The organism is Sporolactobacillus sp. PKPK-6 (assembly GCF_056678885.1).
The window spans coordinates 57,672-519,044 of sequence record NZ_JBWXPA010000001.1 but is presented as its reverse complement, the minus strand read 5'-3'; the positions used below and the strand labels follow the sequence as shown (position 1 = coordinate 519,044).

The window sequence follows — 461,373 nt, the reverse complement described above, 5'->3', positions numbered from 1 at the left end:
GTTTTTGTCAGTCTGGATATCGGCACGTCCAGTATAAAGACCGTGATCGGCGAGATGGCAGGGGAACGTTTAAATGTTATTGGTGTTGGTGAAGCGTCTTCGTACGGGATAAAAAAAGGGGCGATCGTCGACATTGATGCGACGGTCCGCTCGATTGGCAATGCTGTTGAACAGGCTGAACGTATGGTTGGTATCGGCATTAAAAGTGTGATTGTCGGCATTTCCGGAAATCATATCCAGCTCAGAAGCTGTCATGGTGTTGTTGCAGTTTCCGGCGAATCTCATGAGATAGGGAATGAGGATATCGCAAGAGTAATCGATGCTGCCCAAGTGATGTCAATACCTCCGGAGCGAGAGATTATTGATGTTATCCCTGAGCAGTTCATTGTTGACGGCGTTGATGAAATTCATGATCCGAGAGGAATGATCGGTGTTCGTCTCGAAATGGAAGGAACACTGATCACAGGCTCAAAGACTTTGCTTCATAATCTTCTTCGATGTGTCGAACGTGCGGGATTAACTATTTCGGATGTTTGCCTCCAACCGCTCGCATTGGGCTCTGTCGCGTTGTCGAATGACGAGAAAAATTTAGGTGTCGCGCTTATTGATATCGGTGGCGGCTCCACAAGTGTGGCAGTATTTGACCAAGGCACATTGGTTTCGACTTTTGAACTTCCTATCGGCGGAAATCATATTACAAAGGATATATCCATTATCCAAAAAATCCCTATGGATGAAGCAGAAAATGCAAAAATAAAGCATGGCGTAGCTTATTTAGGTGCGGCTTCTGATGAAGATACGTTTACCGTATCGCAAATTGGAAGCGACAAAAAGCAATCACTGAATCAAGAAGATTTGGCTGAAATTATTCAAGCGCGTATGGAAGAACTATTTGAAATTATACGCGAGGAACTGCGGCGCATCGGTATTTACGATCTTCCCGGTGGCTATGTGTTTACCGGCGGAGTCACTGCGATGCCTGGTGTAGCAGATTTAGCAGCACATCATTTAAATTCCAGTGTGCGTATTGCCTCGCCTGATTACATTGGCGTGCGCGAGCCTAAATATACAGCTTGCATCGGTTTGATCCAATTTGCCTACCACAACGTCAAAATACAGGGGAAAGAGATTGCAGCTGCTATTGCCCCTGAGCATGAGCGTTATGAAGCTGTACAGAAACAGCACAAACAGAAAAAATCAAAACAGACCCCAAAAGAGCATGAAGGCGTCACGACCAAGGTAAAAAATTGGTTTAATCTGTTCTTTGATTGATCGGGCAGCGGAATGATTAAATGGGAGGAAATGAACAATGTATGATCACGATACGGAGATGGAACATCTAGCCAAAATAAAAGTCATTGGGGTTGGCGGCGGTGGAAATAACGCAGTTAACCGAATGATTGAAAGCGGGATTCAAGGCGTTGAATTCATTTGCGCGAATACGGATGCCCAAGCACTTAAACTTTCTAAGGCAGACGTTAAGCTTCAGCTTGGAGAAAAGCTGACGCGAGGACTAGGGGCAGGTGCTAATCCTGAAGTTGGCAAAAAAGCGGCTGAGGAAAGCCATGATCAAGTGGAAGAAGTGCTGCAGGGAGCGGATATGGTTTTTGTAACTGCTGGCATGGGTGGCGGTACAGGTACCGGTGCTGCACCTGTCATTGCTGAAGTTGCAAAAGAAGTCGGGGCACTCACTGTTGGTGTTGTTACCCGTCCGTTCACATTTGAAGGCAGAAAGCGTGCAAAGCAGGCCCAGAGCGGTATCGGCAATCTAAAGGAAAAAGTTGATACACTGATTGTGATCCCTAATGATCGGCTTCTGGAAATTGTAGACAAGAACACACCGATGCTTGATGCCTTTAGAGAAGCAGATAATGTACTTCGTCAGGGTGTTCAAGGCATCTCGGATCTTATTTCGGTTCCAGGTCTGATTAACCTTGATTTTGCCGATGTAAAGACAATTATGACTGAAGGCGGTTCGGCATTGATGGCAATCGGCGTTGCTTCAGGCGAGAATCGAGCTGCCGAAGCAGCAAAAAAGGCAATTTCCAGTCCACTGCTTGAAAAATCAATTGATGGGGCCAAAGGTGTGCTGATGAACATAACCGGAGGCACGAATTTAAGCCTTTATGAAGTCAATGAAGCGGCGGATATTGTTGCAACGGCTGCAGACGAAGAAGTGAACATGATTTTTGGTTCAGTTATTCGCGAAGAACTTGATGATGAGATTGTCGTTACAGTAATCGCCACCGGCTTTGAGGAACGCGAAAAGTCCGGAGAAGCTCAACAACAGACTGAAGGAGATCTTTTCCTTCGCAGAAGGCAAAGTACGGAAGGTTTGAACCAAACGAAACTTCGTGAGCACCATCGGGATGAAACGGCAAGCCCGGTTCAGCAACCGGTACATCGCTCACGCAGTATCGTTGACGATGAAGAGACGCTTGACATCCCGACCTTTCTGCGTAATCGCCGCAGAAAAAATGAGTAACACTGGAATTTGATCGTTGTTTCCGGTTTATTTTCTCCCAAATGATAGAAAACAAACTCGCTGTTCAGGATTGATGTCCTGACTGCGAGTTTTTTTGTGTAAGTTATAAGAATGATGTATCCACTTTTATATTCCTCAAAATAATTTTTATATTCGTTTCATAGGCGTTTCTTGTGATAATTTTTTTTTCGGTAAATCGTTCATCTTGTTCAAAAATTAATTGTTCAACGGTGCGACAAAAGCAGCCAAAATAACAGTAAAATTCCACCCACAGTGTGACAGACTTTCCATACTACTGCCCGTATACTAATCCTAAACATGCGAAGAAGGTGGGACGTTGGTCGTCTATCTGGATGCAGTTTGGGCACTTAACTTATTCATTGACGCTTGTTTGCTGAAATTAACCGCACTCATGCTCAAACGGCAGACGAGCAGGCTGCGGCTTTGGTCGGGTGCCATCATTGCCTCGGCCATCGTACTGATACTCTTTACACCTGCTGCCTTCATTGTGGATCAACCGCTTGGGAAACTGTTGTACTCTGCTTTAATCATTCTCGTTGCCTTCGGCTTTCATCGAGTTTCCATTTTTCTTCAGAATCTCGCTGCCTTTTATTTTACGGCTTTTGCGACCGGTGGAGGATTGTTCGCTGTACACTATTTCTTTCAAGACGCTTCATTTTATGCGAGCAACCGCTTTTTAAACACAACGAATTATGGTGATCCGATCAGTTGGATCACTGTATGTATTGGGTTCCCAATTCTATGGCTTTTTTCAAAGAAGCGGATTGATCAGACTGTGGTCAGAAAGTGGAACAGCACAACGCTTGCAGATGTAAGACTACGCTTTTTCGATATCTGTATTGATGCAAAAGCAATGATTGACAGCGGCAATAAATTGGTAGATCCGTTGACTCGCGCTCCAGTGATGTTTGTTGAAAAAAGTGCCTGCGGAGATCGTATTCCAAAAGTTCTTTTTCAAATGGACAGTCGGCAGTTAGTGCCACCGGAATTAAACAGCATACCGGAAGAATGGAGAAATAGGATCGCATGGATTCCATATCGAGCTGTCGACGGATCAAATCAATTGTCGCTAGCTGTACGGCCGGATCAAGTCGTCATTATGTTTGAGGGAAAGAAAATGGAATGCACGAAATCGCTCGTTGCATTTGTTGACCATTCACTAAGCTCATCCGGAGATTTCAACAGTATCTTGCACCCGGACATGCTGCTCCATGGAAAAGTGATTGATACAGCTTCATGACTTTGTACAAAAATAAGGAGGTCACTCAGGATGAAAATCAGTTTTTTAAAACTTTGGCATTGGGTACTAATAAAGCTAGGTGTTAAACCTAATGAAATATACTATATCGGCGGGAGCGACGGGCTGCCTTCTCCATTGTCAAAAGAAGAGGAAGCTGAATTAATGAAAAAACTTCCCTCGGGAGATCCTCAAGTGCGAGCAACCCTTATCGAACGGAATCTCCGACTCGTTGTCTATATTGCACGCAAATTTGACAATACGCGAATTAATATTGAAGATCTCATCAGCATTGGCACAATCGGCCTAATAAAGGCTGTAAATACCTTCAATCCTGAAAAGAAGATTAAGCTCGCCACATATGCTTCGCGTTGTATCGAAAATGAGATACTCATGTATTTGCGCAGAAACAGTCGAACACGTTCCGAGGTGTCGCTTGATGAGCCTTTGAATGTCGACTGGGATGGCAATGAATTGCTTTTATCAGATGTGCTTGGTACAGAAAATGATGTCACAACGAAAAATATGGAACGTAAAGTGGAACGGACTCTGTTAAAAAAGGCGATGTTGATGCTCAACGATCGTGAAAAGGAAATTATGACGCTTCGTTTCGGATTATCTGGAGGAAAAGAGAAAACTCAGAAGGATGTCGCCGACGAATTGGGGATTTCGCAATCATATATTTCGCGGCTTGAGAAACGAATAATCAAACGGTTAAAAAAAGAATTCAGCAAAATGGCTTAGCATCAAGGGTTCTGATTTGTACTTTTTTTACCGTGCATAAAATGGGTTCCTACGGAGATACTTGACCATATAGCAGAGGTTGAATAAGTAGCTGAATATGATATTTGATGTTCGGCAATTTTCGACCAGCTATCGCAAGTTTTCGACAATGGGGGGTCATCTTCTATGGCACGGCACAAAGTGGAAATCTGCGGAGTGGACACATCAAAACTTCCGGTATTGACCAATGTGGAGATGCGAAAGCTTTTCGCTGAGCTTCAATCAGGCAAACATGAGGCTAGAGAAAAGTTGGTAAATGGGAACCTCCGACTTGTCTTAAGTGTCATCCAACGCTTCAATAATCGCGGTGAATCCGTGGACGATTTATTTCAAGTCGGTTGTATCGGATTAATGAAATCCATTGATAATTTTGATCTGGGTCAGAATGTCCGCTTTTCAACATACGCTGTTCCCATGATCATTGGTGAAATTCGTCGCTATCTGAGAGATAACAATCCTATTCGCGTTTCAAGATCACTACGAGATATGGCCTACAAAGCGCTACAGGCAAAAGAGCGTTACATAGCAAAACACTCGACAGAGCCGACAACGGCGGAACTGGCAAAGATGCTTGATCTGCCTGTAGAAGATGTTGTGTTCGCAATGGATGCCATTCAGGATCCAGTATCTTTATTTGAGCCGATCTATAGCGATGGCGGTGATCCAATATTTATTATGGATCAAATCAGTGATGATAAGCATAGAGACAGGGAATGGGTAGATAACATCTCGTTAAAAGAAGCAATGAACAAACTTCATGATCGGGAAAAGCGAATTGTTGCGATGCGCTTTTTTTATGGCAAGACGCAAATGGAGGTTGCTGAAGAAATTGGTATTTCACAGGCGCAAGTATCAAGACTTGAAAAAATGGCAATTAAAGAAATGAACCAAGAAATCGGACCCTAACACTTGCTCAAGCAAGTGTTTTTTTGTTAATTAATAATGAATAAACGACCAAACCCGAAACAACTATTTCCTAGGTAATGAAACTGTCAAAATGACTTCTCAATACCGCTGCTTGCCCATATATTAGGGACAGTAGGGGAGGAATGAGTATGCCTAGAATTTCTGATTTTCAGACAAAAGAAGTTGTTAATGTCGAGAACGGCAAACGATTAGGACATATCGGTGATCTGGATGTGAATTTATCTTCAGGAAAGATTGATAATCTGATCATTCCAGGGGCAGGAAAGATTATGGGCTTTTTTGGGAAAGAGGAAGATATTGTTGTGCCTTGGAGCAACATTGTCAGAATTGGAGCAGATGTGATTCTTGTTCGTTTCTACAATGATCACGATTCGACGATAAAACGCGAGGATTCATGAAGTGAAGAGTTTTTTTGTTGATTATGGTAGAATAAAAAGAAAAGATCTGTCACAGTGACGATGAGAGGAAGAAATGTGGTGAATGAGCCTTTTTCATTTCGAGACGGTCCGTTATTGAATCTGAGAACAGAATCAAGTGAAACCCATGAAATTTATTCAGGGATCACATTGAGGGCAGAGGGGATAAGTCAAGGCGCCTTCTCTTCTATGAATTTAGGTCTTCATGTCGGCGATAATTCTGAAGATGTCATCGTAAATCGAGGACTTGTTGCGAAAAAAATTGGATTTCCACTTGAACAATGGGTTTGCGCCGAGCAGGTACACCGTACGAAAATTGCCAAGGTTACAGGGAAATCTGCAGGAGCAGGGGCATTTTCTATTGATTCAGTTGTTCAAGGTGTGGACGGATTGTTTACGACCGAGCCGAATCTTTTGCTTGCACTTTGCTTTGCTGACTGTGTACCTATCTATTATCGTACGTATCAACCGGATGCAATTGGAATTATGCATGCAGGCTGGAGAGGAACAGTGGCCGGCGGTGCAGCCTGCATGACGGAACGCATGTGCCGTGAACTTGGCTTATCTCCATCCAAGATTCACATTGTCATTGGTCCCTCAATCGGAGTTGAAGATTACGAGGTCGATCAAAACGTGATGAATGGAGTTCAAAAGCTGGATCGCTCTGTGTGGTCAGCTTCTGTAATTGACAAGGGAGAAGGGCACTATCTGCTTAATCTGAAAACACTAAATCGATCAATTCTTGTTGCAAGCGGAGTGCCTGCGGATCAGATTCAAATGAGCAGTTACAATACTTATGCACATCCTAACTTATTTTATTCCTTTCGTCGAGACCAAGGAAAAACAGGGCGAATGATGGGCTATATTGGAATGAAGAAAAAGGAGAACATTTAATCGTGAACGTTGCGGATAATTTTAAACATGTGAAATCGACGATTCATGCCGCTTGTGAGCGTTCCGGACGGAATGCAGAAGACGTTACCGTGATTGCTGTCACTAAATATGTCTCGGCAGAACGAGCTCAGGAGGCAGTGGACAACGGGATCTTCAATCTTGCGGAAAACAGAAAGGAAGGCCTGCTCGAAAAACAGAAATTTATTCATGATGATCGGGTAACTTGGCATTTGATTGGTACCTTGCAGACGCGTAAAGTAAAAGATGTTGTGGGAAAAATCGATTATTTTCACGCTCTGGACCGTCTGAAATTAGCGAATGAATTAAATAAAAGAATAAAAGAAGGAACATTAAATTGTTTTGTCGAAATGAATATCTCTGGTGAGGAGTCTAAGCATGGTATTACTGAAGATCAGCTTGATTCATTTATTGATGCGTTAGCCAACTATGAGCATCTCCGCGTTATTGGTCTTATGACAATGGCGCCGAATACGGAAGATCTTGATGTGATACGTCACGTTTTTCATCGGCTGCGTGTTCTGCGTGACCGGATTCATGATCGCAAGATTGACTACGCTCCTTGCACAGAGCTTTCTATGGGAATGTCGCATGACTATGAGATTGCTGTTGAAGAAGGCGCAACGTTTGTGAGAATCGGAACGTCACTTGTAGGTAATGAATGAAAGGAGAAGGGAATCATGGGTCTTAAAGGCACATTTAAACGATTCTTTGATCTTGAGGAGACAGTGGAACGCTCAGAAAGCCAAATGTCCGCAGCTCATGAATCGGAAGGAAACAAACCGGTTCAAGAACAACAACGCAGAATGGAAAAGAGCGGCAGAATTGTTGCGATCCAAAATGTTCACCAGCAAAGTAAGGTCGTTCTTGTTGAGCCTAAGTGTTTTGAAGAGGTCGAAGAGATTGTCGGCTATCTGAAAAATAAGCAAACGATTATATGCAGCCTCCAAGGGACAAGTAAAGAACATGGTCAAAGAATTCTTGACTTTATGGGAGGAACTGCGTTCGCACTAAATGCTCAAATACGAAAAATCGGAAAAAACACCTTTCTTTTCGCTCCAGAACAAGTGGATATATCAGGTATGATCAGTAATTGGCCAGAAGACTAATTAAAATTTGAGGTGAATGGATTGGTAGTAGCTTATTATCTCTCGCAAGTCATTAATATTTATTCTTGGATATTAATTATATATATTTTAATGTCATGGGTTCCAAGTGTTCAGGACTCATCCATTGGTCGGCTGTTTGCCAATGTTTGCGAACCCTTTTTGTCGCCTTTTCGCAAAATAATTCCACCGATTGGCGGCGTCATCGATCTTTCACCGATTATCGCATTTTTTGTTTTACGACTTGCGACTAGGGGCATTTACTACTTAGCCTACCTTTTTGCATGAGGCGTTCATCATGTCCATATATGAGCATTTTAGACCAGAAGAACGCAGCCTGATTGATCATTTCTTAGATCTGAAAGATCGCGTTGCAGAGCAATATGTGCCTAAACGAACTGATTTTTTAGATCCAAGGCAACAGATTATTTTGAAATCGGTGATTGGAGACCAGGAGGACATTCGTCTTTCTTTTTTCGGCGGCTATGATCATGCGGAGCGCGCTCGGGCTTTAATTCTTCCCCAGTATGCTGAAGAAGAAGACAACCCCTTCCAACTCGCCTATCTGGAAGTTCGCTATCCATCAAAATTCGGCTTAATTACCCATCCTCAATTGCTTGGTTCGGTAATTGGAACGGGCGTTTCGAGGGATAAAATCGGTGACTTGCTTGTCAAAGAAGGGAACGCTCAATTTATTTGTGCAAAAGAGTTGGAGAGCTATTTTATGCTCAATCTTACTTCTGTCGGAAAAATGAGTGTTTCCTGCGAACCGATTAAAAGACAAGCACTTTTACATAGTGTTGATGAATGGCAAAATTTTGATGGAACAGTGTCTTCATGGCGACTTGACACTGTCTTGTCTGAAATTTATCATTTGCCTAGAGCAAAGACTTCGGAACTCATTACTAAAGGACTTGCAAAAGTTAATTGGGAAGTCGTAGAGAAACGCGACTTCGAAATTTGCGAAGGCGATTGTTTGTCACTTCGGGGATTCGGCCGCAGTAAAATATTATCAAGCGGTGGCTTGACAAAAAAGAACAAAATTCGTATACAATATGGTAAACTTAAATAAACGAATTGTTTGTAAAATGACTTGGAGGTGACCAGGATGCCATTGACACCCTTGGATATTCATAATAAATCGTTTTCACGCGGATTTCGCGGATATGATGAAGATGAAGTAAACGATTTTCTTGATCAGATTATCAAGGATTATGAAGCTCTGATTCGTGAAAAAAAGGATCTTGAGCAAAAAATTAAGAATTCGGATGAGAAACTGAGCCACTTCTCCAATATCGAAACGACTTTAAACAAAAGTATCCTTGTAGCTCAGGAAACGGCAGAGGAAGTTAAGCAAAACGCGAATAAAGAGGCTAAGCTGATTGTGATGGAGGCAAAGAAAAACGCAGATCGGATCATTAATGAAGCTCTGGAAAAATCGCGCAAAGTCACTTTGAATATTGAAGAATTGAAAAAAGAAGCGAATGTATATCGGACTCGTTTCCAAATGCTGATTGAGGCACAGCTTGAATTGCTTAAAAGCGACGATTGGAAGAGTATGTCCGCGGGAAATGACGACGATAACGAAGAAAATTCGCAAAAAGACGGAATGATTCAGTCACAAGCTTGACGCAAGGCATTTGATTGCATATACTGTCTTACATAAACATTGTTGAGGTCAAGAATCCTAAGATATCGTGGCAATTATATTATTGGCTATTTCTATGAGAGGGAAAGTACTCATTGCAAGGTCACAAAGCGAGCCGGGAGAAGGTGCGAGCCCAGCGCGGACGGCAATGAAGAAAATCACCCTTGAGTTTGGTTCTGAACGCACGGCACTGCCGCGTTAGTAAGATCCGACGTTGATTCGCGTTAAGATAATCATGAGTGGCAGACTTTGTCTGTTATTAGGGTGGTACCGCGGTCCTTCCGTCCCTTTGGGATGTAAGGGCCTTTTTATATAGGGTGTAAAAAAGAAAAACAGAAAGACGATGGAGGCGTTCTACATGGAATACAAGAAGACACTACTGATGCCGAAAACAAATTTCAAAATGCGCGGCAGTCTTCCGACCAAAGAGCCACAAATGCAGGAACAGTGGGATCACGATCATATTTATGAACAATCTTTAAAGGTGAACGAAGGGAAACCAACATTTATTCTGCACGATGGGCCTCCTTACGCAAACGGCAATATCCACATTGGACATGCTGAAAATAAGGTGTTGAAAGACATTATCACTCGGTTTAAGTCAATGACCGGTTATAAAGCTTATTACGTTCCCGGCTGGGATACGCACGGATTGCCGATCGAACAGCAGCTAGCCAAGAAGGGCATTGACCGCAAAAAGATGTCGGTTGCTGAACTTCGCGAAAAGTGCAAAGAATATGCGCTTGGACAGGTAGAACATCAAAAGAAGCAATTTAAAAGACTGGGTGTTCGCGGAGACTGGGATCATCCATATCTGACCTTGCATAAAGAATATGAAGCAGAACAGATCGAAGTCTTTGGTGAGATGGCAAAGAAGGGCTATATCTATAAAGATAAAAAAACTGTTTATTGGTCTCCTTCCTCTGAATCCGCGCTTGCCGAAGCTGAAATTGAATACAAGGATGTCAAATCTTATTCCATTTATGTTGCTTTTCATGTAACTGATGGAAAAGGTGTTCTGAATCCAGATGAAGAGGTCATTATCTGGACAACAACTCCATGGACGATGCCGGCAAACCTTGCTATTGCTGTCAATCCAAAATTTGAGTACAGTGTCGTTCACGTTGCGGATCATAAATATGTCGTTGCAGCTGACTTAGTTGAATCACTGACAAAGACGTTCGACTGGGAAAATCCTCAAGTGCTGCGCACGGTCAGCGGCAAGGATTTGGAAAATGTCGTTTGCCGCCATCCGTTCTATGATCGTCCTTCATTAATGATTCTCGGCGATCATGTGACCCTGGATGCAGGTACCGGCTGCGTGCATACTGCCCCAGGTTTTGGTGCTGATGACTTTTATGTCGGCAAAAAATATGGATTGGATATTCTTTGTCCTGTTGATGATCGCGGCTGCATGACTGAAGAAGCACCTGGATTTGAAGGTATGTTCTATGAGAAAGCAAATGAGCCTGTCATTGAAAAGTTAAAAGAAGTCGGCGCACTGCTCAAGGTCGGCACGTTCACTCACTCCTACCCACATGATTGGCGAACCAAAAAACCGGTCATCTGGAGAGCGACAAAACAATGGTTTGCATCAATTAAGGCTTTTCGCGACGATATTTTAAAAGCGATTCACGAAGTGCATTGGGTTCCGTCATGGGGCGATGTACGCATGACGAATATGATCAAAGACCGTGAAGACTGGTGTATCTCGCGACAGCGCGCTTGGGGCGTTCCGATCCCTGTATTCTATGGCGAAGACGGCGAACCGATCATCACTGATGAAACCACTCAGCACATTGCCGATCTGTTCCGTGAACATGGATCGAACATTTGGTTTCAATGGGATGCGAAGGAATTGCTGCCGGAAGGATTTACATCGGAACACAGCCCGAACGGCATCTTCAAGAAGGAGACAGACATCATGGATGTTTGGTTCGATTCCGGCTCATCGCACCAAGGTGTCCTGACAACGCGTGAAGGATTGCGTCGTCCTGCAGACATGTATCTTGAAGGATCCGATCAATATCGCGGCTGGTTCAATTCTTCATTGGCTACATCGGTTGCTGTTACCGGTCATGCACCTTACAAGCAAGTGCTCAGCCACGGGTTCACTCTTGATGGCAAAGGACTGAAAATGAGCAAATCCGTAGGAAACGTCATTGATCCAATGAAAGTGATGCAGCAATATGGAGCGGATATTATTCGTCTTTGGGTAGCTTCGGTTGATTATCAAGCCGATGCCAGAGTATCAAATGAGATTCTTGGTCAAGTGGCAGAAGTTTATCGCAAGATCCGCAACACCGTTCGTTTTATGCTTGGCAACCTGAGTGATTTTACCGTCGATAAAGTAGTTCCTACACAAGATATGCCGGAACTTGAGCAATATATGCTTGTAAAACTGAATCACTTTACCGAAACGTGCCTGAAAAATTATGAGGAATATCAATTCTTGAATGTGTACAAAGCTCTTCAGAATTATTGTTCGCTTGATTTGAGTGCATTTTATATGGATATCGCAAAAGACGCGCTCTACGTTCAACCTAAAGATTCGTTAGTTCGCCGTTCAGCACAAACAGTTCTTTATAAGACGGTTGTAGCGCTTACCAAATTACTGTCGCCGATCATTCCGCATACTGCGGAAGAAATCTGGCAACACATTCCTGGTGCGAATGAAGCTTCTCATTATGTACAGCTTACCGAGATGCCGAAGCTGGAGAAAATTGCTGATGCAGAAGCACTCGAACAGAAATGGACATCGCTGGTGGCGGTGCGCGACGATGTGCTCAAATCGCTGGAAAAAGCGCGCGATGCTAAGCTGATCGGAAAATCACTGGAGGCTTCCGTAACGCTTTATGTAAAACCGGAAACAGCGTTCCTAAAAAATGTTACTGACCTTGACAAACTTCTGATCGTCTCACAGGTATCCGTTGTAGAAAATGAAACGATTCCGGAAGCAGCGGATCACTATACGCGGCTTGCTGTTCTTGTGACTGCTGCCGAAGGAGAAAAATGTGAACGCTGCTGGGCAATTTTGCCATCGGTTGGTGAAGACAAAGAACATCCGACTTTATGTAGCCATTGTGCGGAAACCGTTCGCCATGATTATGCCGGCGTAACGCTTGACTGAGTAACACTGCTCGGCTTTTGATGATCGTGTTCATGGTTCATTAAGAAAATCATTCCCAATCCACGTAAATATTACGCGGTCTAAAAATCCTCCTTTATCCCACACTAAGGAATGTGCGCGGATGCAAAGGGGGATTTTTTATAGATGTGGGGTTACAGAAAAATAAGAAAAAGATTGCTCGATCGAAAACAGGAACTGGAACAGAAGTTAAATCATGATATGGAGACTGCTGCCGAACTTGGTTCAGTTTCAGATATTGCTTCCGGAGAGCTGTCTGCTTATGACAACCACCCGGCTGAATCGGCGACGCAGCTTTATGATCGGGAAAAGGACCTGGCATTTCACAAGCTGGAGCAAAAAGAATATGAAGAGATTAATCATGCTTTAGAGAAAATCCACAATGGCACATATGGATACGACGAGAAAACCGGCGAGAAAATACCCCGCGCACGGTTAAACGCTTTACCGACAGCACGTACGGTGGCAAGCCATTCGGATGTTGTTCACAACAGATCAGTGCGTCCTGTTGAAGAATCAGTGATTATGGATTTAGAAAAACAGGGAGCAACTGATTTTGAGAGCGACGGATATAATGAGCAGAACGCCTTTGACATCGTCTCTCAATACAATGATCAGGAAGGCGTCTTTGAAGATGCGCCGTATTGCGATGACGAGGAAGGTATTGGATTTGTCGAAGAACTGGAAGCTTTTGCGGCTACAGATATTAATGGTTTTTCCGGAGACGATGAAATTCAAATTATGAAAAATCATCATTCTGATGATTGGTCGGCAAAGAATGCGGATGAGGATCTGAATCCGACTGAGCGATAATTCAGATTGCAGCAGCAGACCAAAGGGTCTCTGCTGCGTACATATATCTTTTAAACAATCTATGCTAAAATTTAGGGTAAACTAGGAAAAATTTAATTCTGCACGATTGGTGCAGAAAACAACGCGTTTTGGAGGAACTTATTCATGATTTATTACGCACTTGCATTCATTGTTTTACTCATCGACCAGCTTTCAAAATGGCTTGTCGTACATAATATGGCAATTGGTCAAAGCACGCCGATTGTTCCCGGCTTTTTCTACCTGACGTCAATTCGTAATAACGGAGCAGCATGGAGCATTTTGGAAGGACAATTTGTTTTCTTTTTCATTATCACCATTGTTGTCTTGGCTGTCGTTGTGTACTACATGCAGAAATTGGGCAGAAAGCAGCCAATCTTAGGTACATCACTGGGATTGATTATCGGCGGGACGCTTGGAAATTTTATCGATCGGCTGTTTCGCGGTGAAGTCGTCGATTTTATTCACGTCTATATTGTCCGTTATAATTTTCCGGTTTTTAACCTTGCGGATTCCTCGCTTTTTATCGGTGTCGTTCTGCTCATCATTTACTTGTTTCTCGACGGGAAGAAGGAACATTAATGCCTGATATCATGCGGTCAGTTGAAGGAAAGGATGAAGGCAAAAGGATTGACAGTTGGGTGAGCGATGAGATTGCAAACGAATCAAGGAGCAGAATTCAGCAGCTCATCAAGGATGGGCATATAGTGGTCAATGGCAAAGCAGTCAAAACGAGTTATCGGATGAAGACAGATGACCAAGTTTCTGTACACTTGCCGGAACCTGAACCGCTTGATGTTGTGCCTGAAGACATTCCACTTGATATAGTTTATGAGGATTCTTCGGTAATTGTTGTTAACAAACCAAGAGGGATGGTCGTTCATCCGGCACCGGGGCATATGAGCGGCACTTTAGTTAACGCTCTGCTTAGTCACTGTCATGATTTATCAGGTATTAATGGCGTGATGCGTCCCGGAATTGTACACCGCATTGATATGGAGACCTCAGGGCTGTTAATGGTCGCGAAGACGGATGAGGCACACCGGTCGCTCGCTGCACAGTTAAAAGATAAGACAACAAAGCGTATGTATTTAGCAATTGTTCATGGGAGCCTTCCGCATGATGAAGGAACCATTGATGCGCCCATTGGCCGAGCTGATAAAGATCGAAAGAAAATGGCCGTAACAGATAAGAACAGCAAGCATGCAGTGACCCATTTTAAAGTACTTGAGCGATTTGCAAAATACACGTATGTCGCATGCAGACTTGAAACGGGCCGCACACACCAGATTCGTGTCCACATGGCTTACATTGGGCATCCACTTGCCGGCGATCCTAAATATGGGCCACGAAAAACGCTGCCCATTGAAGGACAAGCTCTTCATGCCGCAGAACTTGGTTTCAGCCATCCGGTCACACATGAATTCATGCTTTTTCAAGCACCGCTTCCTGGCGATATGAAGAAACTACTTGAAGATCTTCGAGCAGGCAGATATATGTAAAAAAATATTTTCATTAAACAAAGCAAAATGCTCATTGTGCATTGACAAATCATCTCTCATTTGGCATACTTGCAATAGCTTAAATGAACTGAATGATTTCCTTTTAATTTTAGTCCCGAGAGACTAAGAAGGGTGATGATTGTCAATGACTATTGGCAACACTGCGGTCTCTTGCTCTAAACGGCAAGACTTTTTTTATGCCGTCAGCAAGAAAACATTTAAAAGCAATTTCGCGAATGACCGCACGCAGACGGCGGGTGATGAACTTTTGGAAGAGAAAGAAATATTGGACGAAAAGGCGATCGCACGAGCACTGACTCGACTTGCGCACGAAGTGATTGAACGCAATGAAGGTGTGGATTCGGTAGTTCTTGTCGGAATTAAGACAAGGGGTATTTATTTAGCCAAACGTCTAAGCGAACGCATCAAAAAAATTGAAAAAAAGGAAGTTGCCGTCGGTGAGTTGGACATTACGCTCTATCGCGACGACTTAAAGAAGAAATCAAATGATCCGGAACTGATTGGAAGCATTCTTCCGATGTCGATTGAGTCAAAGACAGTGATCTTGGTCGACGATGTCCTTTACACGGGTCGAACCATACGAGCGGCTATGGATGCTTTGATGGATCTTGGCCGTCCTCAACGCATTCAATTGGCGGTACTGATTGATCGCGGTCATCGTGAATTGCCGATTCGTCCCGATTATATTGGAAAAAATGTTCCTACTTCTAAAGAAGAAGAAATTGCAGTCCAGCTGACCGAAGTGGACAGCAAGGACACAGTAACGATTCGAGCGACAAGTTAATAATTTGAAACAGAACGTTGAACACCTTTTAAAGGCAGTCCAGAGAGACTGATAAAGAGTGATTGAGCGCAATACGGCTTTTTTTGCAAAACCTCTTTGTCAGATTTTTGATGAAGAGGTTTTTTGTATGCCTATAAGGGCTTATTGGATCAGAATTTGTTTGCAAAAAGTTTATGCAGCGCAATTAGGCGCACATTAAAGACTAGAGGGGGATTTTCAGATGGCTAATCTGCTTAGTTTGAATGATCTTTCAACAACGGAGATCAATTCAATTTTGGACCGTGCGCAGCAAATACATGAGATGAATGATGAGGGATGGGCTGCACCGAATCATACTTTGGTTGCCAATCTGTTTTACGAACCAAGCACGCGCACACGCTTCAGTTTTGAAACAGCTGAAAAGAGGCTGGGCTATCAGGTCCTTAATTTCAGCAGCAATACATCAAGCGCACTAAAAGGTGAAACCCTTTATGATACGGTACGCACGATGGAATCGCTTGGAGCAAAAGCAGTCGTTATTCGCCACCAGGAGCTGGGCTACTATAAGGCGCTTGGTAACATTGATCTCTCGATTCTTAATGCAGGAGACGGGGCAGGAGACCATCCCACACAAGCCTTGCTGGATCTTTTAACTCTGCGACAGGAATTTATGATGCTGCGAGGTTTAACCGTTGCGATCATCGGCGACTTGCGCTACAGCAGAGTTGCAAAATCGGATGCAGAAGTATTGAATCGAATGGGATGCCGAGTGCTGCTCTCCGGACCGGCTGAATGGCAGAATGAATTACTTCCGGGCACGTATGTGACAGTCGATGAAGCGATTGAAGAGGCGGATGCCGTAATCATGCTTCGCATTCAGCATGAACGTCATGAACAAGCCATGAAAATGACAAGAGAAGACTACCATGAACGATACGGACTGACTATGGAACGCACTCTGAGAATGAAACAGGGAAGCATTATCATGCACCCCGGTCCAATTAATCGCGGCGTGGAATTGGACGATGAACTGGTTGAGAGTGAACGTTCCCGGTACTTCAAACAAATCAAAAACGGTGTCTTTGCACGGATGGCTGCATTGGAATGGGCAATCAGTACTGAAGCTAAGGTGCTTGTTGAACCAGTTGCTGAAAAAATGTGATGTACTAAATTTTCGCAAACAAATGGGATTGTGCCCATTTGATATAAAGGAGTGGCAATCAATTGAAAAGACAGCTGATATTGGAAAACGGAGCAGCATTTGTCGGTGAGGGATTCGGCAGCAGCTCCGAGATGAAGGGTGAGGTCGTCTTTAATACAGGAATGACCGGTTACCAAGAATTGATTACCGATCCGTCTTATTGTGGACAAATTGTCACAATGACTTATCCGCTAATTGGAAACTATGGAATTAATCGTTCAGATAATGAATCCGGTCGTCCCAGCATTTCAGGGTTGATCGTTAAGGAAGTCGCAAAAACACCTTCTCACTGGCAAAAAGAAAAAACGCTCAGTGAATGGCTGAACGAATACGATGTTCCGGGGATCGAAGGAATTGACACACGCAAGCTCACCAAAATTATTCGTGAATACGGGACATTGCGCGGAAAGATTGTATCTGCTGATGCCGATCCGGCTAAGGTTGCTGCAGAGCTCAAGCAATGGCCGCTTCCTACCGATCAGATCAGCCGAGTATCAACGAAATCCGCTTATGTCACACCGGGTTCAGGACCGCGTGTGGTGCTGGTCGACTTTGGTGCGAAACAAGGTATTCTTCGTGAATGTATTAAAAGAAACTTTGATGTTGTCATCGTTCCTTATCAAACAACGGCAGACGATATTCTGAAACTTCGCCCGGACGGCGTCTTGCTGAGTAACGGACCTGGGGATCCTAAAGAAGTGCCAGATGCGGTAGAGGCAGTTCGGAAAATTCTCGGGAAGGTTCCTGTTTTCGGCATTTGCCTTGGTCATCAGCTATTCGCACTTGCTTCGGGAGCTAATACAGTTAAAATGCGCTTTGGACACCGCGGCGTTAATCACCCAGTGAAAAATCTAAGATCAGGAAAGTTTGTCATTACTTCACAAAATCATGGCTTCACAGTGGAAAAAGAATCACTGAACGGTACAGATCTGGAAATTACTCATGTAGCGATTAATGATGGAACAATAGAAGGTTTGCGTCACACGAAGTATCCGGCGTTCAGTGTTCAGTATCATCCGGAAGCTTCCCCGGGACCGGATGACAGTCAGGATCTTTTTGATGAATTTCTCAGCATGATGGAAACGAACAAGAAAGAGGGTGCAGAGCTTGCCTAAGCGCACAGATATTAAGAAAGTATTAGTCATCGGTTCAGGACCGATTATCATTGGTCAAGCAGCGGAATTTGATTATTCCGGCACGCAGGCTTGCCAATCCTTGCGAGAAGAAGGCTATGAAGTCGTTCTTGTCAACTCCAATCCGGCAACAATCATGACGGATACCGATATTGCAGATCGCGTATATATTGAACCTTTGACCGTTGAATTTGTCAGCAAGATTATTCGTAAAGAGCATCCGGACGGCCTGCTTGCAACATTAGGCGGTCAAACCGGCTTGAATCTTGCGGTGCAGCTGCATCAATCAGGTGTACTGGATGAGTTGAACGTTCAATTTCTTGGAACAAACCTCGATAGTATTGAACAGGCCGAGGACCGTGAGAAATTCCGTAACTTGATGATTGAACTTGGCGAGCCTGTTCCTCCAAGCGAAATTGTTACCAGTTTGGAAGAGGCGCGTACTTTTGTTAAAAAAGTGGGCTTGCCGGTTATTATTCGTCCAGCGTTCACTTTGGGCGGAACAGGCGGAGGAATTGCCTCAACGGACGAAGAACTGGACACGATAGCAGAAAATGGATTGAAGCTAAGTCCAGTAACTCAAGTATTGATTGAAAAGAGTATTGCCGGTTTCAAGGAAATTGAATTCGAAGTGATGCGTGATGCCAATGACGGCGCAATCTCAGTCTGTCACATGGAGAATATTGATCCGGTTGGCATTCACACCGGTGACTCAATCGTTACTGCTCCTTGTCAGACATTAAGTGATCGTGATCTGCAGCACCTTAGAAGTGTATCGTTGAAGATTGTGCGTGCGTTAAAGATTGAAGGCGGCTGCAATGTGCAGCTTGCTCAGGACCCGCATAGTGATCGTTATTTTATCATCGAAGTTAATCCGCGTGTCAGTCGATCATCGGCACTTGCCTCGAAAGCAACAGGGTATCCGATTGCTAAAGTAGCGGCAAAAATTGCTGTCGGTTATCATTTGGATGAAATTAAGAACGCCGTAACGGGTACAACATATGCCAGCTTCGAACCGACGCTGGATTATGTTGTAACGAAAATCCCGCGTTGGCCATTTGATAAATTCGATGATGCCAAACGGACGCTTGGTACGCAGATGAAAGCAACCGGTGAGGTTTTGGCGATGGGCCGTAATTTTGAGGAATCGATTTTAAAAGCAGTTCGCTCACTTGAGAATGGTACCTTGCACTTAGAACTTAAAGAAACTGAAGATATGAGCATGGACGATTTGTTCAATATTATTAAGAAAAAAGATGACCGTCGATTATTCTTGATTGCTGAAACATTGAGACGCGGAGCTGACATTGAAGAAATTTGGGCATGCACGCAGATCGACCGCTTCTTCTTGAACAAAATCGCAAATATCGTAGCGATTGAAGAAGAGCTTGCAGCATCACCAAATAACGAGACTATTCTTCTTAGAGCGAAAAAGCATGGCTTTAGTGACTGGAAAATTGCGCAATGCTGGAAGACAACGGAAAAAGCTGTCTCCGAGTGGCGCAAAGAGATCGGTATTCGGCCTGTTTATAAAATGGTTGATACCTGTGCAGGAGAATTCACCTCGGAAACGCCTTACTACTACAGCAGTTATGAGGATGAGAATGAATCTGTGGTCTCTGAACGTGAGAGCGTCATCGTACTGGGTTCTGGTCCAATCAGAATTGGACAAGGTGTTGAATTCGATTACGCGACCGTGCACGCTGTATGGGCAATTAAGCAACAGGGCTACGAAGCAATCATGATTAACAATAACCCGGAAACCGTGTCGACGGATTTCAGTATCTCGGATAAGCTCTATGTTGAACCATTGACGCTTGAAGATGTCATGCATGTGATCGACTTGGAGAAACCAAAGGGTGTTGTCGTTCAGTTCGGAGGTCAAACAGCAATTAATCTTGCATCAGGGCTTGCAGCAAATGGTGTCAAGATTCTTGGAACAACACTGGATGCGATGGATCAAGCGGAAGATCGTGACCGCTTTGAACAGCTGCTTCTTAAACTCAATGTTGATCATCCCGCAGGCGATACAGCTTTCTCAACGAAGGAAGCTGTAAAGATTGCCAATCGACTTGGCTATCCTGTCCTTGTTCGTCCTTCCTATGTACTCGGCGGACGCGCAATGGAGATTGTTTATAATGAAGCTTCTCTCAAGCACTATATGGATCATGCAGTTCTGATTAATCCGGATCATCCTGTGCTGGTTGACCGTTACCTGATTGGAACGGAAATCGAACTTGATGCCTTGTCTGATGGGGAGAATGTGTACATTCCAGGTATCATGGAACATATTGAACGTGCAGGCGTACATTCAGGAGACTCCATTGCGGTTTATCCGGCGCAGACTTTAAATGCTGAAGTAAAACAAGAGGTTGTCAACACGGCAATCAAAATTGCTCGAGGTCTCAAGGTTGTCGGTATGATGAATATTCAATTTATCATTCACAATAATCATGTATATGTGATTGAAGTAAATCCAAGAGCAAGCCGTACTGTTCCATTTTTGAGCAAAATCACAGGTGTTCCGATGGCAAAAGTTGCGACAAAGCTCATTCTTGGCGAAAAACTAGAAAAACTTGGTTATAAAACCGGTATTCATCCGGAACCTGAGCGCGGCGTCTATGTCAAAGTCCCGGTATTCTCATTCGCCAAACTACGCCGTGTCGATGTGACACTTGGACCGGAAATGAAATCGACCGGAGAAGTCATGGGGCAGGATGTCACGGTAGAGAAGGCACTGTACAAGGGATTACTGGCAAGCGGAATGACGATTCCGGCACATGGATCTGTACTCTTCACCATTGCTGATAAAGACAAGGAAGAGGCGCTTGCACTAGTTAAGCGGTTCTATGATATCGGCTACAATATACTGGCTACTGAAGGCACAGCTGCAATGATTGCAGAACGTAATATTTCAGTCACAACCGTTAACAAGATCGGAGGAGAATCACCGAATCTTCTCGATGTGATCCGCCACGGCGGTGCGCAATTCGTTGTCAACACATTGACAAGAGGTCAGCGTCCCGCTCGAGACGGATTCCGTATTCGCCGTGAATCGGTTGAAAACGGCGTTGTTTGTCTCACATCACTTGACACGACCGAGGCACTCCTTACCGTTCTTGAATCACTCGCTTTCCAAACCGAATGCATGCCGCAGATGGATGATCACTCGACGGTTAAGGAAGGGAGCGGCAACAAAGCAGGTGTTGCTCAATGATGCAGGAAAACATGCGGGTGCTCGCGCATGAAGAAATCGCCGACAGCGTTTACGAGTTAAAGCTGGAAGGTGAGCTGGTTCAGGCAATTACTGAGCCCGGACAGTTTGTCCACATAAGGGTTGCAGGTCGTACGCAGACCATTGCGCCGCTTTTGCGACGACCGATCAGCATTAGTTCGGCAGATTCTTCGACAAATACGATAACGTTGATTTATCGAAGCGGTGGATTAGGAACGGGTCTCTTGTCTGAGACCAAGATTGGCGAAAAGGTTGATGTACTTGGACCGCTTGGTCATGGTTTCCCTGTTGACGCGACGCCATCAGGCGGCAAAGCGTTGATGATCGGCGGCGGTGTAGGTGTGCCTCCACTTTATGGGCTTTCGCAGGCATTAATTGCACGGGGTGTACAAGTCACACATGTTCTTGGATTCCGCTCTGCAAAGGATGTCTTTTACCAAACGGAATTTAATAAAATGGGACAGACGATTGTGATGACTGAAGACGGGACAAGCGGGAAGCAGGGCAGAGTCACCGATGTGCTCGATTCAGTTGACTTTGATGTTGCATACGCATGCGGACCGATTCCGATGTTAAGAGCGCTTGAGCAAGCGATTACTGAAAAACCGCTTTTCGTTTCATTGGAACAGCGTATGGGTTGCGGCATCGGCGCATGCATGGCATGTGTTACGCATACAACTGATCCGAATGATGCAAAAGGCTATCGACGTGTTTGCTGCGATGGACCTGTTTTCAAAGCGAGGGAGGTTGAATTATGCTAGAAGTTCAATTGCCCGGGCTAGATTTAAAGAATCCGGTTATGCCGGCCTCCGGATGCTTCGCTTTCGGCGCGGAATACAGCAACTTATATGATCTAGAGGTACTTGGCGCGGTTACGATTAAAGCGGCGACTTTGGCGCCACGCTTTGGTAATCCGACACCGCGTGTTGCTGAAACTCCGGGAGGTATGCTGAATGCGATTGGTTTGCAGAATCCGGGAGTTAACGAAATCATTCGAAAAGAATTACCTCGATTTGAGGATATTAAGGTTCCGGTCATTGCCAATATTGCGGGCAGCGAGATGGATGATTATGTCTTAACTGCAGAAAAAATGTCAAAGCAATCCGTCGTCAATGCACTGGAGCTCAATATTTCATGTCCGAATGTAAAACATGGCGGAATCGCTTTTGGCACAGTTCCCGAAGTTGCTGCAGAATTGACAGCAAAGGTAAAAGCCGTTTCGGAAAAGCCGGTTTATGTAAAACTTTCGCCGAATGTCACCGATATTGTCGCTATGGCGAAGGCAGTTGAAGAGGCAGGAGCAGACGGGCTGTCGATGATCAATACGCTGCTCGGTATGCGCATCGATTTGAGAACGCAAAAACCGGTTCTGTCTAATCTAACCGGCGGACTAAGCGGTCCGGCGATCAAACCGGTTGCCATACGCATGATTTATGAAGTCAGCAAAAAAGTATCGATTCCAATCATCGGCATGGGCGGTATTCAAAACGCCGATGATGTCATTGAATTCTTCCTGGCAGGAGCGAGTGCAGTTGCAGTAGGGACGGCTAATTTCGTTGATCCTTTTGTCTGCCCGAAAATTATTAAAGAGCTGACCGAGAAACTGAATGCAATGGGAGTTTCGGATATAAATGAACTCGTTGGAAGGAGCTGGAAGAAATGAATGAAGAAAAACAGGTGATCGTTGCCTTGGATGTGGCATCAAATGATGAGATGCTGCAGATGCTCAAGAAAATCCATCGTCCCGGCTGCTATGTAAAGGTAGGCATGGAACTTTATCTTCAAAATGGTGCGGATATCGTTCGTATACTTAAATCAGAAGGCTATTCGGTTTTTCTCGATTTGAAATTGCATGACATCCCGCATACGGTTTATCGGGCAATGAAAGGGCTGGCTCGCCTTGGAGCAGATATGATTAATGTCCATGCAGCAGGTGGCGCGGAAATGATGCGCGCAGCTGCTGAAGGACTTGGCGAAGGTGCACAATCCGAACGTCCGATCTGCCTTGCGGTCACACAGTTGACGAGCACTGATCAGACAATGCTTGAAAATGAGTTGTTAATTAAACGGCCGATTGATGAGGTCATCACTCAGTATGCTTCGCTTGCTTATTCTTCCGGAATGGACGGCGTTGTCTGCTCGGCTTGGGAAGCACAAAAGATAAAAAATCAAACATCGTCCGAGTTCCTTGCGGTGACGCCGGGAATTCGATTGACCGATGATGATGCAGGAGATCAAAAGCGCGTCGCGTCTCCTGCACAAGCACGTCACCTTGGAAGCGACTATATCGTTGTCGGCAGAAGCATTACAGCCGCGGCTGATCCTGAAGAGGCTTATCAGCGGGTACTTGATGACTGGAGGAATCAAACATGGAAAACAACAAACTAATTGCACAAGATCTTTTAAAAATAAACGCCGTCGTCTTGAGTCCGGACGATCCGTTTACATGGGCATCCGGTATCAAATCTCCGGTTTATTGCGATAATCGATTAACACTTGCCTATCCCGATGTTCGCAAGGATGTCATTAACGCATTCGTTGCGCTCATTAAAAAAGATTATCCGGATGCTGAAGTCATCGCCGGAACAGCGACAGCGGGTATCCCCCATGCGGCATTGATTGCTGAGGCGATGGGACTGCCAATGGCTTATATTCGTTCATCAGCTAAATCGCATGGCCGTAAGAAACAAATCGAAGGCATTATTAATCCGGGACAGAAAGTCGTTGTTATTGACGATCTGATTTCAACAGGCGGAAGTGTATTGACTGCAGTTCACGCGGTTGAAGCAGCGGAAGCAGAAGTACTGGGTGTTGCCGCAATTTTTACATATCAATTACCACAAGCAACAATTAATTTTGAAAAAGAAAATGTGCGATTAACTACGCTTACCAATTTTGACACGCTCATTCATTTGGCGGAAGAACAGGGCAAAATCAGTGGCACACAACTTGAACAGCTTAAACTTTGGTACGCAGATCCTACATCAGAAGACTGGCGTGCGCAAAAGAAATAAAATAAGCGGATGAAACATAGAGTTTCGAGAAAGAGCCTTCTTTGAGGAGGTTCTTTTTTTGTTACATGCGGATAATGTGCAGATACGCACGGAAAAATGCGTGATCACGCATCAAGTGTGCGGGTTTTCATCGTGAAAAATAGATTACAATGAAAGAAAAAGAACGGGAGGTACCTAGTGAAACATTTAAAACGGTTCCTCATTATGGTTCTCATGCTTACCTTTTATATCTTCGCCTTAAACAACTATATTGGTCTACATTCGTTTATTGACTTTTTTAACAGCATGCTTGCTGCATCCATTATTTTTACACTCTTTTTTTTGTTAATTAACGGCCTAACAATTTACTTTTATCGATCTTGGAGGCAATGCTGGAAATGGATGATCGTCCTGATTTTATCTGCGCTTCCCTATGTTAACTGGCTTTATGTTTATCCATGGACAGCTGCTAAAACGTATCCTTATTTCGTGAATTATCTAGCAGAGCAGGGGCTTTCAACAGCAGACATCACCAGATACAGAGCATTTCCCGATCTGAAAATGGGCGGGTATAATTATGAGGCTTACTTTAAACAGGACAGCAAATATGCGTATAGTTATACCCTTGATGTACATGGATTTCTGATTTTTACTGCTTTTAAAGATAGTGACTTTAGAAATTATAAAGATGCGAAAATTCGCGAAGTCTACAATGAAAAAGAATTCATGCGATTAAAGAAGGATTCGATTACAGAGGCGAAGGATTACAGAAAATGGACAAAAGATCCGGTTTCAAACAGCGTTCAACAACAAAAACGTCGAGAGTCGCAAAAGCATCGGATTGGCTTATATCAGTCTAAGGACATCAATTGAGTGGTTGGACCAAGGAGTGAACATGGGTAAGATTAAATGGCTGCTTTTAGAACATTACGCTCCACATATACTTGCCTCTCATTTCAATGATCATTCTGGAAAGGAATCTTTTATGAAACACTATTTTGAAACGAAGAATATTAAGATGATCGGTCTTTTTTCTGTTGCAATTTTCTTGTTCTATTTAATTGGCTTTTTGATTGTGGGATTTGATCATTAATATGATCATTGAATATCTGGCCACTTTGTTTAATCTCATTATGTTTACGCTGATTTTTTTGCTCATTACAAGGAAAATAATCATTCGCGGGATCAGTCAAACGCTGTTTTTCTTGGCTTTTCAACTATACGCGTGGATTGCGTTTTGGCTGCTACTGGGCATTGATGCACATCAGCTATGGTTCGGATTATTTGATGCTGACTATGAGCGTAATTTATCGATGATGGTCAATTTGATCCCCTTTCGTACCCTCGTAACTCAGTTTGCCAATTTTCCTTCTGCCTATTATGCGGTACATCAGATTATCGGAAATATTATCGTTCTGACTCCTCTCTGTTTTTTTCTGCTCTATTTTAGACGAATCACGTTTAAACGCGCGTTTCCCATTATGTTCGTTTATTCGCTATCGATTGAGGCACTACAATTCTTATCGGATCTCCTCTTTTTTCAGGCTCGCGCAATGGATATTGATGATGTGATTCTTAACACTTCCGGCGCTGCTCTAGGAATCTCTGGATATTTAGTATATTTAGGGCTGGCCGCACTATCCAGTCATTTCATACGAAAAAAATTGATCAGCCACTATTCATCCAAAAAATTATAGTCTGATTCCTAATTGTGATACCCCTTGGACAACTACCTTCCATTCTTCAATACTTTGACGAAGATAGCCTTGACCCGTATTGGTAATCTCATAATATTTTCTCGTCGGGCCGGAGGGTGATTCTTTCTGCGTGACACATGTGTATCCGGTGGCCTTAAGTCGCCGAAGAATGGTGTAGACGGAGCCCTCATAAACATCAGGGAACACCTGGCGCACTGATTTCATCAATTCATAGCCATAAAGTGGTTCATCCTTCAGCTTAAAAAGAATGCACATTTCTAGAATACCTTTTTTCATCTGAGTATCCATAAGCGCTCTCCTTACTCGTTCGTGACGATTGTGTCCGCCAGCATATCATGGAGCGTCTTGTGTTCTTTCGTGAATAATAGAGTGAACAACGAAGCAAGCGGAACGATCGGAATGGAATTGATCAGAACTTTCCCCAGAAATTCACGATAAAAAATGGTCCATTTAGAAGCTGGTTCTGCGGTTGCAGTGCGTACACGGATGTGCATCAGTTTCTTTCCCAAGGTCTGTCCGTGCAGCAGCCAGCTACAGATCAGTGCGTAAAAAAGATAAAAAGCGACTGAAAGGTAGTTAAATGTAATCATTAGTGCGCTAGGCTTTCCGATCGTTCGATTCTCAGTTACTACGTTGTGTCCATCAGAAACTGTTGTTGATGTTTCTTGATAATAGGCAGCTGTTCCACCGTATATGGATACACCCCATGCAGGACTTGCATAGGAAAAGATAAGCATGAAAAGAACAGGGACAGCTATTTTGCTCAAAAGAGAGAATAATAAGGCAGGGAGAACTGCAATCACTGCATCAATCAAAAAGGCACATAGACGTTTGCCAGGATTGGCGATATTCTTATTAATTGTTCGTCCCTGTTGACTTTGCTCATCTCTGAGCGATTGTGCAAGATAGGATGGAGAACCAAGATCTGCGGAAATCTGATCGTCTGTTCGGCCTTCTTCTCTGCCTGAAATGAAAAAGCTCTCATAATCGGACAGAACTTCGCTCAAGTCATTCTCGGAAATGTTTCCTTTAAGCTGAATCTCTAATTCATGTATAAATTCGGATTGTTTCATTCTGTTCATCTCCTCGGATACTGTTTATTGAACAGTAGAATTATGTCATACTACTATTCAATAAGTAATAGCTGTATCTGCTTATCTATAGAACTTTTTTCTCCGCGTGTACACTTCTTAAGAAATTCTTCATTTTTTCTAATTGTATTTTTTAATAACCTCCATTTACAATAAATAAAGTAAGCTGATGAGCTGGGAGAGTAAACAATGGAAGAGTATAACGTGCTGGTTGTTGACGATGACAAAGAAATTCGTGATGTCATCGGCATTTACTTAAAAAATGAAGGCATTCATGTGCTGAAAGCAGAGGATGGACTTGAGGCGATTGAGCTGCTGCGCTGTCATACGGTACATCTCATTTTGCTTGATATTATGATGCCGCTTATGGACGGAATTCAGACAACGTTCAAAATTCGTGAACAGAAAAACATCCCGATTATCATGATCAGTGCCAAGACCGAGGATATGGATAAAATCCTTGGTTTGCAAGTTGGCGCGGATGATTATGTGACAAAACCATTCAATCCGCTCGAACTTGTGGCACGTGTCAAGTCGCAACTGCGTCGTTATGTCACACTTGGTACCTATGAAGGTAAAAAAGAATTGATAAATTTGAATGGACTTGTTCTGGAACAGGCAGAGAAACGCGTTTCTGTCAATGGTGCACCGGTTCGCCTAACGCCAATTGAGTACCGAATTGTCGATTTATTGATGCGCCACGCCGGTCGTGTTTTCTCTATTCATGAAATCTATGAGCGGGTCTGGGAGGAGCCAAGCTATAACGCAGAGAACACGGTCGCCGTACATATTCGCAAAATCCGAGAAAAAATTGAAATTGATCCGAAAATCCCAAGATATTTGAAGGTGGTGTGGGGCATTGGCTATAAAATTGAAAAATAAAACTGTTGCGAAGCTAGTAACCGGTATTATGATTCTTGGCCTTTCTTTACTGATTTTTGTTTTTTCGGCCTTTCACAACTACATGTTTGGCACTTTTGAAAAAACAGACAGTTTTATGAGCAGCTATTATAACTTTAGGCACAATTTGGCTTTGGTGAAGCTTAATCATCCGTTGCAGTCAGCGGTTAAAGATTTACCGATAAACGATTCGGATATTCACGAGTTCCGCTACCGTTATGGAAGACTTGAAAAACAACTGTCCAATGTTCGCGCACAATATACAGATGTGATTGCAAAAGCGGAAAAAGATAATGATAAAGATGTAGTCCAATATTATAAAAAGGAACAAAATCGCAAACTAAAAGCAATTCAACAAAATTTTAAAAGCGACCAGTACGTGATCAAACAAATACGCAATGAACGTGTAAAAAAAATGGAATCATATTATCAATCGCTTAATGAGGAGAACCAGTACTTCAATCAACTAACTAAGGTATTTCGCTACGATCTTGTCAATAAACGGACAGGTGAACGAATCACGAATGTTCGAACTGCTTCAGATAAAAATGCCGGAACGCAAAATCGCTTTGAGAAGAAGTTCACAGCCTTATCGGCTTATCAATATTCCGGTAACAGTAATAAAATTATTAATCGCGTGTTGAAGCTTTCTACGGATGACTATCAAGGAAGGATATTTGTTGCAGAAAACGCACCGTTGAATCAGTTGCCCGGATACGAGCAATACGAGTCCAGGAAAAAAACAGGTTTTATCATACTCATATTGAGTTTAATTATGATTGCTACGGCACTTTTCATTGGCGTAAAACGATCAATCCGTTCACTTGTCGATATAGAAACGGTTCACCAATTTTATGTGCGAATACCAATTGAATTTAGGCTGATAATCTTTGTCATGGAAATCTTTGTTTTTATTAACATTTTGAAATTGATTACAGCCAACCAGTATTCAGATAGCTATTTTTTTCCAATCATTGGCGGCATCGGTTACTCGATTGGACCTGTCTCGATTGGCATTGGGATTTTTGTGGCTGTCTCAACCTTGCTCTATCAATTTCAGTGGTTGGCGGAGATGCTTCATGATCCATTGAAACGACGCTTGTGCTGGGAAAACAGTATTTTCGTTCAAACTGGTATAATTTTCCGTGAATTTTTGCATGCTCCATTTATTGTGCTCAAGTTATTTGCGGCCGGTACTGCTCTGTTTTTACTCGGTCTCTTTGCTGGTTGCTTATTTTTGCAGAATGTATTCGCTTTTACAATGGTCGTTCTTATCTTTACAGCATTACCACTCATGTGGCTTGTTCTTCATCGGGCTGCTCAGCTTAATCGCCTCGTCAAACAGGTAGAAACCGTTGCTGCAGGCGGCGATCTGATTGATTTTCCAGTACAAGGAAAAGGTGCGTTAGGTATATTAAGCCGCACAATGAATCAGATGCAGCACGGGGTTCGATTATCACGAAACGCACAGTTGAAAAGCGAACGACTGAAAACTGAACTCATTACTAATGTAAGTCACGATTTGCGCACGCCTCTGACTTCAATCATTACCTATAACGATTTGTTAAGAAAATCGGATGTGAGTGATGGGGAACGGCAGGAATACCTAGGCATCATTGATCGAAAAGCGAAGCGTTTGAAGCGGTTGATTGATGATTTATTTGACGCTTCAAAAATGGCAAGCGGCGCAATCGAACTGCACAAAACAAAGGTTAACTTGAATGAATTGCTGACACAGGCACTCGCTGAATATGATGAAGCGATTCAACAATCAAAGCTTAATTTTCGTATAAAGACACCGAATGAAAGGGTTCCGGTTATTGTCGACGGTCAGAAACTATGGCGCGTTTTTGATAATATGATTGGAAACATTCTTAAATACTCAATGGAAGGGACGCGTGTGTACATCACGCTTGAGATGAAAAACGGCGAGGCGGTGGCGACGTTCAAGAATATTACTAAATACGAACTTGGAGACAATGTTGATGAATTATTTGAACGCTTTAAACGCGGGGATGCGTCACGCCATACGGAAGGCTCAGGGCTTGGACTAGCGATTGCTAAGTCGATCATCGATCTTCATGGCGGTATTTTTGAAATTGACTTGGATGGTGATCTATTTAAGGGTGTCATCAGACTTCCAACTAACTGAGACCTTTCTTGACTCGGAAGCGGGCCAAGTGAGACAATAGAGTTCGGTATTTAATTGGAAGTTGAAAAGCGAGCAGCGAATGCCCGCTTTTTTTGGAAGTGAGGAATGCGCCATGTCTTATGACGGTATTGTTACCCATGCTGCTGTTCAAAGTCTGCAAGATTTTACAGGTGGCAGGGTGGCTAAAATATATCAGCCGACACCTACGGATCTTATTTTTCATCTGCGCGCACGCGGGGTACGCGGAAAGTTGCTCATTTCTATCAATGCAGCATTTGCACGCATGCATTTGACAGAGCAATCGGAAGGGAACCCTCAAGAGCCGCCGATGTTCTGTATGCTTCTGCGCAAATATCTTGAGGGAAGCGTCATCGAGCGAATCGAGCAGCTGGGCTTTGAGCGTATTGTACACATTGATCTTCGTTCACGCAATGAATTGGGTGATCTTACAGAAAAAGAATTGATTATTGAACTCATGGGCAGACACAGTAATGTGATTCTGATTGATAAAGAGAGCAAGCGAATTATTGATTCAATGAAGCATTTGACTCCCGCGGTCAATCGTTTCCGTACAGTGTTGCCCGGTGAAACCTATGTTCTGCCGCCGGATCAGGGGAAGCTTAATCCGCTTGAGATGAGTGTACAGGATTTAATCGGCCGGATTGAATGGAATGCCGGACGCATTGATCGCCAGATCGTAGGCATGGTCAGCGGATTTTCACCGCAGATTGGTGCTGAAATTGTTCATCGCGCCGGTCTTCCCCATCAGGAAGCGATTGCACAATCATTCCTTGAGATTCAAACAGAAATACGAAATCATGATTATCATCCGATGATTGTTTTTAATGATAAGGGAAAAGATGACTTTCATGTGTTGCGGCTGACCCATGAATCAGGGAAAACGGAAAACTTCACCACTGTTCACCAGATGCTTGATCGTTTTTACGCGGTTAAAGCACAGACTGACGCAGTCAGACAGAAGGCAGGGGACCTCAGTCATTTTATCAGCCTTGAATTGAAGAAAAACAAGACAAAGCTCAAGAAATTGGAAAAAACACTACGAGACGCTGAAGATGCGGATAAGTATCGTTTATATGGAGAATTGCTAACGGCAAGCATGCATGTCTTTAAACGCGGCGACTTGCACGTGGATGTGATTAATTATTATGATCCGGATCAGAAACGAGTGACGATCAACCTTAATCCGAATCGGACTCCTTCGGAGAACGCACAAGCTTATTTTAAAAAGTATAATAAAGCAAAGACGGCAAAAAAAGTTGTTACAGAACAAGTTCGGCAAACGAATAGCGAGATCGTATATTTTGAAGGGCTGACGCAGCAGGTTGAATCTGCTTCGATGAAGGATATCGAAGAAATTCGCGAGGAACTGGTCGAAGGCGGTTATTTAAGAAAGAAGCGTTCGGTTAAAGATCGGAAGAGAAAGAATAAACCGGTCATTGATCAGTATTTTGCCTCAGATGGTACACTGATTCTCGTTGGGAAGAACAATAAACAGAATGATTACTTGACAACGAAAGAAGCGGCACGTGAAGAGATTTGGCTGCACACAAAGAATATTCCCGGATCACATGTTGTGATTCGATCGCAGAGTCCAAGTGAAGATGTGCTGAAGGAAGCGGCTAACCTTGCAGCTTTTTACAGTAAATCACGCATGGGCAGCGGTGTTCCGGTTGACTATACCAAAGTGAAATATGTCAAAAAACCAAGCGGTGCCAAACCTGGTTTTGTTATCTATACGGATCAAAAAACGCTCTATGTAACACCAGATGAATCGCAGGTCTTGAACATGCGTGAAAAGCCAAAATCTGAGACAAAATAACGGACTTGGCAGTTCATCTCAATTTATTTATCGTCAGTACTTGCGACAACTCGATAAAAATGTTTAAAATGAGATAGTGGAAGTGATCGGATGATTAAAAGTATGACAGGCTTTGGTATGTGTGATCAAACCCAAGACGACACACAGGTACACGTTGAGCTTAAATCAGTCAATCATCGATTCTTCGAGCTTACTTTCAACGGGCCGAGATCACTCGTCTATCTTGAAGATAAACTGAGGGAGATTGTTCATTCTTTTGTGAAGCGAGGCTCGCTCAACTTATATCTCTCAGTTGAAGGTAATCAAGCGAACGAGCCACATTTGAAAACGAATTGGTCGCTCGTTGATCAGTATATGAGTGCTGCTAAAGAAATGCAGCGGCGCAGCGGATTCCAGCTGAACGATCTCAATGCGATTCTACAGCTTCCCGGTATCTTTTCATTAAACGATGGAGACAATTGTGATGCAAAATCAGTGGAACCACTGGTGCTTGAATCCGTTCGCTATGCAGCAGAACATCTTATTGCGATGCGTGAAAAGGAAGGCGAAGCACTGAGAATTGATCTTTTAGATAAAATTCAGGGGATCCAATCCGAGGTTGACCAGCTTGAGGCGTTTATGCCTGAAGTTCGTGCCCAGTATAAGCTGAGGCTTCACGCCGCGATCACCGATTTTCTTGGGCAGAATCGAGGAATTGACGAGGATCGTTTCATGAACGAAATGGCCGTATTCGTCAATAAGACGGCGATTGATGAAGAAGTGACACGTTTGAAAAGCCACTTAGATCAATGCAAAGTCTTATTGGAAGAGCATTCGGACATGCCCGTTGGTCGTCGTTTCGACTTTCTCATTCAAGAAATGAATCGTGAAGTGAATACGATTGGTTCAAAGGGCAGTCATGCTGAAGTAAGCCGCCTAGTTGTGTCCATGAAAACTGAGATTGAAAAATTACGTGAACAAGTGCAAAATATAGAATAGATGAATGATTGATGTGTAGCGGTTGGAGGCAAAGTTGATGAGTTTTAAAGAAAAAGGGTTGCTGGTGGTTCTTTCCGGACCTTCCGGCGTTGGCAAGGGAACCGTGTGCAAAGCGCTGCGCAAGCGCGGCACGCAATTAAAATATTCCATTTCGGCGACCACGAGAAAGCCGAGAGAAGGCGAGATCGACGGCGTCCATTATTTTTTTAAAACACGGGAACAGTTTGAGCAGATGATTAAACAAGAGAAACTTCTGGAATGGGCAGAATATGTGGGCAATTGTTACGGCACACCTGTTGATTATGTTCGAGAATCGCTTGAATGCGGTGAAGATGTCATCTTAGAGATTGAGGTCCAAGGCGCACTTCAAGTGAAGAAGAAGTTTCCAGAAGCACTGTTCATTTTTCTCGCTCCGCCTAACTTGGATGAACTGAAAAATCGAATTGTCGGGCGCGGTACAGAAACCGCAGATCTGATTGAAAGTCGAATGAGTGTGGCAAAATCAGAAATGGAATTAATGCAGAATTACAATTATGTTGTGGAAAACGATCAAGTTGAAAAGGCCTGTGATCGAATCGAAGCCATTGTGCTTGCCGAACATTGCAGGGTAGATCGGCTGATTGAGAAATATATTGAAAATGGAAGGGGATGACGGAATATGATGATCTATCCGTCTATTGACAGTTTGCTTGAAAAAGTGAATTCTACTTATACATTGGTGACACTCTCCGCGAAACGTGCGCGCCAGCTTCAGGATGGTTCCGGACATTTACTCGTTGAGCATCCGCGTTCTGTAAAAGAAGTCGGTCAAGCATTGGAAGAAATCAATGCTGGACTTCTCAATTACAAACGTTAACATGCACCGCCAAACGGCAAGGCAACAACCTTTATCAGGTTGTTGCCTTTTATATAGGTTTTAGCCTGGAATTTAAAATATCGGCAATTTGCTCGGCAACATTTTCTTGAGAATGGGATGCCAACGACCAAAAAGTAATTTTGTAAGACAGTAGTCAGATATTGATAAGGAAGTGTTTTCATGACTCTTCAAGGGAAAAAAATCGTGCTTGGTGTAACTGGAGGAATCGCTGCATACAAGGCAGCGGACTTGACGAGCCGGCTGGTTAAATCAGGAGCAGATGTTCATGTTTTGATGACGGAATCTGCAAAGCACTTTGTCGGATCAGTTACTTTTCAAGCGCTCACAAGGCATACCGTTTATGATCGCGTCATCTTGGATGAAAAGGAGGGACAAATTGCTCATATTGACATAGCGGATGATGCCGATGCATTTATTGTAGCACCGGCTACAGCCAATACCATTGCCAAAATGGCGTCGGGTATCGCCGACGATATGCTTACTGCGGCAGCACTCGCTTCAAAGGCGCCATTATGGATCGCTCCGGCTATGAACGTCAATATGTATGCACATCCCGCTGTTCAGAAAAATTTGCACGTCCTTCAAAGTTACGGTTATCACTTAATTGGTCCGGAGAAAGGAAGATTGGCGTGCGGATGGACAGGTTCAGGAAGAATGACTGAGCCTGAAGATATTGTCCGTGAAATCGACGACTTTTTTACTCGTAAGTCACTTGTTGGGAAAAAAATTCTCGTTACCGCCGGCGCAACAAAAGAATCGCTTGATCCGATCCGCTTTTTCAGCAACCGTTCCAGTGGGAAGATGGGCTATGCGATTGCTGAAGCTGCAAATCAGGCGGGTGCTGAGGTGACGCTTATTGCCGGAACTGACCTGGCTGTTTCTCCTGAAATCAAAAGAATTAAGGTAACCTCTGCACGTGATATGTATCGCGAGGTCATGAAACGTTATCCTGATGCGGATGCAGTAATAAAGGCAGCCGCTGTCGCAGATTATCGCCCAGAGCAGGTGAGCGAGACAAAAATTAAGAAATCAGAAGGTCCGCTGACGGTCACCATGGTCAGAAATCCGGACATACTGAAAGAGTTGGGCGAAAAGAAACAGAATCAATTACTCATTGGCTTTGCGGCTGAAACCGATCATTTGGAAGCAAATGCACTCAAGAAACTTGAAGCGAAACATTTGGATCTGCTCGTCGCCAATCATGCGTCCGACAGCTTTGGAGAAGATACAAACAAAGTAACGTTCTTTTTTGCGAGCGGGAAGCAGCAGGAGTTTGATACGATGCATAAACAGCAAGTTGCATCAACTATTTGTGATGCCCTTGCCGAATTGTTTGAAATGAGTGAAACGAAGTGATTGCTGAGGTTTATATTGATATTCCGGCAAATCCGGTAAATAAACCGTTTGATTACCAAGTTCCGGAGCCGTTCAGCGATATTTTAGCACCAGGAATGCGTGTAACCGTACCTTTTGGGCGAATGCACCGTCTTGGCTTTGTGACGGCACTCAAGGAAAGTTCGGAATTTACTCGATTAAAGTCGATTGATACAGTTGAAGATCATCTGCCTGTCCTAACAACGGAACTCTTAAAATTGGGTCGCTGGCTGGCGGACACGACGGTCTGTGCGACTGTAGCGGCTTATCAAGCAATGCTTCCAGCAGCGATGAAAGCTGATTATAAAAAAGTGATTAAAGTTGAGGACCCAGAGCAGTTAGAAAATGATGATCCGAATTTGGCCGAATTTTTCAGATCGAAGAGACAAGCGCTTTGGTCGGAAGTTGTAAGAAACGATTCGGAATTATTAAATCCGATTAATCGAGCATTGCGAAGGGGCAGCCTTTCCATTCATCAGCTGGTACGCAACCAAGCGACTGCGAAACAAGTGGCTGCTGTTTCAGTTGCTGTTTCTAAAGAACGATTGAGCCTTGAACTTTTACAACTTAATGATCGAGCCAAGCGCCAAAAAGAAGCACTTAACTATTTTATTCGGCAATCCGATTCCGCAGCATTCCATCCGACAATGCGTGCTCTCATTGATGAAGGCTTAAGCAGAGATGCAATTTTGAAACTTGCGGAAAAAAGGTTGCTCCGCATCGATCAGATCGAACAATTACGCAATCCCTATAAACGATCAATTGAACACACCGAACCGCTAAAATTAACTGATGAGCAAGCGAATGCACTTGCACCTATTTTGCACTCAATGGATAAGCCGGAGCATCGCGTGTTTTTATGCCATGGTGTCACGGGGAGCGGAAAAACGGAAATCTATCTTCAATCCATTCAGCACGTGCTTGAGAAAAAGCAGCAAGCCATCGTTCTTGTTCCGGAAATTTCATTGACTCCGCAAATGGTTTTACGATTCAAAGGCCGCTTTGGCGATCATGTGGCTGTGATGCACAGCGGATTGAGTCGAGGAGAAAAATATGACGAATGGCGAAAAATTCGTGAAGAAAAGGTGCAGGTTGTTGTCGGTGCTCGATCGGCAATTTTTGCACCTTTCAATAATCTAGGATTAATTATTATTGATGAGGAGCATGAATCCAGTTATAAGCAGGAAGACATGCCGCGCTACCATGCACGCGACATTGCTATTCACCGAGCGCAAGGCCACCAGTGTCCGGTCGTCCTTGGGAGTGCAACACCTTCGCTCGAATCTTTTGCGCGTGCACGTAAACAGGTTTTCACACTACTTTCTTTGAAAGAGCGCGTCAATCACCGTCCGCTTCCTTCTGTTCATATTGTTGATCTCCGAGAAGAAATGCGGCAGGGAAACCACTCGGTATTCTCTAAGGAACTGCTTGAGAAAGTGAAGGATCGACTTCAAAAGAAGGAGCAAACGGTGCTCTTTTTAAATCGACGCGGGTATTCGACTTTCGTTATGTGCCGATCATGCGGGACCGTTGTCGAGTGTCCTCATTGCGATATATCCTTGACTTACCATCGCGCGCAGCATCTATTAAAGTGCCACTATTGCGGGTTTGAGCAAAAAGTCCCTGACACCTGCCCAACCTGTGGCAGCGATGCGATGCGCTTCTTTGGGACGGGGACACAAAAAGTTGAGGCAGAACTTAACAGGCTGATTCCTGAAGCGCGCGTTATCCGTATGGATGTAGATACAACACGGAAAAAAGGAAGCCATGAAAACTTGTTACGGCAGTTCGGTGAAGAGAAAGCGGATATACTGCTCGGGACGCAAATGATAGCGAAGGGATTGGATTTTCCAAAGGTGACGCTCGTAGGGGTACTGGCAGCAGATTCATTACTGCATCTTGCGGATTTTCGTGCATCGGAAAAAACATTTCAGCTTGTTACTCAGGTGGCCGGACGTGCAGGAAGACATTCATTACCGGGCGAAGTTGTCATTCAGAGCTATAGTCCAGATCATTATGCGGTGTTAGATGCTGCACATCATGATTATGAAGGCTTTTACAATCAAGAAATGGCGCTCCGTCATCGAGGAGGTTATCCTCCGTTTTTCTATTTGGCAATGGTTCGACTCACCCATCCGGAACCTGCAAAGGTAGCGGAAGCGGCCGAACGAATTGCAATGATTTTGAAAAAACAGCTGTCCGGTTCTTCTCAGATATACGGTCCGGTCGTTCCGGCTGTCTCAAAGATAAAGGATAGATATCGTTACCAGTGCATGGTAAAATACAAAAGGGAACCTGCTCTTCTGCCTGTGTTGCATCAGATCATGCAGCATTTTCAAGAGAGCGGAAAGAACGGTTTGCAAGTGTCTATTGACCTTAATCCTGTTGCACTTATGTAGAAGAACGTGTTCGAATACCGGGAAGAATGGCTTCCCGGCTTTCGAATAGGCTCTAAACCAGGATTTAATTTTGCTGAAGAGGATGATTCAATGAAAATAACATTTATGGGAACGCCGGATTTTGCGGTACCCGTACTGCAACATTTACTGGAAGATCCGGCTTACGATGTGGTTTGCGTTGTAACGCAACCGGACCGTCCCAAAGGCCGAAAGCATAAATTAACACCTCCTCCGATCAAGGTACTTGCTGAGAGCTACGCTGTGCCGGTTCTGCAGCCGGAGAAAGTACGCAAAGCGGAGGCGGTTAAAGAAATTCTAGACTTCGATGCGGATTTATTGGTTACCGCTGCGTACGGGCAAATACTGCCTGAGTCCCTGCTCAAGGGCCCACGGCTGGGGTGCGTGAATGTTCATGCCTCATTACTGCCCGCTTATCGCGGAGCAGCTCCGATTCAGCAGTCGATCATTGACGGACAGAAAGAAAGCGGCGTTACGATCATGTATATGGTGAAGCAGTTGGATGCGGGGGATATCTTATCACAAGTGCGAGTGCCTATTGAGGATCAGGATACATTTGGAACTTTGCACGGTAAATTAAGTGCCGCCGGAAGCACCCTGCTTATGGAAACCTTGCCGAAACTTGCGGCAGGCTCGCTGAAACCCCAGAAGCAGGATGAAAACAAAGTCACATTTGCGCCGAGCATCCAACATGAAGACGAGGAAATTGTATGGGAGAAATCCGCTCCGGCGGTACGCAACCTGATTCGCGGACTGAATCCGTTTCCAGGGGCGTTCACCCGACTTGGAGGTTCCGTATTTAAAATTTTCGTTGCTGAGTTAACAGATCTTAGGTCAGCTGAAAAACCAGGCACTGTTATCAGATGTGACTCAGATGGACTTTTTGTTGCAACAGGCGATGGTCAAGCTGTACAAATTGTTGAGTGCCAACCTGCGGGGAAAAAAAGAATGAAGACTGCTGATTTTCTTAGAGGCACACGTGTAGAGACCGGCACTATACTTGGAGTGAAATTATGAGCAAACCGACAGCTCGTGAGACCGCATTAGATTTGCTGCTTGCGATCACAAAAAAGCATGCGTACAGTCAAATAGTTTTGAACGAGACACTTAACGCCGGACACTTATCGGATAAAGATAAAGGATTGGTTACTACTCTCGTTTATGGAGTATTGCAGCAAAAATTGACATTGGATTATTATTTATCATCTTTTGTGGAAAAGAAAAGAAAAATAGATGATTGGGTGGAACAGCTGCTTCTTATTTCAATTTACCAAAAAGCATTTCTCGATCGCATTCCAGACCATGCACTTGTGAATGAAGCTGTTACGATTGCAAAGAAGCGGGGGCATCGGGGGATATCCGGATTTGTCAATGGGGTACTTCGTCGGATTCTGCGTGAAGGTTTGCCTGACCTGTCACAAATTGAACCGGAAAGAAAAAGGAATGCAATTATGTATAGCCATCCAGAATGGCTGATGGATCTTTGGGAAGCACAGTGGGACCGTGAAACAGCAGTTAAAATTGCTGAAGCCGACAATCTTCCGCCCAATGTTTCCATTCGAGTGAATCGTTTTAAGGCTACAAGGCAGGAGCTGGCAGATCAATTAGCGGCAGAAAATATAGAAACGCTTCCTGGAATACTCTCTCCGGATGCTTTGATTGTCAAGAGCGGAAATGCTGTTCAGTCGCAAGCATTTCGAGAGGGCTATTTTACCATTCAGGATGAAAGCTCGATGCTGGTAGCAGATGCAGCAGCACCTAAGGAGGGCATGCTTGTTCTCGATGCATGTGCGGGACCTGGGGGAAAAACAACCCACTTAGCTGAACGAATGGCTAATCGCGGCCGAATTGTTGCGCTTGATTTGCATCCGCACAAGGCACAATTAATAGATCATGCGGCCGAACGGCTTGGTTTAACCAATATTGAGACTCACGCTATGGATGCAAGATCGGCACGAAGCAAACTTGGCGAAGCATGTTTTGATCGTGTTGTGCTCGATGTTCCATGTTCCGGTTTAGGGGTGATCAGGCGGAAACCTGAGATTAAGTGGACCAAATCGGCAGATGAGATCAAGGGACTGATTCCCATTCAGCAAATGATTTTGGAAGAAGCCGCTTTACTCGTAAAACCTGGCGGCTGGTTAATTTACAGCACATGCACGATTCATAAAGATGAAAATGAAAAACAAATGGCCGTTTTTTTGGCGAATCATCCAAACTTTTGTGCGGAAAAGTCCTTTGCAAAACGAATGCCAAAGGCCATGATTGATACACGTGACGGCATGTTGCAGATTATGCCTTATATGTTTCAAACCGATGGCTTTTTCATTTGCTGTCTTGAACGCTTAAAAGATGGACTTTCTTAAAGGAGTGAACTGCGTGAAGGCCGAGTGGTGTACAAGTTCCGGGAACGTACGAGAACAAAATGAGGATAGTTTGGATGTGCTTTATGGCGACGACTGCCTGCTCGGGATCGTTGCTGATGGTATGGGAGGACATGCCGCAGGCGAAATTGCCAGTAAAATGGCTTTGGAGCTGACATCCGCCAAGTGGTCGGAGCATTCAGGTGTTTTTACTAAAGAAGAAGCAGAGACATGGCTGAATCATTTAGTTCGCAGTGTGAACCTGCGCTTATATGAATATGCGGAGACTCATGATGCATGCCGAGGTATGGGAACAACCTTCGCCGTCGCACTTTGTACGAAAGAATTTATCGCCGTTTCATCTGTTGGAGACAGCAGGATATACATATGGAAACAGAATTGCATTGTCAAACAGATTACAGAAGATCATACATTCGTTAATGAATTGCTGAAATCCGGGCAAATAACAAAAGAAGAGGCTGAAGATCACCCAAAAAGAAATATTTTGATGCGTTCTTTAGGAACTGAACCGACAATCGCTCTCGATACGTCAGTTATTGATTGGGCGAACTGTTCTCATCTTTTGATTTGTTCCGATGGATTAACAAACAAGCTGTCTGATGAGACATTGAGTGAAATTATGGAGGGTACAATGAATTTACGAGAGAAAACAGAAATGATGATCAGTGAGGCAAATCATGCCGGCGGAGAGGACAATAGTTCAGTGATCATTATTTCCAAAGATGGTGATGGTGAAAAGCTATGATAGGAAAACGAGTTGGCGGAAGATACCAAATTCTATCCCGTCTTGGTGAAGGCGGAATGGCGATCGTATATAAGGCGAAAGACTTAATTTTGGAACGCTTTGTTGCGGTAAAAACACTACGTCCCGAATTGTCCGGAGATGAGGAATTCGTCCGCCGCTTTCATCGCGAGGCAGAATCGGTCGCCAGTCTTTCTCATCCGAATATTGTTGCAATTTATGATATCGGTGAAGAGGACTGCTATTACATTGTCATGGAATATATCGAAGGAATGACACTTAAAGAATTCATAAAAGATTATTCGCCTATATCTATTGATGAATCAATCTATATCATGAAGCAGATTTTACTTGCCATTACGCATGCACACCAGCATGGCATTGTACATCGAGATATAAAGCCTCAAAATATATTAATCAATGAATCCGAGCGGGTGAAGGTAACTGATTTCGGAATCGCTCTTGCTGTCAGCGGGGCTACCATTACCTATACTCATTCGATCATGGGATCAGCACATTATCTTTCTCCGGAACAGGCACGAGGCGGGAAAGCCACAATCAAATCGGATATTTATGCAATCGGAATTGTAATGTTTGAATTATTGACAGGAAAATTGCCTTTTCCCGGGACTTCTCCTGTCTCTGTTGCATTGAAACATCTCAGCTCGCCTATGCCTTATCCGCGTGATTTTCGATCGGATATTCCTCAATCCATTGAAAATGTGATGATTCGCGCTCTCGCAAAAAATCCGTCTGATCGCTATGACCAAGTAACGGATATGTATAACGATTTAATCACTGCGCTTGATCCGGAACGTGCCAATGAACAAAGACTGATTCTTGACGAACCTGTTCCGGAAGAGGAGAACGAGGATCTGGAAAAAACGATCAAAATGGCACCGATCAAAAACCAGTCTAACAAAAGTCAAGAAGCGACAGCGGAAAAAAATGTTCCTGCACCAACTCAAACAGGCGGAAAAAAGAAAAAATCAAAAGCTAAGAAATGGCTAACGATTTCAGGTATTCTCATCTTGTTAATCGCAGCAGGATTAGTGCTCGGAACGACACTTTTACCTAAGTTGTTCTATGTCTCCAATGTTCGGGTCCCTGATGTATCAGGAATGACGTATCAAAAAGCCCAAAAGACATTGTCTAATCAGAAGCTGAAGACTATCCGAACGGATCGCGTAAGCAATTCCGTCGCAAAAGGAAAAGTTATCAGTCAGAATCCTGAGGCAGGCGCAGAAGTGAAAGAAAATGCGCAGGTATCGCTTGTCGTAAGCAAGGGTTCTAAAACAGTGGCACTGGACAACTATGTCGGTTACAGTCGGGATACGGTTTCTGATGTAATCAAGGATGCCGGCTATAAAGATGTGGTTTGGCATGAAGAACAGTCGGCATCAATACCTGAAGACCAGATTATACGTCAAAATCCGGCTGCAGGAGAAAAAGTTGTCCCATCGAAGACAATTTTGGAACTCACCTACAGCACAGGAAATCCGCAGGCAACTGTTCCCAATCTGAAGGGGAAAACAAAAAATGAGGCAAGTAAACTGCTTAAAAGTCAGGGGTTGACAGCTGATTTTTCTGTTGGTGATTATTCTGACGATATTGAAAAGGGCAGTGTGCTTGATCAAGATCCTGCTGCCGGGAGCCAAGTGGACAAGGATTCATCAGTCATCGTCACATTGTCGAAAGGAAGCGAAGCAAAACCAAAGGAGATTGATCAGCCGATCAAAGTGGTGTATCCGGGAACAAGCGGTGACAGCACATCCTCCGATTCAGGGGAAGGCACACCAATTCACGTACAAATATATTATACCGATGCCAACCACGACAACTCTGTATTTACCGATGAACAAATAACTGAAACGAAAACATATACGATACCATTTACGATCAATCCGAATGAGAAAGGTTCTTACAGGGTATTAATTGATAATGTCGAAAGAAAAACAGGTACGGTTGATTATCCAAATTAACAGAGAACATTTTTCTTAACGAATAAGGAGTCTTGATATGCCTGAAGGTACAATAATTAAAGCATTAAGCGGATTTTATTATGTGAAAAATGGTGATCAGCTGGTTCAATGCCGAGCAAGAGGGGTGTTTCGAAAGCGCGGTGTGAGCCCTCTTGTTGGCGATCATGTTGTTTACGAGGCGGCAAAGCCGACAGATGGTTATATTTTATCGATCAGTAAGCGTAAGAATGTATTGAAACGTCCCCCGATCGCCAACATTGATCAGGCTATTTTGGTGTTTTCCGTCGCGGAACCAGCTTTGGATTGTCAGCTTCTTGACCGTTTTCTTATTTCAATGGAAGCTCATAGAATCGATCCGGTTATTTGCTTCACAAAATGGGATCTCTTGTCTGAAAAAGATATTGAAACATTTCGTTCGCAAATGAGTGTTTATGAAAAGATCGGCTATCCTATTTTGTTTACCTCCAGTCTGAAAAAAGAAGGACTCGCTGAACTCAAGCAGCGCATGGAGAATCGAATCAGTGTTGTCACCGGACAATCCGGTGTCGGTAAATCGACACTTTTAAACTATTTGGGCGATTCCTTAAACATTGAGACTCAAGCGATTTCGCATGCTTTAGGCCGTGGAAAGCACACGACCAGACATGTTGAATTATTGCCGATTTCAATAAATGGCTATGTGGCAGACACTCCGGGATTCAGTTCGTTGGAACTTCCAGATATAGCCCCTTCCGATTTGGAACAATGCTTTCCTGAATTTGACGAATTTAGAGAAGGCTGTCGTTTCAGAGGCTGCATGCATTTGGCCGAACCTGATTGCATGGTAAAGGATGCGGTTTCCAAAGGTAAGATTGATCGCTCGCGGTACGAGCATTATCAAATTTTCTTAGCAGAACTCAATGAGCGTGAACGAACAAAGTATTAACGGTCAAAGTTAATAAGTAAAGAACGGAGGCAGCTGTAATGAAGCTGGCAATTGTTGCAGGAGGTCCGGAATCACTTCTGCCCGATCTGAATGCTCCTGAATATGAGGATTTTGAATGGATCGGCGCTGATCATGGGACAATCGTTTTGTTAAAAAATAGGATTCGACCAATTCGCGCATTTGGTGATTTTGATTCGTTGACTGCAGAAGAACGAACAAAGATTGACAAGGACGGGTTCGAACTTTGTTCCTATCCTCCTGAAAAGGATAAAACAGATTTAGAGCTGGCACTTGACTGGGCGCTTAGTCTGAATCCAGAGCAATGTTATCTGTTCGGGGTGACTGGCGGAAGGATGGATCACGCGCTTGCAAGTATACAATTGCTGATGAAATCGACTGACACTTCTTCTGAACTCGCTATTATTGATAAAAAAAATTGGATCACTTTATTGACTCCAGGCGCATATCCTATAAAGAACAATCCATCATACCGTTATCTTTCATTTCTTGCTTTGACTGAAAAAGTAACCGGGTTGAGTTTGTCATGTGTTAAGTATCCGCTTAATGATGCAGAGCTTCGTCTAGGATCAAGTCTCTGTATCAGCAATGAAACGCATGCTGCCGTTTTTCACGTTTCCTTTTCGCATGGCCTTCTTTTGATGATGCGCTGCAGTGATTAACTTGTCTAACGAAACGGTCATAGTTTTCATAATCGCTTCATATATTCTAGAAGCACGTGATAAAGGATGACGGCGCTTGTGACAAGGAGGAGCAGTATAATGAAATTTTATACGATTAAGCTGCCGAAATTTCTGGCAAGTATTGTGAGAGCCCTCCTCGGTTCCTTTAAGAAGGGGTAAATAAACTCACATCATCAAAAAGGGCATCTACAAAGATGTCTTTTTTGATTGGCAAACAAAAAAGCCAATTCCCTAAAAGGGCTTGGCTTTTTTGTTTCGGTTTCGTGCGAATTAAGTGGTTGATCATGCATTAAGCACGTTCAACTTTACCTGCTTTAAGCGCTTTTGCAGATACATAAACGCGTTTTGGTTTTCCGTCAACAAGGATACGGACTTTTTGCAGATTCGCTTTAAATGTTCTTTTCGATTTATTTTCAGCAAATGAACGGTTCTGACCGAACTTCGTTGTTTTGCCGGTAACAAAGCATCGACGTCCCATATAGATGACCTCCTTGACCATGCAATTCATTAACGCAATAACTCTATACTAACACGTACGAACGTGACACGCAACTAGAGATCGCAGAAAATTGATTGGGTCAAATGGTACATGCACATGCATGACTTTAAAATTAGGGAAAGCTAGTGTAAAATAACGATAAGTCGAATAAGATTACGGATAGAAGAGAAGAAGAATAAGATTGACTGTCCCTATAAAAAAATTAATAGAATTTCACTTGGGAGGTTTTACAAATGACTGTATCTATAACGAACACCTATGGACAAATTGATATTTCAATCGATGTTATTGCAAAAATTGTCGGTGGTGCTGCAATGGATTGCTTTGGTATCGTGGGCATGGCTTCTAAAAATCAATTGAAGGACGGTTTTACCGAGCTGTTGAAGAAAGAGAACTTCAGCCGCGGCGTTGTTGTTCGCTTTGATGAAGATCAGAATTTGCTTATTGATATGTATATCATCGTGAGTTATGGCACCCGTATTTCAGAGGTAGCAGGAAGTGTTCAAACAAAGGTTAAAGAAACTTTAAATGAAATGCTTGGATTGAATGCCGCTTCAATCAATATCTTTGTACAAGGTGTTCGCCTTACGGATGAAGAAGCGTTACCTGAAGATCAATCATTACAAGCATAAGGGGAGTCATGCGACATGAAGTATCGAAGTGTTTTTGATATTATTGGTCCGGTTATGGTTGGACCATCAAGTTCGCATACTGCCGGTGCGGCGAAAATTGGGCGAATGGCCAGAAAACTGCTCGGTGTCATGCCGGAGCATGTGAAAATAACTTTGTACGGTTCCTTTGCTGAAACATACAAAGGCCACGGAACGGATGTGGCAATTGTTGCCGGATTGCTGGATTTTAATGAAAGTAATGCAAATTTGCCTGATTCAATTAAAATTGCGCAGCAAAAGGGAATGGACGTGCAATTTAGTGTGGATAAGGAAACACAGGTGGAGCAGCCGAACACAGCGCGAATTCATTTATCAGCAGGTGATCAAAGCCTTGAATTAGTCGGCGTTTCCATAGGCGGCGGGAAAATTGAGATTACAGAAGTCAACGGCTTTTCTATTTCTCTGTCCGGAAGCAATCCTGCACTCCTTATCCTTCATCATGACAAATATGGGGCTGTTGCTGAGGTTGCTGTGCTGATTGCCAAATACGAGCTGAACATTTCCTATATGGAGGTTTCACGACAGGAAAAGGGACAGCTTGCGCTTATGGTGATTCAAACCGATGAAGAAATCAGCGATGGGCTTGCTGCAGAAATTTCAGGACTTCCTAATATACTCAATGTTGCAGTATTAGCTTAATCAAGTATCTTCCGGAAAAGAGGTGTCTTTATGTTTCAATCAATTGAAGAGTTAGTAAACATCGCGAACAGCCGCAATTTGCCTATCTATGAAGTAATGATTCAAACGGAGATAGAAACGACGGGTAACAAGCGTGATCAGATTATTGAAAAAATGTCTGGCCAGTTGAACGTCATGGAACAGGCTGTCCAAAGAGGAATTCATGAAGACATTAAGTCACGCTCGGGACTATCGGGAGGAGATGCCCGTCTTCTGCAGAGTTATTTGGAAAATGGTGACACATTATCAGGTTCGGTACTGCTTGACGCTGTAAGTAAAGCAATGGCGACGAATGAAGTAAACGCAGCAATGGGGACAATTTGCGCGACACCGACGGCAGGATCTGCCGGCGTGGTTCCCGGCGTACTGTTTGGTTTGAAGCATAAACTGAAACCGAGCAGAGAAGAGATGATTCACTTCCTTTTCACAGCCGGTGCATTTGGCTTTGTTATTGCTAATAATGCTTCCATTTCCGGGGCAGCAGGTGGCTGTCAAGCAGAAGTTGGATCTGCTACCGGTATGGCTGCAGCGGCGGCAGTTGAAATGGCAGGCGGCACTCCTGAACAGTCGGCGCATGCAATGGCGATGGCGCTGGGCAACATGCTTGGCTTGATTTGTGACCCCGTTGCCGGGCTGGTTGAAGCTCCTTGCGTGAAACGTAATGCAATTGGCGCTTCAAGCGCACTTGTTGCTGCTGACATGGCCCTTGCCGGAATTAAGAGTATCATTCCTTGTGACGAGGTTATCGATGCAATGTATCGAGTGGGACGCATGATGCCTCCTGCTTTAAGAGAGACCGCGCTCGGCGGACTTGCTGATACTAAGACTGGACGTGAGCTGAAAAAACGAATATTTGGAACGGATGATCAATTGTCCGTGACTGAAGATAAATGATGAACACTACTTTGCGTTTTCCAATTACGGAACTAAGAGGCGTTGGCCCGAAGCTGGCAGAGGACTTGAAGCAGCTTGGAATAACAACCATTGACGACCTTTTTGCCCATTATCCATATCGTTATGAGAACTATGAGTTAAGAGACTTGGCGAGTGCTCAGGACCAGGAACAGGTTACAATTATGGGGAAAGTGCAAAGTGAGCCGTTGCTTAATTATTATGGGAAGAAAAAGTCACGCTTGACTGTGCGTGTGCTGTCCGGCAGTTATTTAATAACCGTTATATTATTCAATCGGCCTTATTTAAAACGAAGTTTGAAACTTGGCGACATCGTTACGGTAACAGGAAAGTGGGATCGAAATCGTGCAACGTTGACTTCAACTGATTTTCATAAAGGACAGCCGGATCAAGAAGCACAATGGGCACCGGTTTATTCTGTGTGCGCAGGTGTTTCGGTTAGAAAACTTAGGAGCCTGATCAATCAGGCATTTACTCGTTTTCCCAATTATATAGAAGAAGATCTACCCCATGAATTGCTTTCGGCTTACAAACTCGTTGGCAAAAGACAAGCGGTTTATACAATACATATTCCGAAAGATCAGGCTCAACTTCATCAAGCGAGAAGACGGCTTGTTTATGAAGAATTCTTAAATTATCAATTAAAATTGCAAGCTTATAAGCAAATAAGACGTTCATCGTCCAAAGGAATCCGAATTTCTGCGGATCGTGAAAACGTCCGACGGTTTATTAGCTTGCTTCCTTTTTCATTGACACAAGCACAAAATCGAGTAGTCGACGAAATTTTAACAGACATGGATTCTGACTCGCCAATGAACCGACTTCTTCAAGGTGATGTTGGCTCCGGAAAAACGGTGATTGCGGCGATTGCGTTGTACACGGCAGTAAGCGCCGGCTATCAAGGTGCGCTGATGGCTCCTACAGAAATACTTGCGCAGCAGCATGCTGAAAATCTTGATGAATTATTTCGCCCTTTTAATATATCTGTCGGATTGCTGACTGGAAGCGTGCGTGGTACTAAAAGAAAGATATTGCTTGATCAGCTGCTTCATGGTCATATTCAAATTCTGATTGGTACCCACGCTTTGATTCAACCTGAAGTTGAGTTTAAACAACTCGGGCTGGTGGTAACCGATGAACAGCATCGTTTTGGCGTTCGTCAGCGTGGTGCGTTGCGGTTGAAAGGAAAAGAGCCGGATGTATTGTATATGACCGCTACTCCGATTCCGCGCACCTTGGCACTTTCTGTTTTTGGAGATATGGATGTGTCTACAATTGACGAACTTCCTGGCGGCAGAAAGAAAATTAAGACCTATTGGGTACAGGAAAATACGATTGGCCGTATCATAACTTTTATGAGAAAAGAACTTGATCAAGGAAGACAAGCCTATGTCATTTGTCCTTTGATTGAGGAATCTGAACAGCTTGACGTTCAAAATGCTCTTGATGTTCACGCGCAGCTTTCTCAAGCACTTCCCGGTTACAAGGTCGCCTTGATGCATGGCAAATTAACTCCTGAAGAGAAAGATCAGGTTATGGATTCTTTTAAAAGGAGAGAGGCCCAAGTACTTGTATCAACCACAGTTGTTGAGGTAGGTGTCAACGTTCCTAATGCATCGTTGATGATCATTTACGATGCAGATCGATTCGGCTTGTCCCAGCTGCATCAACTGCGTGGTCGTGTAGGAAGAGGCAGCGATCAATCTTATTGTGTTCTTCTTGCAGATGCCAAGTCGGAAACGAGCAGAGAAAAAATGCGAATGATGACAGAGACCACGGATGGTTTTAAATTGTCTGGATACGATCTTAAGCTTCGCGGACCCGGAGACTTTTTTGGTAAAAAGCAAAGCGGTTTGCCCACTTTTAAGCTCGCTGACATGATTCATGATTACCGAACATTAGCTACTGCGCGAGACGATGCGGCACGGCTTGTTCGTGATCCGCAATTCTGGCGTGACGAACGTTACACAGGACTGCGCGAGCCATTAACAGAATCAGGATTGACTAAGCTCCTTCATTTAGATTGAAATGAAACCAAAAAACTTGCGCCAGCGTATGTTATGAGTCGATGATTTAGCACCTTGTTTTGTCTGTGCGCCTCTGCCCTACCCGCGATAGATAAGTTATGATATACTAACTATTATTACCTAGTCTTAAAAAGAAGATGTTTAGTATTCATGATGAACATAAAACGGCGGTGTCCAGTTTATGAGAAAAAGCAAAAAAGACAGACAAGCATCTCTGAAACAAACGATCGACGATAATCCGTTTATTACGGATGACGAACTGGCAAAGAAATTCACGGTTAGTGTTCAGACGATTCGACTTGATCGTTTGGAATTATCTATTCCGGAGTTGCGAGAACGGATCAAACATGTGGCAAAGAGGCAATTTGATGACGTCAAAGCCCTTCACAAAGAAGAAGTGATTGGTGATATTCTTGATCTTCAGTTGGATATCAGTGCAATTTCTATCCTAGAAATAACACCGGATTTTGTTTTTTCAAGGACAGGAATTGCTCGCGGGCATCACTTGTTTGCACAAGCGAATTCGCTCGCTGTAGCCGTAATCAACGATGATCTCGCTCTGACTTCGAAAGCTGAGATCCAATTCATCCGGCCTGTCAAGTCAGGTGAACGAGTGGTCGCAAAAGCAAAGGTTTTGCGCAAGGAGCGTGTACGTACCGTCGTTGAAGTGGATAGTTATTCAGGGCATGATCATGTTTTTAAGGGCGTATTTACCATGTACCGTGCTCATGGAGGAAAAGATAAATCAGAAGTGTAAACGGCGGCAGAAAGCCGTCTGATTTGCTTCAAACAGTGGTAATTCGATATGTTGCGGAGGTTGATGTATTTTGAGTAAGATTGCATTTGTTTTCCCCGGACAAGGTTCTCAAACAGTCGGCATGGGTGCTGACCTGATTGCTACCTATCCTGAAGCCAAAAAAATGTTCGAAACGGCGGACAATCGCTTGTCATTCTCCTTGACCGAACTGGTTATGAACGGTCCAGAGGAAGTACTAAAAAAAACAGAAAACACGCAGCCTGCGCTTTTGACAGTAAGTGCCGTGCTTTGTGCGTTGCTGGAAAAACAAGGGGTTAAGCCGGATTATTTGGCTGGCCACAGTCTTGGTGAATATAGTGCATTATATGCGGCGGGTGTCCTCGGATTTGAGGATGCCGTTTACGCAGTTCGTGAACGAGGCTTGCTCATGGAGGCTGCCGTTCCGGCAGGAAAAGGAACGATGGCGGCTGTCCTTGGATTGGATGCAGATCAATTGAAGGAAATTTGCACTGCCATTTCAGAACAGGGCGAATCCGTGCAAACGGCAAACATTAATTGCCCGGGACAAATTGTTATTTCTGGAACCGTTGAAGGTGTTGAGAAAGCTTCAAAACGTGCAGAGGAAGCGGGAGCACGACGTGTCGTACCCCTTTCTGTGAGCGGACCATTTCATTCTTCATTGATGAAACCCGCGGCTGAAAAAATGCGGGAAGTTCTTGATGCACTGCCCGTTAAAAATGCCGTTGTTCCTATAATTGCCAACAGCACGGCGCAAGAAGAAGCAACCGCTGAAGACATTCGTGATCATCTAATTGAACAGCTGTATTCACCGGTTCGTTGGACTGAATCTGTGGAACGGCTGACGCAGCTTGGTGTAGACACTTTTGTTGAAGTTGGTCCAGGAAAGGTGCTCTCGGGATTAATTCGAAAGATTAATCGCAAGCTAACGGTTTATCAAGTTAATGATGCGAAGAGTCTGCTTGATGTGTCTGAAAAACTGAAGGGGCGTGTATAATAGAATGGGACTGGATGGAAAAACAGCATTGGTTACCGGTGCTTCCAGAGGAATCGGCCGCGCTATTGCCATTAAACTGGCTCGGCTTGGCGCATCCGTGATCGTCAACTATTCAGGCAATAAAACGCGTGCGGAGGATACAGTTGCAGAAATTGAATCTGCGGGCGGCAAAGCGCTTATCTGGCAATGTGATGTTTCAGACGAAACTGCAGTGCAAGCCATGATTAAAAAATCGATTGAGCAGTTTGGCCATATTGACATTGTTGTCAACAATGCAGGAATTACGCGTGACGGACTGCTCATGCGTATGAAAGAAGAGGACTGGGACGCAGTTCTGAATACAAACCTTAAAGGAGTCTTTTTAGTTACCAAAGCTGCGCTTCGTCCAATGATGCGTCAGAAGGCAGGCAGAATCATTAATGTGGCATCGGTAGTCGGTCTTTTGGGCAACTCTGGACAAGCGAATTATGTAGCTGCCAAAGCTGGAGTGATTGGACTAACGAAGGCTACCGCCCGGGAAGTTGCATCTCGGGGGATAACCGTTAACGCTGTTGCTCCGGGATTTATTATTACTGATATGACCGACCAGCTTTCGGAAGAAATTAAGGATAAAATGAAACAAGATATTCCACTTGGACAATTAGGTGCACCAGATGACGTAGCAAATGCTGTTGCATTCCTTGCTTCTGACGATAGCAAGTACATGACCGGACAAACATTAAGTATTGACGGCGGAATGTCAATGCAATAAAATGATTGAGGTACGCTTAAAGAGAGTTTCATTAAGTGAGACGGGTAGTTCATCAGTTTCTCACTGCGAAAGCTTTTCAGGGCGTTGTGCCCACTCCTTTTACGGAGAGCTAAAAAAATGTAAATGCCCTCGAGAGGAGGTGACGACATGGCAGATGAAGATGTTTTGACACGTGTCAAGAAAATCGTTGTCGACCGATTAGGCGTAGATGAAGCAGACGTTAAACTGGAAGCTTCATTTAAAGAAGATTTGGACGCAGATTCTCTTGATATTGTAGAACTTGTCATGGAACTTGAAGACGAATTTAATTTGGAAATCTCCGATGAAGATGCGGAAAAGATTCAAAGCGTTGGTGACGTCGTATCTTACATAGAGAGCCATAAATCCTGACATTCTAACCATGAGTCCCGTTTTTATAAATCCGTTTATAAGGGCGGGGCTTCTTATTATTTTCGGAAGTTATGGAAAAAATGGATTTTGGTTTCTTAGTTAGCGGAGGTGAAACGTGTGCCAAGTTCAAAAAAGATGCAAGATCAGGAAAAAGAAGTAACTGAAAGGCTTCATCATTTTCTTGATGATTTTTCATTCTCATTTCAAAATGAAGACTTATTAAAGCAAGCATTTACCCATTCATCTTATGTGAATGAGCACCGTCGTGCGTCACAAGACGATTATGAGCGACTTGAATTTCTTGGGGATGCTGTTCTTGAGTTATTGATCTCTCAATATCTTTTCAAACATTATCCGGATCTTACTGAGGGAGACATGACAAAGCTGCGTGCGGCCATTGTGTGTGAAGGCGGATTATTTCAATTTGCGTCATCGCTGTCTTTCGAGGATAAGATTTTTCTTGGACGCGGGGAAGAGGTAACCGGCGGACGAAAGCGTCCATCGCTTCTAGCGGATGTCTTTGAAGCGTTTATCGGCGCTCTGTATCTCGATCAGGGATTGACTGAAGTCGAGCGATTCCTAAAAATAGTTGTTTATCCGAGAATTAACGACGGCACTTTTTCCCATGTGATGGATTACAAAAGCCAATTGCAAGAGACAATTCAGAGGAGAAATCTGGGTGAACTGGATTATGAGCTGTTGTCCGAAAAAGGACCGGCACATCATCGCGAGTTTACGTCAAATGTATTGCTGAATGGTGAAATCGTCGGTATGGGCAAAGGACATTCGAAAAAAGATTCGGAGCAAAGTGCGGCATGCAAAGCGCTTAAGAATCTTGCCGAGTAACAAAAGCAGCCGGGCGCTCTCGGCTGTTTTTGTTACTCGTTTTGTGGTTTATTCATGATGTGCAAAATCAGGCTTAACCATGAATTTAATCAAGGTGAATTATAGAAGGGTAAGAAACGGAGGGATCGGGATGTTCCTCAAGCGATTGGATGTCTCAGGCTTTAAATCATTTGCCAACAAAACATCTGTTGAATTTGTTCCGGGAGTTACTGCGGTTGTCGGTCCGAACGGAAGCGGTAAAAGCAATATCACAGAAGCTATTCGCTGGGTACTCGGGGAACAATCGGCCAAATCGCTGCGCGGATCCAAGATGGAAGATATTATTTTCTCGGGAAGTGATGCGAAAAAGGCAGTCAATATGGCTGAAGTGACGCTCACGCTGGACAACAGCGATCACTACATATCAATGGATTTCAGCGAAATCAGCGTCACACGACGTGTGTTTCGTTCCGGGGAAAGCGAATTCCAACTCAATAAACAAAACTGTCGGTTAAAAGATATCGTTGATTTGTTTATGGATTCCGGACTGGGCAAAGAGGCATATTCGGTTATTGGTCAGGGAAAAATCGATGAGATTCTGAATAGTAAAGCAGAAGATAAACGGAAAATTTTTGAGGAAGCATCAGGTGTCCTCAAATATAAATTACGCAAGCAGGCTGCTGAAAAGCAGCTGAATGATTCCGAAGACAGCTTAAATCGTGTTGAAGATATTCTGCATGAGTTGGACGATCGGCTTGAGCCGCTTGAGAAGCAGGCGTCAATTGCCAAAGATTTTTTAGAGAAAAAAAGCGAACTAGAGGAAGTGGACATTGCACTGCTTGCTCATGATATCGATGAAGTTCATAGTCAATGGGAGCTTGCGAAAAATCAGGTAGATGAACTGAACCAATTAAAAATAGAATTATCCGATAAAGTGAATACCAGTGAGCATGATTATCGGCAACATCGTTCAGCACTTGAAGAATTGGACCATTTAATTGAAAAAAGGCAGACTGAATGGGCAGAATCTGCTGAGAAACTGGAAAAATTGTTAGGCAGAAAGCAAGTCATAGAGGAACGACACAAGCATGCACAAAGCAGTGCTGATGAACTGAGAGAACGTATCGCACACTTGGAACATCAATTGAACGAGGAACGGCAAGTACTTGATCAGGCACTTGCCAACAGTAAATCGGAGCGTATCTTTTTGACGCAATTGCAGCAGAATCTAGTGAAAAAACAAAATGAGTATCATAGTTTTGAACAGAATTTAGATGAACTGATTGAAAAGCTTAAAGGCGAATACATCGAGATCTTAAATCAACAAGCCTCCATGCGCAACGAGCAGCATTATCTATCTGATCAGGCAAAAACCTTGGAATTGAAGAAAACGCGCATTCAATCAAACACAGTAGAAATACAGACATCTGCAGAAGAGGCCGGCAAGAGAAAGCAAATACTTACGGCTAAATTGGAAGCGCTGGCTAGTGAAGGCAAACGTCTGAAGGACCGCTATGATAAGCTCCGTACCCGATTGGAAGAGGGAAGAGAACGCTATACTAAAGAAAAAGATGCTGTAAATAAAATCAGCAATTATATTGAACAAGCGCGATCAAGAAAAGAATTGCTGGAATCTCTTAAAGAAGATTATGCCGGCTATTATCAAGGCGTTAAGGTTATTTTAAAAAATCGAAAAAGACTGTCCGGAATTCACGGTGCGGTCGCTGAACTCATTCAGGTGAATAAAGAGTACGGCACGGCAATTGAAACAGCTCTTGGCGCCTCTTCCCAGCATGTGATTGTTTCTGATGAATCTGCCGGCAGGCAGGCGATTCAATTTTTACGGCAAAACAAAGCCGGTCGCGCAACTTTCCTGCCCATTTCTGTTATTCGGCCGAAGGCAATTGCTTCATCAGAACGCAATCGTCTTCAATCAAATTCAGCTTTTATTGGTGCAGGATCTGAATTACTGACATGCGATCCTCATTATAAACCCATAGTTGATTTTTTACTGGGTTCTGTGATCATTGCAAAGAATTTGGAGGGTGCAAATGAACTTGCACGTCAAGTGAACTATCGGTATCGAATCGTTACTTTAGCAGGAGATGTTGTAGCTCCTGGTGGTGCCATGACTGGAGGCAGCACGAAGCAGCAGCAAACAAGTCTGATCAGCCGAAGTACCGAAATTGAAGAATTGAGCCGGCAAATCGACGAGATGCAAGAAAAAAGAAAGCAGCTGCAAATCGATTTCTCCAATTTAAAGAATCAGATTGCAGCAGACGAGTTGGAATCCGATTCAGCACGCAAATCTGTGGAGGAGGCGCTTAATCAGTACCGCAGCATCGAAACACAAAAAAGAGATGCAGAAACTGAAGAAAAAGCAAGTCTTGATAAGTATCATTTATTGACAAGGGAAAATGGTGATTTCAGCACAGAGCAGAAAAAAATTGCAGAACGGTTGCGGATTATCGATGCTGATGTTTCGAAGAATGAAGAACGCGGTAAAGCTCTGACAGATCAAATTGAAAGCTTAACGAAAAATCGAAAAGATATCGATTCTTCAAAACAAGAGATTCAGTCGGAGATAACAGCACTTAAGGTCCAAATCGCAGAACAGAGCCAGATTACTGCGCATCAACAAGAAAAAGCAGATCAATCAAAACGACGGGTCGGTGAACTAAAAGAATCACTCGATACGCTTCGTTCTTCTGCTGACGGGATCGGCTTTGAGATTGAGAACCAGAATGATAATGCGGAGAAGCTGGATCAGCTCATTGAAGAAGCAAAGACGTATAAAGAAACGACTATGACGGAATTGATGGAAATGCGTGATTCCCGGCGAAATAAGCAAAAGGCCTTGGCGGAGGAAGAGACACTCATGTCACAAGACCGTACAGAATTAACCAGGATCAGCAACTTGTATCAAGAGAAAAACGTTCTTCTTGGGCGAATGGATGTTCAGCTCGATCATCTTTTAGACACACTAAGAGAAGACTATGAACTGACCATTGAAGCGGCAAGAGACAAGTACAAACTAAATATGGATGTTGACGAAGCACGAAAAAAAGTCAAATTAATAAAATTGGCTATCGAAGAACTCGGGACCGTTAATGTAGGCGCGATTGAAGAATATGAAAATGTTCTTGAACGCGAACAATTTCTCTCTGCACAGCGGGCAGATTTGTTAAAAGCACGCGAAACACTTAACCATGTTATGTCGGAAATGGATCAAGTGGTCGAGCAGCGATTTACTGAGACATTCAATAAAATAAGAACCCATTTTCAAACGGTTTTTCAAGAACTGTTCGGTGGGGGACGTGCTGATTTGCAGCTCATTGAACCAGATGACATGCTCACGAGTGGTGTAGATATTCTTGCAGAACCGCCCGGAAAGAAGCTTCAGCGGCTCTCTCTTCTATCCGGCGGAGAGCGTGCGCTGACGGCGATCGCACTGCTCTTTGCTATTCTGAAAGTGCGCCCAGTTCCATTTTGCGTCCTTGATGAAGTGGAAGCTGCTCTTGATGACGCAAATGTTGACCGTTACGCGGCCTTCTTGAAAAAATTCAGCCTTGATACGCAATTTATTGTTGTGACTCACAGGCATGGAACTATGGAACGATCTGACGTCCTTTATGGGGTCACCATGCAGGAATCAGGAGTTTCCCGCCTTGTGTCTGTGAGACTGGAAGAGACGGAAGATTTATTGACCGCAGGTAACGTTTAATAAGCAGCAATCTAAAGAATAATTTACAGACAAGGAGGAAACACCATGAATTTTTTTAATAAGCTGAAGAACCGTATCACCGGCAGCACGACTGCGGTTACTGATAAATTCAAAGACGGCTTGTCCAAAACAAGACAGTCATTTGCAGAGGGCATGAACAATTTGGTCAAGCGCTACCGGAAGGTTGACGAAGATTTTTTTGATGAATTGGAAGAACTGCTGATTGAATCTGATGTTGGAATGACCACCGTAATGGATCTGGTTGATCGGTTAAAAGATGAATCGCGTACGAGAAACATTAAGGATACGGCAATGTTAAAAGACGTGATTGTTGAGGTTCTTTCTGAATTTCTTACTAAAAGCAAGGAAGAAACAAAACTTAATATAAATCCTTCCGGACTTACCGTTATTCTTATGGTTGGTGTAAATGGTGCGGGTAAAACGACGACCATAGGAAAACTCGCCGGTAGACTTAAAAATGAAGGAAAGACAGTACTGCTTGCAGCGGCAGACACATTCAGAGCAGGCGCGATTGATCAGCTGCAGGTTTGGGGCGATCGTACGGGTGTTGATGTGATTAAGCATCAAGAAGGATCAGATCCTGCTTCAGTCGTCTTTGATGCCATGCAAGCTGCAAAGTCGCGCAAGGTGGATGTTCTGCTTTGTGACACAGCAGGAAGGCTTCAAAATAAAGTTAATTTAATGAAAGAACTTGAGAAAATCAAACGTGTGATCACTCGCGAATGTCCGGGTGCGCCGCAGGAGGTTTTGCTAGTTCTGGATGCAACGACAGGACAGAATGCGCTTAACCAAGCGAAATTATTTCGGCAAGCGTCAGAGGTTACAGGTATTGTTCTTACAAAACTGGATGGAACGGCGAAAGGCGGTATTGTGCTTGGTATCCGCAATGAACTGAACATTCCTGTTAAATTTGTTGGACTGGGTGAACAATTGAATGATCTTCAGGCTTTTGATGCGGATGCATTTATTTATGGACTGTTTTCTGAACTTTTTCAGGCCGACGATGAAGCGTCCCAATCGGAATAAAATGTGTATAGCACGGACTAACATTCGTTGCTAAGGAAAAAACTTGACACACAAAGAAAAAAAAAGTAATATTTAATCTGTAAAGTAAAATGCCTTTACAGCCAAGGGGATTTGCTATGCTTGAGAAGGTTTTGAGAGTTAACGCCCTATACGATTTTTATCAGCTGCTTCTCACCCCAAAACAGCAAGAGTATCTGAATCTTTACTATCTTAATGATTTTTCTCTTGGTGAAATTGCGGAAAGAAAACAAGTTACAAGACAAGCTGTTTATGATAACCTCAAACGTGCTGAGAACGCTCTTGAAGCGTTTGAAGAAAGGTTAGGGCTTTTTCGTAAATATGAAGTCAGGCTTTCTGTTATTTCGAAAATGAGGGAATTGGCTGGTCATTTGAATAGTAAAGAAAGCCAAAAACTAGATTCTTTTATTGATGAATTAGAGAATTTAGATTAGGAAGTGAGAAGTATGGCATTTGAAAGTCTGTCGGACAGATTACAGGCGACGATGAAAAAGATTCGCGGCAGAGGCAAGGTGACCGAGGCCGATGTCAAACAGATGACGCGAGAGATTCGCTTGGCACTGCTTGAAGCGGATGTTAATTTTAAAGTCGTAAAATCGTTTGTTAAAAGCGTTCAGGAACGTGCAGTTGGTCAGGAAGTTCTAAAAAGCCTTACTCCCGGACAGCAGATTATTAAGGTTGTTCAGGAAGAATTGACTGAGCTGATGGGTGGAGAGCAAACAAAACTTAATCTCGCTCTGAAGCCGCCGACCGTTTTGCTGTTTGTCGGGTTGCAGGGCGCTGGTAAAACAACGTCTGCTGCAAAACTTGCCAATTATATTCGAAAAACCCATAATAAGAATCCACTGATGATTGCTGCGGATATTTATCGTCCTGCTGCAATTAAACAGTTGCAAACTTTGGGCGGACAACTGAATATACCCGTTTTTTCACTTGGTGATCAGGTCAGTCCGGTGGAAATTGTGCGTCAGGGACTGGAGCAGGCGAAGACGGATCATCACGATTTAGTATTGATTGACACCGCAGGTCGGCTTCATATTGATGAAGGACTGATGGACGAACTTGATCAGATCAAAGCAGTCAGTCATCCGGACGAGATCTTTTTGGTTGTTGACGCAATGACCGGACAGGATGCAGTCAATGTCGCAACTGCGTTTAATGATCGACTGGATTTGACCGGTGTTATCATGACCAAGCTCGATGGCGACACAAGAGGCGGCGCTGCATTGTCTGTTCGTTCCGTAACGGGAACACCTATTAAATTCGTCGGCATGGGCGAGAAGATGGATGCCCTTGAGCCATTCCATCCGGATCGCATGGCTTCGAGAATTTTAGGAATGGGTGATGTACTTTCTCTGATTGAGAAAGCACAAGCAACAATTGATGAAGAGAAAGCGCGTGATATGCAGCAAAAGTTGCTTTCCGTCAGCTTTACTCTTGATGATTTTCTGGATCAAATCGGTCAGATTCGAAGTATGGGTCCACTCGAAGATTTACTTGCAATGATGCCTGGAGCGAACAAGTTCAAGGGCATGAAAAATATGCAAATCGACGAGAAGAAAATTGGCCAGACCGAAGCGATCATTCGATCGATGACTTCCCAGGAAAAAACGGATCCGGATGTCATTAATGCAAGTAGAAAGAAGCGCATTGCTCTTGGCAGCGGGACATCGGTCGCCGACGTCAACCGGTTGCTGAAACAGTTCAAGGACATGAAAAAAATGATGAAACAGTTTATGGGCAAGGCAAAAGGCAAAAAGCGAAATCCATTTAATTTACCATTTATGTAAAATCATTAAAAAAGTAGGAGTTGTTTTATTATGTCAGTTAAAATTCGTCTAAAACGTATGGGTGCAAAGAAACGTCCATTTTACAGAGTAGTTGTTGCTGATTCACACGCACCTCGCGATGGCCGTTTCATTGAAGAAATCGGCACATACAATCCGGTTGTCACACCAAAAACATTCACAGTTGACGAAGAAAAAGCGCTTGATTGGCTGCAAAAGGGTGCTCAACCTTCAGATACCGTACGCAACCTGTTCTCCAAGGAAGGCATTATGGAGAAGTTCCATCTTGCTAAACTGCAAAAATAATGACGAGGGGCGGCAGATAAATGGAAGAGTTAATCAAAGCCATTGTATTTCCGCTCGTTGACGATCATACGCATGTTATGATTGAGAAACAAGAAGAATCTGATCATGTGACTTATATACTTGTCGTAGATAAAAAGGATATGGGAAAAGTGATTGGCAGACATGGTCAGGTTGCTGAAGCTGTACGGACGATTGTGTCCGCTGTCGGAAGCGCTGGCGGTGTGCCGACACGATTCTTAATTCGTGAATAATAAAGAAAAAGAGAAGGGGGAGAGATCAGCCCTTCTCTTTTTCACCGTACATAGAGATTTTTTACAGATTGCCAAATGGTAAGGAGGCTGCATAATGACTGAGCAATGGTTTTATGTTGGAAAGATAGTCAATACCCAAGGAATCAAGGGTGAAGTACGTGTTGTCAGCATTACCGATTTTCCGGAAGAACGCTATGCGATTGGCGCAACCTTGTACGTGCGAAACCCAGAGACAGGCACGCACGACCTGTTGAAAGTAAAAACGTATCGCCGTCACAAGCAATTTGACTGCTTGAGTTTTGAGAATTATCCTTCGATTAATGATATAGAAAAATATAAGGGCTGTTCGCTATTTATTCCAAAAGAACAGCTGTCGGAACTGGAACAAGGCGACTTTTATTATCATGAAATCATCGGATTAAAGGTAATCACAGATACTGGACGCGAACTGGGTGAAGTGAAGGAAATCCTGTCTCCCGGTGCGAATGATGTTTGGGTCGTTGATACGGGAGTAAAGGATATCTTAATCCCGTATATTAACGATGTAGTGAAAAATGTCGATGTTGCGCAAAAAAAAGTGATCGTTCACTTGATTCCGGGGTTGGTGGACGATGAAGATTAATATTCTTTCCCTTTTTCCTGAAATGTTTGATGGCGTTCTAAACAGTTCTATTTTGGGGAAGGCAGCCGAGAAAGACGTTGTTTCCTTTAAAATTACGAATTTTAGGGATTTTACGACCAACAAACATAATAAAGTTGATGATTATCCATTTGGAGGCGGAGCCGGAATGGTTCTGATGCCTCAGCCCCTTTTTGATGCGGTTGATGCGGTGCGTCATGAAGAACATACCAAACCGCGTGTTATTTTGACTTCACCGCAAGGAAAGCCCTTTAAGCAGCATGATGCGGAAATGCTCTCCAAAGAAAAAGAACTCATTTTTATTTGTGGGCATTATGAAGGATTTGACGAACGTGTTCCTGAGTTCCTTGTTACGGACGAATATTCCATTGGCGACTTTGTCATGACAGGCGGAGAATTGGCAGCGATGGCAATGATCGACAGCATCGTGCGACTGCTTCCTGGTGTGCTCGGCAATGATACATCGGCAGTGACCGATTCTTTTTCCACAGGATTGCTGGAGCATCCGCATTACACGCGGCCAGCGGATTTTCGTGGCATGAAAGTACCGGAAGTATTGCTTTCGGGAAACCACGAGAAAATCGCTGAATGGCGCCTGAAGGAATCACTCAGGCGTACCTATGAACGTAGGCCTGATTTGTTAAACGGTTATAAATTGACCGAGCAGGAAAAAAGATGGATCAAACAATTTGAGCAAGAAAGTTAACCCTATTAAGCAATTCTTCACTTATTTAAATGCTTGCATGAACACTTTCGATTGTGATATGATAGTCGTTGTGGCAAATGCCAGTGAATACGATGTTCCGCTGCTTTCTTCGGGAAGGTAAGAGCATTTGTACGGAAGGAGGCCATTTTGTTATGTCTAACATTCTTGATGAAATTACTAAAGAACAGTTGCGAACGGATATTCCGGAATTCAGACCTGGTGATACGTTGAAAGTGCACGTGAAGATTACTGAAGGTACACACGAACGTATTCAGGTGTTTGAAGGTGTTGTGATTAAACGTCACGGCAGCGGTATCAGTGCAACCTTTACGGTACGAAAGATTTCTTATGGTGTCGGTGTTGAACGTGCATTCCCGGTTAACTCGCCGAAGATCGACAAGATCGAAGTGGTACGTTACGGTAAAGTTCGTCGCGCGAAACTTTATTATCTGCGTGCTCTGCGTGGTAAGAAAGCACGTATTAAGAGCAGATAATCATAATTGGAAATTGAATGTACACAGCAATGAAGAGGAGGGGCTTGGGATGACCAAGCCTCTCCGATTTTTTATACTATAAGAAAGTTTAAAATTCAGCGGAGTATAGTATAAGCGGTCCGGCAAAACGCCGCGTCCTGCGGCTCACCGGACACTAGGCCATCCATGGCCGTCGCAACTAAGTCTTCGCCTTTTCCGGAGGCTTGGCGAAGCCAAGTTTTCTAATACAAAAAGAAAGAATAAGAGATTAGCGGTCCCTAGTACAAAGAAGACTAAGTTTTTTTGAATACGTTCGAACAAGATAAAGTGAATCAACTCTTAGATTGAAAAAGAAGGGGGCAGGAATTATGACCATCCAATGGTATCCGGGACATATGGCGAAAGCAAAGCGCCAAATGATCGAGAAAATTAAGCAAATTGATGTTGTAATTGAGCTTGTGGACAGCAGAATTCCCGCATCGTCAAGAAACCCGCTTGTTGAAGAAATATCATCCGGCAAGCCGCGACTTCTTGTCATGAATAAAATAGATATGGCAGATCGTCAAGCAACAGCAGAGTGGAAAGACACATTTGAGAACGAGGGTGTAAAAGTCCATCTTGTTAACAGCCAAACTGGACAAGGGGTCTCAACATTACCTGATGCTGTTCATCAATTAACTGCAGATCGACGAAAAAAATTGGAGAGTAAGGGTTTTCGACCTCATGCTGATCGCGCATTAATCTTAGGTATTCCTAATGTCGGCAAATCAACGCTAATTAATCGTTTGGCCGGAAAAAAAATTGCAAAAATCGGTGATCGTCCGGGAGTAACTAAAGCGCAACAATGGATCAAAGTCGGAACAACGATGGAATTGTTGGATACGCCAGGCATACTTTGGCCGAAATTTGATGATCCGCGTGTCGGCCTTTGCCTTGCCGCAACGGGAGCGATTAAAGAAGAATTGCTTGATTTTCAAGAAATCGCGTTGTTTCTATTAAAAACCATGCTGCAGCACTACCGAAATTCGCTGACTAAGCGCTATCAAATAGAGGAACTCCCTGAGTTAAAAGGAACAGAAGAGGATCAACAAATGCTGATCAGTCTTTTTGATGAAATTGGCAAGAAGAGGGGTTGCTTGATGAGCGGCGGATTCATTGATTATGATCGCGTGTCGGAAATCATTATTCGTGATTATCGTAGTCAGAAACTAGGTCCGCTTACTCTTGAATGGCCGCAATGATTTGAATTTAATGCGAAAGTAAAAATAAATTGGACTCTGCCGATATAGATAATAACAGGGGAAATAGATGATGAAACGAACCACAATTGCAGAAATTAAAGAGCGATTATCTGAAACAACTGAGCTGTCTGAGCAAGAAATGCAGCAGCTTAAATCGGATACGCGAATCGGTGTTCGATCCTTGCTTCGTAAATGGGAAGAGCGGAAAGCCCATTTTCAAGAACTTGTCGTTAAATATCATCAAATGAATCGCTTCGAAGATGAACTCAAAAGCGAGGGTGCGCAATGTATCGCAGGCATTGATGAGGCAGGAAGAGGCCCACTGGCAGGACCTGTTGTTGCAGCATGTGTTGTATTGAAGTCGAATGCGATTATTCCCGGAATCAATGATTCCAAGCAATTATCGGCCGGAAAACGCGATTACCTTTACAACCGCATATGCGAGTCAGCGGCTGCATTTGGTGTGGGTATCGTTTCGGCCCATGAAATTGATCAGATCAATATCTATCAAGCTGCTAAAAAAGCAATGGTTCTTGCGGTCGAAAAAATGGAGATGGTTCCAGATCATCTGTTGATTGACGCAATGGAACTACCACTTGATATGCCTCAAACCTCCCTTATTAAAGGAGACGCGCGCAGCAATTCAATTGCCGCTGCGTCTATTCTGGCAAAAGTGACTCGTGATCGGCTGATGTGTGATTTAGATCGGGTGTACCCAGGCTATGATTTTGCCAAACACAAAGGTTATGGAACTCAGGCACATTTGCGGGCAATCGAGCGCTTGGGTACCTGCCCGGAACATCGCATGACATTTGCGCCACTAAAACCCTTAGAAGATGCATGAGAAGGTGATCCTGTGAACTTCCAACCTTATGCGATCAATCAGAGTCAAATGATCGGTACTTATGCACCAGAACAGATTTTGCGGGGCAAGGTCCTGGATTTGCTCCCGGATCGTACTGCTCTTGTTCGCCTTGGTGCAAAGCAAGTCGTTGCTAAAGTTGCTTCTGCTGATCCACCATTGAAAGTTGGTCAAGATTATTTATTTCAGATTAAGCAAGGTACGAGTCCGCTTATTGCAAAACTTATTGAACGACAACAGGCAAATCGTTCATCCAATATGATCGACGATGTCTTTAATACGCTTCAATTAAAAGAAGACTCATTAACAAGACAAATTGTTCAAACTTTTCTTGATCGTGGTGATCCGCTCACGCGTGAGTCAGTCCTTCAAGCAAAAGCATTGTTAAAAATGAGCGGCAATTTTACTGGAGATATGCAAACGATTCGATGGATGATGAACCGACAGATTCCGTTGGATGAATCATTATTTAACATTGCAAAAGGGTTGCAAGATTCCGAATCGATCAGTTCAAAACTTGATGCAATGTCCAAAGAGATTCAGCGTTCAGGTGTTCAAACTGCTTCCGTAGACCAATTGAAAAATGCACTAAGTAGTTTTTCAATACTGAAAGACGGAAATCGTTTTGCTCAACTTTATCATGAGATTGGAGATAACAAAGGAGATAAACTGCTCACATCATTTTTGGCTGATCAGACATCTCTTCATTCTAATGCTGCTCAAAAAGCAGTTAAAGAATTTATGGCAAGTCCGATGGCGCTAAATGATATGACTCATTTAATGAAGGAATTGAAAATAAACCAACCCATTAAGACGTTTATTAGTGCATTCCGTAGTTTTGCGCTCGAACAGATTCCGAATTTGACTGATCAATTAGTCGGGTCGTCGGACAATAAAAATCTTCTGTTTGATGTTTTAAAACAATTAGGATTTGATTATGAATTCCAAATCAGTGAATGGATGACAAACGATTCAAGTGCAGAAAGACAACAACCGGAAACGTTAAAAGGGCACTTGCTTGCCGTTATTCAGGATCAGGATGCTCCTTATGCATTGAGAAAGGCAGCACAAGAAATTGTTCAGAAAATTACAGGTGAACAGTTGCAGATGGTGTCTGCTGACCCATTTGTTGCTCAATTTTCACTGCAGATCCCCATTCCATATAAAAGAGATTTCACCAATGTTTCTGTATACTGGGAAGGAAAGCGAGATAGAAAAGGGGCGATCGATCCGGATTCCTGTACAATTGTCCTTTGGCTTGATTTGACTCATTTAAAGGAGACGTTAGTGACCATCCATGTGCAAAATCGTTCTGTGACCTTAAATGTGCAGAACGGTGAGGCCGATCTGCGTTCTCTGCTTGCTTCCGGAGAGCCTGCATTGAGGGATCAGCTATCGAAAGCGGGCTATCAGTTGCTCTCGCTTACGCAAACGGAGAAGATTGATCCTCATCTAATGAAAAAAGTCACGGACCCGCTTACCCAAACAAATTACAGGATGGATGTGAAAGTGTAATCATGACTTCTGAGCAAAGAAAAAAAGCAGTTGCTTTAACATATGTCAGTGGTTCTGATCAAGCCCCTCGTGTTTCAGCAAAAGGCGAAGGGGAAATTGCACAGCGTATTATTGACCAGGCAAAGCTGCATGATATACCCATTCAAGAAGATCCTGCACTGGTCTCAATGCTGGGTAAACTTGACCTAAACCAAATGATTCCTCAGGAACTCTATCAAACTGTTGCAGAAATTTTTGCATTTATCTATACTATTGATGAGCAGGCAGGTAAAAAAAACTCATAAGAAAGCTCAGCTTTATTGCAATATCTTTTTAGATGGCTCAGTTATAATGAAATTATTTTTTACTGTTTTTGAAACCTAATCATTATTATCATTTATTTGTGAAACACTCATACCTCACTCGTTTTAAACGAACATGATGGCTAGAAATGTAACCTCCCTTCTTTTATCTTTTATTCCATTACCTAAGATGCTTATCCTATCCTAACTACTCAATTAAATATGCTGAAGAAGGTGCGCCGATGGATCCTCTCACACTTAAATTAGTACTGCTCAATCATTGCCGAGGCATTGGAAGAAGAACGGTATGGCAAATGATTCGGATAGATCCGGATCTGAATAGGATACACGCTTATTCTCTGAACGAGCTGCAATCATTGTTTCGGCTCTCCTCAGCTAAGGCAAGGCTTTTTATTGAGGATCGCCATGCGATAAACCCAAGGAACCTAGTAGAGTTATATCAAGATGAACAGATCACGCCGATCCCTTTTTATCATCCGCATTATCCCCGTTTACTAAAAAATGTGTACGATCTTCCTTACTTAATCTACGGAAAGGGCAACCTCTCACTTTTGAATGAAAAGAAATTGTTAAGTGTTGTGGGCACGAGACATCCGAGCAGTGAAGCTGGCAGGATTACGAAACAAATTATTGAGCCTTTGAATCAGCATGGTTGGACGATCGTCAGCGGCATGGCAATGGGTATCGACGGCATGGCCCACCGGCTTGCATTGGGCGGACGAACGATTGCCGTCCTAGGATCCGGATTGCAGTGCCCCTATCCCCATCAACATCATGGACTGTATCAGCAATTGTGCCAAGCACAGTTGGTTATAAGTGAATATCCGCCTTCAGCTCTGCCTGAACGATGGCGTTTTCCAGAACGAAATCGAATCATCAGCGGTATGACTTTGGGAACGCTGGTTGTTGAAGCGAAGGAAAGAAGCGGATCATTGATCACTGCGGATCAGGCGTTAGAACAAGGACGTGAGGTGTTCGCAATCCCCGGCTCAATTTTAAAGGGTACAAGCAGCGGGACAAATCGTCTCATACAACAAGGCGCGAAACTGGTGTGTGATTGGCAGGACATTGTTCAGGAATTAAATTTGGTTCAATAATGAACGTACTTATGACTTGATGTGGATACAAGCACGGCATTCACATCTAGAAAAACGCATTAATGAATGCGAATTTTATACACAGACAAAAAAATAATTCGTTTTTATGAGAGGAAACACCCCAAAAAAGCAAATCATTTTTCGGACATTATATTGATTAAGTTTGACAAAGCTCTAATCAATCATTAAGATTAGTGAAGATTTGAATATTCACAGAAAGGGGGAGAAAACAACATGAATGATTATTTGGTCATTGTGGAATCTCCCGCTAAAGCAAAAACAATAAAACGTTATCTTGGTCCTAAATTTGAAGTTAAAGCATCAATGGGGCATGTTCGTGATCTGCCTAAAAGTCAGATGGGTATTGATGTTGAAGATGAATTTAAACCTCGTTATATTACAATTCGAGGAAAAGGTCCCGTTTTGAAAGAATTAAAGAGCGCGGCCAAAAAGGCAAAAAAAGTATATCTCGCAGCTGACCCCGATCGTGAAGGGGAGGCAATTGCCTGGCATTTGGCCCATAGCCTTGATATCGATGATCACTCGGCTTGTCGAGTCGTATTTAATGAAATTACGAAACCAGCGATAAAAGAAGCGTTCAAGACGCCAAGAAAAATCAATATGGATTTAGTCGATGCACAACAAGCAAGACGTGTTCTTGATCGGCTTGTCGGTTACAACATTAGTCCGCTCTTATGGAAAAAAGTTAAAAAGGGATTAAGTGCCGGCAGGGTTCAGTCAGTTGCACTTCGGATGATTATTGAACGTGAAAAAGAAATAAAAGCGTTCACTCCTGAGGAATATTGGACAATCAGCAGTAAATTTCACGTTGATGATGCAAGCTTTGAAGCTGCATTTTATGGAGTTGGCGGAAAAAAGCAAGCGCTTAAGAATGAGGCAGATGTTAAGGCAGTACTTGAAAAACTCAGCAGTGATCGTTTTGACGTAAAAAATGTACAAAAGAAAGAGCGTCTGAGATATCCTGTCGTTCCGTTTATTACGTCCTCACTGCAACAGGAAGCTGCACGAAAACTGAATTTCAGGGCAAGAAAAACAATGATGATTGCGCAGCAGCTTTATGAAGGAATAGCACTGGGTAAGCACGGAAGTACTGGATTAATTACTTATATGAGAACGGACTCAACACGAATTTCGGATGTTGCCCGAGCAGAAGCTAAGGACTTTATTGTTGAAAATTATGGCGAAAATTATTACAATAACCATCCGCAAAAGGCAAAAAAATCAGAAACAACACAAGATGCCCATGAAGGTGTTCGACCGACATCTGTATTGCGGCAACCTAAAGAAATTAAAGACTATTTGAGCCGTGATCAATATAAACTCTATAAACTTATTTGGGAACGATTTGTCGCGAGCCAAATGGCTCCGGCAGTACTCGACACGGTGCGTGCAGATCTGGAGCAGAATTCAGTTGTATTTCGCGCATCTGGTTCAAAAATTAAGTTTCAAGGTTTTATGAAAGTTTATATTGAAGGAAGCGACGATCAAAAGAAGGCAGATGCGGGGTCGAAAGAAAATTATCTGCCCGATCTTGAGAATGGAATGACCGCAATTCAAGATCAAACGGATCCGAAGCAGCACTTTACGCAGCCGCCGCCACGGTACACTGAAGCAACACTTGTGAAATCGATGGAGGAAATCGGCATCGGGCGTCCTTCAACCTATGCGCCGACAATTGATACAATTCAACGACGCAACTATGTCACCATGGATGCGAAACGTTTCATACCAACCGAACTCGGTGAAGTGGTTCTGAAACTGATTGTTGAATTCTTTCCGGAAATAATTAATATTGACTTTACTGCACAAATGGAAACTGATTTGGATGAAGTTGAAGAAGGAAAGAGAAATTGGATCACTTTAATCGATCATTTCTATCAGGATTTTTCGAAGCGACTGTCTACAGCGGAAAAGGAAATGGAATCTGTATCAATTAAGGATGAACCAGCAGGTATAAAATGTGAAAAATGCGGTCATGAAATGGTGTATAAGATGGGAAGATTCGGCAAATTTCTGGCTTGCTCCAATTTTCCTGAATGCCGCAACACAAAGCCAATCTTAAAAAAGACTGGCGTACCATGTCCAAAATGCGGTAAAGGAGAGGTCGTTGAGCGGCGTAGCAAGAAACGTCGTGTTTTCTATGGCTGTGATCGATATCCTGAGTGTGACTTTGTATCTTGGGATAAGCCTATTCAACGTCAATGTCCGAAGTGCAATTCTTATCTTGTAGAGAAGAAATCAAAGAACGGCAAAACAGTTGAATGTCCGAAATGCGATTATAAAGAAGTGACACAATAAAACGTTATTGAATGAAAGAAATGAGGAAAAGTAATGGCGAGACAGGCGATAAATGTCATTGGGGCAGGACTTGCTGGTAGCGAGGCAGCCTGGCAAATTGCTAAACGCGGGATAGAAGTAAATTTGTATGAGATGCGCCCAAAAAAACAAACGGCTGCGCATCATACAGACCAATTTGCAGAACTGGTGTGCACCAACTCGCTTCGTTCCAACAGCTTGACTAATGCCGTTGGAATTTTGAAGGAAGAGATGCGTCATCTGGATTCATTAGTCATGAAAGCTGCGGATACTGCATCCGTTCCTGCAGGAGGTGCGCTTGCAGTTGATCGACACGATTTTTCAGGAATTATAACAAAGACGCTTAAAGAAATGCCAAATGTTACTGTTGTGGGAGAAGAGGCCGCGACAATTCCTGAGGGACTCACGATTATTGCAACCGGCCCGCTGACATCCGATAAATTGTCAGCAAGCCTTAAACAGTTAACGGGTGAAGAGTATTTTTATTTCTATGATGCAGCTGCTCCAATCATTTCGGAAGAAACGATTGACCGTGAAAAAGTATATTTGAAGTCTCGATATGACAAAGGCGATGCCGCTTACTTGAATTGTCCGATGGAGAAGGATGAATTTGATGCCTTTTTTCATGCATTGACGACGGCAGAGACTGCTCCACTGAAGGAATTTGAAAAAGAAAAATATTTTAGCGGCTGTATGCCGATTGAAATAATGGCGCGCCAAGGTGCAAAGACACTATTGTTCGGGCCATTAAAACCGGTTGGACTTGAAGATCCGCGCACCGGAAAAAGACCGTATGCTGTGGTGCAGCTTCGCCAAGACAATACAGCGGGTTCGCTTTTCAATATTGTAGGCTTCCAAACCCATTTAAAATGGGGAGAGCAGAAAAGAGTATTCCAAATGATTCCTGGATTGGAACATGCGGAGATCATTCGTTATGGAGTGATGCATCGCAATACCTTTTTGAATTCACCATTGCTGCTTGAGCCTACTTATCAAACAAAAGCGAGACATGATCTGTTTTTTGCTGGGCAGATGACCGGTGTTGAGGGGTATGTTGAGTCTGCTGCATCGGGGTTGATCGCCGGAATAAATGCAGCTAAGCTTTATTTAGGAAAGGAACCGGTTATATTCCCAGATGAAACAGTAATCGGTAGTATGGCTCATTATATTACAAGTACAAACGCAAAAAATTTTCAACCGATGAACGCCAATTTTGGTCTTCTACCGCCACTTGCTGAACGAGTTAAAGACAAAAAGCAACGAGCGGAACATTATGCGTCAAGAGCTTTGGAATCAATCCGGAATGTTATTATAAAATTGTAAATATTATTGCTAATTCAAAAGCCTTGTGCTAACATGAATAGGCAGGAATTGTCAGCATTCATGAAACAATGAATGAAAACAATCGTTCTGATGTTTGATTTACAAATAGTTAAGCACATCATTATTGTTTTACCGATAAACATTGAGAAGGCTCAATACGATGCTGGTCAATCGTATTGCGGCTTTATTTTATGAATGTGTATAAAGATTTAATATTCTGACGAAACTGTAAATGACTGACACGACTTTTTAAGTGTCCAAGCAATATTAGATAACATTGGTACGAGAAGGTTACATACAATTTTGGGAAAATTGTTTTATGGTGCCCGTTCGAAGCAATCGACTGCTTTTTTATACTATGTCTTGCCGAAATTGTGAACAATAGAATCTCTGATCATTGTACAAGCCATAATCTCAACCAGTTTATTAATAAACCAGAATCTACGTTACCTAGGAGGAATAATGATGACTCTATTAGAAAAAACAAGAAAAATTAATCAACTGCTTCAAGGAACAAAAACACAGGTCGATTTTAATGAAATGGCACAAACACTACGTGACGTCATTCAAACAAATACATTTGTGGTAAGTCGTCGTGGTAAAATACTCGGACTTTCATTGAAACTTGAATTTGAGAATGAACGCATGCAAAAGATGTTTGAAAGCAGGCAGCTTCCAGACACATATACACAAAATCTTTTTATGGTAGCACAAACATCCCCGAACTTGGATGTCAACAGTGAATTTAGTGTGTTCCCTGATGAAAACAAAGATCTGTTTGAAAGTGGATTGACAACGGTTGTGCCGATTGTGGGTGGAGGAGAAAGACTCGGCACCTTGATCCTTTCTCGACTTAACGAAACGTTCACAGATGAAGATCTGATACTTGCAGAATACGGGGCAACGGTTGTCGGTATGGAAATTTTGAGAGAAAAAACAGATGAAGTAGAAGAAGAAGCTCGTGAAAAAGCTATTGTTCAAATGGCAATTGGCTCGTTGTCTTATAGTGAACTTGAAGCTATTGAACATATTTTTGAAGAATTGGACGGCAAAGAAGGATTGCTGGTTGCCAGCAAAATTGCTGATCGCGTCGGTATCACACGTTCGGTTATTGTCAATGCGCTGAGAAAATTGGAAAGTGCAGGAGTTATTGAATCACGTTCTCTCGGAATGAAAGGTACTTACATTAAAGTACTTAACGATAAATTTCTTTATGAGTTAAATCGCATCAAGGGAGAATAAGTTTTCAAGATTTGAAATGAATTATTAGGTAAAGCAATGGGACTTATGGCCACTGGACTTTGTGACCATAAGTCCTTTTTTGTGACATTTTTTTCACATGTAGTCGTCATGAATACAATATAGTGCTCATGGCCTGTTTTTTGATTGCAAAAGAATAATAATTACGCTTACATTAAGTGTTTATTAATAAACATGAAATATAATAGTGAAATATATAAGACTATATGACTATTATCGATCCTGAAATAAAGGTTGAATAAAGTCGAATCGTATACATTCACGTAGACAATGGTCAAAAAGTTGATAAAATAGACATAGGTACTCTAACTGATCTAGGCTATATTGAAATAAGGAGGATATTGAACGATGTTTTCAGTCACTCCACTAAACGCAATTGAACGGGCATTGAACGGATCAATGGCGGAGCAGAATGCAATTGCACAAAATATCGCTAATGTTGATACGCCTAATTACAAAGCACAAAAAGTTACTTTTAACGATGTATTGCAGACTAAGCTAAAAGCAAATCGCACCGATGAGTCGCAGATCGATTTCTCATCCTCCGAAGACTCAGGATACAGAACGGTGACTGACAATTATGGATCAGTTCAAAATAATGGTAATAATGTTGATCTTGATCATGAGATGTCTGAATTGGCTCAAAATCAATTGCTTTATCAGACGCTTAGCCAAGCTGCCAGCGACCAATTTAAAAAATTTAATATTGTATTAGGAGGCTCTTGAAAATATGGGAATGTTCAGCGGCCTTGATATTTCTGCCTCAGGTCTTACAGCACAGCGGTTTCGTATGGATGTTGTTTCTGCAAATATTGCTAATCAGGATACAACACGTGGACGCTATGTCGATGGAAAGTGGCAGCCTTATACGAGGAAAGTAGTGAACTTAAAAACGATAGGATCCAATACCTTCAACTCTATGCTGCAATCTTCTCTTGGAAGTTCGGCGGGTGGTGTTGAAGTTTCGTCGGTCAGCGAAGATCCTACTGCTTACCCAGTTAAATATGATCCGGAAAATCCTGATGCTGATCAAAACGGCTATGTACAAGAACCCAATGTTGATCCACTTAAAGAAATGGTCGACTTAATGGATGCTAATCGTTCTTATGAAGCCGGAGTTACAGTGATGAATGCGAATAAAAACATGCTTACGCATGCGTTAGATATAGGAAGGTAGGTTTTAGACAGTGAACATTACACCTATCAGTATCAATTCAACAGCGGATACTGCAGCATCGTCCGGGAAGCAGACAGCTGCTCAAGCCCAGCAAGGATTTGCAGGAGCGCTTGAAAATGCGCTCGGCTCAGTGAACGCGTCGCAGCAGTCTGCCAATCAAATGGTTACCGATTTGGCGAATGGAAGTACCGATGTTGATTTACATAATGTAATGATTGCCATGCAGAAGGCTGATGTCATGCTTAAGACAACCGTACAGGTTCGCGATCGAGTGATCGAAGCATACCAAGAAATCATGAGAATGCAGGTTTGATTGATACTGGTATTCAAGCATCCGGCGCGAAGATGAACGGAGGAAGAAGACATGAAAGAACGATTGTCGGCATGGATTCATCGATTAAGAAATTTTTGGATCGAATTGCCGAGAAAAAACAAGATTTGGATCATTGGCGGCACTTCAGCAATCATATTTGCGATTATTGTACTGTTGCTTTTGACTAATATAAAACATTACACACCATTGTACAGCGATCTTTCAGAGAGCGAAGCAGGTCAAATTACGGATACTCTTGATAGTAAGAAGATTCCTTACAAGCTTTCGGACGGTGGAACGACGATCAGTGTTCCGAAGGATCAGGTCGATCAGCTCAAGGTTGATCTCGCTTCAGAAGGTCTTCCTAAAACGGGACAGATCGACTACTCGTTCTTTAGTCAGAATGCGGGCTTTGGAATGACAGATAAGCAATTTGACGTTGTTCAGCGCGCTGCGATGCAAACGGAATTAGCTAATTTAATTTCGAATACAAAAGGTGTTAAATCCGCAAAGGTAATGATTACGCTGCCGCAGAATGATGTTTGGGTAAGTGACCAGAACAATGAGAGCAAGGCATCAGCATCAATAGTATTGAACCTTGCAACAGGGAGTCAGCTAAGTTCGGATCAGGTAAATGGGTTGTACCATCTGGTTTCGAAGAGTGTTCCTAACCTGCCTACTGATAATATCGTCATAATGGATCAATATTTTAACTATTATGATCTAAAAAATAATACATCCAGCGGATCGGTTACATCCACCTACGATCAACAGCAGTCAATCATTCGCGATGTTGAAAGCAATGTACAGCGACGAGTGACACAGATGTTGACGATGATGATGGGCGAAGGCAAAGTGATGGTAAATGTTACTGCCAACGTTGATTTTACCCAGTCGAAGGAAAAACAGGATCTTGTTGAGCCTGTAAACCAACAGACAATGGAAGGCCTTCAGACCAGTACGGAACACATTACGGAGACCTATACCGGTCAAGGCGCTGAAGGGCAAGCAGGAACAGGTACGAATGATGTGCCGACGTATCAAAATGGTGAGAGCGGGAATGGAAGCTATCAGAAAGTCGAAGATCGAGTAAATAATGTATTTAATAAAATACATCGTGACGTGGTCAATAGTCCTTATAAGGTTACGGATCTCGGTATTCAGGTTATGATCGAGCCTCCGACAGCCGGCAACAATAATTCTTTGTCAGCTCAGAGGATTAATGATGTCCGCTCCATCCTTAATTCGATTATAAAAACGTCTGTCTCAGATTCGCAGGGTCAGGAACTATCTAATAATCAAATCACTCAAAAGACATCGGTCACTGTTGGCCGGTTTAATGGAAAAGCTGCAACACAAACACAAAACAGTGGATTAAATTGGTTCTATGTCATCGGAGGAATTGTTCTGGCGTTAGTTGTCGGTCTTATCCTTTGGCTCGTATTGCGCCGGAGAAGAATGACTGAGGATGCAGCTGTTGATCAGACTGTTGTACAGGATATACCTCAACAGGAAGATTATGAAGCTATGTTGAACAAGGAAAATCCGGAAAAGAAGAAGTACAACGAGCTTGAAAAGATGGCAAGACAGAAACCAGATCAATTTGTCAAACTGCTTAGAAGCTGGATGGCTGAGGACAAATAAAGGAGAGTTGGCCGTTATGCCTGAACGAAAAACAAAATTAACCGGAAAACAAAAAGCGGCTATTCTGATGATTGCGCTGGGAACGGATGTCTCTGCCACTATTTTTAAGCAGTTCACGGAACAAGAAATTGAAGATATGACATTAGAAATTTCTAATGCACGAAAAATAGATGCAGACACCAAAGCACAAGTGATCGACGAATTTTTCCAGACCGCTCTTGCACAAGAATACATATCTCAAGGCGGCATCGGTTACGCAAAACAAATTTTAGAGAAGGCACTTGGTTCTGATGAGGCAAACAAGGTCATTCAAAGACTGACCTCGACACTGCAAGTCAAACCCTTTGACTTTATGCGTAAAAGTGATCCGCAGCAAATATTAAATTTTATCCAAAACGAACATCCGCAAACTATTGCGCTTGTTCTTTCTTATTTAGATCCTGACCAGGCAGGCGCAGTTTTATCTGCCTTGTCTGTTGAACAGCAAGCAAATGTTGCTCGGAGAATTGCGCAAATGGATCGTACATCGCCGGAGACGATTACACAAGTTGAGCGGATTCTCGAGAAGAAGATCTCTAACTCGTCAGTAAATGAAGATTATACTCAGACAGGAGGAATTTCCTCGATTGTCAGTGTTTTAAACGGAGTTGATCGGACAACTGAACGCAATATATTGGAAAAATTGGAGACTCATGATCCGGATCTGGCAGAAGAAATTAAAAAGCGTATGTTCGTCTTTGAAGATATTGTTGTGTTAGATGATCGTGCCATTCAGCGTGTCATTCGCGAAAGTGAGAATGAGGATTTGATTCTTGCGATGCGAACAGCCAGCGACGAAGTTAAAGATTTGCTGTTTAAAAATATGTCTGAACGAATGGCTGCCAGCTTCAAAGAAGAAATGGAATATATGGGCCCAGTTAGACTGCATGATGTTGAAGAAGCGCAAACCAAAATTGTCAACACAATTCGTAAGCTTGAAGATGCTGGAGAGATTGTGATCGCTCGTGGCAAGGGGGATGACGTGATTGTCTAATTTGATCAAACAGGCTCGCTCTGAGGGAAAAGCAAAAGTCGTTCATATTTCTGCTGTCATCGATCCTCACTTAGATTCATTAAATGCCGAAATGGATCAAGACGCAATTGAAAAAACACTGAGTGAAAAGATTGATGAGACAAAGCGAGAAGCCAATCGTTTGATTAAAGAGGCAGAATCAAAGGCAGATAAAATTAGACAGCAGATTGCTCAGGATGAAGAATCAGCAAAGCGCAGCCAAGCAGAAGCGTATGAGCAGAAACTGAAAGAAGGCTACGCAGTCGGGTTCAGCAATGGAACAAAAGCGGCAAAAGAACAATTCGCTTCACTTGTAGATCAGGGCAACCAATTTGTTGATCAAGCAAAAAATTTTTTTAATGAATCCATAAAAGAAGCTCAACCTGAAATTTTGAAATTGTCAATTGCTGTTGCTGAAAAAATAATCGGTACTTCAGTGGCTCTTGATGAAGACAAATGGTTTGCTCTAGTTGCTAAAGCGGTTCGAGAAGTCCGAGAGCAAGAAACAATAAAAATAACCGTTTCCCCGAAACATTTTGATCATCTCAATCAAAATAGATGGGAATTCGATAAGATCGTGCAAGATGCAAAAGTGTACGTCTATGCTGACAGCGACTTTTCAGATGATGCATGCACGATTGAAACCTCTTTCGGAAAAATTGATGCCAGTGTTGATAGTCAGCTTCAGGTTATTAAAGAAAAACTTGCTGAATTGATGGAGGAGAAAGGCTGATGAATGTAGACCATCTGATTGACGAGCTCGCAACCATTGACAGCTATCGGCGATATGGGAAAATCAATCGGGTTGTTGGGCTGCTGATTGAATCCAAAGGGCCCTCAGCATCAGTTGGTGATGTTTGTTTAATACATATTCAGTCAGGTCGAAGAAAAATAATGGCAGAGGTTGTTGGATTCAAAGATGAAAACATTTTATTGATGCCGTATACATCGGTCGCTCAGATCGCACCTGGCTGTTTGGTAGAAGCAACGGACAAACCTCTTGAAGTAAAAGTGAATGAAGAACTCCTCGGACAGGTTTGCGACAGCTTGGGACGACCGGTCTCTGGCATGACATTCTCAAAACCGGTTGATAGTGTACCGACGAATCAAGAACCGCCTGACCCAATGACGCGGCCACGTATTACGACACCGATCGAATTGGGTATTCGATCAATCAATGGTTTGCTTACGGTTGGGAAAGGGCAGCGCGTTGGCATTTTCGCCGGGAGCGGTGTTGGGAAAAGCACGTTGATGGGGATGATTGCCAGAAACACATCAGCTGACTTGAATGTTATTGCTTTGATTGGTGAACGGGGAAGAGAGGTGCGAGAATTTCTTGAAAAGGATCTTGGACCGGAGGGTATGAAGCATTCCATTGTCATTGTTGCGACCAGTGATCAACCTGCATTAATGAGAATCAAAGGTGCCTTTGTCGCAACGGCAATTGCCGAATATTTTCGTGCAAAAGGGAAAGACGTTCTGCTCATGATGGATTCCCTGACTCGTGTTGCCATGAGCCAGCGTGAAATCGGTCTTGCAATCGGTGAACCGCCTACGACAAAAGGATATCCGCCATCGGTGTTTGCTTTGCTTCCAAAATTATTAGAACGGGCAGGTACCAATGCAAATGGAACAATTACTGCATTCTATACGGTCTTAGTTGATGGGGACGATCTTGATGAACCTATCTCTGATACAGCACGCGGTATTTTGGACGGGCATATTGTACTCGATCGTGCGCTCGCACAAAAGGGGCAATATCCGGCTGTCAATCTATTAAAAAGTGTCAGCCGTGTCATGAACGAGATCTGTTCACAAGAACATTTGCAGGCAGCACAAAAATTTCGAACGCTGCTTTCTCAGTATACTGAATCAGAAGACCTTATTAATATTGGAGCATATAAGCAGGGCAGTTCTTCAGCGATTGATGAAGCCATTCACTTTCATCAGAAGGTGCTGGACTATTTACGTCAATCAGAGAAGGTTCGTGTGACGCTCAAAGATTCAGTCAACCAATTGTTTCATGATTTCGGGCAGGAGATGAGCACCAATGGCATTTGAGTATCGCTTTGAACGTGTGATGAAGCTGGCAGAGAGTGAAAAGCAAAATCTTGAAGCTCAATATAAACGACTGTTTGACGATTTCGAACGTCTAGCTCGAAAATTAATTGAGTTAATGGACCTTAAGGAAAAAGCACAAACGGATCTTCAGAAGCAAATGAGTCAGGCGATTACAATCGATCAGATGAAGATAGGAATAACGGATGTTAACACGATGGATTCCCTTATTGATGTTACAAATAAACGATACATAAGAGCAAAAGTCAGATTAGAAGACTTTCAAACAAGATTACAGGAGAAAGCAATGGAAGTAAAAAAATATGAAAAGATGAAGGAAAAGCAGCAAATGATTTATCGGCGGTTGATGCAAAAGGCAGAAATGAAACAGATGGATGAAATTGCAAGTCAACGTACGGTAAGTCGGTGAGGAGGTACTGAAGAATGGAAGAAACGAAACATACGAGTTTTGGACTGAAATTAATAAAAGTAGTTTCAGCAATTCTAGTTCCTATCATTTTTTTATTGCTGCTTGCGGCCTTATTCTTAAAATTATCCGGCCTTAATCCAGTCGATGAAGCCAAAAATTTGATTTTTCGTAATAACAACAATGCCGTTCAGCAAACGACATCTGCGGACGCTTCACAAACTGCACAGTTAAAAACGGATAATACTGCTCAGCGATCAACCATTAAGAAATTGCAAAGTGACAAAAATAAATTGACGGATCAAATTGCAGAGCTGAAAAATCAATTAAAACAGGCGCAAAGCGAGGCAAATGCAACAAATAAACAAACAAAAAGTCAGGCGTCCTTAGCGCGTCAGGCAGTGTATGCTCAGACGTACAAGTCCATGGATCCGGCAAAAGCAGCGGCTATTTTTAATAAGCTGTCGGTCAAACAAGCCGCTGAATATATTAATCTCCTTGATGACAAAACGAAGGCTGCGATACTTGAAAATATGGACGTAACAAAAGCCGCTGCACTGACACCGTTATTAAAAGCAAACACAACCAGTACAGATTCTTCATCGTCGGCAGCAGCGACTACAAGTACGACACCATAAAAATTAGAACTCTTTGAAAGGAGGTGAAACTATGAATGCGAATGTGATCGATATCAAAGCTGAAAAATCAGAGGCATTGTCTACCGTAAAAAGAAAGAAAAAAAATTCTAAAAACGCGGAGCATTCCTTTCTTTCAATCATGCATCTTTTTCAGCAAGCCGGGATTGCTGAAATCAGTGGTAAGGCGGCTCAATCTGATTCTTCACGTGCGCAGCTTGAAAAAGATAAATCTCAATCATCTGAAACAGCTTCAGCAGCAAAAAATACGCAAAAAGATAACTTATTATTGAAATCTGTACCTGCTAAGAAAAAAAGTTTGGAGCAGAAAACAGCTGTGCATGGGTTAGCTAAGGAAAATGTGACTAAAAAATTTGGCTCCATTCACAAGAATGATGACCTTCAAGGAGTACATGTAACGAGTTCGACTCATCCGTCGGATCCGACTCATCATTTAAGCATAAAGAGCAATGGATTATTAATACCCGAGTCTGCAGATCTAAAACAACAGCAGGTAAAGACAAACTCTATCGGTGATGCTCAGTTAAGCAAAAGTGATCAGAACCATGCAAATGCTGAACAACAAATTGTGAATCATTCCTTTGTTACAGATAAACAGCAACACAGCATGCAAGGCAACCATCAACAGAATGTTGAAACAGCTACTTTAATTGCAACAAAACAGCATTCACAGCAACAAAACAGTCAGTTAAAAGATCATGTGAAAGATGGAAAGATTTTGAACGGTAGTCAACACGGGTCATTGAACAGTCAAAAAAAAGAATCTTCCAATGAAAATAATCAAATCTCATTGAAAAAAGTCAATGCAAATGATGAACAAGGACAAGCGGATCATTCAAGAAATCAAAGCCGATTAGAACACCATCGCGCTGCTTCAGGACAAATGAGCAAGTTAGAGCTGTGGACTGCTTTCCAGTCAGGAAAAAGTGTGGAAAACGAAAAATCTGTTCATGATCAAGTCGCGGATCATCTCAGTGAATGGCTCGGAAAATCATCGTTCAAGCTCGAAAAAAATGGCATGCAGTCCTATACAGTCACTTTGTATCCTGAACATCTTGGTAAACTGGTTATTTCTGTCAGTCGTGGTGAGCAGGGCCTGACAGCGCAATTAACTGCTGAAACGCAGAAAACGAAAGAACTGCTTGAGAGCGGTCTGGGACAGCTGAAGCATGATTGTGCCGGTCGAGGAATCAATTTGGCACAAATTGATGTAAATCGGCAGCTCTATCAAACTTCCGCTGAGAATGCCTCAAACCAAGGGCAGCAACATGACTCATCCCAGCAACATGATGATTCTCAAGGGGAAAATCAGGAACAGCATAAACAAAGAAATCATACAGACATGGAAGCGGATCAGAATGATCATTTATTTCTTGATTACATGATGGGAGGAGGGATTTGAAATGAGTACTGGTACGACAGTAAACGGGACAACAGCAACAACAAGTACCCAATCGTCAACATCGAGTGTCAATAGTGCTCTTGATAAAAATTCTTTTTTAAAGCTTTTGATTGCGCAGTTAACCAATCAAGATCCGACGTCACCTATGGATACGTCGCAATTTGTGTCACAGATGGCGGAATTCACGACACTTGAACAGACACAGAATATGAGTGATGCGATTGACAAGCTGGTAGCAACGCAATCGAATCAATCATTATCTGAACAAGCATCGATGATTGGCAAACAAATTAGCTGGAACGAAACAACTACGGACAGCGACGGAAATCCGGTGACTGATTCATTAAGTGGAATTGTACAAGCCGTGACCTTAAAAGACGGCTCAGTTTCCTACCTGACAAGCGATGGGGATCAAGTTGATCCGGATTCGATATCGGAAATCAGCAATGTAGGAGAAGGCGTTTAAGGTGACTAAAGTAAATACTTTTACCTACAGTCCGCTTCCGCTTTCAACGTCTGTTCATACACAATCAAAAACGGATACAAAACAAAATCAAACGTTCTCGAAAAGCCTTGAAACCGAATGTGAACGATTGCCCGTAAAATTGTCAAAGCATGCGCGTGAACGGATGGATTTACGTAATATTCATATTTCAACGACTGAATGGCAGCTCATCCATTCTAAAATGCAGGAAGCAAGAAAAATGGGCATCAATGATTCACTTGTTCTGACAAAAGATGCGGCATTAGTTGTCAATACATCAAATCAGACTGTTATTACAGCAATGGGACTTGATGAAGCAAACACTCGAATTTTTTCGAACATTAACGGAACGATTGTCATTAACCAATAAGACAGCTGGACCTTTTTAAGGAGAGCTGAGACTGCCGACTGACTGAAGCAGTCAAAAAAAGGGAGGAATTCATTATGTTATTAAGATCATTAGGAACAGGTGTGACGGGACTTAAGAATTTTCAAACGTATCTTGACGTTGTAGGCAACAATATTGCAAACGTCAGTACGACAGGATTCAAAAAAGGACGCATTAATTTTGAAGATGTGTTCAGTTCGAATCTGCAAGGGGCAACTCAAAATAAAAACGCCATCCAGGTCGGACTTGGTTCAGAGTCCAGCTCAATTGATAATATCCTGACCGGAGGGACCGTAAATTCAACGGGGAATCCATATGACCTTGCTATCAATGGGGAAGGCTATTTTCAAGTAACAGACGGCAATAATACTTACTATACAAGAGCAGGCGATTTTAAACTCAATTCTGAGGGTAATGGACTTGTCAATTCGCAAGGCATGACGCTTTCTATTACTGGCGCTGTTGACTCATTTGCAGACGTGTCTTCTTTTACCGTAAATGACTCCGGGCATATTACCGGTGTTCGAACAGATAACGGTGCCGCTGCAAACTTGGGAAATATAAATCTATATGTATTTTCGAATCCAGCCGGTTTGGAAAAAGCAGGTAATTCATTGTATCAACAAACAACAGGATCTGGTAATGCAACGCTAGTGACTGCTGATAATGGACTTGGATCATCCACAAAAATCCAGCAAAATGCTCTTGAAGGCTCTAATGTTGATTTGACGGATGAAATGACGGCTCTCATTGAAGCGCAGCGTGCGTACCAGGCTAATGCGCGCACCATAACGACTGCCGATCAAATTCTTCAAGAATTAGTGCAATTGAAACGATAAATAAATGAAGGAGATGATGCGCTGGGCTTTTTTGTGCCCGGCACATTTTGTTACGAGAATGATTCAGTTAACTCATTTTAACAACCAATCGTTTATGCTTAATCCTTTTTTAATTGAGCAAGTGGAATCACTTCCGGATACGACCATTACTTTGACCAATGGGAAGAAGCTTATTGTTAGAGAATCTCCGGAAGAAGTCAGCAGGATTATGATTCAGTTTCTTAAGCAAATTTCACTAGTGTCGGGCTTGTCTGCGGAAGAAGGTGTGCTTAAATGTTCAAAAGCCGAGGAATGAACATACTTTTTATCTTTATGGTTCTCGTGATCATCGGAACGGTTGCAGCCTTTTTCATTATGTCGAATATGAGTCATAATGGTGAGACGGAGAAAGATCCGGATATAGATGAAATTGTGAAAAATCTAACCGTTGCAACCGGTGAAATCACGACGAACATAAAAGGCGATCACTTTATTAAACTCGATTTTAACATTCAAGTTTCAAGTAAAGATACGAAAGAAGAACTTGAAAAAAGGTCTTTTCAAGTAAAAAATGCAGTCATTTATACGGTATCCGGAATGACTCCGGATGATTTGCAGGATCAGAAAGGTATAGCAAATCTAGAAGATTTGGTAAAGAAGAGAATTAATGGTTTCCTAAAGAACGGTACCGTGACACATGTATACACAACAGAAAAGATTGTGCAATAATCCTAGGCAAAGGCGGAGGTGGTGAAAAAATGGCCGATATACTTTCACAATCTGAGATAGACGCATTGCTTTCCGCACTCTCAACAGGAGAAATGAATGCAGAAGAATTAAAGGATGAAGAAAAAAAATCAAAAGTTCGCGTTTACGATTTTAAACGTGCGCTTCGCTTTTCGAAGGACCAGATTCGGAGTTTGACACGTATTCATGAAAATTATGCACGGCTGCTCACTTCCTTTTTTTCCGCACAATTGAGAACCTATGTTCAAATATCCGTTGCATCGGTTGATCAATTGCCGTATGAGGAATTTATTCGTTCAATACCGTCAGCGACAGTCTTGAATATTATCGAAGCACCACCGCTAGAAGGACACTTAATTATTGAGGTGAACCCGAACATTGCCTATGCGATGCTTGACCGGCTGCTTGGCGGCAGTGGTGAGAGCATGAACAAGATTGAGAATTTGACTGAGATTGAAACGGATTTAATGAAAGGATTGTTTGAAGGCAGTCTTCCTGCTCTAAAAGAAGCCTGGACTTCTGTCGAACATGATATTAATCCCTTTCTTGTTGAACTTGAGACGAATCCGCAATTTCTTCAGCTCGTATCACCAAACGAAACAGTTATTGTCATTTCGCTGTCAGCAATGATTGGGAAATCAAGCGGTATGATTAATCTCTGTTTGCCTCATGTGGTGTTAGAGCCGATCATTCCAAAATTATCGATGCACTACTGGATGAGCGAGAAGAAAAACGATGCGACAACTGAAGAGTACCATGCACTGAAAAAAAGTGTTGAACATTCGTATGTTAATGTGACTGCTAATCTTGGTCAATCGCAAATAACGGTAAATGAGCTATTGAACTTGAATATCGGGGACGTCATCAAATTGGATCAGCATTTGGAACAGCCGATGATTGTTGAGGTCGGCGGCCTCCCGAAGTTTACCGCCCAAGCAGGTAAACGCGAGAAGCGAATTGCTGTCCAAATAATAAAAAAATTAACAGAGGAGGATGACGTCGATGAGTGACGGACAACTTTCACAAGAAGAAATTGATGCCCTTCTTGGAAAACAAGCGGAATCAAATTCAGGATCATCCGTAGATGGTCAGCCAGAACAACAAAATGGAAAAATAGAAGATGATATGTCCGATTTAGATGAAGATGTACTTGGTGAGATTGGAAACATCTCATTTGGCAGCGCAGCAACGGCATTATCCACTATTTTAAATAAGAAAGTCGAAATTACGACACCAGAAGTACATTTAGTTAATCGAAATAACCTTTCGGAGGAGTTTCCGGTCCCTCATGTTTCTGTTCTTGTTAATTATACGGAAGGTTTTCAAGGTTCATGCATGCTTGTCATTAAAACACATGACGCAAGCGTTATTGCTAATTTAATGATGGGTGGAGATGGAACCAATATCACTGATCAAATCAGTGATATGGAAATGAGTGCGGTGCAGGAAGCAATGAATCAGATGATGGGCTCATCATCGACTGCAATGTCGACTGTTTTTAATCGTCGGATCGATATATCGCCACCAAAGCTGACTCTTATGGATGTGAAAGCAAAGCAGGGGATTGACTATCTTCCAAAAGATGAGACTATGTTTGAAATTTCATTTCAGTTGAAAATCGGCGATCTAGTTGACTCACACATTATGCAGTTGATTCCGATAAACTTTGGTAAACAGCTTGTGAATTTGTTAGTTGCAGAGACCGGTGGGCAGAATACATCGGAGTCATCGGAAACAGCAGTGCAGGAACAAAAAACAAGCGGAACGCAGAACACTTTGCATGGTACGGCACATGATGAAGCGGCCGCAACAATGACCCCGGAAGCTGCGGCTTACCAAAATGTTAATGAGCATGCAGTACCTAAAGAAGATGTTCGGCCTGTACAGTTTTCTGATTTTGAAGAGCAAGCTCCTTCCCAGGATCAAGTAATGCCGAGAAACATGAATTTGCTTATGGACATACCACTTGATGTCAGTGTTGAACTCGGACACACAAAAAAAACGATTAAAGAGGTATTGGAGCTTGGCCCGGGATCAATCATTGAACTGGATAAACTCGCGGGTGAAGCTATTGATATTCTGGTTAATCAAAAATATATCGCAAAAGGCGAAGTTGTTGTTGTTGATGAGAACTTCGGCATTCGTATTACGGAGATTCTTGATCAAAGTGATCGCTTGAAAAATCTATGAATCTCTATTTACAAGAGTTGATTGGTTTTTCTCCTGATAGTTTCGCTTTTATGCACTGTCAGATATACTATATTTCATATGAATGTAACTGGAGGGATTGACGTGGCAGGACGCATACTTGTTGTTGATGATGCTGCTTTTATGAGAATGATGTTGAAAGATATCTTGACAAAGAATGGTTATGAGGTTTGCGGTGAAGGCGCAAACGGTAACGAAGCGGTAGCAAAATATGAGGAATATAAACCTGATTTAGTAACACTTGACATAACGATGCCTGAAATGGACGGAATTAATGCATTGAAGAAAATTAAGAGTGTTGATCCCAATTGCAAAGTGATTATGTGCTCCGCCATGGGACAACAGTCCATGGTCATTGATGCAATTCAGGCCGGGGCAAAGGATTTTATTGTGAAACCATTTCAACCGGATCGTGTTATCGAGGCAATAAAGAAAGCGATTGGATGAGTATCTGTGAAGAAGTCTCATTGGTATAAAATAATTATTACGCTCTTTATTCTATTATTTTTCTGCATCGGTCATAGTTCCATTTCTTATGCGGATTCCGGGAATGGTACCGTTAAGGATTGGATTGAAAACGGACAGAAAGAACAAAAAACATCGACGAAAAGCGGCAGCACACAAAAAACAAAATCAGTGAATGATACCGGTACGAATTTATTCGTTACTTTTATTAAATTGTTTTTCGCTTTATTGATTGTGTTAGCACTGATTTATTTGCTGTATCATTTCGTCGCGAAGCGTTCAGGAAGATTTGCTCAAGTTACAGCTCTGAAAAACATGGGCGGCGTCTCACTAGGCACAAACCGCTCCCTGCAATTGATTCGTGTCGGAGATGAGGTCCTTGTAGTCGGTGTTGGCGAAACCGTTCAACTGCTCAAAGAAATTAATGACCCACAAGTCATTGAAGCACTGACACAGAAAAAGGACGCTCCTGATCCTCTTGAAGAAAATGTGATGAAAGCCTTAAAATGGACGACGGATCACACGCTTCGCCGTCCAGTAGAGAGGTCAGAAAAAAAAGGAGAATCGACTGCCAGCGACGAGGATCTTCATCAGCAGCTGGTTTCGGTAAATGAAGAACGTTCAAAGAAATTAAGCGCTCTGATTCGGGAGGTCGTGAAAAAATGAACAGCATACCCGGTATATCCGCCGATTTTTTCACGAATCAGCCTCAGGATGTTGCAACAACCTTACAGTTGCTGCTTGTCTTGACCGTGCTCTCGCTTGCTCCGGCTATTTTAGTACTGATGACATGTTTTACACGGATCATCATTGTCCTTTCATTCGTCAGGACGTCGCTTTCAACTCAGCAGATGCCGCCGAATCAGGTTTTAGTTGGTCTTGCATTGTTTCTTACATTTTTTGTTATGGCTCCTGTTTATGGACAAATCAATACGGACGCTGTACAGCCCTATATGAAGAAAGAAATCACGCAGCAACAGGCATTGACAAGAGCTCAAATTCCTATAAAGGAATTCATGGCAAAAGAAACGCGAGAAAAGGATTTGCAGCTGTTCCTTGATTATGGGAAGTACAAGCAGCCGAAAAAGGTAAGCGCCATTCCGCTTACTGCATTGGTTCCTGCTTTTACAATCAGTGAATTGAAAACGGCTTTCCAAATGGGGTTCATGATTTTTATTCCTTTTCTGGTCATTGATATGGTAGTGGCAAGTATTTTGATGGCAATGGGCATGATGATGCTCCCGCCGGTCATGATTTCGCTGCCCTTTAAAATTCTGCTCTTTATCATGGTGGACGGCTGGTATCTGATCGTCGAATCATTGCTTAAGAGTTTCTAAGAAAGGTGAGGCACGATGAGTTCTGAAATGATCCTTTCTATTGCCGATCAGAGCGTCATGGCGATTTTAATGATCGGTGGTCCGATTCTCATTCTTTCACTCGTGGTTGGCTTGATTGTCAGCATTTTTCAAGCGGCAACTCAAATTCAAGAGCAGACACTGGCATTTATTCCTAAAATTGTCTCAGTTCTGTTCGGCCTAATCTTGTTCGGGCCATGGATGCTTTCGAAAATGCTCGCATTCGCTCAAAATATTTTTGCAAATCTACCGAACTTCATTCGATAGAAAAGGAATTGAGAAATCTTGTCATTAGTTAATGCGATCCCACTATTTTTATTAATCTTAGCGCGAATGACAAGTTTTATTGTCACGATGCCTATTTTTTCATATCGGACGATTCCTGCGCCGGTGAAAATCGGACTTGCAGCGGTACTTGCACTGCTCGTCGATGTGACCCTGCTTAATGGCCAGTCTGTTCCGCTTGATGGGCGTTTCATTTTGCTTTTGTTGAAAGAAGTGTTAGTCGGATTAACGATGGGATTTGTTGCCGGGATCATTACCTATGCAGTACAGCTCGCCGGTGCATTTATTGATATGCAGATTGGATTTGCGATTGCAAATGTCATCAGCCCGGAGAGCGGTGTACCTACACCTCTGACCGGTCAGTTCCTTTATGTTTTGCAGCTGCTTTTCTTTCTTGGCGTTAATGCACATCATATGCTGATTAACGGTGTTCTTTACAGCTTTCAATTGATTCCGGTGAATGAGCTTGGTGTTGCGTTTGGCAGCGGCTCAACGGCTGAATTCGTTTCCCGTGTTACAGCACAAATGTTTCTGATCTCAGCACAGCTCGCAATACCTATTGTCGGATGCCTTTTTCTTGTGGATGTAGCCGTCGGACTGGTTGCACGGACTGTACCGCAAATTAATGTTTTCGTTGTCGGACTGCCGCTTAAATTGCTGGTTGGATTTGCCGTGATGCTGGTTGTTTTTCCGGCACTGATCGGGCTGTTTCAAATTATTTTTGAATCGATGACATCAATATTTAGTGATTTTATGCGCCTTTTAGGGAGTTAGAAGGATGATGAAACTGCGCTATTCGGTAGACCTGCAGTATTTTGCTGGTGAGAAAACTGAAAAAGCAACGCCGCATAAACGTGAAGAGGGCAGAAAAAAAGGACAAGTTTTTAAAAGCGCTGATTTGTGTACGGCAGTTAGTCTGCTTGCCTTTTTCTTATACTTTCGATTTGCCGGCGGTGGAGTCATTGAGCAGCTCGCAAAAATGATGGGGCAATTCTTTAATGTAAACTTGGGTATGTCCGTAACTGAGCAGAATTTACACAAGATGTTCACTGATCTTTCAATCCAGGTATTGAAACTGCTTTTGCCAATTCTGATCATTGCGTTGGTTGTCGGTGCGGCATCACAAATTTTTCAAGTGGGCTTCCTTTTTCTTCCCGAGTCATTAATGTTTAAAGGTGAACGGATCAGCCTGCTCAAGGGACTCAAAAGAACTTATTCACTTCGTGCGATTGTTGAATTACTTAAGTCAATGCTTAAGATTGTTTTCGTCGGTATAATCGCATTTGCTATTCTGTGGATGAATCGTCAATCAATAGTCCAATCGGTCAGTCAGCCGCTTCTGGAGAGTGTCCGTTCCTTGTCGCAAATCATGTTGAACATGGGAATTGCTGTTTCAATAGCGCTGATTGCATTGTCGCTGCTCGATTATCTCTATCAGAAATATGATTATGAGAAAAACATGCGTATGTCCAAACAAGATATTAAGGACGAATTCAAAACTATTGAAGGAAACCCGCAAATAAAATCAAAGATTAAGGAACGGCAAAGGCAGATGGCACTCAACCGTATGATGCAGGAAGTGCCGAACGCGGATGTTATTATTACAAATCCAACACACTTCGCCGTTGCACTGCAGTATGACGCAGAAGAAATGACTGCGCCGAAAGTGATCGCAAAAGGAGCGGATCTTATCGCTTTGCGGATCAAGGAAATAGCCAAAGAGAATCAAATTGTTATTGTTGAAAAAAAGCCGCTTGCACGGGCACTTTACCATCATCTTGAGATAGGCGACAGCATACCTGAAGAATTCTTCAAAGCGGTTGCTGAGATCCTTGCCTATGTATACCGTTTAAAAGGCAAAGCCTGATCGGAAAGGAGGAAAAACGATGAAAACGAGAGATTATATTGTGATGATCGGTGTCGTGTTAATCGTGATGATGCTGATCATTCCATTACCGTCATCTTTATTGAGTTTCTTAATTATCATAAATATTTCCCTTGCACTTGTTGTTCTTCTTGTCACACTTAATGTAACGGAATCTCTCGATTTCTCGGTGTTTCCTTCACTATTGTTGATTATGACTTTGTTCCGGATCGCCCTTAACGTGTCAACGACTCGCTTAATCCTTACTGAGGGTGATGCCGGCCGTGTTATCGAAGCGTTCGGGCAATTTGTTGTAGAGGGAAACATCATTGTTGGCCTCGTCGTTTTCTTGATTCTTATTATTGTCCAATTCATCGTCATTACAAAAGGTGCCGAACGTGTGGCAGAAGTAGCCGCCCGTTTTACATTGGACGCAATGCCTGGAAAACAGATGAGCATTGATGCTGACATGAACGCGGGACTGATTAACGATCAAGAAGCCAAACGTCGCCGAGAAAAAATTACACGTGAAGCCGATTTCTACGGGGCGATGGACGGAGCCAGTAAATTTGTCAAGGGCGATGCAATTGCCAGTATGATCATTGTGGCCATTAACCTGATTGTCGGCATGATCATTGGTGTCATGCAGCAAGGAATGAGTCTCGCCGATGCGGCGCAAAATTTCAGCTTGTTGTCGGTTGGCGATGGAATCGTCAGCCAGATACCTGCTCTTCTGATTTCGACGGCCACTGGTATTATTGTGACACGTTCGTCTTCTGAGAACAATATGGGAAAAGAAGTGTCAGACCAGCTCATGGCCTACCCGATCATGCTGATTATTGCTGGTTGCGTGATTTTCATTCTTGGTTTGACTCCAATTGGTCTGTTGTCCACGCTTCCAATCGCGTTAATTCTTGTCATCTCAGGTCTGCTTATTCGCAGACGCAGGGTCAATGTCGAGCAGGACGCGACTGCTGAAGAAGACAAGAAAGCTGAAGAAACATTTAAAAGTCAAGAAAATGTGATGAATCTTTTACATATGGATCCTGTCGAATTTGAGTTTGGCTATGCACTTGTGCCCCTTGCCGATAGTTCACAGGGCGGGGATTTGCTTGATCGAATCGTCATGATCAGACGTCAATTAGCGCTGGAGCTTGGGTTCGTGCTGCCAGTTGTTCGAATTCGTGATAATATACAGCTTGAACCAAGCAGCTACCGAATTAAAATTAACGGCAGTGAGGTTGCAAAAGGCGAATTGCTTCCTGATCACTATCTTGCAATGAGTCCGGGAATTGAAGATGAGTCGATCAAGGGTATTGAGACCCTCGAGCCTGCCTTTGGGCTTAAAGCACTTTGGATTGATGAGCAAACGAAGGAACAGGCGGAGCTGTCAGGTTATACTGTAGTTGATCCTCCATCTGTTGTATCTACTCATTTAACTGAAGTTATGAGAAAGCATGCTTATGAACTCGTTGGTCGGCAAGAGACGCAGCAGCTCGTTGATCATTTGAAAGAGCAATACCCAGCTTTAGTTGATGCCGTGATTCCTGATCCTTTATCGGTTGGTGATGTACAGAAGGTCTTAGTTAATTTATTGAAGGAAAATTTGTCAATTCGAAACTTGCCGATTATCTTTGAGACGCTGGCGGATTACGGACAGATGACTAAAGAGACAGGACTGTTGACAGAATATGTACGGCAGTCCTTGTCACGACAAATTACGGAACAGTTCACTAGTCAAGGAGAAACACTAAAGGTACTGACACTCAGTCCTGATCTTGAACGAAAAGTGTCTGATTCTGTACAGAAGACGGAGCATGGAAATTTTCTTGCATTAGATGGATCGACAACGTCACAATTACTGAAGAACTTGTCTGCCTCCATTGAAAAATGGGCGGATTTGGAAAGTGATCCGGTTATACTCTGTTCACCAGCCGTACGTATGTATGTCCATCAATTAACCGAACGATATTTTCCAAATGTTCGAGTCCTATCTTACAACGAACTAGAGACGAATGTTGAAGTTCAAAGTATTGGGGTGCTGAGCGCAGCATGAAAATGAAAAAGATTATTGCACCGACCATGGCACAAGCAATTGAAAAAGTAAAACAAGAATTGGGCAGCGATGCAGTTATTTTCCACACAAAAAAGGTGACCACAGGAAAGTTTTTCAATTTGTTCAAAAAGGAAAACGTTGAAGTGTTGGCTGCCAGTGATTCAGAAATGGATGTGCCGATTAATAAACCAAGAAAAATAACCGATGTAAGAGATAAGGAAGTTATGTCTCATCATCGTTCAGCAGCAGATAGCGGAATGCCATTTAGACGCGTAAGTGAAAAAGTGGACCGACTTTTTACTGCACCTGATTTAATTGAAGAACTGCGCGGCAAACTTTTAGATCGAGGAGTAATTAGCAGTGATCTAGATGCATTAACTCAGGTGTTGATCAAAAAATGGTATCAGAGTGACGAGCGTATGACTCGAGAAGAAATGATCCAAGTAATAAAGGGCCGATTGGTTCAAAATCTTGATCCCACCCGCTTTCAAACATCTGTACTTAGTAATCGCTATATTATGCTCGTCGGGCCAACCGGTGTTGGCAAGACGACAACCTTGGCGAAACTTGCCAGTCGTGCAGTTTTGGACGAGGGGAAAAAAATAGCTTTTATAACTACGGATACGTACAGAATTGCAGCTATTGATCAATTAAAGATGTATGCAAATATTCTCGGCGCACCAATTGAAATTGCATACACAGATCATGATTTTCATGAGTTGATGCAAAAATTAGCCCACTATGATCAGATTTTTATTGACACTGCAGGGCGCAACTTTAAAAATGGCGCCTATATAAACGATTTGATCCGCTTGATTCAAGATGAGTCTCAAATTGGCATGTTTTTAGTCCTCTCGGCGACTATGAAACTTGAGGATATGAATATGGTCATTCAACAGCTTGATCCATTACATCTTTCACAGTTAATTCTCTCTAAAATGGACGAGACTTTATCTTATGGTGCGATAATCAGCATGCTCTTGAAGCATCGGCAGTTAAACGTTTCATACATAACAAACGGACAAGATGTACCTGATGATTTAAGTAATCCGAATCTTCGAGAATTGATTAATCTATTATTGGGTGATTCAAATGATAAATGATCAGGCAGAGAAATTAAGAATGCGCATTTCCCAAGAAAAAGATACAATTCAGACCGCGCCAATCATTGGTATTGCCAGTGGTAAAGGCGGAGTTGGAAAGTCTGTTTTTTGTGTCAATTTTGCTTTAGCACTTGGAGAATTGGGCAAAAAAGTTTTGATTATTGATCTGGATATTGGAATGGGAAATATTGAACAAATAATAGGCAGAAATGAAAATACTAATATTGTGGACGCGATAAAAAGCGAATGGCCATTCCAGCAGGTTCAGGTGGGTGTAACGCCAAATTTTTCATTCATCGCTGGCGGTTCTGGACTTTCCAACTTGTTTCATATGAATCAAAATTATTTAACTTTCTTTGTTGAACAACTTGAATTAGTGAAACGCCAATTTGACTTTATTCTTTTCGATTTTGGAGCGGGTGCGTCTGAGGATATGCTTCATTTTATGCTCGCAGTAAATCGCTTGATTCTCATTACAACGCCTGAACCACCGGCAATGGCAGACAGCTACTCATTAATGAAAATGGTGTACGGCTTGAAGAAAGACTTGGAGATCTCATGTGTTGTCAATCAAATTTTTAATCGCAGAGAGGGCATGGATTCGTGGCAGCGGCTGTCATCAGTCGCTGAGCGGTTCTTAGGTAATTCGCCGACATGGCTTGCTTCTTTGCCAAAAGACCATAATCTTTTGATGTCCGTACGAGAACAAGTTCCGTGCATGCTCAGCAGGCCGCGTGCCCACTACTGTGTTAACATGAGGCTGCTTGCTCGCTCCTTCCTTGTTCAGTGCATTGGGCAGGCGGAGCATAAAAAAACGGGATCATTTACGGATAAAGTCAGAACTTATTTTGGGTTGCTAAGGAGGAACGAGCGATGAATCAGATTAAGGTGCTCGTTGTCGATGATTCTGCATTTATGAGGCAAACGATTAAAGCAATGATTGAAGAAGACCCTATGCTGCAGGTGGTGGCGACGGCAAGGGACGGCAAGGACGCTCTTGAAAAATTGTTTCATTATCATCCTGATGTGATCACCCTTGATATTATCTTGCCAGGAGACAAGGATGGGCTTGGGGTTTTAAATGATATTATGGGGCTGCAGCCTACACCGACAATTATGGTCAGCGGAGCTTCAGATGAAAATGCAAATTATGTTATTGAAGCAATGAGCAGAGGCGCTTTCGACTTTATATTTAAGCCATCTGGGAAGCTTTCTGATATGGAACATATTGAGTATGAACTGCAGGCCAAAATCAGACAGGCGGCAGTATCAAGGATTAGAGTGGGAGAACCTGTACGGATTAGTGAAAAGAAGGACGTATTAGAGATATCTCGAAAACGTTCGTTGAGCAACTCAATAAAAAGCTCTCCCATTGTACTCATTGGTACTTCTACCGGCGGACCGAAGGCATTACAGTCTGTTGTGCCTAGACTGAACAGCAACTTGCCGGCGCCAATACTTATTGTGCAGCATATGCCGCCTCGATTTACAAAATCGCTTGCTGATCGGCTCAATCGAATGTCACCTCTTTCTGTAACTGAGGCTGCAGAAGGAGAACTGCTTGAAAATGGGCATGCATACGTTGCACCCGGCGGTTTGCATTTGCTGATTGAAGAAGACGAACAAAAACGCCTTAAAGTGCGTCTGTCCGATTCACCGCCTGTAAATGGGGTGCGTCCATCTATAGATGTTACACTGCAATCACTTGCAACATTGCATGGTTATTCCTATGTTGTCTCGATACTGACTGGAATGGGTAAAGACGGTGCTAAAGGAATTACCGAACTATGTGCCGCGGGAAATGATGTGCACGCCATCGCTGAGTCCGAAGAGACATGTACAGTGTTTGGCATGCCAAAAGCAATGATTGAGACAGGACAGGTAAATGAAATTCAGCCTTTATACCATATTTCCGAAGCGATCTGCAGTCAATTCGGATTACAGGGAGATGAATAATCATGGATATGAGTCAATATTTAGGCGTGTTTCTTGACGAGGCAAGAGAACATTTGCAAAACTTGAATGATAAACTGATGACACTGGAGCAGAATGCGGACGATCCTGAACTGATTAATAGTATTTTCAGATCTGCACATACATTAAAAGGAAGCTCCGGACAAATGGGCTTTCAAAACATGATGGAACTGACGCACATCATGGAAAATGTATTCGATGCACTTCGTCATCAAAGTATTCGTGTCAATTCAGAGATGATCGATGTTCTTTTTGAAGGAATGGATCATCTTGAAGCAATGGCCGACTCAATTGAGCAGAGCGGCAGTGATGCATGTGATGTAGCCGCTACCGTACAGAAGCTTCAAGCCATCACTTCGGGTGGACAGACCAATTCGAAACAAGCAGAAAAGAAAACGGAAACGAGTAGTTCCAATGCATCCATTCATGGAGAAACTATAAATCTAACGGATTATGAAAAAGAAGTTATTTCTCAAGTCCAGGAACAAAAAATGCAAGTTTTTGAAACAGTTGTCGTGCTAAATAAAGATTGCGTGCTCAAAGCGGCAAGAGCGTTAATGATCTCCAATGCTATAGAAGAGATTGGGACAATCATCGGCACACGTCCTTCAACAGAAGAAATTGAGAAAGAAGCATTTGATCAGCAACTGGGCTTTCTAATTGCAACGGATACTGAAGAACAGCAAGTTCTGGAAAAAATAAATGGAGTTTCAGAAATTGCAAAAGTTACAGTAACCCCTATAACTACTGTAGAAGAAAAGCAGCCAGTTGAACAGAGTCCGCTGGCACAGGAGATTGGTTCGAAGAAACAGGAAAAACAAGCAAAGGTTCCTAATAAATCGGCGAGTGCTCATCAGCCGGTTGCCGTAGCTAAAACGATTCGTGTAAATCTTGATCGAATTGACCAGTTGTTGAATCTATTTGAAGAATTAATTATTGATCGCGGACGGCTTGAAAAAATAGCTTCCGAAATTGATAGTGGAGATCTTAAAGACACGGTTGGTACAATTAAACGCGTGTCAAATCAGCTTCAGGAAACCATTCTCAATTTGCGTATGGAGCCGATTGAACAAGTATTCAACAGGTTTCCAAGAATGGTTCGCAGTCTGTCTAAGGAACTGAATAAGAATGTAAACTTTGTCATAAAAGGCGCTGAAACTGAACTGGACCGCACAGTAATCGAAGAATTAGGCGACCCACTCATGCATATGATTCGAAATTCAATGGATCATGGCATTGAAACACCGGAAATTAGGATAGAAAAAGGAAAAGACCCTCAAGGAACGCTGTCGCTCAGTGCTTTCTATAGCGGAAATCATGTTTTTGTAGAAATTGAGGACGATGGTGCAGGGATTAATCGAGAAAAAGTACTTTCTAAAGCGATTGAGAAAAATGTCGTCACGAAAGAAGCTGCGAAAAAATTGACTGACAAAGATGTATATCATTTACTTTTCGCTTCCGGCTTCAGTACTGCGGACAAAATTTCAGACATTTCAGGTCGAGGTGTTGGTCTCGATGTAGTTGAAAGCAAGATCCACTCATTAAGCGGCACCGTTGAAGTAGATTCTGCACCCGGAATTGGATCAAAATTCACGGTGAAATTACCATTGACTTTATCGATTATAAATGCACTGCTTGTGCAATGCCATGAAGAAATTTATGCAATTCCTATCTCATCGATTGCTGAAACAGCACTAAAACGAAATATTGAGATGCTGACAATCCATGATCAGAACGTTATGGAATACCATGAACAAATTGTACCGATTGTTAATCTTGATGAGTATTTATCAATTCGCTCTGAAGTTAAAGAGGGCAGTCAAGAGGACAACCAGAGAGGTTCATCTGTAGTAATGGTTCATCATGGCGATAAGCATGTTGCCTTGACTGCAGACAAATTACTTGGTTATCAGGATATTGTCGTGAAACCGCTTGGCAAGTATCTGAAAAATGTGTCGGGTTTTTCAGGCGCAACGATACTCGGCGACGGCAAGGTTGCCTTGATTATTGATTGCCAGGCAATCATCGCAAAACAGAAGAAAAAGTACTTGAAAGAACAAGCTTGAGGAGGGTGTCACATGGCAGATCAGGATGAAATCATGAAGGTAATACTGTTTGAAATGAATGCTGAAACGTACGGAGTACCGGTAGAACAAGTATTGTCCATTGAAAAAGTAGATACCATTACACGTCTTCCAAATGCAGCTTCATTCATTGAAGGTGTGATGAATTTGCGCGGATTAATCATACCCATTGTTGACGTTCGCCGGCGCTTTCAAATGGGTGAATCTGAAGTAACAAAAGAAAGCCGAATCATCGTTGTTGACGTAGAGGAAATGAAAGTCGGGTTGCTTGTTGATACTTCTAAAGAGGTCTTAGATATTGAAAAAGGTAAGATTGAAAAGGCACCGGAAATTATCGGCGGACCGTCTGCGACCTATTTAAATGGCGTCGCTCAAATTGGAGAAAACAAATTGCTGCTCCTCCTGAATCTTGATCAAGTGCTTAATCGAGATGACGTTGCAGCTCTGCAGAAAATAGAGGGCTGATTCATGCACAACTTAAATGAATTGCGAACCCCGCATCTTGATTTGCTTAAGGAATCAGGGAACATCGGTGCTGCACATGCTGCTTCATCTTTGTCCGTTCTATTAAATAAACCGATTGACATGAGAATCCCGTCTGTTCACGTGATGCCCATTGCCGATTTAATTGATAACGACGCTGAAAAACATGTCGCTGCCTCTTACATTCAAGTGGATGGCGGATTTAGGGGCTTTTTCTTCATGATGTTTGCTGTTGATCAGGCGAATATGCTGATAGAAGAACTTGTTCCTGGCAGTAATGTACTTGACGATGCCATGGGCAAATCAGCGTTTTGCGAAATCAGCAACATTCTTTGCGGCTCCTACTTGTCAGCGTTGGCATCTTTTCTCAACATTCCTCTTACCCAGTCACCGCCGGTTTATGCAGTGGATATGGCGGGAGCAATTCTGAGTGAGGGCTTAGTTGAATTATCACTATATGATGAATCTGCACTGCTTATTGATGCTGTTCTCTTTGATCGACAGAGAGGAAGCAGACTGAATGGCGAATTCTTATTTCTGCCCTTTCCTGATTCTTTGGATGCGATTTTTGACATCGCAGAAGGGAAGTATTCCAAGTGATCCACGTCGGTCTGTCTGAGATTAAATTTGCCGAATGCCCGGAGACACTGAAAACACTTGGCCTTGGGTCATGTGTTGGCGTCGTGATTTACCATGATCAGAAACAAGTTGCCGGAATGGCCCATGTTATGCTGCCTGATTCATCGCTCGCTCGAACAACGACGTATCCACTTGGAAAATATGCGGACACTGCTGTTCCTGCATTACTAAAAAAGATGACGGAGTATTATGATTGCCCAATTTCTCAGTTGAAAGCAAAAATTGCCGGGGGTGCAGAGATGTTTAAAACGACGAAATTGCTTCCGATGGGGAGTATTGGAAGCAGAAATGTTGAAGCAGTTAGGAATCAACTCTCTGCGCATCATATTCCGGTAGTTGCAGAAGAAACGGGTGCTGATTATGGACGAACTGTTGAGTTTTTGACGGAAACCTGTAACTTGACGATTCATGCTATATTTAAGGGGAAACGTATCATTTAAGTAAACAAAGGAGGGAAGACAATTGGGAAAGTCCGAAACCATGGAATCAAAGTATTGGGACCGCTGGATTCAGTCCCATGATGCAGAGGCCGCAAATTGTCTTCTTGAACTCTATATGCCCCTTGTTAATTACCACGTACAGCGGATCGGGTCCGGATTGCCGCGAAATATCGACCGTGGCGAACTTCAAAGTTTCGGTTTGCTTGGACTTTACGATGCCCTGGAAAAATTTGATCGTCAGAGAGACTTAAAATTTGATACATACGCATCGTTTCGAATTCGTGGAGCAATTTTAGATGGATTGCGCAAAGAAGATTGGATGCCGCGATCAACACGTGAGAAAAGCAAAAGAATTGAAAAGGCAGCGGAGCAAATTGAACAAGCCAAAATGCGATCTGCAAAACTGGAAGAGGTAGCTGATGTTTGCGGCCTGTCTCCAGAAGAAGTGTCGCAGGTCTTATCCGAGAGCTTGCTGTCCAATCTAATTTCACTTGATGACAGCTCCTCAGGAAAAGGAGGCGAAGGTTCGTCGTCTTCTATTGAAGATAATCATGCGGTGCTTCCGGAAAAACGTTTGGTAGATCAGGAGGACCGGGCACAGCTTGCAAAAGAAATTGACAAACTCAGTGAGAAAGAACGGTTAGTTGTTTCTCTCTTTTATTTTGAAGAACTTACGCTAACTGAAATTGGGCAGATTTTAAATCTATCGACTTCACGTATCTCGCAAATTCATAGTAAAGCGCTTTTCAAACTGCGCCAATATCTTAGTGCAAATGAAATGAAAACTACATAAATAATGTGAGGTGAATGCATTGACAGCTTTTTGGGTAACACTTAATTTTGTTTTACTGCTTTTAGCTCTATATCTCATTTTGCATCTCTATCAAAGAATCAGAATTCTGCAGCAAGACCTGTCGTCGCAAAACATTGAAGAAGCCAAAAAAACCTTTGCCGAGCACATTGAGGCAGTTCGCGTGGAAAATGAGCAATTTCTTTCAGAAGTAAGGGCACTGCTAACGAAACATGCTGCTGAACAAGCAAGCGTATCTAAAACTAAGCGTACAAGAAAAACAAATTCAAGAGCGAAAACAGCTGCGTCGAAACAGAAAGAATCTGATACAGAAGGATCAGATCAATCTTTTGCCAAAACGCTAAATAATGCTGAATTGGTGCAATCCATGAGGGAATCAACGAGCAAAAAAACAGACCCATCTGTTAATCTTGAGGAAAGTAACGAAGGATGGATGCCCCCGATCGAGGATATTAAGGACCAAGTAGAAGAATCTCCGTATCTGAAAGCAATGAAATTAAAAAATAAAGGCTATTCAGATACGGAAATTGCTAAAGAAATGAATCGTGGAACCGGCGAGATCGAACTGCTGCTTAAATTGCAAGGAAAAGTTCAATCCTAATCTTGCTATGTTGTTTAGAGTATGGTATAGTTACGTTTGGTGTCAATCACACACGTCTGTTGATTTATGCGCGGGTGCTGAAGCGATTCAGCCGCACACGAAAATGATGCAGACGGAGGAATAAAACCATATTAGGAGGAATTTTTTTCATGTCAGTTATTTCAATGAAACAATTACTTGAATCCGGTGTGCATTTCGGTCATCAGACACGCCGCTGGAACCCGAAAATGAAGCCGTATATTTTTACGGAAAGAAACGGTATCTACATCATTGACTTGCAGAAAACGGTTAAGAAAGTTGAAGAAGCCTATAATTTCGTTAGAGATATTGCTGCTGACGGAGGAAAGATTCTGTTCGTCGGCACAAAGAAACAAGCTCAGGATTCTGTTAAGGCTGAAGCGGAACGTTCAGGTCAATTCTTTGTAAATCAACGCTGGTTAGGCGGAACACTTACTAACTTTGAAACGATTCGCAAGAGAATCAGACGTCTGAAAGATATTGAAAAAATGGAAGCAGACGGCACTTTTGATGTGCTGCCAAAGAAAGAAGTCGTTGGATTAAAGAAAGAATGGGCTCGTCTTGAAAAATTCTTGGGCGGTATCAAGAATATGGAGAGTATTCCGCAGGCACTGTTTGTTATTGATCCGCGCAAAGAGCGCATTGCAATTGCTGAAGCACATAAATTGAATATTCCGATCATCGCAATTGTTGATACAAACTGCGATCCAGATGAAATCGACGTTATCATCCCAGGAAATGATGACGCGATCCGTGCTGTGAAACTGCTGACCGGTAAGATGGCAGACGCAGTTTTGGAAGCAAACCAAGGCGAAGAAACAGAAGAAGCCGCTGCTCAACCAGTGCCGGCTGAAGCTGCTGCTGAGGAACCTGTTAAAGCAGAATAATTAAAGTTAAAGCATTTAGTGGGGTGATAAGGGGCTAGCCCTTTATCACTCTTTTCACGAAAACTTAGGGAAGACAAAAAAGGAGGACTCTCATTGGCTGCAATTAGTGCAAAACAAGTAAAAGAATTACGTGAACTGACAGGCGCAGGGATTATGGATTGCAAACGTGCGCTTGCTGATGCAGAAGGCGACATTAAGAAAGCGATCGATGTGCTTCGCGAAAAAGGCATGGCTAAGGCTGCAAAGAAATCCGGACGTATCGCTGCTGAAGGCTTGGCAGAAATCAAAATAGACGGCAATAAAGCCGTGGCTCTTGAAGTGAACTCTGAAACGGACTTTGTTGCGAAAAACGCAGAGTTTAAGGCACTTATTGATGTGCTTGCTCAGCATCTGCTTGACAATGAACCTGCTACTGTAGAAGAGGCACTTACTCAGAAGACGTCAGCAGGTGAAACGGTAGCCGATACGATTACGGCTGCGATTTCTAAAATTGGTGAAAAAATTTCTTTGCGCCGCTTTTCAATTGTGGAAAAGACTGATGCTGAAGTATTCGGCTCCTATCTGCATATGGGCGGACGCATCGCGGCCTTGACAAAGGTTGCAGGCGCTGATGAAGCCGTTGCAAAAGACATCGCCATGCATGTGGCAGCCATTCGCCCACAATATCTTAAGGAAGATGAAATTCCTGCTGATGTTGTTGCCCATGAAAAAGAAGTGCTGACACAAGAAGCGCTTGGCGAAGGAAAACCGGCAAATATCGTGGAAAAAATGGTTGTCGGCAGAATCAAAAAATTCTTCAAGGAAATTTGCCTTGTTGATCAACCGTTTGTTAAAGACGGTGACGTCACTGTAAAGGAATATCTGAAGAGCAAAAATGCCGACGTCCTTGCCTTTGTACGTTATGAAGTAGGCGAAGGGATCGAGAAAAAAGAAGATAACTTTGTTGATGAAGTAAAAGCACAAATGAAACAATAATTGCGCCTGTAAGGTGACTGTTGAACGACGATATCTATAGCAACCGTCAAATAACCGTTTTGCGGTTTTCAACACCCGATGAAACAGAGCAAGGGATTACAATGGGGCACGGGTTACGTGCCCCTTTTTTTAAAATTATCCAATGAGAGGTGCAATGAAGATGCCGGAAAAGGCGAGATATAAGCGGGTCATTTTAAAACTAAGTGGAGAAGCGCTGGCAGGTGCAAACGGATTTGGTATTGAACCGAGCATAATCCGTTCGATTACAAAGCAAGTCAAAGACGTTGTCGAATTGGGTGTTGAAGTAGCCATCGTTTGCGGCGCCGGAAACATTTGGAGAGGCAAGGCAGGCAGTGAAATGGGCATGGATCGCGCACAGGCGGATTATATGGGCATGCTGGCTACCGTCCTCAATGCGCTCGCTCTCCAAGATTGCCTTGAAGGTATCGGGGTGGAAACACGTGTTCAAACATCTATTGAAATGAGACAAGTAGCAGAACCGTATATTCGCAGAAGAGCGATTCGTCACTTGGAAAAGGGACGTGTCGTTATCTTTGCTGCTGGTACGGGCAATCCTTATTTCTCTACAGACACAACTGCTGCTCTGCGTGCTGCAGAAATTGAAGCTGATGTGATTTTGATGGCGAAAAATAACGTGGACGGCGTTTACTCTGCTGATCCTAAAGTTGATAAAACTGCAAAAAAATATAAAGAAATTTCATACTTGCGTGTTCTTAATGAAGGACTGCAGGTTATGGATTCTACCGCTTCTTCACTAAGTATGGATAACGATATTCCTTTGATTGTCTTTTCACTTTCTGAAGAAGGAAATATTAAGCGTGCCGTTTTGGGAGAAGACATCGGCACAGTCGTAAAGGGGCGATAATTAATGGCTCAATCGGAACTATTTAAAAATGCAGAAGAACGTATGGAAAAAGCTGTTAAGGCATTTCAACGTGAATTGGTTACAGTTCGCGCAGGCAGGGCGAATCCGTCATTACTCAATAAAGTAACTGTTGAATATTACGGAGCTGAGACACCTTTGAATCAAGTGGCGTCAATTACAGTTCCTGAAGCACGTTTGCTGCTTGTGCAGCCATATGATCGTACGGCATTGGCAAATATTGAAAAAGGAATCATGAAATCTGATCTCGGTATTACGCCGACAAATGACGGCAATGTGATCAGAATTGCTATTCCTCCGTTGACTGAAGAAAGGCGCGCGGAACTTGTGAAACTTGTACGCAAAATGGCTGAAGAAGCCAAGATTGCCATTCGCAACGTTCGACGCGATGCAAATGATCAAATTAAAAAAATGGCAAAAAATAATGAACTAACAAAAGATGATGTCAGAGAAGCTGAAGATGATGTTCAAAAGTTGACCAATGACACCATCAAGACGATTGATCAAGTTGCAACAGAAAAAGAAAAAGAAATGATGGACATTTAAGGTAAGAAATAAGCCAAACTGACACCATACACTATTCCAAGGTACATTGTTTGTTTTCAAATAAACTGCGCTCTGGATGTTCAGTATCAGTAATGGGGGAAAATCAATGTTTGAGAAATTTTCCTTACATAGGGAAAAAACGGAGAGTCCGCAGCATGTGAAGGAATCTGGCAGAATGCCGGAGCACGTTGCAATTATTATGGACGGAAACGGGCGTTGGGCAAAAAAAAGAGGACTGCCAAGAATTGCCGGACATCGCGAAGCAATGAAAACGATAAAAAGAGTTACAAGAGAGGCAGATCGGCTTGGCGTAAAGGTTCTCACCCTTTTTGCTTTTTCAACGGAAAATTGGAAACGGCCAAAAGCGGAAGTAGAATTTTTGATGAAACTGCCACAACAATTTTTAAATACCTATTTGACTGAATTAGTAGAACAAAATGTTCAAGTTCAGGCAATGGGTGATTTGTCACGCCTTCCGACATATACGCTGCACGCGATTAAAAGTGCAATTGAGCGTACAAAAGACAACACTGGTTTAATCTTGAACTTTGCACTTAATTATGGCAGCCATGCTGAGATTGTTCATGCCGTGCAGGATATTATTCAAGAAGTGAGCAACCATCATCTCAGTCTTGAAGATGTAACCGAACAGAAGATTGCAGAACATATGATGAGCCCTGCCCTGCCGGATCCTGATCTGTTGATTCGTACTGGAGGAGAGATCAGGCTAAGCAATTTTATGCTTTGGCAGCTTGCCTATACTGAACTCTACTTTTCAGAAGAATTTTGGCCTGATTTTAACGAACGCAGTCTGCAAGAAGCTGTGCATGTTTTTGCAACGAGACAGCGCAGATATGGCGGCTTAAAGGAAGGAAGCGAAAACGATTGAAACAGAGAGTTATTACAGGTATTTTGGCAGGTGCCTTCTATTTAGCTTTACTGTGGATCGGCTCCGTTCCTTTTGCCCTTCTTGCAGCGGCCATAGCAGTAATTAGTTATCTTGAACTTGCTGAAATGAATAAAATGCCTGCCTATTCGCCGGAGGTCCTTATCGGTGCATTAGCGGTTGCAATCATTGTCAGCGGTGAGTGGATATCTCCGCTCATCTTTCATTCGATTTGGCCAAAGCTGGTTGTGCTTTTGGTTCTTCTGCTTGTAAGTTTAAATGTCGTGACTAAAAATCGTTTTTCATTTGCACACTCTGCTTATCTGTTTCTTGCTGTTTTTTACATAAGCATCCCTTTCCAATTACTTGTTCGCATTCGGCTTGACAGCCTCGCTCTTGTATTTTTTGTTCAAATCATTATTTGGACTACGGACAGCGGAGCCTACTTTGTGGGGCGCAAGCTGGGCAAAAATAAACTTGCACCGTATATCAGCCCAAACAAAACGCGAGAAGGCTCAATTGGGGCTATAATCGCGGCTTTAGTTGTCGCAGCACTGTTTCAGCTGATTATCGGGTATCCTTTATTTGGGTCATGGCCGATGCTGTTTATGGTTGCTTTACTCATTTCAGTATTTGGACAGCTTGGGGATTTGGTGGAATCTGCGATTAAACGGTTTTATGGTGTAAAAGATTCGGGTACAATCCTACCAGGACACGGCGGTCTGTTGGATCGATTTGACAGTTTAATCTTTGTACTTCCATTATTATATGTATTGGGATTCATCGGATAAGGGGGTCGCATTTTGAAGAAAATCAGCTTGCTAGGGGCAACGGGATCAGTTGGCATTCAAACTTTAAGGGTTGTTCGTGAACACTCGGATCAATTTTCAGTTGCCGCATTGGCATTCGGTCAGAATATTGATGCAGCACTGCCGATTATTCATGAATTCAAACCTCAATTAGTATCGGTTAAGGATAAGCAAGTTGCAGATAAATTGCGGATTCAACTCGATGATGGGATCAAACTTGTTTATGGTATTGAGGGAATGATTGAAGTGGCAGTTTTCTCGGAGGCAGATTTTTTGGTTAATGCTGTGCTCGGAAGTGTGGGACTTGAACCCACACTTGCTGCGATCGAAGCAGGGAAAACCATTGGTCTTGCGAACAAGGAAACGCTGGTTACGGCAGGGCATATCGTGATGAAACGGGCAAAAGATTCTGGTGTGCGTATCCTCACGCTTGACAGTGAGCATTCGGCAATTTTTCAATCCATGCAGGGTCAAGATCGCTCAGCTGTGTCACGCATAATCATTACCGCGTCTGGCGGCAGTTTCAGAGACAAGAATCGCGATGAACTTGCCGGAGTTACGGTTAAAGATGCTCTTAATCACCCAAACTGGTCAATGGGTGCAAAGATCACAATTGATTCGGCTACCATGATGAATAAAGGTTTAGAAGTAATTGAAGCGCATTGGCTGTTTGATCTGCCCTATGAAAAAATTGATACGGTTATTCACCGGGAGAGTATTGTTCACTCGTTAGTTGAATATGCTGATCATAGTGTCATTGCGCAGCTAGGATGCCCCAGTATGCTCGTTCCGATTCAATATGCACTTACCTATCCTTCTCGGCTGGCACTCAAGCAAACGAGAACACTGAATTTATGTGAAATCGGCAGTTTGCATTTTCAAAAAATGGACATGCAACGTTTTCCATGTGTATCATTAGCTTATCAAGCTGGCAAAGCCGGGGGTTCGATGCCAACTGTATTAAATGCAGCAAATGAAGTTGCGGTTCAAGCATTTCTGTCGGAAAAAATTGCGTTTCTTGATATTGAACGCTATGTTGAACAGGCACTTGGGCACCATCAACTTATTAAAGCACCTGATTTAAGGACTATTGAGGCTGTTGATAAGGAAACCCGAGCTTATGTCATGAATCAAATAAATTAAAAGGCAGAGGTGTCTCGCTCGTGGAAACTTTGATTATCGTTATTATCATTTTCGGACTGCTCGTCTCAATTCATGAATTCGGGCATTTGATCGTCGCTAAACGCTCCGGTATTATGTGCCGAGAATACGCGATCGGTTTCGGCCCGAAATTATTTGCGATCAAAAAGGGCGAAACAGTTTATACATTGAGGCTGCTTCCAATCGGTGGCTATGTGCGTATGGCGGGTGAGGATCCGGAAAAAATAGAAATTAAGCCCGGACAGCATATTGCCTTTTTCTTGAATGAACACAACCGTGTATCACGGATCGTGTGCGATCATCTTGAAAAATATCCGGATGCTCGTTTCATTACTGTTGAACATTGCGATTTGGAAAATGAACTTTGTCTCACCGGCTATGAAGAAGAAGAGGGACCGATCGCCCGTTACGCTATTGAGCGAGATGCGACCTATGTATCCGATAATCAAGACTTTCAAATTGCGCCGCGCGACCGCCAATTCGCTTCGCAACCTCTGCTGGCTCGTTTTTTAACTATTTTTGCTGGCCCTTTTATGAATCTGATTTTAGCGGTTGTTATCTTTGTTATTTATTTCAGCATTCAAGGAGTCCCTTCTGATACGCCGCAGCTTGGCAAAGTGATCCAAGGTTATCCTGCTGAGAAGTCTGGCCTGATGGCAGGTGACCATATTATAAAGATCGACGGAAAACAGACAAACAGCTGGGAAAATATCGTTAGCTATGTAAGTAAACATCCTAAAGAAAAAATAAATATTACGATTAAACGTGATGGGCAGCAGAAGCAAATTGATCTGATTACCGGGCAGCGCAAGGGTGAGAATGGCAAGGCGGAAGGTGTTATAGGTGTCTACCAACCGACGCACCATTCCTTTATCGAATCGGTCGGAGCCGGTTTCACACAAACCTATTATTGGATTAAAATGGAATTTGCCGGTTTGAAGATGCTGGTTACCGGTGGTTTCAATTTGAATAATCTTGCGGGACCTGTTGGCATTTATCACGCAACAGGTGAAGTAGTATCACAGGGCTTGTTTTTTGTGTTAAACTGGACTGCTTTTCTCAGCGTGAATTTAGCTGTCATCAACCTGCTTCCGCTTCCTGCTCTTGATGGCGGTCGACTTTTGTTTCTTATTGTAGAAGCTCTGCGCGGCAAGCCTGTTGAGCCTCAAAAAGAAGCACTGGTTCATTTTATCGGATTTGCATTTCTCATGCTGTTGATGCTGCTTGTGACTTGGAATGATCTGCAGAACCTTTTTACGCGTTAGATAATTGATGGAACAAAGAAATGATTTCAACGATTTGAGGTGGTCATTAATGAAACAAAGCCAGATGTTCATTCCTACGATGAAGGAGACACCGGCTGACGCTGAATCTGCGAGCCATCGGCTTCTGCTTCGTGGAGGCTTTATTCGTCAGAATGCGGCAGGCATTTATTCTTATTTACCGCTCGGTTATAAAATTATTAAAAAAATTGAAACCATTATTCGCGAGGAGATGGACGGTGCAGGTTCTCAAGAATTATTAATGCCGGCCATGCAGCCCGCGGAATTATGGCATGAAACAGGACGATGGGATGTATACGGTCCTGAATTAATGAGACTTAAAGATCGCCACGGTCGCTATTTTGCACTAGGTGCGACAGGCGAAGAGTTGATTACGAGTTTAGTTCGCGATTTCCTCAATTCCTATAAGAAATTGCCTATGAATGTGTATCAAATTCAAACGAAATTTCGGGATGAAAAGAGACCACGTTTCGGCCTGCTCCGCGGTCGCGAATTTATCATGAAAGATGCCTACACGTTTCATGATTCTGCAGAAAGCTTGGATAAGGCTTATTGGGATATGTACCATGCTTATTGCAGGATCTTTGAACGGTGCGGCTTGAAATTTCGCGCAGTACTGGCGGATTCGGGTGCAATCGGTGGAAAGGATACTCATGAATTTCAGGCACTTGCTGAAATTGGTGAAGACACAATTGCCTATTCCGATCGTTCCGATTATGCGGCTAACTTAGAAATGGCTGCAGTTCTTGACACGGATGCATCTGAAAAAAGCGATTCATTGCCCCTAGAAAAAGTTGACGGAAATCAAGAAATTGACGGAGAGATTAAGATAGCTGCACATTGGTTTAAAACTCGAACGGAGACAGTCGTTGTATTCATAAAAGCTGAAGATGAAATCAATGATGTCAAAGTTAAAAATGTGCTTAACACGGATTTGATTGAACCGCTTGAAGAGGTAAATCCGGACGCAATCAATCCTGAAAAAGGTGTTCTTATTTTCGCAGATAATGCGCTAAAACATCTGTCTTCTACTGTATTTTACAATGCAGCTGAGAATATGACTTATTTTCATCTTGATCCTGATCGTGACTTGGCAATTCAGCAGTATGGTGATTTGCGTTTCATTAAAGAAGGTGATCCGTCACCAGACGGACAAGGCAATATCAAATTTGCACGAGGCATTGAAATTGGTCAAGTGTTCAAACTCGGGACAAAATATTCTGAAGCCATGAACGCAACATATTTAGATGCCAATGGTAAGGCGAAACCACTTATTATGGGTTGCTATGGAATTGGTGTTTCCAGGACACTTTCGGCTGTATGTGAACAATATCATGATGATAACGGAATGATTTGGCCGAAATCATTAGCACCGTTTACTATTCATTTGATTACAGTCAATCCGAAAAATGATGAACAGTTTAAGTTATCCGATGACCTGTATCAGCAGCTTATTAATCAGGGCTATGATGTACTTTGGGATGATCGGAAAGAACGTCCCGGTGTTAAATTTGCCGATAGTGAGCTGATTGGCTGCCCGGTTCAGGTGATTGTTGGGAAAAAGGCGTCTGAAAACATCATTGAACTTGCTTCACGCAGGGAAAAAGAACGTGTCGAGACGCCGGTCAGCGAGTTGCCATCAGCAATTAGCGACTTGCTGCAAACACTCGATTAATTTTTGAAATTCTAAGGAGCCGTCTGCGCTCCTTTTTTTATTCAATTAGGAAGTAACGGTTCGTCAATAGCAATCTCTTGAATGTTTTAGTAGAATTATAGAGAAAGGAGTTGGGACGATGTCCGACGCAACATCCAAAACGGAGCGCTTTGCAATGCTCCTTAATCATATTGAAACGCCACAGGAATGGATTGATCGCTACTTTGAACAGGGTGAAATTGAGAAACTCTCGGTATTTCGCACAGAGAAGCGATGGCATTTTGAATTTCAGCTTGATGATATTCTGCCATACCAGGTGTATGAATGGTTGGCAGCCAATCTTCAAAAGCATTTTCAAACCGTTGTTCCCAATGTCACTTTCACCATTCAGTCACGAAAATCTGAGGGTGCTGATCCGAACTTTGCTGATTATTGGAAGCCGATCAGTCAGCAGCTGAGTCAGGAGTTTCCTGCATTAAAGATGTGCTTGTGCAGGCAACAGCCTGAACTTCATGACCGCCAACTTATCTTTGCTGCAAACAGTGAAACGGAAGCGGGACTGCTAAAACGAAAAATACCCAAGGCACTAAATGAAAAAATTCGCGTTTTTGGATTCCCTCCAATTTCGCTGGATATAAAAATAAATTCTGAAGATCGTTCAAAAGCTTTTGATACATTTGTTAAACAACGTGAGGCTGAAGATCAGCAAAAAGTAGTAGAAGCGATGGTTGAACGGCAAAAGAAAAAGGATGCAGAGGATACATCAGGCGGTGTTGATTCAGGGCCGTTTAAAATTGGCTATGATATTCGTGATGAGCCTGTGTCCATAGAAACAATTCAGGATGAGGAGCGCAGAATAACCATTCAAGGCTATGTCTTTGATTCGGAAATTCGAGAATTGCGGAGCGGTCGTACTTTACTCCTTTTTAAAGTAACCGATTATACTGATTCGCTTATGGTCAAGGTTTTTTCGCGAGACAAAGAGGACGCGGCAAAATTTGGCACTATGCAAAAAGGTATGTGGGTTAAAGTGCGCGGCGGTGTGCAAAATGACAGCTTTGTCAGAGACTTGGTCATGATCGCAAATGATATTGAAGAAATTACGCCAAATAAAAAAGAAGACACGGCACCGGAAGGACATAAGCGTGTGGAATTGCATGCACATACTGTGATGAGCCAAATGGATGCCGTAGTTACTGCTTCAGCATTAATCAAACGCGCGAAGCAGTGGGGACATCGCGCTATTGCCATTACGGACCATGGTGTTGCTCAATCTTATCCAGAAGCCTATTCTGCCGGACAAAAGAACGGTATAAAGATAATATACGGAGTTGAAGCAAACCTGATCGATGACGGTGTGCCGATTGCTTATAACATGGCACATCGCCTTCTCTCAGATGATACATACGTTGTATTTGACGTGGAAACGACAGGTTTATCCGCAGTCTACGACACAATTATTGAACTTGCGGCCGTTAAAATAAAAAATGGCGAGGTATTGGAGAAATTTGATCAATTTGCTAACCCGCATCATCCACTACCGCAGAAAATTATTGAGTTGACCAGTATTACAGATCAGATGTTAGCGGATGCCCCTGATGCGGATCAAGTGGTTGAAGAATTCAAAGCGTTTGCCGGAGATGCAATTCTTGTTGCACATAATGCTACTTTTGATATGGGATTCCTGAATACTGCCTACCAAAAATTAGGACATGAAAAGGCGGATAATCCGGTCATTGACACTCTTGAACTTGGGCGCTTTCTTTACCCTGAGTTTAAAAATCATAAACTGGATACGTTATGTAAGGCTTTCAACATCGAACTGACCCATCACCACCGTGCGATTTATGATACAGAGGCAACAGGCTATCTTGCCTGGAAGATGTTGAAGGATGCTGCTGAAAAAGGAATGATCTATCATGATCAGCTTAATGATAATCTAGGTAAGGGAAACATGGATCGCATCCGTCCTTCTCACATCATTCTGCTTGTGAAGAATCAGACGGGACTTAAAAATTTGTACAAATTAATATCAATTGCACACGTTAAATACTTCTTTCGAGTACCAAGAATTCCGCGTTCCGTGTTAAGCAAATACCGTGAAGGATTGCTCATCGGATCAGGTTGTGACAAAGGTGAGTTGTTCGAGACGATGATGCAGAAGTCAGCTGAACTTGCCGAGAAGGTCGCAGAATTCTATGATTATATCGAGATTCAGCCTCCGTCCAACTATCAGCACCTTGTTGAAAAGGGCATTGTTCGCGATGAACTTGCACTTAAAGATGTCATGATTAAATTGGTGAAACTTGGCGAAAAAATGAACAAGCCGGTTGTTGCAACAGGTGATGTACACTATCTTGATGAGCATGATAAGATTTACCGGAAGATCCTGATCACTTCCCAAGCTGCCAATCCGCTTAATCGTCAAACTCAGCCGGATGTACATTTTCGGACAACGGATGAAATGCTCGACTGCATGAGTTTCTTAGGAGAAGAGAAGGCCGAACAGGTTGTTGTGGACAATCCAAACGCGATTGCTGATCAAATTGAAGATGTGTTGCCTGTCAAAGATAAACTTTATACGCCGACCATCGACGGTGCTGAAGATGAAGTTAAAGAAAAAACGTATAGCCGAGCACATGCGCTTTACGGAGAACACCTTCCGGAACTCATGGAAAAGCGGCTGAATAAAGAACTGAAAAGCATTATTGGTCACGGTTTTTCAGTCATTTATCTCATTGCGCACAAGCTTGTGAAAAAATCGCTTTCCGACGGCTATCTGGTTGGATCACGAGGATCCGTCGGATCGTCGCTTGTTGCGACGATGCTGGAGATTACTGAGGTCAATCCGCTGCCGCCGCATTACCTGTGTCCGTCATGTCATCATGTTGAATTTTTCACAGACGGCTCAGTTGCCTGCGGTTTTGATTTGCCGGATAAGGCGTGTCCTGAATGCGGCACGGCAATGACAAAAGAAGGCCATGATATACCTTTTGAAACGTTTCTCGGATTTAAGGGTGACAAAGTGCCCGATATTGATTTGAACTTTTCAGGTGATTATCAACCCGTTGCACATAACTACACAAAGGTACTTTTTGGTGAGGACAAAGTATTCCGTGCCGGTACAATTGGTACCATTGCCGATAAAACGGCTTACGGTTATGTCAAGGGTTATGAAGAAGATACTGGTGCAAGCTTCAGAGGTGCAGAACGTGACAGACTCGCGGCAGGCTGCACAGGAGCAAAACGCACAACCGGTCAGCACCCCGGCGGAATCGTCGTTGTTCCGCGTGATATGGAAATTTTCGATTTTACACCTGTTCAATTTCCAGCGGATGATAAGACAGCAGAATGGAAAACAACGCACTTCGATTTTCATTCGATTCACGATAATATACTGAAACTTGACATTCTCGGACACGACGATCCGACCGTGATTCGTATGCTTCAGGATTTGAGCGGCATTGATCCAAAGACCATACCGACGGATGATAAGGAAGTCATGAAGATTTTTAGTACAACTGAATCGCTTGGTGTTACTGGTGAACAAATTCGCTGTAAGACAGGAACGCTCGGCATTCCGGAATTCGGCACACGATTTGTGCGCCAGATGCTTGAGGACACTAAGCCGACGACTTTCGCCGAACTAGTCCAGATCTCAGGTTTGTCACACGGAACCGATGTATGGCTGGGCAATGCTCAAGTACTAATTGAAGACGGAACTTGCGTCCTTCGTGACGTTATTTCCTGTCGTGATGATATCATGATTGATTTGATGCACCAGGGACTTGAACCGTCGCATGCATTCAAAATCATGGAGTCCGTGCGAAAGGGCAAAGGACTAAATGATGAATGGATAGACGAAATGAAGGAGAATAACGTACCAAGCTGGTATATGGATTCATGTCTTAAGATCAAATACATGTTTCCAAAGGCGCATGCGACCGCTTATGTTTTAATGGCAATCCGGATTTCCTATTTTAAGGTACATTATCCTGTCTTATTCTATGCAACCTATTTCACTGTTCGGGCTGATGATTTTGACGTGGATGTTATGAAGCGCGGATCTGATGCGATTCGACTCAAGATGGATGAAATTGAGAAAAAGGGCAATGACGTGCTTCCTAAAGAGAAGAGCTTGTTAACCGTCCTGGAAGTTGCACTGGAAATGTGTGAACGCGGACTCAGTTTTCAATCAGTTGATCTATACCGTTCAGATGCGACGCGTTTTCTTGTCGAAGGAGATACACTCATTCCACCTTTTAATGCGATTCCGGGCGTCGGTACGAACGCTGCAAAAGCGATCGCCAAAGCACGAGAAGACGGAGAGTTTTTGTCGAAAGAGGACTTGCAAAGAAGAGCGAAAATATCGAAGACAGTTCTTGAATTTCTTGATGGTCAAGGCTGTTTGGAAGGTATGCCGGATGCGAACCAGCTGTCTCTGTTCTGACATTATGGTTTTCTTGCCTTGAGCAGATGGGTATGATATAGTGTTTATGGAAATACTGGAAATAGTTCGTCTGCAAAGAGTGGGAAATTCCCACTCTTTCATTTTCAAAAGGAGGCTGAAAATGGCTAGCGTTGTTGCGAAGATGACAGATGACTTGATTTCCCCGATTTTGCGCGAAATGAATCTGGAACTCGTTGATATCGAGTACGTCAAAGAGGGCAAAAACCGTTTTTTGCGCGTTTTTATTGATACCCCTCAAGGCGGCGTCGATCTGGATACGTGTGCGGCTGTCAGCGAAAAACTGAGTGAAGTTCTCGATGAGAAAGATCCGATAAAAGAAGCTTACTTTCTTGAAGTGTCTTCACCAGGTGCAGAACGCCCGTTGAAGAAGTTCGGAGACTTCGAGAAAGCTGTGGGAAAAGATGTCCATCTGACCACCTATGAACCTATTGATGGTGCCAAAGTATTCGAGGGCAACCTGACTGAAGTGAACAAGGATTATGTTGTACTCGCAATCAAGAACAAAACGAGAGTGAATCATGTAACTCTTCCCTTTGACAAGATTGCGAGCAGCAGACTTGCGATCATTTTTTAGTATAGAACTGCCGAGAAAAAGGGGAGAACAAAATGAGCAGTGATTTATTAGAAGCGCTCACCGCACTGGAAAAAGATAAAGGGATCAGCAAAGAAGTTCTGCTGGATGCTTTAGAAGCTGCACTTATTTCCGCGTATAAACGAAATTTTGATCAGGCGCAGAATGTGCGGGTGGATATTAATGAGGGTTTGGGACAGATCAAGGTATATGCCCGAAAAGAAATCGTTGAGGCAGTTGAGAACAATAACCTGCAAATTTCACTAGAGCAGGCAAAAGGCTTGAATCCTCATTATCAAGTCGGCGATACTGTAGAGATTGAAGTGACCCCGCGCAATTTTGGGCGTATTGCTGCACAAACAGCAAAACAGGTCGTCACTCAGCGCGTGCGAGAAGCTGAGCGCGGCGTGATTTTTTCTGAATTTATTGATCGTGAAGATGATATTATGACGGGAATTGTTCAAAGAATCGATCATCGATTTATTTACGTCGATTTGGGTCGTGTTGAAGCGCTGCTTCCACAGACAGAACAAATGCCGAATGAAACCTATCATCCGCACGACCGCATCAAAGTCTACCTGACGAAGGTAGAAGACGCGAAAAAAGGACCGATGATTACGGTGTCTCGGACTCATCCGGGTCTGCTTAAGCGTTTATTTGAATTGGAAGTTCCGGAAATTTATGATGGAACAGTTGAAATTAAATCAATCTCTCGAGAAGCTGGCGATCGCTCGAAAATTGCAGTACATGCAGCGGATCCTGCAGTGGATGCTGTCGGTGCATGTGTTGGGCAGAAAGGTGCTCGCGTACAAACCATTGTTAATGAACTGAAAGGCGAAAAAATTGATATTGTTCGCTGGTCAGAAGATCCGGTAACGTATGTCGCGAATGCACTGAGTCCTTCAAAAGTGGTAAAAGTGATTGTAGATGAAAAGGAAAAGGCGACAACGGTCGTTGTTCCTGATTATCAGCTTTCGCTTGCCATTGGCAAACGTGGACAGAATGCCCGTTTGGCAGCAAAATTGACCGGATGGAAAATTGACATAAAGAGTGAGTCCGAAGCAGAAGAGATCGGTCTCTTTGATGATGAAACTGTTTCAGAGACCGGCGAAGTTCAGTCTGAAGACTTGATTGATACATCTGCGGATTCTGAGGATTCACCTGAAAACGAGCAAGGCTAAGGAGGCTATTTCAATGCCGAAACAGCGAAAGATTCCGTTGCGAAAGTGCATTGCCTGCCAGGAATCAACCGAAAAAAAAGGCCTTTTCCGTATCGTTCGTTCTCCTGAGGGAGAAGTATCTCTTGATTTGACGGGGAAGAAAAACGGACGTGGCGCATACCTCTCCAAAAAAACAGAATGTGTTCAGAAAGCGAAAAATAAAAACCTGCTCTCCAGGCAATTAGGCGTTCCTGTGCCTGAACATGTTTTTGATGAAATGCTTGACTATTTGGAGACACATACGGCCGATGTCCAATAAAGAATGGATGCAATTTCTGGGACTCGCACAGAGGGCGGGAAAAGTAAGCTCCGGAGAGGAAACCGTTCTGCGTTTGATTCGCCAAAACAAGGCTGAGGCGGTGCTTTTATCGGCCGATGCTTCTGAGCGAACTAAAAAGACAATTGGAAATAAGTGCAGCTACTATCATGTTCCGCTTTTGACCGTACCGGATAGAGAGGTGCTCGGCCAAGCGATCGGTCAGCCTTCGCGCGTGATCATAGCGGTCACGGACAGTGGTTTCGCAGGCCGGCTGATCGAAAGGATCGGACCATCAACACGGGGGTGAATATATGAGTAAAATGCGCGTATATGAATATGCTAAAGAACATCATGTATCGAGCAAGGTTATTATATCGAAATTAGAAGAATTGGGATTTGACGTTAAGAGTCATATGTCTATTATTGCAGAAAATGCAATGAATCAGTTGAATCGAAAAATGAACGGAGGCGCAGTTTCTTCTGCACAGAAAGTGACTGCGAAACCGAATAAAAACAAAGCAGAGGGTCCAGTGAATCAAACAAAAACAAAAGAAAAGAAGCCAAGCCAGACAGAGTCGACATTCAGGAACAAGGATAAAAGTTCAAGACCGGTGAACGGACGGCCTAACGGAGCCGGCAGCAATCAAAAATCTGCTGGCAGCAACCGTAATAATAATGAGCGCAATCGTTTCGGGGGAAACGGCAATAGCAACAACAATAATAACTATGGCGGTGGACGACGAAACGGGAACAGATTTCGGAATAACAGGCGTAAAGGCGGAGCTCAGCAAGCCAATCGTCAACGCCTTGAAATCAAATTGCCGGAAAAAATTACGTTGTCCGGATCTCTAACTGTCGGTCAATTTGCTGAGAAGCTGGGACGGCCATCCACTGATATTATTAAAAAATTGATGGCCCTTGGTGTCATGGCAACGAAAAATCAAGACTTGGACAAGGATACGATCGAACTCCTTGCCAGCGATTACGGTGTTGCGGTTGAAGAAGAGGTTATTATCGATGAAGCAAGTTTTGAAGATGACGGACTTGAAATCGATGAAAAAACCGCAATTATCCGCCCGCCTGTTGTCACAATTATGGGTCACGTCGATCATGGGAAAACAACCCTGCTCGATTCGATCCGTCATACGAAAGTAACCGCAGGCGAAGCAGGCGGTATTACACAGCATATCGGTGCCTATCAAGTCATGCATAACGGCAAAAAAATCACTTTCCTTGACACACCTGGCCATGCCGCATTTACTACGATGCGTGCACGTGGAGCGGAAATTACAGATATCACGGTATTGGTTGTTGCTGCGGATGACGGAGTGATGCCTCAAACAATAGAGGCCATTCATCACGCACGTGCAGCAAAAGTTCCGATTATTGTCGCGGTTAATAAGATTGATAAGCCAAATGCAAATCCTGATCACGTCATGCAGGAACTCTCCGATCAAGGTCTTATTCCTGAAGATTGGGGCGGAGATACCATTTTTGTGAAAATTTCTGCTAAAAAGGGTACGGGGATTGATGATCTGCTTGAAATGATCCTGCTCGTTGCAGAAGTTGAGGAATTTAAAGCGAATCCTGATAAATCAGCAAGAGGGGCAGTCATTGAAGCTGAATTGGATAAGGGAAAAGGACCGGTTGCGACTTTGCTCGTCCAAAATGGTTCGCTTCATATCGGCGATCCCATTGTTGTCGGGAACACATACGGACGTGTACGTGCGATGGTCAATGATATTGGCAGGCGCGTGAAAAAAGCAACGCCGTCAACTCCTGTTGAAATTACAGGATTGAATAATGTACCGCAAGCCGGCGATCAATTTATTGTATTTGATGATGAGAAGAAGGCACGTCAAATCGGAGAAATTCGTGCAGAACGTGCGCTCATCACAGAGCGAAAGGAAACAACAAGCAAAGTAAGCCTCGACGATCTGTTCGAAAAGATCAAGGAAGGCGAAATGAAGGAAATTAATCTTGTTATTAAAGCAGATGTACAAGGATCCGTCGAAGCTCTGTCCGGTTCGTTAAAGAAGATCGATGTCGACGGAGTAAAAGTGAATATTATACATGCCGGTGCCGGCGGAATCAGCGAATCGGATATTATTCTTGCATCAGCTTCTAACGCAATTATCATCGGGTTCAATGTTCGTCCGGATAATCATGCTCAAAAAGTTGCTGAAGAAGAAAAAGTGGACATTCGCTTATACCGTGTTATTTATGATGCTATTGATGAAATGGAAGCCGCTATGAAAGGAATGCTTGATCCTGAATTTAAGGAAAAAGTTGTCGGTCAGCTGGAAGTCCGTACGACTTTCAAAGTATCCAAAATCGGTACCATTGCCGGTTGCTATGTTACCGACGGCTTGATTTCCCGCGATGCAGGCATTCGGCTTGTGCGCAACGGTGTCGTTATTTATGAAGGTCATGTCGACACATTGAAACGATTTAAAGATGACGCTAAAGAAGTTAAAGCCGGTTTTGAATGTGGCGTAACATTGGAAAACTTCAATGACATCAAGGAAGGCGACACAATGGAAGCCTATGTAATGGAAGAGGTCAAGCCTAAGTGATCGTCGGCATTGTACGTTGTGAATGCATGCTCTTCAGTGCGCACTCGTTGAAGGAAAAACGTTCGGTTATTCAGAGCATTTTGAGAAAAGCAGTAAACGGACATAATCTTTCAGCCAGCGAAGTGGATTTTCAGGATACATGGCAACGCACAGAGCTTGCCTTTGCTTGTATCGGAACTTCGAAGACAGCTGTTGAGCGTGAATTGGCACGTGCGCTTTCATTAATTGATTTCAAAACAGAAATAGAGCGAACGAATACAATTTACGAATGGTTCTAAAAAGGAGGCTGACTCCATGGCCAATTTAAGGGTTCATCGCGTCGCCGAACAGATGAAAAAGGAAATGACTGATATTATCGGCAACAGAATTAAAGACCCGCGTGTTGGTTTCGTGACTGTAACCGGAGTTGATGTGACAGGCGATCTTCAAGAAGCGACGGTTTACATCAGTATATTCGGCGATGATGAGAAAAAGAAAGCATCTCTCGAAGGCTTGAACAAAGCGAAAGGTTTTGTTCGGACAGAAATCGGGAAGCGAATCCGCTTGCGTAAAACGCCGGAAATTTCTTTTAAGGTTGACGAGTCTGTGGAATATGGCAGTCACATCGATCAATTGATTAATAAATTGCATCATAAAGATTAACAAATGTTTATAAACGTGCCTTTCAACCACGATGTTTTTAGTGTTTGAAGGGCACGTGATTTGGGAGGAAAAATGATGCCAGAGTACAACGGCTTGTTGCCTCTCTTCAAACCGAGGGGCATGACTTCTCATGACTGTGTCTTTCGGTTAAGGAAAATGCTGGGGTTTCGAAAAATAGGTCATACAGGAACGCTTGATCCTGAGGTCGACGGTGTTTTAGTTCTATGTCTTGGCAGAGCAACAAAAATTGCTCAATATTTATTAGATTTCAGCAAGGCGTATCAAGGCGTGATCCGATTAGGTACTTCGACCACAACGGAGGATGCAAGCGGCGATGTTATTGCACATAGGCCAGTAGAAAGACGCTTTGATAGGACTGAGATCGAACAAGTCATGCACTCTTTTCTTGGTGAGATTGAGCAATCTGCACCGATGTACAGTGCGGTAAAAGTAAATGGCAAAAAGTTGTATGAATATGCGCGTGCGGGTATTGACGTAACACCGCCTGTTCGAAAAGTGACCATTTATCAGTTTGAAGTGGACAGCGAAGAGGCATCGTTTTCAACAGATCTTCCATTTAAAGTAATGAGCAGCAAAGGAACCTATATTCGAACCTTGGCTGTTGCTGTTGGTGAGAAATTGGGTTATCCTGCGCATTTGCATCGGATGACACGTAGTCAAGCCGGACCATTTTCGATCGATGATTGTTTAACGTTTGAGCAAATTGAACAACTGCTTGAGGGAAAAAAGTTTAACGAAGCATTGAGACCGCTAGAGCATGGATTGAGCCTAATGAACCGCTGGGTCGTTGATGAAAAACTGTCCGCAAAGATTGCTCACGGTGCGGTGCTGAAGGCACCTGCCGATTTTGGAGAGGGCCCGCATGCTGTTTTCAATGAGCAGAATGAATGTCTGGCAATCTATCGTTTGCATCCGGAAAAACCGGGCATGATTAAGCCCGATAAAGTGCTTGCAAACGACGCGATGGTATGAATATACCGATCAAAGTATGAGTTTACAAGAATTGAAGGTGCTTATTATGGAGCGCGTTTTTTTAGACGGTCGGCCTTTTATTGAAGAAATGGACAATCAAGAGAAAGTGATCGCGTTAGGGTATTTTGACGGGGTGCATCTTGGTCATCAAAAGGTGATTAAAACGGCTGTCAAGATTGCTGCAGAAAAAGGTCTGGAAGCAGCGGTCATGACGTTCTACCCCCATCCGTCCGTTGTACTGAGTCCGGAATCAAAAAGAGACACTGAATTGACTCCTAACGGAATGAAAGCTGAACTGATAGAAGAGCTAGGCGTGGATATTCTTTATTTTGTTAAATTTGATCGCAGTCTTAGTCAATTGTCGCCGCAGAATTTTGTTGATGAATACTTGATTCGACTACATGCCAAGCATGTAGTCGCAGGATATGATTTCACGTTCGGCCGAAAAGCGATGGGGAACATGAGCAATATCGGTGAATTCTCTAGAAGTATGTTTAGTTATTCAATGGTTCCTAAGGTTGAATTGTTCGGAGCTAAAATCAGCACAACCCATATTCGCTCTTTAATTGAGCAGGGAAATTTGGAGGAAGCTGCGAAATTGTTGGATCATCCATATCGAACAACCGGAATTGTGGTCCATGGCGACCAGCGCGGACGCACTTTAGGTTTTCCAACTGCTAATGTTGACGAAGATGAAGCGTTTCTTTTGCCGCCAAACGGGGTTTATGCGGTCCAATTGATCGTAGACAATGAACCATTGAATGGCGTTTGCAGTGTCGGTCTCCGTCCCACTTTCTACAAAAAAGATGAGGCAGTAAAAACTGTTGAAGTCTATGTGCTCGACTTCAAAGGTAATCTTTATGATGAAAAAGTGGGAATCAATTGGTATAAACGTTTGAGGCCTGAATTAAAGTTTGACAGTGCTGAAGCTTTGATTGAACAAATGGAGACAGATAAGGAAGATACACGTAACTATTTTTTGTCTAAATAACGTCTTTTATTTATTTTGTTTCAGTTTCACTTGAAATACAGGTTGTAAACATGTATTATTAACCAGTACGATTTAATCGTACAGGAACCCTTGCTTGGCTGTTTGCTCCACCGGCGACAGCGATGCATGCGGGGATTCGAGTTCAGGAGGTGAACATAAGTGGCATTATCAAAAGAAGAAAAAACGAACCTGATTCACGAGTTCGCAACTCATGAAAACGATACGGGTTCACCCGAAGTACAGATCGCTGTACTGACGAAGCAAATCAACGCGTTAAACGATCACTTGAAGCAGCATAAGAAAGATCATCATTCACGCCGAGGCCTTCTGAAAATGGTCGGCAAACGCCGTAACCTTCTCACATACCTTCGTGAAAATGATGTCAAGAGATATCGCGAGCTCATCACTAAATTGGGCCTGCGCCGATAAGTAAGTCAAAAAGCGGGAGCATTCCCGCTTTTTTATATAAGAGAAATTGCGCAAACAATACGATTGAAAGAATAATCTGGGTACGCGCGATAAGGATGGGGAAAGAGGTGTTACGATAATGCAAACCGGTAAAAAAGTGTATTCGTTTGATTGGGCAGGTCGGCCTCTGCGCGTTGAAATCGGAGAAGTTGCAAAACAAGCAAATGGTGCAGCTCTTGTTTATTACGGGGATACAGTCATTCTATCCACGGTCACCGCATCAAAAGAACCTAAAGAAGGATCATTTTTTCCGCTGACGGTAAATTATGATGAACGTACATATGCTGTGGGAAAGATACCGGGTGGATTTATAAAAAGAGAGGGACGGCCGAGTGATATGGCAACTCTTTCCGCCCGTATGATTGATCGTCCGCTTCGACCGCTGTTTCCTGAAGGGTTCAGGAATGAGGTGCTGATCGGAAACATGGTGCTTAGTTTAGATCTGGACTGCAGCGCGCAGATGGCTGCGATGCTTGGTTCGTCTTTGGCACTTTCACTTTCAAACGTACCATTTGACGGACCGATTGCCGGTGTAATTATCGGTAGGGTAGACGGCGAATTTATTGTTAACCCAACCGTTGAACAAGCAAAAAAGAGCGATTTGCATTTGACCGTTGCCGGAACGAAAGCTGCCATTAATATGGTGGAGGCCGGGGCAGATCAGATTCCCGAGGAAACGATGCTCGACGCCATTTTGTTTGCACACGAACAAATCAAAAATATAATTGCATTCGAAGAACACATTGTTGCTGAGAACGGCAAAGAAAAGATGGACGTCAAACTCTATAAAGCAGCAGATGATTTGGAAAAGCGCATTCGTTCCATGGTAGGGGATCGACTAAATCAGGCGATGCGTACAGAAGAAAAGCAAGCGCGAGATGCTGCTATTCGAGCAGTGAATACGTCGATTATTTCTATTTTCGAAGCCGAGAATGGGGATGCGGAAGTTCCGGTTGATTTAGAACTTGTTGAAGACGTTTTACATACGGTTCTCAAAGAAGCGGTTCGACGAATGATTGTTGTGGAACACCTGCGACCGGATGGGCGCGCAATTGACGAGATCAGACCGCTTTCAGCACGCGTCGGACTGCTTCCACGTGCTCATGGATCAGGATTATTTACGCGCGGACAGACACAGGCATTGAGTGTGTGCACACTTGCCCCGCTTGGAGAGGCGCAAACTTTGGATGATTTCGAAGCAGGAGAGACGAAACGCTTCATCCATCACTATAATTTTCCGGGATTCAGTACAGGTGAAGCCAGGGCATCACGCTCACCAGGACGAAGAGAGATCGGCCACGGAGCGCTCGGAGAACGGGCTCTTGCTCCGGTCATTCCCGACGAGCAGGACTTTCCTTATATGATCCGGTGCGTCTCTGAAGTGCTTGAATCAAACGGATCATCCTCACAGGCAAGTATTTGCGGAAGTACTTTGGCATTAATGGATGCCGGTGTTCCAATCAAAGCACCAGTCGCAGGGATTGCAATGGGACTCGTAAAGCATGGCGATGACGTGGTTATTCTTACAGATATTCAGGGTATGGAAGACTCTCTTGGCGATATGGACTTTAAATGTGCGGGAACAGAAAAAGGTGTTACCGCTTTGCAGATGGATATTAAAATTTCCGGTGTGACACGTGACATTTTGAGCAAAGCGCTGGAGCAGGCAAGAGAGGGACGCATGAAAATTATGGCGACCATTTTGGAAACTATAGCTGCTCCGCGCGAACACTTGGCAGCTTTTGCTCCCAAACTGATTAAAATGACCATTAATCCTGATAAAATAAGGGATGTTATCGGTCCAAGCGGAAAAATGATTAATAAGATTATTGATCAGACCGGCGTTAAAATTGATATTGAACAAGACGGGTCAATCATGATTTTTTCGATTAGCGAGGAAAATGGGAAAAAGGCAAAAGAAATCATCGAAGATTTGGTGCGTGTCGCACATGTAGGTGACATCTTTGTCGGTAAGGTGAAACGAATTGAAAAATTTGGAGCTTTCGTTTCGCTATTTGGTCATACAGACGGGCTCGTTCATATATCCGAACTCGATACAAATCGTGTGGGAAACGTTGAAGATGTAGTTAAAGTTGGCGATGAACTTCGCGTAAAGGTGATTGATGTCGACCGTCAGGGTCGTGTTAAACTCTCACGCAAAGTATTACTTGAACAAAAAAAAGAAGCTGCAGAACAGGTAAAAAGCACGACACAGCCATAACTTATCATTTTTTGGCATGACAGGATTACCTGTCTTTTTTTTTTGCCGAAAAACAGGCAGATTCTCTCATTGATGTATTTTTCAGATTTTCAATCATATAATTTTATTTATGAACTCATCAGTTTGGAAATAAACACCTAATGTTGGAAAAAGTCGGTAGGAGTAAAATAATTGTAGGCAGAAAAATAGCCTTGATTTCCAGCTAATGGAAATATCCGTTAACTGGAAATCAAGGACACCAAGCGGTAGCGCGGTAGGGCCGAGAAGCGATCGCTATGGAAAAGAGGGTGACCCCTTGGTAGAATCAAAGTTGAGCACAACGATTCGGAAGGAGCACCCTCATGAAACAGAATAGCACAGTGTACATGAATTTAAAACAATTGGAACAACTGGTCTGGCGACAGGTACAGGAAACCTTTGCTCAAGTGATGAAAAAGCTCTTGGAGGATATGGACCAACAGATTGCCGACGAACGAGATAAAAAACAGTATCGATGGGTGAGTAAACGCCCGCTTCAAATCACCAGCCTTTTCGGTGAACTCACGGTCGAACGCACGTACTATCGCGACCGAACCCAGAACGAATATGTCTATCTCCTGGATCGGTATTTGGACTTTGAAAATGCCGGTCATCTCAGCCCGATGGTTGAGGAAGCAGCGATTGAACTGGCGATTCAGGGCCCATCCTATCGCAAGGCAGCCCGGGCTCTGGAGACGTTTCTTGGCTATTCGGCCATCAGTCATGAAGCGATTCGGCGGCATCTGCTTGAGACGACACCGATCCCGAACCCACGGGAAACGATCCATCATCAAGTTCTTTTTATCGAGGTCGACGGTTTGTTTGTCAAGCATCAGGAAAAAGGCGTGCGAGGCAAGGAGGAACGCGTGGCCAAGATCCATCAAGGATGGGAAGAAAACGGGAAGCGGATCCAACTGAAAGAGAAGCGCCATTTCATCCACCGAGGGAAGCAGCCATTTTGGGAAGCGCTCGAGGATTTCTTGACAGAGACCTATGATTACGACCCCATCGTGCACAAGCTAGTCATTAACGGAGACGGAGCCAGCTGGATAACGGCTTGTCGCGACTATTTCCGAGATCGCGCCTTCTTTTGTATCGACCGCTTCCACGTGATTCGGGACATTCGCCGTCTGTTTTTCGGGCATCCTCGGTACAAAAACGTTCGAAAAGCCTTGCGCGCCTGGGATGGCACAGCGGTGGTGACTGAACTCAATAGTGCGGTTGGCACTCTTGAAAGCGAAACACAGGAAGAACGGCTGGAGGCACTCATCCAGCAACTTGAGAACTATCCGGAAGCATTAGGCGATTATCGAAAATGGCTGGAAACATTCGCGATCAACACGGAGGGGATGCGGACAATGGGTAGTGCGGAAGCGACGATGAGCCAATTGGCCAAACGCATGAAGAACGGCCGCAGTTGGGTCGAGAAAGGGAAACAGGCGATGATGAACGGCCTGGTTGCCCAGATGGATCACATGGGTCTCCAAACGCTGTTTGGTCGCATGGACCGTTGGAATGAGGTCAAGCAGGACGAGGCAAAACCTCCGAAACACTACGTGGAGAAAGTCACGCATACCGTGGGTGAATGGGCGCAAGGCAACTTACAGTATCTGCAAGGTAAATCAGGCATTCCGATACATCGGGCACTGAAGGCGCTGAAAGGTTTTTAAAAGACAACAAAGATTCAACAAGGACAACCCCTAAAACAGTGAATACGCTTACTTACCTAGTCATAAAAATTTCTGCCTACAATTGCTTGACTCAACCAAAAGTCGAATCTATTTGTCTGCTTATTTTCATCGTGATATAGTAGTATAAAATAATAGATTAGCGGATTGATAAGGTTACAGGGGGATTAGTTAGTGGTTATTAAAAAGAAATTGTCAAACGGTGTGCGTCTATTGCTGGAGAATATTCCTACTGTGCGCTCGGTAAGTATCGGCATATGGGTTGGAACAGGATCCAGATATGAAAATGAATCGAATAATGGTATCTCGCACTTTATTGAGCATATGTTGTTTAAAGGTACCCAGACGCGAAACTCACGTGAAATTGCCGAAGCGTTCGACAAAATCGGCGGTCAGGTGAATGCGTTCACCTCGAAAGAAAGCACATGTTACTACGCGAAAGTGATGGACAAAGACGCAGGCTACGCGATGCGTGTGCTTGCGGATATGTTCTTCCATTCTCGTTTTGATAAAGACGATATGGAAAAAGAAAAACAAGTGATCGGTGAAGAAATCAAAATGTATGAGGATACGCCGGATGATTTGGTTCACGATCTGCTCAGTGCAACGAGTTTTGCTCATCATCCGCTCGGGTATCCGATTCTCGGTACACAAAAGACGTTATCTGATTTCGGACCGGATGATTTAAGAGCTCATATGCAAATGCATTACACACCTGACAATATTGTGATCTCAGTGGCGGGCAATGTGCCTGTAGAATTTCTCAATGAAATCGAAGATATTTTTTCATTATATGAAATACCAGATGCGGATGAGCGCCAACCGGCACCGTCGTTCAATCCCGGCAAAATTGCACGCAAAAAGGAAACGGAGCAGGCACATATCTGTCTCGGATTCTCGGGATACAGCAGTCGTGATCGTTCGATGGCACCTCTGATGGTTATGAACAACACACTTGGAGGCGGTATGAGCAGCAGACTTTTTCAAGAAGTGCGCGAGGAACGCGGACTTGCTTATTCTGTTTTTTCATTCCATACTGCGTTCAAAGACAGCGGCCTGCTCACCATTTACGGAGGAACTGGCGCAAATCAAATTGAAGATTTGGGGAAAACAATACTTGAATCCATTCATCGTTTGACGGATCATGGTATTTCAGATAAGGAACTTGAGAGCAGTAAGGCACAAATTAAGGGCAACCTGATTTTCGGATTGGAAAGTACAAACGGCAGGATGGGCAGAAATGCTAAGAATGAACTCATTCTCGGTAGAGAGCGATCCATTGACGAAACCATTGCATTAATTGATGCGGTTACGTTAGGTGATGTGCATCGCGTGGCACAAGAAGTATTTGAGAAACCATACTCCTGTTCCGTGGTCAGTCCGACAGGTGACTTGCCCGTGGCACTTTAAGTCCTTTTAATACATTAAGCTTACTCTATATTTATTGCTGATCAACACACGGTCCAGTAATCGAATACGCAAAATGATCTAGACTCTTTCAGGCTCGGAATCAAACGATTCCGAGCCCTTTTTGCGCGCCCAAGAATTTCACACTACCGGGTATTTGTCATACCATAAAGTGTTGGAAGAAAAAACGGCTATGCACGAAAAATGGAAGAAAATAGCCGAGCGGAGGGAATGTCGATGCTGACAAACAGACATATCGTGATCATGGGAGGGGACGCCCGACAGATTGAAGTCATCAATAAATTAACTGCGCTCGATGCTCATCTGTCGCTTGTCGGTTTTGATCAGCTGGATCGAAATTTTAACGGAGCATCCAAGGTTAATATGGATGAAATTAATGCTAAAGAAGTAGACAGCATTATTTTGCCCGTAAGCGGGACTGATCATGAAGGCAACGTAGAAACCACCTTCTCAAATGAAACGGTGAATCTTTCAAAAGAATGGCTTGCTGAAACACCTGAACATTGCACCGTTTATTCGGGTATTTCGACACCTTATCTCAATAAAGTCTCTGAAGATACGCAGCGTGAGGTTGTGAAATTGTTTGCCAGAGATGATGTGGCAATCTACAATTCGATACCAACCGTTGAAGGAACATTAATGATGGTCATTCAGAACACGGATATTACCATTCACCAAGCAAATGTTATTGTACTTGGGCTCGGCCGAACCGGAATGAGTATCGCCCGTACGTTTCATGCACTTGGTGCACACGTAAAAGTTGGATCGCGGAATCCGGAACAGATTGCCCGCGCCGTAGAAATGGGTGTTAAAGCCTTTTATTTAAAGGAATTAGAAAAAGAAGTGGAAGACAATGAAATATGCATTAACACGATACCTGCTCTGGTATTGACAAGTAAAGTACTGTCAAAAATGCCGGCAAGCAGCTTTATCATTGATATTGCGTCACTTCCGGGAGGAACGGATTTTCGCTATGCCAAAAAAAGAGGCATTAAAGCAATGATTACACCGGGGTTGCCGGGGATGGTGGCGCCGAAAACTGCGGGCAGAATTATCGCTAATGTGCTTACGGAATTATTACTTCAAAAGTTCTCAGAGGAGGATGAGTCATGAATCTGAAGGGAAAACACATTGGATTTGGCATCACAGGGTCTCACTGTACGTATAGTCAAGTTGTTCCTCAGATTGAAAAGCTGGTTGAGGCCGGGTGCAAGGTGTCTGTATTTGTTACGTATACTGTGAAAACGACCGATACCCGTTTCGGCAAGGCAAGTGACTGGATCAGCAAAGTGGAGGAAATAAGTGGGCAGAAGGTTGTCGATTCCATTGTTGATGCTGAGCCCTACGGACCGAAAAAACCACTTGACTGTATGGTCATCGCGCCTTTGACAGGGAATTCAATGAGCAAGTTTGCTAATGCGCAGACAGACAGCCCGGTTCTTATGGCAGCAAAAGCGACGCTTCGAAACGAAAGCCCGGTTGTTCTCGGCGTATCTACCAATGACGGATTGGGGTTGAATCTGCAAAACATTGCCAAATTGATTGTTTCGAAAAACATTTATTTTATTCCATTCGGTCAGGATGATCCGATTCATAAACCGAATTCGCTTGTCTCTCATATGAATCTCTTGATTGATACCGTGGAAGATGCAATACTTGGTAGGCAAAAGCAGCCGATTCTCCTCGAAAAATAAAGTGACGTTATCTTTTGATTTGGTTTATTGGATACTCATCTTCCCATGTTGTTTCAATAAAATTTGTGAATTGATCAGCTGGCTGAAGGTCACGAATGCTGGGGCTTTTTAATGCCCCCTCATAAGCTGATCATGAACATGATACGTAAATAAAGCTAAAAATAAAAAAAATAAATGGGTCTCTGCTTCTCTCTTGAATAAATTATGATAAAATTAAACTGTATTTTTCGGTGAAAAAGGACATTTTTTGATTTGTCCTTTTCTTTAAGCCATTATTAATTATATAATAATAGGAAAAAACAGTTAGGAAAATAGAGGAGAGATGGGTTTGCTTAAATCAGAAGGCTTGAATGTGGCAGTTGTCGGTGTCACCGGTGCTGTCGGTACGCGTATGCTCAAAATGCTTGAAAGTTCTCCTTTGCCGGTTAAATCGCTTTATCCGCTGGCTTCAGCACGTTCAGCAGGGAAAAAGGTATCATTTGGCGGCACAGAATGGACAATAAATGAAGCAAAACCCGAATCATTTGAGAACATAGACATAGCATTGTTCAGCGCAGGCGGATCAGTATCCAAACAACTTGCACCGGAAGCTGCAAAACGCGGTGCGATTGTTGTTGACAATACAAGTGCATTTCGTATGGATAAAGACGTGCCGCTTGTTGTACCAGAAGTTAATGAAAAAGCGCTGTTTGAGCATCATGGAATTATCGCCAATCCGAATTGCTCAACGATTCAAATGGTTGCAGCATTGGAACCGATTCGTCAGGCATATGGTTTGAATCGAATTATTGTCTCTACGTATCAAGCGGTTTCCGGCGCGGGAGCTAAAGCGATCGCTGAGCTCGAGGATCAATCCAGAGCAGTTTTGAATGGCGAGCCACCGGTAACGGCGATTATGCCTGTTAAGGGCGATAAGAAACATTATCAGATGGCATTTAATGCTATTCCGCAGATTGATCTGTTTCAACCAAATGATTATACTTTTGAAGAAATGAAAATGATAAACGAGACCAAAAAAATCATGGACGATCAGGAAATCAAAGTGTCGGCGACTTGCGTGCGGGTACCGGTAAGTATCAGCCATGGTGAGTCTGTATACATTGAGATCGACAAAACAGATGTTGAAGCATCGGACCTGAAAGATCTTCTGAAAAATGCTCTGGGTGTTGTTCTTGAAGACGACCCGGAACATCAAGTTTACCCAATGCCGTCCAACGCATCGGGCAAAAAAGAAGTGTTTGTCGGTCGTATTAGGCGCGATCCTGACGTAGCAAACGGTTTTCATATGTGGATTGTCTCTGACAATTTACTTAAGGGTGCTGCATGGAATTCGGTACAAATTGCAGAAAGCCTTCTCAAGCTTGGCTTGGTTAAGGTCTGAACATTGTGTCTGAACAATCGCCGCGAAGCTGATCGATGAATCCTGCTCCATGTTGATCTCCCTTACGCGAAAGGGTGGAATAATTTGAAGATCATTGTGCAAAAGTTTGGCGGAACGTCGGTCCAAACAGAAGAAATGAGAACTCGCGCAGTTGAGCATGTCGCGAGAGCAGTTAAAAAAGGTTATAAGGTTGTTGTTGTCGTCTCTGCAATGGGGCGCTCAGGTGATCCATATGCGACCGATACGCTGCTTGCACTCGTTCGTGATGGTAAAAGTTCCGCACGCGAAAAAGATATTCTAATGTCATGCGGCGAAACAATATCCATGGTCGTTTTTTCAAATTTGTTAAAGCAGGCAGGTATTCGTTCAGAGGCCATGACTGGAGCTCAGGCGGGTTTTCGTACAAACGGCGCTTTCAATGAAGCTAAAATCATTGAAATGAAAGTCACCCCGCTCTTAAATCGTCTGGAGGATTGCGATGCAATTGTTGTTGCTGGATTCCAAGGCCAAACGAGAGATGGTGAGATCACGACATTAGGGCGCGGAGGCAGCGATACCTCGGCTGCTGCACTCGGTGCGGCAGTTGATGCCGAATGGATTGATATTTTTACTGACGTGAATGGGGTCATGACTGCCGATCCGCGTATCGTCAGTGACGCGCGCAGATTGTCAATGCTTACGTACAATGAAGTATGCAATCTGGCTTATCAAGGAGCAAAGGTCATTCATCCACGAGCAGTAGAAATTGCCATGACAGCGAAGATCCCGATTCATATTCGCTCGACCATGTCTGACAGCTTAGGGACAATTGTTACAACGATGGACCGTTCAGGCAGAGGTCAGGATTTAGTAGAGCGTCCGGTCACTGGGATTACTTATGTGCGAGATGTCACCCAAATAAGGGTACGTGCCGGAAAAAATGAATTTGATTTACAGGCAAAAGTGTTCAAGGCAATGGCTGAACAAGGAATTAGCGTAGATTTAATTAATATTAGTCCAAATGGTGTTGTTTATACGGTTAGTCAGCAGTCTGCCGAAAAGGCGATAGCCATTTTGAAGGCGAGAGGATATGCTCCCGAGGTTCAAAAGAATTGTGCCAAGGTGTCTGCAGTCGGTGCGGGTATGGCAGGTGTTCCTGGGGTGGCTTCGAAAATCGTCAATGCTTTAACAGAACAGGGAATCCGGATTTTACAATCTGCTGATTCTCACAACACCATTTGGGTTCTTGTCGAACAAGATAAAATGAAGGATGCAGTAAATGCGCTGCATAAAGCCTTTCATCTTGAGGCAGAACACGATGAATTAATCTTGGAACATCCTAAACAGGAGTGAGAAAAATGGATTTTGGGCGATTGTTAACTGCCATGGTCACGCCTTTTGATGAAAAGGGTAAAGTAAGTTTAGAACGAACCACCGACCTGATTGAACATTTGATCAAAACAGGTTCGGATGGCGTTGTGGTTGCGGGAACTACCGGCGAATCACCCACGTTATCACATGAAGAAAAACTGATGCTTTTTGAACATGTGGTTCGTGTCGTCGACGGAAGAATTAAGGTTATTGTCGGAACAGGCAATAACAATACGAAACTATCAGTTGATTTTTCAAAGGAAGCGGCAAAGCTTGGCGTAGACGCAGTCATGGCTGTGGCTCCGTACTACAATAAGCCGAATCAAGCTGGCTTGTACGCACATTATAAAGCTATAGCAGAACATGTGGATGTTCCGGTTATCATTTACAATATTCCGAGCCGTTCAAAGGTCAATATCTCAGCGGAAACGATTATTCGTTTGTCGCAGATCGACAACATAGTCGCTGTTAAAGAAGCAAGTGGGAACTTGGATCAGATGGCCACCATTATTAATGGAACAAAAGATGATTTTCATCTGTACAGCGGTGACGACGGACTGACGCTGCCGATCTTGTCGATTGGCGGTCACGGAGTGATTTCCGTTTCGTCTCATGTCATTGCTCCGGAAATGAAACAAATGATCAGTGCTTTTCTTGACGGTCGTGTTTCAGAAAGTGCGGAGCAGCACCGAAACATGCTCCCGTTTATGCGCGAGCTGTTTGCAGCGCCGAGCCCTGCGCCAGTGAAAGCGCTTCTTAATAAGCTGGGCATTAATGTTGGAAGCGTTCGCTTGCCTATGGTCGACCTTACTGAGCAAGAACTTGGTTCGTTGGTTAATATCTATCGGGAATTCAAGAAAACTGCAGATATAAGAATTGGCAAATAAATGAAAGATAAAAGATGAATCAGAGCAACCATTTGATTCATCTTTTTATTTGATCTTAATGGAGGAATCGGAGATGAGAGTGTTATTAAGCGGCTTTGCGCCGTTTGGGGGAAGTAAGCTGAATCCTTCATGGGAAGCTGTGAGACGATTGGACGGGGTGCAGGCAACGGATACCGTTGAACTTTTTGCAACGAAACTCCCAGTTTCCTATAGAGAAGCTGCGGATCGCTTATTTGCATCAGTACGCGTTATTTGTCCCGATGTCATTATTGCAGTCGGACAAGCTGGCGGACGTAAGGCAATTACTCCAGAACTGTTTGCGATGAATAAAAGCGACTCGGAAAATCCTGATAATGAAGGCGTCGTCCTCAATGATCAAAGCATCGTGGAAGACGGACCGGAAAAATATAAGTCCGCGTTGCCTGTTCATGAGATCATCCGTGCTATTCAAGAATTGGGCATTCCGGTTGAATTATCTGAAAATGCAGGATCCTTTGTCTGCAACCATGTTTTTTATAGATTGATGCATGAACTCAGAAAAACTGAAAAGCCGAAAATCGGGGGATTCATACATGTTCCTTTTCTACCTGAACAGATCTCAAAAAACGGCGCACCAAGCGTGGCCATTGATCAGTTGACCGAAGCACTTAAACAGGCGGCTATTGTCTCTGCGGCGGCTTTTTCTGAGAAAGTTACTGTATGATAAGATTCTGGGTGTTGCCTGTTGCAATGATGAATTAATACTGTTGAGGGCAGCGGTGCACGCATACTGAGAAAAATAGGGGTGAAGGAATCCGGTTGATCTGAATTACAAGGCTTGGATTGCTCCTCCAAAATCAATGAGAAAAAATTGTACTTTGCGATAGGGATTGGGTATAATAAAACCAATGATTAGTTCGGGTCAATAGCGATGACTGCTCAACTTAATAGGAGGAATGCCCATTGACACATGCAAAGAAAGACAGCGTGAAAATTTATGCAATGGGCGGCGTTGGCGAAATTGGTAATAATATGACAGTCATTGAAGTAAATCATGACATTTATATTATTGATGCGGGATTAATGCATCCCCACGAAGATATGCTCGGAGTTGATACAGTAATTCCCGATGTCTCTTATTTAGCTGATCGCCGCGATCAGATCAAAGGTATATTTCTGACGCACGGCCATCAAGCGAATATTGGAGGCTTGCCTTACCTGATGAGAGATCTGAAGGTTCCTGTCTACGGAACACGTTTGACACTAGCCTTTGTGTGGGAAAGTCTCAGAAGAGTAGGTGTCAGTTTTCCAAAAGATTTATTTAATACCATTAATCCGGATAAGCGTTTAAAAATCGGGCAATGCATCATTGACTGTTTCAGAACCTATCACAGTGTTCCGGATTCTGTCGGTTATGCGATCCAAACAGCACAGGGTTATGTTGTTCATACAGGGGATTACAAATTCGACTTTACTCCGGTCGGAGGAGTCCGTACGGATGTCAGCAAAATTTCAGAAATAGGGGATAAAGGTGTTCTTTGTCTGTTGTCTGACAGCAAGCATGCAGAACTTCCTGGTAAAGCGCCAACCGATGCACTCATTGGCGATCGTTTCAATCATATTCTCTATTCCGCGGAAGGACGAGTGATCGTCTCCATCCATGCGACCAATATTCACCGTATACAGCAATTTTTTAATGCATGTGCGGAACATGATCGCAAGGTAGCCATTGATGGGAAGTATTTGGACCGCATCATCTCGATCGCTTCCAAAGAAGGCTTTCTCGACATTCCGGAAAGTATCATAATCAATTGGGAAAAATCGACAAAACAGCCGGCACAGGAGCTTGCCATATTGACAAGCGGTGCAGATGGAGATCCGTTAACCCCATTAACGAGTCTTGCTAATCATCTTCATAAGAAGCTGAGATTAAAGGAAAAAGATCTGATTATCTATGCGGCATCCTTAACGCCAAGTAATGAGAAAACAGTGACGAATGCGATCGATCAGCTAATGAGCGAAGGTGCTGAAGTTGTGTTTGGCAAGGATGTTCATATCTCGGGTCACGGTTCTGAAGAGGACATTAAATTGATGCTCCAATTAACTCGGCCAAAGTATGTTGTTCCGATTGATGGTGAATTCAAAATGATGAAAGCACATCAAGAGATTGCAGAATCTATGGGAATTCCCGCTAGCCGCACATTTTTGTTGGACAAGGGCGATGTTGTGGAATTCACAAACGGTGAAGCGAGATCGTCGGACTCAGTTCCCGCCGGGCAGCTGCTTGTTGACGGACTTGGTGTCGGCGATGTGGGTAATATTGTGTTAAGAGATCGCCGCTTGCTGTCTCAGGATGGTACGGTCATTGTTGTCGTAACTCTGGGACGCAGGACGAAGAAGATCCTTGCAGGTCCTGAAATCATCACACGCGGATTCGTTTATGTTCGTGAATCGGAAGATCTTTTAGATCAAGCTAATCATATCGTTTCCGATGTGCTGTCGAAATCACTGACACAGCACGTATCTGAGTGGTCATCGCTAAAAAGTGGAATTAGAGATTCGCTAGGTCGATACTTTTTTGACAAAACCAAACGCCGTCCAATGATATTGCCAATTATCATGGAATTTTAAAAACCGGGTCAATGCTCGGTTTTTTTATTTGCTCTCTGTTGAATTGGTCAAGAAGGAGGATCAGTAATCCTTTGCCAAAAACAGGTATTTAGAGTAAATTAAAGACAGAAGAGCTTTAGGACAAGCATGTATGTAACAAGAAATAAATGAGGTGCACGTGAATTATGGCAAAGAAAAAAAGGAAGCGCACACGCGCAAGTATTGGCTGGAAAGAGACCCTGATCTATGAAGTAGGCGGTCTCTGCATGTTTGCGCTTACCTGTATTGGTATCAGTAATTTAGGCGTTGCCGGAGAAGTGATTAAAGAAGCAGCGCGGTTGTTCACCGGAAATTGGTGGGTCCTTCTTCTCCTCTATTTTCTTGTTCTTTCGGTATATTACATTCTGTTTCGAAAACAGCCGGAATTTTTTACACGAAGGCTTTCAGGTATTTATTTACTTACATTTACATTACTCTTGGTCAGTCATGTTCGGTTATTTGAGGCGTTGTCTTCCATAAATGTGTGGCAGAATCGGTCGGTCATTTTGAATACGTTCCTGCTTTTTCGCGGTGAATTGTCAGGATCAATTCCAAGTCAAGGACTTGGGGGCGGAATGATCGGTTCTATTGGGTTCGCTTTTTTTTATTACCTCTTTTCTACGACCGGAACCTATTTTATGACAGGCTTTCTCTTCCTTGTGTCCATTATTCTGATCACCGGTCACTCACTTCGCGATATCATAAAGAAATTGTTTGGCGGCTTGTTCCGATCAATGAAAAAGAGTGCTGCTCATTTTAAGAACGGAATGACTAATTTTTTTGCGAGAGAACGCAAACCGAAACAAAAGAAGGAATCACGACGTGAGGCTGAGCATGAATTGCCAATTATTGAAGAGGCGCATGAGGAGAGATCATCAGAACCTGAAATTCATGATTTTAATGAAACATCCATGGATATGCAGGATCCGGTCACCACGGACAGCAAACAGATGTCGGCAGAAGATTATGAAGATGGACCGGCAGAAGATGTTACTCCTGATTTCTCGCAAATGCCGGTCGAGAATGCAGATTATCAATTACCGCCTTTATCTTTACTGAGAGCGCCAGGGAAAAATGCACAGAATAATGAACGCACTCATATTGCGGAGAATGTACGTACTCTGGAACGGACCTTTGAAAGTTTCGGCGTACGTGCAACTGTTAAGGAAGTTCATCTCGGGCCAGCCGTTACTCGTTATGAAGTGTACCCCGAAGCAGGGGTGAAGGTCAGCCGAATTCTCAGTTTGAGCGACGACCTTGCGCTTGCTCTAGCCGCCAAGGATATTCGTATCGAAGCGCCTATTCCCGGAAAATCAGCCGTTGGCATTGAAGTACCGAATCAGGAAGTCGCTATGGTATGTCTCAGAGAAGTGCTTGAATCCAAGAATGCAAAACGTGCGTCATCAAAACTCACCATTGGGCTTGGACGCGACATCTCCGGGGAACCGATTCTTGCTGATTTAAATCGGATGCCTCACCTGCTTGTTGCCGGGGCGACAGGCAGCGGAAAAAGTGTCTGTATTAACGGAATCATCATTACACTTCTTATGCGGACGAAACCGAGTGAAGTTAAACTGTTTATGATTGATCCGAAAATGGTTGAACTGAACGTATATAATGGAATTCCGCATCTGTTGACGCCTGTTGTGACTGACCCTGCAAAAGCGGCACTTGGACTCAAAAATGTGCTTGGAGAAATGGAAAGACGTTACGAACTTTTCTCACAGAGCGGCACACGTAATTTGGAGAGCTATAATGAAGCGGTTCGAAAATTTAATCACGAGCACGAAGAAAAGCAGCCGCTGATGCCTTATATTGTAGTCATTATTGATGAACTTGCTGACTTAATGATGGTTGCTTCTAAGGATGTTGAAGAGACAGTGACTCGCCTTGCACAAATGGCACGTGCTGCCGGAATTCACCTGATTATTGCGACACAGCGGCCGTCAGTGGATATTATTACAGGAGTCATCAAGGCAAATATTCCATCTCGGATCGCATTCAGTGTTTCATCGATGATGGATTCAAGAACAATTTTGGATTCAGGCGGAGCGGAAAAACTGCTGGGAAAAGGTGATATGCTGTTTCTACCGATCGGTGCTTCAAAACCTGTCCGGATTCAAGGTGCTTTTCTGTCAGACGAAGAAGTTGAAGCGGTCGTCAATCATGTGATTAGTCAACAGAAAGCAAGTTACCGTCAAGATATGATACCGGCAGAACTGCCGGAACAGCATCAAGAGAAGGTCGAAGATGAATTATTTGACGACGCCGTACAGCTTGTCACCTCTAGGCAGACGGCAAGTGTCTCAATGCTGCAGCGCAAGTTCAAAATCGGTTACAATCGGGCTGCGCGTTTGATCGATGCAATGGAGGAAAATCATATTGTCGGTCCTTATGAAGGCAGTAAACCACGTGCTGTGCTTGTGCCGAAGCAAAGCGATGAAGTCAGTGGAAGATAGGCAGTGAATCATGAAAACGGCGATGGAGTGGACAAAATGAAGAAAATTTTGATTACCGGCGCCAGCGGGGCAATCGGTGGCGCAGCTGCGCGAGCGCTGGCAGGTTCCGGCGCTTCACTTTTTTTGCATTATCATGAAGCTGAGGCGGCCGTTCAGAGCCTGGCCGCTGCATTGAGCAAAAATTACCCGGAACAGGATTTCACGTGTATTCAAGCGGATCTCTCTGAAGCAGATGGACCCGATATGCTGCTTAAGCAGCTGAACACACCAATTAACGGAGTTGTCTATGCCAGTGGCAACAGCGATATTAACCTCTTCCAGGATATAAAAGAAGAAACGATTCAGAAAACGATTCAATTGCAACTCACCAGTCCATTTCGCATTCTACAACAGCTTGTTCAGCCGATGATCCATGAGAAAACTGGGAAGATCGTGCTCGTTTCATCCATTTGGGGATTGGAAGGAGCGGCAACTGAAGTCCTTTACTCTATGGTAAAAGGCGGACAAAACACCTTTGTTAAAGCACTCGCAAAAGAAGTTGCCCCAAGCGGCATTACTGTGAATGCGGTCGCACCGGGTGCAGTCGACACGCCGATGATGAGCAAATTCAGTCAAGAAGATATTGAGTTAGTGAAGGAAGAAATTCCTATGGGCCGTTTGGCTGCACCCGAAGAAGTTGGCGCATTAATCCAATTTTTAATGAGTCCTTCAGCGTCATACATTAATGGTCAAGTGATCTCAATAAACGGCGCCTGGTATTGTTGAACGCTCCTTATGAATAAGGTTGTGTACCTTTAGGAATTCTATAAAGGATCACAAATAAGGAGGAGATCAGCATGTCAATTTTGGATAACTGGCAACATTGGAAAGACTTTCTTGGTGATCGAGTGGAACAGGCGGAAAACATGGGTGTCAGTGATGATACGATTGCATCATTTGCAAAGAAGATCGGTGATTATCTGAGCGAACATGTGGATCCGAAGAACGATCAAGATCGGGTGCTTAAAGACTTATGGACAGTAGCAGGTGAGTCAGAACGCGCAATACTTGCTCGACTGATCATGAAAATGGTCACCTCGGATTCGTTAAATGTGCATCAATCTGTCTAATACCGGGATTTTTTTAAGAGGCGTATTTGTACGTCTCTTTTTTCAGTCTATGTGTAAAATGTTTCTCGGGGGGATAAATTTGATGTGAGTGCTTGAGGATGGAGCAGCATGCAGCTCTTTCTGCTCGAATTATGCTTTTGGTATCCCCTTTTTGACTGGACGAAAAGGAGAAGGCTCCTTATTCTAAATGTATACCCACCACGGAATACATCAGGAATAGAGGCCTTCTCAATGGATAGTATAGAGGATTTATTAGGAATTTGGAAGAATCAAACGAGCTTGTTGGCATTTGAGGAAGAGGCTACTGCCTATATGTATCAGTTCATGAGGCATAGCGTTGAACAAGTGTTTTCTTTGCTTGACCAAGCGATTACCCGTGAAAAACAGGCGGAGGGCTGGAAAGTAGATAGTCATAAGGACCAGCGTGTTCTCCAATTCTTATTTGGACCGGTGACTTTCTCTCATACGCGTATGATTAACCCGGAAGGACATGCCTGTTATCCATTGGATCACCTGCTTAAATTGAGAAAACACATGCGTTATTCGCCAAATGTTGAATATGAAACAGCGACCTTAGCGAGCCGTATGACTTGCCGGGAGGTCGTGAAAACCTTAGCCACTTGGACTCAGGTTCAAATGAGTCACACCACGGTCATGCACTGTGTTCGAGCAGTCGGCGAAGCTCAAGAAAAGCAGGATCAAGAGCGCGTGATCCAAGCAGCCAATGGAGAGTTGGATGGAACACGACAACCGAATTTTCTCTTTGCGGAGGCTGATGGAACCTTTGTCCGTGGATTGAAGAAACGGCAACACATTGAAATCAAGCATTTTATTTTGTATGAGGGTTGGGTGAAGAACGGAAAAAGACGGCTTCTGAAAGAGCCCTACGCGGTTATGACAAGCAAGGGACTCGATACCTTCTGGGAACAGGTTGAAGCCGTAGTCGAACAGCGTTATCGCTTATGGCAGACACAAATTGTCGCTAATAGCGACGGAGGCGTAGGTTATGACGAAACGCATTTTAAAGATGCCTTTTGTGGGTCACACAAGCGCATTTGGGTTCAACTGGATGCGTTTCATGTCGCTCAATCCCTAACTCGTTCTCTACATGGTGATAAGTCTTGGATCACGCGTATACAAAAGGCGATTCAAAGAAAAGATCGTGCAGAGGTCATCCTGTTGCTGGATACGTTTGAAAGTAATCAAGACAAGGGTGGGCGCATTGAGCAGGTTGAAAAGGTCAAGCACTATCTCATGGAACACTGGGATCGTTTGTTTGATTGGCGAGAGAGTATGGCGAAAGAAAATCTTCCCGAAAATGCCGGGAGATTGGGTGCGATGGAATCGAATCAAAGGCATTTGACGTTCCGCATGAAAAAGCGTGGCATGCATTGGGGTGAGTCGGAAGAAGGCATGGTTAAAGTTATTCAAGGGATACGTAATGGGACGCTAAGAGCAGCGTATCTTTCTTCGTTCCTCCCATCCAAACGCATCGAACGCCTAACGAAGAAAACAATACGTATTGCATCCTTGTTGAAGGAACCGACGGTTCCTTCTATCGGTGCACATCATGGTCGAATCGGAATAAACGCTTCCTCCTCGAGTGCAGTAGGAAAACTGAACAGAGTGCTTACGCTTGCCTGAAGAAGTGTGGTTTAACACCTAAGGGGTACAAATTAAAGATTAAGAAGTTCTTCTCTAGCAAAGAGTTCCGAGAAAAGCTTGACACATACTTTTTCAGTGACTGTATCGTTAAAATGATGAAGTTATGATAATATTAGTAGTGTACCTAACTATAATTAAACTGTTTATTTTGGCATCTGAACTTTTTCAACCATGTTCTGAAGAAGAGTCCTTGGAACAGTCTCTAATGGTGTTATGATACAGTAGTAAGGGAACTGAGACTCCGAATAGTGAACCGATGGAGGAAACTTTATGTCCGACGGTAAAGAATGGTATATGGAGTACGAAATACATAAGAACAGGCCTGGATTACTTGGAGAAGTTTCTTCGTTGCTTGGTGTTCTCGGAATCAATATCCTGACCATCAACGGGGTGGATCATGAACGTCGCGGACTTCTAGTTAAATCTCAGAACGACGAACAAATCAAACAATTTTTAGCTGCAATCGGAAAGATGGAGACTATTCATCTCACCAAGATACAGCAGCCGACACTTGGTGATCGAATTGCTGTCCGTCATGGCCGATACATAGAGAGAGATACAGGAGATCGTAGAACATTCCGTTTTTCGCGTGATGAGATCGGCTTATTGGTTGATTTTATGGCAGAATTGTTTAAGATGCCGACACACCCCCTGCTTGGCATTCGTGGGTTGCCACGAGTAGGCAAGTCGGAGTCGATTGTCGCGGCAAGTGTATCTGCAAATAAACGCTGGCAATTTATTTCATCAACACTTTTGAAACAGACGATTCGAACAAGACTTTCTGAAGAGGAGCGGTCTCGCGATCATATTTTCGTCATTGACGGAGCTGTTTCGCAAAGATCCGGTTCGGAAAGCCATTGGAGTCTGATTCGCGAATTGATGCGGCTCCCTGTTACTAAAGTAATCGAGCATCCGGATATTTTTATCAAGGAAACAGAGTTTTCGATGGACACTTTTGATTATATCATTGAACTTCGAAGCCATCGCGAAGAGGAAATGACAAACGAAGTGTCATAGGACTCCTTGTTTTTCGTGGCATTATTTTAATTCATAATGGCAGGTGTTAGGATTGAGTGAACTTGGTCAAGCGCTGAAGGAAGCCCGGGAACAGAAAAATCTGTCATTGGACGATCTTCAAGAAGAAACAAAAATTCAAAGGCGTTATCTGAAAGCCATTGAAGATGGCGATTACAGCCAGCTTCCCGGTGACTTCTATACTCGTGCTTTTATTAAAAGCTATGCAGAGGCAGTCGGACTGGATTTTAAAAATCTGACGGAACAGTATTCCAGTGATATGCCAAAGCTTGAACGCCAGCATGTGGAAACACGTATCACACCTCCTGATGGAAGTGAAAACGAACGATCACCGAAAAAACTTCGTACAAATGCAATCCGATCAAAAAACTGGTCATCATTTGTTAACAAAGCAATTGTGGTTGTTTTTATCTTGATCGCGCTGATGATTGTTTATATTCTTGTGACACATATTGCAGGAAACGGATCCAAACAATCAGCAGATCAGAGCAGCAGCAATTCCGTTCAATTCAAAGGCGACAGCACGCCTCCGAATAGTTCGTCATCCAGTAGTTCCTCTGATTCGGCGAGTAATTCGGATTCTTCTTCTGAACAAGTCTTGAAGAAGGAAAAAGAGGAAGGATCAACAACAACATATACGCTTTCTGGGACCTCGACTTTTGATGTTACAGTTTCAGCTAAATCAGATTCCCCCGCTTGGTTTGAAGCGGTAGACAACACAACAAATAAACAAATTGCTCAAGGAACTGCGGCAAGCACCGGAAAGAAATCCTATCATTTTGATGCATCAGATGTGCAGACGCTGCGGCTCAAATTTGGTAATGTGCCTGGAACGGAATTGAAAATTAACGGCCATAATGTTGATTTTTCAAATTCAAGTACAGTACAAACCCTTCTAATTAATTTCAGCAAGTGAACAAATTCATTTTATTGGAGCCAGCCCGCTGAGGCGGCTCACTTTTTTTGGTTACTGAACGGATTGATCCTTTATCAGAGGTATCGTCACCGTTTACCCGATCATTTATTTGTAGGAGGACTTCTCAATGAATATTGCCAATAAATTAACTGTTGCACGCATGTTCATGATTCCGCTTTTTTTAGTTCTGCTTTTGGCACCGATTCAACTCGGCAATCTTGGCGGGGAAGGTTATCAGCTTCCTGTTTCTCAACTGCTTGCTGCTATTATTTTTGTTCTCGCTTCTTTTACTGACTGGCTCGATGGAAAGTTGGCACGCAAGTATCACTTGGTTACAAATTTTGGAAAACTGCTTGACCCTTTGGCGGATAAGTTGCTCGTGATGAGTGCTTTTGTGGCTTTTGTGGGATTGGGAAGAATGGCATCATGGCTTGTGATCCTGATCCTTGCACGTGAATTTGCCGTCACCGGCTTGCGCTTAGTTGCTGTTGAAGAAGGGGAAGTCATTGCAGCAAGCAAGATTGCTAAATGGAAAACATTTTCACAAATGGTGGCGATCATCTTATTCTTGTTTAATAATGCACCTTTTGGCTTGAACGGATTCCCTCTTGATCAGATTATTCTCTGGATCGCGGTTGTTCTTACAGTGCTTTCAGGAACGGACTATTTTTATAAGAACCGCGAGATTATTTTCCGATCCAAATAAGCGGGCAGACTTGCACTACGAGTTCGAGTGCCCGATAATAAATGAGAGAATAATAGGTTTGAAAACGGATGATAGGAGTTCTTGCACATGAATGCGGAAATCATCGCGGTTGGTTCGGAACTTTTACTTGGGCAGATTGCCAATACGAATGCTCAGTTCATTTCCGAGCATTTAGCTGCGTTAGGTATTGATGTCTATTTTCACACCGTTTGCGGCGACAACGAAGCTCGTATGATTGATGTGATTAAGAATGCGGAAGCTCGAGCAGATTTGTTGATCTTCACCGGCGGACTTGGCCCTACAAAAGATGATTTGACAAAAGAGACAGTTGCTCATGTGTTAGGAAAACAGTTGGTAACTGATCAAGAAGCAATGGATAGCATCTTAAATTATTTTAAGGTGACCGGAAGGGAAATGACTGAGAATAATAAGAAGCAAGCGCTGGTGATTGAAGGAAGTCACGTACTGCCCAACCATCATGGAATGGCTCCAGGGATGATTGTAGATATGAAGAAGCATCTTTATTTGCTAATGCCCGGTGTCCCGTCAGAGATGAAGCCAATGTTTCTTGATTTCGCTCAACGCTATCTAGCTCGCCGAAATGAAGAACATATCCAATCACGCGTCCTTCGTTTTTTCGGAATCGGCGAATCTCAACTGGAGACGAAAATCATTGATCTGATCGATGCCCAGTCCAATCCGACCATTGCACCGCTCGCAAAAGAGAGCGAGGTTACCTTGCGATTGACTGCAAAGCATGAACGGTCGGATCAAGCTGAAGCAATGCTTGACGCGGTCGAGGCAAAAATTGATGCACGAGTCGGCCAGTATTTATATGGATATGATGAAACATCCCTTTCTGAGCTTGTGTTCAAGCTGTTGCGCGAAAAGAAAAAGACGATTGCGTTTGCAGAAAGTCTTACAGGTGGTATGGCGGCTGATTGGATGGCAGGCTTTCCGGGTGCATCTTCAGTTTTGAATGGCGGCATTGTTTGTTATACCAATCATGTGAAGCATCATGTACTTCACATTCCTGAAGAAGTGCTTCAAACAGACGGGGCCGTAAGCGCGATGTGCGCTAAACTATTGGCTGAGTCGGTCCGTAAACTGTGTGGCTCTGATTTTGGCGTTTCGTTTACAGGTGTCGCAGGTCCCGATAAAAGCGAAGGAAAGGCAGTCGGAACCGTTTATATTGGTTTTGCTGATAAAAGCGGCTCGAAAAGCTACCCATTTCAATTTAACGGAACCCGCCGAAAAATCAGGATTCAGTCGACAAAAACAGGATATGACATAGTCAGAAGATATTTAAAAGGTCTTCCGGTCCTGCAAAACAACAATAGCGAATAAACATTCGCAGAACACTTGTGCTTATCGATAAAAAAAGGTATGATTAAAAAAAGAATGTTGAAGGAGATGAACCACTATCATGGCTGAAAAAAACGAACGAAAAGCAGCATTAGACAGCGCTCTTCGCCAAATCGAGAAACAGTTTGGCAAAGGTTCAATTATGCGATTGGGAGAACGGCCGGAACAGCGTGTATCCACAGTATCAAGCGGTTCACTGGCTTTAGATATAGCAATGGGTGTCGGCGGTTATCCGCGCGGGCGCATTATCGAAATTTACGGACCTGAATCCTCAGGTAAAACAACGGTTGCTCTTCATGCAATTGCCGAGGCTCAGCAAGGCGGCGGACAGGCGGCATTTATTGATGCTGAACATGCACTTGATCCGGTTTATGCCGAACATTTAGGTGTTAACATTGATGAGCTGCTTCTCTCTCAACCGGATACTGGTGAGCAAGCGCTTGAAATAGCTGAAGCACTTGTACGAAGCGGTGCAGTTGATATTATTGTTATTGATTCGGTGGCAGCCTTGGTCCCGAAAGCCGAAATTGAAGGTGAGATGGGCGATGCACATGTCGGTCTTCAGGCACGTTTGATGTCCCAAGCGCTTCGAAAGCTTTCGGGAGCAATTAGCAAGTCAAAGACAACCGCTATTTTTATCAATCAGATTCGTGAGAAAGTAGGGGTTATGTTTGGTAACCCTGAGACAACGCCAGGCGGCCGCGCACTTAAATTTTATGCTTCGGTACGATTGGAAGTACGCCGCGCAGAAACGCTCAAAATCGGCAATGACATTGTCGGAAATCGAGCGAGAATTAAAGTAGTCAAGAACAAGGTTGCTCCGCCATTTAAACAGGCAGAAGTAGATATTATGTACGGACAAGGGATTTCCCAAGAAGGTGAAATCCTCGATATCGGTGCTGATCTAGATATTGTTGAAAAAAGCGGTTCATGGTATTCCTACAATAATGAACGCTTAGGTCAAGGCCGTGAGAACTCGAAACTCTATTTAAAGGAAAATGAACCAGTAAAAGAGGAAATTAAACAAAAGATTCGTGAACATTATCAGTTGGACGGGGTACCGGAAGAAAGCCCTGAGGCAGAAACCGAACCGCTTCCAAATAACGAATGAGTTTGGTAATAAATCAAGTGTGAAGATGCGGTCTCTTAGTCATTAGTCGACTTTTGAGACCGTTTCTTTTTTAACTTAATATTGGAAAGCATACATGAAGAGTCAAATATGATCCGCCTTTTCGATAAGTGAACATATTGACAATTTTCTGACAGTGAAGCATTCGATAACTATTTGAATTATTCGAATAATAGATGGTGTCAAAATACAATCCAAAGGCCGTGAGGTTGACAACCCAAATAGGCAATTATACAATAAACTTGTAACTGCAAAGTTATTGATTACATGATTATGTAAACTTTTCGCATGAGAATGCTTATAAAGGCGACAGAATGGTGAAAGAAGCTGCCATGTTCCTTTCATGCGACCTACTGCATAAGGGCAATAGAATAGGAACATCTAGTTAAAACACTATTCCTACCTATCGTATCTTTGTTAAGCATCATTCAAAAGGTAAATGCAACTGTTTTACTTATTGACGATATGGAAAAGCAAGGAGGTGAAATGATGATAATCATTATTTTGATCATCTCCATTGTGCTTGTCTCTGTAGTTTGTCTGTTTGTTGGCTATTACATCCGAAAGAAATTTGCTGAGGCGAAAATTTCATCAGCTGAAACCGCGGCACATCAGATTGTTGAAGATGCGCATCGAGACGCAGAAGCATTGAAAAAAGAAGCTCTCTTAGAAGCAAAGGACGAAATTCATACGCTCCGTTCTCAAGCAGAGAATGAGGCGCGTGAACGGCGAAATGAACTTCAAAGACAAGAAAATCGCCTTTTGCAGAAAGAGGATTTACTCGATCGAAAAAGCGAATCTCTCGATAATAAAGAGAGTTCATTGGAAAAAAGGGAGGAAACTCTTAGCAAGAAACGTCGACAAATTGAAGAGATGGAAAGCAAAGTGGAGGAAACGTTGCGAAAGCAGCAGTCGGAGCTTGAACGCATTTCCGGATTAACGAATGACGAGGCGAAGGAATTAATTCTGAACCAAGTCAGACAGGAAACGGCTCATGAGGCTGCTCAAATCGCAAAGGATATCGAGTCAAGAGCGAAGGAAGATGCGGAAAAGAAGGCCAAAAGCATCCTTTCACTAGTAATCCAACGTTGTGCGGCAGATCACGTAACGGAGACTACTGTTTCAGTTGTCAACTTGCCAAATGACGAAATGAAGGGCCGCATCATCGGGCGAGAAGGACGAAATATTCGGACGCTTGAGACACTTACGGGTATTGATCTCATTATTGATGATACGCCGGAAGCCGTTATTCTGTCAGGATTTGATCCGATCCGCCGAGAGGTTGCTCGCCTTGCTCTTGAGAAGCTTGTTCAAGATGGGCGCATTCATCCAGCTCGTATTGAAGAAATGGTTGAAAAATCGCGGCATGAAGTTGATGAAAAGATCCGCGATTATGGTGAACAAACCATTTTTGAAGTCGGTATTCACAGCTTGCACCCGGATCTTATCAAGATTCTGGGTCGACTCCACTTCAGAACAAGTTACGGCCAGAATGTACTGAAACATTCTATGGAAGTCGCATTCTTAGCCGGAATGATGGCTGCTGAGCTTGGAGAAGACGAGAATTTGGCGAGAAGAGCAGGATTGCTGCATGATATCGGCAAAGCGATCGACCACGAGGTTGAAGGAAGCCACGTGGAAATCGGTGTTGAATTGGCAACAAAGTATAAAGAGCACCCGGTTGTCATTAACAGCATTGCTTCTCACCATGGAGATACAGAGGCTACTTCTGTAATCTCTGTTCTGGTCGCCGCAGCAGATGCATTATCTGCCGCAAGGCCAGGTGCACGTCGCGAAACACTCGAAACCTATATTCATCGGCTGGAAAAGCTGGAAGAAATTTCCGAATCCTTTGAAGGAGTCGAAAAATCGTATGCGATACAAGCTGGGCGAGAAATTCGTATTATTGTTCAGCCGGATATCGTTGACGATGCAAAATCTTTCCAGTTGGCACGTGAGATTACTAAGAAAATTGAAAATGAACTGGACTATCCAGGAAATATCAAGGTTACAGTAATTCGTGAAACACGAGCTGTAGAATATGCGAAATAAAAAAGGCGGCAAAGTGGCCGCCTTTTTTATTACCTTGATTGAATCAAGTGATGAGAAAAGAGCGTGAACAATGAAAATCTTATTTGTCGGTGATGTCTACGGACGCACGGGTCGAGAAATGATTGAAGGTTACTTGCAAAAGTTAAAAAGCAAGTATCAGCCCACAGTAACCATCGTTAATGCGGAAAATGCAGCACATGGAAAAGGACTGACCAAAAAAATCTACCGGCAACTGCTTGAAGCAGGAGCAGATATGCTTACCATGGGAAACCACACATGGGATAATCGGGAACTCTTTGAGTTTATTGACGATGCAAGTCAGCTTGTGCGCCCAGCAAACTTTCCTGAAGGTACCCCGGGAACAGGAATTCGCTACATCACACTGCCGCACAATGTGCAGGTGGCCGTAATCAATATTCAGGGACGTGTTTTTTTGCCGCCGTTGGACGACCCTTTCCGGATTGTCAAACAGCTTGTTGATGAAGCGCGCCAAAGAACGTCGATCATATTTGTCGATGTTCATGCAGAAACGACAAGTGAAAAACTTGCGTTAGGATGGTATTTAGATGGTAGTGTTTCTGCGGTAGTCGGGACGCATACGCATGTTCAAACAGCTGATGAACGCATTCTGCCGCAGGGAACTGCATATCTGACGGATGTCGGAATGACCGGACCTTATAACGGAATCATTGGGGTCAAGAGAGCTGCAGTAACAAAAAGATTTCTGACCTCAATGCCTGTTCGTTTTGAGAGTGAAGAAGGTCCCGGCCAGCTTGGTGCTGTGCTTATCCAAATTGATGATAAGACTGGTAAAGCAACGAAAATCAATCGTATTTTAATTAATGATGATCACATGTTTTTCGATTGAACAACAGGTCTATATCGCAGTGACGTCAATTAAAAAAACCTCACGTGAATCCGGTGAGGTACGAAGGGATAAAAGGACACGCCTTGTTGCGTGTTTTTTTATTAGGAGTTAAGACGGCTTACTTTGTCATCACCTTTTATTTCAAATTAACTTAAAATGAACTCATTTTTTCATCTAGGCTCGACGATGAGTTTCATCGCCGTACGCTCCTCACCGTCAATAATAATATCTGTAAAAGCGGGGATGCAAATGAGATCAAGACCGCTAGGCGCGACAAAGCCTCTGGCGATGGCAACCGCTTTTACTGCTTGGTTGAGAGCGCCGGCTCCAATTGCTTGTATTTCCGCTGTTTTTTGTTCTCTCATTGCGTGAGCGAGGGCTCCGGCAACAGAGTTAGGTACAGATCTTGCTGAAACTTTTAATACATCCATTTCCGTGTGTCATCTCCTTATGAGGATTGCCCATAAATTACTATATTCTTCAAGAAGATGACTATGCCTATTTTAAAATGCAGGAAGAGACGAGAGTGAAGTAATCCTGATCCTATTCTGTTCATCTTTCGGGGCCAACTAATAATACAAATAAAGATACGAAACAAAATAGACACAAAATAGCGTATTAATTATCAGATAATATGATATCATAATAATATATAAAAGAAATGTAGATGATATGAGGAGGAGTATTTGTGACGGAGCAAAACGCATGGAAAATGAATGGATTTCTTGGGATTTTGGCAATGCTGATTATGATTGGCGCAGGTGTGGCAGGCATAATTAAAACGATACCGTTTTTAGTGATTGCATCTTGGCTCATTGCTTTCATATTAATGACGGGACTGACAATCGTACCACCGAATAAAACAAAGGTGGTCACATTTTTTGGCAAATATGTCGGCAGTTTACGTGATAATGGAATCTATTTGACAATACCGTTTTCAACAAAAAAAACTGTATCTATGCGCGTGCGCAACTTCAACAGCCAGAAACTTAAAGTCAACGATGTTGAGGGCAATCCGATCGAAATTGCTGCAGTTGTTGTTTTCAAGGTTGTTGATTCTGCTAAAGCACTTTTTGATGTCGACGATTATAGTCAGTTTGTTGAAATTCAGAGTGAGACTGCCGTTCGCCATATCGCCTCTCAATATCCCTATGATAATTTTAATGAAGAGGGATTGTCTTTAAGAAGTAATTCTGTAGAAATCTCGACGATGTTGAAGACTGAATTGCAGGAGCGGCTCGCGCTTGCAGGCGTGGAGGTTATTGAAACACGGTTGACTCATCTCGCCTATTCAACTGAGGTTGCGCAAGCAATGCTGCAGCGTCAGCAGGCGTCGGCAATTGTTTCAGCAAGGCAAAAAATTGTTGAAGGTGCGGTTGGGATGGCTCAAATGGCAATTCAGCGCTTGCAGGACGAACATGTTGTTGAACTTGACGAAGAACGAAAAGTAAATATGATCAACAACTTGATGGTAGCCATCGTTTCAGATAAAGGATCACAGCCGGTGATTAACACAGGAAGTCTCTATTAAGCGGGTTTTTACAATGGCAAAGAAGAAAAGCTTTTTACTCAGAATCGATCCGGAATTATATGATCAAGTGCAGAGATGGGCCGATGATGAATTTCGCAGTGTCAATGGACAAATTGAATTCTTGCTTCGCGATGCATTAAGAAAATCGGGAAGAAAAAGCGGGAAGAAGAATGATACATCGGATTGATAGAGATAAACATTTAAACGCTTTCTTTAAGGTGGTATAATTAAGAGAGAGGAAACTTGGTCAAACCAAGGAGGCGTTTGCTGATGCGTGTTGAACAACTAATGCTGAGAAATGTTGTGACTGTTCGCGAGAATGATTCGGTTAAGACATTAATCAAGATCATGATTGAACACAAAATAGGCGGCGCTCCAGTAGTTGATGATGACAATCGATTAATTGGTTATATCAGCGATGGGGACCTTTTACGAGCTATTTCACCGAAACAACAAACGATCTATGATCTATACTCATTAATTTCTGCAATTACGATTGAGCTGTCAAAAGATAAATTAAAAGATTTGTTAACGAAACAAGTCGGCGAGATCATGAAGAAAAGAAGATTGCAGACAGCAGAAAAGGATAATGAGCTGGATACCATTTTAAAAATGCTCTCACACTACCATATTAAAAGAGTTCCAGTCGTCGATGAGGATCGGCATGTTGTCGGTTTAGTGACGAGAAGTCATATCATTCGCCATATTGGCGAGCAGCTGCTAAATGAATAAAAAGGAACTACAAAACAGAATGGCTTTCTGGGTCATGCTGTTTTTTGCAATCAGAGCAAATGATCATTTCAATAGCTGTTATCTACAACAAATGAATCGTGTTCGTACCTGCTCCATTTAATGTAACAAAGATGACGAAACGAAAAATCAGACGGAGGTCTGAGAATAACGCTCCACCAAAGGATGATTTTAAAGAATGAAACAAAAAAGTGCATGATCGATTTCATGCACTTTTTTGTTCTTTATTCATTTTTCAAACATGTTCCCGTACGGTGTCCGCTTCCGATTGAAAACCATACGACTCCGGATTAACTTCACCTGCAGCAGGTAATTGACGCAAGATTGGCATGAGTGCAACGTAGCCTGCGTAAAACAGGAATCCGCAGCTAGCGGCAATGAAGATAACTTTCGGACCATACGCGGCACTAAGTGCGCCACCGACGAGCGAACCAAGCGGCATAATGCAAGTAGCCAAACTTGCAACAAGTGACATAGCACGAGCAAGCATGTTCCGAGGCACAACGTTTTGGATCAGAGTGAAATTAAGCACATTGTTGCAGCCTGGGAAAATCATACTCGCCGAAAATAAGATGATTGTGAGTATCGAAAACGGAGCAGAGGCAGCAGCAATCCAAAACAGAAAACCGATAAAGTAACCGATCATGAGCATCTTTCCAATGGGTTTCCGTTCAAATTGCCGTGCAGCTAAAGCCCCCAGCAATGTTCCGATCGCCATTCCTGCCATCATCAGACCATACATTCCGGATCCACCTAATTGATCAGAGTATGCCGGCAAAATGGCCACCAGTGCACCTAGAGCAAAGTTTGTCATCAGCGATCCGACCATCATTTTTCCAATTAGGGAGTGAATGACGATGTGAAACCCCTCGTTTAAATCAGAGAAATAGCGTGTGCATTGTGCTTTCATTGATAGACTTGTATGAGATGGGTTTACATGAGTTAATTGAAGCATTGAGAACATAATGACAGCAATAAAAAAAGAAACAATATCTGCGCTGAACAGAAATAGAGCACCGACTGCTGTAACGAGTACACCGCCGATTGCTTGAAATGCCGCTTCTGTACCCTGATAAGCAAGAGTCATCAATCCATTTGCTTGAACACGTTGATCTTTATCCAAAATTTGAGGAATAAGCGCGCTTTCCGCTGGAAAAGAAAATTGATTAAAAAAGGATACAATGGGCATGACGACAAGTACAAGTGATACAGATAGGACATTAAAAAGTGCAGCTGCAGGAATTGAAATGAGGAGAACAGCTTGAGCGATCTGAGTGATAATGATCAGTCGCTTGATTGAATAGCGGTCGAGAATAGGTCCAATGATAAACTGCACGGCTCGAGGCATCATGGTCAAAAACCCGGCTAATCCAGAATAAAAAGAGGATCCGCTCATCTCGTATACAAGCCACATGGCCGCGATAAAATAGATGCTGTCCCCGACATTTGTGATCATACGTGCGGAAATCAAGAGACGAAAATTCTTATTTTGTTTTAATAAGTTCATCCTTCATAAATGCCTCCATATTATTAATGGATCGATCATAGCATAAACTGATCAGAATTTTTTAAAATGTAGACTATGTTATACACTGATAGATTTTGAATTTTGAAACACTATTGAGAACAAGAATTCAGCCTAACGAAGCCCATTCTTTCATATCATGAATGAGTTTGCTATAATTTAGGGATGAGATTTGAAAGGGAGGTTGCCTTGTGGCTGAGAAAACAATCAGCAACGTTGATTTTTCAAAGTATTTCCAGCCGCCATCTCTGAAAGATGCGCGCAGGCGCCGCAGAGACGCGGTTCAAATTATAAATGATTTCAGTATTCCGGAAGACATGGAAACGATCGGTCATGGGAAGAACTACTTGATTGAAACATACGGCTGCCAGATGAATGAGCATGATACAGAAGTCATGGCAGGTATTCTCGAAAAAATGGGTTACCAAGAGACGGAAGAGCCGAAAAATGCGGATGTCATTTTGATCAATACATGTGCGATTCGTGAGAACGCAGAAAATAAAGTATTCGGCCATATCGGCACGCTGAAAACATTAAAACTGGAGAACCCCGGATTAATTTTAGGGGTGTGCGGCTGCATGGCGCAAGAAGAAGTTGTTGTTAATAAGATTCTTGCTAAGCACCCACAGGTTGACCTCATCTTTGGTACACATAATATTCACCGCTTGCCTCAGCTTCTGAAAGAAGCACTGTTCAGCAAGGAAATGGTCGTTGAAGTGTGGTCAAAAGAAGGCGACATCGTAGAGAATCTCCCGCAATCGCGACGCGGACATTTTCAAGCGTGGGTCAACATTATGTACGGCTGCGATAAATTCTGTACCTATTGTATCGTTCCATATACACGAGGAAAAGAGCGGAGCCGTCATCCTCAGGAAATCATTGATGAAGTGCGTGAACTCGCGCGTAAAGGATACAAGGAGATCACACTGCTTGGACAAAATGTAAATGCCTACGGCAAAGATCTTCCTAATATGGAAAACTATGGGCTCGGAAATCTTATGGATGAGATGCGCAAAATCGGTATTCCGCGTGTCCGGTTCACAACAAGCCACCCGAAGGATTTTGATGATCATCTGATCGAAGTCCTCGGCAAGGGAGGAAACCTTTGCGAGCATATTCACTTGCCGGTCCAATCGGGCAGCTCAGAGATACTCAAGATCATGGGACGAGGTTATACTCGGGAACGATATCTCGATCTTTTTCACAAGATCAAAAATACGGTTCCAAATGCTTCATTTACAACGGATATCATCGTTGGTTTTCCAAATGAAACAGAGGAACAGTTTGAAGAGACAATGTCACTTGTGCGCGAATGCCAATTTGACGGTGGATTTACGTTTATTTATTCACCGCGTGCGGGTACCCCAGCTGCGCGTATGAAGGATAATGTACCGATGGAAGCGAAAAAGGAACGCTTGCAACGCTTGAATAAACTAATGGATGAATTGTCTGCAAAGAGCAATGCCAAATATCAGGACAAAATGGTTGAGGTGCTTGTCGAAGGTGAAAGCCGCAAGAATCCAGATGTGCTCTCCGGACATACGCGGACGAATAAGGTTGTGAATTTTCGCGGACCCAAGTCACTTATCGGCCAATTAGTGACCGTTAAAATTACTGATGCCAAGAAATGGTCTCTTGACGGGGAGTGGCAAAAAGAAGCTGAGGTATTGAACAGATGACGGATCATCAGTATTCAAAAGAAGAAATTATTGCCAAGGCGGAAAAAATAGCAGAACAGCTTTCCGAAACGAGTCAAGTCCGCTTTTACAAACAGGCGGAAGCAAAGATAAGCGCGAATAAAAAAGTGCAGCGTCTCGTCGATGAAATTAAGCATTATCAAAAAGAATCAGTAAATCTGCAGCATTTTGGAAAAACGGAAGCCTACCATCAAAATGAAGCAATCATTAACCGATTGCAAGCAGAGCTTGATGCAATTCCTGTGGTACAGGAGTTCAAGCAATCTCAAGCTGATGTTAACGATTTTCTTCAATTGATGACTAAGATTGTGTCACAGAACGTCGCAAATGAAAATGATCGCTGATCGCCTGATTTAAATAGAGGCAAAAAAACTTCTCATACGAGGAGTTTTTTTGTTTGTCTAAGCCTTTAATTTGTTTCACACGTGTCATTCGCCCTGCATAACATGATGATGAAGAAGGTAAAGGAGGTTTGGACTTTTGGCAGAGAATGCGTATAGGGAAATTATCACCAAGGCGATTTGCGGAAAAGGCAAGAAATTCAGCCAGTCAGCGCATACGGTGACACCGACTCATAAACCGACGAACATCCTTGGATGCTGGGTCATCAATCATAAATACAAAACCACCTATCATAAGGATGCAGTTATTGTCGATGGAACGTATGACATCAACACATGGTATTCGTTTAATAATAATTCGAAGACCGAGGTTGTGTGCGAAACCGTAAGCTACCATGATCGTGTGCCGCTAACACTCCGCGACAAACAAGTTATTTCTGATCAGGTCGATGTCACATGCCGAGCACTGCAAGAACCGAATTGTTTGGAGGCAAAGATTTCTCCAAATGGCAACAAGGTAGTAGCTCAAGTCGAACGTGAATTTCTCGTTGAGGTCATCGGAGAAACAAAGGTTAAAGTCCAGGTGGATGATGACGGATTAATCAGAGCAGAAGCCTCTGATGATGACGAAGATTTAGATAAGGAATTAGACGGGCTGGATTCTGAATTTCTGACAGATGATGACAAAGAGGAAGACTGAGAAGAGGCAGGTGTCTCTTCTTTTTTTGCGTGCAACTAAAAAAGCCATGATCCGAAACAGGATCACGGCTTTTGTCTTAATCAGAAATTTATTTTTCAATAACGATACGGTTCCTATAGACAAGCAATAAAGAAAAAGCAAGAAACAGCAGCAGGGCCGATAGGAAAAAGACAGATCGTATACCAAACAGATCAGCGATAGTACCGAAGATCAAGCTGCCGATTCCGAACAGAATGGATTGGACAGCATCCTGAGCTGCAAACACGTTTGCGAGCACATCCGGACGTGCTGCATTTTGTTCAACCGTAAGAAAAATAAGCGATTTGAACTGAAGTGCTGTTCCATAAAGAGCGGTAAGGATGAGTGCGACCCAAGGCACCGAATTCATTGCAAATAACAATGTGATTAAGGAGGCAACGATCAAACCCCAAAGGGAGATTGAGGAAGGTGTTTTTTTGAGCTGCGTACCCCAACGCATGCCATAAAAACTGGTAGGCAGCAGTCCAGCAAAAAAACTGAAATTAATATAGCCCCACCATGAGGCATCCACATGGAGTGCCTGCGCAACGAAGACGTAAATGATGGCAGCAATCCAAACGACATCAGCAAATACGCATAGTGAATCAGTAATAAAGATGGTGCGCAGCGCAGGCACTTGCCAGATTGTGATCCAACCCGTTTTCAGAATTGTCCACTTGCTTTGTTCTTGCCGCTTCTTATCGCTATCTTCAGCGACACTGATCAGTATCATCAGCAATGCGGCGACCAAGTAAAGAACAAGCGATAATGAAATTAAAGAAATGCCGCCGAATCGAGCTGCAATTATTCCGCCCAGTGCCCAGCCTCCCATGGAAATTGATTGATCCAATAGAGACAGGAAACTATTTGTCGAGATCCACTTATCTCTTGAAACAAGCAGTGGTACAAGCGCTCCGCGTGCAGGAGTTGCCCATCCATCAAAAAAACTGACGAGTATGACCGTGGCAAAGATAATCCCTAAGCGCTCGCCGGCAAATGAAAAGAAGGCGGAGCAGAAAAAGACAAACAGCAGAAGGGTTTTGCCGACTTGAGAAATAACAAGGCTTGTCTTTAGTCCCATCCATTCAAGAAAGATAGGTGCAACAAGTGCACTCAAAAATCGGGATACTGTACTGAAAAACGGTACAAACGCCATAAATACAGCAGATCCGGTAAAGTGGTAGAGATAGGACATCAATCCGACGATGTAAAGTACATCACCGAGATTTGCCAATGACTGTCCCATCCAAAGAAAGCGAAATCCACGTTGTTTCATGACACATTCTCTCCTATTCAATTGGTATTGAGTTGGAATTGAACGTGTCAATCACATATTTGGATGTTCTTCCCTTCCGATTGATAATTCTATACTATCATAATTTGCTGTCTTCGGAATCAACACTTTGCTTCATGCTGTTTAATTGCTGCTTCGCCTCATCAATTGCTCGAAAAAATGTTTTGTTCTCCGTGTCAGTGAGCTCAACGCCACCATATCGAACTTTTTCATAAGAAGAAATCAATATACCCGAATGAGTTAGATTCAGACGTCTTAGCCACTCAGTCAGAGATTCAGATGTGCGTCTGCCAAGCTTCTGTTTCCTGGCGTGCTTTTGAAGCTTATAGATGGCACGGCGCACAGGATTTTTTGGCGAAAAAAAAGGGCGCCTGCCCTGACTTGGCTCGTGAACAAGGCTCGTGATTTTCTTTTGCGTCAATTCGGTATTCAATTTATCTTGCGTTGCGCTGTTTCGCTTGATTTTCCTCAACTGCCAAAAAACAATCAAGAGTATTGCGGCAGCAATAATGATGCCGAAGAATAGGCCAAAATTAAATGTGGAATGAAGATTGGATGGTGGCGTATTTACCGACGGCTTCTTTTCTATATTTGATCCTTGCAGCGCATTTTGAATTCGTCTTCCGGTTTGCTTCGAAGAAAAGTGATTCAGCCAACCGAAAATGACCGAGACAGTTCCATACGTGATCGGTCGGATGATAACGTTGAAAAGAAAGTTATAAATCACTGTAACTACCGGTTTCAAGAAGCTAGTGATAAGAGCAAGTAGGATTGCTACTGCAGCGAACGATGCTGCAATGATTGAAAGCCAGCGTTTGTTCAATTCGCTCTTAAAGCTGATCCACATGCCAGCCGCGGCTAATTCGACAAAAAGGAGAAGAAATAAAGCGCCACGTCGGCTAATTGGCGCAAACAGAGTATAGGCAACAACGACGACCGCAAACAGAAGCACCAGCCGCCAGAGTCGTTCCGGGCTCCTGCCTTCGTCATCCTGAAGTGAAAAATAAGTGAGCAGGGCGGACAATAGAGCAGATGCAAAAAGGCTCATATGCAGAACAAGCCACGCAAGCAAGCCGATTATGACGGCAACGAAGAGAAAACCTGCTAAACTGGAATGTCTGCTCCTCTGTAGTACACTAAGCAGCAGACTATGAATAATTGCGAGTGCAATAAAAGGAAACAACATCGCCCATTGGCCTGGCATGATCGGCAGAAGAACAAGAAAACAAAATAACCATTCGCAACTAAAAAAAAGTGTGAAAGAAATGCTCTCTTTTAATCTAACCAATGGCGATCGCTCCCTTCTCAACTGGTTCTAAAATGCAGGTATTCTCGGAAATACAAAGCTGAAATATAAGATGGCCGTTCTTTAACCATTTCGATAGAAACGGAGCAGCCAATTCGGGTTGGTCCAGATCCATGAGGATCAGAACGCTCGGGTGACTCAATTTCTTATCGATAATCTGCATTGCTTGAGGAATTGGTGTTTTGATTTGCCACTTTTGCATAAAAGCGAGCAGTTCCCAAACCTTCCTTAAATGGTTTCCGCCTTGTTCAGGTTCAATACCCAATATTTTTTGCCCGATTGTCTTTGTGTTGCTGTACATGGAAAACTCAATGTCGCGTTTCCTTGCATCGCGCGCCAGCCATGCTGCTGCAGAAATACGTTTTTCAAAGTCACTGGAACGTTCATGGCTTAAATGATTTGATGCATTCAGAAACAAAAATGTCCAACTCTGATGGGCGACACGCTCAAATGTTTTCGTTTGAAGACGTCCAGTGCGAGCGCTGGCTTTCCAGTGAATATGCTTGAACGGGTCTGAAGACGCATAGTTTCTAATACCGGAAGGCGCTGTGTAGTCTTGAAAGAGCGAATGAGCGGACGGAACTTCACCTAAGTGCTGCGGCGGAGCAAGATTCAAATGACTCACAGCTTTTGGTTGAGGGTAGATAATGAGATGACTCTTCAGCATTTCATTAAAATGAATCCCGCAGCTGACTAAATGAAGCGGATCCGAACATGTCAATTCAAAAGTTCGAATACGCGCCGTGCCTCTTTCCATGGCTTTAACCGGACAATGAACAGACAGCTTTTTTTGTGCCGGTACCGTCACTGAAAATTGATAGATTGGATTGGGATTCGAATGATTACCGGTTGAAAAAGAAACGATTGGATCAGAAACGATGCGTCCTCTTAATGAAAACAAGGGAAGCTTGGATGAATTAAGAAAAGTGACGATCAGTTCACCTTCGTCACCAGCAGAAAGACGAAGACTGCGGTCCGTGTTCTCAATAGATAAGGTGCGAATCATATGTACTAAATACCATTTTGACAGAAAAGCGAAAACGATAAAAATCAATCCTGTTATTGAAAGCAGGAATGTATTTCTAAGAAACCCAATCAGAAATACGATGAAACCGAACAGATAAAAGAGAGATTGGTTGCGGGTTTGCCAATCGGCCGCATATCCTTTCATTCTTGCTGTGCTCCTGCCTCAACCGGAACGTCGATATGTTCGAGGACGTCCGCAATGACTTGTTCCTTAGTTGCATGGAGCTCGCCTTCCATCGACAGCACGAGCCGATGGGCGAGTACGGAGGTGGCTATCGATTTCACGTCTTCAGGAACCACGAAATCACGTCCATTAAGAAGTGCCTTTGCCTGTACTCCGCGCATGAATGCCAACGTGCCTCGGGGACTGACGCCGCTCGCAACCCAGTCATGCGCACGGGTGGCGCGAACAACTTCCAACAAGTAATTCTCGACACTTTCACTGATTTTCGTCTTTTTAACCTGTTCCTGCAGCTGAGCAATTTCATCTTTCTCAATGACTGGTTCAATTTGAGCAAGCGGATTCGTTAACCGATGGAGGTGAAGCATTTCTCGTTCTTCGTCAAAAGTCGGATAGCCGGAAGAGATTTGCATGAAGAAGCGATCCATTTGCGCTTCCGGAAGTGCGAAGGTGCCTTGCGATTCAATCGGGTTTTGTGTTGCGATAACGAGAAAAGGCTTATCGATTGCAAATGTCTCGCCCTCAATGGTCACCTGGCGCTCCTCCATAACTTCAAGAAGGCTGGACTGTGCACGTGGCGTTGCACGGTTAATCTCATCGGCAAGCAGAATGTTAGTCATCACCGGACCCATCATCAGCTCGAAACTTTGTGACTTCGGATTAAAAAATTTAATTCCGGTAATATCTGACGGCAGTAAGTCGGGTGTAAATTGCACGCGGCGGAATGTTCCCTTAATTGACTTTGCAATTATTTTTGCCATCATTGTTTTTCCGGTCCCTGGAACATCTTCCAAAAGCAGATGGCCTTCGCAAATCATTGCGATAAATATGAGTTCCACCATGTCATCTTTTCCTGTTAATACAGTTCTAACATTGCTTTTTAAAGATTCTAAACTTTTATTCATTTTGATCGAATCCTTTCAACCATTATTTTGTCTATTATAGCATTGCACCGCATGATTCAATAACCCGAACATAGGTTACCCTGTGTTATAATAATAGAATAATAAATTGTACACAGGCAAGGTGGAGTCGACAGATCATGAGTTTTACACCAATGATTCAGCAATACTTGGCGATAAAAGCCCAGTACCAGGATGCGTTTCTTTTCTTCAGACTTGGCGATTTCTATGAGATGTTCTTTGAGGATGCTAAAAAAGCGTCGAAGGAACTGGAGATAGCGCTGACGTCACGAAACGGTGGAAAAGACGAATACATACCTATGTGTGGTATTCCGTATCATGCAGCAAAACAATATATCAAGGTATTGGTTGATAAAGGATACAAAATTGCGATTTGCGAACAAATGGAAGATCCGAAGCTGGCGAAGGGTATGGTTCACCGTGAAGTGATTCAATTGATTACACCTGGAACCATTATGGAGGATGAATCGCTGCAGCCGAAAAAGAATAACTTTTTGGCAGCGTTGAGTGCTTTTTCTGACGGCTCTTATGGGTTCGCCATGAGTGACTTAACGACTGGAGAAACGCGCGTCACATTGATTTCCAATTGGGACGGCGTGATTCAAGAAATGGATGCAAATGATGTACGTGAACTTGTTCTTGCGCCGGATTTCGATGCGGGCAAGAAAGAGGAACTGGTTGAACGGCTGAATACAACATTCTCCGAAAGCGAAGGGGATGCGATTCCGGATCAGTTGAAAAGCATTACTGAAGGTATTGATCAGGAAAAACTGATGCGGCCGCTGGGCAGACTGCTGAATTATTTAGTGAACACGCAGAAACGATCTCTCGATCACTTGCAGCCTGCAGATGTCTACCATATTAATGAATACATGATGATCGATCAGCATTCCCGGCGCAATTTGGAGCTTACGCAAACGAACCGCGAGAAGAAAACGTACGGATCACTGCTGTGGCTGCTTGACGATGTCAAAACGGCAATGGGCGGTAGGCGGCTGAAACAATGGATCGAGAAACCGCTATTAAATCAGAAGCTGATTGAGAAACGTATGGATGCTGCAGCAGCATTAAAAGAGCATCTTTTGGAACGCGAATCGTTGCGTTCTTTGCTTGGCAACGTTTATGATTTGGAACGCCTCGTCGGTCGCGTCTCATTCGGCAATGTTAATCCGCGTGAAGTTGTGCAACTCAGGCGTTCGCTCGAACAAATTCCTCAAATAAAACAGACTTTGGCTGAACTTGGAGAAGTTTCACTATCTCAGTATGAACAGGAGATGGATCCATGTGCTGAGACTCGTGATTTGATTGATCGAGCGATTGTTGATGATCCGCCTTTCTCAACCTCAGATGGCGGAATGATCAAGGCTGGTTACAACGAAACACTCGATCAATACAGAGATGCATCGAAAAATGGAAAACGCTGGATCGCTGAACTAGAAGCCAAAGAACGAGAAGCGACCGGTATTAAATCATTGAAAATTGGCTATAACCGTGTATTCGGTTATTATATAGAAGTTTCCCGGCCAAATCTGAAGCTGATTCCTGAAGGAAAATATGAGCGCCGCCAGACATTGTCGAACGCCGAACGTTTTATTACACCTGAACTGAAGGAAAAAGAACGTGTTATTTTAGAAGCAGAAGAGAAACGCGTCGGTCTTGAATTCCAACTGTTCGGTGATGTGCGACTGCAAATTAAAGAACAGGCTGCGCGTCTGCAGAAGCTAGCACGCCTTGTGAGCAGTCTGGATGTGTTACAGAGCTTTGCCTCGGTCAGTGATCGAAATGGCTATGTTCGCCCGAATTTTTCAAAGGATCGTGCTTTATCGATTAAAAACAGCAGACATCCGGTCATTGAACGCGTAATGCGGCGCGGGACATTTGTTGCCAACGATTTTAACATGGACAAGACATGCGATTTGTTAATGATTACCGGACCGAATATGGGCGGGAAGAGTACGTACATGCGCCAGGCCGCGCTTACGGCGATTATGGCGCAAATCGGCTGCTTTGTCCCGGCAGATCAGGCAACCCTGCCAATTTTTGATCAAATCTTTACTCGTATCGGTGCCGCCGATGATCTTGTTTCCGGACAAAGTACGTTCATGGTAGAAATGGACGAAGCTAATTATGCATTGAGTCATGCTACCCAAAACAGTCTCATCTTGCTCGACGAAATCGGTCGCGGCACCTCAACGTATGATGGAATTGCGATTGCTCAGGCCATTGTCGAATATATTCATGACCATATTGCAGCCAAAACCTTTTTCTCCACACACTATCATGAGCTTACCTTTCTTGAGAAAAAGCTCGATCGATTGAAGAATATTCATGTCGGTGCCATGGAAGAGAACGGGACCGTTGTTTTCCTTCATAAAGTGCTTGACGGCAAAGCGGACAAAAGCTACGGCATTCATGTTGCGAAACTGGCCGGCCTGCCAGATAATCTGATCGAACGTGCGGATGAAATTCTGCGCGGACTCGAACAGTCTCCTGAACAATCTCCTGCTTCTGAAACGTTTCCGAAGCGTGAAGCAGCGGCGGCAGCTGAAGTTGCCCGAGAAGAGCCGGAACAGCTGGTGCTTTTTGCTGAACCGAAAAAGGAGACCGGGTCTTCGGAACTGGGCAAGCACGAACGAAAAGTGCTGCATGATCTGAGCAAAATTGAAATGTTGGCTATGACACCGATGGATGCCATGAACAAATTGTATCAGCTGCAAAAGGAATTGAAGAAGTAAAGCACGTTTTGCGAAAGGAGAGATTCAGGTGGGTGTTATAAAGAGGCTCAGTGAGACGCTGGCTAATAAAATTGCTGCAGGAGAAGTTGTTGAACGCCCGGCTTCTGTCGTGAAAGAGCTTGTGGAAAATGCGATTGACGCTGAAGCATCCTCCGTTTTGATCGAGGTTGAGGAAGGCGGCCTGAAATCAATTAAGGTCACGGACGACGGTCGCGGTTTCGCACCTGAAGACTGCCAAATTGCTTTCGAGAGGCATGCAACGAGCAAAATTCGTCAGGATTCCGATCTTTTCCACATTGCGACGCTCGGCTTTCGTGGCGAAGCATTGCCAAGTATTGCAGCAGTTTCCCATCTTGAATTGACAACATCAGATGGTGAACATCCCGGTACGCATCTTGTTCTTCAAGGCGGCCATATAATTTCTACCGGTCTTGCTCAAAGCAGGAAGGGCACCGAAATCAATGTTGAACGGATTTTTTACAACACGCCGGCTCGATTAAAATATCTTAAAAGTATACACACCGAACTCGGGAAAATAACTGATGTCGTTAATCGCATGGCGCTTGCTTATCCGAACGTGCGTTTTACCTTGATTCATGAAGAAAAGACCGTTTTTCAAACAAATGGAAGCGGAAATTTGAGCCATGTTCTGGCTGCTATATATGGTGTGCGAACGGCGAAGGCTGGCTTTCATTTTTCGGGAGAATCACTCGATTTTAAAGTGGAAGGCCTTGCGGTACATCCGCAGATATCCAGAGCAGGCAGACAATATGTCTACATTTTTATCAACAATCGGTTTATTAAAAACTATCCGATTTTCAACAGCATCATAGACGGCTACCATACTTTGATGATGATCGGCCGTTATCCGATCTGTGTGCTTCATATTCAGATGGATCCATCGCTTGTTGACGTCAACGTTCATCCGGCAAAGCTGGAAGCACGAATCAGCAAGGAGAAGGAGCTCTGCGCACTAATCAGCGAAACAATTCGATCAGCTTTTCATCGTGAACGGCTCATTCCCTCGGTATCAGGCAAGCCGCATCTGCAGGCTGATAAGCCAAAGAATGAACAGCAGAAGCTTGACTTTTCACCGGCAGCCGTTACAGGACCTGATCTATCAGATCCGCAAGAGACACAACAAAATGAACCATTTGCTGAACCAACGTTCACGGAACAAGTACATGAGACGGAAAACGAAGGATTTTCAACGACAAGATCAGATTTTGATCAAATCGCGGCAGCTTTTCAAGGAGAGGTGCATGATACAGGCGTCGAAGTATCACCTGAGGATGATGAACCAAAAAGGCGCATGCCAAAGCTCTATCCGATCGGTCAGATGCACGGCACCTATATTTTTGCTCAGAACGAGGAAGGTCTCTATATTATTGACCAGCATGCTGCTCAGGAACGAATTAAATATGAATTCTTTCGTGAAAAGGTTGGCGAAACAGCACGTGAAGTACAGGAACTGCTTGTGCCCATGACCTTTGACTTCAGCACGGCTGAATATGAGACGGTCATGGAATATCTGGACTACTTGCGCGATATCGGGTTGAATTTTGAAGTGTTCGGAGCGCGCAGCTTGATCATCCGCTCCTGCCCAACTTGGATCCCGAAGGGCAAGGAAGAGGAAATGATCAATGACATCATCCATCAATTAATTGAAACAGGCAAAGTTTCGATCAAAAAGCTGCGCGAGAAGCTCGCAATGATGATGTCCTGCAAGCGCTCGATCAAAGCCAATCACTATCTGCGCCAGGATGAAATCCAGGCATTGCTCGACACACTCAGTAAAGCCAAGGATCCGTTCACCTGCCCTCATGGTCGTCCTGTGCTCGTACACTTCACGCCCTACGAAATGGAAAAGATGTTCAAACGCGTGCAATAAAGAGAAATATAATGAAGGTGTCTCAATAGTCCATTTTTGACTTTGAGACACCTTTTTAAATATATTTTCTCCCACAGATTTAATAAGTGAGATACAATTAAAGATTGTTGATCAATCCCGTTTCGAGATTCTGCGTGAAGTGCACAAAAACATTGGTGGTGAATTTGGCGGTTCTCCGTTTTCTTTAACCCCTACACTCTCGCATGGGAAAATTTTGAAGCTTAAGTCATAGCTTCTTAGATTACATGTTGATGAAAGTTGGTTAAAAATCATTTTTAGGTACTGTGAAAATTATTTTAGAATTATCGCTATGCAGAGATACATTTAAATAAACATAATCCCCCTTTAACTGAATCCCTTCAGTTTCAACTCCATTACCAACCGGATTGTTTAAGACGCTACCTTCAGCCCCTTCAACAGCAACAGCGTATGGAGTAAAGTCAGTTGTGCCCCAGTTGCCTTTTTGAATAACTGGTTGATTACCAACGCCACCACTTGAAATATAAATGGCTTGTCCGTCAGAAAACTCAATCCCTTGAACAGATTGATGTGCAACTTTATTGTAAAAATCACTTGATGTATATGACTTTACACATTGAGCCACAACAGAAGCGTCACCAACTGAAATATACTTTGAAGCTTGAGCTTCCTGAGTATCCAAAATATTATTTAGTCCAGCAGCATTGTAATAAGCAAATTGAACCGTATTGGACGTATTCATTGACCAGATCATTAAATAGTTACGAGAGCTATCTAAAGCCGCTTCACAACGCTTTAATGTACCAAAAGATGAACCTGATTTATTGGCATGATTGATGCTTGAGAAACGTGGAACATCCGTATAGTCAATCGAAGCGCCAGCTTGATATTGAATCCGGGCAATTTGTGTTCCCCAGTCGGTACCAGTAGCCGATGGATTATCTACCTGTGTTGCCTTTGTCACTACCCAGAAATAATCTTTTCCATTGTGGTCAAACCACTGTAACGTTTCACCGTGCCCAAATCGTCTGAGCGTCATGTAATTACCTTGCGCATTTAGTGATGAACCGCTTAATGGAAAACGTGTAATGATTTGGTTGGCTCCCACACCCGCATTATTAATTTGTTGAGTGGTGTAAACGTATTGAGTCCCTACATAGGCACTTTGGACAACATTCTTGTAGTGTAAACCATTTAATGTAAAAGCCGCGGTACCAGTTGCCGCCTGAGAGGAAATAGTTATTTTTTGTTGAGACCCGCTGATTTTTCTTCTTTATACGCGTCATAGGCCTGCCGAGGGGCTTCAGGGTGATCCTTAAAATAGTGCTCCATGGCTTCATCGGAATCAAAATCGTCTCGGTTCATAACTAATTGGTCGGTCGGAACAGGTTCACCAGCATCAAATCGCTCATCTAATGGGACGGCTTTATCATTTCCACTCATAACAAATTCCTCCCTGTCTAAAAATTTGGTTTGTAATAATATTCGCATTATTAAAACCTCTTTCATTATAACACTATTGTGGGCTGATTTAAGCCATATAAGCTTTTCTTTAAGAAAAAGGAAAACCGCAAAGGCGTTTAGTCGATGCGTTACGTTATGTTATGTTATAATGAGGCAAAATAAGAGGATATCATGCAGTCCCCAAACTGAACTGGGCGTTACGATTAAGTCCAAAACGTATTAGACAAGGGGGATTTAGATATGAATAAATGGACAAAATTATTCATGGTTTCAGTCCTTGCTGTAGCGAGCTTACTGACTATAACATCATGCAATACATCCAATACATCCAATAAACCCAATAAAACCGTTAAAACCAATACGGCAACAATTAAAGTGGGCTACACGCCTTTAAAGACAGCCGGATCCACCCGTAACGTGGTTGCTACAGGTAAATACGCCCTTTATACGAAACCCGGCACGGTAAAAGGGGCTAAACTAGTAGCTTCTAAGAGCAAGATGGCAAAATTTGCTTCTTATACTCATGCAGATGCTGATTATTACTATGGTAGTCTGAGAAACCACGCTTATAAGGGTTCAACTTATTATTTCCGTGCCTACGGTTATAAGGTCACCAACACCGGTTCCGTTTATTATCGTGTCGTGACGATGAATGGTAAATATCGGGGTTACGTCTATGGGGGCAAAAAAGTCGGCTCATTTGCTGGCGGAGTTAAAAAAGCAATGACTACCCAGCCCACAACAATTCCTGCTATCTACAAGGACCACGTCGTCGGGGTTGCCACTCCAGGTGTTATTTGGAATTATCCTCCTTACACGCAATACAAGACTAAGAGATTGGCTCAAAAATCTGATTTTATAGGCTCAACAATTCCAAGTAAGTCTGAATTTAAGGTCACTAAGGCTGTAAAACGGACTCGGGAACAGGATACTTACTACTACCTTAAATCTCAAAAGAGCTCCGTACCTTCAGGTTGGGTAAGCGCCATGCGCATTCTTTCTTATTTTGAGATTCAGTGAAATTGAAAGCAACGAAGGCATTATTCACAATTGATCGCTCTAACGCGTCATTCATATTCGATCAACGATCAATAAAAAAGAGGTTGCTCCGTATACAGTTTCTCATCAAAAAATGGTTCATGAAATCCCGAGGATTTTCATGAGCTATTTTTAGTCAACGGCAATAAAAAATCCCCCACCCTCGCATGAGGCCACTGAAAAAGTCATTAAAAAGAGTACCATTCCTCACACAAAGTGCGGAAATGGTGCTCTTTTCCTTTATAATTATAAGTATCCTTATAAAGTGGGTGTAGCTAATGATGCCGCAACAATCCTCGATGATCTTAAGTTCTTATTCAGAACTTTATGACATGGTTGTCCCTAAGGACAACCTCTTGCGAAAAATTAATGAGCTTATTGACTTCTCTTTCGTTGTCAAAGAACTTAAAGATAAGTATTGCTTGGATAATGGTCGTAAGGCAATTAGTCCCATCCGCATGTTTAAATATTTATTGTTGAAATCTATATTCGATTTATCCGATGTTGATGTCGTTGAACGCTCCAGGTATGACTTGTCGTTTAAATATTTTTTAAGCATGGCACCAGAAGATCCTGTCATTGAGCCAAGCTCACTGACAAAATTTCGGAAACTCCGTTTAAAAGATATTGCCCTTCTAGATCTGTTGATCAATAAGACCGTGACGATTGCGATAGAAAAAGGCATAATCAAAAGTCATACCATTATTGTAGATGCCACCCATACGAAAGCACGCTATAATCAAAAAACTCCGTTAGAGATTCTTTCAGAACGATCGAAAAAGCTTCGAAAAGCCGTCTATAAAGTCAACGAAAAGATGAAAGAAAAATTTCCGACAAAAACCGCTTCAGAAGCCATTGAGGACCAAACCGATTATTGTCAACAGCTGGTTCAGGTGATTGAGAAGGAGCCCGTGCTTTCAGAATACCCAAAAGTCAAACAAACCCTGAATCTTTTAAAAGAGACGGTGAATGACGATCTGGAACAGTTACAATTGGCCACAGATCCAGATGCTAAAGTGGGCCATAAAACAGCAGACACCTCCTTTTTTGGCTATAAGACCCATCTGGCGATGAACGAAGAACGCATCATCACAGCAGCGGTCCTTACCACTGGGGAAAAGAACGATGGCAAGCAATTAGAAACGTTGATTCAGAAAAGCATTCAGACAGGAATGAACGTAAAAACAGTGATTGGCGATACTGCTTATTCTGAAAAGGGAAATATTGAGTACACTCAGAAAAATGAGATAGAATTAGTAGCGAAATTAAATCCCTTGATCACTCAAGGGCATCGGAAGAAAGAAGAAGAGTTCCAATTTAATAAGGACGCTGGTATGTATGTGTGCAAAGCAGGGCATATGGCGATTCGAAAAGCGAGACAGGGGAAAAAAGATGCTGGAAAGAATCAAAAAGATACGTATTATTTTGATATAAATAAATGTCAGCAGTGCCCCTTCCGAGAAGGATGTTACAAGGAAGGGGCAAAAAGTAAGACGTATTCCGTCAGCATTAAATCAGATGAGCATTCGAGACAGGCCGCATTCGAAAAAACGGAGTATTTTAAAGAAAGATCAAAAGAACGCTACAAAATAGAGGCGAAGAATAGTGAATTAAAACACAGACACGGGTATGATGTCGCAAAATCCTCGGGTCTGGTTAGTATGGACATACAAGGAGCCATGGCGATATTCACAGTGAATTTAAAGAGAATACTGAAGCTCATGGGATAAAGAGACGGGGAAAGGCCTCCCTATTCAAAGAAAAAAGCGACTCAGAGATTCACTTTCGAATTTCTGAGTCGCTTTTTCGATAACGCTATTCAGTTCTTCTGAAAAAACGGAGGTTTTTCAGTGGCCTCCCCTCGCATGGGGGTGGGGAAATATTAGGCCATCTTGCAATACTCTCTCTATCAACTTATTTAAGCATCAATCAGATCTTTTTTTGCTTTTTCAAGCCAATCAATATCACGGCAAACCGCATAATAAACAGCACGGTTGTTTAAGTCATTCTGGTGTTCATCTTCGTACTTTCTTAAATCAGAGATTTTCCCATCAATCGCTTCAATTATGGCATCAATTAATATTCAATTGAACAAATCCAGTGATGATCTAAAACGGTGTTATTCTTTCTTGAGGGTAGTGTATTCTTATTCATTTGTTTGATTCTTATTCGTGGGATTGGATTGATTCACTTATCCTTCCATTTTAAAGGCTTATCTTGTTGGATAATCACTATAAATTCGAACATTTCTAGTATTTTAAATCGTCGCATTCATTTAGTGCAATGTTACTGTTTGAGATTATAAAAATCTAAAAATGATCCGGTATTAGATTTGGTCATTCAGCATGATCTGAGAACATTTGAAATTAATCTAACTGCACACGTCTTTTTTAGCTGATGTTCGCTACGAGTTAATTCGCTTATGAATAACTAATGAAGTATGATTGTATGTAAAAAGATGCGTTTCATTTAAATAAAGTAAGTTCAGGAATTGAGGAGATTACCAAGTGAAGAAACTGAAACATCCGAATCTAGTTATATTTATACTTATGTTCATTGGCGCTTCATTCAGCAGCGGGTTCCAACAGATGGCGTACTGGTCACCAAAGGTATTCTGGTATTGGGCAGGTGCAGGAATTGCTTATATGTCTACAGCTGCAGCGCTCATTTTAATAGTGTATTTAAATAAATCAAAAAAAGAAGGCGGCTTGGTTCGGTCCACCAAGCTGATCGGTATCATTATTTGTTCGCTGATTCTCTTGTGGACGACGTTTGTGATGATCGCCGGACAGTCAGGGATGTAAACACTAGAATAGTAGAGAAGAGTTGATGTTAATGGATGAAGGCAAGCAAAAGCCTACCGACAATTTTGACCGTCTGTTTATTGGGAAACCAGGTTGCATGTCCATTATTGTGATTCTAGCGGCACTTTTTATAATCTATGCGATTTTTATTGCAAAGTAATAAAATGGCAATGAATAAAACACTTTATCTTAAGCGTTTCTTAAGGATCTAAAGTTATTATAGACTCATGAAAGCAATATCTCCCCCCTTTTTATTCGAGCACTTAGTTGCTCGTTTTTTTTTGTTCAGAATCTGTTCAGTTTACTGTGCTATCTTTTATTTACCGTACATTGTTATTTTGTGGGCCTGAAAAGGCCCATTTTTTTTGCACTTTTTTCTTATCTCTGTCTTGAGGCGGATGACAGAAGGCGACACACACGTTATGATTTTGATAGATTCATTGATTTTTCAAGGGACAGGGGAGAAAGTTTCGTGACAAAGAAAATAAAAATTGGACTTATAGCTGCTTTACTGGCTTTATCGATTGTCGTACTCAGCGGCTGCCAGGTATTGGATTTTTTCACAACGCAGGTTGAGGGAAGCTTAAGAGGCCTAAATGTGACGATGCAGACTTATGACGCGGACGGACAGCCGATTGATACGATAAAAGGAATTTCGGGATCGATTACCCGGGATAATAAATTCGATCGCACAAATGATAAGGGCGAGACAACCAAAGAATCATCAGTTTTGAATATTACTATTGGCGGAAAGCAAGTCGTTCATGTGGGCAGTACATTGATCATGTATGAAAAAGGTCTACAGGATGTCATGAATAAACTGCCGCAGAAGGTGTTGGTTGAAAACCAAGAACGCAGTGTACCATTTGTTAATCGGATTGTTAATAACTATCATAATTATTTTGACGGACATTCGAAAGTCATTTTGATTCGTTCGCAGCTGGGAAAACCAATCGCTACCTTTGCAGGCAATCATGTTTCTTATTTTGCGACAGAAGTTCCGAATTCAACCGGATTGATCATTGATGGAAAATATCTATTTATTTATCGGTGCGATTTCACCATGTACGACACAGAGCTCCTTAAAAAGGATTAAATAAATGGTCTTGTCTCGATCAATATTGGTTATAATAGATTCTACTTGCATAAAAGAACACACGTTCGTTATAATTACTGTGTAAATGATGTGCTCGTGGGAAGAGGTGAGATCATCGAGCTGATTGATCCAGGTTCGCAAACGCGTGTGCAGACGTCATTTGGTGTGGTTTAAGGTAAACGATTTATGTACTATTCGCGTGGGGTTGTCACGTAATGCCGCTGCATAGATAGGTTTATCTATGCGGTGACAAAGTGATTTGTGTTATACTGTACCCACCTTTTTACTTTTTACATGGGAGTTCATGAGTACAAGATGAAAAATAGGATGCAAACAACGATTGTCATTGTCGGGCCAACTGCAGTCGGAAAAACAAAACTCAGTATTGCGCTCGCAAAGCGGTTTAACAGCGAGATCGTGAATGGGGACGCATTTCAAGTGTATCGCGGCATGGATATTGGTACAGCAAAGGTAACTGAAGAGGAAGCAGATGGTGTAACCCATCACTTAATTAATATTTGTGAACCTAGCGAACCTTATACGGCAGCCGATTATCAGCATGATGCGAGGAAAGTACTTGAAAGTGTGTCTTCTGAAGGAAAAATGCCGATTTTAGTCGGCGGTACCGGTTTTTATATCAAGGCTGCACTTTACGATTACCAATTTGCTTCAATCGGGGCGAATCCGGAATATCGGCGTGAATTAACACGTATGGCGCAAGAAGAAGGCGGAGAAGCGCTGTTCGCATTATTAAAGCATGTTGATCCTGTTGCAGCAGAACGGATTCATCCTAACAATTTGGTGCGTGTCATACGCGCTTTAGAAGTTTTCCATGAAACCGGGAAACGCTTCAGTGATCACGTGCAAGATGAAACTGTTCGCCCGCTCTATCCGTATTTATGTATTGGATTAACCATGGAGCGCTCAATACTGTATGCACGCATTGATATGCGTGTTGACCAAATGATCGATGAAGGTCTCCTTGAGGAGGCACAGCTATTATATAAACGAGGCTTGAGAAATGCGCAGGCGATGCAGGCGATCGGTTACAAGGAGTTCATCCCGTTTTTTGATGGCTTATGTTCGCTTGATCACGCTGTGAACCAGTTGAAGAAAAATTCGCGTCATTATGCGAAAAGACAATTGACATGGTTCAAAAGACAAATGCCGATTCAATGGTTCGATATGACGGATGCACTGCAAGACTTTTCAAGAAAAGCTGAAGAAATTTACAGTTTTATCGAAGAACATCAGGCAAAAAGCGAGCGATCGTGAACTTTTATCACATTTATTGTCTTGTTTCATAAACGATCTTTGCAAATGATGGAAATTTAAAATATAATCTTAATTGTAGATCTTTCTGACTGGACATTGAATTCCTTCTCAGAGAAAAAAGATCAGACAAAAGAGGTTTTCTTGCAGGTAATTTTCACATTAAATCGAAGTAGTTTTATTTAGAGAGAAAAGAGGAGGAATAAAATGAAACAGTCAATCAATATCCAGGATACATTTTTGAATCAGTTGCGAAAAGAAGGAACGTTTGTGACCGTCTTTCTGGTCAGCGGTTTTCAATTGAAGGGCAAGGTTAAGGGGTTCGATAATTTTACAGTGCTTCTGGACAGCGAGGGCAAGCAGCAATTAATCTTTAAACATGCGATTTCGACGTTTACTCCTTCAAAGCCTGTGAATTGGACCAGTCAGGACGAGTCATAATAGATTCTGGAAGGGCAGCGGTTACGCTGTCTTTCTTTTATTTTGGTAAGGCTTTTTGCTCGCTTTGCAAGTGACGGATCTTTGGCTCTTCGCACTTCTGAATAGGGTACCGACGACATAGGATAGAGCAGTCCAATCATTTTTCATAATGTCCCGAAGTAATGGGCATTTGTCACGGAAACGATCAAGCCGGCGTATACATAACAACGCAGGCCAAGAGCGGTGCTTGATCCAATGAATAGCGAGGTGATCGAATCGTGCGAGAAGCCTATACATTTACAAAAAAAAGTCAGATCAATGTGGTCTTTAACCAGAAAACCGAGAAACATGAGGCTGCGCCTTTTCCAGTTGATGAGCGTGTGACCCATGAACCGCTTGAAAAACTGGAGGCAAAGCTTGACCGACTGGTGGGAATGGATCAGATAAAACATATGGTACGCGAACTTTATGCGTGGCTTTATATTTATCGCAAGCGTGAAGAAACTAATTTGAAGGTACAAAAACAGTCCTTCCACATGTTGTTTAAGGGGAATCCAGGAACCGGCAAGACGACAGTTGCACGTCTTCTGAGTGACTTGTTCCGTGAGATGGGAATACTGCCGAAGGGCCATTTGATCGAAGCTGAACGAGCTGATCTTGTTGGCGAATACATTGGACAGACAGCGCAAAAAACAAGAGAACTTGTAAAACGTTCTTTAGGCGGTGTTTTGTTTATTGATGAAGCGTACTCGCTGTCACGTGGTGGAGAAAAGGATTTCGGAAAAGAAGCGATTGATACATTAGTGAAACAGATGGAAGACCATAAAGATGAGTTTATTTTGATTCTTGCTGGCTATTCCGATGAAATGGATGAATTTCTCAGAATGAATCCCGGCCTGCCATCTCGTTTTCCAATGATCATGTCTTTTCCGGATTATTCCGGTGCAGAATTGCTCGAAATTGCGAAGCAAATGATCCGTGATCGTGAGTATACGATGACTGCGGAGGCACAAAAAAAACTATTCCGCCATCTTCATCAGAAAATTGTTGAGAATGAACCGCATTTCAGTAATGGACGTTATGTACGCAATCATGTGGAAAAAATGATACGTCAGCAAGCAGTTCGTTTAGTTAGGGAAAACAGCTTTGATCGTGACGCGCTGATGACGATCCGTGCCTGTGATTTGACACTGGATAATCATTTAATGATCGCGCCAGCAGACGAAGCTTAATGCATCAATTAAAGAGAGGTATCTTATGGAAAGTGTGATACTCGTTGCCTGTCAGCTTCCTTCTCAAAGTGACGATCATTTTGAATCGTCACTTGAAGAGTTGGAGGCTTTGACGAAGACGGCCGGTGGACAAGTAGTTGCCGTCGTAACCCAAAAAAGACAAAAGATTGACTCCGCTACCTACATTGGAAGCGGTAAATTACAAGAACTTGATGCCCTTGAAAAAGAATTAGGCGCCGGGACTGTGATCTTTAATGGTGAACTGTCTCCCTCTCAGCAGGGACGGCTTGGAGCGCTGCTTTATGCAAAAGTGTTGGATCGGACACAGCTCATTTTAGATATTTTCGCGATGCGGGCGCGTTCGCGAGAAGGCAAACTTCAAGTAGAACTTGCCCAGCTCCAGTATCTCCTGCCACGCTTGAGCGGGATGGGAGATTCATTGTCGCGTCTCGGAGGAGGAATTGGGACACGCGGTCCCGGTGAAACCAAGCTTGAATCCGATCGACGCTATATTCGCAGCAGAATGAAGGATATCAGCAATCAGTTGAAAACCGTTGTACAGCATCGCAAACGCTATCGTGACCATCGTCAGTCAAATAATCAATGCCAAGTGGTCATTGTCGGCTACACGAATGCGGGAAAATCCACGCTGTTCAACCAATTAACCGCTGCAGGAACTTATGCTGAAAACCAGCTTTTCGCAACTCTTGATCCCTTGACACGAAAAATGAATCTTCCTGGTGGTTTCATGGCTCTATTGTCCGATACCGTTGGTTTCATTCAAGAACTACCAACACAGCTAGTAGCTGCTTTCCGCTCAACGCTTGAGGAAGTGAGTGGCGCACAATTGATTTTGCATGTACTTGATGCTTCGGATCCGGATTTGATTACACATGAAGAAACCGTTCGCCATTTACTGTCTGAACTCGGTGTAGACGACCTGCCTATACTCACGATTTATAACAAGAAAGATCTGTTACAGACACCATTCATCGTTCCGAAAGGATCTCTTCTCGTTTCGGCAAGGGACATTAAGGACCGTGATCGAATTCTTGCTGAAATACTGGCACAAATTGAAGCGCAAATGGTGGACTATCACACACAGCTCCCAGCCGATGAAGGAAAATTACTTAATGAACTAAAGCGGAACACAATATTGAAAAGACAAGAATATGACGAAGCGTCACAGGCTTACGAAGTTGAAGGATTTGTTTTTCCCGATGCACCAATCGCCTCGAAACTGATTCACGATCCGTCGTCAACGAATAAGGAGTTTTGAAAAATGTTTGAAGCACTTGCCTATGGAGAGAAGTTAAGAAAAATTGCTGCAGCAGTTGAAGCGCAAATTGCAGAACGTTTAAAAGCGGTTGATGCTGTTTCACTAGAAAATCAGTACCGTGTTTTATCCAGTTTTAAAAAAAATAAGATTAGTGATGCCCATTTTAGCGGAACAACAGGGTACGGATATGATGATTTCGGTCGTGAGGGCATTGAAGCAGTTTACGCAAATTGTTTCGGAGCTGAAGCTGGTCTTGTCCGGTCACAAATGATCTCCGGAACACATGCGATTACGACTGCACTCTTTGGTGTGCTTCGTCCGGGTGATGAATTAATGTACATAACCGGTAAGCCGTATGACACCTTGGAAGGTGTCATTGGTATAACAAGCGGCAGTCATGGATCATTAAAAGATTTTGGTATTGGATTTCGCGATGTTGCGCTCAACAATGGCAAAATTGATATTGAGACAGTAAATCGAGAAATTGCGCAGAACACAAAGCTAATTGCGATTCAGCGTTCTTGCGGCTACGATCAGCGCCCGTCGATTCCGATTGCCCAAATTGGGGAAGCAATTGCTGCAATTAAAAAAGCACATCCTCATATTCTTGTTTTTGTCGACAATTGTTACGGCGAATTTACCGAAACATTGGAACCCTGCCACGTCGGCGCCGATCTAATGGCCGGATCGTTAATCAAAAATCCTGGAGGAGGATTAGCGAAGGTAGGAGGCTACATCGTCGGGCGCGAGGATCTCGTTTCAATGTGTTCGGAACGTCTGACAGCTCCAGGACTGGGAAAAGAAGTTGGTCCGTCATTAGGCGAACTAAAGGATCAATATCAGGGCTTTTTTCTTTCACCACATATGGTTGCTCAAGCAGTTAAAGGAGCCATATTCACATCTGCCTTCATGGAGAAGCTTGGCATGGAAACATCGCCTTCTTGGGAAAAGGCGCGTACGGACTTGATTCAAAGCATTACCTTTCATGACCCCGATCAGATGATCGCATTCTGCCAAGCGATCCAAATGGCTTCGCCAATTAATGCTCATGTTCTTCCATATCCGAGCCCAATGCCTGGTTACACGAGTGACGTTATCATGGCAGCCGGAACATTTGTTCAGGGGGCAAGTCTGGAGTTGACAGCAGACGGCCCAATTCGTCCCCCGTTCACTTTGTATGTTCAAGGCGGATTGACATTTGAACACGTTAAAGCTGCTTTGATGATTGCAGTAAATCACTTATTTGAGAAAAACTTACTTGATCCTGAAAAGATCAAATTGTGACAATTTATTTAAATCTGTGTCATAAGCTGTGAGATAAGCTAACATCGTTTGACAACTTAAGGGCTGCCCGTTATAATTATGTTTAAGAAAGGGGCGTGAGGCGAAATGGCTGACAACGTACGCCGTTCAATGCCTTTGTTCTCAATGGGCATTGTTCAGAAATTAACTGGGCTGACGGCTAGGCAGATACGCTACTACGAAGAAAATGACTTGATTAATCCGGAACGTAGTGAGGGGAATCGCCGCGTCTTTTCTTTCAATGATGTTGATCGTTTGCTCGACATCAAGTCTTTGCTTGACGAAGGTGTGAATCTTGCCGGCATAAGGCGTGTGCTTAGTGAAAAGCCGGTGGAAGCAAATCGGCCGGCTGAAGCAAAGAAAGCTATGTCTGATGCTGAGCTCATGAAATTTTTGAAATCCGAACTCGTTCAAGCGGGCAAGTTCGGTAAGGCTTCGTTAATACAAGGGGAGTTGTCCCGATTCTTTCGGTGACTGCTACCTATGTATATAAAATTTTTTGAAAACAGAAACTTATTTTTGGGGAGGATCTTGAATGGCAAAGTTTACGAAAGAAGACATCATTTCTAAGGTAAATGAAGCAAACGTAAAGTTCATTCGTTTGCAGTTCACTGACTTGCTCGGAATTATCAAAAATGTAGAGATTCCTGTAAGTCAACTCGAAAAAGCACTAGATAACGATATTATGTTTGACGGTTCTTCAATCGAAGGATTTGTTAGGATTGAAGAATCGGACATGCTTCTTTATCCAGATTATGACAGTTTCGTTATATTCCCTTGGACTGCTGAAAAGGGTAAAGTTGCTCGCTTCATTTGCGATATTTATAAACCTGATCGTACGCCATTCCCGGGGGATCCTCGTTCGGTTCTGAAGGCTCAATTGGCTGAAATGGAGAAACTAGGTTTCACTAATTTCAACATTGGACCTGAACCGGAATTCTTCCTCTTCAAATTAGATGAATCTGGCAATCCAACTCTTGACCTGAATGATAAAGGCGGCTATTTTGACTTGGCACCAACAGATCTTGGTGAAAATTGTCGTCGCGATATCGTGCTTGAACTTGAAGACATGGGCTTTGAAATTGAAGCATCACACCATGAAGTAGCTCCTGGTCAGCACGAAATTGACTTTAAATATGCAGATGCTGTAAAAACTTGTGATAACATTCAAACATTTAAGCTTGTTGTGAAAACGATCGCTCGCAAACATGGCTTGCATGCAACGTTCATGCCAAAACCGTTGTTTGGTGTAAACGGCTCAGGTATGCACTCGAACATGTCATTGTTCAAGGGCAAAGAAAATGCGTTCTTTGATGCTGACACTGAAGACAAACTCAGTGCAACGGCTAAATCATTTATTGCCGGCGTTTTGGAACATGCACGCGCATTTACTGCCATCACTAACCCAATCGTTAACTCATTCAAACGTTTGGTTCCGGGTTATGAAGCACCAAGCTATATCGCATGGTCATTGAGCAACCGAAGCGCTTTGATCCGTATTCCTGCGGCTCGTGGATTGAGCACACGTATTGAAGTGCGCAGTGTAGACCCTGCTACCAACCCATACCTTGGCATGGCTGTATTGCTTGCTGCCGGACTGGATGGTATCAAGAAAGGTTTGACTCCACCTGCTTCCGTTGACCGCAGCATCTACGTTATGAATGATCAAGAACGTGAAGAACTTGGGATTCATGAACTTCCTGCATCTCTTAAAGAAGCAGTTGATGCATTCAATGCAGATGAAGTTATCACAGCTGCACTTGGCGAACATACAGTTTCTCACTTCAACGACGCTAAGGAAATTGAATGGGATATGTTCCGCACTCAAGTACACCCATGGGAACGCGACCAATACATGGAACAATATTAATCAAAAAGAAATGCTGAAACCCCTTGAGCCGTATGGCTTTGAGGGGTTTTTGTTTTGCCCAAAAATAACGTGTCAATATCACATATTTAAGGGGCGAATGTTTAAAAATATTTTGAGTATACTTTGCAGCTGTTTTTTCCTCGATATCTTTCTACCTTAAAAGCAGATGTCTCAGATCCGTTGCTGGCAAGCAATCGGAGTGAAAGGAGGGATGAGTTTGATTTTAGACAATAGACCAAAGACGGCCCAAGTGTGGGCCAGGTTGCCATAAAAGATATAGAACGTTGCCGGAGGTTGAAATCCTTAATCTATGTGATTCACTATACATCATCAAAAAGAGAACTAAGCGGCATTTGACATGATGATCGATGATCATATTTTGAGTTACTACAAGTGCTGAACAAGCATCTTGGCCCTGTAGGAAATGGCTATCATCATCCGTTGTACGATGAAATGCTGCCGAACTGGAAGATGGAAAAATTTTAGACGATAGGCAATGCTAAGCGGACAGGGACTTGTGGATTACCCCTGTGGGACAGTACAGACAATATTTTATCAGGAATCGCTGTGTTGGTTGTGTTTCTTAACTTTATTCCAGTCAATGATATCAACAATCATTACGAGGAACAAATATGCCAAAATATAATAGGTGATCCAGTCATCATATTTGTCAGGGGCAAAAATTAGCCACAAGGCTCCAAAAAAGATATATGGAGCTTCCAAAAATAAAAAACGTTTTGATTTATAATGGCGTTTTATTCTGTTGAGCAACTTGTTGAACATCGGATTAGCCCCTTGATTCGGATTATGAATTTATTATAATGCAAAGCAATATAAAACGATTGCAAATAATGTGCATTTCTCAGTAGACAGCAAAGGTAAAAGAAGTAGAGAATGATCTTGGATTTAATGAAGTTGGAATAATGTTGACGGAACGGAAGATTTTTAAATCGATTTTGATTTTGTTTCAAAAGGTAAATTTGGTGAGGTCAGAATTTGGAGATAGAACTGATTTACAGTTCGACACTATTGTTTTTTTTGCTCTTTTCTTTTGTGCACGAAATTAACTAGTTCACGAATAACACCAGGAATGGTAATAAGAATAACTGCCCATAGTCTAAGATCTGCAGGACCGAATAAAGCTATCAAAATAAAGGCAGATACAAATGGTATTGCCAATATTAGGTATTGCTTATAACTCATAATGGCTGCATCCCCTTATTAAAAAATCGGGATCTCATTCGATCAACCAATACTTCATTTTACCATATCAGGAGCGGTTCCTGTGCGATTGAAATGAAGATAAATCCTGCCGCAATGAAGCTGAATATTGATATAATGGAAACAAATAACAATGTGATTGTGATCGTAACAGGAAGCTAAAAATGATAAATCTGCTGGAGTTTGGAGAGACAACATACGTGTTAAAACAACGTGGGAAGGGGAAGGGCGTGAAGGATAAGAGTTTTAATATGAGTCAGGGAGTTGAAACGATGAAAAATGATGTGATCCATTGTGGCGGCACACTAACTTGGCGTGAATTTAAAAAGTATAATTTTTATGTAAGAAAAAAGTTATTTACAGTAACAAGCATTTCATTTTTTATCATCTTACTTTTGATAAATTTGATCCTGTTTCAAAAGTTACTGATTTCATTTACAATGGCAGCAGCTTTTACGGTCGTATTCTGTTTATTATTAATGATTATTTTTCCTCTTAGAGTAAGAAATGAATATTCGAGTAATCAATTAATCAAACAAGAAATTCAGTATGAGGTCAATCAAAATGAAATTGTGCAAACTCGTGGAAAATCAAAGACTTTTTTCAAGTGGGAAGATTTTGTTTCTGCATATGAACATAAAGATATGTTTCGGATTCATGTATCAAAGAATCAAGCAGTAGTTCTACCCAAACAATTTTTCAAAAATGTTGATGAAATAAACGATTTTCGGAGATTAATCAGCACTTTGATGCCGGAAAAGAAAGTACATTTAAGCAAGCAATAGTGAAGTGGCATAAAGAGCAGGAGTTTTGATTTGGGTTGAGATTAAGCGGCCTGACACCGAAAGAGTACCGGTGTCAGGCTGTTAAAAATGTAAAAATATCTCATCAGGCATTTTTTTAATAGTCATCAGATCAAATTTAATGTATCGACTCAATCTGTTTAATATCATATCAAATACGTCTACTTGACTCGTATTCATGATATTTTTTCAGATTGAGTTTTTTTCTTATCAAGCAAGAAATGATGAGGATAATCTTCTGTTTAAATGGAGATAACAATATAAGTAAATCCAAATTAAAAAAAGGATGATTAGGTGATTTACATATATAATGACTTTGGCGGGACACATACGACTGCATTAGCAGCAGCGTATCATTTGAAAAAAATATCTGCTGATCACAAATTGACAAGGGCAGAAATTTTAGCTGTGCCTTTTTTTAATAAGCTAAACAGCTCGGATATGGGTAAAATCATTTATCACGGAATTGATGATGAAGGAAATTCGGTTTATACGGTGGGGCGTGGTACGTCTAAACACCTGCTTCCGGCGTTGAATAATTTAAGTTTACTATTGCAGCAGAAATATAAGGGCAATGAAAAGATCATTTTTTCAAACACGTCACCGACCGTGCCATTTGCGATGACGATCGGTGGCTTATGTTCCAGATGGATGAAAATAGATTTTATTGGTGTACCGCTGCTTGTACTTGGAGCAAAGCAATGCTGTCAGGATATCATTCGTCTTGTCGCGTACACCAAAAAGGCAGCAAGAACAAGCGAGAAAAAGGTTACTGTTTTACAAAATAATTCGTTTAAATAGGCATAACCGGTTATGGTCATGTCGAATGAGGAGGATGATTGTTAATCATCTGTAGGATCATAACTTTGTCGCGGTCGCAATTTTGAATGGATTGTTGGGTTTGTGATTCAAATTGTTTTTGGTTTGTCACCAAACCTTATGTTTAAGAATATCAAATAATGACCAGGCTATTTAGGTGGCTCCTTTCCCGCATTCTGCCCTAAAGGATGGATGTTAATGAAACAACCTGTACGTACGCAAATTGAGCGACCGATGTGGAAGCAGAGATTGAGGATCATCAGGCTGTTCGTGAATATTTATCGTAATAACCACAAGCGGCAGCCAGTCCTTCGCTCAACATACATTGCGTTCATTTATTGTCATTTGATTTGGAAGGATATGGGCTATTGGTAAATAATGCTTCATATTTAAATAAAAATGATCCTTAGCAGAATGGTGCCAAGGATCATTTTTTTGTAAGAGATCCATTAGGTGCGGACCTTTAATTTTCATTTAAAATCTTCAACATGTCCAAGAAATGATTTTCATCTATAATGGAAATAGATTGTCCGGAGGCTGCAAGATGTTCTGCTTTAAGCACTTTGCTGCTTTTCGAATGCATCATTGTTCGTCGATCTGGTTTGCCAATAACAAGTAACGTTGTTTTCTTTGTCACGCCGTTGCCGTTGGCCCCGCCGCAATCAGCAACTTTCTGACACGCCTCTTCACGGGACATCGATTGAAGCACGCCTGTAAACACCACGGTTTGATGAAACAAAGGGTGTTGGTTATCAAAAGATGTTTTCTTAGAAGTAATGTCTGAAGGCCTGAATGCAGCCTCTCGACGTGTTCTGACGGATGAAAAGGGTGCATAGGAATGTTTATGTAATCTGCCTAACTTATAATTGATCGCCTTCTGCATCTGATCGAGCGTCTCAATATGAAACTCCTGCATCATTTGCCGAACGATCTCAGCACAAACCAAGGCATCATCGGAAGCTTGGTGATGATGGAAGGAGATTCGGTAATGGGAAGCAACGCGATCTAAACGGTATGAAGGCAGCGTGAGCAACTTTTTTGCAAGGATATAAGAACAGAAGTAATTGACTTCCGGATAAGGCAGCCGATATTTATCCAATGTAAAACGCAGAACACTCATATCAAAGCTGGCATTGTGAGCAACCAGTGGAAGCCCCTCAATAAATGGAAGCAGTTTAGGATAAAGCTCATCCATAGTTGGTGCCTGGACGACATCATCTTCATGAATCCCATGAATCTGCGTATTATAAGGATCAAAGAATTCTTCAGGGTTAATCAAAGAGTAGAAGGAGTCGATAACTTGTCCTTGAATAACTTTTGTTAATCCGACAGAACACGGGGAAGTGCGTCGCGAATTTGCAGTTTCGAAGTCGATCGCCACATAAGATAGTTCCGGCATCCTCAGTCTCTCCATTCTAAATAGCTTTTTCAATCTATTACTATAATAACACGAGATTTGCAAATCATAATCTGCAAGATTTTTTTAAGGCATTTTTAAGTTTTATGTGCTAACTTTGTTTAATCAAAAGCTTATTGGCTTGGAGGACGGATTCATTGGTTAAACACCTGAAGTGCAATATCTGTTTCGTTTTAATGTGTATCAGTATTTTGCTGCTTTTCGGTTGTTCTAAAAGTATTTTCGGACAAACTGAACAAGAAAAACAGGTCATTATAAATGTACAGAATGTAGCGAAGACGATTCAATTGGGAGATGACTTTGATTCTAAGAAAAACGTTGTCGTGACCAATAAGGAGGGAAAGAAGCTCACTTTAAAAAAATTAACCATTTCCGGGCATGTTGATCCTAATACAACAGGAATATATAAGCTTACCTATACATATAAGTCTAACGGGAACAGTACAACTATTTCCACAGCGATTCATGTTATCTATGAAAAAAAAGAGATTATTGCATACAAAACACTAACCATCAAGAAGAAATCCCTATTTCGAGGAGATCACCAGGTGCACCAAGCGGGAAAAAATGGCTCCGTCCTCGTAGGTTATCAAGCAAAACGAACGAACGGCAAACTTGTGCTTGGAAAAGTACAGTCACATAAGGTGATCAAACAAGCGCGTTCAGAGATTGTGTATACGGGAACCAAAATCCCTAACAGTTATCGAATGAATGTTGGCGTCATTAGTCAATTACCGGAGTTGCCAACCGGGTGCGAGATTACGGCCGTGACAATGATGCTGCGCTACAAAGGAGCGAATGTGACTAAGGATAAACTTGCGGAGGAGATGCCACGAGCAACGAACGGTGATCCCAACACAGGATTTATCGGCAGTCCCTACTCAAAGTCCGGGGCAACCATCTATCCGCCTGCGTTAATGAAGCTGGTTAAGCACTATGCTGGCAGTGCAATTAATCTAACTGGGGCCTCAACAGATAAATTGAAGGACTATCTTAGCAGCGATCATCCAGTTGTAATTTGGGGAACATATGATGGGTTTACTTATCATGCGCTAACCTTGACTGGATATTCAAAAAACGGATTTTATTATAATGATCCATGGACAGGGACGAAACGCTGGATGAATAATAAGCAGATGATGGTTCACTGGAATGCTTTAGAGCAGCGAGCACTTTCATATTGAGTTGAGATATTTGGTGAATTGAGACGAATCGTGCGTGATTATGCGTGATCCCGCATAAAGAATGCGGGGTTGCGCATCATAAATACGTTGTTCATGCGGATGAAAACAAGATAAGATAATAGTGGTAAAACAATTCAATGTTTTATCGGTCGGATTTGAGGTGAATCCAGGTTATGCCTCCAGCAAATCTTGCCCCAAATACTTAATTTATTCCAGCGCACTTAGAAAACGAGTTGCGTCTGGCAGTACAATGCTTGCCTCATTAACTTTCCCATCCTTTAAGTTTAAGATTTGCATGCATGCCATGTTCACCTTAAATTCTTTTTTTATTTTTAAGACCTTAGACGTAGATGCAAATCACGCTAAAGTTTGATGTTGATTGTTCCACATTATGTTACATTCATTATGTAAGTATTTAAGCAATAACTCCCAAAACAATCGTTACTTGAACCCCTTAACCAGGGGTTCTTTTTTTGCTTTGTTCAAGCATTTCATTGTTACTCTCCCCATTGGATATGAGCTCATTATTTTGAAATAAAATGGTTATTCTTGCTGTATCGCAAGCCTTTACATGAATGAACACTCGGACATAAATTATAGATAAAGAAGTTATGAGGTGATGAAGTTGTGACAAAATATGAATTTATCTATAGGAGTATTGCAGCAATCTTTGGTGCAGTGTCGGGTTATTTATACGGTGAATGGACACCATTAATTGCAGTATTGGTCGCTTTTGTGATCATTGATTATGTTTCCGGACTTCTCGCAGCCGCCTATGTCAGTGCTTTGTCTAGTAAAATTGGTTTCAAAGGCATTGCCAAAAAAGTGATGATTTTCGCTATTGTGGCTGTCAGTCATCTATGTGATCAAATTATTGGTTCGAAAAATATTATCATGGATGCAACCATCTATTTTTATTTAGCAAACGAACTCTTGTCCATTTTAGAAAACGCGGGCAGGACGGGTCTGCCTGTGCCGAAGCAGATCAAGCAATTAATCGGTATTCTGAAAGATAAAGAAGGGAAGCAGTGAACGATTTAATATGCATAAATTCAATAAAGAAAATGGCAATGACTCCTTTAAATAATAGGGATTCATTGTCTTTTAATTTAGCACCTATTTCATTAAATTTCCGGTCCATAAGGTGCATCAATGAAATAGAGGAACTCCTTTTTATTACACTACTAAAACTTGAAAGTTGAAAAAGTATTCCAACCCCATGACAGCACTGCGGTTTCGATGAAAAAAATAGGTCAGGATGCCGCCTTCGCCAGCACTTTTTGGCAGCTGACAGGCAACTTTCCAAGAAACTTTTCGATAATCTGATCAACGACTCTCTCAGAGAGCACATACTCATCTTCAAATGCTTCTTGAAACAGGTTAAGTAATTGCCGGATGGCTTCGGTAAAACTTAGATCAGCCAACTCATCGACCATCAGGTAGAAGAGTTCACCAAGAGTCCGATCATCGGCTTGTTCACGATGCTGTACGGCAAGAAGTGAGTAACTTATGGCAACTAAAGCCGTATGCGCAAAGATGCCATCATAAGATAATCCTTGATAGCGCGCCAGGCGGAGATACTGTTTACACATCTTGAAGTACACTTCAATTGACCAGCGCTTTCCGTAAAGTTGGATGATTTCATTTTCGGAAAGCTGGGTGTCGGTTGATGCCAAAACGAGGTACTTATTCCGTTTTTGGCGGTTACGGACATAAACCAATTTGAGTGGGAAGGCCTTTTCCCCTTCAACAACTGCTTCAACCCTGACAGAGAGCAGATAGCGTGAACGGCCACGACGTTTCTTCTGAGTCTTGAAGATGTCTTTGACATCCATCAGTTGACCGTTGAATCGATAATAAATTTTTTTCGATCGTTTCACCATGGCAACGGTATGAAGCTTCATCACACGCAGTTGATGAAACATCTTGGGACTTGAGAACCACGAATCAAACAAGACGTACGAAGCATGAACACCCTGACTCATTGCGGATGAAAGCAGTTCACGAACCACATCGGTTGCTTTACGCTGGGCCTGAAGCTTACGCTTTCCAGAATAGGTTCGGCCATCGACCGAGTTCATGCCACAGACCTGGTTCCGTCCAGAAAGCAGGGAAAAGGTCACCGGAAGAAAGGTGTTGCCGTCACTCCAACCCAGTTGGAGAAAACGAAAACCGCGCACATGCCGATGTTTGGCGTGGTCGAACTGAAACGCTGACAGTTCCACTCGCTTCGCATGGGTACGCTCGTACATGGAATCATCGACAATGAACACATTCCGACGTGTCTGATCCGTCAAGGGTTTGAGGAACTGAATGATCTGACGACAGAGCAGAATCAGGAACTTTTGCCAGTTAATCTTGCCCGTGTTAAGCAAGTTACGGAAGGTCTTATCCGAGAAATTTAGTTGATCCTGATGTTTCAGATAATCACGATAGGTAGACTTGTTTGAAAAAATTGTGCTGAGCAAATAGCAGAACAGCACGTGAAAGGGAACCCCCTTTGCCTTTGTGACATTTGAAGCTCGCGCAATTTGAGCCAAGTGAAATCGAGCAAAAAATGATTGTACTGAAGCTAAAATTCCAAGAGATGGATGGTCGTTTCGTGATATAATTTTCATGGCATGAACACTCCTCGATTAATTGGGACTCGACACTTCAATTATACCGAGTTGTCGGTGTTCATGCTTTTATTTTTGCATTAAACCCTTATGTGACTAGGGTTGAGGACTAATTTTGATGTTTCAAGTTTTAGTTACACTATTCTATTTTGATTACACCAGTTAATAACAGAAAAATATTATGTAAACAAACGATTGTCTCTGCTGCCTGTATCATTTTTCTTGTCATGCTTTCATTAAGCCTATCTTGCTAGATTGAAAAAACCAACTATAATTCATAGTAGGCTAATGATCAAGATCAATAAAAATACTCAATCAAGTTGAAGAAGGAGCAAGTTATGAAAAACGGGGGTCAAAATCAAACATATCGCTTAGTTCTCCTAAGTGTATTTACGGCAATTATCCTTTTGCAAAATTTTGTGCCTTTTCTTGGTTATATTCCGATTGGTGCTTTAAGTTTAACCATTATTCATTTAACCGTCATTGTTGTCGCCATTGTTCTGGGGCCGATTGAAGGAGCGATCATTGGCGGGGTATGGGGAATGACTACTTTTATACGTGCATTCACTTTTCCAAGTAGTCCAATTGCACCGATTGTATTCACTAATCCTTTAATTTCAGTGATACCGCGAATTCTTGTCGGCTTTGTTGCCGGATATCTTTTTATTTTATTGAAAAGAACGAAGCTCCCGCGCATTGTTTGTATGTCCATAGCTGCTTTATTTGGATCCATTACCAATACAGTGCTTGTTCTTGGCCTTATCTATATTTTTTATCGAGTACCCTATGCAAATTATCTGCAAATCGATGTGAGCAGACTGCTGCCTGCTCTGCTCGTTGTTGTAGCAACTAATGGAATTGCTGAAGCGCTCGCCGCGTGCTTTATCTCGCCAATGATTGCAAATCCGCTTATGATAATCAGGAAAAAACTGGGCAGCTGAGTCTTTCCCTTTTGACTATAGTTCAATCATTTATCCCGTTATTGAATAGGATAAAGTATTGAGGTTCGTGTGACGGGTGGGAACAATGATGAATAGAGAAGAACTGTCCAAAAACATAGCGTTTACATCCATAGCAATTGGAAAAGTGATGAATTCCATCGGACAGACGCCAATAAAAAATTTGGATCGTGAAACACAAGATCAATTGGTTTTTCTAGGCAGTTTAATCCAGGTTGGCGCCGGCGCTCTTTTTGCGGAATTCATATCCGAGGATCCATTAGCGCAATTAAGCGTTGCTCTGACGATCATTGGTTATGGCTCTTTTGCTATTCAATTCATTAATGATGAAGACGACGACCGAAAATTGCTTGTGCAAGCCATGTCGTCGAATTTGAAAGAAGTACTGGCAAACATGATTCTTTTTACTGATCGGACTGTTTGGAAGAAAATGTACTCATTCGTTGGAATCGCAATGCTTTGTTTAGGTAATTTTATGCAGGCACAGGGAAGAAAGAGGTTATTGGATGAAGAGGATGATTATACACTGTTCGATCCAACGGTAACGGCAGGAACGTGGATTGAAACAGGCGGGGCCATCGCAATTATGCTCGGTAACCTTGCCGAAACAGCTTAATAAGTAATATTAGAAAACTTAGCTTCGCAAAGTCTCTGGTAAAAGTGAAGCAATAGTTGCACTTACACTAATTCCTCTAATTAATATTTTTTCTTATTTGTGTTAGAAAACTAGGCTTCGAAAAGCCACTGGTGAAAGCGAAGTTTGAATTTCTTATTGTACAATAAAAACGCCTCTCTGTAATGTGTGATACAACATGTTGAAGAGGCGTCTTTTTCATTTGGATGACTGTAGATTTTATTTTAATAATAGTAAGGGTACGGATAGAAAAATGGTGGCGCAAAGAAAATAAAAGGAAACAGAAAACGGTTAAATCGTCTGAATCTTGGTCTTGGACCGCCTGGCCCTTGATAAAAACGCTCATTTTCATTCACATTTTCGGGAACGAGCATGACAACGCCTTGTTCGTTCACTTCTTCGATAATACCATCCATTTTTGACCCATCAGCCATTTGTGCAATAACGTGGAAGTTCATTAATTTAGTGCACATATCGTGGATGGCTTGGTTATTGCTTTCCGGTTGCTGCGCAGCTCGTTCCTCCATCATCTGCGGGACAAAGAGCTGCTGCTCGGGTGCATCATAAATATCCGACATATTCATCGCTCCTTTTCGCCTTAGTGTATTCACCCAGGTTTCGACTGGTGACAACACCTATGCAGTACAAGCCTCGATGAAGATGGATAATCTCAGAGTTGTTTCGATTGATTCTGTGCTTGCAGGCGCTTTTGGCGATATTGCGACCATTGAAAGTGAATGTAGCATCCCACGCAAAAACCGAGGATAGCGATAAAAGCTGCAAGACCAACGATTATTGAAAAGATGATGGAGACAATGGTCCAATGCAGAAGAAAGCTAATGAATGCAATGAAAAGACAGGACACTGCGATTGTCTGATTGAATTTTTGCTGTTGTTTATCTTCCGGAATATAGGTACTAAGCAGTTTTCTCAAGAATGGTTTTGCTAATGCCATTACAGGGTTGTAGTGAAAGAAGAGCCCTGAGAGTCCTGAGAGTAAAGGAATCAAAAGCAGCCAGTACTGGTGTGTAATCATCGATACGACAACGCTTAGTACAATGACCCATTGATTCGTTCTCACGAGCGGTCGAGGAATTGATGGAGTAGCAGCATCATTCATATTAATCGTACCTTTCATATAGGAATAAATTTATTATACGTTTTAAGGCTTAATATCTCCATTGATATACATTATTTGAAAGATCATATCTATCCTCAATATCGATATCTATCCTCAATGATATTATGAAGCATTGAGGAGTTATGTACTGTGGTATAATGATGCAATACGTGTTAAGGAATGAAGGTCGAGTTAAATCATGAATAAACGAATACATTGCGCCGAACAATTGCATTTAAATAGAGATATGTTCCGATGTCCTGTCTGCGGTGCTGATATGGATAGTGTTGCTCAAAAAAGTTTGATGTGCAAGCAAGGACATACGTTTGACATCGCCAAGCAAGGCTATGTAAACCTGGTAACGAAACCGGTCCATACGCATTATGAAAAAGTACTTTTTGAGGCACGCAGAAGAGTCATTGTTGATCACCGATTCTTTGACCCACTGATTGCGGCTCTTGCTGAACAAATAAAAAATCTAAAGAATGAGTCTGTTCGTATTCTTGATCTCGGCTGCGGAGAGGGTTCACATCTTGCCAAGATCTGTCAGCTTCTTGCAATCGCCTCGTCAAATAACATACAGGGGTATGGTATTGATCTGGCAAAAGAGGGCATTCAATCAGCTGCTAAGAATTATCCGGATCAAAATTGGTTTGTAGCTGATCTGGCCCATTCACCTTTTAACGAGCACTTATTTGATGTTGTTTTAAACATACTTTCACCATCCAATTACCACACCTTTGATCGAATGCTCAAGCCTGGTGGATCAATAATAAAAGTCATTCCGGGTAGTGATTATCTTAAGGAACTCCGACGTTCATTACTTGGCGCAGAAAAATCACACTATTCTAATGCGGACACATTCAGTTTATTTCAACAGCATTATCCAAACGCATCCGTGCAAAAGATAAGTTATACAGTTCAATTGGATCAGGATGGAATCAGAGACTTGATGAAGATGACGCCGCTCGCGTGGAATGCTTCTGAAGCAATACAGAAACAGTGGTTTGAAAAATCCTCCGCAATAATTACGGTTGAGTTTGAAATTCTTATCGGCAGCAGAGCGTACTAATCAGAATCGTTCAACTTTAATCATTAGTAATCGCGATAAATTGTAAGCGCTGAACTTTTTTGAAGCAAATTGATTGATTTTGGCTGAAAGTGTGGTAGAATATTTTTTGTGGAGGAATGAGTATGTTGGCTGAAGAAAGGCAACAATTGATCCTGAAAATTTTAACAGACACTTCTGTTGTTAAAATGCAGGAACTGGTTCAAATGTTGGCTGCCTCCGAATCAACGATCCGCAGAGACTTACAGGAATTGGAAAACCGTCACTTGCTTCGTCGTATTCATGGTGGTGCGTCTTTATTGCGAAAGCTCAATGAAGAGCCTGACATGGAAACTAAGACGCTTAAGAATGTTCAGCAGAAGAAGTCGATCGCTAAGCTGGCTGCTCAGAAAATAAAGGATAACGATTGTATTTATCTTGACGCAGGGACCACGACACTTGAAATCATTCCTTTTATTAGGGCAGCAAATGTAACCGTTGTCACTAACGGTCCTGCTCATGCTGAATTACTTGTTCGCAAAAGAATATTGTGTTATTTGCTAGGCGGTCTAATGAAACCGAATACAAAGGCAGTCGTTGGCAGCATTGCAATGCAGAATATTAATCTATTTCGTTTTGATACCGCATTTATTGGCGTTAACGGAATTGATTCGTCGATGGGCTATACAACCCCTGATCCGGAAGAAGCAGCATTGAAGCGATGTGCACATCAGCTTGCATCCAGTTCTTATGTCGTTTCAGACAGCAGTAAGTTCTCTGAAATATCTTTTTGCAAGATGTTTGATTTGGATAAGGCAGCCATTATTACGGATCAAATACCGGAAAGATGCCAATCCTTAATGACAGAGAAAACCGTAGTTTATATTGCAGACCGTTCAGCTGACTCTTAATGGAAAAGAGAGTCGAAGATTGATCCTACAATGAAAGTGCTTGCCAAACGACCAATTTTCATGAAATTTATTATATGGAATTGTTCCGTTAAAGACGGTATTTCAGAAAAATCTTGTTGCTCTACAGAAACTGAAAAAGGAGTTGCACAACAATGAAAATTACAGATCTAATGATTGAACGCGCCATGGTTCTGGATATGCAAGCCACGACTAAAGAAGGCGCAATTGATGAACTGATTGCTAGTTTGGAACGAAACGGAAGAATTAACGATCCGAAATTATTTAAAGAAATGATATTAAAAAGGGAAGCACAATCAAGCACTGGGATTGGTGACGGAATTGCCATGCCCCATGCAAAAACAAAGGCAGTTAATGAAGCAACGGTTGTCTTCGGTCGAAGTAAACAAGGCATTGATTATCAAGCACTGGATGGACAGCCTTCCGATTTGTTCTTCATGATCGCCGCACCAGAAGGCGCAGCAGATGTGCATCTTCAGACGCTTGCTGCGTTATCGCGCTTATTAATTGATCATGATTTTGTTGAGCAGGTAAAAAAAGCGAAAACGACCGGTGAAGTCGCACAACTTTTTAATGACAAACAAGCTGAGCATGATGCTGAAGAAGCGAAAGAAGAAGCTGCAAAATCAACGCAAACTCCGTCTCCATCAACTGAAGAGAAATTTGTTGTTGCCGTTACAGCCTGCCCAACGGGAATTGCACATACGTATATGGCAGAAGATGCATTGAAAAAGAAAGCAAAAGAAATGGGCGTAGCAATACGCGTTGAAACGAATGGTTCTGAAGGTGCAAAACATGTGCTGACAAAAGATGAAATCAAGCGCGCTTCCGGTGTTATTGTTGCGGCGGATAAGAAAATTGAAATGGCACGTTTTGATGGAAAAAAGGTACTTCAGACACCGGTCAGTGACGGAATTCGCAAGCCGGAAGAGTTAATTAATAAAGCACTCAAGGGACAGGCACCGGTTTATCACGCTGAAGGCGGAGCCTCTGAAAACGATGCTCCGGAGGCAAATGCATCGATTTGGAGCAGAATTTACAAAGACTTGATGAATGGTATTTCACACATGCTTCCTTTTGTTGTCGGTGGCGGTATTTTGCTTGCTATATCGTTCTTATTTGAAAGACTTGGTAAAGACAATACCATTTTCCAAATGTTGAGTGCGATCGCAGGAGGTGACACCGGTGCGTTTCACTTCCTAATTGCTATTCTGGCTGGTTATATTGCAATGAGCATAGGTGATCGTCCTGCGTTGATGCCAGGTATGGTCGGCGGTTTTCTTGCAGCCTCTTCGAACGCCGGTTTCCTTGGAGGTCTGGCAGCCGGATTTCTTGCAGGTTGGGTAATCATCTTATTGAAGAAAGCATTCAGCGGTCTTCCGCGTACGTTAGACGGTTTGAAACCGATTCTTCTCTATCCTGTATTTGGTCTATTGATTACTGGCGGATTAATGTATTATATTCTTGATCCGATTTTCAAATGGGTGAACACGGGATTGATTGGCGCTCTTGATCACTTAGGCACTGGAAATGCTGTTGTGCTTGGTATAGTACTCGGCGGTATGATGGCTGTTGACATGGGCGGCCCTGTTAACAAAGCCGCATATACATTTGCTATTGGTGTCTTCACGAGCAGCGGTAATACAAATGGACTTATGATGGCAGCCGTTATGGCAGGCGGAATGGTACCGCCGCTCGCAATTGCCTTGGCAACATCTATCTTTAAGCATAAATTTACTGAAGATGAACGAAAAGCAGGTATTACTAACTATATTCTTGGTCTTTCCTTTATTACTGAAGGTGCGATTCCATTTGCAGCATCTGATCCACTGCGTGTGATTGGGTCAAGTGTTATCGGGGCTGCAATTGCCGGAGGTTTGACTCAGTTTTGGAACATTAATATCCCTGCACCGCATGGCGGAATTTTCGTTGTCCTGCTCGGCAATCACGCAATCTTGTTCTTGATTTCAATAATTGTCGGCGCAGTCATTTCAGGATTGATTCTGGGATTATGGAAAAAGCCTGTAACCCAAAAATAAAAGTGTTATAAATAGATGTATTGAAGAACGGTCGATTATGTATCGACCGTTTTTTTGTGTGTCAAGTATATGATTTTGCCCGTATTTAAACGAATAAACCAGTGTCTTGGCCGAGAATCAAAGTAGATGCGCGATACCAGGCAGATTTCTGCTTGTCTGAGGAGACTCTCAGACTGTCCGTGGTCGTGCTCAGTTGATGCGAGCAACCGGAGCGATGATTCAGCACTACAAAGACACAAACCCATGCTAAAAAAGGAACTCTCTCAAGTATCAAAGGAGCTGTCGCTAAATACGCATACGTCCTGTATGCAACCGCGAAAGTCATCACATCCTGTGAAAGTACGTCCTGTATGTAACGCGAAAGCCACCGCGTCCTGCAGAAGTAAGGACCAGGCGCTTTTTGCCCGGTTTTTCTTTTACCTATAAAAAGGTAAAAGTAACCTGACGTAACAAGATTCTTACTGAAATGATGCAGGTGGAAAGTGAATATTATTTTGCTCATATTGTAATAAATGTGAGCAGTTTAACAAATACTGAATGAGAAAAATGGAATTATTACCCGGATGTGAATCGGATTGCTGTTCCTAAAACATAGATTGATACGACTATTTTGCATTGGTTTTGCACTTTTTGCAGGACTTTTTTTCCTTATGAGCGTGCTTGGTCCCATATTTATGAATTCACGTAGTTATTACGGAAAAATTGCTTTTTCATCATTTGACTTATCCTTTATGCTGCTTTTTTACGTTGCGATTATTTTTCTTTTTTTTCTTTCATTTAATCATTTTCTAACATCCTGTTCAGAACGGAATGTAAAAAAAATCATTATTTTGCTGTTTAGTTTTATTGGACTTTTTGAGTGCTTTGTTTTTGTTGCCTTTGCAGACATTCAACCCCCGGAAATTGATGGGGGCCATGTCTTTATGAAAGCTTTTGATTTGCTCCAAAATAACGGTTCTCTCAGTGAAGACAGCATTTATTTTCAAATTTATCCTAATAACATTCCCATTATGCTTTTTCGATACATCATCTACTATCTTTTGCCCATTCATTCAAACAAAGAGTTGTTCATCGTTGATCATGCGGTGTGTTTGGCAATACTCAATATTGGCATTTTCTATTCTTGGAAGGTCGTTTCTCTGCTCCTTGGACGAAGGATGAGTGCGATCTTTCTGCTTCTTGTTTTGTCATGTGCGCCAATTTTCTTTTACACACTTTACTTTTACTCGGATACATTGATGATTATGATGCCTCCGCTACTTCTCTACGTTTGGCTCCGATATGAACAGAGAAGAAGACCAATTGATGCAATCCTTTTTTGCTTTCTTTTAGCAGTCGGTTGCGTTCTTCGTCAAAATCTGATTTTATTTCTTCCAGCAATTATTTTGTATTTGATTCTCAGATCAAAATTGAAAACGGCGTGTATAATCGGAACGAGTGTAATCATTTTATTAATATTGATGCAGCTGGCGACTGGCAACTTGGCCGAAAAAGCTCACATTAAAGCAATGCCGCAATACAAGATGCCGACCACACACTGGGTCATGCTGGGACTGTCAGAACAGGGACGTTATAATATACGCGATTTCAAGAAAACTCTTGGGCAGCCTACGCAGGCGCAAAAAAAAGAAATAAATTTGCGCGAAATTAAGAAAAGATTAACAACAAGATCAGTAAGTGAATTGTCTTATTTGTGGCTATTGAAAGCATTTCGCGTTTACGCGGACGGTTCCATGGGCTACTACTGGTATATGGGCAATACTTCGAATCATTCTCTTATCTATGATTATTTTTTCGGTGGCCAGAAGCAACTTGTCTTGTTCATTGTTCAAATATTTCATTGTTTCCATTTTATGCTGCTTTTTTGTTCAGTTATGCGTTTTTTCAGACTTAAAAAAGTAGACGAAAGTTTATTGATCCAAATCATGCTTTTTGGAAACTATCTCTTTTACATCTTTATTTGGGAAGCCGAGCCAAGATACGCTTTACTTTTTCTGTTTCCGATGCTGATCGGATGTTGCTATGGGCTGAAAGAGCTGACGAGATTTATGCAAAAAGTGCGAAACCATGCATCCCTAAAGCTTCCTTGGATAAATACACAGCGAGGAGCTCATCTTTTCTTTATTGTCTTGATCTGCCTCGCTGCGATTCATTTGAAGCCGATTACTCAGGATTCAGATGTGCAGTATCGCTACTCAGTTAACCAAAGTCAGAGAAAGGGAGGTGTCTATGCACATGTTTCTGAACAAAATGTAGTACGACAAACGTTTTATGCGGATCGTGATTTTGATCATATTGCTTTAGGAAAAGCAGGGTCTATCGGCAAAGCAAATTATCAGTTGACCATTCATCCGTTATTCGGAAAAAAACAAAGAACAAAAAAGATTATTTCAGCGGATGATATGGAGAAGGACAGGTTGTCGGAACTAGTTCTCGATCATACGCTTCCAGGGAAAATGGACTATCAATTGACAATCTCTAAAATTACGGGACAAAAGGATGCCTTTCTGGACTTATCAATCCATGGAAAAGGCTTATTCGAACAGAGAGATTTGTACTTGGAAGGGGTTTTATTTCAAGATGCACATTTGGTCATGAACAAGGATCTTCAATTCCGTGTCTATAAAAAAGTATACAAACCATATCTGAGTGTTGCAATGTATTTCTTCTTATTGAGTTTAGCATTAGCCATGCTTATCTTTTTTGCAGATGTATATCGCAAGCCGGAACCAAATCCGATGCATCTTCATCCTGACCCCGTGTAATGATCCATCTATGGGCATCTTAAAGGTCGGCGTAATCATTTTTCTGATAAAATGGCTTGATCAAAACGAAAAACATGTTAAACAGGCATTAGCTGGAAACGGAACTTCTGACTACTTTTGTATGGAAAAAATAAAGCTGTAGGAGAAGCAGAACAAGACCGACAAATGAAAGCAGGGGAGCGGTTAATGCTAAGTATCTAAGCGGTAGAAATTGAACGGATAACCCTCCAAAAAATGCTCCTGCAGCGTTTCCAATATTCATTGCTGACTGATTCAATGTGCTGGACATTAATGGTGCATCTTGTGACAGCACAAGGCTCCTGTATTGAAGAATAGGTGATTGGGCGAATGCGAGAATTCCAAACAATAAGACGGCAGCTACCATTAAAACCGCGTTTGATTGAACGAAGAACAAAATGACAAACAACAGTTCAAGAGAAATGAGCAATCCAATCAAGGATTCATTGAGACGCCAATCCGCCAGTTTTCCACCAACTAAGTTACCAATTGTGACTCCGATACCGAAAACCACCAAAGTGAAGTCGACAGCATGATCACCGAAGCTTGTCATATGTTGCAGAACAGGTGTGATATACGTAAAAAATGCAAAAACACTGCCGAAGCTAAACAACGAGATTAACAAGGTGACCCACAGTTTTCCGCTTTTCAAAACAGTTAATTCGCTTAGTAACGATGATTTTTTGCTGCTTTCTTTGTTGGGAACAAGAGCAAATAATCCTATGACAGCGATTAAGCCGATAATGCCGATTACAAGGAAACTGCTTCTCCAACCTAAGCGTTGCCCGATCAATGTGCCGAAGGGAACACCTACTATATTAGCAACAGTTAATCCAGAAAACATGAGCGCCATTGCAGAGGCTTGTTTATTTTTGGGAACAAGGCTTGCAGCCATGATGGCACCAAGTCCAAAAAAGGAGCCATGCGCGATTGCGGTGACGACACGACTGAGCATTAATAATTCGTAGTTAATTGAGATAGAGGCAAAGAAGTTCCCAATACTGAAAATGGCCATGAGGAGCATAAGCACATTTTTTCTTGCCATCTTATAGGTTGCGATGACAATAATTGGGCCGCCTATAGCAACACTGACTGCATATCCGGTAATCAGCTGACCGGCAGCTGCGGTGGAGACATGGAGGTCTTGTGCAACATTGGGAAGTAAGCCCATGATTACAAATTCAGTCATTCCGATTGCAAATGCGCCAATCACCAAAGTCCAGAGTGAAAGCGGGTATGTTTTCATCGAAAACCCTCCTTTGGAATGTAACAAGAAAATCGTAGCAGATTGCTTTTTGGATGTGAAATATTTTGCCTGTACTTAGAAAATAAATTTGTTTCATAAAAAAATTGATTTGGATAAGCCGCTTGTATGGGTTAAACTAAGATTGGAGCGACTTAAATAATTGATAAATTAGGTGATTGAATTGCAAATCGGTTTAATTGGTTTAGGAAAGATGGGTTATAATCTTGCCATGAATATGTCTGAGCATGGTTTTGAAGTGAAGGCTTTTGACCTGTCAAAAGAAGCGGTAACGAAAGCGCAGGAATCGAAAGGCATTGATGGATTTACTTCGCTTGATGCGCTTGTTGGCGCACTTGAGAAACCACGTGTGTTTTGGATGATGGTTCCAGCTGGAGTTCCTACCGAGCAGACCCTTTTAAGTCTGCTGCCGCAGCTTGATAAGGGAGATATAATTCTTGATGGAGGAAACTCTCGATATACCGATTCTGTTCGACGTTATGAGCTGTGCAAGGAAAAAGGTGTGTCATTTATGGATGTCGGTACCTCTGGTGGCATGAGCGGTGCGCGTCATGGCGCATGTGTCATGGTCGGCGGAGATAAACAGACTTTTAGTTATTTGGAGCCACTATTCAAATCACTTTCGGTCGAGGACGGATATCTTTATACGGGTAAGGCAGGCAGTGGCCACTTCTTGAAAATGGTGCACAATGGCGTCGAATACGGTATGATGCAATCATTAGCAGAGGGTTTCGAAGTTCTGCAAAAGAGCGACTTTGACTATGATAATCAAGCTGTCGCAAAAGTATGGAACCATGGTTCTGTCATTCGCAGCTGGCTGGTTGAACTTCTCGAGGATGCCTTTTCGAAAGACGGGAATCTAGAAAAATTGAGCGGTGTCATGGCATCTTCAGGTGAGGGAAAATGGACGTTGGAGACTGCACTGGATATGCAAGTGCCAACTCCGGTCATCGCGCTTTCGCTGCTCATGCGTTATCGTTCACTTGAGAGCGATACGTTTTCGGGAAAAGTAGTTGCTGCTTTGCGCAATGAATTCGGCGGACATGCCGTTGTAAAAAAATAAATGTTTGCACAATAAAGGATCTGCCGTTTATAAGTGGCAGATCTTTTTTCACGTTTATCTGAGAAAATCATTAAATACTGATTTAATATAAAAAACGTTTGTTTGGGCTAATTCCCAAACAAACGTTTTTTGCTCTCAAATGATTATAAGAATCTCCGTACAACAGTTTTCATTGGAGGCATTTTTTCTAATTTATGATTTTCAGCAATCGACTTAGCAGTGAAACGAGCATAGCCTTTTGCTTCGTCCATAACAATTTTTCCTGGAAGCGGAGCAGCATCAACATCGACGGCTACATCTAAAATGACCGGAACATTTGAAGCTTTTGCTTGTTCGAGCGCAGGCTTGAGGTCGTCGTACTTCTCAACACGGAAACCTTTTCCGCCGCATGCCTCAGCAAATTTAGCGTAGTCAATATCTCCAAAGTCAACAGCATATTTTAGCTGACCGGCAGATTGTTGTTCATATTTAATGAATGCCAGTTGCTTGTTGTTAAGAACAATAACGATAATTGGCAGTTTGTAGTGAACAGCAGTGGCAAAGTCCTGCATAACCATAGCGAATGCACCGTCTCCGCTGATCGCAATCGCTTGACGATCAGGGAATGCTTGTTTAGCAGCAATTGCGCCGGGAAGACCGCAACCCATTGTTCCCAGCCATGCTGACACAATGAAATCCTGCTTTTCTGAGACTTTGAGATAACGTGTTGACCAAACAGTTGACGTACCGACATCCACAGAATAGATGGTGTCATCCTCTGAAATCGATTCAATCGCTGACATAAGTGCTTCAGGAGCAATCGGTGTTTGTTTCTTCTCTTGATCCTCATCCATCCACTTCCACCATGTGGCCATCTTGCTTTGGCAGGTTTTCAAGAACGGACGATCATCAACAGGAGTAACATGCTCATTTAAATAGGCAAGGGCTTCAGCCGCATCGCCAACAACACCAACATTTACAGAATAACGTTTGCCGATCTTAATTGGATCAATATCAATTTGAACACATTTCGCGCCTTCCGGCAGATAAGCTGCATATGGATAATCCGTTCCGATCATAATCAGCAGATCGGAACTCTTCATCGCTTCATATGCTGGTTTAGTACCAATTTTGCCGATATTTCCAATAAAGTTCGGATGACTATCGGAAAGGGCACCTTTACCCGGCAGTGTCACGGCAACTGGAGCGGAAATGCGTTCAGCAAAGGCCTTTAATTCTTTCTTTGCACTTTTTGCACCAACTCCTGCTAAAATAACGGGATTGTTTGCGCTGTTGATTAATGCTACGGCATCATTCAAATCGTTCTGAACGAGTCCGGGTATCTTCTTTTCAAATACAGTAGAGAGCTGCGGAGCGTTATCCGAAATTTCACCCATTGCAATATCGTCCGGGATTGACAATACAGCCACGCCGCGTTCCTGGTAAGCCGTACGAATAGCTTGGTTGACAACTGCCGGGAAGCTTTCCGCACTGGTAATCTTCTTGTTATATACAGCGACATCTTTGAATAATTCAACCGTATCAACTTCTTGAAAATAATCGGTACCGGTTAAACGTGCAGGGATATGTCCGACCAGAACCAGCATCGGCACATGATCCATTTTTGCGTCATACATGCCATTCAGCAGGTGAATGGCTCCAGGGCCGCCGATAGCAAGTGAAACACCGATTTTTCCGGTGAGCTTAGAATATGCTGCAGCTGCCAATGACGCAACTTCTTCGTGACGCACGGTATAAAATTTGATTTTGCTTTCCTCTTTACGCAACGCTTCAACCATCGAATCGATTGAATCGCCTGGGATTCCATAAATATGATCGATACCCCAGTTTTCTAAAAGCTTTACTACTGCCTCACTAGCTTTTACTTTTCCCATAATGGGTTCCTCCTCAGAATCAAGCTGTTTTCTTGAACCATGATTTACATCATTTTTCAAGAGTTCTATTTATATAAATGTGACAACAAACTGAACCTTATGGGTACATTTTATGACTTTTGGCGAAAAATGCAAATTTATCTGCTCATATCCATTGAAACAATTTTAGTTGAACCCACTTTTTAAAATTTTTTAAAGACCCTATAATAAAAGGAAGCGAGAAGAGGGGTAATTATGAGTTTTGTTTCAATTATTGCTACTGATCAATGGATATCTGCTGTAAGTGATGGTACTTTGGTGGAAGTCATTGAGAAGGGAAAAATAAAGCGGTGTTTAGGAAATAAACCGAGTTTCCTTCGAATTTCAAAAAGGCAATTTATCGCTTGCACAGGAAGTGCGGCCCTTTTAAATAGGGTAAAGAACGATATGCCATTTAATTCGCAACCCTATGTCATTAATCAAGCAATGCTTTCTCGACTTGAGCACGGAGTAAAAAGTATTTCGTCTGAATGGCAGGATGTACTGCTTGTTGTCGCAGACCTCACAGAGAAGAGCGTTTGCCGAATGATTTCCAATCAAAAAGATGCTGATTGGGTCACTGTTGTGCCGCAATACGGTAGATCGGGTACACTTTTTCTTGCTGGAAAAGGGATTGATAATCAAAAAATCAAACTTATTTATGAGGAATGCAGCCGTATGCTTGGAGACAAGCAGAATGATTTAAAAAGTGTAATTATAGCTCAAAATCAATTGAATCGATTGGCAGCGAAGTTTGACCCGTCAATCGGTTCACGTTTGTTTCATCTATCCATCAAGGCTGAGGTAAAATCCGACGGAGGTCTGAACGGAAACCCAACATCAGATTGAATCTTTTTCTAATCATTTATTTTATCATTTGTTCATGGAGTTAATAAATGACTTGGAAATGAGTGGAATCTAATGAAATCTGTGTTGGCTATTTTTAAAAACAAGACTTATTCAATGTTGTTTGCTGCATCTGTTACATCACAGCTTGGGAGTGTCATAGGCATGACAGCTCTCGTTTTCTTCTTCCTTGATCGATTCAGTCATCAGCCTTATCTAGCCTCATTGAATGAGTTGATGTTTTCACTTCCGTCACTTCTTGTTTTTTGGCTTGTCGGTGTTGCCGCGGATCGAATGGATCGGCAAAAAATCGCATCAAATTGTGATTGGCTCAGTGCTCTTTTGTCGATTGTTTTGTTTGCCGTGGTGATGCTCGGCCAATTTAGTTTAATTTTCCCAATTATCTTTTTGCGCGCTGCTGTCGCAAAATTTTTTGCTCCTGCTGAACAAGCAATTCTACAAGGGATCTTAAGAAAAGGGGATTACGCAGTTGCTGCAGGTCTCAATCAAATGGTGAGCAGTGTTTTTATGATTTTCGGAAATGGGCTTGGAGCACTTGTCTATTGGAATCTTGGTCTGCAGGGAGCGATTGTTATTGATGCGCTATCTTTTGTTCTGTCAGCACTATTGATTCGTCACCCTTATATTAAAAGCGACGTTCGTTTGCCTAATGGTGTCCACGATTGGCAGAAAACAAAATTCCGCTCAATTATTTCCGATTTTAATCAGGGTATGCATTATATCATTAAAGATAAACTGCTGACTTCGCTCGTTGCCAGTTTTGCAATTTTCGGTATCATTAATGGCGGATGCAGCGTTATGCTCATTTTTATTTTGAAATATAAGCTTGTTCCCGATTCTTACGAGTTATTTTCCGTGTGGACCGGAGTAATTGCAGGATTAGGTATTTTAATTGGAAGCCTCATTGCCGCCTTGTGTGCAGGAAAATGCCGCTTTCGTTCGATGATCATTGCCGGATTGCTTGTCAACGGTGTGTTTATGATTGGCGCAGGATACGTGCCGACTGTATATATGTTTTTAATTATGATCTTTCTTGCAACCCTGTTGATTCCTTTAGTCAATGTTGCGATCGGCGGATGGATGCCGCATCTGGTGAATCCAAAAATGATGGGGAGAGTGGAAAGCTGGAGTACGCCGATTTTAATGCTTTCTCAATCACTGACACTTGGATTGATCACATTATCTTTTCCGGTTTATTTGTCTGTTGAATCTCTATTTTTGATTGTCGGTGCCGTGACCATATTATCCGCTTTCTACTATTTATTTTTTGTACCGGCAGATACTCTAGAAGAACGCTCAAATGATCAATTTATGGAACAGAAGCACTTAGAAACGGCCGGAACGAAAAATTGACAAAAGAACGATCATAAACATGAAAAGCACAATGGTTACTGCAATGCCGATAATGGGCACATTTGTGATTAATGAACGCGACCCGAACGTTTCGCCAAGAATAATGCTTGCCAAAATGATACTGAGTGAGAGCAGCATAATACTGAACGAAATCCGGTTTGCGGCGCGATCCAGTTTGGCCAGCAGAACTTCCAGTTGCGGCAGTTTCATTTCGACACGTGTTTTGCCTTTATATAAATGCGTTAAGGTTTTTCGTAAAAGGGAAGGCAGACGCATACTGTTTTCAACAACATCGTAACCATTCATCAATAACTTTTTTGAAAGTTCAGTAGGATCAAGTCTTCTTATTAACAGACGATGCCCATAAGGTTCCGCAAGCTCGAGAATGTTCGTGTCGTGATCCAGAGTGGTGATCAAGCCTTCCAGAGTGATTAGGGCCTTGCCAAGGAGCGTGTAATTTTTGGGTATACCGATATGATGCTTTTTGGTAACAGCGAAAACATCAGAAATGACTTTGCCGATGTGAACTTCTTTAAATGGCAGACGATAATATTTCTCGCGCAGAGTTTCCAAATCGTCTTTCAACTGACGCTCATTCAAGTCATCCGGCATGACGGTCATCGTGGAAATAGTGCGGAAAAGCAGTTCGGTATTTCCTTTCATCAGACCGATAATTAAATTGCCGAAGTCGCGCTTCATCGATTCGTTTAAATGTCCAACTTGTCCAAAATCAATATACCCGATTTTATTATCGGGGAAGAAAAAAAGGTTGCCAGGATGCGGATCGCCATGAAAGATGCCACAGATTAAGGCTTGATCAAGAAATGACCGGACAAGCCGTTCACAGATAATTTTGTTGGACACATCTTTTGGCGGACTCTTAATCAATTCTTCATATTTATACCCATGAACATAGTCAAGGGTAAGCACTTTAGCTGTCGAATAATCTCGATAGATTTTGGGAATGATCACATTCACATCATTCTTGAAAAAATCAAACAGTTTTTCAGTTGTTCGCGCCTCCATCGCGTAATCAAGTTCGCTGCGGATTGCCAGTGAAAATTCTTCAACCAAATCGATAATTTGATATGTCCTAGCCCATTCATAGCGTTTCTCAACGAGAGAAGCAAGATCCCATAGAATTTCAATATCGTTCTCCACCACGTATTCAATATCCGGACGCCGTATCTTAACAGCAACTTCTTCGCCGGATTTTAACTTTGCATGATGTGCTTGAGCAATGGAGGCAGCGGCAATACATTGTTCATCAAATTGAGCAAAAACTTCAGCAACTGGTTTACCGAATTCTTGTTGAATGATCTGTTTGACGGATTGGGCATCGATCGGAGTGACACGATCCTGGAGTCCGCGCATTGCCTCTGCAATTTGCTCTGGTAAAATGTCAGTTCTCAGGCTGAGCAGCTGGCCAAGCTTAATAAAGGTTGGTCCTAATTCTTCAAGCATTAAACGGATACGCTGTCCAAGAGACTTCTGATCATTCCCGTTTCCAGAGAAGTCTGATGCAATCTGCTTCGGTAATGAAAGTAAATGAAATAGACCGACATCTTTAACAATATAGCCAAAGCCATATTTTACGAGAACGGAAACAATTTCTTGATATCTTTTAATATGGCGTATATGTTTTCCAATCATAGCATTCACCTAGTGTGCAGGTTAGTCTTCGCTGCTTTCTCTCTTAGATACTTTTTGCCTTAATTCTGTGAGTTCAGCTTCTAAAAGCGTCACTTTTTCTTTAAGACTCCCGTACTCTTCCTGTGATACAAAGCCGAGATCCTTAATTGCATCAACAATGTCTTTGTGAAACTCTGCGCGCCACTTGTCCGTGTTTTCTTTCCCTTTTTCATTGAAAGATTCTAGAAGCGATTTTGCTTCATCTGCTGCTGCACCGCCGCTTTTTGACAGGTCATTCAGAAATTTTTCTGCCTTATCTTTGCTGGTGATGGTCGCGCCGAGCCCTATGAGAAAACTTTTCTTCAGGAAATCGTTCATAGATTTATCCCTCCTTGTGCTTTTCTTCATTTTAACCGACTCAGTGGGTCATGTATACGAATTCGCCATTTCTAATTGTGAATACTTCAATAATCAATTGAAAAAGGGCACGAAGGAACAGATGTTCTTTCGTACCCTAAGGCTTCAGAATCATTCATACACTTGGCAGTTGAGATCACTTAATCGAACGGAAAACACCAATTACTTTACCAAGAATGACACAATTATCAAGCAAGATGGGATCCATTGAAGGATTTTCCGGTTGGAGCCTTATATGATTGTTTTCTTTAAAAAAACGTTTAACCGTAGCTTCGTCCTCATCGGTCATAGCAACGACAATTTCACCGTTCTCTGCAGTCCGCTGCTGACGGACGATGACTTTGTCACCATCAAGAATGCCGGCATTAACCATACTTTCACCGGAGACATTGAGAATAAATGCATCTTCATCCTCGACCATTGAACTTGGAACAGGGAAATATTCTTCAATATTTTCAACAGCACTAATAGGAAGTCCTGCCGTTACTTTACCGATTACAGGAACACTTACTGTCTTTTCTGTATAGATGTCTCCATCATGATCGAGCACTTCAATTGCTCTAGGTTTTGTAGGATCACGCCTAATAAACCCTTTTTTCTCAAGCCTTTCAAGATGACCGTGTACCGTTGAGCTGGATGCTAACCCCACAGCGTCACATATTTCGCGAACCGATGGCGGATATCCTTTAATCGCAACTTCATGCTTAATAAAATCGAGTATAGATTGCTGCCGAGTTGAGAGTTTCATGATACTTCTCCTTTTCCTTATCTTGTCAATAGTATATCATCTGGGAAATTCAGATGCAAACATTTGTTCTAAAATAAGCATTGACACAAATGTACGTTCGTATTAAAATGAAGAAAACAAACGAACAAGCGTTCTTGAGAACAAATATTCCTAGCGGAGGTAAAACAAGATGAATACTCATGCACATAATAAAACAAAGGGAATTTCATTTATTGTATTATTTTGTATTATGACAGTCATTCTTTTCTTTACTTTAACAAATACGGTTGCTGCCGATCAGAATAATTATGTCAAAATTACAGTGAAATCCGGTGACTCGTTGTGGTCAATTGCTACAACATACCATGCTAATAATCCTAAGCTCACGAAACATGCATTTGTTACCTGGGTTAAAGACAATAATGGTCTAGTTCGAAATCATATTGTTCCGAATCAAAAGTTGATTATCCCGATAACAGATAATCAATTAAAGAATCGTTAAAAATCTTAGCCGCAGAATTGGCAAAAAAAGTGTTTTGTGATATACTGTTATATAACAAAGGGAATGATTTGACAATGTACTGCTACAATTGTCTTTTCCTTTTTGCTTTTTAGTTTGTGATTGCAAAGTTCTATTCCATTAATGATTATTTATCATTAATGGCCATTTTTCATCCTCCTTCAGAAGAAAGCATTTCTTAATTCATAAGAACACGCTTTCTTTTTTTTTTGTCTTCCAGCCGAAACTGTGCGGAAAAGGCTATGTTTCATGGGTATAAGGTTGACCTGAATTCGCGTGATAGTGTAAACTGAACTATGGACATTTGACACAAGGAGGAAGCAGACGCATGCTCTGGTTATACATACTCGTGGGCGTGATTTGCCTAGCAGCCGGATTGATCCTCGGCTTTTTAATCGCCCGTAGATATATGATGAATTACCTAAAAAAGAATCCGCCGATTAATGAAAACATGTTGCGTGTCATGATGGCTCAAATGGGTCAGCAACCGTCGCAGAAGAAGATTAATCAGATGATGAAAGCGATCAATCATCAAATGAAATGAGTAATGAACCCCTATGAATTAGCTATTCATGGGGGTTTTTACAATAGAAAAAAGTGAGTACTAATAAATTTCAGGCAGGGGGTTGCTCAATGCTGAAAGTAGGTGTTATTGGGATCGGTTCAATTGCCGCAAAAGCATATTTGCCGATTTATTCTAAACTGGCAGAGGTCGATTTTTATTTCTGTACACGAAATGTGAAAACGTTGGATGAACTTCGCTCAAAATATCGATGGTCTCATTTGTTTTCTTCAATTGACGATCTGATAAAACAAGGCATTCAAGCGGCATTTGTCCATGCGGCTACTTCAGTGCATCAGGAGATTATTGAGCGTTTGATTCTGAATGGAGTTTCAGTTTATACCGACAAACCGCTTGCAGATAATTTTGAAAGCGCTGTAATTTTAACAAAATTAGCTGAAGAAAAACAAGTTCTATTGATGACGGGCTTTAACAGGCGCTTTGCACCATTTGTTGCCGAGGCATCCAGACTGTCAGATAAAACGATGATTGTTTGCCAAAAAAACCGAATAAAGGCTCCGGGTGAATTGCGGACAATAATTTTTGATGACTTTATCCATGTCGTGGATACAGCAAGGTTTCTTCTTAACCATCCGATTGACGACGTGATTGTTCGATTTTCGGGAGCAGATAAAAATCAATGTACAGGTATTTCAGCACTCTTTCAGAGCGGGAATATACTAGCTTCGGTCATTATGAACCGTATAAGTGGTACGAATCAAGAATGGACACAGGTGATGACCAAACGTGGAGAATGTGTGATTCGTGATTTAAGCGAATATGAATGGATCACGGGGAATTCAAGTCAAGTAAACCGTTTTGACGATTGGGATGACACGCTATATAAACGAGGTTTTGAACCAATAATCAAAGCTTTTATTCATGCTGTCCAATCTGGACTGAAAGAGCCAATTGAAAAAAAGGATGCCCTAGAAACCCATCGATTATGTGAATGGATGGTGACAGAAGGGGAACGGGATTTCAAGCAGCGATGAAAATAATTTTTAACGTATAGATGTCTAGACAAGTAATTCTAATGAGTGATAAAATAAAAGAAAAAAGGAAGCGATCGTATGACGACTAAAATTGAAGGATGTTCTATTTACAGTCAAAATGAATGGTTAGAGAAAAGCAGTCTTCTGATCGACAAAGACAAGATTGTCGGTATCGGCACAAATGAAAGCCAGACGGCTGATCGGACTTTGCAGTTCCCTTCGACTTACAAGTGTTTACCTGGCATGATTGATATGCACATTCATGGCGCGAACGGGGCAGATACGATGGATGCGACTCCTGAGGCATTGAGTACGATAGCTGCTGCGCTCGCAAAAGAAGGGACAACTTCATTTTTAGCGACAACGATCACGCAGTCAGTTCCTCTAATAGAAAAAGCCTTAGTCAATGCTGGTGAATTGATCGGTCATCAGAAACGTGGAGAAGCGGAAATCATCGGAATTCATTTGGAAGGTCCGTTTATTAATAAGGAAAAGACCGGAGCACAGCCTGAAGAGTATATTCTTGAACCAGACTGTGATTTATTCGACCATTGGCAGCAACTCTGTGGGGACCGTATTAAGGAAGTAACGATGGCGCCAGAAGTTAAAGGCGGATTAGATTTTATCCGTCATTTAAAAAAACAAAAGGTTGTCGCGTCAATCGGTCATACGAACGGTATTGATGAGGATGTTATTCGGGCGATTGATGCAGGGGCAACACAAGTTACCCACCTGTACAATGGAATGAGAGGTATGCACCATCGCGAGCCGGGAATTCTTGGAGGAGCATTATTGCACCATGATTTATACACTGAGTTGATTTGCGACGGACATCATGTGTGTCAAGGAATGGTGAATCTAGCCTATAAACTAAAGGGCAGTGATCGAATGATTCTGATCACCGATTCCATGCGTGCAAAATGTCTGAATAAAGGCGTTTACGATCTTGGTGGTCAGGATGTGTTTGTTGATAATGGACTTGCCTTGCTTAAAGACGGTACGATCGCAGGCAGTGTATTGAAAATGAAGGATTCGTTGCGAAATATCCTTGCTTTTACTGATGCAACACTGAGCGATGTTGTACAAATGGGTGCGATTAATCCGGCACTGCAATGCGGCGTTTTTGATCATAAGGGATCGATTGAGAACGGAAAAGATGCTGATTTGATTGTTCTAAATGAACAAAACGAACTCGTTTTGACGATCTGCCGGGGAACAATTGCCTATCAAAAGAAAGAGGTGCATTAAGATGAAAATTATTGCTGTTAAGGATAAAAATGAGATGAGCAGGAAGGCTGCTGAATTAATCATAGAAACTGTTCGCAAGAAACCGAATGCTGTGCTTGGGCTTGCGACTGGGGGGACACCTGAAGGGACATACAGAGAACTTGTTGCCGATCATCGTCAAAACGGAACAAGCTATCAACAGATTACGACAGTAAATCTTGATGAGTATGCCGGTATTGATCCAAAGGATCCCAATAGTTATCATGCCTATATGGCAAGTCATTTTTTTAATCATGTTGATCTTCCGGAGAATCAGAGCTATCTTCCAAGTAGCTCAGATCTTTCAGAGGAAGAGTCCAAGCACTATGATGATTTGATTGCCAGTCTTGGAGGTATCGATCTTCAACTGCTTGGAATAGGTCGAAACGGTCATATCGGATTTAATGAACCGGGAACGCCTTTAACGATTGGCACACATGTAGTACAATTAACGGAATCAACGCGTAAAGCCAACGCTCGTTATTTCAGGAGTCTTTCGGATGTTCCTGAACGAGCAGTTACTATGGGCATCGGAACCATTTTAAAGAGCAAAAGAATTCTTTTGATTGCATCCGGGGAGGAAAAAGCTGAGGCAATGAGCAAGCTGATCCACGCGTCTTTGCCTGACAGCAGCTTTCCTGCTTCTGCCCTTACACAGCATCCGGATGTTACCGTGATTGCCGATGAACCTGCATTATCTCTAATATCGATGAGCAAGGATTGATGAAATGATTGACCGTAAATCTCCGGTACCGATGTATTATCAAATTGAACAATACATTGAGCAGTTAATTGAAAACAGGAATTTGAAATCCGGTGATCAAATCCCATCCGAACGAGAATTTACCGATCAGTTTCATGTGTCGAGAATGACTGTGCGACAGGCTGTTATGAATTTGGTACATTCGGGGGTACTTATACGTATTAAAGGAAAAGGTACGTTTGTTTCGGATCAGAACAAAATTGAGAAATCTCTGCTTGGATTAAACGGATTCTCAGAGGATATGATCAGCCGTGGGATGAAACCTGGCAGTATTATGATGAGTTTCACACGTGTGTGTGCTTCTGTCAAAGTAGCGGATCATCTCGCATTAGACGAGCATGATGATGTATTTGAAATCAAGCGAACACGTCTTGCTGATGATGAGCCGATGGCAATCGAAACCTCATATATTCCAGTTAAAATGGTACCTAATCTCACTGAGGAACAAGTCAGTCCGTCACTTTATCAATATATTGAGAGGCAGTGCGGGCTTCCTTTTGATCATGCCATTCAATCGATTGAGGCATCTGTTGTTACAGCCGAGGAAGCGAAGGTTCTGGATATTCCAAAGGGTTCTCCGATTTTATTAATCGAACGTTGCTCCTATTTGAAAAATGGATGTCCAATCGAATTGACAAAGTCATTATTCCGGGCTGATCGCTATAAATTTATGGCGACACTTCCTAGAGAATAAGCATTTAATTATGCTTATTCTCTTTTTTATTTTTTAATACTTCGTTTAAGGAGATAATAGCCAATGAGGATGGCTTTAAAAACTATTCATGATAAGAAAAACTTATTAATTAGATTTAATTAAATAAAATTTACTTAATTAAAAAATTCCCTTATGATTAGAGTAGAGAAAAGTGTAAAAACAGACGGGATGGTGAAACAATGGTGGCAGCTGCAGAAACAAGGGCAGTGAAAAAAAATGATTTTTTCAATGCTCGAAACACGTTTAAAAGCAATGGGAAAACCATAAGTTTTTATCAATTAACCGCTTTGTCGGAATATGGTGACGTCGAGAGATTGCCTTATTCAATAAAGGTGTTATTGGAAGCCGTTCTGCGACAATGCGATGGAAAAGTGATCAAAAGAGAGCATGTAGAAAATTTGGCCAAGTGGGGAACTGCAAATCTTGATAAGAACATTGACGTTCCGTTTAACCCTTCACGAATTATTCTTCAGGACTTTACGGGAGTGCCCGCAGTCGTGGATTTAGCTTCTTTGCGTAAGGCTATGGCCGATTTAGGCGGAGATCCGGAAAAGATTAATCCGGAAAAACCGGTCGATCTTGTTGTCGATCACTCGGTTCAAGTTGATCGATTCGGATCGAACCAAGCGCTTCTTTTTAATATGGAGCGGGAATTTGAGCGAAACGAAGAACGGTATAAATTTTTGAAATGGGCGCAATCCTCATTTGAAAATTTTCGAGCAGTACCTCCTGCTACCGGCATTGTTCATCAAGTGAATCTTGAATATTTGGCTTCTGTAGTTCATGCAGTGGACGAGGGCAATGGAGATCTGCTGGCTTTTCCGGATACATTAGTCGGAACGGATTCGCATACGACCATGATCAATGGGTTAGGCGTTCTCGGATGGGGCGTCGGAGGTATTGAAGCCGAAGCAGGTATGCTTGGGCAGCCTTCCTATTTTCCTGTACCTGACGTGATCGGTGTTCGGATTGTCGGCAGCCTCCCTAATGGAGCAACTGCTACAGATTTAGCACTTCGAGTGACACAGCTCCTGCGCGAGGAAAGTGTTGTCGGAAAATTTGTTGAATTTTTCGGACCAAGTCTTTCACACATGTCGCTTGCTGATCGTGCAACGGTTTCCAACATGTCACCGGAAAACGGAGCAACTGCAACTTTCTTCCCGGTAGACCAGGTCACTTTAGATTACTTGCGCCTGACCGGACGTACGGAAGAACAGGTTCAGCTCGTTGAAGATTATTGCAAAGCAAATGGAATGTTCTATACACCGGAGGCAATGGATCCTCACTTTACAAAGGTCTTAGAGATGGATCTGTCAGAAGTCCAATCGTCATTGGCGGGACCAAAACGTCCGCAGGATCGAATTGCGTTAACAGGAATGAAAAATGAATTTGAATCCTCGCTAACACGTCCTGCAGGGAATCGCGGCTTTGGCTTTGACAAAGAGGAATTGACGAAATCAGCTGAAGTCGCATATGAAGACGGATCAAAAGAAAAGTTAAGTACCGGTGCTGTGGTCATTGCGGCAATTACGAGTTGTACGAATACAAGTAATCCGAGCGTCATGATTGGAGCTGGATTAGTTGCAAAAAAAGCGGTTGAAAAGGGATTGACAGTTCCGGCGTATGTCAAGACAAGCCTGGCTCCAGGCTCTAAAGTAGTAACCGACTACTTGAAGAAGGCAGGACTTATTCCTTACCTCGAAAAATTAGGATTTAATGTGGTTGGTTACGGATGCACCACATGTATTGGAAATTCCGGACCGCTTCCGCAAGCAGTAGAAAAAGCAATAACTGATCAGGATCTTACTGTATCTGCTGTTCTATCCGGTAATCGCAACTTCGAAGGACGTATCCATCCGCTAATTCGTGCCAACTATCTTGCTTCTCCGCCGCTTGTTGTGGCATACGCATTGGCAGGGACGGTTGATTTTGATATGGATCATGAGTCATTTGGAAAAGATCCTCAGGGGAATGATGTCTACTTTAAAGACATCTGGCCGTCAAGCGACGAAATCGAAGCAGTCATGAACCGTTCCGTTGGCCCTGAGAGCTTTAAGAAGGAATATGAGCGTGTTTTTGTTGAAAATGAGCGCTGGAATGCCATTCAGACAAGCGAAGGCGAACTGTATGATTGGGATGAAGCTTCTACTTATATTCAAAATCCGCCTTTCTTTGAAAGTCTTTCTGCAGAATTAAATGAAATTAAACCTCTTGAATCCATGCGAGTTATTGGGAAATTCGGCGATTCGGTGACAACCGATCATATTTCACCGGCCGGTTCAATTGCTCCAAAAAGTCCTGCAGGACAGTATCTGCTTGAGAAAGGCGTTAAGACCTACGATTTCAACTCGTATGGTTCCAGACGCGGCAACCATGAAGTCATGATGCGCGGAACGTTTGCTAATGTTCGGATCCGCAACCAAATTGCACCAGGTACTGAAGGCGGATTTACCACCTATTGGCCGACTCATGAATTGATGCCGATCTATGATGCTGCGATGAATTACAAGAAGAACGGTACGGACTTGATCGTCTTGGCAGGCAAAGATTACGGTATGGGGAGTTCAAGAGACTGGGCAGCAAAAGGAACCAATTTATTAGGAATTAAAGCGGTCATTGCACAAAGCTATGAACGAATTCATCGAAGTAATTTGGTGATGATGGGTGTGCTTCCTTTACAATTCTGTGAAGGACAAAGTGCTGATTCACTTGGATTAACCGGGGAAGAAGCCATTACTGTCTCAATAGACGAAAATGTAAAGCCCGGTGATTCAGTTCAGGCAGAAGCAGCGTCCCCTGATGGCCGGAAAATTCAATTTGAAGTGACTGTTCGTTTCGACAGTGAAGTGGAGATTGATTATTATCGCAATGGCGGTATCCTTCAAACTGTTCTCAGAAGAAAACTTGCTGAATAATTTTTTCAACTAAATGTATTATTTATGTTTAAGTGGGCATGATAATGAACGAAGGAGTTCATTTAGTGCCTTCAAACATTCGGATTGTTTTCTAGGGAGTGGGTTCCGTTGGAAAGGTCTATGATTGATCCTATGGTTGTCACAAAGTTCTTTTTTTAAAGGATTTCCAGAAAAGATTCGATTTGGATGAAAAAACTTCATATGACTTCTTCAACAAAAAAGAGGCTGTCCTTTAAAAAGGACAGCCTCTTTCAAATGATTAATTCATTTGCTTCGGTAGATCAAATAGGAAAGCAATCAGTGCGCACATGCCGCGGTCAAAATTCTGCAGATGAAAGTGCTCATTCGGCGCATGAAAGTTTTCACTGTCCAGCCCAAATCCCATAAGTATGGGAGCAAGACCAAGCTTGTCATGAAATGTATTAACGATTGGAACCGATCCGCCCTGACGAGAAAGAATCGCCTTCGTGTGAAACGCTTCTTCGAGGGCATTATGTGCAGCTTTGAGAGCCGGATGATCCACGGGCATGCTGAATGGTTCCGCATGATCCATCAGCTCAACGTCCAGCTTCACACCGGCAGGAAGTTGTTCTCTAAGATGTTTTTTAAGAAGTGCACCAATGAGTGCAGGATCCTGATCAGGAACGAGTCGGCATGTAATTTTTGCTGTTGCTGTCGAAGGAATAACTGTTTTTAAACCTTCCCCTTGAAATCCGCCAAAGAGGCCGTTTATTTCTAATGTCGGCCGCGACCATATACGTGCGACAGTAGAATAACCTTCTTCACCATATAATGAAGAAACATCAAGTTCCTTTTTCAATGCTTCGTCATTAGACAATTTCGTGCACGTGATCCGCTCCTCATCGGTAAGTGGTATCACTTGGTCGTAAAAGCCGTCCACCGTAACATGTCCTTTTTTATCATGCAAGGTTGCCAGCAACTCAACCATTGCATGGAGGGTATTTTGCACAGCACCGCCGTAGACGCCTGAATGCAGATCGCCCTTTGGACCCTGAAGACGAACCTCAAGCCCGCAGAGTCCTCGAAGTGCATAGCTTACAGCCGGCTGATCCATACTCAGCATGGTCGTATCTGATACAAGCAGTACATCCGCTTTAAGCAGATCAAGATGATCATCAACAAAATCGTCCAGATGTGCACTGCCGATCTCTTCCTCGCCTTCGAAACAAAATTTAATGTTAACCGGCAGTTCACCGGTTGCCTCAAGAATTACCTCTGCCATTTTTGCCAGCATAAATACCTGCCCTTTATCATCACTGGTTCCCCGGCCGTATATAATATTGTCCTTAATAACCGGTTTAAATGGATCGGTGTTCCATTTGTCGATCGGATCCACCGGTTGTACGTCATAATGGCCGTAGCATAGAACAGTCGGCTTGCCTGCGGCTTTAAGATAATCTGCATAGATGACAGGATGTCCCGCCGTTTCCAAAATCTGCACATGCTCCAGTCCTCCGTTTGCTAAATCATCGGCAAGCCATTGTGCAGCCTTTCTTACGTCTGCTTTGTGCGTAGAATCGGAACTGATGCTCGGAATAGAAAGAAATTCAATCATTTGTTTTAAATATCGATCACGATTTTTTTCAAGTATGTTGTTGATTTGATTATCCATGGAAAAGCCTCCTGTATTAAAATAACCTCTCTATTGTAACAGATTGATTTAGCGTAAGACAAAGTGGTGATCTGAGGTTTGAAAAAAGAAGTTGCGGGTAATACTACGTATATAACGAAAAATTCACATAATTTACGCTTATTCAAAAAAAACAGGTAAACTAATTAAAATGGTGGATAAGCAGAAAGGTGGTCTTGTAATGAGAAAACGTGACAGTATTAAAGAATTGATTCAAAAAAACAAGTCAGAAATTCTCAGAGATGAGAAGCTTTTGGAAAAAATCGAAGTTAAAATCGACGATAGGCATGCAGTAAAATAAATCGCGAGAAAATGATAACGGATTCAAGATAGCGGCAACTAAAAAACAGCGTTCATCGCTGTTTTTTGGTTTTTACTTAGTATACATATGTTAAACTGATTACAGTTCTTTGTATGCAGTTCAGAGGTGAATAAAAATGGCACAAAAAGAAATTGAAGTTGTTCCCTATAATGAGGATTGGATTAACGAATATAAAAGAGAAGCTGCACGTATCGCACATATTATGGGAACAAATTTGCAGGCAATTCATCATATTGGAAGTACGGCAATTCCAGGATTAGCTGCCAAACCGACAATTGATATTCTTGCTGAAGTACAAAGCTTGGAGGATACTGATCTCATTCAAGCTGAATTTTCAAAATTAGGTTATGAATCATTTGGCGAGCACGGTATTCACGGACGCCGTTATTTTGTAAAAAAAGACGGATTGGGAAATCACTTGATTCATCTTCATATCTTTGAAGCAGATTCAGAGAATGTCATCAGGCATTTGGCATTTCGCGATTATTTGCGAACACATGATGATGATGCGGCTTTTTACAGCCAATTGAAGATCCAATTGGCAGAGCAATTTCCTGATGATCGTGAGGACTATTCAGCAGGTAAAAATGAAGCTTGCAAGCGAATTGAAGAAATTGCATTACAATGGTGGTATGAGGCATAACGCAAGGTAAGAGGGGTGCGAGTTATTAAAAAGAAAGTTATTTACAGTGCTATTGCACTACTAGCGGTCATTGCGGTATCCATTCTTATATTTCTGCACTTTGGGAAAAGTGCCGCACCAAAAAAAGAACCGAAACTATTGAACTATAAAATTGTTGCACTTGGCGATTCATTGACAGAAGGGGTAGGAGATCTTGAAAATCAAGGCTATGTGGGAGCAACGTATAAAGCACTCAAGGTAAAGAAAAATGTTAAGAATGTATCCATACGGGATTTGGGACATCGGGGCGATACATCCTCAGATCTGTTAAAGAAATTACAGCAGCCTAAATTTATTGAATCGATAAAGGAATCAAATACGGTATTCCTGACGATCGGCGGTAATGATATTGTTGCTGTTTTACACCAACATTTTCTCGATCTGCATCAAAGTGATTTTACAAAGCGCCGAAAGGTTTTTTCATCGAATTTAAACAAAATATTGTCTGAAATACGCGGGTTGAATCCGAAAGCACATATCTATTTTTTTGGTCTGTATAATCCGTTCGAGGATTATTTGGGTAAAGCGAATAAAGATTTTGTCCCGATCCTGAATGAGTGGAATACAAACAGCAAAAGAATCAGTGAAAGCTATGCTCCTATCTCTTTTGTGCCGACCAGTGATCTGTTCCAGGGGAAAACCGACAGTTTGCTCTATGATGATCATTTTCATCCCAATAAAGAAGGCTATGCAAAAATGTCTCATCGTCTGCTTCAGTATATTAAAAACAGTAACGTGAATAAACAACACTGACCGATATGTTTCTGTGGAGAATGCATCGAATCAGGGATTGTCGGTTTTACGGTAGGGGCATATAATCAGACTATAAAGGATTGAGGGGGAACCGTCAGTGGCAATTGTATTATATCAGGATCAGTTTATTGATCGCAGCAAGGCAAAAGTTGACATTGAAGACAGAGGCTATCAGTTTGGAGACGGCATTTACGAAGCGATGATGGTTTACAGCGGTCGTATTTTTTTATTAGATCCTCATATGAAGCGTCTTGAGCGCAGCGCACGCGAACTCAACTTAACATTACCATACAGTGCCGATCATATTGTTGATAATATAAAAAAATTAGTTGAACTGAATCATCTTGATGACGGCGTCGTTTATTTTCAAATCACACGAGGTGCGGCTCCTCGCCAGCATTTTTTCCCAGACAATACACCCACAGTCATTACCGGCTCGGTCTCAAGCAAGATACGTGATGTTTCTAAAAGACCTCAGGGAATTAAAGCGGTTCTCGCTGATGATATTCGCTGGCTGCGCTGTGATATTAAAACACTCAATTTGCTGGGCAACGTGCTTGCAAAGCAGAAAGCGCATGTGTCAGGTGCAGGTGAAGCCATTCTGCATCGCGGCTCAACAGTTACTGAAGGTTCCTCAAGCAATGTGTTTATCATTAAAGATGGAACACTAATAACACATCCCGCCGATCATCTTATTCTGAATGGAATTACACGGCTCTTTGTATTTGATCTCGCAAAAAAGTTGAATATACCGCTTGTTCAGCGAGAGTTCACCGTTGATGAACTGCTTGACGCCGATGAAGTATTCATTACAAGTACAAGCAACGAGGTGAATCCGGTGCTTCAGATTGATGATCACTTGATCAATGGCGGGGAACAGGGCCCAATCGAAAAGAAACTGATTGATGCCTACGATGCAGAGGTAGAGAGGATTCGAGCCGTTCCGCTCGCATAAATCATTTGTATCAGGGGCGTTAATAGAATAAGATGTCAAAATAAAAAGCGCGTTTCGCATTTAGCGAGACGCGCTTTTTATTTGCCCTTCATTCCATATGCATGATTGGCCACCAATGATGTCCATTCTTTTCAAGCAACTCATCCGCAGAAGCCGGTCCCATGGATCCAGCTTCATAATAGTCAACGGGAACTCGGCGTTTTTTCCAAGAATCAACGATTGAATCAATAATTTCCCACGAATAGGCAACTTCGTCCCATCGCGTGAAATTTGTAGAATCGCCTTTAATGCAATCAGCCATGAGCCTCTCATAGGCGTCTTGCATATTTTCCATCGCGAGTTCATTGTTACGAAATTTGAGCGAAATGGGAATCGTATTACCTGTTTCCCCAGTTTCTTTTACATTTAACTTAAGCGAAAGACCTTCATCTGGTGAGATATAAATCACGAGCAAATTTGGACCCACGTGATTGACATTATGGAAGTAAGGGTTCTTTGGCAATTTCTTAAACTGAATAACAATTTGAGTAGACTTTTCAGCCAGACATTTACCTGTACGGATATAAAAGGGTACCCCTTGCCAACGATAATTATCAATTAAAAACTTAGCAGCAACAAAGGTTTCGGTATCCGAATCGCTTCTAATATTGTCTTCATCCAAATAGGCTCTTAATTTTTTTCGATCTGGCGTTATCCCTCTGGAATACTGTCCGCGAACGATTTGTTCGACAACGTTGTTAATATGCATAGGACGTATTGCTTTTAAAACCTTGACCTTTTCGTAACGCACATCATTTGTTTCGAATCGGGCAGGCGGTTCCATTGCGATGAGTGTCAAAAGCTGCATAATATGATTTTGAACCATGTCTAGTAACGCGCCGGTTTGATCGTAATAATTAGCACGATCTCCGACACCAAGAGTTTCACTGAGCGTTATTTGAACGTTTGAGATATAACGGCGATTCCATATTGCCTCAAAAATAGGATTTGCAAACCGCAATACTTCAATATTTTGAACCATCTCTTTGCCGAGATAGTGATCAATTCGGTAGATCTCTTTTTCATTAAATGCATGAAGCAGACTTTCATTTAATTCTTTTGATGAATCAAAGTTATGTCCAAATGGTTTCTCAATAATTAAACGTTTCCATCCCGGAGTCGTTGATAATCCGGATTTTTTCAAATTTTGTGCGGCCTGTGCAAAATAGCACGGAGCAAGGGAAAGGTAGAATATCCGATTTCCATGCAGTTGGTAGCGTTCGTCAAGTTCATCACAAAAACTTTTTAATGCAACAAAATTTTCCGGACGTGTGATATCAAGTCGACGATAATAAAAACGTGATAGAAAATGCTTGCGCGGCCCAGCTTCTGAAGGCAGCGAGTCGTTAATCAAATCCCGAAATGATTCATCAGTGTGTGCACGGCGAGCTAAGCCGATTACTGCAAATTCTTGATCCCTGGTATAAAGTCGATAAAGAGCTGAATAAAGTTTTCTTCTGGCTAAATCGCCTGTTGCTCCAAAAAGAAAAATTAATACTGGCTCTTTTGACGTTTCGATCATTATTGATTTCCCTCGTTCCTCGTTCATTATGCTTAAATGTTATCACACTTTTTAGCTAATGTGTTACACTTTATTCCTAATTCGTATGAAATGAATGTGAACAATGACCATTATTGACGGAATATAAAGGTTTCAATCTGTTTTTAAAAGTTGCGTCCATTGCATTTCATGTCTGTACATGTTAAGGTGAATTTATGTGTTTAGGTAATCATAGGGATGGAAGAGGTTTACTTTTGAAAACAATGATGAAATCTCGTTCAATGTTTAGTAGGCATTTTCCGTCCGCCGCGGGGAATGCCTAATCATTTGTTTGATAAAACTAAACAGGATAAAAGGAGATAGTATAGCTTAATGAAATTTGCAGAACTTAAAATTAGTGAAGAAATCAAAAAGGCGACCGAAAGAATGGGATTTACAGATATGACTCCTATTCAAGAGCAGGCGATTCCGGTTGCTGAAACAGGTGTAGATTTAATTGGTCAAGCACAAACCGGCACAGGAAAAACAACTGCTTTCGGTATTCCAATGATCGAGGCGGCGGATCCTCAGGATACGGATATTCAAGGCGTGGTGATTACACCTACGCGTGAACTTGCGATTCAGAATGCTCAGGAGCTTAGTGCTCTAGGCTTTTATAAAAAGGTTAGAACAGTCGCAATTTACGGTGGACAGGATATTCAAAGACAGATCCGCGATTTAAAAAGGCGTCCGAGCATCATTTCCGCAACACCAGGCCGTTTACTCGACCATATTAAAAGAAGGACAATCCGTTTAGATCAAATTAAGATGATTGTTCTTGATGAAGCAGATGAAATGCTGAACATGGGTTTTATTGAAGATATCCATGAAATTTTGGAAAGCACTCCGCAAAATCGTCAGACGCTTCTGTTCTCAGCAACAATGCCGAGACCAATTCAGCTGCTTGCAGAAAAGTTTATGCACGAACCGCAAAAGGTTCAAGTTAAAGCAAAAACGCTGACAGTATCATTAATTGAACAAAATTATGTAAAGGTTAGAGAAGCAGAAAAGTTTGATGCTCTGACTCGCTTCCTGGACATTCAAACACCTGAACGTGCAATCGTCTTTGGACGCACAAAACGTCGGGTTGATGAATTAATGAGAGCATTGCAAAAACGCGGTTATGAAGCGGAAGGAATCCACGGTGATTTAACACAATCAAAGCGTGACCTTGTGCTTCGCCGTTTTAAACAAAATGAAGTCAAACTTCTGATTGCAACAGATGTCGCTGCTCGCGGTCTGGACATCAGCAATGTGACACATGTCTACAATTTTGATCTTCCACAAGATCCGGAAAGCTATGTACACAGAATCGGACGTACCGGACGTGCCGGCAAAACCGGTATGGCACTTACGTTTATTACACCGAGCGAATTTCCACATCTTCGTTCCATCGAACGCTTGACAAAGCAACCGATGAAGCAAATTAATGCACCGAGCTATGAAGAAGCACTAGCCGGTCAACAAAAATTGGCAATTGATAATTTAAAGGAGACACTCGAATCCGGAAATTATCATGCTTACGCCTCAAAAGCGCAAGGACTGCTTGACGATTTTGATGCGGCTGATCTTGTAGCTGCTGCGTTAAAGCTTATTACCAAAGAACCAGATACGACTCCAGTGCGTCTGACACGTGAGCAACCGTTGATGGTAAAGCGTTCTTCTGGTCGTCAACAACGAGGCGGAAAAGGAAGAAATTCTTACCATTCACGGGAACGTGATCACCGCCAAGGTAATAATAATAGGGGAAGAAGTAAACAAAAATCGCAACGTTATTAATCAATAATGTTGATCATTCTGAAGAAGCCGTATAGGCTTCTTTTTTTTATTGTTTGATTTTGTTTTAACTGTTAAATATAACCAAATTAATCAAAATAATTAGAAAAAAAGAAAGAAAATTAATCTAAATGGTTGTAACTTTCAGAAAAGTAGTGTAGAATAATAAAAAGTGCAAAGGGGGCAATAAAGATGAACAATGATCACTCTTTCCAGGATAATACGAAGGCGCTTGTTGTATACAAAGAACAGCAGGCGAAGGTCTCAGTTGTCGAAATGTATGCCCAGATGATCCTTGATGAAATGGAATTCAATCAAAAAGTGAAGAATTTACGAGAGAAGATTGATGAAAGTTTGGATTCAAGGAACGAAGCACTTTTTATGAAGCTCACTACGGAATATACGGCATTAACCCGCTGATACTCTATATATGCGCGGGTTTAATAGAAGGAAACGAATGGTGGTTGTCAGTCAAGGGTGAACGATTCATCTTTTTTCCCCACGTCATTCATTTGTTTTCACAGGTTATTAAAAAACGGACTCGATTAATGCGAGTCCGTTTTTTATATGCTCCAACCAGTTGATTTGTTAAGCCCTAGTGCTGCTTTTCAATCGTTTGTCCGCCAGTAGGCCATTCAGCAAGGAGCATACCGAGCAGAATAAGCAGCGATCCGGTTAATTCGCTTGGACCAAAACGAGCATTTTGGAACAGAACAGAAGTCCATGCAGCAAATACAGGTTCCATAATATAAATGATCCCGACATGGGTTGCAGGCGTTTCCTTTTGCAGAGCTGTCTGAAGAAGAAAGGCAAATGCCGTTGCAAAGAGTGCCATAAATAGAACGACGATAATCACATCACCCTGGAATAAGATATGTAAATTAAATGCCTCTCCGCCTTCGAAAATATAACCTGTAATAAAAGCGAATAGGGCAACAAAAGCAAGTTGAACGATGGTTAATGATAGGCTGTTGAATTGTTCGGTAACTTTTGCTGTGAAAATAATATGCAGAGCAAATGTGACAGCACTGACCAAGACGATGACATCACCTTTGTTGAGAGAAAACTGACCTCTTGTGGTTAAAAAGAACAGTCCGACAGCGGCGAAAATCACACCAATGACCGCTGCTTTATGCGGTGCGTTTCGTAATAAAATTGCTGAAAAAATGGGGACAAGTACGACACTTAATCCGGTAATGAATGCGGCATTGGATGCGGATGTATAAAGAAGACCAATCGTTTGGCACACATAACCTGCAAACAAAAAACCGCCAAGAAGCGCTCCAGAACCAATTAATTTCCAACTGTAGAGGACATTCGCAGACTTACGTTTCTTAGAAGTGAAAAATTGCCATGAGATAAGGAAAAGGGCAGCGAAAAAAAATCTCCAGGCATTGAAGGTCAACGGTGTTAGTTGGTTAAGAATATTTTGCACAATAATGAATGTTGTGCCCCATACAAATGTAATTCCAAGTAAAGCAGAATCGGCGAAGAGTACACGTTTAAGAGTCATGAATCAGCCTCCTTTTTTTGTTTTGCACGCATTTGTTTTTGGATTGCGAGTCGAGCGAGCGCATCAGCATTTTTATTTTGTTTATCGGGAATCCATTTGCAGAAGAACAGGTCGAAGCGATCAACTAAGGGCAACGCTTCATTAAGATAAGGAATAAACTGCTCGTTTTTAACATGGCGTTTTTCTATGGCTTCGTTGACGAGTTGCGAATCGGTACGAAACGAGACTGTTCTATAACCCATTTCAAGGGCATAATGCATCGCAGCGACACAAGCGGCGAACTCCGCCTCATGATTGCTAGTAAGTACGCCGAATGGCAGCGAACGACGAATTTCCTTTCCGTTTCCTTCATTTATATAGATCCCGCCTCCTGCAAGGCCAGGATTGCTGATCGCAGCACCATCAAATGAGATTTCAATCACATCAGTCACGTCCTCTACTTCGTACAAACTTAATTTTGTCACGTGAAATCGTAACCTGTCGTTTTAGCTTCGCTCACATTATGTTATCATAATAAAGGAAAAAATGGCTGGACAATTTTATTATTGGATGGGTGATAAAAAGAATGTCAGAAACGTCAAAAACGGTGAAATCAGATATTGAGATAGCCCAAAATGCAATGCTTAAACCGATTGGAGACATTGCTGATCAGCTGGGCTTGGATGAGAGTGACTGGGAACCTTACGGACGCTACAAGGCAAAGGTATCCGCGGATACGCTGAATAAAATGAGTGGTTATCCTGAAGGAAAAGTTATTTTAGTAACCTCTATCAATCCGACGCCAGCCGGAGAAGGAAAATCCACAGTTACAGTTGGACTGGGACAAGCATTGAATAAAATCGGTCGAAAGACGGTAATTGCACTACGTGAACCATCGCTTGGTCCGACAATGGGTGTGAAAGGCGGGGCAGCTGGCGGAGGTTATGCACAGGTCGTGCCAATGGAAGATATAAATCTTCATTTTACTGGTGATTTTCATGCAATTACTACGGCTCACAATGCCTTAGCGGCTTTTCTGGATAATCATATTCATCAAGGGAATGCGCTCAATATTGATACGCGCCGAATCGTTTGGAAACGTGTACTTGACTTAAATGATCGTGCACTCAGACATGTGATCGTTGGGCTTGGCGGCGTTACAAATGGTGTACCGCGCGAGGACGGCTTTGACATAACAGTTGCTTCCGAAATCATGGCAATTCTCTGCCTATCAGTGAATCTTGAAGATTTGAAAAAAAGGCTCGGCAGCATGCTGATCGCCTACACTTACGAAAGAAAACCAGTATTTGTCAGAGACTTAAAAGTTGAGGGTGCATTGACATTACTGCTTAAAGATGCTATTCATCCAAACCTCGTCCAAACCTTGGAAAATACACCGGCATTCGTTCATGGCGGTCCATTTGCCAATATCGCTCATGGTTGTAACAGTGTACTCGCTACGAAAATGGGTGCAAAACTTGGCGATTATGTGGTTACAGAAGCTGGATTTGGTGCAGATTTAGGTGCAGAAAAGTTTCTGGACATTACGACACGTGCAGGACATTTCAAGCCGAGCACTGTTGTTATTGTGGCGACTATTCGCGCGCTAAAGATGCATGGCGGATTGACCAAGGACGAATTGAAGCACGAGGATGTCGATGCACTTGCACGCGGAATGGAAAATCTCGCTTGCCATATTGACACGATTAAATCATTTGGTTTGCCCTATGTTGTGGCAATCAATCACTTCATTTTTGATACGGATCGCGAAGTTGCTTATGTTGAAAATTGGTGCCGTACAAATAACCATCCTGTTGCCTTGGCGAATGTTTGGGAATGTGGCGGAGAAGGCGGTAAAGAGCTTGCACAATTGGTTGTCAATACTATTGAAAACCAAGAAAACCATTTTAAACCGCTGTACAATTTAACGGACTCTATTGAGAAAAAAATTCAAACGGTTGTTACGAAGGTGTATGGCGGAAAAGATGTTGAATTTTCCTCGAAAGCAAAGAAACAAATAAAAGCATTCATTAAAAACGGCTGGGATCAATTTCCTGTCTGCATAGCAAAAACACAATATTCACTATCTGATAATCCGAAATTACTTGGAAGGCCAAAAGATTTCACCATCCATGTTCGTGAACTTAAAGTGTCAGTCGGTGCAGGATTTATTGTTGTCATGACAGGAAATGTATTGACCATGCCTGGTTTGCCAAAACAGCCCGCAGCTCTAAATATGGATATTGATCAAAATGGAAAAGTAATCGGTTTATTCTAATTGGATTGACGATCAATAAGAAATTTAAACAAACCAGTGCCAAAATAGGCACTGGTTTGTTTGATTTGGTGAATTCTATTAACAAGATATCATTAAAGTTCAGAAACGCGTTCTGCTGCAGCTGTCCCAGCTGCATGACCGGTGACAAATGCAGAGGTAATATTATAACCGCCAGTATAGCCATGAATATCGAGAATCTCCCCGCAAAAATACAAACCGGGCATTTTTTTTGATTCCATAGTTTTGGGGTTGACTTCTTTAAGCGAGACACCGCCACCCGTAATAAATGCTTTCTCAATGGATAAAGTACCTGAAATATGGATAGGAAATTGTTTTAATGCTTCTGCCATTTTTCGAATATCTTCTTTAGCTAGCTCGTGAAAATTCAAATCCGGTGATAGATGAATCTGTTCAAAAAGAAACATCAAGTAGCGTTCAGGGATGATACCTTTCCAAACATTTTTAAGCGCTTTTTTCGGATTGGATTCAGTTAGGTTCAGCAGCAGGCTGCGTAACATGTCGCTGTTCAGATCAGGTTTGCTGTCAATGGTAACGATAACATCCGGTGTCTTAAACTTTTTTAATGCTTTAACAACAAATTGGCTTAGTCGCAAAATTGCTGGTCCTGACAGACCAAAATGAGTAAAAATCATATCCCAACGGTGAGTTTGTATGGCCTTTCCCTTGGGGTTAACTAAAGTCACGGCAACATCAGTTAAAGATAGACCCTGAAGTGTTTTTTGTTGAATAAACGGTTCGTTCGAGGTAAGCGGTACCTCAGTAGGATAGAGTTCAGTAATCGTATGTCCGGCCGCTTTTGCCCAAGCATAGCCATCTCCAGTACTACCGGTTTGAGGCACTGACTTTCCTCCGACAGCAACAATGACCGAATCCGATGAGTACTTTTTGCCGTCCAATGTTTTAACACCTTCGACATGGTCGGAATAAAGAACGGCTTGAATCGGCGTGTGTATGTTTAGCGTGATCTTCAAATCGTCCATGCGTTTTAAGAGCGCATCGACGACTGATTTCGCGTTATTGGAAATTGGAAACATGCGTCCATGGTCTTCCTCCTTCAGTCCAACGCCAAGCTGTTCAAAAAAACGGATAATATCCTGATTATCAAATGACGAGAAGGCACTGTACAAAAATCGGCCATTGCCGGGAATATGCTTAATCAATTCATCTATGGGCATAGCGTTTGTTACATTGCAGCGGCCGCCGCCAGAAATCGCCAACTTTCTTCCTAACTTGTCTCCTTTATCGAGCAGCATGACACGGGCACCGTGCTCTGCAGCGGTAATTGCCGCCATTAATCCTGATGGCCCGCCGCCAACAACAATCACATCATAATCCATTACTATTTCCTCACCTTTACTTTTTCCTATCGTAACCTTAACAGAATACACATAACATTTCACCTTCAAAATAATACTGCCCGTGTTTTTTGGGACTGTATGCCGCTATGATGGCGATCAACAGGTGAATTTTGTGTGAGTCCGGGAATTATTAGTGGTGTGATAATTGTCACAGTTAATTAAATCTGATAGGATATACAAAGAAAAACTTGGCTTTGAATGGTAAAAAGCCGTTGATTATAAATGAGGTGAACCAATTGACTGAAAGAAGACCATATCGTGTACTGCTCTATTACCACTATGTCACAATTGAAGATCCGAAATTGTTTGCAGAGGAACATTTACATTTTTGCAAAGAGCTTGGGTTGAAAGGGCGTATCCTAGTCGGCAAGGAGGGCCTGAATGGGACAGTGTCCGGAACAGTAGAGCAAACACAAACATATATGGATACGCTTCATCAGGATCCGCGTTTTAAAGATATGCCCTTTAAAATTGATGAGACAGATGGACATGTGTTTAAAAAAATGCACGTGCGGCCACGCAAAGAAATTGTTGCGTTGAAGTTAGATGATGATATAGACCCGCATAAGATGACTGGAAAACACTTAAAGCCAAAAGAATTTTACAAAGAAATGCAAAATGAAGATGTGCTCCTTATTGATGCACGGAATGATTATGAAACGCAAATCGGCCATTTTCATGATGCAATATTGCCGAATATTCGCAACTTCAGGGATCTTCCTAATTGGATTGAAAAAAACTTATCAGATTATAAAGATAAAAAAGTGCTGACCTATTGCACCGGCGGTATCCGTTGTGAAAAATTCAGTGGCTATTTGCTGCGTGCCGGGTTCACAGATGTCAGTCAGCTGGATGGCGGCATTGTCGAATACGGAAAGGACCCTGAAGTTCAAGGGAAGAGCTATGACGGGAAATGCTATGTATTTGACCAGCGTATTTCTGTCCCCGTTAATCGAACCGATGAGGACGTAATCGTCGGTCATTGCGCACATTGCGGCAAGTCCTGTGATCGAATTGTCAATTGTGCCAATCCGGAATGTAACAAACAGTTTATCTGCTGCGAGGAATGCGAGAAGACGCATCATCGTTCGTGCAGCGATGCTTGCGATCACCATCCGAGAAATCGCTATACTGTTCAACATACGCATGAACCGCATCCAGCAACGATAATATAAGATGAATGATTGCATAAAAAACCGGACAAACTGCCCGGTTTTTTTAATAAAATCTTTCTTTAAAGATTATGCAGTTCGCCGATGTGAAATCACTTCCCAAAAATAATACGTATTGACTATGTATTTTACACGTGTGAAATACGTGTTATAATTTATTTGAGGTGATCAATGTGAGTAAAGATCAATATATTTATCCGGCGGTATTTACAAATAACGGAGAACAGTTGACAATAACTTTTCCGGATTTACCCGGCTGCTCGGCAGAAGCAAAGAGTGTCGAAGAAGGATTTGCGAACGGAAAAGAAGCCCTTGCGTTATTTATTTATGCACTTGAGGAAAAAGGGGAGCAACCTCCTGTTCCCTCAGAGGTTGCCGCTATTCACAGCGGCCAAGGTCAACTTGTAACGCTTATTGAAACATGGATGCCGCCATTTCGAAAAAAGATGGAAAACCAAGCAGTGAAAAAGACGCTGACGATACCTAAATGGCTGGACGATGCTGCGAAGGAAGCGGATCTGAATTATTCACGAATTTTGCAAGATGCTTTAAAAGAAGAGCTAAACTTGGATGAGAGTGATCATTCATTTTCCGTTCAAGATAAATTAAATAGGCAATTAAAGAAAGTGAAGAAGAGTTTGAAAGATTTATCAAAAATACGTGTGCATGTCAATATGGCAAATGATGATGAGCAGACCAATGAGGAGCCTGTCACAGAAACGGTTAAGAAGGAAATTGAGCATGTGAAACAAGAATTGAATGAAGCTGCCGATCGTTTGAAGAGTTCTGAAGAATATCAGCGATTAAATGAAAAGATTAATCGAATTCTAGAAAAATTAAATAGGTGAAGTATTTTTACTCAGTTGAAAAGAGCCTGTATAGGTTCTTTTTTTGTCTTAGAAAAGAAATGTTTATTTGGAAATCTTAAATTGCGCTATTTGCTCTCATATTTTACAATGGAATGATCTGATTCTCAGTAAGGAGATTCAAAGGAGGACGTTATGGGCAAGAGGGAAACAAATAAAAATGTGGTACTTGCCGGATTAATGATCGGTACCCTTCTGACAGCCATTGAGGGAACAATAGTCAGCACGGCGATGCCCAAAATAATTGGTGATTTACAAGGAATACGCTTTATGGATTGGGTCTTTTCCATTTTCATGCTCACATCTGCAGTTACTGTGCCGCTATTTGGGAAGTTGTCAGATCTTTTCGGCAGAAAGAAGATTTTTTTCATTGGTACGCTTCTTTTCTTAATTGGCTCTGTCCTGTGCGGATTTGCTTGGAACATGCAAGGATTAATTGTCTTCCGCGGAATTCAAGGCATTGGCGCCGGTGCTGTAATGACACTCAGCACGACCATAATCGGAGATATATATCCTGTAGAAAAACGAGCAAAAATGTTCGGAATGATGGGGATGATCTGGGGTGTGGCAGGAATCTTGGGTCCTCTCGTAGGAGGATTCTTCGTCGACATTTTATCCTGGCATTGGATTTTCTTTATTAATCTGCCTTTCGGCGCATTAACAATTCTTCTTGTGCAATTCGGTCTTCACGAAGATTGGAATCACGAACGCAAGTCGGTTGACTTTGTCGGGGCGGGGGTGTTCGCAATGAGCATGATCCTGCTGCTTATTGCGCTACAGCGTATCGGAGAGAGCGGTTTGAATGATTTCATAAATATTATGTTCATCAGCTTATCAGTTGTGCTGATTGGATTGTTCTTGTTTATTGAAAAGCATGCAGAAGATCCAATGATTCCGCTCACACTTTTAAGAATGCCGGTCGTGTTCTTTACCAATCTAATTGCACTGATTGCAAGCGCAATCCTTATTGGCAACGATATCTATATGCCAATGTGGCTTCAAGGATTACTTGGATACAGTGCAACTGCATCCGGATTTGTATTGACACCTATGTCCCTTGCTTGGATGTCCGGATCCTTTTTATGCGGTCGGCTGATGCCAAAATTCGGACTGCGGAAAAGCGTGAGTGTCGGTGCTCTATTTCTTCTCATCGGCACTGTTTGGCTGACAACGCTTCGTTTTGGAAGCGAGCCGTTTGTACTCTATATAATTACTGCGATACTTGGGTTAGGTTTTGGCATCACTTTAACACTGACAACGATTGCCGCACAGTCTGCCGCAGGAAAAAAGATGCGCGGTGCGGTTACGGCATCGAATCAATTTTTTCGCAGTATTGGGCAAACAATCGGTGCTGCTTTTTTTGGCATGTATTTCAATGCGCAGGCAGCTCGTGCAATTTCTGAAAAAGGCGAATCTGAATATTCGGTTGATCAATTAAATCAACTTGTCCATCCTCAGGGTCACGAACAGCTGCAATTAACTGTGCTGCACGTGCTTCGTGAAATTCTCATGCTTGGCATCCATCATCTGTTTATGGTGTTCATGGTCTTGGCATTGATCGTGCTTTGTATTACATTACTGCTGCCAAGGCAGCTGTACACTCATCAAAAGGAGTAAAACGAAGTTCCGGCAGCAATTCGAATTCCATCCATCTGCGTGCCATCTGCGAGTGCGGACAATGATAAATAGTTAGGTCGTGTCGCATTGCTCATAAGAAATGCAGAGGTAACAGCACCGGGACGCCGATATTGATTTAATTCGGCAATCATTTGACTTGCCGGCAAGATACCAACCCCATGACCGAAATACATTTCATCTGATAGATCAACGACATTTTCACCTTGCCATTGAGGTGTTTGCGGACTGACATCTGGATTTTTAAAATAGCGTACATCACCCGGAATCCCTCCTCCGACACGCGGTATGTTTCTTAGTGGGAAGAAGGGATGATTTTGCCAATCCCATAAATAGAGGTGTTGAAAGACCTCGTTGAATCGCTCGGCTGGAATTGTATCGATTAATGCTTTATAAAAAATAATCATCATTGCTGTTGCACATTCGAATGCATAGGCTTCACCGTTAACAAAAATGTCATTAACAGCTTGTGATGCCGGTACTCCAGGCTTCAATTCAAATCCGCCGTCTCCTGTTAATGTCCAGTAGTAATCATTGCACTCCGAGTAATAGAAAGTCGCAAAGGATGCGCGGCTTGCAAGGAGGGCATGCGCGGCTTCAATGGTCTCATTTCTGAGTTTGATTTCAAAATTCAGTTCATGACGTGACGGATAAGCAAACCACTCATGCGATTCCGCCATGGCTCTGAATATGACTGGTGCGAATCGGCCGTTTGAGGCGAAACTTCCATAATCGTCGGCTGAGAGTTGCTGGTTTGCCGCAATGATCATAGATAATACCCCCCATGTGCAGCAGTGTTGATGGATTGAAGCTGATCTTTCAGCGGCTGAACCACCCAGGATCGCCAAATTTTCGGCTGCTGTTTTCTTAAACGTATGGAGTAGGCTGACAAACTCGTTTGCAGGCGGGGCTGTAATTTAAGAAAGTCGAAATAGTTCTTTTTTTCGTTAGGCAAAAGCGCCTGAATAGGTTCACCACTGCGGGAGGAAACTGATTTTCCAAGATATTTTGCACTATAATGGATCCTATATGGACGTCCTCCGGGAACAGCATCATTTGTTTCACCCGTATAAACTAAATAGTGGGCGTTTTCTTCATACCAGGTTTCAAAGGCGAGCAGTGCCGATTGATTATCAAGGGAATGACGGACTTCCGGAATAAAGGCAAGCATTTTACGCGCATAATTGCTTTCAACGGATTGATCGGATAAGAAGTAGTTTGATAGATAGACAAGACATAGAGGATTTGCCGTCTCCCACATGGCACTGATTAAATAATGGCGCTGGCTTTTATTTTTATAACGATAAATGACCAGATCAACCATTCCCTTTAGCCAATTTTCATGATACGTATGCAAAAGATTAATTGCCGTTTGGTCAATAACTTGTGTGTAGTCGGTCGACACAATGTTTTTCCATCCGGTATTCAGTATCCAGTACATGGATTCGACTACTTCATCATGCTGGTCTGCAAATGAGGCAGGATGGTTGTTTCCTAAATCTGCACCATGGAGCACATTACGTATTTGCGCCAAAGCGATACGAGCACGAGGGGTTAACGCATTACCGCGCGTTTCTACTTGGTCTCTAAGCATAAAAAGAACCGGAAATTCCAATCCGGGATCATTAATCATGGTGAATGCCTGCTCTTGATCGGTTTGGCAGATGTGATTCCATTCATCGATGAGGGCGTCAGGCTGCTGACGCCTCAACTGGTTTAATGGATTGTTCTGCTGCTTTTCAGCGCTCATCGCAATTACCTCCAATGTAGTAAACCTTGTATCAAGCTTATGTGCGTATCAATGAATTATTCGTGCGTCTCAACGGGCATTCCATTCAGATCCGTCTAATGATTCGACAATAGGAACAAGAAAAACATTCACTGTTATTTCTGAAAAGAAATGATTATGTTAAACTGAGAATTAGTAATCGAAAAGCGGGGGATCATCTGTGGAACAATATTTAAATCTTTGCCGTAAAATACTGTCTGAAGGTCATGAAAAAAGTGATCGGACCGGCACCGGAACAATCAGCATCTTTGGCTATCAGATGCGTTTCAATTTGCAGGACGGATTTCCATTAATGACGACAAAGAAACTGCACTATAAATCAATCATTTATGAACTACTGTGGTTTCTAAAGGGAGATACGAATATCAAGTATCTTCAGGAACACGGCGTTCGGATATGGAATGAATGGGCAGATGAACATGGCGATCTCGGCCCGGTTTACGGTCATCAGTGGCGATCTTGGCCAGGAAAAAATGGCGAAACCATTGATCAGATAACAAATGTAATCAATGAAATTAAAAAAAACCCGGATTCCCGTCGATTGATTGTCACGGCATGGAATCCTTTAGACATACCTAATATGGCGCTGCCGCCTTGCCATTGCTTGTTTCAATTCTATGTTAATGACGGACGGTTGAGCTGTCAGCTTTATCAGCGCAGTGCGGATCTGTTCCTTGGTGTGCCGTTTAACATTGCTTCCTATGCATTGTTAACGCATATGATTGCTCATGTTACAGGGCTAGAGGTTGGCGAGTTCGTACATACTTTTGGGGATGCTCATATTTATCTTAATCATCTCGATCAAGTAAAAACACAGCTTGAACGTAAGCCAAGAGATCTTCCTAAGCTAGCAATTAACCGTAAAGTTTCATCTATTTTTGATTTCGACTATGATGATTTCCAGTTTCTCGGCTATGATCCATATCCTGCAATTAAAGGCAAGGTGTCAGTATGATTTCCTTTTTAGTTGCTATGGATCAAAATCAGCTGATCGGAAGAGAGAATCAGTTGCCGTGGCATCTGCCGGACGATCTGCGCTATTTTAAGCAGACGACGATGGGTCACCCGATCATCATGGGAAGGAAGACGTATGATTCCATCGGGAAACCGCTTCCCGGACGGGAGAATATCGTTTTAACGCACAATCCGGAGTTTAATCAGAATCAAGTTAAGTGCTTTTCGTCGGTAGAGAGCTTTTTAAAAAGCGGTACGGCATTTGGGCGTGAATGCTTTATTATTGGCGGTGCGGGTATTTTTAAAGCTTTCTTGCCTTATGCAGATCGCCTTTATATCACTCATATTGACGCAGAATTTGAGGGCGACACATATTTTTCTGGTTTTCAAAAGCAAAATTGGCGGTTATTACGAAGTACGGAAGGGGTTATGGATCGTAACAATCGATTTCCCCACACGTTCTGTATCTATGAACGCGCGTGATTAAGAAGTTCATGTAATTATCAGCTTTCACTTCTTTTTTCAGTATGCATAAACTGTTAAAAAGAGTGACGGAGTTGATAAAAATGATCATTTCATGGCTGCATCTTTTGCTTTCTTATGGATTAATCGGATTGATCATGGGTTCCCTGCTTGGCCTGCTCCCGTTCTGGCGTGCGTGGCAAATCAAACATTTTGCCGCCTTTTTTATTTTTTTGATCGCATGGCTTCCAATTATTGTTCTGGCATTAATTTGTGCCCCGCTGGCAAACCGATATCGTTTCCTGCAAGGCAGTGACTGCTGAAGGGAGGCTCCTAATGGAGGAGCCTCCTGTTTTACTTATTTGTATTCTGAACAGTCATTAAGAAAAAACATAGCTTGGCAATCAGCCCAACAGAGTTCTGAGTTCGTGATGCTATTCTCTATTCAGATTGGATCTTGTTACATATTCATGGCAAAGCAGTTCAAACTATTTGTTAATCATATTCGTTTTCTGATTTTGAAAAGATATTTTTGTAAATGGCCCATTGAAATTCGACCTGCAAATTTAATGAAGAATTGCATAAATAAGATTGTTTTGTGCGTTCAAGTAAATTTATTTTCTTGACAAATATATGAAATTGCTTTAAATACTTATAATAAACATGTAAGATAAATCTAATGCATGTTTTTTGAATGAACGGATCATACCGACAGTGAGCAGAAGATTGGAAATTATGAACTTTTCATGCGAAAATGAAACTGTTAAAAGATGAGTACTCATTGAAAATCTTATTGTTTTGCTGTAATGGGTGAACGAAAATAATTGTCAATTTGAGCACTTGTTTTGACGTAATTTTTTTACGGCATATATGACAATGGCGATAAAGAAAAAAGTTGACAAAAAAAGGAGAATGAACAGGTATGGCTTCTAATGTATCAGAATTGACCACCTACATGGCGTACCTCAATGGTGAATGGAAAAAAAGTTCATCCGGCGAGACGATTGCCATTCAATCCCCTTACCTGAGAGAAACGATCGGTTATGTTCAAGCGGTCACACAGGATGAAGTGGATGAAGCAATAACTGCAGCACATGCTGCACAAAAAGACTGGGCGAAGCTGACGCAGAGTGAACGCGGTGCTTACCTTGACCAATGGGCCGATGAGTTGGTAAAGAATAGTGAAGAAATTGCCAAAGCAGTAATGCAGGAAGTAGGTAAGGGATTTAAGGATGCTCAGAAAGAAGTTGTACGTACAGCAGACTTGATCCGTTACACTGTACAGGAAGCATTGCACATGCATGGTGAAAGCTTGAAGGGCGATGGATTCCCAGGCGGCGATCAAAAGAAAATCGGAATCGTTGAAAGAGCGCCATTAGGTGTAGTGCTGGCCATCGCTCCGTTTAACTATCCCGTTAACCTTGCAGCCTCCAAAATTGCTCCAGCATTAATGACCGGTAATGCTGTTATTTTTAAACCGGCTACTCAAGGCTCAATCAGCGGTATTAAGATGATTGAGGCACTAGATAAAACGGGCCTTCCAAAAGGACTCCTTAGCTTGACGACCGGCCGTGGATCGGTTATTGGCGATTATTTAGTTGAACATAAAGGAATTAACATGATCAGTTTTACAGGCGGTTCAGCAACCGGCCGCCATCTGTCAAAACAAACAGCAATGATTCCGCTTGTACTTGAACTTGGCGGAAAGGACCCGGCACTTGTTTGTGATGACGCAGATATGGATGTAGCTGTCAAAAGCATTATGAATGGTGCTTTTTCGTACTCAGGTCAACGATGCACGGCAATCAAGCGCGTGCTCGTAAACGAAAAAGTTGCCGATGAACTTGTTTCGCGGCTGAAAGCGGAAATTGAAAAGCTGACTGTCGGTTCTCCGGAAAAAGACAGCACGATCGTTCCGCTGATCGATGACAAGTCTGCAGACTTCGTTCAAGGTCTGATCGATGATGCGCTCGCAAAAAAAGCCACTCTCGTAATCGGCAATGAGCGCAAGGAAAATCTGATTTATCCTACACTTTTGGATAACGTCACCGAAGATATGGATATCGCTTGGATCGAACCTTTTGGTCCTGTATTACCGATTATTCGTGTAAAATCTGATGAGGAAGCAATTGAAATTGCAAACAAATCGGAATTTGGTCTACAAGCAAGTATTTTTTCACAGGATATCGACCGTGCTCTTGCAGTGGCTCGGCAAGTTGAAGCTGGAACGGTTCAGATTAATGGACGTACGGAACGTGGCCCGGATCACTTCCCATTCCTTGGAGTAAAGGCATCCGGCATGGGTGTTCAGGGAATCCACCACAGTCTCTTGTCTATGTCTCGTGAACGTGTCACTGTTTTAAACTTGAAGTAATTTATGCAATAGTAAGATGGGAATCGGCATCAGCCGATTCTCTTTTTGTTTGTTTTCAAAGAAAAAGCACACCGCCAATTGGGTGTGCGAAACTGGATAGGGCAGTGATTAATAGAAAAACGGTCCTGGTCCCGGTCCATAGAATCCGCCGCCATATGGGGGACGAGGACCTGGTCCCGGTCCATAAAATGGTCTTGGAGGGCAGTAAGGGCAAGGCCGAACACCGATAATTGAACTGAGCCCGACACCGAGCAATCCGCCGGCAAAGCCTCCCAGAAACGCCTGAGGGCCAAAACCGAAGAACCTTTCATCACCGTTTCGCGTTTCGTCAGGTCGTTCATTTGGCGTCTGCTGATCATTGGTCAGGGGCTTTAAATATACATTGTCCTGGTCAAACGATTCAATAATTCCAACGTGAACTGATCCGTCATTGCACTGTATTTCTACAGGTTGATTGACCAGATTTTCCCAATAGCTTGGATATGACATGTTCGTTCCTCCTATAATCAATTCCTTGCCGGCAAAGTAATTCCGCGCAAAGTATAGTAAAACAATGGCCTATATCTAAACTATGCAGATACCGTGAAAATGGGTAGGCAAATGCCTTAAAATGGGCACATGATCAATTTTTTTGAGTCAGTACTATTGGAAAGTCAAGGAGATGAAGACTTGTACATTCAAATAAGAAAGATTGAAAAAAAGGACAGAACAGAAGTTAAAAATCTTCTCGCAAAATATTGGAATGGGCCCGCGATGGCCATTCACGGTGAATTAATTGATATGCTGACATTGCCGGGCCTATTGGCTTTTGCCAACGACCAAGTCGCAGGTATGCTGACATACAGACAAGATGCGAAAGGAATAGAAATCATCTCTTTGAACAGTTTTATTGAGAATCAAGGTATTGGTTCAGCGCTGATCAATGAGATGGTGCAGTTAACCAAAAACGAATGTTCGCTTAGGGTGACAACAACGAACGATAATATACATGCGTTGTTTTTTTATCAAAAGATGGGATTCACACTGTCATCACTTCATCTGGGTGCGGTGTCTAAAGCAAGAATATTGAAGCCGTCAATTCCTGCTGCAAACGAAGAGGGTATTCCCATTGAACATGAGATTGAACTTGTTTTGCGTCAGTGACGAATTGCTTTTCATCAAAATTAGGTATAAAATGAAAAAGTATTTACAAGGGGAGTGGAAATATCAATGATTTTATCTGATTGTCTGCAACTTAAATTGGCTTGATACGGGTGAGGTCTGTGCTCATCGAATGTTAAAAAGGCCAATTGGTTGTGACAATAGATAAGGGATGTTTCTGTTTCTGACGGTTGAAAGTCGAACTAAAAGGGGCGAAGCGTCAATGCTTCGCTCCTTTTTATGCGGATCGAAAAATATCCTGTCTATCTGCTCGCTTCTTGATCGGCCGCAAATCAGAGGAGTGAACTTATGTTACTTATTGAAGCGAAGGATGTCGCTTTTTCTTATGGAGACAAATTGATTTATCAAGATATGAATTTCAGGCTGATGGAGGGCGAACATATCGCACTGGTCGGTCATAATGGTGCCGGAAAATCTACCTTTCTTAAATTGCTGCTTGGTGAATTATTGCCGGATAATGGAGGCATCAGCAAGAGGAAGGACTTAAAAATCGGTGTTATTGAGCAACATCTAAATTTTGGCAAAGGAAAGAGCATTTATGAAAGCCTGCAAGATGCGTTTAAAGAACTGTTTGACGCAGAACGCACGATGAATGAACTTGCTGTCAAAATGCAGGAACCTAATGCGGATCCTTCCTATATTGACGAATACGGCCAGCTACAGGAGCTTTTACTGGCAAACGATTTTTACACTATCGACGCAAAGATTCATGAGATGGCTGATGGGTTAGGATTATCGGCAATCGGACTTGAAAAAGACGTAACACAATTGAGCGGAGGTCAGTTGACCAAATTGTGTCTTGCAAAGTTACTGCTTGAAAACCCGGATGTACTGCTGCTTGACGAACCGACGAACTATCTCGATGTTGTTCATATTAATTGGCTGACAAATTATCTCAACGCCTATTCACATGCTTTCATTGTGATTTCCCACGACACGCAATTTCTGAATCAAATTGCCCAATATGTCTATCACTTGGAAAACCAGCAATTGATTCGTTATGTTGGCAATTATCAATCCTATCTTAAGCAGCATGAAGCGCGGCAGGAACAGCAAGAGATTGCGTTCCGTCAGCAACAACGAGAAATTAAAAAACTGGAAACCTATATTCAGAAAAACAAGGTGCGTACGGCTACGGCAAAGCAAGCGAAGAGCAGGGAAAAACAGTTAGACAAAATTGAGCGACTTGATCCACCTTCACAGTTGCGAAAGCCGCATTTCCATTTTAAAGTGGATCGTCAGCCGGTACGAATGATTTTCGCAGCGGAGAATCTTGATGTCGGCTATGATCGCCCCTTATTTCCACGCGTTAATGAAAAAATTATGCGCGGCGAGAAGATTGCTATTATCGGACATAATGGCATTGGAAAGACCACGCTTCTCCGAACGCTGCTTGGCGAGTTGAAGCCGATATCAGGATGTGCCGAACAAGGGGAGCGTGTGATGCCCGGCTACTTTTCACAACTCTCGGCGCCGCCTCATTTAACGCCACTGGAATGGATGATGGAACAATTTCCGGAGACTCCTGAAAAAGTTCTGCGTCAGCATCTGGCTCAATGCGGAGTATTTGCCGAACATATGCGGCAACCGATGGATACATTGAGCGGCGGTGAGGAAACAAAGGTCCGAATTGGAAGACTGATGCTGCAGAAAAGCAATGTCCTGATTTTTGATGAACCGACAAACCACCTTGATGTATTCGCAAAGGAAGCATTGAGTAAGGCGCTTGAGGTTTATGACGGCACTGTTTTAGTAGTAAGCCATGAACCTTCGTTCTATGAAAAATGGATCACAAGGGTTTGGGACATTGAACAATGGTCAAAAAAGAAGAAAAAGTAAGCCATGATTGTGCAATGAAATGGATCAATAGACAGATCTGTTCAGAATCTGCTAAGGTAGTCACATGAAATGTTTCGATTAGGATGATCATGATGAGTGATAAAACACCGGTTGATTTAGATAATAAAACATTGGCTACAGTGGCCCAAATTTTTAAAGCAGTGTCTGAACCGACGCGTGTTCGGATTCTCTATTTGCTTTCGCAGCGCGAGTGTTCTGTTTCGGAGATTTCCGATCTTTTAGCTCTGCAGCAATCAACTGTTTCTCATCAGCTTAGTTTTTTAAAACAACTGCATCTGGTTAAATCACGTCGCGAGGGAAAAGTCATTTTTTACTCCGAGGAAGACGAACACGTCATGAATCTGCTTGCACAGACGATTGACCATACGAGGCACCGGTACATCAAGAAATAGGTGAGAACGGGCGGGGGAATGATGATGAATGCCGCCGCTCCAAGCGCTTCTTAGACATACAGTATTAGAGAATAACCAGTGAATGGGAGGGAATGAAAGTGCCCAATCAATCGATTTATTCTCAGTGCTGTGGTCTAGTGAATCAGCCGGTTGAAATCCGTTGCCATGATGGCTCAGTCCATCGAGGCATGCTGACACGTGTTGACGAACGGACTGCATATTTGCAACCTGCTGGAAGTGTTTTATCAAACAGTCCTGGTTTGTTCCTCTGGGGAAGCGGAGGATGGGGATATCCAATCGCACTAGCATCAATCGCAGCTATTTTGGCAATTGGATTTTTTTGGTGAAGAAATGGATAGGGAGTTTCTCCAAGTGGGAAGCTCTTTTTTCGTGGGAAACGAATATTATGCTTTTTTAGTGAAAAATGGTATGCTGTGTTGTAAAGGATCAAGAATGATTTGCTACAAAAGAGGTGATTCTCATTGAATAAACGAGAAGCCATGGTTTTATTAAAAAACAAAGGGTACAAACATACAGATAAACGAGAGGATATATTGGATTTATTTGATCGCAAAGGTGGATATCTTTCAGCAAAGGACATTCAGATTGCGTTAAAAGATGATTATCCGGGGATCAGCTTCGATACAATTTATCGTAATTTATCGCTGTTTCAAGATTTAATGATTCTTGAAGAAACGGAGCTTGACGGTGAAAAAATGTATCAGTTCCATTGTAAGGAGCATCATCATCACCATCTTATTTGTCTTCGTTGCGGTAAAACGAGAACCATTGATGTGTGCCCAATGCAGGACTTGTCACAAATTGATCCCGAATTTCAAGTGACCGGACATAAATTTGAAATTTACGGATATTGTAAAAATTGCCGCGAAAAAATAGAAAAAGATGAAAAATCAACTCATGATTCAATAACGGTAAGCCCAATGACTTGATGGGTTTCCGCTATTTTTTTTATTAAAGATTCCTTCTCGCTGGTGCAGTCAATCGAAACGAGTATGTAGGTATGCGGCTTTTGTTTCAATACTTTTGTATAACAGCAATCAATAATAAAACCGAGTAAAAAACCGAAGACGCTTGAGGCAATTCCCCAGATGATCGGACCAAGCGGCAGTAGAAAACCTACACTTGCGCCAATGACTCCGAAAATAGTTGCGAAAATAAATCCCAAATCTGCCAAACTTGTTGTTTCAGTAGGATCTTTATAACCTGATTTTGGTTTTGATTGAGTTGGCGCTTTCAAAACAAAGCAGGAAATATCGCTTTTTTTAATTTTATTTCTTTGAAGTTCGGTCAATAATAGTTCAACTGAAAGTGATGGATGAAATAGGCAGATGATGTTGCTCATTGATCTTTGCCCCCTTTCTCAGATATTCAGTCGTGATCGATTTGCTCCCCACTCTCGACGTAAATAGGTGCTGAGTTCTTCCTCGAAAAGGCGATTACTTTCACTTGTTTTCGAATATGCGTCGTAAGCACTGCCCCAAATAAGCGAAGGAATAAAAAGAAACCATTCAGCATCAAGTAACTGAATCGACTCGTTGAATTCTGCATGGTCAATAATGAACAGTTGAATGCTCTGAAGTTCATGGCAATTAACATAAATAGCCACCGACCACGCCAAAAGTGAAATTGCGGGAATAAGACGACGTGTATAAAGTTGTCCCAATCCGGGAAGTAAAAGTGACCAAATAGAAGCTGCCCAGGGCAGACGCTTATCTAAAAAACAAGTTTCTATTGAACGTAAATCAAGCACGTCCATTTCTACTGGCTGGTTTTTAACTAATGTACTAAAACTTGAAAGTTAAAAAAGCGCACCCATCCCTTGCCTGCTCTATGATTACTATGAATAATTTAGGTCAGGCCGCCGCTTTTGTCAGCTGTTTCTGGTAGCTGGTAGGTAGCTTCTCTAGAAAATTTTCGATGATGTGATGGACTGCTTGCTCAGAAAGAACATACTCGTCTTTGAAAACTTCTTGAAATAAGTCGATCAACTGCTGAAGCGTTTCGACGAAGGTCACATCCGAAAGCTCATCGACCATCAAATAAAACAACTCACCCAAAGTGCGATCGTCCACCTGTTCACGGTGCTGAACCGCAAGAAGGGAATAACTGATAGCGACCAGGGCGGTGTGCGCAAAAATCCCGTCATAAGACAAACCCTGGTATTTAGCGAGTCGAAGATAGTGCTTGCACATCTTGAAGTACACTTCAATGGACCAGCGTTTTCCATAAAGCTGGATGATTTCATCTTCAGAAAGTTGGATATCGGTTGACGCTAAGACCAGATACTCTTTGCGTTTACGACGGTTGCGGACGTATACGAGTTTCAGGGGTAAGACCTCTCCCTCAACAACCGCTTCTACAACGGTAGAAAGTAGGTAGCGTGAGCGTCCACGACGTTTTTTCTGAGCGTTGAAGATCGCTTTCACGTCCATCATTTGACCATTGAACCGGTAATAAACCTTTTTCGACCGTTTCACCATAGCGACGGTATGAAGGCCAAGTTGACGCAGCTGCTGAAACATTTTAGGACTAGAGAACCAAGAATCAAACAAAACATAGGATGCTCGGACGCCATGCCTCAGGGCAGAAGAAAGCAGTTCTCGAACCACATCAGGCGCTTTACGCTGGGCCTGAAGCTTCCGCTTTCCAGAATGGGTGCGAGCATCAGCTTTTGTACCGCATACCTGATTCTGACCCGAAAGCAAGGAAAAGGTGACCGGCAAAAAAGTGTTGCCGTCACTCCAGCCTAGTTGAAGAAACCGAAAGCCGCGCACATGCCGATGGTTGGCGTGGTCGAATTGAAACGCCGCCAGCTCCACGCGTTTCGCATGGGCGCGTTCATACATGGAATCATCCACAATGAACACAGGCTTCCGTGCCGAATCCGTCAAGGGTTTAATGAACTGAATGATCCGGCAACAGAGCAGAATCAGAAACTTTTGCCAGTTAATCTTGCCGTTGTTGAGCAGGTTGCGAAAGGTCTTATCCGAGAAGTTCAGCTGATTTTGATGCTTCAAATAATCGCGATACGCTGACTTGTTTGAAAAGACCGTGCTAATGAGATAACAGAACAGTACCCGGAAGGGGACCCCCTTTGCCTTTGTGGCGTTTGAGGCTCTCGCAAGTTGACTCAAACGAAATCGTGTAAAAAATTCCTGGACTGAAGAAGAAATTCCAAGAGATGGATGGTCATTTCGTGATATACTTTTCATGGCATGAACACTCCTCGGTTAATTGGGATTCGACACTTCAATTATACCGAGTTATCGGTGTTCTTGCTTTTATTTTTGTGCTAATCCTTTACAGGATAAGCTGTGAAGCCCATTTTTGATGTTTCAAGTTTTAGTAATGTATATAAGAGATTCAATTTTGTAGCCGTACGATAGCTGTCCCAAATACAATAAAAATAAAAAGGAATGTAGATGAGTACCCATTGCGTATTGAGAACATTTGTTGCATGTTCGTAATCACCTACGAAGGAATAAACCATTGCTAAGTTTAATTTTGAATTGAAGTTGATAATGATTTCAAAAAGAAATAAGACATTCCCTTTAATATGCATATCCAAAAGCATATGACCAAAACCTGGAAATGCTGCTGACCACCAAGCGACCACCGCCGGACGATGATGGGACAAACTTGCGGATCCGAAGCAGTCTAAAATTGCTCTCTTTCTTCTTACCATTTTTAAACTCCAATCTAAACATTAGGATTGATGGTGGATGTACACTACATCATTAAGCATTTTTCTTGTTAGTTTTCCTCTAAGCATGTAATTCATACATGACAAATTGGCGACTCAATTATTATGATCAAAGATCACTTTTGTTCTCATTAATAAGTACTTTCCCAATTCATCCCATCGTCGGTTCTTAGCACAATTTTTAAAATATTGACAAAGTAAATGAGTCCTAATATACTTATTTTGTTCCTATAAATTTTCATGATTTTAGTCATCTGCGGTATTCCTGCCGTTAGTCTTTTGTGGTACTTGATTGTGGCTGAGGAAGGACACTAAGGTAATGACTCATTATAACAATTCGAATTATTTATTTTTCAATGAAAAGCCGACACGGATCAATCAGATCGCTTTACAATTCAACTCATTTTTTTGGGGTATTGTGGTGTGTGAAGCAAATGGCAGAAGTGTTGATTATTTTGTGACGATTCAGTTGACTATGCAATGTGTTTGCTCTGTTTTATTGGGAGTACTGATAAATAATCTTCTAATTGTTCTTGATATTCAGCAAAGATATATTGGTTCTTGCCAAAAAGCGTTAATGGCGGCTTTTAGTGATGCGCTCAAGGAAAACAAACGCAAAAAAGAAGCCTATAGGCTTTGTCTATATCGTCCTCGAAAAAATCCAGTTCAAAATGATTTTGAACTGGATTTTGTGGTGTTTGGGCATGAAAGGAGAAACGTCAATGATTATTCCAAGGCGATTATATGAGGGAGATACAATAGGTGTGATCAGCCCTGCTGGTTCCCCGGACATGCAGCGACTTGAGAAGGGATGTGAATGGTTAAAACAGCTTGGTTTCCGGGTTCGTTTGGGCAAAAATATAGATAAGAAATACGGTTATTTGGCTGGATCCGATGAAGAACGGTTGGCTGATTTCCATGAGATGTTTGCTGATGATACGGTACGTGCGATTATTTGTTCAAGAGGCGGTTATGGTACTGCACGATTCGCAGATCGAATTGATTTTGACTTGATCCGAAAGCATCCGAAAGTTTTCTGGGGATATAGCGATATTACTTATTTACATACGGCAATTAGGCAGCAAACCGATTTGATAACCTTTCACGGACCTATGCTTGCTTCGGATCTCAGTGCTCCCGATGTTCCGCTGCTCTCAAAACAGTTGTTTTCCCAGCTATTTCAACCCATGTCATTGCGCTATGATGAACATTTGTCTCCGCTCTCCACGTTACATGGCGGTACTGCTGAAGGAAAGCTAGTCGGTGGCAATTTATCACTTTTAGTCAGCTCAATTGGTACACCATTTGAGATTAACATGAAAAATAAACTGGTCTTAATTGAAGATATCGGAGAAGCACCCTATCGGATTGACAGTATGCTTAATCAATTGAGACTAACAGGAAAATTAGATCAAGCAGCCGGATTTATCATCGGCGATATTCACCAAAATCTACCGGACGATAAAAAGGATACGCTCACATACCAAGAAGTTATCCGGACTTATTTAGGATCTCTGGGAAAGCCTGTGGTCAGCGGCTTTTTCATTGGACATTGTGCTCCGAATTTTTCCGTTCCACTCGGCGTTGACGCCATGCTCGATGCCGATCGGAAACAGCTGTGGATTCAGCCGGGCGTGATGTAACCGATCAAATGATTTTAATTTAGCAAATTGATACACCGGAATTCTATACATGTCTTCTCAACAGGTTAACAATATGAATCAGAGTTAGGCCAAACACTGAACTCTACTATTGTATCTTGATACTAGTCCAAATTAGGCATTGGAAACTAAGCTGACACTGTGATTCGTTTATTAGCAATATTATAAAAGCTTTATTATTTTCCCATATATTTTGAACATCTTCTATAGAAAAAGGGGGTTAGATTGATGAATGATGCAGATACTGAGCTTCGCAAAACGTTCATATCGATTACTGATGAGCTCAAAGATCACATATCAATAGAGTCAATCGGTTCAGATGGGTTTGTATTTGGTTACAACGAAAATATTCCAAAGCTGTCGGCCAGCCTAATCAAACTTCCTATTTTGTTCTATGCATTCAAGAATCCCCGCATTGACCAAACGCAACTGCAACAAACAATTCGGTTTGACAAGGGGAAAATTGTTGGGGGGTCAGGTGTTCTTCAGCTTTTATCCGGACGCGAATGGACGGTAAAAGATCTTTTGGGACTGATGATTAGCGTATCTGATAATACTGCGACTAACTTAATTCTGGATTTTTTTGGAATTGATCAAATCCAGAATTGGATTGCTGAGCAAGGGCTAACGGAAACAAAGATAGAACGCAAAATGATGGATGAGGTTGCTCAACTTAAAGGACGAACAAACCGCATAAGTGCACATGATGCAAATTTAATTATTCGGCGTATTTTTTCTAAGGTTGATCCGTTCCCGGATGAAGTCAAATTTTGGATGCTTCATCAACAATTCAGAGACAAGCTTCCTGGTTTGTTTGATGAAAAAACGCAGCCTGTTGTGGTCTACAATAAAACAGGTGAAATGGAAGAAATTGATCATGACGCGGCATATTTCACTTGCAACGGACACTCTATGGCCGTTACTGTAATGACAAGTGGAATACAGAACAGGCAGGAAGCATTAATTGCTATTCAGGATATAGGGAATGCTATTGCAAACTATTTGATCAAACGATCAGAGAAAAAAGATTGAATGCAGCTTTTGCAGTAGCTTTTAAGCAAAAATGAATCAAATATTGTTTAAAAATTAAAACATTTTATAATATTGACATTTAATTGATTCTCTTATATAATTTCCTTAATCCTTAAAGCTGTTCACAATTTGAGTTCCTGCAGCCAACCAGCTGAAAGTCCCTCAAATTACCTGAATGAATAAGGAAGGAACACATATGGCTTTTTATAAAGATACTGTATTTGTCATTGGTGATGCAAAATCTTCACAAAAGAACCCGATAACGATCCGTTTTAATCAATTTTTTATTGGACTAGTTATCGATCGCACGAATGGAAGAATTGTTGATGTAGAGTGTTCGGCAACGATCAATTTGACGACTCGTTTTGTACATTCTTTATTATCGGGACGGTTAATCAATGATCCTGATATTGTTAATGATATTCGGGCAAGATATTTCGGCTCATCGCAAAAAGCATTAATCGTTGCTTTTTGCGATGCAGTAAAAAAGTATAATCATATAATTCATCAATAGGCCGCTTTGTCTAATAACCTAGACAAAATCCAGCTCTCGTTTTTTAGGGCTGGATTTTTTGTTTTTGAAAGTTATGATTTTTTAATGGTCTGAAATATCAAAATATTAAATCGAAAGGTATTCCTATTTTTTAGAAAGGAAGAGATGCTATGCTTCGTTTTATTGCCAAGAGATTTATTGCTATGATTTTAACTCTATGGGTGATCGCTACATTGACATTTTTGCTCATGCATGCAATACCTGGTTCTCCTTTTAATAATTTAAATGGAAAAGTACTTAGCGATGCTGCGGTTCAAAATTTGGAAGCACATTATCATATTGATAAGCCGCTCCCGATTCAGTATCTGATTTATCTTAAGTCAATAGCAACATTTACATATGGTCCATCAATTAAGCAACCTTCTCAAACAGTAAATGACTTGCTAGGAAGAGGATTCCCGGTATCGTTTGAACTGGGAATGTGGTCACTGGCCGTTGCTGTTATTTCTGGTGTTGTTCTGGGTATTTTTGCTGCTCTAAAACATAATGGCCTTATTGATTATTTGGCAATGACTATCGCTGTTTTGGGGATATCAATTCCTAACTTTGTTCTGGCCACGCTGCTTATTCAAGAGTTTGCGGTTAATCTCCGTTTGCTGCCCGCGGGGACATGGCAAGGTTTTGCTTACATGATTATGCCTGTTGTAGCACTTGCGACCGGTCCGATGGCAATTATCGCACGATTGATTCGCTCCAGTATGCTTGAGGTACTGACACAGGATTACATACGAACTGCTCAGGCGAAGGGACTATCTCCTTTTTTTATTGTCACAAAACATGCATTAAAAAATGCGCTTTTACCGGTTGTTACCGTACTTGGTACGCTTGCTGCGAGTATATTAACCGGTACATTTGTTATTGAAAAGATATTTGCAATACCTGGCATGGGTAAATATTTTGTTGACAGCATTAATTCTCGTGACTATCCGGTTATCATGGGAACGACGATGTTCTATAGCGCTTTGTTAATTTTTATGTTGTTCATTGTTGATATTGCCTATGGATGGCTTGATCCACGAATTAAAATGGGCAAGGAGGGGGAGTGATGGAGGATCTAAAAAAATTGAAAAAACAAAACTTAATTTCACAAATTCCAACGGATTGGTTCCGTCTGCTCAATCGTAAGAAAATAGTGCAGCAGTCATTGTCTCGCCCGAGCATTTCGTATTGGCAGGATGCTTGGATTCAGCTTCGGAAGAATAAACTCGCCATGCTTGGGTTGACTTTCTTAGGGCTTCTGGCTGTATTTGCTGTTTTCGGACCAATCTTTTCACCCTATTCAGTAACGGCACAGCATTTGACGCTGCAGAATTTATCACCGTCTTCCAATCATTGGTTTGGAACGGATGAGCTTGGTCGAGATGTCTTTACACGAACTTGGTACGGCGCGCGGATCTCATTATTTGTCGGTATTGTGGCGGCACTTGTTGATCTATTCATAGGTGTTGCATATGGTGGGTTGTCCGGTTATTTGGGCGGAAAAACGGATTTGGTTATGATGCGGATTATTGAGATCCTCTACGGACTTCCTTATTTGCTTGTAGTCATTTTGCTCATGGTTGTGATGGGTCCGAGTTTATTGACAATTATTGTTGCACTAACGGTTACAGGTTGGACTGGAATGGCGCGTATAGTCAGAGGACAAATGCTTCAATTAAAAAATTTTGAATTCGTAACTGCTTCCAAATCATTTGGAAGCAAGCCTTGGCGCATTGTTCGGAAAAATCTCATTCCTAATACCATGGGCCCGATCATTGTGCAAATGACGTTAACGGTTCCGTCAGCTATATTTTCCGAAGCATTTCTAAGTTTTCTTGGATTGGGCGTACAAGCCCCGTACGCAAGCTGGGGCGTGATGGCAAGTGATGCTTTATCCGCTCTGCTAGCCGGATTCTGGTGGAGATTGTTCTTCCCGGCATTATTTATCTCGATAACAATGTTTGCTTTTAATATCTTAGGTGATGGCTTGCAAGATGCGCTGGATCCGAAATTAAGGAGATGAGCCACGGTGCAAAAACAATCGGACAAGCTGCTTGAGGTAGAAAATTTGCATGTTTCTTTTAGTACCCATGGTGGTGAAGTTCACGCGGTTCGAGGCGTCTCGTTTGATATCCACAATGGAGAGACTTTTGCTGTGGTTGGCGAGTCGGGATGCGGAAAAAGTGTTACCTCTCTGGCTGTAATGGGCTTGATCTCTAAACCGCATGGGAAAATTGTTGGTGGTTCCATTCGATTCAAGGGAAAGGAATTGACGAACGCTTCACCGAGAAATCTGAGAAAAATTCAAGGTGTGAATTTGTCAATGATTTTTCAGGATCCAATGACAGCTCTTAATCCGACGCTGACCATAGGATCGCAGTTAACTGAAGGAATCATTCACCAAAAGAAGGTATCACGAAAAGACGCCTATCAAAAAGCAATTGAGATGCTTCAAATGGTTGGCTTGTCAAATGCGGAGCAGCGAATGAAACAATACCCGTATCAGTTTAGCGGGGGTATGAGACAGAGAATTGTCATTGCCATGGCTCTGATTTGTGAACCGGATCTAATCATTGCAGATGAACCGACGACAGCTCTTGATGTGACGATCCAAGCACAAATTTTAGAATTGTTTGATCATATCCAAAAAAAAACGGGTGTTGCAATGATTATGATCACTCATGATCTTGGAGTTGTAGCCAAGATCGCAGATCGAGTAGCCGTTATGTATGCCGGCAAGATCGTTGAAACAGGCAGCAAACGGGATATCTTTTATCATGCGAAGCATCCGTATACACAAGCTCTTTTGAACGCTATAGTACGGATCGATCTTCCTTCCGATACTTTAAAGCCGATAGAAGGTGCACCGCCGGATTTATTTGCTCCTCCTGAAGGCTGCGCATTCTGTGAAAGATGTCCGTTTGCAATGGAAGTTTGTCAACATGTTCAACCGCCGACAACGGCAGCTGGTGAAAACCACGCAGTCGCTTGTTGGCTTTTAGATAAAAGAGCCGATACTATTCGGCATCAGGTTGAAATACTATAAAAAGGCAGGAGGAATTCGTTTGAAAAAGTTATTTAGCAAAGTGTTTTTGCTTGGTATGGCAGTTCTGCTTGTTTTAGCATTTAGTGGTTGTACTGCTAAGCCTGATTCATCAAGCAAGAAATCGGATGGAAAGCAGGTTTTGAAGCTTAATAATGGATCAGAACCCACTTCTTTTAATCCGCCAATCGGATTTGATTCTTTGTCTTGGAATGCACTGAACAACCTGATGGAAGGATTGACACGTCTGGGAAAAGACAATAAACCTCATGCAGCATCAGCCGAAAAATGGGAGGTTTCACCAGATGGGAAAACCTATACATTCCACATTCGAAAAGATGCAAAATGGGATAACGGAGACGATTTAACTGCCGGTGATTTTGAATATGCATGGAAACAGCTGCTTAACCCCAAAACAGCATCACCAGCAGCATTTTTGGGTTATCTCATTAAAGGCGGCGAGGCATATAATCTGAATAAAGGATCCGCTGATGATGTTCAGGTTAAAGCGGAAGGTGACAAAACGCTGAAGGTGACGTTGAATGCGCCGCAATCCTATTTTCTCAGTATGATCTCCAATCCTGCTTTTTTTCCAGTAAATCAAAAAGTTGCGGAAAAAGATCCGAAATGGTATGCAAATGCCAAGACTTTTGTCGGAAACGGTCCATTCAAACTTGCTTCATGGAAACATGATGCGAACATGGTCTTTAAGAAAAGCAGTACCTATTGGGATAAGAAAACAGTAAAGCTTGACGAAGTTGATTGGGCAATGGTTAACGATACAAATACGGAATACCAAATGTATAAAACTGGAGAGCTTGACGTGGCAAGCGTTCCGCCGGATCTTTCTGATCAACTTTTCAAAGAAGGAAAAGTCAAAGTCGGTCAGCAAGCAGGCACATACTTCTTCAGCATGAATGTGAAGATGAAGCCATTTAATAATGCAAAAATCAGAAGAGCTTTTGCACTTGCAGTGGATAACAAAAAAATTGTTAATTATGTTGTAAAGCAAAAGAACGATCCTGCATACGGATTTGTTTCTCCAGGATTCAAAGATCCTAGTGGCGAAGATTTCCGTACGCATAACGGTAACCTTTATAAATATGATCCATCTGCTGCCAAGAAATTATTGGCTGAAGGAATGAAAGAAGAGGGCATTACGAAATTGCCTCCAATCACACTGACCTATAATACAACAGACATAAATAAATCAATAGCAGAAACTGTTCAGGAAATGTATAAGAAAAATTTAGGTGTTAACGTTAAACTGGCCAATATGGAATGGAATGTATACGGAGTTGAACAGAAAAAAGGCAAATTTCAGTTCTCACGCGGTTCTTTTTTGGCAGATTATGGAGATCCAATTAACTTCCTTGAGAATTTTATTACAGGAATGCCAATGAACAGTATGCAGTGGAGCAATAAAGAATATGATCGATTGATTAAGGAAGCAAAGAATGAAAAAAATGACACAAAGCGTTATGCGCTCATGTATCAAGCCGAAAAGCTTCTGATGAAAGAAATGCCGCTCTTTCCAGTATACTTCTACAATCAATCTGAATTACAAAACAGCAAAGTTAAAGGAATTGTCCGTCATCCGGTAGGCTATATGGAATTGAAGTGGGCAACAAAGTCTAACTAATTGCAATCGTTCAAATCAGCAGGAATACTTAGAGCATGTCCATTCTTATGCCAGTAAAAGCCGTTTTCCTGATCACGGAAAACGGCTTTTCTTTGAAAAGGAATGCATTTCATGTTGCTGCTAAGGAAATTGATAACATCTAAAAATTTAGCTTACTTGTGTGACCCGGTAGCGTTTATACTCAAAAAAAACACCAAATATTTATCATTATCTGATTCGGGAAAGCTACGGGATTCATCTCGTTTTAAATAAAGCGGAGGGAATCATCTATGAAAATTGTTAATGTGCAAACTAAAAAAATCACAATTCCTCTCACAAAACCATTTAAAACAGCACTTCGGACAGTCAGTACAGCTGAAAGTCTTATTGTGTGTTTAACATGTGATGACGGAACGACTGGTTTTGGCGAAGCTCCGCCAACACATGTCATAACTGGTGATAGTCTTGGTAGTATCAATTATGTTATTACGGAAGTTATTCGTCCGCTAATCGTAGGATTAGCAATTGAGAATAGAGAACAGATTCATCAAGTAATTGAAAAGTCGATTTTGCATAATACAAGCGCTAAAGCTGCTGTCGATATTGCTGTATATGATTGTCTCGCAAAGAAAGCTGGCCTTCCACTTTATCAGCTACTTGGAGGGAATGGAAGCGAATTGGAAACCGATTTAACGATCAGTGTCAATGGAGTCCAAGAAATGATGGGAGATGCAATTGCCAGTGTTAAAAATGGATTTACTACATTAAAAATTAAAGTCGGCAATTCAACGATTTCAGAGGATTTGGAACGAGTCAAAGGTGTTCGTCAAGCAGTAGGCAAAAAAGTTAAGCTGCGATTGGATGCGAATCAGGGTTGGTGCGCAAAAGATGCAATTGCCATTATTCGAAAAATGGAAGATATGGATCTTGGTATTGAATTGATAGAACAGCCGGTACAATCGTGGGATTTTGAGGGAATGAAACTTGTAACCGAACATGTAGAGACACAAATTATGGCAGATGAAAGTATATTCAGTCCTAAAGATGCGGCAAGACTGCTTGCTATGCATGGTTGTGACATTATTAATATAAAATTGATGAAGGCGGGCGGTATAACCGGAGCTGAGAAAATTAATACATTAGCCGAAACCTATGGGGTTGAGTGTATGGTTGGTTGCATGATTGAATCTAAAATTTCAGTAACTGCAGCTTGCCATTTTGCAGCTTCCAAGTCCAATGTAACACGATGCGATTTAGATACACCGCTTTTGTTTTCTTCGGAACCCATTGAAGGTGGTGCTTCATACAGACAAAATAAAATAACTTTGCCTGACGCACCGGGATTGGGAATAACAGACATCCATTTTGAAAAGTAAAAGAGGGAAAGAATGTGCAAAAAAGAAGAATATCTGTTCCTGTAGCTACTGTTTGGACATCACCAGATTCGTTTCGCTCTATTGATGCCTTGGCGGTTTCGGAAAACCCAAATATGAAAGCTTGGCTTTCGAACATGACTCGTGAAGAAACGATTGCCTTATGCAACGAAAAGAGGACACAGACTCAGGTGCTCTTTAACGATCCAATTATTATCGATGAAATAAATGGAGAATGGACAAAAGTGATTGTTCCTAATCAACATTCGTCAAGAGACAAACGCGGATACCTTGGCTGGATGCCTGTCAGTCAATCGATCGACTGTGATTTAACCAGTGTGTCCGAGTCAGTTATGATTCAAAGTAAAATAACGATGCTGTACAATGAAATAAATCAGCCGATTTTCGAGTTGAGCTTTGGTACTTTTCTTCCTTTAATTGAAGAAACAAATAAACTTGTCCGAGTCGATACACCAGTAGGGGTGAGTATTCTTCATAAGGAGGATGTGAGTTTTCCGGCAAGGAGACCATTATTTACCGGTAAGGATATCGTTCGTGTTGCGTTAAAATTCTTGGATCTGCCTTATTTATGGGCGGGCATGAGTGCTTATGGATATGACTGCTCCGGCTATACCTATTCCATGCTTCGAGCTGGAGGATACCTCATTCCTCGTGATGCCGATGACCAATCGGTGAGCGGTCGAGCGATTGATCTGAAATCAGTCTTGCCTGGTGATCTGCTTTTTTTTGCATATGAAAAAGGATCTGGTGATGTACATCATGTGGGTATCTATTTTGGAGATGGAAAAATGATTCATTCCCAAACACCTGGCAAGAAGGTAACGATCACCGCTCTCAAAGGTACGATTTATGAGCAAGAATTGTGCGCAATCAGACGTTGTTGGAAGGAAGGATGAATGATGGAGAAAAAGCCGCTCTTAAAAATTAAGCAATTAAAAAAATATTTTGAAATTGATCGGTCACAAATATTAAAAGCTGTTGACGATGTCAGTCTGTCCATAAGCGCAGGTGAAGTACTGGGTATTGTAGGTGAGTCCGGATGCGGTAAATCGACGCTGGGCAGGACAATTATGGGGCTCTATGAAAAAACAGATGGAAAAATTGAATTCAATGGCCATAATGTTGATCTGATGGATGCATCGGAACGTTTCCAATTGCATCGAACTATGCAAATGATTTTTCAGGATCCTTATGCTTCTTTGAATCCGCGTTCAACAGTTCTTGAGTTAATTGCAGAGCCGATGGATATTCATAAAACATACAAGAATCCCAAGGAACGGAAAGAGAAAGTGGAACAGTTGCTGGAAGAAGTGGGATTAAGTCGAACTTATTTAAATCGTTATCCACATGAGTTTAGCGGGGGACAGAGACAGAGAATCGGGATTGCTCGTGCACTTGCTCTAGATCCGCGGTTTATTATTGCTGATGAACCAATATCAGCATTGGACGTCTCGGTACAAGCTCAAGTAGTTTTCCTGTTGAAACGTCTTCAGGAGGAAAAGGGGCTTACTATGATGTTTATTGCTCATGATCTTTCAATGGTTAAGTACATTAGCGACCGCATTGGGGTGATGTATCTTGGTCATCTTGTAGAATTGAGTTCAAGTCATGAACTCTATGAAAAGCCTTTGCATCCATACACACAAGCTCTGCTTTCTGCAATACCCATTCCGGATCCGGATATTGAGGAGAAGCGGGAACGCATCATATTAAGTGGAGAGATTCCAAGTCCGATTAATCCGCCAAGTGGGTGTGTGTTTCGTACACGTTGTCCATTCGTCATGGATATTTGTTCGGAAAAAATCCCTGAATTTACCGAAATTGAAAGTGACCATTTTATTGCTTGTCATTTGCATACTTCAAAAAAAATAAAAACTGCGATACATATAAACAAACGGAATGAGTGAATACCGCGCGATGTTTAAATTTGCCTACATTTGACATTTTTTTGAAGCGGCATTAGAATAAAGTTAATTTGATTTATGCAGTGCAAGATTGTAAGTTAATAAAACAATGATGCTGTTGCTTATGCCTCTCCGGAACTGGGAGGCTTTTTGTTTAACGGTGCATTGTTGGTTCCGGTTTTAGGGATAATGTATATCGTAGGCATTTTTAAGTCTGCCTGATCGGAGGTTTAAGTATTGAATTCAATGAATTTTATCCGCTTGGCTGCTGCTTGTCCGGTAACTCAAGTCGCGAATGTTGATTCGAATGTAAGAAACATTAAAAAATGTGTTGATCAAGCTGTTGGAGAACATGCAAAACTCGTTGTTTTTCCGGAATTGTGCGTAACATCCTACACATGTGCCGATTTGTTCCTGCAGAAACAATTACTTGATCAAGCAGCTTTGGGCGTAAAGGAATTATGTGCCTACAGTGCCGGAAAAGATATACTGATTGCTGTTGGTGCCCCACTCTATGCAGAGACAGTGGTCTATAATTGTGCGTATATTTTATTTGATGGAAACGTGCTGGGCATTGTTCCTAAGAGTTACATACCGAATTATGAAGAGTTCTACGAAAGACGCTGGTTCTCATCAGGAAGAGAAATAATCGGTCATACGGTTGATTTATCTTTTCAAAAATCAATACCATTTGGCATTGATCTTCTCTTCCAAAGCGGGCCGTTTCAAATTGGATTTGAAATTTGCGAGGATTTGTGGAGCGTTGTGCCACCAAGCAGTTATTTGAGCCTTGCTGGCGCGCAGTTGATCGGAAATCTGTCCGCATCAAATGAAGTGGTCAGCAAAGCTGACTACAGAAAAGCGCTTGTTGCCGCGCAAAGTGCAAAATGCATGGCTTCTTACATATACGCCGGTGCAGGTACGGGTGAATCATCCACCGATGTTGTTTTTGGAGGAGAACTATTAATTGCTGAAAACGGAAATATGCTGACTAAGAATAAACGTTTTCAAAGGGAGAACCAAGTCGTTACATCAATTGTTGACATTGATCGGCTGAATCTGCAACGAATCAAAAACATTAGCTTTAGAGAAGCATCATCAACGGTTCCTTGGAAGGCGAGAAAAATTCCTTTCTCCTTTAAAAACACAGAATTTGGAATCTTTGATCGAGCAATTGACAAACATCCGTTTGTTCCTTCTGATGCAAAGCAAAGAGAACAACGTTGTAGCGAAATTTTCAATATTCAGGCTGCAGCACTAGCCAAACGAATGGAACATACTGGATTAAAAAAAGCGGTCATCGGTATTTCCGGTGGACTTGATTCCACCTTGGCATTGCTCGTTATTGCAAAGACTTATGACCTACTTAATTACGATCGGAAAGATATCATCACTGTAACGCTTCCTGGTTTCGGTACGACTGATCGCACGTATCAAAATGCCGTATCTCTGTGCAAGAAACTTGAAACTGATTTTCGAGAAGTTAATATTGTAGCGGCGTGCCTGCAGCACTTTAAAGATATCGGGCATGATCCGGCAATTCATGATGTAACTTATGAAAATGTTCAAGCACGTGAACGTACGCAGATCTTGATGGACATTGCCAATAAAGAAGGCGGGCTTGTTATTGGAACCGGTGATTTGTCTGAGCTCGCGCTTGGTTGGAGTACCTATAATGGCGATCATATGTCGATGTACGCTGTCAATTGTTCTGTTCCGAAAACCCTTGTCCGTTATCTTGTCCGTTATGTTGCCGAAGAAGAGACAAGCAAAGAGATCAGTACTATTCTTCTTGACGTTCTTGATACTCCGGTGACCCCTGAATTGCTGCCGAAAGACGGTGAAGGGAAAATTGCACAGAAAACCGAAGATATTGTAGGTCCTTATGAATTACATGATTTTTTCCTATACTATTTTGTTCGCAGTGCATTTACTCCAGCAAAAATACTCTTTTTGGCAAAATCAGCATTTGCAGGCTCTTATGATGATGCGACCATTCGAAAATGGCTGACTGTTTTTATTCGACGCTTTTTCTCAATGCAGTTCAAACGTTCGGCAATTCCGGATGGGCCAAAAGTCGGGACAGTCAGCTTGTCGCCGAGAGGTGACTGGCGAATGCCTTCTGATGCCAGCCGTGATCTTTGGCTGAATGAACTATAAATCAAACGAAAGTGAGGCGAGCATGTGATCCGCTCATTTTTCGCTTATTATAAACCCTATAAAAAACTATTTTTCCTCGACTTTTTCTGTGCAGTACTGCTTGCCTTGCTCGAACTTGTTTTCCCTGTAGCAGTTAATCAAGTCATCGATCGACTGCTACCTGGAAAGGATTGGTCTATTATTATGCTTGCTTCAGCTGGTCTGCTCCTTTTTTATGTGATTAATACAGTCACTCATTATGTTGTGACCTATTGGGGGCATATGCTGGGAATCAAGATTGAAACGGATATTCGCCAGGAACTGTTCGAACATATTCAAAGGCAATCGTTTCATTTTTTCGATAATAACAAAACAGGACATATGATGTCGCGTCTCACTACCGATCTTTTTGATATCGGCGAGACCGCGCATCACGGACCGGAAGATATATTTATTGCCTTGATGTCTTTGTTCGGAGCATTTTTCTTAATGCTGACGATTAATTGGAAATTGGCGTGCATCACGTTTATTCTTGTCCCGATTCTTGGAACGTTTATCATTGTGTTCAACATGAAAATGACTCGAGCAACTGACCAAATTTATCAGGATATTGCCGTATTTAACGCCAATGTTGAGAATGCGGTTGGCGGAATTCGTGTGGTACAAGCATTTTCGAATGAAAACTACGAACGAAAACAGTTCCGAGAAAATAATAAATTATATCAGAGAGCGAAACTATTTTCCTATAAGATTATGGCTACAAGTGTGACAACCAACTACTTTTTCATGAGGCTGATCACTCTATTTACATTAATCAGTGGCTCCTGGTTTGTCATTCACGGTGAATTAAGCAGCGGACAATTTGTTGCCTTTTTGTTGCTTTCCAATATTTTTGTTCAGCCGATTGAAAAGTTTAATGCGATTATTGAACTGTATCCTAAAGGGATTGCCGGTTTCAAACGATTTATGAACCTAAAAAGTCTTGCACCGGAAATCGTAGATAAAGAGGGTGCACTTGAAGTGGATTCCGTGAAAGGCGGGATTGACTACTGCGATGTCAGCTTTGGGTACGAAGGAAAGAAACAGGTGCTGAATCACATTGATTTGCACATTCATGCCGGAGAAACAGTTGCATTTGTCGGTCCGACAGGTGCTGGCAAGACGACTCTGTGCAGTCTGCTTCCTCGATTTTACGATGTGACCGAAGGCAGGATTATGATTGACGGTATTGATATTCATGACTTTAAACTTTCCTCATTGCGCCATCACATCGGTTTAGTACAACAAGATGTCTTCCTTTTTTCTGGAACGCTACGTGAAAATGTAGCGTACGGGAAACTAGATGCAACCGATGATGATATTTGGCGTGTAATCCGGCTCGCGCAATTAGAAGATACAGTGGCGAATATGCCCAACGGTTTAGACACGGTTATTGGTGAACGAGGTGTCAAATTATCCGGCGGCCAAAAACAACGCCTTTCGATCGCACGTATGTTCCTTAAGGATCCGTCAATTTTAATTCTTGACGAAGCGACTTCCGCGTTGGATACCGAGACAGAGGTCGCAATTCAGCAGTCGCTTGAATTATTGTCCAAAGGACGCACAACGCTGATTATTGCTCACCGTCTGGCAACAATCAAAAATGCAGATCGAATTATTGTCGTTACTAGTGACGGAATTACTGAGCAAGGCACTCATGATCAACTGATCAGTCAAGACGGTGTTTATCGTCGCTTGTACGAATCACAGTTCTCATTGACAATGTAATGGTTTAAGGCAATTAATCGTTGACAGGACTTCCGGCAAAAACTTTGCCGGTTTTTTATTAACTTCTTTTAAAGTGCAGTTGAATGGAGGCTGATTTATGTTAACTTTAGAAAAAGGAGACAAAATAGGCATTTTTTCACCATCATCCCCAATAACGGCAACTTCGCCTTTGCGTTTTGCACGTGCAAAACGGTTCCTTGAATCAAAGGGATTTCAAATTGTTGAAGGATGCTTAACGGGAAAGCAAGATTTTTATCGCTCCGGTACGATTCTTGAGCGAGCAGAAGAATTGAATGCACTAATTCATGATGAAAACATAAAAATGATTATGTCAACTATTGGTGGAACAAATTCAAATTCTTTGCTGCCCTATATCGATTATCAAGCATTTAAAAGAAATCCAAAAATAATGATAGGCTATTCCGATACGACCGCTATTCTTCTTGCCATCTATGCGCAAACGGGCTGTTCTGTTTTATATGGGCCGGCTCTAGTCTCTTCTTTTGGTGAATTTCCGCCTTTTGTGGATCAAACATACAAGTATTTTGAACAAATAGCTGAAAAGACAAATGATTATCCGCTCCAACTCACTTCTCCGGACTATTGGACTGACGAAGCGGTGAATTGGGAGGTAAAGACCAAGGAAAAGGTAAAGTACAGAAATCGTTGGATCGGGATTAATGGTACTAAGGCTTCCGGGCGGCTCATTGGCGGTAACCTAAATACCATGAATGGATTTTGGGGAAGTCCCTATATGCCTGAAGTAGAAAAAGGCGATATCCTGCTCATTGAGGATTCGATGAAAAATGCGTCACAGGTAGAGAAGAATTTTTCATTACTTAAAGTTAATGGCGTCTTTGAACGGATCGGCGGTATTTTGCTTGGCAAACATGAACGATTTGATGATGAAGGTTCAGGACGGAGTCCGATGGATCTGCTTTTGGAAGTCTTAAATGGTAAGAAATTGCCGATCATCGCTGATTTTGACTGCTGTCATACACATCCGATGATGACAATGCCAATCGGCGCGGAGGTTACGATTGATGCGTGTGAAAGACATCCATCGGTGCAGATCAATAAGCGTTTATAAAGGAGACGGCACGAAGTGAATAAGATTTGCAAAAGCTATTGGAATCATTTTTTGCGAGATAAAAAAGAAGAAAATTCAGTTACAGCATGGAAATTCGGAAGTGACTCTGACAAATTGGCTGATCTGGTCGCAAGAGGCATAAAAACGGCAACCTGTTCAGCTTATGTGTTCTATGAATTAGAACATGAAAAATTACCCCAGAAGGGTGAATACAACATTATTCTTAATAGTCATGACGAGCCAGTTTGTATCACAAGAACCAATGAAGTGGCAATTATTCCGATGGATGAAGTGTCTGAGGAGCACGCTCAGGCAGAAGGGGAAGGGGATTGCACTTATCAATACTGGTGGACGGTGCATCAGGAATTTTTCACGCGAGAACTTGCATCACTGGGGCAATCATTTAGAAAAGACATGCCTCTTGTTTGTGAACGATTTACATTGGTCGATGTGCGAACGCAAAAAAGTACCTCTCTGAGTAGAGAGGTAAATGATTTATAATAAGAGCCGCAAAATTACTAAATGAATTAAGGGTTAAGCAATGCCATTACAATTCTGAAAATCAGACTTCAGCTGCTGCTTTAAGCAATTCCTTAGCACACTTGTATTCCAAGCCATGTGCATCGGCAACTGCTTTAAATGTTACGAAGCCGTCTAAAGTGTTCAATCCTTTGAGCAGTGCTTCATCTTCGAGACATGCTTTGGCATAGCCTTTGCTGGCGATTTTCGCAGCGTAAGGAATTGTAACATTAGTCAGTGCAAGAGTCGATGTATTTGGAACAGCACCAGGCATGTTTGCTACCGCATAATGGATGACACCGTGCTTCGTATACGTTGGATCATCATGAGTTGTGCTGTGATCGGATGTTTCAACAACGCCGCCTTGATCGATAGCAACGTCTACGATCACAGAATTTTCCTTCATGTTCGCAACCATTTCTTCAGTAACTAGTTTAGGAGCTTTTGCGCCGGGAATCAGTACGGCACCGACAACAAGGTCAGCCTCTTTAACTGATTCAGCAATGTTGTAAGGATTCGACATGACTGTATTCAGTGAATTGCCGAAAATATCATCAAGGTCACGTAATCTGTCAGCACTTATGTCAAGAATTGTGACATCGGCTCCGAGTCCAACTGCAATTTTCGCAGCATTAGTACCAACAATACCACCGCCGATAATGGTTACTTTGCCACGTGAGACACCTGGTACTCCGCCGAGCAAGATACCTTTTCCGGCTTCGTCGCTGAATTTTTCAAGATATTGAGCCCCGATTTGAACGGCCATTCTTCCGGCAACTTCACTCATTGGCTGGAGGAGAGGCAATACGCGATCTGCACGTTGAACCGTTTCATAAGCGATGGATACAACCTTGTTTGCAACAAGCGCTTTTGTCAATTCAGCACCGACTGCGGGAGCGAGGTGAAGATAGGTAAAGAGAATCAATCCTTCATGGAAGAAATGATATTCTTCTGGTTCCGGTTCCTTTACCTTGATCACCATTTCAGCTGACCATGCTTTTTCAGCAGATGTAATAACCGCGCCAGCTTCTTCATACTGTTGATCGGAGAATCCTGCACCTGCACCCGACAGAGTTTCAACATAAACAACATTGCCTTCTTGAACCAAATGGTACGTACCTGCAGGGGTGATGGCGACACGACGTTCGTTGTTCTTCAATTCTTTCGGAATACCGATAATCATGAATGAATTCCTCCCAGTTATTATGTCTTTTCAAAAGATTGAATAATCAGACACCGTAATCTGAGCACCACAACCATTTTTCAACTAATCATGGCGGTTCATACAGTCTGTGTTATTCCTTACCTAGAATGTTACAAACAATAAGGAGTCTTTTCATCATACGTTTTGTCTAGTCTTTTGGTATAAAACTTGACATTTAGTGTCTGTGTCAGATATTATGACATTAAAATGAACTATAACACAACATATATGGAGGGCTGGGGCAAATGGATGAAATGCCTTTTTGTGTGAATGATGTGCTTGAACGCCCACTTTTTCAAAGAGCGGCATTGATTGCAGGTGCTCATGGCTTGTTTCGAGAAGTCCGTTGGGTACATATACTTGAAATTACGCATGCTGCCCCTTATGTCAGTAAGCATGACTTGATTCTTACAACCGGTCTGTGGTTAAAACGTTCCGCGAAATCAGGATTGGAGTATATGCGTCAGATTATTGATCACGGCACCTCCGGACTTTGTATTGAGTTTGGAACGACGATTGATGAAATACCGGATAAGATCATTGCCCTATGCGATGATCATGATTTTCCACTCATACTGTTTCGTCAACCGATTCGTTTTGAAGAAATCACACAGGACATCCATTCGTTTTTAATCAACCAACACTTTGGTCTGTTGAAAAATTTGGAGCAATTTTCTCAAAAACAGCAACAGTTGATTTTGCAGAGTACGGACATTCCCGCAATTCTGCGCCTTTTACAGAGTTACTCTGATCGGCAAATTGTCTACCTATCGACTATTGAATCCAATAAATTTTACCCAACTGTATCGGAGGAAACCGCCCATACCATTAACACGTTTTGCAATGAGAAAAAGAAAAATTTTGACCGAATTCAGGAGACGGAAATTTGGAAAATGGACGAAACACGTTTTTTACTCATTCAGCCGGTCGTCTGCTTCGGTCAAGTGTTCTCCTGCGTCGGTATGCTCCTTCATCAAGCACATCCAACTGAGTATATGAAGCTGCTGATCGATTATACTGCAAAAGCAGTGGCGACAGTATTGCTGCGTACTCAATTTCTTGAAGAAAAAATATTGAGCAATCAGAATGAACTTATTCAGGATATTCTCAGCAAACGGATCGAAAATGAAGACCAAGCACAGATGAGAATGGGACTTCCATCACCAAACGGTGAAAAATATATCTTTGTCGGCGGCATTATTGAATTTGAACATAATGTGATTGAGGACGGACCTGAGCGCATGGAAGCCCGCAACCAAGATATTCTGGTTCTCACTCGATCCTTATTAAAACGATACCAAATGCATCACCTGCTGATGATGAAAAATAATCAAGTCTATTTCATTTGCGCTAAGGAACGCGTGACCTCGGAGTCACTCGCAGGATTGTATAAAAATATACAAGGTTTGATTAACGGATTGGATAAATATATAAATCAAGCGCTGCCCAGTTTGAAATTCCATGTCGGTATTGGAAAATCGCGAACACGATTATCGGAAGTTTGGATGAGCTTTAAAGAAGCCTATCAGGTAATCGAGATTTCTCAAACAGTTCCTGCAATGGGAAAATGTAATTTTTATGGAAATCTTGGCGTTTATCAGCTGCTTAATGCTGTTCCTGAGCCTATACTGAATGAGTTTATTCACGATCAACTCGGGCAAATCATTGATTATGATCAAAAGCATCATCTTAATTTAGTAGAGACACTGTCCATGTACTTTAAATGTATGGGATCAAAAGGAGAGACAGCGAAGAAACTGTTTATTCACCGGCAGACCTTATACAATCGTCTGGAAAAAATTCGAGACATTCTAGGTGATGACTTCTTTGAACCAGAGCGACGCCACTGTCTGGAAATGGCGCTGCTTGGCTATCCTCTGCAGGCTATTGAAGAACAATAATTGAATTGTACAATATTCAGTGGCGTCCTAATTACAAGGACGTTTTTTTACTGCTATACTGAAAGTATTCACCTTTGGCTGAGACAGAAAGAGGGTTTTTCATGGGCTATCTGACTATTTACTGGAGAAGATACAGAATCAGGTTCTTATTTGCAATTTTATTTCTGTCGCTCGAAGCTCTGGCAGATTTGCTGCAGCCGGCATTGATGGCGCGAATTGTCGATCAAGGCATTGCACAGATGGACATGCCTCAGATTGAACGATACGGACTTCTGATGCTTTTGATTACAGCAATCGGAGCAGTTTGTGCGAGTATGCGCAACATACTTTCGGGTATTGTATCCCAACGATTTGCCCAAGATTTGCGTCAAGATTTGTACATAAAAATCCAAAATCTGCCGCAATCCGGAATTGATCAATTTGGCGGTGCTTCGTTGATTACTCGGCTTACAAACGATGTAACTCGGGTTCAAACCTTTGCCAATGGTCTCATGCGTATTATGGTCAAAGCGCCTCTTGTCGGTATCGGCAGTCTGATCATGGCTGTTCATCTGAATGCAAAACTCTCACTGGTTTTGCTTGGGATTGCACCGATTATTGCACTGCTGATTGTTTTAAATATGAAGATCAGTTATCCGTTTTTTCGAAATGTGCAACTTGCGCTTGACCGGGTCAATCGATCAATGCAGGATTACTTATCGGGTATCCGTGTAATAAAAGTTTTTAATCGTTCTGCTTATGAACAGAAACGGTTTCAAATAAATAATCAAAAACTCGGTCATCTTTCTTCTTCTGCTTCAAAGGTAGGAAGTGTATTCAGTCCCATGATCAATCTGACTGTAAACACGGGGATTCTAGCCATTCTATGGTTTGGAGGAATCGGTGTGGATCATGGAACAATGCAGGTCGGTTCAATCATTGCCTTTACTAATTATATGATGCAGCTCCTGTTCGCAATTATGATGGTGAACAACGCCTTTAATATGCTTGTGCGTGCAAGAGCTTCAGCGGAACGCATCGGCGATGTTATGAATCACAAGTCGGATGAGCGGTTTCCCAAAAATACAAATCAGAAATTGGGCCAGGAAAATAGAGGAGCCCTTCATTTTCAACATGTAACCTTCTCATTTCATAAAAATCAAGGACCTGTATTAAAAGATATTCATTTTCAGGTCAAACCAGGAGAAACACTCGGAATTATTGGCCCGATCGCATCAGGAAAGTCGACGCTTGCTCAATTGATTCTTCGCTTTTATGATCCCGATCAAGGGGAAATTCTTTTTAACGGACATGATATCAAAAAATATACGGAAGAAGAACTGCGGAAGAAAATAGCCATTGTGCCTCAGCAGCCATTGCTTTTCAGCGGTTCAGTCATTGAAAATATTCGCTGGGGGGACGATCAGGCGAGCAATGAATCGGTCTATCAAGCCGCAAAGATTGCGGATGCAGATCGCTTTATTCGCCGATTCCCGCACGGCTATGAATCATTGATTGGCCAGGGAGGCGTTAATTTATCCGGCGGACAGAAACAGCGCATTTCTATTGCACGTGCACTCGTCCGTAAACCAGATCTTCTTATATTGGATGATGCAACAAGTGCTGTCGATGCGCATACGGATAAAACAATTCGCAGTCAATTAAGACAGTCATTAAGAAACCTGACCTGTATTATTATCTCGCAAAAAGTGTCTTCAATAAAAGACGCTGATCAAATCGTGGTTCTTAATGCAGGCCGCATTGAGGCCGTTGGAAAACACGATGATTTATTATCACGTTCATCATTTTATCGAGAGGTTTACACGACTCAGCTGAGCGAAGGAGGAGTCCAGCATGGATGACAAAAAATCCGGTGCGAGTCGAGCGAATACTGCAATTCCGGGAAGAGGCGGCAGAAAAAGAGGCCCGGCTCGGTTTGCTCCAGTTGAAAAACCAAAGCAAATGCGAGAGACGCTGCATCGTTTAGGCATTTATTTTGCTCAGGAGAGGCGTGCATTGTGTATCGTGTTTGGTTTAGTCCTTCTCGATTCAATTGTCACCTTGCTGATTCCCTACTTTATCGGAGTGGCTATTAATCAAATCGGTGTTCACACAGGTTCTGTTCATTTTTCAATGCTGATTAAGCTATTGCTTGTTTTGGCTGTCTTTTATTTGTCTGATGGCATATTGACTTTCATTCAGGGATGGCTCATGGCCTCGGCAGGGCAACGTATGGTTGTCGCACTTCGACAAAGTCTTTTTGGAAAATTGCAGAAGCTTCCTATCTCATTTTTTGATCGGCATAATCATGGCGAAATCATGAGCAGGCTGACCAATGACATTGAAAATATTGATGTAACGATTTCTCAGTCTACGGTGCAATTAATGAATGATGTGATCATGATTGTCGGTTCACTTGTAATGATGATCTGGATCAGCCCGTCATTAACCCTTGCTAGTCTGATTATGGTCCCACTTGTTATTATCCTGACAAAAACAATTGCTGTTCGCACTTCTAAGTTGTTTGTGGAGCAGCAGAAGGAATTGGGAACTTTGAACGGGCATATTGAGGAATCTATATCCGGACTATCAGTCATTAAAGCATTCAGCCATGAACGGAAGGAGATCGACCGTTTTACACAAATGAATCAACGACTGACCGATGTCGGCATGCACGCACAAATTTGGTCCGGGTATTTAATGCCGCTTATGAACGTTATCAATAATCTTGGCTTTGCCGCGGTCGCGTCGGTTGGCGGCTTTTTAGCTGTTAAAAATATGATCACCATTGGCATGATTGCGAGCTTTCTTACGTATTCGCGGCAATTTTCAAGGCCGTTAAATGATGTCGCCAGCATTTTCAACACATTGTTATCTGCAATTGCCGGTGCAGAACGTGTTTTCGATATCATGGATCAAAAAGAGGAAGTTCCGGACCATATCAATGCTCGACCAATAAGCAGCAAAAACTGCAAGGGTGACATTGATTTTCATAATGTCTCATTTGGTTACAATCCGAGCAGAATGATTGTGAAGCAGGTTTCATTTCATGCGCATGCCGGTGAAACCATTGCGCTGGTTGGGCCAACAGGTGCAGGCAAGACGACACTTGTAAACCTGCTGACGCGCTTTTATGAGCCGAATGGCGGCAGTATTCGTGTCGACGGCGTTCCGATCACCGATTATCGACGCGCGGATTACAGAAGCTTATTTGGCATGGTGCTTCAGGATACCTATCTTTTTCACGGCAGTTTTACAGACAATTTGCGTTACGGACGACTTGACGCAACGGATGAAGAAATCAAAAACGCCGCCATTGCGGCACATGCGGATTCATTCATTATGGCGACAGAACATGGGTATGATACGATTCTTCAAGGCAATGGAGAAAATCTGAGTGAAGGACAGAAGCAGCTGCTTACGATTGCTCGTGCTTTGCTCTCTGATCCGGCGATTTTGATTATGGATGAAGCAACGAGCCATGTCGACACACAAACCGAACATGAAATTCAAGAAGGCATGTTGCGGCTGATGCACGGAAGGACAAGCGTAATCATTGCGCATCGACTTTCTACCATTCGTCATGCGGATATAATTCTTGTTGTTGAGGATGGGATGATTGCCGAACAGGGGAGTCATGAAGAATTATTGAAGAAGAAAGGAATCTATTTTTCGATGTACAGCGACCAGTTTTCTGTCTAATTGCAATCAATCTTGCGGTAGTGGTTTGGTTATATTGCGTCAAAACGTGTAAAACTGGGTTGTTGTTCATTACGGTTAAATTGGTGAGATGAACTGTCCGCACCGTTAAAATTAATGGTGAGAGCGAATAGGCAAGCAACGATGGATCTCTTTTACCATCGTTGCTTTTTTATGTTTGTATCAAAGTCTAAATGAGTGATTACGTTAAAAATAAGAGTAAAGAAACAGTAAACAATAAAGATATAGCATGCGGAAAGTAAAGAAAAACCGATTGAGAATGAGGTGAAATGACCGGATAGATAGGCGACGAATCGTTTCGGGTAAAAGACATCCCAGGAATTGAGACGCAGAAAACGCCCGATGTACATCGCAAATCCGCTTAAGATGAAAATGGACAACATTATAAAATTGGAAATCGGGTATACGTATTTTCTTAGAAATCGATGATCGATGATCCATAGTGAAAGCATACCTGCACATGTGCCGGTAAAAATACCGGCACCGATCTGAATAAGACTTAGCCAGGATAAGAAATCAGTTGAATAAATGATCGCTTGTTGTGCCGAAGCATAGAATGAAATGCGTTGCAGATGAATGAAGTCTGTAATCAGATAGGGTGCATTGGGAAAGAAAATGAGCCACAACAAACCTAGCAGCCATGTTCGGAGCCAGTCATGCACATCATCGGCAAGACACATGCAGATTGCGAAGAACAACGGAAGAAGTGACAAGAACAGGTTCCAGAGCATCATGACATGTATTGTCCGTTTGGTGAGCGCATATAAAAGCAAGCTGATAAGAATATAGAAAACAACACAATAGATGATTGGGTTTGGCGTATGGCGTCTTTTACGGAACATATGATCGAAATCCTTTCAATGAAGGTTGCCGGTTCTTAGGATTATATTAAGCTCGGACAAGTTTTACTCATGTTCCGCTTGTTAAGTGCCATTACTTTGAAATTGACATGAATAATTGAGAAGGGTTATCTTTAAAAAAGACATAAATTGTTCACATTGGTAACGAGATCAGACATCAGGTGATAAAGTGACGCGAACAAATCAGATGAATATATATCATGCAATTTGCTCTGCAATTGATATGGCTAAAACACTAGGCGGGAAACATGTGGTCAGTGAAATAAAAGAAATTGAATCAATAGATCCCATCCGATTTTATCATGCCGCTGAAAAACAATTTTGCGGGAAACGCTTTTTTTGGGAGAACCAGACGGACGGAACGATCTTAATCGGAGCAGGTATTGCTGCTTCAATCACCACAGAACGTCGCGAGAATTACGAGATGATACGAAAAAATTGCGATGATTTGTTAAAAAGGGCGCATGTCATGGGTTCCTGCGGAGCAGAGGCAACTGGCCCTCTTTTGGTGGGCGGATTTGCTTTCGAAGCTGAAAAGCAGCCTTCGGAGGACTGGAAACCTTTTGGCTCAGGCTACTTCTTTCTGCCTGCATTTTTACTAACGATTCAAAAGGGCTGCTGCTACCTGACACGGTCGGTTGTCTGCACGTCCCATGATGATGCTGATCAATTAACTCAGCAACTTGTGCATGAAGAAAAAGAGTTATTCAGTCTTCTAAATGCTGATTTCTCTGATCTTAACGTGTTGAACTCGCTGGTTAAACAAATCGATCAGGATATAAAAGCTTGGAATCATCTTGTGGGAGAAGCGATTCGAACCATGGGAGGGACTGAATTAAAAAAGGTCGTACTTGCGCGCTCCCGAAGGCTGAAATACCAGCACAAGCTTTCGAGTGAATTATTGATTCATGCTTTGCGCACGCAACAAGACCAAACCTGTGTGTTTTGTCTTGAGAAAGGCTCTTCGGCTTTTGTTGGAGCGACTCCGGAACGATTGATCAAGAAACAGGGCAGAACCATTTATTCTGCATGCCTTGCTGGATCTGCAGCACGTGGAAGTACAGATGAAGAAGATGCAAGCCTTGGGAAATGGTTGCTGAATGATCGTAAAAACCGTCTTGAACATCAATATGTCGTCTCTACGGTCCGGCACTCTCTCAATGAACTATGTGAACAGCTGACGATTCCGGAGCAGCCTAGACTTATGAAGAACAAGAATATTCAGCACCTGTATACACCGGTTAAGGGGTACTGCAATGAATCGGCTTCACTTTTTGACTTCGTTGAGTGCTTGCATCCGACACCTGCGCTTGGCGGATTTCCACGAGCACAGGCCCTATCTTGGATCAGCAAGCATGAGCCAATTGATCGCGGTTATTATGCCGCACCAATCGGCTGGTGCGACGCGCGCAATAACGGAGAATTTCATGTCGGAATACGTTCAGCACTGATTCATGAAGATGAAGCGGTTTTATTCGCCGGATGCGGTGTGCTGAAGGACTCAATACCAGACCAGGAATATAAAGAAACAGCCATTAAGTTTCGTCCAATGCTCAATGCGCTTTCAAGGAGGCACTTATGAATCATCAAGAGTTAGTGACGCACTATCTTTCTTCATTTGTTCATACATTATCACGGCAGCATGTAAATACAGCTGTAATCAGCCCGGGTTCTCGATCAACACCTCTTGCTATTCTCTTTGAGGAGCATCCGGCGATTCGAACCTACCTGGACATTGATGAACGTTCAGCAGGTTTTTTGGCACTCGGATTAGCAAAAGCATCGAAACATCCTGTCGTATTAATCTGCACATCCGGAACTGCAGCCGCAAATTACTACCCGGCAATCATTGAGGCTTATTTTTCACATGTGCCGCTGCTTGTTATTACTTCGGACAGGCCATATGAGCTACAGCATGTTGCTGCACCGCAAACAGTGGATCAGCAGGGAATGTATGGTAGTCATGTGAAACAGTATTTTCAACTTGAACTTTCTGAGCTTGATCTGGGCTTGCTTTCCTATAACCAGGCTCTGACGAGTCGGGCCGTCGCTATTGCGAACGGTCTCCCAAAAGGACCAGTACACCTAAATGTCCCTCTCAGAGAGCCACTCGTCCCATGCAGTCTGAGTGAAACGTCAAAACTGAACATAAATGCTCGTTCTGCAATACCAGTGAAAAGAGGAGTGCTTGCGCTTGACACGTTGCAGCTTGCGGATCTATCGGAACGTATTAATCATTCAAAACAAGGCGTAATTATCTGCGGAGATATGGGATCTGATCTGTCACTACCCGTGATCACGGAATTCGCTGAACGATCAGGTTTTCCAATTCTTGCGGATCCGCTTTCTCAGCTGCGCCGAGGATCCCATTCTATGGATGCCGTTATTGAGACCTATGACACCTTTCTTCGCAATGAACAGATTGCATCCGTATTCAAACCGGATCTGATTATTCGTTTTGGTGCTCCGCCGGTCTCTAAGGCACTCAAACTGTGGATGGAACGTCAAGTTTGTACTTATTTTGTTATTGACAGTGGAATGGAGTGGAGAGATCCGTCGGGCAAGGCTACAGAGATGATTTATTGTAATGAACAGCGTTTTTGTGAGGATTTGAGTCCGCTAATCCAAAAAAAGGGCGAATGCAAATGGCTTGGCTTTTGGCAGACAATTAATAATAAAACGAAATCAGTACTCCTGAGTATACATGACGAACAGACATTGAGTGAGGAGAAAATTTTCTTGAAACTGGTTGAGTGGCTTCCGGAGCAAGCAAATCTGTTTGTCGGAAACAGCATGCCGATTAGAGAATTAGACAGCTTTCTGTTCAATCGGCCGCAGTCCGCCCACATATTTGCCAATCGCGGCGCGAACGGGATCGATGGTGTGGTGTCGACTGCAGTCGGTGTTGCTTTGGCCAATCATCGTGCAATTCTCGTGATTGGTGATCTCAGCTTTTTCCATGATATGAACGGTTTGCTGGCTGCCAAACAATATCATGCGAACTTGACGATCATTCTGATCAATAATGATGGCGGAGGTATTTTCTCGTTTCTTCCTCAGGCATCTGATAAAACACACTTTGAAACCCTCTTCGGTACCCCGCATGGGTTGGATTTTTCACACGCTGCACAGTTATACGGTGCGCATTATACGAAAATCAGCAATTGGGAAATGCTTGATCAGCTGCTGACTGCATCTGAAGACGCAGAAGGGTTGAACATTATTGAGATCCCGACAAAACGAGCTGAGAATGTTGAGAAGCATCACTCACTGCAAAAGTGTCTAGATGAACAATTAAGGCGAGAAACAGCTTATGAAAGCTGAACTTCGTGGTGTAGTGTATCATTATGAACTAAAGGGAAGCGGGGTACCGCTGCTTCTGCTGCATGGCTTTACCGGAAGCGTGGAGACGTGGCGTTTCCTAGAAGATGTGATGCTTAAGGATTATCAACTGATTCTTGTCGATATTATCGGTCACGGACAAACTGGTTGTCCTAAGGATGCGCAGCGATATTCAATTACTGAGACTGCCAAAGACATGAATGCATTGCTTGAACTGCTGGAATTTGAACGTGTACATGTTCTCGGTTATTCTATGGGCGGGCGACTTGCACTCAGTTTCGCATGTCTTTTCCCTGAACGTATCTCAAGTTTAATTTTGGAAAGCTCTTCACCGGGACTGAAAACGGAGGTAGAACGGCGTGGGCGGCGTTTGCATGATAAGGAATTGGCAGATTCCATCCGTAAGCATGGCATTCCCGCATTCGTCAGTCGTTGGGAACAGCTTGCTCTGTTTGATTCGCAAAGAAAGCTTTCACAACGAAAACGTGCTGCACTCCGTGCTCAGAGACTATCGAATCAACCAATCGGACTTTCGAACAGCCTCATTGGTATGGGCACGGGAGCGCAGCCCTCGTGGTGGGGACATTTGTCTTCATTGCGTTTTCCCATTTTATTGATTACCGGATCCATTGACAATAAATTTTGTATGATCGCATCTGAGATGCATGATCGCATGCCGAATGCTGAATGGCAGGTCGTTCCAAACGCCGGTCATGCCGTTCATCTAGAACAGCCGTTCCTTTTTAGTCAATATGTACATATCTTTGTGCAGAATCATACATCGGACTTTAAGAGAGGGGGAAGAAAATGAACCTTCATTCCATTACCGTACGTGTGATTTCATCCACTTTGAATGCGCCGTTTATGACACATCTTCAGCGAGTGACGCGCAGAGAGGCATTGATCATTGAAGTGATGGATACGGATGGGCGTGTCGGTTATGGTGAAGCGGATCCTTTTTCGAGTCCCTGGTATTCGGAAGAGACCATTCAAACATGCAGGCTTATGCTTAAAGAGTTTTTGATTCCTATTCTACTTGCTAATCGTTCGCTTCAACCTGAAAAATTGGACCAAATTTGGGCAGGGGTCCGCGGCAATCGTATGGCTAAATCTGGACTCAGCCAAGCAATTTGGGATCTGTACGCAAAACAACAAGGTGTGTATCTAGGAAAACTGTTTGGTTCAACAAAATCGACTGTCGAAGCTGGCGCGGTCATCGCTGCAAATGATCCGGAGCGTGCAGTTGATCAAATCGAAACCCTTGAAAAAACGGGTCATTACAAACGCTACAAAATAAAGATTTCACGTAAAAATGATTTTGAATTATTGACGAAAATACGACATCATTTTCCCGACCTCCCTTTAATGGCAGATGCAAATTCTGATTATAGTCTTGCGGATGCAGATCATCTGTGTCATTTGGATCAATTTCACTTAATGATGCTTGAACAGCCGCTTGCTTATAATGATTTAACGGATCATGCAATTCTTCAAAAGATAATTAAAACACCCATATGCCTGGATGAAAGCATCGGTTCTTATCAGGATGCTGCCAATGCAATTCAACTTCAAAGCGGACAAGTAGTCACCATTAAAATGGGACGTGTCGGCGGCTGGTCTCAGGCCGTGCGCATTCTCAACCTGTGTGTGACTCATTCGATTCCTGTTTGGTGCGGGGGAATGATTGAATTCGGTATTGCTAAGGCGCATAATATAGCGCTCGCTTCATTGGACGGTTTTTCACTGCCAGGAGATTTATTTGCTTCCCATCATTACTGGAAGCAGGATATTGTCACCCCAGCGATTGCCATTGATCAAGGTATGGTCATGGTTCCCAATGAACCGGGGATTGGCTTTGCCGTTGATCGTCCGGCACTTGATGCTTTGACTGATCATCACGAAGTTTATTGCAAAAAAGTAAAATAATGAAAGTAATGTTAAAATGGCTCAAATGTCTTTGACAAACTAAATAGATAAATAGGATACTAGTATAAGGTTGTATTAAGTGATTAGGAAGCTGGGGGAGGAACACAATGGAACTGCGAAACGTGCTCTTTGATTTTGACGGAACGCTTGCAAACACCTTGCCGCTGACGGTTTACGCGATGCAAAAGGTGTTTAAGAACTATGACGGACAGTCATACGACGCTCATGAAATTGTAGCTATGTTTGGTCCGCCGGAAGAGGGAATGATTAAGAAAAACCTCAAGAACCAATCGGCTGCTGCAGAAGCGATTGAGCTTTACTTTAATTTGTATGAGAAAGAACATGAAAACTATGTTAAAAAGAATGCCGAAATTTTTGATATGCTGCATCTTCTGAAAGACAAGGGAATAAGGATCGGATTGATCACAGGCAAGGCACGTCGTTCCTATATAATTTCTGAAGAAAAGCTTGGATTTAAAGGCATATTTGACAGTGTCATTACAGGTGATGACGTCATGAATCCGAAACCGGACCCTGAAGGAATCAAACAGACGCTGATTAAATTTGAAGCCGATCCCGCTAAATCCATCTATATTGGCGATGCGAACGGAGATACTTTAGCTGGAAAGGCAGCTGGCATTCATACTGCAGCTGTACAATGGCTTGAAATGTCGCAATCGGACACTTACCCGGCAAATCCAGAATTTTATTGGACAAAAGTAAGCCAATTTGTCAACCTTCTGAAAAGCAGTAATTAATCTATGATCGTGGAATCTGCATCAAAATTCGCAAAATTAACCTTACAAAACTGATCAATTGCATCCATATGCAGAGCGGGTCGATCGTTGATAAGAAGTGTCGGCACACCGAATTCTTCTGCGTATTCCGGAAGAAAATTGATCGGAGCGACTCCTAGTGAGGTTCCAAGTACCAGCAGACGATCTGCATGATTGACTGCCTGCTCCACGGCACGAAGGTCACGCACGGCTTCGCCGAACAGTACAATGTCCGGCTTCAATACAGTTCCGCATGTTTTGCCATCCTTAGAAAGGGCAGAACAATGCGGAATTTTTTGATTCAGCAGCGATTGAGTTGGATAAAGTGTCCCGCATTTCGGGCAAATGCAACGATTGAATGCTCCATGGACTTCAATAATCTTCGAGCTTGCTGCTTTCGCATGCAAACCGTCAATATTTTGCGTAATAATTGTGACTTCACATGTCTGCTCAAGATTTTTCAGCCAAAGATGGACGGAATTCGGCTTGGCGTTGAGTAATAACGGAGCATCAAACAATGACCAGTAGAAGGCCCAAAATTCATCGGGATGCGCCTGGAAGTATTGCAAAGTTAAGCACCGTTCTACATCTTTATTTTGATACAGGCCGTTTTTGCCGCGAAACGGAGGGATACCCGAAGGTACACTGATTCCTGCTCCGGTTAAAACGGCAATTTTATGATCGTTTTGAATCCATTCATTGAGTGTTGACATAGATAACCCTCCATGATTTTTAAATGAATAGCGAACATTCATTCGTTATGCTATAATGATGAACAAATGAAACTGAATGTTGCCATATGATGACTGATGAATTTGAGGTGGCATAAATGATTGGACGTAAAACAATCGACGACCTTCTAAGCCAGCTGAAGAGCGATCCAAATGTCGTACACTGGCATACTATTCCCAAGAAAGAGGCTCATTACGCACCTTTTCCGCAAACGCTGGACGAGCGAATAAAAACGGCACTTATTAACCGCGGTGTTGGTTCACTCTACACGCATCAAGCAGATGCTTATCATGCGGTTATGGATGGAAAAGATGTGGTTTTAGTGACTCCGACTGCATCTGGGAAAACACTTTGCTACAATCTTCCGGTACTTGAAACCATGATTGAGCATCCTGAAAAACGAGCACTCTATTTTTTTCCGACGAAAGCACTTGCCCAAGATCAAAAAAACGAGATGGCTGAACTCATTAATACAATTGGTGTCCCTATTAAGAGCCATACATATGACGGAGATACTGCAGGATCCATACGTCAAAAAATTCGTCAGGCAGGTCAGATTGTAATGACTAATCCCGATATGCTCCATGCTTCCATTTTACCTCATCACACGAAGTGGGTCTCACTGTTTGAGAATCTTCAATTCGTTGTTATCGATGAATTGCATACTTATCGAGGCGTATTCGGCAGTCATGTAGCGAACGTCATTCGGCGGTTAAAGAGAATTTGCCGTTACTATGGCAGCAGTCCGCAATTTATTTGTACTTCGGCGACAATCGCCAACCCGCGAGAACACGCCGAAGCATTAACGGGGCGAAAAATGTTCTTAATTGATCGTAACGGCGCACCGAGTGTACGAAAACATTTTCTGATTTACAATCCGCCGGTAACAAATAAGCAGCTGAATGTACGTGAAGACGAAAGTTATGCTGTTACGAGATTGGCCACTAATTTTTTGAAAAATAAAATTCAAACCATTGTCTTTGCAAGAAGCAAGCTGAAAGTTGAGCTTCTGGTGAGTCAGCTGCAAAAAATAAACAGCGGACGTCAGGATCGTGCTGCAATTTTTGCCTATCGAGGCGGCTATCTTCCTCTCGAACGGCGCAGGATCGAAAAGGGACTTCGCAGCGGTGAGATTATCGGCGTGGTCAGCACGAATGCTCTTGAATTAGGCGTGGACATCGGGCAACTTCAGGTATGTATTTTGACCGGATACCCTGGGAATATGGCAAGTGTTTGGCAGCAGGCGGGCAGAGCAGGAAGAAGACAAGAGGATGCAGTCATTATCATGGTGGCATCATCCAATCCGCTCGATCAATATATGGCCGGTCATGCAGATTATTTTTTCGCTCGGCAGCCTGAGGATGTGCGCATTAATCCTGATAATATCATGATTCTGATGGAGCATATTAAATGCTCCGCATATGAGCTTCCCTTTCAAAGAGGAGAGCTTTTTGGCGGCGAAAATGTGGACGAGCTATGCGAGTATCTTACTGATGAGGATGTGCTCCACTTTCAACGAGGAAAATGGTATTGGATGAGCGACGGTTTTCCGGCAAACAATGTCAATCTGAGATCAGCCGCGCAGGATTCATTTGCCATAGTGGACATTACCGATCGTGGACATGCAAAAGTGATTGGGGAAATGGATCGCTTCGGAGCGATGACAATGTTGTATGAGGATGCCATTTATATTCATCAGGGCATTCAATATCACGTTGATGACCTGGATCTGGAGGAGCGGAAGGCATACGTACGCAAAGTCAATGTCAACTATTACACCGATTCAGATCTGGCTGTTCAACTTGACGTTCTTGAGGAAGACAAACATGCCGATTTCGATGGCGGTAAAATCGAGAAAGGTTATGGCGACGTGTCTGTACGAGCATTACCGACGGTTTTTAAGAAAATTCGCTTCGAAACCTATGAAAACATCGGATGGGGAAAGATTCATCTTCCGGAATTGGAAATGCATACGAATGCGGCTTGGATCAGCTTCGAACCGGCATTATTTGATGTATTTGGAAAAGATGTCTTTCAAGGGGCACTTGTCGGACTGAGCCACTTGTTGCGCCATGCTGCGCCGCTTTTTGTTATGTGTGACCAGTCGGATCTTTCTGTGGTACCGAAAATAAAAGCACCGCATAATGAGAAGCCTTCAGTATTTTTGTATGATAAGTATCCCGGCGGAATCGGATTAAGCGAGAAATTGTATCAGGAGCTGCCTCTTTTGCTTGATAAAGCGAGTGAAATGATTAATAATTGCAGCTGTGAATCCGGCTGCCCATCTTGTATCGGCTTTGTTAATGAGGGCAAGGCAGCGAAGACGGCATTGCGCCGTTTATTAAAGGAACGATGATTGTGTCATTAACGAAAAAACTGCAATTATACAGAAAACAGCTGCATGATCAAAATGCTGCTTCTAGACAGCAAGCAGCTCAACATCTAAACTCAGCCGAACACGAGTCAGAGACAGATCAAGAAATACAAAAAGCTGCAAAACAACTCGGTGCTGAACTATGCCGTTTTGAAGATCAATACGTCCTTGTTCATTCAGAGCTGCTGCCGATCAATTTGAAAATAGGGCCATATTTAATACGTGACCTTTTTCCATTGGTGAATGCCTGGCAGTCAGCTTGTGAAAAGCACCCTCTGTCAGCAAAGGGGTTGCACGCAGAGGATCTGCTTTTTTTTGACACGGAAACAACTGGTCTTGGCTCGGGCACTGGTCAAATGATCTTTTTAATCGGCATGGCACGATTGACACGTAACGGACTGGAATTGAGTCAATACCTCCTGCCTGGTCCTGGTCATGAAGCAGCGTTCTATGATGCATTCCTGACTGACTGCCGTTCATTGAAAAATTTAGTCACATTTAACGGGAAGGCGTTTGACTGGCCACGAGTAAAGACCCGTCATCAATTTGTTCGTGATCAGGTTCCGAAGCTCCCTTCATTCGGACATTTCGATCTGCTTCATGCTTCAAGGAGACTATGGAAAAAAAGACTGGAATCCGTACGTCTTCAAACAGTAGAAAATGAAATTCTTTCTATGGGCAGAAAAGCAGATGTTCCAGGGAAAATGGCGCCGTTTCTTTATTTTCAGTTCCTGAAACATCCGGATGCGGATTTAGTGAAAGGGATTATGGAACATAATCGAGAGGATGTTCTTACTTTGATCAGCTTGTATATTCATCTCTCGAATAAAATCTTGAACAGAGTCGAAGCGGATCCCGAGGAACAATATGAGATTGCTCGTTGGGATGAACAGATTGGCGATCGGGAACATGCTCAGAAGCTATGGAAAGAACTCATTCCAAAAAAATCACCCTATCAAAGTAAGGCCAAATGGCGGCTTGCGGAATTATATAAGCGAGAAGGGGAGTACTTGACTTCGTTAGATTTATTTAAATCTGCTCTCTGTGATTCAGGTGATGATCAAGTGCCATTATGCATTGAAACTGCGAAATTACTTGAGCATCAGTTTAAAGACTATACCCATGCGCTTTATTATACAAAGCAAGCACTTGAATATTTTTATCAAAGGCATCCAAACGATTTAGATTCAGTAAGAAAAAAAGAAGTTGAATATTTGAAACGTTTAAATCGTCTTGACCAGCGGATTGGAAATAATTCATGAAGGAAATGAGTATTACCCGGGCAAGCGCAAATAGTGCCTTAAATCGTCACAAATCACCTGCATTTTCAATGAGTTTGAAACTTTTCGACAAATTAGGTGTTGATGTGAATGATGCATACTTTAAATGAATTGACTGGAGGCGGGATGATGCGTGAAAACGGATCGGCCATTTTAGTTACCGGATACAAAGCTCATGAACTTGGCATTTTTTCGAGGGATCATCCAGGTATTCAAGTCATTCGTTACGCGTTAAAGAAAAAGATGCGTGAATACGTTGAGGACGGAGCACAATGGTTTGTCATAAGCGGCCAGACGGGGGTTGAATTATGGGCTGGGCAGGCATGTCTTGAATTACGCGATTCCGATCAATTGAATGTAAATCTTGCGGTTTTGATGCCTTTTCTTAATCAAGAAGAGCACTATAAGGAGTGGCAGCAGGAAATTTATGCCCAGATTCTTGAGGGGGCAGATTACACGGGATATATAAGCAAACGCCCCTATGAAAGTCCGGTTCAGCTGAGGCAGAAAAATGAATTTCTGGTTGCAAAAACGGATGCAATGTTGATTATTTATGATGAGGAATCGCCCGGCTCTCCAAATTATTCCCTGAGTGTCGCGAAAAGAAAAGCACGAAGCACGGCTTACCCGATTCAAGCCATAAATCGTTTTGACTTAGATTTTGCTGCTGAAGATCTATTGCAGCAAAATCCTGATTACTGGACAAATAATGATGCTTAACAAGTAAAATACAGGTTATTAAAATGTATCTTTTGATTAGCTTATTAACCAAACAATGCGCATAATAAAAAAATAAAGAAAACCGTAATGAATAAGCGATTGACACAATAGACTAAATTTGAAAAAATAAGACGAGATACTTAGCTTGGAGTGAATGGAAATGGCAGACCAGAAGACGATCAGATTAACAAAAAATGAAATTCTCCATAAAGAATTTAAAACGGGCTTTCATGGCTATCAGCAGGACGAGGTTGATCAATTTTTAGATATCGTGATCAGTGATTACGATATTTTCAACGCAGAGATCCTGCGCCTGCGCGAAGAAAACAAACGGCTTAAAGGTCAACTGACAGATGAAGAAGGACAGCGGACTGCTACACCGGTTGAAAATCAAGGGTTGACAAACTATGACATTTTAAAACGGCTGTCTAATCTTGAAAAGCATGTTTTCGGCAGCAGGCTCGGTGAATAATAACGAAAAAGGGTTGCTTCTTTAATTAAATTGGATTATAATGTGTAGCTGTGACATTGTTCGTGTTCGGGTGATCGCTGTATCCCTTGCGGATATAGAGGAAAGTCCATGCTCGCACGGTCTGTGATGACCGTAGTGTTCGTGCCTGGCGAAGTCATAAGCCAGGGTAGTTCGGAGCAATCTGAGCTAACGGCGGGAGAGAAACCTGTGTTCCTTCGGGAATATGGTTTGCCATCCCATAAAGTGCCATAGTGACGATGTCTTTTGGAAACAAAAGAAGTGGAACGCGGTAAACCCCTCGAGCGGGAAACTCAAACTTGGTAGAGGAACCCTTTGGAAGGAATCAAACGGAAAAAGGGACAGATGATTCTGTAGATAGATGATTGCCGCTTTCGTACGAGGAGCGTGCAGCTCCGTTTGAGTGCGAAGGTACAGAACATGGCTTACAGAACATGAATAATGCATTTTAATGAAGAAAAAGCCCGTTAAGGGCTTTTTTTGTTGCAATCTTGTGATTGCAGTTCATTTTGATAAATTTCAATTGTACTTTCGGCTATAAAATGCAGGAATTCCTAAGAGAGGAAACATCGACATGAGTGAGAAATGGACGTTGATTGCGACGACAGCGATGGGATTAGAAGCAATTGCCGCAAGAGAACTAAGAAATTTAGGCTATGAGGATTTAAAAGTAGAAAACGGCAGAATCTTGTTTTCCGGAGGACCTCTAGACATTTGTCGGTGTAACCTTTGGCTCCGTACCGCAGATCGTATCAGACTTCAAATTGGTGCATTTAAAGCGGATACCTTTGACAGTCTCTTTGAACAAACAAAAGCGCTCCCATGGGCAGATTTTCTTCCGGAAAACGCAATGTTTCCGGTAATCGGGAAATCCCATAAATCAATTCTGCACAGTGTGCCTGACTGCCAAGCAATTGTTAAGAAAGCAATTGTTGAATCAATGAAGCAGCACTATAATCAAGAATGGTTTGATGAAGATGGACCGATGTTTAAAATCCAGGTCGCACTTGAAAAAGATTGGGCGACGCTTGCCATTGATACTTCGGGAGATGGGTTGCATAAGCGAGGCTACAGACAGCTGCACAACTTGGCACCGCTCAAGGAAACCTTGGCTAGTGCACTGATTTTGCTCAGTCGCTGGAAGCCGGATCAGCCGTTTGTCGATCCTTTCTGTGGTTCAGGTACTTTGCCGATCGAAGCGGCTATGATCGGTCAGAATATTGCTCCAGGATTTAATCGGGATTTTGTTTCTGAATCATGGCCGATTATTTCGAAAAACTATTGGGAACAGGCACGAGAGGAAGCAGAAAATAAGGCAAACTATGACCAGCCCTTAATGATTATGGGCAGCGACATTGATCACAAAATGATTGAACTGTCCGAGCATAATGCACTCGAAGCCGGCTTTGGGGGACTCATTACCTTTAAGCAAATGCAGGTCGCTGATTTTACAACGAAGGATGAGAACGGATGCATGATAGGAAATCCGCCATATGGAGAACGAATGGGCGACCAGGAGCAGATTCAAACGATTTGCAGTGACCTTGGAGAACTGTTCAAAACTTATAAATCATGGTCCTTTTACTTCATCTCATCTTTTGAAAAATTCGAAAATTATTTTGGACGTTCGGCAAGCAAAAAAAGAAAACTGTATAATGGACGGATTCGGACCGACTTTTATCAATATTTTGGCAAAAAGTATTCGGATTAACGAAAAAACAGGCAAATCGGACCGCTTCACGAGCTCATCAAGCGAATGATTCTTCTTAGAGAAAGAAGGACATTACATTGAATACAGAGAAAAGAATGAAATAAGAACTTCCTGCATTTACTATCGTAAAAGGGGCGTTATCAATGGCGATTACTGAAATTGTGGATTCTTATAATAAATATGTGAAAAAAATTATGGACTTTAACGAGGCCATTGCACTTGCAGAATGGGATATGCGGACTGGTGCGCCGATAAAAGGAATTAAGCAGCGTTCAGAGGTCGTTGGAACGCTCTCTGATGAAGTTTTTAAACGGTCGACTTCTGACGAAATGAAAGGATACATAGATGCATTAACCGATCCAGCGGTTCATGATCAATTAGACTTGGTTACGAGAAGAATGGTTGAAGAATCGCAAAAAACATATGAACGCTTCATCAATATTCCATCTGAAGAAAATAAAGCCTATGTGATTCTCCAATCCGAAGCACAGAGCGTATGGAAAGAAGCAAAGAAAAACAGTGATTTCGAGATGCTCCAACCTTATTTGGAAAAAATGGTTGCGTTTAAGCGGAAGTTTATTGAGTACTGGGGCGTTAAAACAAATAAATATGATGCATTGCTCGATCTGTATGAACCTGGATTGACTGTTGAAACCATTGATCATGTGTTTGGCAAACTTCGCAAGGGGCTAATTCCATTAGTTGAAGCAGTTACAGCATCCAAAGACCAACCCCAAAACGCTTTTCTAACCGCTTCATTTCCTGTTGAAAAGCAAAAGGCGCTCTGTCTCCATTTACTTAAGGAAATCGGATATGATTTTGACGCCGGACGTCTTGATGAAACAGAACATCCCTTTGAAATCACCCTCAATCCCGGCGATGTGCGTGTGACAACGAATTACCAGGAGAATGATTTTATATCAACGGTTCTAGGAACGATTCACGAAGGCGGTCATGCTTTGTACGAACAGCATATATCTCGTGAATTAGTCGGAACGCCGCTATGTGAAGGGACCTCCATGGGGATTCATGAGTCACAATCGCTTTTCTTTGAAAATTTTATCGGTAGAAGCAAAGCGTTCTGGTCTTGTCATTATGAAGAGTTGAAAAAGTATGCAAACGGCCAGTTTGACGATGTATCTCTCGATGATTTCTATCGAGCCATCAACGTTTCCCGCCCATCCTTTATTCGTACCTTGGCTGATGAATTAACCTATCCGCTTCATATTATGGTACGCTATGATATTGAAAAAGGATTGTTTAATGGTGATTTGAGTGTGAAGGACCTTCCAAGTGTATGGAACGAAAAAATGAACGAATATCTTGGTATCACTCCCACAAATGACCGTGAGGGAGTGCTTCAAGATATTCACTGGCCAGGCGGCGATTTTGGCTACTTTCCATCTTATGCGCTAGGCTATGTTTATGCTGCTCAATTTAAGAACACGATGATTAAAGATGTACCTGATTTCGATGCGCGCGTCAGCTCCGGTAATCTAGAAGTGGTCACAGAGTGGCTCAGCAAACATATTCATCAGTTTGGCCGCTTAAAAAAGCCTCTTGAAATTCTTAATGATACGACTGGAGAAGGACCCAATCCAGATTATTTATTGAATGAACTGTCGAAAAAATACAGTGACATCTATCGTCTTTAATCCATATGATTCAAAGTAACAACCTGAACGTCAGAGATAGATCAGATTGCATCCTGTTCCTTGTTGAATAGGATGATGGAGAAAGGGGTTCTTTATTTGGCAAGACAAGTATCAGCTTATGATGATGACACGATACAAATACTCGAAGGCTTGGAAGCTGTACGAAAACGCCCGGGCATGTATATTGGTTCTACAGATTCAAGAGGGCTGCATCACCTTGTTTATGAAATTGTTGATAATGCAGTAGACGAAGCGCTCGCCGGCTATGGAAATGAAATTCTTGTTCGCATTCATAAAGACGGAAGCGTGAGTGTTCGTGACTTTGGACGCGGGATGCCAACCGGAATGCATCGAACGGGGAAACCGACAGTCGAAGTCATCTTTACCATTTTGCATGCGGGAGGCAAATTCGGACAAAGCGGCGGTTATAAAACGAGCGGTGGATTGCATGGCGTCGGCTCTTCTGTCGTCAATGCGCTCTCAGAATGGCTGGAAGTAACCATTTGGCGTGACGGAAAGATTTTCAAGCAGCGCTTTGAACACGGCGGTCATCCGGCGACAACACTTGAGGAGATCGGCACAACGCGTGAGACCGGATCATTGATCCATTTTAAACCGGATGCGACGATTTTCAGTACAACTGCTTACCAGTTTGACATCTTAAGTGAACGGCTCCGCGAATCAGCATTTCTTCAAAAAGGAATGAAAATTGTACTTACTGATGAACGAAGCGACCGTGAAGACGTTTATCACTATGAAGAGGGAATTAAAGAATTTGTCGCTTATTTGAATGAAGACAAGGACGTCCTTCATCCTGTTGTTGCCTTTGAGGGTACAGCCAATGAGATGGAGGTTGAAGTTGCGTTTCAATATAATGACGGCTATTCGGAAAATTTAATCTCTTTCGTAAATCATGTGCGTACCAAGGATGGCGGCACGCATGAATCCGGATTTCGTACTGCGCTGACGCGTGTATTCAACGACTACGCGCGAAAGAGCGGTATTTTGAAGGAAAAAGAGAAAAATTTGGACGGTACGGATATTCGTGAAGGGTTCATGGGAATTGTCTCAATTCGTGTTCCAGAGCATTTGCTGCAATTTGAAGGACAGACCAAGGAAAAGCTGGGAACAAGTGAAGCGCGATCAGCCGTAGATACAGTTGTATCGGAACAGCTTGCTTATTTTCTTGAAGAGAATCCCCAGACGAGTGAAAAATTAATACGAAAAGCGACACGTGCACGGCAAGCACGTATCGCGGCACGAAAAGCCAGAGAAGATGCCAGAAACGGGAAAAAGTCGAAACGTAAGGAAACGATGCTGAGCGGTAAGCTGACTCCGGCATCTTCTAAAAATGCAGAACGCAACGAGCTGTACCTTGTCGAAGGTGATTCGGCAGGTGGTTCAGCAAAGCAAGGGCGTGATCGTAAATTTCAAGCTGTTTTGCCGCTTCGAGGCAAGGTCATTAATACCCAAAAAGCCCGGCTCGAAGAAATTATGAAAAACGAAGAAATCAACACGATTATTTATGCAATTGGCGCAGGGGTAGGTTCGGATTTTTCTATTAAAGACAGTAATTACGATAAAATTATTATCATGACAGATGCCGATAACGATGGTGCACACATTCAAGTGCTTCTGCTTACCTTCTTTTATCGATACATGCGGCCACTAATTGAGGCGGGTAAAGTGTATATAGCGCTGCCCCCTCTTTATAAAGTCAGCAAAGGGATCGGGAAAAAAGAAACACTTGAGTATGCCTGGGATGATAATGGACTTAAAGAAGCGATTAAAACAATTGGTAAAGGCTATACCATTCAACGTTACAAAGGCTTGGGTGAAATGAATGCCGATCAGCTTTGGGAAACAACGATGAATCCTGAATCGAGAACCTTAATTAAGGTTCATATCGAAGATAAAGCCTATGCCGAGCGTAGAGTGAGTACACTTATGGGTGATAAAGTGGAACCGCGGCGCAAATGGATTGAATCTCATGTGGCATTTGGTCTAGAAGAAGAAGCAAGTGAAGGATTGACCGCTGTGAAAGGTGCTGACTAAGTGTGGTAAATAGAGAAAAATTAGTGAATCGGACGCTCGAAGAAGTGATGGGCGACCGATTTGGCATATATAGCAAATATATTATTCAGGAGCGTGCACTCCCCGATGTTCGGGATGGATTGAAGCCGGTGCAGCGCCGAATCCTCTATGCGATGCTTCGTGACGGGAATACGAACGACAAACCGTTCCGCAAGTCGGCAAAAACGGTCGGCAACGTAATCGGCAACTACCATCCGCATGGTGATTCCTCGGTCTATGAAGCAATGGTACGAATGAGTCAGGATTGGAAAGTGCGGATGCCGCTTATTGAAATGCACGGGAACAACGGTAGTCTTGACGGTGATCCGCCGGCAGCGATGCGTTACACTGAAGCTCGATTGTCGAAGATATCTGCTGAACTGCTTCGTGATATTGACGCGAAGACTGTCGACTACGTGCTTAATTTTGATGACACAACGGTGGAACCAACTGTTTTTCCATCGAAATTCCCAAATTTGCTGGTTAACGGTTCAACGGGAATTTCAGCGGGCTATGCAACAGAAATTCCACCACATTGCTTGTCTGAAATCATCGACGCAACGATTATGCTGATGGAAAATCCAAAAGCCACAGTCGATGATTTAATGACCTATGTTAAGGGTCCGGATTTTCCATCGGGTGGAATTGTTCAAGGATTGGACGGAATTAAGAAAGCATACAAAACCGGAAAAGGCAGAATTGTGTTGCGCGCCCGTACGGAAATTGACATCTTACGTACAGGAAGAAAGCAGATTATCATTACTGAGCTGCCCTATGAGGTTAATAAGGCGATGCTCGTGAAAAAGATGGACGAACTTCGCCTTGATCACAAGGTTGAAGGCGTTTCAGAAGTACGTGACGAGACAGACCGCAGCGGCATGCGTGTCATTATTGAGTTAAAGAAGGATGCAGATCCAAACGGCATTTTAAATTTCTATTTTAAAAATACCGATCTGCAGATTTCTTATAACTTTAATATGGTAGCGATTGATCATAAAGCTCCAAGACAGCTAGGGATTAAGGAAATCCTCGAAGCCTATATTGAACACCAAAAAGAAGTAGTTACTCGTCGATCACAATATGAACTTCAAAAAAGTATTGACCGCCAACACATCGTTCGTGGATTAATCAAGGCAATCTCAATACTTGACGAAGTTATTCGTGTGATCCGAAGTTCTAAAGATAAAAAGAGCGCAAAGCAGAATCTTTGTGATTCATTTGGTTTTACTGAAATCCAAGCAGAAGCAATTGTGAACTTACAATTGTATCGTTTAACGAATACGGATATTGTTACACTTCAAGAAGAAGAACATCAGCTGGATATAACGATTGCCCGATTACAGGGGATCCTTAATTCGAGTAAAAAACTGATAGGGGTTATTAAAAAGGAATTAATGGACGTTCGAAAAAAATATGCGGACGCAAGAAGAACGACTATTGAAGCGGAAATTGAAGAAATCAAGATTGATCTTGAAGTCATGGTTGCTTCCGAAGAGGTTATGGTCTCCCTTACAAAACATGGCTACGTAAAGCGTTCAAGTCTTCGTTCGTATACTGCAAGCGGCGATGATGCAGTGGCGATGAAGGAAACGGATCATCCACTATTCCAACAACAGATGAACACAACCGATACTTTGCTTGTGTTTACGGACAAAGGCCGATATGTTTATTTGCCTGTCCATGAAATCCAGGATCGTCGCTGGAAAGAACTTGGCCAGCATATTGCCAGCATTGTTCCGATTGATCCGGATGAAGTTATTATCTCTGCTGTTCCTGTGAATGATTTTGAACACACAGAATTGTATATGACTTTCTTTACCAAACTTGGCATGGTCAAACGAACAAAATTGCTTGAGTATAAAGCACAGCGACGTTCAAAGCCTTTGACCGCTTTAAAATTGAAAAAGGATGACTCATGTATTGTGGCAATGGCAACCGATGGTTCTTCAGATTTGATCCTTGCGACTTATATGGGCTACGGATTACGTTTCGCTGAACAAGAGGCTGGAGAAGTCGGTCAGCGCGCAGCAGGTGTAAAAGCGGTTCAGTTAAAAAATGGTGATACAGTGGCAGGTGCCGTTGCATTTACAAAACAATCAGATACCCGCTTACTAATTGTTACTGATCGTGGTGCAGTCAAGAAAATGAAAATAGAAGGACAAATCGAACAAACCGGTCGACCGAGACGCGGCGTACAGCTGTTGCGTGAATTAAAGACACGACCGCATCATATTGTCGGATTGACACTTGTCGACAATAATGATCGAATCAATATAAGCTCAGATAAGGGCAAAGTGTTTACGCTGCAATCAGAGGATATTCGAGTATCTGATCGGTACAGCAATGGTTCATTCTTTTTAGATCAGGATGAGGACGGAACGGTCAGCGAAATTTGGTCCGATACCATTCAACTCAAAAAGGACGAAGGCTGAATGGCTATCTTCGGATAAAGAAAAGCTTGGCGAGGCCAAGTCCTTGACGCCGGCGGAGCCTTAGCTTTTCTTATACTAGATACCGCTAATCTTTAATTTTTATACATTCCTTTTGTATAAAATAGTGATAATAAACCATGGTCGCTGTGAGTACAATCAGATAGATCGGTAACGAGAAGAACAATTGATATCCGTTTTTATAATGGTACACGCCGACATGCCATGCCAATGCTTCAGCTATCATCGAAATCAGTGCCCAAATCGTAATATAGAAAAAATAGGTTGTTCGATTTTTTCTAATCACGACATAAAAGTAAATAAAAAAATAGGCGAACGGACCAAACATAACAAACGAGAGCATGTCCCAAAAATCAGTGAAGGGTGTATCATTTACATTATAGTAATTGAACGGGTTGATACACACTGTATTATCAAAAAAGGTGCTGATAAAAGCACCGATTAAAAGCATGGTGATTGTCTGCTGACGGTTGAACCGCTTGGGAAGAAGAAGCATAGCCGTATAAGCAGTTACTCCGGTGATCAAAATGAAAAGTTCATTTGAATTGAAAACTGTACCTTTAGGTATCATGTGAATCTCCTTTTTGATTTATTGGTCGCTTGACTGTTGTTTTTGGCTCAGGAGCTGAAATCCTTTTAGAAGGACCAGCATGAGTGTGTAAAAACAAATAAAGTAGATAAACAGTGTAACCGTGTTGATTGAAGAGACAATAGTATGTTTTTCTTCAAGTTTGCAAAAAAGTATAAATACACAAAAGCTCGCTGAAAACGTGATTAGTTTTTTCCATAAACCTTTGTCTTGTACTAAATTGATGGAGATTAGTGTGAGCACTGGGAAAATAATGTTCCGATTAAAAAGAAATGCCAGCGTACCTTCAATACTGTAGTTAAATCCTGGATCACCAAAATACATGCGCTTCGCAGGCAATAAGAGTGAAAGCATAATGGTGATTGAGCAAGTGAGAAATAGAAATAGATTTTCTTCACGCGAAAGCCGCTTAGGCAAAAGAATGAAGAGATTCACGATGATCCAAATGAGACATAGAGTGACGGCTAGAACCATTTTTTTCCCTCCTTTTTGGCGGTAAGAGATCAAGGTGCTGATTTCAAATTAGGCCGATAGTACCATCCATTATTTTGAGCGTTTATTCGGAAATTCATTCTGATCCTTGCATATCTTTATATTTATCATTCGATTGTTTACACTAAGCGTTCTAATAGCATTGATCAGAAAAATCACTTAGAATAAAATATGATGAAAAACGAATCATTTTTTATGGTATTTGGAGGGATTGTATTGACTGAAGAAGAACAAGAACTTTTTGATATAACGATAATAGGCGGCGGTCCAACGGGACTTTTCACCGCTTTTTATGCCGGCATGCGGCAAATGAAAGTGAAAATTATTGAGAGTCTTCCGCAACTAGGCGGACAGCTCAGCACCCTTTATCCTGAAAAGGAAATCTTCGATGTTGCTGGATTTCCAAAGATCAAAGCAAAGGATTTAGTTAAAAATCTGATTGTACAAGCCGAGCAGTTTCATCCTGAAGTCGTTCTTGATGAAGCGATTAGTTCTTTGGTAAGGCATGATGATGGAGTTATTGAACTGATCGGAGCATCCGGTTGCGTTCATCGCACGAAAACAGTTGTGATTACTGCCGGAGTAGGAGCGTTTGCACCTCGCCCATTAAAGGTCGATCAGAGTGTGGAAAACTTTACGAATATACATTATTATGTTCAGGATATAACGATCTTTAAAGACAAACGAGTCGTCATTTTAGGCGGCGGAGATTCAGCGGTTGATTGGGCAAACACATTGGCTTCAATTGCAAGAAGTGTGACCATTATTCATCGCCGAGACCAATTCAGGGCACATGAAACAAGTGTTGAAGCGATGAAAAAAGCGTCTGTACAAGTTAAAACACCCTTTATTGCGAAATCTGTTTCAGGTACTAAAGATCATATTGAACAATTAACGATACAAATGGTGAAAGGTGAAACAGAGGAAACATTGCCATTGGACGATTTGATTGTGAACTATGGTTTTGTATCCGCATTAGGACCGATTAAGGACTGGGGCATTGAACTGGAAAAGAATTCAATTCTCGTGAACAGCAAAATGGAAACCAATATTCCAGGCGTTTATGCTGCGGGCGATATTGCATCATATCCCGGCAAAATAAAACTAATAGCAACGGGACTGGGAGAAGCACCGACTGCTGTCAATAATGCCAAACATTATATTGATCCGAAATCGCGCACACAACCTGTACACAGTTCAAGCGCGGGGGAACTCTTTGAAAAGTGATACACATAAATTTTCTTGAAGCCTGAGATGTTCAGGCTTCTTTACATAAATTAGAAAAACAAATAGGCTAATGTCCTGTTATTCGAAATAAGATAAAATGATTGGAGCCCTAAAATGATCATTAAATCCATCTGCCGACTCAATGCAGAAATTAAAAAGGAAATTCGCCAATTGGAACAGTTTTGTTCACAGGTTGACGGTGTTCAATATGAGACCAATTTAGACGGTACTCTTAATTTCCATAAAGAAATGAAGTACACATTTCTTTGCTATGAGAATCATAAACTCATCGCTTTTCTGCATGTGTTTGCACCGATGCGTTCAGAAGCAGAAATTTCGGGGCTGACTTCGCCAGACTGCCGAGAAAAGGGTTATTTTACTGCCTTGCTGCTTCGAACAATAGAAGAACTGAACGCATTTCAAATTGCCGATGTGCTTTTTGTGTCCCAGTCGTCCTACCCAAATAATCAAGTGATTGATCATTTCGGTGCTTGTTATGAGTTCTCAGAGCATGTTATGTCGCTTGAGCGAAAAAACCACATGATACAGATTCCAGAACAGCCATTGTCGTTGACTTATCAAAGAATTGAGCATATGGAGCAATTAATCGAAGTCAGCGTAAACAGCTTTCATGATAGCCGTGAGGAGGCACGACGCTTAATTGAAATGGCATTGATGTCTGCAAATCGACAAGGTTATATGGCTGTTTTCGATGATCAAATTATTGGTATCTGTTTTGCACGATTTGAGGGTTCAGAAGCATTTTTATTTGGATTAGGAATACAAACTGAGTACCAGGGCAAGGGATTTGGCGGCTCTTTTCTTAATCGGATTCTAAGCGAATTGTTTTCAGGAACGGTTACGAAAGTGAAATTGGAAGTTGAATCTCGAAACGTTCACGCAATGCATTTATATACAAAAACAGGATTTGTATCTGATAACACGGTTGATTATTATCGTGTGCCAATTAAGAATCTGCTAGGAGCCTAACATGAACACACAACAAAAAAAAGAACAATATTGGCGATCAACGCTTTTAGAAGCCTGGCGTTTAATTGCGGCTGAAGGAATTTCTGCGACTGTAGAGGGAACAGCTGCATTGAAATTACAAGGTTGCACGATACATGATGATTTTTCCATCACCATTTCCATACAATGGGATGCGCTGGAGCAATTTTATCAAACAGTGAAAGACTGTTCAGCGAGCGGACTTAAAAAAGAAAACAATTGCTGTTTCTTTACCTTTCAGTTAAACGGGTATTCTATTCGTATCGATGGACATTTAGGAACGGTAGTTCGTACTGACCCCGATCGAATACTTATTGCTATTGAATCCTATCAAGTAGCAGTTAAATCGTTCGGTTATTTTTTGCGTACATTGCCAAAATCTGATCCGCTACGTGATAGGGTTAAAAAATGTTTAAGGAGTCTCCAAAATTCAGACGCTGATCAAAATGGTCATGCCTGGAATAGTGAGGCCTATCAAGCATGGGTTAATCGTTTCGGAACGCCTGAACAAGCAGCTGAGAAAATTAAAGAAAACCCCATAGCTAAGCTGGGTTCTCTTGCTCCCTACCTAAACGATATTCAGGGTAAAACGGTTATCAATCTACTCGGCTCTCATGGGAGTAAGGCACTCGCACTGGCGTTGATGGGAGCCCAAATAACTGTGGTCGACATTTCCTCTGAAAATGCTGCTTATGCCAAGAATGTAGCAGCAGCTCTCAACGTACCGCTAAATTATATAATTTCTGATGTTCTGCAATTACCTATTGATCAACATAAGGAAAAGTATGATAAGGTACTTATGGAGCTTGGGATCTTGCATTATTTTATTGATCTCGAACCGCTTGCTGAACTTGTATTTTCGATTTTAAAACCGGGCGGTCAATTTCTTATTCAGGAATTTCACCCCGTGTCAACGAAATTGGTTACTACACGAGGAAAAAGACAAATTGTCTTCGGCAACTATTTCGATCAATCATTGCACACACGTCAAGTGGCTTTTTCTAAACACCTTTCTCATCGGGAAAATGAAAATGAAGCACCACGCACTGTATTCTTAAGAGAGTGGACGCTTGGGGAGATCGTGACCGCATTTGCTCAAGCAGGTCTCGTTGTGCAGCGTTTGGATGAAGCACCGAATATGAAAATTAACGACATCGGTTTGCCTAAGTTATTTACTCTTGTTTGTTTAAAACCATAAATGTTTTCTAAAGAAATAAGAGCAGCCGTGGCTGCTCTTATTTTATTTCATATAAGATTGTATATATATCATGTTGGATCAAACTTTTTTCTTTAGTCCTGCCTTGCGAAAAAACAACTCCAGTTCTTCAAGTGATTTCCCCTTAGTCTCAGGTAAGAAGAACTTCACAAATGTGAATGCAGCTATTCCGCAGAAAAAGAAGATGAAGTAGGTCAATCCCAGACCGATCCAGGAAAGTAAGACTGGAAATAGGAAGCTGACGAGAAAGTTCGTCGTCCAAAGACAAAATACAGTGACCCCCATACCTAACCCACGCAATTTCTGGGGAAAGATTTCAGAAAGCATCAGCCAGGTTACCGGCGAAATCGTTGCTTGCTGAAATGCAAGAAACATTACAGTCATGCTGAGAACTAGAAAGGGAAGAAAGGGTGTTCCATGCAGAGTCATTGAAAAAATGCCGGTCAACAATAAGGAAATTGAGGTACCTGTTAATCCAATGAGCAGCATCGGTTTGTGTTTTGCTCTTCCAAGCAGCCACATGCCGAAGAAAGTCGCTGCTACTGATATAATTCCGTTTGCTATATTTGCAACGAGAGCGACATCTGTATTGAATCCGGCATCTTGAAGAATATGTGTTCCATAGTACATGATTGAATTAACACCGTTGATTTGCTGGACAACAGCAATGCCGATTCCCAAAAAGACGATTCTTCTGATCCATGGCGTTTGAAGATCACGAAAAGTCGCTTTTTCGCTCGTCCGTTCCTTTTGGACTGCTTTTTTAATGGATACTAATTCCAGCCTGGCGCGTTTTGGATGGCGAATCAAATGAAGCACGCGCAATGCACTTTTTAATTTTCCTTTAGACGCATACCATCTTGGACTTTCAGGTACGAAGAACATACCGATCCAGAGCAAGATTGCCGGAAGTGTTGCAATAACGAGCATATAACGCCATACATGGGTTGAACCGCCAGAGTAATTCGCAATGACTGCATTAAATACATAAGCGAGCAGTTGGCCACTGACAATCATTAATTCATTTTGCGTTACCACCTGACCTCGAGTCTCAGCCGGTGATATTTCAGCTAGGAATGTTGGCACAGTGACAGAAGCGCCACCTACAGCCAGCCCTAACAGAATACGGAAGAAAATCATAATTGCAGCATTAGGTGCAAATGCACACCCAAGAGTGGTGATCAAGAAGACGATGGAGAGATACATAATGACCGTCTTGCGTCCTTTATGGTCGGCCAATCGTCCGCTGAATACTGCTCCAAATGCTGCGCCTAAAAGCAAAGAACTAGCAACTAAACCTTCGGTAAATGAAGTAAGATTTAACTGGTCCGGTCTTGCCATAAACGGAAGTGCGCCATTTATTACACCTGTGTCGTAACCAAAAAGAAGGCCTCCGAAGGTTGATACGAGTGTAATTAATTTTAAAAACTTTTTGGGGCTTCGTTTATGGGCGCCATCATCAGAAAGTGCTGCATCCTACATCGATTCTAAAGGTTTGTTAATACTGATAGTGAATCTCCTCCTATAAAATGGAAAATACATAAATCTAAGTCTAGAAGATGTGTGCTGATTGAAATGAAAATAGTGTTAAAAATAGTACAAGGAAAATAATCCTATGTAAATCGAGGATAACCTGCTAAAGTTGACAGTATGAAATGAGTCAAATTGTTATCAATTAAATACCCTATTGAGAGCATCTAAAACCAAGATTCAATCAACTTATTATTAGTTTAGCATTAAACTGACAATTAGTCAAAAAAGGTGAAAATAATTGAAAATAAGCACAATAGATAATTTATCAGATATGCCGATTGAAAAAAGCATTCTTTTGTGGTTTTACCTTTCGAGGGCCTATCACATCCAACTTAAGCGCTACAGCCAATTTTTAAAGACATGGACGTTGACTATCTCACAATATGAAGTACTTGAGAAAATTGGGGAAAGCGGAAGAATGTCTCAAAAAGAATTGGCTGAGAAGATGTTTCTTACTAAAGGGAACATCACACAATTAATTATTAAAATGGAAAAGGAGGGCTTCATTTCTCGGGAGCAAGAGTGGAAAACGAAATACATTTTATTGACTGAAAAAGGAAATGAACTACTTAATCAAGTTCTTCCGGAACGAAAGAAGTATTTCGCTCAGCAAGTTCAGGGGCTAACATCAAAAGAACAAAAACAATTCATTAAGCTAATCAAAAAATTAAATGAAGCACAGATTGAGGCGGATAATAAATAACATTACATGCAAAGATGAGAGAACAGAGATATTAAACATACGTTTAATTAATTATTATGTTTGTACCTGTGATTAATAATTCGTACTTCCTTTGCTAAATGACCACCGGCTAATGCAGCAGGGTTCAGATATAAATGACTACGAATTCATTTCGTCACCTAAGATGAAATCTACTAAAAGTCCTTTTCTTAGCTCTTTGCAGAATCGTGATTCCTCTGGTGTCACAACCCTGCGAATCAGTTTCTGCAACCGGAAAACAACCTAACCCCTCATCACTCTATAGTAATATTTTGTCACCCATTCCACATGGTACTTTATATCATAGACCACGTGACCACTTTTATGATAACCATCCATACTTTTCACATCTGTAAAAAATAGGGCTGAAAGCGGTCCACACCTTTTACGGAATTTTTATCGTTACTACAAACTATATCGTCGATAATGGTACTCGAACTCTTGAAAAGGAGAGTTGAATATGACTACCAAAAAGATCACTCAATCCCCATATAGAGTGACTCCCTGATAGCTAATAATCTTCCCAAATTATATCCAATATTTGCAAAACAAAGATCTTATAAAGAGTGCCTAGCATCTGCATGAATCGTAATCAACAAGAGATTAATGTGATTCAACTTGAGATGAAGGAATCTAAAGTTCGTATGTTTTGCATTACTAAATGAGAAGGGGACGTTTGAAGACATAGGCATGACTCTTAAAAGATCGTGCCATTTCATTTTGTAAAAAGCACAGAGTTGTTAAGTAAATAGCAATAAACTCTTTCGTTTCATAAGATACGGATTTTTAATTCTAAAAGCTATCTAACCTGATGGCATCCATTCGTTATCATTTTATTTAGTTTAGAAATTGAAGCACATAAAGGTGTTGTTTAATAAAAATTTATTACAAATAGCATTTGATATAAATATATTATGCGTATGTATCAAACAATTTATATGTAGAAAATATGTAGAATATGCTTTATTATCTACGTATAAACGTGTATATTTATATGTATAAAGTAAATAGATTAATTATCGAAGGAGATCATTATGCCGAATAAAACCATTTATGTTCCAGATGCTGATTTAGAAGTGTTTGATCAAGCTCAAGAAGTCTCCGGTAAAAACTTATCTGCTACGATTGTGCAAGCACTCAGATTTTACACAAAAATTGGTGAAGGAAAAGGATTCGAGCATATTGAAATTTCTGAAGGTGAAAATGGATTTTATAAGAGAAAACGATTTATTGGCAGAGAGTTGGCTTCCGCAAGCGTTCATGACGAGGATCACTCGTTGCTGACGACCTATGTTGTCTACGAAACAACACATGGCCGCTATGCAGTGTTTATTCGTGAACAGAAGAGAATACCTCTGGAGCAGTCGATTGAGAATGAGTTAAAGAAACGAATCATGGAAAAATTTGCAGGGGAAAACATGAACAAAGTTCCTTTTCAAAAGGAATCGGAGGATGAGGCTCCGGATTTACGAAAACTGGAAGTTTTCAATTCCATTGACGACTTGGTCGGTCATGTACCTTCGGATTTATATCGATCCTTGCACGAAATTAAGGACGGCGAATTTCTCGATATATAACTCGACATCACAACCATGAAAAAGGAGCTTCTTGATTAATGATACGTATTCTCGCTCAAGACAAAAATGATCAAATCACATCACAGTTAGATTTTACCCAATTAGACGCTCAAGCACTTAATCATTATTGGTTAGATTTGAGTGCACCTGACGATGACGAACGAAAACAGTTAAAAGATTTTCTTCCTTCTTTTCATCGTCTCGCAAAAGAAAACGAACACCATTCAAGCAGACCGCAGTTAAAGCTGTTTAAGAATTATTATTTTGTTTCCCTTCAAGTGATTAGTCCGAACACTTTGAAAACACATGAACTCTATCTATATGTTGGGAAAAATTCACTCGTCACCTTTCACACGAGCAACTTAAAGGCAGTGAATGATGTGTGGCATGGCTGCAGATCAGATGAGCATTTTTTCAAAGAGGATATTCCGGATGAAATTCTGCGACGACTGATGAGCCGATTGATTGAACAATATATTATGGCTGCAAATGATCTCGAAGATAAAATTGATGATTTGGATTTGAATGCAAAGCGCGAATCAATCAATAAGATGAATCGCCGTGTCTTTCAGTTACGCAGTGAATTGCTTAGTTTTCGCCGTGTCATCGCACCACTCATGGATATTACGAATCGGATGATCGGCTCATCGTCTATTGAGAAAAGCGAAGAGCATGAATTTTTTCTGCGTAATTTAAATGATAATTTAAGCAGAATCACACACATGATTGAATCGAATTTGGAAATAACGTCTGACATCCGCGACAGTTACCTGTCGCTGACTACATATCGCATGAATCGAGTCATGCAAACATTGACCGTCATTACTACTATTTTTATGCCATTGACTTTTATCGTCGGTATTTACGGAATGAATTTCGCATATATGCCTGAGCTTAACTGGAAATACGGTTATTTCTTCGTTCTCGGACTCATGGGGCTGATCGCGATCATTATGTATTATTGGTTCCGAAAGAAAGGCTGGTTTGACAAGTAAACAAGGGGTCACTCTATGTGATTATTCACCATGCGTGTATTTAAATAAACAAGCAGAAAATCATTCAATATTCTCTACAGGAATAGATATCACAGAACAAAGTGAAAGAATTGCTTCGGGCTAGTGCAGGCGGCGAATCCAGTGTATACTTTGTAAAAAGATGCTCTGCATTGATTTAATGATAGAGGAAAGGAAGATCCCATTCACAATGGAAGAATTAAAACAACGCATTCGTGAGGAAGGAATTGTGATCGATTCCAACATTTTAAAGGTTGACCGATTCTTGAATCATCAGATCGATCCAGGGTTGATGAAAAAGATCGGTGAGCGATTTGCCCATACTTTTGCGGATACGGGTGTTTCAAAAGTTTTGACGATTGAGTCTTCAGGAATAGCGCCGGCATTAATGACTGGACTGGCATTGAATGTCCCGGTTCTTTTTGCACGCAAAAAAAAGCCGTCAACGCTTAACGAAGATTCGTTAGTTACGAACATTCAATCTTATACGAAAAGCACAAATAATTTGGTTTATCTTGAGAAAATAATGCTTTCGGCAGATGATCGAATTCTAATTGTTGATGATTTTCTCGCTAATGGTGAAGCTTCGCTCGGATTGACACGTTTAGTCGAAATGGCTGGAGCAACTGTTGCAGGAGTATGTATTGTCATTGAAAAATCATTCCAATTAGGCAGATCTCGGCTTGATCATGCCGGTTATCCGGTTTATTCACTTGCTCGAATTTCATCGCTTGCCAACAATAAAATAACTTTTCTTGATGACTAATTAAGAATGAGAGGATACTAATGTCACACTATACATCTCTATTTTTTGATGTCGATGATACGCTGCTTGATTTCGGTGCTGCAGAAGAGTCGGCACTTCACAAGCTATTCGATGACCAACAAATTATCTTGACACCTGAAATAAAAAACTACTATAAAGTGATGAATAAGGGATTATGGAGGGATTTCGAAAACGGAAAAATTAAGCGTGATGAATTAGTAAACACGCGATTTTCCAAATTGTTTAAAGCCTTCGGTAAGGATGTCGATGGTGTTGCAATGGAGCAAAACTATCGTCGCTTTCTGCGCGAAGGTCACCAGCTTGTCAATGGTGCGAGTCAATTATTGCTACGTTTAAAAGAGCGTTTTGATTTATATATTGTAACAAATGGTGTCGCTGAAACGCAGCGCAAAAGGCTGAGAGATTCCGGGTTGACTCCTTTTTTTAAGCAGATTTTTGTTTCGGAGGATACAGGATACCATAAGCCTGACAAACGATTTTTTGATTATGCGTTTGAACACATTCCTTATTTTAAAGCAGATCAAGGCCTAATCATTGGCGACTCTTTAATTTCTGATATCCAGGGCGGCAGTCGAGCGGGGCTTGAAACATGCTGGTTCAATGCCAAACATTTAAACATTGATCTTAATGTGAAACCGAATTACGAGATACATAATCTTGACGAGCTTTGCACTATTTTACTTTGAATAGACAATTAAGAGCCTCATTGACCGCAGCACGATTCAGGACATGAGGCTCTCATAAATGACTGAATAATATTTATGTAAACTAATTGGCTGACGATTCATTCGTGATCCTGTGATTCATCAAAGTGATCGTCCATATGATCCACCGCACGCTTCAATTCGTCGTTTGACAGATGAGTATAAATCATTGTTGTTTGGATCGCCGAATGACCAAGTTGACGACGCAGTTTTGGAATATCGTTATTTTCTGCTTGATAACGCGTTGCAAACGAATGGCGCAGTTTATGAACAGACAGTGATGGTTTTCCGAATGCGATGGCATATTTTTTTACAAGATTTTCAATGGATCGGGCACTAAGCCTGCGCGTTGTACCTTTCGGCCCCATAGTTGCAGAGACGAAAAGCGCTTGATTCGTACGCGGCAGATTGTACCTTTTTGTACGTACGGTAATATAATCTTCAAGATCGAGTCCTGCTTGTTCACTAAAGAAGACATATTGTTCTTTATTTCCTTTTCGAATGACGCGCACCATTCGTTTTTGAAAATCAACATCGTGCAGATCCAATCCGACTACTTCTGATAAACGAAGTCCGGAGCCGAGAATCAATGAGATAATGGCAGTATCACGTTCTGCATTTAGTGAGTGGAAATTGAGCAGCTTCTTATTATCCTTCACCATTTCACGGTAATCTTGAGCAACAAATTGGCGAAAGGCCTCATATTCATCATTCCAAAGGATTTTCCCCGCCATTTTCTGTGCAACGGTCTCTTGATCTTCTTTTATTTTATTGAATGCGATTTTCGCCATTACATTGCGTACGAGATAAGGCTTGAGATCATCAGTCTCAGCAACATTTTGTAAATAATTGAAGAGGGACTTCAATGAAGACAGCTTGCGATTAATGGTGAACTTGTCATTACGTAGGCGAAATTGGAGATAGGAAAGAAAATTTTCAATCGACTGAGGCGTTAACTTTTCAAGACAATCTAGTGAAATATCACTACGATTTCCTTGATAAAAGCCTTCGGAAATCAGCCAGTCGAAAAAAATCAAATAATCATGACAATAATTTAGTAATGAACGAGGGGACATCACTCGCATTTTCTTATCTACATATTCACGAACGTACCATGGGAGCTGTGCTGTTTTCTCATCAATCCGGTCATAAAGATGTGTTGTTCGTTCATCAGCCATAAAGAAAACTCCAATCAAATGGTATTATTTTACAATTTAAGTGTAACACAGAGCGAGACAAATAACAATATTTTACGAAGTAAACAAGACGAAAGAGATGAAAGACACATTGACTTGAAGAAAGCATCCCACCATGTCTATGACATATATCATTTATCTATGAAATATATTTTATTTTTATATCATTCATGTTATATTGTTAAAGATGAGATGTCCGTTATTAAATTGAATAAATCGTGTGTAACTGGCGTAGCATGGGAAAACCATGAGGGAGCACATGAGGATCTGAACAAGCCGTACGCCTGGGCAAAGTATTTGGAAACCATTTTCGGTCGATATCCAGATGCTTTTTTTATTTGCTTACGGAGGTATAACCAATGGGAAAACTACTGCAAACAAAAGGCATGGCAAAACAGATCTCTGAACACTTAGTCTTAGAAGTTAAACGTATGAAAGAAAAGGGAATTGATCCTACAATCGCTGTGCTCATCGTTCAAGGAGACCCCGCATCTGAATGTTACGCCAAAGCAAAACAAAGAATCGCTCGAAAACTCGGCATTCGTTATTTGCTTACATCTGTACACCCTCAAATTACTGAAACTGAACTGCTGGCCAAAATTAAATGGTTGAATCGCTGTCCATCGATTCACGGCATTATTCTTGAATTGCCGCTACCAAAACATCTTGACGCCAAAAAAATGGTTTCTGCCATTGCTCCTGAAAAAGACGTTGATGGTCTATCTCCGGCAAATAAATTAGCATGTTTTACTGGCGATGACGGATTGTATCCAGCCACACCGCAATCGTGTATCCGAATTCTTGATTATTTCGGTTATCCCTTAAAAGGAAAAAACGTTGTATTGATCGGCTGTGGTGAAACGGTTGGTAAACCGCTTGTTCATCTCTTGTTACGCGCGAACGCAACACTGACAATCTGTCATGAATATACCAATAATCTGCAAAAGCAAATTGAGAAAGCAGATATTTTAATCTCTGCGGTGGGGAAAGCTAATTTAGTGACAACAGACATGGTTCACCGTGATCTGGTGATCGTTGATGCAGGCATTAATGAATTAAAAGGCGGTATTGTTGGTGATGTTCAGCCCGAAGTTTTAGAAATCGTCCAGGCGGCAACCCCGGTACCAGGCGGAGTAGGTAAGGTAACAACAATGATTTTATTTGAAAATCTCTTAAAAGCGGTTCGTCTTCAAATAACCAAAAGCCAAGAGGAGGTACGACAACGTGAAAGTCTTTGATCAGAAGATCAGCCAGTTTATTGAATCAGCCAGTTCTTCTGCACCAACACCCGGGGGAGGCAGTATTGCTGCACTATGTGCTGCATTAGGCGCATCCATGGGCTCTATGGTTGCAAATTTGTCAACGGGACCAAAATTTGCCCATGTACAAACAAGAATGCATGAAATGGCTGCAGATCTTCAAAAAGTAATAGACGGCTTTGAATACTTTGCCCAGCAAGATATGGATTCGTTTAACCGATTTATGATTGCGCTGAGATTGCCAAAAGAAACTGCTGATGAACGTCGTGAACGTACGACTCAGCTGCAAAACGCTGCAGTTCAGGCAGCGGATGTTCCGCTTCAATTAATGAAAAGCTGTCGTGATGTAATGAGTATTTTAGAGAATGCTTCGGATCAATTCAATAAAAACGTGATCTCGGATCTCGGTGTTGCAGTCATTTCATTGGATGCAGCCATTCAATCCGCATGGCTGACAGTAAAAATTAATTTGGCCACCATTAAAAATGAAGCGGTTAAACAGGACTATCAGGAACAAGGGAAAAAACTATTGAGTGATTCGCAAAAACTCAAACAGAAAGTCATGGATACGGTGCTGGCAAAAATCAGCCAATAAAGGTAATTTCATAAATGTATTTTTACATTACTTCGTCAAAATTATATTTTACGTAGTAATGTAAAAATTTATGAATCACCCCCTTTTTTAAAATTTAATGCGTTAATGTCTGGCGACACAAACTTGGGGACTGTTTTGACACAAACCTGGGGACTATATAAAAATTCAATGATTTGCGACACAAATCTGGGGACTGTTTGGTAAAATATTCAAGTTATTTTCTTCTATTGCGACACAAACCTGGGGACTGAATTACATTATCTGGTAAATTATCGACACAAACCTGAGGACTCTCTGTTATTCTTCGGCATAAAGTTTTTGGATCCCCCTTTCTAATGGGTTTATATATCGTTCGTATTCTCTTTTATGATTGCTAATTGGACATGTTTTCGAACTAATATTACTGACATGGTATAGCCGTCTTATAAAAACCATTTTCTTTTTTCCCTCTTTTGGGATCAATGCTAAATAAAAAGGTGTACCTCTATTAATTAGCGGTTTATGGAATAATTCTGTTGAGACTTTATTTTTCCAGTATAAAAATCGTCCGATTAATAAATCGCTAGACATATGAAATAATAACCAGTTCAAAATTTCCTTATCTTCAATTTCTGAAAAATCCTTCAACCTGAAATTATTAAATGTATCATCAATATAACTTGAAATGACACCACCAAAATAAAAAGAAAAGTTATCATGATCGTTATATCTGATTTTCAGAGTTGAACCATTACCCCACCCTGATTCTACTTCCCACATTTCATTAATTTGTTCTGCCTCTTTTCTCCAAAGTAAATAGGCAAATGCGTCCGGGCACACGTCCCCTCCATGTGCTGCTTTTTGAAAAATTTTTATACATTTCTTATGATCCTTAAGTAATTTCTTTCTGATAAATCGTGCTACCGACTTGTAAATGGCTTTGGAAAGATCATATACATACTTCTGATGATCATAACTTTTTTGTAATTTTAAATACTTTGCATTGTGCTTTCTGATCTTTTTATCTAAATTCGTAACATTCGATGTGGTAAAGATAAATCCTTTACTTTTCATTTGATTGTTTGATTCTTTATCATCATTATTATGAGTATGCTGAAATAATATAAGAGCCTTTCTTAATTCCGAGTGATTTTCATTTTTATCATGATCACTCAAAAAGGGATAATAGAGATAATTATCGTTAATAGTTTCTCTGTCCAAATTGATCCAATTAGTATATAAATTTTTACTTAAATAATTATTACTCCAGGTCATAATAAATGTAAATGTGTTGTTTTGAGTAAACGGATGTTTACATTTGCAACAGAATGGATCATTACTTTGGGATAGTTCATAGCGTGTCTTGGCATGACATTGTCTACATTTGTTTTCTAAACTCACGCCGTGAAAGACACATTTGTCAAAGAGTTTTATTTGATGAAAAAAACTGTGGTATCCTGTTTCGATACAGATAGGACAGAAAGTTAGATTTTCTCTAAAGTACTTCTCTCTGTGAGATATTGGGTTTAATATTGGTTGCAGTAGTTGATTGATCATTTTATCGTAGTATTCACATAAATCTAGACCTAAAACTTTTTTTGTTTTCTCACCATCAAAACACGAAAAAGAAATTAGGTTTCGGTAAGACTTTACTGTGGGATTAATGTTTCTTTTTTTTCGTAGGTCCTTGTTCGCAAAAAAACGAATAACTTCGATAGTTTCAAGCTTATTTGCATACCGAAATTTTTCAAGTATTCCCCAAGTTGATTCATAAGGCTGTATCCATTCATTTTTCCATGTAACACTTGATAAATCTTCTTTTTCCATAGCTAAATGTCCATCCTTCCTTCAATTCATTTCCGAATAAGTCTCTGAATTTATATAACCAGAGAATTCAATAGCATTATTTATTTCTTCTTTCGTGAGTGCATCAACATTAGTCCCATCAAAGCCGTACTGGGTAAGAATAAACTCTACTGTTGTAGTTAGATATTGCATAGGTATTTCAAATTTACCGGGAATATTTGCTTTACGACGCATCTCTTGAAAGGTCTCATAAAATAAATCAGCATAAGTGGCAAGACGGAATCCTTCAGCATATAATTTTGGAAAGAAAAATTGTGTAAATGAGCAATCGCTCCCTTCCGGATAAGATGATTCATCATCATAGCCAACGAGACAAGTTGTGATATCGTCTACTGTGCAAACTCCTTTAAAAGGGTATTCATGCACCATAAACCGTCCGATAATTTGTGCTCGTTTCATAGCAATGAAAGCACTTTTTTGATTTATTAACTCTTTTTGTCCTACAAGGATGACGGTTAATTGGACATTGGCTCGATCAAGTTCATTATGAATATCCATTAACCATTTATAATGCATTTCGTGGAGTTCTTGAGCGTCATCCATTATCACAATTACTCTATTTTCTTTTGAGGAAAGTCCACGCTCGATAAGAAACATGGATAAACGTCCTCGTTTGACATTTGCTTTCCCATTTGCGAAGAATTCGTGTCCTACATCTCTCAACATATCTTCAAAGAAGACTGATTCATTTGGGGTTTTGTAGTAGCGACAATTTATTATAAAAATTGGTAAATCTTCGCCATATTCTTCGGGTAGTTGACTCAATAAAAATTTTAAAGCCCTTGTTTTTCCTATCCTTGGACGCCCATAAATGATGCCTCCAGGCGTTCGACAATCAATCCATCTTGATATCGTATTGTACAAGTTACTAATTTCATTTGTTGCTAGAAGATATCTTCCCGTATAAACCGGGTGTGACTTAGGTGGTATAAAAGGTCTGTTAGCAGGTGTTTGATGATTTCCTTGCCTTAACATGCTGCCACCTCCTCTATATCAATAAGTTATTGTCTTTTTAAATTTTCTTATGACCGGATTTTGTGATTTTCTAGAATCATTCATATTCTCTTTACCCTTACTTTCAGCTTTTTTATTCGTTAATTCTTCATCAACATACTGTGTGTTAATTTTATTACCTTTTTTGGAACTCTCTTGATTTCTTTCTTTATTAAGCATTGACAAGCTGTTTCTAGTCTTTTTACTTTTTCTTGATTTATCAGCTAAATATTTATAGAACACATCAATTGGATCTTCGTTGTTGGTAAAATGAATTAATTTTTTGTTCTTTAGTTGATTAATTGCTTTACGAACTTTGAGCGAATGTTTCTGAATAGACCACTTACCTGTAGCATATAAGTAACCCAAGGAACTACCATCTGGTAAGAATGCTTGAATGACACGTAAATCGTCTATATTTATTAATAGTGTCAATTTAGTTCCGATTAGTTGAGGACTTCGTTCAATAATTTCATTACGGTAGATAACGTTTTCATACTGAATGTGAGGTCGTCTACCAGATGAAATATTTCCAGATATTTTTCTAACATCTTTCTTCGAGAAAAATATTACATTATTTCTTTCGTTTTCAGTCAGTTTTCTCAATATTGATCCGTTGCTCAAATTTACTTTTAGGGCTTCAAGCGGAGACAGATTATTTAAGCCTGAATGCGGTGTTCCGTTGTAAGTTGCAATTATTAACTCTGTTAGTTCTTCAATCTCTTGCTCTGTTATTTCATACTTGATTGCATTTTTTTCTGCATCAATTCTTTTTGGATCTTGCGGATTACTTCCTGTTGTATTTGGTAACCTATGATAAAAGTTTTCTTCCAGTGTACCAAAAAAGCGTTCAATAATAGCTCTTCGTTCTGGTGTATCTACAGGTCCAGCATTAATTGAGCATTTAACAATGTGCTCTAGTCTATCCTGAACAATGGCTGCTAAATTTGATTTACCATTATCAAACAAAAATTCATCCCATAAAGCCCATTGAGTGTCCTCGATCGCTTGGGAATGAAATCCCCCATTGTCAGGATACCTAAAACCAGGAATAGTGAAATTAAAAGGCTCCTTAGGCACAACTGCATTCCTGATACACTTTAATACGTCCGCAGATGAATATTCAGTATTTAAGCAGATATGATATCCGAGGACAAGCCGAGTAGCTTCGTCAATAATAGTCAATAGCCAGATTCGATTCATGATATCAGTTACTTCATGACCGTCAGGTGTTTTAAACTTGATAGCAAGAAGTACATCGATTCGATGTCCATCAAATTGTACACGCTGGAAGGGCTCAGTTATTGCAGGCGTGTTTTTCTCACCTATCCCAGTATGAATTGCTGTCTTAAATGCCGCTTTGCTCTGTCGTTTTGCTGCTTTAGCAAAATGATTAAGATCGAGCCTTTTTAAATATCGCTCAAGCGATCTTTTGGCACGATCTTTTGTAGTAAATGGATATTCATTAAAATTAATTTTTTCCGCTTTACACGCTTCAATAAATTTTCGATGAATATTCTTTTTGCGTATTATTGGCTCATGGAGTGCTTTATTCCCTTGTTTTAAGTATAAATTATCAATCGTATCTTTTATTTTTGGGTATTCTTCGAGCAAAAGTGTAAATGCTCCTGTAGCCTTTTTCATATGGTCCGATGGAAGCTCTTCACGTGTATATGTTTTTATATTCTTATAAGGAATTAATGCTCGATAACCAAAGACATTGCCATATTCATCAAGCGTGAGGCAGCGATCAATGAAAATGTATAGGTCTTTCTTTTTCATTCCTGTTTGTCTTTCAATTTCTGGTATGGATAGGAGCGTATTAAAGTATAAATCGATACCCTTTTTTCTTTGTAGAAAGATAGGACGATCACTCTCATTTAAGTTAGTAATTTCGATTACTGACCAGTTTGCCGTGTATAGTTGCTCATCCGTCAGATGAGTATATTGACTGATCTTATGTCTATGCACCATCTATCCATACCTCCATTTTTCTGTTAATTGTCTGGATAGCAATATTTGACTTTACCTTTCCCGAATAAATCAAATACATGAGAGCAACCATAATGACATTTTGAGGTTCATTTTTCAAATGAAAAATCTGTTCTAATGTTCTTCTTTCGCCTTTAATAGCTTGGATAATGTCCATTGTCAGTGCGTTCATATCAGCAGGATTAAATTGCCTGACATAAGAAATTATTTTACGGTAATTATTCAGCAGAATACGATTTTCTCTGATTTTATCCTCTGAAAAAACAAAATGACTCATGTTATTTCGTTTCGCCCACTTTTTCTGAATCTCTATTTGTCTCATTGTTTGTAAATATTTAGGATGTTCTTCTAATAAGGAATTCAAATATTTAATTTCAATAATTGCTTCCTTTGTATTTTCGTATAGAACCCACATATCAGGAATTGAATGGAATTGTTCACCATGAATTGTCTCTTCAATGATTAATGGCTGTTCGCAGAACCTTATAATCTTTGGGTTGCATTCAACTAAAAGCCAATGGTCATATTCTAGATCGCTGAACAATTCAATTGTTCGTTTCATTTTATGACTATATCCGGTCCAATAATTATTGCCGTATTTCGAACTTCTTTTCATACGAATCGGATTATTATACATAGGAGTCACCTAGGTTGTCAGAAAAATTTTATTTTGTAAGTATTCTTCAACGCAGTTTAAAAGTCCTTTATACAGCAACACTTCGTATTATGTACTTATATATTACTGATTTAATCTGACTTATTAGACTCAATAAAAAAAAGCTAGTTTAGTTATTCCATAATTAAGTAATAACTAAACCAGCTTTGTATATTTTTTCATCACACTGTATTTTACTTTTTGTGTTTATTAATTCATAAAACGTGTACCGTTGATAGACACAAGGTTCAGCTCCCTGATATAAGCTGTGACGTTGCCTAAGCAACAACTCCCCTGCGGATTATTTACTTCACATCCGCAACGATTGGCTTTTATATTTTTACGAATATGTTCGGTCGGTAAAGTGTGCACGTTTTTAAGCTGTTCATGGATTTTTTCTCTCGTCCAGTCAAAGCAGTAACAAGCAGGAACAGTCAGAGACTGATCTTTCTGATAAACCCTAACCTTCATGTCTGACATTAAATACGTTTTTTCATTTGTAAAATAAACAACATCACAATCAGGTGTCTGACAAAAAAAGTAATTCAAATCAGCATTTAAAGTCTCTAAGGCACTTGGTTTTAACAGTGACTTTAAAGTGATCACTCCCACTTTTTTTCCCTTTGACTTGCAAGAAGGACATACTCCGAAAAAACTTGAACTAGACGTTATTTCATTTGGCGTACAACAATCTGACAAAATAGGCACCTTCTCAATAAAACATTTTGAATCGTTGCAACTACAGGATATAGTAGCACAATTCAGCACTACTCGTTCTTTATTCTCAAAACACGCATTGCGTTGAGCACTGCTAACAGGGTTACACCGACATCTGAAAATACGGCTTCCCACATCGTTGCAAACCCAACTGCACCAAGAATAAGGAAAATTCCCTTTACTCCCATAGCAAAGATAATATTCTGCCATACAATACGACGCGTACGTTTCGCAATATTGATTGCTGTTGCAATTTTAGAAGGTTCGTCGGTCATAATAACGACGTCTGCGGCTTCAATGGCTGCATCGGATCCTAAACCTCCCATGGCTATACCTACATCCGCTCTAGCTAGTACAGGCGTATCGTTAATTCCATCTCCGACAAAAACAAGCTTTTCCTTGGCTGTTTTTTGCTGATCGATTTTTTCTATTTCATCTACTTTCTGGTCAGGCAATAGTTCTGCATGTATTTCATCCAGTCCTAGCTTGCGACCAACTGCTTCACCTACAGATTTTGCGTCACCCGTCAACATTACTGTTTTCTTAATTCCTAATTCTTTTAGCTTTTGAATCGCACGAGCTGAATCTTCTTTAACTTCATCGGAGATAACGATGTATCCTCCATATTGCTTATCGATCGCAACATGTACTAGGGTACCGACCACGTCTTTCTGTTCAAATGCAATGTGTTCTTTATTCATGAGTTTGGCATTACCGGCTAGAATCTCTTTTCCATCGACGGTTACTTGAATGCCATGCCCTGATATTTCGTTGTAGTTCTGAATGCGGCTTTCATCGATTTCTTGACCATAAGCCTTTCGGATTGACAGAGCAATCGGGTGATTAGAATGGACTTCTGCAAAAGCGGCATACTCTAATAGTTCCTCTGACGTAAGATTATTCTTCGGCTGGATACTTGTCACATCAAAAACACCCTTGGTCAATGTTCCAGTCTTATCGAAAACGACGTACTTGACAGCATTCAAAGCTTCAAGATAATTGCTCCCTTTAACGAGAATGCCGCTTTTAGATGCTCCCCCAATACCTCCAAAGAAGCCCAAAGGTATGGAAACAACCAAGGCACAGGGACAAGAGATCACTAAGAAAACAAGTGCACGGTAAATCCACTCAGAAAAGGTTGCCCCTTGGATCACCAAAGGTGGAATAAAAGCTAAAGCCGCAGCTGCAATGACGACAACAGGTGTGTAATAACGAGCAAATTTCGTAATAAAATTTTCTGTAGGTGCTTTTTTGCTGCTGGCATTTTGAACTAAGTCCAAGATTTTGGCGACGGTGGATTCACCGTAGACTTTGGTTACCTCGACCGTTAAGAGACCATTTTTATTAATGAATCCACCGAGTACATCACTGCCCGCTTCAATTTTCCTTGGAACCGATTCTCCCGTCAAGGCTGATGTATCGACCATTGATTGACCCTCGATAACTTTTCCATCAAGAGGTACTTTTTCTCCTGGTTTTATGATAATGACATCACCAATGCTAATATCTTCCGGTGCAACTTTTTTAATGTCATTGCCCACTTTTAGATTGGCATAATCCGGACGAATGTCCATCAGTGCACTAATTGATTTACGGGAACGATTGACCGCAATCCCCTGAAACAGTTCTCCGATTTGATAAAACAGCATAACAGCTACGCCCTCAGGAAACTGTCTGACCGCAAAAGCTCCAAGAGTTGCGATTGTCATTAAGAAATTTTCATCAAATACTTGTCCTTTAAGGATATTTCTAAATGCCCGATAAAGGATGTCGCCACCGATGATGGCATAAGCGATCACAAATAGCGATACATCCAAAATGAAAGGAAGGGGTGAAAAGGCTGCGATAGCTGTCAATGCCCCACTCACTGCTAAACGAATGATCAATTGTTGTGTCTTGCTGCCCTCGTGGTCGTGACCGTGATCGTGTTCATTTCCCTTGTTCTCAGATTTTAAGGAAACACTAACCTCTGGTTCAACGTGTGCCACTGTTTTTTTGATATCATCGATCAGTTTATCTGTTTTTACATCGCCTGTTGGTTCGACAAACAATTTTTGTGTCGCAAAGTCAACGGTTGAAGTCTTTATCCCATTAATTTTCCCGACTGCTCTTTCAATTTTTTTAGCACAACTTGCACAATCGATGCCTTCCAAATATATTGGAGCCATCACTGTCTTTTTCTCAGTCTTTATTGTCTTTTTGTTAATATTAGCTTCTGGTATACTCAATTGGATTCCTCCTCTCATTTTTCATTCTTTGATGTGATCATAAGCTTGAACCAAAATCTGCATGACATGCTGATCAGACAATGAATAATAAACCACTTTTCCATCTCTCCGGTTCTTCACCAATTTTGCCTGTTTAAGAACACGTAATTGATGAGAAACGGCTGACTGTGTCATATCCAGCAAATAAGCCAGATCACAGACACACATTTCGGATTGATACAAGGCACGTAACAAGCGAATTCTTGTACGATCACCAAATAGTTTAAACAGATCAGCAACATTATCCATGTCTTCATCGTTTGACATGGCTTCACTTACTGTTTGAACGATGTCTGTATGAATAACGGTTTGTTCACAAGTTTCTACATCAACATCTGAAATTTTCTGCGTTTGTACCACAAAAGCACCACCTTAATTAATTATGTGAGCATATGTTCAAATGAACGACACAAAATTATCTTATTCTCTGTATATAAAAATTGTTAACCGATTTTTGTCCCACATTCCTGACAAAATTTTGCACTGTTTTTAATAGGTGCTTTACAATTCGGACAAATTGCTATTGATTTCAGGTTACTCCCACACTGATTACAGAATTTGGCAGTAGCACTGTTAGAAGCTCCACACTTTTGACAGACGATTCCACGCGAATCATTTTGGAAATCATTGTATCTGTCATTTTGATATGGTGGATAATCATTATAATAACCGTTACGACGATGGTCATGTTCTTCATTATGATGCTTTTCACCATGGTGACCATACCTACGACGATCGTGGTTTTTTTCATGATGATGATCGTCACGATCTCCAAACAAACGTTCAAAAAAATCCGACATGTTCAAGCCCTCCTATTGTATTCAACTTTGTTATGACTTGTTTTAATCTTCAATGAATCACATATGAATATTTGTTCATATGTTCAATTAAATTATATCTCATTTGTTTGAGATGTCAATTTCTATTGATCAGTTCTTTCAGATTAAGGAAATGCTCATTTTTCCAGTTTATTAAAAGTCTAAGATTAAGTCAGAACATCGATATCCTGTTATCTTTGTACAACATTTTTTCGTATCCATTAATTTTATATAATCATCAAAAATGTTTGCTGTAGACACACACTGGTTCGAGTTGCTAAGAAGAACGGAATGGATGGGAAAGAAGATGCCAAACATGATACAAGACAAATATATGAACTTAAGACGTGGAGAGAGAGGAGCGATCATCAGCATTATTACGTACGTCTGCTTATCAAGTTTTAAATTATTTATAGGTTTTTCAACTGGATCACAAGCACTTAAAGCAGATGGGTTAAATAATACAACTGATATTGTTGCTTCCCTTGCTGTACTCATTGGTTTAAGATTATCTCAGCGTCCTGCTGACTGTGATCATCTCTATGGTCACTGGAAAAGCGAAGCCATAGCATCCATGGTCGCTTCCTTTATCATGATGGCTGTAGGATTACAAGTTTTACTCGACGGTAAGTACCAGATATTATTGCTGCTTGGACAGGGTTGTTGTGTGCTGCAGTGATGTTTTTTGTTTATCGATATAACAAAAATCTGGCAACAAAAACAAATAGTATATCGGTCATGGCTGCAGCAAAAGACAACCTTTCAGACGCTTGGGTAAGCATAGGAACATCGGTTGGAATATTCGCCTCCCAGCTTAATCTTCCTTGGCTTGACATACTAACCGCTATTGCTGTTGGGATCCTTATTTGTAAGACAGCTTGGGACATTTTCAGAGAATCCTCATATAACTTGTCTGATGGATTTGATGAAAAAAAGATAAAAGTTTATCAAAAAACCATTTTGTCTATTAATGGGGTTGAAGGTGTCGAGAATATAAAAGCAAGAAATTACGGCAATAGTGCAGTTGTTGATCTTGTTATTATCGTTGATCCAAATTCGGCAATAAAAGAAGCACATGACATCTCGACACAAGTTGAGCAAGTATTAATTAAAAAATATGGAATTTATGAGGCTAACGTTCACGTCGAACCAAAACCGATTGTATCAGAATAATTATGAGAGCGTTGTCTTATGTTTTGATACTGGTTAGAATGTGTAATTGATCTGACGCTACTCATGAAAAGAGGAAGTCGGGAATGATTGTTGAGCAAGGAAGGAGGAATGAGCTTTTCCTTTTCAGTCAATAAAAAAATAAAACAATAAAAGGAATGTTTCTCTTTCGCATTTATCGTGGCTCAGTTTTTGATTACTGATGTTCACCACTGCAGGTCGAGTCCCCAGGTTTGTGTCGCGTGCTGGTCGAGTCCCCACATTTGTGTCGCAAATTTTGAATATAAAAAACGACACAAATGTGGGGACTGTGCTGTTAAATAGGCATTTTTTTAGTCCCCAAGTTTGTGTCGCAAGACAGTTAACTATAAAAATGCTACATGTCTGCCCATTTTTAATCTAAAATAGTTATTCTTTCTCCTTCCAACGCTAACATCGTATAACAAACAAAATTAGTTACTGGTTGCCATTTATTTATTTTCGTTATGTTATGCAGTCTAATAACATAACCTTGTTAACAAGATCAAAGTTTCTTGATCTATTCCAGCAACACATTTTTGCATGTAAATATAAAACTTGTAAATATAAAAGATGAGCAAATCCTATGATTAGATCATGATCTGCTCATTTTAACTATTGTTAACTGTTGTTTTTTTAGATGCCCTGAATTTTTACCCTATGCCGTTTATAAACAACGAGTACCATCATACCTCCGGCAAAGGCAAAAAGTGCATTGATTAAAAATGCATACTCTGCACCAAATTCCGCAACAAAACTGACAAGAAAGGGAATGAGGAAATATGCGATCGCTTCTGCTATATTGTAAAGACTGGTGATAAAGCCCTTCCCTTTCTCGGATACAAATGCTAGCAGTGTTAATCCTAACTGTATTAGACCTCCACAAGAAAAGAAGCCTAGCAAAATAGATCCGATAATTGTGAGTGCCGGCAGATGGACTATCCAAAGCATTAAGGATAAAAGAGCCGTAACAAAAGTATAAACAATAACGATCTTGCTTGTACTGACCCCTCTCTTACTCAAAAAGAAGGTAAACAGCACGCAAGTAATAGCGCCGATACTTGCATAGCTGACAAGCTGTCTGCCAATTCCGGCGCTGAAATGAATAACTTCAGTACCGTACACAGCAAGCCAGTTATTCAAGATATAGAGTAAGATCTGAGCAATGGCGCCAAACAAAATCATCCATACCTCATCGATAGATAATTTAAGATCCTTCGTTCTTTCTCTTGGCGTTTTTTCCCTACTCCTCTCTTTTCGTTTTCTACGCGCATTTGAAGGTGGAAAACTGCAGAATGAGATTAATAACAGGTTTAGCACTAGAAGAATCGATATTGCGATGAAGCTGTATCCGAACCAAATTTGATTGGCTACTAAAAAGCCGATAAAGAACGGAAGAATAAATTGTCCTGCTTGAACAAAAGCTTTAACAATAATATTAGCGGACGCTGCTGATTTCGGAAAAGTTTCCATTAATGCAGGATAGGTGCCTGTATCTAGAAATGAATTAGCCGCCCCTCCCAAAAAACCGAATAAATAGGCAATTTGAGCATTTGGACTGATCATGATTCCAAGAAAAAACAGTAAATAAAGGACCATTCCTATGCTAATTGAAAGCTTTCTTCCCCAAAAATCAGACATTTTTCCAGACACTGTTACGGCGATTAACTTGCCGATTCCGAGAGACGAGACAACCATTGCAACTGCAAATGTATTTGTGTGCCATTGATTTGCAAGAAATTCCATATTTTGCGCTAATATAATTAATCCAATTCCGTGGATCAAGTAATTTAGATAGATACTGAATGCGGTTAGAGAATAGTTTTTATGCACAATCAACTCCACCATTCTATTTTTCCTGTTTTTTTAATTCTTCAAGTTAAGCGGCTGGAAGCTGCTTCTTTCCTTTAAGGTTGACGTAGATTGCAAGCAGAATGCCGACAATTGTAATGGCAACATTAAAGAGCACAACATATTTCGGACCATCAATGCCGCCAAGCTGGGTAATAACGCCGGCAATACTGAGAATAACAAAGTTTGCAATACTGGAAGAGATCATAACGATTGATGTCATCTTCCCTTTATTAAGTGGAAACATCTCAACAGCAGTCGATACTGTTAATTGAAGTACGCCACCTGCAGCCGCATAGCCAAGAACAAATCCAGCGATCAGGAGTACCCATTGCGTCTGAACAAAATAGGTGATTAATAGCATAGCGGCTGAAATGGTTGGATAAATAATCAAAACGCGTGTTGGATGCAAACCTAGTTTAATGAACAGAGCGGTTAATAGAATGGCTGCAAAAGTGCCGGCTGAATAAAAAGATTGAATAATACTTGGATCAGTCATTCCATACAGTTTCCCTAATTCTTGGTTGCAATTCAACCAAAGCTGGAAAGTTGATGTACAGGTGAATCCGATTGCAACTATAGCTAAACTGAGAGAAGTCAGTTTGATTTTTTCAGGTATTTTCTTTTCTTTCTTTTCGGTCACTTTATTTGCTGGTGGGAATGGCATGAATGCAATCAAAATACCATCTACGATTATTAACACAGCGGTGACCACGAAGATTGTTCGAAACGAAAGATTGGAAGCGGCAACATAGCCGATCATAAACGGTAAGAGAAACTGGCTGATCGACATTGAAAACTTAGTAAACATATTGGCAACTGATCCGTTTTTCGGAAAAATCTCCAAGGCAGATGGTGTGACACTTGTATCTAAGAAAGAGTTTGCTGCACCACCAATCAGAGCAAATAAATAGGCGATATACATATTCGGCGAGAAAATAATGCCTAAGAAATACACAGCGTAAAATACGATACCAATCAGAGCACTGAATCTTCTCCCAAATTTATCGGAAAATGGACCGGCAATCGGAAGTGAGAATAATCTGCCTAGACCAAGTGCGGCAATAACTGTCAACACAACACTGACATCGAAAGTTCCGTCAGCTAGATGCCCCGCTCCCCACATACCAGCAAAGTTCTGTTTATACTGTCCAAGGATAGAGACACCAATGCCATGGACAAAATATGTGAAGTATAATGCAATCGCTGTTGGATAATATTTTTTCATAGTCATGACCACCTCTTCATATAAATCTTCTATTTATTAGTTTGTTAGTTGAAAAATTGTTCATTGACTTCGTTGACAGGCATATCTTTTCCCGAAAAAAGTTTGAAGGCTTCAGCACCTTGCCACAGAAGCATTCCAAGGCCGCCAATAACCTTACATCCTGCTGCTTCTGCATCATTTAATAATCGTGTCATTTTAGGATTATATACGGTATCGGCAACGACAAGCCCTGGATGAAACAGTCTCTTATCTTCAATCAGCGAAAATTCTTCATGTGGTGCCATTCCAATCAAAGTTGCATTAACAAGAATGTCAGTAGTATCCAATTCCTTCTTCAGTTGATCTGAATCATCCAATGAATATAGAGCAACCTCACAATTTGGAACAGCTTGCTTAATCTTTTCAACCGTTTTTTCAGCGTTTTCATAAAATTGATCTTTTTTATTGAAAATTGTAATGGCTTTTGCCCCATCAAGTGCCACTTGCACTTCGATAGCGGTAGCAGCTCCACCTGCACCGAAGATAGTAAACTTCTTTCCTTTAGGGATCACCCCAAACGTTTTCAAATTACTGACAAAACCGACCCCGTCCGTAATATGTCCGGTTAATTTCCCATGATCATTAATAATAGTGTTGACTGCTCCAACAATTTTTGCTGCCGGTGACAAATTATCCATATATTTAACAACTTCACGTTTGCACGGCATGGTTACATTACCTCCACGCATATGAAGTGTTTTAATTGCGGCAATCGCATCCTTCACATTTTCGAGTGGAACATCGAAAGCCAAGTAAGCATAATCGCTATTCGTTTTCTGAAAGCTAAAGTTATGCATTTCTGGTGATTTTGAATGTTCAACCGGACTGCCAATAAGGCCGAGTAATTGTGTTGTGCCAGTAATTCTTCTCTCCATAATTCGCCACTCCCTTATTTTTTATAAATTTTATTTGATTTAAATGTTGTAAACAGCTTCCTTGGCTTCGCGTGTTGCGTCGATGGCTCGGCGTGCTCGAATTGCATCGCCAATCACATAGGTATCGTTTACAATTTTTTTAATTTCTTCACCAAATGGGTTGTACGCACGTGCCCCCATTGCCAGGACTACTGAATCAAATCCTTCAACACGATGTTCCTTTCCCTCGGGATCTTCGTAAACGGTTCCGCCTTTAAAAAACGATTTCACTTTTGCATTGGTAATTGTTTTAATATTGTAATCAGAAAAATCGCGCATCAAAAATTTTCTGTGCTCCGATATCACATCGGCACCGACTTCTTTTCGAAGTTCAATAACTGTAACATCAAGCTGCTGTTCGCCAAGCAGTGCCGCAGTTTCACTGCCAACCATGCCACCACCGATCACCAGCGTATTCTTTCCACAAGTTACTTTGCCGTCAAGCACATCGATCGCATCAATTAAGCCTGATGTTTTTATGCCTGGAATTGGAAGGATTAATGGCTTTGCTCCAGATGCGAGTATGACAGCATCTGGTTTCATTTCTTTAACAAAGTTAGGTGTTACTTCTCGATTTAGTACAATTTTCACACCATATTTATGACATTTATAAATGTAGCTGCGTACCATATTGGTGATATCGCCTTTTCCTGGTGGATACGCGGCAAGACGCATTTGACCGCCTAATGTGTCGCTAGCTTCGTAAAGTGTTACCTTATGTCCGCGTTTTGCTGAGAGCCAAGCAGCATAGAGTCCACCGACTCCGCCCCCAATCACCATGACCTCTTTGCTTTTTGGGAGAGGAAGTTTTTCATCTGCTTCTTTACCTAGGAAAGGATTAACGAGACAGGTAATTGGTTTACCTTGATACATGTTCTGCACGCAGCCCTGCAAGCAAGCGATGCATGGATTTAATTCCTCCAGTCGATCCTCTTTTGCCTTTTTTGGTGTTTCTGGATCAGCAAGGCTTTGCCGACCAAAAGCAACGAGATCACAACGTCCTTCTTCAATCATAATTTCCGCAAAGTAGGGTTCTGTGAAACGTCCGACCATAATAATCGGCACTCGGACAGCTTTTTTAATTTCTGTTACCAGTTCAGCGTTAAATCCAGCATGAATGACTGTTGGTGCCCACATGTATTCATCACGAATATGCACACTTCGAGAAACATGGAGTGCATCAACTCCACATTGTTCCAAATATTTAGCAACAGTAGCGCTGTCATGAACATCCAGGCCACCACTTACACCGTCCGTGCAATTTATTCTGCAAAGAATAGCCAAAGATTTTCCACACTTTTTTCGTATGTTCTCGATGATGAGTCTTGGCAGGCGCATTCTATTTTCAAAATTACCGCCAAATTCATCCAGTCGCTTATTTGTTCGAGGAGAAATAAAGCTGTTCACAAGATAGCCATGTGCACAATGCACTTCAACTGCATCGGCACCTGCTTTCTGTGCACGAAGCGCAGAGTCACCATAACATTCGATAAGGTCATAAATTTCTTCTTTTGTAATAGCTACTGGAGCTTCATGGCCATAAGTTGGTGGTACTGCCGAAGCTGCTTTTAATGGAACCCCGGTCACTTTAGTGCTTCCTTCAGCTCCGGCATGCTGGAGCTGAATTGATATTTTTGCTCCTTCTTTATGGCACGCATCAATGACCTTGCGAAAACTCTCAATCGTGCTGTCATCATAAAGGCAGGGTTTACTAAATCCGCCTTTTGCTGTTTTCTCTACGACCGTTGCTTCAAAAGTTATCAGGCCAAATCCCCCGGATGCACGCTTTTGGTAATAGCTTAGTGATCGCTCGCTCATGCACCCATCTGCATTAGCATAATTATTCCCCATTGGAGGAACAACAAAGCGATTTGGTACTTTCATCGGTCCAATTTGTATTGGTTGAAACATTGCTTTAAATTTCACTAGTTGTCAATCCCTTCTGTGAAATATTTAACAAACTTAGGCAGTTAAATAGTTAATTTAGTAGTTCTGGCCATGCTTCTTTAAGAACATTGATCGCTGTATCACCTGTATACTTTGCAGCTTCATAGACTCCCTTTGCATAGAGTTCATCAGAAATTACCTCCACGCCGACAACCTTAGGCTGTATACCGTGATTTTTAACCATTTTCACAAAATCGATCGTATTTCCCCAACCTGTACCTGGTGCAAGCCGATCGTGCATCGATTCATCTCTCAAAATCGGATCCGGGTATCGTCTCTCCAATACATCGTCAATTTGGAAGGAAATGATTTTGTCTGCTGGCACCAGATCCAAATCTTCAGGTTTTTGATTAGAACGTACCCAGTGCCAAGTATCCAGCATCAATTTGCCATTATCGCGTCCCGCTTTTTTGACAATATTCCAGGCTGACTGCAAATTAGGAACACCGCTATAAGGCATGAACTCCAAAGCAATGTCGAGTTCTTTTGCTCGTATGCACAGTTCTTTAAACGCCTGCACAAGCTCGTCTTCTGGCTTCGTTTCCATCAACCCGCAATTTATATGTTTAACACCGAATAGACGAGCCATATGATACAAGGTCTGTTCTTTAAATTGCTGAAGCAAAGTGTCTGTTGTTTCAATTGTTTTATTTGAGTCTGCCCACATCGTGATGTATTCGACTTCGGTGACTTTCATATCATTTTCTTCAAGGATACGCAGCATATCTTCATCTGAATAGCCCTGCTTGATTGCCAAAATATACGTTTCTGCTCGAATGCCGATTCCCTCGAATCCTCCTGCTTTTGCTGCCTTTACCCTTGTGTCGAAATCAACATCTGTACCTAAGGTAAATGAACTTACAGTTAACGGTGCTTTTTTAGTCAATTGCATAATGTGACCTCCTAATATTGTTATATATTTCACATACTAATGAATAAAAAAGATTTATTATCAATGAGAAAACGTTTAATATAAAGCGCTTTCTTCTCTTCTACATTCATATCGTACATCGGCGAATATATAAAAACAAATTGATTTTAAGCGACTAATCTATAAATTATGTGCATAATTTCACAAATTTAGATTCCCTATGCGAAGGAGTTGTTAATAATGAATCTTCAACATTTACGATATTTTGTTATTTTGGCTAAGCTTGAACACTATACAAAAGCGAGCGAAGAACTAAATATTACACAACCAAGTCTCAGTCATGCTATTTCTGTGATTGAAGATGAACTAAATGTTAAGCTTTTTGAAAAAGTTGGTCGCAATATTGCATTAACAAAGAGTGGAAAACTATTTCTCGATTCTGTAGAGGATTCGTTGCAACGGTTAGATATGGGGATCAACCTTCTAAAGAAAATCGGTGATGGTGAGGGTAAGATAGCACTTGCTTTTTTGCAAATACTTGGAACGCAATTCATTCCAAAATTGACACGGACATTCTTACAAAAGCATCCTCAAAAACAAATTACTTTTCAATTTTATTCTGGTGTTACAACTCAAATCATTAAAGGTCTAAAAGATCAAACATATGATCTTGCTTTTTGTTCGTATAAAGACGAACCAACGATCGATTTTTTTCCGGTTGCACAGCAGGAAATGGTGCTTATTGTTCCAGAAGGACATGATTTGGCAAAAAAAGATCACATTGATTTAAGGGAATCTCTTCCCTATCCTCAGATCATTTTTTCTAAATCAAGTGGTTTGCGGGCAGTTGTTGATGCTCTTTTTGAGAAGATCCATGGTGCGTATAAGATTGCTTATGAGGTTGAAATAGATAGTGTGATTGCCGGGCTTGTCGCCAGACATTTCGGCATAGCGGTTGTTCCAGACATGCCGATACTTAATTCTTTGCCGGTAAAAAAGCTGCAAATTATTAACCCAGAGTTGGAACGCCTGGTCTATCTTGCTGTCCCTAATAATCGCTATCTCCCGCCTGTTGTTAATGACTTTAAACGTTTCACGCTTGACATGACGAAAAATGACATCAAAAACTCAATCAATCTTTGATCAATTAATCAATTAATTAAAAAGTTCTGTTTGGCAATCAGCAAAATTGGGCAAGATTTAAAATCATTTTTTTCGAGCATATGGTAAACTAAATGATAGTAAATTTTAATGCGGTACCCCATTAAATGTGGATTTCTAGAATTAAAGAAGACGCGCGGACAGCATTGCAAGATCATTCCATTTCAAGCGGACTGTTTATCCTGCTCTATTTCTTAATTGCTGGGCTCCCGCCGACAATCATCGATATCATCTCTCCGGCGGCTTTGAGAACTGGACAAATCAATTGCATTCTCCACCACTGTCCTATCTAATTCAACTGCTTTATTACATTTTGAGCATTCCGATGCAAGTTGCTGTTTATTGGTATTTCATGAATCTGATTCGAGAACAGAATTTAAAGATCTCACATTTATTTAAGATTTATCAGCATGGAAAAAAGCTGTTAAATTAATTTGGACGAATGTACTCATGACCATTTTAATCATATTATGGCTTTTCATATTTATTATCCCCGGAATCATAAAGGCATTCTCCTACTCTCAAGTCTACTTTGTCCTAAAAGATCACCCTGACTATTCACCCAGTAACGCCATCAAAGAAAGTAAGCATTTAATGCAGGGCTTTAAAAGGAAGCTTTTACTTCTCAATCTAAGTTTTATCGGTTGGTGGTTTTTGATGATCATACCTACGATTGCCGGAATAATTGCAGCAGGAATCATTGGCTTTATGATCAATGACATCATCGCTTACTTGCTGCTTGCTATAGGGATCCTCGGCAGCGCCTGGATGTATCTTTGGCTGCTACCTTACTACTATGCTTCCTTGGTCACGTTTTCTGAACTAAGCAAATAAAGAAAAAACCGTCTGTATTCAGACGGTTTTGTGTTTTAGTTATACAGCGAGTTCAAATTTAATTCCTGATGGATCTCTAGTGAATATTCGATCGCCAATCTTATCAATTGAAATACCTAGTTTCGTAATCTGTTCAATGACTTTTGCACGTACCTGATCTCCTGGAAAGACGAGTCGATAATAATTCAGACCGACATGTGCGCCTTCCTGAACCGGGACGCCTCTGCTGTTCCAGACATTTAATCCTAGATGGTGATGGTAGCCGCCGGTTGATACGAAATCGGCATAGGGTTCGTAGGCAGCAACAAGGTTAAAACCGAGTCCACCGAGATAAAATTTTTCTGTTTCTTTTAAATTGGCGACCTGCAGGTGAAGATGCCCCAAAATTGTCCCCCTGGAGAGTCCGTTCCAAGGCTCTCCATCTAATTCATCAAGCAAATGTTCATCCATAGCTTCGGTTGGCATGAACACGCGTCCGTTCTCCCACTTCCATTCTTCAGAGGGACGGTCATGGTAAATTTCAATACCGTTGCCATCCGGATCCTCCAGATAAAGGGCTTCACTGACTGCATGATCAGCACCTCCAACGAGTGGATACTCTTCCCTCATTAAGTGTGCTGTTACTGCTGCTAAATCCTTTCGAGTTGGTACAAGCAAAGCAAAGTGGTAAAGGCCTGCACTTCGTCTGATTTGTGGAAGTAAATCATCTGGCTGTTCCACAGTTATAATTGGATCAGATCCATTCGCTGAAAATGTGACGGTGTCTTTTGTCTCTTTTAATACGCTTAACCCAAGTATGCCGGAATAAAAATCCTTTGAACGATCCGTATTCCGTACATACAAATTAACTTGATCCACATACGTATTTGGTGCCTTGTGAAAATTCATACAAACCCCTCCGATTTGTTTTCATTCTTTTTATATAAAGAATCAATTAATTACTTTATGTAAGTTAGTATAATTTAATTAGTATCATAAGTCCATTAATCTTTCTCTATTCTAAAGAAGATTGAAAAACTCTGTGGAAATGGTTCGTGTTTAGTGGACATACTTTATCAGTTTGCATAAACAGGCTATGATAAAATAAGAATCATTAGAATGAATTGGGGGATGGACATGGATTATCGATTATCACGAAATCAAGTACCGACTGAAGAAACTTGGAATTTAGCTGATCTTTTTCCCACGCGAAAAGCGTTCCAGAACGAATTAAACGCACTGCTTGAGAAAACTGATGAATTGGTAAGCCTGAAAGGCAAACTCGCTTTGGATGGAATCACACTCCTCCACTCTCTTGAAAACTATTTTGACTTCTCCGCACGATTGTGGCGACTCTCTGCTTATGTCAGTCTGAAGCAGTCTGCTGACAGCACCGATCCTGAAAATCAAGCAGACGCGGCGCGCGTCGATGCAGTAAGTGCACAAATTGAAACGGCTTTGTCTTTCTTTGAGGATGAATTAATGGATTTGGATGAGAAACGATTAAACTGTTTGATACGAGAAGAGTCTGATCTGAAAGAATATGAACCTTATTTTCAAAAATTGTTTATTCGAAAATCGTACCGTCTGCACTCTGAAGCGGAAAAGACAATCAAAGCATTATCCGAGGTACTGGAATCACCTTACACCATCTACACACGAAGCAAGCTCGCGGACATGCAGTTTCGTTCGGTGACGGATAGTAAAGGTGTGTCGTTGCCAATGTCTTTTACTCTTTATGAAAACAGATATGCTTCAACACGTGATCCTGTATTAAGAAGAAATGCCTATGAATCCTTTACGCATTCATTAGATGCCTACAAAAATACATTTGCCGCTGTCTATGCCGCCGAAGTAGCAAAGACAGTTGCCATCGCAAAACTGCGCGGCTATTCTTCAGCAACTGACTATTTGCTTCAGCGTCAATCAGTCAGTGAAAAGATGTACAACAATCAATTGGATATTATTTATAAAGAGCTCGCACCACATATGCGGAGGTATGCAGAACTAAAAAAACAGTCCCTTGGATTGAAGCAAATGAAGTATGCCGATCTTCTTGCGCCAATCGACCAATCGAATCCGCAGACAACTTTTGAAGAAAGCAAGCAGGCAATTCTTGAAGCATTAAAAATCATGGGATCCGAATATCATGACATCATAAAAGAAGGGTTTAACAATCGATGGGTCGACTATGGTGATAATATCGGCAAATCAACAGGAGGATTCTGTGCGTCGCCATATGGCATCCATTCTTATATTTTAATGACTTGGACCGGAGATATACGCAACATCTTGACACTTGCGCATGAATTTGGTCATGCCGGTCATTTTATGCTGGCACAAAAGTATCAAAAACTGGCCAATTACCGTCCATCACTCTTTTTTATTGAAGCACCGTCTACAATGAACGAGTTGATTCTTGCACAATATCTAAAGAAGAATGCAGAATCAAAACAAATGAAACGCTCGGTGACTGAACGCCTGCTGAGTACTTACTACCACAACTTTGTAACACACTTACTGGAAGGTGTATATCAACGCAAAGTATTCCGTCTTGCCGAAAACGGTGAAGCACTCACCGCTTCAAAATTAACTGAATTGTTCAACGAAACACTGCAAGGGTTTTGGGGGAATTCTGTTGAACTTGACGAACGGGACGGATTAACTTGGATGCGCCAGCCTCACTACTATTCAGGTTTATACTCGTATACGTATTCTGCGGGACTGACTGTCGCCACTGCAGTCGCCGGCCAAATCGAAAATGAAGGAAAGCCCGCAGTTGATCGTTGGCTATCGGTGCTCAAGGAAGGTGGACGTCTCACACCGCAGCAACTAATTGAGAAAGCGCATGTGGATATTCTAAATCCTGATACAATCCGCCAAGCCGTTGCCTATGTCGGATCATTAATCGACGATCTTCAAACAGCACCTGTTAAATAAAATTCTTATAGTCAAAAAGAGCGAATCCATTCGGTTCCGCTCTTTTTGACTATTTTTTTTAGTTGAGGACATTAACCTTGCCTCAAATTTTAAAGCGTTTCATCAATTGATCAAAATGGTCCGCTGTTTCTGCTAACTTATTGGACTCGCTTGCTACAGCACGCATTGTTTTCTCAATCCGGTTCATTGATTGATTAACATTGGCAACTCGTGCGGATGATTCTTGTGAAACAGCGGCAACCGCATCAATTGATTGTTTCATTTGATAGCCAATTTGATTTACTTCATTGAGTCTAATTGTTAACTTATCCATACTATCCCCTATATTCTGTGCCTCCGAATTAATAGACATCAGAGCTTTTCCGGTACTTGTGATCTGTTCTACTCCTGATCGTGCCTGTTCCCCACTGATGACCAGTGACTGTTCAACGGCCTCTGAACCATTATGAATACCTTGCAACATATTGCCCATACCTTTTGCAGACTCCGTCGTCTGGATCGAGAGTTTCCGGATTGAATCGGCGATGACTGTAAATCCCTTTCCGTATTCACCTGCCCGTGCTGATTCAATCGTTGCATTCAGGGCCAGCAGATTGGTTTGACCAGCAATCTGTTCAATCATTTCAACTAAGTGATTTAAGTCTTTAAGCTGAATTTTAAAATGAACCATTTCATCCCTTGCCTTAAGGACACTTGACTCAATTTGTTTCATTTGTTCTTGAGATCGATTAATAAGCTTTGTTCCTTCTTCAGTCAACTTAGAGGCATTAAGTGCTTTATTCAAAACCATTGACAGCGTGCCGACTTCTTGATCGAGTTTATTTATGAATTCTTCGGTGAATTGAGCAATATTACTCGTATTCGTTGCTTGACTTTCCAATCCTGCCGAAATTTCATTCGTTGCGTCTGCCATCTCTCTGCTTTCCTCAGACACCGATTTCGTCGAAATAATCAATGTCTTGCCGCTGTTTTTTGTATTGAGCGCTGCTTCACTAATTGTTTGAATCATATCAAGTAAGTTGTGTTTCATCTTTTCAATAGAGTCTGCGATTAGACCAAGTTCATCTTTATGGTTATGTATGTTTGCTTCCTGATTCTCTCGTAAATCGCCTGAGGCTATTTTATTCGTTGATGCAATGACGCGTGTAAATGATGCTTTTGTTTGTCTGCTGATCCACCAAGTAACTGCTAAACTAAGAATTATAGTAAAAAGTACACTAATTACAAGAAAAATCATTGATCCGATCACTTGTTTTCGGATATTTTCCATTGCGACTTCTTCTTCTGTCAGCACAGATTCACGCAATTTATTGACATTACTGATAATCTGACTCTGAATCTTGGTTTGTTCTTTGTGAACCTGTGCCGTTTTTTGCTGATCGTTCATTAGGACTGCCGGAACAAATTCACTTTGAAATAAATTAAAGGTACGCGCATCCGCACTCATAATTTGTGAGAACCAGTGCTTCTGTTCATCAGTGTTCATGTACGGCTCAAGCTTTTTTTCCGCCTTTGTAAGTTTCATCTGATCCTGAGAATAGAGTTTTACCGCTGCATCACCCGGGTTCAGTACATAATCAACAACTCTGGCATCTTTCGCGCGAAACAGTGAACCAATTTCCGTAATTTGTGCTGCTCGCTCACTTGCTCTTTGGGCATCCTCTGCCTTTTGCATGGTTTGATAAAGCTGAAACCCAGACACTACCGCTGAACTAAGCATGAGTATCAATACAATCCATAAACCGATTGAAAATTTCATGCCGATGGTCAGTTGAAACCGAAACCATGTCAGTTTATTTATTTTAAAGAAGTTCTTCAAATCAATCCCTCCACCTTCGCATCTTTCTCTCTACTATATTAGTATTTATGGAATTGCCCTTTGGAAAAAGCCTTTTATTGTAAATTTAATGTAAAAATCAATTTACAAACACTCTATAAAGCACTATTTACATAAAAAAAGAAAAAATACGTCTATCTTTTCCCCCATCTTTCATAGATTAATAGAGCAGCTTGGATGAAATAGAAGATGGGGAGGGACACCATTGAAAAAACTCAATCAGCCCAATATGATGCATCAATCAATCGCTACTAACTACGTTTACCATTATTTTTTTGTCCTGATCCTGATTTACAGTCTTGCCGTTATTGTCGGCTTAAGTCAAATCAAGATTAGTTTTATAGAAGACGCGATGCAAAAGGCAGACTGGCCGGCGCAAGTTTTACTCACAGAAACATTTGGAAGTGAAAATATAGTCTATAATCATGCAATTAAGGAACAAGATCGTCCAAAAACGGTCTATCATCTCTTATTTGAGGCAATGACCGAACTTCATTTTGACGATAATCGCAGTCTTTTTGGTTCAGAGCTTCCAGGATTCACTATTTATAACACACGTATTTTCGTGGCTGGAAAAGGCTTGAATTATACGAATCTGCCTAAAGATAATCCGCCTCCACCGGAAATTAATATTAAGACACCTTCGTCGAAGGAATCCGAGCCAGATAACACAAATAAGTCAAATGAAAAACTCAAAAAGACCGTGTTGATCTACCACACTCATCCATGGGAATCATATAATCCGATTAACAACGGACAAGTAACGACAACGAATCCGGATAAAAGTGTTGCGCTTGACGGTAACGAAATAGAAAAGATTTTGAATCAAAATGGCATTGGCTCCGTGCATCTGATCAAACAAGGATGGGGTTATAATGTGGCTTATCAAAGCTCCAGAGCGATGGTTCAGAAAGCCTTGAAGAAAACACCGAGCCTTAACTACTTGATCGACATTCACCGTGATTCTTCGGGCCGCAATTTAACAACGATGAAAATAAAAGATACATCCTATGCACGAATAAGTATCATTATCGGCGAAGCAAATCCAAACTACTCGGCTAATCTTTATTTGGCGAAAAAAATTAAGAATGAACTGGACAAGAATTATCCGGATCTGGTCAGGGGCATTGTCGGAAAAACAAAATTAACCGGAAATGGCGTTTACAATCAGGATCTGTCCAAGAACGCAATTCTTGTGGAAATCGGCGGTGTTGATAATAATTTGCAGGAAATCACACGCAGTTCAAAAGCTTTCGGCGAAGCACTTGCTCAAATTATAAAAAAGAATCAATGAAAATAGTTGTAATATTTAGCACCTGGTATTAATATTAAGGTATAAAATTGATCTTGAGTTCTCTCAAGAGATAAAATTCAGAGAGTTGAGTGATCGCATATGGAATTGACAGATCTTATTGCACCGCAGAAATATAATTTAATCAGTGAGATTGACCGGTTTGATTCCGACCGAATTGCGCTGCTTTGGGAAAGCGAAACCGGCGAAAAACGATCAGTCACCTATCATGAACTGATTCAAAAAGGCAAACGTTTTGCAAATGCACTGAACAAATTAGGGATTAAAAAAGGCGACAAAGTCATGACTATTGTGCCGAGAATTATTGATGCCTATGTCATTTATTTAGGTGCTCTTAGAGCTGGAATTGCTGTCATCCCTGGTTCCGAAATGTTGCGCTCCGGGGATATTAGCTTCCGGATTAATCAAGGCGAGGCAAAGGCGATCATTACGTATAAAGACTTCACAGAGCAAGTAGATAATATTCAGGAAACAATGCCTTCTCTGAAGTATAAAATTTCTGTTGCCGGTGAAACAGACGGATGGCTCTCAATGGACAGTCTGATGGACGAAGTACCTGATTCATATGTAACGGTTGATACGGATAAAGATGATATGGCATTTCTTACCTATACCTCTGGGACATCAGGCACACCAAAAGGTGTTGTTCATACACATGCGTGGGCTTATGCACATCTAAGAATTGCGCCGAAGCGCTGGCTCAACATCAAGGATGGCGATACCGTATGGGCAACTGCAGGCCCAGGATGGCAAAAATGGATTTGGACACCTTTTCTTTCGATACTTGGAAAAGGTGTCACTGGTTTGGTCTATTTCGGCCGCTTCCATCCGGAAAAGCAACTGAAGCTGCTTCAGGATTATAAAGTCAATGTGCTTTGCTGCACGCCTACCGAGTATCGTCTAATGTCAAAAGTGGATCATTTGGCTGACTATGATCTATCGCAGCTTCATACAGCATGCTCTGCAGGCGAGGCATTGAATCGAGGAGTTATTGATATCTTCAAGGAAACCTTTGATATTCAGCTGAAAGACGGCTATGGTCAAACAGAGAGCACGTTACTTATTGGTACTCTAGTAGGCAAAGAAGTGCGAATCGGATCTATGGGTCAGCCGATTCTCGAAGAATTTATTACTATTATTGATGAAGAAGGTAATCAAGTGCCAGCAGGCGTTGTCGGCAACATCGCGGTTCGCCGTGACTTCCCTGCCCTCTTTAAAACCTACTATCAACAGCCTGACCGCTATCAAGCAGCAGTCATTGGAGACTATTTTCTGACTGGGGATCGAGCATCACGTGATAAAGATAATTACTTCTGGTTCCAAGGCAGGCGGGATGATGTAATCATCAGCTCCGGATATACGATTGGACCTGCCGAGGTTGAAGATGCTTTATTAAAACACGAATCTGTTAAAGACTGTGCGGTTGTCGCAAGCCCAGATACGATTCGAGGCAACATTGTTAAAGCCTTTGTTGTTTTGAAAGACGGTTACGCTGAAGATCAGACATTGATTCCACAGCTGCAAAAGTTCGTGAAAAAGCTGACTGCGCCATACAAATATCCAAGAGCAATCGAATTTGTATCCGAATTGCCTAAGACTGTTTCTGGTAAAATCATGCGCTCGACCCTTCGTGATCTTGAAGTACGTCGTGCAGCTGAAAAACAAAATAATTAACCCTACAGATAGTAAAACCCCCGAAAGGTCAGAGATTCCTGATCCTTTCGGGGGTTTTCTTATTTAGTTTTTTTCGATCCGGTGACCATTCGTACGGTTTTTGCTCCCCAGGCTCTCGGAAGCAGCTTTGCAGCAAGTGCACCGGCATAATTAAGGCGACCGGTGATGATCACTCGTTTCCCTTTCATCAGTGCTCGATAGGCGGCTGATGCGACATCAGAGACATTCATCGTGCGACTGAACATTTTGATGTTCTCAGCATGGGCTACCGCTCCGAACTGTGTATGCGTCGGACCCGGGCAAAGCGCAGTAACTGTAACTCCGCTTCCGTTCAGTTCTTCAGAGAGCGCTTCAGAAAATGACAGAACATAGGCCTTACTCGCAAAGTAAACGGCCATAAACGGACCTGGCTGATAAGCAGCAGTACTTGCCACGTTCATGATTTTACCTGATCTACTTCGAAGATCAGGCAGAAAATAGGACGTCAGTTCAGTCAGTGCTGTGCAATTCAATTGAATCATGTTGCTTTGTTGTTCAATCGGCAACGATTGAAAAGCACCGACGAGACCAAAACCAGCATTGTTGATGAGCAGATCAACGACTAAACCGGCCCGTTTTACCTCATCGTACACCTCTTTTGCAGCACCTTGTTTACTTAAATCTTTCGTGATTACTTTAACTGAAAGATCGGGCCAGGCTGCTTTCATTGCATCCAGCTTCTCTTTGCTTCGCGCGATAAGAATTAAATCATAATGGTCAGCTGCTAACCGTTCGGCCAAGGCGTATCCAATTCCACTCGACGCACCGGTCACTAAGGCAGTTTTATTCATTAGCACCTCACTCCAATCTAACCTTTATGATGCGCTTTGATTCCCTATTGATCAAGCACATTCGTATACGGAGTAAGCGGAAAATAAGATGAAAAAACAAATCCCAAAGCAACGGTAAGTAACAGGATGATAACAAAATAAACATCATTTCTGCTCCATCCGATTTCATAAAAATACGTTCGCTTCTCTGTCATTGAAAATCGTTTAGCTTCCATGGCAATAGCAGTCCGCTGAGCACGGCGAATGGATTGAGCAAGCATTGTGATCGTATAACGGGTCATTCGCTCACAAAATGCCTTGACCCCTTTTTGACGCGTCATACCTCGAACACGCATCGCCTGACGAATATGCATGAATTCTTCTGCCATAATCGGAATCATTCGAAATGCAGCTAAGCATCCGTAGGCATAGCGTACAGGGACTTTCAATTGCTGCATTAGTGAGTAGAAAAAAGGAACCAGAAGTGTTGTTGTTGCGAAAATCATTCCAATTAAACTGAACGTGAACGTTCTGAGACCAAGCAGTACCCCTCGAGCCAAGCTTTCCTGTGTGATCAGAATAAGTGATTGATGATAGATAATGTGGCTTCCTTTGCCAAATAAAATCATTGCCGACGCACTGAAAAGCGAAACAATTAATGTAATCAGTACAAACCAAAACGACCATTTTCCTGAAAGCCCACTGACAAAATAATAGAGAATTAAAAAGAACAGGGATGCCCAAATCATCGTATTTAAATTTTGAACAAACAGATACACAATGAACAGCGAAGAAATGAGAATAAACTTCAGACTGGGATTGATTTTAAAAAATAACGTGTTCGTGTTCGTCAAAACCGTATCCAAAACGTTTCTCCTCCTTGCTGCTTTCATTTAGCGTATCTTTAACCAGCCTTCCTTGGTCAATAGTGAGCGTACGTGTCGCAAAACGGCTGACAATCTCCATTTCATGGGTCACCATGATGATCGTTGTCCCCTCCTGCCTCAATTGTTGAAACAGGTCCAGTAGTGCAAATGTATTTCGCGCGTCTTGACCAAACGTCGGTTCGTCCAAAATCAGAACGTCCGGATGATTAATCATCGCGGAGGCGACACTGAGCCTTCGTTTTTGACCGATAGAAAGTTGAAACGGATGCTGCAACCGCTGTTCTTTAAGTGCATAGCGTTCCAGAGACTGATCCACTCTTCGCGCGATTTCATCCTCATTCATTTTTTTAATACGGAGACTAAAAGCGAGCTCATCCTCGACACTATCCGTAACAAACTGATACTCAGGATTTTGAAAAACAAACTGTACATGATCTTCGGGATGCGGAAATGTCCAACTCAGTTTTCCTTTAGTATGCAGAAGTCCCATTATTCCTTCAATCATGGTACTCTTGCCTGCGCCGTTTTCACCAATGATTGCGATCCATTCGCCTCGATGGATCATGAGCTCTTCAATAAAGAGTTTCACACGCTTCTGATGCAGAACCTCAAAATGATTCAACTCAAGAATAAGCTCTCCAAATGTGTCGTCACTCTTGTCGAGTTGTTTCTCTTCATATCCCTTCCAAACGCCTGGATGCCAAATACCGAAATCATCGAGCTTTTCACGATAGCGTGCCAAAGTTGTTACTTTCGGACCATCCGCAAAAATTTCACCTTTGTGATTGAACAAGACAACACGATCAATAAAATCAAGTACATGATCGATTTTATGCTCGACTATAATTAATGTGCGGTCGTTTCCAATACGCCGAACCGTTTGCCAAAGCTGCACCGTACCCCTCGGATCGAGCAGAGCAGTAGGCTCATCTAGAAAGAGTACATCAGGTTCAAGTGCCAGCACACTGGCAATTGCTAGACGCTGTTTCATACCGCCCGAAAGCGTTCGAATCAATTGATGGCTGTTCTCTAATTTAAGATCGACCATATCCAAATAGTGATGGATTAATTGAGACATCCGGTTACGTGAAATGCTTCGATTTTCAAGTACAAATGCAATTTCTTCATCGACATAAGGCATGCAAAATTGCGTATCCGGATCTTGAAAGATAAATCCCCAATTATCCGGTACTGCATGCCGGTCAGCACGCATGGGCAATTCAACACTGTCAGGAACAAGACCAGAAAGCACCTGCAAGAGTGTTGATTTTCCGCAACCGGAAGGACCAAGCAATAGAATCTTTTCACCTTTTTGATAATCCAAGGAAAGGTCTTTAAAAAGCATCGATTTCTTTTTCGGAAATGCGAGACGAAGATTTGTGACGCCCCAGCTTTCCCGATCATTTAAGGACATTGTAATCTTCCTTGGTCACCGGCCGAAGCGATTGAGTAACACCAGTTTTTTCCAGACCTTTCACCAATGCGTATGGAAATAATCCGGAAAAAAGTACGGATCCAATGACACGAAATACCAAGTACAGAATTAAGTTCCATCCTGCAAGAAGTGGAAGATAGGCATAACCTGCATCCAAGATGATTGACGCGATCAGCGCTGCAAATGCGGATAAAGAAGCGATGCCAAGCGAGAATTTCTTATAACGCCAAGCAGCAAAAACCGCTTCTGAAAATGCACCTTGGAGTAAACCATAATAAAGATTGATGACACCTCCGCTCCCGGCAAAAAGCATTTCAGCAAGTGCTGCTGCTGTTTCAGCAAGAAATGCAACACCAGGCTTGCGAATGAGCAGCGCTGCAAATGGCGCGGCGATAAACCAAATACCGTAAAGCAGTGCGTCTAAGTGCAAACCGAATGGTTTTACCAAGTCATAAACCGGTCCCAGCAGTCGAAAAACCAAACCGAAAACTAATGCGATAACAATGGTTACAAGAATGTCAGATAAATTAAGCCTTAAATTAGTGTTTTTTCCCTTACTCATGGTACGTTTCCCCCTCATTAATCATTTTTTTGGTTCATCCATTCCCTAAAGAAAAGGTCGATGAAAACGCAAAAAACCGCTTTCATCGATAGTGAAAGCGGATCTAAATTCATCATGAACCACTTTCCTACGCTGGTATTACCCAGATCAGGTCCAAGGGTCAGGACGAATCCCTCTCAGCAAAAGCACCCCTAGTGGACGAACTATTCAATTATTTAATTTGCAAATTAACAATACTACATCCTTAAGTATTCATCAAGAAATAAGGCTGCTGATTTCATTTGGATAGTCAAAAGCATTATCCCGAAATGAATAGAATTCGATTTACCTTGTCAAGCTAAGAAAAAAGTAAAAGTATTGGAGTTCTGCACATGCTTCGGATGACACATCAACATTTAACAACTCTGATTATTGTTCTGCTGCTCTTTTTTCTTCACCCAGTGGCAACCCATGCCGCCAATATCAACCAGCTCATAAAAGCTGAACCTTTTACGAGTAGCACATTAATGAAGCAGGAATCAGATCTGATTATTTTCACGCATCTGGATCAAAACGTGAGAAAATGGGACACCGGTCGTCGATTGTCTTCTGGTGCACGCTTTATCAATGCAGAACAAACACTCCAAATCCATGATGTATTAAAAGGTCAGGCACCTTCACCAGCTTTGCTGCTGACCACTGGCATTGATCCCCTGCCTGGCCCGCACGATCCGATCAATGAGCAATATACAGGAGCGCTTGCAGACGGAGATTACGTTTTATTTCTCAAACGTTTTCACAATTCACAGCGTTTCATTTTGAGCGGTGGTTTCTGTGCTGTTTATCCGATTGTCTCCGGGAAAATCATCGCACTGGATGAAGGATTTAAACAATTCTCCGGAATGACAGTTTCTGAATTAGAGCAATGGCTTTCATCCCATTAATTCAACTATTTTTTGCCGATCTCCGATTCAAGGAATAATTTGACCGGACAAGCCATATAGTCTATCAAAAGCAATTGATTAGGGGGAACCGGCAGTGGAAAAAACAAGCACAGCATCATTCCTAAAAAAGCAAACACAATTCTCAGATCGGATGCAACAACTTTCTAAGAAAGTCGATCAGTTTTCTGCTGAAGAATGTCTTGATTGGATTACAAAGGTCATGTACCGTGCCATTTTATTTTTAGGCATCCCCTATTTTCTCTACGTTCTTGTTTCATTTATTCGGATGGCAAGTTAATGCTCCGATCGTTCCTGATCCAACTGATCCAATATATTGGTGAGCACATAGTCAATTGATTTAATCGTTTCATAAAATCTTCTTCTTCTCGTGTCCTTTTGAAAAGCAGTGACACAAATAATAGAGAGATTATCATAGGTATCCTTAATCTGGATTGGAAACACATACCTTGGCTTGGCAGTTCTCACCCATGTATCGGCTAGCGGCCGCCAAGCATCAAGCACGTGCTGCATTATATCTGCAAATGGTTTTACTTCACCATAAAAATCCGGCTGATAACGCTCAGTTTGTGTTCGTTCTGAAAATTGTCGATAGGCATTTTGATTTAATACCTGTAATTGACTTGTTGTATCTATTAATTTTTTTTCTGCTCGTTCGTGCAAAGTTCACTCACTCCATTAATTCATTTCTACCACCAGTGTACCATGATTGAACGGAGATGCTCTCGCCACTGCTCATGATGCATGTTGTGGCAGAAAGGTATTAACCCAGCAATCGTTTTGTTTGCGGTTGCCACGGCTTGCTGCTTTCTTTAGCTGACGGCTTCTTCTCCGTCGATGTCCCAAATAGAACATTTTCCAGTTGGAGCGAGTAATAGATACCTGTGCCTCTGGCAGCCTTAGTTAATAATTGATCGACTTTGCGTATTTTCTTCTCAGATTTTGCGAGTTTTTCTCTGCAAAAATCGAGATGTCCACCAATGATCGCTTCATTTTTGCGGATGATCTTGTTTTCAATCTGATCGAGCTGCATCGTTAAATAATCAACTGTAAAGTCCATTTTCTTAATTGAAATTCCCTTCTGTTCGTCCATAAGGATTCCTTCTCTCAATGAGTGTCATGAGAAGGATTTCCCTGTGTCATTCAGATTCCCTGCATGATCGACAAAACTAGAACCAATCCTGCAAAACTAGTGAAATAGTGCGTTTTGTTGTGCAGACTCGCGTAAAAAACGAGAAAACTAACCTCTTTCATGCGGACTTTGGTATACTGTTCTAAGAACTTAACTGTCATAAACCAGCTAATCTACGAAAATACCAGAAGGGAGCGTTTCCAGCTCATGACCGTCTTTTATCCGAATGGACAACCTTATAGAGGCCAAGAACGATCATTTGATAAAAAGACGGATTCCGAAGTCGCTTATGGACATCGCGGCATGACTTTGGAAGAAGATCTGAATGTTACGAACCGCTATTATATCGAGACCGACCAGGCAGTGATTTACAAAAAACCAACGCCGATTCAAATTGTTCATGTGGACTATCCAAAACGAAGCGCTGCGAAGATTACCGAAGCCTATTTTCGCCGAGCATCGACCACTGACTACAATGGTATATATAGAGGAAAATACATAGATTTTGAAGCTAAGGAAACCACACACGCCCACTACATTCCTTTAAAGAATTTTCATGCCCATCAAGTTGAGCATATGAAACGAATTAAGCGCCATGGAGGAATCGGTTTTATTATCGTTAAATTTACGCAGAGTTCAGAGACATTCCTGCTCGATGCCGATTTTCTGGCAGCCTATTGGGATGCCTCCTTAATCGGCGGCAGAAAGTCAATTCCAAAACTGTTATTTCAGGATCATGGTCACCTGATTCCCCAAAACTATCTTCCTCGAATTGATTACCTTCGGGTCGTGAAAAAGGTATATTTTTGAGCTGGTCATAATCTATGGGAACAATCGAATACTATGAAACGTAAACCATGGGACAGGTTTTTTTGGAAAGGTAGGATCAATCATGGTTGAATACCATACACGAATGGAAAAACGGCGTGCAGCCGAACAAGAGAAACAAAAAAGCAATAACAAAGCTCCGAAGAATAAAAAGAAAAGCGGCGGTAAAAAGCACTGGGTAAAACGGATTTTTATCATCCTTCTTCTCACATTTTTATTTTTAATTCTTGCTGGAATAATCTTTGTTCTCGCAGTTATTAAAGATGCGCCAAAGTTAAATGAAAATGCACTGCATAATTCAATATCGTCTGTTATGTATGATCAAAATGGGAAAAAGGCGACTACTGTCGACTCGGGGCAGCATAAAACATATGCGAGTATTGATTCAATTCCTTTGACGGTGCAAGACGCTTATATTTCTACAGAAGACGTACGTTTTTACAAGCATATTGGAATTGATCCGATCCGAATCTTTGGTGCCGGCATCGCTCAGTTTACGAAAGGATATAAATCAGAAGGCGCCAGCACGATCACACAGCAGGTGGTTCGCAATGCGATGCTGACTCAAAACAAGACCTTTACGCGTAAGATTCAGGAAATGTATCTTGCCATTCAACTGGAGAAAAAATATACAAAAAAACAAATACTGGAAATGTATTTAAATCAGATTTATTTAGGAAGCGGCCCTACTTATGGCGTTGCCGCAGCCTCCGAACGCTATTTTGGCAAGAACATTAAAAATGTGACACTGGAACAGGCTGCAATGCTGGCTGCAATGACCCGAAATCCCGGTTATTACGATCCGATTAAACATCCGGAACAAGCTAAAGAACGACGCGATTTAGTTTTAGATTTGATGGTTCAAAATAAAGCAATTACAGCAGATGAAGCAGCGAAAGCTAAGGCTGTGAGCATGAAGCAAATGACCAAAGGCCACCGCACTGTTCCAGTGAGCAACAGAAAATACGGTGCATTTCTTGATTATGTGCGTCATGAACTCGTTGATGTTAAGAAAGTGATCACTGAGCAAGAATTCAACTCCGGCGGCCTGAAAATCTACACAACGCTGGATCCTGAAATTCAAACTCAGACACAAGATGTACTGAATAACAAACAAAACTATCCAAATGTACAGAACAATTTCAATGCCAGTGTTTCAGTAATTGATACGCAAACTGGCGCAATTCGCGCACTTGGCGGCGGAAGAAATTATAAATATTTATATACAAACTGGTCCTATAAAGGAAAAAGAAATATTGGATCAACAGCGAAACCGATCATGGATTACGGCCCTGCTATTGAGTATTTAAAGTGGCCGACTGACTATGAGGTCAATGACTCAAAGGATATTAAATATAGTTGGGGCAAGGAAATTAACGATTGGGACGGAAAAACACTTGGGAAAATGACCATTCGCAAAGCGCTGTATCTGTCTCGAAATATTCCGGCTCTGCAAACCTTTCAGGAAGTGGATCAAGCTCTTGGAGGTACAAAAAGTATCCGTACATTTGCTGAAAAGCTTGGATTTACCAACAGTGTACTTAAAGATTTGGGTGAAAGCTACTCAATTGGCGGCGGATCTTTCACTTCTAATCCGTTACAAATGTCTGCTGCTTATGCAGCATATGGAAATAACGGTATTTACAATCAGCCTTATGCGGTTCGAAAAATTGTCAAACCTGACGGTGAAGTCATTCAACTTGATCATAAGCGCCATGTTGCGATGCATGATTACACAGCATATATGATTTCCGACATGCTCAAAGATACGATGACAAAAGGCACCGGTATCAGTGCCAATATTCCCGGAGCAAACCTTGCTGGTAAAACAGGGACAACAAATATTCCGAGCGACTATGCTGATCAGTTTAAAATCAATGGTAATGGACGATCAAGAGGTGCTTTGGATTCCTGGTTTGTCGGCTATAATACACGATTGACTACGGCCGTATGGACAGGTTATAACGCGGACAAAACCAAAATAGGCGACAAAAACTACGGATCATATTTAGGACCGAATGAACAGGGCTATGCCAAGAGTATCTTTAAGGCGATTATGACTCAATACATGGTTGGTGCTCCGGACTTCACTAGACCGAATTCGGTTACCAATCTTAGTAATGGAGAACTGGCTGTTAAGAATTCGACAATTACGAATCACTATAATAAAGCGGAAAGTAAACCAGAAGATGCCAGCAGCCCTGATTCATCAAGCAGTAGTGAAAGCAGTTCATCCGTACTTCCTGAGAGCAGCAGTTCAAGTGTACCGCCTGAAAGCAGCAGTGAAAGCAGTTCATCATCGATGCCTGAATCATCAGCACCTCCGGAATCGTCTTCTGAACAGCCTGCTTCATCAGCTCCGGAAAGTTCTGCAGTAAGCACAGCACCAAGCACAACACCGTAAAAAAAGGATCCATCGAAAAAATCGATGGGTCCTTTTTTTAACTTTTTTTAATTGACTTATCAAAATTTTAATCTTAATCACGATTGATTTGATTCATGCCGTCTTAAATAAGAAGAACGCTTCTTTGTAAATTCCTGTTCCAATTCATCGAGTTGGACAAACGAAAGATATCGATCCGGTTGACTAAGCAGATAGCTAAGTCTCTCCTCAATGTTTAATGGCGCGAAAGGCAGCAACTGAATGCCCAGAAACAACTGCTGACTGTTCAATGTATTAACTGAATGTCCAGTTGACCAGAACAATTGGTCAATAAAGGCAGAGATAGATAGCAGCATGGGATCTTTTGCCTTTTTCTGCTCTCGAATATGAAACAGCTCTCGAATAGATTCTCTTTGCTTCATCCAATACTCATGAAAGTAATTTTCTTCTTTATTCCATGGCCAAACTGGAAGAATTTGCGGATTTGCATAATAACAAAGATCATACAGGAACGGTATTTGAAACGTAACCTCTTCTTCTATAAAAGCGGACTCAATCAGCTGCTGATTCTTATAAAAAGGTGATACACGAAAAGGCTCCGGGATTTCAAGTTTCTGTAGTGATTTTTCCAAAGTCTCCCTCTCCTCTTTTCATCCTTTTCCTTCCTTCACGGCATACATCTAATAATGGACATTCAGGACAATTAGGATGCTGTGCTTTGCAGTGGTATCTGCCAAAAAAAATAAGCCGATGATGCGTTTCCGACCATTTTTCTCGAGGCAAGCGGCGCGTTAACGTTTTTTCTACTTCAAGAACACTGTCCTTCCAGCGACAAATACCAAGCCGTTTCGACACTCTCTCAACATGCGTATCGACGGCGAGTGCCGGCTCGCCAAAAGCGACCGACACAATCACATTTGCAGTCTTTCTTCCGATACCGGGCAGTTTTATGAGTTCATCACGAGTCCTCGGCAAAACACCACCGTAATCTTCAATGAGCATTTGGCACATTTGTCGGAGATGCTTTGCTTTATTTCGGTAGAGACCAATTGAACGAATATCGTGTTGAAGTTCTTCAACTGAAACAGCGAGATAATCTTCAGGCTCATGGTATTTTTGAAACAGTGATGGGGTTACACGATTGACCAGTGCATCAGTGCACTGTGCGGACAGCATGACCGCAATGGCAAGTTCAAAAGAATTGCTGTGATTCAATTCACAATGCGCGTTGGGGAACATGTCCGCAATCGTCTTCATGATGAAGTCAAATTGAGTCTGATTCAGCACAGGTCCCTCCTTACTCGCGTTTTTCCAGCCAATTATAGGTTGGCATTTTCGGCACATCATTAATATTGCGTGCAGTATTCGTCGAATGCTGCTGATGACTACGTATCTTGTCGCCGTGTGCTTTTGCTTGATCAAGTGTTTTAATTCCGTTCTTTTTCCAATCAAATAAAATTCGATCGATATATCGGAAATTCAGCTTTCCCGAAACAACGGCTTCCCGCAGCGCTCCTTTAATCAACGCAGGTGAATGGCGATCTTGATCCATCCACATCGCAAGTGTCTCACACTCGATCGGCGACAATGGTCGTCCGAATTCTGATTCAAACAAAGTATACAATGTATCTTCGCTGTTCTTTGTCGGAGAATCAATTGTCTTTCCATAGGCAGACCGCAGCAGCTTCTCCCATAGTGGGTGAAGCGAATAGGCCTCTGCATACAGCTGCTGATCATTTTTTTGTACAATAGATAAGAAGCCCCCTTGGATGAGACTTCTGAGCAAATCAGCACAGGCTGTTTCATTTAACGTCATACGCCTCGACAAATCATCAAAGGTAGGGAAATCATCACCTTTAGAAATAAAAGAATGCACTTGAATCAGCATCATACATTCTTGTTCGTTTAAACCTATGTCATGATAATGTTCAATCAGCAAGGATGGTACATTAACACTCCCGGTTTCGACTAGTTTCAGCATGAATTCCATATCCATTAGCGACACCTCATGGTTCATTATAGCATGGATCAGTATTGATTGATGAATCACGTCATTGATCAATGAAATGTTTGCATTCAATGCCAAAGACAGTAAAAAAGGCCAGGAAGTGGATCTCCAAGCCTCTTAACAAATAAATAATTTATTCACCATTGAATCAAGGATAAATCCGGTTTAGTAACCTTGGGAACGGAATCGTTTCACGAATATGATCCAGTCCGCAAATCCATGCGATTGCTCGTTCAAGACCTAAACCAAAGCCAGAATGCGGCACAGAACCATATTGACGCAGTTCCAGATACCATTTGTATGATGGATCTGTCAGATGGAAATCTTCATAGCGCTTTTTCATTAACTCCAGATCATCGATACGCTGGCTTCCCCCGATAATCTCTCCATATCCTTCCGGTGCAAGCAGATCCGCACAGAGAACCACGTCATCGCGGTTCGGATCTGGCTTCATATAAAAGGCTTTAACTTTGGTTGGATATTCAGTAACGAATACGGGCACATCAAAGTGTTCGGCAATGGCTGTTTCATGAGGCGATCCGAAATCGTCGCCCCATTCAATATCTTCGAAACCCTCTTTTTTTAGAAAATCAATGGCCTCATCATAGGAAATCCTTGGAAATGGAGCTTTAATTTTTTCAAGCTTAGTCGTATCACGGCCAATTGCCTTTAATTCCGACTGGCAATTTTTTAATACTTCTTGAACAAGATAAGCGACATAGTTTTCTTGAACTTTCAAGTTTTCTTCGTGGTCACAGAACGCCATTTCCGGTTCAATCATCCAAAATTCAATGAGATGCCGTCTTGTCTTCGATTTCTCTGCTCGAAATGCAGGACCGAATGAAAATACTTTACCGAAAGCCATTGCAGCTGCTTCCATATATAACTGACCGCTTTGTGAGAGATAAGCATCACGATCAAAGTATTTAGTATGGAATAAATCCGTAGTTCCTTCAGCAGAGCTACCCGTTAAAATCGGCGGATCCACTTTAATAAACCCATGATCATGGAAAAAATCATATGTCGCTTTAATAACTTCATCGCGAATGCGTAAAATTGCATGCTGCCGACTTGAACGCAGCCATAGATGACGATGGTCCATTAAAAACTCTACGCCATGTTCCTTTGGCGTGATTGGATACTCTTGAGCAATTTGGATGGTCTCTAGGGAAGTGACTGTGAGCTCAAAACCGCTTGGTGCACGTTTGTCTTCACGTACTGTACCAGTGACATAAAGGGAACTTTCTTGAGTCAGTTCTTTTGCTTGTTCCCAGTCTTCGTCACTAACCTCATTCTTTAAGACAACGCCTTGAATAAATCCAGTTCCGTCACGAAGTTCCAGAAATTGGATTTTGCCACTGGAACGCTTATTAGCAAGCCAGGATCCAATCGTCACTTCTTTACCAATATAATTTTTCACTTCAGAAATTGTTGCTTTCATTTTCTCTCGTGACCCCCGTTCAACTCTGCACGATTACTTTGTATGTTTTTTTATAAATAGTTCAATGCGTTTAAGCGCATTTTCAAGATTCTCTAATGAAGTCGCGTAGGAAAGGCGGATGTAGTCCGGCATTCCGAAACCCGCACCGGGTACAACGGCCACCTTTTGTTCATCCAAAAGCGCCGCAGACCAATCACTAACACTTGCGAATCCGCACGCATCACTTGTTTTACGAATATTTGCAAACAAGTAGAATGCCCCCTGAGGCTTGACGCAGGATACCCCGGGAAGTGCCGCAAGCCGCGGATACACAATGTTCAAGCGTTTTTCAAATGCTTGGCGCATGGTCTCAATGCTTTCCTGCGGTCCATTATACGCAGCGATCGCAGCATATTGTGATATTGAAGTCGGATTAGACGTACTGTGGCTAGCAACATTTGTCATGGCTTTAATTAATTTTGCATCTGCTGCAGCATAGCCGATTCGCCAACCGGTCATGGAATGAGATTTAGAAACACCATTGATGATAACCGTGTTACTTTTTACCGCGTCAGACAACTGCGCGATTGAATAAAATGTATTTCCGTTATAAACAAGCTTTTCATAGATTTCATCCGAAACAATTAAAATGTCATGCTCCAGACAATAGTCTGCAATTGGTTTTAGTTCTTCTTTCGAGTAGATCATACCTGTTGGATTACTAGGCGTATTTAAAATCAAAGCTTTGGTTTTTGCTGTTGCTGCTTTATCCAAATCTTCCGCTGTAATTTTAAAATGTTTTTCTTCTGTAGTCGCAATGGCTACCGGAACCCCTCCGGCAAGTTTTACTTGTTCCGGATAACTTACCCAATAAGGAGCAGGAATAATCACTTCATCTCCTGGATTGAGCAATGCTTGGAATAGCAAGTAAAGGACATGCTTCGCACCATTTCCGACGATAATTTGTGATGGGTTGTAATCAAAGTCTTGATCACGTTTTAACTTGCCGATAATTGCTTCTTTTAGCGCAGGTAGGCCGCCCGTCGGCGTATATTTTGTATGTCCAGCCTTTGCTGCCTCCATTGCCGCATCAATAATAAATTCCGGAGTATTAAAATCAGGTTGTCCTGCCCCCAGGCCAATCACATCATACCCTTGAGCCTTAAGTTCCCCTGCCTTTGCTGTGATGGCTAAGGTGCTTGATGGGGTAATCGTTTCTACTCGCTTTGCAAGCTGCATCTTCGTTGTTCCTCCCTTGACTGCTCACAAATTTATGAATGCCCTTTTAGAGACTCAAAATTCGTTGCGCTTCTTTGCCGTTATCAAAATAAAAAGATACATAATTATAGCTATTCTTTGAATTTAGGAAGGTAATTTCCCAAACAGGATTGCCTTTAATCGCACCGAGACGTACTGAAATGATTTTTTTTACATCGAGTCGCTGATCGGCCAATTTCTGCATCGCTTGTTTTTCAGTTATCCCCGAGCTGGCCGCTCGCTCGATGAACGGAGCTTTTTTCGGATGATCGGGTACCCAAATATACATCTTATTTCCATTTCTTTTTGCCTGAATGACTTGATAGGCATCGGTACCGTTAAATGACGTTACCGATTTAACATGGTCAAAAATGTACGACTGCTTTGCTTTTTTTAATGCGGTTGCAGCCGCTTGATTTTGATAGACGGTATTGCTTGAATAAAGTTTCCAGGCACCAATGCCGACGATGATCAGAATCGCAATTAATACAGTTATCAATACAGTTTTTACCGTTCTCAAAACATCACCTGAATCAGTTTATGTATCAGGCGGAGCCTGCATATGTGTAGTCTCCGCTTTAGTATAACGCCAGGAATATACTGTTCTCTCTTATCAAATTAAAGGGAGAAATATACTCCTCATTTAGCTACATGCATATCTTTTTGAAAAAACAGTTTTAAAGGACTTTTCAACTGTTTTCACAGCAAATTAATCGTATCTATTCTTCCAATGAAATGCAAGCAAATTTATCTTGCTTAATGCTTTATTTTATAAAACTTCCATCGATTTTTCTTCATTTAATATTCTTTCAATTCGATTTTTTTTATCAAGCACAGCAACGATCGGCTTGAGCCTTTTCATTTCAGCGTCACTCATAAATGCATAAGCCATAATAATCAAAACATCGCCTTTTTGTGCATGCCGCGCCGCTGCTCCGTTCAAGCAAATGATGCCTGAATTTCTCGGACCGGGAATGACGTAGGTTTCAAGACGGGCACCGTTATTATTATTCACAACCTGAACTTTTTCATAAGGAAGCAAGTCAACTGCCTGAAGAAGCGCCTCATCAATGGTAATGCTGCCTACATAATTTAGATTTGCATCTGTGACTGTGGCACGATGTAATTTGCAGCGTAAAAAGGGACGCATCATCACTTTACGCCTCGCTTTCATCATGACCGCAGTCGATGGTTACGTTATCAATTAATCGAGCATTCGAGTAGCGCACAGCGATAGCAATAATGATTCTGCCATACATTTTATCCTTAACACGTGTCAACTCAGGATAATTCAGAACCTCAATATAATCGATTACTCCTAATTGCACATGTAATTCATAGTATCTGCGGACAGAAGCAATGATTTGGTCGAAATTTCTTTCGCCGTTACGAATTTTTTCAGACCCAACCTGAAGTCCCTTATATAATTCAGGTGCTTCTCTGCGCTCATTAGGGAGCAGCCGCACATTACGCGAACTTTTTGCGAGTCCATCCGTTTCGCGAATGATCGGGCAGGCTATTAATGTTATTGGAAAATGAAAGGATTTGATGAGACTGTGGACAATGGCTACTTGTTGTGCATCCTTCATGCCGAAATAAACATAATTCGGCTCAACGATTGTAAATAGCTTCGTAAGCACGGTGGCAACTCCATCAAAATGACCGGGTCTGCTTTTGCCGCATAGAACATCCGTTTTGTCATTGACTTTAACCGTAACTTGCTGTTCATTGGGATAAATGGTCTCCACTTCTGGGAGAAAAAGCACATTCACCCCGCAGGATTCAGCAAGCCGCACGTCTCTTTTATTGTCCTTTGGATAGTTATCGTAGTCATCGTTCTCGCCGAATTGTGTGGGGTTGACAAACGAGCTTGCAATCACAACATCCGATGTCTCTGCCGCTTTTTTAAAAAGTGAAGCATGTCCTTCATGCAGATATCCCATCGTCGGGACAAATCCGATCGTTTTTCCCAGCTTCTTCTGATTCCTCACAAATTCTCTTAATGCCGCAGAATCGGCGAGCTGCAGCATTGAATGTGCTACATTCATTTTCGTTTCCTCCTCTTGTCCTTGAGGAGGCTTGGGTACGGAATTGAAAAAGGTAAACCCGCACCTCCGTCCATGTCCTTAATTGGATCATGGCAGACGTAATTAATCGATACTCGAACAGCCATGATCTACGTGCTGCTTTCTAAGAAATGCAGCCAGAATAAGATCCAACCGTCCGGCTCTATCATTATAGCAAAAAACTGATCGACTTTCGCCGATCGGTTCTGTTTTACTCATTCCCATTCAATGTCCGCAGAGTATACTTTTGCTAAGATTCCATCCTTTTTCCGCAGAAGCAGTACACCCTCATTATTTATTCCGCTCGCTATTCCCTCTAATATGCGTCCTCCAGGTTGACGCACTTTAATTAATTTTCCCAAATTCAAAGCACGCTGCTCCCAGAGCGGGCGAATACTTTGAAACCCATTCTGAAGGTAAGTAGTATACAGCGTTTCAAAGGACTCAAAAAAATTTTGAATGAGTGGAGCAAGTTCATACCTTTTTCCCGTAATTGATTGGAGTGATCCGGCAACATGCTGCAATGGTTCCGGAAGGCTTGACGGATCGCCGTTTACATTGATGCCAATCCCAATGACGACCGCTTTTACATAGGTTGCTTCTGCCTGCAGCTCCGTTAAAATGCCCACAAGCTTTTTTCCATCATAAAGAATATCGTTCGGCCATTTAATACCGCAAGCGAGCCCAGTCACCTTTTCAATCACATCGGCTGCAGCAACAGCGGTGAGCAATGTTAACTGAGGTGTTTCTTCAATGGGAAGCCCAGGTCTCAGAATCATGCTCATTGCAATGTTTGTATTACGCTGAGATTGCCAAGTATGGCCAAGTCGTCCGCGCCCGTTCGTTTGTTCATTAGTCAAAACGACCGTTCCATCTTCAGCGCCTTCGTCGGCAAGCCGCAGTGCTTCCTTCTGTGTCGATCCTATGGATTCATAAAAACAGATCGTTCGGCCGAGCCGATTCGTTTTAAGACCCGCGGCGACCTCAGCCTCATTCAGTCCATCCGGAGATTGCATGAGCTTGTATCCCTTTTTTTGTACGGATTCAATGAGAAAGCCCTCTTCGAGAAGTGATTGAATATGCTTCCATACCGCAGTTCGGGAACAACCGATCAATTCTGATATCTTTTGACCGGATAAAAACTCCTCCTGGTGTTCATATAATAGAGTCAAGATTGCTTTTTTTGAGTGATTTGTCGGTTGTCGAACCAAGATCGAATCGCCTCCAACTCGTTATTAATGCGGCCGTTTACGACATCTCGCTCCAGATCTTGGATTGTTTTGGCAAGCCATGGTCCAGGTTTCGCTCCTGACCAGTCTATGAAATGATTGCCAGTTGCTGCAAGGCCTGCACGTGAATGAATGGGACAATTCTGCCACAGTGTTTCTGCCTTACACTGTTGATTGTCGAGTTCTTCCTCATCAACCTCACCCAATGCGACCATTATACGATTGACTGCCCTTGCATCACGGATACCTGCAAAATAAATGGATTCTTCATTCCATTCCTTATGCATCCGATGTTTTGTCCATTTGATCAATTGAAAAACATGACGTCTTTCATCATTTGACCACTTCCAATATTTAGAAAATGCCGGAACATCCTCAATACCTTGGCTGATCAAAAATGCTGCCCAACGCTCCTCATTTGTTTGAAGCGCCAAATAATGGACACGTGTAGCTTTTTCTTCGTCAGCATGATGAAGCATGGGCAGCACGTAAATACAATCTGTTTCGAAAAGGAGCCCAAGTGCCTGTATGACGCCTTTGCCCGCAAGCAATCGCGCCATTTCTTGATTGATCCGTTCAATTGAGATCTTCTTCAAGAGATCTGCTTTTTCACGAAAAGCTTGACGTTCTGTTTGGCCAAGCGTAAAACTGAGTTCAGAAGCAAATCGTATGCCGCGCATCATACGGAGCGGATCCTCAGTAATCCGTTCCTCCGCACGTCCAACAGTTCGAATCCGTTTCAATTCGATATCTTTCTTTCCCTCGAAAAGATCAATGATTTCACCATTCTGATCCATTGCCAAAGCATTAATCGTAAAATCACGCCGCATAAGATCTTTTTCAAGAGAAAGAACAAAATCAACTTGATTCGGGTGACGATAATCATCATAATCGGACTCCGAGCGAAAAGTTGTCACCTCGTAACTGCGACCATTGTGCAAAACTGCGACCGTCCCGTGGTCGATACCAATTGGAACCGTTCGTTTAAATAAAGAGACAACGTCAGCGGGATGCGCCGACGTTGCTACATCAACATCATGAATAGGACGGTTGAGCAGGTAATCACGCACTGCGCCGCCGACAACATAAGCTTCAAATCCATGATCTTGTAAGCGATCAAGAATAAAAGCTGCATCATTAAAAGGAAAAGTCAAAGGGGACACCCCATTTAATTAGTAGAATCAGCAAACGAGAATTATTTGTCATCCTGTTGCTGATGGATTAATTCACGCCAATGCATTTCTCCGCGCTTAAGCGCATGCATAAGCAGTTCAGCTGAAGCAAGATTAGTTGCTAAAGGAATTCGATAAACATCACTCAGCCTCAAGAGTGCGTTCACATCAGGTTCATGCGGCTGGGCAGTCAGGGGATCACGCAGAAAAATGACCATGTCCATATTATTGGCAGCAATCATTGCACCGATCTGTTGGTCTCCGCCTAGCGGGCCAGACTGGAAGCGATGTACCTTTAATCCAGTGGCTTCCATAATCTTTAATCCGGTTGTTCCCGTAGCATACAATTGATGCTGTCCAAGCAAAAACGAATAAGCAGTTGTAAATTCCACCATTTCGGGCTTCTTTTTGTCATGTGCAATTAATGCAATGTTCATGATTCTGCTCACTCCTTAACCGTTTCATGGTTGGTTTAGTCGAGAATATTTTCGAGTCCATAGATAAGCGTTTCGAGATCCATGACCGTTGTTGCGGCGTAATGCACACCAGTCATAAACGATGCTCGATCCATAGAATCATGGCGTAATGTCAATAATTCTCCCTTTCCTCCGAAAAGTACTTCTTGATGTGCAATTAATCCGGGCAGTCGTACACTGTGGATGCGCATGCCTTCATAGTCCGCACCGCGTGCGCCGGGAAGTGTTTCTTTCTCATCTGGTGCACCCTGTTTCTTAGCCGTACGCGTCTTTGTCATTAATTCGGCTGTTTTAATTGCGGTACCTGAAGGCGCGTCTTTTTTCTTGTCGTGATGCAGTTCAATAATCTCTGCATCTGGAAAATATTTTGCCGCCATTTGGCTAAATTTCATGACCAGAACAGCACCAATGGCAAAATTAGGTGCTATGATGCCGCCAAGTTTTTTCTCATCCATCTGTCTTCGATAGCTTTCTACCTCATCATTTGTAAATCCAGAAGTGCCGATCACAGGACGAACGCCATAGTCGATTGCTTTTTGCAAATTATGTTTGCCCGATTCCGGATTCGTAAAGTCGATCAGTACATCAATATTCTCATTAGAGAAACATGCATCAATATCCGTATACACACGGCCCTCCAATCCGACAATTCCTGTTACATCTGCAACTTGCTCTCCATCATGGCCGTGGTCAACAGCAGCCACCAATTTAAGTTCTGAAGCCTGAGCAATCATACGAATCGTTTCCGAACCCATGCGGCCTCTCGGTCCGGCAACAGCCACTCGAATTTCTTTATTTTCTGTCACTGTTCATTCATCCCTTCGTCCGTTTTTCTCGTCCACCGGTCTTTATCCCTGGTTTGAAATTTATCCAGTACAGTTGTTAAAGCCTGTCCTAAATCAATATGTAAGCTGTTCGCCATGCAGATCACAACAAACAGAAGATCACCAAGTTCCTCTTCCACCGTCTTTTCTGCTTCGGTCGGTTTTTTCTTTTTCTCACCATAATAATGATTGACTTCTCTTGCCAGCTCACCCAATTCCTCAGTGAGACGTGCAGTTAATGCAAGCGGAGAAAAATAGCCTTCTTTGAATTGCCCAATATACGCATCAACTTCTTTTTGTAAGTGTTCCAAAGTCTTTTGTTCGCTCAAATGTATTCACCCCTGCTTCTCTTTTCCTATTTTAACGGAATTTCGGCAAGAAGCCAAAATCTAAAACGAATTTCAGTTGGATTATACCATTGTTTTCCTGTTGAGAAAATGGGGAGCATATGATGTTCACTGTTTTGTACACGGAGACATATTGAAGTATCACCAAGTAAACCGTATGATATAGATTGCGATGTAATACGGAAAGGTTGTGTGCATGATGAAACTGAATCTTAAAACAAAGAATATATTATTTATTTTACTTGGCGCAGCCATCTATGCTTTTGGGCTTGTCAACTTTAATATGAAAAATATGCTGGCTGAAGGCGGCGTTACTGGTCTGACCCTTATATTATATAATTTGATGTCCATCGATCCGGCAATTAGCAATATTGTATTAAATATTCCGTTGTTCTTCGCGGGTTGGCGATTCTTCAGGCGTAACGAATTCATCTATACGCTGATAGGTACATTCTCGCTCTCATTCTTTCTTTTGGTATTTCAGCATTGGATAACGTTTGACTTCTCGTTGCGTCACGATTTATTTCTTGCCGCACTCTTTGCTGGTGCTTTTATCGGCGGAGGACTCGGTATTATTTTTAGGTATGGAGGAACAACCGGAGGTTCCGATATTGTTGCACGTATTACGCATAAAAAATTTGGATGGGCAATGAGTAAGACAATGCTCGTCATCGATGCAGCAGTAATCGTACTTTCACTTTGCTATTTAGATTACAGGCAAATGATGTACACCTTAGTCGGCGTTTTCGTTGGAGCAAAAATGATTGATATGATTCAAAAGGGGGCTTATTCAGCGAAAGCAATCATGATTTTTTCTAAGAAGAGCGATCTTCTGGCCAGCCAAATTATCAAATTGCTTGACCGAAGTGTAACCCTTATGGATGGAAAAGGCGGCTATACCGGAAGAAAAATGAACGTGCTCTACTGCGTTGTCAGTCGGAATGAGGTCTTCCGCCTTAAGAGCTTGATACATGAGTTCGACCCGGATGCATTTGTTACAGTTAACGATGTCCACGAAGTGTTTGGCGAAGGATTCGCGCAAAATGATGTTGGACCGGCAAAATTCACAGAGAAACTGCCGATAAAAGATAAGATAGACAATCCATAAGTAATTAGGTTAGGGTTATCTATTTCTCATTTGAGCAGACCTCTAGTCAGCAACGAAAAAAGTCGATAAAATATAAAGATGCTTTGTTAGGTGTGCATGATGATCTGAATTATTTTAGAAGGGAAGTGAGGGTTCAGCAATAGCTTCGGCTTTCTGCTCAACAATTTTATGAATAATCGAGAAACTAAGATAGGCGCCATTTACACGTTATCGGCATATTTCATGTGGGGGCTGTTTCCTTTGTATTGGATACCCATCCACCAAATACCTGCTTTAGAAATTTTAGCACACCGCATTTTCTGGTCTTTGATCTTCATGCTCTTATTGCTCGCTGCTACACATTCATTTGGACGTTTTAAGATACAACTTAGGAAGCTATCCGTAAATCCTAAACTATTGCTCTTTGTTTTTGTCGCTTCTGTGTTGATTACGATTAATTGGCTTGTCTATATATGGGCTGTAAATAATGGCCATGTCATTGAATCCAGCATGGGGTATTACATTAATCCATTGATCAGCATCCTTCTCGGTATTATTTTCCTTAAAGAAAGACTGACTATATGGCAATTAGTCGCTTTTTTACTCGCTGCTGCAGGTGTGGTGATTCAGACAGCAAATTTTGGCCAAGTTCCTTGGATTGCCTTAACACTGGCTTTATCATTCGGTTTTTATGGACTCGCAAAAAAAATGATTCATATTGCACCATCATTGGAATTGACGTTCGAAACCCTGTTCATCGTTCCGGCAGCACTCATCTATCTTGTTTATCTTCAACAATCCGGATCGGCTGCCTTTGGCACCGGAACATGGCTGACGACTGCTCTTCTAATTGGAACCGGTATTGTAACAGCCGTACCGCTTCTTTTCTTCGCAGAAGGCGCTCAGCGAATATCATTAACCATGGTAGGATTCTTTCAATACATTACACCAACGATGCAGTTAATTATTGGTGTCGTAGTGTATAAAGAGCCGTTTCATTTTATTCAGTTTCTATCATTTTCATTCATTTGGCTCGGATTACTTGTTTTTACAGTATCAGCAACACTCCATGCTCGGAGATCACCTGTACTTCTGCAAACATCTTCAGCAAAAAGATAAATTTGGAGAATCAAAAAACATCGCCGCTCAATCTCATGGCGATATTTTTTTCATCTACTAATTTATTTTCTTTGGATCCGCGACTACTTATAGAGGAGGTAAAAATATTGAAGCCAGGCTGCATGTCGTTGTTCATCAAGTGCAGCACTGTAAAAACGTGTGCGCAGATCTGCATCTGAGATTGTATCGCCTGCTTTTCTATAGAATTCAGCATTATTCAATTCTTGTTCAATACAATGACGCAATCCTTCAAGATAAGTAGTTGGCTGCCGATCTCCGGTACCCCATTCAATCTGCGGCTTTTCACCGCTCAATAATTCATAGATTGTACAAAAGCCTTCTTCGATTCTCACTTCATCATTTTGAAGCGTGAGCAGTTCCTGGCGCTCTCGTTTTGTTTTCGCCTCGTCCAAAAGCACTTTAATGCAAGAACCCATAAAATGAGCGCGTTGAACTGCTGAACGCACCTGATTCATCGTTTGCATGCCTTCTCCCTTTGACATAACATAACCTCCTCATCCAGCCCACTTATGTATATTCGCGAATAAAAAAAAGGTGCCCAATAAAAATCGAGCACCTGTGCGGACATAAATTTCAAAGGTTTTGCCTGCCAATTATAACGTTGGTTTCACGCGATGTTGCGTTGCCTGTTCAAATGAAAAAGCGAGTTCAATTAATCTCGGTTCACTATACGCCATACCGACAAAGGTAATACCTATCGGTTCGCCTTTTGCTGTATAGCCCGCTGGGACCGTGATGGATGGGTAACCGGCTTTTGCTGCAATATCCGATCCTTGATAATCAGCAAAAATCAGTGCGTCCAATTTCCGTGTTTTAACCACTGCATCAATGCCTTCCTTGCGTGAAAGGCGCAAATCCTCCGCACGATCAGACAGATACTGACGTTCTCCTAAATCACCGCTGAGTTCGTCTGCTCTTTCAAGTATTGTTTGCCCATACTTCAATGCCTCATCTGAATGTTCATTATTATATGCAATGAGTTCAGAGATGCTATGAACGGGTACGTCATCGGAAAGCTTCTCAAGATATTGATTCATGTCATAGGCGAATTCTCGAATCATGACTGAAGATTTGCGTTCTTCTAGTGTGTCTGTTGCTGGAATAATCGCCGGATCAACAATTACTGCTCCTTTTTCACGCATTAAGTCAAGGGCATTATTTATAATTTCTGCCTTTTCGTCGCTAACTGAATCCAAATAACGTCGATCAATCCCTAATCGAGCATTCTTCAATTCGCCTCGTTTCAAGAATACCGAATAATCCTTCGCAACATCACCTTGACTCCAGATTGTTTCCTCATCTTCTTCATCGATGCCTGTAATGACATTTAGGAGAAGTACAGCATCTTGAACGGTCCTTGCTATGGGACCGGCCGTATCCTGACTGTGAGAGATCGGCACAATTCCGCTGCGACTGACAAGACCAATCGTTGGTTTAATTCCGACCACCGAATTATAGGCGGCAGGACAAATAATTGAACCTGATGTCTCTGTACCTATACCGACTGCTGCCAAATTTGCGGCAACTGCCGAGGCTGTCCCGCTGCTCGAACCTCCTACATCAAAAGCAGCACCATAAGGATTTCGGACTTGTCCACCTAAAGAGCTGTAGCCGTTAGGCATGCCTTCAGTAATGAAGTTAGCAAACTCAGTCAAATTTGCCTTTCCGAGAATAATGGCACCAGCTTTTTTCAACTGTTTAATAACAAAGGCATCCTCTGAAGCATGATTTGTTTTAAGCGCAACAGAACCTGCCGTTGTGTGCATTTTCCCTGAAGTACTCACATTGTCCTTAACGATGACCGGGATTCCAAATAATGGTCCGACGTCAGGAGTTACCGTTCTTTTGACATCGCATGCCTCAGCTTCGTGCAGGGCGTCCGAATTCAATTCTAATACTGAATTAAGCATCGGCCCTTTCTTATCAAACAGATCAATGCGGTCAAGATACATTTGGACAAGATCCTTAGAAGTAACTTGTCCCAGTTTCAACGCTTTTTGCATTCCTGTTAAAGTCATTTCTTCAATTTCAAATGGCTTACGCTTCGCTGCTTCCTGCCGCAAGTACATACCTGCAGTAACTGCAGCGGCGGCAGCTCCTGTCAGTGCGGCGGCAAATGCAAATTTCTTTTTTTTAGACATTAGATTCACTCCATTGATCAAATTCGTTGCAATGATGCAAATTGTGGCGACAAATTTAATCTAATCTTACCGTTTAGAAAAGAAACATGCAAATAGCTTAATGGTTCATCTAATAACGCGTTTTTAACATAGTAATCATGTAATAGCGTCAATTGTTATTCAAACAAAAAAAAAACGAACTTAAGAAAATCTTAAGCTCGCCATGAAACATTATAAACATTACTCTGATCAAACTGGGCGATTTCCACATCCGCAGCTGTCATTGTCATCATCGTTGTCATCAAAATCAAAACGTGGACCAAATGATTTAACTGCGACAACGTCGTCCAGACAAATATCTATTGTGGAAATCTTATGTTTCCCACAATCAAATAGCGTCAGAACATTTTTTGAAACACCTGCGAAGAAACCTTCTACTGGACGAGAGCTCTTCAAAAACACCTTGATAAAGTCATTTTTAGAGACACCTTCCAGCAAATCTTGACCATTGCACCCTCTGTCATACTGATTGCCAGAGTTGTTGCTTCCATTACTACAACCGCAACTGGATTGCTGACCATAAACAAAATTGTTCCAACCCATCAATAACTCCTCCTTGATTGTTTATTGAGCTTACATGAATAGCGTATGAAATAGAGCTCTTATGGTCATGGACAGAGTATCCGGTTCATGTGTACATTTTTCTAATGAATGGATGGTCAAAAATAAAGAGTTAGATTCTGCATCCGTTCCATTTGATAAACCGTTTACATTTGTGTTTAAATGAAAAAGAGGATCATTTAGATTACATGCAGTTAGGATGACTTGTGAAGTGATCACAATAGAAATAGAATCGAGGAATGATTATGGAATTAAAAGAGGGAAAAAATCGCTTTTACATGGTTGACAGCAATGACGAAATTGGTGAAGTGACTTTTACTGAGGATTATCCTTCCGTTCTAAGCATTAACCATACGTTTGTTAACCCGAAATACAGAGGACAACACATTGCGAAACAGTTGATCCAAGCCGTTGTCGATCGGGCAGCTTCTGAACACAAATTGATTTTGCCAATTTGTTCGTATGCTAAGGCTTCATTTGAGCGAAATCCAGAGTACCAAAAAATTCAATATAGGCCTTAATAAATCAAAAATAGGTGAAATTCCTCATTTAATGACGTGTATAAAAAGGCAGATGTGCATGTTGCACATCTGCCTTTTTCAATTAATAGCCGAGCAGTTTCGCTACCAAACCCTTTTTATGTCTCTTTGCTTCAGTAGCTTCCCTCAATCGCATCATCAGTTGTTTATCTCGAAGTTCTATCCTTCTCTCAAACTCACTACCGAAATTTTCTATAACTCGATCAGCAGCTTGTTTTGCTGCAGAAGCTGCGACTTCTTCGATCATTGCATGCATCTCGTCAGAAGCTAAGGTAACTACATCATGTTCCGAAACGAGATCATGCGCAACATTAGCAGGAAGATGGGACAAATCTTTTTTACCGCAAATCGTTTGAGCTGCATCATCAATCGTAAGACCATTTTTCACCTGTTCCAGCAATTGTTTTATCGTACCTAGATCCTCTTGAAAATAGATTCTTTGATTACTTTTATTTCTCGTGAATAAATATCCATATTTCTCCAGAGCCATTGTCAAATGTCTGAGTTTGTTCTTCGTAATCTCCAATTTCTCAGAGGCTAGCTTTGTAAAATAACCGATTGAGTCTTCGTCCGCACGCATGGGAAGTCCCTCCGAATCTTTGTAAGTATAAGCTACTTATACATACCTTACACATTCATAGGGCAGATTCCTACTTAATAAAAAAATTTCGATCAAATACTTATCGACGACTTTTACTTATAGAAACCAATATTGGACAAAAATCGAGACCACAGCAAGCACAAACCAGCAAATCAGACCCAGTAAAATAGGGCGGATTCCATTTTTAAGCAGTTTCACCAAATTTGTATTTAACCCGATACATACCATGGCCATAACGATCATGTATTTACCCACGTTTACAAGCAAATGAAACAATGCCTGCGGAAATGGTATAAACGTGCTGATTACTGAAGCAACAGCAAACCAAATAACAAACCATGGGAAAATTTTTGAAAATCGATAGGTACCTGATTGCCCCTTTCCGTTGCGTGCAAAGATAAAAGCAAGTGCCAATGTTACAGGTATAATCATCAATGTGCGTGTCAACTTAACAATGACCGCGAGATTTCCTGCTTCATGACTGAATGTGTATCCGGCGGCAACGACAGATGATGTATCATTGATGGCCGTACCCGCCCAAAGACCAAATTGATGATCACTCATTCCAAACAAATGACCCAGAAATGGAAATAGAAACGCAGCAATTACATTGAATAAAAAGATCGTCGAAATCGAGTGTGCAACTTCTTCGTCTTTTGCGTGAATAACCGGAGCAGTTGCAGCGATCGCGGAACCGCCACATATCGCTGTTCCGACGCCGATCAATGTTGTTGTTCTACTCTCCGTTTTCAACAATTTTCCGGCGATATATGCCGTTAAAAAAGCCGCTGTTAAAGTAAAAATCATTAAGAGCAGCGTTTGTCCGCCTGCTCTGATAATATTGAAGAGATTCAGACCAAAGCCCATCAAAATGATCGAATATTGTAGAACTTTCTTGCCCGTAAATGCAACACCTGCATTTAATAAGACAGGTTTTTTCAAAAATGAAAGAATGATTCCGAGCAAAATACCCAGTACCGGACTCCCGATAATGGGCAGATAAAGACCGACCAGCCAAGCTGGGAGAGCAAGAATTGCCGCGAGTGCAATTCCCGGCAATTTGGATGTAAATGAATTCAAAACAGTTCCTCCTCATGTTTCTGCTTCACATTAAATAATCTTTATGTAGAACATCCGACTTGCACGATTGAGCAGATAATCAGCATTAAGTTTACATAAATTTATTTCTGTTTTTTTGCTGCAAGTATCATCTACTTTATCTAAGCAAGAGAACAATTTCATTATTTTACATTTTTCCATGTGATCTGTAAACTTCTTACATCACATTGAAATGACTTACTTTATTTCATTAATCATAAGCACAAAATGTTATTGTTTCTTAACTGAAAAATATCAAAGAAATAAAGTATTTTGTTAAATTATCAAACGATCGGTGCAATAACGATCAAAAAAATTGCAATAATAATCAAAGTACGTGTTTGCCACTCTGGAAGACTGCGACGCTGCCTGCCAAGGAAAAATCCATTGAATTGAAGCCTATTTCGATACAGGACAAAGATAAACATTAATGTCGCCAAGAATACGAGCAGATAGCCCCAACCGCCAACCGATAAATGCATCAAATGATAAATCAAGACGATGCCGGACGAAACCAGTGAACCGAAAATAGCAACGAGCAGAAGAACACGGAATAATTCTAAAGGGCCTCTTATCATGTACCTCATCCTCTTTTATCAAGTTGAATATTTAATTCAACTTTCGATTTGTTTTACGGATAGAGTAAGCCAATCTAAACACCAGTGAATACGCAATACACGCAGGATCCTAAATGGACTCGCCTTCTCCCGCCAGTCTGCATCTTTCGGCTCGTTTCATTTTATTAATCTTTATTCAAACTATTACCTAACCTTTATGTCGGTTTTAAAATTATACTTATTTTCTTATTTGCCTTTTTGAGAATCGGTTAATAATGTAATCTTTTGTAAACAGCAACGTGGCAAAGAGCAGCAAAAAAGCCACCGCTTTGGTACGTATATGTATATAGAGCATAGGTGGTCTCGTATGGAGCATTCTTACAAAATAGAATAAAAAAATAGAGAAAAAGAGGATTGTCAATGAATCAAGTATTTTCTTCAATCCTTGTGCCCTTTTTTTAAGCATATAAATGCCTCCCGAATTAAATTAATTATAGTACTTTAAGTGGCACAAAAATGCAGTTATAAATAAAGTTTCATTTATTTAACGTCACTAGCGTTGCAGTAATCAAAACTGATGATTCAAAATACTAGGAATAGTCGAATTTAAAGAGGCTAGCCAACAAAAAAATCCTTTACAATGGAAGGATAGGTGATTCTATCCAAATCCAAAGAAAAGGATTCACGCATGGATAAGAATACACATCTCTCTTCATTTTCGCAATGGTTAAATCAGATAAACTTTAAACAGCTTGACGAAACCCTCGGACAAACCGGCGGTGACAAGTACGTGAAAAAGCTGACGACAAAGGCTTATATGACCCTTTTTCTGTATGCTCATCTCCAGAAAGAAGACAGTCTGCGTTCGATTTCGGACTGCGTCTTAAGTGAAGAGCTTCAGAAAGCAACGGGTCTCTCGTCGATCAGCGCCTCACAACTCTCAAGAAAAAATAACTCGGTTGACCCGCAACTGTTGATGATGCTCTTTCTTGATCTGGTCGCCAAGATTAAAGGCAAACGAGCACCCCAAATGGATGAACAGCTTAGGGTTGTGGATTCGACGACGATATCCCTGAATGCTCAGCGCTATCCATGGGCTCACTTTCGCAAAACCAAAGCCGGCGTCAAGCTGCACCTTCGCCTTGTCTTTATGGGAAAAGGGCAAGTGTTTCCGGAAAAAGCAGTCCTTACATCCGCTCAAGTCAATGACCGCTCGCAACTCGATGTGCTCGTTGACGAGAAAGAAGCCATGTATGTCTTTGATCGAGGCTATGTGGATTACCAGGCCTTTGATCGTTTTTCCGAAGAGGGGATGTTCTTTGCTTCCCGTTTAAAAAAGAATGCCGTTATCCATGTCCTGCACAACTATAAAGTCCCCGAGAAAAGTTCTCTTTTATCGGATCAAATGATCCTGCTGGGCAGCATTCAAAACCAAACGGAAAATGCCTTCCGTCTCATCGTGGCGCAAGACGATCAGGGGAAGAACATTCGGATCATCACCAATCGTTTTGACTTGTCGGCGACAGAAATCAGTGATGTCTATCGTCATCGATGGGCCATCGAACTTTTTTTCAAATGGCTGAAGCAACATGTTCGGATCCAAACATTTTACGGACAAAGTGAGAAGGCTGTCCAGAATCAACTACTTTTGGCGTTGATTCATTACAGTCTATTCGTTTTGATTCAGCAGAAACTTAAAACGACGAGTTCAGTACTTCAACTGAACCGATGGTTCAAAGCTGTGCTTTGGAAATCCTGTGAGCAATGGTTCCGCCGTATTCGTTTTCAAATGAATAAAAGGAAACGAGTAACCTAAAGGCACCTTAAAGGCTGTTGACACTTGGACACTGATTAACTGGATAAAATTGTAAAATGGATCGAGTCACCTTTTAGGTGGACATTAACTTTTTTGGCTTTGGTAGAAAAAATACAAATTCTGAATAATTCGTCAATATTTATGCAACGCTAGTGATTTAACGTAAAATAAAACAGATGATTTAGTGCATGCTATGAATGAAAAAATGATTAAAATCTCAGAAAAAGAGGGAGAATTTATGGTTCAAACAGTCGTTGAAGATCCTACGAAAGAATACACGTCGAGCACTTATCCTAAGCAAGAACAGCCTGCCCCCGGACTGCAGTCGCGAATGAATCCAGTGCCGGACTGTGGTGAGAAAACCTACAAGGGAGCCGGCAGGTTACAAGGAAGAAAAGCGCTCATTACAGGTGGAGATTCGGGAATTGCCCGAGCAGCTGCAATTGCCTACGCACGGGAAGGCGCAGATGTCGCGATCAATTATTTGCCTTATGAGCAATCGGACGCTGAGGATGTCAAAAAGTTGGTTGAGGGTGCGGGGAAAAAAGCAGTGCTGATTCCCGGTGATATAACCAACGAAGCATTCTGCAAGCAAATGGTTGATAAAGCATTCCAAGAACTTGGCGGTCTAGACACGCTCGCCCTCGTTGCTGGCATGCAGCAGGCTTATAAAAATATTACCGAAATTCCAACAGATGTTTTGCGCAAATCCTTTGAAACAAATGTTTTTTCTCTTTATTGGATCGTTAAAGCCGCCTTGCCACATCTGCCAAAAGGATCTTCAATCATTACCACAAGTTCTGTTCAAGCATATAATCCAAGTCCGGAACTGCTGAGCTACTCGCCGACAAAAAGTGCGATTGCCACATTCACTAAAGGACTTGCAAAACAATTGATTTCAAAAGGGATTCGCGTCAATTCTGTCGCGCCTGGGCCGATATGGACACCGCTTCAAGTATGCGGGGGACAAATTCAAAGCGACATTCCAAAGTTTGGACAGTCTTCTCTATATAAACGTGCCGGACAGCCTGCAGAACTTGCCGGAGTTTATGTCCTGCTCGCATCCGATGAATCCAGCTATATAACCGGACAAATTTACGGCGTTACCGGCGGATTGCCGATTGCCTGATTAACCCAATAGATTTGATGAAACAGTTCTTGTAACACAGAGAACTGTTTTATTATTTTTGAACATAATACCGCATCATTCGTTTCCATTTCGAACGCCTCACTGTTTCTCTAAAACCGGCCTTCTCAAAAACAGAGGGAATCCCTTTCCATAAAAAAGCTGCTGGCTCATTTGAGTTATAAGGAATCTCTGGGTAGGCTTCAATCACTGCAGCTCCATTTTGTATGCAAAAATTAACAGTAGCCTGGATCAATTCTGCTGATAATCCTTGCCTTCGAAACGGTTTGGCAATAAAAAAGCAGGTGATCGACCATACAGGCAGATCATCAACTCGCTTGAAGACCCTTGAGCGTTCTAAACGACCATATTGATTGCGGGGCGATGCGGCGCACCATCCTGCTGGCTGATCGTTTATGTAAAGCAAAATGCCAACAGATTCGTCATTTTCAACGAGTTGATACATCGCCTGCTTATTTTTCTCCCCTTTTTGTGCTTCAAAGTCTGCTTTTTTCAAACGCCAGTTCATACACCAGCATCCCCCGCATGCTCCTCGTTCGCCGAATAGCACAGTGAAATCATCCCAATGTTCGCAATCCAATGCATAAGCCTTTATTTTTTTTGATTTATTTTCATAGACGAGCAAGGTCTCACCTCTTTCTAATTATATTGAAAACAGTTTAAGTCATATAGAATGATTTTTTCTTTTTAATATAGCTCATTATGTCTAAGCTGTCTCGGCATCATTGTATTTTTTTTACATTTTTTTTGTACCAGATTTACAACATATAGAACAAACTTAACGATCTCTAATTAAACTAAAAGAATGATCATGAATTTCTTTTCACGAAACGAAAACGCCCTTGGCCATTGACTGTCCGATATAATGGGGAGGCTCATCGATGAAAATTGCTATTTTTACAGATACCTTTACTCCACAGATTAACGGCGTTGCGAAAACTCTGGATCGTCTAACAAGCTATTTTGATCGTAAGCGAATAAGTTATACGGTATTCGCACCGATAAATGTAAATGACGAAAATACAAATAATCATGTACAAAAATTAAAAAGTATTCCATTTGCGGTTTATCCGGAATGCCGCCTTGCTGTGCCAAATCATCATCTTATTAAGAAAAAACTGCTGCATTTCAAGCCGGATCTCATTCATGTAGCAACGCCTTTTACAATGGGGCTGCTCGGAAAATATTACGCGAACAAGTTTAACATTCCGCTTGTGGGTTCCTATCACACTGACTTCGACGCTTACTTAACCTATTATAAGATGGAATTTCTCTCCCCAATATTATGGAATTACCTTCGCTGGTTTCACAATTCACTGCAAAAAACCTTTGTACCGTCTCATGAAACACTTAAACAGTTGGAGAAAAGACAGTTTCAGCATCTAAGCATTTGGAGCAGAGGTGTAGACTGTGACTTGTTTCATCCAGTTGAGCATCCAAACGACATTCGAAGAAAATATTCAATTACTGCAAAACACTTGATCTGTTTTGCAGGACGATTAGCTCCAGAAAAAGATATTGACACGCTGCAATCAATTATAGGCATGGTAAATGATAAGTATGGAACCAGTATCCAGTGGCTGATTGCGGGCGATGGTCCGCTTGCGAAGGACATGAAGTCCAGTGCCGCCAAAAATGTTCAATTTACCGGATACTTAACACCAGACCAATTAGCAGAGGTTTATGCCGCTTCTGATTTGATGGTATTTCCTTCATCAACTGAAACCTTCGGCAATGTTGTATTGGAATCAATGGCATGTGGAACACCTGTAATCGGCGCAAATGCCGGCGGAGTGAAAAATATTATCACTGATAATCTAAACGGCAAACTATGTACTCCAAAATGTGCTCGTGAATTTGCAGATGCACTTTTCACTTTGCTTAAGGATTCAACCATACGTCATGAAATGAGCCAAAGCGCCAGATCCTATGCCTTGTCACAAAGCTGGGACCGCATTTTCGCACAACTCCTCAATGACTACACCGAGCTGTTTGATCATAGCTCTTCAAACCTATTGAGAGTAGATATGTAGATCGAACATGGTGAACATTGGCGTTATGCATGCAATAATAAACTGCTTCATATTGCCACATTCTTTGATGTAGTTTACATTTATGATTTTTACCATTAAACGACCAAGACAAACTTTTCACCGGATTTATCTGTGTTATAATTTTATAATATGTTAAGTTTTTTCAAGAAATAAAGGATTACCGGAAGTGAGTTTTTGATATGAAAGATGATGAAAAACGATTGCCTATCGGCATTAAAATAGTTGTCGGAATATTAATTGGATCGATTATCATTGGGGCACTGCTGATTTCTCTTGGTGCAATCTTTTTCGGTTTTATCGGCATGTTCAATTTACTTGGTATCTTCTACGATAATTTTAGCACTTTATTCGCATTTACAATTTTTTATTGTGCTTTAGCTCTGTTCAGCAATGTCCCTTTCAAAGGCTGTATTTTTATGGTGAACTTTTATAAGACTCATCTAGGGCAAGCCAAGTGGGGCATTCTTTTTCTTATTGCTCTGTCAATTAACTTCATTTTAATTTCTTTTCTGGATGATCAAATGACTGGCATTTTTATTGGTCCTCGGACAAAAATTGTTGCTTCAGCATTTCTGGCAGCACTTGACCTTGTTGTTAATTCTGAACGAATTCGCTAGAATCAGCCCCCGTGCTTTTATTATTGATTGTGTTGGTACCCAGACAGAAATTCAATTCAAGTCGTACGCAAAAAAAAGAAGCAGTGATTCCTGATGTGAACCTCCAAAGTTGGATTTTTATTGTCCAACTTTAGGAGTTCAATTCATCCATTAATCGGTCAGGACTGTTTCTTTTCATGGAAGTTACATTCATAAAAGTTAATCAACACGGTAGAAAGTCTTCCCGAAGATTATTTTATCTCCTGCACTCGGCCAACAATGCCACTTTCTAACATGACCTTAATGCCGCGATGATGTACGGCTGAATTCGTCAAAATACGTTTTACAATACCTTCAGTTAACTTGCCCGTCCTCTGATCCTGCTTTTGCACTACCATCACCGTTGCTCCAATTTGAATATCCGCACGTCTTGTACCGTCCATTTTAATCGTCCTCTTTTCTGTTCCCATTGCTACTTTACCTTTATTTCACTCAACCCGCCAATCTAGGCTTGGAGTGAGCTTTCAGCACTATTCAAGGCCCAACCACCATTCATTAAGGAGCGGCCACCATTCCGAGCTTCTTTTAATTGTATCTACATGATTAGATGATGATCCATGTATGTAGGTTAGTTCAATACGTTTTGCAGCCTGAGGAGATAACTCAAATAACTGCTTGCGAAATCGCTCCGCATTTTCCGGTGGGATATGATTATCTTTCTCACCAAGGATCATTTTCATCGGAGGACAGTTGATATATCGGCTCAAATGCGTTATCGGATTCAATTGATCGTAAAAGAATTGAGCGTAACTGTCGGGCTTCCCAGGATCAAGTAATTGCTTGGGATGGAATAAGTTGTGCATACCCGGACGCAGCCAGTCCGGTGTGGTAACTATGGGTGCCACGCGAACAATACGTGAATCTATTCCTGCCGCAGCAACTGATATATCCCCGCCCATCGAGATTCCACCCATATAGATTTGCGGCACTACATCCAGATTTGCGATCGCCCAATCGATCACTTTCTCCGTATCTAAAATCGTCTGTCCCAGAATTGGCCAACCAAATCGACGCATATTGGAAAATACACGTTCCGTTATTTCTGCTCCGCTTTCTTTTCCACGTTCGCCATGCTGATAGTTGTCAAAAGCTAATCCAATAAATCCTTTACGCGCAATGTCAGATAAATAAGGTACAAGGTCTTCCTTAGTGCCGCCTAAGCCGCTTAAAAAGATCGCTAATTTTCTTTTACTGAGGGTTTCCTCTGGTTTGATATAGATCACCGGTATATGATCAACTAAAGTCTTTTGTACAGGTATGCCATTAATTTTCATAAGAACCTCCTTACTACCTTTAGGTTAACATTAATACAATTTGTTCACTAGTCAACGCATTCTTACAAGAACACTTTGGCCATGCAGAGGAAGACAGTGGTTACTTATCATGTCGATAATCATATTTTTGGCTTTCATCCTTCACATTGAATTCGTGATTACCTATGGCAACTGTTGTATTATTGATCCATTTAACCTGGGGGTTCTGTCTTAGGACATAATACATAGCCCGCTCTTTGTTCGTTACGTTATCTCTTATTACACCAAGAACTTCATCTTCTGCAAGTCCATTAGAATTGAAATACACGATCGCTGTATATTGCTTATTTGGTGATGCGTAATGGTCATGAAACTCTCCATGAGGAATCATGTTCAAATTAAATTCCCAATTATATCCGTATATGGAAAGAAAGCCAATAATAATTAATGTAGAGATCAATAGATGTTTGCTTTTTTGTATGTTACGCCATGCAAATAGTCGAACAATAAATATGATTAAGTTAACGATTAGGACCACAGTCAGAATACATGCGAGCACTAATAAAAGATAATAAAGATTAGAATTCAGATTCCCCTCACTCCAATGTCATTAAAAAAGTCAATTTCGTAAGTACTATTGATTACCTGTGCTTCTTCTATTTCGTCTTTTTGAAAGAGTTGATTTTAAATTAAAATTACTATTTAAAAATGATTTGTTTTGTAATTCAAAATTCCCAAGTCTAAAAAATTCAGTATTAAGGACGGATTTGCAAGTTGTCCGACACCAGACTGAGACCGCCGTCAACGATCGTATACACTTTGTCACAGTATTTTGTTAAGCGGTTATCATGTGTTACCATAATGGTCGCTTTGTTTTTTTCTTTAGTTTCTTGAGCCAGCATCTTGATTACTTCGAATGCTCGATTCGAGTCCAGAGATGCCGTCGGCTCATCTGCCAATATAAGGCTGGGATTAGTGTACAGCGCTTTGGCAATTGCCACTCTTTGCTTTTCGCCGCCTGAGAGATCTGCAGGATATTTCTTTGTTAAGTTTTCAATGCCTAATTGTTTTAAGAGTTGTGCTTTTTCCTGTTGATTCATATTGCCTTTTTTTACTTTATCAAGCAAACGGAACTGGTTGTCAACACTCAAATAAGGAACCAGATTAGAAGCTTGCAGGATAAAGCCAACTTCCTTAAGGCGAATCATTGACCGTTTTCTCTCACCTAGCTTTGTTACCTCTTGCCCATTTATCAGAACAGATCCATTTGTTGGGTTTTGCAATCCGCCTGCAATGGTCAAAAAGGTACTTTTCCCGGATCCCGAAGGACCAATAACAGCAATCAGTTCACCTTTTTCAGCCGAGAATTGAGTGGTTTTTAAAGCGGTTACTTGTGTATGTCCACTGCCATAAGTCTTTGATGCGTTTTGAATGTTTAAGATGCTCATTGGTTTAACCTCCGATCGCTTGTACAGGATCAATTTTCACAATCGTTTGAACGGAGAACAAACTGCCAAGGGCAGCGACGAAAATAAAAATTGCTCCGTAGCCAATAAGTGCCGGAATGTCTAATTGAATCGGAACAGCAGACGGTAAGAAAGCACCTGTGACTGCTGTTAAGATAAATCCGGCACAAACACCAAAAAGTGCTAACAGAAATGTTTGTGCGATTACAGAACGGATCAGAAAGAGCGATGAAATCCCCTGTGCCTTCATCACTCCGAAAATACTGACTTTCTGTATGGTCAGCACATAGAGAAAAATACCGATAGTTACCGATACAATGACAAATAAGAAATAAATCATGAAATCCAAGCTGATTTTTTGTGGTGTGTATCCAGGCATATGTTCAATAAACGGCTCAATGGGGGTCAGCTTAAAGCTAGAAGGAACTTTAATTTTAGTAAAATAAGGATCACGTATGACTACTCCATTAATTATGCCTTTGTCACTCGTATCCGTCTTACCATATTTTATTTTTTGTACAGTTGCAATGGTTGTATAAAGTACAGGGGCTGCGTTGAATTTTGCTTTTTTAGTAAATCCAACAATGACCAATTTTTGTTCCGAAGATGAAATCGTCAAACGATCCCCAAGCTTTAATCCATCAGCTTTTAACGAATCGTCTGCAATGACCTCATGATCACCTCTAAAGGAACGACCTTCCGACACGTTTGGCATGAGAAATTGGTCCTTGTGGATACCTGTGATGGCCACACTTTCTTTAATTTTTGTTCCGCTTTTTCTTGCTACGGCGAGAATTTGTGCGATTTCAGCCTTATGTTCCGCTGAGATACGTTGAGCCTCATGAAGGGTCATACTGGATTGAGAAAGATTCATATCAGATTCATCGGTTAAAACAATGGCATCTGCCTTCCATTGATCGACCGCCTCCCGATTCATTTCCGCGAGTCCGTTTGCTAGACCAGATAAAAGAAAAACCAAATAAGTCATTAGAGTCAAAACACCGATGATTAATAAGAAACGAAGCTTGGCGCTTTTCATTTCATTCCAGGCTAAGAACACAATGACCACTCCTCGTTTGTTTAGACATCTAATCCTCACATCACAATCCACTTATCAGTCGATAAGCGAAACTGCATAAAAAAAAATTTTGCCTAATACAAAATACTTTACTAGTTTAACAGTCCATGGAGTAAAAAATCAATGATTGCGCTCAGTCGGTCTGATAGTGAAGGTTCTGCTTCGTTTTCAACATGAGTGGAGGTCAGCGGGACTATTGAAGACAAACAAAAACGTGCTGCTGCGTCACTATTTATCTGTTCCCTAAGTATTCCTTGTTTTTCCCATTTCGCAAATAATTCTTTAAATGGATTTAGGTAAGTTTGCTGCCAGAGTTCATAAAGCATGTGCTGATTCTCCTGATTCATTTCATTTACAATATCCTGAATCATCATCATTATATTTGTCGGATGTTTTTGTATTAATACCATCAGCATTTTCTTTAATGCAATCTCCGGACGATCCGTATCTCTTTTTAGATTTTTAAATTCTTGTCGAATATCCGCTGTAACATACCGAAGTGCCGCTAAGTAGATGCTTTCCTTGTCTGGGAAATGGTGATAGAGTGCAGGTTGAGTCAAGCTGCACTGTTTTGCAATTTCACGTGTGGACACAGCATTATAACCTTTATCCATAAACAGTTTATTTGCGGTCTGAATAATTTTTTGTCTTGTGCGTTTGTATTCTTCTGCCCTTGTCAACTTTTTCCCCCTCATTCTAACTCTCAATAACTACTCAGTTAAAGATGTTGATCTTCGTTCGTATTCCCATAAGCTTTTAACAACTTTATTGTCTCATTAGTTGGACATAAATACATTAATATTGCAAGTTATTTTGCTCAAACTTACCAGCATAAATCGTTAAATCATATGGTTTCTAAACATAGTGTGACAAAAAGTGCTGTTCCCTGTTAAAGAGTGCTATAATTCCTACAGCAGATAACCAAGGGAGCAGTCGATTATGACGCAAACACAAGAAAATCTTAATCTACTTAGTAGAGCAGTAGATAAAAATTTAGCAATAATCAGCTTTAATACACAACATAAAGTGATTTATGTCAATTCAAATTTTGCGCATACACTTAATTACACACAGGATGAAATGATTGGAATGGATCATTCATCACTGTGCTTTCCTTCCTTTGCAAATAGTCCAGAGTATCTGACCTTTTGGAAAGACCTATTGAACGGCAAAAGTTATCAGGATAAAATTGAGCGTAAGAGTAAGCAGGGTGAATCTATATGGCTTGAAGCAACCTATATGCCTATTTATGATGCGAACGATGAAAATGTCATTGGGGTCCTGAAGGTCGCAACCGATATAACAGAGCGAGAGAAACAAATCAGAACCTTCACACGAGAACTTAGTGAGATGGCAGCTGAATTAAATGCGCAATCTACAGAAGGCAATAGTAAAAACAACGAATTATTAAATGAAATTGACAAAATTGAAACCTATTCGAATGAAAATGCCGAAAAATTGACGTCCCTTCAAACACAGGCAAAACAAATTCGAGGAATTGTTGATGTCATCAAACAAATTTCAGATCAGACCAACATTTTGGCAATTAATGCTGCCATTGAAGGTGCACATGCTGGTGATTCCGGACGGGGATTTGTTGTTGTAGCAAAGGAATTACAAAGACTTTCAGACCAAGTGAAGCATTCGATTAAAGAAGTAGAGAAACAGGCTTCCTCAATAATTTCAAGTGTTAACGAGATGACACTTGGAACACAAACAGTACAGAAAAATGTTCATGAGAGCCGTGAAAATGTTGCGTCGGCAGTTCAATCTTTTAAAGATATCGCCAATGCTGCGAACGCCTTGGATAAACATTCCAATCAATATCAGGAGATTCTCTAATTAAGGCCATAGATTCGCTAATTAATAAATAATCAGCATACCGGAAGCTGGCACTGTGGTGATGCCGGCTATTTTTATTTTTCTAGACGCACTTTCTTTGCAGATTATACGAGCTCGAACTAGACTATAGATAACACAAACGAACTCAGAAAGAAGGATAACTGATGACGATCTATGATTATTCATTTTCGAAGCTTACGGGAAGCGAGACGGTCCCTTTGTCTCATTATCGAAACCAAGTGCTTCTTATTGTCAATACCGCGAGCAAATGCGGCTTCACACCTCAATATGAAGGATTGGAAAAACTGTATAAAGGATACAAGGATCAAGGCTTTACGGTGCTCGGCTTTCCAAGTGACAGTTTTTTGAATCAAGAATTTGCCGACGGCGAAAAAACCGCCGAGTTCTGCAAGCTGAATTATGGTGTCACCTTTCCTCTCTTTCAAAAATCAAAAATGAAAGGTAAAGAAATGAACCCGCTCTTCCATGAATTGTTGGAAGAATCAGGTGAGAAAAAAATCACTTGGAATTTCAACAAATTCCTCGTTGATCGCGGTGGCAAAGTCGTGCACTATTACGGCTCACGAACAAAACCGGAAGCAATTGAAAGCGAAATTCAGGCGCTGCTAAAGAAGTGAAGTTCCTCTGTATGGCTGCATAATCAATAAATCAACAGATTGGCCTTGAATTTATATAAAATAAAAGCTGCTTATCTCCTGTTGTTTTGGAGATAAGCAGCTTTTTTCTAAGATGAATCAGCCCATTAATTCACAAATATTATTCGAGAACGCAACCGGATCTGATACCGGGAGACCTTCGATAAGAAGGGCTTGATTGTAAAGCAGGTTCGTATAAAGATCAACTTTTGTTTGGTCGTTGAGATCAAAGGCAGCTTTAAGTGCTTTGAACACGTTATGGTTGGTGTTAATCTCGAGAATCTTGTCTGCCTTGACATTTTCATTGTTCGGCATTTGATTGAGCACTTTTTCCATCTCAATGGATACTTCGCCTTCTGTCGCGAAGCAAACTGGGTAGGACTTCAGACGTTTGGAAGCACGCACGCCTTTTACTTTGTCTGAAAGCACATCTTTCATTTTATCAAATAAGCCCTTGTTCGCCTTTTCGTCGGCTTCGTCTTGCTTCTTGTCCTTCTCGTCCTCAATACCAAGGTCACTGCTTGATACAGACTTGAATTCTTTTTCCTTATATTTCTGAAGCATCTTGATCGCGAATTCATCAATATCTTCGGTGAAATAAAGAATCTCATAGCCTTTATCGGCGACAAGTTCGGTTTGCGGGAGCTTATCAAGCTTGTCATTCGTTTCACCGACTGCATAATAGATGTATTTCTGTTCTTCAGGCATACGTGAAACATATTCGTCCAGCGTGACCATTTTCTTTTCTTTCGATGAATAGAACATCAAAAGATCCTGAAGATCGTCCTTGTGCTGACCGTAATCCGAATAAACGCCATATTTCAGTTGACGTCCAAAGGCTTTATAGAATGTTTCATATTTCTCGCGATCTTCCTTAAGCAGCTTTTCGAGTTCTTTCCTGATTTTATGATTAATATTCTTAGCAATCAGTTTAAGCTGCTTGTCCTGCTGAAGAATTTCACGCGAAATATTCAGTGACAGATCCTCGGAATCCACCATGCCTTTAACAAAGCTGAAATAATCCGGGAGCAAATCCGCACATTTCTCCATAATCATGACGCCGTTCGAATACAGCTCAAGACCTTTTTCATATTCCTTGGAATAATAATCGAACGGAATGCTTTCCGGGATGTAGAGGATCGCGTGGTAGCGGATCATTCCGTCGGCCTGAATATTGATATAGCGAAGCGGCTTGTCAAATCCGTAATGCTTCTCCATATAGAAGTTTTCGTAATCTTCATCCTTCAGCTCCGACTTGTTCTTGCGCCAAATAGGAACCATGCTGTTAATCGTTTGAACTTCTTTTACTTCTTCAAATTCTTTCTCATTGTCTTTCTTTGGACGACTTTCCGTCACTTCCATTTTAATTGGGTAGCGGATGAAATCCGAATACTTTTTGATGATCTGACGCAAGCGATATTCCTCAAGATACTCACTGTACTTCTCATCCTCGGTATCTTCTTTCAATTCCAGGATGATATCTGTACCTACTGAATCCTTTTCAACAGGAGTTATCGTGTATCCGTCCGCACCCTCAGATTCCCACTTGTACGCTTGGTCACTATCGAGTGCCTTGCTAATGACGGTGACCTTGTCGGCAACCATAAATGAAGAATAGAAACCAACACCGAATTGACCAATGATGTCATGGTTATCCTTGGATTCATTTTCCGATTTAAATTTGAGAGAACCACTCTGAGCAATCGTTCCAAGGTTATCTTCCAACTCTTCCTCGGTCATACCGATTCCGGTATCGGAAATCGTCAACGTGCGCTTATCCTTGTCCGGAGTAATTTCAATGTAGTAGTTGTCCTTATCAAAATCAATCTTGTCGTCGGTCAGCGCGCGATAGTAGATTTTATCCATCGCATCACTCGAGTTGGAGATGATTTCTCTTAGAAAAATTTCCTTCTGTGAATAAATCGAGTGGATCATCATATCCAACAATTTTTTGGATTCTGCCTTAAATTCTTTCGTAGCCATCGGTAATCCCCTTTCTCGTGCATCTCTATAATAATCAGTTGTTTACGTAACGATTAGCACTCATCCAATCGGAGTGCTAATACTATTTTTATAGCTCATACAGCGTTATTTGTCAAATATGAGCAAGCAATAATTGGCATGAATAAGCTTTCCTTCGCTGATATCAATACTGAACTATATATGGTGCTAGTTTAAACAGTTAACCGTTTACATAAATTACAGTGCATGATACGATGAAAGAAATTGATAGTATAAATTAAAGTGATCAGGTGAAAAAATGAAAACAATTTATATTGTTCGTCATGGAGAAACACTGCTTAATCTGCTTAATCGCTCTCAAGGCTGGGCGGACTCACCGTTAACCAAAAAAGGCGTTCAACAGGCAATTGATTTAGGAGACAAACTCAGAAAACAATCTCTCACTTTCGACGCTGCTTTTTCGAGTGATACCGGAAGAGCACGCCAAACTGCCCAAGTTATTCTCGATCATTCGGGAAATGGTGAAACACCAATTAAAGAACTTTTTGAATTAAGAGAAGCATCATTCGGTCTTTTTGAAGGTGCCGATAATGATGTGATGTGGGAAGAAGGCGGAAAAGCAGTCGGTGAACCAGGTATGAGCCGTAAATCGCCGATTGATCTGAAAATCAAAGCACTCACCGGTATCAAACAGCTCGATACGATCGATTATGCAGAAGATTATCAGGACTTGAAAACGCGCATTCTCGCATTGAAAGAAAAGCTGCTCAAGTCGGATGCTTCGACAATCCTGATTGTTACCCACTCACTATACATTTGCTGCATGCTTTATGCACTCGTGGGTGAAGACTTAACCATTGGCAAGGTACCCAACTGCAGTGTAACGAAACTGCAACTGGACGGACAAAACTTCAAGCTTGACTATATTGGCAGAACAGAAGAACTGTAAAAAAAAAGAGGTTGCCCCAAAAGGGTATTCTCAAACAACTCCATGATTAAACATGGTCGATAAATTAAGAGTTTGCATAATCAAAGAGGGTGTATCATTGTCAAAAAGTGACTTTTGATACCCCCTCTTTTTTGATTATTGATTATCTGGCAGAAATGCATAAGTGATCGTGTCATGCGCAACACCATTTTGATAAATATAGTTTCTTAAAAGGCCTTCTTTTTTGAAGCCTAATTTCATTAACAACCTGTTTGATGCAGTATTTTCAGTAAAGACGACAGCGCCAATGCGTGTCAGGTGAAGGTCACTAAACCCATAGGATATAACTTCCGTAACAGCTTCTTTGGCGTATCCCTTATGCCAATAGTGAGGATGAAGCTCGTAGCCGATTTCAGCTCTTCTGTGTTTTGATGACCATGCATTAAACCCGATCGTTCCGATAAGTCCCGGCTGCTCTTTCCGTTCAATACTCCATCGGATGCCGCGCTTTTCACTGTAATTCCGAGAAAAAAAGGCAACAAATTGCTGTGCCTGTTCAATACTTGTTAAATTATCCTGACCATAATAACGTGTCACATTGTCATTTGAAAAGCAATCAAAAATACTTTGCGCATCTTCATAAACGATTTCTCTTAAAATCAGTCTTTCGGTTTCAAGTAACGGGACCACTTGCTCACCTCTTCGTAGAAAACTATTCACAGATAAGCCACTATAATGGTTGACTTACAATTTATCCACAAATCGGCGCATACGCTTCATTGCTTCCTGAAGCTGGCTCATCGAAGTGGCATAGGAACAACGCACATGGCCCTCTCCACTGTCGCCGAACGCATTGCCGGGAACCACGACAACGCGCTCCTCCTGCAACAAGCGAGTTGCAAAGGTTTCGGAGTTCATGCCGGTCGCTTCAATGCTAGGGAATGTATAGAACGCGCCTTCTGGTTTGTAACACGGCAATCCCATCTCATTCAGTGATTGTACAATGTAGTTTCTTCTTTGGCGATAGCTTTTACGCATATCTGCCATATCCGAGCGTCCGTTACGCAACCCTTCCAGTCCCGCATGCTGCGCCATGGTCGACGCGCACATGATCGCGTACTGATGAATTTTTAGCATGCCCTGCGAAATATCCCGTGGCGCGCAAACAAATCCCAAACGCCAACCGGTCATCGCCAGATCTTTTGAAAAGCCGCTGACAAGAATAGTTTGATCCTTCATCCCATCAATTGCGGCGAAGCTTGTGTATAGCTCATCGTAAACAAGCTCTGCATAGATCTCGTCGGAAAGAATCAGCAAGTCATGCTTTTTGGCAACTTCTGCAATACGTTCCATTTCAATTTTGCTGAGCATGGAACCGGTCGGGTTGTTCGGCGAGCAGATCATTATTGCTTTTGTTCGTTCAGTTACCGCGGTTTCAAGTTGCTCCGGTTGCACTTTGAAATCATTTTCTTTTTTTGATTCAACGATGACTGGAACTCCTCCAGCCAATGTCACGAGCGGTGCATAGGATACAAAACAAGGCTCGACAACGAGAACTTCGTCCCCAGGATCAAGAATGGCGCGCAACGCGATATCAATAGCTTCACTGGCGCCGACAGTCACTGTGACTTCATGTTCCGGATCATAGGAGACACAGTAATAGTCATCCACGTATTTCGCAATCGCTTCGCGCAATTCAAGCAATCCAGCATTCGCTGTATACGATGTATATCCGTCTTCAAGTGAAAGAATCGCAGCCTCGCGGACATTCCAAGGTGTGACAAAATCCGGTTCACCAACACCAAGTGAAATCACATCGGTCATGCCCGCCGTCGCGTCAAAAAACTTACGAATTCCCGAAGGCTTCAATGTCCGGACATGCTTTGCTAAGTACGAAGTTTTAATTGGCATCACGGGGACACCACAATTCGTTTATCCCGATCATCCGAATCGTACACAGTCCCATCATGCTTAAACTTTTTCAAAACAAAATGGGTTGTCGTCGAGATCACTCCATCGATCGTGGACAATTTCTGACTGACAAAGTGTGCTACTTCGTTTACTGACTGACCTTCGACCTGCACTGAAAGATCATAGGTTCCGGACATAAGATAGACCGATTTGACTTCCTTGTGACGGTAGATTCGCTCAGCAACATCATTGAAACCTACATCGCGTTTCGGAGTCACTTTAACATCAATCATCGCGGTGACTCCCTGATGACCATCGATTTTCGTCCAATCGACAAGCGAAACGTAACGGACAATAACTTTTTCATCTTCTAGTTTTTTAACCATTTGATGAATTTGATCTACACTTAAGTTCATCATTTTTGCAAGTTCATCATTCGTAAGCCGCGCATCTTTTTCCAGTATTTCTGCGACTTCAATTTCTGTTGCAGTAAGTTTCATACTCATCATTCCCCTCTTGCATTTGTAACTTACAGACATTATATAACGGTACAAGATCTCTAACCACTATTTTCAAGTAAAAAGTCGAAACATATACTTGCTTCTTTACAATTCAAGTATACGACGCTGATTGTTGATTCAAGACGCAATTGGAAAAATGTTTTCAATACAGTATACTAAAAATGACACTATTTAATCAGTGCGCATACGGAGGTATCATGATGAAATTAGTTATTGTGCGACATGGGGAAAGCGCATTTAACGAATCCAACCTCTTTTCTGGGTGGGAAGATGTAGATCTTACAGCAAAAGGAATAGAAGAAGCAAAAAAAGCTGGGACTAAGCTTGCTCAGCAACAAATTATATTTGACCATGCATTTACATCAGTATTGAAACGATCCATTCGATCACTAAATTATATTTTACAAGAAATGAATCAGGAATGGCTGCCGGTACAAAAAACATGGCGGCTTAATGAACGGAGTTACGGTGCACTGCAGAGACTGAACAAAGCAGAAACTGCAGAAAAGCAAGGCAAAGAACTTGTTAACCGTTGGCGGAAAAGTTATGATGCACTGCCCCCGATGCTTGACTTGTCTGATCCGAGGCATCCGATTCACGACCCGCGTTATCATGATGTCGATCCGCGGCTGCTACCTGGCGGAGAAAGCCTGAAAACAACACAGGAACGTGTCCTGCCCTTCTGGTCTGACAACATTGCGCCTTTATTAATAGAAGGAAAAAATGTTCTTGTCGTCAGCCATCGTAATACGCTGCGCGCCCTTGTTAAGTTTCTTGAACATATATCCGATGATGCAATTGTTCACTTTGATGTTCCTACCGGGATTCCGGTTGTCTATGAATTCGATAAAAACTTGAACATCGTGTCAAAAAAGGAACTAACTGGGCAGGCAACTGTGGGCACGATCAATGCAGATATGAACTAAAGGTTGTGTAAAACGACTTGAATGCTGTATTAAAGAAGAAAACCAGCAAGGTACTTGCTTTAGCAATCCCCGCAATGGTCGAGAGTTTGCTGCAAACCGTTGTTGGGTTTGTCGACACATTATTTGTTGCACGGTTAGGATTAGCTGAAGTAACTGCAGTCGGTGTTGCTAATACATTACTAGCCGTCTATATTGCTGTATTTATGGCCATTGGTATTGGAACTTCATCAATTATTGCAAAACATATCGGTGCAGGAGATTCAGAGGGAGCACGAGAAGCGGCTCGACAATCAACGTGGATTACGCTGGTTGCCGGTCTTCTTTTTGGTCTGCTTACCCTATGTTTTGCTGAACAGCTTCTTCGTATGATGGGTGCCAGTGATGAAGTGCTCAGTCAAGGAGCACTTTATTTTCGTATTGTCGGCACACCAGCATTTGTTATTTCATTAATGATTAATTTTGGAAATGTTCTGCGCGCATCCGGAAATACAGTCTCTCCAATGATGATCAGTTTTTGGATGAATTTAATTCATATTGTGCTTGATTATGTGCTGATCTTTGGTATCTTCCAATTTACCGGCTTTGGCGTTGGCGGAGCTGCCGCAGCAACTGTACTCACAAGAATTATCGGCGTTATCATGCTTCATGCAGCAATTCGTCATTCTCCAGTGCATTTTTCATTAAGAAGGCAAAGGAAAAATCGCAATAAGCGTCTTATGTGGGAAATTATCCGATTATCCACTCCGGCTACCGGGGAACGACTAATCATGCGTCTCGGTCAAGTGGTCTATCTTGGCTTAATCGTCCACATGGGAACAGAAATATATGCAGCAAATACAATTGCGGAAAATATTGAAACGTTCGCATATCTTCCCGGACTGGGATTGAGTGTTGCAGCAACCGTGCTCGTGGGAAAAGAGCTTGGTGCAAAAAGATACAAGGAAGCATATTCTTACGGGTTGCTGACTGCAATCATTTCAGTTGTTATTATGTGTATTACAGGCATTCTGCTGTTCTTTATGACTCCATTTTTTGCAGCATGGTTTACAGATCAGGTCAGCACTGCTGAAATGATAACGCTCGCCATGAGAATTGATGCATTTTTTATGCCGCCCCTCGCGATCGGTTTAGTACTTGCGGGAGCACTTCAAGGTGCAGGCGATACAAAAACACCGATGTATAGTACAGCAATCGGAATGTGGGGCATTCGCGTTGTTTTTATCTATTTGCTTGGCGTACGTGGAACGATGGGGATTGCAGGAATTTGGATTGCACAAGGCATTGATCTCACGGTTAAAGCACTCTTTCTCTACTTCTGTTACCGGAAAATGTTTAAGCATTCACTAAACAAGAAGGTTGTCTCATGACCATGTACCTAATCACCTTAGATTCAACAAAAAATAGGGTCAGTAGTCACTTTTCTATAGTGTATAAGTGACTATACTTAGTTTTAAACTATATGATCCGGGAGTGAATTCTGATGCAGGTGCCTCAGGTTCGGACAGTTATTACGACAGGGCAGTCAATGAAAAACACATTTAATCAGCTCTCTGCCTTAGAGCAAGAAAAAAGAGCGCTGCAATACCATGCTGACCAGATCCATTTTCAATCTAATTCCAGTGGGACTAAAGATAACCTGACGAAAATTGAAACCAGCATTACCGGGTTGGATCGACAAATTCAACAAGTACGGAACGAACAGATGACCTCTTCTTCAGATCAAATAACCATAAGTCGAGAAGCCTACCAGCTCTATAAACAAATAGTCTAAGAAACAAAAAGGAAACCAAGATGCGGTTTCCTTTTTGTTTCTTACTGGTGCGGCAAGAATTCGATCATTCGATTAACAAATCTTTCAAGAAATGTTCTGTCCTGATCTGTTCCATGAAAATTTGTACAAAAAGTCATTTTTTTTCTAAATGTGGTCACCGCAATTTGAAAATAAGGGGCGTATTTAATCGAACCGGATATAAAAACATCACGTATGACAAGACCAGCAAAAGCCAACTTGTTTTCATCAATGATACCTATATTTGTCATGCCATTAACAGGAATGCTATAAATGCTTGGAAAAATTCGTTTTGCTTCTGAAAGTGAATGTGTTTGATAGGCTTCTTCCAAGTCCCAGTAGACACGAAGCGGCTCAAGACTGCTTTTCTCTGCATCCATAGCTTTCTTTACGCTAAGCAGCGCCTCTTCAAAGGTCGTTCCAACATGACTTGGAACGACACATGTAATATTCGAGGTTAAATTGCAAAAGCCTGGATGCGTTTCTGGCGGTAAATAGGCGCGCAAATTAACCGGACAATCCAAAACAATAGGATCAGCCCGTACAACATCGGATAACGCACAGACATAAGCTGCAAACAATGCGTCATTAATGGTTGCTCCCTTGCTTTTTGCATCATTCTTTATAGAGTCAAAACGTGCTGCATTCGTCTCATGAGTAATAATAAACGGTTGATTTTCATCACCGCTAAGTGGAAGATGATCTTTTTCACTTTGCACATAATTTGTTAACTGTGCGTTCTTGATTTGATCTAATTGCTGATCATTCATCGTGTCAAAAATTTGATAAATACTGCGTGCTGTTGGATCAGGAAGATACGGATCGTCCAATAACGATTCGCCACTTGCAATACGCGAATAACAGGAACTCAACAAATATAAATACTCTTTGAATCCTCCACCATCGCAAATCATATGATTCAAGACAATCGCAAGCGAATCCTTTTTATTTTTTCTAATTACAGAAATTCGCAACTGCGGACCTTTTTTTTCATTCAGTTTCACCGTTAAATTTTTTTGAATTGCCGATTCCCGATCATCAGTTTCTTCAACATGCACCATAGTCTGTGCTTTCCAACCTGTTTCTTCCCAATACGCCTTATCATTCTGTTCAACATAGCGACATGAAAGAAGGGGCAATGATGACAAAGTCGCCTGAATTGCTTGAATCAGAACATTTTCATCAATCATTCCATCAAAATGAATAACGGCATGTAAATAGTGATCGTTCTTCTTCTTTTCTCCCGAAACAAAGTGCTTTATATCTGCACTTTCAGCCGAGTATGTTTTTTGTTGCACGGCCATTCATGATCACCCTTTCTTTTACTTCACTTTTCTATAAGCCCTTCGCTCCGCGTAAGTACTGCAAGCAGGACAAATATTTATTTGATTGCCATGATCATCTACATATTTTCTCATTCCCGGAACATGCTGATGGCAGAGTGCACATTTATTACTAGACAACAGTCTCTTCAAGGAATGGAACAACGTTCTTCGCAGCCCATTCATGAATGAATGCCCCCTTTAAATCAATAGATGATATTTATTATTATACGTGTTGCAAGAACGACTGATCAAATATTAGACACTGGTTTAATTATAGAAACAGATATAAAGACAGCTGGATTAACAAAAAGTTAATCCAGCTGTCTAAAGTTAAATAGATGTGAAAACATAAATCCGTTCAAGCAAGATAGGCTTCTCGAACCTGTTCGTTTTTCATCAATTCGTCCCCTTCGCCATGAAGCACAATTTGCCCGGTTTGGATAACGTAACCTCTATCGGCAATTTGCAATGCTTGGTACGCATTTTGTTCAACAAGCAGGATGGTCATTCCTTCTTTATTCATTTCTTGGATAATATCGAAAATTTGTTCAACTATGATTGGTGCAAGCCCCATTGACGGTTCGTCAAGCATTAACAACTTTGGCTTCATCATCAGTGCACGCCCGATCGCAAGCATCTGCTGCTCGCCGCCACTCATTGTTCCGCCTTTTTGGTTTAATCGTTCTTTTAATCGCGGAAAATAAGTAAAAACACGTTCCATTCGTTCAGTAATCACGCTTTTATCTTTAACAGAAAATGCACCGATTTGCAGATTTTCCCGCACGGAAAGTCGTGGGAAAATACGACGTCCCTCAGGAACCTGAGCAATGCCAAGCAATGCGGTTTGATGCGCTTGATATTTCGTTATTTCCTTGCCGTCAAAAATAATTGAACCGCTCTTAGGACGGACTTGCCCGCTAATGGATTTCAATGTTGTTGATTTCCCAGCACCATTGCTCCCGATCAAGGTCACTATTTCTCCTTTATCTATAAACAAGTCAATGCCGTTAAGTGCTTGAATTTGACTGTAAAAACTATCAATTTTTTTTACTTCAAGAAAATGATTTGAAAGTGTTTCAGCCATTTGCGATCGCCCCCTTGCCGAGGTATGCTTCAATAACTCTCTTGTTGTTTCTGATCTCGTCGGGTTTCCCAGAGGCAATGAGTTCACCATGGTCCAGCACATAAATAAAGTCGGATATTTTCATAACCAGCTTCATGTCGTGTTCAATAAGGATAATCGTTACATCAAGCTTGGACCGTAAATCGTAGATCAAATTTGTCAAACGTTCGGTTTCTTTAGGATTCATTCCTGCTGCCGGTTCATCCAAAAGCAGTACTTTCGGTTTTGCAGCCATAGCACGCCCGATCTCCAATCGACGCTGTGCACCGTATGCGAGATTACCGGCGTTTTCATTAACATAATCCTCTAACCCAACATATTTCAAGATATCATAGGCTTCAACTTTTGCCTTCTCTTCCATCTTCCGAATATGTGGTAATTGAAGCAGCGTGCCTACCCAATGAGCTTTAAGATTTTGATGCATCCCCACCATCACATTTTCCAGAACCGTCATATCATTAAATAAGCGGATGTTCTGAAAGGTTCGTGTAATTCCATAGTGTGATACCTGGTGAGGCTTCAGACCAACCAGTGATTTCCCATTGAGCAGAATATCGCCTGCTGTCGGTTTATAAACAGCGGTAATCATGTTGAAGAAAGTCGTTTTGCCGGCACCGTTTGGCCCGATAACAGCAGTAATTGAATTTTTTTCAACATTCATATTAATATTAGAGGTTGCCGTCAAACCCCCGAATTGTTTGGTAAGATTTTTCACTTCCAAAATATTCACGATTCGGTACCTCCTGATGTTGCTTTTTCACGAGCTAATGCCGCTTTTTCGGATTCTTTTTTCAGTAGTTCAACGTCTACCTTCCTATTTTTGTGCGGTATCAACCCCTGTGTACGATATAAGGCGAAGATGATGAGCAAAAGGCCAAAAATAAGCAGCTGCATTTTCTCGGGTGAAAGTGCCGGCGGAATCGAAATGCCGTAATCCGTACTCATTGATGATAACCAGTTCGAAATGTTCGTCAGCACTTGAGTTCTTAGGATAATAACAACCGCTGCACCTAGAATGACGCCTGGAACACTTCCCATGCCTCCGAGAATAACCATAACCAGAACCATTGTTGATTCCAGATATGTAAAGCTGGTTGCATCGACAAACATTTGCTTTGCTGCAAAGACAACACCCATCATACCTGAGAAGGAAGCGCCAATTGCAAAAGCAGCAAGTTTTGTTTTCACAAGCGGAATACCCATCGCTTGGGCAGCAATTTCATTGTCACGAACTGCCTTCCATGATCTGCCCAGCTTTGAATTTTCTAACTTGCGGACTACATAGATGACCACCAGAAAAATACCGAAGGCAATATAGTAAAACTGACTGGAGCTCCCGATACTTATTCCAAAGAAGTTTGGTGGAGTAATCGAAGCAATACCCATCGAACCGTTTGTAATATTGATCGGGTGATCCATATTGTTAAGCAAGATTCTAATAATTTCCCCGAAGCCTAGCGTAACAATAGCAAGATAGTCACCGCGAACACGCAATACCGGTATACCAAGGAGAATACCGAAAATTGCTGCAACGCACGCCCCTACAATAATAAAGATCCAAAATGTGCCCCCGGGAAGCGGGTAGTGACCAAAAGGCATAAACTTTGATGCCTGACCGCTGGCAAATATTGCATAGGAATATGCACCGACTGCAAAAAAGGCAATGAACCCAAGATCAAGCAATCCGGCAAAACCGACTACGATGTTTAGTCCTAATGCCATCGCACAATAAATACCAACGAGTGTACCAACTTCCATGTATGTTTGGTAGGAATCACTGTGACTTGCAATAAAAGGAACAATAGCCGCCAGAATGACAATTCCTGTGACCCATTTGGCTCTAAGATTGAAATTAAGGTAATACAAAATCAAAATCGAGAAAAGCAACAGCAAGAACGCGATCGTTGAATCAGGAAGAAGGAAAAGCCCTGCTCCTGTTAGGAAGACGTACGCAATGAACAAGATGATCTGATTCTTTTTGCTTTGCGTTAATTTTTCAAACAATGCACTCACACTTGTCACCTACACTTTCTCTACGACGGCTTTGCCAAACAAGCCTTCTGGTTTAAAGATAAGTACCAGAATCAATATGATGAAAGCAAACACGTCTTTGTATTCGGCGCCCATTGCACCATGAGTAATAATTGAAAGATTAGCCGCTGCAAACATTTCAAGCAGTCCAAGCATAACACCACCAAACATTGCACCGCGGATATTTCCAATTCCTCCAAGGACAGCAGCCGTAAATGCCTTTATTCCCAAAATGAAACCGATATAAGGATCAATGGTTCCATATTGAATCATAAACAATACACCGGTTGCACCACCGAGAGCAGACCCTATAAAGAATGTGACCGAGATAACACGGTTAACGTTGATTGTCATCAATGAAGCAGTATCACGATCTTGGGCAACGGCACGCATTGCCATGCCCCATTTCGTTTTGTTTACAAACAAATCAAGTGAAACCAGCATAACGATTGTTACAATCAGAACAACCAAGAATGAGCCCTGAAATGTCGCATTATTAAAATAAGGAATCACATGATGGATATCAATATTGAACTTATGATTAAACATTGACGGAGCCGTAACAATATAGTTTCCAGTTTTGAGTTCCGCGATAAACCGAACCGCATCCTCAAGTACAAACGAGATGCCAATGGATGTAATCAGCGCGATCAGTTTCGGCGCGTTTTTCCGTCGTAAAGGTCGATACGCAACACGCTCGATACCAACGCCGAGCAATCCTGTTGCGATCGCCGCGATAACAATCACAATTAAGAAAACGATTAGAGCAGGCATTGCCGATAAAAAACCTAACCCCATCATAATAAAGAGCACAACTGCTCCCATAAAAGCACCTGTCATGAATACGTCGCCATGAGCGAAGTTAATCAATTCCAGAATCCCGTAAACCATTGTATAGCCTATTGCGACGACTGCATAGACAACGCCTAGCGTCAGACCATCAATGAGTACTTGGGGCAAGTTCTGAAGAATATGTGCGAGCATTATCTCACCACTTTCCTTACGAGTTGTTAATATGGATGTATTTGTAAAGTGCAGATCATTTTCCGACTTGTACTATGTGATATCTTTCTAAAAAAATCCTAAAAGGGTATAGCCTTAGTGCTCCATACCCTTTTAGTCCACATCAGTTATTCATAAATGTCATTAAGACACTCAAATCTTTGAGAGCAGGCTATTATTGGCTGATTTCAGCTTTTTGTACCGGCGGGTATTTCGCTTGTTCAAAGTTGTAGATGTAAACTTTAGCGAATTTGTTGTCGCCTTTATTATCAAAGCTTACTTTCGTTGTTACTCCGTCATAGTCTTGGACTGCACGGATCGCTTTCATAACTTGTTCACGAGATGGCTTTTTGCCGTCATTGTCGTTAATCGCGTTCATAAGTCCTTTAAGAATAACGCCGGCAGCATCATAGCCGTATGCTGAATAAGATTCAACATTCTTGCCGAACTTTTCTTTATATTTCTTGGCAAATGCCTGACCTTTTTCCGTTTTTGAAACATCTCCGGCAACAGAAGTCAGGTATACACCTTTAACTGCGTCTCCAGCGATTTGTACGGTTGATGAGGAGTCAAGACCATCACCGCCCATGATCGGTCCGGTAAATCCTTTTTGACGTGCTTGTTTGATGATCAAGCCGCCTTCAGCATAAACACCGCCAAAATAGATAAGGTCAGGTTTCTTTGTCATTGCCTGGCTGATAACACCATTGAAGTCTTTTTCACCTACAGTAATACCTTCGTAACCGACAATATCAGCACCAAGTTTCTTTGCTTGATCTCTGAATTGTTCTGCAAGACCAGAACCGTAAGCAGTTTTATCTTGGATGATAAAAATTTTCTTAGCTTTCAAAGTCTTAACTGCATAGTTCGCACCGGCTGGGCCTTGGAAGTCGTCACGCGCACAGATACGGTTAACAGTTTTTAGTCCACGGTCTGTGACAACCGTCGCTGTCGTAGCCGGAGAAACCATAGCCAGGTTATTCTTTTCATAAACTTCCGAAGAAGGAATCGCAACGCCTGAGTTTAAGTGACCGACAAGAGCGAGTACGTTCTTGTCAGAAGCAAGAATTTGGGCATTGGCAACACCTTTTTTAGGATCGCCCTGATCATCCAAATCCTTCAGCTTAATCGTAAAACCCTTCTTAGCAAATGCTGCTTGTTGGTCATCAATTGCTAATTCAGCACCGAGACGAATCGCATCGCCAAGTGTCGCACTACCGCCTGAAAGCGGTGATTGACTTCCGATTTCAATTACAGTCTTACCATTAGAACCACCTGATTTTGAAGAGCAACCGCCAATAACTCCTAATAATAATACTACTGCAGCCAATAATGGGATAATTTTTCTAAAATTCATTTTAACCCTCCTTTTTATAAAAACGGAACAACTCTAAAAACTCAGATAGTTTTATGTAGGACTCACCCCCGCAATTTATTTCTACTGTTTCTCTCTTTTTTAATGCGGCTCTTTAAAAACATAATAATTTATTATAAGACTATAGTCATTATCTATGTCATAATATCTGACAATGTATTTGAATAATCTCTTTTTTCTTGCATTTCAAAAAGCTGATTGTACCGATACGTTAACCGCTTTCTTTTAAGGCTGCTAGTAACTTAAAAATATTTGATTAAAAAGTACCATTTTTTCGATAAATGCAATAAATAAAATAAACCAATCAAAAAATGACTGGTTTATTAAAAAAAGCTTATACAGTTTTGAATGAGGTTACCATTTCTTGCAGCTGATTCGATGTATAATCCAAATTATCTGTGATTTGATTCAAGCGACTAATCTCTTCATTTACAGAGCGCAGCTTGTCAATTGATGCCTCGCTGCTTGATGCATCTTGTGCGGTTTTCATTTTAATCTCGTCTGCAGAGCGATTTATTGACTGAACGATTCCATCCAGATCCCTGCTCTCTTTTGTTGTTATTTCCAGCAATTGATCCGTTTTTTTAGAAATGTCGCCAACATTATTTGTAATATTATTAAAAGTTTCGATGGTCGATTTTATTTGCGCTGTCGATTGATTTACTTTATCGTTCGTATTCCTTATATCAATTAGGGTTCGTTTTGTTTCATCTTGAATGTTACGTACGAGATTGCCAACCGATTGTGTCGCTTCTTCAGTTTGTTCGGCCAGTTTTGACACTTCTTTAGCGACAACTGCAAATCCCTTTCCGGCTTCACCGGCACGAGCGGCCTCGATTGCAGCGTTCAGCGCAAGGAGCTGAGTCTGTTCACTAATGTCTTTAATTACGATTACTGCTTTGGTAATCATTTCAGAGTGCGTATGTAATTGATCAATGCGCTTCATTGTTCCGCTCATTTCGTGTTCGAGATCATTTACCAATTCAAGTGCATACGTTGATGCCTTATTTGCTCTGATCGTATGCTCCTTTGTATCATCGGTATTCGCGCTTACTACATGGATCAGCGATCCCATTTCTTGTATGGAAGAAGAAAGACCGTTAAAATGATCACGCGCGTTCTGGAACACATTATTTTGCATCTTTGCAGTTGTAATCAGCTCATCTACAGTACTGCCTACAAGATCCATTCCTCCGGCAATACTTTTTGTCATCTTCGAGACTGTTGTCACGACATTTTTCGATGAATTTGCTGATATACCGACACGCTTAATCATCATCATTTGGCTATTGATAAATTTATTGAACCAGCGAGATAATTCGCCAATTTCATCATAAGAATTTTTATCCAGCCTTTTCGTTAAATCGCCTTCTCCTTCAGCAATTTCATGAAGAATGTTTACTGTTTTTTTAATTGGAGAGGTCACCATACGCCTCGTTGAAAGAAGAACCGACAAAATAAGTGCAATCCAAGTGGCTAGCGTACACCAGATTCCGATTTGGAATGAAAGATAAAAACCGATACCATTTAATGCTAGAGCAAGTGCGCTTCCGACTGAAAAATAGAGAGGTATTCTGAAATTTAAACTTTTAAAATCATAAATTTCCGAAATATCCCCTTCGCACATCATCCCCCAGATCTCATCAGAGTGCGGCGGTCGTATCAACGTTCCTTTCCCTCCAACCATGATATGCCGATAATCCGGATATCCCGGCCATGTATCTAAATTATTTCCATTTTCAATTGTATTTTTAACACCAGGATGCAGTTCTTTGGTCTTAGGATCTGTAAAGCGAATCTCGAATTCGGTATGTTTCTCTATTTGAACTTTACCCCATTTTGCTGTGCGAACGCCGTCCTTCAAATTATCGCCAAGCGTAAACGTATCATCTTCAAATCGACTGCGTGAAATCGCTGTTCCCGGGAGTATATCCCGATCGGTTTTCACCATAAAAAGATAGTTGTCTCCAGAATCTTTATAAACATGAGTATCCTCATCTTGAATAACATTGCTCATTCGGTCATTCAAAACGCGTCCCATAAATACCCTTGGGACACCTTTGCCATTAGCAACTGGCAAAGAAAACATTAAGGTCACTTCGTCCGCGAAATGATAATCACTTAAGTCAATATCCAATGTACGTGCGTCCGAATAGGGTCCGTACATAAGTTTTTGATGATCCATCGCTTGTATGTAATTCGGAAGTTCAGCCAATTGCATTCCAATATGCTTGTCGCAGGTTGTTACGATAACCTTTCCGTTCTCATCAAGGAGCATAAATTCAATAAAGTCATTGCTTTGCGCTATTTGTTTTTTCATTATGTCGATAACTTTCTTGCCACGTTCATCATAACTGTAAGCAATTTGATTAGCATTTTCCAATTCAACCCAGCGGTCACGAAACCAGTCGTCCAACGCTTTTTTTCGTCCTCTGGATATTCCTTCAAACACTTTTTCGGATTCGTTACCAATCTCTCTATTTAACGCATGCATCAGACGCAATTGCAGCATTAAAGACCCTCCCCTGACGAGTATAATATCTTTTTTTCTATCATTTATGATAATATAATAAAATTGAAACTTTACTCTAACTTCATGCGAAGCTTAAATTCTGTATCATTCACCCGCTTCCACAATTTCTGTGCCAAATGGACTATATCTTTATTCTCGACATTCTTCGTCATTTTCTTTAGCACAGATTTTCTCAAACAAACTAGAAGCATTATTTAAAAAAGATTATAATAATAATGCCAAGTATACCATGAGGAGAACTGATGTTATGCCAATAAAAATACCTAAATTGCTTCCTGCGAGGGAGGTTTTGGAAAATGAAAACATCTTCGTCATGGATGAAGATCGAGCAACCACTCAGGACATCCGTCCGCTTAATATATTAATTTTGAATTTAATGCCGGAAAAGGAAATGGAAGAAACTCAGCTGCTTCGCCATCTTGGCAATACGCCGCTTCAAGTTAATATCTCTTTCATGAAAACGGCTTCTCATCAATCAAAAAATACAAGTCATCTTCACCTTGATCAGTTTTACACTGTTTTTGATGAAGTAAGAGAAAAAAAATTCGACGGTATGATCATTACCGGTGCACCTGTAGAACGGCTGCCTTTTACTGAAGTGGATTATTGGGCAGAACTGAAAGAAATTATGCATTGGTCGAAGAGTCACGTCACCTCAACCCTGCATATTTGTTGGGGAGCTCAAGCTGCCTTGTACTATCATTTTGGCATTAATAAAGTGCCATATCTTGAAAAGTTGTCAGGCGTATTCAGCCATTCTCTTTGTGATCCTAAGGAAAAATTGCTGCGTGGATTTGATGATGTTTTTTTTGCACCTCATTCGCGCTACACAGATGTTGATCGCTTAGCACTCGCGAAACATCCGGAAATTCATGTACTTGCACGTTCCGAAGAAGCAGGGCCGTTCATAATGATGGCAAACAAAGGAAAACAGATCATGATCACAGGTCATCTGGAATATGATACGGGAACACTTGCAAAAGAATATCATCGTGATTTAAATAAAAACATGACACCAAATTTGCCAAAGCACTACTTTCCAAATGATAATTCTGAAAAACAACCGATAAATAATTGGCGGTCTCATGCGCATCTTTTATTTTCAAACTGGCTGAACTATTACGTCTACCAAGAAACGCCTTATCAGTGGGATTAGTAACATTAGAAAACTTGACTTCGTCAAGCCTCTGACGAAGACGAAAACTTAGTTGCGACGGTTATGAATGACCAAGTATCCGCGTCGCCAAAGGATATGGCGTTATCCCGGATCATTTATACTATTTTCCTTAAAAATTTGTATACTTACTTATAGTACAAAAAAGCTCGGGCATATGCCCGAGCTTTTTTTGTTTCCTTATATTATGCTTTGCTGTTCATCCAGTCATATTGTTTGTCATGAAAAGTGTGTTCGATTGTACCGACAACATCTTCTTTAATCAAAAGCTGTGCCTGCTTAATCGCAGTATAGACAGCTTCGCTCTTTGCCGCACCATGCACTTTAATGATTGGAGCTGCTAAGCCAAAGAGCAAAGCGCCACCGTATGCTGATGTATCCATGTGCTGCTTTACCGATTTTAATTTACCATACATAAGACCGGTGAGTACTTTGGTATATAAGGAACCGCCTAGTGTTTCCTTAAGCAGTTTCATCAATGACATTGCCGTTCCCTCAATGCTTTTGAGTACCATATTACCGGAAAATCCATCGGCAACAATTACATCCGCCGGACCTTCAAGCAATTCACGCGATTCAACGTTGCCAACAAAGTTTATCGGTGCATTGCTCAATAATTTGTACGCTTCTTTGACTAATTCGTTGCCCTTGCCCGGTTCTTCGCCTATATTCAGCAAACCAATTCTCGGATTGGGCCGATGCATTACTTTCTCAGCGTAGATTGCACCCATAATTGCATACTGCAACATGTTTTCAGGCTTTGTCTCCGCATTGGCACCCACATCGAGGAACAAAAACCCTTTATTTTGATGAATGGTGGGTAAAGTCGGTGCAAGTGCAGGACGATCGATTCCTTTAATGCGGCCGACACCAAATAAACCGGAAGCCATCAAAGCACCGGTATTTCCGGCAGAAATCGCTGCATCGCATCGTTTTTCCCGAACCTCTTGAACAGCCAGTACCATCGACGCTTGTTTTTTTCGCCGAACGGCTTGAACGGGTGCATCCGTACCTTCAATTTTCTCTGTAGTGTGAAGAATCTCAATGCGATCCTGTTTGCCTACCAAATTAACCAGTTTATCCTGATCGCCTACAAGTGTGATCTGCAGTTCAGGGAATTCATTTAGTGCCTTTAACGTCCCTTCAACGATTGCTTCCGGTGCATGATCTCCACCCATAGCATCAATTGCCAACTTCATCATTTATTCTCTCCTTTATAAAAAAAACTTTCCAAGCCAAGCCGTACATGAAAGTTTCTCAATTCATCCATATCGTTGTTTGATTCTCGATTCACTGTATCACTTAATACGTATTCTGTCCAAACTATGTTTCAAAAAAAGTGTTTATGTTTCAATCTGTTTTCCTTTTGCCGGACATTTCACGAAATAATATACAGAAAGCGGCCACCAGAAAATAACAAATGCGGGATAAACAGCCCATAATTGATTTGGAGATAGAAGTGTGTTGATGGCTGAAAAATAAATGATAGTCATTGATGCGCCGAGAACAGCATATTGAAAAGGCTTTTTGGCTAAAAAGACACTGAGTGGCCACCAAAGGACAGCAAAAATTGGATGAATAGCCCAAAAAATTTCGGGTGTTGTGATCAGATTCAATGTGAAAAAAAATAAAAAAATCCAACCTGCACCAAGGACACTGAATATGCGCACTTTTTTCCCAAAAGTCATGCTCATTGGCCACCAGACAAGCCCAAAAATTATAAAAATACTCCAAAAAAAACTTGGTTCAAAGAATAGGTTAAGCATCACATAAAAAATAATGACAGAAAAACTGATGATATAAGATGCGGTCCTTGTCCGAGCTGTCCGACCTAAGCTAACAAGTATGGGAAACGCCACAGACAGCGGAATGATAAAGATATACCAGAGATATTGTGGTGTCTCAATTAAATTCTGGATCGTGCAAGCAGCCAAGAACAATAGGGAAACAATAAACGCTCCAATTTTTTTATTTTCAATGAACAGCCAGATTAGCGGGCAAAACAGTGATGCCAATGGATAGATCGCCCAGAAATGTCCCACATCTGTGAAGATATTGACCAAAAGTAAAAATACACCAGTCATAATGCAACCAGAGGCAACGAATCCTTGCAAATCTTTCCTCATGGTCTGTTCTCCAGTTTCTTGCGATGAAGATGATAAAACATCGCCAGCGGCCACCAGGCAATGCCAAACGAAGGGTAAATGAACCAGATAATATGCGGTGTATAGTAAAAATTTACAAAAACAACCAATGCAATGATAAGAAAGCTTCCCCATAAGGAAAAACCAAAATTTAGGCGTGCTAATTCTTGTTTACGATTTTGTGGAGTTTGTGGCAAATCCATTTCACGTTTAATTTCTTCAATATCACCAAATTCGACCATTACTTTATTGATAGCATCTTCCTCGGTTTTGCCTTCCTCAATTAAATCCGACACTTTTTCTTCCAAGTCGCGGAGAATTTCTTCTTTAACTTTTTCTGTTTCTACTCCTTCCGGCATGTCTTCAAATAATTTATTCGTGTATGCAGTCAAGCGTTTCATCAATCAATCTCCTCCATAAATAAATTAACAATTTCTTTAACCTCGCGCCATTCATCAACCATTTCACGAAAATATGCCTTTCCCAATGTTGTAATGCGATAATACTTTCGTTTTCCTCCATGAGATCGTTCTCCATAATAGGACTCAATCAACTGTTTTTTTTCGAGTCTTTGGAAGATGGCATAAAGCGTGGCTTCCTTAATTTCAAATCTTCCATCTGTTTTCTTACTAATTTTCTTGGATAATTCGTAACCATATGAATCCTCATCCTTGAGCAACCGAAGGATAATTGAATCCAAATGTCCTCTTAGAATATCGCTTCGAATAGTATCACCTCATCTCAGTCTGAATTACTCCATCTGATAAAGTAATAATAGCGCCAACTACTCTATCTGTCAAAGTAATTTTCCGCTTAAAAACTGACATGAACCATTGACTTAATGGTATTGAACCACTTTCGGTAAATGTGTTTGCTATTCTCAAAGAAAAAAGACCGAAAGCATACTCCTTCCGATCTGCCTTCAGTCTCTTTGTGCTGTTTATTTGGAAAGCTGAATTGCCTGTTTGATTTTCTTGATGAACGAACCGTTTGTGTACGTGAGCACTGACCCACGATAGAAACGCAAACTGAAAATAAAGAGTCCGACAATGGTTAAACCAAGAAGCACCAATGAAAGGAAACCTTGCCATAAGCTCATGTCTGTTGCACCAATACGCATGGGCATAATCATTGATGCGGTAAAAGGAATAAAAGAGAAAATTTTGATCAGCAAAGTATCCGGATTGCTCATTCCGCTGATCGCAATAAAGAATCCGACCATGAGCACCATCGTTACCGGCATAACCGCTTGACCTACATCCTGTACTTTGTTAACGAGTGATCCGAGCACAGCTCCTAACAGCGTGTAAAGAACGCACGCAAAGAAAAAGAAGAGAATAGCGAAAACAGTATAGCCTGCGGTGAGCGATGAAAATAAATCACTAATCAGGTGCCAGTACTTTCCGGATTGAAGGACGCGGGCCATGATTAAAGCTGCTCCGATTAGAACAGTGAATTGAGTCATTGCAAGGGCTAATACCCCGCAGACTCGAGAGAGCAAATGCACAATAGGCGACGTACTGGAAATAATGATTTCCATAATCCTTGAATCTTTTTCGGCAGCAATTTCAGATGAAATAATCGACAGATAGGAGAGAACAAATAAATAGATAATCAACGCGACTGCATACGAAACAATGGTAGCAGTCGTTTTTTGCTGGCTGCTCTTCCCCTTATCCGCGGTAGGAGAAATCACTTTTTGATTCAAGTTTGTTTTTTGATCGATGATCCGCTGTGCCTGATCCGCAGTCAATTTAAGTTGTTGAATGGTAAACAGCTGACCTGCAGACCGTACCTGTTCCTCAAGCATTTGCTGGGTATTTAATTCGAAAGGTTTCTTTGTTCGAAGCTGAGCGTCTAATTGGCTCCCTGATTTTAACGATAAAATAAGCAGTGCATCTACTTTGCCCGTCACTACTCGATGTTCTTCTTGCTTTACACTTTGCTTTGCCGGTTTAAAGATGATTTTTTTATTGTTCTTAAAATAGGAAATTGCGCTGCCCTTTGTCTGATCAGCGACTGTAATTGTCACTGGTTTTTCGTTTGAAGAAAACCACCCGCTAATTGTCGGCCACATAAAAAAGGCAGTGATCCCTAAGAGCATAATTAGTGTCGTGATGTAAAAGGACTTGGTTTTCAATTTACTAATGTATGATTGTTCAAACAGCAGCAGAAATTTAGACAAGTGTGCTCGCCACCTTTCGTTTAAAGAGCTCTTCAAGTGACAAATAGTCTAAACTGAACCGCTCGATGAACCCATCTGTGGTAAGCATCTGAAAGATCGGCCGTGCGTCGTTTTCGTGGGATAAAAGCAACCGATACATGTCTTTGTCTTTCGCAACGGAAACGACTCCTGGAATTTTCGAAAGCTCCATCTCATCAAACGGTCCACGAATGGTTAAATTAATTTTGCCAAACTGTTTCTTTAAATCAATTATTGCTCCTGTGAACAAGGATTTTCCTCTTTTCAGCAGGCAGATGTGATCGCATAGCTCTTCCACATGATCCATTCTATGGCTGGAAAAAATGATCACGGTTCCCTGCTTCTTGAGCGAAACAATAGCATCCTTAAGCAAACCGGCGTTAACCGGATCAAGTCCGCTAAAAGGTTCATCTAGAATAAGTAACCGCGGTTTGTGAATCAAACTCGCAATCAATTGCACCTTTTGTTGATTACCCTTGGAAAGTGTTTCTGTCAGTACCTTTCTTTTGTCAGACAAATAGAAACGTTCCAGCCAATCATCAATCTCCGCTTTCAATGCAGCCTTTGAGCATCCGCGCAACCGACCAAAAAACATGAGCTGATCTTCGACCGGCATTTTAGGATACAAACCGCGTTCTTCCGGGAGATAGCCAATCATATCACGATTCAATGTGTGAACCGATGCATCAGCCCACTTGATCGTTCCAGAAGAAGGAGCTAGTAAATTCAAAATCATGCGGAATGTCGTTGTCTTCCCCGCACCGTTTTGACCAATCAAGCCAAATATTTCACCTTGCTCTGCGACAAAATTAAGATTATCAACAGCATGAAAATCTTGAAATCGTTTCGTCAAGTGTTCAATGGTTAAAGTCATCGTTTCCCTCGCTTTTCTCGATAGTTTTCCGATTCCTCACTTGCTTCCCGATGTAATTGTAACAAGAGCAGTACAAGCAGCGCAAATCTCTATCCATTTCTCTTGATCACGATATAATAATAGAGAATGATACATAAGACGGGAGATTCTGTTCATGAAAAAATTATACAATGCAGCACTTATTTACATGATCATGGGGCTTGTTTCAGGTATTTACTATCGTGAACTGACGAAAGCCCTTCATTTTCAAGGGGACTCTATGCTTTCAATTTTGCATACCCATTTGCTCATTCTCGGCATGTTTTTCTTTTTAATTCTTATTGCTTTGGATAAACAGTTTTCTATCACCCATAACAAACGGTTTTCATTGTTTTTTTGGACATACAATGTCGGCGTTGTTTGGACCATCGCTGTCATGGCTGTTCATGGAACACGAGATGTTCTCAGTGCTCCGTCCGGTGCAGCTATCGCCGGAATGGCGGGAATGGGACATATTGTGTTGACGATCGGTCTAATCCTATTTTTTATCATTCTCAAAGATGCTCTTTTTCCCAATAAAAGATCATAAAAAAAAGAGGTAAGATTAAGACGATAAACTCAGACTGTTCATGCCTGAGTTTATCGTCTCTTTCATTTCCTCTCTTTTTCGTTACTTTCTATCCGCAAGAGATGATTTGATTATTTATCGTAAACTGGTGTGCAGGATTCGGCATATTTCGGATTCTTGCCAACAGTTAAACCAAAAAACAGTTGCTTGATTTGTTTACAGACTTCGCCTTCATGTCCGGTTCCGATTGTACGGTGGTCGACTTCAACAATAGGAGTGACTTCCATCGCAGTCCCGCTGAAGAATACTTCATCCGCAACATAGAGTTCAGATCTTGAGATGCTGCGTTCTACTACTTCAAGTCCCAAATCTTCTTTTGCGAGTTTCATAACGAGTTCACGAGTGATGCCCTCGAGAATATTATCGGAAGTCGGCGGAGTAATCAGCTTACCTTTACGGAACATAAAGATATTTTCGCCGGAGCCTTCACAAACATGATCGCCGTCAGTGAGAAAAATAGCTTCGTCAAAACCGGCACGTTTTGTTTCCAGTGCGGCCAGTGCTGAGTTCATATAGGCTGCAGTTGCTTTCGTACGCGGCGGAAGCTGATTGTTTGAGATTCTCTTCCAAGAAGTGACCCCGACACTCAGTTCCGACTTGCCGGCGTATTTATTTAGCGGTTGCGTATAAATAACAACCTTTACATCTTTTACATCCAGCGTTGGTCCAATATCAAGCGCGTCATTATAAACAATCGGGCGAAGATATGTAGTGGTCCGACAGTTATTCGCTTTCAGAAGTTCAACCGTCCCTTTGATAAGATCATCAACGGACAGATCAAAATCCAAATTAACCGTCTTAGCAGATTCCTTGAGCCTTTCATAGTGTTCTTTAAGTTTGAACCCGTAAAGCTGCTGTGCATCGTCATCCCAATAAGCGCGAATGCCTTCAAAGACGCCTAAGCCATAATTAAATGCTTTACTGCGGACGCTGATCTTTACATCGTCCTCTTTAACAATTTTACCTTGATAATACGCATACACTTCTGACAATGTAAACTCCTCCTTGTGTTTCTGATATTAGCAGAAATTTCAGTCGACTTTTTGTCGGCTGTTCCAGGTTTTATATTAGTTCTACTCAATTTCTGCCTTTATTTGTGTACGTATATAATAACATAAATCGTCAGAAATATTTTCTAAAATGAACTATTTTAAAGAAAAAAATGGCGAATGGTCAATATTCAGTACAGTCCTATATTTAATTGAACGGAATAAATAGATTGAACTCAAATTAATTTTGATTCCTTTGATAAATCAAGAACGATTGAGCATTTACCTTTTTCTCTGTTTGAAGGATCATTTTTAGACAATGATGAATCAGCTCACCTCTCGTCTCGTCAATCAACTGATCGAGGTTCAAAACAATAGATTCTAAAGTAGGATTTACCAGGAGAAGTGTATATTTGTCTTTTGATTGGATGCGCAAGCAACCAAAGATCAATCCAACTGAGAAAGAGTAGAAATCTCCGATTTGAAGATTTACATCCGTACGACGTACCTTAATTGCTTCTCGAAACATGGCTAAAATGTTCTGATTTTCTCTGCCCCAAGGATAAAAGCGACGATTATCCGGATCTGTGCCTCCAATAACACCGGCCTCGTCACCATAGTAAATGCAAGGAACACCAGGCAGCACCATTAGCAGCCAAATTGCAAGTCTCATTTTTCTTTCATTTTCACTTAACTGGGTAAAAATACGCTCTGTATCGTGAGTACCTATATTATTCATATTTGCGAGTAAAGCATCCGGAGGATAATTAGATTTGATCGTAAAACTCATCCTGGCTGCTTGTCGTGCATTTATTTTTCTATTGATTAAGTCAATAATCAACGTGCGGAAGGGATAGTTCATGACACCATGAAGCATGCCGCCATTAAGATAATGCCGCCTCTTTCCATAAGAAATTTTATTTGATGCGTCTTCCCAAACCTCGCCAATTAATACTTTGCCGTTATCTTTTTCATCATGTCGATCGACTGCTTTGCGAATACCTGCAATAAATTCGTCGCTCAACTCATCAGCCACATCAAGCCGCCATCCCCCGATGCCGGCAGCAGTCCATGTGTCAACGACACTATTATCGGAACCAAAAATAAAATCTTGATAGGATTTTTTCTCTTTGTTCACCGTCGGCAGATCTGCTATATTCCACCAACACTCATAGTGATCGTGATCCCCATGGAAAGTGAACCAATCATGATACTTGGATGACAGGTCCTGATAAGCACCACTGTTACCATAGTGACCAAAGCGATTAAAATAGTTGCTGTCGGCACCGACATGATTAAATACGCCGTCGAGAATGATACGAATACCCATACGCCGTGCTTTAGCAATTAATTTATCAAAGGTTTTTCGATCACCGAACATTGAATCGATCTGAAGATAGTTTGCGGTATCATATTTATGATTGCTGCTCGCCTCAAAAATCGGACTGAGATAGAGAATTGTTACACCTAATTTTTTCAAGTCATTTAATTTATCTATAATTCCAATCAAATTTCCACCGTAAAAATCCCACCGAACAATGTCACCGTTTTTATCGCGAATATAATAAGGCAAATCCTCTGTTGTTGCATAAATAAATGTATTTTTTTTCGGATGCAAGACGCGCTGGTACCGATCACCATTAAAGAATCGATCGACAAAAATATGATAGATGACACCGTGAACATACCAGTCTGGTGCAGGGTCACGATGATCAAAACAGGTAATTTGGTACTGCTCAATTTGAGCAGGATCTGTAACGACGCGACCTTCTCCTCCATAATTATCAACTTCTTTTCCAAAAAACACAGTTATTTCACGCTGATCCTCCAAATAAGAAATTTGAAAATGGTAGAAATAGAGTCCAGCTTTTCCTTCAGTTGTAAATTTTAAATAGTACATTGAATCATTTTCAGAAGATCTGGCCATATGCTGCACTTGAGTCTGCTCACCGTCTTTTTGAATCATTAAATCAACTTTGGTGATATTACTGCCGATTGCGCGAATTGAGAAATAGATCGCACTGCCGATTCTAACCGCTCCGAACGGTCTTCTGAATGACTCTGACCATGAGTTAAAATATACATTTGGAATGCCCATAAGCAACTCCTTCTTCCTCGTTCCTTACATGACTTAGATTGGATGAACCTTTGACGACACATCCCAAATCTGGCTGGCATATTGCTGTACCGTATAGTCTGATGAGAAAATACCGGCACCGGCAATATTAATGAGTGCCATTCTCTGCCATTTGAGCGTGTCACGATAAAGTCGATCAATTCGTTCTTGCGCAGCAACATAGGAGTCAAAATCTCTTAAAACGAAATATTCATCCCCATATTGAACCAACGAATCAAAGATTGAGTGTCCTTCTGCCTCTGCCCCCGGTATTGTGCCGTCAATGAGTGCATCAAGTATACGGTGAAGGACTGGATTGTGTTCATAGTAATTTCGCGAATGATAGGAGCCGTCTTGATAATACTGATAGACTTCCTCCTCGTGCAATCCGAAAATCACGATATTCTGATCACCAACGCGGTCCCTGATTTCAACATTGGCACCGTCAAGCGTAGCCAGTGTGATGGCTCCGTTCAACATGAGCTTCATATTGCTTGTTCCCGAAGCCTCCTTTGATGCTAGAGAGATCTGCTCACTTACATCTGCCGCAGGTATAATTTTCTCAGCGAGTGAGACCCCATAATTCTCAACAAAAACAATTTTTATTTTGTTCTCAATCTCGGGATCCTGATTAATAAGATCGGCAACCGAATTAATAAGCTTGATGATTTGTTTTGCGTACGTATAACTTGGTGCTGCTTTTGCACCAAAAATAAAAACACGCGGCTGAATGTCAGCCTGCGGATCGTCCTTGATTTTAAAATATAGGCTCAGAATATGCAGTAAATTAAGCAATTGCCTTTTATATGCATGTAATCTCTTAATCTGGACGTCAAAAATAGCATCCGTATTTATTTTCAGATGCATTGCTTTATCGACATACTCAGCAAAGCGTTCTTTATTCAATCGCTTGATTTGTGCCAATTCAAGTAAGGTACCCTTATCATCACGAAATGCTTTTAACATATTCAATTCAGTAGGTGTTGTTTCCCATTCATTGCCGATTTTTCGCCGAATCAGATCTCTAAGCGGTTCATTCGCAAGCATTAACCAGCGCCGTTGCGTGATCCCGTTGGTCTTGTTGTTAAACTTGGACGGATAGATCAAAAAGAAATCGTGAAGCACTTTCTCTTTAAGAATTGTTGTGTGAAGCTGTGCCACACCATTGATGCTGTGACTTCCAATGATCGCCAGATGTGCCATCTTAACATTTCCGCCTTCGATAATACGTGTCCTTTCAACAATAGCAGGTTCAAATAATGTACTCATTTTCATGGTGAATCGCCGATCAATTTCTTGAATAATTTGATCGATGCGAGGCAAAAGTGAACGCATCATATCGATCGGCCATTTTTCCAATGCTTCGGACATAATTGTATGATTTGTGTAGCTCATCACATTGATCGTCACATTCCAGGCGTGATCCCAGTCCATGTGCTCTTCATCAAGCAAAAGACGCATCAACTCAGGAACGCAGAGCGCAGGATGTGTATCATTTATATGAATCGCTACTTTTTCTGCAAGGTGATTCATGTGCAGATGCATTTTCTTATAATGACGAAGGATACTTTGTATGCCTGCAGAAACAAAAAAATACTCTTGTTTTAGTCGAAGCAAACGTCCTTCATAGTTCGAATCATCAGGGTAAAGCACTTCCGAGATGCTTTCGATTTGATCCCGTTGATGAATATACGACCAATAATCGGTGATATCATCCTTGGGAGGAACCTCTGCCGACCAAAGGCGCAAGGTATTAACAGTACTATTATTGTATCCGATCACCGCACTGTCATAAGGAACAGCCAAGACTTCTTGAGTATCTGAATAATGCGGTTCAAGAACGCCTTCTGCATTTTGTTCGAGCCATACTTTCCCGTAAAAACGCACGGTTACCGCAGCATGCATTTTTCGTGTTTCCCAAACATTTCCGTTTTGAAGCCAATTTTCCGGGAGTTCAACCTGATAACCATTAACAAATTTCTGTTCAAATAAACCATATTTAAAGCGAATGCCATTTCCATGTGCGGGAATTTCGCTTGTTGCCATCGAATCGATGAAACAAGCGGCTAAGCGGCCAAGCCCTCCATTACCAAGTCCGGGATCAGGCTCAACAGTTATAAGATGCTCGAGATCAATCCCAAGATCTTGCAAACCGTTCCGAACTGTATCCAGAATGCCTAAATTGAGTAGATTACTTTTCAGCATACGTCCGAGGAGAAATTCCATCGAAAAGTAATAGGCTTGTTTCTTTTGCTTTTCAATGTATTGCTGATTTGTACGGCTCCAATTCTTTGATAAATACGAACGCAGCACGTTTCCTAATGTAAAAAATTGTTCTGTTGCTTCAGATTCCGTGATGTCCATTGAATAAACTTCAGTCAGCATTCTTTTAAAATCTTCTTTAAATTTTCGTTTTGATAGATCCATATCTTGACCATCCTTAGTTCATCTTTAGTAAGACCTTCTACATTAGAAAAAAAGCAATCAAAAACAGCCGTGAATTTGCCTGAACAAGCAGCACTGATTGCAAACAATCATTTCTATTACATACAACTGCTTATTCTGTCCGGCTGTTTCAGAATGCAACTATCTTGGATGACTGACGGACGCCGCTTTTTTCTGCTATTAACCTATCATTACCGGAAACAACAGACTTTAAAAGCCGCTGTAAAATTTTTTTAATAAAGCATTTGAATCTGCCAATTTTTTAAGAAGGAAAGTGCATAAGAAACCTATTATTTGCGTGAAAAAAGCGTATCAATATTCGGTGTATTGATCGTGTTCTCTTGATTTTTCAACGGTGCCATATCTGTAGTTAGCCCCTCGGCGATTCTACTGATTACTGAATTCTTTTCAATGACAATGGGTTTATTCTTTGTTCCAACCAATTTCGTGTTCGGCTCAATTCGAACTTGTTTATCTAAGATTACATAGTGCAGTTCCGCCCCGCTGCCGATTGAACTGCCTTGCATTATAATCGAGCTGTTCACAACGGTATTCTTCTCAATAGTCACATTGCGAAAAATCACTGAATGCGAAACTTCACCATGAATCATGCAACCATTAGCAATCAATGAATCTTCCACGTCAGAGGATCGGGAATAGTAGGTTGGTGCCTCATTCTTCACTTTTGTATGAATACTTTGACTGCCCTTCAGCAGTGCTGTCATATTCCGATCCTCAAGCATATCCATATTTGCTTGATAATAAGCTTCAACAGAATCTATATTTTTTAAATATCCGGTGTATTCAAAGCCGTTGGATGGCAGATTAACGATCGCTTGATGAAGAACATCGTTTAAATTACAATGTTCACTTTCAGCAACTGCATTGCGGATCAGCTTTGTTAATAATTCTGTTTTTAAAATATAGCTATCCATATTAATAAATAATTGGCCCATATTTTCGCTCATACTACATGATCTGAGACCGCGCACATGACCATCCTCGTCAATTGTCAGACATGATTCATTTTTGTCCTCATTATTGTGAACTTCAGTTGACTTATAGACCACCGTTATTTCCGCACCTTGTTCAATATGATGGCGCAATACTGCTTTGACATCAATATTGCAAAGCATTCGCGTTCCCATAATAACTGTATATTCAGATTCAGATTTGTCGAAGAAGGCTATATTATTAAAATAATTGAAGATATCTCCTTCATGACTGACTCCATTACGGCCACCATCCACACCTGGATCAGAAAAGAAAAACAACCCACCATGTAAACTATCTAATCCCCATTCCTTACCACTGCGTACATGATCGTAAATTGAGCGCAAATTATCATGGGTAAAAACACCGATGGTCTCAACACCGGCTGTGGTTAAATTTGTCAAGGGTAAATCAATCAACCTATATCTGCTGCAGAAAGGCAGGCTGGCAATTGGACGATGACGCGTCAATGGATACGTCGCCAGCCTCGATTCTGTCAAATTGAGGATCCCGCACATTTTATTCCGCCTCATCATTCAGCCCCCCTACAATTTCATTGTAACCAACCACTTCAATTGACTGGTCCCCGACTATCTGAGCATTATTTGCAAATACAGCATGCTCACCGACGATCGCATGATCAATGGTCACGTTTTTTCCAATCACTGTATTTGCCATGACAATAGAGTCTTTAATGACACTATTAGCTCCTATTTTCACGTTTTGTGAAATAATGGAGTGATTAATTTCGCCGCTGATGTAACAGCCGTCAACGATCAGTGATTCTTTAACTTTTGCTCCGGATGCAAGATAATGCGGAGGGGCAACCGGATTCTTTGAATAGATACGCCAGCTTTTATCGCGAATGTTTAACTCGTGATCAGGATTAATGAATGCCATGTTCGCTTCCCAAAGGCTTTCAATGGTACCAACGTCCTTCCAATATCCATTGAATGAATAAGCAAATACGTTCTCTCCATTGGCCAGAAAGGAAGGAATCACATTTTTTCCAAAATCGTCCATATTTTGACCCGTTGCATGACTTTCTACCAAGTAGCGCCGTAGGACTTCCCAAGTAAAAATATAAATACCCATTGATGCCAAATTGCTTTTCGGCTTAGTCGGTTTTTCTTCAAAATCTATAATTCGATCTGTATTATCAGTATTCATGATTCCAAATCGCGATGCATCAGTAAGAGGTACATGAATAACAGCTACGGTTGCTGATGCTTTCTTCCGTTTATGAAAATGAAGCATATGCTCATAATCCATTTTGTATATATGATCTCCAGATAGGATCAATAAGTAAGTCGGATTATGGCTGTCGATATAACTAATGTTTTGATAAATCGCGTGAGCAGTCCCCTCGAACCATTTTTCACCATCGAGGCTGGAATGAGGCTGCAAAATGGTCACACCGCCGTCCTTATGATCCAGGCCCCAATGCGAACCGTTGCCTATGTGACTGTTTAGTTCGAGTGGCTGATACTGGGTCACAACACCAATCGTTCGGATACCTGAATTGGAACAATTGCTTAAAGAAAAATCAATAATTCGATATTTACCACCAAAAGGCACCGCTGGTTTTGCAATGGTTCGTGTAAGTTTTCCTAAGCGGGAACCTTGACCACCCGCCAAAATCATTGCAATCATTTCATTTTTCATCATTCTGGAAAAAGAATGGCGAGACCACCCTCTTCCGCACACCTCCTTTGCTCACTAAAGTTCCATTAATACATCATATGAAGGGTAACTTAAAAACATATGCAGAAAGTTATTTTGAAATAAAAAGTAATCTTTGACCGACACAATCAAGTAAACGTTTACACTTGTTTTTTTGCAACGAAACGCGACCGAAAGAATTTTGGGGCTTTTTCAATAAAAACCAGCAAAATGCAAATTATGTCTGAAGTCAGTAGCATTGTATTTCTACAACTATTATATAACAGATTTAAGAAGTTGAGATCTAATTTGTTGATAAAGTTCTGAATTTTTACAGAATCTAAAAACAATGTTTATTTTGTGAGCTTTTGATACAACAGAATATATTCCTTTGCTGATTGCGACCACCCGAAATCTAAATGCATTGCTCGATTTGCCAATTGATGAAATTTCAGTTGCTGATCTTTGAAAAGCCGAACAGCACGTTCCACTGTATATAACATGTCGTGTGCATTGTAATTCGTAAAACTAAAGCCGTTTCCCTCACCAGTGAATTCATTATAAGGAAGAACTGTATCTTTCAGACCTCCCGTTTCTCTTACAATGGGGAGACTGCCGTAACGCATAGCAAGCATCTGCCCAATGCCACATGGTTCAAAGTTTGAGGGCATCAGAAATAGATCAGACCCTGCATAAATTTTACGCGCCAATCCATCGTCAAAAAAAATATTTGAAGAAACTGTATCTGGATATTGTTCGGCTAACCATCGAAATGCGTCTTCATCTTCTCGTTCTCCGGTACCAAGCAAAACAAATTGAACGTCAAGTTGCATGATTTCGTGAAATACACGAAGTACAAGATCAATCCCCTTTTGTCCAGTCAGCCTCGTGATCATCGCAATCATAGGTATCTCTGAATCAACATTGAGGTTGAGCCGCTTTTGAAGTTCTGTTTTGTTCACTCGCTTTCCCTCAGCCTGATCGTAATTAGCAAATAACTGTTTATCAGTTTTAGGATCATAGCTCTCATGATCAATACCATTCACGATCCCCCGGAGCTTACCGCTCCTCCAGCGAAGAAATCCATCGAGTTTTTCCCCATAATAGGGCATCTGAATTTCACGTGCATACGTACGGCTTACGGTGGTCAGAAAATCTGAATAGGCCAATCCTGCTTTCATGTAGCTTACATTATCGTAAAATTCGAGTCCGTCTTTATGAAAATATGAAAAGTCAAGATCGAGTAGATCACTTAATACCGATTTTGAAAATACGCCTTGATAACGCAGGTTATGAATAGTAAACACAGTGCGAATATCCTTATAGAACATTTGAGTTCTAAAATGAGCATCTAATAAAACACTTATTGGACCTGTTTGCCAATCATGACAGTGAATCACATCCGGTTTATCGAATAGATGCGGAAGTATTTCCAATACAGCACGAGAGAAGAAAGCAAAACGCTCTCCATCATCATCGTATCCATAGCAGCCGGTACGTCCAAAATAATACTCATTATCCAAAAAGTAATAATGGATTCCTGATTGTTCGAGGTGGAAAATTCCGCAATACTGATTTCTCCATCCAACCGGAATAAAGATATATTTCATGTAAGTCATTTGTTTCAGATAAACAGGATTTAGATCTTGATATTTAGGAAGAACAACACTGACATGGACATCCTCTCTCTTTAACGCTTTCGGCAGTGCACCGACTACATCCCCCAATCCCCCTGTCTTAATGAATGGAACACATTCAGATGCGGCAAACAGTACATTCATCTTTCTCTCTCCTTTTTCACTGGCACACAGCCTACATTTTCTCAAGCTTGGTCATAGGTCATCATTGTTTTTCTTTTTTTTGTCTCCTTCATAAGAATACTCATTCCTAACGGAGGAATCGTCAGTTCAACATGGTACGGCTGATTATGAAACGGCTCGTCTATCGATTCAATGGGTTTGCGATTACATTGTCCGGATCCACCGAAAATTTCTGAATCACTATTAAACAACTCCAGATACTTGCCGCTTGCCGGCACACCAAGCTTAAAATGTTGATAAACATTTGGTGTAAAATTACATATGACAATGCAATAATCACCTTTTCTTTTTCCTTTTCTAAAAAAGCTGATCATACTCTGATCGGCGTTGTCGGCATCAATCCATTCAAATCCTTCCTGCTCGTGATCTAGCCGCCACAGGCAGGACATTGTTTGATAGAAATGATTCAACGCAACAGCGTAATGATGGAAAGCGCGATGCATCGGAAAATCAAGCAAATTCCAGTCCAGTTGCTCCAAGTCCTTCCATTCATCAAACTGAGCGAATTCACTGCCCATGAATAGCAGTTTTTTCCCCGGGTGGGTCATAAAATAGCCATATAAGACGCGTAAGTTAGCAAATCGCTGCCATTCATCGCCTGGCATTTTGTTCAATAAAGACCGCTTTCCGTAAACGAGTTCATCATGTGAGAAAGAAAGAATAAAATTTTCCGAATAGGCATAAAGCATTGAAAAAGTAATCAAGTTGTGATGATGCCGCCGCTCGTAGGGATCAAAGGTCATATACTTCAAAATATCATGGACCCAGCCCATATTCCATTTGAAATTAAAACCAAGCCCTCCTTCATCAGTCGGCCCGGTAACCATCGGGTAATCAGTTGCTTCTTCAGCAATCATTAATGCAGAAGGAAATTTAATGTATACAGCTTCATTTAGTTTTTTAATAAAATCAATGGCTTCCAAATTTTCATAACCACCATATTTGTTCTTCAATTCAAAAGGAAGATCGTTATTATGGTTTAAATAAATCATTGACGATACAGCATCAATCCGAAAGCCTTCGACATGGTAGACATCCATCCAAAAGCGTGCATTGGATATCAGAAAGCTGACTACCTCATTTTTACTGAAATCAAAGTTATATGTCCCCCATTGCGGGCGATCAGCTAATTTAGGATCACATGGCTCATAAAGTGGAGTACCATCAAATTTACCGAGCCCATGAGTATCGCGGCAAAAATGTGCTGGCGTCCAATCAAGGATTACACCTATGCCCCGGCGATGACAAGCATCGACAAAATACATGAAATCTTTTGGTCTGCCGAAGCGGCTTGTCGGCGCAAAATAGCCGGTAATCTGGTATCCCCAAGAACGGTCGTAAGGGTGTTCCATAATCGGCATCAGTTCAACATGTGTAAAACCGTTTTCAAGAACATAGTTAACAAGCTCATCAGCAAGTTCTTTGTACGTCATCAGTCGATTATTAACCTTTTTCTTCCACGAACCAAGATGGCATTCATAAATCTCCATTGGACGATGGTAATCATCAACCTTGTCCCTCTGTCTCATCCATTTAGCATCATGCCATTCGAACCGATCAAGACGGCAAGTTAAAGAAGCTGTATTTGGCCTGGTCTCAGCATAGAAAGCATATGGATCTGCCTTCAAAACAATTGATCCGGAAGGAGTTTCAATTGCGTATTTATAACGTTCCTCAACCCCAATGCCTTCAATAAAGGTTGTCCAAACTCCCGATTGTTTCACCGGGTTCATTTTGTGTCTGCCCACTTCCCAATCATTAAAATCGCCGACAATGGAGACCGCGCGTGCGTTCGGTGCCCACACCGTGAACCGAAAACCGTCGTGACCGCTAATTTGTTTATAATGAGCACCGAATACTTTATATCCCTCATGCAAAGTGCCTTCGTGAAAGAGATACAGATCAACATCATTAGGAAATAACTGCGGCTCATTTTCAATCGTTAACATTGATCCACGCCCTTTTATTATTATTATGGATTGAACGATATTCTCGTGTTCTTTTAACATGCTTCTTTTCTTGTGAGAAAATCATTGCAATCACTGATCTTTTAACGTTTATTGTTAAACATTCAACGGAAATCGTTAAATTCCTTCATCAATAGACGACTATTTTTGTCAAAATAGAGAAAATAATAAAATTATTTATGATAAAAAAAAGCAAGATCAGTTCTCTGATCTCCTCTTTTTTAGATTTCAATTAATAATCCTATTTGTTTTATGGTCTATTTACTTGCTAAATGCAAGCGCAATCTCATCTCATAATTCATGAGTAAATATAAAAGGGTACCGCTCTTGAAAGCTATTCATTCGCCAAAAATACAGAATCCGGACCTTTCTGACTCCATCTTTGTTTCACCAGGTCATATTTTACTAACCGCATCCCGAGCTGATCTACTCTCTCGATAAATGAATCAGTGACTCCAGAATAACCGGCACTCTCCAAGTCTATTGAAACAGGTGCATGACAATTAATTTCTGCCAATCGGCGCGAGAGATGAAGCATATCTATATCCATGCTAATTTTCTTCTGCTGTCCATTTGGCAGCATGTCCAGATGATCGATCACTGAGTCAATGCTTCCGAACTGTTTAATCAACTTAATGGCAGTTTTTTCACCGATACCGCGAACACCTGGATAACCATCGCTTGAATCACCCATTAGCGCTTTCACTTCAATGAATTGGCGAGGTGTCACACCATAATGATCATAGAAGGTTTCTTCATTAAAACTACGGTAATTGCCGTAGCCTTTTTGAAGAATATCTACATGAATGCGCCGATCCAGAAGCTGCAGCAAATCTCTGTCCCCTGTAACAATAGAAACATCGATTTCTTCTTGAGCTTTCTTGGCAAGAGTGCCGATACAATCGTCTGCTTCAAATCCGGACACACCAATATTAGGAACGCCGAATGCATCAATCATTTCCTTTGCCAGATCAAATTGAGGTACCATTTCAACAGGCGGTGCGGCTCGGTTTGCTTTATATCCGTCGAATAATTCATTACGAAAGGTTTTCGATCCCATATCCCAACAAACCGCCAGATGTGTTGGCTTTCTGCTTTGGATCGCCATCAAGAGATGGCGTAAAAATCCCTGAACACCATTAGTTGGAATTCCTTGATCGTTGAACATAAATTGGCCTGTAGGGGCCGTTGCATAGAATGCCCGAAAAAGCAATGCCATTCCGTCAACAAGTAATAATTGCGGTTGATTTGCCAAAAAAAAGCCCCTCTTCAATTAAGCTTTCTTCATTATATCATGAACTTTATCTGAAACTGGAACAAAAAGACGGTTTTAAAAATCTGCCATTTGCGATAAGCTATAAAAAGCGATCCACAAACGGATCAATAATTGGAGTGTTTTTTATGAAAGTAAGTCATGTTATTTCCCTTTTCATCGCCGTTGCATTAATCTCAGTGAGCTTCTATTTCTTTTTCGGAAAAGCAGACATGAATCAATTGAAAATCGCTGATTCACCGGTAAAAACATCCGCAACTCAAACAAATAAACAGCAGATTCCTACCGTGTTCATTCACGGATGGAAAGGCTCGGAACGATCGTTTCGCACGATGTTTCAGCGTTTACAAACGAATTACGATGGACCGGAACGAGCAATTGTAATAACTGTCGAACCGAACGGTGTTATTAAATCAAGTGGAAAAATCACGAATCAAAAGATCCCCTTGATTCAAGTCATTTTTGCAAGCAATCACGAATCCATGGAACAGCAAGCTGACTGGCTGAAGAATGTTTTCTTAGTTTTGAAACGTGATTATGGACTTAAGCAAGTAAATGTCGTATCTCATTCAATGGGAGGAAAAGCTTTTACTTGTTATCTTGAACAGATAAAAGATCCTTCTGACTACCCTTCGATAAAGAAGTATGTAGCAATCGCTGCCCCGTTTGATTGGATTAATGGTCCGCTGAATGACAAAGACTATACTATTGAAGCACTTAAGCGGGATAGTTATTTATTTCAGCACCGCAGCCGCTTGCCGCAGAATCTAAATGTATTGGCGGTCGCCGGGGAGATGCGAAATGCTGTGGAAGGTGATGGCGTTGTTTCACGTCAGAGCGCTTTTTTCGGTCAATATTTTTTTAATCGGGCTCATTATCAAGAAAAAACAGTTTATGGTCCGAATGCACAGCATAGTATGCTCCACGAAAATCCTCAGGTTGACCAATTGATTGCGAAATTTCTGTGGAGTATTCATCCAAAATAAGAAAAACAACTGTGGTCCGTCGTACTGGTGCGCGAACATCCCACGCTTTTCACTATTTAGGCTTGAAATGAACGGCTTTCTTCGCAAGAGCATTATGACAAGGATTATGTCGTTCGCCAATTACTTAGCAAAAAAACATCCGAGTGATTATCGGATGCTTTTTTTGTTTTTATTCAAATCAATTTTTCAAATGGAATACGGCGACTGATCGCATACATAATCGGAGCACCAATTAACATTACGGCACACTCGCCAATTGCAACCGTAAGCCATGTCCATAGAAACGGCAAATGAAATACGATTGACAGTTCCCATGCAATAAGGCACATGGTTAGTGTAAACACACCCGTATTGACCAGCATTCGCGCCCAAATATTCTTTACAAATTTGGAAACGACAATTGTAATTAAAAGCGCTAAAATCGATTGTCCCGTGCCGAAGATCAAGTCGTATGGGAGCAGCGGAGAAAAAAATAAATTACCGATGAATACACCGCAAATAATTCCCCAAAAGTACTTCTTGTTAAACACGATGAAATGGTTCAGCATCTCAGCGATTCTGAATTGAACAGCAGAGAAACTGATCGGCTGCAGAAAAAAAGTAAGCACGATATACAACGCTGCTAAAATGGCATTAACTGCCAACATTCTAATTGTCTTCAAACAAAAACTCCTCCTTAGTTTTTTGATAAACGTGGGATGGTTTCGAACCACGTGAGCATACGCTCAAACTACTCTATTGTAATATAAAACAATCCTTTGTCAATTTTATTTTCTCGTACTTTAGAAAAACGCAAAAAAACCGCGGCCTCATTAAAGGCGGCGGCCAATCATTTATTCGTTTACTTAATGTATTTACTCTTCGCGATTAGACATTGTAATCATCAGAATGAAACGAATGAGTTCCATCAAAGATACCAGTGCCGCGGCGACATAAGTCATAGCCGCTGCTGAAAGAACTTTTTTCGCTTGTTTTTGTTCATCCTCTTGAACGATGCCTAATGAAACAATCTGTTTCAAAGCCCGCCCGGATGCATCAAATTCAACCGGAAGCGTAACCAACTGGAAGAGAACTGCAGCAGCAAAGAATAGAACACCGATCGAAGCCAGCTGCATCATACCGAGGAATACGCCTGCCAAGATAAGAATATAGGACAAATTCGATCCTAAGTTGGCAACAGGAACAAGTGCACTGCGAACCCGCATAAATGTATAGTCCTTAGCATCTTGAATCGCGTGTCCCACTTCATGGGCGGCCACAGCCGTTCCGGCTATTGAAGCACCATGATAGATATCTGTTGATAAATTAACCGACTTGTCTCGCGGATCATAGTGATCCGTCAAGGAACCGGCAACCTCTCTTACCGTTACATCGTAAAGACCATTGGCATCTAAAATGCGTCTTGCCGTTTCAGCTCCGGTCATACCGGTTGAATTACCGACTTCAGAATAACGTGAGTACGTCGAACGGACACGCATCTGCGCCCAAATAGGGATCAGCATTAACACGCCTAAATAAATCAGGTATTGAATCATGCTCATTCCTCCAAAACTGATCATTTGAGAATGTTCAGAACCGAGACAACATACCAAAACATGCGCAATCAACCTTTCAACGCAATCATTAAGCCGTTGTCGATTTCGATGAACAAACTTCTTTATAGTCAATTTTAGTCAAACTTTGATTGTTTGTCAAAAAATTAAACCTTATTACCTCACATGTTCCCGGCGCAAATGTTCTCCCATATAACGGCGCCATGACGCATAGGCAAGCACACAAACAATAATCCCGCCAATAATTGTGGCTAATCCCACCATACTTTCCTCGTGATTCTGCGAAGATTGATCAAATACATTATTCAATTCGCGATCAATCCCATTCAATTGTCGAATTCTAGTGCTCGTTTTTAAGCTTTTCTCCCGTTGATCACTGAATGAATTGATTTGCTTATTGACTAGATTTACCACATCTGTTTGGCCGTTGATAACCATCGCCGGATAAACAACCGCATATTTATCTAGAAATTCGTTAAGATAATATTGAAAACGTTCATTATCCTTATTATTAAGTGCGGATTTCATTTTAGACACCGGTGCAGTAACTGCAGAATGCAAATTTTTCCATAAAGGTTTTCCATCCGGCGCAAGAGCATCAAAAACCAGTCGAAGTGAGACTGCAGCATCGGTAATTTCACGTTGATTTTCACCTGAATTGGCCATCAGAACCTTTAATTTGGCAATAGCTGTGTTTATAACTCGCTGATCTTTTTCTGAATAGTTCTGCGGTGAACGATTCCATTCCTTACTTAATTCATTGAGCAAACTGTACGCTGCAGTATCTTGATTTGCATCTGTATACTGAAATACGCGATCAGATAAATTGATTAAGTCTTCTGTATGATTTTTAGCAGCTTTTGTGTCATTTTCTGATCGTCCTTGTACAGGAAAACCGATAAAAAGAATGAAGGAAATAAATATGGCAACCAGCTTCGCATTCATTGCTTGTCCTCCTTTTAACTCCTAGTAATGACTATATGAGTCTTGGGACAAGAGTAGACCGCTAAAGCTGCTTGCCAACAAATTTTTCATTTGACAATTTGCTTACCTTTGATATTTTTGCAATTGGTTTAATTGTTTGGACAACAGATAAAATTGATCTTGGTTCCCCTGATCAAGCGCCTCATTAATTGCCTTATTCAACCGATCGGCAATAAAATTTCGTTCCGCTTCAACAGCCGCGCAATTTGCCATTTCCCCATATTTTTCATGTACATCTACAGGGTTATTCGGGTTTTCTTCCAAAACGGAAAAATAGATTGGAGAGCGGCGTACCGTTTCAATGTCCAGCTCCATGTAAATATCTTCTTCTTGGTTCATACGCAAATCATGAAACGCTTTCTCAGGATCATTGGTTTCAACAGTTGTTTTTACATAACGAAATATAGGGCGTCCATTATCAGGACATCCAATCGTGATCGAGCGGCTGACACGCGCCACTTCATCAACAATATGGATCAAACCAAGCAATTTATCGTTGCTCATCAGATAATGAAGCAGCCAAATAATTTCTCGGTTAGTTAGCAAATGACGATCTAAAATCCAACGAAGAAACGTTTTCTTCTGTCCATTTGATACCGTCTGTTCCATTTTGCCGTACCCTCCTGTCCCGCTTTCGCATTCATCAGTCTTTATAATGGATATATTCGCTGTTTAACCTAATTCATCCTGCTTAATTCGCTCAACAAATGAAGCGAGATCTTGGTTTTCCGGACTTAACTGTGACGCCTTTTCTAACAAAGCCAAACCCTCCCGCTGCTTACCTGTCTCTCTTAAGAATTCGCCGTACTCCTGCAGAAACTCGGGATTGTTCGAAAAAGCTGTTTGACACCTTTTGTATAGATCAGCCGCTTTTTTTATGTCATCGGTTTGATTATATGCTGTGGCAAGGAACCAGATGAGTGTTGGATCATCACTTTCAACAGATGAAAGCAAATCGATAACCGCATCATAATCCTCTGCCTGCACATTTAATTCTGCCAGATGCGTTAATGCGTCCATATTTTCCGGATTCTGCTCCAGACACTTTCTGAAGTATTCCGCCGCTTTTTCTTTTTCATGCATTTTAGCTGCTAATATTCCTGCGGATTCATACAATCTTTCATTATATTCATCCTGTTCAATGCCCGCCTCAATAGACTCCATTGCCTTATCCAGCTGTCCCTCATGCTCATAGGCCTCTGCCAGCACCGTATAAAGTGTACTGTAACCCGGATCCATTGTCTTTAAAGTCTCCAGTGCTTTGATGGCCTTACGATGCTTGTGAATCTGCATTGCTGTAATGGCCAGCCCAAATAAACCATCGAGTGTTTTCTCCTTCTTTAACCCAAGCTCGTACTCCTGTATGGACGATTCAAAATTGCCGCTCAAACTCAGTGCTTCCGCAAGTTTCAAATGAACATTCTGATCCGAAAGCTCCTTATTATCCTTTACCTCGATGAAGCAATCCACTGCCTTGCTTGCCTCGCCAATCGATAAATAAAGTTCACCAAGAGCGAGAATCAGAATCGGCTGATGCGGTGAAAATTTTAGCGCACCGAGAAGCTTGTGTTCTGCAACCTCATCAAGACCTTCAAGTTGATAAAGGTCGGCAAGCATCACCTGCGCACTCAAAAAATTTTCATCTAATGGATGAATTCGCTGCAAATATTGAATGGCCGTCGATTCGTCATTTTTATCAATCAAGAGTTCGGAAAGCTGCAAAATAAGTTCGCTATCATTCGGATAGCGCTTAAGCAGTCCCTCATACGTTTTCTGAGCATCATCCAAAAATCCGTATTGCTGAAAAACTGACGCTGCACCAAATTGTGTTCGATCGTCTCCATTTAAAACAAGATCATGAAGCAGCTTAATTCCTTCTTCAGTTTGTCCACTATCTAATAATGCGGTCGCTGTTTCTAAAGTACGCATGCTTTAATTCCTCCCCAAAAAACCGAACAATAACCTACTTTAGCCATCATAATCAACTTTCATGCCGACTTCAAGAAGGACTAACTGTGATTGCACATTTTCATATATATAAGGGCAGAGGAAGAAAGGATAATTAGAGTAAAAAAACCTTGACAGCTTCATGCAGTCAAGGCTTGAATTCTTCCTCAAATCATTTATTTACAGGCACAAACAGTTTCTCACAAAGCAGCCTGCGTATTTGATCAACAGCACTGGAACGAGTACCTGAGTCGGCTAATTCTATCGTATACCGCCCAATTAACGTTACAATTGCGCTTCCTACGATAAAACCATCGGCATGATTTTTGAGTTCTTCTACCTGCTCAGAAGATGAAATACCAAAACCAACAGCAATGGGCAGCTCGCTTACCTTTTTCACACGTTTGAGAAATGGAAACACATCCGGATGAAAGCTTTTTCTCATCCCGGTAACGCCGAGTGATGACACGCAGTAAATAAAGCCTTGCGCCTCATTACAAATCATGCTCAGCCTGCGATCAGATGTTGTTGGTGCGACAAGCGAGATCAGGCTCATATCTTGCTTGCGGCATGTATCCGCAAGCAGCCGGCTCTCCTCATAAGGGAGATCAGGAACAAGCAGCCCGTCAACTCCAATAGTTTTTGCCTGTTGAAAAAAGACATCAACCCCGAATTGCAGGAGTACATTGGCATAGGTGAAAATGATAACCGGAATTTTTAGTCCTTGTCGGCGCATCATTTTAACGAGTGCCATTGCATCAAACAGTGTTTCGCCGTGGCTGAGTGCGCGTTTTGAGGCTTCCTGAATTACAGGCCCATCCGCCAAGGGATCTGAGTAAGGAATACCAAGCTCAAGTGCGTTCGCTCCGATTGATTGAAGCATGAGCGCAATCTGAACGGTTGATTCATTATCAGGATCTCCGGCGGTGATAAATGGAATGAACAGCATGCCTTTATCTTTTTTTATATACTCACGCATCCTGGCTGTCATTGGTGGTCACCACCGTTTTCTTCATCCATCACATGCAGTATTGTCTGCACATCCTTATCTCCGCGTCCGGAAAGACAGACAAGTACATTTTGATCGTGTTTCATTGCTTTTGCTCGTTTCATTGCCAAAGCGAGCCCATGTGCACTTTCTAGTGCGGGCAGAATGCCTTCGAATTTAGATAATTTAATGAGTGCGTCAACCGCTTCGTCATCTGTGATCGCCTCATAGGTCACACGTCCTGATTGATATAGATAGGCGTGTTCAGGACCAATACCCGGGTAGTCCAATCCAGCTGAAATAGAATAGGGCTCGGTAATCTGCCCATTTTGATCCTGAAGAAGATATGTTTTCATGCCATGAACAATACCGATGCTTCCCTTAGTCAGTGTAGCCGCATGGGCATCGGTATTAATCCCCTTGCCTCCTGCCTCTGCACCAAATAATTGAACAGAATCTTTGAGAAAAGCGGTGAATAATCCCATAGCATTGCTTCCTCCGCCGACACAGGCAAAAGCGGCGTCAGGCAGTTTGCCAATTTTATCGATCATCTGGGACCTTGCTTCATCGCCGATTATTCTCTGAAAATCGCGGACAATCATCGGATAAGGATGGGGTCCCACAACCGAACCGTCAATGTAAGCTGTGTCCTCAACGTTTGCTGCCCAATAACGAAGCACTTCATTGACCGCATCCTTCAACGTTCCATTTCCCGAATGAACGGGAACAACTTCTGCACCCAGCAGTTTCATCCGGAATACATTAAGCGCCTGACGCTCCACATCGACAGCACCCATAAAAACCTTGCAGGGCATTCCGAAATACGCGGCAACCGTAGCAGAGGCTACTCCATGCTGACCGGCACCGGTCTCTGCGATTATCTTCTTTTTCCCCATTCTGCGCGCGAGTAATGCCTGCCCAACAGCATTATTGATTTTATGAGCCCCGGTGTGATTCAAATCCTCCCGTTTCAAAAAAATACGAGCTCCACCGATTAGATTGCTCAATCGTTCACAATAGGTCACGGGTGTCGGTCTGCCGGAATACTCATGGAGAATTCGATGGTAATCGTTTAAAAATGAGGGGTCATCAATTGCTTCTTTAAAGCCTTGTTCAAGTTCCAAAACTGCGTGCATCAATGTCTCTGGGACATATCGTCCGCCAAACATTCCATAGCGCCCATTTTCATCAGTTCTGTATTTTTCCTCCAACTGCGGCTGCCTAATCACCGTAACACACCTTCTCTTCAATTTTTCGTATTAATGCTCTGTCTTTACGATGTTCTCTTTCAATACCTGATGCGATATCAATCCCAATTGGATGATAGGTCAACAGTTCAGAAATATTTTCTGAGGTAACTCCCCCAGCGACAAAGCATGGGACATGCTGATGATCTGCTTCACGCATATATTCCGGTATGCTCGCCCAATCAAACGATAAACCGGTGCCGCCAAGCTGCCCCTTTACTTTCGTATCAATAACAAATCCATCCACAATATTCTGGTAGCATCGCATCATGTAACCTGTCATTTTATCGTGATGAAGGGCCTTCCATATCGGCAGCTTTATTACACTTTTAATCGAAGCGACTTGTTCAGGCGATTCCTGCCCGTGAAGCTGGATAAGATCTAGTGGAACTTCCTGCAGGACCAAATTCATCTTTTCAAGTGAATCATCAGCAAAAACGCCGACTAATTTCTTGCCGATCGTAGGTCCAAACCGTTTAATCCAATGCGCAACCGATTTTGGACTTACTGTTCTGTTACTCCTGTCCGTAAAAATAAATCCAATAAAATCTGCTTGGCTTTCAACAGCTGCCTGCATATCTTCGAAAGATTGATTTCCGCAGAATTTAAGTAAGGGACGCGTCATGCGAAACACCTTCACCAAATAGTTCCCGGATCTTCTCTTCCGGCGAATCAGAACAGATTAGTGCCTCACCGACTAGTGCGGCATGTGCACCTTGCCTTAGAAGATAACAAATATCCTGTGCCTTGCGGACTCCGGATTCGCTGATCATGACCGCTCCCTTTGGAACAGCAGCAGCTACCTCTTTTGTTACAGACAACCTAGTCTCAAATGTCCTTAAATTACGATTATTAATACCGATGATCTCCGGAGTAAATACTTTGAGAAGAGGATCTAATTCACTCACACTGTGCACCTCCACCAATGATTCCATGCCGTGTTCTTTTGCTGCCAAATAAAACTCATGGAGTTTCATTGGATCAAGAGCTGCAGCAATCAAAAGAATGGCGTCTGCACCGCAGCGAGCGGATTCCTCAATCTGCCTTTCGTCAATGATAAAATCTTTACGCAGGACCGGCAGTTGAACCTTCGCCTTTACAGCTTTTAAGTTCTCAATTGATCCATGAAAATAGGTATGGTCAGTGAGTACACTGATCGCGTCAGCACCTGCGTGAGCATAGACTTCGGCAACATCTTCTGCCACAATACGGCGCGCAAAAACACCTTTCGATGGTGATGCCTGCTTCACTTCAGCAATTAACCCCAATTTGTGATTTGGATGCGTCAGAGCTGTTTTCAGAGAATAATGAATGGCTGAATTTGTATTTTTTTCCGGCATCGAAAAAACGGCGAGTTCTTCCGTCTTTGTCTTCACTATTTTATCGAGAATAGATTCAGGCATGAGCTGCCTCCGTCGTTTGCTGACGCATCAGATTCAGCTGATCGAGCGCTGCACCAGAATTAATCGCTTCCTGAGCTTCATGAACACCTTCGGCAATTGAACGTGTTTTGCCTGAGACATAAAGTCCTGCGCCGGCATTTAGCAAGACAGCATCAGCTGCCGTTTGATTTTTCCTGCTGCCTGCAAATATCGTTTCAATTAATTCCGCACTTTCTTTCGGATTTTTGACTCGGATATCCGCAACACTTCCGGCAGAGAGACCAACATCTTCCGGCGTCAAAGAAAAGGTTCGAATCGTTCCGTTTTCAATAAGAAACGCATTCGTACGTCCGGCAATGGTCAGTTCATCCATCCCATCTTCGCCGGTTACTACCAGCGTCCGCTGTGTTCCTAGCTTCACTATAGTCTGGGCATAGCGTTCGGCAAGGTCTCCGCTATATACCCCGAGAAGCTGACATTCAGCGCCAGCCGGATTCGTCAATGGTCCGAGTTGATTAAAAATGGTTCGGAAACCAAGTGCCTTGCGAGGTTCAATGGCATATTTCATTGATGCATGATAGAGCGGTGCAAATAAAAAGCACATATGTGTTTGATCAAGCAGTTCAGACGCGTATTCTGGCGTTGATCGGATATCAATCCCCAACGCTTCCAATGCATCGGCAGCTCCGCTGGTCGAGGAAACAGATCGGTTACCATGTTTGGCAACATAGATACCAAGAGAAGAAAGCACGAGTGCAGCCGCTGTTGAAATATTAAAGGTTGCGGAACCGTCTCCCCCTGTTCCAACGATGTCAATGAGCGGTTGCTTATAGTGAAGCGGTTTGGCATGGGCACGCATGCTGCGCACTGAACCCGCCAATTCATCAACGGTCTCTCCTCTCATACTGAGAAGGGATAAATAAGCGGCTATTTGGCTTGAAGAAGCCTTTCCTTCCATGATTTCATCCATCATTTCTGCGGCTTCCTGTTCTGAAAGCTGCTTTCCTGTTACTAAATCCTTCAATGTTTCTTTGAACATGGGCTCCACTCCTCTTTTTGAGGAATGAGCGGGTGTGAGTTGCTTAGAGGGGAATGGATATAAAAAAATCCAAGGAAAAACAATAAACCCCACAGGAAGCCCTGTAGGGTGTGGCAGCAATAGTTATAAACCCTCAGCTCTTCTCAACTGTGCTCATTCTCTTTTCTCATCTCAAAAACCTTGGCCGATCGCGCCCTCCGGCTCAATCCGACCTTTACAAATTAATAACTTCATAACGTAAATTCATCATAGTCAACTTGTTTGTAACTGTCAACTGTAAATAAATAATAAATTTGAATAATCAACGTTCATTTGCTGTTTTTTGATAAAAAAAGGTTTCTGTCGAACGCAAATGATATGCAGCGGGGCTGAATATTTGTTCTGTACTTCCAACAAACAGAGTACCATCTGGCTTTAAGGAGTTGCTCAACTTTTGATAGATCGTCTTTTTACCTTCTTCAGTGAAATAAATGAGCACATTTCGACAAACAATGATATCAAATTGACCAGGGCTCGGGTCTAAGAGCAGGTCGTGCTTCATAAAGGACACCGTCTGTTTCAGATCGTCCTCCACTTCAAAGAGCAGACCTTTTTTTGAAAAATGCCGTCGTTCATCATCAGTTAAGGCCTCAATTGCCTGCTCCAAATATGTGCCTTGACTCGCCGTGTTTAAAACTTTCTGATCTATATCCGTGGCAATAATTGAAAATGTATTCTTAGACATATATTTGCTGCAAAGAATCGCCAATGAATATGGCTCTTCTCCTGTCGAACATGCAGCACTCCAAACACTCAGTTGTTTCTTTTCAGATGCTAGATTGCGAATTTTATTTTCGAGAATGTCCCATCTAGAACGGTTTCTGAAAAATTCGGTCACATTGATCGTCATCCGGCTCAGTATCTCGTCAAGCAGTTGCTTATTCTCCCTCAATTGATGTGCATAGGCCACAAAGGAAGGAATCTCTCTTCTTAATCGAAGCGAATTCAGACGGCGTTTCATTTGTTCTTCTTTATATAGAGACAAATTGATACCTGTGAGCTGAAAAAACAAGCTTTTAAACTGCTCGTAATCTTGCTCTACTACCTCGCTCATTGTTTAATCTCCTCAATCAAACCCTGATTCATTTTTCCACTTATTCATGACTTACAAATTCATCCGCTTGAAAAAAGAGATTAATTTCTCGATCTGCATTTTCAGGTGAATCTGATCCATGAATAACATTTCGATTCATACGTGTGGCATAATCTCCACGAATTGTTCCTGGTGCTGCCTTTTCAGGATCAGTGGAACCCATCATGAATCGCGAGAGCTTAATAATGTCCTCACCTTGCCAAACCATAGCAAACACCGGACCGGAAGTCATAAATGTCGTCAGGTCTGTGTAATACGGCCTTCCTTCATGTTCATAATAATGCTTCTTGACCAATTCGTCGGATATAACCATGAGTTTGCCGGCAATCATTTTAAAGCCTTTTGCCTCAAACCGTGCAATAATATTTCCAATCAATCCTCTTCTAACAGCATCTGGTTTAATCATTAAAAATGTGCGTTCCATTATCATCAGGCTCCCTAAACTTAGAATTAGCATCGCAATCGCATGAACCGTTGTGCATCAAAATGTTACAAATGCAGACTCACTTGCAGCTTATTTGATTAATAGTTTCTTGTCCCAATATAATCCGCTATTTCTTTTAATGAGTGAGTCACACGCAATTGCGGCAACTGTTCCAAGATTGCTCTTGCTTTGCTTAAATAAGCATCACTCAAATGCTCCGAATCTTGTATCGCTCCGCAATTGCGAATGGAATATATGACTGAATCCCATTCTGACTGCTCCGGATTTTCTCTCTCCAGAACATGCAAAATAGCGTCTCGCATTCCATATTTATGCAACGCAAAGAATGTAGGCAATGTGATATTCCCGTTCCGCAAATCACCGCCCGCCGGTTTTCCCAATTGTTTCTCAGTCCCAACGATATCAAGAATATCATCAGTCATTTGGTAGCTCATTCCTAAATAATAGCCAAAATAGTAGAGGCTTAATCCTACCTTCGAAGAGCATCCCGAAGCTAGGGCTCCTAACTGGCAGCTGAGCGCCATCAGCAAAGCAGTTTTTCTTTTGATTCTTCTGAGATAAATGCGCAAATTTTGTTTCCAGTTATACAATTCTTTAATTTGATCGATTTCACCAAGGCTTAAATCACGAATGACTCGCGATATACTCAAATGAATTTCATGATTATCAAAATCAGAAATTAATTCAATCGCTTTAGCAAAAATAAAATCTCCGGTAAACATCGCCACTCGATTATCCCATTGTGCTTTAACCGTTGGTTTTCCGCGTCGAAGATCCGAATCATCAACGACATCATCATGAACGAGAGAAGCCATATGAATCAATTCAAGCATGACAGCCGAGTTCATCACTTCTTCACGTGAAGGATCGCCGTATTGCGCGCAGAGCAGTGTCAGTAACGGGCGAATACGCTTCCCCCCTGCTCTGAGCAAGTCAAGTGAAGCTTCGTTCAGAATGGGATGAGGTGCCATAAGCACCGATTCCAATCGACCTTCAATCTGTTTTAAGTTACTTTTCTGTTCCTTGTAAATTCGGGTCAGGGTCATCTCTTTCACCTTTCGTTACCGCTCATTATGCAAACAAATTATTGCTAAAAAAAGCAATTACTCGTGATCCAGTGGTTTGGTTCCCTTATGGATTGCAGCAATGCCACCCATTAATGAGCATACCGATATATTTTCAAAACCGGCTTTTCGGAAGAGTTCAGTTAATGTTTTCTGATCAGGGAATTTTGATGCAGACTCATTTAGCCACGCATATTCTTTATAGCTACCGGCAAATATTTTTCCAAGAAGCGGCATAATAAATCGAAAATAAAAAAAGTACAGCTGCCTGTATATCGGTATTTTAGTTTGTGATGTTTCGAGGCAGACAAGACTGCCGCCAGGACGCAAAACACGATTGATCTCCTTTAACACAGTCAAATAATCGGGAACATTTCTGAGACCGAATCCGATCGTTGCTCGATCAAATGATGCATTTTCATAAGGGATAGCCATCGCATCGCCATTTACAAGTTTGACGTTCTCAAGTTGACTTGATTCTTTTTTATGCTCGGCAATTTGCAACATATTATCGCTGAAATCAAGACCGACAACGCTTCCTTGAGATCCCACTATCTTTGCCATTGAGATCGCCCAGTCGCCGGTCCCACAACAAACATCAATAACTCGATCTCCTTCATTTGCTGCGACAATCCGATCCGCTTTTTGCCGCCACACCTTATGACGATTAAAACTAATTAATGAATTCATCGCGTCATAGTTCTTATAGATCTTTTGAAAGACACGGTGAACCTTCTCATGTTTCTCTTCCTGCTCCATCATCATTAATAAGTCCCTTCTCCAACACCTTCAGCCATTCGGCTGAGTTGATCGCGCAAATAATCAATGATCTGCATCAGCCATTCTGAATGATTTTCCTGCCTGTCCAGAGCATGAATCAAATGTGCCGCTTTATTCTTAATTTCTTGATCAAGCTTGACGGTCAGTGTCTCGACACTGCCTAGAACGGCTTGCGAAAAATAGCTGGTTCGTTCGCAATTCCCATGCGCTTTTCTTTCAATGACAAGCCTTTTTATTAAAAAAAAGGCATTTAAGTAAGGAATAATAGGCGCTTGACCGAGTTGGCGGGCAATCTTCTCTACAAGAGCGCTCTCAATTTTCATCACAGCTTCCAATGTTTCAGACCAATTCAGACGTGTTTTTGAATAAAAAAACGCACATTTATGTATATTGAACGTTTGGATCGCCTGCGCCACCCATTTGACAACCTCCATATTCGATTGGCGCGCAAGTGAATAATAATATAGTGCACTGTAAAAATCTCCGGATAGTACAGTCAGTTGTCTCTTCTTTGTTGCTTTTATGTCAGAACATTTTTCAATCGTCATCGTCTCATGGGTGTTCAAGCCAATTTCCGCTACCATAACGCTCTTAGCATGGGCACCGGCGTTCAGCGTTGATTCTTGTTGGCGAAACAACAAATAATAAATCATGAGTTTATCCCGATCAATTATCGGTTCCGGTAAAATTGTTTTTACGTAATCATGATTTAATTCGTTTCGAAGTTGATGATAGATTAGGTCTAGCTCCTCATTTAGCGACAATTCAGTACCCCCCATGCAAATAATCACCACAAGATTTGTCCTCACTCCAAATGGTGATGACCTTGTTGATCATTCCGATGTGATTGTGCCGTGCTTTGTTTGTATGGTTGCTTTACCGTGTACTTTAATTGCCGAAGTGTGCTCTGTAAATTGTGCGATCATTACTTCACCTTTGTCGAGCTTTTCCGTATGAAAAAACCGTGTTTCCGCACCGCGAGTCAGCCCAATGACATTGACACCGTCTGCTTCTGCTTTAATAACAAAATAATCGCCCAATACTTCTTCATTCCTTAGTTCCATGATCCATTCCTCACTTTTTCATTTGGAATTAATGGTTAATTAATGACATCGCTTCTGCTCGAGCGGTTGAATCCTTTTGGAAAACGCCGCGCACAGCCGAAGTAATCGTTCGTGCCCCAGGCTTTTTTACTCCCCGCATCGTCATGCACATATGTTCCGCTTCAATGACAACAATAACGCCATAAGGACGAAGCGTTTCCACGATACTGTTTGCTACTTCTGTTGTCAGCCTCTCTTGAAGCTGTGGGCGTTTCGCAACTGCTTCAACTGCTCTGGCAAGCTTGCTCAGCCCGGTCACTCGTCCGCCTCTTGGTATGTATCCCACATGAGCCTTACCGAAAAAAGGAACCAAATGATGCTCGCACATTGAATAGAAGGGAATATCCTTCACTAAAACGAGTTCTTCATGAGCTTCATCAAATGTTTTCGATAAGTATTCTTTCGGATCCTGCTGCAATCCTTGAAAAATTTCTTCGTACATGCGCGCCACTCGTTGAGGCGTCTCAATAAGACCGCTCCGATCCGGATTCTCGCCAATTGCTTCAAGAATCATTCGCACAGCCTTCTCTATTTTTTCATGATCCACGTTCACTGAAATTTGCCTCCCAATCTATCCTGCCCGTCGCACCTAATCATAAACTAAACGCCTCTTGATGCTTTCACCATAGAATCATAAAGCCGTTTTGTATTAGTAAAGTTTACAAAAAAAGAAACAGTGGAGACACAGCATAATCAACTTCAACATTCCTGTAGTGTATCCGCTTCTGCCTTTGTTCATGTTCGCCTGTGTCAGAATTCCTAAGTAAACATAAATCACTTGTCCTAGTAAAAAATTTTAGCATAGGCAAACATAAAAATAAAGGAAAGTCGTCCTTACTTGATCTTATTTATTCTCATTTAACCGTGAATGTTTTATGCGGCTCCATTCATTTTTTATCCCTTTCAACACGAAGAGGTCCTGTTAACTTCTGCAGAATCATGTAAAGTTAGCATCTTGTGTAGCAAAAAGAGCCATCCAAAACGGATGGCTCTTTCGTACTTACGTCCTATGTATCGTCTCAGATCATTGGACGGCTTCTTTCAATGCTTTACCAGGCTTAAATGCTGGAACTTTGCTTGCACTGATTTCGATCTCTTCGCCCGTTTGAGGATTGCGGCCTTTGCGAGCAGAACGTTCGCGAACCTCAAAGTTGCCAAATCCGATTAATTGAACCTTGCTTCCACTTTTCAAAGCATCGGCAATCGTTGACAGGACAGAATCAACCGCTTTTGTAGCATCTTTTTTGGATAATTCAGCAGATTCTGCAACCGCAGTAATCAATTCAGTCTTATTCAACACTTTCACCTCCTTAAAAAGGAATAACTCCTTTTTGCGCTGGATGAAACATCAACAACGCTTATAATATACGATGTGATGGAAGAATTCAACAGCTTTTATAAAAATATTGCCATATTCACGCGTTTTTAACCGTTTCTTGAAGAAAAAAGAGCATTTTTGCTTCTTATTCGCTTATTGAAAATAAAATCCGTCAAAAGTCAATAGATTCGCGCCTTCCAGCCCGTAAATAAACAAAAAGAAAAAGACCCCATTTGGGATCTAGAATTTCACTCATTTCGGAAAGGATCTCACAAAATGATGGCGATTAAGCCCCCGGATCCTTCGTTAATGATGCGTTCCAACGTTTCTTTTAATTTGTATCGAGCATTCTCAGGCATCAATGCCAGCTTCGCTGAGATGCCTTCACGGACGATGGAATTCAATGAGCGGCCGAAAATATCGGAATTCCAAATCGAGAGCGGATCATCCTCAAAATCTTGCATGAGATAGCGTACCAATTCTTCACTCTGTTTTTCAGTACCAATAATCGGCGCAAATTCAGACTCTACATCGACTTTGATCATATGAATTGAAGGCGCAACCGCCTTGAGCCGAACTCCAAAACGTGATCCCTGTTTAATAATCTCAGGCTCATCAAGACTCATATCGCTGATTGATGGTGCCGCAATACCGTAACCGGTCTGTTTCACCATCTTCAACGCATCGGCTACTTGATCATACTCTCGTTTTGCATGGGCAAAATCCTGCATCAGTTGAAGCAAGTGATCTTTCCCACGAATTTCGACGCCAACGACCTCTTTCAGCACCTGATCATAGAGATTATCCGGAGCAAACAAATCAATCTCGGCGGTTCCTTTCCCCATTTCAATCCCTGATAGCTGAGCGTTCTCAATGAAATCATATTGTCCGAAAGTTCCAACGACACGATCAACGTCGCGCAAACGCTTAATATCTTTAACGGTTTCTTTAACCGCGTCCTCATAGCTCTTGCGCAGCCAGTGTTCATCATTCAGAACCATAACCCAGCTCGGCAGATTTACGTTGACTTCCAGAACTGGAAATTCAAACAATGCTTCGCGCAAAATGTTATTGATATCGTGTTCCGTCATGTTCTCAACACTTTGAGCAAGCACGGGGATATCATACTTCTCCGAAAGTTCCTTGCGCAATGCTTCTGTCTCCGGATGATAAGGGTGCGTTGAGTTGACGATGAGAATAAATGGTTTACCCACTTCTTTCAATTCATCAACAATACGTTCCTCAGATTCAACATAATCCTCACGTCCGATTTCACCGATTGAACCGTCAGTTGTAACGACAACGCCCAAAGTAGAATGTTCCTGAATGACTTTGCGCGTCCCAATTTCTGCCGCCTCTTGAAATGGAATCGGTTCATCATACCATGGTGTGTGTACCATGCGTGGGCCGTTTTCATCTTCGAACCCCTTTGCTCCTTTAACCGCGTAGCCAACGCAGTCAACCACACGAATGTTGACGTCAAGTCCGTCTTCCACACTCACTTTAACTGCATGATTAGGAATAAATTTGGGCTCGGTCGTCATGATTTGCTTTCCTGCGGCACTTTGAGGCAATTCATCTTTTGCACGAACGCGATCTGCCTCATCCTCAATATTCGGCAAAACAACGAGCTCCATAAATTTCTTAATAAATGTAGATTTTCCTGTTCGGACGGCTCCGACAACACCTAAATAAATGTCTCCCCCGGTACGTTCAGCAATGTCTTTGAAAATGTCTACTCGTTCAAGTTTTTCCAAAGTTGGCACCCTCCCGCTCCTCCTTCTGCAATAAACTACCTCGGTGATCGTTCTAAACATATGACTTTGTCCATTGATTATGCCAATAAAAATTTGATCTTCCGAAGCGATCTGTTGAAAAATGGGCCGGCAGCGCAAGTGTTTCGGCTGCCTATCTATACTAAACTATTGTCCAATAATTTTTTTATGCCATTTATGGATAAAAAAATGGAGAGAAAACGTTGCCGTTTTCTCTCCACATGACTAATTCCTTCCACGCCCTTTGCGCTCTTGCAGAATGATTGACGCACCTATACATTATGCTATTCCTACTTCGTTTGCCGCTGGCGACGGCCCAATACTTATCGTTTTGGGCCGAAAATTTTTGACAGCGATGTAAGATTGCTCGGCATATTACCCGAAGTAATGGCTTTCACAATAGCCTCTTCCTTTTCCTTTGAAACGGGTACGCCTGCTGTACTCCCAATGCGAGCAATGAGTTCTCTGACGACCTTAGGATCGCTGAAATTAGCGTTTGAAACTGAGTTGGCTATCTCCAGGATATCCTCTTTCTTCACGTTCGTCTTCTTTTCAATGTTATCAAAAAAAGGATTATTAGAATCCAATGAACGTCCTCCTTTACCCTGCATTCTTTACATAGTATGCAAGGAGGGAGTAACGTGCCACCTATTGTTCCCGTGCTATTTTTTCAGCCAGGCTTTGAGAAAGCGGCTCAATTTCATCCTTCTTATCACGATTCATCAATTCGTCAACCGCTTCTTTTGGATGCTTATCTTCAAATAATACCTGATAGATTGCAGTCGTGATCGGCATTTCTATGTTCATCTTTTTAGCTAAGGCATAAGCAGCTTCTGCTGTCCGGACACCCTCTACAACCATCCCCATCTGTTGTAATACAGTATCAAGCTTCTCACCTTTACCAAGCAAATTTCCTGCTCGCCAGTTTCTGCTGTGCACACTCGTACAGGTAACGATTAAATCACCCATGCCGGTCAGCCCTATAAATGTCAATGGATGTGCACCCATTTTCGTCCCAAGTCGGGATATCTCCGCGAGCCCACGAGTAATCAACGCAGCCTTTGCGTTATCTCCGTAACCGAGTCCGTCAAGCAAGCCTGCACCAAGTGCAATAATGTTTTTTAATGCACCGCCTATTTCTACGCCTACTGTATCTTCATTGGTATACACACGAAAATAATGATTAAAAAAGAGATCCTGTGCTTCTTGAGCAGCATTAATATTAGACGATGCAACGGCAACCGTTGTAGGATGTCTCAAGGCAACCTCTTCAGCATGGCTGGGTCCTGAAAGAACCACAACTGCTGTTCGAAGCGATGCAGGGATCTCTTCCTCAATAACCTCAGACATCCGTTTAAACGATCCCGGTTCAATACCTTTCACACCATGAACGAACAAGATTGGCTGTTCGATAATGGTACGAATCTGCTTCAATACATCACGCATTGCCTTTGCTGGAACAACAAGAAGCACAGCGGATGCATGACTAAGAGCCTCACTCAAACTATTTGTACCGCTAATTAGATCAGATAGCACAACCCCTGGCAGATACTTTTGATTTGTATGCTCGTGCAGAATTTCGTTTGCCTGCTCTTTTCTGTGGCTCCAAAGCGAAACTGTGAAACCATTATCCGCGAGTACCATCGAAAGCGCAGTACCCCAGCTTCCAGCTCCCAAAACTGCTATTTTCTTCATTGCTCTGCCTCCTCGATTCAAAGTTTACAGCGAACAACAGAAAATTCTTAAGCCTGAGCTTTCTTGTGGCCGAGTTTATTTTCCTTACCTTGAATTAACCGAACGATGTTCGCCCGATGCTGATAAAAGGCCAGGACCGTAATTAAAAAGGCCACAACTAAGACGCCTGCGGAATAGCCATGAATGATCCATCCCAATATTGGCGTAAACAAAAGGAAAAACAAAGATCCTAGCGAAACAAAACGTGTGACTGCGATAATCAAGATGGTAATGACACCTGCAATTAACGCAAAAAGCGGCATAATCATAAAAAAGACGCCAATAGTTGTTGCAACGCCCTTGCCGCCTTTAAAACCGTAATAAATAGGGAAATCATGTCCGATTATTGCCGCTAAACCGGACAGTGCCACCGCCCAGTCGGGTAAGCCAAGTAAATTGGCCATCAAAATGCAAACAACCCCTTTTAGAACGTCCAAAATCAATACCCCAACGGCAGGTCCTGTTCCCAGCACACGCATCGTATTTGTTGCGCCTGCGTTGCCGCTGCCTGTTTGGCGGATGTCAATCTTTTTAATCTTCTTTGTAATTAAGTAGCTGAAGCTGATTGATCCGATAAGATAAGAAATAATTATAGAAAACGCGATCAGCATGATTCAAACCTCTCCTCTTACTTCTCATTCTTTTTTCTTGATAATATTTTTATCGGTGTACCAATGAATCCAAAAGTCTCACGAAGCCTGTTTTCAATATGGCGCACATAAGAAAAATGCAGAAGCTCCGGATCATTGACAAACAATACGAATACTGGCGGACGAACGGCTACTTGAGTACCATAATAAATTTTCAATCGCTTACCTTTATCTGACGGTGGCGGCGTCATAGCTACCGTATCCATAATACAATCATTCAACAAACTTGTCTGCACACGCAGGCTATGGTTTTCAGCTACCTGCTCAATAACCGGCAGAATTTGATCAACACGGCTTCCGGTTAACGCAGATAGGAAAACGATCGGTGCATAGTCAATAAATTGAAACTGTTCACGAATTTTCTTCTTGAACTTGTCCATGGTCTTCCCGTCTTTTTCAACAGCATCCCATTTATTAACTACAATAACAATCGCTCGTCCTGCATCGTGCGCGTAACCGGCAATTTTTTTGTCCTGTTCGATTATTCCTTCTTCTCCGTTTATCAAAACCAAAACCACATCGGACTCTTCAATGGAACGCTGCGCTCGAAGCACGCTGTATTTTTCCGTCTTTTCATAGACACGTCCCCGGCGGCGGATACCTGCTGTATCGACAATAACAAAATTTTGACCGTTGCGTGTAAATGGAGAGTCGATCGCATCACGTGTCGTTCCCGCAATATCACTAACAATCACACGTTCCTTGCCGAGTATTGTGTTGACGAGAGACGACTTGCCCACATTAGGACGGCCGATCAAAGCAAAGCGAATAGCGCCGTCCTCTTCCGGGTTAGGCTCAGATTTCGGAAATTTATCAATCACTGCATCGAGCAAATCGCCTATGCCTTGTCCATGTGCGCATGAAATCGCATAAGGATCCCCAAGTCCTACAGAGTAGAACTCGTACATCAATTCTTTTTGCTTAAAATTATCTAACTTATTTACACCAAGAACAACAGGCTTCTTGGATCTTCTTAATAATTGGGCAACTGCTTCGTCGGCATCCGTTAATCCTGTTCGTCCATCGACCAGAAACAAGATCACATCAGATTCATCAACGGCAATTTCAGCTTGGGCGCGCATTTGCGCGAGCAGCGGCTCATCGCCAAGATCAATACCACCGGTGTCGATGACATGGAATTCATTGGTCAGCCAAGATCCGTTTCCATACAGCCTGTCTCTTGTAACGCCCGGTTTATCCTCAACAATGGCCATGCGGCCACCGACAATACGGTTGAACAGGGTAGATTTTCCGACATTAGGACGGCCGACTATAGCAATCGTAGGTTTAGACATAATGTTCCTCCTTCAAAAACTGATCATGATCGAGGTTTACTTAGGGGCAAATTTCCCCCTGGTTCCTCTGTTCTATCATCATCAATTTGTTACTCATCATAATGATTTCGTATCAGTGATGATCTAGCAAGGGTTCTTCATCTTTCACTAATCACTTCATCAAATATTAATGAACAAAGCTAATCATAAAAGAAACCTTTCCTTTAACAGGAGAGGTCCAAAAATTAAACGTTCTCGAATTGTATATCTCATTTATTGCCCATGCAGCAATAACCTATGCAAATCAGTATTAAGATTCCATCACAGCCTTGAAAAAGCGGAAAAAGCAGGGAGCAGGTAAGCTTCCAAACATTTTCCGCCTCTTTCATGTTCACGCATTAAATTATTTATATTTTTTTAACTGATCGCCAATCATGTCACCAAGGGAAAAACCTGTTGTTGCTTCTTCAATCTCAGGTGTTTCAGCAGGCTGTTCTGCATGATTTTCTGCTTTTGGTTCTTCAAGTGCTTTGATGCTCAACGATACACGTTGTTCATCAAAATTCACATCCAGAACTTTCACCTTGATTTGCTGGTTCTCTGAAAGCACTTCTTCAGGAGTTCCAATATGATCATGTGAAATTTCGGAGATATGAACTAAGCCTTCAACACCTGGGAGCAATTCAACAAATGCACCGAATGGAACTAGTCTTTTCACTGTTCCTTCAAGAACATCACCGGCATTGATCTTCGATTTTGCCGTTTCCCAAGGTCCAGGCTGAGTTGCTTTAATTGACAGTGAGATCCGTTCATTAGCAGGATCTACCGATAAAACTTTGACCTTGACTTTATCCCCTTCGGAGACGACTTCTGAAGGAGTTTCCACATGATAATGAGCAAGTTGAGAAATGTGAACAAGTCCATCAACTCCGCCAATATCTACAAATGCGCCGAAATCAGTCAGCCGTTGAACAGTCCCTTCAAGGACGGAACCTTCTTTAATCCCTTGAAGCGTCTCAATTTTTTTCTGATCCGCTTCTTCGTCCAAAACTGCACGATGGGAAAGGATAACTTTCCTCTTTTCACGATCTAATTCGACGATTTTAACATCAAGTGGTTTGCCTTTATAGTCACTGAAATCTTCAACAAAATGACGTTCAACAAGAGAAGCTGGAATAAACCCGCGAACACCTAAGTCAACAACCAAACCGCCTTTAACAACATCAGCAATTTCAACGGAAAATGTAGTTTTTTCGTTGAATTTAGCCTCGAGATCACCCCATGCTCTGTCTGCGTCAACTTCACGTTTCGACAGGACGAGTTCATCATCTTCCAGCTTTGTTACCTTTACACTGATCTCGTCACCTTCATGAAGCATATCCGAGACTTTTTCAACGTGAAGGCTTGAAAGCTCGCTGATTGGCAGAATGCCGTCCACTTTATATCCAACATCAACTAACGCATGTTTTTCTTCAACTTTTGTTACTTTTCCATTAACTACATCGCCTACACCAATCGCATCAAAAGATGCCATTTCATGATTTACTTCTTCAACCATTCTCCGGGACCTCCTTTAATTAACCAACCGAGAAAATATCCTACTCATAACTTCTTACAAATAGACGCTTTTGTCAAGCAGTTGGCTCTGTGTATTCATCAAGCAATGCCTGAATATGTTTCATGATGATTGCGCTTGCCTCTGAAGATTTCATCTTTAATTCTTTCATTTCTTTCGTGTTAATCGGTTTGCCAAAAATGATTTTCATCTTGCTTCTGAATTTATAGTTGCCAATTATTGCACAAGGAACGACAACCGCATCCGTCTGCAGTGCAAAGAATCCTGCTCCTGAAAGGCCTTTCTTCAATGGCGTATGTTCCAGATTCCTGTGTCCTTCAGGAAAAATAAGCAATGCATGTCCTTCTCGGATAAGCTTCACTGCTACTCTGAGTGCGCCACGATCTCCGGTGCCGCGCTTTATTGGAAAAGCATTTAAGTGGCTGAGCAGCCGACCAAAGCCCGGGATATTGAAGAGCTCAGATTTAGCAACAAAACTTAATGGTCTCGCAAGACTGATACCGATCATCGGTGGATCAAAATTAGAAAGGTGGTTGCTGCAGATCAGTGTACCGCCCTGCTCAGGAACGTTTTCCCGCCCTATAACCTGGATTCTAAAAGTTAGTTTATAAAACACTTTAACTAATGTTTTTCCAAAAGAATAGAGATTCAAGATGGCTGTTTCTCCTTTACAAAATGCAGAATTTTCTCAACCACTTCCTCAATGCTAAGCGAAGTGGTGTCAAGTGCCACTGCATCTGCTGCTTTAACAAGTGGGGAAACATCTCTTTCCATATCCTTTTTGTCTCTGAGTGCAATGGATTCCTTCAGTGTTTCCATGGACGGATGTCTGCCTTTTTGCAGTTCTTCCCGATATCTGCGAACTGCTCGTTCTTCAACTGAAGCAATTAAAAATATTTTAACCTGCGCATTCGGAAGAACATGTGTTCCAATATCTCGTCCGTCCATGACAACACTGCACGATTGTGCTAATTTGCGCTGACGGTCCACCATCTCAGCTCGCACAGCCTCGTAAGAAGAAACCAGTGAGACATGTTCGGAGACCTCAGGATAGCGAATAAGGTCAGTCACATCGTCTCCGTCCACGTACACCTTCTGTCCCCTGACACCTTGTACCAGTTTAATTTCTGTTGAATCCAACAATTCTTTCAACGCTTGCCCATTATTTAAATTGACTTTCTCTTTAAGTGCTTTATACGTGAGCGATCGATACATCGCTCCTGTATCAATATAAACAAACCCCAATGTTTTTGCAGCAATTTTGGCAACTGTACTTTTTCCTGCAGCTGCCGGTCCGTCAATTGCTACTTGAAATAAATTCTCCATAATACCTGCTTACTCCCATCTGTCTTGACTGATTGTTTGACTATTTAAAAACATTTTGCTGTCTATCAGCCTTTATGTCTGCGCGATTCCATTTCGAGCAGTTTTTTCCTTGCTTCCAGCTGCTTTTCAAAGCAAAAGCGTATAATCGGCTGGCGTTCTCTCTCTGACTGCAACAAAAATTTAATGGTCGCCCTTTTCCCATTTGTGTGTTTATCAGTAAAAATTCTAATGACTCTCGATTGCACCTTGATATATTGATCAGCACCTGAAGTCATTGGAAGAACAATCCAGGATACAATCGAATCTTCTTCTTCAATTGGAAAATCATCGGGCAAGTTGATTAATGATCCACCGCCGCCAATATCACTGGTCATCGTTGTAAATGGGCGAAATGCCCCCTCACTTGAATGGATCGCAATATCCAAGTTCGCTTCCACACGGACATAGTTTCGACGCTGAATCTCTTCCATGCTGTCCTCACCGTCAAAACTCATGAGCATCAAAGGAACCTGACCAGAAATTCGTTGAATAAACGTTGTCGGAAAACGAAAGACTTGACTGTCATTAATATATATAGCCGTAAATACAGTTCCATTCAGAAGCACTGGTGTTTTTCCTGTTTTTTCTTCAATCGGATAATCAATCAGCAATGCATTGTCTTTAACTTCGGCAAGCTTGCATCGATAGCGCACACTTTGTGCATGATTGTTCATTTGTTCTAAGACCAGTGTTCCGCCAACCTTCAGTTTCATGATCGTCTCCTCCGCATTTTCAATCAACCATGAATTCATCTTTTGCCAAATTACTCCAAAAGTCTTGCACCTTGTGTTCATTATACAGTAGAATCCTCGGTTCAGCCAAGCCCCTTGGAAACAGATCTAACCAGCATCCATCTGCTATTCCTTCAAAAGTTCTATTTTTTCCTGATCTCCATTCTCAGCATTCAGCATGACACGATAGGTATCATTTGCTCGCGTCGCAAAAAATTCATAGCAAAGCACATTTTTCAACATCGCGTTCTGAAAAACAGCGAGATCCGATTCCTGTACCTTTAGATTGGGATTCAGTTGTTTCCGAGCTTCACTCTCTGAGAGTTTAGGCTGAAGCGGAACATCGTCATACTTATTAAATAAATAGTCTGTTTGATCAAATGCAAGTATTTCACCATTATCAAGCGCAACTTTTATTCTCATCGATGCGGGATAGACACGAACACCGTTTTTCTGAAGCACATAAGTTAGTACGGCAACATGATTATATTTGTTACGTTTTGTTAAAATCATATCCTTTACTTGACGCTGTTTCAGAAAAGTTTCTGACCTTTTCGAGGCATCATATAGATTTATGGTCTCTTTTTCAACCGGACGTTCAAAAAGAAACCAAGCAATATGGCCACCTTTTTTTGTTACCGATGCGTTCAACGATCTTCCTTTATCCTTCATAGCAATTTCGTAGGCAGGAACATTTGACCCTTTGCCAGTCTGAGTAACTTTGCGTGTTTGTGCGTGCGGTTTATTGACCCACTTCTTTAAATTATCAACCGCTTGACTGCTTTTTATCTGTGCTCCTTTCATCGGATTAATCTTCTTTTTTTCAAGAACAACATTACGCGGGTTTTCAGGGCTGAAGCTTTGCGTATAATCGGTCGCTTGCCCGTCCACCCGCTTCATTCCATCAATGACTTGATTATCCTGATTTTGTTTTTTACTTTTAAGAGCTTGTTCAACATCCATCCAACGCAGGTGCTGCGACATTACCTTCGATTGAACATCTCTTAATTCGTCTCGTATTGTCATGGATTCTGTATAAAGTTTTGCAAGATTTTTGGATTCTTTATTACTTAATGGGCGATCATTAATCGTTTTAACACCCGTATTATAGGTGAATTCACCGACATGCGCGAGAAATTCATTGGTTCTGTTGAACGGCAAAAAGGTAAGCGGAAGTTCATTGGCTGCCGCATGAGCAAGTGCACTTAATCGCCAAGTTTCCACGAGTTGCGGACGCATTGATTCTCGTGACTGCATGGCAAGCGCCGTCCCAAGAGATTCTTCTAAAGAATCAACATAATAAGTCAGTTCATGAAAAGCTTGCTGGTAGTGATTTTCCGCGTTTATCATCACTGTCTTCTTCATTTGGTGCTCCTGATAGCCCCAAACGCCAAGACCGATCAGCAGAGCGACCGCGATGACAGACAAACCGGCAATCCAATAACGGCGTTTCATATGCGTCCCCCCTATTTACAAAAAATGTGTTTGCCAATTTTCCCAATCTGAGGTCTAGTCCAGATCCACGCAGATGTTGCTGTGTCCGGATTAAAATAGTAGAGAGCCCCATTCGAAGGATCCCACCCGTTAATTGCATCCATTACTGCTTTCTTAGCCGACTCATTCGGTGTCAGCCATATTTGTCCGTCGGAGACCGCTGTAAATGCACCCGGCTGAAAAATGACATCGGATATATTATTGGGAAAGCGTGGGTCTGCCACTCGGTTGATAATCACCGCAGAAACAGCAACTTGGCCTATATATGGCTCACCACGTGATTCTCCATAAACCGCATTTGCCATCAGATTCACATCTGATTTAGAGTAACCTTGAGGCAAGTTATCCATTGTGTAGTTGCCGCCTTGCTGCGGTGTATTCCCACCTCCGGACTTATTGTTCGCATTGCCTGAATTGCCACCCGATGACTGAGTATTTCTCTTCTTCACTTGCTGATTAAGCGGGACTCCTCCATAATAAGTGAATTCATTTCCTTCTCTTATGTTGCGATTGACAAAGGCTTGGTCATATTGAGAAGCTTTTATTAATTTTTGCTTGGTCGTGCTTCCCACCATACCGTCAACGGTCAAACCAAATTGGGACTGAAAATTACGCAATGCCCAATAGGTTCCATAGCCAAATGAACCGTCAATTTTTCCCTTATAGAAGCTAATGTACTGAAGACGCGCCTGAAGTTCGACGACATCTTCTCCCGTATCACCGCGCATAATGACTCGATTTGAGAATGCATCGGCTTCAAAAGTATGAGACAACAGGAGCGATGCAAGAATAGCAGCACATATGCCTCGAATCAGTCGTTTTCTCAATGACTTAATCCTCCCCGGAGTGTACATAGAGCCACTCAATAGTTCATATGATTTCCTTGAAACTCTGAAATCAGCTTTATGTTTCCAAGAAAAGATGGTTTTATGCATTGAGGAACAGCACAAAAAAAACGATTATGGATACACCATAACCGTTTAAAGCTATCATTATTTCTTTCTCATCCATTCATTTAAATCCAACCGCGCACACGTGCAGACTCTGCAAGTGTGTAAACCCCAGCAAAACAAGACGCTGCCTTCAATGAAATACCGCGTTCCTCAGCTATATTATGTACGCGAGTAAAAGCATCAGCTAAAATTTGCCGAACCCGACGTTCTCCCTCTTCTTTGCTCCAGATCAATCCTTGTCTGTTCTGAGCCCATTCAATATAAGAAGAGGTCATATCACCTGAGCTTGTCAAAATTTCAGGGATAAAAAGGATTCCATTCTGTGTCATCCAATTGGCTGCCTCATCGGTCACTGCTCCATCCGCTGCCTCAACCACAAGTTTACTCTTGATTTTAAGAACATTATTATCTGTAATTTGATTTGCAACCGCAGCAAGCACCATAATATCACAAGGCTTCTCAACAAGTTGCTGACTTGTCAAGGTGTGCTTATAAAGTTTTGTAATGGTTCCGAAACTGTCCCGACATTCAATCAATGTATTCATGTCTAATCCCGATGAACGATAAACCGCTCCATAGGCATCTGAAAGTCCGGTAATAGTGACTCCCGAGTCGGCCAGCGATTTAGCAACATAGCTTCCGAGTGACCCGAATCCTTGCACAATCGCGGTCGAATGCTGCAAATCAATGCCTTTCTTTTTCGCTGCTTCAGAAATGAATAAAACGATACCGCGACCAGCCGAATGTTCACGGCTCTTCAAGCCTCCCAGAACAATTGGTTTACCGGTTATAAATCCGGCAGACTGATCCGGGCATAATTTACTGTACTCATCCATCATCCAGGCCATCACTTGGGAATTGGTAAAAATATCTGGCGCAGGTATATCTTGATAAGGGCCGATAACTGAACGAATTGCTTGTATGTATCCTCTACTTAGAAGTTCAAGCTCATGAAAAGACAGTTCCCTCGGTTCGCAGATGACACCGCCTTTTGCACCGCCAAAAGGAATGTTGAGTAAACCGTTTTTAAGGCTGTTCATCAAAGATAGGCCTTTCATTAAAGGCTCCGAAACCTCAGGATGAAATAAGACACCGCCTTTGGTGGGGCCAATTGAAAAGCTGTGTTGAACCCTGTAACCTGAAAAAACGCGAACTTGTCCGTTATCCATTTTAACAGGTATCCGGACAGCAAGGATTTGCTGCGGCTCTTTCAATAGTTCAAATACATCCTGCGAATAGCCAAGTTCAGCAAGCGATTCTTTAATCATCGCTTGAGCCGATGCTAAGACGCGTTTGTGCTTCGTTAAAAGATCCCGTTGATCAACCGACACCAAAATCTTCCTTTCTTATTTTCTGCACACCATTGTCTCTGTCTTCTTTCCTTTGACGCAACAATTGATTCATCAAGCGGCGTGCGGGTGCATAAAGTTTAATAAACCAGTCATCCCGTCTTCTCCATAACGATGACAAAGTAACCGCAATGAAAAACTCCGCGTGATCAAGAATGCGGAGCTTTAATAAAATAGCGATATAACTCGGATACAGCAATATCTTTTATCAGACATTTACCATATTCCTCAAGTCTGTAAATGGTAATGGTTGATGTATTTCCATACTCCGCAAGGATAGCGACAAGCGTTTCGATATCGAATGCGTCCGATAAATGCTGTTCATTAAAATGTATATAATATTTGTTTTCAAATAGAAATAGGCTTCCTGTTCGAATTCCTAAATCATGAAGTGTTTTCGATAGTGAAATCACATCATCAAATTGCTCAAACTGGTAAAGTACGTCCTGACTTTCATCCAATGTCACCTGCATTTGAATGAAATCTTCGTCATCTTCAAAGTCATCGTCGGATTCATCATCACGATCTTTTCTTCCTCTTGACACAATGACAACCATTCCTTGCGCCGGGAGGGAGAATACTTCAACGTCGATGGGACCGGATGCTTCGAAACCCAATTCGTCATCCGCCTCAAGCATCATATCCCGAAATAATTTCTCGACTCTCGGCAAGTCGTGCCACATATCTTCTTTTGTAATGCCTCGTTCTTTGAGATCGTCAAAAGTCAGGAATATTTTAATCCTGTCGCCATTTAAACGTTCCAGTCGCATCGCAAATGTCCTCCTTGCCGTCCAGCCTAATCTCTTTAGTGTAGTGTCGCAAACTTATACTATAGTTATATGATCTTGACGAATTTCGGTGTCTCTTGCCTGGACATGCATCCAAACGACGAGAGACAAGAACAAATTCGCCGACCAATAGTCGAACGAGAGACTTGAGTGTAGTATACAACGCAAAGACATAATTGTACATGCTTTTACACATTTCCAATTCATCTCTGCTTGAAAGTAAGCATTAATGCATCAGGCTTTGCACCTAAACGCAAAGGCAGTTTAGTTGTCCCGTAACCGCTACTGATTATTAGTGTTCCAAACGGCAGTTCTTTTACCCCTGCCTTCTCTTTTAAAGTAAATCCGAATAAGTTAATTTGTCCGCTGTGCGTATGTCCTGAAATGCAGTAAGCAATGCCCATCTGTGGTGTCAGCGCTTTCTTAATATCTGGATTATGACTGAAAAGAATCGTCGGCACTCCGCTTTTTCTCGCTGCAAGTGTTTTATTTAAATTTGCGTGGTGATGCAGCAAATCATTTAATCCCGAAAAATTGAGTGCTGCACCACTTTTAGTTACAGTATATGTCGTGTTATTTAAAATCGAAACGCCGCTTTCATCAAGCAGTTTTTTTAAACGATCATATCCGGAATCCCAATCATGATTTCCCCAAATGAAAAAAACAGGGCCGAGATTCAACAGCAATTGAATATTTGTGCGCACTCTCGAAAGAGGCACTCCTTTTTCCGTCAGGTCTCCTCCAATAAGAATGTAGTCTGGGGAATCCTTAAACGACTCCAGCCACTTTTTTGAAATCGTGCGCCGATGAATATCCGAGATAAAAAATAACTTCTCACCAATAAAAGGTTCGGGCAAATCATCAATCTCAAGATTGATGGAGATTAATCGATTCATATGCGCCTCACAAAACATGTAAGTAATTAAAATCACAAAAAGGATTATTGCCACAGCCAATAAATCAACAGTCATTGGAAATCACTCCGTATCATAAGGCATATGAATAGTGCCAATGTTAAAAGATTCGAACGAACGTGTGCTTATACGTTCTCGTTTAAAAAAATCGATGAAATCATTGGGTCTATGTACGAGCTGGGATAGCATATAAAGAAATGATGAATAGAAAAATGATTTCAAGAAGGGAGGCGCTGATTTGTCTACATCCAGAAAATGGTACACTCCATACGTCAGTCCAAATGATCCATGTCCACCGCTCGGACCCATTTCTTATGAGACACCCGTGCAGCTCTATCTAGGTTTTCAGCCGCGGGGCATGGAGCAGTTTTCACCATTTGAAGCATTGACACACGGCACATTATGGCCGGGATTATTTACACCATATACCAATCCATATCTCTCAAAAAGAGAGGAGCTGAACACAGATGGATGAACCGATACAAGTACCGGACAGCTATTACTCGGATCTGAAGGCACTCCAAGCTGTTGATTTTACTCTTGTTGAACTGACTCTTTATTTAGACACTCATCCTAATGACCTTGAAGCACTTAAGCAGTTCAATTCAACCGCTAAGAAAAGTGCCGAACTTCGTGACGGATTTGAAGCACGGTACGGCCCATTAAGACAATTTGGGCACAGTCTATCCGCTTATCCATGGCAATGGAAGGATACACCCTGGCCATGGCAAGTATAAACGATGACCGAGGAGGCCGATATTTGTGTGGTATTACGAAAAAAAATTGCAGTATCCGGTGCGTGTCGGCATCTGTAATCCAAGAATGGCAAAATTTCTGATTGAACAATACGGCGGCGCTGACGGCGAACTGGCCGCTGCCCTTCGCTATTTAAATCAGAGATACACAATACCTAGCCGCGTTATGGGCTTACTCAATGACATCGGAACCGAGGAATTTGCCCATTTGGAAATGATCGCCACTATGGTGTATAAACTAACTAAAGATGCGACACCTGAACAGTTAAAGGAAGCCGGTTTAGGTGAACATTATGTTGATCATGGTAAATCAATCTATTATCATAATGCTGCCGGGCAAAACTTTAACATGGGCATCCAATCAAAAGGAGATCCAATCGCTGATCTTTATGAAGACATTGCAGCAGAGGAAAAGGCGCGTTCCAGTTATCAATGGATCATTAATGTCTCCGATGACCCCCAAATTAATGATTCTTTAGGCTTTTTACGCGAACGTGAAATCGTTCACTCACAGAGATTTCGTGAAGCAGTTGAATTACTAAAAGAGGAACAATCAAAAAAAAGAGTATTTTAACGAATAAAAACAGGCAATTTAACGGCTGCTTCTCATGCCTAATAGAAGCGGTCGTTTTTGTAATTATTTATAAAATAAATTGATATCAAATTCCTTCTTCAAATGTCGAAGAATTCCGTAACGGGCCGTATTGCCAAGCTGATCCGGCTGATCATTCATCCATAGTTCTTCCGTGCGATCAATGATCTCTTCCCGTAAATCGTCATAATCATCCTCAGCATCTTCGCGCTCACCATGACAATAAGTAAAGAATAACAGAAACACAGCGCAAATCATCAAGAAAATCCAGCTCGCCGGACGGCTGATCAACATACGTAAATCGCGCATTGATTCGAGCATACCGGGATGAATGAAAAAAGTATAGCCGATTCCAATACCTGCAAATAAGGTAAGACAAAGACCAAAGATTGCTTCTCTATGCTTCCATTTGTCTTTTTCTTTTTTTCTTTTAATGAGCTCTGTTAAAATAGTTAACGTAATTCCAGAAATCCGACCGTTATCGTGATACTCTTGAAGCGACATGTCCTTCACCTCTCTCACATTCATAACTATGAGTGTGACCATGAAATTAGGACAATCACAGGTTACAAATCGTTAATCAAGCACATCATAGACGACCCTTTTTCAAATAATTAAGCGCAATAGGCAACGTATTAATTGTGAAATGTGCTGTGATTGGTGTCAGCAAACTACCCGTTTGAACGAATAGAAAACCGAGACCAAAACTTAGAACAAGGGTTATTCCTAAAAGCGCCGGCTTCGTCACATAACGAATATGTAAAAAGACAAAAATAAGACTGGCAGCAACATATCCTAGTAAGTGCTGAAGAATACCTCTGAATAGAGTCTCTTCAATTAACGAAACAGCAGCCATAATGAGTACAAGCGCTGACAGAGGAAATGCGCGTAACAGATGCTCATTTATTCCTTTGTCATCAAACCATGCATTTGGCAAGACATGCTCGGCAATAGCTTGGATGGAAACCATACCCACTCCGAAACTAAAACCGATCATAAGTTCTAACCCGTTGACTTTGTACCAAGTCGCGAGAGGAAATGACAAGTTGAACAGTTTAATAAGTGTCATTGAAAGCAGCAAAAGCAGGCCTTGAGAGAAATAAAGAGCTCGACGCATCTCAGAATCGGATAAATGAAGATCAGTTCGGCTCATTGTTTCGACCTTTCGCTTTCTTTAAAAATATAGGACAGCCTTTCTTCCCAACTCATCAACTGCTTTCGATTAATCACTGTATCTTCAAAGTTCACCGAATCAAAATCGGCAAGATTGATCCCGCATTGATCGCAGCAATAAACGGGCTTCTCATGTGAATCTTCATGATAAACCTTTAAATAATAGGCTCTTCTGCATTCTGTAGCCGTTAAATAATTTTTCATGATAGAGAGATCGTTCAATAATACCCGTCGGCGCTGCTCGATCATCGACTTGCTTCGTTTAAAAATCGAGTGAAAGGATTGATAGGCAGGCTTTTCCCGTATCCGTTCATAAATGAACCGAGCTGCGGTTTCGCTTGATCCTCGCTCCTGTAAATCGTTCAAAAATTGATCTTTGTTTTTTATTGTGAGGACTCCTTCATCTAACTCATGTAACGTATGGAGCAAAAAGGCATCCTCGGGAAAATTGCTGTCTATAAAGCCTTCCGGATATTGATTATCTTGCGGTGAATAATAAAGAACGGCAAGACCTTGCTGTCCGTCACGCGAAGCACGGCCGATTTCCTGAAGGTATGCATTCATTGTTGCCGGAAAATGAAAATGGACGACCAGTCGAATGTCTGGTTTGTTAATTCCCATACCAAATGCATTGGTACAGCAAAGCAGATCTAATTGATTATCCAAAAATTGGTTTTGTATTTTTCTCCGATCTATTGACTCCATTCCACCATGATAAAAAGCTGCACGAAGTCCGAGTTGTCGTCGTACCAGTTCAGCCAGTCTCTCAGTCCAGTCGCGGCTTGCACAATAAACAATTCCCGGAAGACGTGTGGTACGGAGCAGCTTGCACAATTGTTCCATTTTTTCATCGTCATTGGAAACGTTCCGAACAACAAGTGCAATATTCGTCCTGTCAACGCTCATGATCGTCTGAGCAACCTCATGCAACTCCAAAGATCGAATGATATCTTCTCGCACACGTTCATCCGCTGTTGCAGTCACGGCGAGGCAGGCTGGATGTCCAAGCTGTTCTCTGATACGGGCAAGCTGCAGATAGTCCGGTCTGAATTCATGTCCCCATTGAGATACACAATGTGCTTCATCAACGACAAAAAGCGAAATAGTTATTTTTGCCAAAGCTTCACGTATGTCAGAACGGCAAAGCATCTCCGGGGAAATATAGAGAAAACGCAGCTCTTCCAAATGACGAAGCACGCGGATGCGTTCTTGTGCGTGCATCATTCCGTTCAATGCTCGGGCATGCCTTTCACCTGCGGCGCGCAATGCGTTAATCTGATCTTCCATTAACGACAAAAGCGGTGAAACAATCAATACGGTGCCATTAAGTAAGTAACCGGGAATTTGATAACACAGCGATTTACCGCTTCCCGTCGGCATCATCGCAAATACATCCCTGCCATTTAAAACATCTTGTATGATTTTTTGCTGCCCGGAGCGAAACTGATGATAGCCGAATTTTTCTTTTAAAATTATCTTAGCTTCGCGCAGCAAGTCTTCTTCACGTAAATTATTCAGGCTACCCATTATGTTCCTCTCCTTTATCGAACCGTATTTTTTGCAAGAGCCAGGCGGATTTGGAAATAGGAAACACCTTCTTGAAGAGCTTTTTTAATCGTTTTAAGTTGACGTGTGTTTAAACGGTTTGCATGATCCATTATGCGATGCTCCAGCTCATCGGTAAGATATTCGGACAAGTCAAATGTTGGATCTTTCAATGCAATTTCTACTAAGTGATCTTCAATTGTTCCGATGGACAAATTTCTACGATGAGCCGCTTCCTGTGCTGACAATCCAGATTTCAAGAAACGAAGTGACACTCCGGCAGTAGTTGAAAGTCCGCTCACTCCAGGGCTCATTAATAAAGCAGTAAAAGGGTAGCGTGATTTATTTTTTGATAGTTCCTGCATGATTCTTCTGAGCGCCGCCTTAAAAAAGGTTCGGCATTCAAACAGATCCTTCCCGGATTCATCGGAAATTTGTCTCAAAGTAAGTCCTGTCATATGATATCCGGAAAACTGAGATGCAAATATATTCGCTTCGAGGATGGGGATACTCGTCAATAATCGGCGAATTTCTTGATAAAATTGATGAACTAATTGATTGCGGCTTAGTGAACTTTCCATTATTATGCGGCGAACTGCCTCTGTCACTGCCGGAAACTTCGTAATTGGCAAGAAAGCGGTCTGTTGATAACGAAGTGCCGATAGCGTTTGAATGAGCAATTGCAGTCTTAGCCAGAATTGCTTTTCAGTCGTGACGTAATTTGTTATCCTCAACCCATCCGGAATCATACGTTCAATTTTGAACATGCTTAGCTTATCCATTCCCTTTTCAGTGAGGATGACGCGCGTCTGTTCTGAGTTCATATATTTTATCCACTCATGATCGCCCAGATGCTCGATTAATTTTTGAAACGATTGACGTTCCAGATCATCACATAGATGATAAAACGGCTCCACCCGAAACAGAAAACTGTCCTGTATGCTTTGAGACGATTTTTTGCCTTTTAATAAATGGTATATTCCTGATAGGGTCCTTTCCCCGTTAAACTGCTTGATTAGGAATAGAAGAAGTGTTTCGCTGAACATGAGGGCATCATCCCCAATTCGTACTTTTTCTGTCATGTTTTGTTTCCTTTTATTTTACCCTTTTCCAAGACATGTTTCGACAAATGTTCATTAATTCAATCGATGAATTCTATTGAAAAGATTCAGCTGCTTCATTAAAATAAAAGTGATATAGTAAATCGTTGAAATTGTTATGGAAAGGAAAATGACGATGGCTGAAAAATATACAATTGTAGATAAAGAAACATGTATTGCTTGTGGCGCATGTGCGGCAACTGCGCCTGATCTGTATGATTACGATGATGAAGGAATTGCCTTTGCACTTCTTGATGACAACAAGGGGAACACAGCTGTTCCTGAAGAATTACTTGAAGATCTGGTCGATGCTTATGAAGGTTGCCCGACGGAGTCTATCCGCATATCAGATGCTCCATTTAACGGAAAGCCCGATCATGCTGTCGGCATTTAACCATCTGATCAATGTTCATGCATATAAAAAGAGGGTTGAAGCAAACAAACTGCTTCAACCCTCTTTTTATCATTGATTGTTATTAGAGCATGCCATTGCTTAAGATCAACTAATTAAACATGATCACGTCTCAGCGTAAATTGAAATGTGGTTCCTTCTCCCTTTATGCTGTTAACGCTTATTTCTCCGCCATGCGCCTCAACAATATGCTTTGCGATGGCCAGACCCAGTCCAGTGCCGGCCTTTCCTCTTGTTCTCGCTTTATCTGCTTTATAAAAGCGCTCAAAAACGAATGGGATATCTTCTTTGGCAATACCTACTCCGGAATCACGAACAAAGACATAAAGTAAATCATTCTCGATACGCGCTGCAACACATACCGTGCCGCCTTTTCTTGTGTGCCGCACCGCATTGTCAATGAGATTCGTCATAACCTGCTCCACACGATCAGGATCCAATAAAAATGATTGACCGTTGACTTCTGATAATTCGGATTTCATTTGAATCCCTGTGTCTTTTGCTATTTTGTTGAATTTCACAATAATATGTTGAAAAAATTCATCAAGCGAGATTTCACGGCGAACAAGTTGAAAGTGCCCAGTCTCAAGCTTAGCTAAATCGAGCAACTCATTAACCAAACGGCCCATTCGCTTCGATTCATCCAGTATGATTTGTGCCATATCTTTTTTTTCTTGAGCACTTTCAGCAATATCATCAATGATCGCTTCACTGTAACCCTGCATCATCGCGATCGGTGTTCTCAATTCATGACTCACATTGGCTACAAAACTTTTAATCATTTGATCATTATGTCTTTCCTCGGTCATATCGCGCAGTACAGCCACAGCACCTCGTATTTTTTCTTTATCATAGAGGGGCTTCATAATCACTACCCAAACACGTCCCTGGACGCCTAGTTCTCGTACTTTTTGTGCACCGTCTTCAGCTACATCGAGAAATAGTACCTTTAAAAGATCCGGGGTATTCCTTTCATTTGGATCTATGTTGTGTTCATAGTTCCAAGAATAAATAAAATGATCTGCTGGCGGGTTACTGGCAGCTATTTGGGCATTCATGTTCATTAAGAGAACACCATCTGCCATGTTCTGCAAAATTCCGGAAAGCTGCTCTTTTTCCTGATTCAGTGCATTCAAATTCATTTTCAGTTTTTTTCTCATATTATTAAAAGCAACAGCCAGATCGCCGACTTCATCACGCGTGATCACGGGAACATTGATATCAAAATTTCCGAGCGCAACTTGCAGTGCCGCTTTCCTCATCTTTCGCAACGGAGAGCCGATTCGTGTTGAGAGAAAAAAGGCAAAAAATGTAGTCAGCAGGATAGAAAATCCGGCACAAATAAAAATCAGCTTTCTTGATTGATCCAGTGCGCTTTGCGCAATCTGAACAGGCTGAATAATATATACAGCTCCATGAACGCTCGCATCTTTTTGTATCGGGACACCGACAATCAGCAAACGTCGGCTTACCTTTTTATTCCCCTTTTGTACCTGAAAAGAACCAACTTTGCTCACTGTTTTCTTTCCATTGAGGGCAGCCTTCAATACTGCATCCTTTTCAAAAAAACTGCGCGTCAAATCAGGGTTGGAGCTCCCCTTAGGACCGCTGCGCACCTGATCATTCATAATCAGTACATAGCCCGCATTATATACATCCGCAATATCATCTATTGATTTGAGTGTCTCATTAACAGAGAGGCCCGATGGACTTGCGAGTAAATGCGCTGACTTTACACCGATTTTTTCCATTTGCTGTTCCGCTTGCTGAATATTACTGTTTTCAAAGAATTGTAATAAAAACAAAGTCAAGAACAGAAGTACGATTGTAACAATCGCTATGATGGTTGCCCAAAGTTTGCCGATAATACTACGCCAAATCATGTTGCAGAATCGACCTCAATTTTATAGCCGACACCCCATACAGTTATAATCATTTCTGCTGCTTTTTCAGAAACCTTATTCAGTTTTTCTCGCAATCGCTTCACATGCGTATCCACAGTTCTAAGATCACCGAAGAACTCGTAATTCCAAACGTCCTTAAGCAACTGTTCTCTTGAAAAAACTTTATCTGGATTTTGTGCAAGGTAATAGAGAAGCTCGTATTCCTTAGGTGTCAAATTCACTTCATGTTGATCAACCTTTACACGATGCGCGTCATGATCAATCATTAGGTGAGGAAATACAATCACGTTTGTCGCTGTCGTTTCCGTCTCCAAAAATTTCGTTTTTGAGGAGCGACGCAATAAGGCCTTTACTCGAAGTACAACCTCTCGCGGACTAAACGGTTTGACAATGTAATCATCTGTACCGACTTCAAACCCTTGAACTCGATTTGCTTCTTCGCCTTTTGCGGTCAGCATAATCACCGGTGTGGCTTTATATTCGCGCAGTTTCTCGCACACCTCTTCGCCATCCATTCCTGGCAGCATGAGATCAAGAAGAATTAGATCATAGTCTTTGTCCAATGCTTTTTGAAGCGCTGTTTCTCCGTCTCCCGCTTCATCAATTACATAGTTCTCACGTTCAAGATACATTTTTAAAAGCTTACGGATTCTCTCTTCATCATCAACAAGCAGAATCGCCGCTTCCTTCTCTTCCATTCAGATCCTCCCTTTTCCACCCAAATCCTTATCTCTTTTCTTTATCGCTCGCTAACCTCAGAAATGGTATTTATGAGGCAACCCCTCTAGATAAACAACACAATACGTTGTCCGATAAATATTTCAAAAAATTTTTTTAAAATACAAAAGCTAACTATGTTGTATTTGTGTCAATCCTATGTCTTATTTTAAACAATTTCTTTAAAAAATACAGTATTATTTATGAATGTCGCGTTATATGCATTAATGTTTTCACTTCATGCGGTTTTAATGCGCGGCTTTCACCCGGATGCAATCCAGTCAATCCAAGAAATCCGTAACGTTCACGCTTCAATTTGCGAACATGAAGATGCAGTGCAGAGAACATGCGGCGAATTTGACGGTTTCTCCCCTCATGTATCGTGAGCTGAACCGAGGCTGTCCCGTTCTCTTTATCGGAAGCAAGCAACTGAACGCGAGCCTTCGCGGTCATGCCGTCCTCCAGGCGAATTCCTGAAGCGAGTTGACGTAATTGATCATTAGTCGGGATTGGATTGACATGAGCTATGTACGTCTTATCAAATTCAAAACTTGGGTGCATTAATTTGTTTGCGAGCTCACCGTCATTCGTCATTAAAAGAGCCCCTGATGTATCATAATCCAATCTGCCTACTGGAAAAATACGTTCAGGCACCTGTTTAAAAAAATCAACAACCGTGGTCCGATTGCGGTCATCCTTTACGGTCGTGATCACACCGGTCGGTTTGTAAAATAAAAAATAGACAAGTCGTTCCTTGTCAAGCGGTACACCATTAACGGTCACCTTATCGTTTACCGATACCTTTGTGCCAAGTTCCGTAATGGTATCTCCATTGACTTGCACTTTACCTTCTACTATCAGTTGTTCCGCTTTGCGCCGCGATGCGACACCTGCTTGGGCAATAACTTTTTGTAATCGTTCCATCCTTCCACCTCAGAAACATCATAACGCGAAGAAAATGTTTTCTCAAGTTTCATCATTTATTCACTTTCCATTCACATTCAAGACAAAAGAAAAGAGCCGTCGGAGTTCAACGCACTCACTCATTCATAATCTCAGCCAAACATTAAAGTTACGATCCATACAGCACAAATGACACCGACAAGATCCGCCAGCAGCCCGACTTTAAGTGCATCTCCTATTTGATGAATACCCACTGCGCCAAAATAAACCGTAACGACATAAAAAGTCGTATCCGTACTCCCTTGCATCACAGAAGCCAGACGTCCGATAAAGGAATCAGCACCATAAGTATGAATAAGATCAGCCATTAGTCCTAGAGCACCTGTTCCTGATAGAGGGCGCATCAAGGCAAGCGGAAGGACTTGCGGCGGCATTCCGACAGCCGAAAGCAGTGGCGCAATAAGATGGATCAACGCTTCCATAGCACCAGAAGCACGAAACACACTGATGGCCACCAGCATTCCAACCAAAAATGGCATCACCGATATGGCTAGGGAGAAGCCTTCTTTCCCTCCTTCAACAAAAGCATCATATGAGGGAACTTTCTTAAACGTCCCATAGAGCAAAACAATCGCGATCAGACAAGGAACAAGCCAGGTTGAAAACGTTGTGATTAGCCCCATCATTTTCTCCCCTTTCGCTTCCTCCGATGATAGAAATAGCGGTCAATACAGAGAGCGGCTGCAGTTGTGCAACACGTAGCAATTAAAGTCGGACCAACAATATCAGTCGGTACTTCTGCCCCATACTTCATACGGATCGCAATCACCGTCGTCGGAATTAATGTCAATCCCGATGTGTTTAATGCAAGGAGCGTGATCATGGATCGGCTTGGCGTCTTCTTCCCTCTATTAAGCTGCTTGAGCTCCTCCATTGCTTTAATCCCCATTGGTGTCGCCGCATTTCCGAGTCCAAACATATTTGCAATGGTATTTGACAGGATGTAGCCCATCGCAGGATGGTCCGGGGGTACCTCAGGAAAAATCTTTTTCATCACCGGCTTGAATAAATGACTCAGCTTATCCAATAATCCTGATTTCTCTGCTATTTTCATTAATCCAAGCCAAAAAATCAAAACACTGATCAGGCCGAAACAAATCTGCACAGCATCGCTTGCTGAAGTGAACAATGCTTTATTAACATCATCCATTGTTCCATTAACGGCAGCATAACCCATACCGATGAGAAACAGGGCAACCCAAATTATATTGATCATAGGCTCATCGCCCATCCCCAGTGACAATTGCATGAAGAAAGCCACTAAAACGCGACCAAAATCCCTTCTTCTCCTTATAATTTGAATGATAATAGACAGGCAGCGAAGCCAATTTCTTCTGTTCCACATACAGATTCAATCGTCCTGCAGGCGATGCAGGCTTCCAATGTTTATCTTTCTTTGGCTTTATAAGTAATAAATTCTTTTTTAATTGTTTTTTTTCATTGTTCGTCAAAGGTACTGTTACAGAGCGCTGAACATAGAGTTTATTTTGATAAAAAGTGTGGACATGTGCGTTCAGTTTTCCTTTTTTTATGACTTGAATTGCTTTGTAGCGTGCAAAGGCCCACTCGAACATACCTTGATGATCCTGCCAATCATCACCATCATTTAAGGTGACCGCAATTAAATTAAGATGATTCTTTGACGCTGTTGAAATCAGTGTTCTTCTCGCTTTTTTGGTGAATCCTGTTTTTCCCCCGGTCGAATATTTATACAAGCGAAGCATTTTATTTTTATTTTTCCATGCGCGAGCAACTTCCTTATTTGTAGCTGGAACCCGATGAATTCTTGTTCCGACGACCTTGCGAAATTGAGCATTGTCCATTGCATAGCGCATGAGCAGTGCCATGTCATATGCGGTTGAATAATGATCCGGATTTTCAAGGCCGTTAGGATTGGTAAAATGGGAATTAGTCATGCCCAAAACATGTGCCTTTTCGTTCATCATTAGAACAAAACCAGATTCGCTTCCGCCTACTGCTTCAGCAATCGCACGTGATGCATCGTTTCCTGAACGAAGCATGAGCCCGTACACCATATCTTTAAGCTTCATTTTCTCTCCGGCTTTCAAATAAATCGACGATCCTTCTGTACGAAGCGCCTCTTGACTCACTGTAAAGGTCTTATTCATTTTGCCGGATTCAATGGCTAGAATTGCCGTCATTACCTTGGTAATGCTGGCAATGGGTAATTTCTCATTGCTGTTGTACTTAAATAAAACGCGTCCAGACGTTTGGTCCATAAGCACAGCAGATTGTGCGGATACTTTGGGTTCCGCAGCCTTTGATTGATGCGGGAAGAAGGCAAAAATAAAAATGAAACAAAAAAGATAAAATAAAACTCTCTTTAACATGATCCCCACAATTTTCATCCCCTGTCCTGATCCAAATCGGACTCATATTAAAGGGGCAAAACGAACCGGGAAGATCAGGCAAAGAGAGCCTGGCCAGATTGATTGTTGTATTAATCACTTGTTCCCGGATTTTTTTGGACACCCTTGGTAACAAGTTATGCCGGGACAAGCAGAATATGAATTTTTATTCGTTCAACTATAAAACTTCACAACCTGGAAAATGATAAACCATAGGATGAGACATGCACCTGAAAAGACACACCAAAAGACTGTGGTCCTCCGTGGCCAAGCAGTGGAAATCAAAAGCAGGAACAATGGAAGAACTGCAAAAAGTGAAAGAAATAAAACTTCAAGCAGAGAATGAAAAAGAAGTGATAAAAAACTTCCGTGGATCATAGTCACTGCTGTCAATGCAGGAACAGCAACAAGTACCGGTGCAAACAAGGCGAAAACGATAATCTGTCCGCGATTTTCTTCAACAAATGGATGCCAATAGTTTTTTAAGCGTCCATACATCATTGACGACCTCCCTAAATAAGCCGACTGTTGAGAACATGGGTGTTAAAAATCCGGGCTTTTTTACAATTCTTTAATCGTTTCTTTATAATGATCATAGAATAAATCATAGGCGTCAATCTGCTCATTCTGGTGCTTCATCATTTCAGAAAGAGGCGGAAGTTCACTTAAATCATGCAGGCCGAAATAATCGAGAAAAACTGGAGTAATACCATAAAGAATCGCACGGCCACTGCCCTCTGCCCTTCCAACTTCTTTGATAAGTCCTTTGACTACCAACGTCTGCAGTGCCCGTTCGGATTTAACACCGCGTATTTCTTCGATATCTATACGCGATACCGGTTGTTTGTATGCAACAATTGCGACCGTTTCAAGTGCTGCCTGAGAAAGCGGTGCAGTTTTCGGTATGGCTGCAAATAATTCCGTATAGTTCGCCATAAATGGTTTTGTCGTCAGACGATAGCCATTCGGCTGATCTATGATCATCAATCCGCTTGCTTCATTTGCTTCATAATCTTTTTTCATTTGTTCTACGTGATTCATTATTTCTTGAATGGTGCATTCTGGAAGTACCTTATTTATTTGTTCGATCAAACACCCTTCTTCTCCTGTCAGATAAAGAAGTCCCTCAATAATCGAACGGATTTTCGCTGGCTTCAAAGTCATCTGCTCCTTCTCCGAGATTAATCAATATATCATCGAAATTCTCACTCTGCATGCACGTAACGGCGTTCATCTTCATCAGTTCAAGCAGAGCAAGAAAAGTAACGATAAGGTGCGTCCGATCTGGATAAGAGAAAATGGATTGGAAGGATAAACCGTGATCCGATGCTTTTAATTTCTGCAAAACCAAATTCATCTGCTGACCAATCGGCAATACCTGACGGTCAATTTTTATGTTCAGCGGCTGCTCCAGCTTTTTCTTCAGCATTAAACGTCGAAACGCACGAAGCATATCATGCACCGTTGCTCTTCCCGTCAGCGGTATTGTCGTTAAATCATTATTCTCATAGCGAGTAAGGTCAGACGGCGGTTTAGCAAACAGCTGCAGACGTTCCTTCTCACTATCTTTTAAAGTTTCCGCAGCTTCCTTAAAGCGACGATAATCGAGAAGCTGCTGCATAAGTGTTTCACGTGTCATTTCCGGATCCTCATAGGAATCACCATCTTCATCATTTGACAGCTCGGGCTTTGGCAGCAGCATCCTGCTCTTCATTGCAATTAATGTTGCTGCCATCAGCAAGTACTCACTGGCAATATTCAATTCAAGTTTTTGCATATGATGAATAAAATCCAAATACTGATCCGTGATCTCAGCGACTGGTATATCATAGATATCAATTTCGAGTTTTTTAATCAGATGCAGAAGCAAATCAAGAGGGCCTTCGAAAGCATCGATTTTCACCTTGTATTCCAAGCCTTATCCCCCTGATCCCAAACTTAATGCCATAATCATAGCACAGAACATGTATTCCGTGAATTCTTCTTTGGCTTTGTTAAACGATTGTGTTGTCTGTCACTAGATAATCATTCATTCGTGAAAAGCCAAGCTTATAACATTAGTGCTGCAGGCAAAAAAAAGAAACCAGTTTATGAATTGGTTTCCTTTTCATTACCTTCTTCAAAGCATTTGTCAAAATATGACTTGATGGCCTGAGAAGGGGTCAATTGAACGTGTTCACCAATCATTTTACCCAGCGCCAGGATCATTTTCTTGCCAACGCCTTCTGCACGGTAAGATGGATTGACACTAATATGCTCAACAACTGCTTCTTGGTCGGAAATCATCTGAATTCCAATCACGCCCAGTATGTCTTCATCATCTTTCCATAAGAACAACTGCCAGCTCTCTTCATCTTCATAACGTTTAATGGTTTGCAGCAGCAGCTTTATCTCTTTCTCAGACGGGACAAAAGACAGCAGACCCATGGCTATCTTTTCATAACTCTTCTTATAGCGAATCAGCATTTTGAACCCCTCATAACTATGAGATAACGAAATCTTCACAAAATCTTTAGGAACTTTGTTCACTTTTTATATTATAACCAAAAGAATAGACCTGTGCATCAATTCGATGGAACAAGCAAGAAAAAGGCGTGTAATACGCCACTGATTCCATTCTTTTATTCGCAGTCACTTGTTTCGCGATAAATCTTTGAGTGCAATATCCTGACGAATTAAGTCCTCATACGTTTCTCGGCGTACAACCAGCGAAGCTTCCCCGTCTTCGACGAATACAACTGCAGGATTTGAAATACGATTATAATGACTGGCCATGGAATAACCATATGCCCCTGTTGAAAACACGGCAATGAGATCGCCGCTTGTACATGACTCCGGCAAAAATGCCTCCTTAATCAGAACGTCACCGGACTCGCAGCATTTCCCTGCGAGGGCAACCTGGCTTTGAGCAGCTTCAGAGGCTTTATTTGCACAGATTGCATGATACTGTGCTTGATAGAGTGATGGCCTAATATTGTCCGACATGCCTCCGTCAACAGCCAAATACTTGCGTATACCGGGAATGTCTTTCGATGAACCCACTGTATACAGCGTGGTACCTGCTTCACCGACAATCGAACGTCCGGGCTCAACCCATAGCGACGGCATTGATAAATTATGTTCAGCGCATTCTTTCTCCGCGGTAGTCACAATGGTATCGATATAGCGCTCAATGGGCAGAGGACGATCGCCATCCGTATAATGGATACCAAACCCGCCGCCGACATTGAGTACCTGAAGCTGGAAGGCAAAATTTTTCGTCCATTCACTAACATGCTGCATCATTATTTTGATCGCACCAGCAAATCCGTCCGTTTCAAAAATCTGAGAACCTATATGAGAATGGATGCCTATCAGATTAAGATGCGGCGATTGAAGTGCTTGTTTCACCGCTCGCTCTGCCATTCCATTATCCAAATTAAATCCAAATTTTGAGTCGTCCTGACCCGTCATGATGAATTCATGTGTATGTGCCTCTACGCCCGGCGTAACGCGGAGCAAGATATCCATCTCTTGATTGCGATCTGCGCACATTTTTTCAAGAAGATCTAATTCAAAAAAATTATCTACAATAACGGCACCGATTTTTGCGTCTAAAGCCATAGTTAGTTCCGCATACGATTTGTTGTTTCCATGAAAGTGAATCCTCTTCGGATTCATGCCTGCCTTCAATGCAGTAAACAGTTCTCCGCCAGATACGACATCCAAAGAAAGACCCTGTTCATCAATCAGTTGAATCATAGCGATCGATGAAAATGCCTTGCTGGCATAGGCAATCTGCCAACTTAAGCCGGCATGCCGTGCAAATGCTTGCTTAAATTCATTTATCTTATTTTTAATCAATGCCGTATCATAGACATAGAGCGGTGTACCGTATTCTTTGGCAAGCACGGTCGTATCGATACCGCCTATGCATAAATGTCCCCGGCCATTAATCGCCTGTGTTCCGAACACTGAATTACCTCCCCCATCGAAAGACAAATCCTCGATCAGCCTGAAGATTCCCCATCTATCAGTTTTAACTATAACAATAAGTTTATGACTGCGCTGCAACGTGCCACATTCAACTCATCAGCGCTGTTTCAAAAAAAGAATACGTTCAAAATTTTAGTGCTAGTGTATCATGATTTACTTGAGAAGACAAGATTACTTCGTCTTGCCTTTAGCTGGTTGGCGATATTTATCAAGAGGACGCACAATGCTCGGACGCACAACCGATGTTGGGAGTGCACGGCGAATCATAATATTATATAGCCCCGTTGGATTGAATGGAATAAACGGCCAAAGATACGGCGTATTCAAATTTATGACATGCGACAAATAAATGATGATCAGCGTCGTAGCGATCATAAACCCTGGTATGTGAAATAGTCCTACAGACAAGATTAAGAAGATTCGAACCATTTTATTTGCTAATTGAAGTTCATAACTAGGTGTTGCAAATCCGCCTATTGCGGCCACACATGTGTAGAGAATGACCTCATTGACAAAAATTCCGGCTTCGATTGCAATTTGCCCAACCAGCACAGCTGCAATGAGTCCAAGCGCTGTGGATAACGAGGTTGGTGTATGAATGGCAGCTAGACGCAATGTTTCAATACCCACTTCAGCAATTAAGATTTGAAGCAGTAACGGGACATTGAAGTCCTTATTATTTGGACCAATAAAATTGAGAAAATCAGGCAGCAAATGGTCCTCAACAAGCAGAAGCCATAATGGAACAAGAAAAACAGACGCCAAAATCGCCATAAAACGGAACCAGCGAAGCAATGCGCCTGAAGCGGTGACTTGGCGATATTCTTCCGCATGCTGCACATGGTGAAAGAGCGTCGTCGGCAAAATCATAACACTTGGTGATGTATCGGTAATGATCACCACATGACCTTCAAGCAAATGTACAGCAGCCACATCTGGGCGACCGGTATAACGAACAAGAGGAAACGGATTCCATCCTTGTTTTAAAATAAATTCTTCAAGCGCGTTATCTGCCATCGGTATACCATCTACGTTTATAGCTTTTAACTCTTTTCTAATCGTTTTAATCAATCCTGGATTCGCCACGTCTTTCAAATAGCAAAGGCACACATCAGTTTTTGAGCGCACACCGATTTGTGTTAGTTCACAACGAAAACGAGGATCCCTGATACGTCTTCTGATCAAGCCGGAATTTTCAATAATATTTTCTGTGAATCCATCCTTAGAACCGCGTACAACCTTTTCCACGTCAGGCTCTTGCGGCTGCCTTCCGGGGTAGTGACGCAAATCAATACATAATGCTTTTGTTTCACCATCAATAAACACAACTATTCGTCCGGTCAGCATTTTGTCTACAGCATCATTAATTGTATTGATTTCTTCGACCTGCTGGTGGACAAGATGCTGCTTGATTTCCTTAAACACATCAACATTTTTTGTGTTTTCATTGGAGAAACGCATAAATTCGCGCATCATCACAACGAGAATGCTGGAATCCACTAAGCTGTTTGTATAATATATTCGGCATTCACGACCAAGCAACCTGATTTCTCTTAAACCAATATCAAAATTATGTGGTCCGAAATCAAGAGTTTTCTGCATGGTATCCGCATTTTCAGAAATTTTCTCATCAATTGGCAACTGTTGTTTTTGATTTTCCATAATTATGACTCCTCCATAATGCTTGCTGATCAACCCTTTGGTTTAAAAAACAAAGCGATCAAAAAACCAAATAAAATCGCCGATGTTATACCAGCCGAAGTCAGCTTGAAAATCCCCATTGCAATACCGAGATAGCCATGTTCATGACCCTCCGACATGGCGCCGTGCAGCAGTGAATGACCGAAACTGGTAATGGGAACTGTAGCTCCTGCACCAGCAAATTCAATTAAATGGTCATAAATACCGAATACATCGAGCAATGCGCCTAAAACGACAAAAGTTGCGACAACGTGAGCCGGTGTCAATTTGAAGACATCCATTAAGATTTGTCCGACGACACAAATAGCACCGCCGACTAGAAATGCATACACAAAAATCACAGTTGTTCCTCCTTTGCTGATTCAAGCAAGACTGCATGTGCAATGCATGGAATCGTTTCTTTCTCTTTCGGGGTCGAACTATTGAGCAGTGCACCTGTTGCAACAACAAGAACGCGCCTCAATGATCCCTCAGCAAGCCGATTGCACAAATAACCATAAGTAACCACGGCAGAGCAAGCACAACCACTTCCCCCGGCATTTACCGGTTGATCCGATGTATAAACCATCGTTCCGCAATCTTGATGAACATTCGTGATATCCAAACCCTTTTCAAGAAGAATCTCATCAAGAATCGGAGACCCGACACTGGAAAGATCACCGGTAACGATCATGTCATAATCCTCAGGGCTGCGACCTGTGTCCTGAAAATGATTCCAAATAGTATCTGCAGCAGCCGGTGCCATTGCAGTACCAAGATTGCTCGCGTCGTCAATGCCCCAGTCAATTACTCTTCCTATTGTCGCTTCTCGGACCCTTACTTTTCCAGGTTCTTTGGTAACAATCGCTGCACCTGCGCCAGTTACAGTAAAGGTTTGTGTCAATTTTGTCGGGCCGCCATATTCTGTGGGATAACGAAATTGCCGCTCCGCAGTTGCATTATGGCTGCTGACCGCGCACAAAACATGATCTGCGAAGCCACTATCGACAAGTTGTGCGCTTGTCGCTAACGTTTCCATTGACGTGGAGCAAGCTCCAAACATACCGAGAAAGGGAATTCGGTTCTCGCGGGCTATAAAATTTGACGTCACACTTTGATCCATTAGATCACCTGCTAAAAACAAATCGATATCACCTTCTGCTTTTCCGGCCTTCGCCAAGCAAAAAGAAATTGCTCGTCGCATGAGCGCTCGTTCCGACTTTGCCCATGTTTTTTCACCGCAATCCAAATGTTCGTACTCCTTATCAAAGTTCCCTGATAATGGTCCCCTTGCCTCTAAGGGACCTACAGCTGTTCCTGTAGCTGCTAAATAAATCGGATGATTAAATCTCCATGTCTGTTTTTTTACCTTACTCACTTCACCACTCCTCCTTAGAACGCATGTTCAATGAACAACCGAATGATGCCAAGCACCGCTGCTGACACAACACCGAATACAATAACTTCTCCTGCAAGTTGAAACAGATTCGTTGCAATTCCAAGTACCACGCCTTCACTTTTATGCTCCAATGCACTACTTGTAATTGAATTGGCAAAACCGGTAACAGGTACGATCGTTCCCGCACCTGCGAACCTTGCAATCTTGTCGTAAACCCCGAATCCGGTCATAAGCGCCGCTATTAGTATGAGTGTCGCCACTGTCGGGTTTCCTGCTGTCTGTTTTGAGAAGTGGAAAAAATACATATAAAAGGTTTGTATTCCTTGACCGATTATGCAAATAATTCCGCCAACCAAAAAGGCCTTTAAACAATTCATAAAATACGGTATTTTAGGCTGATAGGCCTTGACGTTTTCTTTATAGTTCTTGGGATCATTCAACATAAGAAGATACTCCCTCCAAATTTGTGCTGAAGGTTAGTATTTGCCAAGTTCGGGAAATTATGCTTAAATGCAGGCTTAATTGAATTGGTGATGGAGATGAAAAAAACTATCCTTTAACGAAGCCATAAAAATTAATTAATGACAAGCAATGTAAGAAAATTGGTTTTCTCCATGTCTTGTTGCAAATGAAGGAACTGCCGCGTTTGCCTGACCGTTTATGGTGAATTCCGCTTACCATTGTACAAAAAAGCCAGATGACCGTTTACTCGGCCATCTGGCTTTTGATCTCTTCAAGAATTTTCTTTTCAAGTCGCGACACTTGTACCTGTGAAATACCAAGACGCTGCGCAACCTCTGTTTGCGTTTGATCCTTAAAATAACGCAGATACACAATCAGTTTTTCACGATCATTCAGCTGTTCCACTGCCTCTCGAACAACCAGTTTGTCAAACCACTTCCCACTGTCATTGTCCGAAATTTGATCCAGAATAGTGATTGGATCGCCATCGTTTTCAAAAACAGTTTCATGAATTGACGACGGTGCGCGAATCGCTTCTTGAGACAGAACAATGTCTTCAGGCGACAGCTCCATCGCTTCGGCGAGTTCTCCAATTGTCGGATTTCTGCCTAATTGTTTTGATAACATGTCCTTTTTTTTCCGAACTTTAATACCTGTTTCCTTCAATGAGCGGCTGACTTTAACCGCACCGTCATCGCGTATAAAGCGCTGAATCTCGCCGATGATCATCGGCACGGCATAGGTAGAGAACCGAACATCATAGGAAAGGTCGAATTTATCAACAGATTTAAGCAATCCGATACAGCCAATCTGGAAGAGGTCATCTGGTTCGTATCCTCGATTAATAAAGCGCTGAACTACCGACCAAACAAGACGCATGTTCTTCTGAACAAGGCGGTCGCGTGCTTCATGATCACCTGCTTGACTCTGCTTTATCAATCGCTTTACTTCATCATCATCCAGCAACGGTTCTTTCGACGCTGTTTTGCGATCAAGCTCCATGTGCATGTCTCCCTACTTGCATACCGCTCGGTTTCGGGCGATTTCCTTGGTCATGATGATCGTCGTTCCCTTTCCTTCCTCCGTTTCAATCGTGACGTGATCCATAAAGTTTTCCATGATTGTGAAACCCATCCCTGATCGTTCAAGCTCAGGTTTAGTCGTGAAAAGCGGTTGCTTTGCCTGTTCAACATTTTTTATGCCCACACCGTCATCATGAATGTTTACGGTCACAACTCCATCTTCAAGTGAAGCATTGATCATCACCTTGCCCACGCCACTATTTTCATAGCCATGAATAATACAATTCGTTACCGCTTCGGAGACAACCGTTTTTATTTCTGTCAATTCATCAAGTGTCGGATCCAATTGAGCAACGAATGCAGCCACCGTCACTCGAGCAAATGATTCATTTTCACTGACTGCTGAGAACGTTAATGTCATCTCGTTTCTCATTCAGGCCACCCCCAGAGTGTGAAGCGCATAGTCTTCATCCGTTTCCAGACGGATAATTTTAAACATGCCACTTAACTCAAATAAGCGTCGTACAGCTGGAGAAATGGAACAAACGACCATTTCTCCCCCGAGTCCGGAAATTCTCTTGTAGCGGCCAAGAATCACGCCAAGACCTGAACTATCCATAAAACTGAGTCTGCCAAGGTTCAACAAAATATGATGAACCGGTTCATCGTCCATGACATGGTTTACCTTTTCTCTCAACTCATCTGCGGTATGATGATCAAGTTCACCCTCAAGCCGGATACACAGCACGCCGTACTTTACTTCCAAATCCATTTTTAAACTCAATGCTGCTTCCTCCCTCCCTGAACGGAAATTGTATCTTTTCCAAGTTCATTCCGATCCTTTACGATCGACTCATCATCGAATCTTGATGACTTATGATACTACTTTCTCTCTTTTTCTCTTTGACTCCTGCCTGCCGACAGAACTAGTGCAAATTCAACAAAACAAGATCATCATTGTCACGAATCAAGCTACATTTCGTCAATGTGTCATAATAGTGCCGGCGCTTCTCTTAAATAACTGCCACCACGATGCACGCTTCACATTGTCCTTGACCATTAGAGGTGTTTGGGCAATCACTTTGCCCTTCTTTTTCACAATAAAATGTCCGACAACAGTGCCTGATTTTAATGGTGCCTGAAGTGATTTATCTATTTTCACTGATTTCTTCAGCCCTTTGGTACTTTCTCCTTTTTTCAAAAGCAGAACAGCCGGATGCTGCGTTACGATCGGAACTTGTGCATGGTCGCCTTTATTCACTTTCGCCATCGCTACCGTTTTATTTTGATCTAACAATGGTTTCGTTACGTAAGCAGCAAAGGCATGATCCATTAAACCTGCAATTTCTTTATTTCGCTCCTTAGGTGATGGTGCGCCCATAACCACTGCTACAACACGCATACCGTTCCGCTTTGCTGTTGCCGTCAGACAATATTTTGCTTGATTCGTGAAGCCGGTTTTTAAGCCATCTGCACCAGGATACGTTTTAATCAATTTATTCGTATTTACAAGCCAGAATTTCTTATCTGTATTCTCTCTCAAGTAATCTTCATATTTTGATGTGTAGTGAAGCACTTGAGGATACATTAAAAGCGCCCGCGCCATCACCGCCATATCATGAGCGGTTGTGTAATGATTGTCGGTTGGAAGACCGGTAGGGTTAACAAAATGTGTGTGTGTCATCCCAAGCTTCTTTGCTTCCTTGTTCATTTGGGCCACAAATGCTTTCTCAGAACCTGAGATATGCTCTGCCATCGCAACTGATGCATCATTTGCGGAGGCAATACAAATTGCTCTCAGCATTTCGTCCACCGTCATAGATTCACCAGGTTCAAGAAAAACTTGAGATCCCCCCATAGACGCCGCGTGCTCACTCACATTCACCTTATCTTTCAATGAAATTTGATGGTTTTCCAGCGCCTTGAAAATTAGGAGAAGCGTCATTACCTTCGTCATACTCGCGGGCGGAAGCTCTTTATTTTCGTTTTGTTTAAATAGAATCTTCCCCGTATCCTGCTCGATAACGATTGCTGATTTAAGTTTGCCAGTCTCCGTATCTGCGTTTCCCTTCGTTTTGGCAAATGCCGATGCCGACGGAACGAAAGTCGCAAAAAGGAGCGTGGCACAAGCCATCCACATAGAAAATGCCTTCATGAAAAAACCTCCTCACTATGATCCTTATCATTCTGTCCACGAGCAATTCTTTTATACGGATCAATAGAGAAATTCCAAGCATTTTGAGAGCGATTACTACATGAATCATTCATTTTTTATTGACAGGTTACTAGGCGATCTCTATAGTACTTAATAATTTTGCAAAATTAACTATTTGATTCGCCGAATAGCGAATCAAATATAGAGGGAGCATGGCCATGTTCGCGCACCTTGAATAATGGATCAGAAAACATGTTCAGGCTGTTTATTCACCCTACCGTGAATTACTGACCAGCCTGCATGTCTTGAACAAACCGCAGCACCATCTTGATCGCCTTGAATGGGCAAATCGCACCCGGCAATCACTTTCAGCCGAGATGCTTAATACTCTATCATTTTTTGGAAACGTGACGGATGAATGGATGTTTATTATGGATTGTGAACAGGCGTTTGGATTCGAAAATCGCTATGTGGAAGATTCGATTGAACAATGGAACCATATTGATTGCGAGGCGTTTACTTCATTTATTTAAGGTACGCGTCACAAACTTGATCACGCTCATTTAAACCCTGAAGAGCGCGAAATTCTTCGCCGTCCGAAAAAAATATCAGAAAATGTTCTATCACTTTCTTCATGACTATCACACGATGGTTTTCGCGCGCGAGCTCTATCATATTGAACCTTGGATGATTCGCTCGGTGAACCAGTTTAACGAAGAGGTGCAAAAAGATCCGGTCGGAGCATTACACTCGGTTCATCCACGATTGATTGTCGGCGATCAATCGGTCCAATTTCTCAAAGCGAGGACATACACGCGCTATTATGAGGATTTGAAATCAATAACAATTATTCCATCGACATTTATCGCACCGCATCTATTAATTGACGTTGACACGCCTGATCTTTTTATAGCAAAGCAGCTGCTTGTTCCCTCTTCGGGTATAGAGGACGGCGTCCCAACAGACTTGACTGAAAAGCTTCCTATGGCCGGTCATTCAGTTCATCAATGCTTACTTCGCATTCAAACCGTTTAATCTTGGACAAAACAGCCCGCTTTCTCGGTTTGTTCCAGTTGAAAAGCTCGGACTCTTTTTAATAACCGGCTGCCTCGCCTATATCTTCTTCTGGAGTCTCGTACAATCAGCATGGATGATGGGCTATGAACGTCTGTCATGGTGCTTCTCCTATCGGCTATTGTTTGGGGTGGATTTTTAAATACAATTTTTCTCTTTTCACGCGACGCTGGCTTTCTCGATACTATTTTTGAGGCGCCAATGGAATTTTCCTCCGGTGTGCGCATGCCACTCATGGCATTTCCAATTTGGGCAAAAGTAATCTCCTTTCTTTTCCCATTAACCTTTGTCTTGAATATTCTTCGTGCCATTGTGATGGAAGGGAAGACATTGGGCAGCATATGTAACCCCTTAATCGAATTAGCCAGCATCTTGATTGTGCTGACAGCTGCCTCATTTATTCTCGTTCGTTACGCGGAAAAACACGCAAAGGACACCGGCAATCTGACAATGTTTTAAATGCATGGTGTTCATATGGCAATTGACTAACTTAAAGTTCGAATAAATAAAAAAAAGAACCGAATTTTTTCCGGTTCTTTTTCTGTTTATTGAAATTGATTTCAGATTGAACGAATAATTGACTTAATCAGAGCTGTAAAATCTGATTTAACTCGATCAGCCGTCTCAATCACTTCTTTATGAGAAAGCGGCTGATCCAGTATACCGCACGCCATATTGGTTATGCATGAAATGCCGAGCACATCCAGCCGTAGGTGGCTGGCAGCAATCACTTCAGGAACCGTTGACATACCTACCGCGTCCGCCCCCATTACGCGCATCATTCGTATCTCAGCAGGTGTTTCATATTGAGGCCCATGAGTAGCCAAATAAACGCCTTTTTGAACTTGAATGCTGAGTGTTTCAGCTGCTCTCTCAGCCTTTTGAATGAGATCCGGGCTGTACGCGTGTGACATGTCGGGAAAACGTGGTCCTATTTCGTCATCATTTGGTCCAATAAGCGGACTATCGCCGAGCATGTTGATATGATCGGTGATCAACATCAAATCCCCTGGAGCAAAATCCGTATTGATTCCCCCGCAAGCATTGGTCACAATTAACTTTTCAATACCCATCGCCTGCATGACATAAACAGGAAAAGCGACTTGTACAAGCGAATAGCCCTCATAATGATGATACCTTCCTTGCATCGCAACAACCGTCTTTCCCTCAAGCTCGCCGATGACAAATTGGCCTTTATGCCCTTTAACCGTAGACTCGGGAAAATGAGGGAGGGATCGATAAGGAATCTGTACTGCATTTGTTAGTTCGTCGGCTAGATCACCGAGTCCGGATCCAAGAATTAATCCGATCTCCGGCCTTCGTGCAGTCTGCTTCCTGAGTTTTTCCATTACTTCTTCAATCGGTTTCATATTTTATCGCTCCAGTCGTTATGTACGAGTTTTCTTATTTTAATTTTACACGCGGATGATACATTGCGTAAACTTTTTTTAAAGGTAATCGATTTGGACGCGGATATTGCATCGTAGCAGAAGTATGCTGACGCCCCATCAATTCATCGATGAATTCGAGTGGTGCACCATTTTGCAACAGATGCGCTGTAAGCGACTTTCTCAACGTTTCCGGTGAAATAGACACAGAGATGTCTGCCTGATCAGCATAATGTTTGAGAATCTTCCAGATTCCCTGCCGTGTTAAGCGTTTATTCATGCGGTTCATGAAAAGCGGTTGGTTTAAATCTATTTTTTCTCCATCTTGAATAAGTGATTCTATGTACATACGGAGTGCAGAAATGGCCAGGGAATCAAGCGGCAATATCCGTTCGTTTCCTTTCTTACCCAAACAGCGAATAAATTCCAAATCAAGATTCACGTGTGCGGCATCAAGACGAATGCATTCGGAAACACGCATTCCTGTAGCATAAAGAACCTCAAGTAAGGCCCGGTCGCGTTTTCCGATCTTCGTTCGCAGGTCCGGTGCATCCAAAAGTTGTTTCACTTGATTAGTTGTCAATAATGGTGGCAGCGGATTTCGCTGAATCTTAGGCAATTCCAAAGAATAGGCGGGGTCAGCAGTCGTTTGCTTACTTATGAGCAGATAGCGATGCAGACCGCGGATGGCTGCAGCTTTTCGTGCAATTGTCGACGGCGCGCAGCCTGAATCTTTAAGGAAATACATATAATTAAGCACGATTACCTCAGTGACATCCTGCCATACGCTGCATTGCTTCTTAGAGATTAAATAATCAGTATATTGTGTCAGATCGCCTCGATAGGCTTCGATTGTATTTGAAGACAAACCGCGTTCCTTATTAAGTAAATCCAAAAAATGGTCTACCAGTTTCCTCAATTGTTTATTCACCATCTCTCAAAAACTCAAAAAACCGTGAAAAATCAAGAGTATGTGTCACTTTGACATTCCCTGATTGCTCATGGCGAATCACTGCTACTGCACCCGACCCTGGTTCATCATACCGATGAACTTGACCCAAAAAATGGTCCATCCACATCATACCGAAATAAAAAACAGCGGTTAATAAAACAAACAGACAGCATATTTTTATAAAATTTACTCCGACATGGAAAATATCTCTCATTTGTTCATCCCGCCTGTCCATATAAAGTTGCTCTCTTATTATTATGAAACAGGCGGATAAATCATATCAAAAGTAGAAACTTAAAATAGATAAATTCCGAATAAATGAAAAAACAGTCTGAAAGTTTCAGGCTGCCGAATTGAGAACAGTCACACCTTTTCCGGTTCCTGTTCTGATTCTTTTTCTTTATTTAAACGATTTTCTTCTTCACGTTTTTCCAAGCAACGATGGCAGATCCCATGGAAAGTCAAGCGGTGATCTTTAACTTTGAAATGCCATTTTCGCTCAACCACTTTTTCAACTTCCCCAAGCAAATCTTCTTGTATTTCATCCACAGATCCGCATTCGATACAAACAAGATGATGATGAAAATGGCTTGCACCTTCTCTACGCAAATCATAACGTGAAACGCCATCACCAAAATTAATTTTGTCGACGATTTTCAGTTCTGCTAACAATTCAAGAGTTCGATATACTGTAGCAAGTCCGATTTCTGGTGCTTTCTCTTTCACAAGGAGATACACATCTTCAGCGCTGAGGTGATCTTGTTCATTCTCCAACAAGACCCTTACAGTCGCTTCTCGCTGAGGCGTCAGCTTATACTTCTGCCCATGAAGCTGCTTCTTAATTCGATTAATTCTGCCTTCCATACAAGCCCCCCCTTTGCAAGAACGATGCATAAAACAGATTAGCGGCCATTATGAAATGACGGTCGATCCGATCCGCTACCCGCACCAATGCGGAATGACCCGCAAATAACTACTGGTTTTTACAGGAAAATTATAATCCTTATTGAGAATGGTGTCAATTAAATATAATAATTTTTAAATTATAATTATTTTATTTATAATTACCTATTACTAGCAATCGATCACGCTATAAAAAGGCGTATTAAAGCAGGTGACACATACGCTTCATATCCAGAGGCAATTGCTGCTATTAATACTGTACTTGCTAAAACAAGACCATAATTGATAAATTGCGGCAGCATTGGCTGATTTCTCGTTTTCATCAAGAGTTGACGAATCATTTTCAATGAAAAGGCAACGGACAGAACGGCAATAAACAAGTAGTTAGGTATGATCAGCAAATTTTGCGGAAAAATGCTGACAAGAATAGCCATCAGTCCTTTCATTCCCATTTGACTGACTAAAAAGCCGACAGTAAAGCCGAGAAAAATTCCTTTGACAAAAATGAGCAAAAAGATGAGCGGAAGTCCGATCACGGAAAGACCAAGCACCCAAATTAAAATAAGATACTGTAAATCGTGAAATAGGCTGTCTTTAAAAAGTGCCCTCGGATCAGCAACCTGATTCTTTGCTAGTTCACCGAAAAATTGCTGCAAATAGTGGAGCAGATCGTTTTTGGATTCATAGGGCAGGCAGTTTACCACAATGGCCCCAAATATGATCCCCATGAGCAGCAGCCCTGTAACAAAGGTATAAAGTGATAAGTAATCGCTAATATGCTGATGAAGCACCTTTTTTAGACGTTCTGCAATCATTTTTGTCAACCTCCCGGCATTTCGATCATATGAAATCTATAATTTCATTCTATGATTACAACGGATAACTATGATCGAATTGAGAGATTTTACGACTCTAGGCTATTATTTTATTTTAAATGTAGCTGCATATATTGAACGGCATAAACTGATTTTGCATCATAAATACGGTGATCTTTAACCATTTGAACAGCCTCATCAAGATTTACTGCACACACTTCCAGAAATTCATCCTGATCAAGATGCTGTTTTCCTTCGATAAGCGAATCAGTAAAATAGACATGAAGCAATTCATCAGAGAATCCTGGCGATGAATAAAATGAAGCAATTTTCTCCATTTTTTTACAACGATAACCGGTTTCCTCTTCAAGTTCCCTTAATGCCGAATCATCAGGGTTCTCGTCGGGTTCTAGTTTTCCCGCTGGAATTTCATAGATGATCCCGTTCAACGGATAACGATATTGTCGCACGAGCAATAATTTTCCTTCTTTATTAACAGCAATTACAGCGACTGCACCGGGATGCTTTACAACCTCGCGCGTTGAGGTTTCCCCGTTAGGCAGTTCCACTTGATCAACAAACAAATGAACAATTCTTCCTTTGAAGATTTCTTTT

General features: G+C 41.9%; 447 protein-coding genes, 1 other RNA gene, 2 pseudogenes, 3 riboswitches and 1 other annotated feature (2 of these 454 running past the window's edge). Of the genes and pseudogenes, 278 read left to right on the top strand and 172 right to left on the bottom strand.

Annotated elements, in window-relative coordinates; translation table 11 throughout:
• The 27 genes from ftsA to AC1MBV_RS02405 form a co-directional block, all read left to right on the top strand.
• Nucleotides 1-1,272, top strand: partial view of a cell division protein FtsA gene (gene ftsA / locus AC1MBV_RS02535; protein WP_255746148.1) — the 3' portion only. Its footprint begins 15 nt before the window's first position; 1,272 of the gene's 1,287 nt are visible here — the last part of the coding sequence; the start codon falls outside the window, past its left edge; the stop codon is at nucleotides 1,270-1,272.
• Nucleotides 1,273-1,309: 37 nt separating this feature from the next.
• Nucleotides 1,310-2,485: a cell division protein FtsZ gene (gene ftsZ, locus AC1MBV_RS02530; RefSeq protein ID WP_255746149.1), complete on the top strand. Its 1,176-nt coding sequence runs from the start codon at nucleotides 1,310-1,312 to the stop codon at nucleotides 2,483-2,485.
• A 337-nt stretch (nucleotides 2,486-2,822) separates the two neighbouring features.
• The gene (gene spoIIGA, locus AC1MBV_RS02525; protein ID WP_480947472.1) at nucleotides 2,823-3,746 is read left to right on the top strand and encodes a sigma-E processing peptidase SpoIIGA; all 924 of its coding nucleotides are present in this window, start codon (nucleotides 2,823-2,825) and stop codon (nucleotides 3,744-3,746) included.
• Nucleotides 3,747-3,776: 30 nt separating this feature from the next.
• Nucleotides 3,777-4,487 (top strand): RNA polymerase sporulation sigma factor SigE, encoded by a 711-nt coding sequence (gene sigE, locus AC1MBV_RS02520; RefSeq protein WP_255746151.1) that lies wholly within the window; start codon nucleotides 3,777-3,779, stop codon nucleotides 4,485-4,487.
• Nucleotides 4,488-4,652: 165 nt separating this feature from the next.
• On the top strand, nucleotides 4,653-5,432 hold the full coding sequence (sigG, locus tag AC1MBV_RS02515) for an RNA polymerase sporulation sigma factor SigG (protein ID WP_255746152.1): 780 nt from the start codon (nucleotides 4,653-4,655) through the stop codon (nucleotides 5,430-5,432).
• A 149-nt stretch (nucleotides 5,433-5,581) separates the two neighbouring features.
• Entirely contained in the window at nucleotides 5,582-5,851 is a 270-nt protein-coding gene (locus tag AC1MBV_RS02510; protein WP_255746153.1) for a YlmC/YmxH family sporulation protein, read from the top strand.
• 78 nt (nucleotides 5,852-5,929) lie between these two features.
• The gene (gene pgeF / locus AC1MBV_RS02505) at nucleotides 5,930-6,763 is read left to right on the top strand and encodes a peptidoglycan editing factor PgeF (protein ID WP_255746154.1); all 834 of its coding nucleotides are present in this window, start codon (nucleotides 5,930-5,932) and stop codon (nucleotides 6,761-6,763) included.
• 2 nt (nucleotides 6,764-6,765) lie between these two features.
• On the top strand, nucleotides 6,766-7,446 hold the full coding sequence (locus tag AC1MBV_RS02500; RefSeq protein ID WP_255746156.1) for a YggS family pyridoxal phosphate-dependent enzyme: 681 nt from the start codon (nucleotides 6,766-6,768) through the stop codon (nucleotides 7,444-7,446).
• 15 nt (nucleotides 7,447-7,461) lie between these two features.
• The gene (locus AC1MBV_RS02495) at nucleotides 7,462-7,890 is read left to right on the top strand and encodes a cell division protein SepF (RefSeq protein WP_480947471.1); all 429 of its coding nucleotides are present in this window, start codon (nucleotides 7,462-7,464) and stop codon (nucleotides 7,888-7,890) included.
• Nucleotides 7,891-7,911: 21 nt separating this feature from the next.
• Nucleotides 7,912-8,175 (top strand): YggT family protein, encoded by a 264-nt coding sequence (locus AC1MBV_RS02490; RefSeq protein ID WP_304654742.1) that lies wholly within the window; start codon nucleotides 7,912-7,914, stop codon nucleotides 8,173-8,175.
• Nucleotides 8,176-8,185: 10 nt separating this feature from the next.
• A complete protein-coding gene (locus AC1MBV_RS02485) occupies nucleotides 8,186-8,959 on the top strand; it encodes a YlmH family RNA-binding protein (RefSeq protein ID WP_255746161.1) in 774 nt (257 codons plus the stop codon).
• Between the two features lie 36 nt (nucleotides 8,960-8,995).
• The gene (locus AC1MBV_RS02480) at nucleotides 8,996-9,517 is read left to right on the top strand and encodes a DivIVA domain-containing protein (RefSeq protein WP_255746162.1); all 522 of its coding nucleotides are present in this window, start codon (nucleotides 8,996-8,998) and stop codon (nucleotides 9,515-9,517) included.
• Between the two features lie 85 nt (nucleotides 9,518-9,602).
• Nucleotides 9,603-9,827, top strand: a binding site (T-box leader).
• Nucleotides 9,828-9,893: 66 nt separating this feature from the next.
• Entirely contained in the window at nucleotides 9,894-12,665 is a 2,772-nt protein-coding gene (gene ileS / locus AC1MBV_RS02475; RefSeq protein WP_480947470.1) for an isoleucine--tRNA ligase, read from the top strand.
• Nucleotides 12,666-12,809: 144 nt separating this feature from the next.
• Nucleotides 12,810-13,496, top strand: a complete 687-nt coding sequence (locus tag AC1MBV_RS02470) for a TraR/DksA C4-type zinc finger protein (RefSeq protein WP_480947469.1) — start codon at nucleotides 12,810-12,812, stop codon at nucleotides 13,494-13,496.
• A 144-nt stretch (nucleotides 13,497-13,640) separates the two neighbouring features.
• Complete coding sequence (lspA, locus tag AC1MBV_RS02465; RefSeq protein WP_255746168.1) at nucleotides 13,641-14,096, top strand: signal peptidase II; 456 nt, start codon at nucleotides 13,641-13,643, stop codon at nucleotides 14,094-14,096.
• A complete protein-coding gene (locus AC1MBV_RS02460) occupies nucleotides 14,096-15,016 on the top strand; it encodes an RluA family pseudouridine synthase (protein WP_255746170.1) in 921 nt (306 codons plus the stop codon). The genes lspA and AC1MBV_RS02460 overlap by 1 nt, the downstream gene beginning before the upstream one ends.
• A gap of 268 nt (nucleotides 15,017-15,284) precedes the next feature.
• Nucleotides 15,285-15,821, top strand: coding sequence for a bifunctional pyr operon transcriptional regulator/uracil phosphoribosyltransferase PyrR (gene pyrR, locus AC1MBV_RS02455; RefSeq protein WP_255746620.1), 537 nt, complete (start codon nucleotides 15,285-15,287; stop codon nucleotides 15,819-15,821).
• Between the two features lie 220 nt (nucleotides 15,822-16,041).
• A complete protein-coding gene (locus tag AC1MBV_RS02450) occupies nucleotides 16,042-16,962 on the top strand; it encodes an aspartate carbamoyltransferase catalytic subunit (protein ID WP_255746172.1) in 921 nt (306 codons plus the stop codon).
• Nucleotides 16,963-17,024: 62 nt separating this feature from the next.
• The gene (locus tag AC1MBV_RS02445; RefSeq protein WP_255746174.1) at nucleotides 17,025-18,116 is read left to right on the top strand and encodes a carbamoyl phosphate synthase small subunit; all 1,092 of its coding nucleotides are present in this window, start codon (nucleotides 17,025-17,027) and stop codon (nucleotides 18,114-18,116) included.
• Nucleotides 18,109-21,351, top strand: a complete 3,243-nt coding sequence (gene carB / locus AC1MBV_RS02440) for a carbamoyl-phosphate synthase large subunit (RefSeq protein WP_480947468.1) — start codon at nucleotides 18,109-18,111, stop codon at nucleotides 21,349-21,351. Before AC1MBV_RS02445 ends, carB begins: the two co-directional genes overlap by 8 nt.
• Nucleotides 21,348-22,130, top strand: a complete 783-nt coding sequence (locus tag AC1MBV_RS02435; protein WP_255746178.1) for a dihydroorotate dehydrogenase electron transfer subunit — start codon at nucleotides 21,348-21,350, stop codon at nucleotides 22,128-22,130. The genes carB and AC1MBV_RS02435 overlap by 4 nt, the downstream gene beginning before the upstream one ends.
• Entirely contained in the window at nucleotides 22,124-23,032 is a 909-nt protein-coding gene (locus tag AC1MBV_RS02430) for a dihydroorotate dehydrogenase (protein ID WP_255746179.1), read from the top strand. The genes AC1MBV_RS02435 and AC1MBV_RS02430 overlap by 7 nt, the downstream gene beginning before the upstream one ends.
• Nucleotides 23,029-23,757, top strand: a complete 729-nt coding sequence (pyrF, locus tag AC1MBV_RS02425) for an orotidine-5'-phosphate decarboxylase (protein ID WP_255746180.1) — start codon at nucleotides 23,029-23,031, stop codon at nucleotides 23,755-23,757. Before AC1MBV_RS02430 ends, pyrF begins: the two co-directional genes overlap by 4 nt.
• The gene (gene pyrE / locus AC1MBV_RS02420; RefSeq protein ID WP_255746181.1) at nucleotides 23,739-24,383 is read left to right on the top strand and encodes an orotate phosphoribosyltransferase; all 645 of its coding nucleotides are present in this window, start codon (nucleotides 23,739-23,741) and stop codon (nucleotides 24,381-24,383) included. Before pyrF ends, pyrE begins: the two co-directional genes overlap by 19 nt.
• Nucleotides 24,384-24,560: 177 nt before the next feature.
• Complete coding sequence (locus AC1MBV_RS02415; RefSeq protein WP_480947467.1) at nucleotides 24,561-25,235, top strand: DUF3139 domain-containing protein; 675 nt, start codon at nucleotides 24,561-24,563, stop codon at nucleotides 25,233-25,235.
• A gap of 22 nt (nucleotides 25,236-25,257) precedes the next feature.
• Entirely contained in the window at nucleotides 25,258-25,455 is a 198-nt protein-coding gene (locus tag AC1MBV_RS02410; RefSeq protein WP_480947466.1) for a hypothetical protein, read from the top strand.
• Nucleotide 25,456: 1 nt separating this feature from the next.
• Complete coding sequence (locus AC1MBV_RS02405) at nucleotides 25,457-26,059, top strand: VanZ family protein (RefSeq protein ID WP_255746185.1); 603 nt, start codon at nucleotides 25,457-25,459, stop codon at nucleotides 26,057-26,059.
• Here AC1MBV_RS02405 and AC1MBV_RS02400 read toward each other — a convergent pair.
• Nucleotides 26,054-26,368 (bottom strand): PadR family transcriptional regulator, encoded by a 315-nt coding sequence (locus tag AC1MBV_RS02400; protein ID WP_255746186.1) that lies wholly within the window; start codon nucleotides 26,366-26,368, stop codon nucleotides 26,054-26,056. The genes AC1MBV_RS02405 and AC1MBV_RS02400 overlap by 6 nt on opposite strands.
• A gap of 11 nt (nucleotides 26,369-26,379) precedes the next feature.
• Entirely contained in the window at nucleotides 26,380-27,153 is a 774-nt protein-coding gene (locus AC1MBV_RS02395; RefSeq protein ID WP_480947465.1) for an RDD family protein, read from the bottom strand.
• 207 nt (nucleotides 27,154-27,360) lie between these two features.
• On the opposite strand from AC1MBV_RS02395, the gene AC1MBV_RS02390 reads away from it, so the two are divergent.
• The 15 genes from AC1MBV_RS02390 (at nucleotide 27,361) to spoVM (ending at nucleotide 44,602) form a co-directional block, all read left to right on the top strand.
• The gene (locus AC1MBV_RS02390) at nucleotides 27,361-28,053 is read left to right on the top strand and encodes a response regulator transcription factor (RefSeq protein WP_480947464.1); all 693 of its coding nucleotides are present in this window, start codon (nucleotides 27,361-27,363) and stop codon (nucleotides 28,051-28,053) included.
• Nucleotides 28,031-30,223, top strand: coding sequence for a sensor histidine kinase (locus AC1MBV_RS02385; protein ID WP_480947463.1), 2,193 nt, complete (start codon nucleotides 28,031-28,033; stop codon nucleotides 30,221-30,223). Before AC1MBV_RS02390 ends, AC1MBV_RS02385 begins: the two co-directional genes overlap by 23 nt.
• Nucleotides 30,224-30,335: 112 nt before the next feature.
• Nucleotides 30,336-32,063, top strand: a complete 1,728-nt coding sequence (locus AC1MBV_RS02380; RefSeq protein WP_480947462.1) for an Rqc2 family fibronectin-binding protein — start codon at nucleotides 30,336-30,338, stop codon at nucleotides 32,061-32,063.
• Between the two features lie 90 nt (nucleotides 32,064-32,153).
• Nucleotides 32,154-33,041: a YicC/YloC family endoribonuclease gene (locus AC1MBV_RS02375; protein ID WP_480947461.1), complete on the top strand. Its 888-nt coding sequence runs from the start codon at nucleotides 32,154-32,156 to the stop codon at nucleotides 33,039-33,041.
• A 37-nt stretch (nucleotides 33,042-33,078) separates the two neighbouring features.
• Entirely contained in the window at nucleotides 33,079-33,693 is a 615-nt protein-coding gene (gene gmk / locus AC1MBV_RS02370) for a guanylate kinase (RefSeq protein WP_480947460.1), read from the top strand.
• A gap of 9 nt (nucleotides 33,694-33,702) precedes the next feature.
• On the top strand, nucleotides 33,703-33,897 hold the full coding sequence (gene rpoZ / locus AC1MBV_RS02365; protein WP_255746621.1) for a DNA-directed RNA polymerase subunit omega: 195 nt from the start codon (nucleotides 33,703-33,705) through the stop codon (nucleotides 33,895-33,897).
• 180 nt (nucleotides 33,898-34,077) lie between these two features.
• Nucleotides 34,078-35,274 (top strand): bifunctional phosphopantothenoylcysteine decarboxylase/phosphopantothenate--cysteine ligase CoaBC, encoded by a 1,197-nt coding sequence (coaBC, locus tag AC1MBV_RS02360; protein ID WP_255746196.1) that lies wholly within the window; start codon nucleotides 34,078-34,080, stop codon nucleotides 35,272-35,274.
• Nucleotides 35,271-37,691 (top strand): primosomal protein N', encoded by a 2,421-nt coding sequence (gene priA, locus AC1MBV_RS02355; RefSeq protein WP_480947459.1) that lies wholly within the window; start codon nucleotides 35,271-35,273, stop codon nucleotides 37,689-37,691. The genes coaBC and priA overlap by 4 nt, the downstream gene beginning before the upstream one ends.
• Before the next feature lie 90 nt (nucleotides 37,692-37,781).
• Nucleotides 37,782-38,726 (top strand): methionyl-tRNA formyltransferase, encoded by a 945-nt coding sequence (gene fmt, locus AC1MBV_RS02350; protein WP_480947458.1) that lies wholly within the window; start codon nucleotides 37,782-37,784, stop codon nucleotides 38,724-38,726.
• Complete coding sequence (gene rsmB, locus AC1MBV_RS02345) at nucleotides 38,723-40,075, top strand: 16S rRNA (cytosine(967)-C(5))-methyltransferase RsmB (RefSeq protein WP_255746199.1); 1,353 nt, start codon at nucleotides 38,723-38,725, stop codon at nucleotides 40,073-40,075. Before fmt ends, rsmB begins: the two co-directional genes overlap by 4 nt.
• A gap of 13 nt (nucleotides 40,076-40,088) precedes the next feature.
• Nucleotides 40,089-40,838: a Stp1/IreP family PP2C-type Ser/Thr phosphatase gene (locus AC1MBV_RS02340; protein ID WP_255746200.1), complete on the top strand. Its 750-nt coding sequence runs from the start codon at nucleotides 40,089-40,091 to the stop codon at nucleotides 40,836-40,838.
• Complete coding sequence (pknB, locus tag AC1MBV_RS02335; RefSeq protein ID WP_480947457.1) at nucleotides 40,835-42,817, top strand: Stk1 family PASTA domain-containing Ser/Thr kinase; 1,983 nt, start codon at nucleotides 40,835-40,837, stop codon at nucleotides 42,815-42,817. Before AC1MBV_RS02340 ends, pknB begins: the two co-directional genes overlap by 4 nt.
• Nucleotides 42,818-42,854: 37 nt before the next feature.
• Entirely contained in the window at nucleotides 42,855-43,742 is an 888-nt protein-coding gene (rsgA, locus tag AC1MBV_RS02330) for a ribosome small subunit-dependent GTPase A (protein ID WP_255746202.1), read from the top strand.
• A gap of 38 nt (nucleotides 43,743-43,780) precedes the next feature.
• Nucleotides 43,781-44,422 carry a thiamine diphosphokinase gene (locus tag AC1MBV_RS02325; protein ID WP_255746203.1) on the top strand — a complete coding sequence of 214 codons (642 nt, stop codon included), beginning with the start codon at nucleotides 43,781-43,783 and terminating at the stop codon, nucleotides 44,420-44,422.
• A gap of 99 nt (nucleotides 44,423-44,521) precedes the next feature.
• Nucleotides 44,522-44,602, top strand: a complete 81-nt coding sequence (spoVM, locus tag AC1MBV_RS02320) for a stage V sporulation protein SpoVM (RefSeq protein WP_253065084.1) — start codon at nucleotides 44,522-44,524, stop codon at nucleotides 44,600-44,602.
• A 130-nt stretch (nucleotides 44,603-44,732) separates the two neighbouring features.
• Here spoVM and rpmB read toward each other — a convergent pair whose 3' ends face one another.
• Nucleotides 44,733-44,921, bottom strand: a complete 189-nt coding sequence (gene rpmB, locus AC1MBV_RS02315) for a 50S ribosomal protein L28 (protein WP_255746205.1) — start codon at nucleotides 44,919-44,921, stop codon at nucleotides 44,733-44,735.
• Nucleotides 44,922-45,175: 254 nt separating this feature from the next.
• Here rpmB and AC1MBV_RS02310 point away from each other — a divergent pair, with 254 nt between their 5' ends.
• From AC1MBV_RS02310 to AC1MBV_RS01815, 100 genes are all read left to right on the top strand, one after another.
• Entirely contained in the window at nucleotides 45,176-45,574 is a 399-nt protein-coding gene (locus AC1MBV_RS02310; protein ID WP_255746206.1) for an Asp23/Gls24 family envelope stress response protein, read from the top strand.
• Between the two features lie 15 nt (nucleotides 45,575-45,589).
• Nucleotides 45,590-46,252 (top strand): L-serine ammonia-lyase, iron-sulfur-dependent subunit beta, encoded by a 663-nt coding sequence (sdaAB, locus tag AC1MBV_RS02305; RefSeq protein ID WP_255746207.1) that lies wholly within the window; start codon nucleotides 45,590-45,592, stop codon nucleotides 46,250-46,252.
• A 30-nt stretch (nucleotides 46,253-46,282) separates the two neighbouring features.
• Nucleotides 46,283-47,185, top strand: coding sequence for an L-serine ammonia-lyase, iron-sulfur-dependent, subunit alpha (sdaAA, locus tag AC1MBV_RS02300; protein ID WP_480947456.1), 903 nt, complete (start codon nucleotides 46,283-46,285; stop codon nucleotides 47,183-47,185).
• Nucleotides 47,185-49,230 carry an ATP-dependent DNA helicase RecG gene (gene recG / locus AC1MBV_RS02295; RefSeq protein ID WP_480947455.1) on the top strand — a complete coding sequence of 682 codons (2,046 nt, stop codon included), beginning with the start codon at nucleotides 47,185-47,187 and terminating at the stop codon, nucleotides 49,228-49,230. Before sdaAA ends, recG begins: the two co-directional genes overlap by 1 nt.
• Nucleotides 49,231-49,411: 181 nt before the next feature.
• Nucleotides 49,412-49,987 carry a transcription factor FapR gene (gene fapR, locus AC1MBV_RS02290; protein WP_255746213.1) on the top strand — a complete coding sequence of 192 codons (576 nt, stop codon included), beginning with the start codon at nucleotides 49,412-49,414 and terminating at the stop codon, nucleotides 49,985-49,987.
• A gap of 70 nt (nucleotides 49,988-50,057) precedes the next feature.
• Nucleotides 50,058-51,002 (top strand): ACP S-malonyltransferase, encoded by a 945-nt coding sequence (gene fabD / locus AC1MBV_RS02285; protein ID WP_255746215.1) that lies wholly within the window; start codon nucleotides 50,058-50,060, stop codon nucleotides 51,000-51,002.
• A 4-nt stretch (nucleotides 51,003-51,006) separates the two neighbouring features.
• On the top strand, nucleotides 51,007-51,753 hold the full coding sequence (gene fabG / locus AC1MBV_RS02280; RefSeq protein ID WP_255746217.1) for a 3-oxoacyl-[acyl-carrier-protein] reductase: 747 nt from the start codon (nucleotides 51,007-51,009) through the stop codon (nucleotides 51,751-51,753).
• A 147-nt stretch (nucleotides 51,754-51,900) separates the two neighbouring features.
• Nucleotides 51,901-52,143, top strand: a complete 243-nt coding sequence (gene acpP, locus AC1MBV_RS02275) for an acyl carrier protein (RefSeq protein WP_255746219.1) — start codon at nucleotides 51,901-51,903, stop codon at nucleotides 52,141-52,143.
• Nucleotides 52,144-52,260: 117 nt separating this feature from the next.
• Nucleotides 52,261-52,989, top strand: a complete 729-nt coding sequence (rnc, locus tag AC1MBV_RS02270) for a ribonuclease III (RefSeq protein ID WP_255746221.1) — start codon at nucleotides 52,261-52,263, stop codon at nucleotides 52,987-52,989.
• 130 nt (nucleotides 52,990-53,119) lie between these two features.
• Nucleotides 53,120-56,692 carry a chromosome segregation protein SMC gene (gene smc / locus AC1MBV_RS02265; protein WP_255746222.1) on the top strand — a complete coding sequence of 1,191 codons (3,573 nt, stop codon included), beginning with the start codon at nucleotides 53,120-53,122 and terminating at the stop codon, nucleotides 56,690-56,692.
• 45 nt (nucleotides 56,693-56,737) lie between these two features.
• The gene (gene ftsY, locus AC1MBV_RS02260) at nucleotides 56,738-57,739 is read left to right on the top strand and encodes a signal recognition particle-docking protein FtsY (RefSeq protein ID WP_255746223.1); all 1,002 of its coding nucleotides are present in this window, start codon (nucleotides 56,738-56,740) and stop codon (nucleotides 57,737-57,739) included.
• Nucleotides 57,740-57,855: 116 nt separating this feature from the next.
• On the top strand, nucleotides 57,856-58,191 hold the full coding sequence (locus AC1MBV_RS02255; protein WP_255746224.1) for a putative DNA-binding protein: 336 nt from the start codon (nucleotides 57,856-57,858) through the stop codon (nucleotides 58,189-58,191).
• 12 nt (nucleotides 58,192-58,203) lie between these two features.
• Nucleotides 58,204-59,547 carry a signal recognition particle protein gene (gene ffh, locus AC1MBV_RS02250; RefSeq protein WP_255746225.1) on the top strand — a complete coding sequence of 448 codons (1,344 nt, stop codon included), beginning with the start codon at nucleotides 58,204-58,206 and terminating at the stop codon, nucleotides 59,545-59,547.
• Nucleotides 59,548-59,577: 30 nt separating this feature from the next.
• Nucleotides 59,578-59,850, top strand: coding sequence for a 30S ribosomal protein S16 (rpsP, locus tag AC1MBV_RS02245; RefSeq protein WP_255746226.1), 273 nt, complete (start codon nucleotides 59,578-59,580; stop codon nucleotides 59,848-59,850).
• 20 nt (nucleotides 59,851-59,870) lie between these two features.
• Nucleotides 59,871-60,101: a KH domain-containing protein gene (locus AC1MBV_RS02240; protein WP_255746227.1), complete on the top strand. Its 231-nt coding sequence runs from the start codon at nucleotides 59,871-59,873 to the stop codon at nucleotides 60,099-60,101.
• Nucleotides 60,102-60,195: 94 nt separating this feature from the next.
• Complete coding sequence (gene rimM, locus AC1MBV_RS02235) at nucleotides 60,196-60,723, top strand: ribosome maturation factor RimM (RefSeq protein WP_255746228.1); 528 nt, start codon at nucleotides 60,196-60,198, stop codon at nucleotides 60,721-60,723.
• Nucleotides 60,713-61,447, top strand: a complete 735-nt coding sequence (trmD, locus tag AC1MBV_RS02230) for a tRNA (guanosine(37)-N1)-methyltransferase TrmD (protein WP_255746229.1) — start codon at nucleotides 60,713-60,715, stop codon at nucleotides 61,445-61,447. Before rimM ends, trmD begins: the two co-directional genes overlap by 11 nt.
• A 152-nt stretch (nucleotides 61,448-61,599) precedes the next feature.
• Nucleotides 61,600-61,941 carry a 50S ribosomal protein L19 gene (rplS, locus tag AC1MBV_RS02225; protein WP_255746231.1) on the top strand — a complete coding sequence of 114 codons (342 nt, stop codon included), beginning with the start codon at nucleotides 61,600-61,602 and terminating at the stop codon, nucleotides 61,939-61,941.
• Between the two features lie 347 nt (nucleotides 61,942-62,288).
• Nucleotides 62,289-63,161 carry a ribosome biogenesis GTPase YlqF gene (gene ylqF / locus AC1MBV_RS02220; RefSeq protein WP_255746232.1) on the top strand — a complete coding sequence of 291 codons (873 nt, stop codon included), beginning with the start codon at nucleotides 62,289-62,291 and terminating at the stop codon, nucleotides 63,159-63,161.
• 70 nt (nucleotides 63,162-63,231) lie between these two features.
• Nucleotides 63,232-64,005 carry a ribonuclease HII gene (locus AC1MBV_RS02215; RefSeq protein ID WP_255746233.1) on the top strand — a complete coding sequence of 258 codons (774 nt, stop codon included), beginning with the start codon at nucleotides 63,232-63,234 and terminating at the stop codon, nucleotides 64,003-64,005.
• Between the two features lie 12 nt (nucleotides 64,006-64,017).
• Nucleotides 64,018-65,538, top strand: coding sequence for a hypothetical protein (locus AC1MBV_RS02210; protein ID WP_255746234.1), 1,521 nt, complete (start codon nucleotides 64,018-64,020; stop codon nucleotides 65,536-65,538).
• Between the two features lie 2 nt (nucleotides 65,539-65,540).
• Entirely contained in the window at nucleotides 65,541-65,822 is a 282-nt protein-coding gene (locus tag AC1MBV_RS02205) for an EscU/YscU/HrcU family type III secretion system export apparatus switch protein (RefSeq protein ID WP_255746235.1), read from the top strand.
• A 239-nt stretch (nucleotides 65,823-66,061) separates the two neighbouring features.
• Entirely contained in the window at nucleotides 66,062-66,937 is an 876-nt protein-coding gene (gene dprA / locus AC1MBV_RS02200; protein WP_255746237.1) for a DNA-processing protein DprA, read from the top strand.
• Nucleotides 66,938-67,171: 234 nt separating this feature from the next.
• Nucleotides 67,172-69,256 (top strand): type I DNA topoisomerase, encoded by a 2,085-nt coding sequence (gene topA, locus AC1MBV_RS02195; protein WP_255746239.1) that lies wholly within the window; start codon nucleotides 67,172-67,174, stop codon nucleotides 69,254-69,256.
• Between the two features lie 33 nt (nucleotides 69,257-69,289).
• Nucleotides 69,290-70,597: an FADH(2)-oxidizing methylenetetrahydrofolate--tRNA-(uracil(54)-C(5))-methyltransferase TrmFO gene (trmFO, locus tag AC1MBV_RS02190; protein ID WP_255746240.1), complete on the top strand. Its 1,308-nt coding sequence runs from the start codon at nucleotides 69,290-69,292 to the stop codon at nucleotides 70,595-70,597.
• 465 nt (nucleotides 70,598-71,062) lie between these two features.
• Nucleotides 71,063-71,839, top strand: a complete 777-nt coding sequence (gene codY / locus AC1MBV_RS02185; protein ID WP_255746242.1) for a GTP-sensing pleiotropic transcriptional regulator CodY — start codon at nucleotides 71,063-71,065, stop codon at nucleotides 71,837-71,839.
• 366 nt (nucleotides 71,840-72,205) lie between these two features.
• Nucleotides 72,206-72,583, top strand: a complete 378-nt coding sequence (flgB, locus tag AC1MBV_RS02180; RefSeq protein ID WP_255746244.1) for a flagellar basal body rod protein FlgB — start codon at nucleotides 72,206-72,208, stop codon at nucleotides 72,581-72,583.
• Between the two features lie 4 nt (nucleotides 72,584-72,587).
• Nucleotides 72,588-73,034 (top strand): flagellar basal body rod protein FlgC, encoded by a 447-nt coding sequence (flgC, locus tag AC1MBV_RS02175; RefSeq protein WP_255746246.1) that lies wholly within the window; start codon nucleotides 72,588-72,590, stop codon nucleotides 73,032-73,034.
• 10 nt (nucleotides 73,035-73,044) lie between these two features.
• A complete protein-coding gene (gene fliE, locus AC1MBV_RS02170; protein WP_255746248.1) occupies nucleotides 73,045-73,347 on the top strand; it encodes a flagellar hook-basal body complex protein FliE in 303 nt (100 codons plus the stop codon).
• 51 nt (nucleotides 73,348-73,398) lie between these two features.
• Nucleotides 73,399-74,991, top strand: coding sequence for a flagellar basal-body MS-ring/collar protein FliF (gene fliF, locus AC1MBV_RS02165; RefSeq protein WP_480947454.1), 1,593 nt, complete (start codon nucleotides 73,399-73,401; stop codon nucleotides 74,989-74,991).
• Between the two features lie 16 nt (nucleotides 74,992-75,007).
• Nucleotides 75,008-76,024 (top strand): flagellar motor switch protein FliG, encoded by a 1,017-nt coding sequence (gene fliG / locus AC1MBV_RS02160; RefSeq protein WP_255746252.1) that lies wholly within the window; start codon nucleotides 75,008-75,010, stop codon nucleotides 76,022-76,024.
• On the top strand, nucleotides 76,017-76,775 hold the full coding sequence (gene fliH / locus AC1MBV_RS02155) for a flagellar assembly protein FliH (RefSeq protein WP_255746254.1): 759 nt from the start codon (nucleotides 76,017-76,019) through the stop codon (nucleotides 76,773-76,775). The genes fliG and fliH overlap by 8 nt, the downstream gene beginning before the upstream one ends.
• Nucleotides 76,775-78,103: a flagellar protein export ATPase FliI gene (gene fliI / locus AC1MBV_RS02150; protein ID WP_255746256.1), complete on the top strand. Its 1,329-nt coding sequence runs from the start codon at nucleotides 76,775-76,777 to the stop codon at nucleotides 78,101-78,103. Before fliH ends, fliI begins: the two co-directional genes overlap by 1 nt.
• The gene (gene fliJ / locus AC1MBV_RS02145; protein ID WP_480947452.1) at nucleotides 78,093-78,530 is read left to right on the top strand and encodes a flagellar export protein FliJ; all 438 of its coding nucleotides are present in this window, start codon (nucleotides 78,093-78,095) and stop codon (nucleotides 78,528-78,530) included. The genes fliI and fliJ overlap by 11 nt, the downstream gene beginning before the upstream one ends.
• Nucleotides 78,531-78,544: 14 nt before the next feature.
• The gene (locus tag AC1MBV_RS02140) at nucleotides 78,545-79,165 is read left to right on the top strand and encodes a MotE family protein (protein ID WP_255746258.1); all 621 of its coding nucleotides are present in this window, start codon (nucleotides 78,545-78,547) and stop codon (nucleotides 79,163-79,165) included.
• Between the two features lie 31 nt (nucleotides 79,166-79,196).
• A complete protein-coding gene (locus AC1MBV_RS02135) occupies nucleotides 79,197-80,585 on the top strand; it encodes a flagellar hook-length control protein FliK (RefSeq protein ID WP_480947451.1) in 1,389 nt (462 codons plus the stop codon).
• Between the two features lies 1 nt (nucleotide 80,586).
• Complete coding sequence (locus tag AC1MBV_RS02130; RefSeq protein ID WP_480947450.1) at nucleotides 80,587-81,051, top strand: flagellar hook capping FlgD N-terminal domain-containing protein; 465 nt, start codon at nucleotides 80,587-80,589, stop codon at nucleotides 81,049-81,051.
• 1 nt (nucleotide 81,052) lies between these two features.
• Nucleotides 81,053-81,439 (top strand): TIGR02530 family flagellar biosynthesis protein, encoded by a 387-nt coding sequence (locus AC1MBV_RS02125; protein WP_255746261.1) that lies wholly within the window; start codon nucleotides 81,053-81,055, stop codon nucleotides 81,437-81,439.
• Nucleotides 81,440-81,513: 74 nt separating this feature from the next.
• Nucleotides 81,514-82,296: a flagellar hook-basal body complex protein gene (locus AC1MBV_RS02120; RefSeq protein ID WP_255746263.1), complete on the top strand. Its 783-nt coding sequence runs from the start codon at nucleotides 81,514-81,516 to the stop codon at nucleotides 82,294-82,296.
• 16 nt (nucleotides 82,297-82,312) lie between these two features.
• Nucleotides 82,313-82,591: a flagellar FlbD family protein gene (locus AC1MBV_RS02115; RefSeq protein ID WP_370645908.1), complete on the top strand. Its 279-nt coding sequence runs from the start codon at nucleotides 82,313-82,315 to the stop codon at nucleotides 82,589-82,591.
• A complete protein-coding gene (gene fliL, locus AC1MBV_RS02110; RefSeq protein ID WP_255746265.1) occupies nucleotides 82,570-83,004 on the top strand; it encodes a flagellar basal body-associated protein FliL in 435 nt (144 codons plus the stop codon). Before AC1MBV_RS02115 ends, fliL begins: the two co-directional genes overlap by 22 nt.
• 29 nt (nucleotides 83,005-83,033) lie before the next feature.
• Nucleotides 83,034-84,032, top strand: coding sequence for a flagellar motor switch protein FliM (fliM, locus tag AC1MBV_RS02105; protein ID WP_255746266.1), 999 nt, complete (start codon nucleotides 83,034-83,036; stop codon nucleotides 84,030-84,032).
• Nucleotides 84,025-85,212, top strand: a complete 1,188-nt coding sequence (gene fliY / locus AC1MBV_RS02100; protein ID WP_255746268.1) for a flagellar motor switch phosphatase FliY — start codon at nucleotides 84,025-84,027, stop codon at nucleotides 85,210-85,212. The genes fliM and fliY overlap by 8 nt, the downstream gene beginning before the upstream one ends.
• A 102-nt stretch (nucleotides 85,213-85,314) precedes the next feature.
• Nucleotides 85,315-85,677, top strand: a complete 363-nt coding sequence (locus AC1MBV_RS02095) for a response regulator (RefSeq protein WP_255746271.1) — start codon at nucleotides 85,315-85,317, stop codon at nucleotides 85,675-85,677.
• Nucleotides 85,678-85,683: 6 nt separating this feature from the next.
• Entirely contained in the window at nucleotides 85,684-86,361 is a 678-nt protein-coding gene (locus AC1MBV_RS02090) for a flagellar biosynthetic protein FliO (protein WP_255746273.1), read from the top strand.
• Nucleotides 86,358-87,032 (top strand): flagellar type III secretion system pore protein FliP, encoded by a 675-nt coding sequence (gene fliP / locus AC1MBV_RS02085; protein WP_255746275.1) that lies wholly within the window; start codon nucleotides 86,358-86,360, stop codon nucleotides 87,030-87,032. The genes AC1MBV_RS02090 and fliP overlap by 4 nt, the downstream gene beginning before the upstream one ends.
• A gap of 15 nt (nucleotides 87,033-87,047) precedes the next feature.
• A complete protein-coding gene (gene fliQ, locus AC1MBV_RS02080) occupies nucleotides 87,048-87,317 on the top strand; it encodes a flagellar biosynthesis protein FliQ (protein ID WP_255746277.1) in 270 nt (89 codons plus the stop codon).
• Nucleotides 87,318-87,335: 18 nt separating this feature from the next.
• Nucleotides 87,336-88,109 carry a flagellar biosynthetic protein FliR gene (gene fliR, locus AC1MBV_RS02075; protein ID WP_255746280.1) on the top strand — a complete coding sequence of 258 codons (774 nt, stop codon included), beginning with the start codon at nucleotides 87,336-87,338 and terminating at the stop codon, nucleotides 88,107-88,109.
• A gap of 4 nt (nucleotides 88,110-88,113) precedes the next feature.
• Entirely contained in the window at nucleotides 88,114-89,202 is a 1,089-nt protein-coding gene (flhB, locus tag AC1MBV_RS02070) for a flagellar biosynthesis protein FlhB (RefSeq protein WP_255746282.1), read from the top strand.
• Between the two features lie 19 nt (nucleotides 89,203-89,221).
• Nucleotides 89,222-91,255, top strand: a complete 2,034-nt coding sequence (gene flhA, locus AC1MBV_RS02065; protein ID WP_255746285.1) for a flagellar biosynthesis protein FlhA — start codon at nucleotides 89,222-89,224, stop codon at nucleotides 91,253-91,255.
• Between the two features lie 2 nt (nucleotides 91,256-91,257).
• Nucleotides 91,258-92,358 (top strand): flagellar biosynthesis protein FlhF, encoded by a 1,101-nt coding sequence (locus AC1MBV_RS02060; RefSeq protein WP_480947449.1) that lies wholly within the window; start codon nucleotides 91,258-91,260, stop codon nucleotides 92,356-92,358.
• Complete coding sequence (locus tag AC1MBV_RS02055) at nucleotides 92,348-93,235, top strand: P-loop NTPase (RefSeq protein ID WP_480947448.1); 888 nt, start codon at nucleotides 92,348-92,350, stop codon at nucleotides 93,233-93,235. The genes AC1MBV_RS02060 and AC1MBV_RS02055 overlap by 11 nt, the downstream gene beginning before the upstream one ends.
• Nucleotides 93,232-94,314: a protein-glutamate methylesterase/protein-glutamine glutaminase gene (locus tag AC1MBV_RS02050; protein WP_480947447.1), complete on the top strand. Its 1,083-nt coding sequence runs from the start codon at nucleotides 93,232-93,234 to the stop codon at nucleotides 94,312-94,314. Before AC1MBV_RS02055 ends, AC1MBV_RS02050 begins: the two co-directional genes overlap by 4 nt.
• A 2-nt stretch (nucleotides 94,315-94,316) precedes the next feature.
• Complete coding sequence (locus AC1MBV_RS02045; protein WP_480947446.1) at nucleotides 94,317-96,398, top strand: chemotaxis protein CheA; 2,082 nt, start codon at nucleotides 94,317-94,319, stop codon at nucleotides 96,396-96,398.
• Nucleotides 96,399-96,410: 12 nt separating this feature from the next.
• Nucleotides 96,411-96,881 (top strand): chemotaxis protein CheW, encoded by a 471-nt coding sequence (locus tag AC1MBV_RS02040; protein WP_255746294.1) that lies wholly within the window; start codon nucleotides 96,411-96,413, stop codon nucleotides 96,879-96,881.
• 3 nt (nucleotides 96,882-96,884) lie between these two features.
• Nucleotides 96,885-97,499, top strand: coding sequence for a chemotaxis protein CheC (locus AC1MBV_RS02035; protein WP_255746296.1), 615 nt, complete (start codon nucleotides 96,885-96,887; stop codon nucleotides 97,497-97,499).
• Nucleotides 97,496-97,978, top strand: a complete 483-nt coding sequence (locus AC1MBV_RS02030; RefSeq protein ID WP_480947445.1) for a chemotaxis protein CheD — start codon at nucleotides 97,496-97,498, stop codon at nucleotides 97,976-97,978. Before AC1MBV_RS02035 ends, AC1MBV_RS02030 begins: the two co-directional genes overlap by 4 nt.
• A 40-nt stretch (nucleotides 97,979-98,018) precedes the next feature.
• A complete protein-coding gene (locus AC1MBV_RS02025; RefSeq protein ID WP_255746624.1) occupies nucleotides 98,019-98,771 on the top strand; it encodes a FliA/WhiG family RNA polymerase sigma factor in 753 nt (250 codons plus the stop codon).
• 19 nt (nucleotides 98,772-98,790) lie between these two features.
• Nucleotides 98,791-99,390 carry a hypothetical protein gene (locus AC1MBV_RS02020; RefSeq protein WP_480947444.1) on the top strand — a complete coding sequence of 200 codons (600 nt, stop codon included), beginning with the start codon at nucleotides 98,791-98,793 and terminating at the stop codon, nucleotides 99,388-99,390.
• 149 nt (nucleotides 99,391-99,539) lie between these two features.
• A complete protein-coding gene (gene rpsB / locus AC1MBV_RS02015) occupies nucleotides 99,540-100,295 on the top strand; it encodes a 30S ribosomal protein S2 (RefSeq protein WP_255746303.1) in 756 nt (251 codons plus the stop codon).
• 93 nt (nucleotides 100,296-100,388) lie between these two features.
• Nucleotides 100,389-101,270, top strand: coding sequence for a translation elongation factor Ts (gene tsf, locus AC1MBV_RS02010; RefSeq protein ID WP_480947443.1), 882 nt, complete (start codon nucleotides 100,389-100,391; stop codon nucleotides 101,268-101,270).
• A gap of 160 nt (nucleotides 101,271-101,430) precedes the next feature.
• On the top strand, nucleotides 101,431-102,156 hold the full coding sequence (gene pyrH / locus AC1MBV_RS02005) for a UMP kinase (protein WP_480948250.1): 726 nt from the start codon (nucleotides 101,431-101,433) through the stop codon (nucleotides 102,154-102,156).
• 3 nt (nucleotides 102,157-102,159) lie between these two features.
• On the top strand, nucleotides 102,160-102,720 hold the full coding sequence (gene frr, locus AC1MBV_RS02000; RefSeq protein WP_255746307.1) for a ribosome recycling factor: 561 nt from the start codon (nucleotides 102,160-102,162) through the stop codon (nucleotides 102,718-102,720).
• Nucleotides 102,721-102,826: 106 nt separating this feature from the next.
• A complete protein-coding gene (locus AC1MBV_RS01995; protein WP_255746309.1) occupies nucleotides 102,827-103,609 on the top strand; it encodes an isoprenyl transferase in 783 nt (260 codons plus the stop codon).
• A complete protein-coding gene (locus AC1MBV_RS01990; protein ID WP_255746311.1) occupies nucleotides 103,606-104,397 on the top strand; it encodes a phosphatidate cytidylyltransferase in 792 nt (263 codons plus the stop codon). The genes AC1MBV_RS01995 and AC1MBV_RS01990 overlap by 4 nt, the downstream gene beginning before the upstream one ends.
• A gap of 12 nt (nucleotides 104,398-104,409) precedes the next feature.
• A complete protein-coding gene (locus AC1MBV_RS01985) occupies nucleotides 104,410-105,558 on the top strand; it encodes a 1-deoxy-D-xylulose-5-phosphate reductoisomerase (protein WP_255746313.1) in 1,149 nt (382 codons plus the stop codon).
• A gap of 20 nt (nucleotides 105,559-105,578) precedes the next feature.
• Entirely contained in the window at nucleotides 105,579-106,841 is a 1,263-nt protein-coding gene (gene rseP, locus AC1MBV_RS01980) for an RIP metalloprotease RseP (protein ID WP_480947442.1), read from the top strand.
• Between the two features lie 49 nt (nucleotides 106,842-106,890).
• The gene (locus AC1MBV_RS01975) at nucleotides 106,891-108,534 is read left to right on the top strand and encodes a proline--tRNA ligase (protein ID WP_480947441.1); all 1,644 of its coding nucleotides are present in this window, start codon (nucleotides 106,891-106,893) and stop codon (nucleotides 108,532-108,534) included.
• 118 nt (nucleotides 108,535-108,652) lie between these two features.
• Nucleotides 108,653-112,963 (top strand): PolC-type DNA polymerase III, encoded by a 4,311-nt coding sequence (locus AC1MBV_RS01970; RefSeq protein WP_480947440.1) that lies wholly within the window; start codon nucleotides 108,653-108,655, stop codon nucleotides 112,961-112,963.
• Between the two features lie 121 nt (nucleotides 112,964-113,084).
• Nucleotides 113,085-113,558 (top strand): ribosome maturation factor RimP, encoded by a 474-nt coding sequence (rimP, locus tag AC1MBV_RS01965; protein WP_255746323.1) that lies wholly within the window; start codon nucleotides 113,085-113,087, stop codon nucleotides 113,556-113,558.
• A gap of 32 nt (nucleotides 113,559-113,590) precedes the next feature.
• Complete coding sequence (gene nusA / locus AC1MBV_RS01960; protein WP_255746326.1) at nucleotides 113,591-114,736, top strand: transcription termination factor NusA; 1,146 nt, start codon at nucleotides 113,591-113,593, stop codon at nucleotides 114,734-114,736.
• Nucleotides 114,737-114,749: 13 nt separating this feature from the next.
• The gene (rnpM, locus tag AC1MBV_RS01955; RefSeq protein ID WP_255746328.1) at nucleotides 114,750-115,034 is read left to right on the top strand and encodes an RNase P modulator RnpM; all 285 of its coding nucleotides are present in this window, start codon (nucleotides 114,750-114,752) and stop codon (nucleotides 115,032-115,034) included.
• Nucleotides 115,024-115,341 (top strand): YlxQ family RNA-binding protein, encoded by a 318-nt coding sequence (locus AC1MBV_RS01950; protein WP_255746331.1) that lies wholly within the window; start codon nucleotides 115,024-115,026, stop codon nucleotides 115,339-115,341. The genes rnpM and AC1MBV_RS01950 overlap by 11 nt, the downstream gene beginning before the upstream one ends.
• A gap of 4 nt (nucleotides 115,342-115,345) precedes the next feature.
• On the top strand, nucleotides 115,346-117,610 hold the full coding sequence (gene infB / locus AC1MBV_RS01945; protein ID WP_255746334.1) for a translation initiation factor IF-2: 2,265 nt from the start codon (nucleotides 115,346-115,348) through the stop codon (nucleotides 117,608-117,610).
• Nucleotides 117,607-117,888, top strand: a complete 282-nt coding sequence (locus AC1MBV_RS01940; RefSeq protein ID WP_255746337.1) for a DUF503 domain-containing protein — start codon at nucleotides 117,607-117,609, stop codon at nucleotides 117,886-117,888. The genes infB and AC1MBV_RS01940 overlap by 4 nt, the downstream gene beginning before the upstream one ends.
• Before the next feature lie 16 nt (nucleotides 117,889-117,904).
• Entirely contained in the window at nucleotides 117,905-118,252 is a 348-nt protein-coding gene (gene rbfA / locus AC1MBV_RS01935; RefSeq protein WP_255746339.1) for a 30S ribosome-binding factor RbfA, read from the top strand.
• Nucleotides 118,253-118,327: 75 nt separating this feature from the next.
• Nucleotides 118,328-119,245, top strand: coding sequence for a tRNA pseudouridine(55) synthase TruB (gene truB, locus AC1MBV_RS01930; protein ID WP_255746341.1), 918 nt, complete (start codon nucleotides 118,328-118,330; stop codon nucleotides 119,243-119,245).
• Nucleotides 119,246-119,261: 16 nt separating this feature from the next.
• Nucleotides 119,262-120,236, top strand: a complete 975-nt coding sequence (locus tag AC1MBV_RS01925; protein ID WP_480947439.1) for a bifunctional riboflavin kinase/FAD synthetase — start codon at nucleotides 119,262-119,264, stop codon at nucleotides 120,234-120,236.
• A 159-nt stretch (nucleotides 120,237-120,395) separates the two neighbouring features.
• Nucleotides 120,396-120,665: a 30S ribosomal protein S15 gene (gene rpsO, locus AC1MBV_RS01920; RefSeq protein ID WP_255746346.1), complete on the top strand. Its 270-nt coding sequence runs from the start codon at nucleotides 120,396-120,398 to the stop codon at nucleotides 120,663-120,665.
• 118 nt (nucleotides 120,666-120,783) lie between these two features.
• A complete protein-coding gene (gene pnp / locus AC1MBV_RS01915; RefSeq protein WP_255746348.1) occupies nucleotides 120,784-122,925 on the top strand; it encodes a polyribonucleotide nucleotidyltransferase in 2,142 nt (713 codons plus the stop codon).
• A 341-nt stretch (nucleotides 122,926-123,266) separates the two neighbouring features.
• Nucleotides 123,267-124,613, top strand: a complete 1,347-nt coding sequence (locus tag AC1MBV_RS01910; protein ID WP_480947438.1) for an ISLre2 family transposase — start codon at nucleotides 123,267-123,269, stop codon at nucleotides 124,611-124,613.
• A 192-nt stretch (nucleotides 124,614-124,805) separates the two neighbouring features.
• Nucleotides 124,806-126,041, top strand: a complete 1,236-nt coding sequence (locus tag AC1MBV_RS01905) for a M16 family metallopeptidase (protein ID WP_480947437.1) — start codon at nucleotides 124,806-124,808, stop codon at nucleotides 126,039-126,041.
• 234 nt (nucleotides 126,042-126,275) lie between these two features.
• The gene (dpaA, locus tag AC1MBV_RS01900; protein WP_255746353.1) at nucleotides 126,276-127,172 is read left to right on the top strand and encodes a dipicolinic acid synthetase subunit A; all 897 of its coding nucleotides are present in this window, start codon (nucleotides 126,276-126,278) and stop codon (nucleotides 127,170-127,172) included.
• Nucleotides 127,169-127,753, top strand: coding sequence for a dipicolinate synthase subunit B (locus tag AC1MBV_RS01895; protein WP_255746354.1), 585 nt, complete (start codon nucleotides 127,169-127,171; stop codon nucleotides 127,751-127,753). Before dpaA ends, AC1MBV_RS01895 begins: the two co-directional genes overlap by 4 nt.
• Nucleotides 127,754-128,075: 322 nt before the next feature.
• Nucleotides 128,076-129,134 carry an aspartate-semialdehyde dehydrogenase gene (gene asd / locus AC1MBV_RS01890; RefSeq protein ID WP_480947436.1) on the top strand — a complete coding sequence of 353 codons (1,059 nt, stop codon included), beginning with the start codon at nucleotides 128,076-128,078 and terminating at the stop codon, nucleotides 129,132-129,134.
• 84 nt (nucleotides 129,135-129,218) lie between these two features.
• Nucleotides 129,219-130,466: an aspartate kinase gene (dapG, locus tag AC1MBV_RS01885; protein WP_480947435.1), complete on the top strand. Its 1,248-nt coding sequence runs from the start codon at nucleotides 129,219-129,221 to the stop codon at nucleotides 130,464-130,466.
• Nucleotides 130,467-130,471: 5 nt separating this feature from the next.
• Nucleotides 130,472-131,371, top strand: a complete 900-nt coding sequence (gene dapA / locus AC1MBV_RS01880) for a 4-hydroxy-tetrahydrodipicolinate synthase (protein WP_255746358.1) — start codon at nucleotides 130,472-130,474, stop codon at nucleotides 131,369-131,371.
• Between the two features lie 73 nt (nucleotides 131,372-131,444).
• On the top strand, nucleotides 131,445-132,074 hold the full coding sequence (gene pcp / locus AC1MBV_RS01875; RefSeq protein ID WP_480947434.1) for a pyroglutamyl-peptidase I: 630 nt from the start codon (nucleotides 131,445-131,447) through the stop codon (nucleotides 132,072-132,074).
• 239 nt (nucleotides 132,075-132,313) lie between these two features.
• Entirely contained in the window at nucleotides 132,314-133,981 is a 1,668-nt protein-coding gene (locus tag AC1MBV_RS01870; RefSeq protein WP_255746360.1) for a ribonuclease J, read from the top strand.
• 164 nt (nucleotides 133,982-134,145) lie between these two features.
• Entirely contained in the window at nucleotides 134,146-136,458 is a 2,313-nt protein-coding gene (locus tag AC1MBV_RS01865; RefSeq protein WP_480947433.1) for a DNA translocase FtsK, read from the top strand.
• Between the two features lie 36 nt (nucleotides 136,459-136,494).
• On the top strand, nucleotides 136,495-137,223 hold the full coding sequence (ymfI, locus tag AC1MBV_RS01860; protein ID WP_480947432.1) for an elongation factor P 5-aminopentanone reductase: 729 nt from the start codon (nucleotides 136,495-136,497) through the stop codon (nucleotides 137,221-137,223).
• A gap of 71 nt (nucleotides 137,224-137,294) precedes the next feature.
• On the top strand, nucleotides 137,295-137,567 hold the full coding sequence (locus AC1MBV_RS01855; RefSeq protein ID WP_255746365.1) for a DUF3243 domain-containing protein: 273 nt from the start codon (nucleotides 137,295-137,297) through the stop codon (nucleotides 137,565-137,567).
• A gap of 231 nt (nucleotides 137,568-137,798) precedes the next feature.
• Entirely contained in the window at nucleotides 137,799-139,211 is a 1,413-nt protein-coding gene (locus tag AC1MBV_RS01850; protein WP_177184763.1) for an ISLre2 family transposase, read from the top strand.
• A 291-nt stretch (nucleotides 139,212-139,502) separates the two neighbouring features.
• Entirely contained in the window at nucleotides 139,503-140,249 is a 747-nt protein-coding gene (locus tag AC1MBV_RS01845) for a DUF3388 domain-containing protein (protein WP_480947431.1), read from the top strand.
• 43 nt (nucleotides 140,250-140,292) lie between these two features.
• Nucleotides 140,293-141,183, top strand: a complete 891-nt coding sequence (locus AC1MBV_RS01840) for a helix-turn-helix domain-containing protein (RefSeq protein WP_255746368.1) — start codon at nucleotides 140,293-140,295, stop codon at nucleotides 141,181-141,183.
• Between the two features lie 127 nt (nucleotides 141,184-141,310).
• Complete coding sequence (gene pgsA, locus AC1MBV_RS01835) at nucleotides 141,311-141,889, top strand: CDP-diacylglycerol--glycerol-3-phosphate 3-phosphatidyltransferase (RefSeq protein WP_255746370.1); 579 nt, start codon at nucleotides 141,311-141,313, stop codon at nucleotides 141,887-141,889.
• An 87-nt stretch (nucleotides 141,890-141,976) separates the two neighbouring features.
• On the top strand, nucleotides 141,977-143,236 hold the full coding sequence (locus AC1MBV_RS01830) for a competence/damage-inducible protein A (protein ID WP_480947430.1): 1,260 nt from the start codon (nucleotides 141,977-141,979) through the stop codon (nucleotides 143,234-143,236).
• Nucleotides 143,237-143,315: 79 nt separating this feature from the next.
• Nucleotides 143,316-144,365, top strand: a complete 1,050-nt coding sequence (gene recA, locus AC1MBV_RS01825; protein WP_255746375.1) for a recombinase RecA — start codon at nucleotides 143,316-143,318, stop codon at nucleotides 144,363-144,365.
• Nucleotides 144,366-144,872: 507 nt separating this feature from the next.
• Entirely contained in the window at nucleotides 144,873-146,435 is a 1,563-nt protein-coding gene (gene rny / locus AC1MBV_RS01820; protein WP_255746376.1) for a ribonuclease Y, read from the top strand.
• Between the two features lie 70 nt (nucleotides 146,436-146,505).
• On the top strand, nucleotides 146,506-147,303 hold the full coding sequence (locus tag AC1MBV_RS01815) for a TIGR00282 family metallophosphoesterase (protein WP_255746378.1): 798 nt from the start codon (nucleotides 146,506-146,508) through the stop codon (nucleotides 147,301-147,303).
• A 170-nt stretch (nucleotides 147,304-147,473) separates the two neighbouring features.
• Here the strand turns inward: AC1MBV_RS01815 and AC1MBV_RS01810 are convergent, their stop codons facing one another.
• Entirely contained in the window at nucleotides 147,474-147,734 is a 261-nt protein-coding gene (locus AC1MBV_RS01810; RefSeq protein WP_255746380.1) for a stage V sporulation protein S, read from the bottom strand.
• 257 nt (nucleotides 147,735-147,991) lie between these two features.
• On the opposite strand from AC1MBV_RS01810, the gene AC1MBV_RS01805 reads away from it, so the two are divergent.
• The 3 genes from AC1MBV_RS01805 (at nucleotide 147,992) to AC1MBV_RS01795 (ending at nucleotide 149,566) form a co-directional block, all read left to right on the top strand.
• Nucleotides 147,992-148,834, top strand: coding sequence for an SPFH domain-containing protein (locus AC1MBV_RS01805; protein WP_255746381.1), 843 nt, complete (start codon nucleotides 147,992-147,994; stop codon nucleotides 148,832-148,834).
• Nucleotides 148,835-148,847: 13 nt separating this feature from the next.
• Entirely contained in the window at nucleotides 148,848-149,021 is a 174-nt protein-coding gene (locus AC1MBV_RS01800; RefSeq protein WP_255746382.1) for a type II toxin-antitoxin system antitoxin, read from the top strand.
• Nucleotides 149,022-149,104: 83 nt separating this feature from the next.
• Entirely contained in the window at nucleotides 149,105-149,566 is a 462-nt protein-coding gene (locus AC1MBV_RS01795; protein ID WP_255746383.1) for a CBS domain-containing protein, read from the top strand.
• A gap of 253 nt (nucleotides 149,567-149,819) precedes the next feature.
• On the opposite strand, the gene AC1MBV_RS01790 is transcribed toward AC1MBV_RS01795, so the two are convergent.
• Complete coding sequence (locus AC1MBV_RS01790) at nucleotides 149,820-151,091, bottom strand: MFS transporter (protein ID WP_255746384.1); 1,272 nt, start codon at nucleotides 151,089-151,091, stop codon at nucleotides 149,820-149,822.
• A gap of 209 nt (nucleotides 151,092-151,300) precedes the next feature.
• Between AC1MBV_RS01790 and miaB the strand changes: the two genes are divergently transcribed.
• The 3 genes from miaB to cotE all read left to right on the top strand — a co-directional run bounded on the left by miaB (nucleotide 151,301) and on the right by cotE (nucleotide 153,847).
• Nucleotides 151,301-152,788: a tRNA (N6-isopentenyl adenosine(37)-C2)-methylthiotransferase MiaB gene (miaB, locus tag AC1MBV_RS01785; RefSeq protein WP_255746385.1), complete on the top strand. Its 1,488-nt coding sequence runs from the start codon at nucleotides 151,301-151,303 to the stop codon at nucleotides 152,786-152,788.
• Nucleotides 152,785-153,150 carry a YlbF/YmcA family competence regulator gene (locus AC1MBV_RS01780; protein ID WP_255746386.1) on the top strand — a complete coding sequence of 122 codons (366 nt, stop codon included), beginning with the start codon at nucleotides 152,785-152,787 and terminating at the stop codon, nucleotides 153,148-153,150. The genes miaB and AC1MBV_RS01780 overlap by 4 nt, the downstream gene beginning before the upstream one ends.
• A gap of 136 nt (nucleotides 153,151-153,286) precedes the next feature.
• A complete protein-coding gene (gene cotE / locus AC1MBV_RS01775; RefSeq protein ID WP_480947429.1) occupies nucleotides 153,287-153,847 on the top strand; it encodes an outer spore coat protein CotE in 561 nt (186 codons plus the stop codon).
• 88 nt (nucleotides 153,848-153,935) lie between these two features.
• Here the strand turns inward: cotE and AC1MBV_RS01770 are convergent, their stop codons facing one another.
• The 4 genes from AC1MBV_RS01770 to AC1MBV_RS01755 all read right to left on the bottom strand — a co-directional run bounded on the left by AC1MBV_RS01770 (nucleotide 153,936) and on the right by AC1MBV_RS01755 (nucleotide 158,577).
• Nucleotides 153,936-155,141, bottom strand: a complete 1,206-nt coding sequence (locus AC1MBV_RS01770) for an MFS transporter (RefSeq protein WP_480947428.1) — start codon at nucleotides 155,139-155,141, stop codon at nucleotides 153,936-153,938.
• Nucleotides 155,142-155,238: 97 nt separating this feature from the next.
• Nucleotides 155,239-156,363: a hypothetical protein gene (locus AC1MBV_RS01765; protein WP_480947427.1), complete on the bottom strand. Its 1,125-nt coding sequence runs from the start codon at nucleotides 156,361-156,363 to the stop codon at nucleotides 155,239-155,241.
• 76 nt (nucleotides 156,364-156,439) lie between these two features.
• Nucleotides 156,440-157,636, bottom strand: a complete 1,197-nt coding sequence (locus AC1MBV_RS01760) for a DUF58 domain-containing protein (protein ID WP_480947426.1) — start codon at nucleotides 157,634-157,636, stop codon at nucleotides 156,440-156,442.
• Nucleotides 157,633-158,577: an AAA family ATPase gene (locus AC1MBV_RS01755; RefSeq protein WP_255746394.1), complete on the bottom strand. Its 945-nt coding sequence runs from the start codon at nucleotides 158,575-158,577 to the stop codon at nucleotides 157,633-157,635. Before AC1MBV_RS01755 ends, AC1MBV_RS01760 begins: the two co-directional genes overlap by 4 nt.
• A 137-nt stretch (nucleotides 158,578-158,714) precedes the next feature.
• Here AC1MBV_RS01755 and mutS point away from each other — a divergent pair, with 137 nt between their 5' ends.
• Both mutS and mutL read left to right on the top strand, forming a co-directional pair.
• Nucleotides 158,715-161,330, top strand: coding sequence for a DNA mismatch repair protein MutS (gene mutS, locus AC1MBV_RS01750; protein ID WP_480947425.1), 2,616 nt, complete (start codon nucleotides 158,715-158,717; stop codon nucleotides 161,328-161,330).
• Between the two features lie 28 nt (nucleotides 161,331-161,358).
• Nucleotides 161,359-163,221 (top strand): DNA mismatch repair endonuclease MutL, encoded by a 1,863-nt coding sequence (gene mutL, locus AC1MBV_RS01745; protein ID WP_480947424.1) that lies wholly within the window; start codon nucleotides 161,359-161,361, stop codon nucleotides 163,219-163,221.
• 262 nt (nucleotides 163,222-163,483) lie between these two features.
• Here mutL and AC1MBV_RS01740 read toward each other — a convergent pair whose 3' ends face one another.
• Nucleotides 163,484-164,437 (bottom strand): helveticin J family class III bacteriocin, encoded by a 954-nt coding sequence (locus tag AC1MBV_RS01740; RefSeq protein ID WP_480948249.1) that lies wholly within the window; start codon nucleotides 164,435-164,437, stop codon nucleotides 163,484-163,486.
• A 2-nt stretch (nucleotides 164,438-164,439) separates the two neighbouring features.
• Nucleotides 164,440-164,643 carry a hypothetical protein gene (locus AC1MBV_RS01735; RefSeq protein WP_480947423.1) on the bottom strand — a complete coding sequence of 68 codons (204 nt, stop codon included), beginning with the start codon at nucleotides 164,641-164,643 and terminating at the stop codon, nucleotides 164,440-164,442.
• Between the two features lie 261 nt (nucleotides 164,644-164,904).
• Here AC1MBV_RS01735 and AC1MBV_RS01730 point away from each other — a divergent pair, with 261 nt between their 5' ends.
• The 15 genes from AC1MBV_RS01730 to AC1MBV_RS01660 all read left to right on the top strand — a co-directional run bounded on the left by AC1MBV_RS01730 (nucleotide 164,905) and on the right by AC1MBV_RS01660 (nucleotide 180,195).
• Nucleotides 164,905-165,684: a hypothetical protein gene (locus tag AC1MBV_RS01730; protein WP_255746400.1), complete on the top strand. Its 780-nt coding sequence runs from the start codon at nucleotides 164,905-164,907 to the stop codon at nucleotides 165,682-165,684.
• A gap of 296 nt (nucleotides 165,685-165,980) precedes the next feature.
• The gene (locus tag AC1MBV_RS01725) at nucleotides 165,981-167,432 is read left to right on the top strand and encodes an IS1182 family transposase (RefSeq protein ID WP_255746402.1); all 1,452 of its coding nucleotides are present in this window, start codon (nucleotides 165,981-165,983) and stop codon (nucleotides 167,430-167,432) included.
• A 777-nt stretch (nucleotides 167,433-168,209) separates the two neighbouring features.
• The gene (locus tag AC1MBV_RS01720; RefSeq protein ID WP_255746404.1) at nucleotides 168,210-168,506 is read left to right on the top strand and encodes a hypothetical protein; all 297 of its coding nucleotides are present in this window, start codon (nucleotides 168,210-168,212) and stop codon (nucleotides 168,504-168,506) included.
• 31 nt (nucleotides 168,507-168,537) lie between these two features.
• The gene (locus AC1MBV_RS01715; RefSeq protein ID WP_255746405.1) at nucleotides 168,538-168,666 is read left to right on the top strand and encodes a hypothetical protein; all 129 of its coding nucleotides are present in this window, start codon (nucleotides 168,538-168,540) and stop codon (nucleotides 168,664-168,666) included.
• A 312-nt stretch (nucleotides 168,667-168,978) separates the two neighbouring features.
• Entirely contained in the window at nucleotides 168,979-169,602 is a 624-nt protein-coding gene (locus AC1MBV_RS01710) for a DUF5052 family protein (RefSeq protein ID WP_255746407.1), read from the top strand.
• 327 nt (nucleotides 169,603-169,929) lie between these two features.
• Entirely contained in the window at nucleotides 169,930-170,877 is a 948-nt protein-coding gene (miaA, locus tag AC1MBV_RS01705) for a tRNA (adenosine(37)-N6)-dimethylallyltransferase MiaA (RefSeq protein ID WP_480947422.1), read from the top strand.
• Nucleotides 170,878-171,081: 204 nt separating this feature from the next.
• Nucleotides 171,082-171,315, top strand: a complete 234-nt coding sequence (gene hfq, locus AC1MBV_RS01700; protein ID WP_093669405.1) for an RNA chaperone Hfq — start codon at nucleotides 171,082-171,084, stop codon at nucleotides 171,313-171,315.
• A gap of 257 nt (nucleotides 171,316-171,572) precedes the next feature.
• Nucleotides 171,573-172,526, top strand: a complete 954-nt coding sequence (locus AC1MBV_RS01695) for an AAA family ATPase (RefSeq protein ID WP_255746411.1) — start codon at nucleotides 171,573-171,575, stop codon at nucleotides 172,524-172,526.
• A gap of 25 nt (nucleotides 172,527-172,551) precedes the next feature.
• Complete coding sequence (gene hflX / locus AC1MBV_RS01690; protein ID WP_255746413.1) at nucleotides 172,552-173,805, top strand: GTPase HflX; 1,254 nt, start codon at nucleotides 172,552-172,554, stop codon at nucleotides 173,803-173,805.
• A gap of 3 nt (nucleotides 173,806-173,808) precedes the next feature.
• Nucleotides 173,809-175,089 (top strand): methionine gamma-lyase family protein, encoded by a 1,281-nt coding sequence (locus AC1MBV_RS01685; RefSeq protein ID WP_255746415.1) that lies wholly within the window; start codon nucleotides 173,809-173,811, stop codon nucleotides 175,087-175,089.
• A 105-nt stretch (nucleotides 175,090-175,194) separates the two neighbouring features.
• Nucleotides 175,195-175,581: a MerR family transcriptional regulator gene (locus AC1MBV_RS01680; RefSeq protein WP_253060748.1), complete on the top strand. Its 387-nt coding sequence runs from the start codon at nucleotides 175,195-175,197 to the stop codon at nucleotides 175,579-175,581.
• A gap of 61 nt (nucleotides 175,582-175,642) precedes the next feature.
• On the top strand, nucleotides 175,643-176,977 hold the full coding sequence (glnA, locus tag AC1MBV_RS01675) for a type I glutamate--ammonia ligase (protein WP_255746417.1): 1,335 nt from the start codon (nucleotides 175,643-175,645) through the stop codon (nucleotides 176,975-176,977).
• A 1,385-nt stretch (nucleotides 176,978-178,362) separates the two neighbouring features.
• Complete coding sequence (locus AC1MBV_RS01670; RefSeq protein ID WP_480947421.1) at nucleotides 178,363-178,983, top strand: YcxB family protein; 621 nt, start codon at nucleotides 178,363-178,365, stop codon at nucleotides 178,981-178,983.
• A gap of 312 nt (nucleotides 178,984-179,295) precedes the next feature.
• Entirely contained in the window at nucleotides 179,296-179,802 is a 507-nt protein-coding gene (locus AC1MBV_RS01665) for a DUF3189 family protein (RefSeq protein ID WP_255746424.1), read from the top strand.
• A gap of 216 nt (nucleotides 179,803-180,018) precedes the next feature.
• Nucleotides 180,019-180,195, top strand: coding sequence for a hypothetical protein (locus AC1MBV_RS01660; protein WP_255746426.1), 177 nt, complete (start codon nucleotides 180,019-180,021; stop codon nucleotides 180,193-180,195).
• 88 nt (nucleotides 180,196-180,283) lie between these two features.
• Here the strand turns inward: AC1MBV_RS01660 and AC1MBV_RS01655 are convergent, their stop codons facing one another.
• Complete coding sequence (locus tag AC1MBV_RS01655) at nucleotides 180,284-181,219, bottom strand: exonuclease domain-containing protein (RefSeq protein ID WP_255746427.1); 936 nt, start codon at nucleotides 181,217-181,219, stop codon at nucleotides 180,284-180,286.
• A gap of 155 nt (nucleotides 181,220-181,374) precedes the next feature.
• Between AC1MBV_RS01655 and AC1MBV_RS01650 the strand changes: the two genes are divergently transcribed.
• A complete protein-coding gene (locus AC1MBV_RS01650) occupies nucleotides 181,375-182,421 on the top strand; it encodes a C39 family peptidase (protein ID WP_255746428.1) in 1,047 nt (348 codons plus the stop codon).
• Nucleotides 182,422-183,048: 627 nt separating this feature from the next.
• Nucleotides 183,049-183,453 (top strand): phage holin family protein, encoded by a 405-nt coding sequence (locus AC1MBV_RS01645; protein ID WP_480947420.1) that lies wholly within the window; start codon nucleotides 183,049-183,051, stop codon nucleotides 183,451-183,453.
• Between the two features lie 221 nt (nucleotides 183,454-183,674).
• On the opposite strand, the gene AC1MBV_RS01640 is transcribed toward AC1MBV_RS01645, so the two are convergent.
• Nucleotides 183,675-185,039: an IS4 family transposase gene (locus AC1MBV_RS01640; protein WP_480947419.1), complete on the bottom strand. Its 1,365-nt coding sequence runs from the start codon at nucleotides 185,037-185,039 to the stop codon at nucleotides 183,675-183,677.
• A gap of 338 nt (nucleotides 185,040-185,377) precedes the next feature.
• Here AC1MBV_RS01640 and AC1MBV_RS01635 point away from each other — a divergent pair, with 338 nt between their 5' ends.
• Together AC1MBV_RS01635 and AC1MBV_RS01630 are read left to right on the top strand one after the other, a co-directional pair.
• Nucleotides 185,378-185,980, top strand: coding sequence for an ECF transporter S component (locus tag AC1MBV_RS01635; protein ID WP_255746429.1), 603 nt, complete (start codon nucleotides 185,378-185,380; stop codon nucleotides 185,978-185,980).
• 88 nt (nucleotides 185,981-186,068) lie between these two features.
• Complete coding sequence (locus AC1MBV_RS01630; RefSeq protein ID WP_255746430.1) at nucleotides 186,069-186,614, top strand: DUF6944 family repetitive protein; 546 nt, start codon at nucleotides 186,069-186,071, stop codon at nucleotides 186,612-186,614.
• A 242-nt stretch (nucleotides 186,615-186,856) separates the two neighbouring features.
• Here the strand turns inward: AC1MBV_RS01630 and AC1MBV_RS01625 are convergent, their stop codons facing one another.
• On the bottom strand, nucleotides 186,857-187,210 hold the full coding sequence (locus tag AC1MBV_RS01625; RefSeq protein WP_255746432.1) for a hypothetical protein: 354 nt from the start codon (nucleotides 187,208-187,210) through the stop codon (nucleotides 186,857-186,859).
• A 92-nt stretch (nucleotides 187,211-187,302) separates the two neighbouring features.
• Complete coding sequence (locus AC1MBV_RS01620) at nucleotides 187,303-187,770, bottom strand: DUF4395 domain-containing protein (RefSeq protein ID WP_480947418.1); 468 nt, start codon at nucleotides 187,768-187,770, stop codon at nucleotides 187,303-187,305.
• Between the two features lie 181 nt (nucleotides 187,771-187,951).
• Between AC1MBV_RS01620 and AC1MBV_RS01615 the strand changes: the two genes are divergently transcribed.
• The 4 genes from AC1MBV_RS01615 (at nucleotide 187,952) to AC1MBV_RS01600 (ending at nucleotide 194,533) form a co-directional block, all read left to right on the top strand.
• Complete coding sequence (locus AC1MBV_RS01615) at nucleotides 187,952-188,824, top strand: putative RNA methyltransferase (protein WP_480947416.1); 873 nt, start codon at nucleotides 187,952-187,954, stop codon at nucleotides 188,822-188,824.
• A 122-nt stretch (nucleotides 188,825-188,946) separates the two neighbouring features.
• The gene (locus AC1MBV_RS01610; RefSeq protein WP_255746437.1) at nucleotides 188,947-189,711 is read left to right on the top strand and encodes a DeoR/GlpR family DNA-binding transcription regulator; all 765 of its coding nucleotides are present in this window, start codon (nucleotides 188,947-188,949) and stop codon (nucleotides 189,709-189,711) included.
• A gap of 152 nt (nucleotides 189,712-189,863) precedes the next feature.
• A complete protein-coding gene (locus AC1MBV_RS01605; RefSeq protein ID WP_255746439.1) occupies nucleotides 189,864-191,768 on the top strand; it encodes a PTS fructose transporter subunit IIABC in 1,905 nt (634 codons plus the stop codon).
• A gap of 923 nt (nucleotides 191,769-192,691) precedes the next feature.
• Nucleotides 192,692-194,533 carry a glycosyltransferase family 39 protein gene (locus AC1MBV_RS01600; RefSeq protein WP_480947415.1) on the top strand — a complete coding sequence of 614 codons (1,842 nt, stop codon included), beginning with the start codon at nucleotides 192,692-192,694 and terminating at the stop codon, nucleotides 194,531-194,533.
• Between the two features lie 88 nt (nucleotides 194,534-194,621).
• Here AC1MBV_RS01600 and AC1MBV_RS01595 read toward each other — a convergent pair whose 3' ends face one another.
• Nucleotides 194,622-195,797 carry an MFS transporter gene (locus tag AC1MBV_RS01595; RefSeq protein WP_480947414.1) on the bottom strand — a complete coding sequence of 392 codons (1,176 nt, stop codon included), beginning with the start codon at nucleotides 195,795-195,797 and terminating at the stop codon, nucleotides 194,622-194,624.
• 181 nt (nucleotides 195,798-195,978) lie between these two features.
• On the opposite strand from AC1MBV_RS01595, the gene gnd reads away from it, so the two are divergent.
• Complete coding sequence (gene gnd, locus AC1MBV_RS01590; protein ID WP_480948248.1) at nucleotides 195,979-196,878, top strand: phosphogluconate dehydrogenase (NAD(+)-dependent, decarboxylating); 900 nt, start codon at nucleotides 195,979-195,981, stop codon at nucleotides 196,876-196,878.
• Nucleotides 196,879-197,021: 143 nt separating this feature from the next.
• Here gnd and AC1MBV_RS01585 read toward each other — a convergent pair whose 3' ends face one another.
• A complete protein-coding gene (locus AC1MBV_RS01585; RefSeq protein WP_480947413.1) occupies nucleotides 197,022-198,752 on the bottom strand; it encodes a pyruvate oxidase in 1,731 nt (576 codons plus the stop codon).
• 234 nt (nucleotides 198,753-198,986) lie between these two features.
• Between AC1MBV_RS01585 and AC1MBV_RS01580 the strand changes: the two genes are divergently transcribed.
• Both AC1MBV_RS01580 and AC1MBV_RS01575 read left to right on the top strand, forming a co-directional pair.
• A complete protein-coding gene (locus AC1MBV_RS01580; RefSeq protein WP_480947412.1) occupies nucleotides 198,987-199,619 on the top strand; it encodes a hypothetical protein in 633 nt (210 codons plus the stop codon).
• A 72-nt stretch (nucleotides 199,620-199,691) separates the two neighbouring features.
• On the top strand, nucleotides 199,692-200,990 hold the full coding sequence (locus AC1MBV_RS01575; RefSeq protein WP_480947411.1) for an MFS transporter: 1,299 nt from the start codon (nucleotides 199,692-199,694) through the stop codon (nucleotides 200,988-200,990).
• On the opposite strand, the gene AC1MBV_RS01570 is transcribed toward AC1MBV_RS01575, so the two are convergent.
• The 3 genes from AC1MBV_RS01570 to lexA form a co-directional block, all read right to left on the bottom strand.
• Entirely contained in the window at nucleotides 200,964-202,643 is a 1,680-nt protein-coding gene (locus AC1MBV_RS01570) for an ABC1 kinase family protein (RefSeq protein WP_480947410.1), read from the bottom strand. The genes AC1MBV_RS01575 and AC1MBV_RS01570 overlap by 27 nt on opposite strands.
• Nucleotides 202,644-202,664: 21 nt before the next feature.
• Entirely contained in the window at nucleotides 202,665-203,000 is a 336-nt protein-coding gene (locus AC1MBV_RS01565; RefSeq protein ID WP_255746452.1) for a phasin family protein, read from the bottom strand.
• Nucleotides 203,001-203,175: 175 nt separating this feature from the next.
• Nucleotides 203,176-203,787: a transcriptional repressor LexA gene (gene lexA, locus AC1MBV_RS01560; RefSeq protein WP_255746453.1), complete on the bottom strand. Its 612-nt coding sequence runs from the start codon at nucleotides 203,785-203,787 to the stop codon at nucleotides 203,176-203,178.
• 169 nt (nucleotides 203,788-203,956) lie between these two features.
• Here lexA and yneA point away from each other — a divergent pair, with 169 nt between their 5' ends.
• From yneA to acnA, 7 genes are all read left to right on the top strand, one after another.
• Entirely contained in the window at nucleotides 203,957-204,268 is a 312-nt protein-coding gene (gene yneA, locus AC1MBV_RS01555) for a cell division suppressor protein YneA (RefSeq protein WP_255746454.1), read from the top strand.
• A gap of 346 nt (nucleotides 204,269-204,614) precedes the next feature.
• A complete protein-coding gene (locus AC1MBV_RS01550) occupies nucleotides 204,615-204,830 on the top strand; it encodes a YneF family protein (RefSeq protein WP_253060792.1) in 216 nt (71 codons plus the stop codon).
• Between the two features lie 89 nt (nucleotides 204,831-204,919).
• Nucleotides 204,920-205,843, top strand: coding sequence for a Gfo/Idh/MocA family protein (locus tag AC1MBV_RS01545; protein ID WP_480947409.1), 924 nt, complete (start codon nucleotides 204,920-204,922; stop codon nucleotides 205,841-205,843).
• 78 nt (nucleotides 205,844-205,921) lie between these two features.
• Nucleotides 205,922-207,091 (top strand): N-acetylglucosamine-6-phosphate deacetylase, encoded by a 1,170-nt coding sequence (nagA, locus tag AC1MBV_RS01540; protein WP_480947408.1) that lies wholly within the window; start codon nucleotides 205,922-205,924, stop codon nucleotides 207,089-207,091.
• A gap of 1 nt (nucleotide 207,092) precedes the next feature.
• Nucleotides 207,093-207,833 carry a glucosamine-6-phosphate deaminase gene (gene nagB, locus AC1MBV_RS01535; RefSeq protein ID WP_255746460.1) on the top strand — a complete coding sequence of 247 codons (741 nt, stop codon included), beginning with the start codon at nucleotides 207,093-207,095 and terminating at the stop codon, nucleotides 207,831-207,833.
• 4 nt (nucleotides 207,834-207,837) lie between these two features.
• Nucleotides 207,838-208,566: a GntR family transcriptional regulator gene (locus AC1MBV_RS01530; RefSeq protein WP_480947407.1), complete on the top strand. Its 729-nt coding sequence runs from the start codon at nucleotides 207,838-207,840 to the stop codon at nucleotides 208,564-208,566.
• Nucleotides 208,567-208,793: 227 nt separating this feature from the next.
• Complete coding sequence (gene acnA, locus AC1MBV_RS01525) at nucleotides 208,794-211,502, top strand: aconitate hydratase AcnA (RefSeq protein ID WP_480948247.1); 2,709 nt, start codon at nucleotides 208,794-208,796, stop codon at nucleotides 211,500-211,502.
• A 259-nt stretch (nucleotides 211,503-211,761) separates the two neighbouring features.
• Here acnA and AC1MBV_RS01520 read toward each other — a convergent pair whose 3' ends face one another.
• Nucleotides 211,762-213,135, bottom strand: coding sequence for a dipeptidase (locus tag AC1MBV_RS01520; RefSeq protein ID WP_480947406.1), 1,374 nt, complete (start codon nucleotides 213,133-213,135; stop codon nucleotides 211,762-211,764).
• Nucleotides 213,136-213,307: 172 nt separating this feature from the next.
• Here AC1MBV_RS01520 and AC1MBV_RS01515 point away from each other — a divergent pair, with 172 nt between their 5' ends.
• The 4 genes from AC1MBV_RS01515 to dat all read left to right on the top strand — a co-directional run bounded on the left by AC1MBV_RS01515 (nucleotide 213,308) and on the right by dat (nucleotide 215,865).
• Nucleotides 213,308-213,454 carry an FbpB family small basic protein gene (locus AC1MBV_RS01515; protein WP_480947405.1) on the top strand — a complete coding sequence of 49 codons (147 nt, stop codon included), beginning with the start codon at nucleotides 213,308-213,310 and terminating at the stop codon, nucleotides 213,452-213,454.
• A gap of 136 nt (nucleotides 213,455-213,590) precedes the next feature.
• Nucleotides 213,591-214,118, top strand: coding sequence for a GrpB family protein (locus AC1MBV_RS01510; protein WP_480947404.1), 528 nt, complete (start codon nucleotides 213,591-213,593; stop codon nucleotides 214,116-214,118).
• Between the two features lie 15 nt (nucleotides 214,119-214,133).
• On the top strand, nucleotides 214,134-214,910 hold the full coding sequence (locus tag AC1MBV_RS01505; RefSeq protein ID WP_480947403.1) for an SGNH/GDSL hydrolase family protein: 777 nt from the start codon (nucleotides 214,134-214,136) through the stop codon (nucleotides 214,908-214,910).
• A gap of 97 nt (nucleotides 214,911-215,007) precedes the next feature.
• Entirely contained in the window at nucleotides 215,008-215,865 is an 858-nt protein-coding gene (dat, locus tag AC1MBV_RS01500; protein ID WP_255746471.1) for a D-amino-acid transaminase, read from the top strand.
• An 88-nt stretch (nucleotides 215,866-215,953) separates the two neighbouring features.
• Here the strand turns inward: dat and zwf are convergent, their stop codons facing one another.
• Nucleotides 215,954-217,426 carry a glucose-6-phosphate dehydrogenase gene (zwf, locus tag AC1MBV_RS01495; RefSeq protein WP_255746472.1) on the bottom strand — a complete coding sequence of 491 codons (1,473 nt, stop codon included), beginning with the start codon at nucleotides 217,424-217,426 and terminating at the stop codon, nucleotides 215,954-215,956.
• 351 nt (nucleotides 217,427-217,777) lie between these two features.
• On the opposite strand from zwf, the gene cshA reads away from it, so the two are divergent.
• Both cshA and AC1MBV_RS01485 read left to right on the top strand, forming a co-directional pair.
• Entirely contained in the window at nucleotides 217,778-219,223 is a 1,446-nt protein-coding gene (gene cshA / locus AC1MBV_RS01490; RefSeq protein ID WP_255746473.1) for a degradosome RNA helicase CshA, read from the top strand.
• 189 nt (nucleotides 219,224-219,412) lie between these two features.
• The gene (locus AC1MBV_RS01485; protein ID WP_255746474.1) at nucleotides 219,413-219,640 is read left to right on the top strand and encodes an IDEAL domain-containing protein; all 228 of its coding nucleotides are present in this window, start codon (nucleotides 219,413-219,415) and stop codon (nucleotides 219,638-219,640) included.
• A gap of 175 nt (nucleotides 219,641-219,815) precedes the next feature.
• Here AC1MBV_RS01485 and AC1MBV_RS01480 read toward each other — a convergent pair whose 3' ends face one another.
• Both AC1MBV_RS01480 and AC1MBV_RS01475 read right to left on the bottom strand, forming a co-directional pair.
• Entirely contained in the window at nucleotides 219,816-220,733 is a 918-nt protein-coding gene (locus AC1MBV_RS01480; RefSeq protein WP_255746476.1) for a DMT family transporter, read from the bottom strand.
• Entirely contained in the window at nucleotides 220,730-221,155 is a 426-nt protein-coding gene (locus tag AC1MBV_RS01475; RefSeq protein WP_255746628.1) for a reverse transcriptase-like protein, read from the bottom strand. The genes AC1MBV_RS01480 and AC1MBV_RS01475 overlap by 4 nt, the downstream gene beginning before the upstream one ends.
• A gap of 143 nt (nucleotides 221,156-221,298) precedes the next feature.
• On the opposite strand from AC1MBV_RS01475, the gene AC1MBV_RS01470 reads away from it, so the two are divergent.
• Nucleotides 221,299-222,990 carry a formate--tetrahydrofolate ligase gene (locus AC1MBV_RS01470; RefSeq protein WP_255746478.1) on the top strand — a complete coding sequence of 564 codons (1,692 nt, stop codon included), beginning with the start codon at nucleotides 221,299-221,301 and terminating at the stop codon, nucleotides 222,988-222,990.
• 92 nt (nucleotides 222,991-223,082) lie between these two features.
• Here the strand turns inward: AC1MBV_RS01470 and AC1MBV_RS01465 are convergent, their stop codons facing one another.
• On the bottom strand, nucleotides 223,083-224,348 hold the full coding sequence (locus AC1MBV_RS01465) for a BaiN/RdsA family NAD(P)/FAD-dependent oxidoreductase (RefSeq protein WP_255746480.1): 1,266 nt from the start codon (nucleotides 224,346-224,348) through the stop codon (nucleotides 223,083-223,085).
• 257 nt (nucleotides 224,349-224,605) lie between these two features.
• Here AC1MBV_RS01465 and trhO point away from each other — a divergent pair, with 257 nt between their 5' ends.
• The 3 genes from trhO to AC1MBV_RS01450 all read left to right on the top strand — a co-directional run bounded on the left by trhO (nucleotide 224,606) and on the right by AC1MBV_RS01450 (nucleotide 228,024).
• Nucleotides 224,606-225,544 (top strand): oxygen-dependent tRNA uridine(34) hydroxylase TrhO, encoded by a 939-nt coding sequence (gene trhO / locus AC1MBV_RS01460; protein ID WP_255746481.1) that lies wholly within the window; start codon nucleotides 224,606-224,608, stop codon nucleotides 225,542-225,544.
• Between the two features lie 170 nt (nucleotides 225,545-225,714).
• On the top strand, nucleotides 225,715-226,389 hold the full coding sequence (locus AC1MBV_RS01455) for a type II toxin-antitoxin system HicB family antitoxin (RefSeq protein WP_255746482.1): 675 nt from the start codon (nucleotides 225,715-225,717) through the stop codon (nucleotides 226,387-226,389).
• A gap of 153 nt (nucleotides 226,390-226,542) precedes the next feature.
• Complete coding sequence (locus AC1MBV_RS01450; RefSeq protein WP_255746483.1) at nucleotides 226,543-228,024, top strand: MDR family MFS transporter; 1,482 nt, start codon at nucleotides 226,543-226,545, stop codon at nucleotides 228,022-228,024.
• Here the strand turns inward: AC1MBV_RS01450 and AC1MBV_RS01445 are convergent.
• Together AC1MBV_RS01445 and AC1MBV_RS01440 are read right to left on the bottom strand one after the other, a co-directional pair.
• On the bottom strand, nucleotides 228,012-228,812 hold the full coding sequence (locus AC1MBV_RS01445) for a protein-glutamine gamma-glutamyltransferase (RefSeq protein WP_255746484.1): 801 nt from the start codon (nucleotides 228,810-228,812) through the stop codon (nucleotides 228,012-228,014). The two genes, AC1MBV_RS01450 and AC1MBV_RS01445, sit on opposite strands and share 13 nt — an antisense overlap.
• The gene (locus AC1MBV_RS01440; RefSeq protein ID WP_255746485.1) at nucleotides 228,809-229,792 is read right to left on the bottom strand and encodes a hypothetical protein; all 984 of its coding nucleotides are present in this window, start codon (nucleotides 229,790-229,792) and stop codon (nucleotides 228,809-228,811) included. Before AC1MBV_RS01440 ends, AC1MBV_RS01445 begins: the two co-directional genes overlap by 4 nt.
• A 199-nt stretch (nucleotides 229,793-229,991) precedes the next feature.
• Here AC1MBV_RS01440 and AC1MBV_RS01435 point away from each other — a divergent pair, with 199 nt between their 5' ends.
• From AC1MBV_RS01435 to AC1MBV_RS01420, 4 genes are all read left to right on the top strand, one after another.
• Nucleotides 229,992-230,786 carry a thymidylate synthase gene (locus AC1MBV_RS01435; protein WP_480947402.1) on the top strand — a complete coding sequence of 265 codons (795 nt, stop codon included), beginning with the start codon at nucleotides 229,992-229,994 and terminating at the stop codon, nucleotides 230,784-230,786.
• Nucleotides 230,783-231,268, top strand: a complete 486-nt coding sequence (locus AC1MBV_RS01430; RefSeq protein ID WP_255746487.1) for a dihydrofolate reductase — start codon at nucleotides 230,783-230,785, stop codon at nucleotides 231,266-231,268. The genes AC1MBV_RS01435 and AC1MBV_RS01430 overlap by 4 nt, the downstream gene beginning before the upstream one ends.
• Nucleotides 231,269-231,351: 83 nt before the next feature.
• Entirely contained in the window at nucleotides 231,352-231,570 is a 219-nt protein-coding gene (locus AC1MBV_RS01425; RefSeq protein ID WP_255746488.1) for a hypothetical protein, read from the top strand.
• A gap of 599 nt (nucleotides 231,571-232,169) precedes the next feature.
• Nucleotides 232,170-233,621, top strand: coding sequence for an NADP-dependent glyceraldehyde-3-phosphate dehydrogenase (locus AC1MBV_RS01420; RefSeq protein ID WP_255746489.1), 1,452 nt, complete (start codon nucleotides 232,170-232,172; stop codon nucleotides 233,619-233,621).
• A 108-nt stretch (nucleotides 233,622-233,729) separates the two neighbouring features.
• On the opposite strand, the gene AC1MBV_RS01415 is transcribed toward AC1MBV_RS01420, so the two are convergent.
• Nucleotides 233,730-234,110: a hypothetical protein gene (locus tag AC1MBV_RS01415; protein WP_255746490.1), complete on the bottom strand. Its 381-nt coding sequence runs from the start codon at nucleotides 234,108-234,110 to the stop codon at nucleotides 233,730-233,732.
• 129 nt (nucleotides 234,111-234,239) lie between these two features.
• On the opposite strand from AC1MBV_RS01415, the gene AC1MBV_RS01410 reads away from it, so the two are divergent.
• The 5 genes from AC1MBV_RS01410 to AC1MBV_RS01390 all read left to right on the top strand — a co-directional run bounded on the left by AC1MBV_RS01410 (nucleotide 234,240) and on the right by AC1MBV_RS01390 (nucleotide 237,984).
• The gene (locus AC1MBV_RS01410) at nucleotides 234,240-234,764 is read left to right on the top strand and encodes a GNAT family N-acetyltransferase (RefSeq protein ID WP_480947401.1); all 525 of its coding nucleotides are present in this window, start codon (nucleotides 234,240-234,242) and stop codon (nucleotides 234,762-234,764) included.
• Nucleotides 234,765-235,070: 306 nt separating this feature from the next.
• Nucleotides 235,071-236,621 carry an ABC-F family ATP-binding cassette domain-containing protein gene (locus tag AC1MBV_RS01405; RefSeq protein WP_255746492.1) on the top strand — a complete coding sequence of 517 codons (1,551 nt, stop codon included), beginning with the start codon at nucleotides 235,071-235,073 and terminating at the stop codon, nucleotides 236,619-236,621.
• Between the two features lie 92 nt (nucleotides 236,622-236,713).
• Entirely contained in the window at nucleotides 236,714-237,034 is a 321-nt protein-coding gene (locus AC1MBV_RS01400; protein ID WP_255746493.1) for an ArsR/SmtB family transcription factor, read from the top strand.
• Nucleotides 237,035-237,132: 98 nt separating this feature from the next.
• Nucleotides 237,133-237,381, top strand: coding sequence for a hypothetical protein (locus tag AC1MBV_RS01395; RefSeq protein WP_480947400.1), 249 nt, complete (start codon nucleotides 237,133-237,135; stop codon nucleotides 237,379-237,381).
• A 135-nt stretch (nucleotides 237,382-237,516) separates the two neighbouring features.
• Nucleotides 237,517-237,984, top strand: a complete 468-nt coding sequence (locus AC1MBV_RS01390; protein ID WP_255746495.1) for a Fur family transcriptional regulator — start codon at nucleotides 237,517-237,519, stop codon at nucleotides 237,982-237,984.
• Here AC1MBV_RS01390 and AC1MBV_RS01385 read toward each other — a convergent pair.
• The 4 genes from AC1MBV_RS01385 to AC1MBV_RS01370 form a co-directional block, all read right to left on the bottom strand.
• A complete protein-coding gene (locus AC1MBV_RS01385) occupies nucleotides 237,951-238,397 on the bottom strand; it encodes a hypothetical protein (protein ID WP_255746496.1) in 447 nt (148 codons plus the stop codon). The two genes, AC1MBV_RS01390 and AC1MBV_RS01385, sit on opposite strands and share 34 nt — an antisense overlap.
• Nucleotides 238,398-238,415: 18 nt before the next feature.
• Entirely contained in the window at nucleotides 238,416-238,811 is a 396-nt protein-coding gene (locus tag AC1MBV_RS01380; protein WP_480947399.1) for a hypothetical protein, read from the bottom strand.
• 97 nt (nucleotides 238,812-238,908) lie between these two features.
• Nucleotides 238,909-240,267 (bottom strand): IS4 family transposase, encoded by a 1,359-nt coding sequence (locus tag AC1MBV_RS01375; protein ID WP_255749780.1) that lies wholly within the window; start codon nucleotides 240,265-240,267, stop codon nucleotides 238,909-238,911.
• Between the two features lie 80 nt (nucleotides 240,268-240,347).
• The gene (locus AC1MBV_RS01370) at nucleotides 240,348-240,740 is read right to left on the bottom strand and encodes a hypothetical protein (protein ID WP_480947398.1); all 393 of its coding nucleotides are present in this window, start codon (nucleotides 240,738-240,740) and stop codon (nucleotides 240,348-240,350) included.
• Between the two features lie 337 nt (nucleotides 240,741-241,077).
• On the opposite strand from AC1MBV_RS01370, the gene AC1MBV_RS01365 reads away from it, so the two are divergent.
• The 15 genes from AC1MBV_RS01365 (at nucleotide 241,078) to AC1MBV_RS01295 (ending at nucleotide 257,442) form a co-directional block, all read left to right on the top strand.
• Nucleotides 241,078-241,506, top strand: coding sequence for a DUF3870 domain-containing protein (locus AC1MBV_RS01365; RefSeq protein WP_255746499.1), 429 nt, complete (start codon nucleotides 241,078-241,080; stop codon nucleotides 241,504-241,506).
• Nucleotides 241,481-242,401 (top strand): S66 peptidase family protein, encoded by a 921-nt coding sequence (locus tag AC1MBV_RS01360; protein ID WP_255746501.1) that lies wholly within the window; start codon nucleotides 241,481-241,483, stop codon nucleotides 242,399-242,401. The genes AC1MBV_RS01365 and AC1MBV_RS01360 overlap by 26 nt, the downstream gene beginning before the upstream one ends.
• A 246-nt stretch (nucleotides 242,402-242,647) precedes the next feature.
• The gene (locus tag AC1MBV_RS01355) at nucleotides 242,648-243,451 is read left to right on the top strand and encodes a serine hydrolase (RefSeq protein ID WP_480947397.1); all 804 of its coding nucleotides are present in this window, start codon (nucleotides 242,648-242,650) and stop codon (nucleotides 243,449-243,451) included.
• 196 nt (nucleotides 243,452-243,647) lie between these two features.
• A complete protein-coding gene (locus AC1MBV_RS01350) occupies nucleotides 243,648-243,965 on the top strand; it encodes a DUF3870 domain-containing protein (RefSeq protein ID WP_480947396.1) in 318 nt (105 codons plus the stop codon).
• A gap of 149 nt (nucleotides 243,966-244,114) precedes the next feature.
• Nucleotides 244,115-245,050 (top strand): ABC transporter permease, encoded by a 936-nt coding sequence (locus tag AC1MBV_RS01345; RefSeq protein WP_480947395.1) that lies wholly within the window; start codon nucleotides 244,115-244,117, stop codon nucleotides 245,048-245,050.
• The gene (locus AC1MBV_RS01340; protein WP_480947394.1) at nucleotides 245,050-246,006 is read left to right on the top strand and encodes an ABC transporter permease; all 957 of its coding nucleotides are present in this window, start codon (nucleotides 245,050-245,052) and stop codon (nucleotides 246,004-246,006) included. The genes AC1MBV_RS01345 and AC1MBV_RS01340 overlap by 1 nt, the downstream gene beginning before the upstream one ends.
• A gap of 6 nt (nucleotides 246,007-246,012) precedes the next feature.
• Nucleotides 246,013-247,029, top strand: a complete 1,017-nt coding sequence (locus AC1MBV_RS01335) for an ABC transporter ATP-binding protein (RefSeq protein WP_480947393.1) — start codon at nucleotides 246,013-246,015, stop codon at nucleotides 247,027-247,029.
• Between the two features lie 19 nt (nucleotides 247,030-247,048).
• A complete protein-coding gene (locus AC1MBV_RS01330) occupies nucleotides 247,049-248,668 on the top strand; it encodes a peptide ABC transporter substrate-binding protein (protein WP_480947392.1) in 1,620 nt (539 codons plus the stop codon).
• Between the two features lie 269 nt (nucleotides 248,669-248,937).
• Complete coding sequence (locus tag AC1MBV_RS01325) at nucleotides 248,938-250,023, top strand: mandelate racemase/muconate lactonizing enzyme family protein (protein WP_480947391.1); 1,086 nt, start codon at nucleotides 248,938-248,940, stop codon at nucleotides 250,021-250,023.
• A gap of 14 nt (nucleotides 250,024-250,037) precedes the next feature.
• Complete coding sequence (locus AC1MBV_RS01320; protein WP_480947390.1) at nucleotides 250,038-250,937, top strand: C40 family peptidase; 900 nt, start codon at nucleotides 250,038-250,040, stop codon at nucleotides 250,935-250,937.
• A 3-nt stretch (nucleotides 250,938-250,940) separates the two neighbouring features.
• Nucleotides 250,941-251,948: an ABC transporter ATP-binding protein gene (locus AC1MBV_RS01315; RefSeq protein ID WP_480948246.1), complete on the top strand. Its 1,008-nt coding sequence runs from the start codon at nucleotides 250,941-250,943 to the stop codon at nucleotides 251,946-251,948.
• A 243-nt stretch (nucleotides 251,949-252,191) separates the two neighbouring features.
• Complete coding sequence (locus tag AC1MBV_RS01310) at nucleotides 252,192-254,105, top strand: NAD(+) synthase (protein WP_255746631.1); 1,914 nt, start codon at nucleotides 252,192-252,194, stop codon at nucleotides 254,103-254,105.
• Nucleotides 254,106-254,129: 24 nt separating this feature from the next.
• Nucleotides 254,130-255,851, top strand: coding sequence for an ABC transporter ATP-binding protein (locus tag AC1MBV_RS01305; RefSeq protein ID WP_255746505.1), 1,722 nt, complete (start codon nucleotides 254,130-254,132; stop codon nucleotides 255,849-255,851).
• 97 nt (nucleotides 255,852-255,948) lie between these two features.
• Nucleotides 255,949-256,941: a S66 family peptidase gene (locus tag AC1MBV_RS01300; RefSeq protein WP_480947389.1), complete on the top strand. Its 993-nt coding sequence runs from the start codon at nucleotides 255,949-255,951 to the stop codon at nucleotides 256,939-256,941.
• Nucleotides 256,942-256,956: 15 nt separating this feature from the next.
• On the top strand, nucleotides 256,957-257,442 hold the full coding sequence (locus AC1MBV_RS01295) for an ASCH domain-containing protein (RefSeq protein ID WP_480947388.1): 486 nt from the start codon (nucleotides 256,957-256,959) through the stop codon (nucleotides 257,440-257,442).
• A gap of 61 nt (nucleotides 257,443-257,503) precedes the next feature.
• On the opposite strand, the gene ald is transcribed toward AC1MBV_RS01295, so the two are convergent.
• Nucleotides 257,504-258,643 carry an alanine dehydrogenase gene (ald, locus tag AC1MBV_RS01290; RefSeq protein WP_255746508.1) on the bottom strand — a complete coding sequence of 380 codons (1,140 nt, stop codon included), beginning with the start codon at nucleotides 258,641-258,643 and terminating at the stop codon, nucleotides 257,504-257,506.
• A 266-nt stretch (nucleotides 258,644-258,909) separates the two neighbouring features.
• Between ald and AC1MBV_RS01285 the strand changes: the two genes are divergently transcribed.
• The 3 genes from AC1MBV_RS01285 to AC1MBV_RS01275 all read left to right on the top strand — a co-directional run bounded on the left by AC1MBV_RS01285 (nucleotide 258,910) and on the right by AC1MBV_RS01275 (nucleotide 264,246).
• Nucleotides 258,910-260,565: a PucR family transcriptional regulator gene (locus tag AC1MBV_RS01285; protein ID WP_255746509.1), complete on the top strand. Its 1,656-nt coding sequence runs from the start codon at nucleotides 258,910-258,912 to the stop codon at nucleotides 260,563-260,565.
• Between the two features lie 101 nt (nucleotides 260,566-260,666).
• On the top strand, nucleotides 260,667-262,406 hold the full coding sequence (locus tag AC1MBV_RS01280) for an ABC transporter ATP-binding protein (RefSeq protein ID WP_480947387.1): 1,740 nt from the start codon (nucleotides 260,667-260,669) through the stop codon (nucleotides 262,404-262,406).
• A complete protein-coding gene (locus tag AC1MBV_RS01275) occupies nucleotides 262,399-264,246 on the top strand; it encodes an ABC transporter ATP-binding protein (RefSeq protein WP_480947386.1) in 1,848 nt (615 codons plus the stop codon). The genes AC1MBV_RS01280 and AC1MBV_RS01275 overlap by 8 nt, the downstream gene beginning before the upstream one ends.
• Before the next feature lie 152 nt (nucleotides 264,247-264,398).
• Here AC1MBV_RS01275 and AC1MBV_RS01270 read toward each other — a convergent pair whose 3' ends face one another.
• Entirely contained in the window at nucleotides 264,399-265,106 is a 708-nt protein-coding gene (locus AC1MBV_RS01270) for a DUF1361 domain-containing protein (protein WP_480947385.1), read from the bottom strand.
• A 205-nt stretch (nucleotides 265,107-265,311) separates the two neighbouring features.
• Between AC1MBV_RS01270 and AC1MBV_RS01265 the strand changes: the two genes are divergently transcribed.
• The 5 genes from AC1MBV_RS01265 (at nucleotide 265,312) to AC1MBV_RS01245 (ending at nucleotide 271,150) form a co-directional block, all read left to right on the top strand.
• Nucleotides 265,312-266,706, top strand: a complete 1,395-nt coding sequence (locus tag AC1MBV_RS01265; protein ID WP_480947384.1) for an isochorismate synthase — start codon at nucleotides 265,312-265,314, stop codon at nucleotides 266,704-266,706.
• On the top strand, nucleotides 266,703-268,448 hold the full coding sequence (gene menD, locus AC1MBV_RS01260) for a 2-succinyl-5-enolpyruvyl-6-hydroxy-3-cyclohexene-1-carboxylic-acid synthase (RefSeq protein WP_480947383.1): 1,746 nt from the start codon (nucleotides 266,703-266,705) through the stop codon (nucleotides 268,446-268,448). The genes AC1MBV_RS01265 and menD overlap by 4 nt, the downstream gene beginning before the upstream one ends.
• Complete coding sequence (menH, locus tag AC1MBV_RS01255) at nucleotides 268,438-269,277, top strand: 2-succinyl-6-hydroxy-2,4-cyclohexadiene-1-carboxylate synthase (RefSeq protein WP_480947382.1); 840 nt, start codon at nucleotides 268,438-268,440, stop codon at nucleotides 269,275-269,277. Before menD ends, menH begins: the two co-directional genes overlap by 11 nt.
• The gene (menC, locus tag AC1MBV_RS01250) at nucleotides 269,274-270,392 is read left to right on the top strand and encodes an o-succinylbenzoate synthase (RefSeq protein ID WP_480947381.1); all 1,119 of its coding nucleotides are present in this window, start codon (nucleotides 269,274-269,276) and stop codon (nucleotides 270,390-270,392) included. The genes menH and menC overlap by 4 nt, the downstream gene beginning before the upstream one ends.
• Before the next feature lie 107 nt (nucleotides 270,393-270,499).
• A complete protein-coding gene (locus AC1MBV_RS01245; RefSeq protein WP_255746519.1) occupies nucleotides 270,500-271,150 on the top strand; it encodes an HAD family hydrolase in 651 nt (216 codons plus the stop codon).
• On the opposite strand, the gene AC1MBV_RS01240 is transcribed toward AC1MBV_RS01245, so the two are convergent.
• Nucleotides 271,147-271,881: an SIR2 family NAD-dependent protein deacylase gene (locus AC1MBV_RS01240; protein ID WP_255746520.1), complete on the bottom strand. Its 735-nt coding sequence runs from the start codon at nucleotides 271,879-271,881 to the stop codon at nucleotides 271,147-271,149. The two genes, AC1MBV_RS01245 and AC1MBV_RS01240, sit on opposite strands and share 4 nt — an antisense overlap.
• A gap of 116 nt (nucleotides 271,882-271,997) precedes the next feature.
• Between AC1MBV_RS01240 and AC1MBV_RS01235 the strand changes: the two genes are divergently transcribed.
• From AC1MBV_RS01235 to parC, 9 genes are all read left to right on the top strand, one after another.
• Nucleotides 271,998-274,256 (top strand): DEAD/DEAH box helicase, encoded by a 2,259-nt coding sequence (locus AC1MBV_RS01235; RefSeq protein ID WP_480947380.1) that lies wholly within the window; start codon nucleotides 271,998-272,000, stop codon nucleotides 274,254-274,256.
• Between the two features lie 2 nt (nucleotides 274,257-274,258).
• Nucleotides 274,259-275,536, top strand: coding sequence for a ribonuclease H-like domain-containing protein (locus AC1MBV_RS01230; RefSeq protein ID WP_255746521.1), 1,278 nt, complete (start codon nucleotides 274,259-274,261; stop codon nucleotides 275,534-275,536).
• Nucleotides 275,537-275,644: 108 nt separating this feature from the next.
• Nucleotides 275,645-276,274, top strand: a complete 630-nt coding sequence (locus AC1MBV_RS01225) for an SLOG family protein (RefSeq protein ID WP_255746523.1) — start codon at nucleotides 275,645-275,647, stop codon at nucleotides 276,272-276,274.
• 160 nt (nucleotides 276,275-276,434) lie between these two features.
• Nucleotides 276,435-276,746, top strand: a complete 312-nt coding sequence (gene gpsB / locus AC1MBV_RS01220; RefSeq protein ID WP_255746524.1) for a cell division regulator GpsB — start codon at nucleotides 276,435-276,437, stop codon at nucleotides 276,744-276,746.
• Nucleotides 276,747-276,808: 62 nt separating this feature from the next.
• An RNA gene (gene rnpB / locus AC1MBV_RS01215) (RNase P RNA component class B) lies at nucleotides 276,809-277,197 on the top strand.
• 141 nt (nucleotides 277,198-277,338) lie between these two features.
• Nucleotides 277,339-278,475, top strand: a complete 1,137-nt coding sequence (locus tag AC1MBV_RS01210; RefSeq protein WP_255746526.1) for a THUMP domain-containing class I SAM-dependent RNA methyltransferase — start codon at nucleotides 277,339-277,341, stop codon at nucleotides 278,473-278,475.
• A 143-nt stretch (nucleotides 278,476-278,618) separates the two neighbouring features.
• Nucleotides 278,619-280,130, top strand: coding sequence for a carboxypeptidase M32 (locus AC1MBV_RS01205; RefSeq protein ID WP_255746529.1), 1,512 nt, complete (start codon nucleotides 278,619-278,621; stop codon nucleotides 280,128-280,130).
• Nucleotides 280,131-280,202: 72 nt separating this feature from the next.
• Nucleotides 280,203-282,185 carry a DNA topoisomerase IV subunit B gene (gene parE, locus AC1MBV_RS01200; protein ID WP_480947379.1) on the top strand — a complete coding sequence of 661 codons (1,983 nt, stop codon included), beginning with the start codon at nucleotides 280,203-280,205 and terminating at the stop codon, nucleotides 282,183-282,185.
• 2 nt (nucleotides 282,186-282,187) lie between these two features.
• A complete protein-coding gene (gene parC, locus AC1MBV_RS01195) occupies nucleotides 282,188-284,635 on the top strand; it encodes a DNA topoisomerase IV subunit A (protein WP_480947378.1) in 2,448 nt (815 codons plus the stop codon).
• Nucleotides 284,636-284,720: 85 nt separating this feature from the next.
• On the opposite strand, the gene AC1MBV_RS01190 is transcribed toward parC, so the two are convergent.
• Nucleotides 284,721-285,224, bottom strand: a complete 504-nt coding sequence (locus tag AC1MBV_RS01190) for a hypothetical protein (protein WP_255746543.1) — start codon at nucleotides 285,222-285,224, stop codon at nucleotides 284,721-284,723.
• Between the two features lie 18 nt (nucleotides 285,225-285,242).
• Nucleotides 285,243-285,716, bottom strand: coding sequence for a hypothetical protein (locus tag AC1MBV_RS01185; RefSeq protein WP_255746544.1), 474 nt, complete (start codon nucleotides 285,714-285,716; stop codon nucleotides 285,243-285,245).
• Between the two features lie 234 nt (nucleotides 285,717-285,950).
• Between AC1MBV_RS01185 and AC1MBV_RS01180 the strand changes: the two genes are divergently transcribed.
• The 3 genes from AC1MBV_RS01180 to AC1MBV_RS01170 all read left to right on the top strand — a co-directional run bounded on the left by AC1MBV_RS01180 (nucleotide 285,951) and on the right by AC1MBV_RS01170 (nucleotide 289,167).
• Entirely contained in the window at nucleotides 285,951-286,961 is a 1,011-nt protein-coding gene (locus tag AC1MBV_RS01180; RefSeq protein WP_304654749.1) for an NAD(P)/FAD-dependent oxidoreductase, read from the top strand.
• Nucleotides 286,962-287,075: 114 nt separating this feature from the next.
• Entirely contained in the window at nucleotides 287,076-287,951 is an 876-nt protein-coding gene (locus tag AC1MBV_RS01175; protein ID WP_255746545.1) for a GNAT family N-acetyltransferase, read from the top strand.
• 1 nt (nucleotide 287,952) lies between these two features.
• Nucleotides 287,953-289,167, top strand: a complete 1,215-nt coding sequence (locus AC1MBV_RS01170; protein ID WP_255746546.1) for a class I SAM-dependent methyltransferase — start codon at nucleotides 287,953-287,955, stop codon at nucleotides 289,165-289,167.
• 78 nt (nucleotides 289,168-289,245) lie between these two features.
• On the opposite strand, the pseudogene AC1MBV_RS01165 reads toward AC1MBV_RS01170, so the two are convergent.
• Nucleotides 289,246-290,619 (bottom strand): annotated as a pseudogene (locus AC1MBV_RS01165) (sugar porter family MFS transporter); the annotation flags it as partial.
• A 370-nt stretch (nucleotides 290,620-290,989) separates the two neighbouring features.
• On the opposite strand from AC1MBV_RS01165, the gene AC1MBV_RS01160 reads away from it, so the two are divergent.
• The 5 genes from AC1MBV_RS01160 to AC1MBV_RS01140 all read left to right on the top strand — a co-directional run bounded on the left by AC1MBV_RS01160 (nucleotide 290,990) and on the right by AC1MBV_RS01140 (nucleotide 295,502).
• Nucleotides 290,990-291,421, top strand: coding sequence for a MarR family winged helix-turn-helix transcriptional regulator (locus tag AC1MBV_RS01160; RefSeq protein WP_480947377.1), 432 nt, complete (start codon nucleotides 290,990-290,992; stop codon nucleotides 291,419-291,421).
• A gap of 1,052 nt (nucleotides 291,422-292,473) precedes the next feature.
• Complete coding sequence (locus AC1MBV_RS01155; protein ID WP_255746548.1) at nucleotides 292,474-293,016, top strand: EXLDI protein; 543 nt, start codon at nucleotides 292,474-292,476, stop codon at nucleotides 293,014-293,016.
• 38 nt (nucleotides 293,017-293,054) lie between these two features.
• The gene (corA, locus tag AC1MBV_RS01150; protein ID WP_255746549.1) at nucleotides 293,055-294,011 is read left to right on the top strand and encodes a magnesium/cobalt transporter CorA; all 957 of its coding nucleotides are present in this window, start codon (nucleotides 293,055-293,057) and stop codon (nucleotides 294,009-294,011) included.
• Nucleotides 294,012-294,219: 208 nt separating this feature from the next.
• Nucleotides 294,220-294,795 carry a xanthine phosphoribosyltransferase gene (locus tag AC1MBV_RS01145; protein WP_255746550.1) on the top strand — a complete coding sequence of 192 codons (576 nt, stop codon included), beginning with the start codon at nucleotides 294,220-294,222 and terminating at the stop codon, nucleotides 294,793-294,795.
• 20 nt (nucleotides 294,796-294,815) lie between these two features.
• Nucleotides 294,816-295,502, top strand: coding sequence for a YjjG family noncanonical pyrimidine nucleotidase (locus AC1MBV_RS01140; RefSeq protein WP_480947376.1), 687 nt, complete (start codon nucleotides 294,816-294,818; stop codon nucleotides 295,500-295,502).
• 98 nt (nucleotides 295,503-295,600) lie between these two features.
• Here AC1MBV_RS01140 and xerS read toward each other — a convergent pair whose 3' ends face one another.
• A complete protein-coding gene (xerS, locus tag AC1MBV_RS01135) occupies nucleotides 295,601-296,698 on the bottom strand; it encodes a tyrosine recombinase XerS (RefSeq protein WP_255746553.1) in 1,098 nt (365 codons plus the stop codon).
• Nucleotides 296,699-296,928: 230 nt separating this feature from the next.
• A riboswitch (ZMP/ZTP riboswitch) is annotated at nucleotides 296,929-297,013 on the top strand.
• A gap of 62 nt (nucleotides 297,014-297,075) precedes the next feature.
• Here xerS and AC1MBV_RS01130 point away from each other — a divergent pair.
• Together AC1MBV_RS01130 and AC1MBV_RS01125 are read left to right on the top strand one after the other, a co-directional pair.
• Nucleotides 297,076-297,954 (top strand): bifunctional 5,10-methylenetetrahydrofolate dehydrogenase/5,10-methenyltetrahydrofolate cyclohydrolase, encoded by an 879-nt coding sequence (locus tag AC1MBV_RS01130; protein WP_255746555.1) that lies wholly within the window; start codon nucleotides 297,076-297,078, stop codon nucleotides 297,952-297,954.
• A complete protein-coding gene (locus AC1MBV_RS01125; protein WP_255746556.1) occupies nucleotides 297,941-298,570 on the top strand; it encodes a cyclodeaminase/cyclohydrolase family protein in 630 nt (209 codons plus the stop codon). The genes AC1MBV_RS01130 and AC1MBV_RS01125 overlap by 14 nt, the downstream gene beginning before the upstream one ends.
• 297 nt (nucleotides 298,571-298,867) lie before the next feature.
• Here AC1MBV_RS01125 and AC1MBV_RS01120 read toward each other — a convergent pair whose 3' ends face one another.
• From AC1MBV_RS01120 to AC1MBV_RS01085, 8 genes are all read right to left on the bottom strand, one after another.
• On the bottom strand, nucleotides 298,868-300,376 hold the full coding sequence (locus AC1MBV_RS01120; protein ID WP_480947375.1) for a hypothetical protein: 1,509 nt from the start codon (nucleotides 300,374-300,376) through the stop codon (nucleotides 298,868-298,870).
• Nucleotides 300,377-300,397: 21 nt separating this feature from the next.
• On the bottom strand, nucleotides 300,398-301,390 hold the full coding sequence (locus tag AC1MBV_RS01115) for an ATP-binding protein (protein ID WP_480947374.1): 993 nt from the start codon (nucleotides 301,388-301,390) through the stop codon (nucleotides 300,398-300,400).
• 18 nt (nucleotides 301,391-301,408) lie between these two features.
• Nucleotides 301,409-303,382: a hypothetical protein gene (locus AC1MBV_RS01110; protein WP_480947373.1), complete on the bottom strand. Its 1,974-nt coding sequence runs from the start codon at nucleotides 303,380-303,382 to the stop codon at nucleotides 301,409-301,411.
• The gene (locus AC1MBV_RS01105; protein WP_480947372.1) at nucleotides 303,372-303,962 is read right to left on the bottom strand and encodes a TnsA endonuclease N-terminal domain-containing protein; all 591 of its coding nucleotides are present in this window, start codon (nucleotides 303,960-303,962) and stop codon (nucleotides 303,372-303,374) included. Before AC1MBV_RS01105 ends, AC1MBV_RS01110 begins: the two co-directional genes overlap by 11 nt.
• Before the next feature lie 303 nt (nucleotides 303,963-304,265).
• Complete coding sequence (locus tag AC1MBV_RS01100) at nucleotides 304,266-304,754, bottom strand: putative iron-sulfur cluster-binding metallochaperone (protein ID WP_480947371.1); 489 nt, start codon at nucleotides 304,752-304,754, stop codon at nucleotides 304,266-304,268.
• Nucleotides 304,755-304,822: 68 nt separating this feature from the next.
• Complete coding sequence (locus AC1MBV_RS01095; RefSeq protein ID WP_480948245.1) at nucleotides 304,823-306,940, bottom strand: heavy metal translocating P-type ATPase; 2,118 nt, start codon at nucleotides 306,938-306,940, stop codon at nucleotides 304,823-304,825.
• Nucleotides 306,941-307,021: 81 nt separating this feature from the next.
• Nucleotides 307,022-307,381 carry an ArsR/SmtB family transcription factor gene (locus AC1MBV_RS01090; protein ID WP_480948244.1) on the bottom strand — a complete coding sequence of 120 codons (360 nt, stop codon included), beginning with the start codon at nucleotides 307,379-307,381 and terminating at the stop codon, nucleotides 307,022-307,024.
• A 101-nt stretch (nucleotides 307,382-307,482) separates the two neighbouring features.
• Entirely contained in the window at nucleotides 307,483-307,839 is a 357-nt protein-coding gene (locus AC1MBV_RS01085) for a zinc ribbon domain-containing protein (protein WP_480947370.1), read from the bottom strand.
• 334 nt (nucleotides 307,840-308,173) lie between these two features.
• On the opposite strand from AC1MBV_RS01085, the pseudogene AC1MBV_RS01080 reads away from it, so the two are divergent.
• Nucleotides 308,174-309,030 (top strand): annotated as a pseudogene (locus AC1MBV_RS01080) (cation diffusion facilitator family transporter).
• Nucleotides 309,031-309,681: 651 nt separating this feature from the next.
• Here the strand turns inward: AC1MBV_RS01080 and AC1MBV_RS01075 are convergent.
• From AC1MBV_RS01075 to AC1MBV_RS01055, 5 genes are read right to left on the bottom strand one after another with little or no spacing between them, the layout of a single operon-like run.
• A complete protein-coding gene (locus tag AC1MBV_RS01075) occupies nucleotides 309,682-310,878 on the bottom strand; it encodes an MFS transporter (protein ID WP_480947369.1) in 1,197 nt (398 codons plus the stop codon).
• Between the two features lie 46 nt (nucleotides 310,879-310,924).
• Nucleotides 310,925-312,130 carry an MFS transporter gene (locus AC1MBV_RS01070; protein ID WP_480947368.1) on the bottom strand — a complete coding sequence of 402 codons (1,206 nt, stop codon included), beginning with the start codon at nucleotides 312,128-312,130 and terminating at the stop codon, nucleotides 310,925-310,927.
• A gap of 38 nt (nucleotides 312,131-312,168) precedes the next feature.
• Entirely contained in the window at nucleotides 312,169-313,038 is an 870-nt protein-coding gene (gene aroE, locus AC1MBV_RS01065; RefSeq protein WP_480947367.1) for a shikimate dehydrogenase, read from the bottom strand.
• 39 nt (nucleotides 313,039-313,077) lie between these two features.
• The gene (locus AC1MBV_RS01060; protein ID WP_480947365.1) at nucleotides 313,078-315,003 is read right to left on the bottom strand and encodes an oxidoreductase; all 1,926 of its coding nucleotides are present in this window, start codon (nucleotides 315,001-315,003) and stop codon (nucleotides 313,078-313,080) included.
• Between the two features lie 52 nt (nucleotides 315,004-315,055).
• A complete protein-coding gene (locus tag AC1MBV_RS01055; RefSeq protein WP_480947364.1) occupies nucleotides 315,056-315,916 on the bottom strand; it encodes a sugar phosphate isomerase/epimerase family protein in 861 nt (286 codons plus the stop codon).
• Nucleotides 315,917-316,135: 219 nt separating this feature from the next.
• Here AC1MBV_RS01055 and AC1MBV_RS01050 point away from each other — a divergent pair, with 219 nt between their 5' ends.
• Complete coding sequence (locus AC1MBV_RS01050) at nucleotides 316,136-317,038, top strand: LysR family transcriptional regulator (protein ID WP_480947363.1); 903 nt, start codon at nucleotides 316,136-316,138, stop codon at nucleotides 317,036-317,038.
• A 468-nt stretch (nucleotides 317,039-317,506) separates the two neighbouring features.
• A complete protein-coding gene (locus AC1MBV_RS01045) occupies nucleotides 317,507-317,890 on the top strand; it encodes a DUF975 family protein (RefSeq protein ID WP_480947362.1) in 384 nt (127 codons plus the stop codon).
• Nucleotides 317,891-317,929: 39 nt separating this feature from the next.
• Here AC1MBV_RS01045 and AC1MBV_RS01040 read toward each other — a convergent pair whose 3' ends face one another.
• A complete protein-coding gene (locus AC1MBV_RS01040; protein ID WP_480947361.1) occupies nucleotides 317,930-318,778 on the bottom strand; it encodes a VOC family protein in 849 nt (282 codons plus the stop codon).
• A gap of 228 nt (nucleotides 318,779-319,006) precedes the next feature.
• Here AC1MBV_RS01040 and pepF point away from each other — a divergent pair, with 228 nt between their 5' ends.
• On the top strand, nucleotides 319,007-320,809 hold the full coding sequence (gene pepF / locus AC1MBV_RS01035) for an oligoendopeptidase F (protein ID WP_480947359.1): 1,803 nt from the start codon (nucleotides 319,007-319,009) through the stop codon (nucleotides 320,807-320,809).
• An 82-nt stretch (nucleotides 320,810-320,891) separates the two neighbouring features.
• On the opposite strand, the gene AC1MBV_RS01030 is transcribed toward pepF, so the two are convergent.
• The gene (locus AC1MBV_RS01030; RefSeq protein ID WP_255746563.1) at nucleotides 320,892-322,628 is read right to left on the bottom strand and encodes a methyl-accepting chemotaxis protein; all 1,737 of its coding nucleotides are present in this window, start codon (nucleotides 322,626-322,628) and stop codon (nucleotides 320,892-320,894) included.
• A 223-nt stretch (nucleotides 322,629-322,851) separates the two neighbouring features.
• Between AC1MBV_RS01030 and spoIIP the strand changes: the two genes are divergently transcribed.
• Both spoIIP and mbcS read left to right on the top strand, forming a co-directional pair.
• Entirely contained in the window at nucleotides 322,852-323,940 is a 1,089-nt protein-coding gene (gene spoIIP / locus AC1MBV_RS01025; protein ID WP_255746565.1) for a stage II sporulation protein P, read from the top strand.
• A gap of 99 nt (nucleotides 323,941-324,039) precedes the next feature.
• Entirely contained in the window at nucleotides 324,040-325,632 is a 1,593-nt protein-coding gene (gene mbcS / locus AC1MBV_RS01020) for an acyl-CoA synthetase MbcS (RefSeq protein ID WP_255746567.1), read from the top strand.
• A gap of 59 nt (nucleotides 325,633-325,691) precedes the next feature.
• On the opposite strand, the gene AC1MBV_RS01015 is transcribed toward mbcS, so the two are convergent.
• The 4 genes from AC1MBV_RS01015 to AC1MBV_RS01000 are packed head-to-tail and all read right to left on the bottom strand — an operon-like array spanning nucleotide 325,692 to nucleotide 329,325.
• On the bottom strand, nucleotides 325,692-326,462 hold the full coding sequence (locus tag AC1MBV_RS01015; RefSeq protein ID WP_480947358.1) for an SDR family NAD(P)-dependent oxidoreductase: 771 nt from the start codon (nucleotides 326,460-326,462) through the stop codon (nucleotides 325,692-325,694).
• A 44-nt stretch (nucleotides 326,463-326,506) separates the two neighbouring features.
• Nucleotides 326,507-327,307, bottom strand: coding sequence for an energy-coupling factor transporter transmembrane component T family protein (locus AC1MBV_RS01010; protein ID WP_480947357.1), 801 nt, complete (start codon nucleotides 327,305-327,307; stop codon nucleotides 326,507-326,509).
• Nucleotides 327,267-328,742 (bottom strand): ABC transporter ATP-binding protein, encoded by a 1,476-nt coding sequence (locus AC1MBV_RS01005; RefSeq protein WP_480947356.1) that lies wholly within the window; start codon nucleotides 328,740-328,742, stop codon nucleotides 327,267-327,269. The genes AC1MBV_RS01010 and AC1MBV_RS01005 overlap by 41 nt, the downstream gene beginning before the upstream one ends.
• A complete protein-coding gene (locus AC1MBV_RS01000; RefSeq protein ID WP_255746574.1) occupies nucleotides 328,729-329,325 on the bottom strand; it encodes an ECF transporter S component in 597 nt (198 codons plus the stop codon). The genes AC1MBV_RS01005 and AC1MBV_RS01000 overlap by 14 nt, the downstream gene beginning before the upstream one ends.
• Before the next feature lie 107 nt (nucleotides 329,326-329,432).
• Nucleotides 329,433-329,528: riboswitch (TPP riboswitch) on the bottom strand.
• Nucleotides 329,529-329,705: 177 nt separating this feature from the next.
• On the opposite strand from AC1MBV_RS01000, the gene AC1MBV_RS00995 reads away from it, so the two are divergent.
• A complete protein-coding gene (locus tag AC1MBV_RS00995) occupies nucleotides 329,706-330,248 on the top strand; it encodes a hypothetical protein (RefSeq protein ID WP_480947355.1) in 543 nt (180 codons plus the stop codon).
• A 94-nt stretch (nucleotides 330,249-330,342) separates the two neighbouring features.
• Nucleotides 330,343-330,546 (top strand): hypothetical protein, encoded by a 204-nt coding sequence (locus AC1MBV_RS00990; protein ID WP_480947354.1) that lies wholly within the window; start codon nucleotides 330,343-330,345, stop codon nucleotides 330,544-330,546.
• On the opposite strand, the gene AC1MBV_RS00985 is transcribed toward AC1MBV_RS00990, so the two are convergent.
• Both AC1MBV_RS00985 and AC1MBV_RS00980 read right to left on the bottom strand, forming a co-directional pair.
• Nucleotides 330,543-330,929 carry a YppE family protein gene (locus AC1MBV_RS00985; protein ID WP_480947353.1) on the bottom strand — a complete coding sequence of 129 codons (387 nt, stop codon included), beginning with the start codon at nucleotides 330,927-330,929 and terminating at the stop codon, nucleotides 330,543-330,545. The genes AC1MBV_RS00990 and AC1MBV_RS00985 overlap by 4 nt on opposite strands.
• A 100-nt stretch (nucleotides 330,930-331,029) precedes the next feature.
• A complete protein-coding gene (locus tag AC1MBV_RS00980; protein WP_480947352.1) occupies nucleotides 331,030-331,359 on the bottom strand; it encodes a hypothetical protein in 330 nt (109 codons plus the stop codon).
• Nucleotides 331,360-331,605: 246 nt separating this feature from the next.
• Here AC1MBV_RS00980 and recU point away from each other — a divergent pair, with 246 nt between their 5' ends.
• Nucleotides 331,606-332,208, top strand: a complete 603-nt coding sequence (gene recU, locus AC1MBV_RS00975; RefSeq protein ID WP_255746585.1) for a Holliday junction resolvase RecU — start codon at nucleotides 331,606-331,608, stop codon at nucleotides 332,206-332,208.
• Between the two features lie 82 nt (nucleotides 332,209-332,290).
• Nucleotides 332,291-334,630, top strand: a complete 2,340-nt coding sequence (locus AC1MBV_RS00970; RefSeq protein WP_480947351.1) for a transglycosylase domain-containing protein — start codon at nucleotides 332,291-332,293, stop codon at nucleotides 334,628-334,630.
• 77 nt (nucleotides 334,631-334,707) lie between these two features.
• Here AC1MBV_RS00970 and AC1MBV_RS00965 read toward each other — a convergent pair whose 3' ends face one another.
• From AC1MBV_RS00965 to AC1MBV_RS00905, 13 genes are all read right to left on the bottom strand, one after another.
• Nucleotides 334,708-335,241, bottom strand: a complete 534-nt coding sequence (locus AC1MBV_RS00965; protein ID WP_480947350.1) for a YpoC family protein — start codon at nucleotides 335,239-335,241, stop codon at nucleotides 334,708-334,710.
• Nucleotides 335,216-335,896 carry an endonuclease III gene (nth, locus tag AC1MBV_RS00960; protein ID WP_480947349.1) on the bottom strand — a complete coding sequence of 227 codons (681 nt, stop codon included), beginning with the start codon at nucleotides 335,894-335,896 and terminating at the stop codon, nucleotides 335,216-335,218. The genes AC1MBV_RS00965 and nth overlap by 26 nt, the downstream gene beginning before the upstream one ends.
• Before the next feature lie 10 nt (nucleotides 335,897-335,906).
• Entirely contained in the window at nucleotides 335,907-336,605 is a 699-nt protein-coding gene (locus AC1MBV_RS00955; protein WP_255746590.1) for a DnaD domain-containing protein, read from the bottom strand.
• Between the two features lie 160 nt (nucleotides 336,606-336,765).
• Nucleotides 336,766-338,058, bottom strand: coding sequence for an asparagine--tRNA ligase (asnS, locus tag AC1MBV_RS00950; protein ID WP_255746593.1), 1,293 nt, complete (start codon nucleotides 338,056-338,058; stop codon nucleotides 336,766-336,768).
• Nucleotides 338,059-338,091: 33 nt separating this feature from the next.
• On the bottom strand, nucleotides 338,092-339,276 hold the full coding sequence (locus tag AC1MBV_RS00945) for a pyridoxal phosphate-dependent aminotransferase (protein WP_255746594.1): 1,185 nt from the start codon (nucleotides 339,274-339,276) through the stop codon (nucleotides 338,092-338,094).
• Between the two features lie 46 nt (nucleotides 339,277-339,322).
• On the bottom strand, nucleotides 339,323-339,814 hold the full coding sequence (locus AC1MBV_RS00940; RefSeq protein WP_255746595.1) for a cell wall elongation regulator TseB-like domain-containing protein: 492 nt from the start codon (nucleotides 339,812-339,814) through the stop codon (nucleotides 339,323-339,325).
• A gap of 249 nt (nucleotides 339,815-340,063) precedes the next feature.
• A complete protein-coding gene (panD, locus tag AC1MBV_RS00935; RefSeq protein ID WP_480948243.1) occupies nucleotides 340,064-340,447 on the bottom strand; it encodes an aspartate 1-decarboxylase in 384 nt (127 codons plus the stop codon).
• Between the two features lie 4 nt (nucleotides 340,448-340,451).
• The gene (panC, locus tag AC1MBV_RS00930) at nucleotides 340,452-341,324 is read right to left on the bottom strand and encodes a pantoate--beta-alanine ligase (protein WP_480948242.1); all 873 of its coding nucleotides are present in this window, start codon (nucleotides 341,322-341,324) and stop codon (nucleotides 340,452-340,454) included.
• A 251-nt stretch (nucleotides 341,325-341,575) separates the two neighbouring features.
• Nucleotides 341,576-342,571, bottom strand: coding sequence for a biotin--[acetyl-CoA-carboxylase] ligase (locus AC1MBV_RS00925; RefSeq protein ID WP_480947348.1), 996 nt, complete (start codon nucleotides 342,569-342,571; stop codon nucleotides 341,576-341,578).
• Nucleotides 342,529-343,752, bottom strand: coding sequence for a CCA tRNA nucleotidyltransferase (locus tag AC1MBV_RS00920; RefSeq protein WP_480947347.1), 1,224 nt, complete (start codon nucleotides 343,750-343,752; stop codon nucleotides 342,529-342,531). The genes AC1MBV_RS00925 and AC1MBV_RS00920 overlap by 43 nt, the downstream gene beginning before the upstream one ends.
• A 32-nt stretch (nucleotides 343,753-343,784) precedes the next feature.
• Nucleotides 343,785-344,198, bottom strand: coding sequence for a methylglyoxal synthase (gene mgsA / locus AC1MBV_RS00915; RefSeq protein ID WP_255746599.1), 414 nt, complete (start codon nucleotides 344,196-344,198; stop codon nucleotides 343,785-343,787).
• A 35-nt stretch (nucleotides 344,199-344,233) separates the two neighbouring features.
• Nucleotides 344,234-345,043 (bottom strand): 4-hydroxy-tetrahydrodipicolinate reductase, encoded by an 810-nt coding sequence (gene dapB, locus AC1MBV_RS00910; RefSeq protein ID WP_480947346.1) that lies wholly within the window; start codon nucleotides 345,041-345,043, stop codon nucleotides 344,234-344,236.
• Nucleotides 345,040-345,390, bottom strand: a complete 351-nt coding sequence (locus AC1MBV_RS00905; RefSeq protein WP_304654750.1) for a nucleotide pyrophosphohydrolase — start codon at nucleotides 345,388-345,390, stop codon at nucleotides 345,040-345,042. Before AC1MBV_RS00905 ends, dapB begins: the two co-directional genes overlap by 4 nt.
• 217 nt (nucleotides 345,391-345,607) lie before the next feature.
• Here AC1MBV_RS00905 and AC1MBV_RS00900 point away from each other — a divergent pair, with 217 nt between their 5' ends.
• Both AC1MBV_RS00900 and rarD read left to right on the top strand, forming a co-directional pair.
• On the top strand, nucleotides 345,608-346,516 hold the full coding sequence (locus tag AC1MBV_RS00900; RefSeq protein ID WP_255746603.1) for a YitT family protein: 909 nt from the start codon (nucleotides 345,608-345,610) through the stop codon (nucleotides 346,514-346,516).
• Nucleotides 346,517-346,684: 168 nt separating this feature from the next.
• Entirely contained in the window at nucleotides 346,685-347,614 is a 930-nt protein-coding gene (rarD, locus tag AC1MBV_RS00895) for an EamA family transporter RarD (protein ID WP_480947345.1), read from the top strand.
• Nucleotides 347,615-347,697: 83 nt separating this feature from the next.
• Here the strand turns inward: rarD and AC1MBV_RS00890 are convergent, their stop codons facing one another.
• The 3 genes from AC1MBV_RS00890 to AC1MBV_RS00880 all read right to left on the bottom strand — a co-directional run bounded on the left by AC1MBV_RS00890 (nucleotide 347,698) and on the right by AC1MBV_RS00880 (nucleotide 350,358).
• The gene (locus AC1MBV_RS00890; protein WP_255746607.1) at nucleotides 347,698-348,117 is read right to left on the bottom strand and encodes a ferritin-like domain-containing protein; all 420 of its coding nucleotides are present in this window, start codon (nucleotides 348,115-348,117) and stop codon (nucleotides 347,698-347,700) included.
• A gap of 111 nt (nucleotides 348,118-348,228) precedes the next feature.
• The gene (locus AC1MBV_RS00885; RefSeq protein ID WP_255746609.1) at nucleotides 348,229-349,776 is read right to left on the bottom strand and encodes an amidase family protein; all 1,548 of its coding nucleotides are present in this window, start codon (nucleotides 349,774-349,776) and stop codon (nucleotides 348,229-348,231) included.
• A gap of 228 nt (nucleotides 349,777-350,004) precedes the next feature.
• Nucleotides 350,005-350,358, bottom strand: a complete 354-nt coding sequence (locus AC1MBV_RS00880) for a hypothetical protein (RefSeq protein WP_255746610.1) — start codon at nucleotides 350,356-350,358, stop codon at nucleotides 350,005-350,007.
• Nucleotides 350,359-350,615: 257 nt separating this feature from the next.
• Between AC1MBV_RS00880 and AC1MBV_RS00875 the strand changes: the two genes are divergently transcribed.
• A complete protein-coding gene (locus tag AC1MBV_RS00875) occupies nucleotides 350,616-350,897 on the top strand; it encodes a GNAT family N-acetyltransferase (RefSeq protein ID WP_480947344.1) in 282 nt (93 codons plus the stop codon).
• Between the two features lie 82 nt (nucleotides 350,898-350,979).
• Here AC1MBV_RS00875 and AC1MBV_RS00870 read toward each other — a convergent pair whose 3' ends face one another.
• The 3 genes from AC1MBV_RS00870 to AC1MBV_RS00860 form a co-directional block, all read right to left on the bottom strand.
• Nucleotides 350,980-351,495, bottom strand: coding sequence for a hypothetical protein (locus AC1MBV_RS00870; protein ID WP_255746614.1), 516 nt, complete (start codon nucleotides 351,493-351,495; stop codon nucleotides 350,980-350,982).
• A 117-nt stretch (nucleotides 351,496-351,612) separates the two neighbouring features.
• Nucleotides 351,613-352,596: a YeiH family protein gene (locus AC1MBV_RS00865; protein ID WP_480947343.1), complete on the bottom strand. Its 984-nt coding sequence runs from the start codon at nucleotides 352,594-352,596 to the stop codon at nucleotides 351,613-351,615.
• 302 nt (nucleotides 352,597-352,898) lie between these two features.
• A complete protein-coding gene (locus tag AC1MBV_RS00860) occupies nucleotides 352,899-353,192 on the bottom strand; it encodes a hypothetical protein (RefSeq protein WP_255746617.1) in 294 nt (97 codons plus the stop codon).
• A 667-nt stretch (nucleotides 353,193-353,859) separates the two neighbouring features.
• Between AC1MBV_RS00860 and AC1MBV_RS00855 the strand changes: the two genes are divergently transcribed.
• Together AC1MBV_RS00855 and AC1MBV_RS00850 are read left to right on the top strand one after the other, a co-directional pair.
• A complete protein-coding gene (locus AC1MBV_RS00855; RefSeq protein WP_480947342.1) occupies nucleotides 353,860-354,987 on the top strand; it encodes an IS4 family transposase in 1,128 nt (375 codons plus the stop codon).
• 238 nt (nucleotides 354,988-355,225) lie between these two features.
• Entirely contained in the window at nucleotides 355,226-356,116 is an 891-nt protein-coding gene (locus AC1MBV_RS00850) for an SDR family oxidoreductase (protein WP_255748173.1), read from the top strand.
• Nucleotides 356,117-356,168: 52 nt separating this feature from the next.
• Here the strand turns inward: AC1MBV_RS00850 and AC1MBV_RS00845 are convergent, their stop codons facing one another.
• Nucleotides 356,169-356,759 (bottom strand): GNAT family N-acetyltransferase, encoded by a 591-nt coding sequence (locus tag AC1MBV_RS00845; RefSeq protein ID WP_480947341.1) that lies wholly within the window; start codon nucleotides 356,757-356,759, stop codon nucleotides 356,169-356,171.
• Between the two features lie 256 nt (nucleotides 356,760-357,015).
• On the opposite strand from AC1MBV_RS00845, the gene AC1MBV_RS00840 reads away from it, so the two are divergent.
• Together AC1MBV_RS00840 and AC1MBV_RS00835 are read left to right on the top strand one after the other, a co-directional pair.
• Nucleotides 357,016-358,167 (top strand): glycosyltransferase family 4 protein, encoded by a 1,152-nt coding sequence (locus tag AC1MBV_RS00840; RefSeq protein WP_255748171.1) that lies wholly within the window; start codon nucleotides 357,016-357,018, stop codon nucleotides 358,165-358,167.
• A gap of 200 nt (nucleotides 358,168-358,367) precedes the next feature.
• Nucleotides 358,368-358,805, top strand: a complete 438-nt coding sequence (locus AC1MBV_RS00835) for a YrvL family regulatory protein (RefSeq protein WP_255748170.1) — start codon at nucleotides 358,368-358,370, stop codon at nucleotides 358,803-358,805.
• 230 nt (nucleotides 358,806-359,035) lie between these two features.
• Here the strand turns inward: AC1MBV_RS00835 and AC1MBV_RS00830 are convergent, their stop codons facing one another.
• From AC1MBV_RS00830 to AC1MBV_RS00805, 6 genes are all read right to left on the bottom strand, one after another.
• Complete coding sequence (locus tag AC1MBV_RS00830) at nucleotides 359,036-359,227, bottom strand: YwbE family protein (protein ID WP_255748169.1); 192 nt, start codon at nucleotides 359,225-359,227, stop codon at nucleotides 359,036-359,038.
• Nucleotides 359,228-359,314: 87 nt separating this feature from the next.
• On the bottom strand, nucleotides 359,315-360,118 hold the full coding sequence (locus AC1MBV_RS00825; protein ID WP_255748168.1) for an alpha/beta hydrolase: 804 nt from the start codon (nucleotides 360,116-360,118) through the stop codon (nucleotides 359,315-359,317).
• A gap of 100 nt (nucleotides 360,119-360,218) precedes the next feature.
• Nucleotides 360,219-360,656: a DUF5412 family protein gene (locus AC1MBV_RS00820; protein ID WP_480947340.1), complete on the bottom strand. Its 438-nt coding sequence runs from the start codon at nucleotides 360,654-360,656 to the stop codon at nucleotides 360,219-360,221.
• A 196-nt stretch (nucleotides 360,657-360,852) separates the two neighbouring features.
• Nucleotides 360,853-361,545 carry an ABC transporter ATP-binding protein gene (locus AC1MBV_RS00815; RefSeq protein ID WP_255748165.1) on the bottom strand — a complete coding sequence of 231 codons (693 nt, stop codon included), beginning with the start codon at nucleotides 361,543-361,545 and terminating at the stop codon, nucleotides 360,853-360,855.
• A gap of 4 nt (nucleotides 361,546-361,549) precedes the next feature.
• Nucleotides 361,550-362,623, bottom strand: a complete 1,074-nt coding sequence (locus tag AC1MBV_RS00810; protein WP_255748164.1) for an ABC transporter permease — start codon at nucleotides 362,621-362,623, stop codon at nucleotides 361,550-361,552.
• 110 nt (nucleotides 362,624-362,733) lie between these two features.
• Nucleotides 362,734-363,321, bottom strand: a complete 588-nt coding sequence (locus AC1MBV_RS00805; protein WP_255748163.1) for a TetR/AcrR family transcriptional regulator — start codon at nucleotides 363,319-363,321, stop codon at nucleotides 362,734-362,736.
• A 259-nt stretch (nucleotides 363,322-363,580) separates the two neighbouring features.
• Between AC1MBV_RS00805 and AC1MBV_RS00800 the strand changes: the two genes are divergently transcribed.
• Both AC1MBV_RS00800 and AC1MBV_RS00795 read left to right on the top strand, forming a co-directional pair.
• Entirely contained in the window at nucleotides 363,581-364,483 is a 903-nt protein-coding gene (locus AC1MBV_RS00800) for a methyl-accepting chemotaxis protein (RefSeq protein ID WP_480947339.1), read from the top strand.
• 164 nt (nucleotides 364,484-364,647) lie between these two features.
• Nucleotides 364,648-365,121 (top strand): glutathione peroxidase, encoded by a 474-nt coding sequence (locus tag AC1MBV_RS00795; RefSeq protein WP_255748160.1) that lies wholly within the window; start codon nucleotides 364,648-364,650, stop codon nucleotides 365,119-365,121.
• Between the two features lie 117 nt (nucleotides 365,122-365,238).
• On the opposite strand, the gene htpG is transcribed toward AC1MBV_RS00795, so the two are convergent.
• Entirely contained in the window at nucleotides 365,239-367,122 is a 1,884-nt protein-coding gene (gene htpG, locus AC1MBV_RS00790) for a molecular chaperone HtpG (protein ID WP_480947338.1), read from the bottom strand.
• A 277-nt stretch (nucleotides 367,123-367,399) separates the two neighbouring features.
• Here htpG and AC1MBV_RS00785 point away from each other — a divergent pair, with 277 nt between their 5' ends.
• Nucleotides 367,400-368,050 (top strand): histidine phosphatase family protein, encoded by a 651-nt coding sequence (locus AC1MBV_RS00785; protein ID WP_255748156.1) that lies wholly within the window; start codon nucleotides 367,400-367,402, stop codon nucleotides 368,048-368,050.
• Nucleotides 368,051-368,185: 135 nt separating this feature from the next.
• Here the strand turns inward: AC1MBV_RS00785 and AC1MBV_RS00780 are convergent, their stop codons facing one another.
• Genes AC1MBV_RS00780 through AC1MBV_RS00770 form a run of 3 tightly spaced genes read right to left on the bottom strand, consistent with a single transcriptional unit; the run spans nucleotide 368,186 to nucleotide 370,440 of the window.
• The gene (locus AC1MBV_RS00780) at nucleotides 368,186-368,719 is read right to left on the bottom strand and encodes a GNAT family N-acetyltransferase (protein WP_255748154.1); all 534 of its coding nucleotides are present in this window, start codon (nucleotides 368,717-368,719) and stop codon (nucleotides 368,186-368,188) included.
• A gap of 54 nt (nucleotides 368,720-368,773) precedes the next feature.
• Nucleotides 368,774-369,940 carry an aminotransferase gene (locus AC1MBV_RS00775; protein ID WP_255748152.1) on the bottom strand — a complete coding sequence of 389 codons (1,167 nt, stop codon included), beginning with the start codon at nucleotides 369,938-369,940 and terminating at the stop codon, nucleotides 368,774-368,776.
• Nucleotides 369,940-370,440, bottom strand: a complete 501-nt coding sequence (locus tag AC1MBV_RS00770) for an Lrp/AsnC family transcriptional regulator (protein WP_255748199.1) — start codon at nucleotides 370,438-370,440, stop codon at nucleotides 369,940-369,942. The genes AC1MBV_RS00775 and AC1MBV_RS00770 overlap by 1 nt, the downstream gene beginning before the upstream one ends.
• A gap of 221 nt (nucleotides 370,441-370,661) precedes the next feature.
• Between AC1MBV_RS00770 and gpmA the strand changes: the two genes are divergently transcribed.
• The 3 genes from gpmA to AC1MBV_RS00755 all read left to right on the top strand — a co-directional run bounded on the left by gpmA (nucleotide 370,662) and on the right by AC1MBV_RS00755 (nucleotide 373,158).
• Nucleotides 370,662-371,387 (top strand): 2,3-diphosphoglycerate-dependent phosphoglycerate mutase, encoded by a 726-nt coding sequence (gpmA, locus tag AC1MBV_RS00765; protein WP_480947337.1) that lies wholly within the window; start codon nucleotides 370,662-370,664, stop codon nucleotides 371,385-371,387.
• Between the two features lie 17 nt (nucleotides 371,388-371,404).
• Nucleotides 371,405-372,754, top strand: coding sequence for an MATE family efflux transporter (locus tag AC1MBV_RS00760; protein WP_480947336.1), 1,350 nt, complete (start codon nucleotides 371,405-371,407; stop codon nucleotides 372,752-372,754).
• A gap of 113 nt (nucleotides 372,755-372,867) precedes the next feature.
• On the top strand, nucleotides 372,868-373,158 hold the full coding sequence (locus AC1MBV_RS00755) for a hypothetical protein (RefSeq protein ID WP_255748147.1): 291 nt from the start codon (nucleotides 372,868-372,870) through the stop codon (nucleotides 373,156-373,158).
• 41 nt (nucleotides 373,159-373,199) lie between these two features.
• Here the strand turns inward: AC1MBV_RS00755 and AC1MBV_RS00750 are convergent, their stop codons facing one another.
• From AC1MBV_RS00750 to AC1MBV_RS00720, 7 genes are all read right to left on the bottom strand, one after another.
• Nucleotides 373,200-374,480, bottom strand: a complete 1,281-nt coding sequence (locus tag AC1MBV_RS00750; RefSeq protein ID WP_255748145.1) for a condensation domain-containing protein — start codon at nucleotides 374,478-374,480, stop codon at nucleotides 373,200-373,202.
• Between the two features lie 379 nt (nucleotides 374,481-374,859).
• Nucleotides 374,860-375,585 carry an ABC transporter ATP-binding protein gene (locus AC1MBV_RS00745; RefSeq protein WP_255748143.1) on the bottom strand — a complete coding sequence of 242 codons (726 nt, stop codon included), beginning with the start codon at nucleotides 375,583-375,585 and terminating at the stop codon, nucleotides 374,860-374,862.
• Nucleotides 375,578-376,354, bottom strand: a complete 777-nt coding sequence (locus tag AC1MBV_RS00740) for an ABC transporter ATP-binding protein (protein ID WP_255748141.1) — start codon at nucleotides 376,352-376,354, stop codon at nucleotides 375,578-375,580. The genes AC1MBV_RS00745 and AC1MBV_RS00740 overlap by 8 nt, the downstream gene beginning before the upstream one ends.
• Nucleotides 376,351-377,646: a branched-chain amino acid ABC transporter permease gene (locus AC1MBV_RS00735; protein ID WP_255748139.1), complete on the bottom strand. Its 1,296-nt coding sequence runs from the start codon at nucleotides 377,644-377,646 to the stop codon at nucleotides 376,351-376,353. Before AC1MBV_RS00735 ends, AC1MBV_RS00740 begins: the two co-directional genes overlap by 4 nt.
• Nucleotides 377,647-378,639 (bottom strand): branched-chain amino acid ABC transporter permease, encoded by a 993-nt coding sequence (locus AC1MBV_RS00730; RefSeq protein WP_255748137.1) that lies wholly within the window; start codon nucleotides 378,637-378,639, stop codon nucleotides 377,647-377,649.
• A 193-nt stretch (nucleotides 378,640-378,832) separates the two neighbouring features.
• Complete coding sequence (locus AC1MBV_RS00725; protein WP_255748135.1) at nucleotides 378,833-380,014, bottom strand: branched-chain amino acid ABC transporter substrate-binding protein; 1,182 nt, start codon at nucleotides 380,012-380,014, stop codon at nucleotides 378,833-378,835.
• 352 nt (nucleotides 380,015-380,366) lie between these two features.
• Nucleotides 380,367-382,544, bottom strand: coding sequence for a methyl-accepting chemotaxis protein (locus tag AC1MBV_RS00720; protein ID WP_480947335.1), 2,178 nt, complete (start codon nucleotides 382,542-382,544; stop codon nucleotides 380,367-380,369).
• A 268-nt stretch (nucleotides 382,545-382,812) separates the two neighbouring features.
• Between AC1MBV_RS00720 and metA the strand changes: the two genes are divergently transcribed.
• Nucleotides 382,813-383,721: a homoserine O-acetyltransferase MetA gene (metA, locus tag AC1MBV_RS00715; RefSeq protein ID WP_255748132.1), complete on the top strand. Its 909-nt coding sequence runs from the start codon at nucleotides 382,813-382,815 to the stop codon at nucleotides 383,719-383,721.
• A gap of 203 nt (nucleotides 383,722-383,924) precedes the next feature.
• Here the strand turns inward: metA and plsX are convergent, their stop codons facing one another.
• The 6 genes from plsX to AC1MBV_RS00685 all read right to left on the bottom strand — a co-directional run bounded on the left by plsX (nucleotide 383,925) and on the right by AC1MBV_RS00685 (nucleotide 388,960).
• Entirely contained in the window at nucleotides 383,925-384,938 is a 1,014-nt protein-coding gene (plsX, locus tag AC1MBV_RS00710) for a phosphate acyltransferase PlsX (protein WP_255748198.1), read from the bottom strand.
• Nucleotides 384,939-385,082: 144 nt separating this feature from the next.
• A complete protein-coding gene (locus tag AC1MBV_RS00705) occupies nucleotides 385,083-385,823 on the bottom strand; it encodes a hypothetical protein (RefSeq protein WP_480947334.1) in 741 nt (246 codons plus the stop codon).
• A 38-nt stretch (nucleotides 385,824-385,861) separates the two neighbouring features.
• Entirely contained in the window at nucleotides 385,862-386,284 is a 423-nt protein-coding gene (locus tag AC1MBV_RS00700; RefSeq protein ID WP_255748129.1) for a permease prefix domain 1-containing protein, read from the bottom strand.
• Nucleotides 386,284-386,583, bottom strand: a complete 300-nt coding sequence (locus AC1MBV_RS00695) for a PadR family transcriptional regulator (RefSeq protein ID WP_255748127.1) — start codon at nucleotides 386,581-386,583, stop codon at nucleotides 386,284-386,286. The genes AC1MBV_RS00700 and AC1MBV_RS00695 overlap by 1 nt, the downstream gene beginning before the upstream one ends.
• A gap of 240 nt (nucleotides 386,584-386,823) precedes the next feature.
• Complete coding sequence (locus AC1MBV_RS00690) at nucleotides 386,824-388,068, bottom strand: ABC transporter permease (RefSeq protein ID WP_480947333.1); 1,245 nt, start codon at nucleotides 388,066-388,068, stop codon at nucleotides 386,824-386,826.
• Nucleotides 388,061-388,960: an ABC transporter ATP-binding protein gene (locus AC1MBV_RS00685; RefSeq protein WP_480947332.1), complete on the bottom strand. Its 900-nt coding sequence runs from the start codon at nucleotides 388,958-388,960 to the stop codon at nucleotides 388,061-388,063. The genes AC1MBV_RS00690 and AC1MBV_RS00685 overlap by 8 nt, the downstream gene beginning before the upstream one ends.
• Before the next feature lie 154 nt (nucleotides 388,961-389,114).
• Here AC1MBV_RS00685 and AC1MBV_RS00680 point away from each other — a divergent pair, with 154 nt between their 5' ends.
• Nucleotides 389,115-389,528: a DUF2871 domain-containing protein gene (locus tag AC1MBV_RS00680; protein WP_480947331.1), complete on the top strand. Its 414-nt coding sequence runs from the start codon at nucleotides 389,115-389,117 to the stop codon at nucleotides 389,526-389,528.
• A 110-nt stretch (nucleotides 389,529-389,638) separates the two neighbouring features.
• Here AC1MBV_RS00680 and AC1MBV_RS00675 read toward each other — a convergent pair whose 3' ends face one another.
• The 3 genes from AC1MBV_RS00675 to AC1MBV_RS00665 form a co-directional block, all read right to left on the bottom strand.
• Complete coding sequence (locus AC1MBV_RS00675; protein ID WP_480948241.1) at nucleotides 389,639-390,550, bottom strand: branched-chain amino acid transaminase; 912 nt, start codon at nucleotides 390,548-390,550, stop codon at nucleotides 389,639-389,641.
• 247 nt (nucleotides 390,551-390,797) lie between these two features.
• Entirely contained in the window at nucleotides 390,798-392,654 is a 1,857-nt protein-coding gene (locus AC1MBV_RS00670) for a glycoside hydrolase family 13 protein (protein ID WP_480947330.1), read from the bottom strand.
• 33 nt (nucleotides 392,655-392,687) lie between these two features.
• Entirely contained in the window at nucleotides 392,688-395,099 is a 2,412-nt protein-coding gene (locus AC1MBV_RS00665) for a glycogen/starch/alpha-glucan phosphorylase (protein WP_480947329.1), read from the bottom strand.
• 69 nt (nucleotides 395,100-395,168) lie between these two features.
• Between AC1MBV_RS00665 and AC1MBV_RS00660 the strand changes: the two genes are divergently transcribed.
• A complete protein-coding gene (locus tag AC1MBV_RS00660; protein WP_480947328.1) occupies nucleotides 395,169-395,354 on the top strand; it encodes a hypothetical protein in 186 nt (61 codons plus the stop codon).
• A 53-nt stretch (nucleotides 395,355-395,407) separates the two neighbouring features.
• On the opposite strand, the gene glgD is transcribed toward AC1MBV_RS00660, so the two are convergent.
• The 5 genes from glgD to AC1MBV_RS00635 all read right to left on the bottom strand — a co-directional run bounded on the left by glgD (nucleotide 395,408) and on the right by AC1MBV_RS00635 (nucleotide 402,778).
• The gene (gene glgD / locus AC1MBV_RS00655) at nucleotides 395,408-396,643 is read right to left on the bottom strand and encodes a glucose-1-phosphate adenylyltransferase subunit GlgD (RefSeq protein WP_480947327.1); all 1,236 of its coding nucleotides are present in this window, start codon (nucleotides 396,641-396,643) and stop codon (nucleotides 395,408-395,410) included.
• Entirely contained in the window at nucleotides 396,630-397,778 is a 1,149-nt protein-coding gene (locus AC1MBV_RS00650) for a glucose-1-phosphate adenylyltransferase (RefSeq protein WP_480947326.1), read from the bottom strand. Before AC1MBV_RS00650 ends, glgD begins: the two co-directional genes overlap by 14 nt.
• 347 nt (nucleotides 397,779-398,125) lie before the next feature.
• Nucleotides 398,126-399,553 carry a glycogen synthase GlgA gene (gene glgA, locus AC1MBV_RS00645; RefSeq protein ID WP_480947325.1) on the bottom strand — a complete coding sequence of 476 codons (1,428 nt, stop codon included), beginning with the start codon at nucleotides 399,551-399,553 and terminating at the stop codon, nucleotides 398,126-398,128.
• A 41-nt stretch (nucleotides 399,554-399,594) separates the two neighbouring features.
• A complete protein-coding gene (gene glgB / locus AC1MBV_RS00640; RefSeq protein ID WP_480947324.1) occupies nucleotides 399,595-401,541 on the bottom strand; it encodes a 1,4-alpha-glucan branching protein GlgB in 1,947 nt (648 codons plus the stop codon).
• A gap of 352 nt (nucleotides 401,542-401,893) precedes the next feature.
• Nucleotides 401,894-402,778 (bottom strand): 5'-3' exonuclease, encoded by an 885-nt coding sequence (locus AC1MBV_RS00635; protein ID WP_480948240.1) that lies wholly within the window; start codon nucleotides 402,776-402,778, stop codon nucleotides 401,894-401,896.
• 182 nt (nucleotides 402,779-402,960) lie between these two features.
• On the opposite strand from AC1MBV_RS00635, the gene AC1MBV_RS00630 reads away from it, so the two are divergent.
• Nucleotides 402,961-403,818, top strand: coding sequence for an alpha/beta fold hydrolase (locus AC1MBV_RS00630; RefSeq protein WP_480947323.1), 858 nt, complete (start codon nucleotides 402,961-402,963; stop codon nucleotides 403,816-403,818).
• A 173-nt stretch (nucleotides 403,819-403,991) separates the two neighbouring features.
• Here the strand turns inward: AC1MBV_RS00630 and AC1MBV_RS00625 are convergent, their stop codons facing one another.
• The 32 genes from AC1MBV_RS00625 to AC1MBV_RS00470 form a co-directional block, all read right to left on the bottom strand.
• Nucleotides 403,992-404,465, bottom strand: coding sequence for a QueT transporter family protein (locus AC1MBV_RS00625; RefSeq protein ID WP_255748194.1), 474 nt, complete (start codon nucleotides 404,463-404,465; stop codon nucleotides 403,992-403,994).
• Between the two features lie 23 nt (nucleotides 404,466-404,488).
• Nucleotides 404,489-404,537, bottom strand: a riboswitch (PreQ1 riboswitch).
• A gap of 135 nt (nucleotides 404,538-404,672) precedes the next feature.
• A complete protein-coding gene (locus AC1MBV_RS00620) occupies nucleotides 404,673-405,353 on the bottom strand; it encodes a zinc metallopeptidase (RefSeq protein WP_255748106.1) in 681 nt (226 codons plus the stop codon).
• A gap of 174 nt (nucleotides 405,354-405,527) precedes the next feature.
• Nucleotides 405,528-406,316, bottom strand: a complete 789-nt coding sequence (locus AC1MBV_RS00615) for a sporulation protein YpjB (protein WP_480947322.1) — start codon at nucleotides 406,314-406,316, stop codon at nucleotides 405,528-405,530.
• Between the two features lie 102 nt (nucleotides 406,317-406,418).
• On the bottom strand, nucleotides 406,419-406,964 hold the full coding sequence (locus tag AC1MBV_RS00610; RefSeq protein WP_255748103.1) for a YpiB family protein: 546 nt from the start codon (nucleotides 406,962-406,964) through the stop codon (nucleotides 406,419-406,421).
• A 63-nt stretch (nucleotides 406,965-407,027) separates the two neighbouring features.
• Entirely contained in the window at nucleotides 407,028-408,284 is a 1,257-nt protein-coding gene (locus AC1MBV_RS00605; protein ID WP_480947321.1) for a tetratricopeptide repeat protein, read from the bottom strand.
• A gap of 190 nt (nucleotides 408,285-408,474) precedes the next feature.
• Nucleotides 408,475-409,293: a tryptophan synthase subunit alpha gene (gene trpA / locus AC1MBV_RS00600; RefSeq protein ID WP_255748100.1), complete on the bottom strand. Its 819-nt coding sequence runs from the start codon at nucleotides 409,291-409,293 to the stop codon at nucleotides 408,475-408,477.
• On the bottom strand, nucleotides 409,290-410,459 hold the full coding sequence (gene trpB / locus AC1MBV_RS00595) for a tryptophan synthase subunit beta (RefSeq protein WP_255748192.1): 1,170 nt from the start codon (nucleotides 410,457-410,459) through the stop codon (nucleotides 409,290-409,292). Before trpB ends, trpA begins: the two co-directional genes overlap by 4 nt.
• 52 nt (nucleotides 410,460-410,511) lie before the next feature.
• Entirely contained in the window at nucleotides 410,512-411,162 is a 651-nt protein-coding gene (locus AC1MBV_RS00590; protein WP_255748098.1) for a phosphoribosylanthranilate isomerase, read from the bottom strand.
• Entirely contained in the window at nucleotides 411,143-411,928 is a 786-nt protein-coding gene (gene trpC, locus AC1MBV_RS00585) for an indole-3-glycerol phosphate synthase TrpC (RefSeq protein WP_255748190.1), read from the bottom strand. Before trpC ends, AC1MBV_RS00590 begins: the two co-directional genes overlap by 20 nt.
• Before the next feature lie 4 nt (nucleotides 411,929-411,932).
• Nucleotides 411,933-412,958, bottom strand: a complete 1,026-nt coding sequence (gene trpD, locus AC1MBV_RS00580; RefSeq protein WP_255748096.1) for an anthranilate phosphoribosyltransferase — start codon at nucleotides 412,956-412,958, stop codon at nucleotides 411,933-411,935.
• Nucleotides 412,959-413,259: 301 nt separating this feature from the next.
• Nucleotides 413,260-414,051 (bottom strand): CheR family methyltransferase, encoded by a 792-nt coding sequence (locus AC1MBV_RS00575; protein ID WP_255748094.1) that lies wholly within the window; start codon nucleotides 414,049-414,051, stop codon nucleotides 413,260-413,262.
• A 40-nt stretch (nucleotides 414,052-414,091) separates the two neighbouring features.
• Nucleotides 414,092-414,514: a nucleoside-diphosphate kinase gene (ndk, locus tag AC1MBV_RS00570; protein WP_255748092.1), complete on the bottom strand. Its 423-nt coding sequence runs from the start codon at nucleotides 414,512-414,514 to the stop codon at nucleotides 414,092-414,094.
• Nucleotides 414,515-414,612: 98 nt separating this feature from the next.
• Nucleotides 414,613-415,581: a polyprenyl synthetase family protein gene (locus AC1MBV_RS00565; protein WP_255748188.1), complete on the bottom strand. Its 969-nt coding sequence runs from the start codon at nucleotides 415,579-415,581 to the stop codon at nucleotides 414,613-414,615.
• Nucleotides 415,582-415,638: 57 nt separating this feature from the next.
• Complete coding sequence (locus AC1MBV_RS00560) at nucleotides 415,639-416,358, bottom strand: demethylmenaquinone methyltransferase (RefSeq protein ID WP_255748186.1); 720 nt, start codon at nucleotides 416,356-416,358, stop codon at nucleotides 415,639-415,641.
• A 5-nt stretch (nucleotides 416,359-416,363) separates the two neighbouring features.
• Entirely contained in the window at nucleotides 416,364-417,158 is a 795-nt protein-coding gene (locus AC1MBV_RS00555; protein ID WP_255748090.1) for a heptaprenyl diphosphate synthase component 1, read from the bottom strand.
• 54 nt (nucleotides 417,159-417,212) lie between these two features.
• Complete coding sequence (gene mtrB / locus AC1MBV_RS00550; protein ID WP_255748089.1) at nucleotides 417,213-417,443, bottom strand: trp RNA-binding attenuation protein MtrB; 231 nt, start codon at nucleotides 417,441-417,443, stop codon at nucleotides 417,213-417,215.
• A gap of 28 nt (nucleotides 417,444-417,471) precedes the next feature.
• A complete protein-coding gene (gene folE, locus AC1MBV_RS00545; RefSeq protein ID WP_255748087.1) occupies nucleotides 417,472-418,035 on the bottom strand; it encodes a GTP cyclohydrolase I FolE in 564 nt (187 codons plus the stop codon).
• 471 nt (nucleotides 418,036-418,506) lie between these two features.
• Nucleotides 418,507-418,779, bottom strand: a complete 273-nt coding sequence (locus AC1MBV_RS00540) for an HU family DNA-binding protein (RefSeq protein WP_023510384.1) — start codon at nucleotides 418,777-418,779, stop codon at nucleotides 418,507-418,509.
• 290 nt (nucleotides 418,780-419,069) lie between these two features.
• Nucleotides 419,070-420,557 carry a stage IV sporulation protein A gene (spoIVA, locus tag AC1MBV_RS00535; RefSeq protein WP_255748086.1) on the bottom strand — a complete coding sequence of 496 codons (1,488 nt, stop codon included), beginning with the start codon at nucleotides 420,555-420,557 and terminating at the stop codon, nucleotides 419,070-419,072.
• 341 nt (nucleotides 420,558-420,898) lie between these two features.
• A complete protein-coding gene (locus tag AC1MBV_RS00530) occupies nucleotides 420,899-421,162 on the bottom strand; it encodes a stage VI sporulation protein F (protein ID WP_255748084.1) in 264 nt (87 codons plus the stop codon).
• Between the two features lie 61 nt (nucleotides 421,163-421,223).
• Nucleotides 421,224-422,270 carry an NAD(P)H-dependent glycerol-3-phosphate dehydrogenase gene (locus tag AC1MBV_RS00525; RefSeq protein ID WP_255748082.1) on the bottom strand — a complete coding sequence of 349 codons (1,047 nt, stop codon included), beginning with the start codon at nucleotides 422,268-422,270 and terminating at the stop codon, nucleotides 421,224-421,226.
• A 47-nt stretch (nucleotides 422,271-422,317) separates the two neighbouring features.
• Nucleotides 422,318-422,920, bottom strand: a complete 603-nt coding sequence (gene plsY, locus AC1MBV_RS00520) for a glycerol-3-phosphate 1-O-acyltransferase PlsY (RefSeq protein WP_255748080.1) — start codon at nucleotides 422,918-422,920, stop codon at nucleotides 422,318-422,320.
• Nucleotides 422,921-422,937: 17 nt separating this feature from the next.
• On the bottom strand, nucleotides 422,938-424,254 hold the full coding sequence (der, locus tag AC1MBV_RS00515; RefSeq protein WP_255748078.1) for a ribosome biogenesis GTPase Der: 1,317 nt from the start codon (nucleotides 424,252-424,254) through the stop codon (nucleotides 422,938-422,940).
• A gap of 382 nt (nucleotides 424,255-424,636) precedes the next feature.
• On the bottom strand, nucleotides 424,637-425,791 hold the full coding sequence (gene rpsA, locus AC1MBV_RS00510; protein WP_255748076.1) for a 30S ribosomal protein S1: 1,155 nt from the start codon (nucleotides 425,789-425,791) through the stop codon (nucleotides 424,637-424,639).
• 73 nt (nucleotides 425,792-425,864) lie between these two features.
• Nucleotides 425,865-426,461, bottom strand: coding sequence for a lysophospholipid acyltransferase family protein (locus AC1MBV_RS00505; protein WP_255748075.1), 597 nt, complete (start codon nucleotides 426,459-426,461; stop codon nucleotides 425,865-425,867).
• On the bottom strand, nucleotides 426,458-427,135 hold the full coding sequence (gene cmk / locus AC1MBV_RS00500; protein ID WP_255748073.1) for a (d)CMP kinase: 678 nt from the start codon (nucleotides 427,133-427,135) through the stop codon (nucleotides 426,458-426,460). Before cmk ends, AC1MBV_RS00505 begins: the two co-directional genes overlap by 4 nt.
• 65 nt (nucleotides 427,136-427,200) lie before the next feature.
• Nucleotides 427,201-427,887 (bottom strand): flagellar brake protein, encoded by a 687-nt coding sequence (locus tag AC1MBV_RS00495; RefSeq protein WP_255748072.1) that lies wholly within the window; start codon nucleotides 427,885-427,887, stop codon nucleotides 427,201-427,203.
• Between the two features lie 144 nt (nucleotides 427,888-428,031).
• Nucleotides 428,032-429,360, bottom strand: a complete 1,329-nt coding sequence (gene ypeB, locus AC1MBV_RS00490) for a germination protein YpeB (protein WP_255748071.1) — start codon at nucleotides 429,358-429,360, stop codon at nucleotides 428,032-428,034.
• 11 nt (nucleotides 429,361-429,371) lie between these two features.
• Nucleotides 429,372-430,226, bottom strand: a complete 855-nt coding sequence (gene sleB / locus AC1MBV_RS00485) for a spore cortex-lytic enzyme (RefSeq protein WP_255748069.1) — start codon at nucleotides 430,224-430,226, stop codon at nucleotides 429,372-429,374.
• Between the two features lie 188 nt (nucleotides 430,227-430,414).
• A complete protein-coding gene (locus AC1MBV_RS00480) occupies nucleotides 430,415-431,620 on the bottom strand; it encodes a Glu/Leu/Phe/Val family dehydrogenase (RefSeq protein ID WP_255748184.1) in 1,206 nt (401 codons plus the stop codon).
• 230 nt (nucleotides 431,621-431,850) lie between these two features.
• Nucleotides 431,851-432,471, bottom strand: a complete 621-nt coding sequence (locus AC1MBV_RS00475) for a genetic competence negative regulator (RefSeq protein WP_255748067.1) — start codon at nucleotides 432,469-432,471, stop codon at nucleotides 431,851-431,853.
• 221 nt (nucleotides 432,472-432,692) lie between these two features.
• Nucleotides 432,693-433,460 carry a metallophosphoesterase gene (locus AC1MBV_RS00470; protein WP_255748065.1) on the bottom strand — a complete coding sequence of 256 codons (768 nt, stop codon included), beginning with the start codon at nucleotides 433,458-433,460 and terminating at the stop codon, nucleotides 432,693-432,695.
• 181 nt (nucleotides 433,461-433,641) lie between these two features.
• On the opposite strand from AC1MBV_RS00470, the gene AC1MBV_RS00465 reads away from it, so the two are divergent.
• From AC1MBV_RS00465 to AC1MBV_RS00455, 3 genes are read left to right on the top strand one after another with little or no spacing between them, the layout of a single operon-like run.
• On the top strand, nucleotides 433,642-433,878 hold the full coding sequence (locus tag AC1MBV_RS00465; RefSeq protein WP_255748064.1) for a spore coat associated protein CotJA: 237 nt from the start codon (nucleotides 433,642-433,644) through the stop codon (nucleotides 433,876-433,878).
• A complete protein-coding gene (locus AC1MBV_RS00460) occupies nucleotides 433,871-434,140 on the top strand; it encodes a spore coat protein CotJB (RefSeq protein WP_255748062.1) in 270 nt (89 codons plus the stop codon). Before AC1MBV_RS00465 ends, AC1MBV_RS00460 begins: the two co-directional genes overlap by 8 nt.
• Before the next feature lie 25 nt (nucleotides 434,141-434,165).
• Nucleotides 434,166-434,732 (top strand): manganese catalase family protein, encoded by a 567-nt coding sequence (locus tag AC1MBV_RS00455; RefSeq protein WP_255748061.1) that lies wholly within the window; start codon nucleotides 434,166-434,168, stop codon nucleotides 434,730-434,732.
• A gap of 63 nt (nucleotides 434,733-434,795) precedes the next feature.
• Here AC1MBV_RS00455 and AC1MBV_RS00450 read toward each other — a convergent pair whose 3' ends face one another.
• The 4 genes from AC1MBV_RS00450 to AC1MBV_RS00435 all read right to left on the bottom strand — a co-directional run bounded on the left by AC1MBV_RS00450 (nucleotide 434,796) and on the right by AC1MBV_RS00435 (nucleotide 438,550).
• Nucleotides 434,796-435,254, bottom strand: a complete 459-nt coding sequence (locus AC1MBV_RS00450; RefSeq protein WP_255748059.1) for a DUF2663 family protein — start codon at nucleotides 435,252-435,254, stop codon at nucleotides 434,796-434,798.
• A gap of 85 nt (nucleotides 435,255-435,339) precedes the next feature.
• A complete protein-coding gene (locus AC1MBV_RS00445) occupies nucleotides 435,340-435,903 on the bottom strand; it encodes a CPBP family intramembrane glutamic endopeptidase (RefSeq protein WP_255748058.1) in 564 nt (187 codons plus the stop codon).
• The gene (locus AC1MBV_RS00440; protein ID WP_255748057.1) at nucleotides 435,900-437,450 is read right to left on the bottom strand and encodes a RecQ family ATP-dependent DNA helicase; all 1,551 of its coding nucleotides are present in this window, start codon (nucleotides 437,448-437,450) and stop codon (nucleotides 435,900-435,902) included. The genes AC1MBV_RS00445 and AC1MBV_RS00440 overlap by 4 nt, the downstream gene beginning before the upstream one ends.
• Nucleotides 437,451-437,464: 14 nt before the next feature.
• Nucleotides 437,465-438,550, bottom strand: a complete 1,086-nt coding sequence (locus AC1MBV_RS00435; protein WP_480947320.1) for a YpbB family protein — start codon at nucleotides 438,548-438,550, stop codon at nucleotides 437,465-437,467.
• 154 nt (nucleotides 438,551-438,704) lie between these two features.
• Here AC1MBV_RS00435 and AC1MBV_RS00430 point away from each other — a divergent pair, with 154 nt between their 5' ends.
• The gene (locus tag AC1MBV_RS00430; RefSeq protein ID WP_255748055.1) at nucleotides 438,705-438,962 is read left to right on the top strand and encodes a ferredoxin; all 258 of its coding nucleotides are present in this window, start codon (nucleotides 438,705-438,707) and stop codon (nucleotides 438,960-438,962) included.
• A 113-nt stretch (nucleotides 438,963-439,075) separates the two neighbouring features.
• Here AC1MBV_RS00430 and AC1MBV_RS00425 read toward each other — a convergent pair whose 3' ends face one another.
• From AC1MBV_RS00425 to AC1MBV_RS00335, 19 genes are all read right to left on the bottom strand, one after another.
• Entirely contained in the window at nucleotides 439,076-440,863 is a 1,788-nt protein-coding gene (locus tag AC1MBV_RS00425) for an ATP-binding protein (protein WP_255748054.1), read from the bottom strand.
• On the bottom strand, nucleotides 440,860-441,582 hold the full coding sequence (locus AC1MBV_RS00420; RefSeq protein WP_255748053.1) for a response regulator transcription factor: 723 nt from the start codon (nucleotides 441,580-441,582) through the stop codon (nucleotides 440,860-440,862). Before AC1MBV_RS00420 ends, AC1MBV_RS00425 begins: the two co-directional genes overlap by 4 nt.
• A 220-nt stretch (nucleotides 441,583-441,802) precedes the next feature.
• Nucleotides 441,803-442,525 (bottom strand): pseudouridine synthase, encoded by a 723-nt coding sequence (locus AC1MBV_RS00415; protein ID WP_255748052.1) that lies wholly within the window; start codon nucleotides 442,523-442,525, stop codon nucleotides 441,803-441,805.
• A 131-nt stretch (nucleotides 442,526-442,656) separates the two neighbouring features.
• Complete coding sequence (locus tag AC1MBV_RS00410; protein ID WP_255748051.1) at nucleotides 442,657-443,187, bottom strand: spore maturation protein; 531 nt, start codon at nucleotides 443,185-443,187, stop codon at nucleotides 442,657-442,659.
• A complete protein-coding gene (locus AC1MBV_RS00405; RefSeq protein ID WP_255748050.1) occupies nucleotides 443,187-443,780 on the bottom strand; it encodes a nucleoside recognition domain-containing protein in 594 nt (197 codons plus the stop codon). The genes AC1MBV_RS00410 and AC1MBV_RS00405 overlap by 1 nt, the downstream gene beginning before the upstream one ends.
• Nucleotides 443,781-443,784: 4 nt before the next feature.
• Nucleotides 443,785-444,915 carry a D-alanyl-D-alanine carboxypeptidase family protein gene (locus AC1MBV_RS00400; RefSeq protein WP_255748182.1) on the bottom strand — a complete coding sequence of 377 codons (1,131 nt, stop codon included), beginning with the start codon at nucleotides 444,913-444,915 and terminating at the stop codon, nucleotides 443,785-443,787.
• A gap of 192 nt (nucleotides 444,916-445,107) precedes the next feature.
• Nucleotides 445,108-445,431 carry a hypothetical protein gene (locus AC1MBV_RS00395; RefSeq protein ID WP_255748048.1) on the bottom strand — a complete coding sequence of 108 codons (324 nt, stop codon included), beginning with the start codon at nucleotides 445,429-445,431 and terminating at the stop codon, nucleotides 445,108-445,110.
• A 63-nt stretch (nucleotides 445,432-445,494) separates the two neighbouring features.
• Entirely contained in the window at nucleotides 445,495-446,097 is a 603-nt protein-coding gene (gene scpB / locus AC1MBV_RS00390) for an SMC-Scp complex subunit ScpB (RefSeq protein ID WP_255748046.1), read from the bottom strand.
• Entirely contained in the window at nucleotides 446,060-446,848 is a 789-nt protein-coding gene (locus tag AC1MBV_RS00385; RefSeq protein ID WP_480947319.1) for a segregation/condensation protein A, read from the bottom strand. The genes scpB and AC1MBV_RS00385 overlap by 38 nt, the downstream gene beginning before the upstream one ends.
• Nucleotides 446,849-447,021: 173 nt before the next feature.
• Entirely contained in the window at nucleotides 447,022-447,399 is a 378-nt protein-coding gene (locus AC1MBV_RS00380; RefSeq protein ID WP_255748042.1) for a GNAT family N-acetyltransferase, read from the bottom strand.
• Between the two features lie 165 nt (nucleotides 447,400-447,564).
• Nucleotides 447,565-448,887 (bottom strand): diaminopimelate decarboxylase, encoded by a 1,323-nt coding sequence (gene lysA / locus AC1MBV_RS00375; RefSeq protein WP_255748040.1) that lies wholly within the window; start codon nucleotides 448,885-448,887, stop codon nucleotides 447,565-447,567.
• Between the two features lie 192 nt (nucleotides 448,888-449,079).
• Complete coding sequence (locus AC1MBV_RS00370; RefSeq protein WP_304654828.1) at nucleotides 449,080-450,570, bottom strand: spore germination protein; 1,491 nt, start codon at nucleotides 450,568-450,570, stop codon at nucleotides 449,080-449,082.
• A gap of 29 nt (nucleotides 450,571-450,599) precedes the next feature.
• Nucleotides 450,600-450,950, bottom strand: a complete 351-nt coding sequence (gene spoVAE, locus AC1MBV_RS00365) for a stage V sporulation protein AE (RefSeq protein ID WP_255748038.1) — start codon at nucleotides 450,948-450,950, stop codon at nucleotides 450,600-450,602.
• Complete coding sequence (gene spoVAD / locus AC1MBV_RS00360) at nucleotides 450,947-451,966, bottom strand: stage V sporulation protein AD (RefSeq protein WP_255748036.1); 1,020 nt, start codon at nucleotides 451,964-451,966, stop codon at nucleotides 450,947-450,949. Before spoVAD ends, spoVAE begins: the two co-directional genes overlap by 4 nt.
• A 14-nt stretch (nucleotides 451,967-451,980) precedes the next feature.
• Complete coding sequence (gene spoVAC / locus AC1MBV_RS00355) at nucleotides 451,981-452,430, bottom strand: stage V sporulation protein AC (RefSeq protein WP_255748034.1); 450 nt, start codon at nucleotides 452,428-452,430, stop codon at nucleotides 451,981-451,983.
• A gap of 262 nt (nucleotides 452,431-452,692) precedes the next feature.
• Nucleotides 452,693-453,451: an RNA polymerase sporulation sigma factor SigF gene (gene sigF, locus AC1MBV_RS00350; RefSeq protein WP_255748033.1), complete on the bottom strand. Its 759-nt coding sequence runs from the start codon at nucleotides 453,449-453,451 to the stop codon at nucleotides 452,693-452,695.
• 12 nt (nucleotides 453,452-453,463) lie between these two features.
• Nucleotides 453,464-453,904 (bottom strand): anti-sigma F factor, encoded by a 441-nt coding sequence (spoIIAB, locus tag AC1MBV_RS00345; protein ID WP_255748032.1) that lies wholly within the window; start codon nucleotides 453,902-453,904, stop codon nucleotides 453,464-453,466.
• Nucleotides 453,905-454,255, bottom strand: coding sequence for an anti-sigma F factor antagonist (spoIIAA, locus tag AC1MBV_RS00340; protein WP_253062812.1), 351 nt, complete (start codon nucleotides 454,253-454,255; stop codon nucleotides 453,905-453,907). It abuts the gene before it with no gap.
• Between the two features lie 198 nt (nucleotides 454,256-454,453).
• Nucleotides 454,454-455,626 (bottom strand): D-alanyl-D-alanine carboxypeptidase family protein, encoded by a 1,173-nt coding sequence (locus tag AC1MBV_RS00335; protein WP_480947318.1) that lies wholly within the window; start codon nucleotides 455,624-455,626, stop codon nucleotides 454,454-454,456.
• A gap of 242 nt (nucleotides 455,627-455,868) precedes the next feature.
• On the opposite strand from AC1MBV_RS00335, the gene AC1MBV_RS00330 reads away from it, so the two are divergent.
• From AC1MBV_RS00330 to AC1MBV_RS00320, 3 genes are all read left to right on the top strand, one after another.
• A complete protein-coding gene (locus tag AC1MBV_RS00330; RefSeq protein ID WP_480948239.1) occupies nucleotides 455,869-456,159 on the top strand; it encodes a DUF5937 family protein in 291 nt (96 codons plus the stop codon).
• Nucleotides 456,160-456,241: 82 nt separating this feature from the next.
• Nucleotides 456,242-456,661, top strand: coding sequence for a hypothetical protein (locus AC1MBV_RS00325; RefSeq protein WP_480947317.1), 420 nt, complete (start codon nucleotides 456,242-456,244; stop codon nucleotides 456,659-456,661).
• A gap of 138 nt (nucleotides 456,662-456,799) precedes the next feature.
• Nucleotides 456,800-457,159: a hypothetical protein gene (locus AC1MBV_RS00320; RefSeq protein WP_480947316.1), complete on the top strand. Its 360-nt coding sequence runs from the start codon at nucleotides 456,800-456,802 to the stop codon at nucleotides 457,157-457,159.
• 101 nt (nucleotides 457,160-457,260) lie between these two features.
• On the opposite strand, the gene AC1MBV_RS00315 is transcribed toward AC1MBV_RS00320, so the two are convergent.
• The 6 genes from AC1MBV_RS00315 to AC1MBV_RS00290 form a co-directional block, all read right to left on the bottom strand.
• Nucleotides 457,261-458,070 (bottom strand): purine-nucleoside phosphorylase, encoded by an 810-nt coding sequence (locus tag AC1MBV_RS00315; RefSeq protein ID WP_255748025.1) that lies wholly within the window; start codon nucleotides 458,068-458,070, stop codon nucleotides 457,261-457,263.
• A gap of 34 nt (nucleotides 458,071-458,104) precedes the next feature.
• A complete protein-coding gene (locus AC1MBV_RS00310) occupies nucleotides 458,105-458,983 on the bottom strand; it encodes a tyrosine-type recombinase/integrase (protein ID WP_480947315.1) in 879 nt (292 codons plus the stop codon).
• A gap of 28 nt (nucleotides 458,984-459,011) precedes the next feature.
• Nucleotides 459,012-459,254, bottom strand: coding sequence for a DUF4227 family protein (locus tag AC1MBV_RS00305; RefSeq protein WP_255748023.1), 243 nt, complete (start codon nucleotides 459,252-459,254; stop codon nucleotides 459,012-459,014).
• A 149-nt stretch (nucleotides 459,255-459,403) separates the two neighbouring features.
• Nucleotides 459,404-459,904, bottom strand: a complete 501-nt coding sequence (gene fur, locus AC1MBV_RS00300; protein ID WP_255748022.1) for a ferric iron uptake transcriptional regulator — start codon at nucleotides 459,902-459,904, stop codon at nucleotides 459,404-459,406.
• 221 nt (nucleotides 459,905-460,125) lie between these two features.
• Nucleotides 460,126-460,758: a stage II sporulation protein M gene (spoIIM, locus tag AC1MBV_RS00295; RefSeq protein ID WP_255748020.1), complete on the bottom strand. Its 633-nt coding sequence runs from the start codon at nucleotides 460,756-460,758 to the stop codon at nucleotides 460,126-460,128.
• A 110-nt stretch (nucleotides 460,759-460,868) separates the two neighbouring features.
• Nucleotides 460,869-461,373 carry the 3' portion of an NUDIX hydrolase gene (locus tag AC1MBV_RS00290; protein ID WP_480948238.1) on the bottom strand. Its footprint extends 32 nt past the window's final position, so only the last 505 of its 537 coding nucleotides appear in the window; its start codon lies off the right edge, out of view — the gene reads right to left on this strand; the stop codon is at nucleotides 460,869-460,871.

What these genes read in the sequence shown, in the direction of transcription:
- ftsZ (WP_255746149.1), top strand. Translation starts at nt 1,310, where the DNA reads ATGTATGATCACGATACGGAGATGGAACATCTAGCCAAAATAAAAGTC.
- sigE (WP_255746151.1), top strand. Translation starts at nt 3,777, where the DNA reads ATGAAAATCAGTTTTTTAAAACTTTGGCATTGGGTACTAATAAAGCTA.
- sigG (WP_255746152.1), top strand. Translation starts at nt 4,653, where the DNA reads ATGGCACGGCACAAAGTGGAAATCTGCGGAGTGGACACATCAAAACTT.
- AC1MBV_RS02510 (WP_255746153.1), top strand. Translation starts at nt 5,582, where the DNA reads ATGCCTAGAATTTCTGATTTTCAGACAAAAGAAGTTGTTAATGTCGAG.
- AC1MBV_RS02495 (WP_480947471.1), top strand. Translation starts at nt 7,462, where the DNA reads ATGGGTCTTAAAGGCACATTTAAACGATTCTTTGATCTTGAGGAGACA.
- AC1MBV_RS02485 (WP_255746161.1), top strand. Translation starts at nt 8,186, where the DNA reads ATGTCCATATATGAGCATTTTAGACCAGAAGAACGCAGCCTGATTGAT.
- AC1MBV_RS02480 (WP_255746162.1), top strand. Translation starts at nt 8,996, where the DNA reads ATGCCATTGACACCCTTGGATATTCATAATAAATCGTTTTCACGCGGA.
- ileS (WP_480947470.1), top strand. Translation starts at nt 9,894, where the DNA reads ATGGAATACAAGAAGACACTACTGATGCCGAAAACAAATTTCAAAATG.
- AC1MBV_RS02470 (WP_480947469.1), top strand. Translation starts at nt 12,810, where the DNA reads ATGTGGGGTTACAGAAAAATAAGAAAAAGATTGCTCGATCGAAAACAG.
- lspA (WP_255746168.1), top strand. Translation starts at nt 13,641, where the DNA reads ATGATTTATTACGCACTTGCATTCATTGTTTTACTCATCGACCAGCTT.
- AC1MBV_RS02460 (WP_255746170.1), top strand. Translation starts at nt 14,096, where the DNA reads ATGCCTGATATCATGCGGTCAGTTGAAGGAAAGGATGAAGGCAAAAGG.
- AC1MBV_RS02450 (WP_255746172.1), top strand. Translation starts at nt 16,042, where the DNA reads ATGGCTAATCTGCTTAGTTTGAATGATCTTTCAACAACGGAGATCAAT.
- AC1MBV_RS02435 (WP_255746178.1), top strand. Translation starts at nt 21,348, where the DNA reads ATGATGCAGGAAAACATGCGGGTGCTCGCGCATGAAGAAATCGCCGAC.
- AC1MBV_RS02430 (WP_255746179.1), top strand. Translation starts at nt 22,124, where the DNA reads ATGCTAGAAGTTCAATTGCCCGGGCTAGATTTAAAGAATCCGGTTATG.
- pyrF (WP_255746180.1), top strand. Translation starts at nt 23,029, where the DNA reads ATGAATGAAGAAAAACAGGTGATCGTTGCCTTGGATGTGGCATCAAAT.
- pyrE (WP_255746181.1), top strand. Translation starts at nt 23,739, where the DNA reads ATGGAAAACAACAAACTAATTGCACAAGATCTTTTAAAAATAAACGCC.
- AC1MBV_RS02410 (WP_480947466.1), top strand. Translation starts at nt 25,258, where the DNA reads ATGGGTAAGATTAAATGGCTGCTTTTAGAACATTACGCTCCACATATA.
- AC1MBV_RS02405 (WP_255746185.1), top strand. Translation starts at nt 25,457, where the DNA reads ATGATCATTGAATATCTGGCCACTTTGTTTAATCTCATTATGTTTACG.
- AC1MBV_RS02400 (WP_255746186.1), bottom strand. Translation starts at nt 26,368, where the DNA reads ATGGATACTCAGATGAAAAAAGGTATTCTAGAAATGTGCATTCTTTTT.
- AC1MBV_RS02395 (WP_480947465.1), bottom strand. Translation starts at nt 27,153, where the DNA reads ATGAAACAATCCGAATTTATACATGAATTAGAGATTCAGCTTAAAGGA.
- AC1MBV_RS02390 (WP_480947464.1), top strand. Translation starts at nt 27,361, where the DNA reads ATGGAAGAGTATAACGTGCTGGTTGTTGACGATGACAAAGAAATTCGT.
- AC1MBV_RS02380 (WP_480947462.1), top strand. Translation starts at nt 30,336, where the DNA reads ATGTCTTATGACGGTATTGTTACCCATGCTGCTGTTCAAAGTCTGCAA.
- AC1MBV_RS02375 (WP_480947461.1), top strand. Translation starts at nt 32,154, where the DNA reads ATGATTAAAAGTATGACAGGCTTTGGTATGTGTGATCAAACCCAAGAC.
- gmk (WP_480947460.1), top strand. Translation starts at nt 33,079, where the DNA reads ATGAGTTTTAAAGAAAAAGGGTTGCTGGTGGTTCTTTCCGGACCTTCC.
- rpoZ (WP_255746621.1), top strand. Translation starts at nt 33,703, where the DNA reads ATGATCTATCCGTCTATTGACAGTTTGCTTGAAAAAGTGAATTCTACT.
- coaBC (WP_255746196.1), top strand. Translation starts at nt 34,078, where the DNA reads ATGACTCTTCAAGGGAAAAAAATCGTGCTTGGTGTAACTGGAGGAATC.
- fmt (WP_480947458.1), top strand. Translation starts at nt 37,782, where the DNA reads ATGAAAATAACATTTATGGGAACGCCGGATTTTGCGGTACCCGTACTG.
- rsmB (WP_255746199.1), top strand. Translation starts at nt 38,723, where the DNA reads ATGAGCAAACCGACAGCTCGTGAGACCGCATTAGATTTGCTGCTTGCG.
- pknB (WP_480947457.1), top strand. Translation starts at nt 40,835, where the DNA reads ATGATAGGAAAACGAGTTGGCGGAAGATACCAAATTCTATCCCGTCTT.
- rsgA (WP_255746202.1), top strand. Translation starts at nt 42,855, where the DNA reads ATGCCTGAAGGTACAATAATTAAAGCATTAAGCGGATTTTATTATGTG.
- AC1MBV_RS02325 (WP_255746203.1), top strand. Translation starts at nt 43,781, where the DNA reads ATGAAGCTGGCAATTGTTGCAGGAGGTCCGGAATCACTTCTGCCCGAT.
- spoVM (WP_253065084.1), top strand. Translation starts at nt 44,522, where the DNA reads ATGAAATTTTATACGATTAAGCTGCCGAAATTTCTGGCAAGTATTGTG.
- rpmB (WP_255746205.1), bottom strand. Translation starts at nt 44,921, where the DNA reads ATGGGACGTCGATGCTTTGTTACCGGCAAAACAACGAAGTTCGGTCAG.
- AC1MBV_RS02310 (WP_255746206.1), top strand. Translation starts at nt 45,176, where the DNA reads ATGACTGTATCTATAACGAACACCTATGGACAAATTGATATTTCAATC.
- sdaAB (WP_255746207.1), top strand. Translation starts at nt 45,590, where the DNA reads ATGAAGTATCGAAGTGTTTTTGATATTATTGGTCCGGTTATGGTTGGA.
- sdaAA (WP_480947456.1), top strand. Translation starts at nt 46,283, where the DNA reads ATGTTTCAATCAATTGAAGAGTTAGTAAACATCGCGAACAGCCGCAAT.
- recG (WP_480947455.1), top strand. Translation starts at nt 47,185, where the DNA reads ATGAACACTACTTTGCGTTTTCCAATTACGGAACTAAGAGGCGTTGGC.
- fapR (WP_255746213.1), top strand. Translation starts at nt 49,412, where the DNA reads ATGAGAAAAAGCAAAAAAGACAGACAAGCATCTCTGAAACAAACGATC.
- fabG (WP_255746217.1), top strand. Translation starts at nt 51,007, where the DNA reads ATGGGACTGGATGGAAAAACAGCATTGGTTACCGGTGCTTCCAGAGGA.
- acpP (WP_255746219.1), top strand. Translation starts at nt 51,901, where the DNA reads ATGGCAGATGAAGATGTTTTGACACGTGTCAAGAAAATCGTTGTCGAC.
- smc (WP_255746222.1), top strand. Translation starts at nt 53,120, where the DNA reads ATGTTCCTCAAGCGATTGGATGTCTCAGGCTTTAAATCATTTGCCAAC.
- ftsY (WP_255746223.1), top strand. Translation starts at nt 56,738, where the DNA reads ATGAATTTTTTTAATAAGCTGAAGAACCGTATCACCGGCAGCACGACT.
- AC1MBV_RS02255 (WP_255746224.1), top strand. Translation starts at nt 57,856, where the DNA reads ATGCTTGAGAAGGTTTTGAGAGTTAACGCCCTATACGATTTTTATCAG.
- ffh (WP_255746225.1), top strand. Translation starts at nt 58,204, where the DNA reads ATGGCATTTGAAAGTCTGTCGGACAGATTACAGGCGACGATGAAAAAG.
- rpsP (WP_255746226.1), top strand. Translation starts at nt 59,578, where the DNA reads ATGTCAGTTAAAATTCGTCTAAAACGTATGGGTGCAAAGAAACGTCCA.
- AC1MBV_RS02240 (WP_255746227.1), top strand. Translation starts at nt 59,871, where the DNA reads ATGGAAGAGTTAATCAAAGCCATTGTATTTCCGCTCGTTGACGATCAT.
- rimM (WP_255746228.1), top strand. Translation starts at nt 60,196, where the DNA reads ATGACTGAGCAATGGTTTTATGTTGGAAAGATAGTCAATACCCAAGGA.
- trmD (WP_255746229.1), top strand. Translation starts at nt 60,713, where the DNA reads ATGAAGATTAATATTCTTTCCCTTTTTCCTGAAATGTTTGATGGCGTT.
- rplS (WP_255746231.1), top strand. Translation starts at nt 61,600, where the DNA reads ATGTCTAACATTCTTGATGAAATTACTAAAGAACAGTTGCGAACGGAT.
- ylqF (WP_255746232.1), top strand. Translation starts at nt 62,289, where the DNA reads ATGACCATCCAATGGTATCCGGGACATATGGCGAAAGCAAAGCGCCAA.
- AC1MBV_RS02215 (WP_255746233.1), top strand. Translation starts at nt 63,232, where the DNA reads ATGAAACGAACCACAATTGCAGAAATTAAAGAGCGATTATCTGAAACA.
- AC1MBV_RS02205 (WP_255746235.1), top strand. Translation starts at nt 65,541, where the DNA reads ATGACTTCTGAGCAAAGAAAAAAAGCAGTTGCTTTAACATATGTCAGT.
- dprA (WP_255746237.1), top strand. Translation starts at nt 66,062, where the DNA reads ATGGATCCTCTCACACTTAAATTAGTACTGCTCAATCATTGCCGAGGC.
- topA (WP_255746239.1), top strand. Translation starts at nt 67,172, where the DNA reads ATGAATGATTATTTGGTCATTGTGGAATCTCCCGCTAAAGCAAAAACA.
- trmFO (WP_255746240.1), top strand. Translation starts at nt 69,290, where the DNA reads ATGGCGAGACAGGCGATAAATGTCATTGGGGCAGGACTTGCTGGTAGC.
- codY (WP_255746242.1), top strand. Translation starts at nt 71,063, where the DNA reads ATGACTCTATTAGAAAAAACAAGAAAAATTAATCAACTGCTTCAAGGA.
- flgB (WP_255746244.1), top strand. Translation starts at nt 72,206, where the DNA reads ATGTTTTCAGTCACTCCACTAAACGCAATTGAACGGGCATTGAACGGA.
- flgC (WP_255746246.1), top strand. Translation starts at nt 72,588, where the DNA reads ATGGGAATGTTCAGCGGCCTTGATATTTCTGCCTCAGGTCTTACAGCA.
- fliF (WP_480947454.1), top strand. Translation starts at nt 73,399, where the DNA reads ATGAAAGAACGATTGTCGGCATGGATTCATCGATTAAGAAATTTTTGG.
- fliG (WP_255746252.1), top strand. Translation starts at nt 75,008, where the DNA reads ATGCCTGAACGAAAAACAAAATTAACCGGAAAACAAAAAGCGGCTATT.
- fliI (WP_255746256.1), top strand. Translation starts at nt 76,775, where the DNA reads ATGAATGTAGACCATCTGATTGACGAGCTCGCAACCATTGACAGCTAT.
- fliJ (WP_480947452.1), top strand. Translation starts at nt 78,093, where the DNA reads ATGGCATTTGAGTATCGCTTTGAACGTGTGATGAAGCTGGCAGAGAGT.
- AC1MBV_RS02140 (WP_255746258.1), top strand. Translation starts at nt 78,545, where the DNA reads ATGGAAGAAACGAAACATACGAGTTTTGGACTGAAATTAATAAAAGTA.
- AC1MBV_RS02135 (WP_480947451.1), top strand. Translation starts at nt 79,197, where the DNA reads ATGAATGCGAATGTGATCGATATCAAAGCTGAAAAATCAGAGGCATTG.
- AC1MBV_RS02130 (WP_480947450.1), top strand. Translation starts at nt 80,587, where the DNA reads ATGAGTACTGGTACGACAGTAAACGGGACAACAGCAACAACAAGTACC.
- AC1MBV_RS02120 (WP_255746263.1), top strand. Translation starts at nt 81,514, where the DNA reads ATGTTATTAAGATCATTAGGAACAGGTGTGACGGGACTTAAGAATTTT.
- AC1MBV_RS02115 (WP_370645908.1), top strand. Translation starts at nt 82,313, where the DNA reads ATGCGCTGGGCTTTTTTGTGCCCGGCACATTTTGTTACGAGAATGATT.
- fliL (WP_255746265.1), top strand. Translation starts at nt 82,570, where the DNA reads ATGTTCAAAAGCCGAGGAATGAACATACTTTTTATCTTTATGGTTCTC.
- fliM (WP_255746266.1), top strand. Translation starts at nt 83,034, where the DNA reads ATGGCCGATATACTTTCACAATCTGAGATAGACGCATTGCTTTCCGCA.
- fliY (WP_255746268.1), top strand. Translation starts at nt 84,025, where the DNA reads ATGAGTGACGGACAACTTTCACAAGAAGAAATTGATGCCCTTCTTGGA.
- fliP (WP_255746275.1), top strand. Translation starts at nt 86,358, where the DNA reads ATGAACAGCATACCCGGTATATCCGCCGATTTTTTCACGAATCAGCCT.
- fliQ (WP_255746277.1), top strand. Translation starts at nt 87,048, where the DNA reads ATGAGTTCTGAAATGATCCTTTCTATTGCCGATCAGAGCGTCATGGCG.
- flhB (WP_255746282.1), top strand. Translation starts at nt 88,114, where the DNA reads ATGATGAAACTGCGCTATTCGGTAGACCTGCAGTATTTTGCTGGTGAG.
- flhA (WP_255746285.1), top strand. Translation starts at nt 89,222, where the DNA reads ATGAAAACGAGAGATTATATTGTGATGATCGGTGTCGTGTTAATCGTG.
- AC1MBV_RS02060 (WP_480947449.1), top strand. Translation starts at nt 91,258, where the DNA reads ATGAAAAAGATTATTGCACCGACCATGGCACAAGCAATTGAAAAAGTA.
- AC1MBV_RS02055 (WP_480947448.1), top strand. Translation starts at nt 92,348, where the DNA reads ATGATAAATGATCAGGCAGAGAAATTAAGAATGCGCATTTCCCAAGAA.
- AC1MBV_RS02050 (WP_480947447.1), top strand. Translation starts at nt 93,232, where the DNA reads ATGAATCAGATTAAGGTGCTCGTTGTCGATGATTCTGCATTTATGAGG.
- AC1MBV_RS02045 (WP_480947446.1), top strand. Translation starts at nt 94,317, where the DNA reads ATGGATATGAGTCAATATTTAGGCGTGTTTCTTGACGAGGCAAGAGAA.
- AC1MBV_RS02040 (WP_255746294.1), top strand. Translation starts at nt 96,411, where the DNA reads ATGGCAGATCAGGATGAAATCATGAAGGTAATACTGTTTGAAATGAAT.
- AC1MBV_RS02035 (WP_255746296.1), top strand. Translation starts at nt 96,885, where the DNA reads ATGCACAACTTAAATGAATTGCGAACCCCGCATCTTGATTTGCTTAAG.
- AC1MBV_RS02025 (WP_255746624.1), top strand. Translation starts at nt 98,019, where the DNA reads ATGGAATCAAAGTATTGGGACCGCTGGATTCAGTCCCATGATGCAGAG.
- rpsB (WP_255746303.1), top strand. Translation starts at nt 99,540, where the DNA reads ATGTCAGTTATTTCAATGAAACAATTACTTGAATCCGGTGTGCATTTC.
- pyrH (WP_480948250.1), top strand. Translation starts at nt 101,431, where the DNA reads ATGCCGGAAAAGGCGAGATATAAGCGGGTCATTTTAAAACTAAGTGGA.
- frr (WP_255746307.1), top strand. Translation starts at nt 102,160, where the DNA reads ATGGCTCAATCGGAACTATTTAAAAATGCAGAAGAACGTATGGAAAAA.
- AC1MBV_RS01995 (WP_255746309.1), top strand. Translation starts at nt 102,827, where the DNA reads ATGTTTGAGAAATTTTCCTTACATAGGGAAAAAACGGAGAGTCCGCAG.
- AC1MBV_RS01975 (WP_480947441.1), top strand. Translation starts at nt 106,891, where the DNA reads ATGAAACAAAGCCAGATGTTCATTCCTACGATGAAGGAGACACCGGCT.
- AC1MBV_RS01970 (WP_480947440.1), top strand. Translation starts at nt 108,653, where the DNA reads ATGTCCGACGCAACATCCAAAACGGAGCGCTTTGCAATGCTCCTTAAT.
- rimP (WP_255746323.1), top strand. Translation starts at nt 113,085, where the DNA reads ATGGCTAGCGTTGTTGCGAAGATGACAGATGACTTGATTTCCCCGATT.
- nusA (WP_255746326.1), top strand. Translation starts at nt 113,591, where the DNA reads ATGAGCAGTGATTTATTAGAAGCGCTCACCGCACTGGAAAAAGATAAA.
- rnpM (WP_255746328.1), top strand. Translation starts at nt 114,750, where the DNA reads ATGCCGAAACAGCGAAAGATTCCGTTGCGAAAGTGCATTGCCTGCCAG.
- AC1MBV_RS01950 (WP_255746331.1), top strand. Translation starts at nt 115,024, where the DNA reads ATGTCCAATAAAGAATGGATGCAATTTCTGGGACTCGCACAGAGGGCG.
- infB (WP_255746334.1), top strand. Translation starts at nt 115,346, where the DNA reads ATGAGTAAAATGCGCGTATATGAATATGCTAAAGAACATCATGTATCG.
- rbfA (WP_255746339.1), top strand. Translation starts at nt 117,905, where the DNA reads ATGGCCAATTTAAGGGTTCATCGCGTCGCCGAACAGATGAAAAAGGAA.
- truB (WP_255746341.1), top strand. Translation starts at nt 118,328, where the DNA reads ATGCCAGAGTACAACGGCTTGTTGCCTCTCTTCAAACCGAGGGGCATG.
- AC1MBV_RS01925 (WP_480947439.1), top strand. Translation starts at nt 119,262, where the DNA reads ATGAGTTTACAAGAATTGAAGGTGCTTATTATGGAGCGCGTTTTTTTA.
- pnp (WP_255746348.1), top strand. Translation starts at nt 120,784, where the DNA reads ATGCAAACCGGTAAAAAAGTGTATTCGTTTGATTGGGCAGGTCGGCCT.
- AC1MBV_RS01910 (WP_480947438.1), top strand. Translation starts at nt 123,267, where the DNA reads ATGAAACAGAATAGCACAGTGTACATGAATTTAAAACAATTGGAACAA.
- dpaA (WP_255746353.1), top strand. Translation starts at nt 126,276, where the DNA reads ATGCTGACAAACAGACATATCGTGATCATGGGAGGGGACGCCCGACAG.
- AC1MBV_RS01895 (WP_255746354.1), top strand. Translation starts at nt 127,169, where the DNA reads ATGAATCTGAAGGGAAAACACATTGGATTTGGCATCACAGGGTCTCAC.
- asd (WP_480947436.1), top strand. Translation starts at nt 128,076, where the DNA reads ATGGGTTTGCTTAAATCAGAAGGCTTGAATGTGGCAGTTGTCGGTGTC.
- dapA (WP_255746358.1), top strand. Translation starts at nt 130,472, where the DNA reads ATGGATTTTGGGCGATTGTTAACTGCCATGGTCACGCCTTTTGATGAA.
- pcp (WP_480947434.1), top strand. Translation starts at nt 131,445, where the DNA reads ATGAGAGTGTTATTAAGCGGCTTTGCGCCGTTTGGGGGAAGTAAGCTG.
- AC1MBV_RS01865 (WP_480947433.1), top strand. Translation starts at nt 134,146, where the DNA reads ATGGCAAAGAAAAAAAGGAAGCGCACACGCGCAAGTATTGGCTGGAAA.
- ymfI (WP_480947432.1), top strand. Translation starts at nt 136,495, where the DNA reads ATGAAGAAAATTTTGATTACCGGCGCCAGCGGGGCAATCGGTGGCGCA.
- AC1MBV_RS01855 (WP_255746365.1), top strand. Translation starts at nt 137,295, where the DNA reads ATGTCAATTTTGGATAACTGGCAACATTGGAAAGACTTTCTTGGTGAT.
- AC1MBV_RS01850 (WP_177184763.1), top strand. Translation starts at nt 137,799, where the DNA reads ATGGATAGTATAGAGGATTTATTAGGAATTTGGAAGAATCAAACGAGC.
- AC1MBV_RS01845 (WP_480947431.1), top strand. Translation starts at nt 139,503, where the DNA reads ATGTCCGACGGTAAAGAATGGTATATGGAGTACGAAATACATAAGAAC.
- pgsA (WP_255746370.1), top strand. Translation starts at nt 141,311, where the DNA reads ATGAATATTGCCAATAAATTAACTGTTGCACGCATGTTCATGATTCCG.
- AC1MBV_RS01830 (WP_480947430.1), top strand. Translation starts at nt 141,977, where the DNA reads ATGAATGCGGAAATCATCGCGGTTGGTTCGGAACTTTTACTTGGGCAG.
- recA (WP_255746375.1), top strand. Translation starts at nt 143,316, where the DNA reads ATGGCTGAAAAAAACGAACGAAAAGCAGCATTAGACAGCGCTCTTCGC.
- rny (WP_255746376.1), top strand. Translation starts at nt 144,873, where the DNA reads ATGATAATCATTATTTTGATCATCTCCATTGTGCTTGTCTCTGTAGTT.
- AC1MBV_RS01815 (WP_255746378.1), top strand. Translation starts at nt 146,506, where the DNA reads ATGAAAATCTTATTTGTCGGTGATGTCTACGGACGCACGGGTCGAGAA.
- AC1MBV_RS01810 (WP_255746380.1), bottom strand. Translation starts at nt 147,734, where the DNA reads ATGGATGTATTAAAAGTTTCAGCAAGATCTGTACCTAACTCTGTTGCC.
- AC1MBV_RS01800 (WP_255746382.1), top strand. Translation starts at nt 148,848, where the DNA reads ATGGCAAAGAAGAAAAGCTTTTTACTCAGAATCGATCCGGAATTATAT.
- AC1MBV_RS01795 (WP_255746383.1), top strand. Translation starts at nt 149,105, where the DNA reads ATGCGTGTTGAACAACTAATGCTGAGAAATGTTGTGACTGTTCGCGAG.
- AC1MBV_RS01790 (WP_255746384.1), bottom strand. Translation starts at nt 151,091, where the DNA reads ATGAACTTATTAAAACAAAATAAGAATTTTCGTCTCTTGATTTCCGCA.
- AC1MBV_RS01780 (WP_255746386.1), top strand. Translation starts at nt 152,785, where the DNA reads ATGACGGATCATCAGTATTCAAAAGAAGAAATTATTGCCAAGGCGGAA.
- AC1MBV_RS01770 (WP_480947428.1), bottom strand. Translation starts at nt 155,141, where the DNA reads ATGAAACAACGTGGATTTCGCTTTCTTTGGATGGGACAGTCATTGGCA.
- AC1MBV_RS01765 (WP_480947427.1), bottom strand. Translation starts at nt 156,363, where the DNA reads ATGCCAGGCCAATGGGCGATGTTGTTTCCTTTTATTGCACTCGCAATT.
- AC1MBV_RS01760 (WP_480947426.1), bottom strand. Translation starts at nt 157,636, where the DNA reads ATGAAAGGATATGCGGCCGATTGGCAAACCCGCAACCAATCTCTCTTT.
- AC1MBV_RS01755 (WP_255746394.1), bottom strand. Translation starts at nt 158,577, where the DNA reads ATGAATAAAAGTTTAGAATCTTTAAAAAGCAATGTTAGAACTGTATTA.
- mutS (WP_480947425.1), top strand. Translation starts at nt 158,715, where the DNA reads ATGAGTTTTACACCAATGATTCAGCAATACTTGGCGATAAAAGCCCAG.
- AC1MBV_RS01735 (WP_480947423.1), bottom strand. Translation starts at nt 164,643, where the DNA reads ATGAGTGGAAATGATAAAGCCGTCCCATTAGATGAGCGATTTGATGCT.
- AC1MBV_RS01730 (WP_255746400.1), top strand. Translation starts at nt 164,905, where the DNA reads ATGAATAAATGGACAAAATTATTCATGGTTTCAGTCCTTGCTGTAGCG.
- AC1MBV_RS01725 (WP_255746402.1), top strand. Translation starts at nt 165,981, where the DNA reads ATGATGCCGCAACAATCCTCGATGATCTTAAGTTCTTATTCAGAACTT.
- AC1MBV_RS01715 (WP_255746405.1), top strand. Translation starts at nt 168,538, where the DNA reads ATGGATGAAGGCAAGCAAAAGCCTACCGACAATTTTGACCGTCTGTTT.
- miaA (WP_480947422.1), top strand. Translation starts at nt 169,930, where the DNA reads ATGCAAACAACGATTGTCATTGTCGGGCCAACTGCAGTCGGAAAAACA.
- hfq (WP_093669405.1), top strand. Translation starts at nt 171,082, where the DNA reads ATGAAACAGTCAATCAATATCCAGGATACATTTTTGAATCAGTTGCGA.
- hflX (WP_255746413.1), top strand. Translation starts at nt 172,552, where the DNA reads ATGGAAAGTGTGATACTCGTTGCCTGTCAGCTTCCTTCTCAAAGTGAC.
- AC1MBV_RS01685 (WP_255746415.1), top strand. Translation starts at nt 173,809, where the DNA reads ATGTTTGAAGCACTTGCCTATGGAGAGAAGTTAAGAAAAATTGCTGCA.
- AC1MBV_RS01680 (WP_253060748.1), top strand. Translation starts at nt 175,195, where the DNA reads ATGGCTGACAACGTACGCCGTTCAATGCCTTTGTTCTCAATGGGCATT.
- glnA (WP_255746417.1), top strand. Translation starts at nt 175,643, where the DNA reads ATGGCAAAGTTTACGAAAGAAGACATCATTTCTAAGGTAAATGAAGCA.
- AC1MBV_RS01670 (WP_480947421.1), top strand. Translation starts at nt 178,363, where the DNA reads ATGATAAATCTGCTGGAGTTTGGAGAGACAACATACGTGTTAAAACAA.
- AC1MBV_RS01660 (WP_255746426.1), top strand. Translation starts at nt 180,019, where the DNA reads ATGAAACAACCTGTACGTACGCAAATTGAGCGACCGATGTGGAAGCAG.
- AC1MBV_RS01655 (WP_255746427.1), bottom strand. Translation starts at nt 181,219, where the DNA reads ATGCCGGAACTATCTTATGTGGCGATCGACTTCGAAACTGCAAATTCG.
- AC1MBV_RS01640 (WP_480947419.1), bottom strand. Translation starts at nt 185,039, where the DNA reads ATGAAAATTATATCACGAAACGACCATCCATCTCTTGGAATTTTAGCT.
- AC1MBV_RS01635 (WP_255746429.1), top strand. Translation starts at nt 185,378, where the DNA reads ATGAAAAACGGGGGTCAAAATCAAACATATCGCTTAGTTCTCCTAAGT.
- AC1MBV_RS01630 (WP_255746430.1), top strand. Translation starts at nt 186,069, where the DNA reads ATGAATAGAGAAGAACTGTCCAAAAACATAGCGTTTACATCCATAGCA.
- AC1MBV_RS01625 (WP_255746432.1), bottom strand. Translation starts at nt 187,210, where the DNA reads ATGTCGGATATTTATGATGCACCCGAGCAGCAGCTCTTTGTCCCGCAG.
- AC1MBV_RS01620 (WP_480947418.1), bottom strand. Translation starts at nt 187,770, where the DNA reads ATGAAAGGTACGATTAATATGAATGATGCTGCTACTCCATCAATTCCT.
- AC1MBV_RS01615 (WP_480947416.1), top strand. Translation starts at nt 187,952, where the DNA reads ATGAATAAACGAATACATTGCGCCGAACAATTGCATTTAAATAGAGAT.
- AC1MBV_RS01610 (WP_255746437.1), top strand. Translation starts at nt 188,947, where the DNA reads ATGTTGGCTGAAGAAAGGCAACAATTGATCCTGAAAATTTTAACAGAC.
- AC1MBV_RS01605 (WP_255746439.1), top strand. Translation starts at nt 189,864, where the DNA reads ATGAAAATTACAGATCTAATGATTGAACGCGCCATGGTTCTGGATATG.
- AC1MBV_RS01600 (WP_480947415.1), top strand. Translation starts at nt 192,692, where the DNA reads ATGAAAGCTTTTGATTTGCTCCAAAATAACGGTTCTCTCAGTGAAGAC.
- AC1MBV_RS01595 (WP_480947414.1), bottom strand. Translation starts at nt 195,797, where the DNA reads ATGAAAACATACCCGCTTTCACTCTGGACTTTGGTGATTGGCGCATTT.
- AC1MBV_RS01585 (WP_480947413.1), bottom strand. Translation starts at nt 198,752, where the DNA reads ATGGGAAAAGTAAAAGCTAGTGAGGCAGTAGTAAAGCTTTTAGAAAAC.
- AC1MBV_RS01580 (WP_480947412.1), top strand. Translation starts at nt 198,987, where the DNA reads ATGAGTTTTGTTTCAATTATTGCTACTGATCAATGGATATCTGCTGTA.
- AC1MBV_RS01575 (WP_480947411.1), top strand. Translation starts at nt 199,692, where the DNA reads ATGAAATCTGTGTTGGCTATTTTTAAAAACAAGACTTATTCAATGTTG.
- AC1MBV_RS01570 (WP_480947410.1), bottom strand. Translation starts at nt 202,643, where the DNA reads ATGATTGGAAAACATATACGCCATATTAAAAGATATCAAGAAATTGTT.
- AC1MBV_RS01565 (WP_255746452.1), bottom strand. Translation starts at nt 203,000, where the DNA reads ATGAACGATTTCCTGAAGAAAAGTTTTCTCATAGGGCTCGGCGCGACC.
- lexA (WP_255746453.1), bottom strand. Translation starts at nt 203,787, where the DNA reads ATGAAACTCTCAACTCGGCAGCAATCTATACTCGATTTTATTAAGCAT.
- yneA (WP_255746454.1), top strand. Translation starts at nt 203,957, where the DNA reads ATGAATACTCATGCACATAATAAAACAAAGGGAATTTCATTTATTGTA.
- AC1MBV_RS01550 (WP_253060792.1), top strand. Translation starts at nt 204,615, where the DNA reads ATGCTCTGGTTATACATACTCGTGGGCGTGATTTGCCTAGCAGCCGGA.
- AC1MBV_RS01545 (WP_480947409.1), top strand. Translation starts at nt 204,920, where the DNA reads ATGCTGAAAGTAGGTGTTATTGGGATCGGTTCAATTGCCGCAAAAGCA.
- nagA (WP_480947408.1), top strand. Translation starts at nt 205,922, where the DNA reads ATGACGACTAAAATTGAAGGATGTTCTATTTACAGTCAAAATGAATGG.
- nagB (WP_255746460.1), top strand. Translation starts at nt 207,093, where the DNA reads ATGAAAATTATTGCTGTTAAGGATAAAAATGAGATGAGCAGGAAGGCT.
- AC1MBV_RS01530 (WP_480947407.1), top strand. Translation starts at nt 207,838, where the DNA reads ATGATTGACCGTAAATCTCCGGTACCGATGTATTATCAAATTGAACAA.
- AC1MBV_RS01520 (WP_480947406.1), bottom strand. Translation starts at nt 213,135, where the DNA reads ATGGATAATCAAATCAACAACATACTTGAAAAAAATCGTGATCGATAT.
- AC1MBV_RS01510 (WP_480947404.1), top strand. Translation starts at nt 213,591, where the DNA reads ATGGCACAAAAAGAAATTGAAGTTGTTCCCTATAATGAGGATTGGATT.
- zwf (WP_255746472.1), bottom strand. Translation starts at nt 217,426, where the DNA reads ATGATCGAAACGTCAAAAGAGCCAGTATTAATTTTTCTTTTTGGAGCA.
- cshA (WP_255746473.1), top strand. Translation starts at nt 217,778, where the DNA reads ATGAAATTTGCAGAACTTAAAATTAGTGAAGAAATCAAAAAGGCGACC.
- AC1MBV_RS01485 (WP_255746474.1), top strand. Translation starts at nt 219,413, where the DNA reads ATGAACAATGATCACTCTTTCCAGGATAATACGAAGGCGCTTGTTGTA.
- AC1MBV_RS01480 (WP_255746476.1), bottom strand. Translation starts at nt 220,733, where the DNA reads ATGACTCTTAAACGTGTACTCTTCGCCGATTCTGCTTTACTTGGAATT.
- AC1MBV_RS01470 (WP_255746478.1), top strand. Translation starts at nt 221,299, where the DNA reads ATGTCAGAAACGTCAAAAACGGTGAAATCAGATATTGAGATAGCCCAA.
- AC1MBV_RS01465 (WP_255746480.1), bottom strand. Translation starts at nt 224,348, where the DNA reads ATGGATTATGATGTGATTGTTGTTGGCGGCGGGCCATCAGGATTAATG.
- AC1MBV_RS01450 (WP_255746483.1), top strand. Translation starts at nt 226,543, where the DNA reads ATGGGCAAGAGGGAAACAAATAAAAATGTGGTACTTGCCGGATTAATG.
- AC1MBV_RS01445 (WP_255746484.1), bottom strand. Translation starts at nt 228,812, where the DNA reads ATGATCATTGCGGCAAACCAGCAACTCTCAGCCGACGATTATGGAAGT.
- AC1MBV_RS01440 (WP_255746485.1), bottom strand. Translation starts at nt 229,792, where the DNA reads ATGAGCGCTGAAAAGCAGCAGAACAATCCATTAAACCAGTTGAGGCGT.
- AC1MBV_RS01430 (WP_255746487.1), top strand. Translation starts at nt 230,783, where the DNA reads ATGATTTCCTTTTTAGTTGCTATGGATCAAAATCAGCTGATCGGAAGA.
- AC1MBV_RS01425 (WP_255746488.1), top strand. Translation starts at nt 231,352, where the DNA reads ATGATCATTTCATGGCTGCATCTTTTGCTTTCTTATGGATTAATCGGA.
- AC1MBV_RS01420 (WP_255746489.1), top strand. Translation starts at nt 232,170, where the DNA reads ATGGCTTCTAATGTATCAGAATTGACCACCTACATGGCGTACCTCAAT.
- AC1MBV_RS01415 (WP_255746490.1), bottom strand. Translation starts at nt 234,110, where the DNA reads ATGTCATATCCAAGCTATTGGGAAAATCTGGTCAATCAACCTGTAGAA.
- AC1MBV_RS01410 (WP_480947401.1), top strand. Translation starts at nt 234,240, where the DNA reads ATGATCAATTTTTTTGAGTCAGTACTATTGGAAAGTCAAGGAGATGAA.
- AC1MBV_RS01405 (WP_255746492.1), top strand. Translation starts at nt 235,071, where the DNA reads ATGTTACTTATTGAAGCGAAGGATGTCGCTTTTTCTTATGGAGACAAA.
- AC1MBV_RS01400 (WP_255746493.1), top strand. Translation starts at nt 236,714, where the DNA reads ATGAGTGATAAAACACCGGTTGATTTAGATAATAAAACATTGGCTACA.
- AC1MBV_RS01385 (WP_255746496.1), bottom strand. Translation starts at nt 238,397, where the DNA reads ATGAGCAACATCATCTGCCTATTTCATCCATCACTTTCAGTTGAACTA.
- AC1MBV_RS01380 (WP_480947399.1), bottom strand. Translation starts at nt 238,811, where the DNA reads ATGGACGTGCTTGATTTACGTTCAATAGAAACTTGTTTTTTAGATAAG.
- AC1MBV_RS01375 (WP_255749780.1), bottom strand. Translation starts at nt 240,267, where the DNA reads ATGAAAAGTATATCACGAAATGACCATCCATCTCTTGGAATTTCTTCT.
- AC1MBV_RS01370 (WP_480947398.1), bottom strand. Translation starts at nt 240,740, where the DNA reads ATGGTAAGAAGAAAGAGAGCAATTTTAGACTGCTTCGGATCCGCAAGT.
- AC1MBV_RS01365 (WP_255746499.1), top strand. Translation starts at nt 241,078, where the DNA reads ATGACTCATTATAACAATTCGAATTATTTATTTTTCAATGAAAAGCCG.
- AC1MBV_RS01360 (WP_255746501.1), top strand. Translation starts at nt 241,481, where the DNA reads ATGATTATTCCAAGGCGATTATATGAGGGAGATACAATAGGTGTGATC.
- AC1MBV_RS01355 (WP_480947397.1), top strand. Translation starts at nt 242,648, where the DNA reads ATGAATGATGCAGATACTGAGCTTCGCAAAACGTTCATATCGATTACT.
- AC1MBV_RS01350 (WP_480947396.1), top strand. Translation starts at nt 243,648, where the DNA reads ATGGCTTTTTATAAAGATACTGTATTTGTCATTGGTGATGCAAAATCT.
- AC1MBV_RS01345 (WP_480947395.1), top strand. Translation starts at nt 244,115, where the DNA reads ATGCTTCGTTTTATTGCCAAGAGATTTATTGCTATGATTTTAACTCTA.
- AC1MBV_RS01340 (WP_480947394.1), top strand. Translation starts at nt 245,050, where the DNA reads ATGGAGGATCTAAAAAAATTGAAAAAACAAAACTTAATTTCACAAATT.
- AC1MBV_RS01325 (WP_480947391.1), top strand. Translation starts at nt 248,938, where the DNA reads ATGAAAATTGTTAATGTGCAAACTAAAAAAATCACAATTCCTCTCACA.
- AC1MBV_RS01315 (WP_480948246.1), top strand. Translation starts at nt 250,941, where the DNA reads ATGGAGAAAAAGCCGCTCTTAAAAATTAAGCAATTAAAAAAATATTTT.
- AC1MBV_RS01310 (WP_255746631.1), top strand. Translation starts at nt 252,192, where the DNA reads ATGAATTTTATCCGCTTGGCTGCTGCTTGTCCGGTAACTCAAGTCGCG.
- AC1MBV_RS01300 (WP_480947389.1), top strand. Translation starts at nt 255,949, where the DNA reads ATGTTAACTTTAGAAAAAGGAGACAAAATAGGCATTTTTTCACCATCA.
- ald (WP_255746508.1), bottom strand. Translation starts at nt 258,643, where the DNA reads ATGATTATCGGTATTCCGAAAGAATTGAAGAACAACGAACGTCGTGTC.
- AC1MBV_RS01285 (WP_255746509.1), top strand. Translation starts at nt 258,910, where the DNA reads ATGGATGAAATGCCTTTTTGTGTGAATGATGTGCTTGAACGCCCACTT.
- AC1MBV_RS01280 (WP_480947387.1), top strand. Translation starts at nt 260,667, where the DNA reads ATGGGCTATCTGACTATTTACTGGAGAAGATACAGAATCAGGTTCTTA.
- AC1MBV_RS01275 (WP_480947386.1), top strand. Translation starts at nt 262,399, where the DNA reads ATGGATGACAAAAAATCCGGTGCGAGTCGAGCGAATACTGCAATTCCG.
- AC1MBV_RS01270 (WP_480947385.1), bottom strand. Translation starts at nt 265,106, where the DNA reads ATGTTCCGTAAAAGACGCCATACGCCAAACCCAATCATCTATTGTGTT.
- AC1MBV_RS01265 (WP_480947384.1), top strand. Translation starts at nt 265,312, where the DNA reads ATGAATATATATCATGCAATTTGCTCTGCAATTGATATGGCTAAAACA.
- menD (WP_480947383.1), top strand. Translation starts at nt 266,703, where the DNA reads ATGAATCATCAAGAGTTAGTGACGCACTATCTTTCTTCATTTGTTCAT.
- menH (WP_480947382.1), top strand. Translation starts at nt 268,438, where the DNA reads ATGAAAGCTGAACTTCGTGGTGTAGTGTATCATTATGAACTAAAGGGA.
- menC (WP_480947381.1), top strand. Translation starts at nt 269,274, where the DNA reads ATGAACCTTCATTCCATTACCGTACGTGTGATTTCATCCACTTTGAAT.
- AC1MBV_RS01245 (WP_255746519.1), top strand. Translation starts at nt 270,500, where the DNA reads ATGGAACTGCGAAACGTGCTCTTTGATTTTGACGGAACGCTTGCAAAC.
- AC1MBV_RS01240 (WP_255746520.1), bottom strand. Translation starts at nt 271,881, where the DNA reads ATGTCAACACTCAATGAATGGATTCAAAACGATCATAAAATTGCCGTT.
- AC1MBV_RS01235 (WP_480947380.1), top strand. Translation starts at nt 271,998, where the DNA reads ATGATTGGACGTAAAACAATCGACGACCTTCTAAGCCAGCTGAAGAGC.
- AC1MBV_RS01225 (WP_255746523.1), top strand. Translation starts at nt 275,645, where the DNA reads ATGATGCATACTTTAAATGAATTGACTGGAGGCGGGATGATGCGTGAA.
- gpsB (WP_255746524.1), top strand. Translation starts at nt 276,435, where the DNA reads ATGGCAGACCAGAAGACGATCAGATTAACAAAAAATGAAATTCTCCAT.
- AC1MBV_RS01210 (WP_255746526.1), top strand. Translation starts at nt 277,339, where the DNA reads ATGAGTGAGAAATGGACGTTGATTGCGACGACAGCGATGGGATTAGAA.
- AC1MBV_RS01205 (WP_255746529.1), top strand. Translation starts at nt 278,619, where the DNA reads ATGGCGATTACTGAAATTGTGGATTCTTATAATAAATATGTGAAAAAA.
- parE (WP_480947379.1), top strand. Translation starts at nt 280,203, where the DNA reads ATGATGGAGAAAGGGGTTCTTTATTTGGCAAGACAAGTATCAGCTTAT.
- AC1MBV_RS01190 (WP_255746543.1), bottom strand. Translation starts at nt 285,224, where the DNA reads ATGATACCTAAAGGTACAGTTTTCAATTCAAATGAACTTTTCATTTTG.
- AC1MBV_RS01185 (WP_255746544.1), bottom strand. Translation starts at nt 285,716, where the DNA reads ATGGTTCTAGCCGTCACTCTATGTCTCATTTGGATCATCGTGAATCTC.
- AC1MBV_RS01175 (WP_255746545.1), top strand. Translation starts at nt 287,076, where the DNA reads ATGATCATTAAATCCATCTGCCGACTCAATGCAGAAATTAAAAAGGAA.
- AC1MBV_RS01170 (WP_255746546.1), top strand. Translation starts at nt 287,953, where the DNA reads ATGAACACACAACAAAAAAAAGAACAATATTGGCGATCAACGCTTTTA.
- AC1MBV_RS01160 (WP_480947377.1), top strand. Translation starts at nt 290,990, where the DNA reads ATGCCGATTGAAAAAAGCATTCTTTTGTGGTTTTACCTTTCGAGGGCC.
- AC1MBV_RS01155 (WP_255746548.1), top strand. Translation starts at nt 292,474, where the DNA reads ATGCCGAATAAAACCATTTATGTTCCAGATGCTGATTTAGAAGTGTTT.
- corA (WP_255746549.1), top strand. Translation starts at nt 293,055, where the DNA reads ATGATACGTATTCTCGCTCAAGACAAAAATGATCAAATCACATCACAG.
- AC1MBV_RS01145 (WP_255746550.1), top strand. Translation starts at nt 294,220, where the DNA reads ATGGAAGAATTAAAACAACGCATTCGTGAGGAAGGAATTGTGATCGAT.
- AC1MBV_RS01140 (WP_480947376.1), top strand. Translation starts at nt 294,816, where the DNA reads ATGTCACACTATACATCTCTATTTTTTGATGTCGATGATACGCTGCTT.
- xerS (WP_255746553.1), bottom strand. Translation starts at nt 296,698, where the DNA reads ATGGCTGATGAACGAACAACACATCTTTATGACCGGATTGATGAGAAA.
- AC1MBV_RS01130 (WP_255746555.1), top strand. Translation starts at nt 297,076, where the DNA reads ATGGGAAAACTACTGCAAACAAAAGGCATGGCAAAACAGATCTCTGAA.
- AC1MBV_RS01120 (WP_480947375.1), bottom strand. Translation starts at nt 300,376, where the DNA reads ATGGAAAAAGAAGATTTATCAAGTGTTACATGGAAAAATGAATGGATA.
- AC1MBV_RS01115 (WP_480947374.1), bottom strand. Translation starts at nt 301,390, where the DNA reads ATGTTAAGGCAAGGAAATCATCAAACACCTGCTAACAGACCTTTTATA.
- AC1MBV_RS01110 (WP_480947373.1), bottom strand. Translation starts at nt 303,382, where the DNA reads ATGGTGCATAGACATAAGATCAGTCAATATACTCATCTGACGGATGAG.
- AC1MBV_RS01105 (WP_480947372.1), bottom strand. Translation starts at nt 303,962, where the DNA reads ATGAAACGAACAATTGAATTGTTCAGCGATCTAGAATATGACCATTGG.
- AC1MBV_RS01095 (WP_480948245.1), bottom strand. Translation starts at nt 306,940, where the DNA reads ATGGCTCCAATATATTTGGAAGGCATCGATTGTGCAAGTTGTGCTAAA.
- AC1MBV_RS01085 (WP_480947370.1), bottom strand. Translation starts at nt 307,839, where the DNA reads ATGTCGGATTTTTTTGAACGTTTGTTTGGAGATCGTGACGATCATCAT.
- AC1MBV_RS01070 (WP_480947368.1), bottom strand. Translation starts at nt 312,130, where the DNA reads ATGACTATGAAAAAATATTATCCAACAGCGATTGCATTATACTTCACA.
- aroE (WP_480947367.1), bottom strand. Translation starts at nt 313,038, where the DNA reads ATGGAGAGAAGAATTACTGGCACAACACAATTACTCGGCCTTATTGGC.
- AC1MBV_RS01055 (WP_480947364.1), bottom strand. Translation starts at nt 315,916, where the DNA reads ATGCAATTGACTAAAAAAGCACCGTTAACTGTAAGTTCATTTACCTTA.
- AC1MBV_RS01050 (WP_480947363.1), top strand. Translation starts at nt 316,136, where the DNA reads ATGAATCTTCAACATTTACGATATTTTGTTATTTTGGCTAAGCTTGAA.
- AC1MBV_RS01045 (WP_480947362.1), top strand. Translation starts at nt 317,507, where the DNA reads ATGACCATTTTAATCATATTATGGCTTTTCATATTTATTATCCCCGGA.
- AC1MBV_RS01040 (WP_480947361.1), bottom strand. Translation starts at nt 318,778, where the DNA reads ATGAATTTTCACAAGGCACCAAATACGTATGTGGATCAAGTTAATTTG.
- pepF (WP_480947359.1), top strand. Translation starts at nt 319,007, where the DNA reads ATGGATTATCGATTATCACGAAATCAAGTACCGACTGAAGAAACTTGG.
- mbcS (WP_255746567.1), top strand. Translation starts at nt 324,040, where the DNA reads ATGGAATTGACAGATCTTATTGCACCGCAGAAATATAATTTAATCAGT.
- AC1MBV_RS01015 (WP_480947358.1), bottom strand. Translation starts at nt 326,462, where the DNA reads ATGAATAAAACTGCCTTAGTGACCGGTGCGTCGAGTGGAATTGGATAC.
- AC1MBV_RS01005 (WP_480947356.1), bottom strand. Translation starts at nt 328,742, where the DNA reads ATGTCCTTAAATGATCGGGAAAGCTGGGGCGTCACAAATCTTCGTCTC.
- AC1MBV_RS01000 (WP_255746574.1), bottom strand. Translation starts at nt 329,325, where the DNA reads ATGAGTAAGGGAAAAAACACTAATTTAAGGCTTAATTTATCTGACATT.
- AC1MBV_RS00995 (WP_480947355.1), top strand. Translation starts at nt 329,706, where the DNA reads ATGACACATCAACATTTAACAACTCTGATTATTGTTCTGCTGCTCTTT.
- AC1MBV_RS00980 (WP_480947352.1), bottom strand. Translation starts at nt 331,359, where the DNA reads ATGGACGAACAGAAGGGAATTTCAATTAAGAAAATGGACTTTACAGTT.
- recU (WP_255746585.1), top strand. Translation starts at nt 331,606, where the DNA reads ATGACCGTCTTTTATCCGAATGGACAACCTTATAGAGGCCAAGAACGA.
- AC1MBV_RS00970 (WP_480947351.1), top strand. Translation starts at nt 332,291, where the DNA reads ATGGTTGAATACCATACACGAATGGAAAAACGGCGTGCAGCCGAACAA.
- AC1MBV_RS00955 (WP_255746590.1), bottom strand. Translation starts at nt 336,605, where the DNA reads ATGGATATGGAATTCATGCTGAAACTAGTCGAAACCGGGAGTGTTAAT.
- asnS (WP_255746593.1), bottom strand. Translation starts at nt 338,058, where the DNA reads ATGAAAGCAACAATTTCTGAAGTGAAAAATTATATTGGTAAAGAAGTG.
- AC1MBV_RS00945 (WP_255746594.1), bottom strand. Translation starts at nt 339,276, where the DNA reads ATGCAGCTTGCAAAGCGAGTAGAAACGATTACCCCATCAAGCACCTTA.
- panD (WP_480948243.1), bottom strand. Translation starts at nt 340,447, where the DNA reads ATGATGCGTCCCTTTTTACGCTGCAAATTACATCGTGCCACAGTCACA.
- panC (WP_480948242.1), bottom strand. Translation starts at nt 341,324, where the DNA reads ATGCTGCAGCTCGCCGATTCTGCGGCATTAAGAGAATTTGTGAGGAAT.
- mgsA (WP_255746599.1), bottom strand. Translation starts at nt 344,198, where the DNA reads ATGAACATTGCATTAATTGCACATGACAAAAAGAAGCCCGAAATGGTG.
- AC1MBV_RS00900 (WP_255746603.1), top strand. Translation starts at nt 345,608, where the DNA reads ATGAAACTGAATCTTAAAACAAAGAATATATTATTTATTTTACTTGGC.
- rarD (WP_480947345.1), top strand. Translation starts at nt 346,685, where the DNA reads ATGAATAATCGAGAAACTAAGATAGGCGCCATTTACACGTTATCGGCA.
- AC1MBV_RS00890 (WP_255746607.1), bottom strand. Translation starts at nt 348,117, where the DNA reads ATGTCAAAGGGAGAAGGCATGCAAACGATGAATCAGGTGCGTTCAGCA.
- AC1MBV_RS00885 (WP_255746609.1), bottom strand. Translation starts at nt 349,776, where the DNA reads ATGTCTAAAAAAAAGAAATTTGCATTTGCCGCCGCACTGACAGGAGCT.
- AC1MBV_RS00880 (WP_255746610.1), bottom strand. Translation starts at nt 350,358, where the DNA reads ATGGGTTGGAACAATTTTGTTTATGGTCAGCAATCCAGTTGCGGTTGT.
- AC1MBV_RS00875 (WP_480947344.1), top strand. Translation starts at nt 350,616, where the DNA reads ATGATTATGGAATTAAAAGAGGGAAAAAATCGCTTTTACATGGTTGAC.
- AC1MBV_RS00870 (WP_255746614.1), bottom strand. Translation starts at nt 351,495, where the DNA reads ATGCGTGCGGACGAAGACTCAATCGGTTATTTTACAAAGCTAGCCTCT.
- AC1MBV_RS00860 (WP_255746617.1), bottom strand. Translation starts at nt 353,192, where the DNA reads ATGATAAGAGGCCCTTTAGAATTATTCCGTGTTCTTCTGCTCGTTGCT.
- AC1MBV_RS00855 (WP_480947342.1), top strand. Translation starts at nt 353,860, where the DNA reads ATGGATAAGAATACACATCTCTCTTCATTTTCGCAATGGTTAAATCAG.
- AC1MBV_RS00850 (WP_255748173.1), top strand. Translation starts at nt 355,226, where the DNA reads ATGGTTCAAACAGTCGTTGAAGATCCTACGAAAGAATACACGTCGAGC.
- AC1MBV_RS00840 (WP_255748171.1), top strand. Translation starts at nt 357,016, where the DNA reads ATGAAAATTGCTATTTTTACAGATACCTTTACTCCACAGATTAACGGC.
- AC1MBV_RS00835 (WP_255748170.1), top strand. Translation starts at nt 358,368, where the DNA reads ATGAAAGATGATGAAAAACGATTGCCTATCGGCATTAAAATAGTTGTC.
- AC1MBV_RS00830 (WP_255748169.1), bottom strand. Translation starts at nt 359,227, where the DNA reads ATGGACGGTACAAGACGTGCGGATATTCAAATTGGAGCAACGGTGATG.
- AC1MBV_RS00825 (WP_255748168.1), bottom strand. Translation starts at nt 360,118, where the DNA reads ATGAAAATTAATGGCATACCTGTACAAAAGACTTTAGTTGATCATATA.
- AC1MBV_RS00815 (WP_255748165.1), bottom strand. Translation starts at nt 361,545, where the DNA reads ATGAGCATCTTAAACATTCAAAACGCATCAAAGACTTATGGCAGTGGA.
- AC1MBV_RS00800 (WP_480947339.1), top strand. Translation starts at nt 363,581, where the DNA reads ATGACGCAAACACAAGAAAATCTTAATCTACTTAGTAGAGCAGTAGAT.
- AC1MBV_RS00795 (WP_255748160.1), top strand. Translation starts at nt 364,648, where the DNA reads ATGACGATCTATGATTATTCATTTTCGAAGCTTACGGGAAGCGAGACG.
- htpG (WP_480947338.1), bottom strand. Translation starts at nt 367,122, where the DNA reads ATGGCTACGAAAGAATTTAAGGCAGAATCCAAAAAATTGTTGGATATG.
- AC1MBV_RS00785 (WP_255748156.1), top strand. Translation starts at nt 367,400, where the DNA reads ATGAAAACAATTTATATTGTTCGTCATGGAGAAACACTGCTTAATCTG.
- AC1MBV_RS00775 (WP_255748152.1), bottom strand. Translation starts at nt 369,940, where the DNA reads ATGCCAATTAAAACTTCGTACTTAGCAAAGCATGTCCGGACATTGAAG.
- AC1MBV_RS00770 (WP_255748199.1), bottom strand. Translation starts at nt 370,440, where the DNA reads ATGAAACTTACTGCAACAGAAATTGAAGTCGCAGAAATACTGGAAAAA.
- gpmA (WP_480947337.1), top strand. Translation starts at nt 370,662, where the DNA reads ATGAAATTAGTTATTGTGCGACATGGGGAAAGCGCATTTAACGAATCC.
- AC1MBV_RS00755 (WP_255748147.1), top strand. Translation starts at nt 372,868, where the DNA reads ATGCAGGTGCCTCAGGTTCGGACAGTTATTACGACAGGGCAGTCAATG.
- AC1MBV_RS00750 (WP_255748145.1), bottom strand. Translation starts at nt 374,480, where the DNA reads ATGGCCGTGCAACAAAAAACATACTCGGCTGAAAGTGCAGATATAAAG.
- AC1MBV_RS00745 (WP_255748143.1), bottom strand. Translation starts at nt 375,585, where the DNA reads ATGGCTGAAACACTTTCAAATCATTTTCTTGAAGTAAAAAAAATTGAT.
- AC1MBV_RS00730 (WP_255748137.1), bottom strand. Translation starts at nt 378,639, where the DNA reads ATGCTCGCACATATTCTTCAGAACTTGCCCCAAGTACTCATTGATGGT.
- AC1MBV_RS00725 (WP_255748135.1), bottom strand. Translation starts at nt 380,014, where the DNA reads ATGAATTTTAGAAAAATTATCCCATTATTGGCTGCAGTAGTATTATTA.
- AC1MBV_RS00720 (WP_480947335.1), bottom strand. Translation starts at nt 382,544, where the DNA reads ATGCTGCAATTGCGTCTGATGCATGCGTTAAATAGAGAGATTGGTAAC.
- metA (WP_255748132.1), top strand. Translation starts at nt 382,813, where the DNA reads ATGCCAATAAAAATACCTAAATTGCTTCCTGCGAGGGAGGTTTTGGAA.
- plsX (WP_255748198.1), bottom strand. Translation starts at nt 384,938, where the DNA reads ATGAAGTTGGCAATTGATGCTATGGGTGGAGATCATGCACCGGAAGCA.
- AC1MBV_RS00705 (WP_480947334.1), bottom strand. Translation starts at nt 385,823, where the DNA reads ATGACTGGTGTATTTTTACTTTTGGTCAATATCTTCACAGATGTGGGA.
- AC1MBV_RS00700 (WP_255748129.1), bottom strand. Translation starts at nt 386,284, where the DNA reads ATGAAACGCTTGACTGCATACACGAATAAATTATTTGAAGACATGCCG.
- AC1MBV_RS00685 (WP_480947332.1), bottom strand. Translation starts at nt 388,960, where the DNA reads ATGACTTTAACCATTGAACACTTGACGAAACGATTTCAAGATTTTCAT.
- AC1MBV_RS00680 (WP_480947331.1), top strand. Translation starts at nt 389,115, where the DNA reads ATGAAAAAATTATACAATGCAGCACTTATTTACATGATCATGGGGCTT.
- AC1MBV_RS00670 (WP_480947330.1), bottom strand. Translation starts at nt 392,654, where the DNA reads ATGGGCATTCCAAATGTATATTTTAACTCATGGTCAGAGTCATTCAGA.
- AC1MBV_RS00665 (WP_480947329.1), bottom strand. Translation starts at nt 395,099, where the DNA reads ATGGATCTATCAAAACGAAAATTTAAAGAAGATTTTAAAAGAATGCTG.
- glgD (WP_480947327.1), bottom strand. Translation starts at nt 396,643, where the DNA reads ATGAGGCGGAATAAAATGTGCGGGATCCTCAATTTGACAGAATCGAGG.
- AC1MBV_RS00650 (WP_480947326.1), bottom strand. Translation starts at nt 397,778, where the DNA reads ATGATGAAAAATGAAATGATTGCAATGATTTTGGCGGGTGGTCAAGGT.
- glgA (WP_480947325.1), bottom strand. Translation starts at nt 399,553, where the DNA reads ATGAATGTACTGTTTGCCGCATCTGAATGTGTTCCATTCATTAAGACA.
- glgB (WP_480947324.1), bottom strand. Translation starts at nt 401,541, where the DNA reads ATGTTAACGATTGAAAATGAGCCGCAGTTATTTCCTAATGATGTTGAT.
- AC1MBV_RS00635 (WP_480948240.1), bottom strand. Translation starts at nt 402,778, where the DNA reads ATGGCATTGCTTTTTCGGGCATTCTATGCAACGGCCCCTACAGGCCAA.
- AC1MBV_RS00630 (WP_480947323.1), top strand. Translation starts at nt 402,961, where the DNA reads ATGAAAGTAAGTCATGTTATTTCCCTTTTCATCGCCGTTGCATTAATC.
- AC1MBV_RS00625 (WP_255748194.1), bottom strand. Translation starts at nt 404,465, where the DNA reads ATGTTGGCAGTTAATGCCATTTTAGCAGCGTTGTATATCGTGCTTACT.
- AC1MBV_RS00620 (WP_255748106.1), bottom strand. Translation starts at nt 405,353, where the DNA reads ATGATTCAATACCTGATTTATTTAGGCGTGTTAATGCTGATCCCTATT.
- AC1MBV_RS00615 (WP_480947322.1), bottom strand. Translation starts at nt 406,316, where the DNA reads ATGAATGCGAAGCTGGTTGCCATATTTATTTCCTTCATTCTTTTTATC.
- AC1MBV_RS00610 (WP_255748103.1), bottom strand. Translation starts at nt 406,964, where the DNA reads ATGGAACAGACGGTATCAAATGGACAGAAGAAAACGTTTCTTCGTTGG.
- AC1MBV_RS00605 (WP_480947321.1), bottom strand. Translation starts at nt 408,284, where the DNA reads ATGCGTACTTTAGAAACAGCGACCGCATTATTAGATAGTGGACAAACT.
- trpA (WP_255748100.1), bottom strand. Translation starts at nt 409,293, where the DNA reads ATGACAGCCAGGATGCGTGAGTATATAAAAAAAGATAAAGGCATGCTG.
- trpB (WP_255748192.1), bottom strand. Translation starts at nt 410,459, where the DNA reads ATGTTTGGCGGACGATATGTCCCAGAGACATTGATGCACGCAGTTTTG.
- AC1MBV_RS00590 (WP_255748098.1), bottom strand. Translation starts at nt 411,162, where the DNA reads ATGACGCGTCCCTTACTTAAATTCTGCGGAAATCAATCTTTCGAAGAT.
- trpD (WP_255748096.1), bottom strand. Translation starts at nt 412,958, where the DNA reads ATGTTCAAAGAAACATTGAAGGATTTAGTAACAGGAAAGCAGCTTTCA.
- AC1MBV_RS00575 (WP_255748094.1), bottom strand. Translation starts at nt 414,051, where the DNA reads ATGAGCGAGGTAGTAGAGCAAGATTACGAGCAGTTTAAAAGCTTGTTT.
- ndk (WP_255748092.1), bottom strand. Translation starts at nt 414,514, where the DNA reads ATGGAACGCACATTTTTAATGATTAAACCAGATGCTGTTAGAAGAGGA.
- AC1MBV_RS00565 (WP_255748188.1), bottom strand. Translation starts at nt 415,581, where the DNA reads ATGACCCTGACCCGAATTTACAAGGAACAGAAAAGTAACTTAAAACAG.
- AC1MBV_RS00560 (WP_255748186.1), bottom strand. Translation starts at nt 416,358, where the DNA reads ATGGAGCAGGAAGAGAAACATGAGAAGGTTCACCGTGTCTTTCAAAAG.
- AC1MBV_RS00555 (WP_255748090.1), bottom strand. Translation starts at nt 417,158, where the DNA reads ATGGGGGGTACTGAATTGTCGCTAAATGAGGAGCTAGACCTAATCTAT.
- mtrB (WP_255748089.1), bottom strand. Translation starts at nt 417,443, where the DNA reads ATGGAACTAAGGAATGAAGAAGTATTGGGCGATTATTTTGTTATTAAA.
- AC1MBV_RS00525 (WP_255748082.1), bottom strand. Translation starts at nt 422,270, where the DNA reads ATGAAGAAAATAGCAGTTTTGGGAGCTGGAAGCTGGGGTACTGCGCTT.
- plsY (WP_255748080.1), bottom strand. Translation starts at nt 422,920, where the DNA reads ATGCTGATCGCGTTTTCTATAATTATTTCTTATCTTATCGGATCAATC.
- der (WP_255748078.1), bottom strand. Translation starts at nt 424,254, where the DNA reads ATGTCTAAACCTACGATTGCTATAGTCGGCCGTCCTAATGTCGGAAAA.
- rpsA (WP_255748076.1), bottom strand. Translation starts at nt 425,791, where the DNA reads ATGGTTGAAGAAGTAAATCATGAAATGGCATCTTTTGATGCGATTGGT.
- cmk (WP_255748073.1), bottom strand. Translation starts at nt 427,135, where the DNA reads ATGGAGAATTTATTTCAAGTAGCAATTGACGGACCGGCAGCTGCAGGA.
- AC1MBV_RS00495 (WP_255748072.1), bottom strand. Translation starts at nt 427,887, where the DNA reads ATGAAACTGAAGGTTGGCGGAACACTGGTCTTAGAACAAATGAACAAT.
- ypeB (WP_255748071.1), bottom strand. Translation starts at nt 429,360, where the DNA reads ATGAAACGCCGTTATTGGATTGCCGGTTTGTCTGTCATCGCGGTCGCT.
- AC1MBV_RS00480 (WP_255748184.1), bottom strand. Translation starts at nt 431,620, where the DNA reads ATGATTAAAGAATCGCTTGCTGAACTTGGCTATTCGCAGGATGTATTT.
- AC1MBV_RS00475 (WP_255748067.1), bottom strand. Translation starts at nt 432,471, where the DNA reads ATGCGACTGGAACGTTTAAATGGCGACAGGATTAAAATATTCCTGACT.
- AC1MBV_RS00470 (WP_255748065.1), bottom strand. Translation starts at nt 433,460, where the DNA reads ATGACTGTTGATTTATTGGCTGTGGCAATAATCCTTTTTGTGATTTTA.
- AC1MBV_RS00460 (WP_255748062.1), top strand. Translation starts at nt 433,871, where the DNA reads ATGGATGAACCGATACAAGTACCGGACAGCTATTACTCGGATCTGAAG.
- AC1MBV_RS00450 (WP_255748059.1), bottom strand. Translation starts at nt 435,254, where the DNA reads ATGTCGCTTCAAGAGTATCACGATAACGGTCGGATTTCTGGAATTACG.
- AC1MBV_RS00445 (WP_255748058.1), bottom strand. Translation starts at nt 435,903, where the DNA reads ATGAGCCGAACTGATCTTCATTTATCCGATTCTGAGATGCGTCGAGCT.
- AC1MBV_RS00440 (WP_255748057.1), bottom strand. Translation starts at nt 437,450, where the DNA reads ATGGGTAGCCTGAATAATTTACGTGAAGAAGACTTGCTGCGCGAAGCT.
- AC1MBV_RS00435 (WP_480947320.1), bottom strand. Translation starts at nt 438,550, where the DNA reads ATGACAGAAAAAGTACGAATTGGGGATGATGCCCTCATGTTCAGCGAA.
- AC1MBV_RS00430 (WP_255748055.1), top strand. Translation starts at nt 438,705, where the DNA reads ATGGCTGAAAAATATACAATTGTAGATAAAGAAACATGTATTGCTTGT.
- AC1MBV_RS00425 (WP_255748054.1), bottom strand. Translation starts at nt 440,863, where the DNA reads ATGATTTGGCGTAGTATTATCGGCAAACTTTGGGCAACCATCATAGCG.
- AC1MBV_RS00420 (WP_255748053.1), bottom strand. Translation starts at nt 441,582, where the DNA reads ATGGAAGAGAAGGAAGCGGCGATTCTGCTTGTTGATGATGAAGAGAGA.
- AC1MBV_RS00415 (WP_255748052.1), bottom strand. Translation starts at nt 442,525, where the DNA reads ATGGAACGATTACAAAAAGTTATTGCCCAAGCAGGTGTCGCATCGCGG.
- AC1MBV_RS00410 (WP_255748051.1), bottom strand. Translation starts at nt 443,187, where the DNA reads ATGGGGCTAATCACAACGTTTTCAACCTGGCTTGTTCCTTGTCTGATC.
- AC1MBV_RS00405 (WP_255748050.1), bottom strand. Translation starts at nt 443,780, where the DNA reads ATGATCAATATAATTTGGGTTGCCCTGTTTCTCATCGGTATGGGTTAT.
- AC1MBV_RS00400 (WP_255748182.1), bottom strand. Translation starts at nt 444,915, where the DNA reads ATGTTAAAGAGAGTTTTATTTTATCTTTTTTGTTTCATTTTTATTTTT.
- AC1MBV_RS00395 (WP_255748048.1), bottom strand. Translation starts at nt 445,431, where the DNA reads ATGTATGGACGCTTAAAAAACTATTGGCATCCATTTGTTGAAGAAAAT.
- scpB (WP_255748046.1), bottom strand. Translation starts at nt 446,097, where the DNA reads ATGACTTTGAAGCCAGCGAAAATCCGTTCGATTATTGAGGGACTTCTT.
- AC1MBV_RS00380 (WP_255748042.1), bottom strand. Translation starts at nt 447,399, where the DNA reads ATGCTGATTCGCTATAAGAAGAGTTATGAAAAGATAGCCATGGGTCTG.
- AC1MBV_RS00370 (WP_304654828.1), bottom strand. Translation starts at nt 450,570, where the DNA reads ATGGAAAATCAAAAACAACAGTTGCCAATTGATGAGAAAATTTCTGAA.
- spoVAC (WP_255748034.1), bottom strand. Translation starts at nt 452,430, where the DNA reads ATGTTGAATGATCCCAAGAACTATAAAGAAAACGTCAAGGCCTATCAG.
- sigF (WP_255748033.1), bottom strand. Translation starts at nt 453,451, where the DNA reads ATGGAGCTTGATCGCAAAACAGCGTCGAAAGAACCGTTGCTGGATGAT.
- spoIIAB (WP_255748032.1), bottom strand. Translation starts at nt 453,904, where the DNA reads ATGAGAAACGAGATGACATTAACGTTCTCAGCAGTCAGTGAAAATGAA.
- AC1MBV_RS00335 (WP_480947318.1), bottom strand. Translation starts at nt 455,626, where the DNA reads ATGAAGGCATTTTCTATGTGGATGGCTTGTGCCACGCTCCTTTTTGCG.
- AC1MBV_RS00325 (WP_480947317.1), top strand. Translation starts at nt 456,242, where the DNA reads ATGTTCTATCACTTTCTTCATGACTATCACACGATGGTTTTCGCGCGC.
- AC1MBV_RS00320 (WP_480947316.1), top strand. Translation starts at nt 456,800, where the DNA reads ATGGTGCTTCTCCTATCGGCTATTGTTTGGGGTGGATTTTTAAATACA.
- AC1MBV_RS00315 (WP_255748025.1), bottom strand. Translation starts at nt 458,070, where the DNA reads ATGAAACCGATTGAAGAAGTAATGGAAAAACTCAGGAAGCAGACTGCA.
- AC1MBV_RS00305 (WP_255748023.1), bottom strand. Translation starts at nt 459,254, where the DNA reads ATGAGAGATATTTTCCATGTCGGAGTAAATTTTATAAAAATATGCTGT.
- fur (WP_255748022.1), bottom strand. Translation starts at nt 459,904, where the DNA reads ATGGAAGGCAGAATTAATCGAATTAAGAAGCAGCTTCATGGGCAGAAG.
- spoIIM (WP_255748020.1), bottom strand. Translation starts at nt 460,758, where the DNA reads ATGATTGCAGAACGTCTAAAAAAGGTGCTTCATCAGCATATTAGCGAT.